At 70.2% G+C, this 443,917-nt stretch carries 431 protein-coding genes, 3 tRNA genes, 1 other RNA gene and 7 pseudogenes (2 of these 442 only partly in view); 198 read left to right on the top strand and 244 right to left on the bottom strand.

The features are described from left to right. A protein-coding gene (gene rpoZ / locus ABIE45_RS16525) for a DNA-directed RNA polymerase subunit omega (RefSeq protein WP_010685409.1) crosses the window boundary here: on the bottom strand, nt 1–291 show its 5' portion. The gene continues 120 nt to the left of window position 1, outside the view; 291 of the gene's 411 nt are visible here — the first part of the coding sequence; its start codon is at nt 289–291; its stop codon lies beyond the left edge, outside the window. A gap of 447 nt (nt 292–738) precedes the next feature. Here rpoZ and fabD point away from each other — a divergent pair, with 447 nt between their 5' ends. The 4 genes from fabD to fabF all read left to right on the top strand — a co-directional run bounded on the left by fabD (nt 739) and on the right by fabF (nt 4,457). Then, a complete protein-coding gene (fabD, locus tag ABIE45_RS16520) occupies nt 739–1,683 on the top strand; it encodes an ACP S-malonyltransferase (protein WP_192710334.1) in 945 nt (314 codons plus the stop codon). Between the two features lie 18 nt (nt 1,684–1,701). After that, nucleotides 1,702–2,439 carry a 3-oxoacyl-[acyl-carrier-protein] reductase gene (gene fabG, locus ABIE45_RS16515; RefSeq protein WP_192710335.1) on the top strand — a complete coding sequence of 246 codons (738 nt, stop codon included), beginning with the start codon at nt 1,702–1,704 and terminating at the stop codon, nt 2,437–2,439. A gap of 320 nt (nt 2,440–2,759) precedes the next feature. After that, entirely contained in the window at nt 2,760–2,999 is a 240-nt protein-coding gene (locus ABIE45_RS16510; RefSeq protein WP_007559070.1) for an acyl carrier protein, read from the top strand. Between the two features lie 195 nt (nt 3,000–3,194). Beyond that, complete coding sequence (gene fabF, locus ABIE45_RS16505) at nt 3,195–4,457, top strand: beta-ketoacyl-ACP synthase II (protein WP_192710336.1); 1,263 nt, start codon at nt 3,195–3,197, stop codon at nt 4,455–4,457. Between the two features lie 364 nt (nt 4,458–4,821). Here fabF and ABIE45_RS16500 read toward each other — a convergent pair whose 3' ends face one another. The 4 genes from ABIE45_RS16500 to ABIE45_RS16485 all read right to left on the bottom strand — a co-directional run bounded on the left by ABIE45_RS16500 (nt 4,822) and on the right by ABIE45_RS16485 (nt 8,554). Next, on the bottom strand, nt 4,822–5,535 hold the full coding sequence (locus ABIE45_RS16500) for a YidB family protein (RefSeq protein ID WP_192710337.1): 714 nt from the start codon (nt 5,533–5,535) through the stop codon (nt 4,822–4,824). A 328-nt stretch (nt 5,536–5,863) separates the two neighbouring features. Further along, the gene (locus tag ABIE45_RS16495) at nt 5,864–6,070 is read right to left on the bottom strand and encodes a hypothetical protein (protein WP_192710338.1); all 207 of its coding nucleotides are present in this window, start codon (nt 6,068–6,070) and stop codon (nt 5,864–5,866) included. 107 nt (nt 6,071–6,177) lie between these two features. Then, the gene (locus ABIE45_RS16490; RefSeq protein ID WP_192710339.1) at nt 6,178–6,447 is read right to left on the bottom strand and encodes a hypothetical protein; all 270 of its coding nucleotides are present in this window, start codon (nt 6,445–6,447) and stop codon (nt 6,178–6,180) included. An 85-nt stretch (nt 6,448–6,532) separates the two neighbouring features. Beyond that, the gene (locus ABIE45_RS16485) at nt 6,533–8,554 is read right to left on the bottom strand and encodes a hypothetical protein (protein ID WP_373622390.1); all 2,022 of its coding nucleotides are present in this window, start codon (nt 8,552–8,554) and stop codon (nt 6,533–6,535) included. A 183-nt stretch (nt 8,555–8,737) separates the two neighbouring features. Between ABIE45_RS16485 and ABIE45_RS16480 the strand changes: the two genes are divergently transcribed. From ABIE45_RS16480 to ABIE45_RS16470, 3 genes are all read left to right on the top strand, one after another. After that, nucleotides 8,738–9,724, top strand: coding sequence for a hypothetical protein (locus ABIE45_RS16480; protein ID WP_192710341.1), 987 nt, complete (start codon nt 8,738–8,740; stop codon nt 9,722–9,724). Nucleotides 9,725–9,803: 79 nt separating this feature from the next. Beyond that, nucleotides 9,804–10,052 carry a hypothetical protein gene (locus ABIE45_RS16475; RefSeq protein WP_192710342.1) on the top strand — a complete coding sequence of 83 codons (249 nt, stop codon included), beginning with the start codon at nt 9,804–9,806 and terminating at the stop codon, nt 10,050–10,052. 71 nt (nt 10,053–10,123) lie between these two features. After that, a complete protein-coding gene (locus ABIE45_RS16470) occupies nt 10,124–10,450 on the top strand; it encodes a hypothetical protein (RefSeq protein ID WP_192710343.1) in 327 nt (108 codons plus the stop codon). Nucleotides 10,451–10,485: 35 nt separating this feature from the next. Here the strand turns inward: ABIE45_RS16470 and ABIE45_RS16465 are convergent, their stop codons facing one another. Beyond that, nucleotides 10,486–10,713 carry a hypothetical protein gene (locus tag ABIE45_RS16465; RefSeq protein WP_192710344.1) on the bottom strand — a complete coding sequence of 76 codons (228 nt, stop codon included), beginning with the start codon at nt 10,711–10,713 and terminating at the stop codon, nt 10,486–10,488. 411 nt (nt 10,714–11,124) lie between these two features. Between ABIE45_RS16465 and ABIE45_RS16460 the strand changes: the two genes are divergently transcribed. Beyond that, nucleotides 11,125–11,382: a hypothetical protein gene (locus ABIE45_RS16460; RefSeq protein ID WP_192710345.1), complete on the top strand. Its 258-nt coding sequence runs from the start codon at nt 11,125–11,127 to the stop codon at nt 11,380–11,382. A gap of 86 nt (nt 11,383–11,468) precedes the next feature. Here ABIE45_RS16460 and ABIE45_RS16455 read toward each other — a convergent pair whose 3' ends face one another. Both ABIE45_RS16455 and ABIE45_RS16450 read right to left on the bottom strand, forming a co-directional pair. Further along, nucleotides 11,469–11,711: a hypothetical protein gene (locus ABIE45_RS16455; protein WP_192710346.1), complete on the bottom strand. Its 243-nt coding sequence runs from the start codon at nt 11,709–11,711 to the stop codon at nt 11,469–11,471. 67 nt (nt 11,712–11,778) lie between these two features. Continuing rightward, nucleotides 11,779–12,255, bottom strand: a complete 477-nt coding sequence (locus tag ABIE45_RS16450) for a phasin (protein ID WP_192710347.1) — start codon at nt 12,253–12,255, stop codon at nt 11,779–11,781. A gap of 255 nt (nt 12,256–12,510) precedes the next feature. Between ABIE45_RS16450 and ABIE45_RS16445 the strand changes: the two genes are divergently transcribed. Continuing rightward, nucleotides 12,511–12,849: a hypothetical protein gene (locus ABIE45_RS16445; RefSeq protein WP_210331970.1), complete on the top strand. Its 339-nt coding sequence runs from the start codon at nt 12,511–12,513 to the stop codon at nt 12,847–12,849. 11 nt (nt 12,850–12,860) lie between these two features. On the opposite strand, the gene ABIE45_RS16440 is transcribed toward ABIE45_RS16445, so the two are convergent. The 8 genes from ABIE45_RS16440 to ABIE45_RS16405 all read right to left on the bottom strand — a co-directional run bounded on the left by ABIE45_RS16440 (nt 12,861) and on the right by ABIE45_RS16405 (nt 16,315). After that, nucleotides 12,861–13,166 carry a hypothetical protein gene (locus ABIE45_RS16440; RefSeq protein WP_192710348.1) on the bottom strand — a complete coding sequence of 102 codons (306 nt, stop codon included), beginning with the start codon at nt 13,164–13,166 and terminating at the stop codon, nt 12,861–12,863. Between the two features lie 115 nt (nt 13,167–13,281). Next, nucleotides 13,282–13,533, bottom strand: coding sequence for a hypothetical protein (locus ABIE45_RS16435; RefSeq protein ID WP_192710349.1), 252 nt, complete (start codon nt 13,531–13,533; stop codon nt 13,282–13,284). A 65-nt stretch (nt 13,534–13,598) separates the two neighbouring features. After that, nucleotides 13,599–13,778, bottom strand: coding sequence for a hypothetical protein (locus tag ABIE45_RS16430; RefSeq protein WP_192710350.1), 180 nt, complete (start codon nt 13,776–13,778; stop codon nt 13,599–13,601). An 87-nt stretch (nt 13,779–13,865) separates the two neighbouring features. Beyond that, entirely contained in the window at nt 13,866–14,165 is a 300-nt protein-coding gene (locus tag ABIE45_RS16425; RefSeq protein ID WP_373622389.1) for a PilZ domain-containing protein, read from the bottom strand. Between the two features lie 230 nt (nt 14,166–14,395). After that, nucleotides 14,396–14,578 carry a hypothetical protein gene (locus ABIE45_RS16420; RefSeq protein ID WP_192710351.1) on the bottom strand — a complete coding sequence of 61 codons (183 nt, stop codon included), beginning with the start codon at nt 14,576–14,578 and terminating at the stop codon, nt 14,396–14,398. A gap of 250 nt (nt 14,579–14,828) precedes the next feature. Next, entirely contained in the window at nt 14,829–15,089 is a 261-nt protein-coding gene (locus tag ABIE45_RS16415) for a hypothetical protein (RefSeq protein ID WP_373622388.1), read from the bottom strand. Nucleotides 15,090–15,291: 202 nt separating this feature from the next. Then, nucleotides 15,292–15,567, bottom strand: coding sequence for a hypothetical protein (locus ABIE45_RS16410; protein WP_192710366.1), 276 nt, complete (start codon nt 15,565–15,567; stop codon nt 15,292–15,294). 280 nt (nt 15,568–15,847) lie between these two features. After that, the gene (locus ABIE45_RS16405; protein ID WP_192710352.1) at nt 15,848–16,315 is read right to left on the bottom strand and encodes a MucR family transcriptional regulator; all 468 of its coding nucleotides are present in this window, start codon (nt 16,313–16,315) and stop codon (nt 15,848–15,850) included. A gap of 341 nt (nt 16,316–16,656) precedes the next feature. Here ABIE45_RS16405 and ABIE45_RS16400 point away from each other — a divergent pair, with 341 nt between their 5' ends. The 5 genes from ABIE45_RS16400 to ABIE45_RS16380 all read left to right on the top strand — a co-directional run bounded on the left by ABIE45_RS16400 (nt 16,657) and on the right by ABIE45_RS16380 (nt 18,268). Next, a complete protein-coding gene (locus tag ABIE45_RS16400; protein WP_192710353.1) occupies nt 16,657–16,863 on the top strand; it encodes a hypothetical protein in 207 nt (68 codons plus the stop codon). A gap of 34 nt (nt 16,864–16,897) precedes the next feature. Next, nucleotides 16,898–17,083 (top strand): hypothetical protein, encoded by a 186-nt coding sequence (locus ABIE45_RS16395; RefSeq protein ID WP_192710354.1) that lies wholly within the window; start codon nt 16,898–16,900, stop codon nt 17,081–17,083. Nucleotides 17,084–17,135: 52 nt separating this feature from the next. Beyond that, a complete protein-coding gene (locus ABIE45_RS16390) occupies nt 17,136–17,390 on the top strand; it encodes a hypothetical protein (protein ID WP_192710355.1) in 255 nt (84 codons plus the stop codon). Between the two features lie 117 nt (nt 17,391–17,507). Then, on the top strand, nt 17,508–17,741 hold the full coding sequence (locus ABIE45_RS16385; protein ID WP_192710367.1) for a hypothetical protein: 234 nt from the start codon (nt 17,508–17,510) through the stop codon (nt 17,739–17,741). Nucleotides 17,742–17,839: 98 nt separating this feature from the next. After that, the gene (locus tag ABIE45_RS16380) at nt 17,840–18,268 is read left to right on the top strand and encodes a hypothetical protein (RefSeq protein WP_192710356.1); all 429 of its coding nucleotides are present in this window, start codon (nt 17,840–17,842) and stop codon (nt 18,266–18,268) included. Nucleotides 18,269–18,300: 32 nt separating this feature from the next. On the opposite strand, the gene ABIE45_RS16375 is transcribed toward ABIE45_RS16380, so the two are convergent. From ABIE45_RS16375 to ABIE45_RS16360, 4 genes are all read right to left on the bottom strand, one after another. Then, entirely contained in the window at nt 18,301–18,594 is a 294-nt protein-coding gene (locus ABIE45_RS16375) for a hypothetical protein (protein ID WP_192710357.1), read from the bottom strand. Between the two features lie 356 nt (nt 18,595–18,950). Further along, nucleotides 18,951–19,085 carry a hypothetical protein gene (locus tag ABIE45_RS16370; protein WP_373622387.1) on the bottom strand — a complete coding sequence of 45 codons (135 nt, stop codon included), beginning with the start codon at nt 19,083–19,085 and terminating at the stop codon, nt 18,951–18,953. 145 nt (nt 19,086–19,230) lie between these two features. Continuing rightward, nucleotides 19,231–21,258, bottom strand: a complete 2,028-nt coding sequence (gene thrS, locus ABIE45_RS16365) for a threonine--tRNA ligase (protein ID WP_192710358.1) — start codon at nt 21,256–21,258, stop codon at nt 19,231–19,233. A 1,330-nt stretch (nt 21,259–22,588) separates the two neighbouring features. Further along, complete coding sequence (locus ABIE45_RS16360; RefSeq protein ID WP_192711041.1) at nt 22,589–23,983, bottom strand: RsmB/NOP family class I SAM-dependent RNA methyltransferase; 1,395 nt, start codon at nt 23,981–23,983, stop codon at nt 22,589–22,591. A 57-nt stretch (nt 23,984–24,040) separates the two neighbouring features. Between ABIE45_RS16360 and ABIE45_RS16355 the strand changes: the two genes are divergently transcribed. Then, nucleotides 24,041–24,262, top strand: coding sequence for a DUF1674 domain-containing protein (locus tag ABIE45_RS16355; protein ID WP_192711040.1), 222 nt, complete (start codon nt 24,041–24,043; stop codon nt 24,260–24,262). Nucleotides 24,263–24,321: 59 nt separating this feature from the next. Next, nucleotides 24,322–24,630, top strand: a complete 309-nt coding sequence (locus ABIE45_RS16350) for a cupin domain-containing protein (protein ID WP_192711039.1) — start codon at nt 24,322–24,324, stop codon at nt 24,628–24,630. A gap of 13 nt (nt 24,631–24,643) precedes the next feature. Here the strand turns inward: ABIE45_RS16350 and ABIE45_RS16345 are convergent, their stop codons facing one another. Beyond that, complete coding sequence (locus tag ABIE45_RS16345; RefSeq protein WP_192711038.1) at nt 24,644–25,153, bottom strand: L,D-transpeptidase; 510 nt, start codon at nt 25,151–25,153, stop codon at nt 24,644–24,646. A 436-nt stretch (nt 25,154–25,589) separates the two neighbouring features. Between ABIE45_RS16345 and ABIE45_RS16340 the strand changes: the two genes are divergently transcribed. Then, a complete protein-coding gene (locus tag ABIE45_RS16340; RefSeq protein WP_192711037.1) occupies nt 25,590–27,194 on the top strand; it encodes a Na+/H+ antiporter in 1,605 nt (534 codons plus the stop codon). Nucleotides 27,195–27,241: 47 nt separating this feature from the next. Here the strand turns inward: ABIE45_RS16340 and ABIE45_RS16335 are convergent, their stop codons facing one another. Next, on the bottom strand, nt 27,242–27,520 hold the full coding sequence (locus tag ABIE45_RS16335; RefSeq protein WP_192711036.1) for a hypothetical protein: 279 nt from the start codon (nt 27,518–27,520) through the stop codon (nt 27,242–27,244). 144 nt (nt 27,521–27,664) lie between these two features. Continuing rightward, complete coding sequence (locus tag ABIE45_RS16330; RefSeq protein ID WP_192711035.1) at nt 27,665–28,123, bottom strand: GNAT family N-acetyltransferase; 459 nt, start codon at nt 28,121–28,123, stop codon at nt 27,665–27,667. 146 nt (nt 28,124–28,269) lie between these two features. Here ABIE45_RS16330 and ABIE45_RS16325 point away from each other — a divergent pair, with 146 nt between their 5' ends. Further along, complete coding sequence (locus ABIE45_RS16325; RefSeq protein ID WP_192711034.1) at nt 28,270–29,178, top strand: glycine--tRNA ligase subunit alpha; 909 nt, start codon at nt 28,270–28,272, stop codon at nt 29,176–29,178. A gap of 14 nt (nt 29,179–29,192) precedes the next feature. Here ABIE45_RS16325 and ABIE45_RS16320 read toward each other — a convergent pair whose 3' ends face one another. Beyond that, a complete protein-coding gene (locus ABIE45_RS16320; protein ID WP_192711033.1) occupies nt 29,193–29,534 on the bottom strand; it encodes a DUF6883 domain-containing protein in 342 nt (113 codons plus the stop codon). A 5-nt stretch (nt 29,535–29,539) separates the two neighbouring features. After that, the gene (locus ABIE45_RS16315) at nt 29,540–29,779 is read right to left on the bottom strand and encodes a DUF4926 domain-containing protein (protein WP_192711032.1); all 240 of its coding nucleotides are present in this window, start codon (nt 29,777–29,779) and stop codon (nt 29,540–29,542) included. Nucleotides 29,780–29,920: 141 nt separating this feature from the next. Between ABIE45_RS16315 and ABIE45_RS16310 the strand changes: the two genes are divergently transcribed. Together ABIE45_RS16310 and glyS are read left to right on the top strand one after the other, a co-directional pair. After that, complete coding sequence (locus tag ABIE45_RS16310) at nt 29,921–30,364, top strand: DUF3828 domain-containing protein (RefSeq protein ID WP_192711031.1); 444 nt, start codon at nt 29,921–29,923, stop codon at nt 30,362–30,364. Nucleotides 30,365–30,415: 51 nt separating this feature from the next. Then, on the top strand, nt 30,416–32,515 hold the full coding sequence (gene glyS / locus ABIE45_RS16305) for a glycine--tRNA ligase subunit beta (protein WP_192711030.1): 2,100 nt from the start codon (nt 30,416–30,418) through the stop codon (nt 32,513–32,515). 36 nt (nt 32,516–32,551) lie between these two features. Here the strand turns inward: glyS and bluB are convergent, their stop codons facing one another. Continuing rightward, a complete protein-coding gene (bluB, locus tag ABIE45_RS16300) occupies nt 32,552–33,190 on the bottom strand; it encodes a 5,6-dimethylbenzimidazole synthase (RefSeq protein WP_192711029.1) in 639 nt (212 codons plus the stop codon). A gap of 356 nt (nt 33,191–33,546) precedes the next feature. Here bluB and ABIE45_RS16295 point away from each other — a divergent pair, with 356 nt between their 5' ends. Beyond that, nucleotides 33,547–33,921 (top strand): DUF2794 domain-containing protein, encoded by a 375-nt coding sequence (locus tag ABIE45_RS16295; protein ID WP_192711028.1) that lies wholly within the window; start codon nt 33,547–33,549, stop codon nt 33,919–33,921. A gap of 93 nt (nt 33,922–34,014) precedes the next feature. On the opposite strand, the gene ABIE45_RS16290 is transcribed toward ABIE45_RS16295, so the two are convergent. The 5 genes from ABIE45_RS16290 to ABIE45_RS16270 form a co-directional block, all read right to left on the bottom strand. After that, a complete protein-coding gene (locus tag ABIE45_RS16290; RefSeq protein ID WP_192711027.1) occupies nt 34,015–34,908 on the bottom strand; it encodes a dihydrodipicolinate synthase family protein in 894 nt (297 codons plus the stop codon). A 92-nt stretch (nt 34,909–35,000) separates the two neighbouring features. Continuing rightward, complete coding sequence (locus tag ABIE45_RS16285; RefSeq protein ID WP_091786357.1) at nt 35,001–35,771, bottom strand: Bax inhibitor-1/YccA family protein; 771 nt, start codon at nt 35,769–35,771, stop codon at nt 35,001–35,003. 338 nt (nt 35,772–36,109) lie between these two features. Beyond that, nucleotides 36,110–37,237 carry a mandelate racemase/muconate lactonizing enzyme family protein gene (locus ABIE45_RS16280; RefSeq protein ID WP_192711026.1) on the bottom strand — a complete coding sequence of 376 codons (1,128 nt, stop codon included), beginning with the start codon at nt 37,235–37,237 and terminating at the stop codon, nt 36,110–36,112. Nucleotides 37,238–37,528: 291 nt separating this feature from the next. Then, nucleotides 37,529–40,105 carry an FtsX-like permease family protein gene (locus ABIE45_RS16275; RefSeq protein ID WP_192711025.1) on the bottom strand — a complete coding sequence of 859 codons (2,577 nt, stop codon included), beginning with the start codon at nt 40,103–40,105 and terminating at the stop codon, nt 37,529–37,531. Next, nucleotides 40,105–40,806: an ABC transporter ATP-binding protein gene (locus tag ABIE45_RS16270; RefSeq protein ID WP_373323864.1), complete on the bottom strand. Its 702-nt coding sequence runs from the start codon at nt 40,804–40,806 to the stop codon at nt 40,105–40,107. Before ABIE45_RS16270 ends, ABIE45_RS16275 begins: the two co-directional genes overlap by 1 nt. Nucleotides 40,807–40,995: 189 nt before the next feature. Between ABIE45_RS16270 and ABIE45_RS16265 the strand changes: the two genes are divergently transcribed. Then, nucleotides 40,996–41,607, top strand: coding sequence for an arylesterase (locus ABIE45_RS16265; RefSeq protein ID WP_373622383.1), 612 nt, complete (start codon nt 40,996–40,998; stop codon nt 41,605–41,607). Next, nucleotides 41,607–42,146, top strand: a complete 540-nt coding sequence (gene thpR / locus ABIE45_RS16260; RefSeq protein ID WP_192711023.1) for an RNA 2',3'-cyclic phosphodiesterase — start codon at nt 41,607–41,609, stop codon at nt 42,144–42,146. Before ABIE45_RS16265 ends, thpR begins: the two co-directional genes overlap by 1 nt. Before the next feature lie 230 nt (nt 42,147–42,376). Here thpR and coaA read toward each other — a convergent pair whose 3' ends face one another. The 3 genes from coaA to ABIE45_RS16245 all read right to left on the bottom strand — a co-directional run bounded on the left by coaA (nt 42,377) and on the right by ABIE45_RS16245 (nt 44,758). After that, nucleotides 42,377–43,366: a type I pantothenate kinase gene (gene coaA, locus ABIE45_RS16255; RefSeq protein WP_192711022.1), complete on the bottom strand. Its 990-nt coding sequence runs from the start codon at nt 43,364–43,366 to the stop codon at nt 42,377–42,379. Continuing rightward, on the bottom strand, nt 43,363–43,686 hold the full coding sequence (locus tag ABIE45_RS16250; protein WP_192711021.1) for a phosphoribosyl-ATP diphosphatase: 324 nt from the start codon (nt 43,684–43,686) through the stop codon (nt 43,363–43,365). Before ABIE45_RS16250 ends, coaA begins: the two co-directional genes overlap by 4 nt. A 124-nt stretch (nt 43,687–43,810) precedes the next feature. Beyond that, entirely contained in the window at nt 43,811–44,758 is a 948-nt protein-coding gene (locus ABIE45_RS16245) for an aspartate carbamoyltransferase catalytic subunit (RefSeq protein WP_132369350.1), read from the bottom strand. Between the two features lie 168 nt (nt 44,759–44,926). Between ABIE45_RS16245 and ABIE45_RS16240 the strand changes: the two genes are divergently transcribed. The 3 genes from ABIE45_RS16240 to topA all read left to right on the top strand — a co-directional run bounded on the left by ABIE45_RS16240 (nt 44,927) and on the right by topA (nt 49,573). Then, on the top strand, nt 44,927–45,790 hold the full coding sequence (locus ABIE45_RS16240) for a cytochrome b/b6 domain-containing protein (protein ID WP_192711020.1): 864 nt from the start codon (nt 44,927–44,929) through the stop codon (nt 45,788–45,790). After that, nucleotides 45,787–46,722, top strand: coding sequence for a molybdopterin-dependent oxidoreductase (locus tag ABIE45_RS16235; RefSeq protein WP_192711019.1), 936 nt, complete (start codon nt 45,787–45,789; stop codon nt 46,720–46,722). The genes ABIE45_RS16240 and ABIE45_RS16235 overlap by 4 nt, the downstream gene beginning before the upstream one ends. A gap of 163 nt (nt 46,723–46,885) precedes the next feature. Next, complete coding sequence (gene topA / locus ABIE45_RS16230; protein ID WP_192711018.1) at nt 46,886–49,573, top strand: type I DNA topoisomerase; 2,688 nt, start codon at nt 46,886–46,888, stop codon at nt 49,571–49,573. Between the two features lie 185 nt (nt 49,574–49,758). Here the strand turns inward: topA and ABIE45_RS16225 are convergent, their stop codons facing one another. Then, on the bottom strand, nt 49,759–50,049 hold the full coding sequence (locus ABIE45_RS16225) for a hypothetical protein (protein WP_373622381.1): 291 nt from the start codon (nt 50,047–50,049) through the stop codon (nt 49,759–49,761). A gap of 255 nt (nt 50,050–50,304) precedes the next feature. Between ABIE45_RS16225 and parE the strand changes: the two genes are divergently transcribed. After that, nucleotides 50,305–52,362: a DNA topoisomerase IV subunit B gene (gene parE, locus ABIE45_RS16220; RefSeq protein WP_192711017.1), complete on the top strand. Its 2,058-nt coding sequence runs from the start codon at nt 50,305–50,307 to the stop codon at nt 52,360–52,362. 61 nt (nt 52,363–52,423) lie between these two features. Here parE and ABIE45_RS16215 read toward each other — a convergent pair whose 3' ends face one another. Next, nucleotides 52,424–52,918: a PRC-barrel domain-containing protein gene (locus ABIE45_RS16215; RefSeq protein WP_192711016.1), complete on the bottom strand. Its 495-nt coding sequence runs from the start codon at nt 52,916–52,918 to the stop codon at nt 52,424–52,426. Between the two features lie 220 nt (nt 52,919–53,138). Beyond that, nucleotides 53,139–54,008 carry a porin family protein gene (locus tag ABIE45_RS16210; protein ID WP_192711015.1) on the bottom strand — a complete coding sequence of 290 codons (870 nt, stop codon included), beginning with the start codon at nt 54,006–54,008 and terminating at the stop codon, nt 53,139–53,141. 923 nt (nt 54,009–54,931) lie between these two features. On the opposite strand from ABIE45_RS16210, the gene ABIE45_RS16205 reads away from it, so the two are divergent. Beyond that, nucleotides 54,932–56,371, top strand: a complete 1,440-nt coding sequence (locus ABIE45_RS16205) for a DEAD/DEAH box helicase (protein WP_192711014.1) — start codon at nt 54,932–54,934, stop codon at nt 56,369–56,371. Nucleotides 56,372–56,474: 103 nt separating this feature from the next. After that, the gene (locus ABIE45_RS16200; protein WP_192711013.1) at nt 56,475–57,533 is read left to right on the top strand and encodes a GGDEF domain-containing protein; all 1,059 of its coding nucleotides are present in this window, start codon (nt 56,475–56,477) and stop codon (nt 57,531–57,533) included. A gap of 11 nt (nt 57,534–57,544) precedes the next feature. Here the strand turns inward: ABIE45_RS16200 and ABIE45_RS16195 are convergent, their stop codons facing one another. The 10 genes from ABIE45_RS16195 to ABIE45_RS16150 all read right to left on the bottom strand — a co-directional run bounded on the left by ABIE45_RS16195 (nt 57,545) and on the right by ABIE45_RS16150 (nt 67,457). Then, nucleotides 57,545–57,922 carry an iron-sulfur cluster assembly accessory protein gene (locus ABIE45_RS16195; RefSeq protein WP_192711012.1) on the bottom strand — a complete coding sequence of 126 codons (378 nt, stop codon included), beginning with the start codon at nt 57,920–57,922 and terminating at the stop codon, nt 57,545–57,547. 461 nt (nt 57,923–58,383) lie between these two features. Then, nucleotides 58,384–59,376 carry a threo-3-hydroxy-L-aspartate ammonia-lyase gene (locus ABIE45_RS16190; protein WP_192711011.1) on the bottom strand — a complete coding sequence of 331 codons (993 nt, stop codon included), beginning with the start codon at nt 59,374–59,376 and terminating at the stop codon, nt 58,384–58,386. A gap of 488 nt (nt 59,377–59,864) precedes the next feature. After that, nucleotides 59,865–61,304: a dihydrolipoyl dehydrogenase gene (gene lpdA, locus ABIE45_RS16185; protein ID WP_192711010.1), complete on the bottom strand. Its 1,440-nt coding sequence runs from the start codon at nt 61,302–61,304 to the stop codon at nt 59,865–59,867. Continuing rightward, nucleotides 61,305–61,775 (bottom strand): DUF559 domain-containing protein, encoded by a 471-nt coding sequence (locus ABIE45_RS16180; protein ID WP_192711009.1) that lies wholly within the window; start codon nt 61,773–61,775, stop codon nt 61,305–61,307. Between the two features lie 255 nt (nt 61,776–62,030). Further along, nucleotides 62,031–63,464, bottom strand: a complete 1,434-nt coding sequence (locus ABIE45_RS16175; RefSeq protein WP_192711008.1) for a pyruvate dehydrogenase complex dihydrolipoamide acetyltransferase — start codon at nt 63,462–63,464, stop codon at nt 62,031–62,033. A gap of 4 nt (nt 63,465–63,468) precedes the next feature. Next, the gene (locus tag ABIE45_RS16170; RefSeq protein WP_192711007.1) at nt 63,469–64,062 is read right to left on the bottom strand and encodes a Uma2 family endonuclease; all 594 of its coding nucleotides are present in this window, start codon (nt 64,060–64,062) and stop codon (nt 63,469–63,471) included. A 15-nt stretch (nt 64,063–64,077) separates the two neighbouring features. Next, entirely contained in the window at nt 64,078–64,353 is a 276-nt protein-coding gene (locus tag ABIE45_RS16165; protein ID WP_192711006.1) for a DUF5076 domain-containing protein, read from the bottom strand. 67 nt (nt 64,354–64,420) lie between these two features. Continuing rightward, nucleotides 64,421–65,863: a pyruvate dehydrogenase complex E1 component subunit beta gene (locus tag ABIE45_RS16160; RefSeq protein ID WP_192711005.1), complete on the bottom strand. Its 1,443-nt coding sequence runs from the start codon at nt 65,861–65,863 to the stop codon at nt 64,421–64,423. A 55-nt stretch (nt 65,864–65,918) separates the two neighbouring features. Continuing rightward, entirely contained in the window at nt 65,919–67,007 is a 1,089-nt protein-coding gene (gene pdhA, locus ABIE45_RS16155) for a pyruvate dehydrogenase (acetyl-transferring) E1 component subunit alpha (RefSeq protein WP_192711004.1), read from the bottom strand. Nucleotides 67,008–67,145: 138 nt separating this feature from the next. Further along, nucleotides 67,146–67,457, bottom strand: coding sequence for a septum formation initiator family protein (locus ABIE45_RS16150; RefSeq protein WP_192711003.1), 312 nt, complete (start codon nt 67,455–67,457; stop codon nt 67,146–67,148). Nucleotides 67,458–67,539: 82 nt separating this feature from the next. Here ABIE45_RS16150 and ABIE45_RS16145 point away from each other — a divergent pair, with 82 nt between their 5' ends. Further along, a complete protein-coding gene (locus tag ABIE45_RS16145) occupies nt 67,540–68,742 on the top strand; it encodes an adenylate/guanylate cyclase domain-containing protein (protein ID WP_192711002.1) in 1,203 nt (400 codons plus the stop codon). Nucleotides 68,743–68,806: 64 nt separating this feature from the next. Here ABIE45_RS16145 and ABIE45_RS16140 read toward each other — a convergent pair whose 3' ends face one another. Together ABIE45_RS16140 and eno are read right to left on the bottom strand one after the other, a co-directional pair. Continuing rightward, nucleotides 68,807–69,103 carry a DUF3574 domain-containing protein gene (locus tag ABIE45_RS16140; protein WP_373622889.1) on the bottom strand — a complete coding sequence of 99 codons (297 nt, stop codon included), beginning with the start codon at nt 69,101–69,103 and terminating at the stop codon, nt 68,807–68,809. Between the two features lie 104 nt (nt 69,104–69,207). Continuing rightward, on the bottom strand, nt 69,208–70,497 hold the full coding sequence (eno, locus tag ABIE45_RS16135; RefSeq protein WP_192711001.1) for a phosphopyruvate hydratase: 1,290 nt from the start codon (nt 70,495–70,497) through the stop codon (nt 69,208–69,210). 194 nt (nt 70,498–70,691) lie between these two features. On the opposite strand from eno, the gene queF reads away from it, so the two are divergent. After that, a complete protein-coding gene (gene queF / locus ABIE45_RS16130; protein WP_192711000.1) occupies nt 70,692–71,144 on the top strand; it encodes a preQ(1) synthase in 453 nt (150 codons plus the stop codon). 142 nt (nt 71,145–71,286) lie between these two features. On the opposite strand, the pseudogene ABIE45_RS16125 reads toward queF, so the two are convergent. Beyond that, a pseudogene (locus ABIE45_RS16125) lies at nt 71,287–71,629 on the bottom strand (hypothetical protein). A gap of 334 nt (nt 71,630–71,963) precedes the next feature. Between ABIE45_RS16125 and ABIE45_RS16120 the strand changes: the two are divergent. Continuing rightward, nucleotides 71,964–72,638, top strand: a complete 675-nt coding sequence (locus ABIE45_RS16120) for a class I SAM-dependent methyltransferase (protein WP_192710998.1) — start codon at nt 71,964–71,966, stop codon at nt 72,636–72,638. A 4-nt stretch (nt 72,639–72,642) separates the two neighbouring features. Here the strand turns inward: ABIE45_RS16120 and kdsA are convergent, their stop codons facing one another. After that, nucleotides 72,643–73,497 carry a 3-deoxy-8-phosphooctulonate synthase gene (gene kdsA / locus ABIE45_RS16115; RefSeq protein ID WP_192710997.1) on the bottom strand — a complete coding sequence of 285 codons (855 nt, stop codon included), beginning with the start codon at nt 73,495–73,497 and terminating at the stop codon, nt 72,643–72,645. Between the two features lie 9 nt (nt 73,498–73,506). Beyond that, complete coding sequence (locus ABIE45_RS16110) at nt 73,507–73,995, bottom strand: hypothetical protein (protein ID WP_192710996.1); 489 nt, start codon at nt 73,993–73,995, stop codon at nt 73,507–73,509. Between the two features lie 200 nt (nt 73,996–74,195). Here ABIE45_RS16110 and ABIE45_RS16105 point away from each other — a divergent pair, with 200 nt between their 5' ends. Beyond that, a complete protein-coding gene (locus ABIE45_RS16105; protein WP_192710995.1) occupies nt 74,196–75,206 on the top strand; it encodes an alpha/beta fold hydrolase in 1,011 nt (336 codons plus the stop codon). Nucleotides 75,207–75,339: 133 nt separating this feature from the next. Here the strand turns inward: ABIE45_RS16105 and ABIE45_RS16100 are convergent, their stop codons facing one another. Beyond that, the gene (locus tag ABIE45_RS16100; protein WP_192710994.1) at nt 75,340–76,515 is read right to left on the bottom strand and encodes an amidinotransferase; all 1,176 of its coding nucleotides are present in this window, start codon (nt 76,513–76,515) and stop codon (nt 75,340–75,342) included. A 210-nt stretch (nt 76,516–76,725) separates the two neighbouring features. On the opposite strand from ABIE45_RS16100, the gene ABIE45_RS16095 reads away from it, so the two are divergent. The 6 genes from ABIE45_RS16095 to ABIE45_RS16070 all read left to right on the top strand — a co-directional run bounded on the left by ABIE45_RS16095 (nt 76,726) and on the right by ABIE45_RS16070 (nt 83,095). Further along, entirely contained in the window at nt 76,726–77,835 is a 1,110-nt protein-coding gene (locus tag ABIE45_RS16095; RefSeq protein WP_192710993.1) for a flippase-like domain-containing protein, read from the top strand. Further along, complete coding sequence (locus ABIE45_RS16090) at nt 77,826–78,437, top strand: phospholipid-binding protein MlaC (RefSeq protein ID WP_192710992.1); 612 nt, start codon at nt 77,826–77,828, stop codon at nt 78,435–78,437. The genes ABIE45_RS16095 and ABIE45_RS16090 overlap by 10 nt, the downstream gene beginning before the upstream one ends. Nucleotides 78,438–78,523: 86 nt before the next feature. Then, a complete protein-coding gene (hpnI, locus tag ABIE45_RS16085) occupies nt 78,524–79,732 on the top strand; it encodes a bacteriohopanetetrol glucosamine biosynthesis glycosyltransferase HpnI (protein WP_192710991.1) in 1,209 nt (402 codons plus the stop codon). 56 nt (nt 79,733–79,788) lie between these two features. Next, nucleotides 79,789–81,222: a hopanoid biosynthesis associated radical SAM protein HpnJ gene (hpnJ, locus tag ABIE45_RS16080; protein ID WP_043386333.1), complete on the top strand. Its 1,434-nt coding sequence runs from the start codon at nt 79,789–79,791 to the stop codon at nt 81,220–81,222. 122 nt (nt 81,223–81,344) lie between these two features. Then, nucleotides 81,345–82,187 (top strand): hopanoid biosynthesis-associated protein HpnK, encoded by an 843-nt coding sequence (hpnK, locus tag ABIE45_RS16075; protein WP_192710990.1) that lies wholly within the window; start codon nt 81,345–81,347, stop codon nt 82,185–82,187. Nucleotides 82,188–82,219: 32 nt separating this feature from the next. Beyond that, complete coding sequence (locus tag ABIE45_RS16070; protein ID WP_192710989.1) at nt 82,220–83,095, top strand: helix-turn-helix domain-containing GNAT family N-acetyltransferase; 876 nt, start codon at nt 82,220–82,222, stop codon at nt 83,093–83,095. A 7-nt stretch (nt 83,096–83,102) separates the two neighbouring features. Here the strand turns inward: ABIE45_RS16070 and ABIE45_RS16065 are convergent, their stop codons facing one another. Further along, a complete protein-coding gene (locus tag ABIE45_RS16065; RefSeq protein ID WP_192711043.1) occupies nt 83,103–85,769 on the bottom strand; it encodes an MMPL family transporter in 2,667 nt (888 codons plus the stop codon). Between the two features lie 614 nt (nt 85,770–86,383). Here ABIE45_RS16065 and hpnH point away from each other — a divergent pair. Beyond that, a complete protein-coding gene (gene hpnH, locus ABIE45_RS16060; protein ID WP_192710988.1) occupies nt 86,384–87,547 on the top strand; it encodes an adenosyl-hopene transferase HpnH in 1,164 nt (387 codons plus the stop codon). Between the two features lie 78 nt (nt 87,548–87,625). On the opposite strand, the gene ABIE45_RS16055 is transcribed toward hpnH, so the two are convergent. From ABIE45_RS16055 to ABIE45_RS16040, 4 genes are read right to left on the bottom strand one after another with little or no spacing between them, the layout of a single operon-like run. Then, entirely contained in the window at nt 87,626–88,246 is a 621-nt protein-coding gene (locus ABIE45_RS16055; RefSeq protein ID WP_192710987.1) for a GNAT family N-acetyltransferase, read from the bottom strand. A 33-nt stretch (nt 88,247–88,279) separates the two neighbouring features. Continuing rightward, nucleotides 88,280–89,056 carry a hypothetical protein gene (locus ABIE45_RS16050; protein WP_192710986.1) on the bottom strand — a complete coding sequence of 259 codons (777 nt, stop codon included), beginning with the start codon at nt 89,054–89,056 and terminating at the stop codon, nt 88,280–88,282. A 14-nt stretch (nt 89,057–89,070) separates the two neighbouring features. Continuing rightward, nucleotides 89,071–89,271 (bottom strand): hypothetical protein, encoded by a 201-nt coding sequence (locus ABIE45_RS16045; protein WP_192710985.1) that lies wholly within the window; start codon nt 89,269–89,271, stop codon nt 89,071–89,073. Continuing rightward, complete coding sequence (locus ABIE45_RS16040; protein ID WP_192710984.1) at nt 89,268–90,317, bottom strand: hydantoinase/oxoprolinase family protein; 1,050 nt, start codon at nt 90,315–90,317, stop codon at nt 89,268–89,270. The genes ABIE45_RS16045 and ABIE45_RS16040 overlap by 4 nt, the downstream gene beginning before the upstream one ends. Here ABIE45_RS16040 and ABIE45_RS16035 point away from each other — a divergent pair, their 5' ends adjacent. Next, on the top strand, nt 90,318–91,058 hold the full coding sequence (locus ABIE45_RS16035; RefSeq protein WP_192710983.1) for a HisA/HisF-related TIM barrel protein: 741 nt from the start codon (nt 90,318–90,320) through the stop codon (nt 91,056–91,058). A gap of 69 nt (nt 91,059–91,127) precedes the next feature. Beyond that, entirely contained in the window at nt 91,128–91,730 is a 603-nt protein-coding gene (gene leuD / locus ABIE45_RS16030; protein ID WP_192710982.1) for a 3-isopropylmalate dehydratase small subunit, read from the top strand. 83 nt (nt 91,731–91,813) lie between these two features. Here leuD and ABIE45_RS16025 read toward each other — a convergent pair whose 3' ends face one another. Then, the gene (locus ABIE45_RS16025; protein ID WP_192710981.1) at nt 91,814–92,485 is read right to left on the bottom strand and encodes an O-methyltransferase; all 672 of its coding nucleotides are present in this window, start codon (nt 92,483–92,485) and stop codon (nt 91,814–91,816) included. 93 nt (nt 92,486–92,578) lie between these two features. Between ABIE45_RS16025 and ABIE45_RS16020 the strand changes: the two genes are divergently transcribed. From ABIE45_RS16020 to ABIE45_RS16005, 4 genes are all read left to right on the top strand, one after another. After that, nucleotides 92,579–93,232 (top strand): TetR family transcriptional regulator, encoded by a 654-nt coding sequence (locus ABIE45_RS16020; protein ID WP_192710980.1) that lies wholly within the window; start codon nt 92,579–92,581, stop codon nt 93,230–93,232. Between the two features lie 118 nt (nt 93,233–93,350). Next, a complete protein-coding gene (locus tag ABIE45_RS16015; protein WP_192710979.1) occupies nt 93,351–94,565 on the top strand; it encodes a lytic murein transglycosylase in 1,215 nt (404 codons plus the stop codon). Then, complete coding sequence (locus tag ABIE45_RS16010; RefSeq protein ID WP_192710978.1) at nt 94,562–94,945, top strand: RidA family protein; 384 nt, start codon at nt 94,562–94,564, stop codon at nt 94,943–94,945. Before ABIE45_RS16015 ends, ABIE45_RS16010 begins: the two co-directional genes overlap by 4 nt. A 482-nt stretch (nt 94,946–95,427) precedes the next feature. After that, nucleotides 95,428–97,035 (top strand): methyl-accepting chemotaxis protein, encoded by a 1,608-nt coding sequence (locus ABIE45_RS16005; RefSeq protein ID WP_373622378.1) that lies wholly within the window; start codon nt 95,428–95,430, stop codon nt 97,033–97,035. A gap of 113 nt (nt 97,036–97,148) precedes the next feature. Here the strand turns inward: ABIE45_RS16005 and rplS are convergent, their stop codons facing one another. The 3 genes from rplS to argB form a co-directional block, all read right to left on the bottom strand. Beyond that, nucleotides 97,149–97,550: a 50S ribosomal protein L19 gene (gene rplS / locus ABIE45_RS16000; protein ID WP_192710976.1), complete on the bottom strand. Its 402-nt coding sequence runs from the start codon at nt 97,548–97,550 to the stop codon at nt 97,149–97,151. Nucleotides 97,551–97,942: 392 nt separating this feature from the next. Beyond that, nucleotides 97,943–98,683: a pyrimidine 5'-nucleotidase gene (locus tag ABIE45_RS15995; RefSeq protein WP_192711042.1), complete on the bottom strand. Its 741-nt coding sequence runs from the start codon at nt 98,681–98,683 to the stop codon at nt 97,943–97,945. A gap of 155 nt (nt 98,684–98,838) precedes the next feature. Then, complete coding sequence (gene argB, locus ABIE45_RS15990; protein ID WP_012317957.1) at nt 98,839–99,732, bottom strand: acetylglutamate kinase; 894 nt, start codon at nt 99,730–99,732, stop codon at nt 98,839–98,841. Nucleotides 99,733–100,515: 783 nt separating this feature from the next. Between argB and ABIE45_RS15985 the strand changes: the two genes are divergently transcribed. Then, nucleotides 100,516–107,958: a type I polyketide synthase gene (locus ABIE45_RS15985; RefSeq protein WP_192710975.1), complete on the top strand. Its 7,443-nt coding sequence runs from the start codon at nt 100,516–100,518 to the stop codon at nt 107,956–107,958. Beyond that, nucleotides 107,955–109,322: an aminotransferase class I/II-fold pyridoxal phosphate-dependent enzyme gene (locus tag ABIE45_RS15980; RefSeq protein WP_192710974.1), complete on the top strand. Its 1,368-nt coding sequence runs from the start codon at nt 107,955–107,957 to the stop codon at nt 109,320–109,322. Before ABIE45_RS15985 ends, ABIE45_RS15980 begins: the two co-directional genes overlap by 4 nt. A gap of 289 nt (nt 109,323–109,611) precedes the next feature. On the opposite strand, the gene ABIE45_RS15975 is transcribed toward ABIE45_RS15980, so the two are convergent. The 3 genes from ABIE45_RS15975 to ABIE45_RS15965 all read right to left on the bottom strand — a co-directional run bounded on the left by ABIE45_RS15975 (nt 109,612) and on the right by ABIE45_RS15965 (nt 114,201). After that, nucleotides 109,612–110,796: a polysaccharide biosynthesis/export family protein gene (locus ABIE45_RS15975; protein WP_373622376.1), complete on the bottom strand. Its 1,185-nt coding sequence runs from the start codon at nt 110,794–110,796 to the stop codon at nt 109,612–109,614. Nucleotides 110,797–110,990: 194 nt separating this feature from the next. Beyond that, the gene (locus ABIE45_RS15970; RefSeq protein ID WP_192708781.1) at nt 110,991–112,481 is read right to left on the bottom strand and encodes an alkaline phosphatase family protein; all 1,491 of its coding nucleotides are present in this window, start codon (nt 112,479–112,481) and stop codon (nt 110,991–110,993) included. A gap of 217 nt (nt 112,482–112,698) precedes the next feature. Beyond that, nucleotides 112,699–114,201: a capsular biosynthesis protein gene (locus ABIE45_RS15965; protein WP_192708780.1), complete on the bottom strand. Its 1,503-nt coding sequence runs from the start codon at nt 114,199–114,201 to the stop codon at nt 112,699–112,701. A gap of 334 nt (nt 114,202–114,535) precedes the next feature. Here ABIE45_RS15965 and ABIE45_RS15960 point away from each other — a divergent pair, with 334 nt between their 5' ends. The 4 genes from ABIE45_RS15960 to ABIE45_RS15945 all read left to right on the top strand — a co-directional run bounded on the left by ABIE45_RS15960 (nt 114,536) and on the right by ABIE45_RS15945 (nt 118,356). Beyond that, a complete protein-coding gene (locus ABIE45_RS15960) occupies nt 114,536–115,843 on the top strand; it encodes a capsular biosynthesis protein (RefSeq protein ID WP_192708779.1) in 1,308 nt (435 codons plus the stop codon). Between the two features lie 107 nt (nt 115,844–115,950). After that, nucleotides 115,951–116,718 carry an SDR family NAD(P)-dependent oxidoreductase gene (locus ABIE45_RS15955; RefSeq protein WP_192708778.1) on the top strand — a complete coding sequence of 256 codons (768 nt, stop codon included), beginning with the start codon at nt 115,951–115,953 and terminating at the stop codon, nt 116,716–116,718. Then, nucleotides 116,718–117,578, top strand: a complete 861-nt coding sequence (locus ABIE45_RS15950; RefSeq protein ID WP_192708777.1) for a formyltransferase family protein — start codon at nt 116,718–116,720, stop codon at nt 117,576–117,578. The genes ABIE45_RS15955 and ABIE45_RS15950 overlap by 1 nt, the downstream gene beginning before the upstream one ends. A gap of 367 nt (nt 117,579–117,945) precedes the next feature. Further along, nucleotides 117,946–118,356, top strand: a complete 411-nt coding sequence (locus ABIE45_RS15945) for a flagellar basal body rod C-terminal domain-containing protein (protein WP_192708776.1) — start codon at nt 117,946–117,948, stop codon at nt 118,354–118,356. On the opposite strand, the gene ABIE45_RS15940 is transcribed toward ABIE45_RS15945, so the two are convergent. After that, entirely contained in the window at nt 118,349–119,743 is a 1,395-nt protein-coding gene (locus tag ABIE45_RS15940) for an amino acid permease (RefSeq protein ID WP_192708775.1), read from the bottom strand. The two genes, ABIE45_RS15945 and ABIE45_RS15940, sit on opposite strands and share 8 nt — an antisense overlap. A gap of 481 nt (nt 119,744–120,224) precedes the next feature. Here ABIE45_RS15940 and rpsO point away from each other — a divergent pair, with 481 nt between their 5' ends. From rpsO to ABIE45_RS15925, 3 genes are all read left to right on the top strand, one after another. Next, the gene (gene rpsO, locus ABIE45_RS15935) at nt 120,225–120,494 is read left to right on the top strand and encodes a 30S ribosomal protein S15 (RefSeq protein WP_010685305.1); all 270 of its coding nucleotides are present in this window, start codon (nt 120,225–120,227) and stop codon (nt 120,492–120,494) included. 211 nt (nt 120,495–120,705) lie between these two features. Further along, entirely contained in the window at nt 120,706–122,925 is a 2,220-nt protein-coding gene (gene pnp, locus ABIE45_RS15930) for a polyribonucleotide nucleotidyltransferase (protein WP_192708774.1), read from the top strand. Between the two features lie 164 nt (nt 122,926–123,089). Continuing rightward, a complete protein-coding gene (locus ABIE45_RS15925; protein WP_020093742.1) occupies nt 123,090–123,311 on the top strand; it encodes a YgaP-like transmembrane domain in 222 nt (73 codons plus the stop codon). Nucleotides 123,312–123,518: 207 nt separating this feature from the next. Here the strand turns inward: ABIE45_RS15925 and ABIE45_RS15920 are convergent, their stop codons facing one another. After that, nucleotides 123,519–123,782 (bottom strand): GlsB/YeaQ/YmgE family stress response membrane protein, encoded by a 264-nt coding sequence (locus ABIE45_RS15920; protein ID WP_192708806.1) that lies wholly within the window; start codon nt 123,780–123,782, stop codon nt 123,519–123,521. Between the two features lie 181 nt (nt 123,783–123,963). On the opposite strand from ABIE45_RS15920, the gene ABIE45_RS15915 reads away from it, so the two are divergent. Further along, nucleotides 123,964–124,320, top strand: a complete 357-nt coding sequence (locus ABIE45_RS15915; protein WP_192708773.1) for a RidA family protein — start codon at nt 123,964–123,966, stop codon at nt 124,318–124,320. A gap of 20 nt (nt 124,321–124,340) precedes the next feature. Next, nucleotides 124,341–125,423 (top strand): polyamine ABC transporter substrate-binding protein, encoded by a 1,083-nt coding sequence (locus ABIE45_RS15910; RefSeq protein ID WP_373622888.1) that lies wholly within the window; start codon nt 124,341–124,343, stop codon nt 125,421–125,423. Between the two features lie 235 nt (nt 125,424–125,658). On the opposite strand, the gene ABIE45_RS15905 is transcribed toward ABIE45_RS15910, so the two are convergent. Beyond that, nucleotides 125,659–126,072 carry a DUF3597 domain-containing protein gene (locus tag ABIE45_RS15905; protein WP_192708772.1) on the bottom strand — a complete coding sequence of 138 codons (414 nt, stop codon included), beginning with the start codon at nt 126,070–126,072 and terminating at the stop codon, nt 125,659–125,661. 211 nt (nt 126,073–126,283) lie between these two features. On the opposite strand from ABIE45_RS15905, the gene ABIE45_RS15900 reads away from it, so the two are divergent. Next, a complete protein-coding gene (locus ABIE45_RS15900; RefSeq protein ID WP_192708771.1) occupies nt 126,284–127,339 on the top strand; it encodes a zinc ribbon domain-containing protein in 1,056 nt (351 codons plus the stop codon). A gap of 178 nt (nt 127,340–127,517) precedes the next feature. Here the strand turns inward: ABIE45_RS15900 and ABIE45_RS15895 are convergent, their stop codons facing one another. From ABIE45_RS15895 to ABIE45_RS15885, 3 genes are all read right to left on the bottom strand, one after another. Then, nucleotides 127,518–127,685 carry a hypothetical protein gene (locus ABIE45_RS15895; protein ID WP_192708770.1) on the bottom strand — a complete coding sequence of 56 codons (168 nt, stop codon included), beginning with the start codon at nt 127,683–127,685 and terminating at the stop codon, nt 127,518–127,520. Nucleotides 127,686–128,013: 328 nt separating this feature from the next. Next, nucleotides 128,014–128,337 carry a hypothetical protein gene (locus tag ABIE45_RS15890; RefSeq protein WP_192708769.1) on the bottom strand — a complete coding sequence of 108 codons (324 nt, stop codon included), beginning with the start codon at nt 128,335–128,337 and terminating at the stop codon, nt 128,014–128,016. Nucleotides 128,338–128,377: 40 nt separating this feature from the next. Further along, nucleotides 128,378–130,228 carry a DEAD/DEAH box helicase family protein gene (locus ABIE45_RS15885; protein WP_192708768.1) on the bottom strand — a complete coding sequence of 617 codons (1,851 nt, stop codon included), beginning with the start codon at nt 130,226–130,228 and terminating at the stop codon, nt 128,378–128,380. Between the two features lie 276 nt (nt 130,229–130,504). Here ABIE45_RS15885 and ABIE45_RS15880 point away from each other — a divergent pair. Continuing rightward, nucleotides 130,505–130,588 (top strand) — tRNA-Tyr (locus tag ABIE45_RS15880). A 17-nt stretch (nt 130,589–130,605) separates the two neighbouring features. On the opposite strand, the gene ruvC is transcribed toward ABIE45_RS15880, so the two are convergent. Beyond that, complete coding sequence (ruvC, locus tag ABIE45_RS15875; protein ID WP_192708767.1) at nt 130,606–131,229, bottom strand: crossover junction endodeoxyribonuclease RuvC; 624 nt, start codon at nt 131,227–131,229, stop codon at nt 130,606–130,608. Between the two features lie 89 nt (nt 131,230–131,318). Between ruvC and ABIE45_RS15870 the strand changes: the two genes are divergently transcribed. Continuing rightward, nucleotides 131,319–131,891 (top strand): peroxidase-related enzyme, encoded by a 573-nt coding sequence (locus ABIE45_RS15870; protein WP_373622374.1) that lies wholly within the window; start codon nt 131,319–131,321, stop codon nt 131,889–131,891. Nucleotides 131,892–131,898: 7 nt separating this feature from the next. On the opposite strand, the gene ABIE45_RS15865 is transcribed toward ABIE45_RS15870, so the two are convergent. Continuing rightward, nucleotides 131,899–132,219: a YnfA family protein gene (locus ABIE45_RS15865; protein WP_192708765.1), complete on the bottom strand. Its 321-nt coding sequence runs from the start codon at nt 132,217–132,219 to the stop codon at nt 131,899–131,901. 101 nt (nt 132,220–132,320) lie between these two features. Here ABIE45_RS15865 and ABIE45_RS15860 point away from each other — a divergent pair, with 101 nt between their 5' ends. Beyond that, on the top strand, nt 132,321–133,286 hold the full coding sequence (locus tag ABIE45_RS15860; RefSeq protein WP_373622373.1) for a tyrosine recombinase XerC: 966 nt from the start codon (nt 132,321–132,323) through the stop codon (nt 133,284–133,286). Nucleotides 133,287–133,394: 108 nt separating this feature from the next. Beyond that, nucleotides 133,395–134,297 carry a response regulator gene (locus ABIE45_RS15855; protein WP_373622372.1) on the top strand — a complete coding sequence of 301 codons (903 nt, stop codon included), beginning with the start codon at nt 133,395–133,397 and terminating at the stop codon, nt 134,295–134,297. Nucleotides 134,298–134,532: 235 nt separating this feature from the next. On the opposite strand, the gene lpdA (ABIE45_RS15850) is transcribed toward ABIE45_RS15855, so the two are convergent. From lpdA (ABIE45_RS15850) to gloB, 10 genes are all read right to left on the bottom strand, one after another. Further along, nucleotides 134,533–135,936 carry a dihydrolipoyl dehydrogenase gene (gene lpdA, locus ABIE45_RS15850; RefSeq protein ID WP_192708763.1) on the bottom strand — a complete coding sequence of 468 codons (1,404 nt, stop codon included), beginning with the start codon at nt 135,934–135,936 and terminating at the stop codon, nt 134,533–134,535. Nucleotides 135,937–135,997: 61 nt separating this feature from the next. Further along, nucleotides 135,998–136,753 (bottom strand): SDR family oxidoreductase, encoded by a 756-nt coding sequence (locus ABIE45_RS15845; protein ID WP_192708762.1) that lies wholly within the window; start codon nt 136,751–136,753, stop codon nt 135,998–136,000. A 7-nt stretch (nt 136,754–136,760) separates the two neighbouring features. Continuing rightward, nucleotides 136,761–138,092 carry a 2-oxoglutarate dehydrogenase complex dihydrolipoyllysine-residue succinyltransferase gene (odhB, locus tag ABIE45_RS15840; protein ID WP_192708761.1) on the bottom strand — a complete coding sequence of 444 codons (1,332 nt, stop codon included), beginning with the start codon at nt 138,090–138,092 and terminating at the stop codon, nt 136,761–136,763. 47 nt (nt 138,093–138,139) lie between these two features. Next, nucleotides 138,140–138,439, bottom strand: coding sequence for a YciI family protein (locus ABIE45_RS15835; protein WP_192708760.1), 300 nt, complete (start codon nt 138,437–138,439; stop codon nt 138,140–138,142). Between the two features lie 10 nt (nt 138,440–138,449). Further along, entirely contained in the window at nt 138,450–141,437 is a 2,988-nt protein-coding gene (locus ABIE45_RS15830; RefSeq protein WP_192708759.1) for a 2-oxoglutarate dehydrogenase E1 component, read from the bottom strand. A 171-nt stretch (nt 141,438–141,608) separates the two neighbouring features. Beyond that, nucleotides 141,609–142,493, bottom strand: coding sequence for a succinate--CoA ligase subunit alpha (gene sucD, locus ABIE45_RS15825; RefSeq protein ID WP_192708758.1), 885 nt, complete (start codon nt 142,491–142,493; stop codon nt 141,609–141,611). 2 nt (nt 142,494–142,495) lie between these two features. Continuing rightward, nucleotides 142,496–143,692 (bottom strand): ADP-forming succinate--CoA ligase subunit beta, encoded by a 1,197-nt coding sequence (sucC, locus tag ABIE45_RS15820; protein WP_192708757.1) that lies wholly within the window; start codon nt 143,690–143,692, stop codon nt 142,496–142,498. 102 nt (nt 143,693–143,794) lie between these two features. Beyond that, nucleotides 143,795–144,757: a malate dehydrogenase gene (gene mdh / locus ABIE45_RS15815; RefSeq protein ID WP_192708756.1), complete on the bottom strand. Its 963-nt coding sequence runs from the start codon at nt 144,755–144,757 to the stop codon at nt 143,795–143,797. A gap of 410 nt (nt 144,758–145,167) precedes the next feature. After that, nucleotides 145,168–145,743, bottom strand: a complete 576-nt coding sequence (locus tag ABIE45_RS15810) for a TetR family transcriptional regulator (RefSeq protein ID WP_012317921.1) — start codon at nt 145,741–145,743, stop codon at nt 145,168–145,170. 348 nt (nt 145,744–146,091) lie between these two features. Then, nucleotides 146,092–146,868, bottom strand: coding sequence for a hydroxyacylglutathione hydrolase (gloB, locus tag ABIE45_RS15805; protein ID WP_192708755.1), 777 nt, complete (start codon nt 146,866–146,868; stop codon nt 146,092–146,094). Between the two features lie 140 nt (nt 146,869–147,008). Between gloB and ABIE45_RS15800 the strand changes: the two genes are divergently transcribed. Both ABIE45_RS15800 and ABIE45_RS15795 read left to right on the top strand, forming a co-directional pair. Further along, nucleotides 147,009–147,743, top strand: coding sequence for a methyltransferase domain-containing protein (locus ABIE45_RS15800; RefSeq protein WP_192708754.1), 735 nt, complete (start codon nt 147,009–147,011; stop codon nt 147,741–147,743). 67 nt (nt 147,744–147,810) lie between these two features. Continuing rightward, nucleotides 147,811–148,524, top strand: a complete 714-nt coding sequence (locus tag ABIE45_RS15795; RefSeq protein ID WP_192708753.1) for a MarC family protein — start codon at nt 147,811–147,813, stop codon at nt 148,522–148,524. Between the two features lie 24 nt (nt 148,525–148,548). On the opposite strand, the gene ABIE45_RS15790 is transcribed toward ABIE45_RS15795, so the two are convergent. Continuing rightward, on the bottom strand, nt 148,549–149,601 hold the full coding sequence (locus tag ABIE45_RS15790) for a hypothetical protein (protein ID WP_373622370.1): 1,053 nt from the start codon (nt 149,599–149,601) through the stop codon (nt 148,549–148,551). Nucleotides 149,602–150,638: 1,037 nt separating this feature from the next. Between ABIE45_RS15790 and ABIE45_RS15785 the strand changes: the two genes are divergently transcribed. After that, nucleotides 150,639–151,472 (top strand): ArsA-related P-loop ATPase, encoded by an 834-nt coding sequence (locus tag ABIE45_RS15785; RefSeq protein WP_192708752.1) that lies wholly within the window; start codon nt 150,639–150,641, stop codon nt 151,470–151,472. Then, nucleotides 151,469–151,912 carry a hypothetical protein gene (locus ABIE45_RS15780; RefSeq protein ID WP_192708751.1) on the top strand — a complete coding sequence of 148 codons (444 nt, stop codon included), beginning with the start codon at nt 151,469–151,471 and terminating at the stop codon, nt 151,910–151,912. The genes ABIE45_RS15785 and ABIE45_RS15780 overlap by 4 nt, the downstream gene beginning before the upstream one ends. Before the next feature lie 60 nt (nt 151,913–151,972). On the opposite strand, the gene ABIE45_RS15775 is transcribed toward ABIE45_RS15780, so the two are convergent. From ABIE45_RS15775 to ABIE45_RS15755, 5 genes are all read right to left on the bottom strand, one after another. Further along, nucleotides 151,973–153,016 carry a cytochrome c peroxidase gene (locus ABIE45_RS15775; protein ID WP_192708750.1) on the bottom strand — a complete coding sequence of 348 codons (1,044 nt, stop codon included), beginning with the start codon at nt 153,014–153,016 and terminating at the stop codon, nt 151,973–151,975. A gap of 143 nt (nt 153,017–153,159) precedes the next feature. Next, the gene (gene pbpC, locus ABIE45_RS15770) at nt 153,160–155,286 is read right to left on the bottom strand and encodes a penicillin-binding protein 1C (protein ID WP_192708749.1); all 2,127 of its coding nucleotides are present in this window, start codon (nt 155,284–155,286) and stop codon (nt 153,160–153,162) included. Nucleotides 155,287–155,391: 105 nt separating this feature from the next. Beyond that, nucleotides 155,392–155,601 (bottom strand): hypothetical protein, encoded by a 210-nt coding sequence (locus ABIE45_RS15765; protein WP_192708748.1) that lies wholly within the window; start codon nt 155,599–155,601, stop codon nt 155,392–155,394. A gap of 184 nt (nt 155,602–155,785) precedes the next feature. Then, the gene (locus ABIE45_RS15760) at nt 155,786–159,199 is read right to left on the bottom strand and encodes an acyl-[ACP]--phospholipid O-acyltransferase (RefSeq protein WP_192708747.1); all 3,414 of its coding nucleotides are present in this window, start codon (nt 159,197–159,199) and stop codon (nt 155,786–155,788) included. 148 nt (nt 159,200–159,347) lie between these two features. Next, complete coding sequence (locus tag ABIE45_RS15755) at nt 159,348–159,530, bottom strand: hypothetical protein (RefSeq protein WP_373622369.1); 183 nt, start codon at nt 159,528–159,530, stop codon at nt 159,348–159,350. A 258-nt stretch (nt 159,531–159,788) separates the two neighbouring features. Here ABIE45_RS15755 and ABIE45_RS15750 point away from each other — a divergent pair, with 258 nt between their 5' ends. Continuing rightward, nucleotides 159,789–160,799 (top strand): SDR family oxidoreductase, encoded by a 1,011-nt coding sequence (locus tag ABIE45_RS15750; protein WP_192708745.1) that lies wholly within the window; start codon nt 159,789–159,791, stop codon nt 160,797–160,799. Nucleotides 160,800–161,005: 206 nt separating this feature from the next. Further along, nucleotides 161,006–161,872: an MBL fold metallo-hydrolase gene (locus ABIE45_RS15745; RefSeq protein ID WP_192708744.1), complete on the top strand. Its 867-nt coding sequence runs from the start codon at nt 161,006–161,008 to the stop codon at nt 161,870–161,872. 246 nt (nt 161,873–162,118) lie between these two features. Here the strand turns inward: ABIE45_RS15745 and ABIE45_RS15740 are convergent, their stop codons facing one another. Genes ABIE45_RS15740 through nthA form a run of 3 tightly spaced genes read right to left on the bottom strand, consistent with a single transcriptional unit; the run spans nt 162,119 to nt 163,754 of the window. Beyond that, complete coding sequence (locus tag ABIE45_RS15740; protein WP_373622367.1) at nt 162,119–162,445, bottom strand: nitrile hydratase accessory protein; 327 nt, start codon at nt 162,443–162,445, stop codon at nt 162,119–162,121. Beyond that, nucleotides 162,442–163,101 carry a nitrile hydratase subunit beta gene (gene nthB, locus ABIE45_RS15735; RefSeq protein ID WP_192708743.1) on the bottom strand — a complete coding sequence of 220 codons (660 nt, stop codon included), beginning with the start codon at nt 163,099–163,101 and terminating at the stop codon, nt 162,442–162,444. The genes ABIE45_RS15740 and nthB overlap by 4 nt, the downstream gene beginning before the upstream one ends. Continuing rightward, a complete protein-coding gene (gene nthA / locus ABIE45_RS15730; RefSeq protein ID WP_192708742.1) occupies nt 163,098–163,754 on the bottom strand; it encodes a nitrile hydratase subunit alpha in 657 nt (218 codons plus the stop codon). The genes nthB and nthA overlap by 4 nt, the downstream gene beginning before the upstream one ends. A 201-nt stretch (nt 163,755–163,955) precedes the next feature. Between nthA and ABIE45_RS15725 the strand changes: the two genes are divergently transcribed. From ABIE45_RS15725 to ABIE45_RS15715, 3 genes are all read left to right on the top strand, one after another. Next, nucleotides 163,956–164,660 (top strand): sigma-70 family RNA polymerase sigma factor, encoded by a 705-nt coding sequence (locus tag ABIE45_RS15725; protein ID WP_192708741.1) that lies wholly within the window; start codon nt 163,956–163,958, stop codon nt 164,658–164,660. A gap of 209 nt (nt 164,661–164,869) precedes the next feature. After that, the gene (locus ABIE45_RS15720; RefSeq protein WP_192708740.1) at nt 164,870–166,561 is read left to right on the top strand and encodes a methyl-accepting chemotaxis protein; all 1,692 of its coding nucleotides are present in this window, start codon (nt 164,870–164,872) and stop codon (nt 166,559–166,561) included. A 270-nt stretch (nt 166,562–166,831) separates the two neighbouring features. After that, the gene (locus tag ABIE45_RS15715) at nt 166,832–167,050 is read left to right on the top strand and encodes a GCG_CRPN prefix-to-repeats domain-containing protein (protein ID WP_192708739.1); all 219 of its coding nucleotides are present in this window, start codon (nt 166,832–166,834) and stop codon (nt 167,048–167,050) included. Nucleotides 167,051–167,251: 201 nt separating this feature from the next. Here ABIE45_RS15715 and ABIE45_RS15710 read toward each other — a convergent pair whose 3' ends face one another. The 5 genes from ABIE45_RS15710 to ABIE45_RS15690 all read right to left on the bottom strand — a co-directional run bounded on the left by ABIE45_RS15710 (nt 167,252) and on the right by ABIE45_RS15690 (nt 170,863). Next, entirely contained in the window at nt 167,252–167,458 is a 207-nt protein-coding gene (locus tag ABIE45_RS15710; RefSeq protein WP_192708738.1) for a Trm112 family protein, read from the bottom strand. Nucleotides 167,459–167,470: 12 nt separating this feature from the next. Beyond that, the gene (locus ABIE45_RS15705; protein WP_192708737.1) at nt 167,471–168,139 is read right to left on the bottom strand and encodes an LON peptidase substrate-binding domain-containing protein; all 669 of its coding nucleotides are present in this window, start codon (nt 168,137–168,139) and stop codon (nt 167,471–167,473) included. Between the two features lie 49 nt (nt 168,140–168,188). Next, on the bottom strand, nt 168,189–169,103 hold the full coding sequence (gene trxA, locus ABIE45_RS15700; RefSeq protein WP_192708736.1) for a thioredoxin: 915 nt from the start codon (nt 169,101–169,103) through the stop codon (nt 168,189–168,191). 81 nt (nt 169,104–169,184) lie between these two features. Then, on the bottom strand, nt 169,185–169,652 hold the full coding sequence (locus ABIE45_RS15695; protein WP_192708735.1) for a hypothetical protein: 468 nt from the start codon (nt 169,650–169,652) through the stop codon (nt 169,185–169,187). Nucleotides 169,653–169,885: 233 nt separating this feature from the next. Continuing rightward, the gene (locus tag ABIE45_RS15690) at nt 169,886–170,863 is read right to left on the bottom strand and encodes a glutathione S-transferase family protein (RefSeq protein WP_192708734.1); all 978 of its coding nucleotides are present in this window, start codon (nt 170,861–170,863) and stop codon (nt 169,886–169,888) included. Between the two features lie 264 nt (nt 170,864–171,127). On the opposite strand from ABIE45_RS15690, the gene ABIE45_RS15685 reads away from it, so the two are divergent. Then, nucleotides 171,128–171,352: a hypothetical protein gene (locus ABIE45_RS15685; RefSeq protein ID WP_192708733.1), complete on the top strand. Its 225-nt coding sequence runs from the start codon at nt 171,128–171,130 to the stop codon at nt 171,350–171,352. Here ABIE45_RS15685 and ABIE45_RS15680 read toward each other — a convergent pair. Further along, on the bottom strand, nt 171,346–172,314 hold the full coding sequence (locus ABIE45_RS15680) for a hypothetical protein (protein ID WP_192708732.1): 969 nt from the start codon (nt 172,312–172,314) through the stop codon (nt 171,346–171,348). The genes ABIE45_RS15685 and ABIE45_RS15680 overlap by 7 nt on opposite strands. 73 nt (nt 172,315–172,387) lie before the next feature. Between ABIE45_RS15680 and ABIE45_RS15675 the strand changes: the two genes are divergently transcribed. The 5 genes from ABIE45_RS15675 to ABIE45_RS15655 all read left to right on the top strand — a co-directional run bounded on the left by ABIE45_RS15675 (nt 172,388) and on the right by ABIE45_RS15655 (nt 176,688). Further along, complete coding sequence (locus ABIE45_RS15675; RefSeq protein ID WP_192708731.1) at nt 172,388–173,503, top strand: radical SAM protein; 1,116 nt, start codon at nt 172,388–172,390, stop codon at nt 173,501–173,503. 25 nt (nt 173,504–173,528) lie between these two features. After that, entirely contained in the window at nt 173,529–174,044 is a 516-nt protein-coding gene (locus ABIE45_RS15670; protein WP_192708730.1) for a 2'-5' RNA ligase family protein, read from the top strand. Between the two features lie 31 nt (nt 174,045–174,075). After that, complete coding sequence (locus tag ABIE45_RS15665) at nt 174,076–174,834, top strand: phosphatase PAP2 family protein (RefSeq protein WP_192708729.1); 759 nt, start codon at nt 174,076–174,078, stop codon at nt 174,832–174,834. Between the two features lie 101 nt (nt 174,835–174,935). Next, nucleotides 174,936–175,304, top strand: coding sequence for a PilZ domain-containing protein (locus ABIE45_RS15660; RefSeq protein ID WP_192708728.1), 369 nt, complete (start codon nt 174,936–174,938; stop codon nt 175,302–175,304). 85 nt (nt 175,305–175,389) lie between these two features. Beyond that, nucleotides 175,390–176,688 (top strand): Gfo/Idh/MocA family protein, encoded by a 1,299-nt coding sequence (locus ABIE45_RS15655; RefSeq protein WP_192708727.1) that lies wholly within the window; start codon nt 175,390–175,392, stop codon nt 176,686–176,688. A gap of 6 nt (nt 176,689–176,694) precedes the next feature. Here ABIE45_RS15655 and flgH read toward each other — a convergent pair whose 3' ends face one another. Genes flgH through flgF form a run of 4 tightly spaced genes read right to left on the bottom strand, consistent with a single transcriptional unit; the run spans nt 176,695 to nt 180,194 of the window. After that, a complete protein-coding gene (gene flgH / locus ABIE45_RS15650; protein WP_192708726.1) occupies nt 176,695–177,444 on the bottom strand; it encodes a flagellar basal body L-ring protein FlgH in 750 nt (249 codons plus the stop codon). Between the two features lie 36 nt (nt 177,445–177,480). Beyond that, the gene (flgA, locus tag ABIE45_RS15645; RefSeq protein ID WP_192708725.1) at nt 177,481–178,614 is read right to left on the bottom strand and encodes a flagellar basal body P-ring formation chaperone FlgA; all 1,134 of its coding nucleotides are present in this window, start codon (nt 178,612–178,614) and stop codon (nt 177,481–177,483) included. A gap of 34 nt (nt 178,615–178,648) precedes the next feature. Beyond that, complete coding sequence (gene flgG, locus ABIE45_RS15640; protein WP_192708724.1) at nt 178,649–179,440, bottom strand: flagellar basal-body rod protein FlgG; 792 nt, start codon at nt 179,438–179,440, stop codon at nt 178,649–178,651. A 13-nt stretch (nt 179,441–179,453) separates the two neighbouring features. Then, nucleotides 179,454–180,194 carry a flagellar basal-body rod protein FlgF gene (gene flgF / locus ABIE45_RS15635; protein ID WP_192708723.1) on the bottom strand — a complete coding sequence of 247 codons (741 nt, stop codon included), beginning with the start codon at nt 180,192–180,194 and terminating at the stop codon, nt 179,454–179,456. 255 nt (nt 180,195–180,449) lie between these two features. On the opposite strand from flgF, the gene fliL reads away from it, so the two are divergent. The 5 genes from fliL to ABIE45_RS15610 all read left to right on the top strand — a co-directional run bounded on the left by fliL (nt 180,450) and on the right by ABIE45_RS15610 (nt 184,353). Beyond that, nucleotides 180,450–180,983, top strand: coding sequence for a flagellar basal body-associated protein FliL (gene fliL / locus ABIE45_RS15630; RefSeq protein WP_192708722.1), 534 nt, complete (start codon nt 180,450–180,452; stop codon nt 180,981–180,983). A gap of 61 nt (nt 180,984–181,044) precedes the next feature. Continuing rightward, the gene (gene fliM / locus ABIE45_RS15625; RefSeq protein WP_192708801.1) at nt 181,045–182,262 is read left to right on the top strand and encodes a flagellar motor switch protein FliM; all 1,218 of its coding nucleotides are present in this window, start codon (nt 181,045–181,047) and stop codon (nt 182,260–182,262) included. 16 nt (nt 182,263–182,278) lie between these two features. Then, complete coding sequence (locus tag ABIE45_RS15620) at nt 182,279–182,785, top strand: DUF6468 domain-containing protein (RefSeq protein WP_192708721.1); 507 nt, start codon at nt 182,279–182,281, stop codon at nt 182,783–182,785. Then, entirely contained in the window at nt 182,782–183,642 is an 861-nt protein-coding gene (locus ABIE45_RS15615) for a MotE family protein (RefSeq protein WP_373622362.1), read from the top strand. Before ABIE45_RS15620 ends, ABIE45_RS15615 begins: the two co-directional genes overlap by 4 nt. 111 nt (nt 183,643–183,753) lie before the next feature. Continuing rightward, nucleotides 183,754–184,353, top strand: coding sequence for a cysteine hydrolase family protein (locus ABIE45_RS15610; protein WP_192708720.1), 600 nt, complete (start codon nt 183,754–183,756; stop codon nt 184,351–184,353). Nucleotides 184,354–184,614: 261 nt separating this feature from the next. On the opposite strand, the gene ABIE45_RS15605 is transcribed toward ABIE45_RS15610, so the two are convergent. From ABIE45_RS15605 to ABIE45_RS15590, 4 genes are read right to left on the bottom strand one after another with little or no spacing between them, the layout of a single operon-like run. Continuing rightward, the gene (locus tag ABIE45_RS15605; RefSeq protein WP_192708719.1) at nt 184,615–185,910 is read right to left on the bottom strand and encodes a leucine-rich repeat-containing protein kinase family protein; all 1,296 of its coding nucleotides are present in this window, start codon (nt 185,908–185,910) and stop codon (nt 184,615–184,617) included. A gap of 3 nt (nt 185,911–185,913) precedes the next feature. Next, a complete protein-coding gene (locus tag ABIE45_RS15600; RefSeq protein WP_192708718.1) occupies nt 185,914–186,105 on the bottom strand; it encodes a DUF1192 domain-containing protein in 192 nt (63 codons plus the stop codon). Nucleotides 186,106–186,117: 12 nt separating this feature from the next. Next, a complete protein-coding gene (locus tag ABIE45_RS15595; protein ID WP_192708717.1) occupies nt 186,118–187,338 on the bottom strand; it encodes a phosphopentomutase in 1,221 nt (406 codons plus the stop codon). A gap of 2 nt (nt 187,339–187,340) precedes the next feature. Then, nucleotides 187,341–188,978, bottom strand: a complete 1,638-nt coding sequence (locus ABIE45_RS15590) for an ABC transporter ATP-binding protein (RefSeq protein WP_192708716.1) — start codon at nt 188,976–188,978, stop codon at nt 187,341–187,343. Nucleotides 188,979–189,068: 90 nt separating this feature from the next. On the opposite strand from ABIE45_RS15590, the gene ABIE45_RS15585 reads away from it, so the two are divergent. From ABIE45_RS15585 to ABIE45_RS15570, 4 genes are all read left to right on the top strand, one after another. Next, the gene (locus ABIE45_RS15585) at nt 189,069–190,445 is read left to right on the top strand and encodes a CoA transferase (protein ID WP_192708715.1); all 1,377 of its coding nucleotides are present in this window, start codon (nt 189,069–189,071) and stop codon (nt 190,443–190,445) included. 37 nt (nt 190,446–190,482) lie between these two features. Further along, nucleotides 190,483–191,406, top strand: coding sequence for a lytic transglycosylase domain-containing protein (locus ABIE45_RS15580; RefSeq protein WP_192708799.1), 924 nt, complete (start codon nt 190,483–190,485; stop codon nt 191,404–191,406). 86 nt (nt 191,407–191,492) lie between these two features. After that, a complete protein-coding gene (locus ABIE45_RS15575) occupies nt 191,493–192,395 on the top strand; it encodes an alpha/beta hydrolase (protein ID WP_192708714.1) in 903 nt (300 codons plus the stop codon). A 127-nt stretch (nt 192,396–192,522) separates the two neighbouring features. Continuing rightward, a complete protein-coding gene (locus ABIE45_RS15570; protein WP_192708713.1) occupies nt 192,523–193,848 on the top strand; it encodes an O-antigen ligase in 1,326 nt (441 codons plus the stop codon). Nucleotides 193,849–193,876: 28 nt separating this feature from the next. Here ABIE45_RS15570 and ABIE45_RS15565 read toward each other — a convergent pair whose 3' ends face one another. Both ABIE45_RS15565 and ABIE45_RS15560 read right to left on the bottom strand, forming a co-directional pair. Then, the gene (locus ABIE45_RS15565; protein WP_373622361.1) at nt 193,877–195,634 is read right to left on the bottom strand and encodes a pyrroloquinoline quinone-dependent dehydrogenase; all 1,758 of its coding nucleotides are present in this window, start codon (nt 195,632–195,634) and stop codon (nt 193,877–193,879) included. A gap of 74 nt (nt 195,635–195,708) precedes the next feature. Continuing rightward, nucleotides 195,709–196,236, bottom strand: a complete 528-nt coding sequence (locus ABIE45_RS15560) for an ankyrin repeat domain-containing protein (RefSeq protein WP_192708712.1) — start codon at nt 196,234–196,236, stop codon at nt 195,709–195,711. A gap of 139 nt (nt 196,237–196,375) precedes the next feature. Here ABIE45_RS15560 and ABIE45_RS15555 point away from each other — a divergent pair, with 139 nt between their 5' ends. Continuing rightward, a complete protein-coding gene (locus ABIE45_RS15555) occupies nt 196,376–196,594 on the top strand; it encodes a hypothetical protein (RefSeq protein WP_192708711.1) in 219 nt (72 codons plus the stop codon). A gap of 15 nt (nt 196,595–196,609) precedes the next feature. Here ABIE45_RS15555 and uvrB read toward each other — a convergent pair whose 3' ends face one another. Continuing rightward, nucleotides 196,610–199,357 carry an excinuclease ABC subunit UvrB gene (gene uvrB / locus ABIE45_RS15550; protein ID WP_192708710.1) on the bottom strand — a complete coding sequence of 916 codons (2,748 nt, stop codon included), beginning with the start codon at nt 199,355–199,357 and terminating at the stop codon, nt 196,610–196,612. Nucleotides 199,358–199,657: 300 nt separating this feature from the next. Between uvrB and ABIE45_RS15545 the strand changes: the two genes are divergently transcribed. The 7 genes from ABIE45_RS15545 (at nt 199,658) to ABIE45_RS15515 (ending at nt 205,270) form a co-directional block, all read left to right on the top strand. Beyond that, complete coding sequence (locus ABIE45_RS15545; protein WP_192708709.1) at nt 199,658–200,275, top strand: hypothetical protein; 618 nt, start codon at nt 199,658–199,660, stop codon at nt 200,273–200,275. Further along, nucleotides 200,262–200,651, top strand: a complete 390-nt coding sequence (locus tag ABIE45_RS15540) for a transcriptional regulator (protein WP_192708708.1) — start codon at nt 200,262–200,264, stop codon at nt 200,649–200,651. Before ABIE45_RS15545 ends, ABIE45_RS15540 begins: the two co-directional genes overlap by 14 nt. Nucleotides 200,652–200,728: 77 nt before the next feature. Next, complete coding sequence (locus tag ABIE45_RS15535) at nt 200,729–201,454, top strand: di-trans,poly-cis-decaprenylcistransferase (protein ID WP_192708707.1); 726 nt, start codon at nt 200,729–200,731, stop codon at nt 201,452–201,454. Nucleotides 201,455–201,496: 42 nt separating this feature from the next. Continuing rightward, nucleotides 201,497–202,720: a bifunctional phosphopantothenoylcysteine decarboxylase/phosphopantothenate--cysteine ligase CoaBC gene (gene coaBC, locus ABIE45_RS15530; protein WP_192708706.1), complete on the top strand. Its 1,224-nt coding sequence runs from the start codon at nt 201,497–201,499 to the stop codon at nt 202,718–202,720. A gap of 107 nt (nt 202,721–202,827) precedes the next feature. After that, nucleotides 202,828–203,244, top strand: coding sequence for an FKBP-type peptidyl-prolyl cis-trans isomerase (locus ABIE45_RS15525; RefSeq protein ID WP_192708705.1), 417 nt, complete (start codon nt 202,828–202,830; stop codon nt 203,242–203,244). A gap of 36 nt (nt 203,245–203,280) precedes the next feature. Next, complete coding sequence (locus ABIE45_RS15520; protein ID WP_192708704.1) at nt 203,281–204,651, top strand: Wadjet anti-phage system protein JetA family protein; 1,371 nt, start codon at nt 203,281–203,283, stop codon at nt 204,649–204,651. Beyond that, nucleotides 204,644–205,270, top strand: a complete 627-nt coding sequence (locus ABIE45_RS15515; protein ID WP_192708703.1) for a DUF4194 domain-containing protein — start codon at nt 204,644–204,646, stop codon at nt 205,268–205,270. Before ABIE45_RS15520 ends, ABIE45_RS15515 begins: the two co-directional genes overlap by 8 nt. Nucleotides 205,271–205,338: 68 nt before the next feature. Here the strand turns inward: ABIE45_RS15515 and ABIE45_RS15510 are convergent, their stop codons facing one another. After that, entirely contained in the window at nt 205,339–207,015 is a 1,677-nt protein-coding gene (locus tag ABIE45_RS15510) for a methyl-accepting chemotaxis protein (protein WP_192708798.1), read from the bottom strand. Nucleotides 207,016–207,191: 176 nt separating this feature from the next. On the opposite strand from ABIE45_RS15510, the gene ABIE45_RS15505 reads away from it, so the two are divergent. Continuing rightward, entirely contained in the window at nt 207,192–210,629 is a 3,438-nt protein-coding gene (locus ABIE45_RS15505; protein WP_192708702.1) for an SbcC/MukB-like Walker B domain-containing protein, read from the top strand. Between the two features lie 69 nt (nt 210,630–210,698). Here the strand turns inward: ABIE45_RS15505 and ABIE45_RS15500 are convergent, their stop codons facing one another. Next, nucleotides 210,699–210,914: a hypothetical protein gene (locus ABIE45_RS15500; RefSeq protein ID WP_192708701.1), complete on the bottom strand. Its 216-nt coding sequence runs from the start codon at nt 210,912–210,914 to the stop codon at nt 210,699–210,701. Nucleotides 210,915–211,317: 403 nt separating this feature from the next. On the opposite strand from ABIE45_RS15500, the gene ABIE45_RS15495 reads away from it, so the two are divergent. From ABIE45_RS15495 to ABIE45_RS15485, 3 genes are read left to right on the top strand one after another with little or no spacing between them, the layout of a single operon-like run. Continuing rightward, nucleotides 211,318–212,448, top strand: coding sequence for a trypsin-like peptidase domain-containing protein (locus ABIE45_RS15495; protein ID WP_192708700.1), 1,131 nt, complete (start codon nt 211,318–211,320; stop codon nt 212,446–212,448). After that, a complete protein-coding gene (locus tag ABIE45_RS15490; RefSeq protein ID WP_192708699.1) occupies nt 212,445–212,693 on the top strand; it encodes a hypothetical protein in 249 nt (82 codons plus the stop codon). Before ABIE45_RS15495 ends, ABIE45_RS15490 begins: the two co-directional genes overlap by 4 nt. A 3-nt stretch (nt 212,694–212,696) precedes the next feature. After that, complete coding sequence (locus ABIE45_RS15485; protein WP_192708698.1) at nt 212,697–213,458, top strand: DnaJ domain-containing protein; 762 nt, start codon at nt 212,697–212,699, stop codon at nt 213,456–213,458. 89 nt (nt 213,459–213,547) lie between these two features. Here ABIE45_RS15485 and ABIE45_RS15480 read toward each other — a convergent pair whose 3' ends face one another. Further along, nucleotides 213,548–215,017, bottom strand: a complete 1,470-nt coding sequence (locus tag ABIE45_RS15480) for a D-alanyl-D-alanine carboxypeptidase (protein ID WP_192708697.1) — start codon at nt 215,015–215,017, stop codon at nt 213,548–213,550. A gap of 542 nt (nt 215,018–215,559) precedes the next feature. On the opposite strand from ABIE45_RS15480, the gene clpS reads away from it, so the two are divergent. From clpS to ABIE45_RS15460, 4 genes are all read left to right on the top strand, one after another. Next, the gene (gene clpS / locus ABIE45_RS15475) at nt 215,560–215,946 is read left to right on the top strand and encodes an ATP-dependent Clp protease adapter ClpS (RefSeq protein WP_192708797.1); all 387 of its coding nucleotides are present in this window, start codon (nt 215,560–215,562) and stop codon (nt 215,944–215,946) included. A 37-nt stretch (nt 215,947–215,983) separates the two neighbouring features. Beyond that, entirely contained in the window at nt 215,984–218,467 is a 2,484-nt protein-coding gene (gene clpA / locus ABIE45_RS15470) for an ATP-dependent Clp protease ATP-binding subunit ClpA (protein WP_192708696.1), read from the top strand. A gap of 91 nt (nt 218,468–218,558) precedes the next feature. Then, entirely contained in the window at nt 218,559–218,843 is a 285-nt protein-coding gene (locus tag ABIE45_RS15465) for a hypothetical protein (protein WP_192708695.1), read from the top strand. 50 nt (nt 218,844–218,893) lie between these two features. Next, on the top strand, nt 218,894–220,207 hold the full coding sequence (locus ABIE45_RS15460) for an NAD(P)/FAD-dependent oxidoreductase (protein WP_192708694.1): 1,314 nt from the start codon (nt 218,894–218,896) through the stop codon (nt 220,205–220,207). A 47-nt stretch (nt 220,208–220,254) separates the two neighbouring features. On the opposite strand, the gene ABIE45_RS15455 is transcribed toward ABIE45_RS15460, so the two are convergent. The 3 genes from ABIE45_RS15455 to egtB are packed head-to-tail and all read right to left on the bottom strand — an operon-like array spanning nt 220,255 to nt 223,633. After that, entirely contained in the window at nt 220,255–221,319 is a 1,065-nt protein-coding gene (locus ABIE45_RS15455; protein ID WP_192708693.1) for an adenylate/guanylate cyclase domain-containing protein, read from the bottom strand. Between the two features lie 37 nt (nt 221,320–221,356). Further along, the gene (gene egtD, locus ABIE45_RS15450; protein WP_192708692.1) at nt 221,357–222,346 is read right to left on the bottom strand and encodes an L-histidine N(alpha)-methyltransferase; all 990 of its coding nucleotides are present in this window, start codon (nt 222,344–222,346) and stop codon (nt 221,357–221,359) included. Nucleotides 222,347–222,364: 18 nt separating this feature from the next. Continuing rightward, a complete protein-coding gene (gene egtB, locus ABIE45_RS15445; RefSeq protein ID WP_192708691.1) occupies nt 222,365–223,633 on the bottom strand; it encodes an ergothioneine biosynthesis protein EgtB in 1,269 nt (422 codons plus the stop codon). A 263-nt stretch (nt 223,634–223,896) separates the two neighbouring features. Here egtB and murI point away from each other — a divergent pair, with 263 nt between their 5' ends. Together murI and ABIE45_RS15435 are read left to right on the top strand one after the other, a co-directional pair. After that, complete coding sequence (murI, locus tag ABIE45_RS15440) at nt 223,897–224,772, top strand: glutamate racemase (RefSeq protein WP_192708690.1); 876 nt, start codon at nt 223,897–223,899, stop codon at nt 224,770–224,772. A 123-nt stretch (nt 224,773–224,895) separates the two neighbouring features. Next, complete coding sequence (locus ABIE45_RS15435) at nt 224,896–225,612, top strand: cache domain-containing protein (protein WP_192708689.1); 717 nt, start codon at nt 224,896–224,898, stop codon at nt 225,610–225,612. A gap of 42 nt (nt 225,613–225,654) precedes the next feature. Here ABIE45_RS15435 and ABIE45_RS15430 read toward each other — a convergent pair whose 3' ends face one another. The 3 genes from ABIE45_RS15430 to ABIE45_RS15420 form a co-directional block, all read right to left on the bottom strand. Continuing rightward, entirely contained in the window at nt 225,655–225,822 is a 168-nt protein-coding gene (locus tag ABIE45_RS15430) for a hypothetical protein (RefSeq protein WP_192708688.1), read from the bottom strand. A gap of 367 nt (nt 225,823–226,189) precedes the next feature. After that, nucleotides 226,190–227,845 (bottom strand): porin, encoded by a 1,656-nt coding sequence (locus ABIE45_RS15425; RefSeq protein ID WP_192708687.1) that lies wholly within the window; start codon nt 227,843–227,845, stop codon nt 226,190–226,192. Between the two features lie 448 nt (nt 227,846–228,293). Beyond that, on the bottom strand, nt 228,294–228,509 hold the full coding sequence (locus tag ABIE45_RS15420; RefSeq protein WP_192708686.1) for a hypothetical protein: 216 nt from the start codon (nt 228,507–228,509) through the stop codon (nt 228,294–228,296). 259 nt (nt 228,510–228,768) lie between these two features. On the opposite strand from ABIE45_RS15420, the gene ABIE45_RS15415 reads away from it, so the two are divergent. The 3 genes from ABIE45_RS15415 (at nt 228,769) to ABIE45_RS15405 (ending at nt 230,754) form a co-directional block, all read left to right on the top strand. After that, nucleotides 228,769–228,978 (top strand): hypothetical protein, encoded by a 210-nt coding sequence (locus ABIE45_RS15415; RefSeq protein ID WP_192708685.1) that lies wholly within the window; start codon nt 228,769–228,771, stop codon nt 228,976–228,978. Nucleotides 228,979–229,109: 131 nt separating this feature from the next. Beyond that, entirely contained in the window at nt 229,110–229,751 is a 642-nt protein-coding gene (locus ABIE45_RS15410) for a DUF47 domain-containing protein (RefSeq protein WP_192708684.1), read from the top strand. A 16-nt stretch (nt 229,752–229,767) separates the two neighbouring features. Beyond that, nucleotides 229,768–230,754, top strand: coding sequence for an inorganic phosphate transporter (locus ABIE45_RS15405; RefSeq protein WP_192708683.1), 987 nt, complete (start codon nt 229,768–229,770; stop codon nt 230,752–230,754). Between the two features lie 21 nt (nt 230,755–230,775). Here ABIE45_RS15405 and ABIE45_RS15400 read toward each other — a convergent pair whose 3' ends face one another. From ABIE45_RS15400 to ABIE45_RS15380, 5 genes are all read right to left on the bottom strand, one after another. Further along, complete coding sequence (locus tag ABIE45_RS15400; protein ID WP_192708682.1) at nt 230,776–231,105, bottom strand: GCG_CRPN prefix-to-repeats domain-containing protein; 330 nt, start codon at nt 231,103–231,105, stop codon at nt 230,776–230,778. Between the two features lie 64 nt (nt 231,106–231,169). Next, nucleotides 231,170–231,433 carry a GCG_CRPN prefix-to-repeats domain-containing protein gene (locus tag ABIE45_RS15395; RefSeq protein ID WP_192708681.1) on the bottom strand — a complete coding sequence of 88 codons (264 nt, stop codon included), beginning with the start codon at nt 231,431–231,433 and terminating at the stop codon, nt 231,170–231,172. 180 nt (nt 231,434–231,613) lie between these two features. Beyond that, entirely contained in the window at nt 231,614–232,978 is a 1,365-nt protein-coding gene (locus ABIE45_RS15390; RefSeq protein WP_192708680.1) for a HAMP domain-containing sensor histidine kinase, read from the bottom strand. Further along, entirely contained in the window at nt 232,978–233,709 is a 732-nt protein-coding gene (locus tag ABIE45_RS15385) for a response regulator (protein WP_192708679.1), read from the bottom strand. Before ABIE45_RS15385 ends, ABIE45_RS15390 begins: the two co-directional genes overlap by 1 nt. 189 nt (nt 233,710–233,898) lie before the next feature. Continuing rightward, nucleotides 233,899–234,624, bottom strand: coding sequence for a GntR family transcriptional regulator (locus ABIE45_RS15380; RefSeq protein ID WP_192708678.1), 726 nt, complete (start codon nt 234,622–234,624; stop codon nt 233,899–233,901). 153 nt (nt 234,625–234,777) lie between these two features. Between ABIE45_RS15380 and ABIE45_RS15375 the strand changes: the two genes are divergently transcribed. The 4 genes from ABIE45_RS15375 (at nt 234,778) to ABIE45_RS15360 (ending at nt 238,809) form a co-directional block, all read left to right on the top strand. Beyond that, nucleotides 234,778–236,076, top strand: coding sequence for an MFS transporter (locus ABIE45_RS15375; protein ID WP_192708677.1), 1,299 nt, complete (start codon nt 234,778–234,780; stop codon nt 236,074–236,076). A 29-nt stretch (nt 236,077–236,105) separates the two neighbouring features. Beyond that, nucleotides 236,106–237,185, top strand: coding sequence for a tartrate dehydrogenase (locus ABIE45_RS15370; protein WP_192708676.1), 1,080 nt, complete (start codon nt 236,106–236,108; stop codon nt 237,183–237,185). Between the two features lie 234 nt (nt 237,186–237,419). Next, the gene (locus tag ABIE45_RS15365) at nt 237,420–238,379 is read left to right on the top strand and encodes an amidohydrolase family protein (RefSeq protein WP_192708675.1); all 960 of its coding nucleotides are present in this window, start codon (nt 237,420–237,422) and stop codon (nt 238,377–238,379) included. Between the two features lie 148 nt (nt 238,380–238,527). Beyond that, on the top strand, nt 238,528–238,809 hold the full coding sequence (locus ABIE45_RS15360) for a hypothetical protein (protein ID WP_373622360.1): 282 nt from the start codon (nt 238,528–238,530) through the stop codon (nt 238,807–238,809). A gap of 45 nt (nt 238,810–238,854) precedes the next feature. Here ABIE45_RS15360 and ABIE45_RS15355 read toward each other — a convergent pair whose 3' ends face one another. Beyond that, nucleotides 238,855–240,591, bottom strand: a complete 1,737-nt coding sequence (locus ABIE45_RS15355; RefSeq protein WP_192708674.1) for an HWE histidine kinase domain-containing protein — start codon at nt 240,589–240,591, stop codon at nt 238,855–238,857. 216 nt (nt 240,592–240,807) lie between these two features. Here ABIE45_RS15355 and ABIE45_RS15350 point away from each other — a divergent pair, with 216 nt between their 5' ends. After that, a complete protein-coding gene (locus tag ABIE45_RS15350; protein WP_192708673.1) occupies nt 240,808–241,428 on the top strand; it encodes a hypothetical protein in 621 nt (206 codons plus the stop codon). Between the two features lie 292 nt (nt 241,429–241,720). After that, nucleotides 241,721–241,867: a hypothetical protein gene (locus tag ABIE45_RS15345; RefSeq protein WP_192708672.1), complete on the top strand. Its 147-nt coding sequence runs from the start codon at nt 241,721–241,723 to the stop codon at nt 241,865–241,867. Between the two features lie 309 nt (nt 241,868–242,176). On the opposite strand, the gene ABIE45_RS15340 is transcribed toward ABIE45_RS15345, so the two are convergent. Both ABIE45_RS15340 and ABIE45_RS15335 read right to left on the bottom strand, forming a co-directional pair. Beyond that, nucleotides 242,177–242,671: a hypothetical protein gene (locus tag ABIE45_RS15340; RefSeq protein WP_192708671.1), complete on the bottom strand. Its 495-nt coding sequence runs from the start codon at nt 242,669–242,671 to the stop codon at nt 242,177–242,179. After that, nucleotides 242,664–242,882 (bottom strand): hypothetical protein, encoded by a 219-nt coding sequence (locus tag ABIE45_RS15335; RefSeq protein ID WP_192708670.1) that lies wholly within the window; start codon nt 242,880–242,882, stop codon nt 242,664–242,666. Before ABIE45_RS15335 ends, ABIE45_RS15340 begins: the two co-directional genes overlap by 8 nt. A 42-nt stretch (nt 242,883–242,924) precedes the next feature. Here ABIE45_RS15335 and ABIE45_RS15330 point away from each other — a divergent pair, with 42 nt between their 5' ends. The 4 genes from ABIE45_RS15330 to ABIE45_RS15315 all read left to right on the top strand — a co-directional run bounded on the left by ABIE45_RS15330 (nt 242,925) and on the right by ABIE45_RS15315 (nt 244,385). Then, on the top strand, nt 242,925–243,251 hold the full coding sequence (locus ABIE45_RS15330; protein WP_373622359.1) for a hypothetical protein: 327 nt from the start codon (nt 242,925–242,927) through the stop codon (nt 243,249–243,251). A 3-nt stretch (nt 243,252–243,254) separates the two neighbouring features. After that, nucleotides 243,255–243,467, top strand: coding sequence for a hypothetical protein (locus ABIE45_RS15325; protein ID WP_192708668.1), 213 nt, complete (start codon nt 243,255–243,257; stop codon nt 243,465–243,467). A 152-nt stretch (nt 243,468–243,619) separates the two neighbouring features. Then, nucleotides 243,620–244,072, top strand: a complete 453-nt coding sequence (locus ABIE45_RS15320; RefSeq protein ID WP_192708667.1) for an anaerobic typically selenocysteine-containing protein — start codon at nt 243,620–243,622, stop codon at nt 244,070–244,072. Between the two features lie 61 nt (nt 244,073–244,133). Next, entirely contained in the window at nt 244,134–244,385 is a 252-nt protein-coding gene (locus ABIE45_RS15315) for a hypothetical protein (protein ID WP_192708666.1), read from the top strand. Between the two features lie 151 nt (nt 244,386–244,536). Here the strand turns inward: ABIE45_RS15315 and ABIE45_RS15310 are convergent, their stop codons facing one another. The 4 genes from ABIE45_RS15310 to ABIE45_RS15295 form a co-directional block, all read right to left on the bottom strand. Continuing rightward, nucleotides 244,537–244,776, bottom strand: coding sequence for a 3',5'-cyclic-nucleotide phosphodiesterase (locus ABIE45_RS15310; protein WP_192708665.1), 240 nt, complete (start codon nt 244,774–244,776; stop codon nt 244,537–244,539). Between the two features lie 223 nt (nt 244,777–244,999). Beyond that, nucleotides 245,000–245,374 (bottom strand): hypothetical protein, encoded by a 375-nt coding sequence (locus ABIE45_RS15305; protein WP_192708664.1) that lies wholly within the window; start codon nt 245,372–245,374, stop codon nt 245,000–245,002. 269 nt (nt 245,375–245,643) lie between these two features. Continuing rightward, nucleotides 245,644–246,837, bottom strand: a complete 1,194-nt coding sequence (locus ABIE45_RS15300) for a flagellin (protein WP_192708663.1) — start codon at nt 246,835–246,837, stop codon at nt 245,644–245,646. A gap of 290 nt (nt 246,838–247,127) precedes the next feature. Continuing rightward, nucleotides 247,128–247,496, bottom strand: a complete 369-nt coding sequence (locus ABIE45_RS15295; protein WP_192708662.1) for a hypothetical protein — start codon at nt 247,494–247,496, stop codon at nt 247,128–247,130. Nucleotides 247,497–247,724: 228 nt separating this feature from the next. Here ABIE45_RS15295 and ABIE45_RS15290 point away from each other — a divergent pair, with 228 nt between their 5' ends. Both ABIE45_RS15290 and ABIE45_RS15285 read left to right on the top strand, forming a co-directional pair. Beyond that, nucleotides 247,725–248,027, top strand: coding sequence for a hypothetical protein (locus ABIE45_RS15290; protein ID WP_192708661.1), 303 nt, complete (start codon nt 247,725–247,727; stop codon nt 248,025–248,027). Between the two features lie 311 nt (nt 248,028–248,338). Beyond that, nucleotides 248,339–249,562 carry a cytochrome P450 gene (locus ABIE45_RS15285; RefSeq protein WP_192708660.1) on the top strand — a complete coding sequence of 408 codons (1,224 nt, stop codon included), beginning with the start codon at nt 248,339–248,341 and terminating at the stop codon, nt 249,560–249,562. A gap of 950 nt (nt 249,563–250,512) precedes the next feature. Here ABIE45_RS15285 and ABIE45_RS15280 read toward each other — a convergent pair. Both ABIE45_RS15280 and leuC read right to left on the bottom strand, forming a co-directional pair. Then, a tRNA-Leu gene (locus ABIE45_RS15280) sits at nt 250,513–250,597 on the bottom strand. Nucleotides 250,598–250,664: 67 nt separating this feature from the next. Beyond that, entirely contained in the window at nt 250,665–252,077 is a 1,413-nt protein-coding gene (gene leuC / locus ABIE45_RS15275) for a 3-isopropylmalate dehydratase large subunit (RefSeq protein WP_192708659.1), read from the bottom strand. Nucleotides 252,078–252,317: 240 nt separating this feature from the next. Between leuC and ABIE45_RS15270 the strand changes: the two genes are divergently transcribed. Beyond that, complete coding sequence (locus ABIE45_RS15270; RefSeq protein WP_192708658.1) at nt 252,318–253,289, top strand: 2-hydroxyacid dehydrogenase; 972 nt, start codon at nt 252,318–252,320, stop codon at nt 253,287–253,289. After that, nucleotides 253,286–254,152: an AprI/Inh family metalloprotease inhibitor gene (locus ABIE45_RS15265; protein ID WP_192708657.1), complete on the top strand. Its 867-nt coding sequence runs from the start codon at nt 253,286–253,288 to the stop codon at nt 254,150–254,152. Before ABIE45_RS15270 ends, ABIE45_RS15265 begins: the two co-directional genes overlap by 4 nt. A gap of 3 nt (nt 254,153–254,155) precedes the next feature. Here ABIE45_RS15265 and ABIE45_RS15260 read toward each other — a convergent pair. The 4 genes and pseudogenes from ABIE45_RS15260 to ABIE45_RS15245 form a co-directional block, all read right to left on the bottom strand. Next, nucleotides 254,156–254,680: pseudogene (locus tag ABIE45_RS15260) on the bottom strand (cytochrome b); the annotation flags it as partial. A gap of 155 nt (nt 254,681–254,835) precedes the next feature. After that, a pseudogene (locus ABIE45_RS15255) lies at nt 254,836–255,421 on the bottom strand (NAD(P)H-dependent oxidoreductase). Between the two features lie 163 nt (nt 255,422–255,584). Continuing rightward, nucleotides 255,585–256,244 (bottom strand): methyltransferase, encoded by a 660-nt coding sequence (locus tag ABIE45_RS15250; protein ID WP_192708654.1) that lies wholly within the window; start codon nt 256,242–256,244, stop codon nt 255,585–255,587. A 2-nt stretch (nt 256,245–256,246) separates the two neighbouring features. After that, entirely contained in the window at nt 256,247–257,410 is a 1,164-nt protein-coding gene (locus ABIE45_RS15245) for a glycosyltransferase family 4 protein (protein ID WP_192708653.1), read from the bottom strand. A 136-nt stretch (nt 257,411–257,546) separates the two neighbouring features. Here ABIE45_RS15245 and ABIE45_RS15240 point away from each other — a divergent pair, with 136 nt between their 5' ends. After that, on the top strand, nt 257,547–258,809 hold the full coding sequence (locus ABIE45_RS15240) for a DNA topoisomerase IB (protein ID WP_192708652.1): 1,263 nt from the start codon (nt 257,547–257,549) through the stop codon (nt 258,807–258,809). A 40-nt stretch (nt 258,810–258,849) separates the two neighbouring features. Here the strand turns inward: ABIE45_RS15240 and ABIE45_RS15235 are convergent, their stop codons facing one another. Together ABIE45_RS15235 and ABIE45_RS15230 are read right to left on the bottom strand one after the other, a co-directional pair. Continuing rightward, a complete protein-coding gene (locus ABIE45_RS15235) occupies nt 258,850–259,539 on the bottom strand; it encodes a response regulator transcription factor (RefSeq protein WP_192708651.1) in 690 nt (229 codons plus the stop codon). A gap of 212 nt (nt 259,540–259,751) precedes the next feature. Further along, complete coding sequence (locus tag ABIE45_RS15230) at nt 259,752–260,648, bottom strand: diguanylate cyclase (RefSeq protein WP_192708650.1); 897 nt, start codon at nt 260,646–260,648, stop codon at nt 259,752–259,754. A 73-nt stretch (nt 260,649–260,721) separates the two neighbouring features. On the opposite strand from ABIE45_RS15230, the gene ABIE45_RS15225 reads away from it, so the two are divergent. Further along, entirely contained in the window at nt 260,722–261,078 is a 357-nt protein-coding gene (locus ABIE45_RS15225; protein WP_192708649.1) for a hypothetical protein, read from the top strand. Here ABIE45_RS15225 and ABIE45_RS15220 read toward each other — a convergent pair. Next, nucleotides 261,050–261,427: a hypothetical protein gene (locus ABIE45_RS15220; RefSeq protein WP_192708648.1), complete on the bottom strand. Its 378-nt coding sequence runs from the start codon at nt 261,425–261,427 to the stop codon at nt 261,050–261,052. The genes ABIE45_RS15225 and ABIE45_RS15220 overlap by 29 nt on opposite strands. Nucleotides 261,428–261,581: 154 nt before the next feature. After that, nucleotides 261,582–261,803 (bottom strand): hypothetical protein, encoded by a 222-nt coding sequence (locus ABIE45_RS15215; RefSeq protein WP_373622358.1) that lies wholly within the window; start codon nt 261,801–261,803, stop codon nt 261,582–261,584. A 249-nt stretch (nt 261,804–262,052) separates the two neighbouring features. Between ABIE45_RS15215 and ruvB the strand changes: the two genes are divergently transcribed. From ruvB to ybgC, 3 genes are all read left to right on the top strand, one after another. Further along, complete coding sequence (gene ruvB, locus ABIE45_RS15210) at nt 262,053–263,108, top strand: Holliday junction branch migration DNA helicase RuvB (RefSeq protein WP_192708646.1); 1,056 nt, start codon at nt 262,053–262,055, stop codon at nt 263,106–263,108. A gap of 369 nt (nt 263,109–263,477) precedes the next feature. Then, nucleotides 263,478–264,200, top strand: a complete 723-nt coding sequence (locus ABIE45_RS15205; RefSeq protein ID WP_192708645.1) for a DUF4142 domain-containing protein — start codon at nt 263,478–263,480, stop codon at nt 264,198–264,200. Nucleotides 264,201–264,294: 94 nt separating this feature from the next. After that, nucleotides 264,295–264,765 (top strand): tol-pal system-associated acyl-CoA thioesterase, encoded by a 471-nt coding sequence (gene ybgC, locus ABIE45_RS15200; RefSeq protein ID WP_192708796.1) that lies wholly within the window; start codon nt 264,295–264,297, stop codon nt 264,763–264,765. Here the strand turns inward: ybgC and ABIE45_RS15195 are convergent. Further along, nucleotides 264,751–265,539, bottom strand: coding sequence for an aldolase/citrate lyase family protein (locus ABIE45_RS15195; RefSeq protein WP_192708644.1), 789 nt, complete (start codon nt 265,537–265,539; stop codon nt 264,751–264,753). The genes ybgC and ABIE45_RS15195 overlap by 15 nt on opposite strands. Nucleotides 265,540–265,845: 306 nt before the next feature. Between ABIE45_RS15195 and tolQ the strand changes: the two genes are divergently transcribed. The 4 genes from tolQ (at nt 265,846) to tolB (ending at nt 269,800) form a co-directional block, all read left to right on the top strand. Next, the gene (gene tolQ, locus ABIE45_RS15190) at nt 265,846–266,562 is read left to right on the top strand and encodes a protein TolQ (RefSeq protein WP_192708643.1); all 717 of its coding nucleotides are present in this window, start codon (nt 265,846–265,848) and stop codon (nt 266,560–266,562) included. A 27-nt stretch (nt 266,563–266,589) separates the two neighbouring features. Further along, nucleotides 266,590–267,036 (top strand): biopolymer transporter ExbD, encoded by a 447-nt coding sequence (locus ABIE45_RS15185; RefSeq protein ID WP_192708642.1) that lies wholly within the window; start codon nt 266,590–266,592, stop codon nt 267,034–267,036. Nucleotides 267,037–267,046: 10 nt separating this feature from the next. Beyond that, the gene (gene tolA, locus ABIE45_RS15180; RefSeq protein ID WP_192708641.1) at nt 267,047–268,396 is read left to right on the top strand and encodes a cell envelope integrity protein TolA; all 1,350 of its coding nucleotides are present in this window, start codon (nt 267,047–267,049) and stop codon (nt 268,394–268,396) included. Between the two features lie 66 nt (nt 268,397–268,462). Further along, nucleotides 268,463–269,800, top strand: a complete 1,338-nt coding sequence (gene tolB, locus ABIE45_RS15175) for a Tol-Pal system beta propeller repeat protein TolB (protein ID WP_192708640.1) — start codon at nt 268,463–268,465, stop codon at nt 269,798–269,800. Between the two features lie 144 nt (nt 269,801–269,944). Here tolB and ABIE45_RS15170 read toward each other — a convergent pair whose 3' ends face one another. The 7 genes from ABIE45_RS15170 to secA all read right to left on the bottom strand — a co-directional run bounded on the left by ABIE45_RS15170 (nt 269,945) and on the right by secA (nt 282,137). Then, the gene (locus ABIE45_RS15170) at nt 269,945–271,177 is read right to left on the bottom strand and encodes an MFS transporter (RefSeq protein WP_192708639.1); all 1,233 of its coding nucleotides are present in this window, start codon (nt 271,175–271,177) and stop codon (nt 269,945–269,947) included. A gap of 123 nt (nt 271,178–271,300) precedes the next feature. Continuing rightward, nucleotides 271,301–273,853, bottom strand: a complete 2,553-nt coding sequence (locus ABIE45_RS15165; RefSeq protein ID WP_192708638.1) for a PAS domain-containing sensor histidine kinase — start codon at nt 273,851–273,853, stop codon at nt 271,301–271,303. Between the two features lie 384 nt (nt 273,854–274,237). Next, nucleotides 274,238–275,638 carry an adenosylhomocysteinase gene (gene ahcY, locus ABIE45_RS15160; protein WP_007566841.1) on the bottom strand — a complete coding sequence of 467 codons (1,401 nt, stop codon included), beginning with the start codon at nt 275,636–275,638 and terminating at the stop codon, nt 274,238–274,240. A gap of 159 nt (nt 275,639–275,797) precedes the next feature. Continuing rightward, entirely contained in the window at nt 275,798–276,202 is a 405-nt protein-coding gene (locus ABIE45_RS15155; RefSeq protein WP_192708637.1) for a CsbD family protein, read from the bottom strand. Nucleotides 276,203–276,508: 306 nt separating this feature from the next. Next, on the bottom strand, nt 276,509–278,452 hold the full coding sequence (locus tag ABIE45_RS15150) for a KUP/HAK/KT family potassium transporter (RefSeq protein WP_192708636.1): 1,944 nt from the start codon (nt 278,450–278,452) through the stop codon (nt 276,509–276,511). Between the two features lie 111 nt (nt 278,453–278,563). Continuing rightward, nucleotides 278,564–279,238 (bottom strand): dethiobiotin synthase, encoded by a 675-nt coding sequence (gene bioD, locus ABIE45_RS15145; protein WP_192708635.1) that lies wholly within the window; start codon nt 279,236–279,238, stop codon nt 278,564–278,566. A 7-nt stretch (nt 279,239–279,245) separates the two neighbouring features. Then, nucleotides 279,246–282,137, bottom strand: a complete 2,892-nt coding sequence (gene secA / locus ABIE45_RS15140) for a preprotein translocase subunit SecA (RefSeq protein WP_192708634.1) — start codon at nt 282,135–282,137, stop codon at nt 279,246–279,248. A gap of 260 nt (nt 282,138–282,397) precedes the next feature. On the opposite strand from secA, the gene ABIE45_RS15135 reads away from it, so the two are divergent. Next, complete coding sequence (locus tag ABIE45_RS15135) at nt 282,398–283,312, top strand: peptidylprolyl isomerase (RefSeq protein WP_192708633.1); 915 nt, start codon at nt 282,398–282,400, stop codon at nt 283,310–283,312. Between the two features lie 36 nt (nt 283,313–283,348). On the opposite strand, the gene ABIE45_RS15130 is transcribed toward ABIE45_RS15135, so the two are convergent. From ABIE45_RS15130 to hemH, 4 genes are all read right to left on the bottom strand, one after another. Next, entirely contained in the window at nt 283,349–283,645 is a 297-nt protein-coding gene (locus tag ABIE45_RS15130) for a type II toxin-antitoxin system RelE/ParE family toxin (protein ID WP_192708632.1), read from the bottom strand. Next, nucleotides 283,642–283,899 carry a type II toxin-antitoxin system ParD family antitoxin gene (locus ABIE45_RS15125; protein WP_192708631.1) on the bottom strand — a complete coding sequence of 86 codons (258 nt, stop codon included), beginning with the start codon at nt 283,897–283,899 and terminating at the stop codon, nt 283,642–283,644. Before ABIE45_RS15125 ends, ABIE45_RS15130 begins: the two co-directional genes overlap by 4 nt. A gap of 125 nt (nt 283,900–284,024) precedes the next feature. Further along, a complete protein-coding gene (locus ABIE45_RS15120) occupies nt 284,025–284,183 on the bottom strand; it encodes a hypothetical protein (protein WP_192708630.1) in 159 nt (52 codons plus the stop codon). Between the two features lie 93 nt (nt 284,184–284,276). Then, a complete protein-coding gene (gene hemH / locus ABIE45_RS15115) occupies nt 284,277–285,359 on the bottom strand; it encodes a ferrochelatase (protein ID WP_192708629.1) in 1,083 nt (360 codons plus the stop codon). A 281-nt stretch (nt 285,360–285,640) separates the two neighbouring features. Between hemH and ABIE45_RS15110 the strand changes: the two genes are divergently transcribed. Further along, entirely contained in the window at nt 285,641–286,330 is a 690-nt protein-coding gene (locus ABIE45_RS15110) for a uracil-DNA glycosylase (RefSeq protein ID WP_192708628.1), read from the top strand. Between the two features lie 13 nt (nt 286,331–286,343). On the opposite strand, the gene ABIE45_RS15105 is transcribed toward ABIE45_RS15110, so the two are convergent. Further along, a complete protein-coding gene (locus tag ABIE45_RS15105; RefSeq protein WP_192708627.1) occupies nt 286,344–286,748 on the bottom strand; it encodes a hypothetical protein in 405 nt (134 codons plus the stop codon). A 274-nt stretch (nt 286,749–287,022) separates the two neighbouring features. Between ABIE45_RS15105 and ABIE45_RS15100 the strand changes: the two genes are divergently transcribed. Next, the gene (locus tag ABIE45_RS15100) at nt 287,023–287,490 is read left to right on the top strand and encodes an AMP-dependent synthetase (RefSeq protein WP_192708626.1); all 468 of its coding nucleotides are present in this window, start codon (nt 287,023–287,025) and stop codon (nt 287,488–287,490) included. Between the two features lie 28 nt (nt 287,491–287,518). On the opposite strand, the gene ABIE45_RS15095 is transcribed toward ABIE45_RS15100, so the two are convergent. Further along, a complete protein-coding gene (locus ABIE45_RS15095; RefSeq protein WP_192708625.1) occupies nt 287,519–287,962 on the bottom strand; it encodes a disulfide bond formation protein B in 444 nt (147 codons plus the stop codon). A 200-nt stretch (nt 287,963–288,162) separates the two neighbouring features. Here ABIE45_RS15095 and ABIE45_RS15090 point away from each other — a divergent pair, with 200 nt between their 5' ends. From ABIE45_RS15090 to ABIE45_RS15080, 3 genes are all read left to right on the top strand, one after another. Further along, complete coding sequence (locus tag ABIE45_RS15090) at nt 288,163–288,981, top strand: enoyl-CoA hydratase (protein WP_192708624.1); 819 nt, start codon at nt 288,163–288,165, stop codon at nt 288,979–288,981. Between the two features lie 122 nt (nt 288,982–289,103). Next, the gene (locus tag ABIE45_RS15085) at nt 289,104–289,424 is read left to right on the top strand and encodes a hypothetical protein (RefSeq protein WP_192708623.1); all 321 of its coding nucleotides are present in this window, start codon (nt 289,104–289,106) and stop codon (nt 289,422–289,424) included. Between the two features lie 65 nt (nt 289,425–289,489). After that, on the top strand, nt 289,490–290,926 hold the full coding sequence (locus ABIE45_RS15080; RefSeq protein WP_192708622.1) for a phospholipase D-like domain-containing protein: 1,437 nt from the start codon (nt 289,490–289,492) through the stop codon (nt 290,924–290,926). Here ABIE45_RS15080 and ABIE45_RS15075 read toward each other — a convergent pair. After that, nucleotides 290,844–291,632, bottom strand: coding sequence for an endonuclease/exonuclease/phosphatase family protein (locus tag ABIE45_RS15075; protein WP_238196592.1), 789 nt, complete (start codon nt 291,630–291,632; stop codon nt 290,844–290,846). The genes ABIE45_RS15080 and ABIE45_RS15075 overlap by 83 nt on opposite strands. Nucleotides 291,633–291,884: 252 nt before the next feature. Between ABIE45_RS15075 and ABIE45_RS15070 the strand changes: the two genes are divergently transcribed. Next, entirely contained in the window at nt 291,885–293,123 is a 1,239-nt protein-coding gene (locus ABIE45_RS15070) for a DNA repair exonuclease (RefSeq protein ID WP_192708621.1), read from the top strand. 22 nt (nt 293,124–293,145) lie between these two features. After that, entirely contained in the window at nt 293,146–296,622 is a 3,477-nt protein-coding gene (locus ABIE45_RS15065; protein WP_192708620.1) for a YhaN family protein, read from the top strand. Between the two features lie 207 nt (nt 296,623–296,829). Here the strand turns inward: ABIE45_RS15065 and ABIE45_RS15060 are convergent, their stop codons facing one another. The 5 genes from ABIE45_RS15060 to ABIE45_RS15040 form a co-directional block, all read right to left on the bottom strand. Beyond that, nucleotides 296,830–298,329, bottom strand: coding sequence for a carboxypeptidase M32 (locus ABIE45_RS15060; RefSeq protein WP_192708619.1), 1,500 nt, complete (start codon nt 298,327–298,329; stop codon nt 296,830–296,832). Nucleotides 298,330–298,373: 44 nt separating this feature from the next. Then, nucleotides 298,374–300,182, bottom strand: a complete 1,809-nt coding sequence (locus ABIE45_RS15055; protein WP_192708618.1) for an ATP-binding cassette domain-containing protein — start codon at nt 300,180–300,182, stop codon at nt 298,374–298,376. A 66-nt stretch (nt 300,183–300,248) separates the two neighbouring features. After that, nucleotides 300,249–300,485, bottom strand: coding sequence for a hypothetical protein (locus ABIE45_RS15050; RefSeq protein ID WP_192708617.1), 237 nt, complete (start codon nt 300,483–300,485; stop codon nt 300,249–300,251). Between the two features lie 80 nt (nt 300,486–300,565). Next, nucleotides 300,566–300,880: a polyhydroxyalkanoic acid system family protein gene (locus ABIE45_RS15045; RefSeq protein WP_192708616.1), complete on the bottom strand. Its 315-nt coding sequence runs from the start codon at nt 300,878–300,880 to the stop codon at nt 300,566–300,568. A 110-nt stretch (nt 300,881–300,990) separates the two neighbouring features. Beyond that, nucleotides 300,991–301,302 carry a septal ring lytic transglycosylase RlpA family protein gene (locus ABIE45_RS15040; RefSeq protein WP_373622887.1) on the bottom strand — a complete coding sequence of 104 codons (312 nt, stop codon included), beginning with the start codon at nt 301,300–301,302 and terminating at the stop codon, nt 300,991–300,993. Between the two features lie 623 nt (nt 301,303–301,925). On the opposite strand from ABIE45_RS15040, the gene ABIE45_RS15035 reads away from it, so the two are divergent. Then, nucleotides 301,926–303,116 (top strand): site-specific DNA-methyltransferase, encoded by a 1,191-nt coding sequence (locus ABIE45_RS15035; RefSeq protein ID WP_373622357.1) that lies wholly within the window; start codon nt 301,926–301,928, stop codon nt 303,114–303,116. 205 nt (nt 303,117–303,321) lie between these two features. Here ABIE45_RS15035 and mutY read toward each other — a convergent pair whose 3' ends face one another. Then, entirely contained in the window at nt 303,322–304,653 is a 1,332-nt protein-coding gene (gene mutY / locus ABIE45_RS15030; RefSeq protein ID WP_192708613.1) for an A/G-specific adenine glycosylase, read from the bottom strand. A gap of 133 nt (nt 304,654–304,786) precedes the next feature. On the opposite strand from mutY, the gene ABIE45_RS15025 reads away from it, so the two are divergent. The 8 genes from ABIE45_RS15025 (at nt 304,787) to ABIE45_RS14990 (ending at nt 310,378) form a co-directional block, all read left to right on the top strand. Next, entirely contained in the window at nt 304,787–305,269 is a 483-nt protein-coding gene (locus tag ABIE45_RS15025; RefSeq protein ID WP_192708612.1) for a DciA family protein, read from the top strand. A 116-nt stretch (nt 305,270–305,385) separates the two neighbouring features. Further along, nucleotides 305,386–306,030 carry a DsbA family protein gene (locus tag ABIE45_RS15020; RefSeq protein WP_192708611.1) on the top strand — a complete coding sequence of 215 codons (645 nt, stop codon included), beginning with the start codon at nt 305,386–305,388 and terminating at the stop codon, nt 306,028–306,030. Nucleotides 306,031–306,221: 191 nt separating this feature from the next. Beyond that, nucleotides 306,222–306,596 carry an AtpZ/AtpI family protein gene (locus ABIE45_RS15015; RefSeq protein ID WP_192708610.1) on the top strand — a complete coding sequence of 125 codons (375 nt, stop codon included), beginning with the start codon at nt 306,222–306,224 and terminating at the stop codon, nt 306,594–306,596. Nucleotides 306,597–306,667: 71 nt separating this feature from the next. Then, nucleotides 306,668–307,423 carry a F0F1 ATP synthase subunit A gene (locus ABIE45_RS15010; RefSeq protein WP_192708609.1) on the top strand — a complete coding sequence of 252 codons (756 nt, stop codon included), beginning with the start codon at nt 306,668–306,670 and terminating at the stop codon, nt 307,421–307,423. A 67-nt stretch (nt 307,424–307,490) separates the two neighbouring features. After that, the gene (locus ABIE45_RS15005; protein ID WP_007566773.1) at nt 307,491–307,718 is read left to right on the top strand and encodes a F0F1 ATP synthase subunit C; all 228 of its coding nucleotides are present in this window, start codon (nt 307,491–307,493) and stop codon (nt 307,716–307,718) included. Between the two features lie 144 nt (nt 307,719–307,862). After that, nucleotides 307,863–308,441, top strand: a complete 579-nt coding sequence (locus ABIE45_RS15000; RefSeq protein WP_192708608.1) for a F0F1 ATP synthase subunit B' — start codon at nt 307,863–307,865, stop codon at nt 308,439–308,441. Between the two features lie 16 nt (nt 308,442–308,457). Then, nucleotides 308,458–308,943, top strand: a complete 486-nt coding sequence (locus ABIE45_RS14995) for an ATP F0F1 synthase subunit B (protein WP_192708794.1) — start codon at nt 308,458–308,460, stop codon at nt 308,941–308,943. A gap of 154 nt (nt 308,944–309,097) precedes the next feature. Continuing rightward, nucleotides 309,098–310,378, top strand: a complete 1,281-nt coding sequence (locus ABIE45_RS14990; protein ID WP_192708607.1) for an NAD(P)/FAD-dependent oxidoreductase — start codon at nt 309,098–309,100, stop codon at nt 310,376–310,378. Between the two features lie 6 nt (nt 310,379–310,384). Here the strand turns inward: ABIE45_RS14990 and ABIE45_RS14985 are convergent, their stop codons facing one another. Continuing rightward, nucleotides 310,385–311,254, bottom strand: a complete 870-nt coding sequence (locus ABIE45_RS14985; protein WP_192708606.1) for a formate/nitrite transporter family protein — start codon at nt 311,252–311,254, stop codon at nt 310,385–310,387. Nucleotides 311,255–311,299: 45 nt separating this feature from the next. Further along, nucleotides 311,300–312,040: a molybdopterin-binding protein gene (locus ABIE45_RS14980; RefSeq protein WP_192708605.1), complete on the bottom strand. Its 741-nt coding sequence runs from the start codon at nt 312,038–312,040 to the stop codon at nt 311,300–311,302. A gap of 77 nt (nt 312,041–312,117) precedes the next feature. Between ABIE45_RS14980 and sfsA the strand changes: the two genes are divergently transcribed. Further along, on the top strand, nt 312,118–312,831 hold the full coding sequence (sfsA, locus tag ABIE45_RS14975; protein WP_192708604.1) for a DNA/RNA nuclease SfsA: 714 nt from the start codon (nt 312,118–312,120) through the stop codon (nt 312,829–312,831). Here sfsA and ABIE45_RS14970 read toward each other — a convergent pair. Beyond that, the gene (locus ABIE45_RS14970) at nt 312,818–313,660 is read right to left on the bottom strand and encodes an FkbM family methyltransferase (RefSeq protein ID WP_192708603.1); all 843 of its coding nucleotides are present in this window, start codon (nt 313,658–313,660) and stop codon (nt 312,818–312,820) included. The two genes, sfsA and ABIE45_RS14970, sit on opposite strands and share 14 nt — an antisense overlap. A gap of 117 nt (nt 313,661–313,777) precedes the next feature. Between ABIE45_RS14970 and ABIE45_RS14965 the strand changes: the two genes are divergently transcribed. After that, entirely contained in the window at nt 313,778–314,542 is a 765-nt protein-coding gene (locus ABIE45_RS14965) for an alpha/beta fold hydrolase (protein WP_192708602.1), read from the top strand. A 4-nt stretch (nt 314,543–314,546) separates the two neighbouring features. Here the strand turns inward: ABIE45_RS14965 and ABIE45_RS14960 are convergent, their stop codons facing one another. The 12 genes from ABIE45_RS14960 to ABIE45_RS14905 form a co-directional block, all read right to left on the bottom strand. Beyond that, nucleotides 314,547–315,308: an ABC transporter permease gene (locus ABIE45_RS14960; protein ID WP_373323770.1), complete on the bottom strand. Its 762-nt coding sequence runs from the start codon at nt 315,306–315,308 to the stop codon at nt 314,547–314,549. Nucleotides 315,309–315,322: 14 nt separating this feature from the next. After that, a complete protein-coding gene (locus ABIE45_RS14955) occupies nt 315,323–316,258 on the bottom strand; it encodes an ABC transporter ATP-binding protein (RefSeq protein WP_192708793.1) in 936 nt (311 codons plus the stop codon). A gap of 163 nt (nt 316,259–316,421) precedes the next feature. Beyond that, the gene (locus ABIE45_RS14950; protein ID WP_192708600.1) at nt 316,422–316,676 is read right to left on the bottom strand and encodes a hypothetical protein; all 255 of its coding nucleotides are present in this window, start codon (nt 316,674–316,676) and stop codon (nt 316,422–316,424) included. A 286-nt stretch (nt 316,677–316,962) separates the two neighbouring features. After that, a complete protein-coding gene (locus ABIE45_RS14945; RefSeq protein ID WP_192708599.1) occupies nt 316,963–317,274 on the bottom strand; it encodes a hypothetical protein in 312 nt (103 codons plus the stop codon). A 311-nt stretch (nt 317,275–317,585) separates the two neighbouring features. Continuing rightward, nucleotides 317,586–317,924: a hypothetical protein gene (locus tag ABIE45_RS14940; RefSeq protein ID WP_192708598.1), complete on the bottom strand. Its 339-nt coding sequence runs from the start codon at nt 317,922–317,924 to the stop codon at nt 317,586–317,588. Nucleotides 317,925–318,363: 439 nt separating this feature from the next. Continuing rightward, nucleotides 318,364–318,747 (bottom strand): SUF system Fe-S cluster assembly protein, encoded by a 384-nt coding sequence (locus tag ABIE45_RS14935; protein ID WP_192708597.1) that lies wholly within the window; start codon nt 318,745–318,747, stop codon nt 318,364–318,366. Nucleotides 318,748–318,798: 51 nt separating this feature from the next. After that, complete coding sequence (locus ABIE45_RS14930) at nt 318,799–320,043, bottom strand: cysteine desulfurase (protein ID WP_192708596.1); 1,245 nt, start codon at nt 320,041–320,043, stop codon at nt 318,799–318,801. Nucleotides 320,044–320,245: 202 nt separating this feature from the next. Then, complete coding sequence (locus ABIE45_RS14925; protein ID WP_192708595.1) at nt 320,246–321,568, bottom strand: SufD family Fe-S cluster assembly protein; 1,323 nt, start codon at nt 321,566–321,568, stop codon at nt 320,246–320,248. 3 nt (nt 321,569–321,571) lie between these two features. Beyond that, nucleotides 321,572–322,324, bottom strand: coding sequence for a Fe-S cluster assembly ATPase SufC (gene sufC, locus ABIE45_RS14920; protein ID WP_012317702.1), 753 nt, complete (start codon nt 322,322–322,324; stop codon nt 321,572–321,574). Between the two features lie 15 nt (nt 322,325–322,339). Next, entirely contained in the window at nt 322,340–322,579 is a 240-nt protein-coding gene (locus ABIE45_RS14915) for a cytoplasmic protein (RefSeq protein WP_192708594.1), read from the bottom strand. A gap of 25 nt (nt 322,580–322,604) precedes the next feature. Continuing rightward, nucleotides 322,605–324,074 (bottom strand): Fe-S cluster assembly protein SufB, encoded by a 1,470-nt coding sequence (gene sufB, locus ABIE45_RS14910; protein ID WP_192708593.1) that lies wholly within the window; start codon nt 324,072–324,074, stop codon nt 322,605–322,607. A 68-nt stretch (nt 324,075–324,142) separates the two neighbouring features. After that, entirely contained in the window at nt 324,143–325,312 is a 1,170-nt protein-coding gene (locus ABIE45_RS14905) for a cysteine desulfurase family protein (protein ID WP_192708592.1), read from the bottom strand. Between the two features lie 272 nt (nt 325,313–325,584). On the opposite strand from ABIE45_RS14905, the gene ABIE45_RS14900 reads away from it, so the two are divergent. The 3 genes from ABIE45_RS14900 (at nt 325,585) to ABIE45_RS14890 (ending at nt 328,066) form a co-directional block, all read left to right on the top strand. Continuing rightward, nucleotides 325,585–326,241, top strand: coding sequence for an alpha/beta hydrolase (locus tag ABIE45_RS14900; protein ID WP_192708591.1), 657 nt, complete (start codon nt 325,585–325,587; stop codon nt 326,239–326,241). Between the two features lie 87 nt (nt 326,242–326,328). Then, nucleotides 326,329–326,715 carry a response regulator gene (locus tag ABIE45_RS14895; RefSeq protein WP_192708590.1) on the top strand — a complete coding sequence of 129 codons (387 nt, stop codon included), beginning with the start codon at nt 326,329–326,331 and terminating at the stop codon, nt 326,713–326,715. A 58-nt stretch (nt 326,716–326,773) separates the two neighbouring features. Further along, complete coding sequence (locus tag ABIE45_RS14890) at nt 326,774–328,066, top strand: O-acetylhomoserine aminocarboxypropyltransferase/cysteine synthase family protein (RefSeq protein WP_192708589.1); 1,293 nt, start codon at nt 326,774–326,776, stop codon at nt 328,064–328,066. Nucleotides 328,067–328,191: 125 nt separating this feature from the next. Here the strand turns inward: ABIE45_RS14890 and ABIE45_RS14885 are convergent, their stop codons facing one another. The 4 genes from ABIE45_RS14885 to ABIE45_RS14870 all read right to left on the bottom strand — a co-directional run bounded on the left by ABIE45_RS14885 (nt 328,192) and on the right by ABIE45_RS14870 (nt 332,871). Then, the gene (locus ABIE45_RS14885; RefSeq protein WP_192708588.1) at nt 328,192–329,361 is read right to left on the bottom strand and encodes an acetyl-CoA acetyltransferase; all 1,170 of its coding nucleotides are present in this window, start codon (nt 329,359–329,361) and stop codon (nt 328,192–328,194) included. 61 nt (nt 329,362–329,422) lie between these two features. Then, nucleotides 329,423–330,469, bottom strand: a complete 1,047-nt coding sequence (locus ABIE45_RS14880; RefSeq protein WP_192708587.1) for an Ldh family oxidoreductase — start codon at nt 330,467–330,469, stop codon at nt 329,423–329,425. Beyond that, nucleotides 330,462–332,180: an IlvD/Edd family dehydratase gene (locus ABIE45_RS14875; RefSeq protein ID WP_192708586.1), complete on the bottom strand. Its 1,719-nt coding sequence runs from the start codon at nt 332,178–332,180 to the stop codon at nt 330,462–330,464. The genes ABIE45_RS14880 and ABIE45_RS14875 overlap by 8 nt, the downstream gene beginning before the upstream one ends. 121 nt (nt 332,181–332,301) lie before the next feature. Then, nucleotides 332,302–332,871, bottom strand: a complete 570-nt coding sequence (locus ABIE45_RS14870; RefSeq protein WP_192708585.1) for an NUDIX hydrolase — start codon at nt 332,869–332,871, stop codon at nt 332,302–332,304. Nucleotides 332,872–333,021: 150 nt separating this feature from the next. Here ABIE45_RS14870 and ABIE45_RS14865 point away from each other — a divergent pair, with 150 nt between their 5' ends. The 8 genes from ABIE45_RS14865 (at nt 333,022) to ABIE45_RS14830 (ending at nt 337,666) form a co-directional block, all read left to right on the top strand. Then, nucleotides 333,022–333,513: a hypothetical protein gene (locus ABIE45_RS14865; protein ID WP_192708584.1), complete on the top strand. Its 492-nt coding sequence runs from the start codon at nt 333,022–333,024 to the stop codon at nt 333,511–333,513. After that, nucleotides 333,510–333,761 (top strand): monovalent cation/H+ antiporter complex subunit F, encoded by a 252-nt coding sequence (locus tag ABIE45_RS14860; protein ID WP_192708583.1) that lies wholly within the window; start codon nt 333,510–333,512, stop codon nt 333,759–333,761. The genes ABIE45_RS14865 and ABIE45_RS14860 overlap by 4 nt, the downstream gene beginning before the upstream one ends. Beyond that, a complete protein-coding gene (locus ABIE45_RS14855; protein ID WP_192708582.1) occupies nt 333,758–334,042 on the top strand; it encodes a monovalent cation/H(+) antiporter subunit G in 285 nt (94 codons plus the stop codon). The genes ABIE45_RS14860 and ABIE45_RS14855 overlap by 4 nt, the downstream gene beginning before the upstream one ends. Then, nucleotides 334,039–334,290, top strand: coding sequence for a DUF4040 domain-containing protein (locus tag ABIE45_RS14850; protein WP_192708581.1), 252 nt, complete (start codon nt 334,039–334,041; stop codon nt 334,288–334,290). Before ABIE45_RS14855 ends, ABIE45_RS14850 begins: the two co-directional genes overlap by 4 nt. Next, complete coding sequence (locus ABIE45_RS14845) at nt 334,287–335,063, top strand: MnhB domain-containing protein (protein ID WP_192708580.1); 777 nt, start codon at nt 334,287–334,289, stop codon at nt 335,061–335,063. The genes ABIE45_RS14850 and ABIE45_RS14845 overlap by 4 nt, the downstream gene beginning before the upstream one ends. Before the next feature lie 2 nt (nt 335,064–335,065). Further along, nucleotides 335,066–335,467 carry a sodium:proton antiporter gene (locus ABIE45_RS14840; RefSeq protein ID WP_192708792.1) on the top strand — a complete coding sequence of 134 codons (402 nt, stop codon included), beginning with the start codon at nt 335,066–335,068 and terminating at the stop codon, nt 335,465–335,467. Beyond that, nucleotides 335,464–337,218, top strand: a complete 1,755-nt coding sequence (locus tag ABIE45_RS14835) for a proton-conducting transporter membrane subunit (RefSeq protein WP_192708579.1) — start codon at nt 335,464–335,466, stop codon at nt 337,216–337,218. Before ABIE45_RS14840 ends, ABIE45_RS14835 begins: the two co-directional genes overlap by 4 nt. Before the next feature lie 199 nt (nt 337,219–337,417). Next, entirely contained in the window at nt 337,418–337,666 is a 249-nt protein-coding gene (locus tag ABIE45_RS14830) for a hypothetical protein (RefSeq protein ID WP_192708578.1), read from the top strand. A 39-nt stretch (nt 337,667–337,705) separates the two neighbouring features. Here ABIE45_RS14830 and ABIE45_RS14825 read toward each other — a convergent pair. The 3 genes from ABIE45_RS14825 to ABIE45_RS14815 form a co-directional block, all read right to left on the bottom strand. Further along, nucleotides 337,706–337,781: transfer RNA gene (locus tag ABIE45_RS14825), tRNA-Thr, on the bottom strand. A gap of 109 nt (nt 337,782–337,890) precedes the next feature. Beyond that, the gene (aroB, locus tag ABIE45_RS14820) at nt 337,891–339,036 is read right to left on the bottom strand and encodes a 3-dehydroquinate synthase (RefSeq protein ID WP_192708577.1); all 1,146 of its coding nucleotides are present in this window, start codon (nt 339,034–339,036) and stop codon (nt 337,891–337,893) included. A gap of 18 nt (nt 339,037–339,054) precedes the next feature. Continuing rightward, complete coding sequence (locus ABIE45_RS14815) at nt 339,055–339,657, bottom strand: shikimate kinase (protein ID WP_192708791.1); 603 nt, start codon at nt 339,655–339,657, stop codon at nt 339,055–339,057. Nucleotides 339,658–339,912: 255 nt separating this feature from the next. On the opposite strand from ABIE45_RS14815, the gene ABIE45_RS14810 reads away from it, so the two are divergent. The 3 genes from ABIE45_RS14810 (at nt 339,913) to ABIE45_RS14800 (ending at nt 341,655) form a co-directional block, all read left to right on the top strand. After that, nucleotides 339,913–340,065, top strand: a complete 153-nt coding sequence (locus tag ABIE45_RS14810; protein WP_192708576.1) for a histidine kinase — start codon at nt 339,913–339,915, stop codon at nt 340,063–340,065. A gap of 65 nt (nt 340,066–340,130) precedes the next feature. After that, entirely contained in the window at nt 340,131–341,006 is an 876-nt protein-coding gene (locus ABIE45_RS14805; RefSeq protein ID WP_192708790.1) for a site-specific tyrosine recombinase XerD, read from the top strand. Between the two features lie 130 nt (nt 341,007–341,136). Beyond that, the gene (locus ABIE45_RS14800; protein WP_192708575.1) at nt 341,137–341,655 is read left to right on the top strand and encodes a MarR family transcriptional regulator; all 519 of its coding nucleotides are present in this window, start codon (nt 341,137–341,139) and stop codon (nt 341,653–341,655) included. Nucleotides 341,656–341,723: 68 nt separating this feature from the next. Here ABIE45_RS14800 and ABIE45_RS14795 read toward each other — a convergent pair whose 3' ends face one another. Continuing rightward, nucleotides 341,724–342,089 carry a cytochrome c family protein gene (locus tag ABIE45_RS14795; RefSeq protein WP_192708574.1) on the bottom strand — a complete coding sequence of 122 codons (366 nt, stop codon included), beginning with the start codon at nt 342,087–342,089 and terminating at the stop codon, nt 341,724–341,726. Nucleotides 342,090–342,383: 294 nt separating this feature from the next. Between ABIE45_RS14795 and ABIE45_RS14790 the strand changes: the two genes are divergently transcribed. From ABIE45_RS14790 to xseA, 7 genes and pseudogenes are all read left to right on the top strand, one after another. Next, on the top strand, nt 342,384–342,629 hold the full coding sequence (locus ABIE45_RS14790) for a hypothetical protein (protein ID WP_192708573.1): 246 nt from the start codon (nt 342,384–342,386) through the stop codon (nt 342,627–342,629). A 165-nt stretch (nt 342,630–342,794) separates the two neighbouring features. Then, on the top strand, nt 342,795–343,058 hold the full coding sequence (locus ABIE45_RS14785) for a hypothetical protein (protein WP_192708572.1): 264 nt from the start codon (nt 342,795–342,797) through the stop codon (nt 343,056–343,058). Between the two features lie 112 nt (nt 343,059–343,170). Further along, nucleotides 343,171–343,428: a hypothetical protein gene (locus ABIE45_RS14780; RefSeq protein WP_192708571.1), complete on the top strand. Its 258-nt coding sequence runs from the start codon at nt 343,171–343,173 to the stop codon at nt 343,426–343,428. Between the two features lie 65 nt (nt 343,429–343,493). Further along, nucleotides 343,494–343,709, top strand: coding sequence for an Rmf/CrpP family protein (locus ABIE45_RS14775; RefSeq protein WP_192708570.1), 216 nt, complete (start codon nt 343,494–343,496; stop codon nt 343,707–343,709). Beyond that, on the top strand, nt 343,709–345,028 hold the full coding sequence (locus tag ABIE45_RS14770) for an MFS transporter (protein ID WP_373622356.1): 1,320 nt from the start codon (nt 343,709–343,711) through the stop codon (nt 345,026–345,028). The genes ABIE45_RS14775 and ABIE45_RS14770 overlap by 1 nt, the downstream gene beginning before the upstream one ends. A 368-nt stretch (nt 345,029–345,396) precedes the next feature. Continuing rightward, nucleotides 345,397–346,869, top strand: a complete 1,473-nt coding sequence (locus ABIE45_RS14765; protein WP_192708569.1) for an MDR family MFS transporter — start codon at nt 345,397–345,399, stop codon at nt 346,867–346,869. Nucleotides 346,870–346,919: 50 nt separating this feature from the next. Further along, nucleotides 346,920–348,619 (top strand): annotated as a pseudogene (gene xseA, locus ABIE45_RS14760) (exodeoxyribonuclease VII large subunit). A 14-nt stretch (nt 348,620–348,633) separates the two neighbouring features. On the opposite strand, the gene ABIE45_RS14755 reads toward xseA, so the two are convergent. Then, nucleotides 348,634–349,137 (bottom strand): GNAT family N-acetyltransferase, encoded by a 504-nt coding sequence (locus ABIE45_RS14755; RefSeq protein WP_373622886.1) that lies wholly within the window; start codon nt 349,135–349,137, stop codon nt 348,634–348,636. Between the two features lie 369 nt (nt 349,138–349,506). On the opposite strand from ABIE45_RS14755, the gene ABIE45_RS14750 reads away from it, so the two are divergent. Both ABIE45_RS14750 and ABIE45_RS14745 read left to right on the top strand, forming a co-directional pair. Continuing rightward, nucleotides 349,507–350,931 carry an alpha/beta hydrolase gene (locus ABIE45_RS14750; protein ID WP_192708566.1) on the top strand — a complete coding sequence of 475 codons (1,425 nt, stop codon included), beginning with the start codon at nt 349,507–349,509 and terminating at the stop codon, nt 350,929–350,931. Continuing rightward, a complete protein-coding gene (locus tag ABIE45_RS14745) occupies nt 350,928–352,487 on the top strand; it encodes a GMC family oxidoreductase (protein ID WP_192708565.1) in 1,560 nt (519 codons plus the stop codon). Before ABIE45_RS14750 ends, ABIE45_RS14745 begins: the two co-directional genes overlap by 4 nt. A 133-nt stretch (nt 352,488–352,620) precedes the next feature. Here ABIE45_RS14745 and ABIE45_RS14740 read toward each other — a convergent pair whose 3' ends face one another. From ABIE45_RS14740 to ABIE45_RS14725, 4 genes are all read right to left on the bottom strand, one after another. After that, nucleotides 352,621–353,283, bottom strand: a complete 663-nt coding sequence (locus tag ABIE45_RS14740; protein ID WP_192708564.1) for a GDYXXLXY domain-containing protein — start codon at nt 353,281–353,283, stop codon at nt 352,621–352,623. Beyond that, on the bottom strand, nt 353,280–354,617 hold the full coding sequence (locus tag ABIE45_RS14735) for a DUF2157 domain-containing protein (RefSeq protein WP_373622355.1): 1,338 nt from the start codon (nt 354,615–354,617) through the stop codon (nt 353,280–353,282). Before ABIE45_RS14735 ends, ABIE45_RS14740 begins: the two co-directional genes overlap by 4 nt. A gap of 375 nt (nt 354,618–354,992) precedes the next feature. Then, nucleotides 354,993–355,709: a GNAT family N-acetyltransferase gene (locus ABIE45_RS14730; protein ID WP_192708562.1), complete on the bottom strand. Its 717-nt coding sequence runs from the start codon at nt 355,707–355,709 to the stop codon at nt 354,993–354,995. Continuing rightward, nucleotides 355,706–356,332 carry an FMN-binding negative transcriptional regulator gene (locus ABIE45_RS14725; protein ID WP_192708561.1) on the bottom strand — a complete coding sequence of 209 codons (627 nt, stop codon included), beginning with the start codon at nt 356,330–356,332 and terminating at the stop codon, nt 355,706–355,708. Before ABIE45_RS14725 ends, ABIE45_RS14730 begins: the two co-directional genes overlap by 4 nt. A gap of 101 nt (nt 356,333–356,433) precedes the next feature. On the opposite strand from ABIE45_RS14725, the gene ABIE45_RS14720 reads away from it, so the two are divergent. Next, nucleotides 356,434–357,915: a PLP-dependent aminotransferase family protein gene (locus ABIE45_RS14720; RefSeq protein WP_192708560.1), complete on the top strand. Its 1,482-nt coding sequence runs from the start codon at nt 356,434–356,436 to the stop codon at nt 357,913–357,915. A gap of 56 nt (nt 357,916–357,971) precedes the next feature. Here the strand turns inward: ABIE45_RS14720 and ABIE45_RS14715 are convergent, their stop codons facing one another. The 5 genes from ABIE45_RS14715 to ABIE45_RS14695 form a co-directional block, all read right to left on the bottom strand. Then, nucleotides 357,972–359,255, bottom strand: a complete 1,284-nt coding sequence (locus ABIE45_RS14715; protein ID WP_373622354.1) for a hypothetical protein — start codon at nt 359,253–359,255, stop codon at nt 357,972–357,974. Between the two features lie 242 nt (nt 359,256–359,497). After that, complete coding sequence (locus ABIE45_RS14710; RefSeq protein WP_192708559.1) at nt 359,498–360,733, bottom strand: hypothetical protein; 1,236 nt, start codon at nt 360,731–360,733, stop codon at nt 359,498–359,500. A gap of 171 nt (nt 360,734–360,904) precedes the next feature. After that, nucleotides 360,905–361,930: an Hsp33 family molecular chaperone gene (locus ABIE45_RS14705; protein WP_192708558.1), complete on the bottom strand. Its 1,026-nt coding sequence runs from the start codon at nt 361,928–361,930 to the stop codon at nt 360,905–360,907. Between the two features lie 304 nt (nt 361,931–362,234). Beyond that, nucleotides 362,235–363,215, bottom strand: a complete 981-nt coding sequence (gene argF, locus ABIE45_RS14700) for an ornithine carbamoyltransferase (RefSeq protein ID WP_192708557.1) — start codon at nt 363,213–363,215, stop codon at nt 362,235–362,237. Between the two features lie 169 nt (nt 363,216–363,384). Beyond that, nucleotides 363,385–364,575, bottom strand: a complete 1,191-nt coding sequence (locus ABIE45_RS14695; RefSeq protein ID WP_192708556.1) for an aspartate aminotransferase family protein — start codon at nt 364,573–364,575, stop codon at nt 363,385–363,387. A 272-nt stretch (nt 364,576–364,847) separates the two neighbouring features. Between ABIE45_RS14695 and ABIE45_RS14690 the strand changes: the two genes are divergently transcribed. From ABIE45_RS14690 to ABIE45_RS14670, 5 genes and pseudogenes are all read left to right on the top strand, one after another. After that, nucleotides 364,848–365,321: a RidA family protein gene (locus ABIE45_RS14690; protein ID WP_192708555.1), complete on the top strand. Its 474-nt coding sequence runs from the start codon at nt 364,848–364,850 to the stop codon at nt 365,319–365,321. A 2-nt stretch (nt 365,322–365,323) separates the two neighbouring features. Further along, nucleotides 365,324–366,073, top strand: coding sequence for a glycerophosphodiester phosphodiesterase family protein (locus ABIE45_RS14685; RefSeq protein WP_192708554.1), 750 nt, complete (start codon nt 365,324–365,326; stop codon nt 366,071–366,073). Nucleotides 366,074–366,159: 86 nt separating this feature from the next. Further along, nucleotides 366,160–366,426: a lysozyme inhibitor LprI family protein gene (locus ABIE45_RS14680; RefSeq protein ID WP_373622353.1), complete on the top strand. Its 267-nt coding sequence runs from the start codon at nt 366,160–366,162 to the stop codon at nt 366,424–366,426. Between the two features lie 178 nt (nt 366,427–366,604). After that, nucleotides 366,605–367,903: a GNAT family N-acetyltransferase gene (locus ABIE45_RS14675; protein ID WP_192708552.1), complete on the top strand. Its 1,299-nt coding sequence runs from the start codon at nt 366,605–366,607 to the stop codon at nt 367,901–367,903. After that, nucleotides 367,900–369,061 (top strand): annotated as a pseudogene (locus tag ABIE45_RS14670) (M20 aminoacylase family protein). The gene ABIE45_RS14675 and the pseudogene ABIE45_RS14670 overlap by 4 nt, the downstream one beginning before the upstream one ends. Nucleotides 369,062–369,088: 27 nt before the next feature. Here the strand turns inward: ABIE45_RS14670 and ABIE45_RS14665 are convergent. The 3 genes from ABIE45_RS14665 to modC form a co-directional block, all read right to left on the bottom strand. Then, on the bottom strand, nt 369,089–369,637 hold the full coding sequence (locus tag ABIE45_RS14665) for a TetR/AcrR family transcriptional regulator (protein ID WP_192708550.1): 549 nt from the start codon (nt 369,635–369,637) through the stop codon (nt 369,089–369,091). 5 nt (nt 369,638–369,642) lie between these two features. Then, a complete protein-coding gene (locus ABIE45_RS14660; RefSeq protein WP_209578372.1) occupies nt 369,643–370,110 on the bottom strand; it encodes a DUF1348 family protein in 468 nt (155 codons plus the stop codon). A gap of 317 nt (nt 370,111–370,427) precedes the next feature. After that, nucleotides 370,428–371,531, bottom strand: coding sequence for a molybdenum ABC transporter ATP-binding protein (modC, locus tag ABIE45_RS14655; RefSeq protein ID WP_192708548.1), 1,104 nt, complete (start codon nt 371,529–371,531; stop codon nt 370,428–370,430). A 62-nt stretch (nt 371,532–371,593) separates the two neighbouring features. Between modC and ABIE45_RS14650 the strand changes: the two genes are divergently transcribed. Further along, nucleotides 371,594–372,250 carry a glutathione S-transferase gene (locus ABIE45_RS14650; RefSeq protein WP_192708547.1) on the top strand — a complete coding sequence of 219 codons (657 nt, stop codon included), beginning with the start codon at nt 371,594–371,596 and terminating at the stop codon, nt 372,248–372,250. 274 nt (nt 372,251–372,524) lie between these two features. Here the strand turns inward: ABIE45_RS14650 and modB are convergent, their stop codons facing one another. The 3 genes from modB to ABIE45_RS14635 all read right to left on the bottom strand — a co-directional run bounded on the left by modB (nt 372,525) and on the right by ABIE45_RS14635 (nt 374,675). After that, nucleotides 372,525–373,217 carry a molybdate ABC transporter permease subunit gene (gene modB / locus ABIE45_RS14645; RefSeq protein WP_192708546.1) on the bottom strand — a complete coding sequence of 231 codons (693 nt, stop codon included), beginning with the start codon at nt 373,215–373,217 and terminating at the stop codon, nt 372,525–372,527. A 15-nt stretch (nt 373,218–373,232) separates the two neighbouring features. Then, the gene (gene modA / locus ABIE45_RS14640) at nt 373,233–374,048 is read right to left on the bottom strand and encodes a molybdate ABC transporter substrate-binding protein (RefSeq protein WP_192708545.1); all 816 of its coding nucleotides are present in this window, start codon (nt 374,046–374,048) and stop codon (nt 373,233–373,235) included. Between the two features lie 483 nt (nt 374,049–374,531). Continuing rightward, the gene (locus tag ABIE45_RS14635) at nt 374,532–374,675 is read right to left on the bottom strand and encodes a hypothetical protein (RefSeq protein WP_192708544.1); all 144 of its coding nucleotides are present in this window, start codon (nt 374,673–374,675) and stop codon (nt 374,532–374,534) included. 274 nt (nt 374,676–374,949) lie between these two features. Between ABIE45_RS14635 and ABIE45_RS14630 the strand changes: the two genes are divergently transcribed. Together ABIE45_RS14630 and rmf are read left to right on the top strand one after the other, a co-directional pair. After that, nucleotides 374,950–375,870 (top strand): 50S ribosomal protein L11 methyltransferase, encoded by a 921-nt coding sequence (locus ABIE45_RS14630; RefSeq protein WP_192708543.1) that lies wholly within the window; start codon nt 374,950–374,952, stop codon nt 375,868–375,870. Between the two features lie 30 nt (nt 375,871–375,900). Then, entirely contained in the window at nt 375,901–376,089 is a 189-nt protein-coding gene (gene rmf, locus ABIE45_RS14625) for a ribosome modulation factor (protein WP_192708542.1), read from the top strand. 20 nt (nt 376,090–376,109) lie between these two features. Here the strand turns inward: rmf and ABIE45_RS14620 are convergent, their stop codons facing one another. Then, entirely contained in the window at nt 376,110–376,316 is a 207-nt protein-coding gene (locus tag ABIE45_RS14620) for a hypothetical protein (protein WP_373622352.1), read from the bottom strand. A 188-nt stretch (nt 376,317–376,504) separates the two neighbouring features. On the opposite strand from ABIE45_RS14620, the gene ABIE45_RS14615 reads away from it, so the two are divergent. Together ABIE45_RS14615 and ABIE45_RS14610 are read left to right on the top strand one after the other, a co-directional pair. Continuing rightward, complete coding sequence (locus tag ABIE45_RS14615) at nt 376,505–378,343, top strand: aminopeptidase P family protein (protein ID WP_192708541.1); 1,839 nt, start codon at nt 376,505–376,507, stop codon at nt 378,341–378,343. A gap of 120 nt (nt 378,344–378,463) precedes the next feature. After that, a complete protein-coding gene (locus ABIE45_RS14610; protein ID WP_192708540.1) occupies nt 378,464–380,632 on the top strand; it encodes a protein-disulfide reductase DsbD domain-containing protein in 2,169 nt (722 codons plus the stop codon). 180 nt (nt 380,633–380,812) lie between these two features. Here ABIE45_RS14610 and phoB read toward each other — a convergent pair whose 3' ends face one another. From phoB to pstS, 6 genes are all read right to left on the bottom strand, one after another. Continuing rightward, nucleotides 380,813–381,508, bottom strand: a complete 696-nt coding sequence (gene phoB / locus ABIE45_RS14605; protein WP_192708787.1) for a phosphate regulon transcriptional regulator PhoB — start codon at nt 381,506–381,508, stop codon at nt 380,813–380,815. 188 nt (nt 381,509–381,696) lie between these two features. Then, nucleotides 381,697–382,416 carry a phosphate signaling complex protein PhoU gene (gene phoU, locus ABIE45_RS14600; RefSeq protein WP_192708539.1) on the bottom strand — a complete coding sequence of 240 codons (720 nt, stop codon included), beginning with the start codon at nt 382,414–382,416 and terminating at the stop codon, nt 381,697–381,699. Between the two features lie 110 nt (nt 382,417–382,526). After that, nucleotides 382,527–383,342 carry a phosphate ABC transporter ATP-binding protein PstB gene (gene pstB / locus ABIE45_RS14595; RefSeq protein WP_192708538.1) on the bottom strand — a complete coding sequence of 272 codons (816 nt, stop codon included), beginning with the start codon at nt 383,340–383,342 and terminating at the stop codon, nt 382,527–382,529. Between the two features lie 22 nt (nt 383,343–383,364). Next, nucleotides 383,365–384,255 (bottom strand): phosphate ABC transporter permease PstA, encoded by an 891-nt coding sequence (gene pstA / locus ABIE45_RS14590; RefSeq protein WP_192708537.1) that lies wholly within the window; start codon nt 384,253–384,255, stop codon nt 383,365–383,367. Between the two features lie 12 nt (nt 384,256–384,267). Further along, the gene (pstC, locus tag ABIE45_RS14585) at nt 384,268–385,245 is read right to left on the bottom strand and encodes a phosphate ABC transporter permease subunit PstC (protein WP_192708536.1); all 978 of its coding nucleotides are present in this window, start codon (nt 385,243–385,245) and stop codon (nt 384,268–384,270) included. 85 nt (nt 385,246–385,330) lie between these two features. Further along, a complete protein-coding gene (gene pstS, locus ABIE45_RS14580) occupies nt 385,331–386,371 on the bottom strand; it encodes a phosphate ABC transporter substrate-binding protein PstS (protein ID WP_192708535.1) in 1,041 nt (346 codons plus the stop codon). A 233-nt stretch (nt 386,372–386,604) separates the two neighbouring features. Here pstS and ABIE45_RS14575 point away from each other — a divergent pair, with 233 nt between their 5' ends. Then, nucleotides 386,605–386,850, top strand: a complete 246-nt coding sequence (locus ABIE45_RS14575; protein WP_192708534.1) for a hypothetical protein — start codon at nt 386,605–386,607, stop codon at nt 386,848–386,850. 116 nt (nt 386,851–386,966) lie between these two features. Here ABIE45_RS14575 and ABIE45_RS14570 read toward each other — a convergent pair whose 3' ends face one another. The 14 genes from ABIE45_RS14570 to ABIE45_RS14505 form a co-directional block, all read right to left on the bottom strand. Further along, nucleotides 386,967–387,167, bottom strand: coding sequence for a hypothetical protein (locus ABIE45_RS14570; RefSeq protein ID WP_192708533.1), 201 nt, complete (start codon nt 387,165–387,167; stop codon nt 386,967–386,969). A gap of 114 nt (nt 387,168–387,281) precedes the next feature. After that, nucleotides 387,282–388,955, bottom strand: coding sequence for a DNA repair protein RecN (gene recN, locus ABIE45_RS14565; RefSeq protein ID WP_192708532.1), 1,674 nt, complete (start codon nt 388,953–388,955; stop codon nt 387,282–387,284). A 171-nt stretch (nt 388,956–389,126) separates the two neighbouring features. Continuing rightward, nucleotides 389,127–390,008 carry an outer membrane protein assembly factor BamD gene (locus ABIE45_RS14560; RefSeq protein ID WP_192708531.1) on the bottom strand — a complete coding sequence of 294 codons (882 nt, stop codon included), beginning with the start codon at nt 390,006–390,008 and terminating at the stop codon, nt 389,127–389,129. Between the two features lie 191 nt (nt 390,009–390,199). Then, a complete protein-coding gene (gene lpxC / locus ABIE45_RS14555; RefSeq protein WP_192708530.1) occupies nt 390,200–391,147 on the bottom strand; it encodes a UDP-3-O-acyl-N-acetylglucosamine deacetylase in 948 nt (315 codons plus the stop codon). Nucleotides 391,148–391,587: 440 nt separating this feature from the next. Then, nucleotides 391,588–393,324, bottom strand: a complete 1,737-nt coding sequence (gene ftsZ, locus ABIE45_RS14550) for a cell division protein FtsZ (RefSeq protein WP_192708529.1) — start codon at nt 393,322–393,324, stop codon at nt 391,588–391,590. 94 nt (nt 393,325–393,418) lie between these two features. Next, nucleotides 393,419–394,741 carry a cell division protein FtsA gene (gene ftsA, locus ABIE45_RS14545; protein WP_192708528.1) on the bottom strand — a complete coding sequence of 441 codons (1,323 nt, stop codon included), beginning with the start codon at nt 394,739–394,741 and terminating at the stop codon, nt 393,419–393,421. Nucleotides 394,742–394,793: 52 nt separating this feature from the next. After that, entirely contained in the window at nt 394,794–395,744 is a 951-nt protein-coding gene (locus ABIE45_RS14540) for a cell division protein FtsQ/DivIB (protein WP_192708527.1), read from the bottom strand. Further along, a complete protein-coding gene (locus tag ABIE45_RS14535; RefSeq protein WP_192708786.1) occupies nt 395,711–396,634 on the bottom strand; it encodes a D-alanine--D-alanine ligase in 924 nt (307 codons plus the stop codon). The genes ABIE45_RS14540 and ABIE45_RS14535 overlap by 34 nt, the downstream gene beginning before the upstream one ends. Before the next feature lie 38 nt (nt 396,635–396,672). Beyond that, nucleotides 396,673–397,029, bottom strand: coding sequence for a type II toxin-antitoxin system PemK/MazF family toxin (locus tag ABIE45_RS14530; RefSeq protein WP_192708526.1), 357 nt, complete (start codon nt 397,027–397,029; stop codon nt 396,673–396,675). Continuing rightward, nucleotides 397,016–397,249, bottom strand: coding sequence for an AbrB/MazE/SpoVT family DNA-binding domain-containing protein (locus ABIE45_RS14525; RefSeq protein ID WP_192708525.1), 234 nt, complete (start codon nt 397,247–397,249; stop codon nt 397,016–397,018). The genes ABIE45_RS14530 and ABIE45_RS14525 overlap by 14 nt, the downstream gene beginning before the upstream one ends. Nucleotides 397,250–397,279: 30 nt before the next feature. Then, nucleotides 397,280–398,212 (bottom strand): UDP-N-acetylmuramate dehydrogenase, encoded by a 933-nt coding sequence (gene murB, locus ABIE45_RS14520; protein ID WP_192708524.1) that lies wholly within the window; start codon nt 398,210–398,212, stop codon nt 397,280–397,282. A 199-nt stretch (nt 398,213–398,411) separates the two neighbouring features. Then, a complete protein-coding gene (murC, locus tag ABIE45_RS14515) occupies nt 398,412–399,818 on the bottom strand; it encodes a UDP-N-acetylmuramate--L-alanine ligase (protein WP_192708523.1) in 1,407 nt (468 codons plus the stop codon). Nucleotides 399,819–399,867: 49 nt separating this feature from the next. Then, nucleotides 399,868–400,977, bottom strand: coding sequence for an undecaprenyldiphospho-muramoylpentapeptide beta-N-acetylglucosaminyltransferase (gene murG / locus ABIE45_RS14510; RefSeq protein ID WP_192708522.1), 1,110 nt, complete (start codon nt 400,975–400,977; stop codon nt 399,868–399,870). Next, nucleotides 400,974–402,140, bottom strand: a complete 1,167-nt coding sequence (locus ABIE45_RS14505) for an FtsW/RodA/SpoVE family cell cycle protein (protein WP_192708521.1) — start codon at nt 402,138–402,140, stop codon at nt 400,974–400,976. The genes murG and ABIE45_RS14505 overlap by 4 nt, the downstream gene beginning before the upstream one ends. Nucleotides 402,141–402,486: 346 nt before the next feature. Here ABIE45_RS14505 and ABIE45_RS14500 point away from each other — a divergent pair, with 346 nt between their 5' ends. After that, nucleotides 402,487–403,962 (top strand): PAS domain-containing methyl-accepting chemotaxis protein, encoded by a 1,476-nt coding sequence (locus tag ABIE45_RS14500; RefSeq protein ID WP_192708520.1) that lies wholly within the window; start codon nt 402,487–402,489, stop codon nt 403,960–403,962. A gap of 12 nt (nt 403,963–403,974) precedes the next feature. On the opposite strand, the gene murD is transcribed toward ABIE45_RS14500, so the two are convergent. From murD to arsH, 10 genes are all read right to left on the bottom strand, one after another. After that, nucleotides 403,975–405,339 (bottom strand): UDP-N-acetylmuramoyl-L-alanine--D-glutamate ligase, encoded by a 1,365-nt coding sequence (murD, locus tag ABIE45_RS14495; RefSeq protein ID WP_192708519.1) that lies wholly within the window; start codon nt 405,337–405,339, stop codon nt 403,975–403,977. A gap of 205 nt (nt 405,340–405,544) precedes the next feature. Next, the gene (gene mraY / locus ABIE45_RS14490; protein WP_192708518.1) at nt 405,545–406,630 is read right to left on the bottom strand and encodes a phospho-N-acetylmuramoyl-pentapeptide-transferase; all 1,086 of its coding nucleotides are present in this window, start codon (nt 406,628–406,630) and stop codon (nt 405,545–405,547) included. 77 nt (nt 406,631–406,707) lie between these two features. Continuing rightward, nucleotides 406,708–408,159 (bottom strand): UDP-N-acetylmuramoylalanyl-D-glutamyl-2,6-diaminopimelate--D-alanyl-D-alanine ligase, encoded by a 1,452-nt coding sequence (locus ABIE45_RS14485; protein WP_192708517.1) that lies wholly within the window; start codon nt 408,157–408,159, stop codon nt 406,708–406,710. A 19-nt stretch (nt 408,160–408,178) separates the two neighbouring features. After that, the gene (locus ABIE45_RS14480; protein WP_192708516.1) at nt 408,179–409,636 is read right to left on the bottom strand and encodes a UDP-N-acetylmuramoyl-L-alanyl-D-glutamate--2,6-diaminopimelate ligase; all 1,458 of its coding nucleotides are present in this window, start codon (nt 409,634–409,636) and stop codon (nt 408,179–408,181) included. 10 nt (nt 409,637–409,646) lie between these two features. Further along, nucleotides 409,647–411,488, bottom strand: coding sequence for a peptidoglycan D,D-transpeptidase FtsI family protein (locus ABIE45_RS14475; RefSeq protein WP_373622884.1), 1,842 nt, complete (start codon nt 411,486–411,488; stop codon nt 409,647–409,649). 69 nt (nt 411,489–411,557) lie between these two features. Beyond that, nucleotides 411,558–411,971, bottom strand: coding sequence for a hypothetical protein (locus tag ABIE45_RS14470; protein WP_192708515.1), 414 nt, complete (start codon nt 411,969–411,971; stop codon nt 411,558–411,560). Next, complete coding sequence (gene rsmH / locus ABIE45_RS14465; RefSeq protein ID WP_192708514.1) at nt 411,968–413,053, bottom strand: 16S rRNA (cytosine(1402)-N(4))-methyltransferase RsmH; 1,086 nt, start codon at nt 413,051–413,053, stop codon at nt 411,968–411,970. The genes ABIE45_RS14470 and rsmH overlap by 4 nt, the downstream gene beginning before the upstream one ends. Before the next feature lie 417 nt (nt 413,054–413,470). Continuing rightward, nucleotides 413,471–413,869, bottom strand: an RNA gene (gene rnpB, locus ABIE45_RS14460) — RNase P RNA component class A. Between the two features lie 44 nt (nt 413,870–413,913). Next, on the bottom strand, nt 413,914–414,354 hold the full coding sequence (locus tag ABIE45_RS14455) for a VOC family protein (RefSeq protein WP_192708513.1): 441 nt from the start codon (nt 414,352–414,354) through the stop codon (nt 413,914–413,916). Between the two features lie 208 nt (nt 414,355–414,562). Further along, nucleotides 414,563–415,324, bottom strand: coding sequence for an arsenical resistance protein ArsH (gene arsH, locus ABIE45_RS14450; protein WP_373622351.1), 762 nt, complete (start codon nt 415,322–415,324; stop codon nt 414,563–414,565). 50 nt (nt 415,325–415,374) lie between these two features. On the opposite strand from arsH, the gene ABIE45_RS14445 reads away from it, so the two are divergent. The 5 genes and pseudogenes from ABIE45_RS14445 (at nt 415,375) to ABIE45_RS14425 (ending at nt 422,637) form a co-directional block, all read left to right on the top strand. Then, the gene (locus ABIE45_RS14445) at nt 415,375–415,734 is read left to right on the top strand and encodes a metalloregulator ArsR/SmtB family transcription factor (RefSeq protein WP_192708512.1); all 360 of its coding nucleotides are present in this window, start codon (nt 415,375–415,377) and stop codon (nt 415,732–415,734) included. Then, nucleotides 415,727–416,167: an arsenate reductase (glutaredoxin) gene (gene arsC / locus ABIE45_RS14440; protein WP_192708511.1), complete on the top strand. Its 441-nt coding sequence runs from the start codon at nt 415,727–415,729 to the stop codon at nt 416,165–416,167. Before ABIE45_RS14445 ends, arsC begins: the two co-directional genes overlap by 8 nt. 76 nt (nt 416,168–416,243) lie before the next feature. Continuing rightward, nucleotides 416,244–417,476, top strand: a pseudogene (locus ABIE45_RS14435) (MFS transporter); the annotation flags it as partial. Nucleotides 417,477–417,483: 7 nt separating this feature from the next. Continuing rightward, nucleotides 417,484–420,105, top strand: a complete 2,622-nt coding sequence (gene pepN, locus ABIE45_RS14430) for an aminopeptidase N (RefSeq protein ID WP_192708510.1) — start codon at nt 417,484–417,486, stop codon at nt 420,103–420,105. 177 nt (nt 420,106–420,282) lie between these two features. Next, on the top strand, nt 420,283–422,637 hold the full coding sequence (locus tag ABIE45_RS14425) for a PAS domain-containing sensor histidine kinase (protein ID WP_192708509.1): 2,355 nt from the start codon (nt 420,283–420,285) through the stop codon (nt 422,635–422,637). 6 nt (nt 422,638–422,643) lie between these two features. On the opposite strand, the gene ABIE45_RS14420 is transcribed toward ABIE45_RS14425, so the two are convergent. Continuing rightward, nucleotides 422,644–423,063 carry a hypothetical protein gene (locus tag ABIE45_RS14420; RefSeq protein WP_373622350.1) on the bottom strand — a complete coding sequence of 140 codons (420 nt, stop codon included), beginning with the start codon at nt 423,061–423,063 and terminating at the stop codon, nt 422,644–422,646. A 14-nt stretch (nt 423,064–423,077) separates the two neighbouring features. On the opposite strand from ABIE45_RS14420, the gene ABIE45_RS14415 reads away from it, so the two are divergent. Then, the gene (locus ABIE45_RS14415; RefSeq protein ID WP_192708508.1) at nt 423,078–423,362 is read left to right on the top strand and encodes a hypothetical protein; all 285 of its coding nucleotides are present in this window, start codon (nt 423,078–423,080) and stop codon (nt 423,360–423,362) included. A gap of 423 nt (nt 423,363–423,785) precedes the next feature. On the opposite strand, the gene ABIE45_RS14410 is transcribed toward ABIE45_RS14415, so the two are convergent. The 4 genes from ABIE45_RS14410 to ABIE45_RS14395 all read right to left on the bottom strand — a co-directional run bounded on the left by ABIE45_RS14410 (nt 423,786) and on the right by ABIE45_RS14395 (nt 428,273). Then, complete coding sequence (locus ABIE45_RS14410; protein ID WP_192708507.1) at nt 423,786–424,928, bottom strand: GNAT family N-acetyltransferase; 1,143 nt, start codon at nt 424,926–424,928, stop codon at nt 423,786–423,788. Beyond that, nucleotides 424,925–426,235 carry a lipopolysaccharide biosynthesis protein gene (locus ABIE45_RS14405; RefSeq protein WP_210331778.1) on the bottom strand — a complete coding sequence of 437 codons (1,311 nt, stop codon included), beginning with the start codon at nt 426,233–426,235 and terminating at the stop codon, nt 424,925–424,927. The genes ABIE45_RS14410 and ABIE45_RS14405 overlap by 4 nt, the downstream gene beginning before the upstream one ends. An 86-nt stretch (nt 426,236–426,321) precedes the next feature. Continuing rightward, nucleotides 426,322–427,041 carry an SGNH/GDSL hydrolase family protein gene (locus ABIE45_RS14400; RefSeq protein WP_373622883.1) on the bottom strand — a complete coding sequence of 240 codons (720 nt, stop codon included), beginning with the start codon at nt 427,039–427,041 and terminating at the stop codon, nt 426,322–426,324. A gap of 134 nt (nt 427,042–427,175) precedes the next feature. After that, nucleotides 427,176–428,273, bottom strand: coding sequence for an OpgC domain-containing protein (locus ABIE45_RS14395; RefSeq protein WP_192708504.1), 1,098 nt, complete (start codon nt 428,271–428,273; stop codon nt 427,176–427,178). A gap of 171 nt (nt 428,274–428,444) precedes the next feature. On the opposite strand from ABIE45_RS14395, the gene ABIE45_RS14390 reads away from it, so the two are divergent. Beyond that, the gene (locus ABIE45_RS14390; RefSeq protein ID WP_192708503.1) at nt 428,445–428,711 is read left to right on the top strand and encodes a hypothetical protein; all 267 of its coding nucleotides are present in this window, start codon (nt 428,445–428,447) and stop codon (nt 428,709–428,711) included. 33 nt (nt 428,712–428,744) lie between these two features. On the opposite strand, the gene rfbA is transcribed toward ABIE45_RS14390, so the two are convergent. The 4 genes from rfbA to rfbC form a co-directional block, all read right to left on the bottom strand. After that, entirely contained in the window at nt 428,745–429,644 is a 900-nt protein-coding gene (gene rfbA, locus ABIE45_RS14385) for a glucose-1-phosphate thymidylyltransferase RfbA (protein WP_192708502.1), read from the bottom strand. Further along, a complete protein-coding gene (rfbD, locus tag ABIE45_RS14380; RefSeq protein WP_192708501.1) occupies nt 429,641–430,546 on the bottom strand; it encodes a dTDP-4-dehydrorhamnose reductase in 906 nt (301 codons plus the stop codon). Before rfbD ends, rfbA begins: the two co-directional genes overlap by 4 nt. Continuing rightward, nucleotides 430,546–431,595: a dTDP-glucose 4,6-dehydratase gene (gene rfbB, locus ABIE45_RS14375; RefSeq protein ID WP_192708500.1), complete on the bottom strand. Its 1,050-nt coding sequence runs from the start codon at nt 431,593–431,595 to the stop codon at nt 430,546–430,548. The genes rfbD and rfbB overlap by 1 nt, the downstream gene beginning before the upstream one ends. Before the next feature lie 91 nt (nt 431,596–431,686). Continuing rightward, nucleotides 431,687–432,238, bottom strand: a complete 552-nt coding sequence (gene rfbC / locus ABIE45_RS14370) for a dTDP-4-dehydrorhamnose 3,5-epimerase (RefSeq protein WP_192708499.1) — start codon at nt 432,236–432,238, stop codon at nt 431,687–431,689. 176 nt (nt 432,239–432,414) lie between these two features. Here rfbC and ABIE45_RS14365 point away from each other — a divergent pair, with 176 nt between their 5' ends. Beyond that, nucleotides 432,415–433,329: a hypothetical protein gene (locus ABIE45_RS14365; protein WP_192708498.1), complete on the top strand. Its 915-nt coding sequence runs from the start codon at nt 432,415–432,417 to the stop codon at nt 433,327–433,329. Nucleotides 433,330–433,336: 7 nt separating this feature from the next. On the opposite strand, the gene queE is transcribed toward ABIE45_RS14365, so the two are convergent. After that, on the bottom strand, nt 433,337–433,969 hold the full coding sequence (gene queE / locus ABIE45_RS14360) for a 7-carboxy-7-deazaguanine synthase (RefSeq protein WP_192708782.1): 633 nt from the start codon (nt 433,967–433,969) through the stop codon (nt 433,337–433,339). A 254-nt stretch (nt 433,970–434,223) separates the two neighbouring features. Here queE and ABIE45_RS14355 point away from each other — a divergent pair. The 5 genes and pseudogenes from ABIE45_RS14355 to nth (ABIE45_RS14335) all read left to right on the top strand — a co-directional run bounded on the left by ABIE45_RS14355 (nt 434,224) and on the right by nth (ABIE45_RS14335) (nt 438,664). Beyond that, a pseudogene (locus ABIE45_RS14355) lies at nt 434,224–435,763 on the top strand (D-alanyl-D-alanine carboxypeptidase family protein). Nucleotides 435,764–435,823: 60 nt separating this feature from the next. Further along, nucleotides 435,824–436,918: a GTP-binding protein gene (locus ABIE45_RS14350; protein ID WP_192708496.1), complete on the top strand. Its 1,095-nt coding sequence runs from the start codon at nt 435,824–435,826 to the stop codon at nt 436,916–436,918. 104 nt (nt 436,919–437,022) lie between these two features. Further along, complete coding sequence (locus ABIE45_RS14345; RefSeq protein ID WP_192708495.1) at nt 437,023–437,886, top strand: GNAT family N-acetyltransferase; 864 nt, start codon at nt 437,023–437,025, stop codon at nt 437,884–437,886. 63 nt (nt 437,887–437,949) lie between these two features. Beyond that, on the top strand, nt 437,950–438,426 hold the full coding sequence (gene nth, locus ABIE45_RS14340) for an endonuclease III (RefSeq protein WP_373622349.1): 477 nt from the start codon (nt 437,950–437,952) through the stop codon (nt 438,424–438,426). A gap of 4 nt (nt 438,427–438,430) precedes the next feature. After that, a complete protein-coding gene (gene nth, locus ABIE45_RS14335) occupies nt 438,431–438,664 on the top strand; it encodes an endonuclease III (RefSeq protein ID WP_373622348.1) in 234 nt (77 codons plus the stop codon). Nucleotides 438,665–438,670: 6 nt separating this feature from the next. Here the strand turns inward: nth (ABIE45_RS14335) and ABIE45_RS14330 are convergent, their stop codons facing one another. The 3 genes from ABIE45_RS14330 to ABIE45_RS14320 form a co-directional block, all read right to left on the bottom strand. Then, nucleotides 438,671–438,988, bottom strand: a complete 318-nt coding sequence (locus ABIE45_RS14330) for an HPr family phosphocarrier protein (protein WP_192708494.1) — start codon at nt 438,986–438,988, stop codon at nt 438,671–438,673. Between the two features lie 128 nt (nt 438,989–439,116). Continuing rightward, nucleotides 439,117–443,463: a translocation/assembly module TamB domain-containing protein gene (locus tag ABIE45_RS14325; protein ID WP_192708493.1), complete on the bottom strand. Its 4,347-nt coding sequence runs from the start codon at nt 443,461–443,463 to the stop codon at nt 439,117–439,119. Then, a protein-coding gene (locus tag ABIE45_RS14320) for a BamA/TamA family outer membrane protein (protein ID WP_192708492.1) crosses the window boundary here: on the bottom strand, nt 443,464–443,917 show its end. 1,502 nt of this gene lie beyond the right edge of the window; only the last 454 of its 1,956 coding nucleotides appear in the window; its start codon lies beyond the right edge, outside the window — the gene reads right to left on this strand; the stop codon is at nt 443,464–443,466. It abuts the gene before it with no gap.

The raw sequence follows: 443,917 nt of genomic DNA, 5'->3' as shown, positions 1-443,917 counted from the left end.
CACCGCGGCGGCAGCCGGCGAGCTCGACAGCAGCGGCACGGTCTCGGCCTCGGGCTCGTCCACCTCGACGTATTTCTGCATCGAGTGGATCAGCTGCTCCTTGAGGTCGTCGGCCGTGATCGTCTCGTCGCCGATCTCGCGCAGGGCCACGACCGGGTTCTTGTCGCGGTCGCGGTCGATGGTCAGCGGGGCGCCGGCGGCGAGCAGGCGCGCCCGGTGGCTCGCGAGCAGGACGAGCTCGAAGCGGTTCTCGACCTTCTCGATGCAATCTTCGACGGTGACGCGCGCCATGCGGGGCGGCTCCTTGGGCTTGAGCGACGGATGCTGTCGGGTATGACGCCGTCTTACACCGGATGCCGTTGTGCAACAAGCACAGCGGGTTGCGCAGGGCGCGCGTCTGCCGGGCCCGCAACGAGAGCGGGTCTAGGGCGACACCCCGTCGTTCCGGGGCGCCGTAGGCGCGCCTGGAACCCAGAACCACCGTCGGCGCGATGTCTTGGCGTGTCGGCGGGACTGGATCCCGGGCTCCGCTGCGAGGCCCCGGGATGACATGGCGGATGTGATCGGACGCGTGAGCGAAGCCGTGTTCCGCCGCGTCGGCTCCGATGCGCGGCGCGCCGCCATGCTGCGGCGCATTGTTGACAACCCGCCGCCGCGGGTGCGAGTGCGCGGCCCATTCCAGAGTTTCGGCCGACACGGGCGGCGTTCGCGCGCCGGTGCCGGCCATCGGGATTCACTATGCGCGCACTCATCTTTCCCGGCCAGGGCAGTCAGGCGGTCGGCATGGCGCGGGACCTCGCCGAGGCCTTCCCGCAGGCGAAGGCCGTGCTCGACGAGGTCGATGCCGCCCTCGGCCAGAACCTGTCGCGGCTGATGTTCGAGGGGCCGGTCGAGGAGTTGACCCTCACCACCAATGCCCAGCCGGCGCTGATGGCGGCGAGCCTCGCGGTCCTGCGGGTGCTGGAGGCCGAGTGCGGCCTCGACCTCGCCCGTGACGTGGCCTGCGTGGCCGGGCACTCGCTCGGCGAGTACGCGGCCCTGGCGGCGGCCGGCAGCCTCACCGTCACCGACGCGGCCAAGCTCCTGCGCCTGCGCGGCGAGGCCATGCAGGAGGCCGTAGCGCCGGGCGCGGGCGCCATGGCGGCCCTGATCGGCACCGATCTGGACGGGGCCCGCGCGGTGGCCGAGGCGGCCGCCCAGGAGGCCGGGGGCGGCGCGGTCTGCGACGTCGCCAACGACAATGGCGGCGGTCAGGTGGTGCTCTCGGGCGACCGGCCGGCCGTGGAGCGCGCCATCGGCATCGCCACCGGCCGCGGCATCAAGCGCGCCGTGATGCTCAACGTCTCGGCGCCGTTCCATTGCCGCCTCATGGCGCCCGCCGCCGAGGCCATGGCCCGGGCCCTGGCCGCCGTGACCCTGACGGCGCCGCGGGTCGCCCTCTACCCCAACGTGGCGGCCGCCCCGGTCTCCGACCCCGAGGCGATCCGGACGGCGCTGGTCGAGCAGGTCACCGGCACCGTGCGCTGGCGCGAGAGCGTCGCCGCCATGGCGGCCTCCGGCGTCGACCGCTTCCACGAACTCGGCGCCGGCAAGGTGCTCACCGGCCTCGTCAAGCGTATCGCCCCGCAGGCCTCGGCCTCCGCGATCGGTACGCCCGCGGACGTCGCGGCCTTCGCGCTCTAATCACGGCAGGATCCCGGCATGTTCGATCTCACCGGCCGCAAGGCCCTCGTCACCGGCGCGACCGGAGGCCTCGGCCAGGCGATCGCTCGGGCGTTGCACGCCCAGGGCGCGACCGTGGCGCTCTCCGGCACCCGGCCGCAGGCCCTGGAGGCGCTGGCCGCCGAACTCGGCGAGCGCGCGAGCCCCGTGGCCGCCGACCTCGCCGACAAGGACGCGGTCGAGGGGCTGGTGCCGGCCGCCGAGGCGGCGATCGGCCCCCTCGACATTCTGGTCAACAATGCCGGCATCACCCGGGACAACCTGTTCATGCGGATGAAGGACGAGGAGTGGGAGCAGGTGCTCGCCGTCAACCTCACCGCCGCTTTCCGCCTGTCGCGCGCCGCCGTGAAGGGCATGATGCGCCGCCGCTCCGGGCGGATCGTCAATATCGGCTCTGTGGTCGGCAGCACCGGCAATCCCGGCCAGGGCAACTACGCCGCCGCCAAGGCCGGCCTCGTCGGCATGACCAAGGCGCTCGCCGCCGAAGTCGCCTCGCGCGGGATCACCGTGAACTGCATCGCGCCGGGCTTCATCAGCTCGCCGATGACCAATGCGCTGAACGAGAAGCAGCGCGAGGGCATCCTGGCCCGCGTGCCCGCCGGGCGCCTCGGCGAGGGGGCGGAGGTGGCGGCGGCCTGCCTCTATCTCGCCTCCGCGGAGGCCGGGTACGTCACCGGTCACACTTTGCACGTGAACGGCGGAATGGCGATGTACTAGGACCTGTATACTGGTCTTGGCGTTGGGCGAATCACTCCGTCCGGCACGCAAACGCCACACCCATGAAGGGTTTCTGAACGGCCCCTCGCCAGGGCTGGAACCCTGTGCTACCAACCCCCCGCAGCCGCACAGGGGGTTGACGGTTCAGCGGGTTTTCAGTCCAAGGCCTCCCGGCGGGGCCATGCCGGCTCAACGCGCCGGATCACCTCGAAGCACGCGCGATCGAACACCGGCCCGTCAACAAGCCCGCAGGGGCGCGACGCGGCCACGGCACCACCCCAAGAAGTCTGACAGACCAGAAGGACGAGGACGGAAGACCGATGAGCGATATCGCTGAGCGCGTGAAGAAGATCGTCGTCGAGCACCTGGGCGTGGAGCCCGAGAAGGTGGTCGAGAGCGCCAACTTCATCGACGACCTCGGTGCCGACAGCCTCGACACCGTCGAGCTGGTCATGGCCTTCGAGGAAGAGTTCAACGTCGAGATCCCGGACGACGCGGCCGAGACCATCCAGACGGTCGGCGACGCCGTGAAGTTCCTGGAGAAGAACTCCGCCGCCTGAGGCGCCGGGGCTTCTCGTTTCCTGCGGCGCGGGCGAGGCGGAACAGCCCCCGCGCCGTTACGCGTTTGAAGGCTCGGAGGCGTGACCAGTCCCGCCGGGACCGAATCCGCCTTCGGCAGTTATAGACGGTGCGCTCCGGCCCCGCGGGGGCCTCCTGCCGGCGGCGGGGAAGCGCTTCAAGACGGGACGAGTGCGATGCGGCGGGTGGTGGTCACGGGTCTGGGTATGGTCACGCCGCTGGGTAGCGGGGTCGAGCACACCTGGAGCCGGCTGATCGCGGGCGACAGCGGCGCCGGCCCGATCCGCGGCTTCGAATCTGCCGACCTGCCCTGCCGGATCGCCGCGCAGGTCCCGTTCGGCGACGGCGCCGACGGCACCTTCAACCCCGACGCGGTGATGGAGCCCAAGGAGCAGCGCAAGGTCGATCCGTTCATTGTCTACGCGATGGCGGCGGCCGATGAGGCCCTGAAGGATTCCGGCTGGCTTCCTAAGAGCCACGAGGACCAGTGCGCCACCGGCGTGCTGATCGGCTCTGGCATCGGCGGCATCGGCGGCATCTACGACGCCTCCGTGACCCTGCACGAGAAGGGCCCGCGCCGGATCTCGCCGTTCTTCATCCCGGGCCGGATCATCAACCTCGCCTCCGGCCAGGTCTCGATCGCGTACGGCCTGAAGGGTCCGAACAACGCCGTGGTCACGGCCTGCTCCACCGGCGCCCACGCCATCGGTGACGCAAGCCGCCTGATTGCGCTGGGCGATGCTGACGTGATGGTGGCGGGCGGGGCCGAATCACCGGTCAATCGCCTGTCGATCGCCGGCTTCTCGGCTTGCCGAGCGCTGACCACCGGCTTCAACGACACGCCCGAGAAGGCGTCCCGCCCCTACGACCGCGACCGCGACGGCTTCCTCATGGGCGAGGGCGCCGGCATCGTGGTGCTCGAGGAATACGAGCACGCCAAGGCGCGCGGCGCGAAGATCTACGCCGAGGTGGTCGGCTACGGCCTCTCGGGCGACGCCTACCACATCACCTCCCCCTCCCCGGACGGCGATGGCGCTTTCCGCTGCATGAGCGCGGCGGTGAAGCGCGCCGGCATCTCGCCCGCCGAGATCGGCTACATCAACGCCCACGGGACCTCGACGCCCATGGGCGACGAACTGGAGCTGAAGGCCGTGGAGCGCCTCCTGGGCGATGCCGCCGCGAACGCCACCATGTCGTCGACCAAGAGCTCGGTCGGCCATCTGCTGGGCGCCGCCGGCTCGGTCGAGGCGATCTTCTCCATCCTCGTCCTGCGCGACAACGTCATCCCGCCGACGCTCAACCTCGACAATCCCTCGGTCGAGACCAGGATCGATCTGGTGCCGTTCGAGGCGAAGCGGAAGCAGGTCGATGTCGTGCTTTCGAACTCGTTCGGGTTTGGCGGGACGAATGCTTCGCTGGTGATGCGGCGGGTCGCGTAAAAACAAGCGTTCTTTGGAAGTCTAATCTTTGAAGGACTCGCAACGGCATCGGACGACTACCTTCTGATCCTTCATGGAGCGTGGAAGGAAGCTGCGCACGTCAGGTCCGTTTCCTTCTGGCCCGCATGCGCAGGCCGTGAGATCGCGTTGCTTCACAAGCGAAAATTCCGAAATAAGTCGGGGAGCGCAGGGGACCACGATATCCCACGCGCACCCTCATGCTGAGATGCTGTGAAGCGCCCTGAAGGTAAGCTTCAGAACCCCCTGTTATCCCTGAGGTCTCGTTCACACGAAGTGTGGTGTTGTTGAGATCGCAGGATGAGGTGAGTCTTCTTCCAAGATAAGAACAGTACTCGCCTGTCCTTTACCACCCCCGCCGCTCATCTGCCCCAGGCACCCGCCCTTGGGGCGTGAGCGTGTGCACCACCTCCGGCAGCGCCTGAGCCAGCTGCGACAGCAGCGTCTCGCGGTCCATCCCGGTCTGTTGCTGGAGGGTGTCCACCGTGTCGGGGCCGAGCGCCCGGGCTAGCTGGTCCGGGGCCACCGGGCGGTTGGCGCCATGGCCGATCCAGGACTCGATCACGTCGCCGAGGCCGCCCTGGCGGAACCGGTCCACCAGCCCGTCGAGGCCGCCGAGATCCCCCTGCCCCTCCGGGGCGGCGCGGCTCGGGGCCGGAGCGTCGCCGGGGCCGTCGAGCATGCCCGAGAGGTCCGAGAAGTCGCCGGGCGGCAGGGACGGGTCGACGGTCCCGCCCGGGCCGCTGTCGCGGCGGCCGCCATACTGGTCCCAGCCGCCGCTATCGCCGCCCTCCTCCGGGGAGCGGCGCCCGCCGGCATCGGCGGGGTCGTGGCCGGGATCGCGCCCGTAGGGTCCGGCGCCGCCGGAGCGATCGGCCTCGGGGCCGGGCTCGCCCTGCCGGCCGCGGCCGAAGATGTCGCCGAAGCCGCCGCTCGCGCCCTTTGCGAGGAGCAGCATCAGCAGGGCCTTCACCAGGGGCGACATCCCGGCGGGGCCCTGCCTCTGCCCGCCGAAGACCTGACCGAGCACGCCGCCGATCGCCGATTCGAGCAGTCCCATCTGCGTCTCCCCCGGGCCTCATCACCGGCCCGGGCGGACAACCCCCGGAGGCGGGTGCGGGTTGCTTCGGTCGCCGCAGCGAAGGGATCGCTCAACCCGCGTCCGCGCGGGGACCCGGCCGACATCGCGTCCGCCGCGTCCTCCCGGGGCCGCGCAGCGGCGCCCGGGATCCAGACCCGCCGAGGCGCCAGGCCCTGGCATCGACGGCGGCTCTGGGTTGCCCGCCTCCGGCGTGCCCCTCCGGATCCGGGCTCGCCTGCGGCGCCCCGGAACGACGGAGCGGGGGCGATCGGGGATGCGTCGGCTTCCCTCCGAAGAGTCCGCCGCCTCAGCGGGCGGCCGGTGCGGAGAGGGCCGCCTGCGTGGTGCCGTGCGAGGTGGTCGCGTCTGCGGGTTCGACCAGCGGCACCGTGGCGGCGGAGAGCGCCAGGGCGGCGAGGAACAGGCCGGTTGCGGCGGCGCCGGCGCGGGGACGCGGCAGGCGAACGGCGTAGCGGCGCTTTGTCGGGTTCAGACTCCGATCGGATCGGGACATGGCAGGTCTCGTCTGGTTCGGGGTGGGCGTCATGCGCCCGTCATGCCGAAGCAACGCCCACGGGGGGCGCGTCGGTTCCCAGCGCGCCGCAGCCGGTGCGGCGGCGATCAGCCCCTGGCGGCGAGGCGCCGCGCCAAGGCCCCGAGGGCACAGCCGGCGAGATATGGCGACAGGATCAGGGCAGCGCCCTCCAGCCAGAGGCCGGCCAGGCCGGGCACGAACCCGGCCAGCGCCGCAGCCGCCACGAGCCCCGCCAGGACCCAGAGGCCGAGGGGCACGGCGTACCAGTCCGGCCAGCCCGCCAGTGCCCCGACCACGAGGCCGAGCGCGGCCGCCCCGGCGAGCCCGGGCCAGAATGCGGCAAGCAGCAGCGTCACGGCCGTCCGGCCTCCCTGGGCGCGCGGAACTCTCGCGCAGATGGGCGCCCCCCGGCGGGCGCGCGTGCGGCGGATCGGACGGCGCTCACGGCAGCAGCGCGAAGGCGACGGGTCCGGCCGGCCCGTCCGGCCCGACGCTCACCTGCTCGGGCCGTGCCCCGGCCTGCAGCAGATACTCGATCACGGCCTGCGCCCGCAGCCGCGGCAGATCCGGCGGCGGCTCGTCGGCGGTCTCGGCGGGCTTCTTCGCAGCCGGCTTGCCGGGCTTGGCCGCCTCTTTCCCGGCCGGACCCTTGGTGGTCTTGCCGGAATCCTTGCCGGAATCCTTGGCCGCATCCCTGGTCTTGTCCTTGGCCGTATCCTGGGACGTCGGCTTGGCGGCCGAATCCGGCTTGGCGGTCAGGTCCGGCTTGGCGGAACTGGCGACGCGGGCCGGCGCGACGGCGTCCGGACGCGCCTCGTCCCCGGGGGCCGGGGCCGGCGCTTTGGGCTTGGCCGGGTCGCCGGTGCCTGAGACCGTGATGCGCAACGCCGGGCACGCCTTGGCGACGGCCGCCAGCGCATCGAGCGTCGGATAGAAGGACGGGGCCAGCACGGGGCTGCCCGCCGGGAAGCGGAGATCGGCCCCCGCCACGGCGGCGGCGAAGTCCGCGCGGCAGGTCTCGGGATCGCGCCGCTCCTGCGCCTGGCGGGCGGACACCGCCGCCTGCCCGGTCCAGCCGGGTGGCAGCGCCTCGGCCAGCCGCCCGGGCGCGCGGCTGGCGGTCTCGCGGTAGAGGCTCTCGCCGGTGAGCGTCAGAGCGCGGTCCGAGACGGCGATCTCGCCGGAGGCCAGGCTCGTCACCAGGGGGGCGGCGGCGGCCAAAGCCGCGCCGAGGTCGGGCGGGGCGCCCTCGGCGAGGCGCGTACGGTCAACGACCGGCTCCCGGAACAGGCGCGGCCGCAGGGCATCGAGCACCCGCTCGCGCGTGGCCGTATCGGGCAGGTGGCCGGTGAGCGTGACCGAATCCGCCGTCCGCCGGATCACCACCCGGTAAGGCGAGAGCGGCCGCGCCGTCAGCGAGACCGTGCCGGCCCTGATGCCGGCCGGGCGGGCGTCGCGCATCAGCGCCTCCGCGTCGGGGATCGCCTGCCCGTCGATGGCATCGCCCGTGACCGAGATCGCCCCGTCCGCGAAGGCGACGCGGCCGGACTGGATCAGGTCGGCGAGGCGGAATGCGAAGGCGATCAGGCCTTTCGGGTCGATCGCCGGGTCGAGGCCCCGGGCGGCCAGCAGGTGATCGTCGACGGTTCCGCCCGCCGCGGCCTCAGTGGCGGCACGCAGCGCAGCCTCGCGGTCCGACGCGGTCGGCGCGAACCCGTCGAGCGCGATGCCGCGGGCCGTCTTCTCCACGACGAAGCGGTAATCCGGCACCACCGGCGGCACGATCTCGATCCGCCCGATGCTGAATCCCGCCGGCGGGTCGGACAGGGACGCCCGCAGCGCCTCGTAGGCCGGCATGTCCAGGGCCTCCCCCGAGAGGCTGAGCACGGTGTCGCTGAGCGCCGCCCGGCCGCCCTTCGCGAGCCCGGAGAGCCGCGCCGCCAGGAACGCCGCCGCGCTCGGGAAATCCGGCGGGGCGCCGCGGGCCGCCCGGGCCGTGTCGTCGAGGGTGGTGCCGGGGTTCAGCACGCCGGAGATCCGCGCCTCCAGCGACCGCCGGCCGATCTCCACCGGGCGGCTGCCTTCCAGAGCGATCCGGTTCGGCTCGCTGCGGATCGCCGCCCACTGGAACGGCGCGGCAGTCTCGACGATCCCGACCTCGGAGACGATCCGGTGAGGCCCGTCGAGAGCGGCGAGGCGGGACAGCACGGTCTCGCGCTCGCCGACATCCGGCGCCTCCCCGGCCGCCAGGAGATCGCGGCCCCTCGTCTCCAGGCGGAGCCAGGGCTCGCCCGTGGCGGTGGCCGTGCCGGCCGCGACCGTCGCACCTTCGGCCTCGAGCCGGTCGGCGATCTGCGGGGCGGCGTAGAGCGTCGCGCTTACCCAGATCAGCGCGAGCGCCGGCAGGCCGGCGAGCCAGCCGGCGCGGCGCAAGCCTGGGGCGAAGGATTCGGGCAACGGCACGATCGCAGGTTCGGGCGGATCCGCTTGGGAGACGACACCGCCTTTCCGGCAGCATGAAGGCCGTTCGCGTCCGTCCCGGACATCGCGGGCGCGCCTCCACGGAGCCGGCCCGCGTCGGCGCGCCGCCGGAACCCCCTTGGAATCGGTGCCGTTGGCCTCCCAATGCCTCCTGCGGAGATCGTCATGCGGGCCATCCTCGCCACCGTCCTGCTGCTGCCATCCGCTCTTCCCGCGGAGGCCCAGAGCCTGTCGGCCACCGCGACCGTGCCCAATTCGGCCGCGCTGGAGCCGACCACGGCGATCGCCAATCCCGGGCAGCTCAGCCTCGGCGGCGGCACCACCACGAGTCCTTTCCCGGTCCTGTCGGCGCAGTCCGGGGGCTTGGTGAATGCCGGCCAGCTCAGCTTCGGCGGCGGCGGGGCCGGCGGCAGCATCCGAGCGCCCGGCGGCACGGGCCTGGGCGGCAGCCAACTCGGCCTCTCGGGATCCGGAAGCACCGGAGGGGCCGGCATCGCCGGATCGACGCTCGGCGTGCTCGGGACCAGCGCCACGATCGGCGCCACCGGGACGCGGAGCGGCTTCAGCACCTCATCGAGCGCAGCCTTGGGCTCGATCTCGGGCAGCGCCCTGTCGTCCACCTCCGGCACGATCGGTCTGGGTGGCGGATCAGCCATCGCCACGAGCCTGAACACCAACGCCAACGCGGCCTCGACGGTGGCCTCGTCGTTCGGGACATCCGGATTCGGGAACGGGTCTGGGATCGCCGCGAGCCTCAGCACGACCGCAACCTCCGCGTCGGCGCCCGGTTCCGGAGCGACCGCGAGCAGCACGGCCACCGGCGCCGCCCTCGGTTCCACCACAGGCCCGACCTTCGGAACCTCCGGCGTCGGCGGCGGGACGGGCCTCGCCGCGAGCCTCAGCACTGGTGCGGCAGCGTCGCCCGCCGCGACGGCGACTGGCGGGGGTGGTTCGGGCGGCGCCGGGATCGCCGCGGGATCGGGCGTGACGGCAGCCCGGGATCTCGTCCCGCCGACCGCTGCGGCCCGGGCGGGCGGCGGGGCGGGCGGCGCGGGCATCGGCGGCGGCGCGGCCGCCGCCCCGGGCCGGACCAGCGACATCTGCAGCGGTCCCCTGGCGGAAGCCTGCCTCGGCGGGGCCGGCACGTTCTGATCGGGGGCGCTGCGCGGAACCGCGGCTCTGCCGCCGCGGTTCATTCTGCTCCGGCACCTCGGCCGGACAGGAGGCAGAGATGAACGTCATTCTGGGCCGCGTGTCTCTCGCGGCCGCTCTCGTTCTGGGTGTCTCAAGTGCGACCCTGGCGCGCGAGGCTGGTCCCAAGGCCCACGGCGCAGGGCATGCGTCGGGTCTTCACGGGATCGGTTTCGCTGAGCCGAAGTTCCGGTCCGCCCTGCGCACCGGCAAGGATCAACCCTACACGTGGCCGGTGAGCGACCGCTACCGTCCGGTGTCGCAGCCCTTCTACGGCCGGGCCTACTGAGGCCTCTCCATCGCAGGGGCCGGCACGGGTGCGCCGGCCTCGCTCCAGCGTCTGAGCCAGGAGAGTGCGTGATGCGTCCGCTGAGCCGGCTCCTCCTCGCGACCTTCGTCCTCGCGCCCGCGGCAGCCCGGGCCGGCGAATTCGCGCAGAGTCCCCCCGCCCCGGGTATGGCGCTGACGTTGCCGGATCCCGGCATGGCCAGCGGCACCCCTGCGCCTGCCCCGCCCCCCGCGCTTGGGGCGCCACCGCCGGTCGCGGCCCAGGCCGACTTCACCGGCGGCCGGCGGCGGCTCCGGGCTCTCGGCAGCGGCTTCCCGTCCATCGACGGCCAACTTCCGAACCAACGCACAGGGCCGCGGCGCGAGCACGTGGTCCACGACATCTGCATCGGCTGCTGAGTGGGGCGCCGGCCTCCACGATTCCTCAGTATGCTTTATTGCAGCGCGCGCGAGAGCGTGTTCGCGCGGATCCAGCGAGGCGAGAGGATGTCGCCCGCCTCCGTGATGATCCAGGGCTGCGCGTCCTCGGACTCGATGGCCCGGGCTGCGGCGGCCAAGGCTTCGCGTAAGGTCGCGAACGGGCGCCCCTCCGCGGAATGGCCAGGGGCGCGCTTCGGCCAGACGGTCAGCTCGGCGCGCTTGTCGAGATCGGCGGGCGTCATGCTCTCGCTCCGGAGGTTTCGTCGGTTGAGGGGCTCTAACGCGCCCGTGTGACGCGGATCTGGCGACGGTGTTGCCGATTCGTGTCAGGCGCTGCGCGAGATGCCGACGGCCGAGTTTTGGACGGCAAAGGCTCCACTTGGGTCGTGTTCGAAAATTTAATGTGGCCACGCCTCAATTTTACTTTGAGAGTTCATGAGCGGAAGTTTATTTCATTTGCACTGAATGCATGACGCGATCAGTGTTGCCGTTGAGGAAGCACCTGTGCATCGACCTCGAACACTGCATTACCCTGCCGATTTGGCGCTATGTTGCATTGCGTCATTGTCATGACGCGCCGCACAAATCCGTGCTCTCATGCGGTCTCCCATCGCAGCCCGTGATGGGAGCCGCGATCGAAACGGAGACGCACCATGCGCACGATCCTCATCCTCGCGTCGGCCGCGCTCACCTCGGCCGCCGTCCTCACAGTTCCTGCCAAGGCCGAAGAGCTCCTGCACCTGACGCCGCCGCTCTATCGGGAGCAGGCCCGGGCCACGCAGCAGGCGCATCCGGCCGGCGACCTGAAGACCACACCGCAGCCCGTGGCGGTGCCGGTGAATGGCGGCAGCCGGACCGTGTCGATGGTTGACCGGCCGATGGTTCAGGCCTCCGCTGAGGCTTTGCGCTGACGGCCCCTGCGGGACCGTTCTGACGGTCCCGCATCGAAGCGGTCGGCATCGTCCGCGTGGCGCGCCGGACTTCGTGCCACCGGCGGTTAGACGATGTGCAAGTCCTGTGCGGCCGCCGCTGGTGACACGCCCCGTCGGATCAGCCGCCGCGTCCGCGCCTGCTGATCCAACTCGGCTTTCAACCCGGTCCCGGCCGCCCGGTACAGGTCCAAGTACAGATCCCACCACGCATATTGGGCCGCCGTCACGAGCAGGACAGCAATTTCGGCCTGTCGCAAGCCCAGCCGCAGGCTCTCGTCCGCCAAGCGGCCCACCTCCCCGTAGATCATCCGCGTCCCCGCTTCGATCCGGCCGGCGGCACCCAGGTGCGACGCCGGCCATCCTGTCCCGATGCGCTCAGTGCGCGGCCTGCTGCGCCTCGTTCGCCGCCTGCTGAGCTGCATCCTGGCCCTGCTCGACGGCCTTACGGGCCTCGTCGGCCCCCTGTTGCACCGCCGCCCGGGCGCGCTCCGCACCCTGCTGGAACGCGCCCTGTGCGAGGCCGCCCAGCTCCTTGGCCTGCGCCTGCATGGCGGCGAACCGCTCGCGCACGTACTCGGCCTGAATCTGTGCCGCTTCGGGGAGCGAGCGCGCGGCCGCGAGCTTCTGCCCGAGATCCAGCGCGGCGCGGACGTTCTGCTCGGCGTAGTCCAGGCCGCGGGCATAGATGTCCTGCGTGCTGGTGCGGGCGAGATCTGCCGAGCCCTGCAGGGTGTCGGTCGTCCGCCGTGCGGTTCCGATGAAGCTTTCGAACGCTTTCCGAGCCTGTTCAAGGCTGGTCTCGGCCATATCGCGCAGCTGCGGTGGGACCTCGTAGCTTGGGGTGTTCGCCATGATTGGTCTCCTCTAGGCCGCCTTGCAGGCGCGGCCGGCTTGTTTGTGCGCCGCACAAGCTGCCGCGTCCAGGCACGATCGAGTCGGATCAAATCTCGGTCTCGCGGCGCACCACGGCGTCCTCACCGCTGCCCTTCTGCGACAGGCCGACATCCGGATCCTCGTCGGTGATCGGCACCGGCTTGTGCTCGGCATCCGGAGCGGTAGCAGCGGGTTCGTCCGGTCCCGGACCTTGCTGTCCGGCACCGGAACCTGGTGACGCTGCCGGGTGCGCGGTCGTCATCCGAAACCTCCCTGCCCCATCAACGCGGGGGTGGCTCTCAGGCTCCCGGCTGGTCGATTCCGCAGGAGCCGGATCGCCGCCGCGGCGCTATATGGGGTCGGGAGAGCGAGGAGAGTGTTGTGTTCACCGTCAAGGGGATCGATCCGTCCGGGCGCGTCATGACCTTCGCCTGCGGAACCGATGAGCAGGCGATGGAGAAGACCTGGGAACTCGCGCGGCGCGGCTTCCGCGAGATCACGGTTGCCGATCCGAAGGGCAAGGAGATGTCCGCTGCCGCCTTCGAGCGATCCCTGAACATCGATTGGGATTGAGGACCGAGCCCCTACCGATTCCCCAGGGCTGGCCCGCCGGCCGTGCCGCCCGTGCCCGGAGGACCGCTTGTCGGGGTGCCGCCGATCGTCGCCCCCGGCGTGGTGCCCGGTACGGTGGCGTTGCCCTGCGCAGCCGCCGCGCCGTTGCGCGGTTCGCCCGCACGGTCCGAGCCCACCGACCCGGCCGGGACCCCGCCGGTCGTGGCCGGGGCCTGCACGCCGGTATTGCCGGCGCCGCCGGTCGTCACCTGTGCCCGTGTGGGAGCGGCCACGAGGACGGCCAAGGCCGCGGTGAGCAGAAGAGTCGTCAGCTTCATCAATTGATCCGTCGTGCGTGGTGCGACGCCAACGGCTGCCGGGCGGGGAAGTTCAGCCCCCAGGCACGAGCCCACGCACGAAACCCTCCGAGTTCCTCCCGGAACACAGGGGCTTTCAGTGCAGCTCGTAGCAATTCGTGACCACGCGCGGGCTGCGCGTCACGTCGTACAGGATCGAGCACTGGACGAGATACGGCCTGTCTTTCCTGCGAAACAGAATCAGGGAGGAGCGATTGTCCAGGGTCCCGGCATAGCCCGCGATCTCCCAGCCGTCCGCTGTGAGCCGCTCAATGCTGAGCGGGGGCTCCGCAGCGTGCGCCGTAGAGATCCAGCCGAGACAGGCGAGGAAGCCCGCAGACCATCGCATCCCCGCAGCTTAGTCCCGCTGCCGCCCCGCATACAACCGGGGCTTCACCATGTGGACGGGGCGCCTCAGAGCCCCGGCACCTCGTCGATCTCAGGCGCCGGCTCGTCGCGCGGCGCCGGAGGCTCCTCGGGCGCGGGCGGGAGTCGCGGCGGCGGCATGTCGCCGGTATTGGGCGGCATCGGCAGGCCGTGCGGCAGATCGGGCTCGGGCAACTCGCCTGGGTTCGGAGCTTTCGGATCCGGCATGAGGCGTCCCCGGCATATCCCTCGTGTGAACGATCGGGAGGCGCGAAGGTGCCCGAATTCTCGCGAAGGGCCGGACTGCCGCTGCGTTCAGGCCGGCTGCAGGGCTTCCCGGGCGGCCGGCCGGCCTGGATGCAGGGACGACACGCCGTTGGCGGTCGCGCCGATCTCCTCCGCTTTCCGCCAGACGGCGCTGCACACGAGGATCTCGTTGCTCGCGTCGAGGCTCAGCACGAAGCTGTCCGGGACGATCTCGGCCTCGGGGAGCGCCACGCGCACGCCTCCGAGAGACCGGTCGTAGACGATGCAGGGCAGGCTTCGATGCTCGTCCACCGAGATGCTGCCGGTCTCATTCAGCAACGTGCGCGAAGCGCTGCGTCGTTCGAACATTGCCGCCTCTTGAAATTCCAGGCGGCAGGATCGGCTACCCGCGTTCAGGCAGGGTTTTCAAAATGCGTTGGATTTTCGCTATCGCGATCGTGCTGTGAATTATGAGTTCTATTCTCGCATTCTGGGGATATTCAGCGGGCAAATACAGATCGCACGTCGCCGCCCGCCGGGCGAGAGACCCGGCGGCCTGCAGGATGCGTATCCGTCCGCTCCAGGCGACCGCGGCCTCCCTATCCGGTGATCACTTCGACAAGGGTGGTCAGAAAGCCGAGGGCGACAGCGCCGATCCCGCTCATGAACGCGACATCCCAGCCGGCGAAGTCCTTCGACCGGGGCGCACGCAGGAAGGCGAAGAGCGTGACGGCAGCCCCGCACACGACGAGGGCAATGGCGAGATAGATGGACCGAGACATGACGCTTCCTCCTGCGCCGGTCTCGCGGCCCTTCAGGGCTCTTGTGCGGACGTGTGCAACCGGCGTGATGTGTTTAAGCTCATCCGTTGTCGAAAGATGACAGACGAGCAAGCGGTGAACAAGTCGCTATTCTGTTCTGCACTGCGGAACGACATGTCTATGCGCCGCTGAGATCTGACCTGGGCGCGGAGCTCTTGCCAATTCGTGCGCCAGGGCTGTTCTTTTGAAGGGGCGTGCGCGGCCGTCGCGGTCAATCGGCGAAGATACGGACGCCGTCGATGTTCAGGATGTCGCGCTGGTCGGCGCACCACTGCTCCGCGCCAACCGTGGCGATCTCGCTCGCAGCGCGCTGTCTCTTCTCGACGATGATGGCCTGCGCCTTGTGGCAGCCGATCGCCGCGTCGAGCGCGCGGCGGACGGTCCGGGACAACCCTTTGGAAACCGCGTCATTCACCGTGTAGAGCTTGCGGCTGTCCAGCGCGATGCCGGCCTGTGCCCCGACGATCCGCACCAGCCGTCGATCGCGTTTCCGTGCGCTGCTCGGCTGCTTCCTCGGCCGCCTGGTCACGTGGCAGCGGCCAGCAGAGCGGGGCGTAGAACGCCTCTCATCTCGGGCATTTCCCTTGCCGGCCCGAAAGCGGACCGGCCCACGGGAACGCCGTAGCCTCTGTGCGGTGCCCGGAGGGCCGTGAGGTTCAGTCAGGCCCGGTCGTTCACTTCCGCGCGGCCATGAGATCGTGGGTCAGGACCGTCAATTTGCCGATGAGACTGCTGATGTCGGAGCTCTTGCACGACCACTGCGTGCCGATCGCCTCGCCCTCCGCCGAGACGGAAACCACCGCCACCGAGCGCAGACGGCCTTCGCGGGCTAGCGCCAGCTGATCCTGCAGCACGGCGATGATCGATGCCGTATCCTCGTCGGCCACGGCGGGCGTGATATGCGCCGGGAACGGCACCACCGTGCTCGTCATCGTCTGCTCTCGCTTCATGGTCCGGAATCCCTCGGTTTTCGTCCTCGGGCTCCGACGTGCGCAGCAGCTTTGTGCAGAGTAAGGCAGCTTGTCCGTGTCGCGCGATGTCGTGGACAAGTGTGGCGGCGCGGCAACGATGGCAGGCGCGTTAAAGACCTGATCATCGGTGGGGCCGCCGCCGCGGCATGCGCCGACGCGTATTTCGGATGCGGTCCACCGGCGCATCATCGGCCGGGCACCCCGTCGCAGCGCCGCGCGGGTCGGTGCTGTGACGGGGTGCCCCGGAGACGGATGGCCCTCAGGCGGCCTTGCGGCCCTTGCGCTCGCGCTCGGCCATGGCGCCGGGCTGTCCGAGGCCGATCGCCTTGGCCAGGGCAGAGCGCTGCTCGGCGTAGCTCGGGGCGACCATCGGGTAGTCGGCCGGCAGGCCGTAGCGATCGCGGTAGCTGCGCGGGTCGAGACCGTGGCTGGTCAGGTGACGCTTGAGCGTCTTGTAGGTCTTGCCGTCGATGAAGCTGACGATCCCGTCGGGGCGGACCGACTTGCGGATCTGGGCGGCGCTCGGCTTCTCGATATCGGCCTGCACGGCCGCGCCGGTGTCGGCGGTCAGCGTGCCGAAGACGAGGCCGGCGATCGCGCCGTGCACGCGCGTGATCAGGGCCGGCAGCTCGGCAACCGGCACCGGATTGTTCGATACATAGGCGGCCACGATATCGCCGGCCAGCTCGATGAAGTTGGTATCGGGCCCGATGGTTTCTTCTGTCACTTCAAGATTCCTAGTGTGCCCCTCACGGGCGATTTGCTACTTTTGATGGATGAATGCAAGTTACAAAACCGTTTTGCGGGCAGCATTTCGCGCATGATTGGCATGCCTGGCGCGACCGGTGGGCGGGTATTTTTGGCAATCGATGCCGAGACCTTGTGCACCCGCATGCGGATCTGTGTCGGGATCACGATATTTTTCACGGTGCGGGGCCGGGAGACTTCAGCACCTAGAGTCACCGATCCTGCCGCGCGGATACGCTGAAGTCTGTCCCCTGCCAGAATGTGCGGTCCGGTTGACGCTCGTGCGGTGACGCAGAGGCCGAGTCGTGGCATGGCCCAGCCATGCTCCTGCTCGCGCTGCTCCTCGCCCTCGTGGCCGTCCTCGTGGCGATGATCATCCTCCGCCGATGGACCGGCCGTCTGGCCTCACTGGCCACGCTGATCGCGGGGGCGATCATGGCCCTGTGGCTGGCCGAGGTTGGCCTGCTTCCCGGGTCGAAGGGGCCGCTCACCGAGACCCGGCCACTCGTTCCCGGGCTCGACCGGTAACGGTTCGGTAAACGTGTCGGCGCGAGCATGCCGCATGCCCACGCTCTCCGCCCCGCGCCTGCTCACCTTTCTGGTATCGATCGTCCTGATCGGCCTCGCCGTCGCCAGCCTCTACACCCGAATCCCCATGGTTGGACGTACGGTGGTCGCGCACCGGCAATGGTTCTTCATCGGCGCCTACGTCCTGCTGGCGCTCGGGGTTACCACCCGCAGCCTGTGACCGACGGCGCTCCCGTCTGGTCGGAGCCGCCGACCGCCCGGAGGAGATCGGCATGACCCTGAAGACCAGCTTCGTGGTGCAACCGGTCGAGATGCACCCGAACCGCCTGCGGCCCGCCCGTCAGGAGCTTGCCCAGAGCGAGTTCGGTGCTCTCAAGAAGGCCGAGGCGCTCGCCGCGCGCCTGCCGGGCGCGGCGGCGCTGAAGGTCGTTGCCGCTGACGAGACCGGTGAACTCGAAGGCGTGACGATCCTCGGCCAGTTCGGCAACATCCCGGACGATTTCGCCGAGACGCTTCAAGGCGGTTGACAGGCCCTCCGCTTCCTCATGCGACATCAATGACGCCCGGTTGCCGCCCTCCGGAAACTACGTAGAAACAACCTAGACTGATTCTTGCGGGCACAAGAGCTCGCCGAGCCGAAGCCCGTGCCCCGCTACTTCATCGATCTTCACGACGGCGCCAACTTCGTGCGCGACCATAAAGGATTCGACCTTCCGGACCTCGCTGCGGCGCGGGTGCAGGCGGTCCGGATGATGACGCGCCTGGCGCAGGGCTTGGCGGATCCCCAAGAGCGTCAGGATTACGTCATCGCCGTGCGCGACCATCAGGGCGCAATCCGCCTGCGCCTTCGCCTCTCCTACGACGTCGAGCCGGGCTGAGAGCGTCGCCGACATCAAGTCGGGCAGGCCGGCGGGATAGCGCGACGCGCATCCGCGTTGACGCTGCGCCGGCGCGGGCGCACGGCTGAGGAGATCGGATGCGACGTTCACCCACTGCGCTCAAGCCACTTGCGGCGGCGCTCGTGCTCCTCTGTGCCGTAGACCGGGTGGCGACGGCCCAGACCACCGCGGCGCCGCAGGTCGGCTCGGCGACGGCAACCGCCGACAACGCCGTTCTGCTGACGGTCTTCCTGCGTCACGACCAGTCGCGCCCGCTGGCCGAGCTGAATGAGCAGCTCGCCAAGCAGGGCTTCTACAAGGCCTTCCCGCCGCCGGGGATCGAGGTCGTCTCGTGGAACGTCGTCATGGGGATCGGGCAGATCATCACGCTGCGGTTGCCCGCCACGCGGCTCCGGGAGATCAACCGCGTCCTTGAGGATACCGCCTGGGGTGCGTACCGGACGGAGTTCTATCCCACCTACGATTACAAGGCTGTCGGTCTCGGGGAGCACGAGAAGGCGCGCTGAGCCGGCGCCGCCCGTCTCGTCGGATCTCGGCGTCAGCGCTGGCCGCTGTCGCTGTTGCGCTGCGTGCAGCGCCACCCGGCGAGGCAGTTCGGCACGTCCGCGGACGGCTCGAAGGCCGGCGCGCCGGTCTCGTCCTGCTGGCACGCGCCGGAATCCAAGTGGACGGTCTCGTAGGCCGTCTCGCTCCGCGCCAGCATGACGGTCCGATCGTGGGCGACGCGAGCCTTCAGCGCCGCGCAGGTGAGGTTGCGCGTATAGACCCGCTCCTGCGCGGCGGCGCCGGTGGCGACGACGGCCAGAGCGAGAACGGCAGCGAGACGGATCATGTAGACCTCCGGGCGTGTTCGGGCGCGGCTCGCGTGGCGGTATCGCGCCAGCCTTGCATCCTCAACCACCCGTAGCGCCGCGCCCCGCAGGGTTCAGCCTGCAGGGTGTCTCGGTGTCGATGCGGACCCGGGAGCGAAGCGCGCAGGCCTCCGGTCAGGCGAAATGCGCCGGCAGCGACAGGCTCTGCGCGTACAGGGTCAGGGCCATGGCGCCGCCCATCAGGGTAGCGGCCAGGGCGACGCGGTTTGTCCAGTTCATCGTTCGTCTCCACTCACTACGTCTCTGTTTTCGCGGTGTGGAGATGACATAAGCTCAAGCATTCGGGCCGGGTGTGCTCCGTGACACACCCGACAGATCAAGCCGGTGCCGCGGCGCCCGCAAAGGAACCGAGAACCGCCGCGTCGGCCCGCTCGGCCAGGGCCTTCGCCCGCGTCGCGTGCAGGGGCGCGCAGGCGATGCCGATGGCGGCCGCGCGCGCCAGCTCCTTCAAGGTCTTGCGCGCGCAGGCTGCGCCAGCGCCGGATTGTACGATCTGAGGTAGATTCCGCGAATCGATGATCGCGAAATCTCGAGCGTGACTGCTCCCGATCCGGAGAATTTTCCGCGCCCCGGCAGGTCTCGAACCGGAAGGCCCCTCAGGGGGCGTTGTGCTCGACATGATGCCCGTCGAGCACCGTGTCGCTGGTCGGGACCGTCTCGGCCACGGCTTGCGCCCGGCGGAGGTCCGGCGCGGTCGCCTCCTCCAAGAAGGCCGCCACAGCATCGGAGAGCGGCAGCGTGCGGGTCTGCTGGCTCCCGAGCCGCCGGATCGAGACCGTCCGCTCCTCGGCCTCGCGCTTGCCGAGTGCCAGCAGCACCGGCACCTTGGCCAGCGAGTGTTCCCGGACCTTGTAGTTGATCTTCTCGTTGCGCAGATCCGCCTCGACCCGCAGGCCGGCGCGCTCCAGGCTGCGGATGACGTCCCGGGCGTAAGCGTCGGCCTCGCCGGTGATCGTCGCCACCACCACCTGGACCGGCGCCAGCCACAGCGGGAAATGCCCGGCGAAATGCTCGATCAGGATGCCGGTGAAGCGCTCCATCGAGCCGCAGATCGCCCGGTGGACCATCACGGGCGGCTTCCGGGCGCCGTCGGCGTCGATGTAGAAGGCGCCGAACCGCTCGGGCAGGTTGAAGTCGACCTGCGTCGTCCCGCATTGCCAGTCGCGGCCGATTGCGTCGCGCAGCACGTACTCGAATTTGGGCCCGTAGAACGCGCCCTCCCCCGGGTTGACCGCGGTCCGGATCCGCCCGCCGGACTGCTCCTCGATCTGCGCCAAGACCCGGGTCATCACCGCCTCGGCATGATCCCAGAGGGCGTCGGAGCCGACGCGCTTCTCGGGCCGGGTCGAGAGCTTCACGACGATCTGGTCGAAGCCGAAATCCGCGTAGGTCGAGAGGATCAGGTCGTTGATCTTCAGGCACTCGTCGGCGAGCTGGTCCTCGGTGCAGAAGACGTGGGCGTCGTCCTGCGTGAAGCCGCGCACGCGCATCAGCCCGTGCATGGCGCCGGACGGCTCGTAGCGGTGCACGATGCCGAACTCGGCCATGCGCAGGGGCAGGTCGCGGTAGGATTTCAGGCCGTGCTTGAAGATCTGCACGTGGCCCGGGCAGTTCATCGGCTTGAGGGCGAACCAGCGCTTGTCCTCGGCCTCCTCGCCGGCCGATTGCGCGGCGAACATGTTCTCCCGGTACCAGCCCCAGTGGCCGGAGGTCTCCCACAGGGCCTTGTCGAGGATCTGCGGCGCGTTGACCTCGGCGTAGTCGCCGCGCAGGCGGCGGCGCATGTAGGCGATCAGCTCCTGGAAGATCGTCCAGCCCTTGGCGTGCCAGAAGACGACGCCGGGCCCCTCCTCCTGGAAGTGGAACAGGTCCATCTCGCGGCCGAGCCGGCGGTGGTCGCGGCGCTCGGCCTCCTCCAGCCGATGCAGATAGCCGTCGAGATCGGCCTGACTCGCCCAGGCCGTCCCGTAGATGCGGGTCAGCATCGGGTTGTTCGAATCACCGCGCCAGTAGGCGCCCGCGACCTTCATCAGCTTGAACGCGGTGCCGACCTTGGCGGTCGAGGTCATGTGCGGGCCGCGGCACAGATCGAACCAGTCGCCCTGGCGGTAGATCTTGAGATCCTCGCCCGGCGGGATCGCGTCGACCAGCTCGACCTTGAACTTCTCCTGCTTGCCGGCGAACAGCGCGCGCACGTCCTCCCGCTTCCAGACTTCCTTGGTGAAGGGCGCGTCGCGCGAAATGATTTCGCGCATCTTCGCCTCGATCTTCGGGAAGTCCTCGGGCGTGAACGGGGTCTCGCGGAAGAAGTCGTAATAGAAGCCGTTCTCGATCACCGGGCCGATCGTGACCTGGGTCTCGGGCCAGAGCGATTGAACCGCCTCGGCGAGCACGTGGGCGCAATCGTGCCGGATGAGTTCCAGGCTGCGTGGGTCGGTGCGGTCGAGGAACTCGATGCGGGCATCGCGGTCGATCGGATCGTCGAGGTCGGCGACCGTGCCGTCGAGCGCCATGGCGACGGTGCGCTTGGCCAGCGACTTGGCGATGCCCTCGACCACGGCACGGCCGGTTGTGCCGGCGGCGATCTCACGGGTGTTGCCGTCGGGGAAGGTGAGAATCGGCATGGGTTCAAGCGTCTCCGGGCTCAGTCCTGCATACGGGGCAGGTAAGCGTCTGCGGGGGAGCGGCCGTGTAGACCGAATTCTTTGGGGAGGAAACGGCCGTGCCGCGCATCGCTGGCCCGAGCCTGTCCACAGGCCCCGCGCCATCGTCTCCGCGCACGTCCGGCCATCCCGGGGCGCTGCGCGCGACGAGACGGGTCATGCGGTTGCCGCTTCATGTCCTCGCCCGCCCACCGCACGCCGTCCTCCCGGGGCCGCGCAGCGGAGCCCGGGATCCAGAGCCGCCGCGGCGGCAGATCCGGCGACGACGCGTGTCTGGATTGCCCGCCTCCGGCGTGCCCCTCCGAGTCCGGGCTCGCCTGCGGCGCCCCGGAATGACGGCGCCGGGTGGGGAATCGGCCGAGCGTCCGGCAGACAGGTTACCGCCCGCCATGCGCGATCGTCCCCGCGCGCCGTTCGGCGCCGGGGGCATGGCCCAAGAGACGAACACGCGGGACGCGGGACGCCGCGGGAACCCAGGTGTCGGCCAGTCAACGCGCGGGATCCGATCCCCGCGGCGCCCGCGGCATCGACCGGGCATGGTCCCCAGCCGGTGCCGTCTTTCTCGTCGCGGCGTCTGTGCGACGTCCCGGTCCTGCGCCGGCCTGCCAAGCGGTCTCGGGCGAGGCGCACGCGCCTCCGGAACCCGCTATCAATGCCGTGGCCTTCCAGCCGTGTGCCCGCCTCGTAGTGGGCGGATCCGCAGGGTGCGTAGGGTCGGCCCAGTGACGGGTCGGCGCGGGGACATTTCGGCCCCCGCCGGGCAGACTGCCGCCCGGTCTCACGCCCGCCACCGAGACACGCCCCGTACCGGGCACGCCGCCCGGGGCGATGGCGGCTGAGAGCCACCGACGCGGGCACCGCCCCGCGCCACGGACCCGACCGGTCAGCCACCGGGCGGGCCCCGTAAAGGACGCCCCGGGATCGCTCCCGGGCCGCCGTGGGCAGGTGGCGGCTAATGAGCACAAAATAGGAACATTGTCAAGGTCGGGGTGTGCTCTTCGCCGCGTAGCTGCGTGCATAATGCCGCCGCATCGTCGTTCCGGGGCGCCGCAGGCGAGCCCGGACCCGGAGGGGCACGCCGCAGGCGGGCAACCCAGAGCCGCCGACGATGCCAGATCTTAGTGCGTCGGCGTGTCTGGATCCCGGGCTCCGCGACGCGGCCCCGGGATGACGGGGTGGCTTGCGGTGATGCGGCGCTTCCCTCTCGGTCCTGCGCCCCATGCGGTCGTTCCGGGCTTGCCTTCGGCGCCCCGGGATGACGCGGTGAGGCGGCACCGGTGCGGCCGAACCCTTAACCCGCGCGCTGCAGCCGGCTCGCGAAGAAGCCGTCGAGGCCGCCGCGGGCGCCTGGAACCTCGGACAGGTGACACGGCAGGGTGCGCAGATCGCCGTTGGCATCGATCAGCGCGGTGGTGCCGCCGACCTCCTCGGGCTGGACCGGCACGCGCACGAACCGGGCGTCGCGGGCCAGGAAGGCGGCGACCTGCGCCTCGCCCTCCTCGGGCTCCAGGGAGCAGGTGCAGTAGACGAGACGCCCGCCCGGCCGCACCAGCCCGGCCGCGTGGTCGAGGAGCTTGGCCTGGAGCGCGGCGAGCCGGGCGATGTCGGCCTCCGACTTGATCCAGGCGACATCCGGGTGGCGCCGGATCGTGCCGGTCGCCGAGCATGGGGCGTCGAGGAGCACCGCGTCGTGATCCTGGCCTTCGAGCGCCAGGGCGTCGGCGACTACGATCTCGACGGCGAGGCTGAGCCGCGCGACGTTCTCGCGCAGGCGCTCCAGCCGCGGCGCCGACCGGTCGACCGCGGTGACGCGCGCCCCGGCGGCGGCGAGCTGCATGGTCTTGCCGCCGGGCGCGGCGCAGAGGTCGAGGATCCGGGCGCCGGGCTCGGGCGCGAGCAGCCGGGCCGGGATCGCCGCGGCGGCGTCCTGCACCCACCACGTGCCCTCCTGGAAGCCCGGCAGTTCGGGGATCGCCGGCCCGTTCTCCGGCAGGCGCAGGGAGCCGGTGGGGAGCCGCACGGCGCCGAGCCGCTCCGCCCAGTCCGCCGGGTCCCCGCGGAGGGTGAGATCGATCGCCGCCCCCGCGAGATGGGCCTGCGCGATGGCGCCCGCGCGCTCCGGCCCGTAGGCCGCGCTCCAGCGACGGGCGAGCCAGTCCGGCGTGTTGGCGGCGAGCGCGTCGGCGCCCTCGGCCAGGATGACGTCGCGCTCCCGGGCAATCCGGCGCAGCACGGCGTTGACGAGGCCGGCGAGATGCGCCGTGCGGCTGTCCGCCTTGGCCAGCCGCACCGCGAGGTCGACGGCCGCATGGTCGGGGACCGCGAGGTCGAGGATCTGGGCGGCCGCGGTGGCCAGCAGGGCCGTCAGCTGGGGCTTGGCCGCGGGGAGCCCGCGCTCCAGCCGGGCGGCGAGTGCCGCGCGGATCATCCCGTAGCGCCGGAAGGTCGCGACCGCGATGGCGCGCGCCAGGCCGGCATCCGCGGGCGCCAGCGCCTCGGACCGGATCGCCTGGGCGAGGGCTTCGTCGAGCGCGGGCGGCCGCTCCTGGCCGATCAGGGCGGCGACCGCCTGCTGCGCCGCGCGCCGCGCGCCGAGTCCCGCCGCGTTGGCGTCGGCCCTATCCGGACCCGTGCCCCGCGCCGAAGTCCTGTCCCGCGTGTTGCGGCCTGTGTCCCGCGATGCCACTTCTTCTCCCGAGCCGAATGCTTTTCCGATCCACGCCCTCACACCCGAGCGAGCGCGATGCAAGACCCGAACAGACACGACCCGGATGCAGCCGGGGCCGAGCCCCGCAGGCTCAGCCCGGCGGCGGAGCGCGCCCTGGCCGAGGCGGCCGAACGCCGCGCCGCGATCGACGCGCGCGCCGCCGAGATCAGCGCCCGGCCCGAGCGCCTGGGCCGCGGCGGCCTGGAGCCGGTCCGCTACGATGATTGGGAGGTGAAAGGCCTCGCGGTCGACTTCTGAAGCCGGAACGCCGCGGCCCAAGGGCCGTTCCCCTGGCTGACCGACAGGGAGATCAGGCGATGGCGACAAAGGTATCGGCGCGGGGCGCGGCCGAGGGGCCGCACGGCGAGATTACCCTGGCCCGGGGCGAGCGGCTCGGGATGCGGATGTGGCGGGCCGAGGCGCCGAACGCCGACAAGCCGATGACCACCTCGCCCCACGAGACCGTGGGCTACGTGATCAGCGGCCGGGCCGAGCTGGTCGTCGGCGGCGAGACGGTGACGCTGGCGGCCGGGGATTCCTACTGCGTGCCGGCCGGGGCCGAGCACACCTACCGGATCCTGGAGACCTTCACGGCCGTCGAGGCCACCGCCCCGCCGGCCGGCTGAGCGCGGCCGGAGGTCAGTGCGTCATGTAGACCTGCGTGCCGACATCGACACGCGCGTAGAGGTCGACGACGTCCTGGTTGAACATCCGGATGCAGCCATAGGACGCGTAGGTGCCGACCGAGCCCGGCCGGTTGGTGCCGTGGATGGCGTATTCACCGCCCGCCAGGGTCATGGCCGCCGCGCCCATCGGGTTGTGCGGCGAGCCGCCGGCGATGAGATTCGGCAGGCGCGGGTTGTCGCGCTTCACCTCGGCCGGGGGCGACCAGGCGGGGGCGACGTACTTCCCGTCGATGGGCTTGGTGCCGAACCATTGCTTACCGGGCCGGCCCACCGCCACGGGGTAGCGGATCGCCGTCCCATCGCCGTTCACCAGGTAGAGCTTGCGCTGCGACACGCTGATCACGATCGAGCCCGGCTCGACGCCGTTCTGGAAGGGCACGATCTCGCGCGCCTGCGCCGTGCCGAAACAACCCGCCAGCACCGCGCCGGCCACTCCGAATAAAGCCGCGACCCGACCCGACATGATGTGATCCCCGACAAGCAAGAGCATCTGCGACCCAGTAATCCACGGTCGAGCTTGTCGTTCCAGGAAAAGCTATGGTTGATGCCGTGTCGTTCCCCGAAACTGTCGGCGACGGTAAAGGAGCAACGTAAATCGACGGGGCGTGAGCGAGGCGCCGTTGGATAAGAATAGCTTTCTCCGGTTGCTTCAAAGATCTCGGCTGCGTTCACCGATCGGAGAATTGTCTGGACTGTGGGCAGCTCCGTCGCTGCGGGAGCGCAGTGGCGACCCCGCGGGAGGCGGCCGAGGATTGCGGCGCCGGGTGGAGGGCTTGCGTCGCGGCCTGCCGACGCGGGCGCCGCTCCGGGCGCGCTCGCGCTTCGGGTATCCAGCCATGAGGTAAGCGTCCTAGAACAGCCGCGCTTGCCGGAGTTCCGGCGCCGAGACCGGTCGATCCATGACATCCGTTGCCCTGTTCGAGCTGATCCTGGGCCTCCTCGGCGCGGCCCTGCTGCTGTCGCTGGCGGCCGGGCGTCTCGGCTTCCCGCCGGCCGCCGCTTTGGTCCTCGGCGGCATGGCGCTGGCGGTGGCGCCGGGCCTGCCGGCCTTCGATCTCGATCCGGACCTGATCATGGTCCTGTTCCTGCCGCCGCTCCTGCTCGAATCGGCCTACTTCACCGTCTGGCGCGACTTCCGGGCGAGCTTGAGCCCGATCCTGTCCCTGTCGCTCGGGGCGGTGCTGTTCACGACGCTGGTGGTCGGGCTCGTGGCGCACATGATCGTGCCTGCCCTGCCCTGGGCCGCCTGCTTCGCGCTGGGGGCGATCGTCTCGCCGCCGGACGCCGTGGCCGCCAAGGCGGTGCTCGCCCGCGTCGCCCTGCCCCGCCGGATGATCACGATCCTGGAGGGCGAGAGCCTCGTCAACGACGCCTCGGGCCTCGTCCTCTACCGCTTCGCCGTGGCGGCCGCGCTCACGGGTAGCTTCAGCGCCTGGGCGGCGGCCGGCAGCTTCGCGTGGCTGGCGGTGGCCGGCGTCGCGGTCGGGTGCGCCTGCGGGCTGGCGGTGAACGCCGTGATGCGGCGGTTGCAGGACGCCAACGCCATCACGGTGCTGAGCTTCCTGGCCGCCTACATCGCCTACCTGCTGGCCGAGGAGGTCCACGCCTCAGGCGTGCTCGCCGTGGTGGCCTGCGGGCTGATGATGGGCGGCCGGGAGCACGAGACCTTCGACGCGCACGCCCGTCGCCATTCCGTGGCGGTGTGGGAATTCGTGGTGTTCGTGCTGGAGGCGCTGGTCTTCGTGCTGATCGGGCTGGCGCTCCGCGGCGTGCTGGCCCGGACCGGCGGCGAGACCGGCGCGCTCGCGGCGGCGCTGCCGCTGGCGCTCGCCGTCACGGCGGCCTGCGTGGCCGCCCGCCTGCTCTGGGTGTTCCCTGCCGTCTACCTGCGGCGGATCCTCTCGGCCCGGCTGCGGAGGCAGGAGCCGCCGACGAGCCCGGCCGTGCCGCTGGTCGTCGGCTGGGCCGGCATGCGCGGGGTGGTGACCCTCGCGGCCGCCCTGGCGCTGCCGGTGGACTTCCCCGGCCGCGACGCGATCCTGATCTCGGCCTTCGTGGTCATCCTGTTCACCGTGCTGGTGCAGGGCACGACCCTGGGCCCGCTGATCCGCCGGCTCCGCCTCGATCCCGCGGCGCACCTGCCCGACGGCCATCTCGACGCGCCCATGGCCCGCGTTGTCGTGAACGAGGCCGGCCTCGGCGCCCTCGAGCGGCTGGTGTTCCCCGAGACCGGCGCGCTGCAGCACCCGCGCCTCGTGGAGGAGTATCGCCGCCGGGTCCGGGCCACGTCCCGGGACCGCGACGAACGCAAGGCTCTGGAGACCGAGAAGAGCGAGCACTTCGCCGCCGCGCTGCTCGCGGTGCGGTCAGGCCGGTCGGCGCTGATCGGACTGCATCGGGAGAACCGGATCCACAGCTCGGTGCTGCGGCAGCTGGAGGCGGAGATCGACCTGGAGGAACTCCACCTCAAGCGTCTGGCCGGGACCGCGCCGGCCCATGGCTAGACTGGCTCATAGCTAGACTGGCCCATGGCTGGACTGGGGCGCAGCCCTCAATGGGCGGCGCAGCCATCCGCCGGCTGGCCGTAGCCGCCATAGACCACCCGCACCTTGCGCAGGCAGGCACCCTCGGCCTTCGCCCCCGTGGCCACGGGGGCGACCTCGACCGGCTCGACCCGGAGGGTCGCGGCGACCGGCTGGTCCTCGGAGATGGCCAGCGCGCGGCTGGCGCTCATCACGAACGGCGTGGCAACGAGAGACGAGATGGCGAGCGCGGCGAAGACGGCGATGTTCTTGCGGCCGAAGTTGTTAACGGTGCGAGCGGTTCGCATGACTGGTCTTCCGACGTGTTCGGCAGCGCTGAGGTGCCGATATCCCCTGTTGCGGCGATAACTTGGCCGCGGGCTTGGCGGTTCCAGGTATTGCCCCAAAAACCGCCACGCTTGGGTGTCCCGCCACACGTGGGAAGAACGTCTTCAGATAATCTTGCGGTACTGCACGAAGCCCGATTTCTCCGCGATCCGGTCATAGAGCTGCATCGCGTCGGTATTCGTCTCGTGCGTCAGCCAGTGGACGCGGGAGCAGCCTGCGGCCTGGGCCGCCGCGTAGACGTGCTCGATCAGCCGCCGGCCGATCCCGAGCCCCCGGGCTCCGTCCGCCACGAACAGGTCCTGGAGGTAGCAATAGTCGCCGATCGTCCAGGCCGAGCGGTGGCGGATGTGGTGGACGAGGCCGATCGCCTCCGCGCCCCGCCACGCCAGGGCGCCGTCGACCGGCTCGGCCGGGTCGTTGAGGCGGGTCCAGGTGGTGTCGGTGACGTCGGTCGCGAGGTCGACCTTGTAGAAGGCCTGGTAGCCCCGCCAGAGCGGCAGCCAGGCCTCCCTGTCCCCGGAACCGATCGGGCGGATCGCGAGGGCGGCCGTGTCAGCGTCCATGGTGTTCTCCGGGTGCAGTTCGGGACGATCGGATCATCATCCGGCTCCGTCACGCAAGCGCCGCCGCCTTGCACCCCCGCCCCCTCGCACCTAAACCGGCCCGCCAGCGGCCCGACCCGCCGTGCGAGCCCGAGCCATCGAGTCCCATGTCCCAGAAAAAATCGTTCCAGGGTCTGATCCTGACGCTTCAGGAATTCTGGGCGGCGCAGGGCTGCGTGATCCTCCAGCCCTACGACATGGAGGTCGGCGCCGGCACGTTCCATCCGGCCACGACCCTGCGGGCGCTCGGCCCGAAGCCCTGGAAGGCGGCCTACGTCCAGCCGTCGCGCCGGCCCAAGGACGGCCGCTACGGCGAGAACCCGAACCGGCTCCAGCACTATTACCAGTTCCAAGTGATCCTGAAGCCGAACCCGCCGAACCTGCAGGAACTCTACCTCGCCTCGCTCAACGCCATCGGCGTCGACCTGAAGCTCCACGACATCCGCTTCGTCGAGGACGACTGGGAGAGCCCGACGCTCGGCGCCTGGGGTCTCGGCTGGGAATGCTGGTGCGACGGGATGGAGGTCAGCCAGTTCACCTATTTCCAGCAGGTGGCGGGCTTCGAGTGCGCGCCGGTGGCGGGTGAGCTGACCTACGGGCTGGAGCGGCTGGCCATGTACGTCCAGGGCGTCGAGAACGTCTACGATCTGGACTTCAACGGCGCCGAGGGGCCGGACCGGATCACCTACGGCGACGTGTTCCTGCAGGCCGAGCAGGAATATTCCCGCCACAACTTCGAGGCGGCCGACACCGCCATGCTGTTCCGCCAGTTCACCGACGCGGAGGCCGCCTGCCGGACCTATCTCGACGCGGGGACACCGGCCTCGGACGGCGAGCGCCACCGCATGGCACAGCCGGCCTACGACCAGTGCATCAAGGCGAGCCACGTCTTCAACCTGCTCGACGCGCGCGGCGTGATCTCCGTGACGGAGCGCCAGAGCTACATCCTGCGGGTGCGGGAACTGGCCAAGGCCTGCGGAGCCGCATGGTTGAAGACCGCCGCCGGGGGTGCGTAAGGTCCCCGCTCGGTCTACAGCGGATAGGCCGTACAGAAGAAGCGGCGTGGATCGTCGGGCTTCGATTGCCAGACGGAACGAAACAGCGGATTGCTGCCGTCGGGGGTCTCGAGGGGACCCTCGTAGACGTATTTGCGTCCGTAGGTGGCATCGACCTCACGCACCAGCTGGCTCGGGCGCGCATGGCTGAACAGGGCCGCGATCAGCAGGGAGCCGCTGGCTTGCGTGAAGCCGCACGCTAGGAGGACGCGTGCCTTATGACGGCCTTTTCGGTGATCGAGATTGAGCAGGTAGCCGTGGATCTTGGACTCCGCGATCGTCAGATCAGGAGTCCAGTCGCCGTGATCGTCAGCCACCTGCCTCAGACCGCACGCAGAGCGTCCGCTCGGACCGTGGCATTGCCGACCACCGGCTCATCGAACTCGACCTCGTAGGCCTCGCCGTCGCCCCAGATACCGACAATGGTGCCTTCCGCGTCTGCGGGAACCGTCATCCCGTCATCGGTCACCACATCGTGCAGCAGTACGACCACGCTCAACTCTGCGAGGCCCTGCGGCTGCGTGACCGGCGCACGCGACTGATACAGCGTGTCGAACGACATGCCTTATCATGTGCGCGCGGCGCCTGAGCGTGCAAGGGCCGCCCCGGTAAATCTTCATTGCGGAGCCCCTTGCCCCCTCATGCGTTGCAACCCCCGCCAACCGGCGCGCCTTGGCGCGTCCGCAGACGCGGGAACCTCGTGATGAAGAAGACCCTCCTCGCCCTCAGCCTCCTCGGGTTCGGCCTCGCCCCCGCGCTGGCGGCCGATCCAGGCCCGGAGGCCGTGGTCAAGAAGCTCTACGCCGAGCCGCACCCGAATCACTCCGCCGTCTACTCGAAGCGCCTCCAGAGCCTGTTCGATGCCGATGCCAAGCAGGCCAACGGCGCCACCGGCAACCTCGATTTCGACTATCGCCTCAACGGCGAGCCCCTGAAGCCCGACACCGTGAAGAGCCTGACCTTCAAGGAGGCCACCGAGGGCAAGGACCAGGCGAAGGTCACGGTGGAGCGCAAGGGCGGGGACGGCTCGAAGGCGATCGTCTACGATCTCGTGCGCGAGGACGGCGGCTGGAAGGTCTCCGACGCCCACGCGATCGGCGACCGGAAGTGGCAGCTCTCGACCATCCTCAAGGGCGAGGCGCGCTGAGGCGGATCCCCGGCCCTCGACAGGGGTGCGGCGCGGCGATATGGCCGCGCCATGCCCGACCTCCTGCTCGAACTCCGCTCGGAAGAGATCCCCGCCCGCATGCAGCGGCGCGCGGCGGAGGATCTCAAGAAGCTCGTCACCGACGCCCTGGTGGCGCGCGGCTTCCTGTACGAGGGCGCCAAGGCGTTCTCGACGCCACGCCGGCTGGCGCTCCACATCGCCGGCCTGCCCGCCCGGGGCGAGGCGGTGCGCGAGGAGCGTCGCGGCCCGCGGGTCGGCGCCCCCGAGGCGGCAATCCAGGGGTTCCTGAAGGGTGCGGGGCTGACGAGCCTGGATCAGGCCACGACCGTCACCGACCCGAAGAAGGGCGAGTTCTACCTGGCGGTGATCGAGCGCCCCGGCCGCGAGACGCTGGACGTGCTCGCCGAACTCCTGCCGGAGATCATCAAGAGCTTCCCTTGGCCGAAATCCATGCGCTGGGGTGCGGCCTCGGCCGAGCCGGGCGCTTTACGCTGGGTGCGCCCGCTGCAATCGATCGTCGCGACCTTCGGGCCGGAGACCGAGACCCCGGAAACCGTGCCGTTCTCGGTCGGCGGCATCGCGGCCGGCACCGTGACCTACGGCCACCGCTTCCTCGCGCCCGAGGCGATCGAGGTGCGCCGGTTCGACGACTACATCCAGGCGCTGGAGCGGGCGAAGGTCGTCCTCGACCCTGAGCGGCGCAAGGACGTGATCCTGCACGACGCCCGCGACCTCGCCTTCGCCCGCGGCCTCGATCTCGTCGAGGACGAGGGTCTGCTGGAGGAGGTGTCGGGCCTCGTGGAATGGCCGGTCGTGCTGATGGGCTCGTTCGACGAAGCCTTCCTCGACATCCCCGCCGAGGCGATTCGGGCGACGATCCGGGCGAACCAGAAATGCTTCGTCCTGCGGAAAAGCGGTTCCGAGGATCTGGCGCCGGCCTTCATCCTGGTCTCGAACCTCGTCGCCAGCGACGGCGGTCAGGCGATCACCGCCGGCAACGAGCGGGTGGTCCGGGCGCGCCTCTCGGACGCCAAGTTCTTCTGGGAGACCGACAAGGCTATCCGCCTGGACGATCGGCTGCCCAAGCTCGACAGCATCGTCTTCCACGAGAAGCTCGGTACCCAGGGCGAGCGGATCGCCCGCATCGCCGCCCTGGCGCAGGCGCTGGCGCCGCTGGTCGGCGCCGACCCGGCACTGGCCGAGCGTGCCGCCCGCCTCGCCAAGGCCGACCTCGTCACCGAGATGGTCGGCGAGTTCCCCGAGCTTCAGGGGTTGATGGGCCGCAAATACGCAGCGCTCCAGGGCGAGCACGACAGCGTCTGCGCGGCCATCGAAGAGCATTACAAGCCGCTCGGCCCCTCCGACCGGGTGCCGAGCGACCCGGTCTCGATCGCGGTTGCGCTGGCCGACAAGCTCGACACGCTGGCGGGGTTCTGGGCGATCGACGAGAAGCCCACGGGGAGCAAGGACCCGTTCGCCCTGCGCCGGGCGGCCCTGGGTGTGATCCGGCTGATCCTCGACCGCGGCCTGCGCCTGCGCCTCTTGGAGCAGGTCGGCGCGGCGGATCGCGGCCTCGCCGGCCGGGCCGGCGCAGATGCGAAGGATCTCCTCGCCTTCTTCGCCGATCGCCTGAAGGTCTATCTCCGCGACCAGGGTGCCCGCCACGACCTGATCGACGCCGTCTTCGCCTTGCCCGGCCAGGACGACCTGCTGATGGTGGTCCGCCGGGTCGAGGCCCTTGGGCAATTCCTCGAGACCGAGGACGGCAAGAACCTGCTCGCGGGCTACAAGCGCGCGGCCAACATCCTGCGGATCGAGGAGAAGAAGGACGGCCGCGCCTACGATGCGGCGCCGGACGCCGCCCTGGCCGCCGCGGGCGAGCCGGCCGAGCGGGCGCTGGCCGAGGCCCTGGCCAAGGCCCGGGAGACCGCCTCGGCGGCCGTGGCCCGCGAGGATTTCGCCGGCGCCATGCAGTCGCTCTCGACGCTCCGCGCGCCGGTGGACGCGTTCTTCCAGGACGTGACCGTCAACGCGCCGGATCCGAAGCTCCGCGAGAACCGCTTGGCTCTGCTCAACGCGCTGCGCGCCGCGACCCGGGAGGTGGCGGAGTTCGCGAAGATCGAGGGGTGAGATCGTCCCGGCGGGCGGGCGCCGAGGCGCGCGGCCTCAGCGCTCCACCAGGGTGCAGCCCCGCCGGTCCTCGGCCTGCCAGCCGTGGCGCTCCAGCTCCGGGTCGAGATGCTCCTCCACCGGGTATCCGACGCAGAGATAGGCCACGAGCCGCCACGTCTCCGGCACCGCCAGGATCGCCGTGACGGCTGCCGGCTCCAGGATCGAGACCCAGCCGACGCCGAGCCCGCGCGCGCGGGCCGCGAGCCAGAAGCACTGCACCGCCCCCACCACCGAGTAGGCCAGCGTTTCCGGCATGCTCGCGCGCCCGAGGCCGAGGCCGGTTCCGGTGGCGGCGTCGCAGAACGCCGCCAGATGCACCGGCGCCTCCTTGAGGCCGGCAAGCTTGAGGGCCCGGTACTGCGCGGCGCGGTCCGGATCGTAGCCCGCCGCCGCGGCGGCGTTGCAGCGGGCGAAGCTCTCGGCCACGCCGGTGCGACGGCCGGGATCCGAGACGCGCACGAAGCGCCACGGGCGGCTGTTGCCGACCGAGGGCGCCCGATGCGCCGCCGCCAGGCAGGCGTGCAGCTGCGCCTCGTCGACCGGGTCCGTCCGGAAGCGGCGCACGTCGCGGCGCCACGCGAACAGCGCGTCGAGATCGTTCAGGAAGGCGGCGTCGAAGGCGGGCGGGCCCATGATCCACTTGGCATACCCGCAACGCCGGGCGGTCCGGAACCAGAAAAAAGGCCGCCCCTTCGGAGCGGCCTGAAGTCTTGGGTCTCGAAACCTCGGAGTGCCGGATCCTGGGATCCCGAACGGCGACCGAGGGCTGGGGAGCTGGGTCTCGGGCGCCGGCCGGGCAAAACCCGGCGAGGTTCACGGGCTGTTGTGTCGGTGCAACGCGGCCCGCAAAAGGCGTGAATCGGGCAGAACCGTGTTTTTTGTCGCTTGGGCGTGTCTTGTGTGACACGGGCATTGCGGCCGCGTCCGCCCTTGCAGGCCGCTGCGGCGAGGCCCATCATCCGGCAAAGGATGGATGCGCGGGAGCCAAGATGACCGAACGGACGAGCGCCGGGCCGAGGCCCGACGAAGCGGCGGGCCATGTCATTCCCTTCCCTGCCCGCGCGGCTCCTCCACAGGTCGCCTTCAACCGGGACGAGTTGCGCACGATCTTCAACATCTACGGACGGCAGGTCGCCGCGGGCGAGTGGCGCGACTACGCCCTCGATTTCCGCCGCGACAAGGCGGTGTTCTCGATCTACCGCCGCACCTCGGAGATGCCGCTCTACCGGATCGAGAAGGACCCGAAGCTCGCCCGCCGCCAAGGCGCCTTCGCGGTGATCGCCGCCAGCGGCCACGTCCTCAAGCGCGGCACCGACCTCGCCCGCGTGATCGCCGTGCTGGAACCGGCGCCCCGGGCGGTCTGACGGCGCACGCGCGCCCGGCTCAGGGGCAACGCTCCATGCCGTCATTCCGGGGCGCCGCAGGCGAGCCCGGAATGACGGGGACGAGGCGACCGCTCAGGAGAGTGACAGGCCCCGGACGGTCCGGGCGATCTCGGCCACCACCTCCGGCGGCAGCGGCTGGATCGGCCGCGGCGGCTCGGCGCGGCACAGGCCCATGAGGTCGGCGAGGGCATAGACCACCCGCAGGCTGGAATGCGTCCGGAACAGCGTCCAGAGGGGTTCCAGCTCGGCATTGAGCATGCGGGCCCGCTCCGTCTCGCCCGCTGCGACGGCCCGGACGATCGCCAGGCAGGTCTGCGGGAAGAGCCCGCCCGCCACGCTGAACCACGCCGCGCCGCCGGCGATCAGGGCTTCGGTCACGTTCCAGTCGCCGCTGAAGCCGATCGGGAAGCCCGCCGGGACAGCCGCCTGCAGGGCCGCGACGCCGGCCTCCGCATGGGCCGGGTCGGGTGCAGCGCATTTGGCCGCCACGATCCCGGGCCGACGCGCGATCCGGCCGATCAGGTCCGGCGAGAAGCGGAAATGCGTGGTCGCCGGATTGTCGTAGAGGACGAGCGGCAGGCCGCCCGCCTCCGCAACCGCGCTGAAATGTGCCTCGACCTCGGGCTCGGTGAGCGGCGTGTATGAGACGGGGGCGAGGAGCCCCGCATCTGCGCCGGCCGCCCGCGCATCCTGCGCCAGGCGGATGGCCTCGTCGGTGCGCAGGGCACCGATGCCGACCAGGAGCGGCACCCGCCCGCCGATCGCCTCGGCGGCGATCGCGACGGCCCGCTGCCGCTCGTCCCGGGACAGGTAGGCGTAGGTGCCGGTGCTGCCGAGCAGGCCGATCGAATCGACGCCGGCCGCCGCCAGCGGCTCCAGCAGCCGGCGCAGGGCGTCGGCATCGACTCGGCCGTCCGCGTCGCTCGGGGTGATCGGGAAGGCGGAGAGGCCGGAGATCGCGCGCATCGCCCGAGCCTAGCGCATCCGAGGGCGGCCAGACAAAAAGAAACCCCGGCGGTTTCCCGCCGGGGCTCTTCTCAACGCTCAGTCTCTGGAGCCTAGCGGCGATCGCCGATCAGGCTGAGCAGGAACTGGAACATGTTGATGAAGTCGAGATAGAGCGTCAGGGCGCCGTTCACCGACATCTTGGCCGCCATCTCGCCGTCGAAGCCGCCGTAGAGATACATCTCCTTGAGCTTCTGGGTGTCGTAGGCGGTCAGTCCCGCGAAGATCAGCACGCCCAGCACCGAGATGGCGAACTGGAGGGCCGACGAGGCGAAGAAGATGTTCACCAGCGACGCGAGGATGATGCCGATCAGGCCCATCATCAGGAACGAGCCCATGCCCGAGAGGCTACGCCGGGTGGTGTAGCCCCAGAGGCTGAGCGAGCCGAAGGCCGCCGCCGTGATGAAGAACACCTGCACCACGCTGCCGCCGGTGAAGACCAGCAGGAGCGAGGACATCGAGGCGCCCATCACCGCCGCGAAGGCCCAGAACATCGTCCGCGCCGACGAAGCCGACATGCGGTCCATCCGCATCGAGAAGACGAAGATGAACGCCAGCGGGGCGAGCATCAGGACCCACTTCAGCGGGCTGAGATAGAGGGTCTGACCGAACGGGGTCAGGATCGGGCGCGTGCCCTGGTAGGCCGCGACCGACGCCATGTTCAGGCCGAGCGCGACAAGACCGGAGATGCCGAGCCCGACGACCATGTTGTTGTAGACGCCGAGCATGAACGTGCGCAGGCCCTGGTCGACTTCGACCTGGGTGCCGGCGTAGCCGGTCGGCTGCTGGGCGCCGTACCGGAAGGGGCTGTTTTCGAATGCCATGGGAGTTTCCTTGCGGAGGCTCTCTCAGCGTGGTGTTCGGGCGAGGCCCACGCAGGACCTCTGGCGCCGGACTGGCGCCTCGACCGGGAATATGTTGCGCCCGCGTCCTCGACACAAGTCCCCGGCCACGGTTGCGGTTCGAGTTTTCCGTGTCCGGATGATGTAATTTTGTCCATCGAGCCGGGGATTAAAATGCATCTCTGACATTGTGGCTGGTATTTCGACTTCCGGTTGCCGGTCCGGGGCAGTTCGAAGGCTTCGTGGAGAGTCTTAACAGCTTCCGAATGCCGCGGCGTCGGACCGCCTTGTGACCGCGGAAGCGCCGGATGCCGGTCGCCTCATGCCAGGCTGCCGAGTCCGGCGGTCTCGCGTGTCCAGGCGAAGGCCTGCTCGCTCAGGGAGATCCCGAGGCCGGGCCGGGTGGGCACCACCATGCGCCCGTCCTTGAGTTCCAGGCGCTCGTTGAACAGCGGCTCGAGCCACTCGAAATGCTCGACCCAGGGCTCCCGCTGCATCGCGGCGGCGAGGTGGATGTGCAGCTCCATCGAGAAGTGCGGCGCGATGGTCAGCCCGGCGAACTCGGCGAGCGCCGCCACCTTGAGAAAGGGCGTGATGCCGCCGACCCGCGGCGCATCGGGCATCAGGTAATCGGCGCCGTTCTGGCGGATGAAGTCCCAGTGCTCGCCGACGCTCGTCAGCATCTCGCCGGTGGCGATCGGCGTGTCGAGGGCGGCGGCGAGCGCCGCGTGGCCCGCGGCGTCCATGCAATCGAGGGGCTCCTCGATCCAGATCAGGTTGAAGCGCTCGAAGGTCCGACCCATCCGCATGGCGGCCGGCCGGTCCCATTGCTGGTTGGCGTCGACCATGAGCGGGAAGGCGTCGCCCAGATGCTCGCGCACGCGGGTCACCCGCCGGATGTCCTCCGCCCCGTCGGGCTGCCCGACCTTCAGTTTGATGCCGCCGATGCCCCTCGCCCGGGAACGGTCCGTGTTGACCAGCAGCTCCTCCAGCGGGGTGTGCAGGAAGCCGCCGGAGGTGTTGTAGCAGCGCACCGTGTCGCGCTGCGCCCCGAGGAGCTTGGCGAGCGACAGGCCGGCCCGCTTCGCCTTGAGATCCCACAGGGCGACGTCGAAGGCGCCGATCGCCTGGACCGCAAGGCCGCTGCGGCCGACCGAGGCGCCCGCCCAGGCGAGCTTGTCCCAGGCCTTGGCGATGTCGCTCGGATCCTCACCGAGGAGCGCGGGGGCGAGCTCGCGCGCGTGGGCGAACTGGCCCGGCCCACCGGCCCGCTTTGCATAGCTGATCCCAAGACCGCGATGACCGGCGCTGCTCTCGACCTCGCAGAACAGGATCGCGATCTCGGTCATCGGCTTCTGGCGGCCGGTGAGGACCTTGGCGTCGCTGATCGGGGTCTTCAGCGGCAGATAGACCGAGCGGAGCCGGATCCCGGTGACGGTCTCATCCATGGTCTGCCTCGTGAAACGACGGCGGCCTCCGGCCGACGCTTCTCCATGATCGGGCAGACCGATCCTGTCCAAGCCTAAGGCTGAATGGGTCGATGCAGGACGCGTATCGATCGGCCGATACGGCTGCCGCGCGACGGACCCGCTCCGTCATCGCGCGCGCAGCGTTTGACCCAGGGCCGCGCGACATCGCAGGGCGTGGCGCGGTCTGGATTGCTCCGCTCCGCTCGCAAAGACGGTAAGCCGGCAGCGATCACCCGGGCAGGGATCGGCGGACCGGATCGTCCGCCCTCCTCAGATCTGCCGCAGATACGGCGCGGGCTTCTGCCCCAGGATCCGCCACGTGCCGGCGAGTCCGAGCAGGATCGCCAGCGCCACCGCGGCCACGGCCGCGACCAGAGCGCCAGACAGGTCGAGGCGGAAGTCGAGGTGCATGACCTTGGCGACGATCACCCAGCCGGCGAGCGACCCGGCGAGAAGGCCGAACAGGGCGGTGGCGAGGCCCAGGGCGGCGTACTCGATACCGTAGGCGGTGAGCAGCCGCGCGCGGCTCGCCCCCAGCACCTTGAGCACCACGGCGTCGTAGAGCCGCGCCCGGTGCCCGGCCGCGATGGCGCCGGCCAGCACGAACAGGCTCGCCAGCACCGCCACGGCGCTCGCCCCGCGGATCGCCAGGACCAGCCGGCCGACGAGGTCGCCGATGGCGTCCAGCGCGTCCTTGACCCGCACGGCGCTCACCGACGGGAAGGTCTTGGCGACGTCGCGCAGGATGTGATTCTCGGTGGCCGCGTCGGTGCCGCCGGGCAGCGTCAGGGTGGCGAGGTCGGAATGCGGCGCGCCCCGGAAGGTGCCCGGCGAGAACACCATCACGAAGTTGATGCCGAGGTTGCGCCACTCCACCCGGCGCAGGTTGAAGATCGTCGCGGTGAGGTCGCGGCCGAGCACGTTCACCGTCACGGTGTCGCCGAGCTTGAGGCCGAGCTGGCGGGCGAGGTCGGCCTCGAAGGAGACCAGTGGCTTCGCGCCCTGCTCGGCGCTCCACCACGCGCCCTCGGTGAGACTGGAGCCGTCCGGCACCGTGTCGGCGTAGGTGATGCCCCGGTCGCCGTCGAGCACCCAGGCGGCGTCCTCCGGAGGGCGGATCTTGCTCGCCGGCACGCCGTTGAGGGCGACGATCCGGCCGCGCATCATCGGCACGTCCTCGACCTTGCCGTTGGGGGCCGCGCGCGCCAGGAACTCGCGGAACTGGGCGGCGTCCCGCGAAGGGATGTCCAGGAAGAAGAGATTGGGCGCTCGGGCCGGCAGGGTCGCGCTGATCGTGCGGCGGACATTGGCGTCGATCAGGCTAAGCGTCACGAGGAGCGTCACGCCGAGGCCGAGCGACAGGACGATGGCGGGCGTCAGGGCGCCGGGCCGGTGCAGGTTGGCGAGCGCCATCCGGGGCGCCGGCCAGCGCGGGTGCGGCAGCCGGCGAGCGAGCGCCATCAGCCCGAGCGCCACACCGTGCAGCAGGCCGAACGCAATGGCCGCGGCCGCGATGAAGATCAGCGCCACGCGCCGGTCGAATGCGGTCGCCACCGACAGGCCGACCAGGGCCGCGAGGCTGACGGCGAGCCAGATCCGGTAGCGCCAGCGCGGGCTGACGCGCGCCGGGTCGACCGTGTCGCGGAACAGCCCGGAGACCGGGACGTCGTGGGCGCGGCCGAGCGGCGTGATCGCGAACGCAAAGGCGGTGATCAGCCCGTAGGCGGCGGCGAGCGCCAGCTCTCCCGGGGCAAGCGTCGGGTTCAGCGGCAGCGGCAGGTCGGCGGAGAACAGCGCGTCCAACAAGAAGGGCAGGCTCGCGCCGATCGCGAGGCCGATCAGGGTGCCGAGGCCGGCGATCAGCATCACCTGCGTCAGGTACAGGGCGACCACCTGCGAGCCCGGCGCGCCGACGCTCTTGAGGGTCGCGATCGACGGGCGCTTGCGCTCCACGAAGGCGTGGACCGCGTTGCCGACCCCGACGCCGCCGACAATCAGCGCGGTGAGCCCGACCAGGGTCAGGAACTGCGTGAAGCGCTCGATGCTCTTGGAAAAGCGCGGATCGGCATTGGTGCGCGAGCGGATCTCCCAGCCGGCCTCGGGGGTCGCGGCGCGGATCCGGGCCTGCGCGGCGTCGAGGTCGGCATCCGGCGCGCCGGGCGGCAGGAGGAGGCGGTAGCTCCAGCGGTTGAGGCTGCCGGGCTGGACGAGGCCGGTGGCCCGGAGCGTCGGCTCGGCGATCATCAGCCGCGGCCCGAAACCGATGCCGCCGGCGATCTTGTCGGGCTCGGACACGATGGTGCCGCGGATCGCCACCGGGTGCCCGGCGAGCGCGATCCGGTCGCCGACCTTGACGTCGAGGCGGGTGAGGAGCGCCGGGTCTGCGAGCGCCCCCGGCACCCCGTCGCGCTCCGCCAGCAGGTCGGCGAGGCGGCCCGACGGGTCGGTGGCGAGGTCGCCCGCGGCCGGGTAGGTGGCGGGATCGACGGCCTTCAGCTCGACCAGGGCCGCGTCGCCGCTCGGCGCCACCGCCATGGCCCGCAGGGAGGCGACGATGTCGAGGCGGCCTTCGCGTGCGAGGGCCTGTTTCTCCGCGTCGGTCGCCTCGCGGTTGATGAGATTGTAGGCGAGGTCGCCGCCGAGGATGCGCCGGCCCTCGCGGCCGAGCCCGTCCGAGAGCGAGCGCGAGATCGACGCCACGCCTGCGATGGCCATGACGCCCAGCGCGATGCAGGCGAGGAACACCGCGAAGCCGTTGAGCCCGGCCCGCAGCTCGCGCAGCGCGAGGCGCAGGGTGAGCGGGATCCGGCGGGGCGCGGGGTCGGGGCGGGTGATCGTGCCGTGCATCAGGCGGTCACCGCCTCCTCGATCCGCCCCGAGCGCAGGCGCACGGTGCGGTCGCACAGGCGGGCGAGGCCGTTGTCGTGGGTGACGAGCACCAGCGTCGCGCCGCGGTCCCGCTTCAGCCGGAACAGCAGGTCGACGATCTGGCGGCCGGTGGCCTCGTCGAGGTTGCCGGTGGGCTCGTCGGCCACCAGGATCGCCGGGTCGGGGGCGACCGCCCGGGCGATGGCGACGCGCTGCTGCTCGCCGCCGGAGAGCTGCGCCGGGTAATGGTGCAGCCGGTGCCCGAGGCCGACCGCCTCCAGCTCGGCGCGGGCGCGCTCCAGGGCGCCGGGCCGGTCGGCGAGTTCCAGCGGCAGCGCCACGTTCTCGAGCGCCGTCATGGTCGGCACGAGGTGGAAGGCCTGGAACACGATGCCGATCCGACGGCCGCGGAACCGGGCGAGCGCGTCCTCGTCGAGGCGGACGAGGTCGGTCTCCTCGATCACGACGCCGCCGGAATCGGGCCGCTCCAGGCCGGCCATGACCATCAGCAGCGTCGATTTGCCGGAGCCGGACGGGCCAACGAGGCCCACCGCCTCGCCGCGGCCGACGCTCAGCGAGATGCCGCGCAGGACGTGGACGCGGGCGGCGCCGCGCCCGAGGCTGAGGTCGATGTTCGACAGCGCGATCGCGGGCTCGCGCAGCACCTTGCCTTGGCTCACCGGTGAGCCGATCTGTGGGCGATGACGAGCATGGCGCGCGAGGTCCTCGGTTGGCTTCGATCTTGGCTGCACGGGCCGCGGGTGCACCGCGATATGGGTTGGGCATTGGGGCCGCGCCATGACGGCGGCGCTGTGTTCCGGCGCACGGCCCTGTTTGCCGCAGCGCTAGCCTGTCTCGTCCTCCCTTTCATGACGGCTTCCATGACCGACGCCCACGCCGCCCCGGGCGGCCCGATCAAGCTCGTCGCCCTCGGCGACAGCCTGACCGCCGGCTACCGCCTGCCGGCCGACGCCGCCTTCCCGACCGTGCTGGAGCGCCTGCTCAAGGCCAAGGGCGCGGACGTGACGGTCGCCAATGCCGGCGTCTCCGGCGACACCGCCACCGGCGGCCTCGACCGCGTCGACTGGTCGGTGCCGGACGGGACCGCGGGGGTGATCCTCGAACTCGGCGCCAACGACATGCTGCGCGGCACCGACCCGAAGGTGACCGAGGGCGCATTGTCGGCGATCATCGAGCGGCTGAAGGCGCGGGGCATCCCGGTCCTGCTCGCCGGCATGCAGGCCGCGCCCAATCTCGGGCCGGACTACAAGGCGCGGTTCGACGCGATCTACCCGGCGCTCGCCAAGCGGTACGACCTGACCCTCTACCCGTTCTTCCTTGACGGGATCATCGGCGACCGGGCGCAGCACCTCGATGACGGGCTGCATCCGAACCGGCAGGGCGTGGAGACCATCGCGGCCCGCATGGCGCCCACGGTCGAGGCGTTTCTGGACCGACTTCGCCAGCAGCCGGTGCGCTGATGCCGCGCCTGTTCACCGGCCTCGCCGTGCCGGCGGAGATCGCCACGGCGCTCAAGGTCTACCAGGGCGGCTTGCCCGGCGCCCGCTGGATCGAGCCCGGCGATTTCCACGTCACCCTGCGCTTCCTCGGCGACGTGGAGGCGACCGTGGCCGACGACGTCGTCGAGGCGCTGTCGGAGATGCGGGCGCGCCCGGCCCTGACGGTGACGCTCGACGGACTCGGCATCTTCGGCGGCGACAGGCCCCGGGCGCTCTACGCGTCGGTGGTGCCGGAGGCGGGACTGATGGATCTCCAGGCCGAGCAGGAGCGGCTCGTGCGTCGCGCCGGGGTCGAGCCGGAACGGCGGAAATTCACCCCGCACGTAACCCTGGCCCGGCTGCGGCGCGACGCCACGCCGGAGGCGACCGCGATGTACCTGTCGCAGGCTCCGGTCTTCACGCCGCTGACCTGCACGTTGGACCGGGTGACGCTGTTCTCGGCGCGGGACTCGACCGGGGGCGGGCCGTATGTGGCGGAGGCGGAATTTCCGTTCGCGTGAGCTGTGCGACGGCTTCGCCGCATCGCACCGGTCGGCTCCTGGATCCATCCCGCGTCATTCCGGGGCTCGCCGCAGGCGAGAGCCCGGAATCCAGAACCGCTTCTGAGGCCCGGGCACGCGCGGCCCCGCGCCAGCTGAACACGCGTCGAGGTTCTGGATCCCGGGCTCCGCTGCGCGGCCCCGGAAGGACGGGCGCGCATGTTATAGAACGCTTTGGCTGCGCCTCACCATTACAGCCGCCGCAGCGCCACGCTCTCGATCCGGTGGCTCGCGCCCTTGGTGAGGATCAGGCTCGCCCGCTGGCGCGTCGGGACGATGTTCTCGCGCAGGTTCGGCAGGTTGATCGTCGTCCAGAGCCGGTCGGCGATGTCGAGCGCCTCGGTCTCGGGGATCTCGGCATATTTCCGGAAGTAGGAGCGCGGGTCGCGGAAGGCGGTCTGGCGCAGCTTCATGAACCGGGTGACGTACCAGCGGTGCAGGTCGTCCTCGTGGCCATCGAGGTAGATCGAGAAGTCGAAGAAGTCGGACACGAAGGGGATCGCGGTCCCGTCCCGCGGCAGGCGGGCGGGCTGGAGCACGTTCAGGCCCTCGACGATCAGGATGTCGGGGCTCTCCACCACCCGCTCCTCGCCGGGCACCCGGTCGTAGACGAGGTGCGAGTAGAGCGGCGCGGTCACGCGCTTGTGGCCGGCCTTCACATCGTGGAGGAAGCGCAGCAGCGCGGCGGTGTCGTAGCTGTCGGGGAACCCCTTGCGCTCCATAAGGCCATTGGCGGCCAGTTCGGCGTTCGGCAGCAGGAACCCGTCGGTGGTGACGAGGTCGACCTTCGGGGTGTTGGGCCAGCGCGCCAGCAGGGCGGTCAGGATGCGGGCCGTGGTGGACTTGCCGACCGCGACGGAGCCGGCGAGCCCGATGATGTAGGGCGCCTTGGTCTCGCGCTCGGCCAGCAGGAAGCGCTGCGTCGCCTTGAACAGCCCCTGCGTCGCCGCGACGTAGAGGGCGAGCAGACGGGACAGCGGCAGGTAGATCGCCTCGACCTCCTCCACCGAGATCGGGTCGTTGATCGATTGCAGCCGCTCGAGATCTTCCTGCTTGAGGGTCAGCGGCGTGTCGGCGCGGAGCTGTGCCCATTCCTCGCGGCTGAAGCGACGATAGGGCGAAAGCCGGTCCGACGCTTCGAGGATCGCCTCAACCGAGCCCGGCAGCGCGGCCGCGTTCACGCGTGGCGCCTCGCGGCCTTCTCGGCGATGCCGCTCTGGGCGGTGCGCCGCTCCAGCTCCGCCATCACGTCGGCGAGCTCGACCCCGCCGGCCCGGAGCAGCACGACGAGGTGGTAGAGCACGTCGGCGGCCTCGTTGCGCAGGCCGGTCTTGTCGCCCTGCACGGCCGCGATCGCCGCCTCGACCGCCTCCTCGCCGAGCTTCTTGGCCGCCTTGGCGGGGCCTTCGGACAGGAGCTTGGCCGTGTAGGAGGTGGCCGGATCGGTCCCGGCGCGGCTCGCCACGAGGGCGGCGAGGTCGGCGAGCGTATAGGCGGTCATGAAGCGATCTGCATGTTACGACGGCCCCATATACGGATCAGGGCCGGATTTCGGCAGGAAACTGCGCTACCGCCGGCCCGCGGGCAAGCGGGGCGGGTGAAGGCCGCCCGGCTTTGTCCGGGGCTCACCCGTTCGGCAGGTGCCGGGCGAGCGCCTCCAGCACGGCCATGCGCACGGCCACGCCCATCTCGACCTGCTCGCGGATCAGCGACTGCGCGCCGTCGGCGATCTCGGAGGAGATCTCGACACCGCGGTTCATCGGCCCCGGATGCATCACCAGTGCGTCGGGCTTGGCGAGCGCCAGCTTCTCGCCGTCGAGGCCGAAATAGCGGAAATACTCCTTCACGGAGGGCACGAACGAGCCGTTCATGCGCTCCCGCTGCAGGCGCAGCATCATGACGATGTCGCAGCCGACCAGGCCCTTGCGCATGTCGGTGAAGGTCTCGACGCCGAAGCGCTCGATCCCGGCGGGCAGCAGCGTCGAGGGCGCGATCAGACGGACCCGCGCGCCCATCGCCTGCAGCAGGATGATGTTGGAGCGCGCCACCCGCGAGTGCAGGACGTCGCCGCAGATCGCCACCTGCAGGCCCTCGATCCGGCCCTTGTTGCGGCGGATGGTGAGCGCGTCGAGGAGCGCCTGGGTCGGGTGCTCGTGGGCGCCGTCGCCGGCATTGACCACCGCGCAGTCGACCTTGCGGGCGAGGAGGTGCACGGCGCCGGCCGATTCGTGGCGGACCACGATGATGTCGGGCCGCATGGCGTTGAGCGTCGCGGCGGTGTCGATCAGGGTCTCGCCCTTCTTCACCGAGGACGAGGCCACCGACATGTTCATCACGTCGGCGCCCAGCCGCTTGCCGGCGAGCTCGAAGGACGATTGCGTCCGCGTCGAGGGCTCAAAGAACAGGTTGATCTGCGTGCGGCCCCGCAGGGTCGTGCGCTTCTTCTCCACCTGCCGCGAGATATCGACGGCGGATTCGGCGGCGTCGAGCAGCACCTCGATGTCGGGCCGGGTCAGGCCCTCGATGCCGAGGAGGTGCCGGTGCGGGAAGGCCGGGGTCGGAGGCGTCGTCATGATGAGGCCCGGGTGTAGGTGCGGCGCGCCCGGCGGGCAAGGCGGGGCGTCACCTGCGGCCTTTTTTCCGGCGGATGGTAACCGAATGGCCCCGCCCCACGTATCCGCCCGAACGGTCGGGAAGCATACGGTTCCCGGCCCCGCGCCGCATGCCCGGGATCCAGACGCTTGGCCGCCTCCCCTGTCCTCGAAGCCCCCGAGACCGTCGACCGCCAGGGGCGCCGCTGGTTCTACCGCCACCCGCTGGTGATCCGGCTGGCGCACTGGATCAACGCCGCGGTCCTGCTGGTGCTGCTGATGAGCGGCCTGCAGATCTTCAACGCCCATCCGGCGCTCTACTGGGGGGCGGTCTCGACCTTCGACAACCCGGCGCTCGCCATCACCAGTGAGCAGGGTCGCGACGGCGTGAGCCGCGGCGTCGTGACGGTCGGCTCCCACACCCTCGACACCACCGGCGTGCTCGGCCTGTCGAAGGAGAGCGGCACCGAGGTGGAGCGCGCCTTCCCGGCCTGGGCGACGCTGCCGGCCAACCAGGACCTCGCGACCGGACGGCGCTGGCACTTCCTGTTCGCGTGGCTTCTCGTGATCAACGGCGCGGTCTACCTCCTCTACGGCCTGGTCTCGGGCCAGCTCCGCCGCCGGCTGATCCCGGACGGCGACCAGATCCGCGACTTCGGCGGCTCCGTGAAGGAGCACCTGCTCCTGCACTTCCCCGAGGGCACCGAGGCCAAGCGCTACAACGTCATCCAGAAGCTGACCTACCTCGTCCTCGTGCTCGGCCTGCTTCCCGCGATGGTGCTCGCCGGCCTCGCCATGTCGCCCGGGATGGACGCCGCCTGGCCTTGGCTCACCGAGCTGTTCGGCGGCCGGCAATCGGCGCGCAGCGTCCACTTCATCGCTGCCGGACTGATCGTGCTGTTCGTGGTGGTCCACGTGCTGCTCGTGATCGTGTCCGGACTCGTCAACAACATGCGCGGCATGATCACCGGCTGGTTCAGCCTCGGCCGTCCCGAGAAGGAGCCCGCTCGATGATCCTCCACCGCCGCAAGCTCCTCACCGCGGGCGCCGGCCTGATGGGCACCGCGCTCCTCGGCGGCTGTGACCGGTTCGCCGGGACCGAGACGGGGCAGCGCACCCTCAAGGTCGGCGAGGACGCGAACGCCTACGTTCAGCGCCTGCTGATGTCGCCCGCGACCATGGCCCGGGAATTTCCGGCCTCGATGATCTCGCCCTGGTTCAAGCCGAACGGGACCATCGACCCGCCGGACCGCGCCTACCGGGCGCTGGCCGCGCAGAAGTTCTCGGACTTCAGGCTGACGGTGGACGGGCTGGTCCAGACCCCGCTCGCGCTCAGCCTTGCGGACCTCCGCGCCCTGCCCGCGCGCACCCAGGTCACCCGTCACGATTGCGTCGAGGGCTGGAGCTGCATTGGGCAGTGGAGCGGCGTGCCGCTCGCCGAGGTGCTGAAGAAGGCCGGGCTGAAGCCGCAGGCGCGCTACGCGGTGTTCCACTGCGCCGACACGCTGGAATATGCCGGGAGCCAGGACGGGGCGTCGCTGTTGCGGCCCGGACATCCGGGCGCGGTGCGCGACGCCTATATCCAACTCGCCGCCGCCGAGGATTGGGGCGGCGCGCCCACCGCCACCGACGCGCCCAAGGATGATTGGGGCCAGGGCAGCCCGGCCTCGGAGCCCGAGGATAAGCGGATCCCGATCCGCTACTACGAGAGCATCGACCTCTACGACGCCGTCAACCCGCAGACGATCCTGGCCTACGACCTCAACGGCAAGCCGCTGCCGGTCTCGAATGGCGCGCCCCTGCGCCTGCGGGTCGAGCGGCAGCTCGGCTACAAGCAGGCCAAATACGTGATGCGGGTCGAGATGGTGGAGTCGCTCGCCGGGATCGGCCAAGGCGGCGGCGGCTACTGGGAGGATCGCGGCTACGAATGGTACGCGGGGATCTGAGACGCCGGCTCGGCCAAACGCCCCCGCCATTTGACAACCCGCCGCCCGTGACCCACTTGTGCCCGGCGCGCGGCCCCGGCCCGACGGCGGGCATATGTCCCACGCGAATCTCGAACAGAATTCGTCCGTCGCGCCCAGGCTCCGTCGAGGGGCAGAGGTCTGAATGAAAGTCGTCGTCGTCGAGTCGCCGGCCAAAGCCAAGACGATCAATAAGTATCTCGGCCGCGACTATGAAGTCATCGCCTCCTTCGGGCATATCCGCGACCTGCCGCCCAAGGACGGCTCGGTGGATCCCGAGCAGGACTTCCACATGGTCTGGGAGCTGGCCGACCGCGGGGCGAGCCGGGTCTCCGAGATCGCCAAGGCGGTCAAGGGCGCCGACAAGCTGATCCTCGCCACCGACCCGGACCGCGAGGGCGAGGCGATCTCCTGGCACGTGCTGGAGGCGCTCACCGCCCGCAAGGCGCTCAAGGGCATCCCGGTCGAGCGCGTGACCTTCAACGCCATCACCAAGGCGTCGGTCGAGCAGGCCATGCGCAAGCCGCGGGAGATCGACCAGGCGCTGGTCGACGCCTACCTGGCGCGCCGGGCGCTCGACTACCTCGTCGGCTTCAACCTCTCGCCGGTCCTGTGGCGCAAGCTGCCGGGCGCCCGCTCGGCGGGGCGCGTCCAGTCCGTGGCGCTGCGCCTCGTCGTCGAGCGCGAGATGGAGATCGAGCGGTTCAAGCCGCGCGAGTACTGGACGCTCATCGCCACGCTGACGACCGCCGACGGCGCGACCTTCGAGGCCCGCCTCGTGGGCGCCGACGGCAAGCGCATCCAGCGCCTCGACGTCGGCACCGGCGACGAGGCGGCCGCCTTCAAGCGCGACCTCGAACTCGCGACCTTCCAGGTGGCGAGCGTCGAGGCCAAGCCCGCCAAGCGCCACCCGCAGCCGCCCTTCACCACCTCGACGCTGCAGCAGGAGGCCTCCCGCAAGCTCGGGATGGCGCCGGCCCAGACCATGCGGGTCGCCCAGCGCCTCTACGAGGGCGTCGATGTCGGCGGCGAGACGGTCGGCATCATCACCTACATGCGGACCGACGGCGTCGACATGGCGCCGGAGGCGATCCAGGACGCCCGCCGGGTGATCGGCAAGGAGTTCGGCGACCGCTACGTGCCGGACGTGCCGCGCAAGTACAGCGTCAAGGCCAAGAACGCCCAGGAGGCCCACGAGGCCGTGCGGCCGACCGACATGGGCCGCCTGCCCAAGGCGGTGGCGCGCCACCTCGAACCCGAGCAGGCCAAGCTCTACGACCTGATCTGGACCCGCACCATGGCGAGCCAGATGGAGTCGGCCGAGCTGGAACGCACCACCGTCGACGTCACCGCCAAGGTCGGGCCGCGAACCATCGACCTGCGCGCCACCGGCCAGGTGGTGAAGTTCGACGGCTTCCTCGCCCTCTACCAGGAGGGCAAGGACGACGAGGAGGACGAGGAGAGCCGCCGCCTGCCGCCCATGAAGGCCGGTGACCCGCTCAAGCGCGAGCGGATCAGCTCGACCCAGCACTTCACCGAGCCGCCGCCGCGCTATTCCGAGGCGAGCCTCGTGAAGCGCATGGAGGAGCTCGGCATCGGCCGGCCCTCGACCTACGCGGCCGTGCTGCAGACTCTTCGGGATCGCGAATACGTAAAAATCGAAAAAAAGCGGCTGCAGCCGGAGGATAAGGGGCGGCTCGTCACGGGCTTCCTCGAGAGCTTCTTCCGGCGCTACGTCGAGTACGACTTCACCGCCGACCTCGAGGAGCAGCTGGACCGCGTCTCCAACGCCGAGATCGACTGGCGGGCGGTGCTGCGCGACTTCTGGCGCGATTTCTCGGCGGCGATCGGCGAGACCAAGGAATTGCGCGTCACCGACGTGCTGGAGGCGCTGAACGGTCTCCTCGGCCCGCACATCTTCCCCGACAAGGGCGACGGCTCGAACCCGCGCACCTGCCCGACCTGCGGCTCCGGCCAGCTGTCGCTGAAGCTCGGCAAATTCGGCGCCTTTATCGGCTGTTCGAACTACCCGGAATGCAAATACACCCGCCAGCTCTCGGCCTCGGGCGTCGACGGCGAGGGTGACGGCTCCTCGGCCGAGGGCGGCCAGCCAGGCGTGCGCGTGCTGGGCGACGATCCCGCGACCGGCCTCCCGGTGACGCTGCGCGACGGCCGGTTCGGGCCGTTCCTGCAGCTCGGCGAGGCCTCCACCGAGAAGGGCGCCGAGAAGCCGAAGCGCTCGTCGCTGCCGAAGGGGCTCAGCCCCTCGGATGTGGATCTGAACAAGGCGCTGGCGCTGCTGTCGCTGCCCCGCGAGGTGGCGCGCCACCCTGAGACCGGCGAGCCGATCGTGGCCAATCTCGGCCGGTTCGGGCCCTACGTGCAGCACGGGAAGACCTACGCCAATCTCGGCAAGGACGACGACGTGCTGGAGATCGGCGGCAACCGCGCGATCGACCTGATCGTCGCCAAGGAGCAGGGCGGCGGGCGCGGTCGCCCGGCCGCCGATCCGGGCCGGCCGCTCGGCAAAGACGAGGCCAGCGGGCGCGACCTCGTGGTCAAGGCCGGCAAGTACGGCCCTTACGTCACGGACGGCGAGGTGAACGCCACGCTGCCGAAGACGATGGCCGCCGAGGCGATGACGCTGGACGAGGCGATCGCCCTGGTGAACGCCAAGCGTGCCGCAGGCGGTGGCAAGCCAGCCAAGCGCGGGGCGGTCCGGAAGAGTTCGGCGCGCAAGGCGAGCGGCGACAAGCCGGCGGCGAAGAAGACCGCCACCAAGAAGCCGGCGGCCAAGAAGGTGGCGGCTGCGAAGAAGTCGAGCGCGGGCTGAGAGGGCTCGCTGACGGGGCCGAAAGGGGCTGCCCGGTCCGTGCGAGCGGAGCGAAGGAATCCAGGGCGCCCCGAGGTTGTCGAGCGTGGCGCCGACTGGGTTGCCTCGCTCCGCTTGCAACGACGTGGGTGAGGCAGAGGCAGCGTTGCCGCCCCCTCACCGCGGGCTGCGGTCAGCGATCGGGATCAGACCAGGTAGGTGATCGTCGCCGCGACCGCGGTCGCGAAGGTCGCCAAGGTGATCGTGGTGGCGTTGACCAGCGCGCGGGCGGGCGGAACGCCGGCCGGATCGTCATCGCAACCGAAGGCAGCACCGGCCGCGTGCTCGAAGCGGATCAACGTGAGGCGGCGGGCCTCGATCGCGGCGTCGCTCATGGACTGCGGCTCCCTGACCACGGTCAAGATTATCTCCGCCATCAACGTCGATTGTCCCGTTTCGTTCCAGTGCAGGCTGTGGAAGCCGGACGGGGCGGTCACGAGAAAGCCTTAACCCATTGTTGTGCAACGTCGTGATGACAGACGGCCCTGCCGGTCGAGGCATCGGCGCCGGTCCGGCCCTCGCTCGCGGCAGCGCAGCATGCGATGATGCGCGCGCGTCGCCGCAGGGCGAACGGCTTTGATGTTTACGGTTTGTTCCGCTATCATGCGGGGATGAAGGCGCATGCTCCACGACCCAAGACCCGTCTGCGCGAAGTCGAGCCGGCCGATGCGCCGCGCCCGCGGAGGCCGCGCGTGAGCGATCCGGCGCGGGACCTATTCGGGCCGGGCAAGGGCCCGGCCGCCCGGCCGCCCGAGCCGCGGCGGCGCCTGGACGCCTCGGCCTCCGTGGCGACGCTCGCAGCCGCCGAGCCGGAGGGCGCCTACACCGCCTCCGACATCGAGGTGCTGGAAGGCCTGGAGCCGGTCCGGCGCCGGCCCGGCATGTATATCGGCGGCACCGACGAGCGGGCCCTGCACCACCTCTTCGCCGAGGTGATCGACAACTCGATGGACGAGGCGGTCGCCGGCCATGCCAGCTTCATCGAGGTCGAACTGGAGGAATCCGGCGCCCTCGTGGTGACCGACAACGGCCGCGGCATCCCGATCGACCCGCACCCGAAATTCCCCGGCAAGTCGGCGCTCGAGGTCATCATGACCACGCTGCACGCCGGCGGTAAGTTCGACTCGAAGGTCTACGAGACCTCGGGCGGCCTGCACGGCGTCGGCATCTCGGTGGTGAACGCGCTCTCCGACCTGCTCGAGGTCGAGGTGGCGCGCAACCAGACCCTCTACCGCCAGACCTTCTCGCGCGGTCACGCGCAGGGCGCGCTGGAGCTCGTCGGCCGGGTCCAGAACCGGCGCGGCACGCGCGTGCGCTTCCACCCGGATGCCCAGATCTTCGGATCGCTGAAGTTCGACCCGCGCCGCCTGTTCAAGATGGCGCGCTCGAAGGCCTACCTGTTCGGCGGCGTCGAGATCCGCTGGCGCTGCGCCCCGGCCCTCCTCGAAGGGCTGGCGGACGTGCCTGCGGAAGCTGTGCATCGCTTCCCCGATGGGTTGCGCGACTATCTCGCCCGGGACATCGACGGCAAGGAGCTCGTCACCGACGCGATGTTCTCCGGCAAGATCACCAAGCCGGGCTCGCACGGGTCGCTCGAATGGGCGGTGGCCTGGATGGTCGCCGAGGACGGGTTCTCGCACTCCTACTGCAACACCATCCCGACGCCCGAGGGCGGCACCCACGAGGCCGGTCTGCGCGTCGCGCTGCTCCGCGGCCTGCGCGAGCACGCCGAGCGGGTGAACCAGGCCAAGCGCATGACGGCGGTGACCACCGACGACGTCATGGCGACCTGCGCGTCGATGCTCTCGGTGTTCATCCGCGAGCCCGAGTTCCAGGGCCAGACCAAGGACAAGCTCGCCACCGTGGAGGCCCAGCGCATCGTCGAGACGGCGGTGCGCGATGCCTTCGACCATTGGCTCGCCGCCTCCCCGGCCCAGGCCAACAAGGTGCTCGACTGGGTGATCGACCGGGCCGAGGAGCGCCTGCGCCGCCGCCAGGAGAAGGAGGTCGCCCGCAAGAGCGCGACCCGCAAGCTGCGCCTGCCCGGCAAGCTCGCCGATTGCTCGGCGGCCGGCACCGCGGGCTCGGAGATCTTCATCGTCGAGGGTGATTCCGCCGGCGGCTCGGCCAAGCAGGCTCGCGACCGAGCGACCCAGGCGATCCTGCCGCTCCGCGGCAAGATCCTGAACGTCGCCTCGGCCTCGCGCGACAAGCTCGGCGCCAACCAGCTGATCTCGGATCTCACCCTGGCGCTCGGCTGCGGCACTGGCGCGGCCTTCCGCGAGACGGATCTCCGCTACGACAAGGTGATCATCATGACGGACGCCGACGTCGACGGCGCCCACATCGCCTCGCTGCTGATCACCTTCTTCTACCGCCAGATGCCGAGGCTGATCGACCGCGGCCACCTCTACCTCGCGATCCCGCCACTCTACCGGCTGCAGCAGGGCTCGAAGGTGGCCTATGCCCGGGACGACGCGGACCGCGAGCGGATCGTCAAGACGGTGTTCAAGGGCGGCAAAGTCGAGATCGGGCGGTTCAAGGGCCTCGGCGAGATGATGCCGGCGCAGCTCAAGGAGACCACCATGGACCCGAAGAAGCGCACGCTGCTGCGCGTCGCGGTCCTGGACGAGGCCCGGGAATCGACCGGCGACACGGTCGAGCGCCTGATGGGCAACAAGCCCGAGGCGCGCTTCGCCTTCATCAGCGAGCGCGCGGCCTTCGCCGAGGGCGCCGACCTCGACATCTGACGCTGTCGCACCGACGCGGCTTGGCCGCGTCGGTCGATGGGTCACGGACTTCGGTCGTGGCTTATCGGGGCGCCGGGATCACCTTCGCGGGGTCGAAGGGCTGGGCGGCCGCCACCGTGTCCTTGCTCATGTTGAGGACCGCCGCATACCGGTCGCCGCCGGGCCGCAGCACAAGGGCGCCCGGCTCCACCGCGATCAGCTTGCTGCCCAGCCCGAGGAAGCCGCCGACATCGATCACCACCGCCCGGAGCAGGCCGCCGTCGGTGATCAGCAGGTCTTCGATCTTGCCGACGCTGTCGCCCGCGGCGTTGCGCACGGCCACGCCGATCATCTTGGTGCTCAGGAAGACGGCGGGCTTGAGTCCCCGACGCTTGGCGGCGTCCTCGGCGCTTTCGGCTTCCATCAGCCGCCCGACACCCTTGCCGTCCGTCGAGGTGCCCGGCCCCGTGCCCGGCAGGACCGTATCCTTGCCGATCACGGTGGCGTCCTGCGCGGCCGCTGGTGTGCCCGCCAGAGCGAGGGCGGCGAGCGGCAGGAGAAGGTTTCGGCTTCGCATGGCTGATCGCTCCGGTGCGCCCGGTCCGTCACGGGGTCCCGTCGCTGGTTGCCCGGGGGGCGCCGCCGTCTCAATCGCGGGCGGCCCGCGCGGTTCCGGCCGTCCCTGTCGCACCGGGGCCGCCAGGTGGGCCGCCCGAAACGCGAAAGGGCCCGGCCTTGCGGCCGAGCCCTTTCCTTCCGTTGCGCGGAGCCGGTCGTGCCGGCTCCGCACCGTGATCTTAGTACGAGCCGAACTTGTAGTTCAGACCGGCGCGGACGACGGCGAACTCCGTGTTGGCGGCCGCGCCGTTGAGGTAGGCGGTGCCGTTCGGGGCCAGCAGGTTGCCGTAGAACACGCCGCCGGCGGTGTTCTTCTGGCGGTCGAGGTTCACGTACAGGCCTTCGACCTTCAGCGTCACGGCGGACGAGCGGAAGAAGTTCAGGAACGAGTCGGTCGGGAGGGCGTACTCGATGCCGCCGCCGACCGCGTAGCCGGTGCGGAAGCTGTCGCGGAAGCGGTTGCCGGAGAAGTTCTGATCGTCCTGGCCCGAGCCGTAGGCGAAGCCGCCCGTGCCGTACACGAGGGTCCGGTCGAAGGCGTAGCCGAGGCGGCCGCGCACGGTGCCGAAGTAGTCGAGGCCGTTGCCGCTGGTGGCGACGAAGGCGCGCGGCGGGAGGAACGCGATGCCGGTGCTGGTGCCGCCAAAGGCGTAGTTCTGGGTGGCATTGGCGCGGCGGGCGAAGTCGACATACTGGGCGTCAGCTTCGAAGCCGATCACGACACCCGAGCCCGGCGTGAACTGATAGTTGTAGCCGATCTGGGCGCCACCCGAGAAACCGTCGTTGTTGCTGCGATTGTTGACGCTGACGACGCCGTTCGTGCCGGGCGAGTTGATCAGCGAGCCGGCCGGCAGCGCGTAGTTGGTGGTGTTGCGGCTAGAGGCGTCGAAGCCGTAGCCGGCGTTCACACCGACGTAGAAGCCGGTCCAGGTGAAGACCGGCACCGGCGTGAACACCGGCGGCGGTGCGGCGCGACGCGGCAGATCGGCCGCGGACGCGGCAGCCGTCATGCCGGCCAGCACGGTGGATGCGAGGAGGAGCTTCTTCATGGTGTCGTAGGTCCTGGTTTGGCTTGAGCCGGCGGCCTGCGAGGCGCTCTGGGATGGCGTGTCTGTCGCTTTCCTGCAACAAGCATCCTCAGACTAGCTTGATCGCGTCAACGAAAGATGAAGACTAACGCCCCGTATCCCGCAGCACTGGCGCCTTTCGTCTCGCCACTGGCCGCATAGACCGACGAAAAGGCCCAGACGATTGTGCGAAACTTGTGAACCGGATGCGCGCCCGATCGCAGGCGCCGGGTTCGACATTGTCCGCCGCTGCGGAGGGAAGCCGTCGGGCTGGCGTTTTATTTCGGCACATCTGCCGAGCAACGGACGCTTCGGCGTAAGGCGGTGGTTAACCGTGTTGTCCGATGGTCCGGGGCCGGCGTATCGGCCGGTGAGGGTTTGGCCCATGTACATCCGCGACGCGCGGGCCGCGAAGCCGTTCGGCAGGCGTCGGACTCGGGTCGAAGCGGGCGGCGGCGACTTGGCACCCGCAGGGGCTGATCGGCCCAGACACGATCGGCCGCCGAGCCCGCTCGGCTGGGCGCTGCGGATCACGGGGTTCGCTGGCCTCTTGGCAATCGCCGCCATCTCGTACCTGGCCCGTATGAGTCAACCGAGCCCGGCCCCCGCCTGGGCCGCCCTCGACGGACGTCAGGTGCTCGCCGACCCTGAGACGACCGGCGCGATCACGCGTCTGGACCCCTGCCAGAGGCCCGCCGCCGATCGCCTCAGGCACTGATCGCTTGTGCGCCGTGGCGTCTTGGTGCGCATTGCGAGATTGACAAGCCGCGCCAAGGCCCTAACTGACAGACAGCATGCGCCCCGCGGCCCCGGGAGCATCCGAGCGTCCCGCGCGTGCCTTACCCAGCCGTTGCCGCGACGATGTCCATCGCGCCGGCCGGGCGCGCAACGGTTCCTGATTGCAGATGCCTTTTTCCGACCTGGGACTGAGCGAAAAAGTCCTGAACGCCGTCGAGACGGCGGGTTACACCGAGCCGACGCCGATTCAGGCCGAAGCCATCCCCCATGTGCTGGCGCGCCGCGACGTCCTCGGCATCGCGCAGACTGGAACCGGCAAGACCGCAGCCTTCACGCTGCCGATGCTGACGCTTCTGGAGAACGGTCGCGCCCGGGCCCGGATGCCGCGCACGCTGATCCTGGAGCCGACGCGCGAGCTGGCCGCCCAGGTGGTCGAGAACTTCGACCGCTACGGTACCAATCACAAGCTCAACGTGGCGCTGATCATCGGCGGCGTGTCCTTCGCCGATCAGGATGCCAAGCTGATGCGCGGCACCGACGTGCTGATCGCGACGCCGGGCCGCCTCCTCGACCATTTCGAGCGCGGCAAGCTGCTGCTCACCGGCGTCGAGCTTCTGGTGATCGATGAGGCGGACCGCATGCTCGACATGGGGTTCATCCCGGATATCGAGCGCATCGTGAAGATGGTGCCGTTCACCCGGCAGACGCTGTTCTTCTCCGCGACCATGCCGCCGGAGATCGAGCGGCTGGCCGACATGTTCCTGCACAACCCGCAGCGGGTCGAGGTCGCCCGGCCCGCCTCCACCGCGACCACGATCACCCAGCGCCTGGTCGCCACCGGCTCGGAGGGCCATGCCAAGCGCGAGCGCCTGCGGGACCTGATCCGCGGCGAGGGTGAGCTCAACAACGGGATCATCTTCTGCAATCGCAAGCGCGATGTCGCCCTGCTCCAGAAATCCCTGGTGAGCCACGGCTTCGACGCCGCCGCACTGCACGGCGACATGGATCAGCGCGCGCGCACCACCGCCCTCGACGCGTTCCGCAACGGTGAAACCGCTTTGCTGGTTGCCAGCGACGTCGCGGCCCGCGGCCTCGACATCCCGGCGGTCAGCCACGTCTTCAACTTCGACGTGCCGCACCATCCGGAGGATTACGTCCACCGGATCGGCCGCACCGGCCGCGCCGGCCGCGCCGGCACGGCCTACACCCTCGTGTCCCCGGAAGATGCTCGCTCGCTCGGGGCGATCGAGGCGCTGATCGGTCAGCCGATCCCCTGGTTCGATGGCGACCTGTCGACGGTGGCTGAGACCGTCTCCGAAACCGGCACGCGCCACCGCGGCCGTTCGGCCGACAGCCGCCGCGGCGGGCGTACGGCCAAGGCCGGAGGGCGGAGCGCCGGCGAGGCTGCGGACAAGCCCAAGGCCCGCGGCGGACGCGGCGCGGCGGCCGCTCCGCGCGCCGAGACACCGCGGCCCGAGCCCCGCCGCGAACCCATGCGCGAGGAGCGCGGACGCCGGAACGAGTCCGAGGGCGAGACGCCGATCGGATTGGGTTCGCATGTCCCGGCTTTCCTTCTTCGACCAGTCCTGGCGAAGAAGGACAAGTAACAGGATTCTTTTCGGGCTTAACTGTCCAGCTACCAAGCTGTCTTAGACCAGTCTTGGGCGGCGATGCATCGGAGCATCGGCCGTCCGAGGCGGCAGGACACGGATGAGCCAGGAGACTTATTCGGATCGGGACCGGAGCTTCGCCCTGGCGAAGCGGACTCACGACCTGATCCGCGATTACGGCCCCTCCGCGACGCCGCGCGCCTACGCGGTCTGGTACGCCTACGTGTCGGGGGAGCTTCCGCTGCTGAGCGACGCGGTGAAGCGGCTCACCGCGCAGAACGGCTGCCTCACCGAGGCCGACATCGACGATCTGCACGAGAGCTATCTGGACGGGCGCCGACTGGCGAGCGCCACCGGTGAGATCAGCCGCGTCGTGCTGAGCGAGATCGCCGCCATCACCGAGATCCTCGACCTGTCGCTCGGGTCCACGGCCCAGTACGGCGAATCGCTGCGTGGCCTGGCGCAGGATCTCGCGCAGGGCCTGCACAACCGGGCCCGGCTCGGCGAGATCGTCTCGACGCTGGTGTCCACGACCCGCGAGGTGGCGGTCAACAACCGGGTTCTCGAGGCGCGCATGCGCGAGACCCGCAGCGAGATCGAAACCCTGCGCGAGAAGCTCGAGGCGACCCGGTTGGAGAGCCTCACCGACGCGCTGACCGGCCTGTCGAACCGCAAGCATTTCGAGGAGACCCTGAAGGCGACCCTGGAGGCCGCCCGCGGGCGCGCTGTCCCGATGAGCCTGATCATCCTCGATATCGACTTCTTCAAGCGCTTCAACGACCTGTACGGCCATCTCACGGGCGATCAGGTCTTGCGGCTCGTGGCCATCGTGATGCGGGAGAATGCCGGCAGGGACGCGCATCTCGCCCGGTTCGGCGGCGAGGAATTCGGTATCGTGCTGCCAGGGACGGACCGCGCCGCGGCGCGTCAGGTGGCCGAGACCGTCCGCACCAGCGTGATGGGGCGCGAACTGGTCAAGCGCTCGACCGGCGAGTCGCTCGGCAAGGTCACCGTGTCGCTGGGAATCGCGGTGTACCGCCAGGGCGACACGCCGGCCTCGCTGATGGAGCGGGCCGATCTCTGCATGTTCGCCGCCAAGCGTGGCGGGCGCAACCGGGCGGTGGACGACACGGCCGAGGCGCTGTCCCAGGTGGCCTGAACGGCGGGCCCTCAGGCCCGGGCCGGCACCTGGTCGGCCGAGACCGGCGTGATCGCCACCGATTCACCGCAGCCGCAAGCCGAAGTCTGGTTCGGATTGTTGAAGACGAATTGCGATGCCAGCTTGTTGGTCGTGAAATCCATCTCGGTGCCGAGCAGGAACAGCACCGCCTTCGGGTCGACGAAGACGCGCACGCCGCGATCCTCGACCACGTCCTCACCGGGCTTGACCGCCTCGGCATATTCCATCGTGTAGGACATGCCGGCGCAGCCGCCGTTGCGGACGCCGACGCGGAGCCCGGCGATCGGCCGGTCGGCCTCCGCCATGATCGCCTTGATCCGATCGGCGGCCCGATCGGTCAGCGAGAGAACCTTGAACCCAGTCGACATCGTCACCCTCCCGCCCAACCGGGTTCAAGGCCCGGGGACGCGCATTCTGACACTCACAAGATAAGCATTGGGTTGAGGCCGGTCCACCGCGCCCGAGTCACACCGGCCCGGCATTCGGCGTCTGCGCGCCCCTCTCCCGCACGGGCTCAGGTCTACGCGCATGGGACAAGTCATTTCTCCAGCGTGTGGACGCTCCGGATGACGAGTCTGCGCCGTCATTCCTGGGCGCCGCAGGCGCGCCCGGACCCGGAGGGGCACGCCGGAGGCGGGCAATCCAGAACCGGCGGCGGTGCAGACCCTGCCGCGTCGGCGTGTCTGGATTCCGGGCTCCGCTGCGCAGCCCCGGAATGACTTTGGGGGATCGGCCGCGCGAGCCTGTCATACCCGAAGCTCTCACGGGAGAGGGGACTTGCGCCTCATCCCGGACGATGCGCGGCTGTCGCGTGCCGACGCGACGCGCCTCAGGCGGCCCCGGCGGTGAGCTGCGCGAAGGTCGCGAGATCGACGTTGCCGCCGCTGATCACCACCCCGACCCGCTTGCCCCGGACATCCACCAGCCCGTTGAGCACCGCCGCCGCCGCGAGGCAGCCGGTCGGCTCGACCACGATCTTCATCCGGCTCGCGAAGAACCGCATCGTCTCGACGAGCTGGGCGTCCGAGACCGTGACGATGTCGGCGACGTGCCGGCGGATGATCGCGAAGGTGAGGTCGCCCAGCGCCGTCGACTGCGCGCCGTCGGCGATGGTGCGGGGCACCGGGATCGTCACCACCTGCCCCTCCCGGAACGAGCGCTGCCCGTCGTTGCCGGCCTCCGGCTCGACGCCGATCACCCGGCAGCCCGGGGACAGGTTCGCGGCGGCGAGGGCGCAGCCCGCGAGTTGGCCGCCGCCGCCGAGGCAGGCCACCAGCACGTCGAGCTCGCCCACGGTCTCGATCAGCTCCTGCGCCAGGGTCCCCTGCCCGGCGATGACGTCGGGATGGTTGAAGGGCGGGATCAGCGTCAGGCCGCGGGGCCCCGCGATCGACCGGCCGAGCGCCTCGCGGTCCTGGCTGTAGCGGTCGTACAGGATCACCTCGGCGCCGTAGCCGCGGGTGCCCTCGATCTTCGCCGCCGGCGCATCCTCCGGCATGATGATCGTGGCCGGGGCGCCGAGCAGGCGGCAGGCCAGGGCGACCGCCTGGGCGTGGTTGCCCGACGAGAAGGTGATCACCCCGCGGGCGCGCTCCGCCTCCGGCAGCGCGCTGATGGCGTTGTAGGCCCCGCGGAACTTGAAGGCCCCGGCCCGCTGCAGGTTCTCGGCCTTGAAGAACAGCTTTGCGCCGGTCATCGCGTCGGCGGTGCGGGAGGTGAGCACCGGCGTGCGGTGCGCGGCCCCCGCGATGCGCTCGGCCGCGCGCGCCACGTCGGCATAGGTGGGCAGGCCGGTGGCCGCCGCGCCGTGTTCGCCCTGCATCGGATCCCGCCTCGTTCCCGCTCTGCGTGAGCGCGACTCATACGGGCGATCGGGCCCGCGCGCATCCCAGGCTCATGCACAGCCGGAAGCGGAGCCATTCGCCGGCTCACGGCTTATCTCGGCAGGGCCAGCTTGGCCGGAACGCTGGGGGGCGTCACCATGTCGACGCAAGTCGGGGACAGGATTTCGTTTGGCCCGTCAGCCTGCGAGAGAGTCTCGTGAGCGCCTGGGCCCGCGAGCGGCCTTCGGACGACGGGGCAACCGCAGTCACGTTCCGGGGCCGCGGGCTGGCACTGAGGTCTGGTACGCGGCTGATCCTGCTCGTCTGCCCGCTCTGCTCGCAGCGCAATGCGCAGCGAGGCGCCGAGCAGGGCATCTGCGAATGGTGTGCCTACGTGCCGTCACCGGAGCAGGCGGAGCCGGTAGAATCTGTCGCTGGCTGAGGACGGCGCTGCGGCCGGGTACGGCCGCAGACGCACAGATCCCGACTACGTATGGATCACCTTCCCATACGCATCCAACACGCTCTCGTGCATCATCTCGCTGAGGGTCGGGTGCGGGAACACCGTGTGCATCAGCTCTTCCTCGGTGCTCTCCAGGTTCATCGCCACCACGTAGCCCTGGATCAGCTCGGTCACCTCCGCGCCGACCATGTGGGCGCCGAGCAGCTGGCCGGTCTTGGCGTCGAACACGGTCTTGATCAGCCCATCCGGCTCGCCCAGCGCGATCGCCTTGCCGTTGCCCGCGAAGGGGAAGCGGCCGACCTTCACGGCAAAGCCCTGCTCCTTGGCTTTCGCCTCGGTCAGCCCGACGCTGGCGATCTGCGGCTGGCAGTAGGTGCAGCCCGGGATCTTGGCCTTGTCCATCGGGTGGGTGTGCAGGCCCTTGATGGTCTCGATGCAGATGACGCCCTCGTGCTCGGCCTTGTGGGCGAGCATCGGCGGGCCGGCGACGTCGCCGATCGCGTAGAGGCCGGGCACGTTGGTACGGCCGAGCCCGTCGGTCACCACGATGCCGCGGTCGATCTTCACCCCGAGCTTCTCCAGCCCGATATTCTCGATGTTGCCGACGACGCCCACCGCCGAGATCAGCTTCTCGGCCGTGATCTGCTGGGTCTTGCCGTCGCCGCCCTCGATGGTCGCCGTGATGGAGTTCGCGCCCTTCTCGACCTTCGTGACCTTGGCGCCGGTGAGGATCTTGATCCCCTGCTTCTCGAAGCGCTTGCGGGCGAGGCCTGCGATCTCGGCATCCTCCACGGGTAGGATCTGCGGCAGCAGCTCCACCACGGTCACCTCGGCGCCCATGGTGCGGTAGAACGAGGCGAACTCGATGCCGATGGCGCCCGAGCCCATCACCAGCAGGCTCTTGGGCATCGTCTCGGGGACCATGGCCTCGTAGTAGGTCCAGATCAGCTTCTTGTCGGGCTCGATCCCGGGGATCGCCCGGGGGCGCGCGCCGGTCGCCACGATGATGTGCTTGGCCTGGTAGGTGCCGGCGCCCTTGGCGCCCTTCGGCGGCTCGGCGCGCTTGGACTCCTTCACGGTGACCTGGCCGGGCTGGTTGCCCTTCGCGACGCTGTCGACCGCGGCCTCGCCCCAGATCACGTCGACCTTGTTCTTCTTGAGCAGCATGCCGACGCCGCCGTTGAGCCGGGCCGAGACGCCGCGGGAGCGCTTGACGATGGCGGCGGTGTCGAAACCGACCTTGTCGGCCGTCAGCCCGTAATCGCCGGGGTGCTGGAAGTAGTGGAAGATCTCGGCCGAGCGGAGCAGCGCCTTGGTGGGGATGCAGCCCCAGTTCAGGCAGATGCCGCCCAGGTGCTCGCGGTCGACCACGGCGGTCTTGAACCCGAGCTGCGCCGCGCGGATCGCCGTGACGTAGCCGCCGGGCCCGGCGCCGATGATGAGGACGTCGTAGGTGTCGGACATTTACCGCTCCGCGAACGCCCCTCTCCCTTGCGGGGAGGGAGCTGGGGGTGGGGGTGGCTCCGCCTGGCCGGCTGAATCCGGAAGAGGCGCTTCGGATGCGGCGAGCGCCGCGTGGATCGTGTCGAGGACGGTGTCGATCTCCCGCAGGACCATGCGGTTCGGGAAACGCAGGACGCGGAAGCCTTCGGAGCCAAGATAGGTATCCCGGCGGGCATCGTAGGCCGTGCTGGCCTCGAAGCCGTGCTGCTCACCGTCGACCTCGACGATGAGCCGGGCCGTCAGGCAGCAGAAATCCGCCACGTAGGGGCCGAGGGCGACCTGCCTCCGGAAATGCGAGCCGTCCACCGGCAGGCGGTGACGCAGGTGCCACCAGAGCCGCTTCTCTGCCTCGGTGTGCGAGCGCCGCAGCGTCTTCGCGTTCGCGGCCGCTCTGGGCGAGGCTGCTCTCCGGGGCTGCTGGTTCCAGGGCATCGGGCGGCAGGTCAAGCGAACGTGGCTGATGGGCGCATGCTCACACGGAGCATGGAGTACGGCTCATCGCAGCAGGATTGCGTGTTCTGACCGATGCCTGCCACCTTCCCCACCTCGACATTCCAGAACGCGCTCTCCCCTCCCCCTTGTGGGGAGGGGTCAGGGGTGGGGGTGGTGCAGAAGGCACCGCACCGCTCGATCCTGAACCACCCCCACCTCCAACTCCTCCCCACAAGGGGGAGGAGCGTGCCCGCCTCACACCAGCATGCCCATCGGGTTCTCGATCAGCCCCTTGAAGGCCGAGATCAGCTCCGCGCCGAGCGCCCCGTCGAGCACCCGGTGGTCGCATGAGAGGGTGCAGGTCATCACCTGGACCACGGCCGGCGCCCCGTCCTTCACGACGACGCGCTTCTCGCCCGCGCCCACCGCCAGGATGCTCGATTGCGGCGGGTTGATCACCGCGGTGAAGTGCTTGATCCCGAACATGCCGAGGTTCGACACCGAGGTGACGCCGCCCTGATATTCCTCGGGCTTCAGCTTCTTGGCACGCGCCCGGGCGGCGAAATCCTTCATCTCGTTGGAGATGGTGGACAACGTCTTCTCGTCCGCCCGGCGGATCACCGGGGTGAACAGACCGCCGTCGATCGCCACCGCGACGCCGACCTCGGCGTGCTTGAAGCGCAGGATCCGGTCCTCGGCCCAGACCGCATTGGCGGCCGGCACGCGGGTCAGCGCGAGGCCCATCGCCTTGATGACGAAGTCGTTCACCGAGAGCTTGAAGGCGGGCTTGCCGTCCTTGTCCTTGCCGGCGGAGCCGTTCAGCGTCTCGCGCAGCTTCATCAGCGCGTCGAGCTCGCAATCCACCGTCAGGTAGAAGTGCGGGGCGACCTGCATCGCCTCGGTCAGGCGCTTGGCGATGGTCTTGCGCATGCCGTCGAGGGGGACGTCCTCGTAGGCATCCTTGGCAAAGAAGCCCTTGACCTGATCGGTCGTGAGCCCGGCCGGCGCGCCGCCCGCGGGGGCGGCCTTCGGGGCGGGGGGCGCCGCCTTCGGCGCCTCGGCGGCTTGCTGCGCGGCGGCGGGCGCCTTGGTGGCGCCGGAGGTTTTCGCGGCCTGGACATCGCGGGCGATGATGCGGCCATGCGGCCCGCTGCCCTGGACGGCGCCGAGATCCACGCCCTCCTGCTTGGCGATGCGCCGGGCGAGCGGCGAGGCGAAGACCCGGCCGCCCGAGCCGGCCTGCGCGCCACCCTGCGGAGCGCCGCTCGGCTGCGCGCCCTCCGGTGCGGCGTTCACCCGCTCGTACGACATGTGGCCGCCGCCGGGGGTGGTGTTCTGGTCGGCCGCCGAAGCCCCGGCCGCGGGTTCGGGCTTGGATTCGGCCTTGGCCTCGCCGTTCGAGGCGGCCTTCGGCGCGCCGCCGGCCTGCACGCTCGACGGGTCCTCGCCCTCGGCGGCGATGATGGCGATCAGGTCGTTGACCGGCACGTCCGCGGTGCCCTCGGGCACGAGGATCTTGGCGAGCACGCCCTCGTCGATGGCCTCCACCTCCATGGTGGCCTTGTCGGTCTCGATCTCCGCCAGCACGTCGCCGGACTTGATCGCGTCGCCCTCCTTCTTGAGCCACTTGGCGAGGTTGCCCTTCTCCATGGTCGGGGAGAGCGCGGGCATCAGCACGTTGATCGGCATGGCATCAGGTCTCGGGCAAGGCCGGGGCGGCCGGATCGTCGAAGGGGAAGAGGTCGTCGGAGGGGAACGGGACGGCGTCGAAGGGCGGCAGCGCCACGGTCTCGCCGCGCTGGATCGTGGCGGGGAGCACCCAGCGCCCGTCTGCGAGGGCGAAGCCTTCGAGTACGCCGGCCGCCGGGTCGAGCAGCCAGAGGTGGTCAACGCCGGACCCGGCATAGATGCGACGCTTCGGACCCCGGTCGAGGCGAGTCGTTGACGGCGAGAGGATCTCGCAGACCCAATCCGGAGCCGTCTCTATGAAGGCATCCTCGGGTTCGGTCGGCATCCGCTCGCGGCGCCAGCCCGCAAGATCGGGTACGACCACCTGGGATCCAAGGTGAAGCTCAGGCTCGATGATGAAGACCCATCCGCCGGGACCACCACGGCCGCGTGCGAACGGCCGATCCAGCTCTCCCGACAGCCGGGCCGCGGCAATGCCGTGCCGGGGCCGCGGCCGGGGATGCGTCTCCAGCACGCCGTCGATGATCTCGGCGACGAAATGCTCCGGAACCGCCTCCAGATCCGCGTAGGTCGTCTGCCGGACAGCCGCCTCAGCCATGGTTGGCCGCCATCGTCAGTTGAGGCCGCCGGGGTCGAGCCCCTCGGCCTCCCAGCCGGCGCGGATGCGCTCCAGGGCCTCCTCCTCCGACATGTCGGTCTCCAGCGCGTAGGCGCGGGCCGCCTGCCGGGCGAGGTCGATCAGGAGCCGGCCCCAGGTCGCCGGATCGTCGAAGGAGCGGCGCAGCGCGACGCTGACCGCGCCATCCACCACGGCGGCGCGCAGCACCTCGATGCCGCCCTGTTCGAGGGCGTCGGGCGGGATGGCGAGTTCGGCGAAGTCGTTGCTCATGGCGCGCCGGCTTATCCTTGACCCCTGCCGGGACGGGGGCGGAGCGTGTGTCCCGCCCGCGCGCCGGTCACTTGTAGCAGACGCTCTTGGCGGCCTCGACGACCTCCGCCACCGTCGGCAGCGCCAGCTTCTCGAGGTTGGCCGCGTAGGGCATCGGCACGTCCTTGCCGGTGATGCGCAGGACCGGGGCGTCCAGGAAGTCGAAGGCATCGACCATCAGGCGGGCCACGATCTCGGCGCCGACGCCCGATTGCGGGAACCCCTCCTCCACGGTGATGCAGCGGCCGGTCTTCTTGACGGATTCCACCACCGTCTCGGTGTCCATCGGGCGGATCGTGCGCAGGTCGATCACCTCGGCCTCAATGCCCTGCTCGGCGAGCGCCTGCGCGGCCTTGAGGGCGTAGGTCATGCCGATGGCAAAGGACACGATCGTCACGTCGCTGCCGGTGCGGTGGATCTTGGCCTTGCCGATCGGCAGCACGAAGTCGTCGAGCTTCGGCACCGGGAAGGACTGCCCGTACAGGATCTCGTTCTCGAGGAAGATGATCGGGTTCGGGTCGCGAATCGCGGCCTTGAGCAGGCCCTTGGCGTCGGAGGCCGTGTAGGGCGCAATCACCTTGAGGCCCGGCACGTTGGAGTACCACGCGGAATAATCGTGGCTGTGCTGGGCGGCGACGCGGGCGGCGGCGCCGTTGGGTCCGCGGAACACGATCGGGCAGCCGAGCTGGCCGCCGGACATGTACAGGGTCTTGGCTGCCGAGTTGATGATGTGGTCGATCGCCTGCATGGCGAAGTTGAAGGTCATGAACTCGACGATCGGCTTCAGGCCGGCGAGCGCCGCGCCGACGCCGATGCCGGCGAAGCCGTGCTCGGTGATCGGGGTGTCGACCACGCGCTTCGGCCCGAATTCCTGCAGCAGGTTCTGGGTGACCTTGTAGGCGCCCTGATACTCGGCGACCTCCTCGCCCATGACGAAGACGTCGCCGTCGCGGCGCATCTCCTCCGCCATGGCGTCCCGCAGGGCCTCGCGGACGGTCTGGGTGACCATCGGCGTGTCGGCCGGGAACTCCTCCATCACCGGCTCTTGCGCCTTGTTGGTGATGACCGCTGGCGCGGCCGGCGCCTTGGGGGCGTCGTCGCCGGTCTTCGCGGCGGGGGCGGCCTTGTCGGCCATGCCCTCGGCCTGCATGTCGGGGGTCGGGGCCGGATGGCCGCCGGCGCCGTTGGGCTTGGCGCTGCCGCCCGACTGGACGCTCGCCGGATCCTCGCCCTCGCCGGCGATCACGGCGATCGGCGTGTTGACCGCGACGCCCTCGGTGCCCTCCGCGATCAGGATCTTGGCGAGGACGCCCTCGTCGATGGCCTCCACCTCCATGGTGGCCTTGTCGGTCTCGATCTCGGCCAGCACGTCGCCGGACTTGATCGGATCGCCCTCCTTCTTCAGCCACTTGGCGAGCTTGCCCTCCTCCATGGTGGGCGAGAGGGCGGGCATCAGGATGTCGGTCGCCATGCTCAGCTCTGCGGTCGTCTTTTCGTTAGGGGGCGGCCAGCTTTGTCGTCCGCGCTCAGGCGTGCGCGTCCAGGAGGATGTCGGTCCAGAGCTCGGAGGGATCCGGCTCGGGATCGTTGGTGGCGAACTCAGCCGAGGCGTTGACCGTCTCGCGGACCTTGGCGTCGGTGGCCTTCAGATCGGCCTCCGGCACGCCGTGCAGCTCGAGCAGGCGCTTGCGCACCATCTCGATCGGGTCGTGCTCGTCGCGCATCTTGGAGACCTCGTCCTTGGTCCGGTACTTGGCCGGATCGGACATGGAGTGGCCGCGATAGCGGTAGGTCTGCATCTCCAGGATGTACGGACCCTGGCCGGTTCGGGCGTGCTCGATCGCCCGGGTCGCGGCCTCGCGGACGGTGCGGACGTCCATGCCGTCGACCTGCTCGCCCGGGATGCCGAAGGAGAGGCCGCGCTTCGAGAAGTCGGTCTGCGCCGAGGCCCGGGCCACCGAGGTGCCCATGGCGTAGCGGTTGTTCTCGATCACGTAGACGACCGGCAGCTTCCAGAGCGCGGCCATGTTGAAGCTCTCGTAGACCTGGCCCTGGTTGGCGGCGCCGTCGCCCATGTAGGTCAGGCTGACCTTGCCGTTCTCCCGGTAGTGGTCGGCGAAGGCGAGGCCGGTGCCCAGCGAGACCTGCGCGCCCACGATGCCGTGGCCGCCGAAGAACTGCTTCTCGCGGCTGAACATGTGCATCGAGCCGCCCTTGCCGCGGCTGTAGCCGCCGCGGCGGCCGGTCAGCTCGGCCATGACGCCTTTCGGGTCCATGCCGCAGGCGAGCATGTGGCCGTGGTCGCGGTAGCCGGTGATGACCTGGTCGCCCTCGACCGAGGCCATCTGCATGCCGATCACCACGGCCTCCTGGCCGATATAGAGGTGGCAGAAGCCGCCGATCAGGCCCATGCCGTAGAGCTGGCCGGCCTTCTCCTCGAAGCGCCGGATCAGCAGCATCTCGTGATAGGCGTGGAGATCTTCGTCCCGCGTGAATTGCGGCATGTTCGGTGCCGGCTTGTGCGCCTCGGCGGCCTGAGGATTACCGGCCTGAGGGCTCGCGGCCTGCGAAGCCGAGGACGCGGCGTCCTTGGCGGGCTCCTTGGCGGCATCCATCGGCGCACTCCCCATGATTCCACGCGACTTCGTGGGGGTGTAGGACAGCGACGGTTGGAAAGCGAGGGCTGCCGCTCTGACAGGAGGCCGCTCTTGTCAGAGACACTTTGGGACTAAGGAAATACTGCGCGGCGACGCTCAGGGCGTGATGATGACCACGTCGTTGGCGTGGACCCGGCCGAGGACGATCCGGGCGCGCTCCTCGAGGAGGTCGCGGTCGATCTGATCGCTCTTCAGGAGCGAGACCCGGTGCTCCCAGATCGCGCGCTCGGCTTTCACGGCGGCGAGTTCCTGGGACAGGCCGTAGGCGCGGATCTTGAGCGCCTTCTTGGCTTCCAGGCCGCGGTTGCCACTCTCCGCCTGCCACACGAAATAGCCGACGACGAGGGCCGACAGGGTCCAGAGACCCAGCGGCAACACGACCATTCTGACTCGGCGGCGCACGACCATGGCACGACCCTCGCGCGGACAGGTTAATGGATCGTTGCGATCACGCGCCACGGCCGGCACGAGCAGAGGACAAGCCTGAGGGATGGACCTGACGCATCTGGGTCGCTGGATCGCCGCGCACGCCACGGCGTCCGACGATCACGACATCCTGCTGACCGGCTTCTGCGAGGCCCTGGTCGAGGCCGATATCCCCGTCTGGCGCGTCAGCGTCATGGCCCCGGCCCTCGACCCGACGCTCCGCGGCGTCAGCCTGAACTGGCATGCGGGCGAGGGTATCTCCTTCGTGGCCAACGCCCATGGCGCCGACGAGGAGAGCGACTGGCTCCTGAGCCCCGTCTACGCGCTGGTTGAGAGCGGCGAGAGCTTCGGCCGCTGGCGCCTCGATGCGCCCGGGCTGGCGGTCGACTTTCCGGTCCTGAAGGCCCTCGGGGCCCAGGGCGGCAGCGACTACGTGCTCCACATCGTCCCGTTCGCCCCCGGCACCGCCCTGCGCGGCATCGCGGTCTCGTTCTGCACCCGCGCGGCCGCTGGCTTCACCGACGCGCATCTGTCCGCCATCGCCGGCGTCCTGCCGTTCCTGACCCTGGCGATCGCCAAGATGGGGCTGGCCCACACGTTCCGCGAAGTCTCGGCGACCTATCTCGGCCGCTCCACCGCCGAGCGCGTCCTCGATGGCCAGATCCGAAGGGGCGAGGGACGGGCCGTGCCGGCGGCCATCCTGCTGACGGATCTGCGCGGCTTCACGGCTCTGGCCGACCGGGTCGACCCGGCCGACATGGTCGCATGGCTCAACGAGCATTTCGACGCCCTCGGCGACCCGGTGGCGCGGCACGGCGGCGAGATCCTGAAATTCCTCGGGGACGGGTTCCTGGCGATCTTCCCGATTCCCGAGGCCGACGCCCTCCCCTGCTCGATTTGCGGCGACGCCCTGGAAGCCGCAACCGAAGGGCTCGCCGCCAACGCGGCGCTCAATGCTCGCCGCCGCGCGGAGGGTCTGCCCGAACTCGCGGCCGAATGCGTCGTGCATTTCGGGACGGTGATCTACGGCAATGTCGGGACCGAGCGGCGGCTCGACTTCACCATTATCGGGCGGGCGGTGAACGAGGCGAGCCGGATCGAGAGCCAGTGCGCGGTGCTCGGCCACGAACTGCTGGTCTCGGAGGCCTTCGCCAAGCGTTGCGCGCGGCCGCTGGAGCCGGTCGGGACGATCGAGTTGCGCGGCCTGTCGCGACCGATGCGGGTCTGGACCGTGCCCGGGGAGCCGTCCGGTGCGGCGATGACCTGAGGCGCGTCGTCATTCCAGGGCCGTGCAGCGGAGCCCGGAATGACGGGGCAAAGCGCCGCCACCCTCAGAACAGCGCGCAGCTCCGCTGCAGCACCAGTCCGACCGCGCCCTGCGCGAAGCGGCGCCGATAGGCCTCCTGGATCTCACGCAGGGCCGCCACGGCCTCGGGCGTCGGTGCGGTGATGATCAAGACGATGCGGGCGGCCTCGTGGACGATCCGTCCGCTCGGTCCGCGCCACTGGCCCCGGCCGGCGAAGACCGTCAGCCCGTCCGGGAAGCTGGGGGTGATCCGCTCGGCCAGGAACCGGTCGAAGGCCCCCTTCGAGACGCGGCCGCCATCCGGCCGCGACAGGCCGAACAGCAGCTGCGCGCTGAGCGTCGGGCGGGCGCCGTCGCAGAGCGTGTCCGCGCGGGAGGGACCGGCCCCCCCGACACCGGGCAGGCCGGCCAGCAGGATCCGCCGGATCAGCGGCGGGCGAGCTGCTTGAGCGCCGACGGGCCGGCGTAGAGCGCCTGCGGGCCCAGGCCCTCCTCGATGCGGATCAGCTGGTTGTACTTGGCCAGTCTGTCCGAGCGGGCGAGCGAGCCGGTCTTGATCTGCCCGCAATTGGTGGCGACCGCGAGATCCGCGATGGTCGAGTCCTCGGTCTCACCCGAGCGGTGCGACATCACAGCGGTGTATCCGGCGCGCTGGGCCATATCGACCGCCGCCAGGGTCTCGGTGAGCGAGCCGATCTGGTTGACCTTGATCAGGATCGAGTTGGCCGTGCCCTCCGCGATGCCGCGGGACAGGCGCTCGACGTTGGTGACGAACAGGTCGTCGCCGACGAGCTGGCAGCGGTCGCCGATCTTGTCGGTCAGGAGCTTCCAGCCGGCCCAGTCATCCTCCGACATGCCGTCCTCGATGGAGACGATCGGGTAGGTGGCGACGAGCTGCGCGAGGTAGTCGACCTGCGCCTCGATGGTGCGGGTCTTGCCCTCGCCCTCGTACGCGTAGGCGCCGTCCTTGAAGAACTCGGTGGCGGCGCAGTCGAGGGCGAGGGCCATGTCCTGGCCCGGCTTGAAGCCGGCGGCACTGATCGCGTCCATCACGAAATCGAGGGCGGCCTCGGCCGACGGCAGGTTCGGGGCGAAGCCGCCCTCGTCGCCGACATTGGTGTTGTGGCCGGCCTTCTTGAGCTTGCTCTTGAGGGTGTGGAACACCTCGGAGCCCATGCGCACGGCCTCGGCGATCGAGTCCGCGCCCACCGGCATGATCATGAATTCCTGGAAGTCGATCGGGTTGTCGGCATGGGCGCCGCCGTTGATGATGTTCATCATCGGCACCGGCAGCACCCGGCCCTGCACGCCGCCGACATAGCGGTAGAGCGGCAGGCCGGAGGCCTCGGCCGCGGCCTTGGCCACCGCCAGCGACACGCCGAGGATCGCGTTGGCGCCGAGGCGGGCCTTGTTGGGCGTGCCGTCGAGCTCGATCATCGCCTCGTCGACCCCGACCTGATCCTCGGCCTCCATGCCGCCGATCGCGTCGAGGATCTCGGTCTGGGCCGCCTCGACCGCCTTCAGGACGCCCTTGCCGAGGAAGCGGTTCTTGTCGCCGTCGCGCAGCTCCACCGCCTCGTGGGCGCCCGTGGACGCGCCCGACGGGACCGCGGCGCGGCCGAAGGAGCCGTCCTCCAGGATGACGTCGACCTCGACCGTGGGGTTGCCGCGGCTGTCGAGGATCTCGCGGGCGCTGATATTGGTGATCGCGGTCATGGAACGTCCTCTCGCGGGGGCCGCGGGTCGGCGGCCGCACCCAAATCAGAGGGTGCGGCGCATCGCGGCGGCTTATCCGTCAAGCCGCGGCCGGCGGCAAGCGCCGGGGCGCCCCGCGCGGCGACCGATCCGTCGGAGAAAGCGCCGCGGATCAGACGGATGCGCGCGGCCGCGGCGCGCTTTATATGCGCCTCATGACGACCTCCAGCGATCTCCAGCTCGGCCAGCCGACACCCTTACCGACCTCTCCCGAGGAGGCGCGGCTCGACCGGGTCCCGAACCCGCACGCGGATACCGACTACGTCGCCCGCTTCACCGCGCCCGAATTCACCTCGATCTGCCCGGTCACCGGCCAGCCGGATTTCGCGATCCTGGTGATCGACTACGCGCCGGGTGACTGGCTGGTGGAGTCGAAGTCGCTGAAGCTCTACCTCGGGTCGTTCCGCAACCACGGCGCGTTCCACGAGGATTGCACGGTGGCGATCGGCAAACGCCTCCGCGACCTCCTGGAGCCGCGCTACCTGCGGATCGGCGGGTTCTGGTACCCCCGCGGCGGCATCCCAATCGACGTGTTCTGGCAGACGGGCGAGTTGCCGAAGAACGCCTGGCTGCCGGATCCGGGCGTCCCGCCTTATCGCGGGCGGTAAACGACCCCTGGCTCGTTCAGGCCGGATGCACCGTCGTCCGATCCTGGCGCGCTGCGACAGGATGGTTGCGGAGCGGCCACGAAAAAGGGCGACCGGCTCGCGCCGGTCGCCCCTGATCCGTCCGGATCTCAGATCTAAGATCTTAGTAGCCGTAGCCGTAGTAGCCGTAGCCCGGGGCCGCGTAGCCGTAGCCGCCGCCGTAGACCGGGGCGTAGCCGTAGCCGTAGGACGGGGCGTAGCCGTACCCACCGCCGTAGTAGCTGTCGGCGCGCAGCGCCAGCGGCGATCGCACCGGCCGCAAGGCCGGCAATGCCGAGGCCGATCGCGGCGCCGGTGCCGATGCCGCGACGGCCGCGGTAGTAGCCACCATGATAGCCGCCATACCCGCCGTGGTAGCCGTAGGGACGCGCCTCGGCGCCCGTGGTGGCGGCGACGCTGCCGATGGCGAGGGCGGCAGCAGTGGCGATGATACCGATCTTGCGCATAATGTTCCTTCTCGATCCTCGATCGAACATGCCCAATAACGTGGCCGCACCGGGACAGTTCCAAGTTTCGGCAGGTCTTGCCGTGCGCGCGCACACACATGTCGGATTATGAACAGTGGTTCATCATCCTGGCCGAGACGGCCCTTTGGGTAGAGCTTGACCGTTCCGCTTCTAGGACGGCCGGAAAGCTTGTGGCCTCTTTTTCCTATTCGGGCTGCATCATCCCGACCGTCAGGGCGCCAGTCCTGCCTTGAGACATCCAGCCGGTCCTGAGCGTCGAAATCTCCGACCGCCCTGCTATGGCTATGCTACGCCTGATCGGAAGGAGCGACCGATGGATGCCTTGAGTCTGATCCGGGACACACTCGCGCCGCTGCCGGGCAAGCGCATCCTCGATATCGGATGCGGCGCGGGAACCTTGGCGAAGCGGCTGGCCGAGGATGGGGCGGCGGTCACCGGGATCGACCCCGGCGAGGCGGCGCTCGCCAAGGCCCGGGCCGCCGTGCCGGCCGCGCGGTTCGAGGCGGCCTCGGGCGAGGCCCTGCCGTTTCCGGACGGAAGCTTCGACGGGGCCGTGATGTTCAACGCCCTGCATCATGTCCCGAACCCCGCCGGCGCGCTGTCCGAAGCTGCACGCGTGCTGGTGCCGGGCGGCGTCCTCGTGGTGGTGGAACCGCTGGCTGAGGGCAGCTTCTTCGAGGCTCTGCGGCCGATCGAGGACGAGAGTGCCGTCCGCGCGGGCGCTCAGGCCGCGATCGCACGTGCCTTGAGCCAAAACACCTTCTCGTGCCGCCGCGACATGACCGTCGCACGCCGGGAGAGCTTCGCGTCCCTCGACGCCTTCCTGGCCCGGATCAGCACGGTGGATCCCGCCCGCGAGGCGACGATCCGGGCGCGGCGCGCTATCGTGGAGGACGCGTTCCTGCAGGCGGCCGAGCGCGGGGCCGACGGGTCCTACGGCCTCGTCCAGCCCCTGCGCATCCACGTTCTGGAGCCCGTCGGCGCCTGACCCGTCACCCTGCCCGGCGCTTGGCGATCCGGTCGAAGGCGAGAAGGTCCTCGAGCAGGGCCGGCATGTCCTTCAGGGCGACCATGTTCGGGCCGTCGGAGGGCGCCCGGTCCGGGTCGGGGTGGGTCTCGATGAAGACGCCCGCGACGCCGACCGCCACGGCGGCCCGGGCCAGGACGGACACGAATTCCCGCTGGCCGCCGGAACTCGCCCCCTGCCCGCCGGGCTGCTGCACGGAGTGGGTGGCGTCGAACACCACCGGTGCGCCCCGCGTCACCTGCGCCATGATCGGCAGGCTGCGCATGTCCGAGACCAGGGTGTTGTAGCCGAAGGAGGCTCCCCGCTCGGTGACGATGACGTTGGGGTTGCCCGCCTCTGTCACCTTGGCGGCGACGTGCTTCATGTCCCAGGGCGCCAGGAACTGGCCCTTCTTGATATTGACCGCCCGGCCGGTGGCGGCCGCGGCCAGGAGCAGGTCGGTCTGGCGGCACAGGAAGGCCGGGATCTGGAGCACGTCCACGGCCTCGGCGGCGCGGGCGCATTGCTCGGCGGCGTGCACGTCGGTCAGCACCGGCAGACCCAGGCTCTCGCGGATCTCCGCGAAGACTGGCAGCGCCTCGTCGAGGCCGACGCCTCTGGCCGCGCTGCCGGAGGTGCGGTTGGCCTTGTCGAACGAGGCCTTGAACACGAGGCCGAGCCCCAGACCTGCGGCCATCTCCTTGAGGGCGGCAGCGATCTCCAGGGCGTGGCTCCGCCCTTCGAGCTGGCAGGGGCCGGCGATCAACGCCAGCGGCAGATGGTTGGCGAAGCGCGTGCCGCCGACCTGGACGACGGCGCCGTGTGTCTCGAGATTCGACATGCGCGCGGTCTAGCCCGCGCGGCGGATCCGCGAAAGCCCGGCGCGGGGCGCGATCCGGCAGACCGTGAGATCCTCCCGGAGCGCGTCGGTGCGCGGGCCGGTCTCGCACAGCATCAGAGCGCGGCCGGTGCCGCCGCGCTGCGGCGCGCTCGCGAGCAGGCTGGCCTGGTGGAGGTTGAGCGCCAGCACCTCGGCGGCGGCGGGATCCGCCCCGGCGAGCGCCCGGGCCGCGCGGCCGATCAGCACGAAGTAGGCGGGCGGCGGCTCCCGGTCGAGGGAGGCCACGGTGATCCGCGCCGGGGCGCGGCAATCGAGGCTCATCCGCTCGGCGTCCTGCGCCCGGAACACCGCGACCGGCCCGGCCCGTCCGGCCAGCGACGCCCCGGTGGTGCGGATCACCCGCGCGGTGAGCGCGTCGCAGGCATCGGCTGCGCGGGCCTGAGCCGGACTGAGGACGAGGGCGCCGGCAAGGACGGTCAAGACGGAGTGGCGCAGCATCGGGACATCCGCGGCAGGACAGGTCGGGAGGCCCGAGATAGCGCGGGCGCGCCGAACCGCGAAGCCGCACCGCGGCGGATGCCGGCTTCGCATGGTGGTGGCACATGGCGGTGGCGCATGGACAGGGCGACCCGGATGCCCGATCTGGGCAGGCGGCGCGGCACTGCGCGCCGCGCGCAGAACAGGCTCCGATGAAGCCCATGCTCCGAACCGCCCTCCCCGCCCTCCTGGTGGCGCTGGCCCTGACCGGCCCCGGCGCGGCCGAGCCGCTGCCGCAGCCGGCCTACGGGCCGGAACTCGAAGGCTTCGCCTATCCGTTCCCAGTGGAGCGCTACACCTTCACGTCGCAGCGCCAGCCACTGCAGATGGCCTATCTCGACGTGCCGGCCGCGACGCCGAACGGGCGCACCGCGGTGCTGCTCCACGGCAAGAACTTCTGCGCCGCGACTTGGGAGAGCCAGATCCGCGCGCTCAGCGCGGCCGGATACCGCGTGATCGCGCCGGACCAGATCGGCTTCTGCAAGTCGAGCAAGCCGGCCGCCTACCAGTTCAGCTTCCGGCAACTCGCCGAGAACACCCACGCCCTTCTGGACAAGCTCGGGGTCGAGCGCCCGGTCCTGGTCGGCCATTCCACGGGCGGCATGCTCGCCGCGCACTACGCCCTGCTCTACCCGAAGGCGGTCGAGCAACTCGTGCTGGTCAATCCGGTCGGTCTGGAGGACTGGAGCGCCAAGGGCCTGCCGCCGATCTCCCTGGCGCAATGGTACCAGCGCGAGCTGAAGACCTCGGCCGAATCGATCCGCGCCTACGAGACCGCGACCTACTACGCGGGCCAATGGGAGCCTCGCTACGAGCCTTGGGTGACGATGCTCGCCGGCCTCAACAATGGGCCCGGCAAGGAGGCGGTCGCCTGGGATTCGGCGCTCGTCTACGACATGATCGTCACCGAGCCGGTGGTCTACCGCTTCCCGCAGATCGCGGTGCCGACCCTGCTGCTGATCGGCCAGAAGGACAACACGGCGATCGGCAAGGATCTCGCCCCGGCGGAGCTGCGGCCGAAGCTCGGAAACTATCCCGAACTCGGCAAGGAAGCCGCCAAGGCGATCCCGGGGGCGCGGCTCGTGGAGTTCCCCGAACTCGGCCACGCGCCGCAGATGTCCGATCCGGACGGGTTCAACCGCGCGCTGATCGAGGGGATCGCGGCGCGCTGAGCGTCTCGTCCCGTCTGTCCGGGGTGCCGCAGGCGAGCCGGTCGCCGTTACCGCCGGCGGCGCACGGTCTCGCGCCACCGGTGCTTTTTGGATTCCGGGCTCCGCTCCGCGGCCCCGGAATGACGATCGACTCCTAGAAGTACGACTTCAGCACGCCCCGGCGCCGCACGTCGAGGGTCGCGCAGTGGAACGAGCCGCCGAACGGGCCGTAGCTGAGGAACGGCGCCGGGATCGGGTCGAAGCCCCAGTCCTTGAGCGCCTTGATCAGCGTCGGCTGGCTCTGGTCGACGACGATCTTCTTCTCGGTGATCGCCAGGACGTTGATCGAGGTCCAAGGCGAGCACATCGAGATCTTGCTCATGAAGCCCTCGACCGGGTCGGGGCGCGGGGCGATCAGCACGTCCCACTTCTTGAGCACGGCCGGCAGCTTCTCGACGTCGACGTAGTCCGGGTTCACCAGCACCTTGCCGGGGGCCAGCGGCATGAACGACGAGTCGATGTGCATCGGCTGTGGGCAGCGGCTCTCGATCTCGTGGATGCGGAAGCCCGGGCCGAGGTGGCGGCGCAGCCACTCGATGCCCATCAGGTTGGTCACGTTGGAGCGGGTGACGAACAGGTCGCGGCCGCAGCGGACGAAGTCGGCGGCGTCGAAGACCGGCTCGAACTCGTTGACGGTGAACTGCATGGGCTCGCCGGCCTTCAGGTTCGGCACCCGGTAATCGTAGTTGTAGAGATCGTCGGTCAGCTGCGGACGCGGCGCCGAGGTCCAGCGGGCGCCGGCGCGGAAATATTCCTTGAACAGCGACCGGTAGGCATCGCCCTCGAAGTAGCGCGAGCGCCAGCACATCGGGCTCTCGATGATCTCGTCGCCGATGACGAGGTACGGGTCGCGCGGGCAGGCGACGCAGAAGCCCCGGGAGGTCCAGCGCGGCGCCTTGAACTTCTTGGAGAAGTCCACCGCGTCGGGGCGGCGGACCTTCACGCCCTCGCCGGCCAGGATGGTGATGAAGTTGTCGAGCTCGGCCTGGGCGAGCTTCTTCATGAACTTCGGGTATTTCCAGCCGCTCGCCAGCCGGTAGAACGGCTGCGCGGCGCGCGGCAGGTTGAAGATCACCGTGAGATGGTGGGTCGGGATCGTGGCGCCGTCGAGCGAGCCGACGATCACCTCCTCCAGCGGATCCCACTCGTTCCAGGCCATCACCGGAGATTGCGGAGCCGGCACGCCCGGTCCTGTTCCACCCGGGAGGCCGCCGGCATGCGTGTCGTCGGTCACGGCCTCCAGGGCCGTGATCGGTGATTCGCGCTCCATGACGTGTGCCCCTTCTGCGACGAGCCGCGGCCTTCTGCGTAGGCTCCTCAGCCCCGCCGCCGCTTTGGCCCCCGGTGTGTCAAACGGGTGATAGACACCGCTAATCCGTGCTGCAACGTGACAGAAACGTTCCCGGCCCGGCGGACCTATTTCTGCCGCGACCGTGACCGATTTCCCGCATCAAGCCTTTTGCGAGCTTGAAAGACGACAATGAAGCGCCTGACGACCCTGGCCTCGATCGCCGGTCTCTGCACGGTCGTCGGCCTGTTCATGTCCTCCGGCCTTGAGGACGTGTCGGCCGCCGTCGTGAGTGCCGGCTGGGGCGCCGCCCTGGTGGTGGCGGCCCGCCTCGTGGCCGTCGCCTGGGCGGGCCTCGGCTGGTACGTGGTGTTTCCGGCCGGGGCGGCCAAGCTCGCCGACTGCGTCTCGCTCCGGTTCGTGCGCGAGGGCATCAACACCCTCCTGCCCGTCGCCACCGTCGGCGGCGACTTCGTGGGCGCGCGCCTCCTCGCCAAGCGCGGCGTCACCGGCGCGCTCGCCGGTGCAAGCATGTTCGTCGACCTGATGACGCAGGCCCTGACGCAGCTTCTGTTCACGGTCCTCGGCCTGGCCCTGCTGGTCATGATCTGCGGCGACGGGCCGATCGCCCGGACCGTCGAGGGCGGTCTGGCCCTGGCGGTGCCGGCGCTCGGCGCCTTCTACCTGATCCAGCGCCGGGCCGGGCACCGGCTCATCCAGGGCCTGCTCAGCCGCTTCGCCTCCGGGCGCGAGTGGCGGGCCTTCGGCGCCATCGACCAGCTCTACGACAGCCTGCGCCGGCTCTACGGCAATCGCGGCCGCTTCGCGTTCGCGCTGGCGGTTCACTTCGTCGGCTGGGTGATCGGAACTCTCGAAGTCTACGTCTGTCTGCGCTTCATGGGCTATCCCATCGATTTCGCCCAGGCGCTGATGATCGAGAGCCTCGCTCAGGCGGTGCGCGGCGCGGCCTTCGCGGTGCCCGGCGCCCTCGGCGCCCAGGAAGGCGGCCTGATCGCCCTGTGCGGCCTGTTCGACATCCCGGCGGAAGCGGCGCTCGCCCTGTCGTTGGTCAAGCGCTTCGCCGATCTCGGCGTCGGGCTCCCGAGCCTGCTGCTCTGGCATCGGATCGAGGCCAGGATCCGGGCCGAGGCGCCGGACGAGGAGGATGCGCCGGAGGCGGAAGCCGGGCGCAAGGCCAAGAGAATCGCGCAGCCGGTCACGCTTGGGCCGTTCTACAGCTACGCGCCGCCCCGGATGGGCGCGCGGCTCGGCGACGGCGAGGAGTTGAAGAAGTGCGCCTGACCCGTCGCCTCGCGGCCGCTCTCATCGCCGCGCCCCTGCTCGTCCCGGTCCCGTCATGGGCCGCGGACGATCCGGCCGTTCAGACGGTGCGCGACCTCTACGCTGCCTTCACGGCCGCGCTGAAGGACGGCCCCGGTCCCCTGCCCGCGCGGGTCGACGCGGTCGGGCCGGCCCTCGACAAGGCGTTCGACTTCCCCGCCATGACCCGCATCGCCGTCGGCGCGAAGTGGTCGAGCTTCACGCCGGAGCAGCAGGCGGCGGTCATCGAGGCGTTCAAGCGCAGCCTGACCGTGACCTACGCCAACCGGCTGGCCCGCGCGGCCGGCGGCAAGTTCGACGTGACCCCCAAGGTCGAGGAGCGCGGTGCCCAGCGCGTGGTCGCGACCCGTGTCACCGCGTCGGACGGCGACGATTCCGAGGTCGACTTCGTCGTCAACGCCAGCAACCGCATCCAGGACGTCCTGCTCAACGGTGACGTGAGCGAGGTCGCCGCCCAGCGCAACGCGCTCTCCGCGCCGCTGAAATCCGGCGGAGCCGACGGGGTCGTCAAGTTTCTCCGCCAGCGGGCCGACGGCATGCTGGCCGCCAAGCCAACGCCGTAACCAGCGCCGTCCAAGGTGCCGAACCAAGCCGGCCGTTCGCGGCCACCGCCGCCTGATGCGGCCGACGATCGCACGGACCCGACCGGATGGATCTCTCCTCGCTGGCGCTGAACGGGCTCTCGTGGCTGTCGCTGATCTGCCTGATCCTGGCGGCGGCCGGCTGCCTCTACAGTCTGGCCGCCGCCTTTTGCGCCGGCCGCTACGCGGCCCAGGCCGTGCCGCAACTCGCCCCCGGTGCGCCCCGGCCCTCGGTGACCGTGCTCAAGCCGCTCTGCGGCCTGGAGCCGTATCTCTACGAGAATCTCGAGACCGTGCTGCGCCAGGATTACGCCGGCCCGGTCCAGGTGATCTTCGGTGTCCAGAAGACCAACGATCCTGCGATCGGCGTGGTCGATCGGCTGCGGCAGGCCTATCCCGCCGCCCGCATCGACCTGGTGATCGACGGCCGCCAGCACGGCTCGAACCGCAAGGTCTCCAACCTGATCAACATGGCCGAGCGGATCGCGCACGATGTCGTGGTGCTGGCCGACAGCGACATGCTGGTCCGGCCCGACTACCTGGAGCGCCTCGTCGCGGAGCTGTCGCAGGACGGGGTCTCGGGCGTGACCTGCCTCTATCACGGCGTACCCGCCTATCGCGGCCTCTACGACCAGCTCTCGACGCTGGCGATCGACACCCACTTCCTGCCCAACGTCGTGATGGGCCTGAGCCTCGGTCTGGCGAAGCCCTGCTTCGGCTCCACCATCGCGTTCACCCGGGCGAGCCTCGACGCGGTGGGCGGCTTCCGCAGCTTCCGCGACGACCTGGCGGACGATTACGCGATCGGGGCGGCCCTGCGCGGGCTTGGCGGCCGGGTGGTGATCCCGAGCTTCTCCATCGGCCACACCAGCGTCGACACGGACCTGTCCGGCCTTTGGCAGCACGAGTTGCGCTGGAACCGCACGATCCGCAACGTCGATCCGGCCGGCTATGCCGGATCCATCGTCACGCACGCCTTCCCGCTGGCCCTGCTCGGGGCCGTGCTGCCGGGCGCCGGCTCGGGCGCGCTCTGGGTCGCCGCGGCGGCGCTGGCGAGCCGGATCCTGCTGTGCCGGCAGGTGGAGCGCGCCTTCGGCCTGGCCCCGCACCCCTACGGACTGTTGCCGATTCGCGACATCCTGTCCTTCCTGAACTTCGCCTGGGCCTTCATGTCGGGGGCGGTGACATGGAAAGGTCACGATTATCACGTGGTTGCGGATGGCACACTGATCCCGGACGCCGAGCTCGGCCCTGACGCCGGCGCGCCGCTCCGCTGAACCCGGCTTCCACTTCCTCCGCCCTCCCCCGGCATTGCCCTGAGGCCTTGAACCCCATGCGCACGCTCTTCCTCCAGGCCCCCACCTTCGACGGTTTCGACGGCGGTGCCGGCTCCCGCTATCAGGCCAAGCGCGAGATCAAGTCGTTCTGGTACCCGACCTGGCTGGCCCAGCCGGCCGCCCTGGTGCCGAACTCGAAGCTGATCGACGCGCCGCCGCACAATATCAAGCTCCCCGAGATCGTGGCCCAGGCCAACGATTTCGACCTCGTCGTGCTCCACACCTCGGTGCCGTCGTTCAAGTCCGACGTGAAGACGATCGAGGCGCTGAAGGCCGCCAACCCGAAGCTCATCGCCGGCCTGATCGGCGCCAAGGTCGCGGTCGACGCCGCCGGCGCGATGGCCCAGGCTCCGGTGGTCGATTTCTGCGCCCGCAACGAGTTCGACTTCACCGTCAAGGAAGTCGCCGAGGGCGTCCCGATGTCGGAGATCAAGGGGCTGTCCTATCGCGACGCCAACGGTGTCGTGGTCCACAACGAGGACCGCGAGATCATGACCGACATGGACCAGCTGCCCTTCGTCACCAGCGTCTACAAGCGCGACCTGGAGATGGAGAAGTACTTCATCGGCTACCTGAAGCACCCCTACATCTCGTTCTACTCGGGCCGGGGCTGCAAGAGCCGCTGCACCTTCTGCCTCTGGCCGCAGACGGTCGGCGGTCACACCTACCGCACCCGCTCGGTCGCCCACGTGATCGAGGAGATCAAGTACTGCCTGAAGGAGTTCCCGCAGACCAAGGAGTTCTTCTTCGACGACGACACCTTCACCGATAACCTCCCGCGCGCGGAGGAGATCGCCCGCGAGCTCGGCAAGCTCGGCGTCACGTGGTCGTGCAACGCCAAGGCGAACGTGCCGCGCGAGACCCTGAAGGTGCTCAAGGAGAACGGCCTGCGCCTGCTGCTGGTCGGCTACGAGTCCGGCAACCAGACCATCCTGCACAACATCAAGAAGGGCATGCGGGTCGAGGTCGCCGAGAAGTTCACCAAGGATTGCCACGATCTCGGCATCGCCATCCACGGCACCTTCATCCTCGGCCTGCCGGGCGAGACCAAGGAGACGATCCAGGAGACGATCGCCTTCGCGAAGCGGATCAACCCGCACACGATCCAGGTCTCGCTGGCGGCGCCCTACCCGGGCACCTTCCTGTACAAGCAGGCGGTGGAGAACGGCTGGCTCGACATCGAGAACGCCGAGCTGGTCGACGAGAACGGCGTGCAGGTCGCGCCGCTGCACTACCCGCACCTCTCGCACACCGAGATCTTCACCTCGGTCGAGGAGTTCTACAAGAAGTTCTACTTCCGGGCGCCGAAGATCGCCTCGATCGTCAGCGAGATGGTGCGCTCGCCCGACATGATGAAGCGCCGCCTGCGCGAGGGCGTCGAGTTCTACCGCTTCCTCAAGGAGCGTCAGGGCACCGCCAAGGCGGCGTAAGTCAGGGGTCCGGGGCCCACGGCCCCGGCAAGGAGCGCGGGGCAGAGCCCCGCGCCTCTTCCAGGGCTCCGCCCTGGACCCGCGAGAGGGCACGCCCTCTCGACACCCGTTACGAGGTTACCGTGAAGCGTCTGGTCGTTACCGCGGATGATTTCGGGCTGAGCCCCGAGGTCAACGAGGCCGTCGAGCAGGCCCATCGCGACGGGATCCTCACGGCGGCGAGCCTGATGGTCTCGGCGCCGGCCGCCGCCGACGCCGTGGCGCGGGCCCGACAGATGCCGTCCCTTCGGGTCGGGCTTCACCTCGTCCTCGTGGAGGCGTGGCCCACCCTTCCGGCCGCGGACCTGCCCGACCTGACCGACGCGGCCGGCCTGATGCGCGCCGACATGGGTCGCCTGGGCCTCGACTTCGCCCGCAAGCCCGCCGCCCGCCGCCAGCTCGCCGCCGAGATCCGGGCGCAGTTCGAGGCTTACCGGGCGACCGGCCTGCCGCTGGACCACGTCAACGCCCACAAGCACTTCCACGTCCACCCGCTGATCGCCGGGGCCGTGCTGCGCATCGGCCGGGACTTCGGGATGCGCGCCCTGCGCGTGCCCCGGGAGCCGCGGGAGATCCTGCGCCGCGCCGAGCCCGGCACCCGCCCCCGACCCGCCCTCGACATTGCTCCTTGGGCGGCCTTGCTCGCGGTACGCGCGCGGCAGGCCGGGCTGCTGATCCCGGATCGCACCCTCGGCCTCGCCTGGTCCGGCGCCATGACGCCCGCCCGCGTGGCGGCGCTGCTGGCCGAACTTCCGGACGGGCTGACCGAACTCTACACCCACCCGGCCACCGCCGGCGGCTTTCCCGGCGAGGCGCCGGGCTACCGCTACGCCGACGAGCGGGACGCGCTGATCGCTTCCGCATCCCGGTCGGCTGCCGACGCGTCGGGCGCGGTCCGCGGCGGGTTCTCCGACTTCCTCGGTTGACCGCAACCGATATCTGACTTTAGTCAGATAAAATGACGTCTCCCGATATCGCCCGCGTCCGCCGGTTCGCGCGTGCCGTCACCGCCGAGGTCGGCGCGCTCGACAGCTCGTTCCTGGGCCGAGGCCGCCCGCTCGGGGTCGCGCGCGTCTTGAACGCCATCGGCGCCGGGCGGAGCGAGATCGGCGAGATCCGCGCCTATCTGGGCCTCGATTCCGGTCTGATGAGCCGCCTCCTGCGGAGCTTGGAGGTCGAGGGCTTGGTTGTGACGGCGCTGCATCCCACCGATGCCCGTCGCCGGATCGCGTCGCTGACGGCAGCGGGGGAGCGGGAATTCGAGGCCTACGAGGCTCTGTCGAACGCCCGCGCGGCCCTCCTGCTCGAGCGCACGCCGCACACCGACGAACTCCTGCGCGCCATGGATCGCGTCGCCCTCGCGCTTGGCCAGCACGCCATCACCGTTGCGGAAGCTGATCCGCGCGGTGCGGCGGCCGGCGCCTGCCTCGGCGCCTACTATGCCGAACTGGGCCGTCGCTTCGCCGCGGGGTTCGACGTCGCCCTCTCCTGCCACCCGGAGGCGGCGGACATGGTCCGACCGCGCGGCACCTTCCTGCTCGCCGTCGCGGACGGCCTCCCGGTCGGGTGCGTCGGCCTCAAGGGCAGCGGCGGCCCGGTGGCGGAGATCAAGCGGCTCTGGATCGACCCCGCCGCGCGAGGCCTCGGCCTCGCCAAGCGACTGATGCACGACGTCGAGAACGCGGCCCGCGATCTCGGCATCCGGACGCTGCGGCTCGATACCAACAGCGCCCTTCCCGAGGCCTTGGCGCTCTACAGGCGGTCGGGCTGGGTGGAGATCGACCGCTTCAACGACGACCCCTACCCGGACCACTTCTTCGAGAAGGTCCTTTGACCGGCGCCTATTTGGCCGGCACCGGATCCTTCCGCGTCACGCTCTTCCGCAGGGCCGCACCGGCGGCTTTCTCGGCCTCGGGACGGTCTTCGTCGGGCTGCACCGGCGGCTCGCCGAGCGTAGCCGGGACCACGAAGAACGCCGCCACCAGAGTGAAGAACAGCGAGAGCGCGAGCAGCTTGCCCATGCTCGCCGTGCCCGGATGGCTGGACAGGACCAGCGACCCGAAGGCGCTGCCGGTGGTGAGCGCCGAGAAGAAGATCGCGCGCGTCAGGCTGGAGGCGAGCATGTCGTTCACGCCCGCCCGCCACGCGATCACGTAGTAGATGTGGAACGCCACGCCGACCGCGAGCATCAGCGGCAGCGCGATGATGTTGGCGAAGTTGAGCGGCATGCCGACGATGCGCAGGGCCATCAGCGTCCAGAGGGTCGCGATCACCAGCGGGCCGAGCGTCATCGCCACGTCCCAGGGCTTGCGCAGGGCCACCGACAGGATGACGAAGATCAGCACGAAGGCCGTCACCGCCGCCTGCACGAAGGCGCCCAGGATCGTGTAGCTCGACTGCGTGGTCGCGACAGGCGCGCCGGTGGCATGGGGCGCAACCTTCAGGACCTCGTCCGAGAACGTCCGGAGCACCTGGTCGTCGTTCGAATCACCCTTCGGATGGACCTCGATCCGCGCTCGGCCGTCGGCGGCGACCCAGTCGGCCTTGAGCTGCGGCGGCAGGTTGTCCAGCGTGATCTTGTCGGGGTGCAGCAGGTCGCGCAGGCGTGCCAGCAGCGGACCCAGATCCTTCGTCAGGGCGAAGGACGCAGCCTCGCGCTGCGGGACCGGACCGGCGGCGAGCTTGTCCAGGGTGCCGGCGAGCTGCTTGGCCGCCTGGGCCCCTTTCGCGTCGCCCTTGGCATCGCTTGCGACGCCGTTGAGGGCGGTCGCCGTATCCTTCAGCGCCTTCACGTTGTCGGCGTCGGTCGGCGGCGGCGGCCGGCGGCCGGGGTTCAGGACCGGATCGAGCAGCTGAGCCGTGTCGGCAATCTGCGCGAGCTTCTTGTCCTGGTCCCGCGGCACGAACGTATCGATGCTGTTGACCGAAGCCGTCACGGGCAGCGCCGCCAGAGTCTTCGTCAGCGCCGGGACCGCCTCGACGTTCGGGGCCAGCACGTCGATGAGGTTCGGGCTGGTCTCCGGATTCTTGATCAGGTCGAGATAGGTCGCGATCGATTGCGTCTTCGGGCTGCGCAGATGCATCGGGTTGGAGTCGAACGGCAGGTTCCAGAGCAGCGGCGCGCCCGCCAACGTCACGAGCCCGACGGCCATGAGGATCGGCTTGCGGTTGCGGATGATCCACGGATCGACGCCCACGAGCCACTCGGTCTGAACCGCCGCCTTCTCGCCCTCCGGCTTGAACACCGCGATCAGCGCCGGCAGCAGCGTCAGGGAGAACAGGAAGGCCACGACCATGCCGACGCCGGCGATCAGGCCGAGCTCGGACACGCCACGGAAGGCGGTCGGCAGGAACGCGAAGAAGCCCGCCACCAGGGACACCGCGGCGAGGGTCAGCGACCAGCCGACCCCGCGGGCGGCGGCGCGGATCGCGCTCTCCAGGGTCGGCTGCTCGTAGCGGTCGGCCCGGTAGCGCACCGAGAACTGGATGCCGAAATCGATGCCGAGCCCGACGAACAGCGCCGCGAAGGCCACCGAGATCGGGTTCAGCTCCTTGACCATCACGAGGCCCAGCGCCGCCGTCACGATGAGGCCCGCGAAGGTCGTGATGATCACGGCGCCGACGAGCTTGCCCGATCGCAGGGCCAGCCACAGGAACAGGACGATCGCGCCGACGATGATGCTGTTGTTGAGGCCGGCATCCTCCGACAGGGTCGCGAATTCCTCGTCCGCCACCGCCACCGTGCCGGTCAGGCGCATCCGCAGGCCGTGCTGCGCGTCGATCTTCAGGTCCTGGGCGACGTTGCGGATCAGCTTGGTCGCCTGATAGCCGGGCTCCAGCGCGTTGAAATCCAGCACCGGCTGGATGATCACGAACTTCATCTTGTCGGTGACGCTGGTCTGGCCGTTCGCCAGCAGTTCCTGCCACGACATCCGCGCCGGCTGGCCCGCCAGAACCTTCTGGAGCGTGCCGTCGATCTGCCCCATGGGCTTCTCGAGATCCTCGAGCTTGGCATCGCCGGTCTTCACGCCGCGAGCGCCCAGCGTCAGCACCCGCATGATGCCGCGCAGCGACGGATCGGCTGCCAGCGGCCCGAGCAGACCCTGCTGCTGCGTCAGTGCCTCCAGCGTCTTGTCGAGCTCGGCCTGGGACATCAACAGTAGGCCGTTCTTGTCGAAGAACGGGCCGCCGTCGGGGCGATAGACGGTCTCGATCAGGTTCTTATGCGCGGTGAGCGCCTTCGCGAGGTTGGCGGCCGCCTCCTCGGTCTCTTCGGGCGTCTCGCCGTTGATGACCGCTACGATCGTGTTGCTTCGCTGCGGGAAAGCCTTCTCGAAATTGATCTCGTCCTGGCGCCAGGGCTCCTTCGGATCGATCAACCGCTCGACATCGGTATTGATTCGGAACAGGTGCGCCGCGATCCCGGCACTTGCGACCGTCACGAATGCCACCAGGGCGATGACGATCCACCGATACCGCACCGATAACGCGACGAGACTTTCGATCACGAGCACCCTGCCTGTTCGCCTCGGACCCGCACCCAGCGCGCCCGGCTCCTGCCATCCGGTTCATCGGAACCCTGGCGACCGGCCCAGAGGGGTTCAGTGCCCGGTGCCGACCGTCCGGCAATCCGTTCGGGCGCGCATCGTGTTCCAGGAACACCGCGCCGCCCAGTCCGGCCGTGCGAAACGCATGCGCAAGCCGATCGTGCCCGATATGGGCCGCAGCGCAGCCATTCGCCACGGGCCCGACCTTGCATCGCAGCCACGGGGCTCAGTAAAGAGAGCGATGCCAGATTGCAACGCGGCTGCCCCGGCGCAGCCCTTGCGGGATCGATGTGCGCTAGCGCACGGCGCTTGCGGCGCGGGGACTAAACCTGGGCTTGCGGTCGTATTGCCGACGCAATGCACAGGCTGTCCTCGGCGACCGGGTTTCACCGCCAACACGTTCTGCCCGTTCGATCCATGTGGCGCGGTTGCGTCAGGCGCGGAATAAGGCGTCGCGGCGCGGCTGAAATGGGGTCGTTTGAGATCAGTTCCAAGCTAGATCGCTGGAATTCGAGATTTTTTCGCGTTAAGCACCCCGATCACCCCGGGGCCGACGAAGTGAAGGAGCCGCAATCTTGGGTATCCCCCTCCGGTACGTCGCGAAGATCGGCGGCTACATCCTGAAACAGCACCTCACGGGTCGCAAGCGCTACCCGCTCGTGATGATGATGGAGCCCCTGTTCCGCTGCAATCTCGCCTGCGCGGGCTGCGGCAAGATCGACTATCCGGACGAGATCCTGAACAAGCGGCTGCCGGTCGCCGACGCGCTCGAATCAGTGCGCGAGTGCGGCGCCCCCGTGGTGGTGATCGCCGGCGGCGAGCCGCTCCTGCACAAGGATCTGCCGCAGATCGTCGAGGGCATCATCGCCCAGAAGAAGTTCGCCATCGTCTGCACGAACGCGCTGCTCCTCGAGAAGAAGATCAAGGAGTACAAGCCGAGCCCGTACTTCACGTGGTCGATCCATCTGGACGGCGACAAGGAGATGCACGACCAGTCGGTGTGCCAGCGCGGCGTCTACGACAAGGCCGTGGCGGCGATCGCGAAGGCCAAGGAGATGGGCTTCCGCGTCACCATCAACTGCACCTTCTTCAACAATTCCCAGCCGGAGAAGATCGCCGATTTCTTTGACAGCGTGACCCGGATGGGCATCGACGGCATCACCGTCTCCCCCGGCTACGCCTACGAGCGCGCGCCCGACCAGAAGCACTTCCTGAACCGCAAGGCGACGAAGGATCTGTTCCGCGGCGTGTTCCGGCACGGCAAGGAGAAGGGCCGCGAGAAGTGGACCTTCCAGCAGTCGGGCCTGTTCCTCGACTTCCTGGCCGGCAACCAGACCTACCACTGCACCCCGTGGGGCAACCCGACCCGCACCGTGTTCGGCTGGCAGAAGCCCTGCTACCTGCTCGGCGAGGGCTACGCGGCGACCTTCAAGGAGCTGATGGAGACCACCGACTGGGACGCCTACGGCACCGGCAACTACGAGAAGTGCGCCGACTGCATGGTCCATTCGGGCTACGAGGCCTCCTCGGTGGTCGATTCGGTCCGCAAGCCCTGGAAGCCGCTGGTTCACGCGATCCGCGGCATCAAGACCGACGGCGCGATGGCGCCCGAGGTCAGCCTGGAGAACCAGCGCCCGGCCGAGTTCGTGTTCTCGCGCAATGTCGCGCAGAAGCTGTCCGAGATCAAAGCGGCCGGCGTGGACACCAAGCAGGAAGCCCGCAAGCGCACCGCCGCCTGACCGGCGCGCGACGCTGAAGACACAGACCCGCGGCCGCGAGGCCGCGGGTTTTTTCGTTTGCCGGGTTCCCGGGTCGTGTCAGCCGAGCAGCGGCACGTGCGAGGCGCAGTCCCGCGGCAGGGTTCCGTCAAGTCGCGGATCGGGCGCGATCTCGACATGGACGGCGAAGGGGTCGAAGCCCGAGCGCCGGTAGAAGGCGAGCGCGCCGGGATGGTCGAGGGTGCAGGTATGCACCCAGAACCGCGTGATCGGCCGCGCCCAGGCCCGGCTGATCGCCGTATTCATCAGCGTGCGGCCGATCCCGGTCCCGACCAGGGACCCAATCAATCCGAGGAAGACGAGTTCGCAGGCGCCGGGCTGTCGGAAATCCAGTTCCAGCATGCCGAAATTCCGCCCCTTCTGGCGCAGCGCGAAGATCTCGACATCCCGGTCGGCGAGGATTGCGGCGAGCGTGCCGTCCGCCAGGGTGAGCCGCGAGAACCAGAGCCAGTCGGCGCCGACTTCGCGGAACAGGGTCCGGTAGGTCTCCGGTTCGGGGCGGCCCAGGGGCTCGAGGCGGAGGCCGGGCGGAAACGGCCGTCCGGGACGCGGGGGCGGCGGGCGGAGCATCTCCAGGCTGGTGACGATGGTGGCGAGGTGGCCCGGCGGTACCGTCGCGTAGCCTGGGGCGAGCGTCGGAATCCCGGTATCCGGCCGCATCATCACCTCCGCGGTCGCATCGGCATGCCGCGATCACGCCGCCCGCGGACGCCGCCGCGCGAGCAGCCAGGGCAGGACGCAGGCGGCCGATGCCGCGATCGACACGGCATAGGCGGTAACCGGATCGACCCGCCCGAGCAGCAGGTGCACGCAGACATAGAAGGCCAGCACGCCGAAGGCACCCTGGGCGCTGCCGCGCACCACGTCGAGCGCGGCCCCGACCCCGTCCTGCGCCCGGGCGAAGGCGATGAGCGGCCAGGAGATGATCGGGACCGGCGCCAGGACGCCGCTCAGGCCGGGGCCGAGGCGCGGAGCGAGCGTCGAGACCAGCAGGACCAGGATCGTGGCGGCCGCGAGCCGCGCCGGCATGTCCCAGCGCGGTGGCTGGGACCGGCGGGCCGGCGACTCGGCGGCCGTCCGACATAGGGCGACCGCCAGCGCCATCGCCGGCAGGTCGATCGCCGTGGCCAGCCACAGGCCGGGCTGGATCACGCCGTGCAGCAGGGCACCCCCGAGGACGAAGGCCCCGAGGGCCAGAAGGATCGCCGCGACGATGCCCATCCGCGGCGCGCAGAAGGCGTAGGCGAGATAGCTGGCCGTGACCGCGCCCAGCCCCTCGACCGAGCCGACGGCGGCGTCCGCGGCGAAGCGCTCGCCCTGCTCGGCGGCGAGGTAGATCGAGATCGGCGCCGAGGTGAGCGGCAATCCCGAGAGCAGGCCGCCCACGAGGCTGCCCCACCGACGCGCGGCCGACGAGACGGCCCACATCAGCGTCGGCGTGACGATGATCTTGGCGGCGATCAGGCTCATGGCGATCCGGACGGTCAGGCCGCCTCGGGCGGTCCGTCATCCTCCGGCTCGGCGGGCGAGTTGAGGATATCCTCCAACTCGTCGACCAGCCTGTCGATCTGGTCCTCGGTGGCGAGCACCTTCAGGACCTCGCCCGATTCCGACTCGACGGCGAGCTCGATATGCGGCCCGACCCGGGCCGTGAGGATCCGGGCCAGGATCTTGATGGCGCTCATCCGACTGTCTCCTCCGCGGCGATGAGGCCGACCGCAACCGCCGGCCCACAGGTCGAGATTCCGTCGCGGGCGCCGGCGATCCGGTCCCCCAGCAGCGACACCAGCAGGCTGGACGGCCGCCCGAGCCGCTCCGCCAGGCGCGGGCCCAGGAAGGCGCCGGCCCCGCAGAGGACCAGGGGCGCCTCTGGCGGCAGGTCGGGTCGGGTGAGCAGGAGCGCGGCGGCGTCGTGCAGCAGACGCAGCTGCGCCTCGGCGAAATGCGCGGCCAGCGCCGGCCAGGCCGCGGCCTGGGCCTCCGCCCGGTCACGGCCGACGATGCGCGCCAGCCGGGCCTCGCTTTCCGCCACCGACTTGCCCTTCCGGTCGCCGCTCGTCTGCTGGTCGGCCCCCTCGGGCAGCAGGCCGAGGATGCGGTAGACGTCCGCCATGTGGGCGAAGGTCTCGGTCATCAGCCGGGTGCGTCGGCCCGCGAAGGGGGCGTGGTCGGAGAGCGCGATCACCGGCGTGCGCACGACCCCGGTGTAGACGAGTTCGCTGCTCTCCAGGCGCTCCGCGTCGCTGTACCCGGAGGCCACCGGGCGGCCGCCAACGATCGGGATCAGGTCGGCGGTGGTGGAGCCGATATCGATCAGGAGCGCGTCCGGGACGATTCGCCCGGTGAGCGCCGCGGTGGCGTGCCAATTGGCCGAGGCGATGTCGGCCGCCACCTCCGCGGCCGCCTCCGGGGCGACGAAGCCGGAGCGGCCGGCATAGATCCGCACGGCGCCGGTCAGGTGCGCCGCAGCCCAGCCAGAGAGCGCCGCGACGCCGTCCCGCCGGTCGGCGAAGCAATCCGTCAGCTCGCCGGTCATGGTGACCGCGTGCGCGGCCTCGCCGCGCGCCCAGTCCGGCAGGGCCGCGAGCGCCGGGTCGAGGGCCGGCACCCCCTGCCAGAGCGGGCATGGGACCTGCGCGGCAGCCAGGACCCGGCCGTCCTCGACCAGCGCGGCCTTGACGTGGACCCCGCCGAGGTCCCACCCGATCGTCTTTGGGAATGGTGAGCGCATATGAACGCGACGAGCGCCTCGACGGACCACAGGATCGGGCGCCCCGGCTTTGCGGTGATCCCGGTGCTCGATCTCCGGGGCGGCCGCGTGGTGCGGGCGCGCCGCGGCGAGCGCTCCTCCTATGCCCCGATCGAGACGCCCTTGGCAAAGGGATCCGCGCCCGACGCGGTGGCGCGCGGGCTCCTCGACGCCTGGCCCGCCGCCCTCCTCTACGTCGCCGATCTCGACGCCATCATCGACGGGGCCGCGCCCGATCTGCGGGCGCTGGAGGCCATCGTCCGTGCCTGCCCAGGTGTCGGCCTGTGGGTGGATGCCGGCTTCGCCGCGGCTGTGGGGGTGGAGGCGTTCCTGGCCGCCGGCCTGGGCCGGCCGGTGATCGGCAGCGAGAGCCAGTCGGATGCCGGCCTGGTGACGCGGCTGGGTGACCGGGCGGTGTTCTCCCTCGACACGCGCGGCGCGGAGCGGCTCGGCCCGGCGGTGCTCCATGACGACCCCTCGCTCTGGCCGCCGGAGGTGATCGCCATGACCCTCGCCCAGGTCGGGGCCGGCGCCGGGCCGGACGTCGCGGGCCTCGGAGCTCTGCGGGCCCGGGCGCCGGATCGCCGCCTCTACGCGGCCGGCGGCGTGCGCGGCCCGGACGACCTGCGGGCCCTGCGCGATGCGGGGCTGGCGGGGGCGCTGGTCGCCTCCGCGCTTCACGACGGCACCCTGTCCCGGTCCGCGGCCCCGGACCTGGCGTAACGCTTCCGGCCCGCGCCGGGGGCTGCTAAACCGTCGCCACGAAGAGCCACCGTCACGGGCCGTCACACGATGGAAAAGTTCACGATCCTGGAGGGCGTCGCGGCGCCCATGCGGACGATCAACGTCGACACCGACCGGATCATCCCGGCCAAGTACCTCAAGACGATCAAGCGGACGGGCCTCGGCAAGAGCCTGTTCGCCGAGATGCGCTACCGCGAGGACGGCTCGGAGAACCCGGATTTCGTGCTGAACCAGCCCGCCTACCGGAACGCCAAGATCCTGGTCGTCGGCGACAATTTCGGCTGCGGCTCGTCGCGGGAGCACGCCCCCTGGGCGCTCGCTGATTTCGGCATCCGCTGCGTGATCTCCACGAGCTTCGCCGACATCTTCTTCAACAACTGCGCCAAGAACGGCATCCTGGCGATCGTCGTGTCGCCCGAGGACCTAGAGAAGCTGTTCGAGGACGCCGAGCGCGGCGCGAACGCGACTTTGACGGTCGACCTGGAGTCCCAGACCATCAAGGGGCCGGACGGCGGCAAGCTGCATTTCGATATCGATGCCGGCCGACGGCACAACCTGCTGAACGGGCTCGACGAGATCGGCCTGACGCTGGAGCGCGCCTCGGCGATCGACGCCTACGAGCAGAAGCTCGCCCAGCGGGAATGGGCCTGATCGGCCCGAACTCTCCAGGACACCGGACGGCGGCCGCCGCGTGCCGAGGCGGCCGTCCATCAGCCCCCGGGGGGGCGTGGCGTTCAGCCGAGCCGCATCGACAGCTCGACATCCTCGGCGAACGGGACGGACAGGTAGCCGCTGGTCGGTGCGCGCACCCGGGCCAAGTAGTCGGGACTGTCATCCGCGTTGTCGGCGACGACGAGGCCGCCCGGCCGGAGACGGCCCTCCACGAGACTGAGGATCTCGGGATAGAGCCCCTTGGCGCCGTCGAGCAGCAGCAGGTCGACCGTGTCCGGCAGGTCGAGGCTCAGCATCTGGAGGGCGTCGCCTTCACGAAACTCGACGAGATCCGCGAGACCGGCGGCGGTCAGGTTCGCCTGCGCCCGGACCACCTTGGACGGCTCGAATTCGCAGGTGATCAGCCGGCCTCCACCGTTATCCCGCAGGGCTGCGGCGAGGTGGAGCGTCGAGAGGCCGAAGGAGGTGCCGAACTCGACGATCGTGCGGGCGCGGCATCCGCGCGCCAGCAGGTAGAGCAGCCGCCCGGTCTCGCGGGAGACCGCGAGCGGCATGTCCTTGAGACGGCCGTAGAAGTCACGGTAGCCGGTCTTGCTGCCCATCAGCCGCGCCCGCTCGTCCGGGGAAAGATCGGCGATGGCTGTCAGCGGTAAGGATGCCTCGGCTTGCGCGAAGAGACTGTCCAACACCGTCGAGACAGGGGGTTCGGCGAGGGTTGAGATCTGACGTGACATGGTCTGTTGCTTTCCGCCTTGGCGTTCGTCTGAACAAGACGCAGAGTACCGGCGCGCCCTGACCCTCGCTATTCGCGTTCCGAGCCCCGCCCCATGGCTGACCGTCCAAGTCTCGGAATTTCCAGACGAAAACAGCCCCGGCAGGCCCGCTCCAGCGACCTCGTTTCGGCCATCCTGGAGGCGGCCGCTCAGGTTTTGGCGCAGGTCGGGACCCAGGGCTTCACCACCGCGCGCGTCGCCGAGCGCGCCGGGGTCAGCATCGGCTCGCTCTACCAGTACTTCCCCAACAAGGCGGCGATCCTGTTCCAGCTGCAGAGCGATGAATGGCGGGACACCTCTGCGCGGCTCGCCGCCATTCTGGAAACCCGCGACACGCCGCCGGGCGAGCGGCTGCGCGCCGCCGTGCACGCGTTCGTGCGCTCGGAATGTGAGGAGGCGGCCATGCGTCGGGCGCTCGACGATGCGGCGCCGGACTATCGGGACGCGCCGGAGGCCGCGGAGCCGCAGCTGGCCGGCTCGCGAGTCTTCCGGGATTTCCTGCGCGAGGCGCTCCCCGGCACGGCCGAGCCGGACCGGCTCCGGGCGGGTGAGATCATCGCCATGGCCCTGGGCGAGGTCGGCGAGCGCATCTCGGAGCAGGCCTCCACGGAAGCGGCCCCGCAGGACTATGCCGACGCGCTGGCCGATATGCTCTGCGCCTATCTGGAGCGGCTCCGACGCAACGATCCGGCCGCCGCTCCGGGCTGAGCGCGGTGCGCCGACCGCGCTCAGGGTCGCGGCGATGCAGCCGGGTCACACGCTTCGTTAACCCTCATGTCGCCTGAATCCGCGCCCAGACTCCGCCCCCATCGTGAGGATCGCCAGAATGCCGAAGCACCCGACGGGACCGAGATTGGCGCGCGCGCTCGGGCTGCTCGCCGGCATCGCGGCCCTGCCGCTGGCGAGCCTGCCGGCATGGGCGGATTTCGACAGCTGCCTCGCCGGCATCCAGTCCCAGGCGGCCGCGGCCGGCGTCTCGGCGCAGACGTTCCGGGCCGCCACGAGCGGCATCAGCTACGACGACAAGGTCATCGAGCTGTCCCAGGCGCAGCCCGAGTTCAAGACACCGATCTGGGACTACATGGCGGCGCTGGTCGACGACGAGCGGGTCGAGGACGGCCGCGCGGCCATGCGCCAGAACGCGGCGGCTCTGGCCCAGGCCGAGTCGCGCTACGGGGTCGACCGCTACACGATCGCGGCGGTCTGGGGCGTCGAATCGAATTTCGGCAAAAATCTCGGCAAGATGCCGCTGGTGCAATCCCTGGCGACGCTGGCCTGCTCGAACAACCGCCGCCGGGACTTCTTCCGCGGCGAGTTGATCGCCACCCTCCGGATCATCGAGCGCGGCGACATCGCGCCGGAGCGGCTGACCGGCTCCTGGGCCGGCGCCTTCGGCCAGACCCAGTTCATGCCCACCACCTATCACCGCCTTGCCGTGGACGGTGACGGCGACGGTCGGCGCGACGTGGTCGATTCGGTTTCTGACGCCGTAGCCTCCACCGCCAATTTCCTGCATGTCGCCAAGTGGCAGCACAGCCAGGTCTGGGGCTACGAGGTGAAGCTGCCCCGCGGCTTCAACGTCGGCGCCGCCGGGCGCAAGAACAAGAAGCCGGTCGCCCATTGGGCGTCGCTGGGCGTCACCCGAGCGGATGGCCGCCCGCTCTCGGGCGACGGTCCCGCCGGGATTATCGCGCCCGCCGGAATCGACGGCCCGGCCTTCTTGGTGACGAAGAATTTCGACGCGATCTACTCGTACAACGCCGCCGAATCCTACGGCCTCGCCATCGCGGTCCTGTCCGACCGGCTGCGCGGCAAGGCCGGCGTCCAGGCGGCGTGGCCGACCGACGATCCGCCCCTGTCGCGGGCCGAGCGGCGCGATCTCCAGACCCGCTTGGCCGCCCGCGGCTACGATGTCGGCGAGCCGGACGGCAAGGTCGGCCAGAAGACCCGGGATGCCATCAAGGACGTGGAGCGTCGCCTCGGCATGACCCCGACCGGCCGGCCCGGCGGCAAGGTGCTGGAAGCCCTGCGCGGCGGATGAGCCGACGGCTGATCACGTCGGGCTCGCCGTTCGAGCGGGATTACGGTTACTCCCGGGCGGTCGTTGACGGCGATACCGTCTACCTGTCCGGGACGACCGGCTACGACTATGCCACGATGACGATGCCGGAAGGCGCCGCCGCGCAGGCCGAGGCCTGTTGGCGGACGATCCGGGACGTCTTGGCAGAGGCCGGATCCAGCCTCAGTGGTATCGTGCGCGCCACCTACTACGTCACCGACCGGAACGATGCCGAGGCGGTGCTGGCGGTCTGCGGCCGGGTGCTGGCCGATGTTCGACCGGCCGCCACGATCGTGATCGTGGCCGGATTGCTGCGCCCCGAGATGCGCGTCGAGATCGAGGTCACCGCGCGGATCGGGTAGCGGTGTCCGGATCCGGATCGCGCCGGCGGCGAAGCCCGGCGCGCCGTTCCGCTGGGCCGCAACGGCATCCGGCCAACCGGCCCGATCGTCCCCAGAGCCCACAGGCCGGCGCCGATCCCGCGTCGGAGGCCGGGCAAGGTCGAGCCGGTCCGCGGGGCCGTTCGCGTCCTCCGGGCGCGCGGAGATGAGGTGATCTCAGGTTCCGCTTCCAGGATGACGGCCCGTCATGGGGTCTGGCGGTTCCGCTTCGAAGAGAGCGATCACTTCGTTTCATCTTCAGATCTCATTGGCGCAACTTGTAGATCTAAATCCTGATCTGAAAAGCTTTCTTGACATGTCCGTCCAGATTTACCAGATCGCGCACCCGCATCGCTTACGTTGGCGATCTGCGGGAATGCATGATGTTCTTTAAATTATGGAAGAATAGCTTATCGCGTCGGCTCATGGCGCAAATTGCACTCACCGGATTAATTGTTGCACTTATGGGGGCTGCCGGTCTGCGGCTGTATTACCAGGAGACGCTGTCCGAGCGGCTGCAATCGCTCCGCGCTATCACGGAGCTGTTCACCAGCTACGCGCAGAATCTCGAGACCCGAGTGAGGAACGGGGCCCTGAGCCGGGAGGCGGCCCTGGCGGAGCTTGCCGAGACCGCCATGGCCATGCGCTTCGACGACGGCACCAATTACGTCGCCATCTACGCGATGGACGGCACGGCCGTGGCGGTTCCCGATCGCAGACTTGTCGGCAGCAATCAGCTGGAGACCCGGGTCAACGGCGTGCGCGTGGCCGGGACGCTTATGGACCTGCTGAAGACGTCCGATACGGCCATGATGACGTATCAATACGCTCGGCCCGGACATGAGGGTCTGTACGCGAAGACCACGTTCGCTGTCAGGTACCAGCCCTGGAACATCGTGATCGCAGCCGGGACCTACACCGATGACATCCGGGCTGCCTTTTTCTCGCTCGCGTTCGCGGCGATCGGCCTCCTCCTCGGCGTCGGCGCCCTCGGGATTGCCGGCTCGGTCCTGATCGGGCGCAGCATCACGCGCCCCCTCGACCAACTCGGTCGCCGCATGCAGACCCTCGCCGGCGGGGATGTCGCCGGTCCGGTCTCCGGGCTCGACCGGACCGACGAGATCGGCCAGATGGCCGGCGCCGTCGAGGTGTTCCGCCAGGCGCTGATCGACAAGGCCGAGCTCGACCGGGCGGCTGTGCGCGCGGCGGAGGCCGAGGCCCGGCATGCGCGGATCCTCGGCGACCTGACCCAGGCGTTCGAGACCCAGGCCGGAATCCTGATGACGGATGTCGCGGCGGCGGCCACGGAGATGCAGGCGGCCGCCGAGGCGATGACGCGGACCGCGTCGCACACGAGCGCGCGGGCCGCGCGCATGGCAGAGGCCGCGCAGGAGACGGCCGGAAGCGTTCAGAGCGTTGCCGCCGCCACCAAGGAGATGGCGCTCACCATCCAGGAGATTTCCGGGCAGATGGCGCAATCCTCGGCCCGGACGGCGCAGGCGGCGACCGAGGCCCAGCGCACGAACGCCCTCGTGGGTGACCTCGCCGACGGGGCCGAGCAGATCGGCGCGGTCGCCAGCCTGATCGCCGGCCTCGCCCGTCAGACCAACCTGCTGGCGCTCAATGCCACCATCGAGGCGGCCCGGGCCGGCGAGGCGGGCCGGGGCTTCGCGGTCGTGGCGGCCGAGGTCAAGGCGCTGGCCGAGCAGACCGCGGCCGCCAACGAGGAGATTGCGGCGCGAATCGGCGCGGTTCAGGCCTCGACCCGGCAGGCCGTCGACGCGATCCAGGGGATCGGCCGGACCGTGGACGCAGTGAGCGGGCTCGCGACGACGGTCGCGGTCGCGATCGAGCAGCAGGGCGCGACCACCGAGGAGATCGTGCGCAGCGTCGCGCGGGCCGCGGAGGGCACCGAGGCGGTCACCGGCAACATCGCCGACGTGTCGAAGGGGGCCGAGGAGACGGGCGGCGCGGCCGAGCAGGTGCTCGGCACCGCACGCGGCATGGCGCGCAAGTCCGAGCGGCTCTCCGCCGAGATCCAGCGGTTCCTCGATGGCATCCGGGCCGCCTGAGTGCCGCGTATCAGCGGACGAGCAGGACGATCGGCCATGAAAAAACCGGCCCGGCTGAGCCGGACCGGTCTGAAAACAGGGTCACCGCTTGTTGGAGCGGGCGCCCGGGCAGCTTACTCGGCGGCGGCGGGCGCCCCGGCCGGCGTGTCCTTGGCCTTGTAGCGATCGGTCCGCTCGACGATACGGGCCGACTTCCCGCGGCGGTCGCGCAGGTAGTACAGCTTGGCGCGGCGCACCTTGCCGCGGCGGGCCACCTTGATCGAATCGATCATCGGGGAATGCACCGGGAAGACGCGCTCGACGCCCTCACCGTAAGAGATCTTGCGAACCGTGAAGCTCTCGTTGAGGCCACCGCCCGAGCGGGCAATGCAGACGCCCTCGTAGGCCTGAACGCGGGTGCGCTCGCCTTCCTTGACGCGGACGTTGACGATGAGCGTGTCGCCCGGCTCGAAATCCGGGATGGTCTTGGCGAGGCGCGCGACTTCCTCGCGCTCCAGCTGCTCGATGATGTTCATGGCATAGCTCCGGCCGTCGCGCCGTTTCGCCCCTCATGGGCGATCGGCGCCAGGATTTCGGCGATCCTGTTGTGAGTTGGCCGGCTCTCTACAGGATCGTCGCCGGCTTGTCGATTGGGTCGCGGGCGCGATCGGCCGGCGGGGTCATGGTGATGATACCGGCCCGTCATTCTGTGGCGCCGAAAGCGAGCCCGGACCCGCAGGGGCATGCCGGAGGCCGGCAATCCAGATCCGCGGGCGGTGGAAGGTCTGAGCGCCCTGGCGGCTCTGGACTCCGGGCTCCGCTGCGCGGCCCCGGAATGACGGGGCATGACAGGGCGTATGCCCCGGCCCGGTGAGCCTGTGCCGGCGACCTGCCTTCAGGCGGGAGTGTTTCCCTGCGGGAGGGTGTCCTAGGCCGGCTTCACGCCGGCCTCGGGCAGCACACAGGCGGACAGGAAAGCCGCCAGGTCGTCGGTGATGTGGTCGATATGCGCGTCGCGAACCGCTTCCTGCTCGAACGCCTCGCGGTAGGGGTCGGCGATCTTCGGGACCACCAGTACGGTCGCCATGCCGAGGTCATGCGGCACGGCGAGGTTGCGGGCGATGTCCTCGAACAGGGCGGCGCGGGTCGGTTCGACCCCGTGGGTCCGGAGGAACCGCTCGTAGGTCGAGCGCTCCGGCTTCGGGACGAAATCGGCGGCGGCGATGTCGAACACGTCCTCGAAATGGTCGAGGATGCCGAGCTTGGACGCGACGTTCTCGGCGTGCCGGCGCGACCCGTTGGTGAGGATCAGCTTGCGCCCCGGCAGCCGCTCGATCGCGTCACCGAGATCCGGGTCGAGCTTGATAGTCGAGTGATCGATGTCGTGGGCGAAGTCGAGGAACTCGTGGGGATCGACCCCGGCCTCGACCATCAGCGCCTTCAGGGTCGTGCCGTAGCGGTGATAGAAGTGCTTCTGGAGGGCGCGGGCCGAGATCCCGTCCAGCCCGTAGAGCTTCATGACGTAGAGCGTGATCCGCTCGTCGACCTGCGGCCAGACCCGGGCGTCGCTCGGATAGAGCGTGTTGTCGAGGTCGAACACCCAGGTGTCGACATCTGCGAAGCCGCGCGCCGCGGCGGTGGTGAACTGGGCCTTGTCGGGGTGGTGCACCGGATCCCTTTGGCTCGTGGTCCCCTGTGGACAAGTCTGGACCGAGACGGTCAAGCTCGCAAGGCCGGCCTGCACGAGGTCGGTCCGGGGCACGACAATGCGCCGGCAGGGCGGAAGTTGCCGCCCCGCCGATGGGACCGGTCCTGGTGCGGCGCTCAGCCCCGCCGGATCAGGGTGCCGGCGCCGTAATCGGTGAACAGCTCCAGCAGCACCGCGTGGTTGACCTTGCCGTCGAGGATGACGACCGCCTCCACGCCCCGCTCAATCGCGTACATGCAGGTCTCGATCTTCGGGATCATCCCGCCGGTGATGGTGCCGTCGGCGATCAGGCGGCGGCAATCCTCCACGGTCAGCTCGGGAATCAGCTTCTTGTCCTTGTCGAGGACACCCGGAACGTCGGTGAGCAGCAGCAGGCGCTTGGCCCGGAGCGCCCCCGCGATGGCGCCCGCGAAGGTGTCGGCGTTGACGTTGTAGGTCTGCCCGTCCGCCCCGTAGGCGACGGGCGCCAAGACCGGGATCAGCTCGGCCTTCAGGACGGCGTCGAGGACGCCGCGCTCCACGTGATCCGGCTCGCCGACGAGGCCCAGATCGACGGTCTGCTCCACGTGGCTCTCGGGATCCACGACGGTCTTCATCGCCCGCTTGGCCCGGACCATGTTGCCGTCCTTGCCGCACAGGCCGACCGCCCGGCCACCCTCGGCGGAGATCCAGCCGACGATCTGCTTGTTGATCAGGCCGGCCAGGACCATCTCGACCACCTCGACGGTGGCCTCGTCGGTGACGCGCAGGCCGCCGCGGAACTCCGACTGGATGCCGAGCCGGTCGAGCATCTTGCCGATCTGCGGTCCGCCGCCGTGCACGACGATCGGCTTCAGACCGGATTGCTCCAGCAGGACGATGTCCTCGGCGAAATCCTCGGCGGCGGCCCGGTCGCCCATGGCGTGGCCGCCATACTTGATCACCACGATCTCCTGGTCGTAGCGCTGCATGTGGGGCAGCGCCTGAGCCAGGACCTCGGCGCGCACGTGCACGTTCGGCAATTCGGTCATCGCAGTCCTTCGCCGATCCTCGGGTCGGGTCTCGGGGGCGGGGCGCTTCTACAGGAAGCCGCCCGCGCTGCGAAGCGGCATCGGAGCGGTGCGCACGCCAAGCGGGCGCGGGGGTGCGCCGTCGATAAACGGTCATCCACCAGGTTGTTGCATCCGGGCGCAGGGCCGGAGGAGATCCAAACGCGGTCGGGTTGCATCGTCGCGGCACTCGGACCATGCTGCGTTGCAGCAAGCCGCTGGGCGGGCTGCCGGGAGGGCCGGATGCGGAGTGCGATCATCGAGGCGGGCTCTGTCGGCGCGATCCCGGAGACAGGCTCGGCCGATTCCGGCGGTCCCCGGCGCGCCGCGAACCGGGCATCCACATGTTGCTGCATCGGGCGAAGGGAAGAGCGCCGGGCGGAGGCCGTGTCTTGATCATCGCCGCCGCGCTCCGGGTGCCGGCATCCTCAGGTCCGGATCTCGCCGGCCCGGAGAAGATGTCTTCGGCAAACCGGCGCACCGCACGTAGACGGGGTCCGGCCGTCGCGGCGCAACTGTGGCTTTCTGATGATCGTCCCAGCGTTACGACAGCCGGTCGAGTCATCCAATCTTGGCATTGTGGCCACGGGAATTGGATAAGCTGCTGATGAATACATGTCACAGCCTCCGGCAATTTCGCCGCGAAGGGATGACCTCGCGTTGGGGCTGGTTGGACACCGCAATGGTGCCACAGTAAGGGGTGAGAGGGTACTCACTCGTCGAGAGCCGAGCCGACTTCCGATAACGAGCGTGTGCGAACCGAACGTGACACAACGTACAGACATTGCGATCGTCGGACGCGCATGCCGACTGCCCGGGGCCCCCAGCGTCGATGGGCTGTGGTCACTCCTGTCCGAAGGACGCTGCGCCGTCAGCAAGGTGCCGGCCGACCGATTCTCCCTGGAGCGGTTCGCCCACCCGCGCGCCCATGAGCGCGGCAAGAGCTACACCTGGGCGGCGGGCGTCATCGACGACGTGTGGTCGTTCGATCCGGCGGTGTTCGGCATCTCGCCCCGCGAGGCCGAGCAGATGGATCCGCAGCAACGGATGCTGCTGGAGCTGACCTGGGAAGCCCTCGAGGATGCGGGCCTGCGCCCGTCGAGCGTGGCCGGCAGCAATATCGGCGTGTTCGTCGGCGCCTCCTCGCTCGATTACGGCAACCTGCGCATCCTCGATGCGCCGTCGGGCGACGCCTACGCGGCGACCGGCAACACGCTCTCGATCATCTCGAACCGCATCTCGTACATCTTCGACCTGAAGGGCCCGAGCTTCACGGTCGACACGGCCTGCTCGTCCTCGCTCGTCGCCTTCGACAACGCCGTCCAGGCGATCCGCTCCGGCCGCGTGGACACCGCCGTCGTCGCCGGCGTCAATGTCCTAGCGAGCCCGTTCAACTTCATCTGCTTCTCGACCGCGCAGATGCTCTCGCGCACCGGCCTGTGCCAGGCGTTCTCCAAGAACGCCGACGGCTACGTGCGCTCGGAGGGCGGCGTTGTGTTCGTGCTGCAATCGGCCGAGGCCGCGCGGCGCAACGGCGCCACGGTCCGCGCCATGGTGGCGGCCTCGGGGATCAACTCCGACGGGCGCACCACCGGCATCTCCCTCCCCTCGGGCTACGCTCAGGGCGCCCTGCTAGAGAAGGTCTATCGCGAGGCCGAGATCCGGCTCGACGACCTCGCCTTCATGGAGGCGCACGGCACCGGCACGCCGGTGGGCGACCCGATCGAGGCCTCGGCCATCGGCTCGAAGCTCGGCCGCGGCCGCCAAGCGCCGCTGCCGATCGGCTCGATCAAGACCAATATCGGCCATACCGAGCCGGTCTCGGGCCTCGCCGGCCTGATGAAGGCGACGCTGGCGCTGGAGCACGACCTCGTGCCGCCGTCGCTGCACGCGGCCGAGCTGAATCCCGAGATCCCGTTCGACGAGCTCAACCTGCACGTGGTGCGGGAGGCCATGCCGATCGGCCGTGGTTCGCGCGAGCGCTTCGCGGGCGTGAATTCCTTCGGCTTCGGCGGCACCAACGCCCACGTCGTCATCACCGACGCCCCCGCCTGGGCGAAGCCGGCCGAATCGGCTCCCAAATCGTCCGCACAGGTGCTGCTGCTCTCGGCCCAGAGCCGGGCCGCGCTGAACGAGCTCGCCCTCGACTACGCCGAGCGCCTCGAGGCCGAGCCCGCGCAGGCCGCCGCCATGGCGGCCGCCGTGGCGCATCGCCGCGAGCGCATGCCGGCCCGCCTCGCCGTCGCGCTGGACGGCAAGGCCGACGTGGCCGCGGCCCTGCGCGCCGTCGGCGAGGGCGAGGATAGCCAGGACGCCTTCACCGGCACCGCGGTCGATCGGGTCGCCGAGGTCGCCTTCGTCTACTCGGGCAACGGCAGCCAGTGGGCCGGCATGGGCCGCGAGGCCTATGAGGAGAACGCGGCCTTCCGCGCGGCGTTCGACCGGATCGACACCCTGTTCCAGGGCTATTCGGACTGGTCGCTGAAGGACGCGCTCTACGCCGACGACCTCGACGAGCGCTTGGTCCTGACCAGCGTCTCGCAGCCGCTGATCTTCGCCATCGAGAGCGCCTCCACGGCCGCCCTCAAGGCCAAGGGCCTGATCCCGTCCTACGTCCTCGGCCACAGCGTCGGCGAGATCGCGGCCGCCGAGGCCGCCGGCATCCTGAGCCTGGAGGACGCGGTCCGGGTCATCTACTACCGCAGCCACCACCAGGAGACGACGCACGGCCAGGGCACCATGGCGGTGCTGCTGATGCCGTCCGAGGAGGTCGAGACCTTCCTCAAGGATTACCCGACCCTCGACATCGCCGCCTACAACAGCCCGAAGGCCGTCACGGTCGCGGGCCCGGTGGCCGATATCGACGCCGCCCTCAAGGCCCTGTCGCGCAAGCGCCGCCGCGGGCGCAAGCTCGACCTCGCCTACGCCTTCCACGGAAGGCTGATGGACCCGACCGAGAAGCCGCTGCTGCGCGACCTTGCCGGGCTCAAGGCCCAGGCCGGCACCACCGCGATGGTCTCGACCGTCACCGGCTCGGTGCTGGACGGCAGCCATTTCGGCGCCGGCTACTGGTGGCGCAACATCCGCGAACCGGTGCGGTTCTCCGAGGCCGTGCAGGACGCCACCCGCCGCGGCGCCCGCGTCTTCGTCGAGGTCGGCCCGCGCGCGACCCTGATGTCCCATGTCGGCGATGCGGTCGAGCCACTCGGCATCGAGACCGCAACGGTCGGCGTGATGCACCGCAAGGCCTCCGGCGGCGATCCGATCGCCAAGGCGGTCAGCGCCGCCCTGGTCCAGGGCGCGCAGGTCGACGAGACCCTGCTGTTCGGCGACGCGCCGAAGGGCGACGTGCGCCTGCCGACCTATCCGTGGCAGCGCCGGCCGTTCCGCCTCGCCGACACCACCGAGGGCGTCGGCGCGATGAGCCCCCGCCCCTACCACCCGCTGATCGGGTCGCGCACCACCTTCGACGGCCTGGAGTGGAACGGCTTCGTCGATCCGGCGACCGTGCCCGAGCTGGAAGACCACAAGGTCGACGGCCAAGTGATCATGCCCGGCGCCGGCTTCGTCGAGATGGCGCTGTCCTGCGTCCGCGAGGCGCTGCGCGACGACGAAGTCGTACTGGCCGACTTCGAGATCGTCGCGCCGATGGTGTTCGCCGAGGACGCCCTGCGCGAGGTCGCGGTGCGTCTGTCGGGCTCCGGCAACGGCATCCAGGTGCTAAGCCGTCCGCGCCTGACCCAGACGCCCTGGCAACTCCATGCCCAGGCCAAGATCGTCGAGGGCACCTTCTCGGCCCCGAAGACTCCGGACCTCGACGGCTTCAGCTTCGAGACCGCGGGTGAGCACGTGCTCTCCGGCGATGCGCTCTACGCCAAGGCCCTCGCCTCAGGGCTCGCCTTCGGGCCGAGCTTCCAGCAGGTCGCCATGAGCGCCCGGCTGGACGACGCCACCATCGTGTCCGACCTGCTGCCGGCCGAGCCCGACAGCCGCTACGCCCTGGTGCCGAACCGGCTCGACGCCTGCTTCCACGGGCTGATCCTGCTGTTCGCCGACCTGCTCGGGGAGAACGGCGGTAAGGCCTACATCCCGGTGCGCTTCGGCGAGGTCCGGCTGCTGCGCCCCGGCGCGGTGATCGCCCGCTCGATCATCCGCACCCGCCGCTGCAACGAGCGCTCGATCCTGGCCGACTTCACGCTCCTCGACGCCGAGGGCGCCGTGGTCGCCACGATCCGCGAGGGCCGGTTCCAGGCCCTGCGCGCCAAGAACGGCGGCGACCTCGCGGCCTTCGCGATCTCGCAGGTCCCGGAACTCGCCACCGAGCCGACCGCGATCCCGATGGAGCGCCGGCCGAGCGTGGCCGCGCGGCTGCGTCCACTCGCCGCCGAAGCGAAGGGGCCGTCCGACGCCGCCCTGTCGCCGGGTCACCTCCTGCTGGAGGGCTGGGCCACGTCGCTCGCCTACCGCCTCGCCTCCGGGCTTGCGCAGGGCGAGACCGTCTCGGTCACCGACAGCCGCGTGCCGGAGGCTCTGCGCCCCTGGCTTCTGAACGCCCTTTACGCCCTCGAGAGCAGCGGCCTCGCCGAGCGCGCCGGCCAGAATTGGACGCTGGGCGACGGCTCCGCCCTGCCGGCGCCCGACGAGATCATGCGCTGGATCGCGGGTGACCACCCGGATCTCTCGGCCGAGCTGGTGCTGATCGCCGACGTCGGAGCCCTGGTCGACCGGCTGCTCGCCGGGAAGCTGACCGACGCGCCGGCCCTGCCGCAGGGGGCGATCGACGCCTTCGTGCTGCGCTCCGCCACCGCGCGCCACGGCGCCGACGTGGTCGCCAGCCTGATCGAGCGGAGCCATGCTCAGCTTCCGAAGGAGCGGGCGCTTCGGGTTCTGCAGGTCGGGTTCGGCCCGCTCTCGGCGCAGACCGCGAGTTTCGCGGCCGCCGCCGAGGCCCGGCTCACCGTCTTCGAGACCGACCGCAGGCTCGCCGAGCGCGCCCGCCTGTCCCTCGGCCGCGCCGCGGCCGTGGTCGAGACCGCCGAGGAGCTCGCTCCGGCGAGCTTCGACCTGATCCTGGCGTCCGGCAGCCTGCACCGCGGCGACCGCGCCCTGCCTGGCCAGCTCGCCGGGGCGCTCGCCACCGGTGGCCTGCTGGTGGCCGTGGAGCCGGGGGCTTCCCTGTTCCGCGACCTCGTGTTCGGCCTCACGGCCGGCTGGTTCGAGGAGGCCGCAGGCGGCCTGCCCGTGGGCCGGCTGGAGGATATCGAGGGCTGGCAGCGGACGCTCAGCGCCCACGGCCTGGTCAAGGTCGAGGTCGAGCGTGCGGCCTCCGCCAACGGCGACGACCTGCTGCTGACCGCCGAGGCGCCGGTGCGTCCGGGCCCGGCCCCGGCGCAGAGCTTCGCCTTCGTCATCGGTTCGGACGACGAGTTCGCGGCCGAGACCGCCTCCTCCCTGGCGACCCTGCTGGTCGCGGGTGGCGTGCACGTCTCGATCATCCTCGACTCCGAGACCTCGCTGATGGAGCTGGAGAAGGAGACCCCCGACACGGTGGTGTTCCTGGCCGGCGCCTTCACCCGCGGCGGCGAGGCGGCCGAGCGGCTGCGCGACCGCTGCCTCAGCCTCAAGCGCTGCTCCGAGCATCTCGGCACCCGTCAGACCCGCCTCTGGGTCGTGGCGCCGGGGGCGACCCGCGATCGCGGCGGCCAGACCACCAATATCGAGGCCGGCGTGTGGGCCTTCTCCCGCACGCTCGCCAACGAGGCCCCAAACCTCGACGTCCGGCGCATTGACCTCTCCCCCGAGATGTCGTCGAAGCGCGCCTCCGAGCGCCTGCGCGACCTCATCCTCTCCGGCACCCCGGAGACCGAGATCGTGCTGGACGACGAGCGGACGCAGGTCGTGCGCTTCCACGCCGGTCGGCCGCAGCACCGGGATCCGGCGGATCTGGTCCCGGCCGAGGCCGCGCGGCTCGAGCGCAGCAACACCGGCGGCCTGAGCGAGATGGTCTGGGGTCCGGCCGAGCGCCGCGCCCCCGGCAAGGGCGAGATGGAGATCGCGGTGGAGGCCACCGGCCTCAACTTCCGCGACGTGCTCTGGGCGCTCTCGATGCTCCCCGAGGAGATCCTGGAGGACGGCTTCGCCGGTCCCCGCCTCGGCCTCGAATGCGCCGGTCGCGTCACGGCCGTCGGCCCGGGCGTGAAGGGCTTCAAGGTCGGGGACCCGGTCGTCGCCTTCGCCCAGTCGGGCTTCGCGACCCACATCGTGGTGCCGGACCTTGTCGTCGCGCCGATGCCGCAGGGCCTCGACCCGATGGCGGCCGCCACCGTGCCGGTGGCCTTCCTCACCGCCTATTACGGCCTCGTCTCCTGCGCCCGGATGCGGCGCGGCGAGTGGGTGCTGGTCCATGGTGGCGCGGGCGGCGTCGGCCTCGCGGCCCTGCAGATCGCCAAGCTCAAGGGTGCGCGGGTCATCGCCACCGCGGGCTCGCGCGAGAAGCGGGCGCTCGTGAAGGCGCTGGGCGCCGAGCACGTGCTCGACTCCCGCTCCCTCGCCTTCGTGGACGAGGTCCGGGCGATCACCGGCGACGGCGTCGACATCGTGCTGAACAGCCTGTTCGGCGAGGCGATGGAGCGCTCGCTCAACGCGCTCCGGCCGTTCGGCCGCTTCGTCGAGCTGGGCAAGCGCGACTACGTCGCCAACACCCATATCGGCCTGCGCCCATTCCGGCGGAACCTCAGCTACTTCGGCGTCGACCTAGACCAGGTGATTCAGCACCAGGGCGACGACGGCGCGCGGATGTTCCGCGAGGTCATGGCGCTGTTCAACGACGGCGGCCTGAAGCCCCTGCCGTACCAGCCCTTCACGGCGGCCGAGACCTCGGACGCGTTCCGGCTGATGCAGCAGTCCGGCCACATCGGTAAGATCGTGATCAGCCCGCCCAAATCCGGCACGATCATGAAGGATACGGCCCGGCCGTTCACGGTCTCGGCCGAGGGTGTCCACCTGCTGACCGGCGGTCTCGGCGGCTTCGGCCTGGAAGCGGCGCGGTGGTTGATCGACCGCGGTGCCAAGCACCTCGTGCTCGCCGGCCGCAAGGGCGCGGCCACCGACGAGGCCAAGGCAATCGTCGCGGAGCTCACCGCGCGCGGCGTGACCGTCGAGGCCAAGGCCGTCGACATCACCAGCCGCGCCTCGGTGGACCGGCTCATCGCCGGGATCGAGCAGGGCGGCAAGAAGCTGGCCGGCGTGCTCCACGCGGCGGCGGTGCTGCAGGATGGCCTGATCTCCAACATCGACGCCGCGGCGCTCGACGCGGTAATCGGCCCGAAGGTGGTCGGCGCGCAGCACCTCGATGCCGCGACCCGCGACCGGAGCCTGGACTACTTCGTCCTGTTCTCCTCGGCGACGACCTTCATCGGCAATCCGGGCCAGGGCTCCTATGTGGCCGCCAACGGCTTCATGGAGGGGCTGGCGCGGCAGCGTCGCCGCCGTGGCCTGCCCGCTCTGGCGGTAGCCTGGGGTGCCATCGGTGATGTCGGCATGCTCGCCCGCAACAAGGCGGTCATGGAGGGCCTCGCCGGCCGCGTCGGCGTCACGCCGATGGAGGCCCGCCGCTGCCTCGATCTGATGGCCGAGGCTCTGGGCAGCCAGGGCGCGTCCCCCGACGAGGCGGTCATCGCCATCGCGGCGATGCACTGGGGGAAGGCGCGCGAGCGTCTCGCCACCATGCGCTCGCCGAGCTACGCCGAACTCGGGTCGGACCAGCAGGCCGAGGCCGGCGGTGTTCAGGCGATCAACATCGCGGCGCTCCTCAAGGGCGGCGACCTCGACGTGGTCCGCAAGACCGTGTCGGACGCGATCGTCGAGGACATCGCCCGCATCCTGCGCCTGCCGAAGGACGATATCAGCCGCGTGCGCCAGCTCTCGGAGATCGGCCTCGACTCGCTGATGGGCGTCGAACTCGGCGCCAGTCTGCAGGAGCGCTTCGCCCTCGACGCGCCGCCCGCGGGCCTGTCCTCGGGCATGACCGTCAACGAGCTGTCGGAGTCCTTAATTCAGGCGGTTTCCGCGCCCATGGACGAGGCGGCCGGCGTCGCGATGAGCCTTGTCTCGAAGCATGTCGGCGGTGAGGTCGATGCGCAGATGATCGCGCCGCTCAAGGAACTCATCGAGCAGACGTCCAGCGGAATCAAAGAGACCAACTCATGACCGATACGGCACGGCCGGACGGCGGGCGCGCGGCGCTCGCCGGCTTCGTGACCAACCGGCTCGGGCGCGCCACGCCGCGCCCAGCCCCCGTCAAGGCGGCCTCCCCGGCCGGCAAGTCGGCGGCGCAGAACTTCGAGAATCTGCCGGGCTACCGTGAGCTGAAGCTCCAGCGCCAGGCGGCCGATCTGATCGGCCTGGGCAACCCGTTCTTCCGCGTCCACGACGCCAAGGCCGGGGCCACGACGCGGATCGACCAGAAGAGCTTCACCAACTTCTCATCCTACGATTACCTCGGCCTGAACGGCCACCCGCGGGTGAGCAACGCCGCCCGGGAGGCGATCGAGGCCTACGGTACCTCCGCGTCGGCGAGCCGCGTGGTCGCGGGCGAGCGGCCCGGGCACATCAGCCTCGAGCAGGCGCTGGCCAAGCACTACCACTCCGAGGGCTGTGTGGTGATGGTGAGCGGGCACGCCACCAACGTCACGACCATCGGCGCCCTCCTGGAAGCGGGCGACGTGATCTTCCACGACGCGCTGTCTCACAACAGCATCGTCACCGGCGCCCAGCTCTCGGGCGCGCAACGGCGCTCCTTCGCGCACAACGACCTCGACGCCCTGGAGACCCTACTCCAGTCGACCCGCCACGAGCACCGCCGGGCGCTGATCGTGGTCGAGGGCCTCTACAGCATGGACGGCGACGCGCCGGACCTCGCCGGGCTCGTCGCGCTCAAGAAGCGCTACGACGCGTGGCTGATGGTCGATGAGGCCCACGGCCTCGGCGTCACCGGCCGGACCGGTGCGGGCCTGTTCGAGCATTGCGGTGTCGACCCCAAGGAGGTCGACATCTGGATGGGCACGCTGTCGAAGACGCTCTCGACCTGCGGCGGCTACATCTGCGGCCCGATCGCGCTGATCGAGTACCTGAAGCACTCGGCCGGTGGCTTCGTCTATAGCGTTGGCATGTCACCGCCGCTCGCTGCGGCCGCCGAGGCGGCGCTCGCCGTGATGCATGCCGAGCCGGAGCGGGTCGAGCGCCTGCGCCAGAACGGCACGCTGTTCCTGGCGACCGCCAAGAAGCTCGGGCTCGACACCGGCTTCAGCCTGGGTCTCGCGGTGGTGCCGATCATCGTCGGCGACTCGCTGAAGGCCGTCACCCTGTCGGACCGGCTGTTCCGCCGGGGCATCAACGTCCAGCCGATCATCCACCCGGCGGTGCCGGAGCGGGCCTCGCGGCTGCGCTTCTTCCTGACCTCCGAGCACACCCCCGACCAGATCCGCGACACGGTGAACGCGGTGGCCGAGGAGCTGGCGGCGATCGACAAGGGCGGCTCGCTGATCGAGCAGCTGCTCGCCAAGCGGGTGTGACAAGCGGCCGGGATCCAGAGCACGGGATCCCGGATCGAACATTGCAATGCGAAACGGGGCGCGGATGGAATCCGCGCCCCGTTTCGCATTCAGGCAAGGAGCAGTTGCAAATCAGATCAGCGCAGCCTCTCCGTCATCACGAGCAGAGCGATGTGAACCATGACAGCGCCACATCGGGAGATGTGGCGCCTCTGGGCTGCCTGGCTCCGCTCGAAAGGCCGGCAATGCCACAGGACCATCGCGGGATTGACGCTCCGATGGTCGCCGGTCCGCAGGCCGGCGCCGCACCTTACTTCGCGTAGTAGTAAGCGGTCGCGACCGAGGAGAGCGGCCCGGTGGCGCTGCTGAAGGCGGAGAGCACCTTGGAGACCTCGGTGAACGGCGCGTTCGAGACGTAGATGAGGTCGCGGTTGCGCATCCGGAACGCCTGGGAGACGAACAGGCTGTTGGGGTCGCGCATGTCGATCCGGTAGACCACCGGCACGAGCGGCGTGCCGAGCAGCCGCGAGCCCGGGCTGAGCCGGCGCACGACGCTGGCGGGTTCGAAGCGGAAGATGAACGTGCCGGCCGGGTCGGCGGCGAAGTCCGACAGGCCGCGCGCCTTGGCGAGCGCCTGCGCCAGGGTGATGCCGTCGGCCTGGAACGGCAGCTCGGTGCTGTTGCCGAGCGCGCCGACCGCGATGAAGGTCTGCGGATCGCGCACCAGCGTGAGCACGTCGTTGGGCCGCAGGTAGATGTTCTCCTTGGGGTTGGACACCACCGTGGTCAGCGGCACCGTGGCGGTGACCGGCCCGCGCGACAGCCGCACGAAGGTCTCGTTGACCGGCGCGCGGTTGCCGCCGGCGGCGGCGATGACGTCGAGGATGCGGTCGCCGTGGCCCGAGAGCGGCAGGCGGGCGCCGGACGCGCCCTCGCCGGTGACGGTCACGGCCTGGCTGATCGGCCGGGTGACCGAGACCAGCACCTGCGGCTGGATGGCTTTGCCGGCGAGTTCGGTCTCGATCAGCGCCTGCACGTCCTGGGTGCGGCGGCCGGCGACCTTGATGCGGCCGGCATAGGGCACCGAGATGGCGCCGTCGCGCCCGACCGGCTGCTCGGGGATCAGGGCGGACTTGGAGCCGGCCGAGAACCGGTCGGCGACCAGCGGCCCGGAGAACAGGCCGCCGGAGCCGGCTTCCCAGACTGAGACCGAGACCATGTCGCCAATGCCGATGACCGGCTCGGTCGAGGGGCGGTGATCGCCGAACGAGGCGAGCAGGCTGTCCAGCGGCCGGCCGCGCAGGGCCTCGACCACGCTCGGCGTGACGTCGATGATCTCGTAGCGCGCCAGCAGCCCGCCGTCGGCGGTCGCCACCTCCGCTCCCGCCTGGATCGCGCTCGCCGTCGGACCCGCCGCGGGCAGGTACGTGCAGCCGCCGATCGATCCCGCCGCCAGTGCGGCCACGAAGGCGGTGCGCGTCGTCTTACGCAGCATCACAGAGACTTCTCCTCGCCGAACCTCCTGCCATCGCTGGCATGGGCCGGGACATCCAGTTTGACCGCCAAACGCTGCGATCGCTTTAACGGCCGCGCCGAACCTGCGGCCGTCTCGCGGACGGTCGCGCTATCGGTCGGCAATGCGTCACCAGCGTGGCACGGCCACGCTTATGGCGTGCAAGCTTAACCTTATCATGTCCGAACGGACATGTCCGCAGGCGCGGCGGCGAGGGCGCCGCGCAGTGCCCGCCCCAAGGCATCGGCGGGGATATCGACCCGGCGCGGCGTGTCCGACGCGCGGCCGAAGCGGAACAGGGCGTACTCGGTGGTCCGGCCGCCGAAGCCCGGCTTGCAAGTCGGCAGAGAGGGCGCGTGGTCGCCGAACACGCAGAGCGTCATCGTCTGGCGACGCTCGCGGGCCAGGGCATCAAGTCCCGCCACGAGGGCCTCGACCATCCGCCCGGTATTGGCGACGTGGTGGAGATACTGCGCCTGCGGGTCGTCGAGCCCGGGCAGCCGACCGGGCTTCCAGGGACCGTGATTTTCCATGGTGACGCAGAACAGGAACAGCGGCGTCGGTCGGGCCCGCACCTCGGCCAGCAGGCGCTCGCCCAGGGCGACGTCACCGACATACGGACCGACCCGCGGCGCCTCCGCGAAGGCCTCACCCATCACGAGGTCGGCGAAGCCGAACGCCTCCATGATCTTCGCCCGGCGGAAGAAGTCCCGGTGGAACGGATGGAGGAACAGGGTCGCGTAGCCCCGGGCCCGAGCGAGACGGGCGAGGCTCGTCGGCTCGTCGCCGCTCCGGGACGTGTAGGGATCGTACCGGCCGAAGCCGAGGCTTTCGGAGGGCCGGCCGGTGAGCACCGCGTGCTCGCTGCGCATCGTGTAGGCGCCGTGCGCCGGGACCTGAAGACGGCCGTACTGCGCGGCCCGCGTCCGGAACAGCTCCATCGCCGGCAGCGCCGCACCGCCGAGCCGCTCCGGGTCGATGAAGGATTCGAGCTGGACCACCACCACGACGTCGTCGCCCGGCCCGGGGGGCAGCGTCGGCGCTTCGGGCACCGGCTCGCCCCCGGCCAGCGCCCGGGCGGTGTAGCCGAGCAGGCTCGCCGGAAGGCCGACCCGGGCCACGTCCGCTTCCAGGTCGGGGCTCGGGAACCAGCGGGCGATCAGCCTGGAAAGCGGCGGGCGCGGCGCGGCCTTGACCATCAGCCAGAGCAGCAGCGGCAGGCCGAGCAGGGCGAGGATGCGCGGCAGAGTGGAGTCGGGCAGCACGCTCGGCTCGGTCCGGTACCACAGCACGGTGGCGGCCAGGGTGAGCAGAACGGGCACGGAGATGCGCGGATCCCACAGCGGCGGGATGTAGTAGAGCTGCGGGTGGCGCGGCACCTGCGGCAGCAGGGCGAAATCGCTGAACAGCAGCGGCTCGCCGATCACCGAGCGCTTGGCGCGGCTGACGACGATCAGGATCGCCACGGTGATCACGCAGGTCAGCCCGGCGAGCCAGGGCCGCCAGGAGAATTCGAACCAGAACAGCAGGATCAGCAGGTAGCCGGTGAGCCGCAGGCCGAGGTCGCGCGGCGCGAGGCTCGCCCGGGTGATCGCGTCGCCGACGAGCACCTCCAGGGCTAGGCAGACGGCGAGCGCGAGGCCGGTGGCAATGAGGAAGGTCGTCAAGACTCGGGCACTCGGCTGGAGACGGGCCTGCTCGCCGCCGGGCTAAGGTCCGGCGGGAAACAGCGCGTCGGAGCAAGGGTTTGCGAGTCGCTCCTGATCCGGATTGATCGGGGGCGGCCCGGGGCGTGCTGCTGAATCTCGACCTTAGCAGCGCGCGCTATCGCTTTGGTGTCACAGCAAGGTCTCGGAATTCCGGTGTCTCGGCCCGGGATCCGTCTCACCGCGGGCCGCCTCCGGTCTCGCGGCCGACGCCGCGCCGGCTGCGCAGCGCCCGCACGATCGGATTGAGGAGCCCGTATCGAGCCCGCATCATCAGGTGGGCCGCCCGGCCGATGGACAGGGCGCTGCGCGGCGCCGCGTCCCGGGCCGCGCTGAGCCGGTCGAGGAGCTGCTCCGGGGTGCACGGCTTCATCGCCACGGGATCGAGGTAGCGCGGATAGAGGATCATCGCCCCGGCCACCAGCGCGTCGAGGCTCAGCCGGCGGCCCCGGTCGGCCCCCGGCGCCAGATCCTCCGACAGGCCCCAGCCCGCGTAGAAAGGCCGGCCGTGCGTCGCCACGGTGAGGCCGCGGATCAACGCCTCGAAGCCGGCGAGCGACGTCATGGTCTCGACGTGGTGCACCCGGTCGAGCAGGTCGACGATGCTGATGCCGGCGACGATCCGGTCGGCCAGGGTCAGCGCCTCCGCCTCCGGGATGATCCCCGGGCGGAAGCCGGCCTCCACGTCGGGATGCGGCTTGTAGAGCAGGAACGCGTCCGGGTTGCGTCGTCGGGCCGCCTCCAGGAGCGCCCGGTTCGAGCGGACCAGCGGCGAGCCGTGCCGCACCGAGGCATCGTCCTCCACCTGGCCGGGGACCAGAACGATCCGCCGTCCGGCCGGCCAGTCGAGCGACGCGGCGTCCAGGCCGACATTGTACTTACTGAGCCGGCGCGCCACGACCTCCTCGCGCAGGCGGCGTGCCCGGGCAACGAGATCCGGGGTGAAGTCCGCCTCGGCGAGCAGCCGCTGGAGGCGGCTCTCCCGGCGCGGATCGTAGTAGATGCCGAGATCGTCGACCACGATGGAGGCGCCGGGCTGCAGGCTGGCGCCGAGCCCGACGGAGCGCAGGAACCCGTCCTCCACCCGGGCCAACGGCAGCCCGGCCTGCGCGCAGGCCGCCTCCAGCTGTCCCGGCGCCCGGGTCGCCCAGGCGAGGACGCGCCCGCGATGGCGCCGACCAGCCTTGATGGCGGCCTCGGTGGTCATGGTGTGGATCGGGCGCCCGGCGGGCCCGGCCCCGAGCACGTCGAGGGCCGGCCGCTTCCAGCGCGACATCCCGACATAGATGACCCGCCGGTCGTTCTCGGAAAAGCGCGCGGCGAGCCACGCCACCCGCTCGGCGCAGGCTGCGCGCTCGATCGGCGCCCGGGTCCAGGGATCGAGGTAGTGGACGCCGCCCTCCCCGCCGAGCGGCACGCCGTCGAGGCTGATTCTCAGGGAGGCGAAACCGGTCTCCGGCGCATCGTACGGGCTGAGGAGCGGCCCGGGGGCGACCACGAGGCGCCGGCGGCCCGCCAGGGCCAGCAGACGCCCGGCCGGACTGCCGGCGCCCCAGACCGCGCCGACTGCTCGGGAGTGCGCCGGCGCGAAGGCGAGGCCCGTCGCGGCCTCGATCTCCGCCCGCAGGCGGCGGATCGTGCGGCCGGTCGCGTAGAGCGACGGGGTGGGTTCAGGGGCCATGGTCGGCGCGTCCGGCTCCGGTCGGGCGAGGTGGTGGGCCGCCTGTAGCGCATTTTCGTCGGCGTGGGATGGCCGTGCAACGCGGGGACAACCGCGGCCGACGTCACCGCCGCCACGACCTGGAAAGGATTTGGACATATCGTCGCCGCGATTGCCGGCCTAATCCGAACCTCGAACCGCGGACGCGCCACCGTTGCAGACGGGCCACGCCGACGCGGAAAAACCGTGCTGCGGCACGGCTTTGGATTGCCGGGCCGTCAGGCTCCGTGCCACCTGATTGTCTCTCATCGGCCCGGCACGTCCGGGCCAGGGTCAAGGATAGAAGCGCCGCGGAATGCAACAGCCCGCCCCCGACGCCCTCCGTGACCGCCCTGCGACCTTCCTCTTCCTCCAGGGCATCGCCACGCCGTTCTTCTCCGATCTCGGAAAGGCGCTGCGCGCGCGGGGGCATCAGGTCCGGCGCATCAATCTCTGCCCCGGTGACTGGCTGTTCTGGAGCGGCGAGGCGGACAATTACCGCGGCCGCCGCGAGGCCTGGGGCGCGTATCTCGAATCCTATCTCGACCGCGAGAGTGTCACCGATATCGTGCTGTTCGGGGATTGCCGTCCGTTCCACAAGGCCGCCCGGATGATTGCCGAGTATCGCGGCCTGCGGGTGCACGTGTTCGAGGAGGGCTACATCCGCCCGAACTGGATCACCTGCGAACTGGGCGGCGTGAACGGCTTCTCGTCGCTGCCGCGGACGGCCGACGAGGTCCGGGCCCTGGCGCGGCGCCTGCCGCAGCCCGGTCGGGCGATGCCCTCCACGGGGGACATGGCCCGCCGCAGCGTCTGGGACGTCGGCTACAACCTCGCCAACGTCCTGTTCCCCTATCTCTTCCCGCATTTCCGCAGCCACCGGCCGACCCATATCGCGGCCGAATATGCGGGCTGGATCAAGAAGTTCACCCGCCGGGCCCATACCCGTCGCGAGGCCGCGCGCTGCGACGAGATCTACCGTGCCGTCGGCTGCGACTACTTCCTGCTGCCGCTCCAACTCGACAGCGACTACCAGATCCGGGTCCACTCGCCGTTCCTCGGCGTCGAGGGCTTCATGGACCGGGTGATCAAGTCCTTCGCGGACGCCTCCGCGGCGCCGACGCGTCTGCTGGTGAAGCTGCATCCGCTCGACAGCGGCCTGATCAATTGGCGCAAGTTCGCCCGCGCCTCGGCCCGCCGCCATGGCGTCAGCGACCGGCTCGACTTCATCGACGGCGGCGACCTTCCGGCCCTGATCAAGGGCGCGCGCGGCGTGGTCATCGTCAACTCGACGGTGGGCATGCTGTCGCTGGAGATGGGCTGCCCCACCCACGCGGTCGGCAGCGCGATCTACAACATGGCCGGCCTAACTCATCAGGGCGACCTCGACGGCTTCTGGAAGAGCCCGACGGCGCCCGATATGGGCCTGATGGCCGATTTCCGCCGCGTCGTGCTGCATCGGACCCAGGTCAACGGCGGCTTCTTCTCTAAGGAGGCCATCGACCGGGCCGTGGCCGGCTCGGTGCCACGGATGGAGGCGGCGCTGCCCGATTCGATGCTGGCGGCGGCGCGGGCGATCCGCGAAGCGGCCGAGCGGGACGGCGAACTCGCCCCGGTTTACTGACCGAAATCCGCGCCGGCGGAGGGATCCGGGGCCTTTGACACGGCTTTCACCGTCGGTGAGCCCGTCCCGACCTTGATCTTTCCACGCCCGACGGCGTAACCCGCCCCATGCCCCGCATTCTGATCACCGGCGCGTCGAGCGGCATCGGCGCTGCGCTGGCGCGCCACTACGCGCAACCCGGCGTCAGCCTCATCCTCGTTGGCCGCAACGCCGAGCGCCTGGACATTGTGGCCCGCGACTGTCGCGTCAGTGGCGCCACGGTCGACGCCGCCCGCCTGGACACCCGCGACCGGGCCGATGCTGTGGCGCTCGTGCGCCGGTCGGACGCGGAGGCGCCCCTCGACCTCGTCATCGCCAATGCCGCGGTGAACGGCGGCAACCAGGAGGGGCAGGTCGAGGCCGAGGACGTGGCCTTCGAGACCGCCGACATCAACTACACCGGCTCGCTCAACGTCGTGCTGCCCAGCCTGACGCTGATGCTCGAGCGTGGGCGTGGCCAGATCGTCCTGCTGTCGTCGCTGGCTGCCTATGCGCCGCTGCAGGACGCGCCGGCCTATAGCGGCGCCAAGGCGGCCCTCGTTGCCCACGGTCTGGCGCTTCGGCAAAAGGTCGGGCCCCGGGGCGTGAAGGTCAACGTCGTGACGCCGGGCTACGTGAAGACCCCGATGGGCGGTGAGCTGAAGGGCTGGCGGCCGCTGGAGATCAGCGCCGAGGAGGCCGCCGTGCGCATCGCCAAGGGCATCGCGGCCAACCGTGACGTGATCGCGTTCCCGTTCATCCTCGCGGCCCTCGCCCGCACCGTGCTGCTCCTGCCGGAGAATGTCCGCAAGGCCGGGCTCTACGCCTTCCGGTTCCAGCGGCGGAAGCGCCGCTGATGGCGCGGCCCCGGATCGCGCTGTTCGTCCTGGAGGCGCTGCCGAACGCCCGTGTGGTCCGCCGGCTCGTCGCCGATTACCGGGCCGACATCGCCTTCGTGGGCCTCTCCAACGCCGAACGGCCGTCGAGCGGCGGCCTGACGGGCCAGATCCGGCGGCACCTCGCGCGTTCGGGCGCCGGCATCCTGCCTTACCTTGCGGTCAATTTCGGCCTGCCCGACCTGCTGCGGCCCCTGGCGCCACTGACCCAGGCGGTGGCCGGAAGCGGCGACGCGCCCGAAGCGACACCCCTCAAGACCCTGTGCCGACGCCTCGGCATACCGACTCTATCGATCGACGACGTCAACGGTCTCGAAGTCGCGCAACGGCTGCGCGAGGCGGCGCCGGACCTGATCCTGACCTACCATTTCGACCAGATCCTGAAGCCGGAGACGATCGGGCTGGCGCGGCTCGGAGGCATCAACGGCCATCCCGGCCTGCTGCCTCGTCACCGCGGCCCGGTGCCGACGATCCACGCCCTGGCCGAGGGCCCCGGCAGCTTCGGCATGACGCTGCACCGGCTGGCCGCCACGATCGACACCGGGGCGATCCTCGCCCAGGAATCCGTGCCCCTGCCCCCCGACACCACCGCAACCCGGGCCGCCGTGGCGCTGCACGCTCACGGGCGCGGCCTGCTGGACGGGCTGCTGGACACAATTGCCCGGACCGGCGCGATGCCCGAGGGCCAGACCACCGCGGTGCTGCCCTACTGCCCGTTCCCGGACCGGGCGATGCTGGCATCCCTGCGCCGCCGGGGCCTACGGCTGACCGACGGTCAGGATCTCCGGGAGGCGTTGAGCCTCTCCGGGACGGTGAGGTGAGCATCAGATTCTGAGTTCGCGCGGCTCGGTGTCTGCGCGCGCGCCGTCATTCCGGGGCGACGCAGGCGAGCCCGGACCCGAAGGGGCACGCCGGAGGCGGGCAATCGAGACGCACCCGCGATGCGAAACCTTGTCGCGTCGGCGGTTCTGGATCCTGGGCTCCGCTCCGCGGCCCCGGGATGACGGAAACGGTTTTCGGGACCGCTAGTTTTGCGTGCAGATCGGGATCCTGCTGCGTCTCTGACGGCCACGTCTCGCGAAGCGGCTGGAGGTTGAGCCCAAGAGCTCGCCGGACGTGATCTTAACCGGTCGTTAAGCCTATCGCGCCGAGGATCGTGCACCGTCCTTCCGCCGCTCAGGCCCGCGCATGCCGGATACCAGCGCCCTCCACTCGGCCTCTGACGCACTGGCGGCTGGCCGGCAGGTGCAGACCGGACGGATCCGCACGATCTCCGAGAACATCGCCAACGCCGATTCCGCTCCCACCGAACCGGGCGGGGCGCCCTATGCCCGCAAGATCGCGGTGTTTGCCCCCGTCGTGGCCGACAGCCCGCGCAGCCCGGTCGGCCGCATCGTGCGCGACAGCAGCGACTTCCGCCGGCGCTACGACCCGTCGAACGGCGCCGCCGACCTCAGGGGATATGTTCGCCTGCCCAACGTGAACGCGGCCGCGGAATCGGCCGACCTGCAGCAGGTGGTCCGGAACTACGAGGCCAATCTCAACGCCTCGGCCACGATCGACAGGCTGACCCAGGCGACGATCAACCTGATCAGCTGAGCCCGGCGCGCCGCCGGCCGTAGCCGGCATAGATCGCGAGGCCCAGTACCAGCCAGAGCGCGAGGCGGATCCAGGTCTCGGCCGGGAGCGAGGCCATCAGCGTCAGGCACGACAGGATGCCGAGCCCGGCCGTGAGCGTCGCCGCCGGCACCCGGAAGGGGCGCGGCCGGTCCGGCTCCGTCCGGCGCAGGATCAGCACCGTGGCGCAGACGAGGCAGAACGCCAGGAGCGTGCCGATGCTGACGATCTCGCCGAGGATGTCGATCGGGACGAGGCCCGCCACCGCGGCCGTGAACAGGCCGATCACCAGCTGGCTCGCCACGGGCGCCCGCGTCACCGGATGGACCCGGCAGAAGGCCTCCGGGAGGAGGCCGTCACGGGCCATGGCGAAGAAGATCCGGCCCTGCCCGTAGAGCGCGGTCAGCGCCGACGTGGTCAGGCCGATCAGGGCGCCGGCCTTGATCACCGTCGCGAAGCGCGACAGGCCGATCGTGTCGACCGCCTTGGCCACCGGGTCGGCGACGTCGAGGTCGCGGTACGGGACGAGGCCGGTGAGCACGGCCGCCATCGCCACGTACAGCACCGTGGTGATCAGGAGCGACCCGATCAGCCCGACCGGCGCGTCCCGCTGCGGCGTCCGGCACTCGCCCGCGGCCGTCGCCACGGTCTCGAAGCCCACGAAGGCGAAGAACACCACCGCGGCGCCGCGGAACACGCCGCTCCAGCCAAAGGCGCCGAAGCGCCCCGCATTGTCCGGCACGAACGGCTGCCAGAGCTCCGGCTTGAGATGGGCCGCGCCGACGCACACGAAGGCCAGGATGATCGCCACCTTGCAGGCGACCAGGAGACCGTTCACCAGAGAGGCCTCCCGGGTGGCGCGCATCAGGAGCGCGGTCAGCAGCAGGACGATGCCGACGGCCGGCAGGTTTATGAGGCCGCCATCCCCGGGCGCTGCGGCGAGCGAGGTCGGCAGCCGCAGGCCGAAATCCGCCGCGAGCGACTGCGCGTAGCCCGACCAGCCCACCGCCACCGTCGCCGCCGCCACGGCGAATTCGAGGACGAGGTCCCAGCCGACCACCCAGGCCGGAAACCGCCCCAGGCTCGCCCGGGTGTAGGTGTAGGTGGAGCCCGGCTCCGGGATCATGGCCGCCAATTCGGCGTAGCACAGGCCGACGAAGCCGCACGCGATCCCGCCAATAACGAAGGAGAGGCTGAGCGCCGGGCCGGCATATTGCGCCGCCGCGGTCCCGGTGAGCACGAAGATGCCGGCGCCAATCGTGGCGCCGAGCCCGATGGCGATGAGGCCGGGGGCCGTGAGGCTCCGGGCGAGCGCGCGGCTCTGCCCGGGCTCGGCACGGACGCCTGTCGTCACCGCAGATTCGGCCATTCCGTCCCCCCTTCCCGCTTGATCGCGCCTCGAACGCCGAGGAGCAAGCGGCGCGCCTGAACGTGTCCCGAGCCCGGTCACGCGTCGAAGCATCGCGCAGCGTGGCCGCAAACGGAATGGTTCACCGGACCCTCCCGGGGCCGCGTAGCCGAGCCCAAGATCCCGAATCGCCGGTGCCGCCAGGCTGAGCCAACCACGCGGATCTGGATTCCGGGCCCTGCTTCGTGGCCCCGGCACGACGCCGCGGGATGCGATCGTCTTGTGCGGGGTCGATCGGACACGGCGGCCCGCAGGCTCGGGGCTGGCATATCCGACGGTTTCGTGTCATGGAACGCGAGCCTCGACCCGGGTTACCGGGCGGGGCTTGAGCCGCTTGGCGCTGTGACCGTGCTGGACGACATCCCGGCACCGGCCGAACGCCGAGCCCGCGCGCGCCCGAACGGGGCGCCGCATCCGACCAGCACAACCCGAAAGGCACGCGATGTCGATCACGGCAGAGCGCAAGACCGCGCTCATCAAGGAACACCGCAAGGACGCCAAGGACACCGGGTCCCCCGAGGTCCAGGTGGCAATCCTGACCGAGCGGATCACCAACCTCACCGGCCACTTCAAGACCCACGCCAAGGACAACCATTCCCGGCGCGGCCTCCTGAAGCTGGTCTCGCAGCGCCGCTCGCTGCTCGACTACGTCAAGCGCAAGGACGAGGCCCGCTACCGCGCCCTCATCGAGCGTCTCGGCATCCGCCGCTAAGGCGTCTATCGCGCGGTTCCGGGCACGGCCCGGGACCGCGTTTCACCATCGCGGGATGCCGGAATGGGTCCGGCCTCCCGTCAAGCGGGCCGCTTCGAGGCGCCGGCATCGGGGCAGGATCGCGAGACACTCACGCCGTGGAGTGTCTCGCCGTCTTGCCCCCGGGCGGCGCCGGGCTTGGGCCCGCCGCAGGCAAGGAAGAGACGAAAGAATGTTCGACGTTCAACGCGAAGAGCTGATGTGGGGCGACCGCAAGCTCGTCCTCGAGACCGGCAAGGTTGCCCGCCAGGCCGACGGCGCCGTGGTCGCCACCTACGGCGAGACTTCGGTGCTCGCCACCGTGGTCGCCACGAAGGAGCCGAAGCCCGGCATCGACTTCATGCCGCTCACCGTGAACTACCAGGAGCGCGCCTACGCGGCCGGCCGCATCCCGGGCGGCTACTTCAAGCGCGAGGGCCGTCCCTCCGAGAAGGAGACCCTGGTCTCCCGCCTGATCGACCGCCCGATCCGCCCGCTCTTCGTCGAGGGCTGGCGCAACGACACCCAGGTCGTCGTCACCGTCCTGACCCACGACCTTGAGAACGATCCCGACATCGTCGCCATGGTCGCGGCCTCCGCCGCCCTGACCCTGTCGGGCGTGCCGTTCATGGGCCCGATCGGCGGCGCCCGCGTCGGCTACATCAACGGGAGTTACCGGCTGAACCCGCTGGTCACCGAGACCAAGGAGGAGTCCAGCCTCGACCTCGTCGTCGCCGGCACGCAGGACGCGGTGCTGATGGTCGAGTCGGAGGCCAAGGAGCTGTCCGAGGACGTGATGCTCGGCGCCGTGATGTTCGGCCACAAGCATTTCCAGCCCGTGATCGAGGCGATCATCCGCCTCGCCGAGAAGGCCGCCAAGGAGCCGCGCGACTTCAAGGCTCCCGAGAACGCCGACGTCGAGAAGGCCGTCCTCGAGGTCTGCGAGACCGAGCTGCGCGCCGCCTACACCAAGACGGTCAAGCAGGAGCGCTACGCCGCCGTCGACGCCGTCAAGGCGAAGGTGATGGCCGCTCTCTGCCCGGAGGGTGCCGAGAAGTACCCGGCCGAGAAGGTCAAGGCCGCCTTCAAGGAGGCCCAGTCGAAGGTTGTGCGCTGGAACGTGCTCGACACCGGCGCCCGCATCGACGGCCGCGACCTGAAGACGGTCCGCCCGATCGTCTCCGAGGTCGGCGTCCTGCCGCGGGCCCACGGTTCGTCGCTGTTCACCCGCGGCGAGACCCAGGCCCTCGTGGTCGCCACCCTCGGCACCGGTGAGGACGAGCAGTTCATCGACTCGCTGGAAGGCACCTACAAGGAGCGCTTCCTGCTCCACTACAACTTCCCTCCCTACAGCGTCGGTGAGACCGGCCGCATGGGCTCCCCGGGCCGTCGCGAGATCGGCCACGGCAAGCTTGCCTGGCGGGCGATCCGTCCGGTCCTGCCGCCGGCCCACGAGTTCCCCTACACGATCCGCGTCGTGTCGGAGATCACCGAGTCGAACGGCTCGTCCTCGATGGCCTCGGTCTGCGGCGGCTCGCTGTCGCTGATGGATGCCGGCGTGCCCCTGCGCCGTCCGGTGGCCGGCATCGCCATGGGCCTCATCCTCGAAGGTGAGCGCTTCGCGGTCCTGTCCGACATCCTGGGCGACGAGGATCACCTCGGCGACATGGACTTCAAGGTGGCCGGCACGGACGAGGGCGTGACCTCGCTCCAGATGGACATCAAGATCGCCGGCATCACCGAGGAGATCATGCGGGTCGCCCTCGACCAGGCGAAGGACGGGCGCGCCCACATCCTCGCCGAGATGGCCAAGGCCCTGACCGCTGCCCGTCCGGAGCTCGGCGAGTACGCGCCGCGCATCGAGACGATGCAGATCCCGACGGACAAGATCCGCGACGTGATCGGCACCGGCGGCAAGGTGATCCGCGAGATCGTCGAGAAGACCGGCGCCAAGATCAACATCGAGGATACTGGCATCGTCAAGATCGCCTCGGCCGACGGCAAGGCGATCAAGGCGGCCTACAACTGGATCCGCTCGATCGTGGCGGAGCCGGAAGTCGGCGTGATCTACGACGGCACGATCGTGAAGTGCATGGAGTTCGGCGCCTTCGTGAACTTCTTCGGTGCCAAGGACGGTCTCGTCCACATCTCGGAGCTCGCTGCCCAGCGGGTCGCCAAGGTTCAGGACGTCGTCAAGGAAGGCGACAAGGTCAAGGTGAAGTTCCTCGGTCAGGACGACCGCGGCAAGATCCGCCTGTCCATGAAGGTCGTCGACCAGCAGACGGGCGAGGACATCACCGAGAAGGTGAAGGCTCAGCGCGACGCCGACCGGGCCGAGCGCGGCGACGAGCCGCGCGAGCCCCGCGAGGGCGGCCGGCATCGCGGCGAGCGCCGCCGCGAGGCCGGCGAGTAAGCCGCGGGACGCGCGCACCGGCTCCGGCCGGTGCTGGATGTCTCAGACGGGCGCGGTCCTCAGGGGCCGCGCCCTTTTCTTTTCGTCGCACGGGGGTCGGCCGTCAGCCGGGAACGGGGCGCCGGATGCCGCGTTCCCCCGCGACTTCCGAACCGGAGACCCTCATGGCCAACGACATGATGCACGACATCTTCAGCGGGCAGCCGAACCTGTCGACCACGGAGCGCGCCGTCTCGGTGGCGCTCGGCCTCGGCATCGCCGCGGCCGCCGCGCAGCCCCGCCCCAACAAGCTCCTGAGCCTGCTGGCGCTCGTCGTCGGCGTCGGCCTCGCGGTGCGCGGCGCAACCGGTCATTGCGCCGTGAAGGCCGCGTCCGAGCATCTTTAAGGCCCCGACGTTCGAGCCGTCTTTGCGAGCGAAGCGAAGCAATCCAGTCCGTGCACCGTCCGACATCGTCGGGTTGCCCTGGGTCACTTCGCTGCGCCCGAGCTGACGGAAGGCGCTGTGGCGAGGCCCCGACCGGATGCGGCGGCCAGACAACAAAAGGGGCGCCCCGCGGGGCGCCCCTCGTCGTTCCGGGGCCTACCGGACGGTTCAGTAGGTGGTGGTGCGGCGGCCGGCGATCAGGCCGTAAATGAACAGCACGACCACGGCGCCCACGATCGCACCGATGAAGCCCGCCCCCTGGTTCGGTCCGTACCAGCCGATGGCCTGTCCCAGGAACGTCGCCACGAAGGCGCCGACGATGCCGAGGATCGTGGTCAGGATGAAGCCGGCGGGCTCGTTCGGGCCCGGCATGAGGAACTTGGCGATGACGCCGGCGATGAACCCGATGATGATGGTCCAGAGGATACCCATAACAAACCCCAAGGCGTGACTGTCGATGCCGGCAGAACGCGCCGCGGACCGCGACGGTTGCCCGCACCCCGCCGCCGGATGACGATTTTCCTCGGGTTCCAGCGGCGGCCGGACGCGCAGCCCTTTACGGCCGGGCCGCCGCCGCGGCAGATACGCCGGTTCCTGAGGTGTGGAGACGGGCATGGACATTCAGCGGATCGAGCCGGGCAAGCGGATGTCGCAGGCCGTGACCTTCGGCGACATGGTCTACCTCGCCGGCCAGGTCGCATCCGACACGGTCGGCACCGGGGTGACGATCCAGACGCAGCAGATCCTCTCGGAGATCGACCGGCTGCTGGCCGCAGCGGGCAGCGACAAGGAGCGGATCCTCTCGGCCACCGTCTACCTCGCCGACATCGCGACCTTCGCGGAGATGAACGCGGCCTGGGATGCCTGGGTCTCCCCGGAGAACCCGCCGGCCCGCGCCACCGTCGAGGCCAAGCTCGCCGCGCCCGAGTATCTCGTCGAGATCGTGGTCGTGGCCGCGAGGAGCCGGTGAACGGCCTGCGTCGCCTCGTTCTGGCGGCCGTCCTTCTGGCCGCCCTCCCCTTCGCGCAGCCGGTCCCGGCCGCCGAGGAGCGGGTCCTCAACATCTACAACTGGTCGGACTATATCGACCCGAAGGTGCTCGAGGCCTTCACCCGCGAGACCGGCATCAAGGTCGTCTACGACACCTACGACAACAACGAGATCCTCGAGACCAAGCTGCTGGCCGGCCGCTCGGGCTACGACATCGTCGTGCCGTCGGGGCCCTACCTGCAGCGGCTGATCCGGGCCGGCGCCTTCCTGCCGCTCGACAAGTCCAAGCTGAAGAACCTCGGCAATCTCTGGCCCGAGGTCACGAGCCGGCTGGCGGCCTACGATCCCGGCAACACCTACGCCGTCGACTACATGTGGGGCACCACCGGCATCGGCTACAACGTCGCTGCCGTGCGCGAGCGCCTGGGCGCCAACGCGGCGGTGAATTCCTGGAACCTCGTCCTCAATCCCGCTTCCGCCAACAAGCTGAAGGAGTGCGGGATCATGATGCTCGACAGCCCCGAGGATCTGATCCCGAGCATGCTGCCGGCCTTTGGGGCCAAGGCCGATTCCAAGCGCTGGGACGACATGACCCTGGTGACCGACGCCCTCTACAAGGTGCGCGGCTCCGTGCGGAAGTTCCACTCGTCGGAGTACATCCAGGCGCTGGCCAACGGCGATATCTGCGTGGCGGTGGGCTATTCGGGCGACGTGATGCAGGCCAAGCGCCGCGCCGACGAGGCCAAGAACGGGACCGAGATCGCCTACGTGGTGCCGAAGGAAGGCGCGCTGATGTGGTTCGACACCTTCGCGATCCCGAAGGATGCCGCCCACCCGGCCGAGGCGCTGGCCTTCATCGACTACATGATGCGGCCCGATGTGGCCGCGGCGAACACCAACTTCGTGGCCTATGCCAGCGGCAATCTCGCCGCGAAGAAGTTCGTGAAGCCCGAGATCCTGAGCAATCCCGGCATCTACCCGGACGAGGCGACGATGCAGCGCCTCTCGATCAACACCGCCTGGGACGACCGCACCCAGCGCTTCGTCACCCGTCTGTGGACCCGGGTCCGGACCGGGCGCTGAGGGGGCCTCAAGGCACACGACTCCAGAGGCGTCATCCCGGGGCCGCGCAGCGGAGCCCGGGATCCAGACACGCCGAGGACCCCAGGAATAAGCACCCACAGAGCCTCTGCTTTCCGGGCTCGCCTCCGGCGCCCCGGAAGGACGAGGCGATAGCCGCCGGCAAACCTTCGGATAGGGAGCCCGGCGTTCCATGTCGCCGGGCCCTCGCCGTCAGGAGGGACGCTGGTGCCGCCGCCTAGTGCTTCAGGTCATCCGGCACCTTGCCGCCGTTCTCGGCGAGCTTCTGCATGACCTGCTTGTGCAGCCAGATGTTCATCGAGGCCGAGTCGTCCTTGTCGCCGGTGTAGTGCAACTCGTCGGCGAGCTGCTTGCGCGAGGCGAGGCCGGAATCGAGGCCGAGCAGCTTCATCAGGTCCACGATCGAGTGGCGCCAGTCGAGCGTCTGCGGGTTCTTCTCGGCGAGGCTGGTGAGCACGGCCGCGACATCCACGGGCTCGCTGCCGCCGGCGCTGCCGGGGGCGGACGGGGTGGAGGGCGTGCTGGAGGTGGCCGGACCACCCGAGCCGGCCGTGGCCGAGGGCGCGGCCTCCGCGGTTCCACCGCCGAACGGGTGGAGGATCTTGCCGACGATGCTGCCGAGGAGGCTCATGGGTCCGCTCCGATTCTCGTAACCCAGCATCCGCGCCGGGCGGCCTGACAACAGGTTATGCGGCTCGACGTTCCGTAGCCGAGACGGGACGCGCGTCCCGGTCGCCTGCTAAGCTCGGCGGCTGCCGTCCGCGGAGAACCGATTCGACCCGGGCCTGCACCGGGCAGATCGGATGTCATCGCACCCGCCTGGACCAGCCGAGGATCGTGTCGTGAGATCAGGTGTCAGTCTATCCGAGCGGTCCTTCACCCTCATCCTCTGGCTGGTGGCCGTCGCCTTCGCGGTTTTCCTGATCGGCCTCGGTTCCCTGGTGGTCGGCGACCTGCCGGAGGTCGAGCACCGCTATACACTCGAGCAATTCCTCAATCCCGGGAAGTCGCAGACCACCGCGGCCGCCCTGAAGGAGGTCCGCCGTGAGCGCGGCGACAACCAGCAGCAGACGGATCAGGCCCAGCTCGCCCTCGACGCGGCGCGCTCGGCCTCCGCGGCTGCCCGCGAGACCTTCGCCAACTGGCTGAAGACCCGGGATACGACACAGCGTGTCGACCAGGATCCCGATCTGGTTGCCCGGACGCAGCAACTCGACGCCCTGAAGGCCGCCGAGCGGACGGTCGAGGAACGGCTGGAAGCCCTGGCTCAGGCGGATCTCGACCTCGCACAGAAACAATCGGCGCTGATGGCCGAGGACAGCGAGGAGCGCGCGGCCGCCCAGCAGAAGCTCCAGGCCGCCGAGAGCACGCAGGAGCTGCGCGTCTTTGGCTACCGGCTCGCCGTGACCCTCCCGCTGCTGGTTCTGGCCGGATGGCTGCTCCTGAAACGGCGGAACACGCGCAATTGGCCGTTCGTGTGGGGGTTCGCGCTGGCGGCGGCCTTCGCGTTCTTCGTCGAGCTGGTGCCGTATCTGCCGAGCTACGGCGGCTACGTCCATTACGGCGTCGGGGTGGTGGTCACCCTCGTGGCCGGACGCGCGGCGATCAACGCCCTCCACGCCTATCGGGAGCGCCAGCGGATCGCGGAAGCGCGACCCGACGAGGAGCGACGGACCGAGATCGCCACCGATCAGGCCCTGCTCCGCCTCGCCAAGAAGGTCTGCCCGGGCTGCGAACGGCCCGTCGACGTCGCGAGCCCGAATGCGAATTTCTGCCCGCATTGCGGGATTGGCCTGTTCGAGCGGTGCCCCGCCTGCGACCATCGCAAGAGCACGTTCGAACGGTTCTGCTCCGCCTGCGGCAGCCGCGGCGGTAATGCCGCCCTGGGGCAGGCCTGACCGGCCCGTGGGGCGAATGGCCGGCATGTAACCCAGCGCGCGGCTTGCCGCGCCGGAGGCTCTGCCGAGACACCGTAGACACCGCTAAGCTCAGCTGATCGGCCATCCTGCCGACACGCCTGCCACTGTGGCGCCTCCCTGTGCGTGATCCGGCGCGCCGGGAAAGGTGTCAGGGGGCCTACGTGCGGGCGCCGTGCAGCGCCGCTCCGAGCAGGCACAGGCCGAGCACGAGGCAGATCCCGCTCCAGCGCTCAAAGACGGCCGCGCGCCCCGGATACCGCAATGAAAGACCCGCGAAACTCACGCCGCAGATTAGACACACCAAGCTCATCACGGCGATCAGCACGTTTCCCTGCTTCCGGACTTGATGCGCGTAGCCATAATCAGATTTCGCCGGCAGGCGAGCGAAAAAATAGCGTCATCCATAGCGAATTCGGAATTGTGAAGTTTCCGCCAGGGCCGCCCAGCTTGATTTGAGAACACTAAATCTGAGGTTGTATCCGGTCGACAATCCAAAAATGACTGATTTGTCCCGTCTCGGTATTAGACCGAACTTGAAAATCGACATTTGTTGCAAACTGCGATCGACAAATCCTCCGCCCAAAAGCGGGTTCGTTCCCGCCGCGACCAGGAACGGCGGGGCGGCGGATTCCGATCCGTTGCGAAAGGATGAATTAAGCCGGGTTCGACAGGGCCGTGATGATGGCGGTCCGCTCCTCCGCCGGGGTACCGCGCGGTCCCGGGCGGCCGGCGCGCCCGTACCAGTAGCGCGCGTTGCCTGCGTCGCCCTCGAGCCTATGGAGATGGGCGTGCACCCAGGCGGCATCGGGCCCGGACGCGTCCTGAACCAGGGCATGCGCCCGCTCCCAGGCAGCCGGGTCCGAGCCTGACGGATCCTTGGCCAGCCACCAGAGGGCGGCGAGCGGCGCCGGCCAGGACGCTGGGGGAGCGGTCTCGGTCAGGGCCGCGGCGAAGGCGGCGGTCAGGCTCTCGGTCATGGCGCTTCTCCCCTCCGTCGCGTCGATCCCGCACCGCGGCTCAGCGGCCGGCGGCGCGCTCCGGCTGCCAGCGTCCGCGGCGCTGCCGGGCGGACCAAGCGTAGCGGGCATCGCCGTCGAGGCGGTCGAGATGGTCGGAGAGGCGGTTGCGTTCAAGCCAGGCGAGCGCTGCCTCCAACTCCGGCAGGGTCATAGTCGCGCGGCCCTTGCCGAGCACGCGCTTCAGCACGGCGTTATAGCGATGCGCGAGGTTGCCGGCGCGGGGCACCCGCAGCGAGGCCTCGTCCTCCACCGCCTGCGCCGCCACCGCGACGGCGAGCCTCTGGCGCAGCGTCCGCTCGGTGATGGAGGGCGGCTCGGGGGTCGGTGCCATCGGCGTCGGCTCGGCGAGGCGCGGGCGCAGGAGGGCATAACGTAGGCCGATCGCGTTGCTCTCCAGGGGCGTGATCCCGGCGGGCTCGTCGTCACGCCAGCGGGTCCGCTCGGGCACGACGGCGCTGGCCGGGCGCTCGCGCCGGGGCCGGACGCTGCTGCCCTGCTCGGTCTCCAGCTCCAGGCGGAAGCGGGCGAAGAGCGGGTCGTCGGGGTGGAAGATCAGGGCCTGCTGCGCGTCGTAGGCGCCGGCATGCGGATCGACCCGGGTCGCCCGGGCGAGCATCTGCTCCAGCCAGGGGCGCGACCGGATATGGGTGAGGGCCGCAACCACGGCGACCTCCGGCGCGTCGAGGCCCTCGTAGGCCATCGCCACCGTTACGAGCACCGCCGGTTCCGGGGTGAGGCGGAAGGCGGCCAGGGCGGCATGGGCGTCGCCCTGGCCGGAGGTCGCCAGGCGCACGTCGCGCTCCCCCTGCCCGGCCGGCATCCAGCTTCGCAGGGTCGCCAGATAGGCCCGCGCGCTCGCCTGATCCGGCGCCACCACCAGAAGCTTGCCGAGCCCCCTCACGGCCTCCCCGGGCGGAAGCTGCCGCTCCGCTCGGCGCCGGGCGCGCAGGCGCTTCGTGGCGTGGAACGCCTCGCTCAGGAGATCGCGGGCGAAACCGGTGCGGAGGGCCGTGAACAGGGCCGGCCGTGTGGTGACCCGCACCGAGCCGGCGCCCAGCCGGTGTGGTCCGACCCGCGGGCTGTCGCCGGCGATCCGGCCACCCTCGAGCCAGCTCGCCTCGCCGTCGATCGCCCCGAAGGTCACCGGCAGCACGGCCCGTTCGGCGAGGGCCTGGGCGCGCGAATAGCCGATCACCGCGAGGCCCGGCGCGTCGAGGTCGAGTTCCGGCCCGCGGCCCGGGGCTGCGGGCTGGTAGGGCAGGCCGAGGATGCGCCGACCGTCCGCCCGCTCGAGCGTGCCCGACAGGTAGAGGCGGAAGGCGGCCGCCTCCATCACGGGCAGCATCGCCCGGGACCATGCCCCGGCCTCCGCGTCCTCGGCGGAGGCTTCCTCCGCTCCCGGCCTGCCGGGAACCGGCAGGTGATGGACCTCGTCGATGACCAGAAGGGTCCGGTGCGCCCGCGCTTCCGCCAGATGAAGAGCCGGCGCGGCGGCGACCGCCTGGTAAGTGGTGATGTAGCCGGCCAGGCCCCGGGCCGGATCACGCTCGTTGTCGGCGGCGCGCACGGAGAGGGCATGCCCGAAGGCTGCGCGCCAGAGCGGGTCGGCAAAGGCCTCCTCAGCCTGCAGTCGCAGCGAATCCCGCGGCACCACCCAGACCACGCGCTCGACGAGACCGGCCTCGATGAGCCCATGCGCGGCGATCACCGGCAGCAGCGACTTGCCGCCGCCGGGCGTCACCGCAGCCAAGATCTTGCGGACATGGCCCACCTCCCCGCGCGCCATGGCCGAGACCAGGGCCATCAGCGTGCGCTGGTGGGACCGCAGGGACGGGGCGGGACGGGTCAAGGGCCGACGAAGCAGGGCGACATGCACGCACCGTGGCCGATCCGGATTCCTTTGTGAATCCCCCGGAGTCGCGGAACGTTCGCGTTCTCGTCTCGGCAACGTCGGCGGAATGCAACCCCAGACCCGGCTCAGGCGCTCCCGCCCGAGCGGCTTCCGCGCCGGAAACCGATATCCCTTCACGGCCGCCGCACATGTGAGACCGGATCCGGGCATCACAAGCGTTGACACCCGGCCCACCCCTCACCATAAGGGCGCCGCGGGCGAAAAACCCGCCTTGGGGGAATGTCCCGAGCGGCAAAGGGGGCGGACTGTAAATCCGCTGCGTAAGCTTCGTAGGTTCGAGTCCTACTTCCCCCACCAAGTCCTTCCCGATCCCGTCAGCTCTGTTTCGCCAACGCGGCCTCGATGCGCGCGGCGGCGGCGGCGGAGAAGCCCTTCCCTTCGAGCCCCTGCCCCGCAGCCGCCTGGCCCGTGAGCGTGCGGCGCTTGCCCGCCGGCAGGTGCGCCTTGCGCAGCGCGTGCGAGTCCCGGTGGCTGGCATGGGTGATGGCGATGGCCAGCGCGTCGGCGGCGTCGGCGATGCGGAACTCGGCCTTCGGCAGCAGGAAGCGCACCATCGCCTGGATCTGCACCTTCTCGGCATGGCCCGAGCCCGCCACGGTCTTCTTGATCAGGTTGGCGGCGTACTCGAACACCGGCAGCCCGGCGAGCGCCGGCACCACCAGCGCCATGGCCCGGGCATGGCCCAGCTTGAGGGTCGCCTGCGCGTCCTTGTTGACGAAGGTTTCCTCCACGGCGACCTCGTCGGGCTTCACGCTCTCGACGATGCGACCGATCCCCTCGAACAGCTCGCGCAGGCGCAGGGCCAGCGGCAGCTCGCCGTCCGAGGTCACGACGCCGCAATCGCCGTAGGTGAGCTTGGTGCCCTGCGCGGTGATGAGGCCCCAGCCGGTGCGGCGGAGCCCGGGATCGATGCCGAGGATGCGGACGGGGCTGGTCATGATGCTCCACGGCTCGACGAACGGCCCGAGGCTGCCGTACGTATCGTGAACGCCGGGTTTCACCAAGACACGGCTTCTGGAGGATGACCATGAGCGCCGACGCCCTGATCAGCCGCTTTCCGGTGCCGAAGCTCTCAGAGATGCCAGAGGATCTGCGCGCCCGGATCGCCCTGGTGCAGGAGAAGGCCGGCTTCGTGCCCAACATCTTCCTGGCGCTGGCGCATCGCCCGGACGAGTTCCGCGCCTTCATGGCCTATCACGACGCGCTGATGGACCGGCCGGGCGGCCTGACCAAGGCCGAGCGCGAGATGATCGTGGTGGCGACCAGCGCGGCCAATGACTGCCTCTACTGTGTCATCGCCCACGGCGCGATCCTGCGGGTGCGGGCCAAGAACCCGCTGATCGCCGACCAGATCGCCGTCAACTACGCCAAGGCCGACATCACCCCGCGCCAGCGCGCCATGCTGGCCTTCGCGGTCAAGGTCGCGACCGATCCCCGGAGCGTCGGCGCGGAGGATCACGCGGTCCTCGCCGAGCACGGGTTCAGCTCGGACGACATCTGGGACATCGCGGCGATCACCGCGCTCTTCGCCCTGTCGAACCGGATCGCCAGCGTCGCAGAACTGCGCCCGAACGATGAATTCTACGCGATGGGTCGGTGAGGCCGGCTCAGCCGCGGCGCCCGAGCAGGATGATCGCCGTCCCGGCGAGGCAGACCGCGCTGCCCGCGAGATCCCAGCGGTCGGGTCGGTGGCCCTCGGCGAGCCAGAGCCACAGGACCGACGCGGCGACGTAGACCCCGCCATAGGCCGCGAAGGTGCGCCCCGCGGCCGGGCTGTCCACCAGGGTCAGCAGCCCGGCGAAGGCCGCCAGCGAGGCCAGGCCCGGCACGATCCACCAGACGGAGCGGCCGAGCCGGAGCCAGGACCAGAACGCGAAGCATCCGGCGATCTCCGCAAGAGCGGCACCGACATAGGCGAGGAGTGACATGGACGCAGCTTGGCACGGCGTCGTGCGCCAAGCGACCGTCGTGAGGGCGAGCGCGGGCGCACGTTAAGTCCGCAGCAAGGATGATCCGGTCGATAGGTCCCATGAGCGCACGTGAGCCTGACCACGATCTGCTACTTCCGGGCGACGCCCCCCTGCGCGAGGCCGTCCAGGCCTGGATCGACGGGCTTGCGCGCGAGCGGCGGATGGCGCCCAACACCGTCGAGGCCTACGGGCGCGACCTGCGCCAGTTCCTCCACCACCTCGCCACGCGCCACGGCACCCCGACGATCCCGATGCTCGTGGCCCTGAAGGTGCGCGATATCCGCGCCTTCATGGCCGCGCGGCGGGCCGACGAAGTCTCCGGGCGCTCGCTGATGCGCATGCTCGCGGGCTTGCGCTCCTTCGCGCGCTATCTGGAGCGGGAGGGTTACGGGACCGTCTCGGCGCTCGGCGGCGTGCGCTCGCCCAAGGTGCCGCGGCGGCTGCCGCGCCCCCTCCCCGTTTCAGCCGCGGTGGCGCTGACCGACACGGGCATTCGCGCCGGCGAGGAGCGCGAGCCCTGGGTGCTCGCCCGGGACGCCGCCGTTCTGGCGCTGCTCTACGGGGCCGGCCTGCGCATCTCCGAGGCGCTGGGTCTCGCACGGCGCGACGCGCCGTTGCCGGGCATCGATCAGGTCACCGTCCTCGGCAAGGGCGGCAAGCAGCGGATGGTGCCGATCCTGCCGGTCGTCGCCCAGGCCGTCGCCGATTATCTCGCCGCCTGCCCGCTGCCGCTGCCGCCAGAGGGGCCGCTGTTCGTCGGGGCCCGCGGCGGCCCGCTCTCGCCGCGCATCATCCAGTACACGGTCGCCCGTGCTCGGGGCGCCCTCGGCCTGCCCGACACCGCGACGCCGCACGCCCTGCGCCACTCCTTCGCCACACATCTCCTTGCCCGGCAGGGGGAACTCCGCGCCATCCAGGAACTCCTCGGCCACGCTTCCCTGTCGACCACCCAGCTCTACACGCAGGTCGATGCGGCCCGGCTGATGAGCGCCTACGCGGCCGCCCATCCCCGAGCCGGACGCTGATCTAAACTGCTAGAGCGGGCAATTTTGACGCAGTATGTTACTGGACTCTGCAGAATATCGACTGTCCCGAGTTAGCAGTCGTTTTCTTTAAGAGCTTCGTCATGATCTTTGGCCACTCTCGCTGACGAGACACGGATCGGCTGGGCGGGCGTCATGGAGCTTGAGGAGGGAATGACGCCGGCACGGGTTGTGATCGCGGATTGCGACACGGGCCGCCGCACAGCCCTCAGGGAAGTCGTTCAGCGCTTCGATGCACGGGCCATCATCGATGAGGCGACCTCCGGTCAGGCACTCTGCGACATCCTGCTTCGGCACCGTCCGACCCTGGCCTTCGTCGGCCTTCAACTCGAGGATCTGAGTGGGCCCGAAGCCGTCGCGGTGGCGCGTCGGGCCGGCGCGGAACCGCCCTGCCTGGTTCTGGTCGCCACCCGCGTGCTGGCACACTGGCAGGACATCGCCACCAGTCTCGGCGCCTACGAGGTTCTGAAAACACCCCTCGATCCGAGCCATATCGAGCAGCTTCTGCACGCCGATGCCCGCCGCCGCGCGCCGACCCGGGCGCTGCTCGCCTGCTCGACGCCGGCGGGACGGTCCGCGATCAGCCGGGTGGTGGCGCGCAGCGGCTTCGCGATCGAGCTCGACGAGACGGATGACGGCCGCCACGCGCTGAAGCAGCTCAAGCTCGCGTCCTACGATTTCGCCTTCATCGACGTGAAGCTCGCCGGCATCGACGGGCTCGAACTCGCCTGCCAGATCCAGCCCCTCGGCCTCGGCACCCGGATCACCCTGCTGACCACGGCCGAGCTGGAGCCGGTCGCCCAGGCGGGCCGCTATTTCGGCGTCGACGCGGTGCTGCGGATGCCGTTCTACGCCCGCGACATCGACCTCGCCCTGCACAACGCCCTCGGCCTGCGCAGGCCGTACCTGCTGAACGCCCTCACGGCGCCGCCCGCGCCGAGCGCGCTCCTGCGGATCGCCGATCTGCCGAATTCGCGGCGCAAGATCGCCTGATCGTCCTACAGGTCTGAGAAACGACCGGCCGCTTGGGCGCGTCGTCTTTCCGGGGCCGCGCAGCGGAGCCCGGAACCCACAGCCGCCGACACACTCAGGTCCTGCACGGCGTGCGGATCTGGATTCCGGGCTCGCCATCGGCGACCCGGAATGACGGCGGATCGGCCTCGAAGGCGCTTCTTCACGGCCCGCACGTCAGGATGAGGAGGCGGGTGGGATCCCACCCGCCCGTCGCTCAGACGTGGATGGCGCGCTTGTTCACCGCGAGCGCCGCTTCCTTCACCGCCTCGGTCAGCGTCGGGTGCGCGTGGCAGGTGCGGGCGATGTCCTCGGATGAGGCACCGAACTCCATCGCCACCGCCACCTCGGCGATCAGGTTGCCGGCATCGGCGCCGACGATGTGCACGCCGAGCACGCGGTCGGTCTGGGCATCGGCCAGAACCTTCACGAAGCCGTCCGTGGTGCCGTTCGCCTTGGCGCGGCCGTTGGCCGTGAACGGGAATTTGCCGGCATTGTAGGCGATGCCGTCCTTCTTGAGCTCTTCCTCGGTCTTGCCGACCGAGGCGACCTCCGGGAACGTGTAGACCACGTTGGGGATCACGCCGTAATTGACGTGGCCAGATTGCCCGGCCAGCATCTCGGCGATGGCGACGCCCTCGTCCTCGGCCTTGTGGGCCAGCATGGGGCCGGCGATCACGTCGCCGATGGCGTAGATGCCGGTGACGTTGGTGGCGTAGTGCGCATCCGTCAGGATCCGGCCCTTGTCGTCCCGCTGGACGCCGACCGTGTCGAGACCCAGGCCTTCGGTGTAGGGCACCCGGCCGATCGCCACCAGGACCACGTCGGCCTGCAGCGTCTCCGCCGCGCCACCTGCGGCCGGCTCGACTGTGACGCTCGCGCCGCCCTTCTTGCCGACCTCGACGCCCGTCACCTTGGTGGACAGCTTGAAGACGATACCTTGCTTGGTCAGGATCCGCTGGAACTGCTTGCCGACCTCGCCATCCATGCCGGGCAGCACCCGGTCTAGATACTCGACCACGGTCACCTCGGCGCCGAGCCGGCGCCAGACGGAGCCCAGCTCCAGCCCGATCACGCCGGCGCCGATGACGAGGAGCTTCTTCGGCACCCGGTCGAGTTCGAGAGCGCCCGTCGACGACACCACCACCGTCTCGTCGATGGTCACGCCCGGCAGGCGCGTCACGTCGGAGCCGGTGGCGATGACGATGCTCTTGGTCTCGAGCATCTGGTTGCCGCCATCCTCGGACACGACCTCGACGCGGCCCGCGCCGGCGATCCGGCCTGTGCCGTGGAAGGTCTCGACCTTGTTCTTCTTGAGCAGGAACTCGACACCCTTCGTGTTGCCGGCCACGCCCTCGTCCTTGAAGGCCATCATCTTCTTCAGGTCGAGCTTCGGCGTGCCGACGTCGATCCCAAGATCGGCGAAGTGCTTGTTGGCTTCCTCGAACGCCTCGGAGGCGTGGAGCAAGGCCTTCGACGGGATGCAACCGACGTTGAGGCAGGTGCCCCCATGGGTCGCGCGCTTCTCGACGACCGCGGTCCGCAGGCCGAGCTGCGCCGCGCGGATCGCGCAGACATAGCCGCCAGGGCCAGTGCCGATGACGACGAGATCGTAAGACATGTGCGTTCGCTTCCGGTCGGTCGTGCCGCGTAAAAGACGGGCAAAGACTATGAGGTTGGACTCAGCGGCCGCCGCCGATGTCGAGGATGGCGCCCGTGGTGTAGGAGGCCTCCTCCGAGAGGAGCCACACGATCGGCGCGGCGACCTCCTCGGCGGTGCCGGCCCGCCCCATCGGGACGCCGGGGCCGAGGCGTTCCACCCGGTCGGGCTCGCCGCCGCTGGCGTGGATCTCGGTGGCAATGATCCCGGGCGCCACCGCGTTGACGCGGATGCCCTCGCCGGCGACTTCGCGGGCGAGCCCGATCGTCAGAGAGTCGATCGCACCCTTGGAGGCGGCGTAGTCGACGAATTGGCCGGGTCCGCCGAGCCGCGCCGCCACCGAGGACAGGTTGACGATCGATCCGCCGACGCCGCCGCGCTTCGTCGACATGCGCCGCACCGCCTCGCGGGCGCAGAGGAAGCTGCCGACGACGTTGGTGGTCATCATCCGCTGGAGCCGGGCCGCGCTCATGTCGGCCACGTCGGACTTCACGTCGACCACGCCGGCATTGTTGACGAGCGCCGCGAGCCGGCCGAGCCCGTCGGCCGCCTGGAACAGGGCGATCACGTCGGCCTCGCTGCCGACATCGCCCTTCACGGCGAGCGCCGTCCCGCCCTTGGCGGTGATCGCATCCACCACGCCCTGCGCCGCGGCGGCATCCGACACGTAGCTCAGGCAGACCGCGTAGCCGCGCTCGGCCAGGAGCAGCGCCACCGCGCGGCCGATGCCGCGGCTGCCGCCGGTGACGATCGCGACCCTGTTCTCAGCGCCCGGCATGACAGCCTCAGAGGTCCAGCACGAGGCGCGCCGGATCCTCCAGCGCCTCCTTGACCCGCACCAGGAAGGTCACGGCCTCCTTACCGTCGACGATGCGATGGTCGTACGACAGGGCGAGGTACATCATCGGCCGCGCCTCGATCTTACCGGCGCGGACCACCGGGCGCTCCTCGATGCGGTGCATGCCGAGGATGCCGGATTGCGGCGCGTTGAGGATCGGCGTCGACATCAGCGAGCCGTAGATGCCGCCGTTGGTGATCGTGAAGGTGCCGCCCTGCATCTCCTCGATGGAGAGCTTGCCGTCGCGGGCCTTCTTGCCGAAGCCGGCAATCTTCTTCTCGATCCCGGCGATCGACAGGTCGTCGGCGTCGCGCACCACCGGGACGACGAGGCCTTTATCGGTGCCGACTGCGATGCCGATGTGGTAGTAGTTCTTGTAGACGAGGTCCTGGCCGTCGATCTCGGCATTGACCGCCGGCACGTCCTTGAGGGCGCCGATCACCGCCTTGGTGAAGAAGCCCATGAAGCCGAGCTTCGTGCCGTGCTTCTTCTCGAAGATGTCCTTGTACTGGCTGCGCATCGCCATCACGGCCGACATGTCGACGTCGTTGAACGTCGTCAGCATCGCCGCCGTGTCCTGCGCGTCCTTGAGGCGGCGCGCGATGGTCTGACGCAGCTTCGTCATGCGCACGCGCTCCTCGCGCGCGGCGTCGTCCGGCGCCGAGGGGGCGCGCGGCAGGGTCGGGCGGGCCTCCTTGGCGGGCGCCGACGGGGCCGGGCCCTTGGCGATGGCGCCGAGCATGTCGCCCTTGGTGACGCGGCCGTCCTTGCCCGAGCCGTTCACGCTCGACGGATCGACACCGGATTCGCGGGCGATCTTGGCAACCGCCGGACCATTGTCGCCGACCGGGCGCTGCTGAGCCGCAGGCGCGGCGGCATCACCGTGATTGCCGTAACCAGCCGAGGATTCCTGAGCCGGCGCCTCGGCCTTCGCGGGCGCAGCGGCCTTCGGAGCCTCGCTGCGGGTCTCGGCCTTGGTCTCGGCGGCCTCCTTCGGGGCCTCCTTCGGCGCGGCCTTCTTGGCCGTTCCGCCGCCGGCACCGGCCTCGACGATCGAGCCGAGCAGGGCGCCGGGCTCGACGGTCTCGCCGTCCTTGACCAGGATCTCGCCGAGCTGCCCGGCCGCCGGGGCGTTCACCTCCAGCGTTACCTTGTCGGTCTCGAGCTCGACGATCGGCTCGTCGGCCGCGACCGTGTCGCCGGGCTTCTTGAACCAGCGGCCGATCGTGGCCTCGCTCACGGATTCGCCGAGGGTCGGGACGAGGATGTCGGTTGCCATGCTCTTCTGCCCCGCGGGGGGCCTCCTCTGGATGTCGGGCCGCGACGTCAGCGCCGCAGGATCAGGGATGGAACGGGCGAGACGGTGTACCGGAAGCCTGCCTGCGCCATCAGGACGGGATCCGCTTCGCCGAGCGCCTCGGCCTGCGCCGCATCGGCTGCCTCGACCAGGGCGAGGCCCCAGGTGCCGCCGGGCTCGAAGACGGGCCCGACCGCGATGGCAGCTCCCGCCTCCGCCTGCTCCATCCAGTAGCCGGAATGCGCCGAGAACAGCGCCTTCTCGGCCTCCGTCGCGTCGAACGGGAAGCTCGGGCGGGGCGGTTCCAGGCGGAGCAGGAAGTAGGCCATGGCCGGACGATCAGACCGCCAGGGCCTCGTTGAGGAAGGCCTGGAGCTGCGCTTGGTGCTTCGACATCTGGCCGACCGCCGTGGAGGCGGAGGCCGGACGACCGACGTAGCGAGCGCGCTTCACCGCGGAGCCGGCTTGGCCGAGCACCCATTCGAGGTAGGGCTCGACGAAGGACCAGGCGCCCATGTTCTTGGGCTCCTCCTGGCACCAGATCACGTCGGCGTTGCGGAAGCGCGCCATCTCGTTGGCCAACGCCTTCAGGGGGAACGGGTAAAGCTGCTCGACGCGCATCAGGTAGATGTCGTTGAGGCCGCGCTTCTCCCGCTCCTCCAAGAGGTCGTAGTAGACCTTGCCCGAACAAAGCACGACGCGGCGGATCTTGTCGTCGCGCACCAGCTTGTTCTGCGCGCCCTCCTCCTCGGCGTCGTCCCAGAGGACGCGGTGGAAGGTCGAGCCCTCGGCGAGCGCGTCGAGATTCGAGACGGCGCGCTTGTGGCGCAGCAGCGACTTCGGCGTCATCAGCACCAGCGGCTTGCGAAAGTCGCGCTTCAGCTGCCGGCGCAGGATGTGGAAGTAGTTCGCCGGGGTCGTGACGTTGGCGACCTGCATGTTGTCCTCGGCGCAGGCCTGGAGGTAGCGCTCCAGGCGGGCTGAGGAGTGCTCGGGGCCCTGCCCCTCGTAGCCATGCGGCAGCAGCAGCACGAGGCCGGACATGCGCAGCCACTTGCGCTCACCGGATGCGATGAACTGGTCGATCACCACCTGGGCGCCGTTGGCGAAGTCGCCGAACTGCGCCTCCCACAGAACCAGGGCGTTCGGCTCGGCCAGCGAGTAGCCGTACTCGAAGCCGAGCACCGCCTCCTCGGAGAGCATCGAGTTGATGATCTCGATGGAGGCCTGCCCCTCGCGGATCGCGTTGAGCGGCGTGAAGCGCTGCTCGTTCTCCTGATCGATCACCACCGCGTGGCGCTGCGAGAAGGTGCCGCGCTCGACATCCTGGCCCGAGAGGCGGACCCGGTTGCCGTCGAGCAGCGTCGCCCCGAAGGCCAGGGCCTCGGCGGTCGCCCAGTCGACACCGACTCCCGTCTCCACCGCCTTGGCGCGGTTGTCCATGAAGCGCTGGATCGTGCGGTGCAGGTGGAAGCCGGGCGGCACCTGCGTGATCTTTCGCCCGATCTCCTGGAGGGTCTCGGCCGGCACGGCGGTGCGGCCGCGCCGCGGGTCGTCCACGTCCTCGTGCACGGCCTTCACGCCGGACCAGCGGCCGTCCAGCCAGTCGGCCTTGTTGGCCTTATAGTTGTTGGCGACGTCGAGCTCGGTGTCGAGCAACCCGCGGAACTCGGCCTTGCGGGCGTCGAGCGCCTCCTGGGTGACGGAGCCGTTCTCGACGAGCTTGCGGCCGTAATTCTCCAGCACCGACGGATGCTTGCGGATCCGCTGGTACATTTTCGGCTGGGTGAAGGCCGGCTCGTCGCCCTCGTTGTGGCCGAAGCGGCGGTAGCAGAGCATGTCGATCACGACCGGCTTGCCGAACTTCTGCCGGTACTCGACCGCGACCTTCGCCGCGAAGGTGACGGCCTCGGGGTCGTCGCCGTTGCAGTGGAAGATTGGCGCCTCGACCATCTTGGCCACGTCCGACGGGTACGGCGACGAGCGCGAGAAGCGCGGATCGGTCGTGAAGCCGATCTGGTTGTTGATGATGAAGTGGACCGAGCCGCCGGTGCGGTGGCCCTTCAGACCCGACAGGCCGAAGCACTCCGCCACCACGCCCTGACCCGCGAAGGCGGCGTCGCCGTGGATCAGGAGCGGCAGCACCGTGCGGCGCTCGATGTTGGGCTTGGCCCACTGGTCCTGCTTGGCGCGGACCTTCCCCAGCACCACCGGGTCGACGATCTCGAGGTGGGACGGGTTGGCGGTGAGCGACAGGTGGACGTTGTTGCCGTCGAAGGCGCGGTCCGAGGACGCGCCCAGGTGGTACTTCACGTCGCCCGAGCCCTCGACCTCGGCCGGGGAGGCCGAGCCGCCCTTGAACTCGTGGAACACCGCCCGGAAGGGCTTGGCCATGACGTTCGTGAGCACGTTGAGCCGGCCGCGATGGGCCATGCCGAGCACGATCTCACGGACGCCGAGCGCGCCGCCGCGCTTGATGATCTGCTCCAGCGCCGGGATCATCGCCTCGCTGCCGTCGAGGCCGAAGCGCTTGGTGCCGGTGTACTTGAGGTCGAGGAACTTCTCGAAGCCCTCGGCCTCGATCAGCTTGTTGAGGATGGCCCGGCGGCCCTCGGGCGTGAAGGAAATCTCCTTGTCCTTGCCCTCGATGCGCTCCTGGATCCACGCCTTCTCGGCGGGATCGGAGATGTGCATGAACTCGACGCCGAGCGTCTGGCAGTAGGTCCGCTCCAGGATATCGACGATCTCGCGGACCGTGCCGAACTGGAGGCCGAGCACGTTGTCGAGGAAGATCGGGCGGTCCCAGTCGCTCTCCTGGAAGCCGTAATGCTGCGGGTGCAGCTCCTCGTGGTCGCCGCGCGGCGCGAGACCCAGCGGGTCGAGCTTGGCGTGCAGGTGGCCGCGCATGCGGTAGGAGCGGATCAGCATGATCGCCCGCACCGAATCCTTCGTGGCCTGCTCCACCGAAACGCCGGTGGTGGCGGTGACGCTGTCCTGCGGCTTGCCGGGCTTGGCCTCCTTGGCCTCGCGGGCGACGATCTTGTCCCCGATCGCCTTCTCCAGGGCGCCCCAGTTGCCGTCGAGCGCCGAGACCAGCTCGCCGTTCAGCGGCACCGGCCAGTTCGGCCGCTCCCAGGACGCGCCGGCAGCGTTCTTCTCGACAAGGGTCTCGTCCTCGCCGAGCCCCTTGAAGAAGGCCTGCCACTCCGGATCCACCGAGGACGGGTTGCGGGCGTAGGCCGCCTGCAATTCCTCGATGTAAGCGGCGTTGGCGCCGTAGAGGAACGAGGTTTCGAGGAGCGCTTCGTTCACGTCCTGGCGTGCCATGGTGCGTCCATCCTGTCGCGCGGGCAGGCTCCCCTGCCCTTCGGGCTCCCCGTCCACGCGGCGGATCGCCCTTAAACCGAAACGGGGCGGGTGACCGCCCCGCTGAAATCATCTGCACGCCCGATATGGGCGTTGCGGCCCTGCGATGGCCGCAACGCAGGCGCGCTTGCCTCAGCCTTTCAGGACCTCGACCAGCGTCGAGCCCAGCCGGGCCGGCGACGGCGACACGCGAATGCCCGCCGCCTCCATGGCGGCGATCTTGTCCTCGGCGCCGCCCTTGCCACCCGAGATGATCGCTCCGGCATGGCCCATGCGGCGGCCCGGAGGCGCCGTGCGGCCGGCGATGAAGCCGACCATCGGCTTCTTGCGCCCGCGCTTGGCCTCGTCACGCAGGAACTGCGCGGCCTCCTCCTCGGCTGAGCCGCCGATCTCGCCGATCATGACGATCGACTCGGTCTTCGGGTCGGCCAGGAACAGCTCCAGCACGTCGATGAACTCGGTGCCCTTCACCGGGTCGCCGCCGATGCCCACAGCGGTGGTCTGGCCGAGGCCGGCATTGGAGGTCTGGAACACCGCCTCGTAGGTCAGCGTGCCCGAGCGGGACACGATGCCGACGGAGCCCGGCCGGAAGATGTTGGCCGGCATGATACCGATCTTCGACTCGCCGGCCGTGACGATGCCGGGGCAGTTCGGCCCGACGAGGCGCGACTTCGAGCCTTCGAGCGCCCGCTTCACCCGCACCATGTCGAGCACCGGGATGCCCTCCGTGATGCAGACGATCAGCGGCACCTCGGCGGCGATCGCCTCGCAGATCGCGTCGGCGGCGCCCGGCGGCGGCACGTAGACCACCGAAGCCTCGGCGCCCGTGGCCTCGCGAGCCTCGGCGACCGTGTCGAAGACCGGCAGGCCGAGATGCCGCGAACCGCCCTTACCGGGGCTGGTGCCGCCGACCATCTTGGTGCCGTACGCAATGGCCTGCTCGGAGTGGAAGGTCCCGTTCTTGCCGGTGAAGCCCTGGCAGATGACCTTGGTGTTGGCGTCGATCATCACCGACATGATCAGGCTCCCTTCACGGCGGCGACGATCTTCTGGGCGGCGTCGTCGAGGTCGTCCGCCGGGATGACGTTGAGGCCCGAGTTGCGGATGATGGCCTTGCCCTGCTCGACGTTGGTGCCCTCGAGGCGCACCACCAGCGGCACCTGCAGGCCCACCGCCTTCACGGCGGCGATCACGCCGTTGGCGATCACGTCGCACTTCATGATCCCGCCGAAGATGTTGACGAGGATCCCCTTCACGTTCGGGTCGGCGGTGATGATCTTGAACGCCGCCGTGACCTTCTCCTCGGAGGCGCCACCACCGACATCGAGGAAGTTCGCCGGCTCCTCGCCGTAGAGCTTGATGATGTCGAGGGTCGCCATGGCGAGGCCGGCGCCGTTGACCATGCAGCCGATCGTGCCGTCCAGCGCGATGTAGGCGAGGTCGTATTTCGACGCCTCGATCTCCTTGGCGTCCTCCTCGGTCTCGTCGCGCAGCGCGACGATGTCCGGGTGCCGGTAGAGGGCATTCGAATCGAAGGCCATCTTGGCATCGAGGCACTTGAGGTGCCCGTCGGCGGTCAGCACCAGCGGGTTGATCTCGAGGAGGCTCATGTCCTTGGCCACGAAGGCCGCGTAGAGCTTCTCGGTCAGCGCGGCCGCTTCCTTGGCCTGTGTGCCGGAAAGCCCGAGAGCCTTGGCGACGGCGCGGCCGTGATGGGGCATGACACCCGTCGCCGGATCGACCGCGATCGTGTGGATCTTCTCGGGCGTGTCGTGGGCCACCGCCTCGATGTCCATGCCGCCCTCGGTGGAGACCACGAAGGCGACGCCGCCGGTGGCGCGGTCGACCAGCATCGAGAGATAGAATTCCTCGGCGATCTGGGCGCCTTCCTCGATGTAGAGGCGGTTGACCTGCTTGCCGGCCGGGCCGGTCTGGATCGTCACCAGCGTCTGGCCGAGCATCTCGCCAGCATATTGCTTCACCTCGTCGATCGACTTGGTGACGCGCACGCCGCCCTTGGCGCCCTCGGGCGCGCCCTTGAAGGTGCCCTTGCCGCGTCCGCCGGCGTGGATCTGGCTCTTCACGACCCAGACGGGGCCGCCGAGCTCCTTGGCGGCGGCTTCGGCCTCCGACGGGTTGAAGATGGCCACGCCGCGGGAGACGGGCAGGCCGAACTCCTTCAGCACGGCCTTAGCCTGATATTCATGGATATTCATCGGAGCCTCGTAGGGAGGAGCGAATAGGTGGCAGCGGGCAGCGCGTGGCAATCGGGATGCGAATCCCCGAACGCCGCGCGCGGCCCGGTATCCGCTTACCGGTCAGGCGAGGTTGCTGTCGACGCCCTTGCAGGCCTCGATCAGGCCCGTCACCGAGGCGACCGACTTGTCGAACATCGCCTTCTCGGCGGCGTCGAAGGTCACTTCCAGCACGCGCTCGACGCCGTTGGCGCCGATCACGATCGGCACGCCGATGAACATGCCCTTCACGCCGTACTGGCCGTCGAGGTAGGCGGCGCAGGGCAGGACCCGCTTCTTGTCGCGCAGGTAGCTCTCGGCCATGGCGATGGCGGAGGCGGCGGGCGCGTAGAAGGCCGAGCCGGTCTTGAGCAGGTTGACGATCTCGCCGCCGCCCTTGCGGGTGCGGTCGACCATAGCGTCGAGCTTCTCCTGGGTGGTCCAGCCGAGCTTGACGAGGTCGGTCAGCGGCACGCCCGCGACCGTGGAGTAGCGGGTCAGCGGGACCATGTCGTCGCCGTGGCCGCCGAGCACGAAGGCGGTGACGTCCTCCACCGAGACCTTGAATTCCTCGGCCAGGAAGTGGCGGAAGCGCGCCGAGTCGAGCACGCCGGCCATGCCGACGATCTTGTTGGTGGGGAGCCCCGAAAACTTCTGCAGCGCCCACACCATCGCGTCGAGCGGGTTGGTGATGCAGATCACGAAGGCGTCCGGCGCGTAGGTCTTGATGCCCTCGCCCACCGCCTGCATGACCTTGAGGTTGATGCCGATCAGGTCGTCGCGGCTCATGCCAGGCTTGCGCGGCACGCCGGCGGTGACGATCACGACGTCGGCGCCCTTGATAGCGCTGTAGTCGCTGGCGCCCGCATAGGTCGCGTCGAAGCCCTCGACCGGGGCGGCCTCGGCGATGTCGAGGGCCTTGCCCTGGGGCACGCCGTCGACGATGTCGAACAGCACCACGTCCCCGAGGTCCTTCAGGCCGGCCAGAAGGGCCAGGGTCCCGCCGATCTGGCCGGCACCGATGAGCGCGATCTTGTTGCGAGCCATGTCGGATTCGTCTCCGCTGCGTTCGACGTTCAGGATGTTCCGCGCGAGGCCGGGACCGTTCGTCCGCTTGCGTCCGAGGCCGGATTCGCCGCTCTGAAATCTGCGCGGCTGTGTGGCCGAAAAGCACCGCCGCTTCAACCCGATGCGTGACCAGCGGGGGCCCCCTCCTTCGGGTTAGGCGTCGCGGAGGGCGTCAGACGCGGATGGAGAAATGCCAGCGTCGCGAAGGTTTTAGGTGCGGTGCACGCGGCCTCGTCGGTGCTGCAAAGCTCGGATGACAGATCCGAAAAGCTGTCATTTCGGGTCTCGGCCGGCTTCATCTTCCGGTCCGGAAACGCAGAAGGCCCGGACGCGGGGTCCGGGCCTGCCAAGAGAGCTGGGCGTCAGAGAGCGAGGCGTTTGTGTCGGCCTCAGAGGATTCCGGAGCGCAGAACCCGCTGGATCGCGTGGATGACAGCCCCGAACCGGGCCTCAATCAGGTCGCGCGGCACTTCGGCATCGTGCTGGATCGCCAGTGGATGCGTGAACCGGTAGCTCGCGTCGAAGATGTAGGCGATCGCCCGCTCCCGGTCGCGCGCCGAGAAGATGCCGGAAGTGATCCCCTCCTCGACCACGCGCTCGACCAAGCTGCGCAGTCGCACGCGGTGCCGCCGGGCGATCGGCCGGGCCGACACGGTTGCGTCGAGATGGACCGCGAACAGGTTCGGCTCATCGAACAGGGCGTCCCGCTGGACCGTCGCGAGGGCGGTCAGGAGCCGCTCGATCTTGTCGTCGGCGGGGTCGGGCGCGTCGGCGATGCCGGCGAGCCGGGCTTCGACCTCGCGCAGCCAGCGTCCCGCCACCGCGTCGAGGAGCGCGTCCTTCGACGGGAAGTAGCGGTATACGTTGGCGTGCGTCATGCCCGCCTCGGCGGCGACGGCTACGACCGTCACGCGCTTGGGCCCAAGCCGCGAGAGATGTTCGGTTGCGATACCGAGCAGGCGCACATCGGCCGCAACCGGTGCTCGGGGCCGCGTTGCGCCGGCCGTATTGCCACCATCGCGGGGCGTGCCGGTCTCGGCATCGGCGAGGGTGAGCTTGGCCTTGGCGGTGAGCGCCTCTTCCTTGGACCCGTCAGATTCTGGCTTGAGGAAAGGAAGCGGAAGGCGGGAAGTGGACAGGTGGTAGGGCGAGACGGACCCCCATCATACCGGCTGAAGCGTCCCGGCGCTTCGCGTTGACGTTGCGGCTTCCCCCCGGGAGCCCGGTTACCTGAGCGGATTAGGACCGCTTAAATAACCCTATGTGTCAGTTCGCCTTGAGAAGGCAACAAATTTTTCTCGTTACCCCCTGCGTCAGAAGCGGTTCTTCCACGCTCGCAGAGCGACGAACACTGCCTCTGGATCACTTTCCGGTGGCAGGTCGACCGATTTGGCGAGCGCCGGCTCGGCGCTGCGCAGGAAAGGGTTGGTCGCCCGTTCCGCGGCCAGGGTTGATGGGATCAGGAACCGGCCCTGCGCCTTCGCCTGCTCGGCCTCGGCGAAACGGGCCTTGAGATCCGGGTTGTCCGGATCCGCCGCCAGGGCGAAGCGGGCGTTGCTGAGGACATAGTCGTGACCGCTGAACACCTGCGTGGCGTCGGGCAGGTCGTCGAAGCGCCGGAGGGATCGGTAGAGCGTCTCGGGCGGGCTCTCCATCACCCGCCCGCAGCCCAGGGTGAACAGCGTGTCCCCGGCGCAGACGAGGCCGGCCTCAGCAAACCAGTACGTGACATGATCGGCGCAATGGCCCGGCGTTTCCCAGACCTGAGCCTTCAGGTTGCCGACCCGCACCGTGTCGCCCTCGCGCACGGTCACGTCCACCTGCGGGACGGCGTCCCCGGCCTTCGCGGGTGCCGTGACGCGCGCGCCCGTCGCCTGCTTCACCGCCGGGATGCCCTCGACATGGTCCGCGTGCCGGTGGGTGACGAGGATCTCGGTGAGCTGCCAGCCGGTCTCCTCGAGGGCCCTCAGCACGGGCTCGGCCTCGGGCACGTCGATTGCCGCGCAGGCACCGGTGGCCGGGTCGCGGATCAGGACGCCGATATTGTCGCTGCGGCACAGGAACGTGCGGATCTCGGTCTCGGCGGCCATCGGACGGCATCTCCTCGGGGCACGAAAGCTGCTGCCGTGAACAGGCTGCGGTCCGGCCGGGTTCCGTCGGAGCTTGCCGCAGGCGGTCCGGCTCACCATTGAGTACGGCAACCGTTCCAGTCCCGAATTCCTGCTCCTCCATGCGTCTCGACGTCAACGGCTTGCGCGCCTTCTACGCCAGTCCCCTGGGCCGCACGACGCACCGCGTCGTCGGGCGCGCGCTGCACGAGTTCCTGGGCTCGGTCTCGGGGCTGCGGGTCCTCGGGATCGGCTACGCGACCCCCTATCTCGGCCCGATCCACTGCATCGCGGAGCGCACCCTCGCCTTCATGCCGGCTACGCAGGGCGTGGTGAACTGGCCGGACACGGGTCGCTCCTGCGCGGCCCTGGCCGATCCCACCATGATGCCGCTTCCGGAGGCCGCGATCGACCGGGTCATCCTGGTCCATGCCCTCGAATCGGTGGAGAGCCCGACCGAGCTGCTGCAGGAGGTCTGGCGCACGCTCACGCCCGGCGGCCGGATGATCCTGGTGGTCCCCAACCGGCGGGGCGTCTGGGCCCGCCGCGAGGCGACGCCGTTTGGCCACGGCCAGCCCTACAGCCGCTCGCAGCTCGGCCGGCTGATGCGCGACACGCTGTTCTCGCCGGTGAACTGGTCCGAGACCCTGTACATGCCGCCGGTGCGTTCGCGCCTGATGCTCCGCACCGGTCCGGCCTGGGAGCGGCTCGGCACCAGCCTGTCGTTGCCCTTCGCGGGCCTGCACGTGGTCGATGCCACGAAGCAGCTCTATCGGCCTGTCGCCGTGCAGCAGGTGCGGCGCGCCCGTCGCCTCGCGCCCGCCCGGGTGCTGGTGCCGGCACCGTCGCCGGGCTGATCCGGGCGGGCGACACGTTTGTTAAAAGGCCCTGCGACTAGGATCGGCCGCGACACGGGTCTGCCAGATGAGCATCGATTTCACCGTCCAGCAGTTCCTGCTCGCCCTCTCAGGCCTCATCTCGATCGTGAACCCGATCGGCGGCGCCTTCATCTTCGCCCAGGTCACCGGCGCCTACAGCCATGCCGAGCGCGTGCTGCTGTCCCGGCGGATCGGTATCTACGCAGCGCTGGTGATGCTCGGCGCCCTCTGGGCCGGCACGCCGATCCTCAACTTCTTCGGCGTCACCCTGGCCGCGCTGCGCATCGCCGGCGGTCTCGTGGTGATGTCCTCGGCCTGGACCCAGCTCAATCGGCCGGAGGCGCGCGAGGCGCGCAAGCAGGCCGAGGCCTCGGGCTCGGCGAATCGCGGGACGGTTCCCACGGAACCGCAGGCGGATCAGGCACCGGGCCCGCTGTCCGAAATCGCCTTCTTTCCCCTCACCCTGCCCTTCACCACCGGGCCCGGCACGATCGCGGTCGCCATAACCCTGGGCGCGAACCGGCCCGAGGTCTACGCGGAGCGGCTCGGCTTCTATCTCGGCATCACGCTGGCGGCCCTGGTGGTCGCCGCAACGGTCGCGCTGATCTACGCCTCGGCCGACCGGGTGGTGGCGCTCATCGGCCCGGCCCGCGCCCGGGTGGTGGGGCGCCTGTTCGCCTTTCTGCTGCTCTGCGTCGGCACGCAGATCCTGATCAACGGCCTCACCGACGTGTTCGCGCCGCTTCTCGCCGCGCGATGAGTCCGGACGCGGAGCAAGCCGTCGTCAGATGACCGGCAGCTCGCTCAAGCCCCCGAACAGGGCAGCGTGGCCCACGTAGTAGAGGAACAGGAAGGCCGCGAGCGCCGCCCCATAGTAAGCCGGTGCCAGCAGCGCCTGCCGGACCCGCACCGGCACCCGGACATCGTCGGCGGCGATCGCCAGAAGCACCACGATGATCCCGGAATGGCCGATCGCGTCCACCTTGCCGAATTCGACGATCGCTGAGACGAAGATCGCCGCCAGGATGATCGCCGAGGTGCGGCGGACGAGAGGCGTCCAGATCAGCGCGAAGGCCAGGGTGAATTCGATGACGCCGGCAGCCTGCATGAACAGCTCGGGCGTCGCGCCCATCGTCATCTGCGGCTTGGCGGCGATGAGCGGGGCCGTCCAGTCGGGATAAGCCCACTTCTCGATGGAGGCCCACATCAGCGTGATGGCGGCTGTCCAGCGCACGAGGTCGAGCGGCCGGATGTCGAAGGGCCGAAAGCCGAGACCCTGGGCGATCAGATAGGCGGCAATGCCGAGGAAGATCGGATAATCGGCGAGGTGGAACAGGCCGTACTGCGCCGTCGCGAAGCTGAACAGGAAGACGAGGCCGAGGCCGGTGATCGGCATGGTCCGGCGCCAGATCAGGCAGGCCGCCATCGCGAGCTGAAGCCACGGGATCCAGGCGACATCGGTCTTCAGCTCGGGCGTGAGGATGATGCCGCCGAGCTCCCAGAGCGAGACCAGGAAGAAGCCCAGCGTGGCGCGCACCAGCAGCTCGGTATCGGTGCGGATCCGCGCGGTCACGCGGTCAAGCGCGTTGAGCAACGCGCCGCCCAGCGGCGTGCCCTCGGCGAGGCAGCCGAACATCAGGCAGGCCAGGGCGAGGCCGGTCAGCCACTCGAAGTCCAGGCACAGCACCTGCTCAAGGCCCTGGGGCTGCCCGGCGACGTCGTAGGCGCAGAACCACTTCACGTGAGCTTGGGCCGCGCTCGGGGCCGCGAGAGTGAACAGGCCTGACAGGCCGAGAGCGCCGACTACCGATAACCGCTTGTTCTTGGATCTTGGCATCGGACCCTCGTCGCTGCACAGCGACACCGTGGTTACTCAGCTATTTAGATATCTTCGGTCAATTTTAGCCAATGGTTTGTTAACGAATATGAGTGAAAGGTTAACGCTGTGGATTCTGCGTAGGCCGTTCACGCGGTTCGCTTTTCCGCGCTGCCCACAGGCGTGCAGGATCCCTGAGGTTGTTGCGAGTCGCGGCGCATCGGGCGTGGCCCATCCGGTGTCGGCGCCCGGCGTCAATCCGTCTTGCGCGCAGATCTGCGCGGATGCCGCTCGGCTTTCATCCCGTCGAACGCGAAGCCGATTCGTTCGCTGCCGCACAGGCGCCAATTCCTGCCGGCGCGATCATTCGAATGTCGGTAATGGCTGGTTTTTGCCTATAGATAAGCATACAAAGATATCGCCGCATAATAAATAGCAATATATTATCGAGTATTCGTCAGTTTTTACGATGGATATGCCGGATAAGCCGGCAGCAGTTTGTTCACCGAAATTTGGGATGTGACGGAGGACAGCGCGAAACTGTCTTCACCTGAAGGCTTGCATCTTGATTGAACATGCGCAGAGTCTTGATCGTGCTCTGTCTGGGTGGGATGAGATCTGCTGAAACCGTTCACCGGAGGCACGGGCCAGGAATGGGATGCGGGTTGTGCGGCAGAACGGCATTCTCAGCTCAGGCACGCGACTTCTCGGACCGGCACAGCGCCTCACAGGGCTGTGCGGTGCCGGACCAGCGTTACGCCTGATCTCGCTTCTGCTCCGCCCGCACGCGGGCCGCCAGCGCCGTCGGCCCTCCCCGCCCGGCGCATGATCGGATCGGCCGCTTGAGACTGTCCGGCCTTCGAGTGCGCGACCGCTGCGGTGGGATCGGGTCTCCGCTCCGAACGCCGCGGCGTCCCGTGCGCCGCATCGATGCCGGTATCCGGTCGACCCGGAGCGCCGGCGCCACGCATCAACCCTGACAGCCCCGCAGGTCCGGGCCGGGCGGCGCAGAGGCGCGCGCCGGACGCCTGCATCCACCACGCAGCAAGGAGTCATCCATGACCGACGCGACGCAGATCAAGGTTCCGGCTTGGTACAGCCCGGACGAGATCCAGGACATCCAGCGCGACCTTCTGGGCCCGGCAGCGAAGGTTCTGATCCTGTGCCTCGGCGGCAAGGGCGGCGTCGGCAAGACCACCATTGCCCTGCAGATCGCCGATCTCTGTGCCGAGGTCGGGCCGGTGCTGGCGATCGACACCGACCCGGCCAATCGTCATTTCCACACGGCTCTCATGACCGAGACCAGCCCCGGCAGCGACAACTTCGTGCCGCGCCGGCCCGGCGTGTCCTGCTTCCGGCAGCGGCTGCGCGCCGAAGACAGCGTGGGCCGCGTCGATCCGACCCTGTGCCAGGACATGATCGAGCGCGTGGTGGACGCGCCCGAGCGTTTCGTGGTGGTCGACTTTCCGGCCGGCGATACGGAGACGACGCGGCGCTGCACCGAGATTATCGTCGAGAGCTGCCGGGAGGCCAATGTCCGCCTCTGTGTGGTCGTCGCGGCCGGCGCTGTCGATCCCACCGCCCTCGAGGTCCTCAAGGAACTCCGGCCGATGCTGATTGAATGCGATCGGGCGATCCTCGCGAAGAACACCGCGCAGGCGACCAATTTCGACTATCTCGAATCGTCCGATCTCGTGCGTGCGCTGCGCAAGCAGCCGAATTTCCGCGTCATCGAGATCGAGCGGATCGGCGAGCGCCTGATCGAGGCGCTGCGGGTCCAGCACATGACGTGGCAGACGCTCGCGACCGGCGCACCGATGCGGTTGCGCGTCGAAGGGCGCCGCCTCCGGCGCAACTTCCACACGGCTTGGCGGGATGCGCTCCGGCCGTGACCAACCTCGAGCGGTTCTACCGGTCAGTCCACGGCCGCGATCTCCAGCCCTGGGAGCGCCAGCTCGCCGTGCGGATCGCGGCCGCCCTGAACACCACGACGGACGACGACTTCGTCGTCCATCTGCTGCTGGTGTACATGTCCACCAACGCCATCACCAACATGTACAATGAGCTGGTGGCCGCGCGAAACAGTCTTGCCGAGGACAGCCGCGATCTGGTGGGGACGATCAAGTCCGATCTGCGCCGGAACAGGCTGCTGACCTATGCGATGCTCGGTATTGCCGTGGTGAGCCTTCTCGGAAGTGTCTGGATCCTCGCCACGGTTTCCAACCTCTCGCACGATGTGACGGTCGGCGAAGCCCGGCTGGCCGCCGCGCTTCAGGGCATTGAACGACGGAGTCTGGGCGGATCGCAGCGCGGGCCCGCGCTCGACCGCTGATGGGGCGCAGTTCGCCGGTCGCCCGTCAGGCCGGCCTGGGGCCCGATGAGAGCCAGTCCGTCAGGGGGCCGGGGCTTTGGCGGCGAACGAGATTGTGACGAGGTCGCGGCCCGCGCTGGTCGAGAGCGTCGCCAGGAAGGCCAGGAGATCCGCTCGCTCCGCCGCGGTGAGCTGAAGCGGCTTGATCGACCGGGAGCGGCTCGGACGGTCGATCCCGCCGCGGTTGTAGAGATCGATCACGGCGCTGAGGGTCGGCACGGACCCGTCGTGCATGTAGGGGCCGCGCAGCCCGATCTCCCGCAGGGTCGGCGTCTTGAAGGCGTATTGAAGGGCGAGCGACGTAGGCTTGTACCGGCCGCGGCCGACATCCGGGCCCAACCCGACCCCGATATCGTGGAACGAGTTGTCGGTGAACGACCAGCCGGAATGGCAGCTCGCGCAGCCGGCCCGGCCGTTGAACAGGTCGAAGCCCCGCTTGGCCGGCTCCCCGATCGCGTCTTCCTGGCCAGCGATCCAGCGATCAAAGGGCGTCGTTCCGGTCACGATCAGGCGCTGGAAGGTCGCCAGTACAGCCTCAAGCCGTTCCCGGGTGATCGCGGGATCGGCGAAGGCGTCGGCGAAGGCGGCCGTGTAGCTCGGGTCGGACGAGAGCCGCGCCAGGGCGTCGGGCATCGGCAGATTCATGTTGCCCGGCGCCGCCATGGGCATCGCCGCGACCGATTCGAGCGTGCGGAACTTCCCGTCCCAGCCGAGCGGCCCATCCTGCCAGGCGATGTTGAGGAGCGTCGGCGTGCGCAGATCCATGTCGCCCTGCTGGCGCGTGGCCGCGCGGGCGCGTCCGTCGCCCCAGGCGAGATCCGGGATGTGGCACGTGGCGCAAGCCCGGGTCCCGTCGCCGGACAGGATCGGATCGAAGAACAGGCGACGGCCCAGTTCGGCCTTGGCGGCCGTGTACGGGTTCTCGGCGGGAAACGGGATTTCGGTCGGTGCGCGGTAGGCGTCGCGCCAGCCCGCGCGGCGTGGATCGGGGCCGCTGCCGACACCCCCGCTGACCCCGACAAACCCGAGAAGCACCGCCACCGCGGCGCCGACCTTCCACGCCATCACCAACCTCACGGGTCACGACTAGACCCATATTCGTTGATGACCGATGAATCTCCGCATGGAAGTTTTCCGGCTCGGACTGTACTTCTGTATTCAAAATCGCAGCACGGCCAAGCTTCGCCGGCAAGAACGATGATGTCGGGCTATTCAAGCCGGATGGAAACGCTGTCGCTCGCGCCCGTAGAATCCAGAACCGAGATCCGTGCGAAGCCGGCACCTGTCGGGGACCATGCGGCGCGGCGCCGCGGTGTTTGTACGACGGGCTGACCGTCGATCAGCCAGGTGAGCGGCGGCACCCCGCCCAAAGCTTTTAGGGCGAGCGCCGGACCGTCGGCCGTGCCCTCCCCTTCGTGCCCGGCGGCGCCGAGGCCGAGGTCGATCCGGGCGCCGTCCGGGGGATAGGCGATCCGCAGCGCCGGCCCCGGCGCGCCGGCCGCCTCACGGCGCAGATGGCGGAGCGGCGGCGGCAGGCCGCCGGGCCCGACCGCCAGAACATCTCGGGGTTGCGGCACCGGCTCCGGCTCGAGGCCGAGGCGCGCGAAGGCGTCGAACAGCATCGGTGCCGCGACCGTTCGGCCGACGAGACCCGGAACGGCTGCGCCGTCGGCCCGGCCGACCCAGACCACCACCGTCACGTGCCGGTCGAAGCCCGCCGCCCAGGCGTCCCGGTAGCCGTAGGAGGTGCCGGTCTTGTAGGCGATGCGGTTCGGCAGCGCGTTCTCCGGCGGCGGCGTGCCGCGCAGGATGTCAGCGACGTACCAGGCGGCCACGGATTCCGCGACCCGACCCTCGGCACCGGCCGGGGCCGCCTCGGCTCGGCGGAGGAGACCGGGCACCGTGCCGCCGCGGGCGATTCCGGCATAGAGGCGCGCGAGGTCGGTGAGCGTGATGCCGAGACCGCCCAGCGCCACCGGCAGCCCCGGCGCCGCCTCGCGCGGCAACTGGATCGCGGCGCCCGCCGCACGCAGCCGCGCGATGAAGCGCGCGGGCCCGACCGCGTCCATGAGTTCGACCGCGGGCACATTGAGCGAGAGCTGCAGGGCCCGCCTGGCCGTAACCGTGCCCTGGAAGGTCAGGTCGAAATTCTCCGGCGCGTAGTTCGCCGAGAAGCGCGCGGGGCGGTCTTCCAGCAGCGTCTCGGGATGTGCCAGCCCGTCCGCGAAAGCCATGGCGTAGACGAAGGGCTTCAGCGCGGAGCCGGGGGAGCGCACCGCGAGGGTCATGTCGATGGCGCCATTCCGGCTCGAATCCAGGTAGCCGGCGCTGCCCACCTGGGCGAGCACGCGCCCGTCGCGGTTGTCGAGGACGAGGATCGCGACCGAGAGGCCGGGACCGGCCGCGGCGGCCCGCTCGGACGCAAGAACCTCCAGCCGCTCCTGCAGGCGCGCATCGATGGCGAGGCGGATCACCGGGGCGGTGGTGTCGGTCGCCACCGCCTCCTCGGCTGCGTGCGCCGCGAGCATCGGGAAGGGACGCCGCGCTGTCGGCACCGGCTCGGCCTTGGCGGCCTCGGCCTCGCCGGCGGTGAGGATGCCGCGGGCGCTGGCGATGTCGAGCACCCGGTCGCGGGCGGCCCGGGCACGCTCCGGGAAGCGGTCCGGCCGGCGGGTCTCGGGCGATTGCGGCAGGGCGACGAGGAGCGCGGCCTGTGCCGCCGTCAGGCGCACCGGCTCCCGTCCGAAATAGGCGAGGCTCGCCGCGCGAACGCCCTCGAGCGGGCCACCGTAGGGGGCGAGGGCGAAATAGAGGTCGAGGAGGCCGGACTTCCCGAGTCGCCGCTCCAGCAGGAGCGCCCGCGCCATCTGGCGGAGCTTGGCGCCGAGCGTGCGCTCGCGCCGCGGCTCGACGAGGCGCGCCACCTGCATCGACAGGGTCGACCCGCCCGAGACGATGCGCCCGTTCCTCAGCCACTGGATCGCGGCGCGCAGAACCGCCACGGGATCGATCCCGGGATGATTCGCGAAGCGGCGATCCTCAAAGGCGACGAGCATTGCCCGGTAGCGTGGGTCGATCGTGTCGGCGGTGACAGGCAGGCGCCAGCGCCCGTCCGCGGTCGCGAACGGCCGCAGGAGCGTGCCGGACCGGTCGAGCACCACCGTCGAACGCGTCGAAGCGGCGGCGAGATCGAGGGGCGGCAACGCCTCCGCGTAGCGCCACAGCGCACCCACCCCGATAAGCCCCAGCGCCAGCGCGACCGGAAGGGCCAGGCGTGCCACAGCGCGGCGGCCCCGGGCCGGTGCACCGTTCGGATCAGACCCGTCCCGCGGCACGCATCCTCCAGGTCCCCGATCCGCCGGTCTCAGGCGCAGGATTCCGCGATCCCGCGCGGCGGACAAGCCCTGGACGGCTCCGGAGTCTCGGCGGCGTTCCGGCGGCTAGGCCGTGCCGACCCCGCGCAGATCCTCGAAGGCCGGGCGCTCCGGCCGGTTCGGGCGTATCGGGAACAGCACCACGTTGGACGGCATCGGCGCGGGACCGGCCTCGGGCGCCGTCTTGCGAGCCTTGCCGACCTTCGCCCAACGCTCGATCCGCTTGAAATACGACCGTCTTGCCAGCCAAGTCGGAATTCGCCTGCTCTTCAGCATGATCTGCCCCTCGTCGATGCGACTCGCGACGCGAAATCCAGTCCGCCGATCCGATCGCGCCGGCTAGACCGCCGTCGATCGAATCGGAGCTGTATTCGTGATACGAGCGGATCCGCAAAAGCGTTGCATCCCCCGTTTGGATGACGCGCCGCATGGGCCGATATGCGAGCCAGCCTGTGGGGCCTCAGGCGGCGGCCGATTCCTTTGCCCGCTCCTGGGCCAGCTTGACGACGGCCACTTGGTCGATCTTGCCAGTGCCGAGCATCGGGATCGCCTCCAGCACCACCACCTCGGCGGGGATTGCGACGTCCGAGGCGCCGCGGCCCTTGGCGAAGGTCTGGTAGGCGGCCCGGGTGGCGCCCTTCTCCTGCGTGAACAGGATCAGGCGCTCGCCCTTGCGCGGATCCGGCACGGCCGCCACCGCGCTCGGCCGATCCGGCCAGAGGTCGGCGGCCAGCGCCTCGATGCCGGCGAGCGACACCATCTCGCCCGCGATCTTGGCGAAGCGCTTGGCTCGCCCCTTGATCGTCACGAAGCCCATCGGGTCGATTGCCACGATGTCGCCGGTGTCGTGCCAGCCCCCCGGCGGCGGCTCCAACTCGCCGGGCTTCTCGGCGCGCAGGTAGCCCAACATGATGTTGGGGCCGCGCAACGACAGGCGGCCGCCCTCGTCGATTCCCGGCACGGGCTCCAGGCGGGTCTCGATCCCCGGCAGGATCCGCCCGACCGTGCCGAAGCGGTTGAACATCGGCGTGTTGAGCGCCACCACCGGCCCGCACTCGGTGACGCCGTAGCCTTCGAGGATGCGCAGGCCGAACTTCTCCGCCCAGGTCTTGCGGGTCGTCTCCTTCACGGCCTCGGCGCCGGCGACGACGTAGCGCAACGAGCGCAGGTCGTAGGAATGGGCCGCGCGGGCGTAGCCCGTCAGGAACGTGTCGGTCCCGAACAGCACCGTGCTGTTCGAGCCGTAGATCAGCTCCGGCACGATCCGGTAATGCAGCGGCGACGGGTAGAGGTAGACCGGCACGCCCGAGACCAGCGGCAGGACCAGCCCGGCCGTCAGGCCGAAGGCATGGAACACCGGCAGGACGTTGAACACCTTGTCCATCGGCCCGAAGTCGATCCGGGCCGCCACCTGCGCCACGTTGGCGAGCATGCAGCGGTTGGCGAGCACCACACCCTTGGGCGTGCCCTCGCTACCGGACGTGAACAGCACCGCGCCCGGATCCTCCCCGGCGCGCGCTACCAGCGGGCGGCGGGGTGCGAGGAACCCCCGGATCTTGTCCCCGGTCGTGACGGTGGCGCGCACGTCTTCCAGGTAGATCAGCTCGACCGAGCCGCGGATCGCCTCGACGAGCGGCCCGAGCCGCCCCTTCTCGATGAAGGCCCGGGACGTCAGGATCCGGTTCACCTCGGCCGCTTTGCAGGCGGAGAGGACGTTGGCGGGACCGGCCGAGAAATTGATCATCGCCGGCACCCGGCCGGCGGAGGCGAGGGCGAACAGCGTCACCGCGGCGCCGTTGGCGTTCGGCAGCATGAGCCCGATCCGGCCGCCCTCCGGCGCCAGCGGCATGAGCTTGCGGCCCAGGATGTTGGCGCCCATCACCAAGCGGCCGTAGCTGAGCCGACCGCCGACCGGGTCCTCGAGAGCGTTGCGGCGCCAGCCGTGAAGCTCGCCCGCCTCGATCAGTGCCGCCATCAGTCCGCGGTCCGTATCGGCGGTGCGGAACAGGAGGTCCGACATGATCCCGTAGAGGGCCGCGCCCGCCGCCTGCCGCCGGGCCTTGCCCTTGAGCGTGGGATCCACCGTCAGGCGCACCGGCGGCATCACCGTCACGGTCACTTTGGGCCACCAGCGGCGGCGCACCTGCCCGCGTGACAGGCGCGAGAAGACGGTGCGCTCGAGGCCGTCGAGCTTCACCGGCACGACCATCGCGCCCGACTTGTCGGCGATCAGCCCGGCGCCGTCATAGACCTTCATCAGGCTGCCGGTGACGGTCAGCCGGCCCTCGGGGAAGATGATCAGGGTCTCGCCGCTCTTGACCGCGTTGATCAGCGTCCGGGTGGCGAGGGGGCGCGTCGGGTCGAGGGGCATCGCCTTGGTGACCCGCAGGAACGGCTTCACCCACCAGCGCTGGGCGATGCCGCTGTCGATGGCGAAGACCGGCTCCTGCTCCAGAAGGGACAGGGCCAGCGGCGCGTCGAGGAACGACACGTGATTGAGGGCCACGATGGCGTTCGGCCCGGCCGCCGTGAGGTTGTCGAAGCCGCGCACCTCCAGCCGGTAGAAGGCCCGGAACAGGATCGACAGGGCGTCGCGGAACGGGCTGGTCGGCAGGGTCGCGAATACGACCGCGCCGACGATCAGGTTCAGCACCGCCACGACGGCGAGCAGGCTCGCGATCGTCAGGCCCGCGCCCTGCAGCGCCGCCAGCGCCAGGGTGCCGGCGACCATGAAGGCCGCCGTCATGACGTTGACGGCGCCGATGATCCGCGCGCGCATCGCCTTCTCGGCCCAGGCCTGCACAGCTGCGAAGGACGGGACGATGTAGAGGCCGCCGGAAATCGCGAGCCCGAGGAAGTCGATCCCGGTGCGCAGACCGTGACCGGTCCGGAGGAAGTCGAGCGGGCCGATCGCCTCCGCGGGCGGTGCCGGCAGGTGGCCGATCGTCCAGGCGAGGTCGAGACCGAACAAGCCCATCAGCACCGCGCCGACCGGCGTCGGCAGCAGCACGATCCGGCCGCTGGCGAGCCACGAAGCGAGGCCGGAGCCGACCGCGATGCCGATCGAGAACAGGGCCAGCAGCAAGGTGATCACGGTCTCGGTGCCGTTGAAGGCGCCGCGCACCAGCACGGGCAGCAGCGACAGCACCACCACGCCGACCAGCCAGAACCAGCTCACCGTCAGCGAGCCGCGCCACAGGCGCGTGTCGGCCCAGAGGTCACGCAGCAGGGCGTAGGTCGAGCGGGCGACGTTCGGGTCGACGCGCAGGTCCGGGGCCCCCTCGCCGGTCGCCGGGATCATCCGGGCCGAGAGCCAGCACAGGACGGCGAAGCCCATCACCAGGGCGCCGAACAGCAGGCCCGAGCCGCCCATCGCCGAGGCCGCGCCGGCCGCGATCGTGCCGAGCAGGATCGCCAGGAAGGTCGCGGCCTCGACCAGGGCGTTGCCGGCGGGCAGTTCCTCGCGCTTCAGGTGGTCCGGCAGGATACCGTACTTGATCGGACCGAACAGGGCCGCGATCGTCCCGAACAGGCCCAGCGCCACGAACAGCACCGGCACGGAATGGAGCAGGAAGCCCAGCACGGCGGTGCCGGCCGCGAAGATCTCGGCGAATTTCAGCCGCCGGGCCATCAGCGCCTTGTCGTACCGGTCGGCCCACTGGCCGCCGAGACCCGACAGGATGAAGAACGGCCCGATGAAGACGGCGCTCGCGAGGGTGACCAAGACGCCCGCATTGGCGTCCGCCTGGCCGCCGATCCCGAACAGGATCAGGAAGGCGAGCGCGTTCTTGAGGAAATTGTCGTTGAACGCGGAGAAGAACTGGCACCAGAACAGCGGCGCGAAGCGCCGCGCAGTCATCAGGGTACGGAACATGGCGATCTCTCGGTTCCGAACCTGACTGGCCTACCAGATACGGTCAGGTCAAATCGGCCCGTTGAGAACGCACAGCAATCACGGTCGCGCCGAATGCTCGCCGTGCGAGCCGGCACCTCTGCAGATCAGGCCCGCCGCGCGGCCGTCCTCACGCCTTCCAGACGATGCGGTCCTTCCGGCTGGAGCGGAAGCCGAGGCGTTGCTCGATCAGGGCGCGCAGGGACGCGCCGAGATCGTAAGACCGGTCGACATGGGCCACCAGCGCGGCAGTCACGAGGAGGACAACACCGGCCGCGCAGGCCGGTACGAGCAGCAGGAACGTCAGGACCATCCCGACCGCCGTTCGCTCCCCTAGGGAAGCCTGCGGCCAGGGATCGATCGGCAGGGAGAAGCGTCGTCCATAATGCATGGCATCGACCCTCGATGTCCGCACGAGGCGGTACAGGCAATCAACAGCGGTCTTCGGCGGTCGTTGCGTCGTCGATCCCAAAATCAGCGCCGCCGTGACGATTCGGCGTAGGGAAGCGACGCAACTGCGGCGCTCGATCCGTGTTGCCGGATCGAACTTTCGTCGTCGCATGAGGTGGATATGGCACGGGTGGCGGTCGTTACCGGGGGGACCGCCGGGATCGGTCTCGCAACGGCCCATCGGCTCGCCGCGAGCGGTTGGTCTGTGGCGGTCATCGCGCGCGACCCGGGTCGGCTCGCCGCGGCGGAACGGGCGCTTGCCGCCTACGGTCAGCCGATCCTGGCGCTCAGCGCCGATGTCGCCGATCCAAAGGCCGTCGACGCCGCCGCCGAGCGCGTGGAACGGGAACTCGGCCCGATCCGCGCCTGGGTCAACAACGCCATGTCGACCATCGTGAACCCGGCCGACCAGATCACGCCGGACGAGTACCGGCGGGTCACCGAGACCACCTATCTCAGCCAGGTTTACGGGACGCTCGCCGCCCTGCGCTTCATGAAGCGGCGCAACCGCGGCGCGATCATCCAGGTCTCGTCCGGCCTCGCAATCCGGGCGGCGCCGCTGCAGGCGCCCTACTGCGCGGCGAAATTCGCGGTCTCGGGCTTCACCGATGCCCTGCGCTGCGAGCTGCTTCACGACCGGGTCGATGTCAGCCTCAGCGTCGTCTACCTGCCGGCGGTCAACACGCCCCAGTTCAACTGGGCGCGCAACCGCACCGGGCATCGCCAGTATGCACCTGATCCGGTCTTCGACCCGCGGCTCTGTGCCGAAGCGATCCTGTACGCCGTCGAGCATCCGCGCCGGGAAGTCTGGGTCGGGCGCTCGTCGATGATGATGGCCGCCGCCCAGGCCCTGGCGCCGGCGCTCGCCGACCGCAAGGCCGCCTCCATGTGGTCGGCGCAGCTCTCCGACGAGACGATCCCGGAAATGGACGGCAACCTCTACGAAGCCGTGCCCGACCCGGTCGGGATCGATGGGCGGTTTTCCGGGCGGACAAAGGCGAGCCGTGGCGAGTTCGTCACGAGTCGCACCCGGGATCTCGTGGTCGGCGGTCTCGCCGGATTGGCGCTGATCGGGCTCGCCGGCACCGTCCACGCCGCCCGCTCGGCGCGCCGGCTGCCGGGGCGGACGTGACGGCTGCGCCTGTACGCGCCGCCTGTCACATCCATTCCGGTTGAAAGGGCTGCCGCCGTCCTTGCGAGCGGAGCGAAGCGATCCAGTTGCGCTGCGCTGAACGAGGTCGCGCTGCCGTGGGTCGCTTCGCTCCGCGCGCGACGACGGAGAAGGCGACGTCAACCGGGGCCGTATCACGCGCACCGCCCTGAGGAAGGTCCGAGACGATGCCAGGCTACCTGCCCTTCGCGGGCGCTCTGAAGCTGCCCGCCTACACCTGCGACAATTGCGGGTTCTGGCAGCGCCACTTCGAAACGCCCGCCGCCTGTCCGCTATGCCTCGATGCCCGTCACGTGGTGCCGCAGGACGGCTGGCGGTTCCGCACCGCGCGGGAGGCGCAGGACGCCTTCCCGTGTCACTGGCAGGAGCTGGAGCCGGGCGTGTGGCGGTTTTGGAACGAGCCGGTCTCGGGCATTGGCCCCTCCGCCTATCTGATCCAGACCGAGCACGGGAATATGGGCTTCGAGGGGTGCCCGGTCTTCAGCGAGGCCGCCCTCGACCAGATCGCCCGGCTCGGCGGCATGGCGGTGCTCTCGGCCTCGCACCCGCATTCCTACGGGGCGCTGCCGCAACTCCAGGACCGGTTCGATCCGGAACTGTGCCTGCCGGCGGCCGACTTCATCTGGAGCGCGGCCCTGCAGGTGAGCTGGCCCTACGACGACTTCCTCGAGCCGCTTCCAGGCCTGGAGCTGCACCGCACCGCCGGTCACTTCGACGGCCACGCCGTCCTCTACGACCGGTCGCGAAAGATTTGCTTCTGCGGCGACGCGCTGAAGTTCGAGCTCGACCCGGCGGATTTCCGGCGGGCGACCACGATCTCGGCCCACAAGGCCTTCGTGCGTGGCGTGCCGCTCACCCCGAGCGAGCTGCGCCGCTACCGGGACGTGTTCGAGCGCCTCGACTTCGTCCAGACTTGGACGCCGTTCGAGCCGGCGCGCAATTGCGGCCGGCCGGAGGTGCTGGCGCTCCTCGACCAGCTGGTGAGCGGCCGGTCGCACGCTGCCCCCGTGCCGCTCGATCGGCTGCGGGTTTAGGGGACAGGACCAGGTTCGCGGATCGGCGGCCCAGGCCATCCGTCCCGTCGTTCCGGGGCGCCGCAGGCGAGCCCGGAACCCAGAGCCGCCGACGTGCCAGGATCTTGCACCGACAGCAATTCTGGGTTCCGGGCTCCGCTGCGCGGCTCCGGAATGACAGGTTGGCGTGCCGGAGGTCCGTTGGTTCGCGCCGGCCTCCGTCGGTGGGGCGAGCACGGATCGCAGGCCTGCACGGCCACGTGAACCTCAACGTGGCCGATGGAGCGGATCGTTCTCCAGGCGGATCGGCTGGCCGTGGGGCGTCGCCGCGGCGGCGCGCATGAAGGCCTCGGTGCGCGCAGCGACGCTCTCCGATCCGGCCACGCCGCGCTCGGCCAGGATCGTCTCCAGCGTCGCCAGCCACGCGCCGTAATCGGCCGCCTGCTCAGGGCCATCCGCGGGTCGGATCTCCCGGCCAATCCGGTCCGCCCATTCCGACCACGTGAACAGCCCGGCCTCCTGCAGGGAGACGACCAGGGCGAAGACCTGCGCCTCCCAGGGTGCCGCGAAGTTGCTCGGAGACGGTTCGGTCACGCGGGGTCCAGGTAGGGTTCGAAGGCCGCCACGGTGACGACGCCGCCCGGGTCGCCGCTCTCGCCCCAGAGGTCCTGCGCGGTGAAGGCGACCGTGTAGAGCCAGGTCGGGTTCTCGCCCGCCCGATAGGCGTTGGTGTCGGGGAAGACGAAGACCCCGTCGACACGCACGATCCGGCCGCGCTTGCCGCGCACGTAGCGCGGCAGCCGCGTATGGCCGATCGGGTGGATGTTGCGTGCCAGGACCATGTAGCCGACCGCGAAGCGGGCGGGGGCATCGGCGGCGCGGCTGCTCGGGAAGCCGGCCCTGAAGCGTTCCTCCAGGCCCTCGCGGGCCAGGATGCGGGCCACGGGCTTGGCCGGCTCCGCGGATCGGCCGGTCTCGATCTCGGCCCGCGTCGCAAGGCCGGTGTCGGCGACCTGCTTCTCCAGGGCTTTCAGCCAGATCTCGTAGTAGCTCGACGCGAGGTATTCGGCCGGCGGCAGGGACTCGCGGTTGGCGCGGCTGCCGTCGAGGTTCCAGGCGCCGGTGTAGCCCATGGCCATCGCCAGCGCGAAAACGCGCCGCTCCCACGCGGCATGGAAGACCGGCTCGTCCGGCTCCGGCACCACCGGCCCGAAACCGTGCGCGCCGCCGAGGTCCTGGGCGCCGTTCATACCGTCATCTCCACGGGCGCGGCCGGGATGGCCGTGGGCAGGCCGGTCCCGATCATGGAATCGCGCGTGACGAGGGCGGCCAGCGCCTCTTCGGAGAAGCCCTCGGTCTGCGCGGGTCGCATCGGCAGGACCATGTAGCGGGTCTCGGCGGTCGAATCCCAGACGGTGATCCGGGTGGTCTCCGGCAGCGTCACCCCGAACTCGGCCAGCACACCGCGGGGATCGATCACCGCCCGGGCCCGGTAGGGTGGCGCCTTGTACCAGACCGGCGGCAGGCCGAGCACCGGCCAGGGGTAGCAGGAGCACAGCGTGCAGACGACGAGGTTGTGGGTCTCGGGCGTATTCTCGACCACCACCATGTGCTCGCCGCCACGACCGCCGATGTCGAGTTCGGCGATGGCCGGCGTGGCGTCGGCCAGAAGGCGCGCCCGGTAATCGGGATCCACCCAGGCTCGGGCGACCACGCGGGCGCCCGCATGCGGGCCGACCTTGGTCTCGTAGAGCTCGACCAGGGCATCGAGGGCCGCCGGGTCGATATAGCCCTTCTCGGTGAGCAGGGATTCGAGCGCCCGCACCCGTGCCTCCACGGGGCTCAGATCGCTACCGTGATCGTGATCATGATCGTGGTCGTGATGCGCGTGATCGTGGCTCATCCCGCTCTCTTCCCCGCACGCTCCAAGGTGCGCGTCGTGCCGCCGTCCTGCGCGCCACGATATACCAATCGTCGGTCCCCCGAACACCTTGCCCAAACAACCCGATGCCGCCGGGAGCGTTTGGCATCGGTTCAGAATTATGCAGGTACCGACGTTAGATCGATTCCAGTATACCAACTGGAGAGGATTCAGGGTACGGCCATGATGGATGACGCCGCGAAGCCGGCAGCCGAGCCGGGGGACGACCGGAGCGCGGGCGCTTACGCGGCGGTCCTCGGCCAGCATCTCGCCCTGCCGATCCGAGACTATTTCAAGATCGTCGAGCAGGAGCCTCTGCCCGCGCAGCTCGCCACGCTGGTGGCGCGCTTCGAGGCGGCCATCGCGGCGCACGGTCAGAGCGTGGCCTTCGATTTCCGCACCGACATCATCAAGGCGCTTCCGGCCCTGCGCACCTTCGCGCTGTCGCTGGTCGGGGATGTGAGCCGCGCCGACGATCTCGTGCAGGAAACCTTCGTCAAGGCTTGGGCCAACCAAGCGCGGTTCAGGCCCGGCACGAATTTCACCGCGTGGCTGTTCACCATCCTGCGCAACCAGTTCTACTCGGAGCTGCGCAAGCACCGGCGCGAGGTCGAGGACGTGGACGGGACCCATGCCGGCCAGATGACCAGCCCGTCCGACCAGGAGGATGCCAGCACGCTCAAGGTGGTCTGGGAGCGCCTCGGCGGCCTGCCGGCAGCGCAACGACAGGCGCTGCTGCTGGTCGGCGCCGAAGGGCACACCTACGAGGAGGCCGCGACCCTGCTCGGCTGCCAGGTGGGCACCGTGAAGAGCCGGGTCAGCCGGGCGCGATCGTCGCTGCTCGATACCCTCGGCGTCGTGGTGGCCGGGCAGATGCCGTCGGCGTGACGGCCACCTGCCGCCGCATCGGATGAGCCGATGCGTGGGGTCCGAGGGAGCACCCGGCGTGGTGTCGCTTGGCGCATGACACACGCTGCGGTGGAGTTATGCCGCTGCGTCCCGGTTTAATTACGCCTTAAGGTTGAGATCTCAAAAGCTCCCCATCAGCTGCGACGGGACCGTACTGATATTCGCGCTTGTTCCCTCTTGCTCGGCGGATGAATACCCTCAAGAATCTCAAGCTCATCAGCAAGCTGGCGATCCCGGTCACGATCCTGATCGCGGTCTCTCTCGGGATGGTCCTGCTGGCGCGATCAAACCTGAACACGCTGGACGCGATCACCCGCGACACCGTCGAAGTCAGCGCCGGACGCGTCATCCGCGTCCAGCAACTCGCCTTCGCCGTCGACGAGACGACGATCCGCGACAAGAACGCGATCATCGAGACGGATCCGAGCGTGCTCGCCCGGCAGGCCAAGCAGTTCGAGGCGGACAAGAACCGCGCCCTGACGCTGGCCGACGAACTGATCGCGCTCTCCAGCTCGCCGGAGCGCCGCGCCGTGAACGCGGCGATCAAGTCTCAGCTCGTGACCTATCTCACCTCCGTCGAGAAGGGCATGGGCTACGGCTTGGCGGGCGATAAGCAGATGGCCGCCAAGATTTCCGGGAGCGCGAGCCGCGACGTCCGGCTGAAGCTGATCGATGAGCTCAACGGCCGCATCACCGAGAACCAGCGTGATCTGAAGGCCGCGCAGGAGCGCGCCGCCGAGATCGCCGCCTCGGCCGCGACGACGCTGACGATCCTGGCGGCTGTCGGCCTGCTGGCCGCGACCGGCCTGCTCGCCGCGATCGCGGTCTTCGGGTTGGCGCGCCCGCTGAACGCGATGGCGGCCGACATGGGCCGCCTGGCGGCCGGTGACCTGGACGTGTCGGTCGTCGGGACCGAGCGCCGGGACGAGGTCGGCTCTCTGGCCCGCTCGCTGCAGGTGTTCAAGGAGAACGCCGTGGAGGCGCGTGCTCTGGCGGCCGCCCAGGAGGCGGAGAACCAGGCCAAGATGCGCCGCGCCAACGTGCTCGACGACCTGACCCGGAGCTTCGAGCGCAGCGTCTCCGTGCTGACCCAGAGCCTGGCGGGGGCGGCCACCGAGATGGAGGCCACCGCGCGGGCGATGACCGCCACCGCCGACGAGACCACGGACCAGAGTGTCTCGGCCGCCGGCGCCGCCCAGCAGACTTCCGCCAATGTGCAGACGGTGGCGGCGGCCAGCGAGGAGATGTCGGCCTCCGTCGCCGAGATTGTCCATCAGGTGAGCCACTCGTCGCGGATCGCCGACGAGGCCGTCGAGACGGCGCGCCGGACCGACGCGACCGTGCAGAGGCTGACCGGCACGGCCGAGCGCATCAGTACGGCGGTCTCGCTGATCACCGACATCGCCAGCCAGACCAACCTGCTGGCGCTTAATGCCACAATCGAGGCGGCGCGGGCCGGCGAGGCGGGGCGCGGCTTCGCGGTGGTCGCTTCCGAGGTGAAGGAACTGGCCGGTCAGACCGGCCGGGCCACCGGTGAGATCGGCGAGCGCATCGCGGAGATCCAGTCCGCCACGCGGGAGGCCGTCGCCGACATCCAGCAGATCGCCCGCGTGATCGGCGACATGTCCGCCTACACGGCGAGCATCGCCGCCGCCATGGAGGAGCAGGGCGCGGCGACGCAGGAGATCACCCGCAACGTCCAGGAGGCCGCCCGCGGTACCGAGCAGGTCACTCACAATATCGGTGCGGTGCGGACGGGGGCCGGCCAGACGAGCGCGGCCGCCACGCAGGTCCTCAGCTCGGCGCAGGAGCTGGCCCGGCATTCAGAGAGCCTCACGCACGAGGTCTCGGCTTTTCTGGCCGGCGTGAAAGCGGCCTGATCCAGCCTTTCGCCCATTCGAGGCCCGCTCGGCATCCGCCGCGGCGGGCTTCGTCGTTGCCGGGGCCGTGTTCCCGTCGTCGGTCCGGGACGCGTGCCGATCCGGCGCCGGGCTGAGCCGGAGGCCAGCCTGTGCCGTTACTTAACGTTACGTCCCGGGCCGGACTGCAGAACTGGAGCAACGCCTCGACGCGATGGTCCTGCAGTGGCGCCGCAGAAGCCGCCTGCTCGAACGCGGGCTCGCAGACGGTCGTCCCGGAGGAGATGTCCGATGAAGAAACCCCTGCTCGCGGTGATCGGACTGATCGCGTTCTCGGCCACCCTGGGCTCAGCTACGGCACCCGCCTCCGCGCTGGGCGCCTGCGGTCCGAACGGCCACCGCAATGCCTGGGGCCGCTGCGTGTGGGGCGGGCAGAACCAGGCATGGTGCCTGCGCCATCGCGGCCGCGTCGCGGGCTACGGTCCCTACGGAACGCGGTGGTGCCGCTGATCCGGGATCCGGTCTCGCGAGCGAAACCACCCGCGGTCGCGCCATCAAGTGGGCTTTGAGAAAGCCGGATGCGGACGGATTCAGCCATCCACATCCGGTCGTCCGAGGACAGCGAGGCAAGCCGGCGGCGCTTCGCCTGCGGATCGCCCAACGAAGCGCATCGCCGGGCTGTCCGCGATCACAGCCGAAACCCGGGGGGCCTCACTCGGTCAGCGGCCGGGCCTCCTCCGGCAGCATGATCGGGATGCCGTCGCGGATCGGGTAGGCGAGCTTTGCCGACCGGCTGATCAGCTCCTGCCGGGCCGAGTCGTATTCCAGTGTGCCCTTGGTCAGCGGGCAGACCAGAATCTCCAGGAGCTTCGGGTCGACGCGGGTCGCCTCGACGGGGGCGGTGAGGTCGTTGGACATCGGTGCTGCAACCTATTGCATCGGCGATTCGGGTCCCGAACCGCGAACCAGTTCCATCTGCGTGACCGCGATCAGGATCTCGGCCCGGGTCTTCAGGTCGGGGGCCTCAAGCATCGCCTGCTTCTCCCGCACGCCGAACGGGCTCATCATGCACAGGGCGTTGACCAGCGCCTCGTCGGGCGCCTCGTCGATCCCGGCCCAGTCCACCTTGAGATCGTTCGATTCGACGAAGTCGCGCAGCGCCTTGAGGACACCCTCGCGGTCGACATGCTCCTCGCCCGCCCGCGGCTCGAAGTCCACCGCGAAGGCGTCGTAGGAGACGTGGCAGCGCCGGTAGGGACCGACCGAGGCGATCTCGCTCTCGACCCGGAACCGGCTGATGCCGGTCAGCGAGATCAGGTAGCGGCCGTCGCCGGTCTCGGCATATTGCGTCACGCGCCCCGCGCAGCCGACGCGGTAGAGCTTCGGGTTCGCCGCCGCACCCGGGCTCTCGGGATCGGGCTGGATCATGCCGATGATCCGGTCCGTGCGCATGGCGTCGTCGACCATCGCCAGGTAGCGCGGCTCGAAGATGTTCAGCGGCATCTGCCCGCGGGGAAGCAGGAGCGCCCCCGACAGGGGGAAGACCGGGATCACGGCCGGGCAGTCCGCGGGGCCCTTGTAGCTCGCATGGGTGCTCATGGCGCCTCCCAGAGGGACCGATGGGTGGGCCGGCGCGCGAGCCGGCGCCTCACGAGAACAGAAGCGCCGAGAGCTTGCGCCGGCCGCGGATCGTGTCGGGGTCCATCACGCCCCAGGCCTCGAAGAACTGCAGCAGCTGCTTGCGCGCCCCGTCCTCGTTCCAGTCCTTGTCGCGCTTGCGCAGCTCGATCAGCTGATCGACGGCCTGGCCGCGCTCGCCGCGCGCCGCTAGGCCGAGCGCAAGATCGAACCGGGCCTGATGGGCATCCGGGTTGGCCTCCACCTCCCGTTGCAGTCCCGCGAGATCGCCGAGGGAGGCGGCCTGCTCGGCGAGCTCGAGGGCGGCGCGGACGCCGGCGAGCGCCGGATCGCCGGCCTTCGCCTCCGGAACCATCGCCAGCACGCGCTTGGCGTTCTCGATCTCGCCCGCGTCCAGCTGCATCTTGGCGAGGCCCGCCAGTGCCGTGACATTGTCGGGCTGCTGCTCAAGCACGGCGGCGTAGAACTCGGCGGCGCCCGCGAGGTCGCCTTCCTCGATCAGGCTGGCCGCGTCGGCGAGCGCCGCCTCGACCGGATCCTGCACCGGGCCGGCGACGCGCCCAATCAGCTCCTTGATCTGGCTCTCAGGCACCGCGCCCATGAAGCCGTCGACCGGCTGGCCCTTCTGGAAGACGATCACCGCCGGGATCGACTGGATGCCGAGCTGGCCCGCGATCGAGGGATGCTCGTCGATGTTCATCTTGACCAGGGCAACGGCGCCGGCGGCCTCCCGGACGACCTTCTCCAGCACCGGGGTCAGCTGCTTGCACGGCCCGCACCAGGGCGCCCAGAAGTCGACCAGCACCGGCCGGTGCATCGACTCGGCGATCACGTCCTGGCGGAAGCCCGCTGTCGTGGTGTCCTTGATCAGGGAGCCGGTATCGCCGGCCGGGACGCCGCCCCCGGCGAGGGTATCGTTGAGCATCGGTCTCGCTTCGGAACCTTTTTCGTGAAGGGCCTTAAATGGGGCTTCCGAGGTCGTCTGACCAGCCCGAATGCCGTCGGCTCAGCGGGCCGGTGCGGCGCCAGGCGCCCCGGCCGCCGCCTTGGCCGCCGTCACGAACGTTCCCGCGAAAGCTCGGCCATCGGCCGCGTTGGCTTCGCAGGTGATGGCGGTGCGGCCGGGTTCCGGTGTGGAGAAGCGGCAGGCGCCGATCGCCAGGGTGGGACCGGCATCCTTGCCGATCGTCACGACATTGATCGGCTGGAGCGGGTCAGTCTCTTCGGTGGCCTCCTGCTGGGCGCCGTTGCCGCTGAAGCTGACCGTCTGACCGTCGGCGGTTGTGAAGTCGAAGCTCGTCCGGTTCCGGCTCACCGCGTTTGTCAGGACGTTGCTGCAGGATTGGCTCAGGTCCTGCGGGCCGATCATCAGCTTCTCGCAGGTGCCTTCCAACCGCAACGCCGCCTGGGCCCGCGCCGCGGACGGCAGGCTGAGAAGGGCGCAGAGCAGCGCGAGGCGCAGGCTGTTGGTCATGGCGTGTCAGGCATCCTCCGGTTGAGAGCCGAATTAGGCGCGCCCTGACGGCCGTCGAGGGGCACGGCACATTGTCCGGCCTCGGACGGGCGGCAACCGGCTGGACGCGCCCGCCCCGTCCCACGGGGCGAGGCAAGCCAGCGACGGCACGCTCGCGCATGTCCCACGACCCTGGCTTGCTTCGCTTCGCTCGCAATAACGCCGGGAAAAGCCAAGCCGATGGGAGAAGCCCGCTACGCGCCGAACCGCAGGGCACGGTCGTTCGGGGCCGAGAAGTCCAGATCCGGTCCGAGCGGCACGATCCCAGTCGGATTGATGGTCGGATGGCTCTCGTAATAGTGCCGCTTGATGTGAGTCAGGTTCACCGTCGGCGCGATGCCGGGAAGGGTATAAAGATCGCGCAGGTAATTCGACAGGTTCAGATAATCGGCGATCCGGCGCTTGTTGCACTTGAAGTGGCCGACATAGACCGCGTCGAACCGCACCAATGTGGTGAACAGACGGATATCCGCCTCGGTCAGCCGGTCGCCGCAGAGATAGCGGTTCCGGTCGAGTCGCTCCTCCAGCGCGTCGAGTTCCGCGAACAAGGCCTCAAAGGCACTCGCGTAGGCGTCCTGCGCGGTGGCGAATCCCGCCTTGTAGACGCCGTTGTTCACACGGTCGTAGACGCGGGCGTTCAGGCGGTCGATCTCGGTGCGCAGGTCTTCGGGGTAGAGATCCGGCCCGGTGCCGCCGAAGGCATCGTTCAGCATCCGCAGGATCTCGGCGGATTCGTTCGACACGATGGTCGCGCGCTGCCGGTCCCACAGCACCGGCACCGTCACGCGGCCGCTATAGGACGGGTCGGCCGCCAGATAGACCTCGTAGAGGCGCCGGGCACCGTGGATCGAGTCCGGCGTCGCGCCGGGCGCATCGCCGAACACCCAGCCCTCCGCGCCCATATGCGGATCGACCACCGAGACGGTGACCGCCGCCTCCAGTCCTTTGAGGGCACGCCCAATCAGCGTGCGGTGGGCCCAGGGGCAGGCCAGCGAGACGTAGAGGTGGTAGCGGCCGGGCTCGGCGCGGAAGCCGCCCTCGCCCGATGGGCCCGGTGCTCCGTCCGCGGTCACCCAGTTTCGGAAGGCCGAGGCCTTGCGCTCGAAGCGCCCGCCCGTCGCGGCGGTGTCATACCATTGGTCGCGCCAGACGCCGTCTACGAGGAGACCCATCGCCCTATCCCGTTCCCGGTGAGATCCCGGACGAGATGGGCACGGTGCGGCGCGCGGAAAGTCGGCCGGATGAATTCTTGAGGCCGCGTTAACTCCGGCATGCGCGCGGCGTTCGTTCCCGGCCGCCCGCGAATTCCGCGCAAGGCAGGTTTGCACACACCCTTCTGTTGCGGTGCAGCAAGATCGGCCATGTCTCAAGCGCTCGCCCGCCGCATGTCCGAAGGACTGCCCGATCTCGGCGGGACATCGAACGGAGGTGGAGTGATGTCGTTCGCGCTGGTGCCCGTTGCCGAGGCGGCCCTGTTCACGTTCGGGTGCCTGGTGATCCATGCCCTGCGACGCCACGCGGACGTGGTCACCGCGACGCTCGCGTGCCTTGCAACCCTCTTGGTGCTGATGATCGGGATCGCCTACGCGCCGGAATCCTTCGCGCAGTATCAGGCGGCCAGCATCAGCGATTTCACCCGCATGGATCCGGCGATCTACTGAAGCTCGGGCGCAGGTCGCTTCGCGTCCAGGCCCTCTTTCTGGATCCGCGCGAGGCGGCCTCCGGTCCCGCGCTGGCCCGCGACAGCGACGTCGTAATCGTCGTTCGGCGTCCGGGCCAGGAAGCGTTCGGCCAGCTCGAAGAGCAGGATGTCGGGCCGGACGCGCTCGATATAGGCCCAGTCGAGGCTCGACGACCAGACGAAGTGGACCTCGTGGAAGCTCTCGGCGAGCAGACCCGTCAGCAGGAACGGGTCGAAATGCGCGCAGGAATCGCCGAACAGCACGAGACGGCGCGGATCGGCGGTCGGCGCCTCGTTCCGGTAGATGACATGCGCGCCGACATGCACCTCCCGGTCACGCCCCTGCGCCTCGTAGGCAGCGAGATAGGCGCCCGTCTCGACCCGTTTGGCATCGCGCTGCAGCATGAATCGCTCGACCCGCTCGCGCGGTCGTTCGGGAAGCTTCTCGCCGAGGTCCATGAGCTGGTCCGAGACGGTGCCGGGGCGCGTGCCGATATCGGCTGGCGGGATTGCCCCGAGCGCCCGCATGATCTCGCGATAGGCCAGCAGGCATCCCTGCGCCGTCCAGTGCGTATCGGTGCGCAGATAGAGCGGCACCGGCCCGTTCCGGGCCGCGCGCAGCGGGGCCAGAAGATCGAGATAGGCCGGGTGACGCGCGAGATATCGCGCCAGACGTCGGGTCGAGGCCTTGGCGGGCGCGTAGCGCAGGCCGTCGGTCTTGTCGTCGTAGACCGACAGCTTCTCCGGGACGATCACGTGGAGGCAGCGGATGCCGAGGCTGTCCGCCCGCCGCGCCCGCGCCTGGATCAGCCGCACCCAACCCCGGAGCAGCAGCCAGTGCCGCAGGCCGCCCCGGTACCGGTCCAGAACGCGGTTGGTGCCGCCGGTGAGAAACAACCAGCCGTCGCGGCCGACATGTACGCTTTCTCTGCCTGCAGACATGGCGGTGCTTTAGCCGCACCGGGACCGGGCGACTAGGCCGGACCCGGCACGGCAACCCATGCGTTCGCCCGGGATGCCGCCCTCGTCCGCTCTCGCGCTCGACGCTTCCGACTCGACGGCCCGCCCCCGGTCCGCCCGCCTGTGGCGCCCGCGCCGGGTGCTGGTGACGCCGGCCGCGCTGGAACATGCGCATGGTCGGGCCATGTTGGCCCGAGCCGAGGCGCTGGGATTGCCGGTGGAGCGCCTGAGCGCGAACCGCCTGCCGAGCCCGCGTGAGGCGGATCCGCGCCGCGCCTACGCGGCTGCCAAGGCCACGCTCGCCCTGACGGTGGCACCGCCGACAAAGCTGCGGCTGCAGCCGATCCCGCCTTCGGCCGACTGGCGCTTCGACCTCGCGGAGGGCTGCCCGGCCCATTGCCAGTACTGCTACCTCGCGGGCTCGCTCCAGGGGCCGCCGGTCACGCGAGCCTACGCCAATCTCGATACGATCCTGGGCAACCTCGCCGCCTATGTCGGGCGCGGCGCGGTCACCTCGGCCTCCGCCGAGCGGGCCCACGAGGGGACCACGTTCGAGGCCTCCTGCTACACCGACCCGCTCGGCATCGAGCATCTGACCGGCTCGCTCTCGGAAGCGATCCGGCATTTCGGCGCCTGGGACGCCCCGGTGCAGCTGCGCTTCACCACCAAGTTCGCCGCGGTCGCCCCGCTCCTCGACCTACCGCACAACCGGCGCACCCGCATCCGCTTCTCGGTGAATGCCCGCGCCGCCGCGCATTACGAGGGCGGCACCGATCCGCTCGACGCCCGGCTCGCCGCCTTGGGGCAGGTGGCCCGCGCCGGCTATCCGGTCGGTCTGACCATCGCGCCGATCCTGCCGGTGCCGGGCTGGGAGGAGGCTTACACCGACCTGATCCGCGATGCCGCCGACGCGCTGTCCGGCGTGCCGGACCTCGACCTGACGGCCGAGCTCATCACCCACCGGTTCACCCCCGGCTCGAAGGCGGTCCTGCGCGGATGGTATCCGGGCTCGGACCTGCCTCTCGACGAGGCGGAGCGCGTGGAGAAGCGCACGAAATTCGGCTCCGTGAAGCACGTCTTTCCGAAGCCGCTGATGCAGGCCATGCGCGCGCATCTCACCGACAGCATGGCGCGCATCCTGCCGGCGGGCCGCGTGCTGTACTGGACCTGAGCGCCCCGGGCGCCATGTCGCCCGCATGAACGATGCCCCCCTGATCCTGACGCTCGCCTTCGACGAGCCGACCTTTGCGCGCTTCGACGGCGAGCGGCGGCGCTACTTCCCGGAGACGCTGAACGTCATCCCGGCCCACGCCACGCTGTTCCACCACCTGCCGGGCGACCGGGAGCGCGGCGTGATCGAGGCCATCACCGCCCTCGCCCGCACCCTGCCGCCCCCGGAGGTCGCCGTGACGGGCCTGCGCTTCACCGGGCGGGGCGTCGCCTACGTGCTGGAATCCGAGCCGCTGGCGGCTTTCCGGGCTCGACTCGCGCGGGAGTTCGAGCCGCATCTCACCGCGCAGGACCGGCAGGGTTGGCGCCCGCACGTCACCGTGCAGAACAAGGTCGCGCCCGAGAAGGCCCGGGCGCTCCATGCCGACCTCTCGGCGGGGTTCGCTCCGTTCCGCTTCACGGCGCCCGCGACCCTGCTCTGGCGTTACCTCGGAGGTCCCTGGGACGCGGTCGCGCGTCTGCCCTTCGGAGAAAACGCCTGATGGCCACCACCTCGCGTCTGGAGGTCGCATCGTGAGAGCGCCGGCGAGCCTCCGGGACAACCGGCTGATCCGGCCCGCCACGGCGGTCTGGCTGCGGCTGCGGCTCAACGAGGTCGGGCCCCTCGTCGCCCTGCTCGGCCTCAGCATTCTGGGCTACGGCTTCTTCTACCTCGCCCACGAGGTCGGCGAGGGATCCACCGCCGCCCTCGATCGTCGGATCCTGTTGAGCCTGCGCAACCCGGCCGACCTGTCCGACCCGATCGGGCCGCCCTGGCTCGAGGAGACGATGCGCGACATCACCGGCCTCGGCAGCGTGTTCACGGTCCTGTTCCTCACCTGCGCGGTCGCCGCCTACCTCGCGGTGTCAGGGCGGCGCCGGATCGGTCTGTACGTTCTCGCCGCGGTCGGCAGCGGCGAGCTGGTCTCGACCGTGCTGAAGGTCTTCTACCAACGGCCCCGGCCGGACCTCGTGCCGCACGGTATGGAGGTGTTCACCGCGAGCTTCCCGAGCGGCCACGCCACCATGTCGGCGATCGCCTACCTGACCCTGGCGACCCTGATCGCCCGGGTGGAGCGCAACCGGCGCGCGAAGGCTCTGGTACTGGCGCTCGGCGTGAGCCTGACGCTGCTGGTCGGCCTCAGCCGCATCTATCTCGGCGTGCACTGGCCGAGCGATGTGCTGGCCGGCTGGTGCATCGGTGCGGCCTGGGCGAGCCTGTGCTGGTTCGTCGCCCTGCAGCTTCAGCGCCGCGGCGAGGTCGAGGCGCCCGACCCGCCGCCGCCGGCCTGATCACGTCGTTAAGGTAAACCACAGGTTAAGATGGACGTCGCGGTACAGTCCGGGCTGGATGGCGGTTGTCGGGGCATCGACGTCTTTGAGGATCAGCGATCGTGATCGACCGCCGCCGCACCGCCCGCCGCCGCGTCTGCCTCGGCGGCCGCGTGCGCGTCGCCGCCTTCCTGCCGGAACTCGACTGTACCGTACGCGACGTGTCCCTGGACGGCGCGAGAATCCGCGTCGCCGCCGAGACGATCCTGCCGGACTGCTTCGACCTGTCGATTCCCTGCCGGAACGAGACGCGGCGGGTCTTCGTGGCCTGGCGGTCGGGCGCGGCGGTCGGCCTCGGCTTCGACGTGACGCAGGCTGCCTCCGCGCCGGAGGCGGTCGCCCGGCGCCTCGCCGCCAGCGAGACGGAGGTGGCGCGTCTGCGCGCCGCGCTCCTGGGTGGAAACAGCTCGGAACCCGGTCGCGTTCACTGAGTGGGCGGTCCGGCCAGCGCTGGCACCCGGCCCATGCTGCGGCGCTCCAGCGCCGTCACTGCAATCCGGCGATACGGCGAGGCTCATGGCGGACGACAACCGGCTCTCACGACGTAACCTTCTGGCCGCCGGGGGCGCCCTGGCCGGCGCCGCGATGGGAGGCCCTGCGCAGGCGGCCCCGCCGGCACCGTCCGTTCCGGCCGACACCGGCGCGGTCCAGGGCGGCCGGGTGATGTTCCCGAACTGGCGCGGCTCCGGAGATCGTCCCCCGGCGCCGACCCCGTCCCCGCAACCGCCCGGCCAGCGCGTTGGCTACTGCGTCATCGGCCTCGGGCGCCTCAGCCTCGACGAGATCCTGCCGGCCTTCGGGGAGACTAAGCGCTCGCGGCTGGCCGCGGTGATGTCGGGCTCGCCCGAGAAGGCGAAGCTCGTGGCGCGCCAGTACGGCCTGCCCGAGGATGCCGTCTACGGCTACGACGAGTGGGATCGGCTGAAGGCCAATCCGAACGTCCAGGCGGTCTACGTCGTCACGCCGAACGGCTTGCACCGGGACAACGTCGTGGCGGCCGCCGCCGCCGGCAAGCAGGTGCTCTGCGAGAAGCCGATGGCCGTGTCCTCGGACGAGTGCCGCGAGATGATCGCGGCCTGCGCCAAGGCGAGCGTCAAGCTGATGATCGCCTATCGCTGCCAGTACGAGCCGCACAACCGCGCGGTGATCAGGATCGCCCGCTCGGGCGAGTTCGGCCGACCCCGGACGATTCAGGCCTTCAACGGCCAGACCACCGGCCTGCCCGAGCAGTGGCGCCTCAAGAAGGCGCTGGCGGGCGGCGGCTCGCTGCCGGATATCGGGCTCTACTGCCTGAACACCACCCGCGCGGTGCTGGGCGAGGAGCCGGAGCTGATCCAGGCGCAGATCCACTCGCCGCCCGACGATCCGAAGTACCGCGAGGTCGAGGAGACGGTGAGCTTCACAATGCGCTTCCCGTCCGGGGTGATCGCGCAGTGCATGTCGAGCTACGGCGTCTACGAAGCGCGCTCGCTGACCCTGCACACCGGCAACGCGTCGGTCGATCTCCAGAACGCCTTCGCGTATGAGGGCCAGCGGCTCTACATCGGCCACCGCGACGGCAAGAACGCCGCCCGGGACGAGAAGGTCCTGAGCGCCAAGAACCAGTTCGCCCTGGAGATGGATCACTTCTCCCGGTGCATCCAGGAGAACCTGCGCCCGCGCACCCCCGGCGAGGAGGGCTTGCAGGACCAGGTGCTGATGGAGGCGATCTACGAGGCCGCGCGCACCGGCGCGCCCGTCAAGGTCGGCCCGCCCCAGGGTGCCGGCGCGGGCCTCGACGTGACCCGCGGGCCGGAGCCGGAGGAGCCAAGCTGAGACGCCTCAGAACGGCAGCAGGATATCGACGATCTGCTGGCCGTAGCGCGGCTGTTGCACGTCGGTGATCTGGCCGCGGCCGCCATAGGCGATCCGGGCCTGGGCGATCTTGGTCGAATCGATGGTGTTGTCGGACTCGATGTCCTCCGGCCGGACGACGCCGGCGACCACCATCTCGCGGATCTCGAAATTCACCCGGATCTCCTGCTTGCCCTCCACCACGAGGTTGCCGTTGGGCAGGACCTGGGTGACGACCGCGGCCACGTTCGTCGTCACGGTCTCGGCGCGCTGGACCGAGCCGGCGCCGTCGTTGGCGGTCGCCGAGGTCGCGGCGAGCAGCGCCGTGCCGCCGACCCCGAAGGCCTTGCCGACGGCGTTGTTCTCGAGACCGAGGGCGTTCGGCAGGCCGAAGCTCTCGGTGTTGGCTCGCGACCGCTTGGTCTCGTTGCTGATGTTTGCTTGGTCGGTGACGTTGACCTTCACGGTCAGGAGGTCGCCGAGCCGGGCCGCGCGCTGATCCTTGAAGAAGGCGCGCGATCCGGTGCGCCAGAGCGAGTTCGGCGCGTAGGAGACCGGCTGGACGTCGGGCATCGGCATCCGCACGGGCTTGTAGCCGGGCTGGGTCGTCGGATCCTCGATCGCCGACAGGGCCGGGGTCGCGCCGACCTGCGAGAGGCGGTCGGCCGTGTTGCAGGCACCGAGCGCGCCGGCGATCAGCGCGGCGGCGAGCGGGTTCAGGACGATGCGGCTGGCCATCGGACGGTTACTCTTTGACGCGGACAAGATGGGTGCTCAGCGCAGGGAGGCGGTGGCCTGGACCTGCGCGGGGGCGCCCTGCTGGGCCGTGGGGCCCGGGCTCACCGAGACCCGGCCGGGCCCGATCACGGTGGTTTGGAGAACCTTCTTGGAGGTCACGTTCACGACGTTGACGACGGCACCCATGCGGCCGCTCTCGTTGGCGATGCCGCGCATCTGCAGGCTGATGCTCGGCGTCTCGTAGACGATCGTCACGTTCTCGCCCCGGGCGACCAGCTCGGGCGGCGCCGTATCGGACACCCGCAGCACCGTGCCGGCCGACAGCGCGTGCTGGGCGACCTCCCCGAGGATCGCGGAGGCGCTCGCCTGCGCGTCGGTGGCGACGGCGTCGCGCGGGCGCCGCTCCAGGGCGATGTCGCCGTCCCTGACCGCCTCGCCGCGGTTGAGCGCGCGGGCGAGCACGGCCACTTCGCGCATCTCGATGACCACGCCCGAGACCCGCAGCGAGGCCTGGCGCTCGCCCAGGCTGACGAGGCCTGCGACACGGCGGGAGCGCGGGTCGTAGCTCAGGTCGAGGGCGGCGGCCTGCCCTTCGAGGTCCACCGGCGCCAGCAGGGTCGGCCCGTCGCCGTCGAAGCGCACCGCGACGGTGCGCGGATCGAGCCCGTAGCCGGTCTCCAGGCCGTGCTTGAGCGCCGCCTCGATCTCCGGCGGGCCGAGGCGGCGGGCGGCGCGCTGCACGGCGATCTGCAGCCGGCCTCCGGTCTCCAGACCGGTGACGCCGAGCGCCGTCGCCGCTTCGACGATGCGGCGGGTCTGGATTGTTCCGGTCGCGCCGAGCGCGGGGGAGCGGAACAGCGGGCGGGCGGCGAGGGTCGAGGGCGCGCCCTCGATCAGGTCGGCAAGGGTCAGGACGTCGCCGCGGGCGGTCACGTCCCCGCGCAGGCGCAGGCCGTCGGCCCGGGCCATGGCGGGGATCGCGAGCACGCCGAGCACCGCGACGGTCAGGACGGCGAGCACCGCGCGCAGGATGACGGCCGTGCCGAGGGGGACGACCCGCGGCCGGGGACGGCGGACGAGCGGGCTGAGGTCGCTCTCGTCGGACGCCGTGCTGACGAGGGGCAGGACGACGGTCTCGAGGGCGGGATCGGGGAGCATGCCGGCATACATGATCGGGGACCTGGAGCGGGTGCGGACTGCGCGCTTAGCTGCGGAACATCTGGGTGGTGGTGGAGAGCATCTGGTCGGCGGCGGTGACGACCTTGGAGTTCATCTCGTAGGCGCGCTGCGCGGCGATCAGCGACGAGATCTCCGTGACGGCGTTGACGTTCGCCTCCTCCAGGTAGCTCTGCTGGAGGTTGCCGAAGCCCTCGGCGCCCGGCAGGCCGCTGATCGCCGGGCCGGAGGCCGCCGTCTCGATGAACAGGTTGTCGCCGATCGATTCGAGGCCGACCTTGTTCACGAAGCGCGAGAGCTGGAACTGGCCCAGCGCCTGCGGCGCCGTCTGTCCCGGCAGCGTCGCCTGCACGGCGCCGGTGGCGCTGATCGTCACCGAGGTCGCGGTCTGCGGCACGGTGATCGCCGGATCGAGCAGGTAGCCGTCGCGGGTGACGAGCTGGCCCTGGGCCGAGAGGTCGAAGGAGCCGTCCCGCGTGTAGGCGGTCCGGCCGTCCGGCATGGTGACCCGGAAGAAGCCCTCGCCGCGGATCGCGACGTCGTAGTCCTTCTCGGTGGAGGAGAGCGTGCCCTGCGACATCACCCGGGCGGTGGAGGTGGTCTTCACGCCCGAGCCGAGGGCGAGGCCCGCGGGGAGCTGCGTGTTCTGCTCGGAGGTCGAGGAGCCCGCCCGGCGCAGGTTCTGATAGAGCAGATCCTGGAAGTGCACCTGCTGGCGCTTGTAGCCGGTGGTGCGCAGGTTCGCGATGTTGTTCGAGATGACCTGGACGTTGAGTTCCTGGGCCGCCATGCCGGTGGCGGCGGAGTAGAGGGCGCGCATCGGTCAGGCCCCCTTACGCGACGTCGGCGAGGCGGCGGATCGCCGTGCCCCGCAGATCGTCGAGGCGGGAGATCATGCTCGACACCATGGCGTAGGAGCGGTTCACGTCCATCAGCCGGGTCATCTCGATGACCGGGCGGACGTTCGAGCGCTCCAGCGCGGCCGGCTCCAGGCGGCCGTCGATCCCGGCCGGGCGTGCCGGATCCGGCGAGGCGTAGAGATTGGCGCCCTCGTTGGTGAGCCGCTGCGGGTTGGCGAAGGTGACGAGCTTGATCTTCCCGCGGATGCCGAGATTGGTCGAGACCGTGCCGTCGGGACCAATCGCCAGCCCGGTCTCCTGCGGGTTGATGGTGATCGGGCCGCCGTCCCCCACGACCTTGTTGCCGTCGCTGGTCACGAGCGTGCCCTGGGCGTCCAGCTCGAACGCGCCGTTGCGGGTGTAGCGCTCGCCCTGGGGCGACTGCACGGCGATGAAGGCGGAGCCCTTGACGGCGACGTTAAGCGGGTTGCCGGTCTGCTCGACCGGCCCCTGCCCAAGGTCGAGTGCGGTGCCCTGGTCGATGACGTAGGAGAGGCGCCGGTCCGGCCGGGCGAACGAATCCGCGCTCGCCACCGGCATCAGGTATTCCTGGAAGCGGCTGTTGCGGGCCTTGAAGCCGGTGGTCGACACGTTCGCCATGTTGTTGGCGATCACGTCCAGCTCGCGCTGGAGCGCCATCTGGCTCGATACGCCGACGAAGAGGGCATTCTGCATCGTGGACTCTGGGACTCGTGCGCCGCGGTGGCGGCAACGATCTCTTCAGCATGCGCTGTGCCACGAGGCCGAGTGCCAATTTTATGATTTTCCAGAATGACTTATCCGGAAATCCGCCGGTCGGTCCGGCCGGTCCGGACTGTGCCACGGCAAACCTGACTCGGCAGGAATTGCCTGCTTAACGGCGCGTTAACCGTGATGCTCCGATATCCGGATGTACCCGGCGCGGGGACATCCGCGAGAGAGCATTATTCCATGGCCAAGAAGCCCAAGAAGGCCTCCGCCGGGGAAGGCGAGGCCGGAGCCGAAGCCGCCCCGAAGAGCAAGAAGAAGCTCATGATCATGGTGGCCGTCGCCGTCCTGGTGGTGGCGGGCGGCGGTGCTGGCGCCTTCATGATGATGGGCAAGGGCGGGGACCACGGTGAGGGCAAGGAGGCCGCGGAAGGCGGTCACGGCGCCGGGCCGGAGGGCAAGAGGCAGGTCGTCTTCGTCGACGTGCGCGAGATGCTCCTGAACCTCAGCCCCGACATGCCTCAGGACAAGACGAAATACGCCAAGGTGCGGCTCTCCCTCGAGCTCAAGGACGCCAAGGTCGAGGAGGAGGTGAAGCCGCTGATGCCGCGCGTCGAGGACGCGCTGCAGATCTACATGCGCGAGCTGCGCGCCAGCGATCTCACCGGCTCGGTGGGCCTGTTCCGGCTACGCGAGGAGCTGCTGCGCCGCGTCAACATCGCGCTTTATCCCGCCAAGGTCGAGGCCGTGCTGCTCAAGGACGTGATCGTCCAGTGATCCGGCCCGAGACCCTCTCACGCCACGCGAAGGCCGCGCGCCAAGGCTTGATCGAGCACGCCTGATGGAACCCGAGGACGAACTCCCCGAGGACGATTGGTCGGCGGCCCTGCTGGAGCAGGGTTCCGAGGGCGGCGACTCGTCGCTCGCCGAGGAATGGGGCGCGGCCCTCGCCGAGCAGGGCACCACGCGCAACGCGGGTGACGTCGCCGCCGAATGGGCGACGATGATCGAGGACGGGGAGAGCGACAATCTCCCCGAACTCGCCGGCAACGACCGGGTGCTCAACCAGGACGAGATCGACGGCGTCCTCGGCTTCTCCATGCGCGAGCTCTCGGCCTCCGGGGCCGGGGGCGTGCAGGCCATCGTCGATTCGGGCGTCGTCCAGTACGAACGCCTCCCGATGCTGGAGATCGTCTTCGACCGGATGATCCGGTTGCTGTCGACCTCCCTGCGTAACCTGTTCCAGGACAACGTCGAGGTGACCCTCGACAACATCACCTCGGTGCGCTTCGGCGACTATCTCAACGCGATCCCGCTGCCGACGCTGCTGGGCGTATTCCGCGCCGAGCAGTGGGAGAATTCGGGCCTCGTCACGGTCGACTCCAACCTCGCCTACGCGACCTTCGACCTGCTGCTCGGCGGCAAGCGCGGCGGCCTGTCGAGCCGCCTCGACGGCCGTCCGTTCACCGCCATCGAGATGACCCTGGTGCGCCGCCTCGTGGAGATCGTGCTGGGCGACCTGGAGCTGTCGTTCCAGCCGCTCTCGCCAGTGAGCTTCGGCATCGACCGGATCGAGACCAATCCGCGCTTCGCCACCATCACGCGGCCGGGCAACGCCGCGATCCTGATCAGCCTGCGCCTCGACGTCGACGGGCGCGGCGGCATGCTGCAGATCCTGTTTCCCTACGCGACCATCGAGCCGATCCGCGAGCTGCTCACCCAGAGCTTCATGGGCGAGAAGCTCGGCCGCGACCACATCTGGGAAGGCCATCTCGCCACCGAGATCTGGCAGGCCGACGTGGCCATGGAGGCGGTGCTGCACGAGATGATGCTGCCGTTGAAGCAGGTCATGAGCCTCAAGGTCGGCGAGACGCTGATGTTCGACGCCAAGCCGTCGGACCTCATCACCGTGCGCTGCGGCGACTGGGCGCTGACGCAGGGGCGGATCGGCCGGGTCGACGGCCACATCGCCGTCCAGGTCACCCGGCCGCTGCGCCGGTCGCGCACGACCATCCAGGCCTACGAGGCCTCGATGAACAACCGATCGGACAATTAGGGGTGAGAGTCCCGGCATGAGTCTCTTCGTCACCCTCGCCGCCGACATCCTGGTCGCGGTCCTTCTCGCGGCGACGATCGTCACCTCCCTGCGGCTGTCGCGCCGGATCGGCCAGATGAAGGGCGACGAGGCCGCGCTCCGCCAGACCATCGGCGACCTGATGGTTGCGACCGGGACGGCCGAGCGCGCCATCGCGGGTCTGCGCGCGGCCATCGACGATGCCGACCGCACCCTCAATGCCAGCCTGGATGCCGCGACCGCCCGATCCGCCGAGCTGAAGCTGCAGGTCGAGGCGGGCGAGACGGTGGTGACGCGAATCGGCGCCATCGTCGCGCAGATGCGCGCGGTGCCGGCCCGGCCGGAGCCGGCGCATGGTCCGCAGGTCGTGGCCGAGCCCGAGCTTCAGCCCCTGCGCCGACCGGAGCCGTCGAGCCCGAACGGGGAGCGCCTCGGGGCCGCCGCCGCGGCGGCACTCGCCATGAGCGAGCGCGCCCTCGCCCGCGTCCGGGCGCGCGCCGCGTGACCGGGGTCAAAGCCCCGAAGGTCCCGCCGCCGAAGCCGGATCCCGAGGCGAAGCTGCGCCGCGCCGGCGAGGCGCTGCGCCGCTTGCCCCCCAAGCCGGCGCCGCCGGTGCGGCCGGCGCGGCTGCGCCTCATCAACGCCGTCGCCCTCGCGGCGAGCGGGCTCCTCGTGCTCAAACTCCTCAGCCTGCTGCAGGCCGGCCTGCCGGAGAGCGCCGCGCTGCCGGACTACAGCCGCGCGGTCGCCCGGGCCCGGACCGGCTACGAGCCGCCCGACCCGGTCACCACCGGATCGGTGGGCGCCAAGGAGGAGCCGGCCGCCGCGGCCGAGAAGGCTCCGGTCACGGCCCCGCCGCAGCCTGCGGCCCCAGCCTCGGTCTCGCCGACCGAGCGCGCGCTGCTGGAGAAGCTCGGCGCTCGGCGCGACGCCCTGCGCCAGAAGAACGACGAGCTTGAGCTGCGCGAGAAGATGCTGGGCGAGGCCGAGCGGAAGCTTGAGACCGGGCTCGGCGATCTCAAGAAGGCCGAGGACAAGGTCGATTCCGTCGCCAAGGCGAAGGAGGAGGCCGAAAAGCAGGGGCTCAAGAACATCGTGACGATGTACGAGGCGATGAAGCCCAAGGATGCCGCCCGGGTGTTCGACCGGCTGGGCCACGACGTCCTGGTGCCGATCGTGCTGGCCATGAATCCGCGCAAGATGGCCGAGGTTCTGGCGGTGATGCAGCCCGAAACCGCCGAGCGCCTGACCGTGGCGCTCGCCAACCGCGCCCGCGGCGCCGGCGGCCCGCAGGCGCTGGCCGGCTCCGGCTTGCCGGCGAACGAGCTGCCGGCGATCGATCCGGGACCGCCGGCGCACTAGACCCTCGGAGCGCATCGATTGGCTATGGTGCGCTCCGGCCCATGCGTCGTAGGGTCCAGGGCCACCGAGTTGGCGGCCGCGCCACACGCGCGGCACGATGGGAGCACCTGGATGTCCGATCTCGCGACCCTGCGCGGCCTGTCAGGCCTCAGCCCCGAGCCGGCCGGGCTCAAGGGCTCGGCGCTCGTCATGATCGACCTGCAGCAGACGTATCGCGAAGGCGTCATGCGCCTCGAGGGCGTCGAATCCGCGATCCGTGAGGCGGCGGACCTGCTCCGGCGGGCGCGCGAGGCCGGCATCCCGATCCTCCATGTCCGCCACAATGCCGGGCCGGGCTCGCCCTACGACGTCACGGCCCCGATCGGCCAGATCAGCCCGGAAGTGGCGCCGCAGGGCGACGAGCCGGTGATCACCAAGGCCTATCCGAGTTCGTTCGTGGGGACCGACCTTCAGGCGCGGCTGGAGAAGGCCGGCGTGAAGGACGTCGTGCTCGCGGGCTTCATGACGCATATGTGCGTCAACTCGACGGCGCGCAGCGCCTTCAATCTCGGGTTCCGCCCGACCGTCGTGGCCGCCGCCACGGCGACGCGCGATCTGCCGGCGCCGGACGGCAGCGTGGTGCCCGCCGCGCAGCTTCAGGCCGCGAGCCTCGCCGCGCTCGGCGACCTGTTCGCCGTGGTGGCGCGCAAGCAGGCCGACCTCCCGGATTGAGGCGGCGCCTGAAAAGGAAGTCCGAGCGCGGGAATCACGGATCTCCCGGCGGGAAGGGCTGAGTTCCCCGTCATCTCGGGGCCGCGCAGCGGAGCTCGGCATCCAGACACGCGGACCTGCCAGAACCTTGCATGGATGGCGGTTCTGGATTCCGGGCACGCCTTCGGCGCCCCGGAATGACGGTGACGCACGGGCTGTGAGGCGCCGGGAGCGGCCAGGAGACGTCGGTCCCGACGTCCCGCCGCGTCCCTTACTCAAGACTCAGTTCGCTCGCCCGATCGTGGCGATGACCTCCGGCAGGCTCGGCCGCCGCGCTGGATCGGCCTGCGTGCAGGCCCGTGCCAGACTCCGCAGGCTCTCCGGGGGGGCGGTGCAGTGGTCGAGCAACTCACCCAGCAGGATGCCGACGGCCCGCACCTCGACCCGCATCAGCGTCGAACCGGTCTCACCCGACGGCAGCGCCGAGGCCGCCCCGAAATCGCTGAGCACGGCCGCACCGGTCGCGGCATCCCAGAGGATGTTGTGGGCGTAGACGTCGCCGTGGAGCAGGCTGCGGCCATGAAGGTGTACCACCGCCTCAGCCACCGAGCGAGCGATGCGCAGAACCTGCGCCTGGTCGAGGCGCAAGCTCGGCGGGTAGACGTCGCGGCTGCAACTCGCGAGACTCGGCGGACCCGCGAGCACGCGCCAGTGCTGGGGCAGGAGCCGCAGGAGCAGCCCTTGCGCGCCGTCCGGATGTCCCGCGATCCGGCCGAGGGCGCCGGTCAGCGCCGGATGCGTGCCGGCAGCGAGGCAGGCCTCCATCTCGCGCTCGGGCAGCCCGTCGCTGGTCATCGCGCCCTTGAACAGCTTGAGCGCCACGTCCCGCGCGCCGGCGGGGCTCGTCCACACGGCCCGAAAAACCTGGCCCGAGGCGCCCTCCCCGAGCAGGTCGCCGACCGTCAGGTCGGCCCATGGGACGCGCGTCGCCCCGGCGGGCTCCGTCTCCGGCTCCGCGGGATTGCCCGCATAGGCGATCCAGGCGAGGCGCGGCAGCCGCGCCAGCCAGGCGGGAAGCGCGTCGAACCGGTTGCACGACAGGCGGATCAGCTCGAGATAGTCCGCCGCCGACAGGCTGTCGGGCAGCGCGGCGATCCGGTTTCCGGCGAGCATCAGCTTCTGCAGCAGCGGCCGTTCACCGAGGGTGTCGGGCAGGTGCTCGATCTGGTTGTCGGTCAGGGTCAGCCAGCGCAGGTCGCGCGGCAGCGAGTCCGGCGGAACCTCGCGGATGCCGCAGCCCCGGAACCCGAGCTGGCTCAGCGTCGGGCACCCGCCCAAAACCGGTGGCAGGCGGGGGAAGGGGTTGCCGGAGCCGAACAGCACCCGCAGGCGCCGCAGGCGCCCGAGATCGTCCGGCAGGTCGGAGAGGCTGCCCCGGCCGAGATCCAGCACCTCGAGCGTGTCGCCGAGATCCAGCACCTCCCGGGGGAGTTCGGCGAGCCCGTCGGGCAGCCGCAGCTCACGGGCGCCGCCGAGATCGCCGCGCCGAAGCGCGGCGAGCGTTTCGGTCCGGTCCAAGCGTCAGCCCCGCTTGAAGAAGGCGTCGGCCGCGCCCTGCGCCGCCTGCTTGGCCGCCCGCGCCGCCTCGATCCGGGCGATCTCGGCCCGCAGGAGCGCGACCCGCTCGTCGAGGTCCGAGAGCGAGAGCGTGTCCAACGGCTGTCCGACCTCGTGGGTGACGGCCTTGCGCGGCCGGTCGTCATCGTCCCGCATCGTGCGCACTCCCTAGAGGAACGGTCGTCCGGCGCCGTCCCAGGTCAGGCCGAGATGGGCCGCCACCGTGGCACCGATATCCGCGAAGGTGTCCCGCCGCCCGACCGCGCGTCCGGCGATTCCGGGACCGAAGACCAGGACCGGCACCTGCTCGCGGGTGTGGTCGGTGCCTGCCCAGGTCGGGTCGTTGCCGTGGTCGGCGGTGATCACCGCGAGATCGCCGGGCCCAAGCGCCGCCAGAATATCGGGGACCCGGGCATCAAAGGCTTCCAGTTCCGCCGCGTAACCCGGCACGTCGCGGCGGTGGCCGTGTTCCGTATCGAAATCCACGAGGTTCACGAAGACGAGGCCGCCGTCCGGCAGGTCCTTGAGCGCGTCGAGCCCGGCCGTGAGGCAGGCGGCGTTCGGACCCGGCTTGATCTCGCGGCCCGTGGCGCGGTGGGCGAAGATGTCGCCGATCTTGCCGACGCTGACGACGGCGCGGCCCGCCGCCTCCGCCCGGTCGAGCAGGGTGCGGCCGGGCGGCGCCACGGCGAAATCCTTGCGGTTGCTTGTCCGGCGGAACCCCGCCTCCGCCGAGCCCACGAACGGCCGGGCGATGACCCGGCAGACCCGATAGGGATCGCAGAGCTGGCGGGCGGTGCGGCACAGCGCGTAGAGCCGCTCCAGCCCGAACGCCTCCTCGTGGGCGGCGATCTGGAACACGCTGTCGGCCGAGGTGTAGCAGATCGGCTTGCCGGTCCGCAGGTGCTCGGCCCCGAGCGCGTCGATGATCGCCACGCCCGGCGCGTGGCGATCGCCCAGGATGCCCGGCAGCTGCGCCTCCGCGACGAGCGCCTCGGTCAGCGCGTGGGGGAAGGCCGGCCGAGTATCGGGAAAATGGCCCCACGGCTCGGGCAACGGCAGGCCGGCGATCTCCCAATGGCCCGAGGGTGTGTCCTTGCCGGCAGCCGTCTCCACGGCGTGGCCGTAGGCGCCGCGCGGCGCGCCGTCCGGTGCCAGGCCGGGCGGGATCCGGCCCGACGCCCCGGCGGCCGCGAGCCCGAGACCGAGCGCGGCCAAATGCGGAAGCCGCAACGGGCCGGCGCGCAGCCCGGGCCGGTCGCCGCGTCCCGCCGCGCAGGCGTCCGCGATGTGCCCGAGCGTATCGGACCCGGCGTCGCCGTAGGTGTCGGCATCCGGGGCGCCGCCGATGCCGACGGAATCGAGGACGATGAGGAGCGCGCGCGCCACGGTCAGGCGGGCTCCAGCTCGGTGGGCGCGTCGCTGTCGAGGGCGAAGGCAGCCTTGAACAGGGCCTGCGTGTAGGCGGTCTGCGGGCTCGCGAAGATCGTCTCGGCGGGGCCCTCCTCGACCACCCGGCCGTTCTGCATCACCACCACGTAGTTCGCCAGCGCGCGGACCACCTTCAGGTCGTGGCTGATGAACAGGTAGGCGAGGCCGCGCTCGCGCTGGAGATCGCGCAGCAGGGTCACGATCTGGGCCTGGACCGAGCGGTCGAGGGCCGAGGTCGGCTCGTCGAGCACGACGAAGCGCGGATTGAGCACGATGGCCCGGGCGATGGCGATGCGCTGGCGCTGGCCGCCGGAGAATTCGTGCGGGTAGCGGTCCATGGCGGCCGGGTCGAGGCCGACATCGCTGAGGGCCTTCGACACCACGGCGCGGCGCTCGGCCCTGGAGCGCACGGCGCCCTGAACCACCAGCCCCTCGGCAACGATGTCGGCCACCGACATGCGCGGCGAGAGCGAGCCGTAGGGATCCTGGAAGACCACCTGCATGTCCTTCCGCAGCGGCCGCATCTGCGCCACGCCGTAACCGTCGATCGCCTTGCCGAGGAACACGATCGGGCCCTCCGAGCCCGTCAGGCGCAGCAGGGCAAGCCCGAGCGTCGTCTTGCCGGAGCCGGATTCGCCGACCACGCCCACGGTTTCGCCAGCCCGCACCCGCAGGGACACACCGTCCACCGCCTTGACGTGGCCGGTGACGCGCCGGAGCAGGCCGGTCTTCAACGGGAACCAGACCTTGAGCGGCCCGGCCTCGACCAGCGAGGGGGCGTCGGACGGGACCGGGTTGGCCCGACCCTTCGGCTCGGAGGCGATCAGGCGCCTCGTGTATTCGTGCTGCGGGTTCGCGAAGACCGCCCTGGTGGCACCGGCCTCCACGATCTTGCCCTTCAGCATGACGCAGACCCGGTCGGCGATCCGCTCGACGATGCCGAGATCGTGGGTGATGAACAGCATCGCCATGCCGAGGCGCTTCTGCAGATCGGCCAGCAGCGCTAGGATCTGCGCCTGCACGGTGACGTCCAGCGCCGTGGTCGGCTCGTCGGCGACCAGAAGGTCCGGCTCGCAGGCCAGCGCCATGGCGATCATCACCCGCTGGCGCTGACCGCCCGAGAGCTCGTGCGGGTAGGCGCCCATGCGGCGCTCGGCGTCGCGCAGGCCCACGAGCTCCAGGAGTTCGAGGATCCGGCGCCTTGCCGCCTTGCCGCTGAGGCCGCGATGGAGGCTCAGCACCTCGCCGATCTGCCGCTCGATCGAGTGGAGCGGGTTGAGCGACGTCATCGGCTCTTGGAACACCATGGTGATGTCGGCACCGCGCACGTCGCGCATCGCGCGCTCCGGCAGGCCGGCGAGGTCGCGCCCCTTGAACAGGATCCGGCCGTCCTGGTGAGCCGCGCCGTCGAGGAGCCGCAGGATCGCCAGCGCGGTCACCGACTTGCCGGATCCCGACTCGCCGACCAGCGCGACGGTCTCGCCGCGGCGGATCGTGAAGGCGATGTTGTCAACCGCCCGTGTCTCGCCCGCGCGGGACCGAAAGGCGACGGACAAGCCCTCGACGGCGAGGAGCGGCTGGTTTTCGGCCTCTGACATGCATCCCTTATAGCGCGCGTGCGCCGCGGCCCTAGTCTCTGCGGCCGTAAGGATGATCTGCCCGCCCACGCGGATTCATGGGAGTTCGGCATGAGGGAAGGGACCGAGGCATTCGCCGCACGGATCTGGGAGACGCTCGGGGGACCGCCCCGCGCCCTCGACAGCCTCGATATCACCGGCACCGGCACCCTGCCCTCGGCCTTCGCGGTCACCGAGCTGGCCGCCGGTTCGATCGGCGCAGCGGCGTTGGCGCTCGCGGAGATCGCGGGTGCGCGCGGACCGGTTCGCGTGGACCGAAGGCTCGCGGGGCTCTGGTTCGCGACTTCGTTGCGGCCGGAGGGCTGGACCGTGCCGGCGCCCTGGGATCCCGTCGCCGGCGACTACGCCACCCGGGACGGCTGGATCCGCCTCCACACCAACGCCCCGCACCACAGAGCCGCGGCCGAGCGGGTGCTCGGGGCGCAGGCGGATCGCGCCGGCATGGCCCGGGCGGTGGCGGGTTGGGCCAAGACCGAGCTGGAGGCCGCGATCCTGGCCGAGGGCGGCTGCGCCGCCGAGATGCGCGGGCTTTCCGAGTGGGCGGCGCATCCGCAGGGGCGCGCGGTGACGGCCGAGGCGCTCGTGGCCTGCGCGCCGGCCAGCGACCGGACGGAATCGCGCTGGGTGCCGCGTCCTGAGCGGCCGCTCGCGGGCCTGCGGGTGCTCGATCTGACGCGGGTGCTCGCCGGGCCGGTGGCGACGCGCTTCCTCGCGGGCTTCGGGGCGGACGTGCTGCGGATCGACCCGCCCGACTGGAACGAGGCCGCCCTCGAGCCGGAGGTGACGCTGGGCAAGGCCTGCGCCCGTTTGGACCTGCGCCGGGATCCGGACCACGCGATCTTCGAGGCGCTGATGGCCGAGGCGGACGTGCTCGTCCACGGCTACCGGCCCGGCGCCCTGGACGGGCTCGGCTACGGCGCAGAGGTGCGGCGGGCACTGGCGCCCGGCCTCGTCGAGGTTTGCCTCGACGCCTATGGCTGGACCGGGCCCTGGGCCGGACGGCGCGGCTTCGACAGCCTCGTCCAGATGAGCTGCGGCATCGCGCAGGCCGGGCAGGACTGGCGGAAAGCCGGAACACCGGTGCCCCTTCCCGTCCAGGCTTTGGACCACGCGACCGGCTACATGATGGCGGCCGCGATCCTGCGGCTGCTGGCGCGCCGGCTCTCGGACGGGACCGGCGGCCAAGCCCGGCTCTCGCTCGCCCGGACGGCGGCACTTCTGGTCGCGTCGGGGCCGGGAGCGCCCGATCAGCCTGCCGTCACCGAGGCGGTGGATGACCTTGCCCCGGAGATCGAGACGACGGCGTGGGGGCCGGCGCGGCGCCTGTTGCCGCCCGCGACCGTGCCGGGCGCCCCAATGCGCTGGGACCGGGCGGCGCGCCGGCTCGGCGACGACGCCCCGGCCTGGGCGGCGGACCGGATGGATTGATCCGAAACCGGAGGTCGCTACAAGCGCCGGTGTGACCATCTCACGCCTGCGCCTCGGCGCGCTGCTCGCCATCCTCGGCTTCGCCTTTGCGCATCCGGCGGCCTCCGCCCCGTCGGAAGGGGCTACCGAGACCGTCGAGCAGGCGCTCTGCCGGCTGATCGACGAGTCCGCCAAGGCCCGCGGCCTGCCCGTGCCGTTCCTGACGCGGCTGATCTGGCGTGAGAGCAGCTTTCGCGTCGGCGTCGTGAGCCCCGCGGGCGCGCAGGGCGTGGCGCAGTTCATGCCCGGGACCGCGCGCGAGCGGGGCCTCCTCGACCCGTTCGACCCGGAGCAGGCGATCCCGCACGCCGCCCACCTGCTGGCCGACCTGAAAAGGCAGTTCGGCAATCTCGGGCTGGCCGCGGCCGCCTATAACGGCGGCGCGACGCGGGTCAGCAAGTGGCTCACTGGGGACGGCGGGCTGCCTGCCGAGACCCGCGCCTACGTGGCTGCCATCACGGGCGTTCCGGCCGACGACTGGCGGACCGGCCCCGCCAAGGCGATCGAGTTCCCGGAAGGCGGGGCGTCCGAGAAGACCGAGAAGCCGGAGAAGCCCGAGCAGAAGGAGGCGAAGACGGAGGCGCCCCAGACCTGCCTGCAGGTCACCGCCAGCCTGCGGATCCCGGCCCGCGGCGACCGCTTCGCGCTCGGGCTCAACGAGGGCCCGGCGGCCCCCTGGGGGATCCAGCTTGCCGGCAACTTCTCCAAAGCGCTGGCCCTCCAGAGCTTCAACCGTGCCCGGAGCAGCTATGCGGGCGTGATCGGCGAGGTGCGGCCGATGATCATCGGGACGCGCCTGCGCAATCGCGGGACCCGCGCCTTCTACCGGATCCGTATCCCGGCGCAGAGCCGGCAGGCGGCCGACGACCTGTGCGGCCGGATCCGGAAGGTCGGTGGCGCCTGCATCGTGCTGCGAACCTGATTTTTTTCCGGTGTTCGCCGCCGGACCGTCATCAATCCGCCCTGAGCGCGATGCGGTATGGTCCGGTCGGGACAACCGGATGGGATATGACACGTCTGCTTACCGCGTTCGCCAGCCTCCTCTGCCTCGGCCTTGCCGCGTTCGGCTTCACCGCCGCCTCGCCGCTTGCCCTGTTCGACGCGATCGGTCCGCGCGATCCGGGTGGCCGCCTCGCGGCCAAGGACCAGCCCTTCGGTGAGGGACCGCGGCGGCAGCTCGACGTCTACGTCCCGACGGCGGCCGCCGAGAACGCGCCCGTGCTGGTGTTCTTCTACGGCGGCTCCTGGCAGAGCGGCTCCAAGGACGACTACGCCTTCGTCGGGCACGCGCTCGCCGCGCAGGGCTTCGTCACCGTGTTGCCCGATTACCGGCTCTATCCGGACGCCCCGTTCCCGGGCTTCCTGGAGGACGGTGCGGCGGCCCTGGCCTGGGTGCGCGACAACATCACGACCTTCGGCGGCGACCCGCGCCGCATCGTTCTGGCCGGACACTCCGCGGGCGCCTACAACGCCCTGATGCTGGGCCTCGACACGCGCTACGTGACCGCCGCCGGCGTCGATCCCAAGGTGATCAAGGCCGTCGCGGGCCTCTCGGGACCCTACGACTTCCTGCCCCTCGACCAGGACACCACCCTCAAGGTTTTCGGGGACGCGCCCGACAAGGCCGCGACGCAGCCCGGGACCTTCGTCGGCCCGCTCTCGCCGCCCGCGTTCCTGGCGACCGGCGACGCCGACACGGTGGTGAAGCCCCGCCACACGGTCAGCCTGGCCGCCAAGCTGCGCGCCGAGCACGTTCCGGTCCAGGAGCGGCTCTATCCCGGGCTCGACCACAAGGACACGCTCCTGGCGCTGTCCGTAACCTTTCGCTCCAAGGCGCCCGAGCTCGCCGAGATGGCATCCTTCCTGATGCGGCAATCGGCCGGGCGCTCGCAGTACACGATGCGGCGCTGAGCGGCGCAGCCCGGCGTCAAGGTTATCACGCGATCGTCGGGACGAAGCTTTGATTGCCCATCGCACTGGATCCGTCCGCCGCTAGAATGACCAAGGCCGCAGAGCGCGGCTTTCGCGGTGGGATGGGATGGCTTCTGCGGGCGCGGCAACCGGGATCCGGGTACAGGAGCGGCAGCGCGGCACCGCGGCGCGCGATTTGCCGGACGTGCTGCGCGTTCTCCTGAACGGTGCGGTCTTCGTTCTCCTCTGGAACCACATCTGGCTCGTCGACCTGTCCGACCGGTCGATCCTGGCGGCCTCCGAGGAAGGCAGCCTTCTCACACAGGCGCTCTTTCTTTCGACCGGTGTCGCCATGGTTGCGGCCATCCATCGGATCGGCTTCCGGCATCTCCGGCCGCTGGTGACAGGCCCGCTCGTGCTGTGCGCCGTCTGGCTGAGCGGGACGGCTCTTCTCTCCATCGAGCCGAGCCTGTCGCTACGACGGCTGGCCCTGTTCGCCATCGCCGCCCTGCTCTCGGCGGGCGTGCTGATCGTGGCCCGCTCTCCGCGGCAACTCGCCCTGACCATGGCCGGGGCCGCGCTGGTGATCGTGCTGTCGTCCTACCTCGCGGTTGCCCTCGTTCCGAACCTCGCCATCCACTCGGCCTTCGACGTCAATTCCGACCCGAGCCATCCGGGGCTCTGGCGCGGGATATTCCCGCAGAAGAACGAGGCCGGTGCCGCCATGGTCATCCTGGTGATCGTCGGGCTCTACGTTGCGCGGGTGGCGAGCCGCGTCCTCGGCTGGAGCATCGTGCTGCTGGCCGCAGGATTCCTAATCGCCAGCGGCTCCAAGACCGCGATCCTGCTCCTGCCGGTGATCCTCGTGATCACCGGCCTCTGCCAGATCCTCACGGGCGGGATCATGCGGACGCTGCTGCTGCTCGGCCCGATCGTCGGATTCTCGCTAATCTCGATCGGCTCGGTCCTGGTGCCGTCGATCCAGGACGCGGTGGGGGCGCTCCTCACCAACGCCACCTTCACGGGGCGCAGCGAGATCTGGCAGTTCGCCATCGACAACATCCTGGTCCGCCCTTGGCGCGGCTGGGGGCTCGGGGCGTTCTGGATGACCGAGCGCACCATGTATGGCGGCTCCGAGGAGCTGACCTGGGTCAACACCGTCGACCACGCCCACAACGCCTATCTCGACACGGCTTTGATCGGGGGCCTGCCGTTCCTCGCGCTGACCGTGGTGGCATTCGTGCTCGCGCCCGTGCGCGACCTTCAGCGCGTAGCGGGCGGAACCCGCCTCGACGCGGAGACGATGCTGTTCCTGCGGCTGTGGTTCCTGGGGCTGGTCTCGGCCTCGTTCGAGACGGTGCTGTACAACGGCAACAACGCCACTTGCTGCATGTTCATGATGGCGGTGTTCGGCCTGCGCCTGCGGACGCGCTACCCGATCGCACGCGACTGACCTGTTCGCGCCACGGGCTCGGCCGCGGTCAATCGGGCAGCGCGAAGACCAGGAGCGCGTCGCCGGTGCCGAAGCCTGACGCCTTGGTGAACGACGCGCCGCCCGCCGCGACCGCCAGAAACTGTTTGCCGTCCAGCGCGTAGGTCATCGCCGGCCCGCTGATGCCGGCCCCGCACTGGAAACGCCAGAGCACGCGGCCATCGCGCGCATCGTGTGCGTCCAGATGCCCATCCTCCTCGCCGGAGAAGACGAGACCGCCGGCGGTCGCCAGCGTGCCGCCCGACAGCCGGCTCGCCGACCGCACCGACCAGGCGATCTTGCCGCCATCGCCGAGATCGACGGCCGTCAGGGTGCTGAAGGACGGCTCGTCCCTGGCCTCGCCGGTCTCGGTGTAGCGGATTTCCGGCCGCCCGGCGGCCGCCGGCACCGTCTTTACCGTGTAAGTCGTCGCCCCGTGGCGGACCTGCACGTAGGCGCGCCGCCCGTCATATGCGGTGGGCGGCCACGACACGGCGCCGAGGGGACCGGGCGCCACCACGGTGCCCTGCGGAGTCGGCGGGGAGAACAGGTTCTTCTGGTCGATGAGCGGGGCCGAGCGCGCGATCAGCCGGCCCGTCGCGCGGTCGTGGACATAGATCCAGCCGGTCTTGCTCGCAGAGGCCACGGCCTTGGCGCCGCCCGGCATGTCGAGCAGGAACGGCGGCGCGGCGACGTCGTAGCCCCACTCGTCGTGCGGCACCTGCTGGTAGTACCAGCGCAGCGTGCCGGTCTTCACGTCGAGGGCGACGAGGCACATCGTGTAGAGGTTGTCGCCCGGTCGCGAGAGGCCGAAATTTTGCGGGGCCGGGTTGCCGGTCCCGAGGAAGATCAGGCCGAGATCCGCGTCGTAGGCCGGCGTCATCCAGAGGGAACCGCCGCCGACCCGCCAGGCGTCGCGATTGGCCGGTGCGGCTGCCTTCTCGGCGGCGATGTCGCGGTGGAGCGGCGTCCCGTCGGCGGTCTTCTCGACGAAGCCGCCCTCCCAACCCTCCGACGGCGTGACGTACCAGCGCCAGCGCTCCTCGCCGGTCTTGGCGTCGTAGGCCGCGAGCCAGCCGCGCCGCCCATATCCGCCCTCAATCCCGACCACCGCGCCGCCGTCGAGACCGCCCGCCTCGTCCTCGATGTGGAGGCCGTAGCCCGCGCCGGTCACGCCGACGATCACCAGCCCCTCGACGACGAGCGGCGGCATCTTGAAGCCGAGGCGGCTCGATCCCTGCACGGGCTTGCCGCCGAGCGTTGCCGCGAGGCCCGAGGCGGTCTCGCTCTCGCCCTCCTCCGGCCGGACCGCCTCCTTGTCCCAGACGATCTTCCCGGTCTTCGCGTCGAGGGCGATCAGCCGTCCGTCCATGGTCGCCTCGAAGACGAGGCCCCCGGAAACGGCCAGTCCGCGGTTCGAGGGCGGTCCGAAGATCTTCTCGGTGCGCGGCTTGTGTGTGTAGGTCCAGATCGGCTGGCCGGTGCGCGCGTCCAGCGCCGCGACGTTGTTCTGCGTCGAGGAGACGTAGAGCGTCCCATCGACCATCACCGGCTGAGCCTGGAAGTAGCCGGTGACGCCCGTCTGGAAGATCCAGGCTGGGCGCATGCGGCCGACAGTGTCGCGGTCGATCTGGGTGAGGTCGGAGAAGTTGCGGTTGCTGGGATCGTGCCCGAAGGCGGGCCAGGGCGTCTCGGCGGCGGATGCTGCGCCGAAGGACGCGATCTGCACGAGGCAGATCAGCGCGGCAGTTCCGAGGGATCGCGGCAAGACTCTGCTCCCGGGTGGGGCGCCTGTCGCGCCCGTGCGTGTCGGCTCGACGGTGCAACGCGCGGCGACGTGCACTACCGCCGCGCTGCCCCGTCGAGCTGCCCCGGCGTCGCCTGGGCGCCCATGGCCCGGGCCATGTCGGCCGCGCTCTGGCCTGCGGCGTCGCGGCGATCCGGATCGGCGCCGTGCTGGAGCAGCAGGTCGACCATCTCGGTCCGGTCGAACATGGCTGCCGTCATCAGGGCCGTGCGGCTGCCGCTGCCGGTCCCGTCCACCGCGGCCCCGTGCTGGAGCAGCAGCTGCGCCACCGCCAGATCGTTCTTGAAGGCGGCACCTGCCAGCGGCGTCTGGCCGCGGTCGTTGGCGAGCTCCGGGTCGCCGCCGGCCTCCAGGATCACCCGCGTGGCCTCCTCCTGGCCGTTATAGGCGGCCAGCATCAGGAGGCTGTCGCCCTTGTCGTTGCGCAGGTTCGCCGGCAGGCCCTGCCCGAACAACTCGGCAAGCTCCTCCGCGTGGCCAATCCGCGCGTACTGGAACACCCGGGCCGCGAAGGCCAGGGTCTCGTCGTCGAGGGCCGGGGGCGTGTTCGTCTCGGATGCCATCGTGTGCTCGTCTCTCGCCGGCGGCTGATCTGGGCCGGTGCGGCATTCGAGTCCAGGGCCGGCGGGAACAGTTTCGTTGGGATGCTCGTTCCAGCCGCCAACCCGGGTTGATAAGGCCCGGCGCCTCCGGAGCGCGACGATGCCCCGACCCTTCGAGCCTTACGCCGACGCGCTACGCACCGCGCGCGACATCGTCCGCGAGCGCGGCGTTGCGGTCGCCGAAGCGGCCGTGCAGGCGGATCCGCGCGCCTACGACGAAGCGTGCAACGCCCTCGTGCTCCGGATCGCCCAGGCGATCGTTGATGCGGGCGAGGCCGCGACGATGCATGGCCGAGGCCGGGATCACGAGGCCGCTTGAGGCCGAGACGGGCGGTCAGCCCCGTCGCCGCCCGCCACCGCCCTTGTATTTGGGCTTCTGCCCGCCGAGCCCCTGCGTCGAGCGCGGCTTCGGCCGCTCCTGCCAGACCGGCGCCGTGCCGCCCACGGGCAGCTCCCGGTCCGTCCCCGGACCCATATTGTCGAGGTCCGGCTTGGCGATGCGGCTGCCCCCGCCCCCACGCGGCGCCTTCCGGCCGAACTTGCCGGCCTCCCGCTCCACGTCGCTCTGCCGCGCCATCGGGTCGTCGGAGACCAGCAGCTCGGTCGCCTGAAGTCGCTTGAGCTCGTCGCGCAGTCGCGCCGCCTCCTCGAAGTCGAGGTCGGCGGCCGCCGCGCGCATGCGCTTCTCGAGGTCGGCCATCACGGCCTTGAGGTTGTGGCCGACCGTGATCGCGTCCTTGGCCAGCCCGGTATCGACCTGGACGTGGTCGCGCTCGAACACGCTGCTCAGGATGTCGGCGATGCCGCGCTTCACGCTCTGCGGCGTGATCCCGTGCTCTTCGTTGTAGGCGAGCTGCTTGGCGCGGCGGCGCTCGGTCTCGGCCATCGCCCGCTCCATCGAGCCGGTGATGTTGTCCGCGTACAGGATACAGCGCGCGTCGGCGTTGCGGGCCGCGCGGCCGATGGTCTGGATCAGCGAGGTCTCCGACCGGAGGAAGCCCTCCTTGTCGGCGTCGAGGATCGCCACCAGGGCGCATTCCGGGATGTCGAGGCCTTCGCGCAGCAGGTTGATGCCGATCAGCACGTCGAAGGCGCCGAGCCGCAGGTCGCGGATGATCTCGATCCGCTCCAGCGTGTCGATGTCGGAGTGCATGTAGCGCACCCGGACGCTGTTCTCGTGGAGGTACTCGGTGAGGTCCTCGGCCATGCGCTTGGTGAGCGTGGTCACGAGCGTCCGGTAGCCGGCCTGCGCGACTTCCCGGACCTCGCCCAGCAGGTCGTCGACCTGACTGCGCGCCGGGCGGATCTCGATCACCGGGTCGACGAGGCCGGTCGGGCGGATTACCTGCTCGGCGAACACGCCGCCGGTCTGCTCCATCTCCCATTTGCCGGGCGTCGCCGAGACGTGGACCGTCATCGGCCGCATCGCGTCCCACTCCTCAAAGCGGAGCGGGCGGTTGTCCAGGCAGGAGGGCAGCCGGAAGCCGTATTCGGCCAGCGTCGCCTTGCGGCGAAAGTCGCCCCGGTACATGCCGCCGATCTGCGGCACGGTGACGTGGCTCTCGTCGGTGAAGACCAGGGCGTTGTCTGGCAGATACTCGAACAGGGTCGGCGGCGGCTCGCCGGGCTTCCGGCCGGTGAGGTAGCGGGAGTAGTTCTCGATGCCGTTGCAGGCGCCGGTGGCCTCGATCATCTCGATATCGAAGGTACAGCGCTGGTCGATGCGCTGCGCCTCGATGAGGCGGCCCATCTTAGTGAGTTCCTCGATCCGGCCATTCAGCTCGTGTTTGATGCCTTTGATCGCCTGCTGCAGCGTCGGGCGCGGCGTCACATAGTGGGAGTTGGCGTAAACCTTCACGAACTTCAGCTCGGAGATCGTCTTGCCGGTCAGCGGGTCGAACTCGACGATGCTCTCGACCTCGTCGCCGAACAGGCCGATGCGCCAGCCGCGGTCTTCCAAGTGGGCGGGCCACAGCTCGATCGAATCGCCGCGGACCCGGAAGGTGCCGCGGGCGAAGTCGGACTGGATGCGCTTGTACTGGAGCGCCACGAGGTCGGCGATCAGCTGGCGCTGCTCGATCCGCTCGCCGAGCGAGATCGTGAACGACATCGCCGTGTAGGTCTCGACCGAGCCAATACCGTAGATGCACGAGACCGAAGCGACGATGATCACGTCGTCACGCTCCAGCAGGGCGCGGGTCGCGGCGTGGCGCATCCGGTCGATCTGCTCGTTGATCGAGGATTCCTTCTCGATGAAGGTATCCGAGCGAGGAACGTAGGCCTCGGGCTGATAGTAGTCGTAGTAGGAGACGAAATACTCGACCGCGTTATCGGGGAAGAACGCCTTGAACTCCCCGTAGAGCTGCGCGGCCAGCGTCTTGTTGGGCGCCAGGATCAGCGCCGGGCGCTGCGTCTCCTCGATGATCTTGGCCATCGTGAAGGTCTTGCCCGAGCCGGTGACGCCGAGCAGGACCTGGTCGCGCTCACGGGCCTGCACGCCGCTGACCAGTTCGGCGATGGCCTTCGGCTGGTCGCCGGCCGGTGTGAATTCAGATTTCAGCGTGAACCGGACGCCGCCCTCGGATTTCTGCGGTCGCTCCGGGCGGTGCGGCACCCAGGTCTGGCCGTCCTTGAACAGCGGATTGCCCTCGGTGAGCAGCCGCTCCAGGGCCGTGACGGTGGCCGAGGCGCCGCCATCGGCGCCGGGATCCGGCAAGTCCGCGCCTTCCGGCGCCGGACCATCCTCCGGCGGGGTCAGGCCGAGGGCCTGGGCCAGCCGCGGATCGACATCTGCCGCGTTGCCGAGTGCGTAACCGGCCTGCGGCGCCTCCGCGAAGCCGTCGCGGGCGATCTCGGCCCGGCGCGTGGCCGCCTTGCCGTCACCCTTGCCGGTGCGCCCTTTCACCTTGCCCGGCCGCGCGGGCGGCTCAGGGGAAGGCTCGATCGGAGCCAACCGATTGCGGTTGAGTGCCGGGTTCAGCAGCTCGGCCAGATAGGTATCGAGGGGCTTCAATTCGGGCTTCGACGCCTTGGCGGACGAGGCCGTGACGGAAGCGGCGCGCGATTTCTTCGGAGCGGGCATGGTATCAATATGGGCTCGGCGCCCGCCGCGAGAAACCCTTTTCGGCGCGGAGTTGTTGCCGCTTTCGTCGATGCCGCGGTCGATTCAGCCGGCGCGCGACATCCAGGACCCCAGCGGCAATCCATCAGCGAACGGTTGAACGGGCGCTGCCGACGAGGCGCGTCCGCAACGACGGGCAGGCGCCGTGTCGGCTCATGCTGAGAAATATCGCCCCATGACCTGCACGAACCGGCTTGCGGTGCCCTTGCCGGGCCGTTACTTTGCGTTACAAAGCATGATGCAGCCCGGGGCATGAGGCACATGCAGGACCTGGACAAGGCGCTGGCCGATATCGTGGCGATCCGCTCGCAGATCGCCCGGGACACGACGTTCCGCGGACTCGGGGCTGCGACGGTTGCGGCCACCGGCGGCCTTGCCCTGGCCTGCGCCACGGGTCAGGCCCTCTGGCTCGGCGACCCGGCCGCGCGGACCGGGATGTTCTTCGGCGTGTGGATCGCGGTTGCCCTCGTGGCCTTCGCGCTGATCGGCATCGAGGCGATCCGGCGCAGCCGCCGCCTGCATTCCGGACTAGCCGACGCGATGGTGTGGAACGCCATCGAGGTCTTCCTGCCGGCTGCCGGCGCCGGCGCCTGTCTCGCCCTGGTGATCGCCCGATTCGCGCCCGGCGAGGTCTGGATGCTGCCGGGCCTTTGGCAGATCCTGGTCGGGCTCGGCCTGTTCGCGTCGGCGCGCATCCTGCCGCGGGCCGTGCAGGGCGTCGGCGCCTGGTACCTGCTTGCCGGGCTCGCCGTGCTGGCGGTCTCGGCCGAGACGCGAGCCCTTTCCCCCTGGACCATGGGCCTGCCCTTCTTGGTCGGTCAGGTCTGGCTGGCCTGTATTCTCCATCACGGCGCCCGAGCCTTCGATGACGATCTCTGACCGAACCGACGGGCGCTTCTCATACGAAGGGCTCGACAGGACGATCCACGAGCGGGCGCGCCTGAGCGTGCTCACATCCCTGGTTGCGCATCCGAAGGGCCTGCCCTTTCCGGATCTCAAGCGTTTGTGCGGGCTCACGGACGGCAACCTGAGCCGGCATCTCGCCGTGCTGAGCGAGGCCGATCTCGTCAGTCTGGAGAAGGGCTCGGCCCATAACCGGCCGCAGACGGTATGCCGTCTGACGGCGACCGGACGTCAGCGCTTCATCGGTTATCTCGGCGTCCTCGAACAGGTCGTCAGGGATGCCGCAGAGGCCGCCGACCGAGGGCCCGAATCCGGGCTGCGCAGCCTCGATCCGGCCACGAAAGCAGTGTGAGACCGCACGATCCCGTCCGGATTGTTAACGATAATCCGATAAACCTCAGCGAAACGCCCATGCCGGGAGACTTTACGATGCAAAGCGAAGCGGTGGCGAGGGCCCTGCACGCCGCGATCATCATGGACGGCAACGGGCGCTGGGCGACGCAGCGCGGGCTCCCGCGGTTGGCTGGCCATCACCGCGGCGTGGAGGCGATCCGGCGCACTGCCGAGGCCTGTCCGGATTTTGGGATCGGCACGCTGACGCTCTACGCCTTCTCGGCGGACAATTGGCAGCGCCCGGTCGAGGAGGTCGGAGGCCTGATGCGGCTCCTGCGCTCCTACCTGCGCAACGAGACGCAGCGCCTGGCGCGCACCGGGACGCGCCTCAGCGTCGTCGGCAGGCGCGACCGGCTCCCGGACGGCATACCCGAGGCGATCGCGGCGGCGGAGGCCGCCACGGCGTCGGGCAGCCGCCTGCACCTGCGGATCTGCGTCGACTACTCCGCCCGTGACGCGATCATCGCGGCCGCGCAGGGCCTGCAGAACCAGGAGGGCCTGACGCGGGAGAGCTTCGGCGCGCTGGTGGCGGGCGCGATGCACGGGTCGCCGGTCGACGTCGACCTGCTGATCCGGACTGGCGGCGAGCAGCGGCTCTCGGATTTCATGCTGTGGGAGGCAGCCTACGCCGAGCTGCACTTCACCGAGCGGATGTGGCCCGATTTCGGTCCCGACGACCTCGCCGCTTCCGTGGCCGAGTTCGCCCGCCGCGAGCGCCGGTTCGGAGGCCTCAAGGCGCCCGCCGTCCCAGCCGCGGCCTGAGTCCGGCTTGACGCGCGCGCGCAGCCGCGCAGAGGGTCCGGCATGACCGAGACCCTCGCCAACCGCCGCGTCCTCCTCGTCATCGGCGGAGGTATCGCGGCCTACAAGGCCCTTGATCTGATCCGGCGCCTGCGCGAGCGGGGCGCCAGCGTCTGCCCGGTTCTCACCGCGGGAGCCCAGGAATTTGTCACGCCCCTGGCGGCGGCGGCACTCGCCGGCGAGCGGGCCCATACCGACCTGTTCGACCGGGCCGCCGAGGCCGAGATCGGCCATATCAAGCTCGCCCGGCAGGCCGATGCGGTCGTCGTTGCGCCCGCCACCGCCAACCTGATGGCCCGCCTCGCCGGCGGCCACGCCGCCGATCTGGCGACCACCGTGCTCCTGGCCACCACCCTGCCGATCCTGATCGCGCCGGCCATGAACGTGCAGATGTGGGCGCACCCGGCCACGCGACGCAACCTTGCGATTCTGGAGGACGATGGCGTGCGCGTGGTCGGCCCGAATGCCGGCCGCATGGCGGAGGCCGAGTCTGGCCCCGGACGCATGGCCGAGCCCAACGAGATCGCCGATGCGCTGGAGACGATGCTGGGCGCGGATGGCGCGGCGCGACCCCTCGCCGGACGACGGGTGCTGGTGACCTCCGGCCCCACCCACGAGCCGATCGACCCGGTGCGCTACCTCGCCAACCGCTCGTCGGGCCGGCAGGGGCATGCCATCGCGGAAGCGGCCGCGCGGGCCGGCGCCATCGTCACCCTGGTCTCCGGGCCGGTGACGATCCCCGATCCGCCGCGCGTGACCGTGGTGCGGGTCGAGACCGCCCGGGAGATGCTGGCCGCCGTCGAGGCGGCGCTCCCGGCCGACATCGCCGTCTTCGCCGCGGCGGTGGCCGATTGGCGGCCGGAGCACGAGGCCGGGACCAAGAAGATCAAGAAGGACGGCAGCGGACCTGCCCCGCTTCCCCTCGCCGAGAACCCCGACATCCTCGCGACGATCGCGCGGATGCCGTCGGGGCGCCCGCCCCTCGTGGTCGGGTTCGCCGCGGAGACCGACGCGGTGCTGGATCACGCCCGCGCTAAGATCGCCCGCAAGGGCTGCGATCTGATCGTGGCCAACGACGTCTCGGCTGAAGGCGGCGTCATGGGCGGCGTCGACAACGCCATCCACCTGATTCGCCCGGACGGCGCGGTGGAATCCTGGCCGCGCCTCGGCAAGGACGAGGTCGCCCGCCGGCTGGTCCAGCATCTGGCCGGAATGCTGGGCGGCTGACCGTCACCGCGCGCGGCCCGTCATGACCCGCCCTGGCCTCGTCGGACGTGAGCCGATAGAAGCGCTCGGACGGCCGGCGCGTACGGCGCCGGCTCCAGGGAGAAACCATGCCTCGCCTGTCCCTCATCGCCGGAGCCGCGTTGATCGCCATGAGCACAGCCGCCAATGCCGAGACCGTCACCCTGCCCTCCGGCCTGAAGTACCAGGACGAGGTCGTCGGGACCGGGCCTGAGCCCAAGGCCGGTCAGCAGGTCACCGTCCAGTACACCGGCTGGCTCGACGAGGGCGGCAAGAAGGGCAAGAAGTTCGACTCCTCCCGCGACCGCAACCAGCCCTTCTCGTTCCCGCTCGGCGCCGGCCAGGTGATCAAGGGCTGGGACGAGGGCGTCGCCACCATGAAGACCGGCGGCAAGCGCACCCTGATCATCCCGCCGCAGCTCGGCTACGGCGCCCGGGGCGCCGGCGGCGTGATCCCGCCGAACGCCACCTTGATCTTCGACGTCGAGCTCCTCGGCGCGAAATAACGTCACGGCTGCGCGGACGGCGAGAGTTCCGACGAAATGCTGTTCGCGCAGCTGCCCGACGAGCTGTTTAAGCCGCTCGCGGCTCCGAGCCGCGGCTTCAATGCGGCCCTGCTCCTGCACCTGCATCGGCGCGTCCTCGGGGCCGAGCCGGTGCGCAAGGCCGAGTTGCTCGCCGAGATCGGCGACTTCACCGCGGGCTGGAGCGATCCGGAGGTCAGCGGCGACGAGCCGATCTCGGCCGATCCCGCGGAGCGCCGGACCGCGCTTTACCGGCGCCTCCTCGACACCGGCTGGCTGATCGAGCGCCGCGAGCGCTACGTGCCGGTGGTTGAGTTTGACCCCGAGGCGCGTCTCCTCCTCGAAGAACTGTCCCGCCTCGAACGGGGCGAGACCCGCTCCTACGGTGGCGCCGTTTTGGAGGTGCTGGGCGGGCTGGAGAGCGCCCTGTCGGACCCGGCGAACCGCTCGGAGGCCCTGTCCAACGCCGCCCGGGCCGCCGCCGCCTTCCTGTCGCATGTGCGCGGGCTCGCCGCCGGCATGCGCAAGGTCGAGGAGCGGATCCTGCGCGAGCCGGACCGGGCCAAGACCTTCCGGCTGTTCTTCGAGGATTTCGTCGAGCGCCACCTGATCAGCGATTACCGGACGCTGCACACGCGCTTCAACCCGTTCCGGTTCCGCGCCAGCGTGGTGCGCGAGGCGGGCCGGGCGCTACGCGACGCGCTCACCCTGCGGGCGCTGGCCGAGGGCCTGATCCGCGAAGGCCGCAGCCCCGATTTCGACACCGCCCAGCGGGCGGTCCGGGCCGACTTGGCCCAGATCCTCTCGGTGTTCGAGGGGCTCGACAACCATCTCGATGCCGTCGACGCCGTCGTGGCCCGTCTGGAGCGTCGGATCGGCGCCGCCCTGCACGTCATGGACCGCCCGGATCCGAGCGGGGTCGAGCGCGCCGCCGCGATGCTACGGGCCATCGGCGGTTCGGAGATCGCGCCCGACGTGCCGGCCGACGTCTCCCAGCTGCGGCCACCCATCGGCCACGCGCATCTTCAGGCGCCGCGGGCGCGCAAGAGCGCGATCGACATGGAGCCCCTGCCCGACCTGGAGGACGATCCCGTGGTGGACGCCTTCGCGGCCGCCAAGGCGGAGTTCCGGCGCCGCACCACCGTGACGCCCGAGAGCATGACCGCCTTCGTGGAGGCGCGGCTCGGCAAGGCCGTGCGGCTGCGCGGGTCGCAGATCGTCATCGCGGGCGTCGACGACTTCGTCGTGTTCCAGCGCCTGCGCGAGATCGACGTGCTGTTCGACGCGCGGCTCGGCGAGCGCTACGCCGTCACGCGTCTGCCGGAACGGGTGGTCAACGGCTGGCTCGACTGCCCGGATTTCCTGTTGGAGCGACGTCCCCGTGCTTGAGGGCTTCCGCGCCATCATCGACGGCGACGAGCCGCCGCCGCCCGGGGCCCGGGCGCCCGATGCCGAGGAGCTCAGCCGCGCCCTTCAGGTGCTGCTGAAGGGCCAGGTGATCTACGCGGACACGCAGGGGATCGGCCGCTCCTACGAGCTTGCCCGGCACTACGCGCCGTTCTTCACCGACTATTTCGCCTGTCTTGGATACGCACTCACGGTCTCGCACCGCGACCAGATGGTTTCGCTGAGCCCGTCGGCAGACGCGCCGCGCCACGACATCGTCTCGGAGCGCCTGCGCAAGGACGAGACGCTGGTGCTGCTGGCGCTCCGACTCCTGTACGAGGAGGGCCTGCGCGACCACCGTGCCGGCACCGACGGGATCGTCGAGTGCACCACCGACGAGATCGTCGAGAAGATCCGGACCGTGGCGCGCAACGAGCCGCCGGAGGAAGGCCGGCTCGCCGACATCCTGCGCATGTATGCCAAGCGCGGCGGGCTGCGGCTCGGCGAGCGCGACCGGGTCGAGCGGGTCACCCCGCTCTCGCTCCTGCCGGGTCTCGCCGTGCTGGCCTCGGATGCGTGGCTGGAGCGCCTGCGGGCCTGGTCGGAGGCCGGCGAGGCCTGAGGCCGGCGCCCGTTGATGACGGGGGCGGCCGGGCTCCTCACCCGTAAGCCCCCGCCCCCGGTTTCCGCTCAGGCCGCCCGGACGGTCGCCAGGAAGCGCTCGACCTCGCTGCCGAGATGGGCGGCCTGGCGGGCCATCTCGGAGGCCGAGGCCAGGACCTGGGCGGCTGCCGCCCCCGTCTCCTCGGCGGCCCCGGCGACGCCGCTCACGTTGGCGGTGACGGCGTCCGTCCCGGTCGCGGCCTCGGCGACATTGCGGACGATCTCCTGGGTGGCCGCGCCCTGCTCCTCCACGGCGGCCGCGATCGAGTTCGCCATGCCGCTGATCTCGCGGATGCGCCCGGCGATCCCCCCGATTGCCTGGACGGCCTGTCCGGTCGAGCCCTGGATCTGCCCGATCTGCGCGGAGATCTCGGCGGTGGCCTTGGCGGTCTGGTCGGCGAGCGCCTTCACCTCGGAGGCGACGACCGCAAAGCCCTTGCCCGCCGCGCCGGCGCGCGCCGCCTCGATGGTGGCGTTGAGCGCCAGCAGGTTGGTCTGGCTCGCGATGGCGGAGATAAGGTCGACGACCTCCCCGACCCGCCGCGCCGCCGCACTCAGCTCCTGGACCAACTGGGCGGTCGCGCCGGCCTCCTGGACGGCGGCCTGCGCGAGGTCTGCCGAGGAGCCGACCTGGCGCCCGATCTCGTTGACCGAGGAGCCGAGTTCCTCGGCCGCGGCGGCCACCGTCGTTACGTTGGTCGAGGCCTCCTCGGCGGCCGCGGCCGCGCTGGTCGACTGGCCGGCGGTCTGCGTCGCGGTCGCGGTCAGGCTTTGGGCGGTGGCCTGAAGCTGCGTCGCCGCGGCGGTGACGGAGCCGACGATGCCGCCGACACTCGCCTCGAACCGATCGGCCAACTCCTGCGCTGCCTGCCGGCGCTGCGCCTCGGCACCGGCGCGGGCGAGCGCGGTCTCAGCCTCCAGGGCACGGGCATGCAGCAGGTTCTGCTTGAACACGTCCACGGTCGCCGACATGTCGCCGATCTCGTCCCGCCGCTGGGCGAAGGGCACCGCGGCCTCCGTGTCGCCGTCCGCGAGGCGCCGCATGGCCTGCGTCATGGCCGCCAGCGGGCGCGACACGCCGACGAAGGCGTAGAGCATCGCGCCGAGGGCGATCAGCACGGTGACGACCAAGATGGTCACGGTGGCCTGGACGGCTTCCGTCTGGCTCTGGCGGGCGACCTGCCCGGCGGCCGCGCCGGTCTTGATATTGAGGTCGGCGAGAGCCCGGGTGGCGGTCGAGGCCGCCAGATAGTTGGCATTCATCGGACCGCGGAAATAGGCGAGCGCCTGCTCGTGCGCATCGGCCGGGAAAGCCCGCAACCGGTCCCAGTCCTTTTCCTGGGCCGCGAGCTTGGTCAGCAGATCCTCGTAGATGGCCTGCTCCTCTTTCGAGGCCACCAAGGCGCGGTACGCCTCAACCTTCGCTTGGCGGCTGCGGGTCATCTCGTCCGCATTCTTCAGGCTCGTGTCCCGCTCGGCCTGCGTATCTGCCGTGACGTATCGGAACTGCCACAGTCGGGTCCGAAGCACGAAGGCGTTGATGGCCTGGGCCTCGTTGATCGACGGGACGGCGTTGTCGAGAAGCTCCGTCAGTCGCTGATCGACCGCCTGCATCTTGTACAGGGTGACGCCGCCCTGGATCATCGCTGCCAGGAGCAGCAAGATGAACAGGCCGCTCAACTTCGTTTTCAGGCTCAGGCGCATCGATCGGAACCGGGTCATCGGGCGAGATCCCAGCGGCATGAGCAAGTTGTGCTAAAATTGTCATAACTCGTGGTCGTGTCCCGCATCCGGGCGGCGACCCGGTCGGCTTGCATACGCGGCCGAACCCGGCCAACTGGGCCGGCCGAATTCCTGACAACGGTCCGACGCCCCGTCTCGTGTACGTCCTCACCGACATCGCCATCTCGAACTGGTACCTGATCCGCCGCGAGCAGATTCGGCTGCGAGGCGCCGCCGCGCTCGTCGGGCCGACGGGGGCCGGCAAGTCGACGATCTTCGATGCCGTCGGCACGGTTCTGGCCGGCAACAATGCGAGCCGCCTCGCCCTCAACGCCTCGGCCTCCGGCCGCAGCGCCCGCACGGTGCGGGACTATTGCCTGGGCTGGATCAGCGACCCGGCGGAGGGCGGTCGCCCGACGCGGGAATCCTGCGAGACCGTGCTCGCCCTCGTGTTCGAGAACCCCGAGTCGGGGCGCGTGGTCACGGTCGGGCTGGCGCTGGCGGCGCGCGCCGTCGAGCCGAAGGAGACCGTGCTCTCGCGCTTCATCGCGGTCGGGCACCGGTTCGAGATCGCCGATTACGCCCGCACCGCGCCGGGCGGCAGCTACACGGCGCCGTGGAGCGAGATCGCCGCGGACCTGCGCGCCCGGGCTTCGAGCTTCACGGAATACCGCACCTCCGGCGAGCGCTTCACGGCGGACATCCTCGCGACCCTGCGGGAGGGCGCGATGGCGCCCGAGCCCCGCCATTTCCTGCGCAGCTTCGCCAACGCGGTGGCGTTCAAGCCGATCTTCGACACCAGCGCCTTCGTGCGCGCCTTCGTGCTCGACCCGGAACCGCTGGACGTCGAGCGCGTCCGCCTCTCCATCGCCAACTGGCGGCGCCTCCTGGAGACGATCGCCGAACTGGAGACACGCCTCGGCCGCCTGCGGCGCCTGCGGGACCGTTACGAAACCTGGAGCGAGTCGGTGCTCGCCGCGGCCACGCACGACTTGCGCGCGGCGAGCGCCGAGCTGCGCCGCCGCAGCCTCGACCTGATCGCCGTCCGTACGCGTCTGCGCGAGGGCGCCGATACCCTGCGGATTGCCCGGGAGCGTGTCGCCGCGAGCCGCGCCTTCGTGCGGGAGATCGACGGCGAGATCGCCGAGAAGAAGGCGCTCGCCGCCGCGAGTGCCGCGGAGGGGCGGCTTGCCGCCTCGACCCTCGGCCTCTCCATGCTGGAGCGGGACCGCAAGGAACTCGCGGGCCGGGTTGCCGACTTGGTCAGCCTCGTCGGCCAGATGGGCAAGCTCCAGGCGGTCGCCCCGATCCTGCGGCCGTCCAGCCCGCAGGCGGCGCGGCTCGCCGAGGCCTGTGCCCGGGCCGGCCTGCGCAAGGAATCATCCCCGGAGGAGATCCTGCGCCCCGACGGTCCGCTGGCCGAGCTGATCGACGGGCTGGCGCGGTTGCCCGATTTCGACGAGGCGCTGGAGCGGGCCGCCGAGGACGCGGCCCTCAAGGCGCGCGCCCAGGAGAGCGAGGCGGAACGCACCGCGCCGCGCACCGGTGCCGGGCCGACGGCGCGGCTGTCCTCCGACACGGTGGCGTTCCGCGGCGAGCTCGAGCGGCGCGGCATCACGGCGGTGCCGATCTGCGAGCTGGCCGAGATCGTCGATCCGACCTGGGGGCCGGCCCTCGAAGCCTTGCTCGGGCGTGCCCGCGAGGCGCTGGTCGTGGCGCCGGACCGGCTGAACGAGGCGCTCGGCGTCCTGCAATCCGGCCGTGATCGGTTCCATCGCTGCATCCTGGTCAAGACCACCGACACCGCCAAGCAGCGGGCGCGCCGCTACGATGACGGGCCGCTCACCGTCATCGAGGCCAGCGACCCGCACGCTGAGGCGTTCCTGGGGGTGCGGCTGGGCGGCTACGACCTCGCTCGGGACGATGCCGAGCTCGCCCATCTCGCCCGCGCGGTGGCGCCGAGCGGTCGCACCACCGCCGGCATGGCCTATTCGGTGACGCGCAGCGTCGACCTCCTGATGACGCGCGGCCAGCGCGGGCCGACCGCCGATAGCCGCCGTGCCCACGAGGTGGCGGTCGCGGAGGCGCGTCGGCTGCGCGGCGAGGCGGCGGTGCTGCGCGAGGCGGCCCGCACGGCCGCCGCGATCCGCGCCCGCATCGCCCGGGGTCTCGACGACATCGAAACCCTGCGGACCGAGATGGACGGCCTGGATGGGCGGCGGCGAACCCTCCAGACCGAGCGCGAGGGGATCGAGAAGCGCGACACGGCCGGGCTCACCGCCGAGATCACCGCACTGAGTGCGGAGCGCGCCGGCTACCTGCGCGAGTTGTCGGAGGAGCTGGAGCCGAAGCTCGACCGCCTGCTCGCCGACGAGGCGGCACTCCGCGCCCGGCTCGGCCCGGTGCGTGAGGCCGCCCGCGCAGCCCTGGCGGCGCGGCGCGCGGCCCTGCGCCAGCTCACGGGCGGCGATGCCGCCCGGGTGCGGCTCGCGCGCTCCGAGGTGTTCGATGTCGGCATCATCGCCGAGGCACGCCGTGCCCTCGCGGGGCTCGACGCCAAGGCCGCCGGTTCGCGGGCGACCACCGAGCGCACGCTGGCCCGGGAGGCGGCCGACGCCGCCCGGTCGCATGGCCGGATCGCCGAGCGGGAGCTGGCGGAGGCCTGCGCCGCCTGGCGGGTCGAGAACCCGCTCAATGCCGGAGATGCGCCCGCGATCGATGGGTTCGCCTGGGTCAGGCGGGAGTACGAGGCCGTGGAAGGTCACGAGCTGCGCCGCTATCGCGCCCAGGCCGAGCGGGCCGAGACCGAGATGCGCCGCCTCATGACGGAGGACCTGCTGACGCGTCTGGCCGACCGGTTCGAGCGCGTCCACGCCAAGCTCGCGGCCCTGAACGAGCGTCTCTCGGCCCGCAGCTTCACCGGGCAGACCTACGCGTTCGAGGCGGCGGTGGACCGCCGCTACGCCGCCGTCCACGCGCTCGCCATCGAGACGGCTCGCTCGCCCGAGGCCGCCCAGGCGCTGTTCGCCGGCGAGGCCGAGGGTCCGATGGCGGCGGCGCTGGAGGAGATCACCGCCCTGATCGCCGGCGCGGAGGATGCGGCGCGGCTCGCCGATTACCGCAACTACTTCGTCTACGAGATCGGCATGCGTGACCGGGCGGGCAACCGCACCACCATGTCGGCCCGGGCGCTCCGCGGCTCGGGCGGCGAGGCGCAGGCGCCGTTCTACGTGGCGATCGCGGCCTCCCTGGCGAGCGCCTACTATCCCGGCGACCGGCCGGGCGACGAGAATCCGGGCTTGGGGCTGTGCCTCCTCGACGAGGCGTTCTCGAAGCTGGACGTGCGCAACAGCCAGGCGCTGGTGGATCTCTACCGGGCGTGGGGGCTGCAGCTTCTGATCGCGGCGCCCGAGGACAAGCGCACGACGCTCACCGAGGTGATGGACACCATCGTGACGGTCTACAAGAGCCCGGATCTCACCTCGGTCCGGATCGAAGCCGAGCATCCGCTCGAGGCTGCCCGGCGGGCGCTGCACGCGATCAATCCCGACCAGGTCGGGATCGAGGGGTTCCGCCACTCGGACGCGGCGGAGTGAGCCCCGGGGACCCGGGGCGGAGCTTGCGCTGCCGTCCCCGGTATCCCCGTTGTTCGACCGCTGGGGTCGTCAGTTCAGGTAGGTGCGGATCCAGTTCGGCGAGAGGATCTCGCCCTCTTCGGTGATGATCCAGGGCTGCTTGGCCGGGTCGGTCAGGGCGCCGGCGGCGGCGGCGATCGCCTCGCGCAGCGTGTCAAAGCGCTCGGGCTGCGCGAGCGGGGCGCTCGCCGGGGCCGTGCGCCAGATCGTCAGATCCGCGGGCCGTTCCAGAGCTTCGGTTTCCATGTGTACGCGTCCTTCCGAACCGTTTTGGACCGTTCAGATCACCGCCGTCGGCCCGAGCCGAGACGCGGCGGGGATCGATGGTCTGAGCGTCAAAGCAAGCATCTCTGCGGCAGTTTTGCGATCAATTCGGGCGGATTTCGAAGCCAGCAACCGGTGCAAATGCACGAGGGAAGGCTGGGTCCGGTGTTCCATCGCCGTCTTGAACACATCCGAGCTGCCGTGGACTTGCGAGAATTGTGGTCCTCGAAAGATGACCATTCCGTTAGCCAGTTTGCGCCGCTCGCCGACGTGCGCCAGAACACGTCTGAGGCCTGTCGGCAGCGGCGCCTGTCTGTGTTGACGCCCTGAAGCTGAACGCGCACTTAAGACCCGCGCCCGCCCCGGGCCTTCCCTGGAGACACCCGTGCCGGATCGTACCGTGCGCATCCTTCTCGCCGCGGTCCTGGTCCTGATGGCGCTCTATGTCGCCCAGCCCTACCTGCAGCCGCTGCTCTACGCGGCCAACACGCCCCGGGCTGTGACCGCGCGCGGCGATCTCGCGCAGTCGGAGAAGGCGACGGTGGCCCTGTTCGAGCAGGCGAGTCCGTCGGTGGTCCACGTCTTCGCCCAGGGTGCGGCCCAGAACCGCGACCTGCTCGACCTCGATGAGGACGGTGGCGAGCAGGGCAACACGCAGACCGGCACCGGCTTCGTCTGGGACGGCGCTGGCCATATCGTGACCAACACGCACGTGGTGCAGAACGCCGCGCAGAGCGGCGGCTCCGTCTCGGTCCGCCTCAGCGACGGCGCGGTGGTGCCCGCGACGCTCGTCGGGATGGCGCCGTCCTACGACCTGGCGGTCCTGCAGCTCGGGCGCGTCACGAACATGCCGCCGCCCCTGGCGATCGGCACCTCGGCGGATCTCAAGGTCGGACAATCGACCTTCGCGATCGGCAATCCGTTCGGCCTCGACCACACGCTGACGACCGGCGTGATCAGCGCCGTCCGCCGCCGGATGCCGACCAGCGAGGGGCGTGAAGTGTCCGGCGTCATCCAGACGGATGCGGCAATCAATCCCGGCAATTCCGGCGGCCCGCTTCTCGACTCCGCCGGCCGGCTGATCGGCGTCAACACCGCCATCGTCTCGCCGTCGGGGGCGAGCGCCGGGATCGGGTTCGCCATTCCGGTCGACGTGGTCAACCGGATCGTGCCGGAGCTGATCAAGGCGGGACGCGTGCGCAATCCGGGCATCGGCATCATCGCCGCCCAGGAGGCCGCCACCGCGCGGCTCGGCATCGACGGTGTGGTGATCGTGCGGGTCCTGCCCGGGTCGCCGGCGGCCCAGGCAGGCCTGCGCGGCGTCGATCCACAGGCCGGCGACATCGGCGACGTGATCGTGGAGGCCAACGGCCGCCCGGTCCATCGCTTGGCCGATCTGACGGCGGCCATCGAGGGGGCCGGTCTCGGTGCTCCCGTGACGCTGAAGGTCGAGCGCGACGGCCGCATCCGGCAGGTGCGTGTCACGACGGCGGATGTGGCGGAGAACCGTCGATGAAATCCTCTCTCCTCGCTCTTCTCGTCGGGCTGACGGCCGCGGCCGCGCAGGCTGGCGAGCCGCCGGTGCGGTCACGCCTGTGCCCGGAGAACCTGCCCGAAGGCGTCCGGCTGCCGCCGCAGCCCGGCTGTGACGCCATCGCCGCCAAGCCGAAGTCGCGGCGTGACGGCGTCTACGATTTCGGCAATGGGACCACCGTGCAGATCGGCGGCCGGGCTTCGGCCACGTACGGCGCGCGGCGCTGAGCGATGACGCTGCTTGCCGGTCTGCTCGCCTGCCTGACGCTGTGGTGGCTCTCGAAGAGGAGCGACGGTCTCGGTCGGCGGCTGAAGCGCGCCTTCGGCCAGGGGTTCGGTGCCGCCCTCGGCCGCGCGCGGCTGCCGACCTTCGGCGCCTTCGCGCTCCTGGCGGCGGGCTTCCTGCTGCTCCGGGGAAACCTCGTCCTCGCGGCGCTTCTCGGTCTCGGCGGCGTCTGGCTGATCGAGGGGCAAGCCTCGATGACCGAACGGCTCCGCCGCCTGGTCCGGCCGGCTTCCGGCCGTGACCCCCGCGCCCCTCAGGACCGGCGCGTCCGCACGGTTCTGATCGACGCACTGCTGCACCCGGACGGCAGCCTGCGCACCGCGCGGGTCCTGTCCGGGCCGGATATCGGCGCGTGGCTCGAGGGTATGCCCACCGGTGCGGTGGTCGATCTGCTGCGGCTCTGCCGCCAGCGCGACGCTGCGGGCGCCGCCCTGCTAGAGCCGTATCTCGACCGCCGGGCGCCCGGATGGCGTGTAGACGCTGAGCGCGATCGAGACCCGCGGCCGGGCCGTCCGCCGAACCCAGGGGCGATGACGCAGGAGGAGGCGTACCAGGTCCTGGGGCTTCAGCGCGGGGCGACCGCTGAGGAGATCCGGTCGGCCCACCGGTCTCTCATGAAGCGCGCCCACCCCGACCAGGGCGGCAGCGCCGAACGGGCGGCGCGCGTCAACGCGGCCCGGGACAGGCTTCTGAACCGACATCGCTAAACTCCACGCGCGTTGTCAGAGAGTTACCGTATGCAGCCGCGGGCGAACTCAGCCGCGGCATGACCCTATCGGCGCGGCTTGCAGCGCCGTCAGCTCCGGGTCGCGAAGCAGCTGAAGCCGCTGCGCTTCAGGGCCGAGCAGGCTTCCTGGGCGGAATCCTGCTCGGCGAAGCCCGAGAAGCGGGCGCGGAACAGCGTCGTGCCGCCGTGCTCGACCTTGACCGTGTAGGGGGCCGCCTTGGCGAGGCTGCCGCCGACCTTGGCGCGCGCCTCCGAGAGCATCGACCGGGCCTTCGTCTCGTCGTCCATGGCGCCGAGCTGGATCACCCAGGCGGAGGGCACGACGCGGGCGCCGGAGACGGCCTTCGGCGGCTCGTCGCGCTCGACCGACGCCACCCGGGCGGCCGACTTGGTCGCGCCCGGGAACGGCGGCTGCGCGCTGCTGGCGCCGGCATAGGCCTGCGCGGCCTTCGGGACGCCCTGCGGGCCGGGCTTCCAGGTGCCGCCGGGCGTGGTAGTCTTGGACGGGGCGAGATCGAGGGGCTCGCCGGTCGTGCCCGTGGTCTCGACATCCTCGTCGTCGGCCGAGGCGACCTGCGTGCGGGTCCGCGAGACCGCGTCGGCGACGACCGCCGGGCGGGCGCGCTCGGCAACCTCGGTGACCGGCGGCGCGGTGCGCGCACCGGCATAGGCCCGCGGCAGGCTGGAGCGGACGAGGTCGGCCATGATTCGGTCGCGGCTGGCGCCGGACTTTCCGCCGAGCACGATCGCCACGATCTGGTGGCCGTCGGACTTCGCGGCGGTCATCAGATTGAAGCCGGAATCACGCGTGTAGCCGGTCTTGATTCCGTCCACGCCCTGGACGTTGCCCAGCAGGTGGTTGTGGTTGCCGATCACCCGGCCGCGGAACGCGAAGGAGCGCGTCTGGAAGTAGCGATAGTAGTGGGGGAAGCGGTCCTGGATCGCCCGGGCCAGCAAGGTCAGGTCGCGGGCGGTTGTGAGCTGATCCGGGTCCGGCAGGCCCGAGGCATTGGCGTAACGCGTCCGGCTCATGCCGAGCGCGTGCGCCTTGGCGGTCATCATCTGCGCGAAGCGCTCCTCGGAGCCGGCGATGTTCTCGCCGATGGCGCAGGCCACGTCGTTGGCCGACTTGGTCACGATCGCCTTGATCGCGTCCTCGACCGAGATGGTCTGGCCGGGACGCAGGCCGAGCTTCGAGGGTGCCTGTGCGGCGGCATGGGCCGAGATGCTCAGCTCGGAGTCGAGGGCGAACTTGCCGCGCTCCATCTGCTCGAACAGCATGTAGAGCGTCATCACCTTGGTGATCGACGCGGGATGGCGCAGGGCATCCTCGTTGATCGCGTGCAGGGTCTTGCCGCTCTTCACGTCGACGACCATCGCGGCGTAGGGCGGATTGTAGCCGCCGCCGGTGCGCGCATGGTGATGGTGGCGCCCGCGCCGGGCCTCGGCCGGCGAGGCCAGGGCTGTCAGGACCGCCGCGGCCGCGAGGGCGGCCGGCAGCACGGGGATCGTCCGGGAGCGGCCTACTACGCTACGCATCACGCCTGATTGCCTCGCGAAACCGGCGCGCGCCGGTCATGTCCCCTGGTGGCCCGCGCTGGTCGCGTGGCCCCGATGCATCATCGGAGAGTTAGGCAAGTGCAGTTACAGGCCCGTTAATGCGATCGGCTCGAATGCCGGATCGTGTCGATCCAACGGTCGCTTATTGTCCTTACCGGCCGTGGCTTGACGCTGGCTGACGCGGCGCACAAATCTGTATCGGGCCGCTGGGGCCGGCCTGGCTGGGCCGGTTGCGGTCCGGAGATCGGCCATGCAAGCCAAGCTCGGCCGCGCTCGCGAGCGCGGTTTGTCGCAAGCGTTCGGGCCTGCGCGGCGCCAGCGCGCCAGGCATGCGCGGCAAACCTTCCCGGACGGGCGGACAAGTGCGCACAGGCGTCTGGCGAAGTCGGCTCACCGTCTGTAGATTAACGGAAGCGGAGCCGAGCGCCGCTCCCGGCGAGGCCGAGACAAACGCGGCTTTTCGGGCTGGCGACGCCCGCTCCAGTTGAGGGATCGGTTCGACGCACATGAGACAGGTCCCCATGCAGGGCACCGCGAGTTCCACGAAGGGTCACTGGCCGGCGCGCATCGCGATCACGGCGTCCGGGTCGCGCGCGCCAGGCGGTGACGACCGCTCCAACACCGCGATCATCACCCGCACGAAGCCGCGGACCAAACGGCCGAGCCTCTACCGGGTGCTCCTTTTGAACGACGACTACACGCCCATGGAGTTCGTGGTGCTGGTGGTCGAGCGGTTCTTCAACAAGAGCCACGAGGACGCCTACCAGATCATGATGCACGTGCATCAGAACGGGGTCGGCGAGTGCGGGGTCTTCACCTACGAGGTGGCGGAGACCAAGGTGACGCAGGTCATGGACTTCGCGCGCAAACACCAACATCCTCTCCAGTGCGTTATGGAAAAGAAATAGGCGCCGCTCGCGGTAGGCACCCACACAGAGGCCAGCTTTGCCAAGCTTCTCACGCAGCCTAGAACAAGCTCTCCACCGCGCCCTGGCGCTCGCGGGAGAGCGCCGGCACGAATACGCGACGCTGGAGCACCTCCTGCTCGCCCTCGTGGACGACCAGGATGCCGCCGCGGTGATGCGCGCCTGCAATGTCGAGATCGACACGCTCAAGCGCAGCCTCGTCGACTACGTCGATACCGAGCTGTCCAACCTCACCGGCGACGGGCGGCAGGATGCCAAGCCCACGGCCGGGTTCCAGCGCGTGATCCAGCGCGCGGTGATCCACGTCCAGTCCTCCGGCCGCGAAGAGGTGACGGGCGCGAACGTCCTGGTGGCGATCTTCGCCGAGCGCGAGAGCCACGCCGCCTACTTCCTGCAGGAGCAGGACATGACCCGCTACGACGCGGTCAACTACATCAGCCACGGCATCGCCAAGCGTCCCGGCGCCTCCGAGTCGAAGCCGGTGCGCGGTGCCGAGGACGAGGGCGCGGCGGAGCGGCCGAGCGACGAGGGTGATCCCCGCGGCGGCGCGAAGAAGAAGGGCGACGCGCTGGACGCCTACTGCGTCAACCTCAACAAGAAGGCGCGCGACGGCAAGATCGACCCGCTGATCGGCCGCGAGACCGAGGTCCAGCGCACCATCCAGGTGCTCTGCCGCCGGCAAAAGAACAATCCGCTGCTGGTCGGCGACCCAGGCGTCGGCAAGACCGCGATCGCGGAAGGCCTGGCGCGCAAGATCATCCAGCACGAGGTGCCGGAGGTCCTGGCCGACGCGACCGTCTTCTCCCTCGACATGGGCACGCTGCTCGCCGGCACCCGCTATCGGGGCGACTTCGAGGAGCGCCTCAAGCAGGTGATGAAGGAAATCGAGGCGCACCCGAACGCCATCATGTTCATCGACGAGATCCACACGGTGATCGGCGCCGGTGCGACCTCGGGCGGGGCGATGGACGCGTCGAACCTGCTCAAGCCCGCCCTGGCCTCGGGCACGCTGCGCTGCATCGGCTCGACCACCTACAAGGAGTACCGCCAGTACTTCGAGAAGGATCGCGCCCTGGTGCGCCGGTTCCAGAAGATCGACGTCAACGAGCCGTCGATCCCCGACACGATCGAGATCGTGAAGGGCCTGCGGCCGTACTTCGAGGAGTTCCACAAGCTCAAGTACACGACCGAGGCCGTGAAGGCCGCGGTCGAGCTGTCGGCCCGCTACATCAACGACCGCAAGCTGCCCGATAAGGCGATCGACGTGATCGACGAGACCGGCGCCTCGCAGATGCTGGTGCCGGAGGCGCGCCGCAAGCGCACGATCGGCATCAAGGAGATCGAGGCGACCATCGCCACGATGGCCCGGATCCCGCCGAAGACCGTCTCCAAGGACGACGCGGTGGTGCTCCAGCACCTGACCGAGAACCTGAAGCGCGTGGTCTACGGCCAGCCGAACGCCATCGAGGCGCTGACCTCGGCGATCAAGCTGGCGCGCGCCGGCCTGCGCGACCCGGACAAGCCGATCGGCTCGTACCTGTTCGCGGGCCCGACCGGCGTTGGCAAGACCGAGGCGGCCAAGCAGCTCGCCGCGTCGCTCGGCGTCGAGATGCTGCGCTTCGACATGTCGGAGTACATGGAGCGCCACACGGTCAGCCGCCTGATCGGCGCACCCCCCGGCTATGTCGGCTTCGACCAGGGCGGCCTGCTCACTGATGGGATCGACCAGCACCCGCATTGCGTGCTGCTGCTCGACGAGATCGAGAAGGCGCACCCGGACCTGTTCAACATCCTGTTGCAGGTCATGGACCACGGCAAGCTGACCGACCACAACGGCAAGCAGGTCGATTTCCGCAACGTCATCATCATCATGACGTCGAACGCGGGTGCCTCCGATCTGGCGAAGTCGGCCTACGGCTTCACCCAGAGCAAGCGGACCGGGGACGACGTCGAGGCGATCAACCGGCTGTTCGCGCCGGAATTCCGCAACCGTCTCGACGCGATCATCTCGTTCGGCCACCTTCCGAAGGAGGTCGTGGCGAAGGTGGTCGACAAGTTCGTCCTCCAGCTCGAGGCGCAACTCGCCGACCGCAACGTCACGATCGAGCTCTCGGACGAGGCCCGGGACTGGCTGGTGGAGCACGGCTACGACGACGCGATGGGCGCGCGCCCGATGGCCCGGCTGATCCAGTCGACCATCAAGACGCCGCTCGCCGACGAGGTGCTGTTCGGCAAGCTGAAGGACGGCGGCGCTGTCCGGGTGATCGTGCGCAAGCCGGAGGACGGCGAGGCCAAGGCCGGCGCCAAAGACAGCCTGGGCTTCGAGTTCCCGGCCGGTCCGGTGACGCCCAAGCCCGAGAAGGACGTGACCAACGTCGCCAAGCGCCACAAGCGCACAAAGCCCCGCACCGCGGCCCGGAAGAAGACTCCGAAGGACAACAAGGGCGGCGGTGGTTCGGGCGGCGTCCGGACCGTGCCGAAGGTGCCACTCGTGCGCGCCTAATGGTCCGCACGGCGGTCGGCGGCCTTCCGGAGTAGAAGCCGCCGGTCTATGACCGCCGCGACGCGCAAGCGCCGCGGCGAGGAGGCGCCCGATGACTGACAACCTGCACGAGGGCCCCCTCACCCCCGTCTCGCAGCCGGCGCCCCCGAAGAAGCTGACCCGGCGCGAGGAACGCCGCCGTCGCCGCCAGCGGCGTCGGCGGGGCGAGGAGGTGCTCGCCTGGATGCTCGTGCCGCTGATCTGCTTCGGTCTCTACTGGGGCATCAACGCGGGCTTCAACTTCTTCGGGACGTCGCCGGGGCAGGTCTGGGACCAGCTGATGCAGGTCAAGGCCATGATGGAGAAGCGCTCGGGCACGCAGGGCGCGCGCGGTTAGCGCGTCCTTCCGCGTCCGGTTGATCCAGGACGTTTCCGAGCAGAGGCGCCATGAGGCCGGCTCAGCCGACACCGACCCGACGCGCGATCATCGCCTCCGCATTGCTGGCCGCGCCGGCCCTGCGCGCGGCCGCGCGGGGCGGGACCGTGGTGATCGTCGGTGCCGGTTCGGCAGGTCTTGCAGCCGCGGCCGCGTTGCGTGCGGCGGGCCAGAGCTTCACTCTTGTCGAGGCGCGGGACCGGATCGGCGGCCGCGCCTTCACCGACCGGGCGCTCGGTGCGGACTGCCCGTTCGACGCCGGGGCCGAGTACATCCACTGGGCCGAGCACAATCCCTGGGCGCCGATCGCCCGTGCGGCCAAGACCCGCTTCGCCCGGGAGGACGGCTGGGCGCGCACCCTCACGATCGACGGGCGCCCCGCGACCGACGCGGAGAAGGCGGCCCGGCGCGCCGGCTTTTCCGGCCTCGACGCGCTGCTGGAGCCGAAGGGGGGCGATCCGTCGCTGGCCGAGGCCGCCCGGGCCGGTGGCCCGAATGCCGAGCTGGCAGCCGCGGGCCTGAGCCGGCTGTCCCTCGGTGAGGATCCCGAGCGGGTCTCGGCGGTCGATTACGACCGGCTCTGGTCCGGCACCGACCTGTGGGTCGACGGCTACGGCGACTTGGTGGCGCGGCATTTCTCGGACCTGCCGGTCAGTCTCGGCTGCGCCGTGCGGGCGATCGACTGGTCCGGCCGGGAGGTCCGGGTCGAGACGGCACACGGCACCCTGTCGGCGGCCGCCGTGATCGTCACGGTGCCCGTGGGCGTCCTGAAATCCGCTGCGATCCGGCTCACGCCAAGGCTTCCCGACGGTCCGCAGGCGGCTCTCGATGGGCTACAGATGGGCGCCTACACCAAGATCGGCCTGCGTCTCGATCCGGCGAAGATCGATCCGTCGGCGTTCGGCGATGCGGTCTCGATCGCGACCGGCGGCCCGACGCTGTATTTCGAGATGGGCCCGTTCGGGCGGCCCCTGGCGGTGGCCAATCTCGGCGGCGATCTCGCCCGCGACCTGTGCCGCGTCGGCGAGGCCGCGGCGGTGGCGGTGGCCACCGAACGCCTCGGCGCCGTCCTGGGCGAGAAGGCCAAGGGTGCCGTGCTGGCGGGCCGGCTTGCCGGTTGGTGGACGGATCCGCACGCCTGCGGATCGTACGCGATCGTCGCGCCCGGGCACGCCGCGGCCCGCGACCACCTGCGCGAGCCGGTGGGTGGGCGGCTGTTCTTCGCCGGTGAGGCCCTGGCCGGCGGTGGTGCCATGACGGTCGGCGGCGCGACCCTCGACGGCGAGCGCGCCGCCCGCGATGTGCTGAAGGCACTGGGCGCCTGATCTCGACTCCCGCCAGGAGGCGGGCTGGGCACCCCCGTGGGGCCGTTTCAGCCCGCGACCACCTGGCTCTGGATCGGCGCCACCGGCGCGGTGACGGGCGCACGGCGTCGGACAGAAGCGACGGTCATCGGCTCCTCACGGCCCCGCAGGGTGTGGGCGCCGAGATCCTCCGCTACGAGATCCGCCGGCAGCGGACCGAGCCGGCGCAGGAGATCGGCCGATACCAGCACGTGGACGCCGAGCGTCTTGGACAGTGCCTCCAGCCGGGCGGTGGTGTTCACCACATCGCCGAAATACGCGATCTTGTGCCGCTCCAGACCGATCTCGGCGGTGACCACGGGGCCGCAATGGAGGGCCGCGCGGAACTCCGGGACTTGCCCGAACCGGCGCCGCCACGCCTCGGACTCGGCGGCGAGGCGCGCGGCGAAATCGAAGACGCAGCGGAGGCACGCGGCGTCGCGGGTGCCCCGCTCCATTGTCCAGGTCACCAGCGCGAGGTCGCCGATATAATCGTCGATAGAGCCGCGCGTCTGCGAGACCGGCAGCGCCAGCGCGTTGAACACCTGCCCGAGATAGGCTTGGGCCTCGCGGTCACCGTAGCGGTCCGCGAAGCGCGTCGAGCCGGTCACGTCGAGGAACAGGAAGATCCGCTCCTCGCTGATCGGGCGGTGGTACCGGCCGATCAGCAGGTTGGCGAACACGCCCGGCCCGATCAGGTCGCGGACCCGGAACACGAACACCACGAGCGCCGAGATGCAGAGCGCGTAGAGCAGCCCGGTATCGGTCATCAGCATCGCGTTGCGCTCGCTGTACATGAACCGGAACAGGCGGTTCAGCACGGTGCTGGCGGCGGCGTTGCCGACGATGATCATCGCGACGTAGATCGCCACCGTGGCGAGCAGGAACAGCGGCGTGGCGAGGCTCCGGACGCGCTCGCGCAGCGCCGGTGCCAGGAGCCGGCGCTCGTAGAGCATGATCGGCGTGCCGATGATCGCGCCGCGGATCGCCGCGCCGGTCAGCGGGCCGACCTCGAAGATCGACCCGTAGACCAGGCCGGCCAGGGCGCCGAGGGAGGGCGCCACCACGTAGAACCAGGGCGGTCTGAAACGCACCGGCGCCTCCTCCGCGGTTCCGCTCGCCCGCGAACCCTCAATCCAGCCGGAGCGCGTGGACCGAGAACAGCCCCTGCGGGTCGGTCCAGACCTTGAGCCATGTCCAGCCGGCCCGCTCGGCCAGGGCCCGGAAGGTCGCGACCGTGTACTTGTAGCTGCTCTCCGTGTGGATCGTCTCGCCTTCCGCAAACGCGAAGGTGTCGGACCCGACGCGCACGTCCTGCGCGTTCCGGGCAACGAGATGCATCTCGATCCGTGAGGCCGACGGGTTGAACACGGCGCGATGGGTGAAGGCGTCGAGGTCGAAGCGGCCGGCGAGCTCCCGATTGATCCGGGTCAGGAGATTGAGGTTGAAGGCCGCCGTGACGCCAGCGGCGTCGTCATAGGCACGCTCCAGGGTCGCGGCGTCTTTAACGAGGTCGACGCCCACGATCATGTGGGCGCCCTCCCCCAGGATCCGCCCGAACCGGCGCAGCAGGCCCTCGGCCTCGGCGGGCTCGAAGTTGCCGATGGTCGAGCCGGGGAAGAAGCCCGCCCGCGGCAGACCGTCGAGGCTCTGGGGCAGGTCGAAGTCGCGGGTGAAGTCGGCGACCACCGGCTCGACCCGGAGATGCGGCAGGTCCGCCTTGAGGGCCTCGGCCTGGGATTTCAGGAACGTGCCGGACACGTCGACCGGCACGTAGGCGGCCAGCGTATCGAGATGCTCCAAGAGACGGCGAAGCTTCACGGTCGAGCCGCTGCCGAACTCCACCAGGGCGGCGTGCGCCGGCAGCAGCGCCGCGATCTCCGGCCCGCTCCGGTCGAGGATGCCGATCTCCGTGCGGGTCGGGTAGTATTCCGGAAGGCGCGTGATCGCCTCGAACAGGTCAGAGCCGGCGGCATCGTAGAAGTATTTCGGCGACAACGCCTTCTGGGGCCGGGACAGGCCCGCCCGGACGTCGTCGAGGAAGGCCAACGCGGCCGTTTCCGGCGCGGCCGTGTCGAGGGCGACCGGCGCCGCGTCGGGGAAGGTGGGCTTGATGGTCAAGGGTGCCTCCGGGGCGCGTCAGGCGGCGTCCGCGAGGCGCAGGCCGGTGAACTGCCAGCGCTGGTGCGGATAGAAGAAGTTGCGGTAGGGCAGACGGGCATGGCCCTCGGGCGTGGCGACGGACGAGCCGCGCAGCACGAACTGGTTGGCCATGAACTTGCCGTTGTACTCGCCGAGCGCGCCCGGCAGCGGGCGGTAGCCCGGATAGGCGAGGTAGGCGCTCCGGGTCCATTGCCAGACGAGGCCGAACGCGTCCGGCAGCTGGCCGTCCCGGGCTGCGACCTCCCACTCGAACTCGGTCGGCAGGAAGCGGCCCGCCCAGCGGGCATAGGCGTCGGCCTCATAGTAGCTGATGTGGGTGACGGGCGCGTCGAGCGCCACCGGGCGCAGGCCGCCGAGGGTCATGGTGGCCCAGCCGTCCCCGTCCCGGCGCCAGTAGCCCGGCGCCTCCCAGCCCTCGCCCGGACCGGCATACCAGCCGTCCGAGAGCCACAGCTCGGGCTTGGTGTAACCGTCGTCTTCCATGAAGGCGAGCCACTGGCGGTTCGTGACCAGCGCCCGGTCGATCCGGCTGGCCGCGATCAGCGTCTCGTGGCGGGGCGACTCGTTGTCGAACGAGAACCCCTCCCCCTCATGCCCGATCCACGCGATGCCCCGGTCCAGACCGACCTGGCCGGGCTGCGCGGCGGCGTCGGGAAACCGCCAAGCGGGATCGTAGGCGGGGCTCAGCGGGTTCTGCGCGAAGGCGTGCAGGATGTCGGTGAGCAGGAGCTCCTGATGCTGCTGCTCGTGGAAGAGGCCGATCTCCAGGATCGGCAGCACCGCCTCCAGGGCGCGCTCGGAGACCTGACCGAGCAGGCTCTCCACGGCCTGGTCGACATGCGCCCGGTAGGCGCTCACCTCCGCCATGGTCGGGCGCGTGATCAGGCCCCGCTGGATGCGCGGCTGACGCGGGCCGGCTGCCACGTAGTACGAGTTGAACAGGTAGTGCAGCCGCTCATCGAAGATGGCGTAACCCGGCAGGTGCTCGCGGAGCAGAAATTGCTCGAAGAACCACGTGACGTGCGCGCGATGCCACTTGGTCGGGCTGGCATCCGCCATGGACTGGACCTGCTGGTCCTCCGCGGAGAGCGGCGCGGCGCGGCGCTCGGTCTCGTGCCGCACGTGGCGGAACGCGGCGATCCAGGCGGCCCGGTCGATCGGGCGGGCGGTGACGGTGGGCGGCGGGAAGGCTGGCGCCCCCTGCTCGCGCGCCCCCTCCGGGCGCAGTGCGGCCGTGGCTGCCATGACGATTGTCCCCCGATCTGGGCACGACGCGGAACCATTTCCTCGATTCCGAGCCAGCGCGCAGAAGATATGTCCCAGCCGTGGCCAGACAACCTCTGCAGATCGGGAAGCCTGGCCGGCACGGTCCTGTGCGTCTTCGCTCCGCGGGCGCCGCGGTTAACCGGAACAGTTGGGGATCGCGGGTCTTTCTCTCGCCGCAGTGAGGGCCCCTTAACCCTCGCCGCCGAGATTTTAGGACGCTCGTCGAGGAGTCTAGGGTTTCCATGCGGATCGATCTGATGGCTGGGGCCAGCTTGTCCGCCGCCGCGCTGCACGTCGCCAACGAGCCGACCATCCTGGTCTTCGATTCCGGTCTGGGCGGCCTGACCGTCCTCGACGCGGTGCGCCGCGCCCGGCCGGATGCCCGCTACGTCTATGTCGGCGACGACGCGGCCTTCCCGTACGGACGGCTCGGCGAGCCGGCCCTCGTCGCCCGCGTCCTCACGGTGATGGAGCGCCTCGTCGCGATCCACCGGCCCGACCTCGTGGTCATCGCCTGCAACACCGCCTCAACGCTGGTCCTGCCGGCCTTGCGCCAGCGCTTCACGACGCCCTTCGTGGGGGTCGTGCCGCCGATCAAGCCGGCCGCCGAGGCAACGCGCTCGCGCCTGGTCTCCCTGCTCGCGACGCCCGGAACGGTGGTCCGCTCCTACACCCGCGACCTGATCGCGACCTATGCCGGATCCTGCACGGTCAGCCTCGTCGGCTCGCAGAACCTCGCGAGTTACGCGGAGGCGGAACTCGCCGGTTCTCCGGTGGACGATGCGGTACTCGCGGCCGAGATCGCGCCCTGCTTCACGACCGAGCCGGACGGGCGGCGCACGGACGTGGTCTGTCTCGCCTGCACGCACTACCCCCTGCTGCTGCCGCGTCTCGAGGCGCTCGCGCCCTGGCCGGTCACGTGGATCGATCCGGCCCCGGCTATCGCGCGGCGCGTGGTGCAGCTGATCGGCCCCCTGCCCCGCGACGCGGGCCGACACGGAACTGCGACCGGCGCCTTCACGGCCGGCACCTGCCTGAACGCGTCTCTGCGCACGGCGCTGGCGGCGCGCGGGATCGGCGAGGTGGGAATCGAGGCGATTCCCCTGCCGATGCAATAGGCGGCACACCTCAGCCAACGCTCTGACGAGTGCGTGAGATCTGTATTGAGCGCTTGCCAAGGTGGCGAGTGCAGTTTCTGATTGTGCTGATTCGAGAGGATGTGCTGGATTCGGGAGAGGCCGATGTCGCTGAAAGCTTCGGTGCTTGCAGCTGTATTGATCCTCGGGTCGGGTCCGATAGCGCCGGCTCTGGCCTGCGGCGACGGTGAGGCCCCGACCTCCTGCGACGATCCGAGCCCGAACGGATTCGCGTCCTGGATGCTCGGGCGCGTGGATCGGGCCTTGCAGTCCAACCGGGGCCGGGCGCTCCAGGATTTCACCGACGGGGCACGCGGCTTTCGCACCGCCGACACCTACGTGTTCTGCATCGGCCCGGACGGCATCATGAGCGCCCATCCCAACCCGATCCTGAGAGGGCACGACGTACGGGACCTGCACGACAGGACCGGAAACTATTTCATTCGCACGATGATGGCGGCGGCCAAGCCCGGGCAGATCTCGGTGATCCGTTACCTGTTCCCTAAGCCCGGCAGCACCGTGGAGGAGCCGAAGACCACCTACTACACCAAGGCGGGTGATCAGACCTGCGCGGTCGGCGTGTACGACGCCGATGCCGCCGCCCCTGCGGTCGCGACGGCCGACGGACGCATCGCCCAGCTTCGGCGACGGCTCGACAGCCAGATCCCGAGCAGCGCCCGCGCGGATTGGACCGCTTTCCTTGAGGCGCTGAACGCGCAGGGCGACGAGCGGGCGACGGTGATCGCCCAGGTGAGGCATGACCTGAACGCCGCGGCGACCGCCCTGGATCGGGCCGGTCCGAAATCGGCGGGCACCCGTTAGGACCAGCCTGACGCTGGCCAGGAGCCCGGCCTCGCGGGCTGGTCAGCGCGTGGCGATAGCCGTCGCGGACGGGCCCGTGAACGCGTCGGCCTCGTTCGGGATGATCAGGTGGACGAACAGCATCCCGGCCGCGACGATCAGAGCGAGGGCCACGATGCGCCAGACTTCGAGGATCGGCTCCTCGGACGGCGTGTTCGTCTCGGTCGGCATGTTTCCACATCCTGCCTGTTCGGACCCGGATGGGACACCCGGAGAATGAACGCTTGGTAAAGCCGTCCCGGTGATCCGCACGCGCCGCCTGCCACCCGGGCTCGGCGATGCCGGGTTGCGCCAACACGAACAGCATCCGCGGGATCGGGGGCTCGTCCGTTGTAAAGGCGGCAGATGGGACATGTCCCATCGCGACCGCAGTGCGGCACCGCACAGACGCAGCGAGCCGCCCCTCAGGTGCGCGCGTTGCCGGCGGGCACAAAAAAAGCCCGGCACGAGGCCGGGCTCAAGTTCCCATTTTGCACGGGGGTAGTCCATGACGCCGAGGCAGGCTGCCACGGCATCATGTTCCGATCGCCAGTGGTGATCAGAAGTCGCGCTGGACGCGGAAGCGCACCTGCGAAACCGAGTCCTTCGAGGCCGTGGCGACAGCGAACGTGCCGGCGTTGATGGCAGCGATGTTCGAGTAGGCGGTCGGGCTCTTGTCCAGGTCGATCGCCCGGCCGCTCTTCAGGCCGATCTGCGTGTAGAAGGCCTCGACGCCGATATCGAGGTCCTTGACCGGCGACCAGATGATGCTGCCGCCCGCCACGAACTGGTAGGTGTCACGCAAGGCTTGGCTCAGCTGGAAGAACCGGGTGCCGGGCGTGCCGACGGCGTTGGAGCCGAACGGATTGCTGCCGGCAAGCCCGCTCACGAGTCCGTAGAGCTGGCCCTGCTGGAAGCGGGCGGTCGCCGAGAAGTCCTGCTCGCCGTAGGAGCCGAAGAACGCCGAGCGCCATTCCGGGGTCCAGTAGTGCAGGTACGACGCCGTGACAGTGAAGCTCTGCGAGGTCTGCAGCTGGCCCGTATACGGGTTGACCGTCGCATCCGAGAAGTACTGGTTGAACTTCTGGCCCTGGATCGTCTGTGTGCTCTGCGTGTAGCAGCCGGTATAGGCGCAGTAGCCGGTATACATCTGCGCGCCGTCGCCGTAGGCACCCTGCAGGTAGAGGGCGTCGCCCGGGGCGATGAACGGGGTGTTGATCTTCAGGCCGCCCTGAACCGCCCAGCCATACACGCTGTTGGTGTGTGCCGGAGAGACGATGGAGCCTGTGCCGGTGGTTGCGGCGGTCGAGATGTTGCCGACGTTCAGCTCGTGCGTTGCGGCTGACAGCTGGGCCGAACCCCAGGCTTGGTCGAGGCGGACGACGCCGACGAAGTCGGGCATGCGCTCGCGCTCAATGGTGTCGATGGTGCTGAAGCGCGTCGGGACGCCGCCGGTATAGCCGACGAAGACCTGCGTCGGCTGGTTGGTCACGCCGAAGTTCGACACGCTACCGGTGTTGAGCATGGCCGAGACGTTCTGCGGCGAGAAGATCGGGGTGCGGCGGAAGACCGGATCTTCGATCGAGATCGTGGCCGACAGGCCGTTGCCGATCGTGGCCGTGTAGGCGAGCAGGTTGGTCGAGAACACGTCGGAGCCGAGGGTCGCTGCGGCGATTTCGAAGTCGTGGGCGTAGAAGTCGAAGAACGAGGAGGCGCGACCGGCGGTCAGGCCGGCGAACTGGATGAACGCCTTGTCGACGTTCACGTATTGCTGGTCGCGGCCGAACTGATCGGTGCCGATGCCCGGGAAGGCCTGACCGATGCGCTGCTGGGTGCCGGAGGTGCCGACGCCGGAGTAGCCGGTGCGGGCGCCGGCATCGAGGCGGACGAAGGCGCGCAGGGTGCCGTAGGCAGTCTGGGTGCGGGCATCGAGGTTGATGCGCATCCGACCCTGGTAGCCCGACGTGTCGCCGCTGTTGGTGCCGGATTGGCGGGTGTAGCTGGTCTGGTAGCCACCCTCGAACCGGGCGCGGCCCGAGACGCGCAGGCAGGTATCGGTGCCGGGGATGTAGAAGAAGCCGGCGCCATACGCGCCGCAGACGCGGACGTACTCGATCGGAACCGCCTTCTTCACCGGAAGATCGGCGGCGTGCGCGGCACCCACGGCCGCGAATGCAGCCGCTGACCCGAGCAGCGAGCTCTTCAAGAGCGTCATAGATATCTCCAAAGCTTCGAGACCCGTGGCGCGGCCGCCCGGTTATCCAGATCTGACCGCATGTCTTTGGTTTGGCCTGCGTCTTGGCGGCAGGCTCGTCAGGGCTCGCGTTCGGCGATGCCTGAGTGCGCTGCGATCATGCTCGGACGGCGGCTTCGGGACAATAGAGTTTAGTGCTCCGCGATGGTTGCGCGCAGGCAATGTGATTTTTGTGCCACTTTTTACTCGGCTTATACGGTCGTATTACTCGCACAAACAAGAAATATTACGAAATGTATCCGGCAACTATGTTGCTATGCTTAAATGATGCGCGGAATGCCTGCCATTCTGCCCATGCCGTGTGCGGATCTGAGCGCGCGCCGAATCGATCGTGAGCCCATGGCTGTCCTGCGAGCCGCACGGACGCTTCAGCCGAGCCCGGCTCCCCGACCGTGGTGCGGTCGGCGCGTCACGCGGCCACATCGGCGAGAGCCGCGACCTCACAGCTGTCGGCCCTAAGCCGCCAGTCGATCACCCCTGCCCGCTCACACAGAAGCGCCTTGGCTTGCCACTCGGCGGACACGTCCGAGCGGGCGCGAACCAGGATGGTGCTCTGCACGGCACGGTGGTCGTGCCCGGTATCGTCGGGAACGGTCATGTAGAAGGTCACGCGGTAGGTGTGCATCGGTCGGCTCCGCTCTGGACGGAATCACCGTCGGTCACCGCGGCGCCCGCTGCCTTGATCCGGCTCAAGGACAACGGGAGGCGCGTGCCGCCGGGGCTTGCGGCGCCGATGCCGTCGTCGGAGAGCGCGAGGTCACCCACAGCTTTGCCGCGTCCGATAAAGCCGAGTTGCCGTCACCGCTCGAATAGTCCAGCTTTGGCCGCAATCGCCTGCGGTCTTCACTATTCAAGAGCGGAGGTCATCGGCCCGGGAGTCGCTGATGTTCGAAAACCTGTACTGGGGGGCGGCGCTCCTGATCCTGATCGGGGCGGTGACGCTGGTGGCGATCGGCGCCATCCGACAGCCGCGCCCGCGAAAGGGCCAGGCCGACCCGCGCCGTACCGACCCGCGCAGGACCTTCGGGCGCAAGCGACGATGGCGCCGCGCCGCCGGGGCCGGCCGGCGCCCGGGTGTCCTCCCGCTGCGGTGAGCGGCAGATCCGCCCCATCGGCGGACGAATTGCGTGCGCAAGCCTGGATCGGTCCGGCCTCCTTGGCGGTTGTGCTTGCCGGGCCCTGATCAGCCCTTCGGTCACACCGATATTCTGAACGTGGACACGACATGCTGGCTTGGTTTCGGGCCCTGATGCCGAAGGAAGACCGGTTCTTCGGCCTCTTCGAGCGTCACGCCGCCACGCTCGTTGACGGCGCGGTCGCCCTCCGGGCCCTCCTCGATGGCACGCAGGATATCGCGGGGGCTTGCGCGGCCATCGCGGCGCGCGAGGACGAGGCCGACGCGATCACCCGCGAGGCCCTTCTGGCGGTGCGCAGGACCTTCATCACGCCCTTCGACCGCGGCGATATCCAGGCTCTGGTCGGCTCCCTCGACGATGCCATCGATCAGATGCTCAAGACCGCCAAGGCGGTCCAGCTGTTCGAGGTGACGGCCTTCGAGCCGGCGATGCGCGAAATGGGCGTGGTGATCCAGGAGGCCGCCTTGGTTACCGCCGAGGCCCTGCCGAAATTGAGGGCCCTCGGCGAGAACGCCGCCGCCCTGAACGGCCTTACCGAGCGCGTCATCGAGCTGGAGGGCCGCGCGGACGACTTGCACAATGCCGGACTGAAGAGGCTGTTCAAGGCCTCCCGGCAGGATCCGATGGCCTTCCTGGTCGGCTCTGAGCTCTACGATCACCTGGAGAAAGTCATGGACCGGTTCGAGGACGTGGCGAACCAGATCAGCAGTATCGTGGTCGAGCACGTTTGAGCGACGAGTCGCACGCGTGACGTTCCTCGTCGCCCTGATCGCCCTCGCGCTGATCTTCGACTTCCTGAATGGGCTGCACGACGCCGCCAACTCGATCGCCACCATCGTGTCGACCCGGGTTCTGGCGCCGCGCTACGCGGTGTTCTGGGCGGCGTTCTTCAACTTCGTCGCGTTCCTCGTCTTCGGCCTGCACGTCGCCGGGACGGTCGGGTCCGGCATCATCGACGTCACGGCCGTGGACGACCGGGTGATCCTGGGGGCGCTCGGTGGCGCGATCACGTGGAACCTGCTCACGTGGTATGCGGGCATCCCGTCCTCGAGCTCGCACGCGCTCATCGGCGGCTTGCTCGGAGCCGGGATCGCCAAGGCGGGGACGGGCGTGATCGTCTGGCAGGGCGTCGTCGCCACGAGCGCGGCGATCGTGCTCTCGCCGGCGCTGGGCTTCGGGCTCGGGCTGCTGCTGATGCTGGCCGTGTCGTGGCTCTTCGTCCGATCCACGCCGACGGCCGTCGACCGGCTGTTCCGGAGTCTGCAATTCGTCTCGGCCTCGCTCTACTCCCTCGGGCACGGGGGCAACGACGCTCAGAAGACGATGGGTATCATCGCGGCGCTGCTCTACGCCCACGGCGAGAGCAGCAGCTTTCACGTGCCGCTCTGGGTGGTTCTGTCCTGCCAGACAGCCATGGCCGTCGGCACCCTGCTCGGCGGCTGGCGCATCGTGCACACGATGGGATCGAAGATCACCCGGCTCTCGCCCATGCAGGGCTTCTGCGCCGAGACAGGCGGCGCCGTGACCCTGTTCGCCGCGACGGCGTTCGGCATCCCGGTCTCCACCACCCACACGATCACCGGGGCGATCGTGGGGGTCGGTGCGGCCCGCCGCGTTTCGGCGGTCCGGTGGAACGTCGCGCAGGGGATCGTGGTGGCCTGGGTGATCACGATGCCGGCCGCCGGCCTCGTCGCCGCCTTGACCTACGCGCTGTCCGGCCTGGTCCTGCCCTAGGAAGCCAAGCGCCGCGACGGGTCACCAGCGATGGCGCCAGGCGCCGTGGTGGCCGCCGTGCCAACCACCATGCCAGTCCCGATGCCATCCGCCGTGCCAGCCCGCATGCCGGAAGCCGCCCCAGCGATAGCCGCCGTGCCAGCCGAACCGCCGATGCCAGGCATAGGGATGGCCGTAGCGCCACCGGTAGCCGGGAACGACGACAAACGGACGGTAGAAGCCGTTTGGCCGGCACCAGCCGTAGAAGTTGCGGTGGAAGCCGGGGCCGCACCCGTCGCGGGCCTCGGCACTCGAACCGGCCAACAGGAGTCCCGCCGCGAGGGCTGCGGGCATGACAAGCTTGCGGATCATCTGTCACTCCATGGTCGTCCGGCCGCGGGCCGGACACGGTACGGGGTTGCGATCAGGCGACGCGTCAGTTCGGCCAGCAGCGTCGGCCGTAGGGACCGATGTGGAAACCGGGCGGGCAGGAGACGCCCCGGACGTAGCCGCCCCATTGGCCGCCGGGACGGCAGCCGCCGTAGGGGCCCCGATGCCCGTAGGGGCCGCAGCCGCCGTAGACTTGGATGATCTGCGCATCGCCCGGTCCGGCGGACACCGCCGGCTGGACGAGCGGCAACGCCGAGGCCGGAGCCGCGAGGGCGACGAGGAGAGCGGCCGGGCCGAGAACCTTCAACATCGGTGCGTTCCTTCTGCTCACGTGAGAGAGCCTTTGGGGCTCTGTGCCATCCGTCCCGGCTTTGGTCCCGCCGCGACGTGTGAGCGTAGGTTCGCCCGTGCGCTCTGCCCGGATGTGACGGGCGGAGGCTGGCGTGTAACGTTGCGTAACGCTTGATTTCCCGGTTGAGGTGCCGGCGCGTCAGGTCAGGGCCGGCAGCGTCACGGTGAACCGGGCCCCGCCCTGCGAACCTCTCTCGGCCACCACAGTACCGCCATGCGCCTCCGCGATCTGCCGGCTGATCGCGAGACCCAGACCGGTCCCGCCGGTCTGCCGGTTTCGGGAGCGCTCGACCCGGTAATATGGGCTGAAGATCGCGGCGCGTTCGGCTTCCGGAATGCCCGGCCCGTCATCCTCGACGACGATCTGGCAGGCGGCGCCGGTCCGCCGCACCGCCACGGCGACCGAGGATTGCCCGAACTTCACCGCGTTCCCGATCAGGTTGGCGATGACGCGGCGCAGCGCGAGGGCGTCGCCGGCCACGGTCGCGTCCCGCACGTCCTCGCCGGTCATATCGATGTTGGCGCCCTGCGCCGCGTGCTCGGCGACTTCCACGGCCACCAGATCGGCGAGATCCACCGGCGAGCGGGCGGCCTCGACGGCGGTGCCGCGGGCGAAGACCAGGGAGGTCTCGAGCAGGTCGGTCATGGCGTCGAGATCCGCCACCAGCCGCTCCCGCAGCCTGGGCTCGGCCACGCCCTCGGCGCGCAGGCGCAGCCGCGTCAGATACGTCTTGAGGTCGTGCGAGATCGCCCCGATCAGCAGCGAACGCTCGGCCATCAGGCCGCTGATCCGCTCCTGCATGCCCTGGATCGCCTGGGCGAGGCGAAGGATCTCGGGGGCGCCGCGCGGGGCGTTCACGCGCTCCGGAGCCCGGCCGTCGAAGCGGGACACGGCGTCCGTCAGCCGCCGCAGCGGCGCAAGCTCGTGGCGCGTGCCGACCAGCACGAGAGCCGCCACCACGGCCCCGAGGACGGCCACCCAGAGACTCAGCGGCTGTCCGAACAGCCACGGCATGAGCGAGCGGTGGTGCGCGGCGGCGGTGATCACCAGGGTCCGGCCGTCGGGCAGCGGGTATGTCGCCGTCGCCAGACGGCCGAAGGGACCACGCTGGTCGGCGCTCGCCACCGTGGACGGGTTGATGCCCCGCAGCAACAGCGCCGAATCGGTGAACGCCCGGACCGGACCGCCCGTCAGCCGCCGGAGACGGGCTTCGAGGCGCGGTTCCGGGATCAGTCCGGTCTCGTCCGGGGGGACGTCGACGATCTCCGCCCGCAGGATCTCCCCGCTCACCGCCTTCAGGATGGCGGGTCTTTCGGCCGGGTCCGCATCCCGCAGGAGCGTCATGATGCCGGCGGCTTGGTCGACGCGCGGAAAGCGCGAGCCGCTCGGCAGATGTTCCTGGCGACGCTGCCAATCATCCAGCGCCACGGTGGCGAGCACGAGGAGCGACAGCGCCCCCAGCAGGAGCAGCATGATCCGGCCGAGGAGGCCGACCCGGCCCATCACGGCAGGCCGGACTTCACCGGCGCGGCCAGGATGTAGCCCGCGTTGCGCACGGTCTTGATCAGGGCCGCCGCGGTGCTGCCGGCGGCTTCGAGCCGGTGCCGCAGGCGGCTCACCTGCACGTCGATGGTGCGGTCGAAGGCGTCGGCGGTCCGGCCGCGGGTCCAGTCGAGGAGCTGGTCGCGCGACAGCACGCGCTGGGGCCGCGTGATGAAGCAGTGCAGCAGGTCGTACTCGGCGCTGGTGAGCGGGATCTCGGTGGCCGGATCGCGGATCGTCACGGTGCGGGCCCCGAGATTCACGGTAAGATCCGCGACGCTCAGCGTTTCCGAGCCGGGTTCGGCCACGTGGCCGCCGCCGCTTGCCCGGCGCAGGACGGCCCGGATCCGGGCGAGGAGCACGCGCGGGTTGAACGGCTTCGAGACATAGTCGTCGGCGCCCATCTCCAGCCCCAGCACGCGGTCGATATCTTCGTCCTTGGCGGTCAGCATCACCACGGGCGGACCGTTCGCGTCCCGCAGCCGCCGGCAGATCGAGAGCCCGTCCTCGCCGGGCAGCATCCAGTCGAGGACGATCAGGTCCGGGACGGTGCCGGCCGCCAGGATCCGGTCGAGGCTGGCGCCACCGTCGAGGGCGACGACACGGAAGCCCTCGCCTTCGAGATAGCCGGCGAGCAGCGCGCGGATGTCGGAATCGTCCTCGACGATGGCGATGGTCGTGCCTTCGTGCATGGCCGAAGCATAAGCGGTGCGGGCGGCCCGGCAACGCGAAACGTGCCGCTGACACAAAACGTTACACGGGTGATCCCCGCGTTCCGGGCGGTGCTGTGGCGGACATTCACCACGTGCGCGCGGGCGGAGGCGGCCACCGCGTCGATGTCCCGGCACGAGGCGACACGGCGCGGTGGTGCGGCGCCGGGCCTACAGGTGCTTGAGCCCGTAGCTGTCCAGCAATGGCAGCAGTTCGTTGCGCGCGCGGATGCGGTGCTGACGCGCGGCGTCGAGGGCCTCGGCCCCCTCGCCCGCGCGGATCGCCTGCGCGATCCGCCGGTGCTCCGCAATCGAGGCGTCCAGCGCCCGGCGGAGGTTGAGCGTCAGCATCCGGGCCCGGTGCGACTGGTCGTTGATCGATTGCACGATCCGGCTCATCCGCCCGTTCCGGGCGTGCTCGATCAGCGCAGCGTGGAAGGCCTCGTCGGCCTCCCCCCAGGCCGGGAGGTCGCTGCGCGCATGAGCCTGGGCCATGATGTCGGTTTGGACGTCCAGCGCCTGCGCGGCCGCCAGGCGCTCATGGTCGGGTAGCGCAGCCACCAGCTCGGCGGCACGGCCCTCCATCGCGATGACGACGTCGTAGATCTCGCGCATGTCATCCGGAGCGAGGGCCAGGATCAGGATGCCCTTCCGGGGCAGGACCCGCACGAGCCCGTCCTCCTGCAGCCGGATCGCCGCTTCGTGCACCGGCGTGCGGCTCATGCCCAGCCGCAGAGCGATCTCCTGCTCGGAGGCCTGGTAGCCGGGAGCGAAGCTGGCATCGCGGATCGCGGCGCGCAGGGCCGCATACGCGTCGTCGACGAGCGAGGTGCGTTTCTCGCCCTCGTCAGCGGCCCCCGGCATCTCCGGATCCTTGCCGCGCTGCGCCCGCGCCATCAACCGCCTCCTCTATCCCGCTGCCCTAGCACCGCCGACATCCGCCGCGGAACAGGCATTGACAGGTCTGCCCACCGGTTATAGCGGTATGCCATCTTGCATGGAAGATGGCGCGCAAGAATCAACAGCGCGCCACGGCCAAGGGAGGAGACGATGGACGGCTCGCTCGAGCACGCCACCATGCGCCGCGTCGCATGGCGCTTGGTTCCCTTCATCTGCCTTCTCTACTTCATCGCCTTCATCGACCGCGTGAATATCGGTTTCGCGGCGCTGACGATGAACAAGGATCTCGGATTTTCGGCTTCTGTCTTCGGTTTCGGGGCCGGCGTGTTCTTCTTCGGCTATTTCCTGTTCGAGGTGCCGTCGAACATCATTCTCGACAAGGTCGGTGCGCGGCTCTGGATCGCCCGCGTAATGATCACCTGGGGCTTCCTCTCGGGCGCCTTCGCCTTCATCCGGGGCGAGACGAGCTTCTACGTGCTCCGCTTCCTGCTCGGTGCCGCGGAGGCCGGATTCTTTCCCGGCATCATCCTCTACCTGAGCTACTGGTTCCCGAGCCGCTATCGCGCCGCGGTGGTCTCGCTGTTCATGGCGGCCGCGCCGATCTCGGTGCTGCTCGGCTCGCCGCTCTCGAGCCTCTTGCTCGAGATGGACGGCGTCCTCGGCCTCCACGGCTGGCAGTGGATGTTCATCGTCGAGGCTGTGCCCGCCGTGTTGCTGGGCGTGGCGGTGCTGTTCTACCTGACCGACCGACCGGAGGCGGCGACCTGGCTCGCCGACGACCAGCGCACTTGGCTCGTCGCCGAGATGAACGCCGAGCGGGCCGCCAAGCAGCCGAGCGCCCGCCACAGCCTGCTGAGCGGCCTTGCCGACGCCCGCGTGCTGGCGCTGGCACTGATCTATTTCGGCACCTCGGCCGGCCTCTACACCCTCGGCATCTGGGCGCCGCAGATCATCAAGGGTCTCGGCTTGTCCACGATGACGGTCGGCCTGCTCAACGCCGTGCCGCCCACCGCGGCGGTGGTGGCGATGGTTCTGTGGGCGCGCCATTCCGATCGGACGGGCGAGCGCACGTGGCACGTGGTCATCGCCTGCCTCGCCGCATCCCTCGGCCTCGTCCTGGCCGGTGGCGCGTCGTCGGTGGTGGGGGTCGTGGCCGCCCTGAGCCTCGTCAATGTCGGGATCAGTTCCGCCAAGCCGCCCCTCTGGGCGATGCCGACCATGTTCCTGTCCGGCCCGGCCGCCGCGGTGGGCATTGCCACCATCAACGCGATCGGCAATCTCGGCGGCTTCGTCGGACCCTGGGTGATCGGCTGGATCAAGGACCGGACCGGCAGTTTCGCGGGCGGCCTGTACTTCGTCGCCGGCCTTCTGGTCCTCTCCGCCATCCTCACCCTCGCGGTCGCCCGCGCCGGGCGACGCGCCACGCCCGAACGCGCGCTGGCGCGCTGAACCCTCTCTCGTTCCCAAGGAGATCTGTCATGACCAAGACCTACACCATCGCGGCCATCCCGGCGGACGGCATCGGCGTCGAGGTCATCGCCGCCGGTATCGAGGTGCTCGACGTGCTGGCCGAGAAGACCGGCGCGTTCCGGTTCCGGTTCGACCATTTCGATTGGGGTTCGGATTACTACAAGAAGCACGGCGTGATGATGCCCGCCGACGGTCGCGAGCAGATCAAGGACCACGACGCGATCTTCTTCGGGGCGGTGGGCGCGCCGGACGTGCCCGACCACATCACGCTCTGGGGCCTGCGGCTCAACATCTGCCAGCCCTTCGACCAGTACGCCAATGTTCGCCCGACCCGCATCCTGCCGGGCATCACCAGCCCGTTGCGCCACGTCTCGGGGCCGGAACTCGACTGGGTGATCGTGCGCGAGAACTCGGAGGGCGAGTATGCCGGCGTCGGCGGCCGGGTCCACCAGGGCCATCCGAACGAGGTCGCCACCGACGTCTCGATGATGACCCGGTCGGGCGTCGACCGCATCATCCGCTACGCGTTCAAGCTCGCCCAATCCCGGCCGCGCAAGCTCCTCACGGTCGTGACCAAGTCGAACGCCCAGCGCCACGCCATGGTGATGTGGGACCAGATCGCCGCCGAGGTCGCCGCGGAATTCCCCGACGTCACCTGGGACAAGATGCTGGTCGATGCCATGACGATGCGGATGGTGATGAAGCCCGAGACTCTCGACACCATCGTGGCGACCAACCTGCACGCCGACATTCTGTCGGACCTCGCGGCGGCGCTCGCCGGCTCGCTCGGGATCGCGCCGACCGCCAACATCAACCCGGAGCGCACCTTCCCGTCGATGTTCGAGCCGATCCACGGCTCGGCCTTCGACATCACCGGCAAGGGCATCGCCAACCCGGTCGCGACCTTCTGGACGGCGTGCCAGATGCTGGAGCACCTCGGCGAGCCGGACGCGGCCGGTCGGCTGATGCGCGCCGTCGAGCGCGTCACCGCGGATCCGAGCCTGCACACGCCCGACCTCGGCGGAAAGGCGACGACCCGTCAGGTCACCGATGCGGTCATCGCGGCGATCCGAGGCGACAACGCCTGAGGCAGCCGGGCCCGGGGGCGCCCCGTCATCGCGGGCGCCTTCCGGCCTCCCAGGCCCTAGGACCGGGCTTCGGGCGAACGCGGATCTCCGCGGGCCGGACCCTCCGCTGACGCTCGCGCCCGATCGTATCCAGTATTCGCCTTGATCCGTTCCGGCGCATGCGGCGCGTCGCTAGGCTGCCGAGCGTGACACCGGACGCGCAGACGGCCGGGCTCGAAGCAGCGGGAGGACGCGATGATCACACTGGACCCAAGCCGTCGCCGCGTGCTCGGCGGTGCGGCCGCGGCAACCCTCGGCGCCGCGCTCGGCCTGCGGGGCCGCCCGGCCTCCGCTCAGCACAATGTCCGCTTCTCGACCGGCACGGCGGCGCCGACGTTCAAGGTCCCGCCGAACACCGCGGATTGCCATTTCCATATCTACGACAACCGCGTCCCGCCGGCCGCGGGCGGCCTGCCGGCCCCGGACGCGACGCCGGACGATTACCGCGCGCTGCAGGCCCGCCTCGGCACCACCCGGGGCGTCGTGGTCCAACCCTCGCTGTACGGAACCGACAACCGCCCGACGCTCGCCGGCATAGCGGCCCTCGGGCCGAACTTCCGCGGCGTCGCGGTGGTGACGCCTGCAGTCAGCGATGCGGAACTGCAGCGGCTGCACGGTCTCGGCATCCGCGGCATCCGGTTCAACCTCGCGCAGGCCGGCACCACGACGCTCGACATGCTGGAACCGCTCTCGCAGCGTGTGGACGCCCTCGGCTGGCACTGCCAGATCAACATGCCGGGCGACAAGATCGTGGCGGCGTCCGACACATTCCTGAAGATCCGCGGCAAGCTGGTCTTCGATCACTTGGCGCACTGCCCACAGCCGGCGGGCGTTCAGAGCGACACGTTCAAGCTGATGCGGCGGCTCCTCGACCAGGGGAACACCTGGGTGAAGCTCACCGGCCTCTACGCCGACACCACAGTGGGGCCGCCTACCTACGCCGATACCGTGGCCGTCGCGCGCGCCTTCGCGGCCGCCGCACCGACACGATGCGTCTGGGGCACCGACTGGCCGCATCCCACCGAGCGTCAGGACAACAAGCCCGACGACGCCCTGTTGCTCGATCTGTTCCCGACCTTCGTGCCGAACGAGGCCGACCGGACACGCATCCTCGTCGACAACCCCGCGGAACTCTACGACTTCCCGAAGGCCTGAGCGGGGTCTGCCCTTGCCGGGTCGCTTCGGTGCCGAATGCCGGCCGCGGCGCGATCCGGCCTGACGGGATGCGCAGGACCGGTGGCGGGATCGCGGCTGATCCGATCTGGCGCTTTCCGGGGCGCGGCGACACGCGCATAGTCGCCTGATGCGCCGTCCCGAGCCGCGACGGGCGTTCCGGGTCATCGAAGGCGGACCGCCGCCGCAGCGTTCCGGGCTGCGTTCCCGGTATCATCGCTTCGGCATCGCTGCGGCGTCCACGATCGGCGGTCTGGGTGCCGCCATGGGCGTGTCGAAAGGACTGTTCGGGCCCCATGCAGGGCCGGCCGATTGGGTGATCGTCCCGATCGTCACGGCACTCTGTGCGGCTTCGGCTTACGGCGCGTGTCGGGCGCTCGGCTGGGCGGTGTCGAGGTTCCAGGGGCGATAGGCGCCGGCCGCCAAGGTCTTGACCCGTCCATGTTCCGGGCGCGGCTCAGGCGACGGGCTGGGGCAGCTGGCCGGCCAGATCGCGGGAGGAGAGGAAGCGGTCGGGCTCATCCAGGGGGACATCGAGAGCGCAGCGCGCGCCTTCAGGCGGAAAGCTCAGCTCGACCGATCCGCCGAGTTCCCGGGCGATGCCGCCGGTGATCAGGCGCGTGCCGAAGCCCCGACGTGTCGGTACCGCCACGGGCGGTCCGCCGCTCTCCCGCCACTCCAACACGAGCCGGCGAGCGTTGTCGGGCCCCACGACGACACGCCACGTCACGTCGACCCGGCCTTCCTCCGTCGCCAACGCACCGTATTTGGCTGCGTTGGTGGTCAGTTCGTGGATCGTCATGCCGAGGGCGAGCACGTAGCGGGGCCGAAGGTCGAGATCCGGCCCATCGAGTCTGAAGCGGCGGCCCTTCCCGTCCTGGAAGGGTGCGAACTCGTTCTCGATGACGAGCCGCAGCGGTGCCCCACCCCAATCATCCCGCGAGAGCAGATCGTGCGTCTTCGAGAGAGCGAGGATGCGTCCTTCCAGCCGGTCGCCACGGTCGTCATCGCGCCGCGCCTGCCGGGCCAACGATTGCACCGTCGTCAGGGTATTGCGCACGCGGTGGTTGAGTTCGTGCAGCAGCAGCGTCTGCCGCTCCTGAAGGAGGCGGCTGCGGGCGATCTCGGCGCGCAACTCGCCCTCATGCTTTTGCAGTGCGACCGCCATGGCGTCGAACGCCTCGCCGAGTTCGCCGAACTCGCCAGGTCCCCCGATCCCGCTGCGCACATCCAGCTCGCCGGCCCGCCAGGCTGCGGCCGACCGGAGAAGGCGTCGGACCGGCCGGCGGATAAAGGCGCGCCCGCCCATCAGCGCCGCCACGAGCGCCAGGGCGGCCCCGATCCCGATCAGGACGAGACCGCGCCGAGTGGCGGCATCGATGTCGGCGAAGGCCGTGTCCGGTGAGAGACCGACCGCGACCGTGAAGGAGCCGAGATCCTCCGGGCTCGTCCCGGCGATCGCGGTGATCCGCGGATTGTCCTGGAGACCGGTCAAGTCCGCGACACCGCCGCGATGGCGGCTCAGCGCCGCCCAGAAGGGCGCGGGAAGCGGCTTGCCAACCCATTCGTCGTGATCGGGCAGACGGATCAGGACGGTGCCGTCCCGGTCCGCGACGGTCAGTGCCGCGTCGGGTGGCAGGCCGGCGGAGGCTTGGCGCATGGCCAGGTAGGAGAGATCGATGCTCGTCAGGACGATGCCGTCCGGGCGGCCATTGGCGCCGGGGATGGCCAGCGCGAACTGGATGGTCGGCCGCTTGGTGATTCGGCCGGACACGACCTCGCCGATGGCAAAGCCGCCGGTTCGCATCGCCTCCTTGAAGTAGGATCGGTCCGCGATCGCGTACGCGCCGGGCGCCGACCCGAGCGTGTTGCACAGGATGCGTCCTTCGGCATCGGCGACGCCGAAGAAGAACGATCCTGGAACCTTATCGACGACGCTCCTGAGGTAAGCCGTGCAGACTTGCGGATCCTTCTTCTGAATTTCCGGCAACTCGGACAGGATGCCGAGGATCTGCCTGGCGCCGCGACTGAACTGATCCAAGTCGACGGCGACGCCGCGTGCCGTCCGCATGGCCTCGCCCCGGACGGCCTCACCCCGCGCGCTGCGCAGCGCGTACTCGTTGTAGCCCTGTATGGCGAGCGCCGGCAGGAGGGCCAAGCCCACGAGGCCCACAATCCGCTTCGTCAGTGACATCGAGGGCGCCGTCCTGCTCCTGAGTAACCCTCGCCGTGGGTCCGAGGACCGAAGGGCGCAGATAGGCGGCGACGGCGTTTCGGAAAGCGCCTTTCGGCGCGCCTGAAGCCGGCGCCGCGCTACGGTCATCCGCGTCGGGCCGCGCGACGGAGACTGAACCGTCTCTGATACGCATGGTTGACCCTGTGCGAGAGAAAAAACGTCCGAGGAATATTGATGACCCGTCTGCCTCTGCTCTGCGGCGTTGTTGCGCTCATGGCTTTCAGCCTGTCCTCGGCTGCCTTCGCGCAGGAGGGCGGCCCGTGCACCGATGACATCGCCACGCTCAAGCGCGATCTCGGAACGCAGGTCGGCCTGGGCGCGCCCGTGTCCGAGCCCGATTACGGCCAGAGCCGCGGGCCGAACGAGTCCGGAGGCCGGCAGGCCTCGGCCAGCACCACCGGCAGCACGGCCAAGCCGGTGGGCACGCCCGACACAGATCGGGCGCAGCAGGGCGGTGCATCCCGCGAGAGCGGCGGCACGCCCGGAACCGTCGGTGGCGTCTCGGGCCCGGTTGGCGCGGCGACCGGCGGCACGCAGGCTGACGCCGTCGCCAGCGGCCGGATCGCGACGTCACCCGCGGATGTGCGCCGGCAGTCGGAGAACCGGCCCACGGCTGCCCAGGCTGCGGCGCAAGGGGGCGATCCCAAAGCCTCCCCCGAGCGGTCGTCCGAGGACAAGGTTTCCCAGGCCAAGATGGCTCTGCAACAGGCCGTGGATCTCAACGCGCGCGGGGACCAGGGCTGCCGCGAGGCCGTCAAGCGGACCCGAGACCTGCTGCCGCAGCACGGACGCTGAGGTCCGTCGTTCGTCGGCCGTCGGTGAGCGCAGATTCCCGGAGCAAGCCTTCCGGGGTCTGCGGCACGCGCTAAAGCCACGGTGCAGAGCCGCGCGCCGCTCCGCATCGATACGGTTCGCGCCGGCGGGTGGCTCAGGCTGCTGATCGAGGCCCGCCTTGCGGCTTCCCGCGACGGCTGAATTCAAGGGGTGCGCAGTTCCGCACCGCCTTGCCGCGCTGACCTCGGACCGGGGTCCGTTCGCGACGTGTCAGGCGCGGCGCAGATTGGACGTTCAACATTCCGGAGGTGAGATGGTCGATCCGTCAAAGGTACAGCGCGCGCCCGTACGCACAAACCGCTTCGGGCTGATTGCCGCCGCAATCCTGATCGCGGCGCTGATCGCGTACGCGATCTACTTCGTCATGGTCCCCGCTCCCCTGCCGCCCGGCGCTCACTGACGGTCCGGAAACTCCGCGCCTCTCGAGAAGGCTCAGTGGGTGCGATGATCATTCCGACGAGGCGACCCGGGATTCCGGAGAGCCTCGGACGCCGTGAGATCAGTCTGAACGTTGAAGCGGATCAGCGCTTTAGTCGGCTGATTGTGCCCACGCAATCGGTGAAAGACGCAAGCACATTCAACGCCGTTCATCCCAGGTGCGGGATTTTCCGTGCCTCTGAGAAGCCGGTGCTTTTTCCGATGCGTCCCGCACTGCCGGCTGTTTGATCTTCTCAACGGCAGGATGAGGACGAACCGGTGACGGCCATCCTCAAACACCGCCGGGATCGGCATCGACGTGATCCGGCGCGCCCGGCCGCGCGCGCCGGCACAGCACCCGCGCGCCCTGCCGCAGCGTCACCTCATCCCGCGGATAGGCATCCTTCACCGCCTCGAAGGCCGCGATCGCGCCGTCGAGCGGGTAGATCACGCCGAGCCGCAATTCGATCCGGCCGCGCGCGTCCCAGACCTCGATCGCGAAGGGCCGGCCCGGCGGGACCGGCGGCTCCAGATCGGGCAGCTTCGGGAGGCGCAGCGTCGCGAGGCACTGGCTCTCGTACTTGCGCGCCACCTTTGCGCCGGGCCCCCGCTGGTGGCGGCAGGTGGCGGTGAGTGCCCGCAGGAGGTCGAGCGTCGCGATCTCCGGCCCGAACCGGGCCAGCAGGCCGTCCAGGCGGTAGCTTCCGTGGCGGCGGCAGGTCGCGCAGTCGATCGCCAGCCGGTCGCCGGCGATGTCGCCCAGGCGCTGGGACGGGCCGTCAGCCATGCACGCCGCCCCGCGCATAGCCGCGCGCGATCAGACGCCCCTGCTCGGCCGCGTGCCGCTCGGCCGCGTCGCGGTCGGTGAGCGCATCCGTGATCGCCTGGACGAGCGCCGCCCGGGTATCGCCCTCGGCGGCCCCGAGAGTGGCCGCGTCGATCGCCTCGGCCTCGGGCCGACGGATCTCCACAGGCGGCGCGTGCCGTTGGACGTGCATCCGGGTCACAACCTCGATTAGAACAGATGGGGAACAAAGCGGATGGCGAGGCGTGGTTCAATGGCTGTTTCGAATCGCGCGACGATTGCGGTGGGCACCTGTGGAGAAGTTGGGAAAACGCCAATGCCGCGGAGGCTTTACCGCTTCCACTGCCTGGGTGGCGGTGAGGCCGTGTTCGACCTGGAGGGGCGGTGGCTGTCGAGCATCCGCGAGGTCCGGCAGCACGCGGACCGGGTGGCGCTCGGTCTGATGACGGGGGTCGGTTGCCAGGACTGGACCGTGTGGTCCGTGGACGTGCGCGATGCCGCGGGCCGGCCGGTGCTGTTGCGCGCGTTCACTGCCGTGACGCTGGACGGCAAGCGGGCGTGAGCGGTGGCCTGGCGATGGCTGCGGCCGGGCTGGCAGGAGCCGGTGCAGACCGAGAGCGGGGTAGTGAAGAAGGCCGAGAACCTGGCCGAGCGGATGCCCGGCGCGGCGGCGCTGAAGATGGCCGGCGACGAGACAGGCGAGCTGGAAGGCGTCACCATCCTCAGGCAGTGGGGCGAGATCCCGGACGACTTCGCCGGGAGCCTGCAGGGCGGCTGACCCAGGTTTTCGGGCGTGCCGGCCGGTGAGCGCCGCGTCATGCTCTTGTGCTCCTGCCCATGCGGCGTTGCGCGCCGGAACGTCACGGACCTGCCTGTCTTTCCAGATCACGAGGGCGGTCGATGACGACGGGCCCAGACAGGGATACCTTCATGCTGAACTTCGCTCGCGGATCGGTGGCGCTCGCCGCCCTCTTCCTCGCAGGTCCCGCTCTCGCCCAAGGCAAGCCGCTGGCACCGCCTGCCAGCGATGCGATGCCGCCGGTTGAACTCACGATCAGCATGAAGGACGGCAAGCCGGTCTGCGAGCCCGCCGAGCTCAAGCTGCCGGCCGACACGAACATCGCCCTGCACATCGTGAGCAGCGCCGATGCGCCGGTCACCATCACGGCGCCCGGGCAGTTCGAGAACGGTCTGGTGCTGCACGCGGACGGCGACCTCGTCCATGTCGCGAGCGAGAAGGGCTACACCGTCAAGCAGAACGGCCAGGGCACGCTTCGCCTGCGGACGATGAAGGCCGGACAGGAGGAGTACGCCTGCACCAGCACGCGCAAGGCCGACGCGCCGTTCAAAGGCAAGCTGGTCCTGAGCCCACCTGCCAACTAGCGCCCTGCCACAACCACAACACCTCTGGTGAGGCGACCACGAGCGGGAGGCTTGCGTCGGCATGCCCGATAAGACATCGGCCAAGAAGAAGCCGCCCAAGGTGGCGGTCGTCGAGAAAGCGCCCCGCAAGGTCGGCCTGCCGACGCAGCTCGCGGCGATCCAGACGAAGTACCGGAACGCTCTTCTCGACGCCGCCGATCAGCCATTCGCGGCGCAAGGCGATCTGATCCGATCAGCGCTGGCAACGCTGCTGGCCGAGAAGGCCGCTTTGGGCGTGAAGGACGGCGAGGAGGAGGCCGGCGCGTCGGAGTAACCCTGCCGGGCGGCGGCCGGCGCCGCGAGCTCCCAGACCCGCGGCCCCAGGTCTGGTTCTGCTTGTTCGGGCGGCCGGTCAACCGTCGGCGCCGCCCGATCTGCTCACGGGCCGGTGGGTCGCAAAATCGGGCTTACGAGCAAGCCGCTTGCTACTTACCGCCGGCAGCCTTGTAGGCATCGATGGCACGGCGACAGTTTGGCGACATCTGGCTCATGTTCTTCTTGAAGCAGGCGTCCATCTGCGGGCTATTCGGGTCTATGCCGGCACAGAACGTGATGGCGTCACCTGCACAATTGGTCTGCAGTTCCTGATTGCCGCGATTCGGCGCCTGTGCCGAGGCGGGGGCGGCGATAGCGATGAGACCGAAGGCGAGGATGAGGCGGCGCATGTTTGGTCCTTAACCAGAGCAGTTCGTCCACGCCCTAACGAAGCTGGCGCCTGTTTTATCCCTTCCGCTTGCAAAATCGGATTCCAGCCGCGCTCTGCAAGATAAGCTCCAGGCCCGCGGTCATGGCACCAAAATGCTCTGCCTGCCGGCCGCCAAGGCTGTCACAAGCATCGTGAAGCCGTTGAGCGAGCCCTGCTGCCGATCCTGGTCCGAACCCAGTGCCTCAGAGACTCGTACTTTTCGCCGCGAACTCCCAGACCGGCACGCCCCAGGCCTGACCCGGCTTCGTCCGGTAGCCGGAGAAGCGGTCAAACACGATCCGGTCCTGCTCGACGGCAACCACCCGGCTGTCGTTGACCATCAGCGCGCCGGCATATTCCACGCGCAGGAAGCCGTGCTGCGGGTGAACGCCGAACAACTGCTCGGCGGTCCAGCCGCGCCGGTGCGCGTCGGCGCCGTGCGCGTCGAGGAAAGCCAGCGCGTTCGTCCGCATCGCCGCCCATTTTGCCGGCAGCAGATACCGGCACGGCGACGCGTGCTCGGACAGGCGCTCGATCTGGTCGCGCCAGGTTATGACGGCGGGCGGGTGGTTGGACATGACGGCGGGGTACGGCCGAATGGTTGCCGGTCCGCTAAGCGTCCGCCACGTCCGCGACGGATGAGGATGCGCGCGCAGCCTTCATCGCGATGGTCAAGGCGGCGGCCATGGCGCCCTTCACGGGAGTCGTTCCGCCGTTTCAGCACCGACCCCATCAGCCTCCACCCTGGAGAGGCCTTGTGGCGGAGCGGTCATGATGCGGTCGAGGCCCTACAGCGCAAAACGGCCGGGGCGATGCCCCGGCCATTGTCGTTGTCGGCGAGCCGCTCTTAGCGGAGCAGCTGCAGGATGCCCTGCTGCGCCTGGTTGGCCAGCGACAGGGCCGAGATGCCCAGCGATTGCCGGGTCGACAGCGCCTGCGAGTTGGCCGCCTCCTGGTTGAGATCGGCCGCGGTGAGGTTGGACGAGCCGGTATCCAGGATGTTGATCAGGTTCTTGCTGAAGTCCTGACGGTTCTGCACCACCGAGAGGTTCGAACCGAAGGTCGAGGCATCGGTGCGCAGCTGGCTGGAGGCAGAGGTCAAGCTGTCCAGGGTCGTGTTGATGTCATCGTTCAGCAGGAAGAAGCCCTGTCCGGCCGTCGTCGTGCCGGCCGACTTGTTGCCGATGGCATTCAGCTTGAGACCGGCCGAGGTCTCGTCGGTCGCGGTGACCTGCAGGTTCGAGTTGCCCTTCGGATTGAAGTTGATCGTCAAATCGTTGTTGTCGCCCTTGCCTCTGATCAGGTTCGTGCCGTTGAAGCTCGCGTCACTGGCCAGCTGATCGATCTGGGTCAACAGGCTGTTGTACTGCGCGGCAAGCGTTGCGCGGGCCGACACGCCCGACACCGTCAGATCCGTGCTCTGGCTGGCGGCGGTCGTGGTGTCATAGGTCACGCCGGACGCGTTCGTCCCGCCCTTGAAGCCGAGCGCCGTCTGATCGGTCGAGGTCTTGAACTCCACGTCGGCCGACGCGTTCATGACGATCTTGGTGCCATCCGTGCTCTTCGAGAAGCTGCCGGCACCGACAGCCGAATTGAGAGAGCTGATCGCGTCGTCGATCGTTCCGGTCGAGGTGAGCGCGGCGGTCGTCGCGACGCCGTTGACGAACAGGTTCAGGGTGGTGTCGGCCGCCGGGGCCGAATACTTCGTCGACGCAGTACCGGTGGTGGTGATCTGCGTCGACAGCGCCTGGTTGGCGACCGACTTCGCCTGATCGACCAGCTTCTGGATCGACGTGATGCCCTGGTTGGCCGCCTGGATCGCCTGGATGCCGTTGGAGATGCCATCGAGCAGGTTCCCCAGGTCGCCGGAGCGCTGGCTCAGCGACTGGGAGGTGAAGAAGCTGACCGGGTTGTCGAGGGCGGAGGAGACCTTCAGGCCGGTGGAGAGCCGGTTCTGGGTAGTCGCGGTCAGCGCCGCCGTATCCTGCAAGGAGAGCAGGTTCTGGCGGGTCGCGGCGGTCAGGGTGACGCTGGAACTCATCTGCTACGCATCCATCGTTGCGTGTTCACAGCTATTTCGCACGCCAAAGTAAATAACATCTTATCCGGCGGATAATCCGCAAACGGCGGTGGTCGAGTGAACAAGGGTTATCGGATTATGTAGTCCTGCCTGCATCCTGTTGCCCCCACTCGCGGAGGCCTGAACTATCAGGCTCCAGGATGTCGGCGCACGCGCCTCGGCGGCCATCCTGCTGAGATCTGCGATGCTCTCGTGCGCACGAAAAAGCCCGCGCCGGCGGACCGGGCGGGCAGACGCAACGCTGGGACGGCTCAGCGCTTGCGATGCTGGGAAGCCACAGGCAGCTGCGAGAAGACCTCCTCGCACATCGTGCCCAGGCTGCTTCTCATGAGGTTTCTCGCCCAAATCCGGCGGCCGTTGTCCATCAGCTCGATCGCTTTCGGCTCCGGTGTCTCTTTTGCGCAGGCTTTCATCACCTTCATGAAGGGGTATTCCATCTTGCGACCGCACGACTTCGCCGCTTGAAGGAATATCCCGTAGTTCTCGAAATTTTTACCGCAGTTGTCATCCGAGCGTGCGGCCGAGATAGAGCCACACATGATCAGCATCGCAAGATATGACCGAAGAAGCACTTGTGAAATCCGTGCAAGCGGGATTTGCGAGCAGGCGTCCAGACGCAAGAAGGCCTGCCAGAGCAGGGTTGTGACGGGCGCTTGCTCGCCCGAGAGACGTTGGTCCCATCCAAACAGTTCCGAGCGCCTGCAACGAAAAAGCCCTGCCGGCGGTGCCGGTGGGGCTGAAGGAAACCGTGAGCGGAACAGCCGAGCCCGGCAAGCGGCGGGCCAGTCAGCAGGGCGGCACCCAAGCGGTGCCCTTGTCGGATACCGGGACTCAGCTATCCTGCCGACATGCGCGCAGCCCTCGCAAGTCTTGCTCTCATCGTCGCTGCCGGTGCGGCAGGCGCGCAGCAGCACCTGCCGACTGTTCCGGAGTTGCTGACCGCGGAGCTGAAAGCCGCGCAGGCCTGTGAGGGCTCCGGAGATCCCGCCATCATCCGTGAGCAGTGCCGCCTCCGCGATCGGCTCAGCGGCCGCTTGGCCCAGGCTGGTTACTGCTGGGGGCGTAAAGGGCAGACCGACGAGAAGAAGGAGTGGCACGCCTGCCAGCCGGACTCGATCTATGAGGACGATATCGAGGCCGTGCAGCGCTGACGAGAAAGCCCGCCTGGCCGAAACGCGCCGGCGAAACGCCCGCTTGTCCCGGCTTCGAATCCCCGCACCGACTGCCGCGCAGAGGCCGAGCAGCCGCGTCCCTGAACTCGGACCGCGGCACATCAGGGCCCGCGCCGGCGGACCAGCCGGGCGAAGGTTGCGTACGATGTTGGAGGCCCGAGCTCCTGATCCGATCGCAATCAGCGTCGTTGGCCGAGTTACTACGCCTGTAGCGTGATGCGGTCAGAGAGAAACAGCCATGTAACGCGGTCTGCCCAGTGTCGAGCTTGGTCAACCTGGAGCGGCTCAGCATGGACGACTCTTCCACGCCGGATGCTACGGACATCCGCCTCGACGCGCGTGACTCTGCCTTCCGCCAAGACCCGCACCCTATCCTCGACGACCTGCGCGCACGCTGCCCGGTTCATCAGGACTGCGTGCTCGATCGCGTCGTGCTCACCCGCGCCGACGTCGTCGCCGCAGTCTTGGCTGACCGCACTCTGTCCAGCGACCCCTTCAAGGGACGGCCCACCACCTACGGTCGAGCCGGCCTGACCGATGCCGACCGCCCGGACCTCCCGCTGCCCTTTCTCGACGATCCGGACCACGCCCGGCTGCGCCGGCTCGTCGTCCAGGCTTTCAGCGTCCGCGCCGTCGAGGCACTGCGTCCGCGCATTGAAGCGATCGCCGCGACTTTGCTCGACCGCATCGACTCCACGTGCCCCTTCGATCTCATCGCCGACTATGCCGTGCCGCTGCCGACCCTTGTCATCGCCATCATGCTCGGTATCGACGATGCCGAAGTCGAGCAGTTCAAGGCGTGGTCGGACGCCGTCTTGATCGGGTACGCGCCGGGGCGGACCGAGGCGGAGGTGCGCGATCGAAACGCCGCAAACGACGGGCTGAATGATTGCATCCGGCGTGCGATCGTCGAGCGTCGGCGTGAGCCCCGCGATGATCTCATCGGCGCCCTGACGACGGCCGGGGCGCGGGGCGAGCGGCTGAGCGATGTCGAGATCCTCAACACCTGCCGCACGCTGCTCGTCGCCGGCAACGTCACGACCACCGATCTGATCGGCAACGGCACCGTCGCGCTATTGCGGCATCCCGAACAAGCGGCGCGGCTGCGCGCCGACCCCGGGCTGTGGCCGGCCGCCGTCGAGGAGATGCTGCGCTACGACCCGCCGGTTGTGAGTTGGAATCGGCAGTGCATCGATGATCGCCTCATCGATGGTTGTCCGGTCGAAGCGGGCCAAACGGTGACGGTAATGCTGTTGGCGGCCAACCATGACCCGGCCCTGCACGCCGCGCCGCATGACTTCGACATCGGGCGGGACCGCCAGAAGCACCACAGCTTTGGCGGTGGCGCGCATTTCTGCCTGGGAGCTTCGCTGGCCCGCCTGGAAGCCCAGGTCGCGCTCTCGGCGCTGTTCGATGGCTTTCCGCAGTTGCGGCTGGCACCGGGGCACGACCTGCAACGTAAGGCAATACCCCGCTTCGGCGGCTACGACGCCGTGTGGCTGACAGCGGCGTGAAAATGAGAAAAGCCCCGCGCGGCGGTGCCGGCGGGGCTTCGGAAGGCAGTCTGGTCTATAAGGACACGCTACCCGGTTCTCGGCCGGTGCCTCAGCGGCTGCTACCGCTGCCAGCGCTGCCGCTCGGCACCGCCCGGGAGGGCTGGCTCGCGTTGCCGCCAGCAGCCGAGTTCGTCGTTGCGGTTTCAGCCCCAGTCGCGCCGCGGGAGATGACCACGTCGCGATCGTTGCCGGTCGTGTTGGGCTGAGACTGGATTACAGCTCCGCCTGATTGTGGGGAGGCGCCTGGGGCCACAGGTTGGGCAAAGGCCATTCCTGGAGCCAACAAGACGAGCGAAGCAATAAAAGCGGTGGATGTGACGCGCATTGAGCATCCTTTCAGCTGCAGCTCCTTAGGTAACTCAGCGCCAGATCGAAGTTTCCGGATGAACATAATGTATGCTTCAATACACGTGATGGGCGCCATGTTTTTTCGCACGGCCCAACAGCAAATTTAATCCCTACAGAGGCCACCCGATCGGCTGATAGGCGCGATCATCCTATGCAGCCTCTCTGCGTTGTGGTCGGATCCCTGGATCGACCACGTTCAGGCGGACAGTCGCACACGAAAAAACCGCCTCGGCCGGTGCCGGGCGGTTTGCGGTGGTCTCGCTGAGAAAAAACGAGGTCCGGTCTGAGCGGGTGACGTTCGGGGAGGTCTGCCGCGCGACGGGATGCCCGGGCTCGGAGCAAGGCCGGCGCGCGCCGGGCGGCCGAGGACGGGGCGACGGAGGCGCAGCTCAACGCGCTGTTCGGCTGGGCTGACGGTCGCCGCGAGATTGCAACCTTTACGCGGACCGCGAACCGGACCGGCCCGCAAGGCGCGGAGAAGTACAGCACCGGTTCCCAGGATCCCGCACCCCAGAAAAGATAAAGCCCGCCAACAACTTGGCGGGCTCACATCCGTTAGTTGGTGCCCAGGAAAGGACTCGAACCTTCACCTCTCGCGAGACTGGTACCTGAAACCAGCGCGTCTACCAATTCCGCCACCTGGGCTTGCCGTCGGCCATCGGCCGGCGACGGCTCCGTTTAGGCAACGGAGCCGTCGCCGTCAATCGCGATTTCAGCCCTGCGGCCACTCTCGGATGTCGACGAAGCGCCCGGTCACCGCCGCAGCCGCCGCCATCGCGGGAGACACGAGGTGCGTCCGCCCACGCGGACCCTGTCGGCCCTCGAAGTTGCGGTTCGACGTCGAGGCGCAGCGCTCGCCCGGGCGCAGCTTGTCCGGGTTCATGCCAAGGCACATCGAGCAGCCCGGCTCGCGCCAGTCGAAGCCCGCCGCCTTCAGGATCTTGTCGAGGCCCTCGGCCTCGGCTTGCGCCTTCACGAGGCCGGAACCCGGCACGATCATCGCCGAGACGCCCTCGTGCACCTTGCGGTCGCCGACCACCCGCGCGACCTCGCGCAGATCTTCGATCCGGCCGTTCGTGCAGGAGCCGATGAAGATCCGGTCCAGAGTGATGTCGGTGATCCGGGTGCCCGGCGTCAGGCCCATATAGGCCAGCGCCTTCTCCTTCGACTGCCGCTTGTTCTCGTCGGCGATCTCGGCCGGATCCGGCACGCGGCCCTGCACCGAGATCACGTCCTCGGGGCTGGTGCCCCAGCTGACGATCGGCGGCAGGTTGGCGGCGTCGAGGCGCACCTCCCGGTCGAAGAAGGCGCCCTCGTCCGTGACGAGGCTTTCCCAGTAGCGGCGCGCCGCGTCGAAGGCGGCGCCCTTGGGGGCTTTCGGCCGGTCCTTCACGTACGCGAAGGTCGTCGCGTCGGGGGCCACCATGCCGGCGCGGGCGCCGCCCTCGATCGACATGTTGCAGATCGTCATCCGGCCCTCCATCGAGAGCGCGCGGATCGCGTCGCCGGCATACTCGATCACGTGGCCGGTGCCGCCGGCGGTGCCGATCTCGCCGATGATCGCAAGAATGATGTCCTTCGCGGTCACGCCCGCCGGCAGCGTGCCGTCGACGGTGACGCGCATGTTCCTGGCCTTGCGCTGCACCAGCGTCTGGGTGGCGAGCACGTGCTCGACCTCCGAGGTGCCGATGCCGTGTGCCAGCGCCCCGAAGGCGCCGTGCGTCGAGGTGTGGGAATCGCCGCACACGATCGTCTGCCCGGGCAGCGTGAAGCCCTGCTCGGGTCCGATGATGTGGACGATGCCCTGGCGCCGGTCGAGGGCATCGTAGAACTCGATGCCGAAGTCGCGCACGTTCTCGGCCAGCGCCTCGAGCTGGGTGCGGCTCTCGGGGTCGTCGATGCCCTTCGTGCGGTCGGAGGTCTGGACGTTATGGTCCACCACCGCGAGCGTCTTCTCCGGATGGCGCACCTTGCGGCCGGCCGTGCGCAGCCCCTCGAACGCCTGCGGGCTCGTCACTTCGTGAACGAGGTGACGATCGATGTAGAGGAGGCTGGAGCCGTCCGGCTGGACATCGACGACGTGGTCGTCCCAAATCTTGTCGTAGAGAGTGCGCGGGCTGGTCATCGGTTTTCGTCTTCGGAGATGGGGCGGTGCAGAGCTCTCGCGATGGTGCGTCATCCTTAGTAGGCATCGCGCGCGGATTTCGAAAGAGGCCAGCCCTGCCCCGGTCGGATGGCCGCCCGGCGTCGGCGCGCGGATGTCACCGTCGACGGGCTGTCCCGCTGGCGCCGCACCCCGCGCAGGCCCTATGCGGGAACGGGGGAACCGGCCGCCTCGCTGAGCGGCCGAACACGGGAGTGAGCGATGCCTGATGCGCCGGCCGAGATCCTGTTGCTGCGGAAGATGCACCCGCTGGTGGAGGCGGCTTTCGAGGGGCGGCATACGGTCCACCGGCTCGCGGGCGCCGCGGATCCGGAGGCCGTGCTGGCCGAGATCGGCCCGCGGATCCGCGCGCTCTGCGTCGGCGGGCAGGTCGGCGTGGATGCGGCGCTGATGGACCGGCTCCCGAACCTGGAACTCATCGCCAATTTCGGTGTCGGCTACGATGCCGTGGACGCGGTCGAAGCCCACCGGCGCGGCATCACCGTCACCAACACGCCGGACGTGCTCACCGACGAGGTCGCCGATCTCGCTGTCGGGCTTGTGCTCGCGACCTTGCGGCGGATCCCTCAGGCGGATCGCTACCTGCGTGCCGGACACTGGCCCAAGGCGCCGTTCCCGCTCACGGCCTCCCTGCGCGGGCGACGCATCGGCATCCTCGGTCTCGGCCGGATCGGGCGGGCGATCGCCCGACGCCTCGAGAGCTTCGGCGTGGAGATCGACTACCACGGCCGCAGCCGGCAGGCGGACGTGCCCTTCACCTATCACGACAGCCTGCTCGGCCTCGCCCGCGCCGTCCATATCCTGATCGTGGTGGCGCCCGGGGGCGCCGACACGCGCAACCTCGTGGACGCGGCCGTGCTGGAAGCGCTCGGCCCCGAAGGCATCCTGATCAACGTTGCCCGAGGCACGCTGGTCGACGAGGCGGCGCTGACCGCCGCGCTGAAAGCGGGCACGATCCTGGGTGCCGGTCTCGACGTGTTCGAGAACGAGCCGCACGTGCCGGAGGATCTCGCCGCCCTCGACAACACGGTGCTGCTGCCGCATGTCGGCTCCGCCTCGGAGCATACCCGTGCCGCGATGGCGCAACTTGTCGTCGACAACGTTATCTCGTGGTTCGAGGGGCGCGGCCCGCTGACGCCCGTCGCAGAGACGCCCTGGAGACCGAAAACGTGAGATCGGCACAGGCCGCCCTGCTGGCCAGCTTGGTTCTGATCCCCTGGCCGGCGGCGGCGCAGGATGCGCCCGACCCGGCCCCTGGGGCCGCTGCCCCGGCCACCGACATGCTCGCGGCCCCGCCCGTCGCAGCCTCCGCCCCGCCGAGCCTGCCCGAGAAGCTCGGCGAGGTTCCCGGGACCTGGGACCTGTCCCGCGACGGCACCAATCGCCGCTGCGTGATGACGTTGCTGCTCGAGAGCGGCGAAGCCGGGCGGAAGGTGAACTTCCCGGCGGGGTGCCGACGCGCCCTGCCGGTGATCGCCGGCGTCGCCGGATGGCTGTTCGTCGATGGCGCCGTGCGTCTCGTCGACCGCAACGTCCGGCCGATCCTGGACTTCGCCAAGCGGCCGGACCAGCGCAGCCTGGTCGCACAGGCGGAGAGCGGCGAGCATTACAGCCTTGTCCCGCTGGACATCGTGGCGATGCGGCCTGCCGAGGCGGCGGGCGGAGCGGGCACCCCGGCCGAACCGGCACCGAAGCCGTCCACGCTGCAGGCCGCGACGCCGGTCCCGGCCGCGTTGCAGCCGGCCGCGGTCGCCACGCCGGGTCCGGCGCCGGGGGTCTACGCCCTGGACCGCTTCCAGGAGCGCGATACCTGCCGGATCACCATCGACCGCGCCGGCGGCGGCGTGAAGATCGTCCCCGGCTGCCACGACGGCGGGCTGGAGGTGTTCGATCCGGTGCGCTGGCGCTACGCCAACGGCCGCATGACGCTGACCGCCAAGCGCGGCCACAGCATCGACCTCGTGCCGAGCGGCGACGGGCGCTGGCGGCGCGACCCGGAGGTCGGCACCACCTTCGTCCTACGCCGCGTCGATTGACGCCTAGCGCGCGGCGCCGCGGCCGTCCTGAACCGGGAGCATCCGCTCCAGAAGGCCGTCGCGGCGGATGACGAGGTGCCAGACGGTACCGGCGACGTGCAGCACCACCAGGGCATACACGAACCACTGCCCCGCGACATGGATCGACTCGGCCACCTTCTGGGCCGCGTCGTCCTTCGGCAGGCCCGGCACCGTGAACAGCCAGAAATACGGCGTGTCGCGGCCGGACAGCGCGCTCAGCAGGTAGCCGCTGACCGGCATGATCAGGAAGATCGCGTAGAGCAGCCAGTGGTTGATGCGGCCGATCAGCGTCAGGAGGCGCGGCGCCTGCGGGTCCGGCGGCGCCGGCCGGATCATGCGCCAGACGATCCGCAGGACCACGATCGCCAGGATCGTCAGGCCGACCGATTTGTGCAGGACGAAGGCGCTGCCCTTGGCCGGCGACGGAGGCAGGCTGATCGCCACCCAGGCCAGCGGCAGGATGGCGAGCACCAGGGCTGCGGTCAGCCAGTGCAGCGCCTGCGCGACGGGATTGTAGCGCGGCAGCCCGGAGGCCGTGACGTAGGTGGCTGGGAGCGGCGCCGCCTTGCCGGCCGTGATCGGAGAACCTGACATGATCCCTCGCGCGTGAGCGTGGTCCGGTTCCGCATCTAGGGCCGGCGGCGAGGCGGGGGAGTATCGCGTCAGCGGGACGCGTCGGCCTCCGCGGTCCGCGCGACGGTGATCAGGGCGGCAAGCTCCGCCGCCGCGGCGTTCAGCCCGGGCCGCGACCCCCTGATCCACGATGCGGCCGTCCAGAATGTCGTCGGACCCCGCGTAGACCGACGTCGGCGCGATGTGGGCCGCGAAGAAGCCGAACAGCGGCCGCAGCCCGTGCTCGACCACGAGGGCATGGCGCAGACCGCCGCCCGTGGCGGTGAGCGCCACGGGCATGCCGGCCATCCGGACGGGATCGACGAAGTCGAACACGTGCTTGAACAGGCCCGCATAGCCGCCCTGGTACACCGGCGTCCCGACGATAAGCGCATCCGCCCCCTCGATCGCCTCGATCATCTGTGCCGCCGGCGCGGACAGATCGTCGCGCTGCGTCGCCCCGAGGCCGGGCCCGGCATCGAGCAGGTCGTAGACCGTCATATCGATCGGACGCAGGCGGCCGAGTTCGGTCCCGAGCGCCTCGACCAAGACGCGGGTGCGCGAGGGCCGCTTGGCGCTCCCCGAGAAGGCAACGACGCGGGCAACACTGGGCTTGACGCTCGACTCGATACTCACCGGGAACCTTTCCGCCGCAGGACACCCCGATGCGGGACTGCGCACACATCCGGCGCGTGCAACGGACGCGCCTCGGGCCACGTGACGGTAGCGCATTACCCCTCCGGATGAACACTCGACGCATCCGCGCGCCACCGCCATTTCGTTGCAGAACGACGAAGCCTCACGGCCGCAGCCTCCAGACGTGGCTGCGCTTGATCTCGGAATCTTCCAGGGATCGCGAGACGGGCACCGCGTAGGTCGCCAGGCATTCGAGCCGGTCCCGCGGCAGGTACGTCCGGCCCGGATCGCCGATCAGAACCGTGGTGCCCTTCGCCTGGAGGCCGGTGAGCCATCCTGTCACGGCTTCGGCGAGGTCGCGCTCGTAGAAGACATCGGCCGCCAGGACGAGATCGACCCCCGGGTCCGTCTCGAGGAGATTACCGGACACGGCCGCGATGCGGTCTGCGACGGCGTTGGCGGCGGCGTTCAGACGGATCGCCGCCACGGCGAACGGGTCCAGGTCGCTGGCGATGACATGCCGCGCACCGGCACGCGCCGCGGCGATCGCCACCAGGCCGGAACCCGAGGCGAAATCCACCACGCGCGCGCCCGCCGCGACATCGGGATGATCCAGGACATAGCGGGCGAGGGCTTGTCCGCCCGCCCAGGCGAAGGCCCAGAACGGCGGCGGCAGGCCGATCGTCTGCAGCTCGTCCTCGGTCCGCTGCCACAACGCGGTCGCCTCGTCGGCCACGTGGAGCCGGATCTCGGGGGCGTGGGGCACGGGCAGCAGGCGGGTGTTGGCGCGGATGAAGCCGGTCGGATCGTCGGGCGCGTGCATGATCAGGCGCCCAGCAGGTCGCGCCAGACGGCGCGAACGCTGTCGGTCACCGCGGCCTCGGTGAAGCCGCCGGCCTCGATCCGCGACCGCGCCGCCACGCCCAGATCGGCGACAAGGCGGGCGTCGCCGCTCAGCCGCACGAGGACACGCGCCAGGGCGGGCCCGTCGTCCGGCGGGACGAGCAGACCCTCGACACCGTCGCGCACGAGGCTGCGGCAGCCCGGGACGTCCGACGCGACCAGGGCCCGGCCGCAGGAGGCGGCCTCCAGCAACGTCCGCGGCAGGCCCTCGCCGCCCCGGGAGGGAAGGCACGCGACGTGGTGATGGGCCCAGACCGAGGCGACATCGGCCGTCGGTCCGTGCCACGCGACGCCGTCGCGGCTCCAGTCCCGCAGCGTTGCCTCAACGATCGCGCGCCGGTTCGACGGATCCGGTGCGCCGAAGAGGGCGAGCTCGACCGGCGCGCCCTGCGCGCGGGCGAGGCGGACCGCCTCCACGGCCACGTCCACGCCCTTCGACCACAGCATGCGGGCCACGACGGCCACCCGCAACGGCGGCATTGCCGGCAGCGGTTGGGGCACGAAGTCCGCCGGATCGACTCCGGCGCCGCCGATCACCGTGACCGATTGGTCGAGCGGATCGAGCCCGAGGGCGCGGGCATCGTCCGGGTTCTCGAACAGGAAGCGGGTGCGCGTCGAGGCCAGCGGGCCCCGGATCAGCGTCCGCAGGCCGAGCCGGGCCGCCCGCCCGATCCGGTCCTGCCGGGCACCCACAAGGCCCAGCCCGGTCAGCGCGTAGACCCGGGCCGGGATCCCTGCCATGGCGGCGGCCGTGCCGCCGACCAAGATGCCGCGCAGGGCGATGCAGTGGACGAGGTCGGCCCGGAGCGCCTTCAGGATCGCGGCGAGCTGACCGGCCGCGTAGCCGGCGGCCATGGGGTTGAGGCTCGCCCGTTCCGCCTCCAGGGGCACCACCTGCGCGCCGGTCGCCTCGATGGCGGCGCGGTGCGCCCGGACCCGGGTGACCACCGCCACCGCCAGACCCATGGCCACGGCGGCCCGCGCCATTGGCAGGAAGTGCGAGGCGAAGAACCAGTCCTCGGTCACGACGAAGACGAGGCGCCGCATCGGGGCCGGCAGGTTTTCGGAGGCGGATTCAGAGGCCATGGCGTTCCTCTAGCACGGCCCCGCGGCGCGTCCTGCGGCGGATGCGCAGGCCCGGAACGGCCGGCCCACGCTGCCGGTTGACCAAGGCCTTCTCGCGGGGCGTGCAGCCCGGCGGCGTAATCGGGAGGGGCAGGCGATGGCGGATGTCGGGACGGTCGAGAGCGGCGGAGACCTGCGCGCGGCGGCGGAGGAGGCCGGGCTGGTCTATGTCGACGACAGCCGCCCGGGCCTGACACGCAAGCGCAGCGGCACCGGCTTCCGCTACCTTGATGCGAAGGGCGCACCGGTTCGGGACGCGAAGGTCCTGGCCCGCATCCGGTCCCTCGCGGTGCCGCCGGCCTATACGGATGTCTGGATCTGCCCGCGCAGCAACGGCCACATCCAGGCGACCGGCCGGGACGCCAAGGGCCGGAAGCAGTACCGCTACCATCCGGATTTCCGGCAGGCGCGGGAGGCCAACAAGTTCTCGCGCATCATGGCCTTCGCGAACGCCCTGCCCGACATCCGTCGGCGGGTCGATGCCGACATGAAGCGGCCGGGACTCTCGCGCGAGAAGGTGCTGGCCACGGTGGTCCACCTCCTCGAGACGACGCTGATCCGCGTCGGCAACGACGACTACGCGCGCACCAACAAGAGCTACGGGCTCACCACCCTGCGCGATCCCCATGTCCGGATCGAGGGTGCGGCCCTGTCGTTCCGCTTCAAGGGCAAGAGCGGCAAGACCTGGGACGTCTCGCTCAAGGACCGGCGCGTCGCCCGCATCGTGAAGGCCTGCCAGGACCTCCCCGGTCAGGAGCTGTTCCAGTACCTCGACGCGGACGGCACCCAGCGCGACGTGACCTCGTCGGACGTCAATGCGTACCTGCGCGAGATCACCGGCGAGGACTTCACCGCCAAGGATTTCCGGACCTGGGCCGGCACGGTCCTGGCCGCTCTGGCCCTGCGCGAGTTCGAGAGCTTCGACAGCGAGGCTGGCGCCAAGCGCAATCTCAGGGCCGCGATCGAGAGCGTCGCCAGCCGCCTCGGCAACACGCCGACGATCTGCCGCAAATGCTACATCCATCCTCAGGTTCTCGATTGCTACCTGGAGGGCGGGCTGCTCCTTCAGGTGAAGGACGCGGTCGAGTCGGAGTTGAGTGAGGATCTATCGAGCCTTCGACCCGAGGAGGCCGCAGTTCTCGGGCTGCTCCAGTCGCGGCTGGCCGCGGCCGAGGACGACGTCCGAGCGGGGCAGCTGGTCAAGCCCGCGGCGACGCAGGGCCCGAACGCGAAGACATCGCGCGGCAAGCCCGCCGCCAAGGCGGCAGCGAAGAGAGCGGGTGCCGCCCGCACTCCGTCGACCGCGAAGGAGAAGCCGCGATCGCGCGCTCAGGGAAGACCGCAGGCCGGCGCCGCCTGACGCTGTCCTGCACCCCCGACGAGCCCGCGCGCTGTCCCCATCAGTGCCGGAACGAATTGTCGTTGCTCGACGCGGGCCCGCTGGTCGTGCCGCGCCGGGCCTGCTCGCCGCTGTCCACCACCGGCGCAAGGCCGAGCTGACGCGCGAGAGAGACCAAGTCCTTCAGCCGCCCGGTCTGGGTCTTGCGGCGCAGGTTGAGGCGGTGGGTTTCCACCGTCCGGACGCTGAGAGCCAGGCGCCGTGCGACCTCCTTGTTGCTGAAGCCGGAGCTGAGGAAACGCAGCACCTCGGCCTCACGCGGTGTCAGCCCAAGGCTGTCGCCGGGACCGGTCGGCATGGGCAGGGGCTGCTCCGGCGGCACCAGACACTCGGAGCCCTCCGCGAGCGCGAGCAGCGCGGCACCGAGGTCCCGCGGCGACTTCGAGCGGGCGACGAAGGCATCGGCACCCGCAGCCAGGAGGGCGCGCAGGTCGTCGGCGGTGAGGGCGCCGAACGCCACCAGCGTGCGCAGGTTCGGCTGGCGCTCCTTCAGGCCGACGAGGCGTGCGATCCCATCGGCCAGCCGGATCTCATCCAGGAAGATCAGCGCGACCGCGCTCCCGGCATCGGCCTGTTCCAGGTCTGCCTCGCCGATCGTGTGAAATTCCGGCATGTGCTCCAGAGTGGCGCGAACAGTCGCGCTCAGGTCCTGCGGCTCATCCAGGATTAGGACGCCAACGGCCGTACTCATGACCTCGCACCTTTCTCTCCCGACATGGTACAGGTGGCCGGGATCGAAGGCCAAGTTCCAAGAACCGTTCCAGTCAAAACGGGCGAATATTAAGCTTTATATTGGCAGAATCGATGCACGTTCGCCGCACCTCGGCGAACCCCTGCCCCGATCTGGGGCAGGTATCGGGATGTGCTGATCCGGCTGTGCCGATCTGGGGCATTCGGGCTGTTTCAACTGGCGACCGCCACGCCGTCATGACCCTGATACGGGAGCACCTGATTGCGGCCGCCGCTCTTGGCCGCATAAAGCGCGACGTCGGCACGCTTGATCAGGGCCTCGACGCTGTCGCCGTCGACCCAGCTGCTGACACCGAAGCTGCAGGTCAGCCGGATCGGGCCCTTGCTGCCCGGGATGTGGAGCGCCTGAACGCCCACACGCAGGCTTTCGGCGCGCGCGAGAGCCAGGGAGAGACCGCATCCTGGCAGGATGACGGCAAATTCCTCGCCGCCGAGTCGGCCGGCGATGCCGGCCCCGGAGATCAGATCGGCCACGGCCTTGATGGCGACATCGCCGACATCGTGCCCGTGCTCGTCGTTGATCCGCTTGAAGTGATCGATATCGAGCAGAATGGCCGAAACGCCCCCGGAGCGCCGGCTCTGCTCGGCAGCTTTGCGCGCCCGGTTGAAGAAGGCACGCCGGTTGTAGGAACCAGTCAGCGGATCCGTCTCCGCCAGACGGATCAGCTCCTCCTGCATCGTGGTCAGGCGCTCGGCCGCCCGCAGCCGCGCGTTCAGCTCCTCGGCGCTGGGCGGCTTCTCGATGAAATCGTCGGCGCCACTGTCGAGCGCCTCGGCCAGGCTGCGGACGTTGCGCGCCGACGACATGGTGATGACGTGCAGGGGGCCGCGCCCCTCGGCGAGCAGGCGCGCCGACCAGCAGAGCTCGAGCCCGCAGAGCGGCCGAACCTCAAGGCTGGTGATCAGGACCCGGACCGCCGGCGTCGCGGCGAGGAAGTCCAAGGCCTGCGCGGAATCCGTGAAGGCGTGCACGTCGTGGCCCCGCGGCTCGATCAGCGAGGCGATGATCTGAAGCACGACACGGCTCGAGTCGACGATGACGATCTGCATGGCGTGACCCGGGATTGATATCCACGGTGTAAGCCGGAAGACTTAACCCACCCCAAACGGGCTGGATTTCAGGATGAGCGCGGCCATAACCACTCCCGATCAGCGCTATATCGTTGTCCGTGATCGACTTTGGCGGCGGACAGATCCCAACTTGTCTCCGGAAGAGCGGCAGGCGTTGATCGGACGGCTGATGGTAGCACGCCGGGCCGTGAAGGCGGCCAAGCAGGCCGAGCGCGACAACGATGCCGGCGCGGCGGAGGCGTTGACCGCCGCCCGCGCCGAGGTTGACGCCGCCAAGGTCGCGCTGGGCGAGCGCGGGCCGGTCTGGTGGCAGGACGGTGCGCCGGATCTCAACCGACGCATGGTCCGCACCACTCCCTATGCGGCGTGGTACGCCGCGCTCAGCGCCGGGGAACCTGAACCGAGATGATCTGAGGGCCGGAGGGCCGACCGCCAGCGGTCTCGCGCCCGCGATGACGCGCGGTCGACTCGCCGGCATTGATGACCGTCAGGGTCGGCTGCGCGGCCGGAGGCGCCGCGATGCCCGTCACCGTCGGGATCCCGTACGTGCCGTAGCTCCACGGCGCGGGAACGATCTGGGTCGGGCGCGGCACGCGCGTCAGGGGGGCGCCGATATAGGTCCCGCGCACGAAGTTGCCGGCGAAGCCGTCCTCGCCGGCATAGGCCGGACCATAGGCATCGACACTGCGGAAGCCCTGGGCCGAAGCCGGCGCGGCGAGGAGCAGGGCGAGAAGTGCGAGGGTCGTCCGGGGCGCCATGGCGTCGGCTCCGATGCGCGTCGGCGCGATCGGGTCGCGCGGGATGCTGGGGCGGGCTGTTGGGGAACGAACCGGACCACCGGCCGTTCCGGCGCTCCAGCCGCGGAGAGTGCGTAACGCTCACTCCATACCCTGCGGATTGCCGCGGCCGATCTCAGCGGCAGGTGGTGATCCGCCGGACGACCCAGCCCTCGCCCTCGATCCAGAGGCGGCGGCGTGCCCGGCTGCAGATCGCGTCATCGTCCCGCTCCACCACGGCAGCGGGATGAACCTGGGCGCCGGCTTCCGCGACTTTCGTCTCGGCCGGGGCTGTCGCGGCCTGGGCGGCGAGATTGGCCAGGAGGAGAACGGCGCCGGACGCGCCAGCTACGGACATACGGATCATCATGGCGGGAAAAGCGCTCTGCGGCCGTGCTTGGGGGATCGTTCCTTGAATGCACGGGCGCCCAAATCGGTTTCATCGACCGCGACGGTTGGTGCGTCGCGGCACGTCCGCCCGAGCACCGCTTAGATTTCCGCGCGTTCGCGGGTAAGGAGGAACAAAACCGGATACGACGGCTGCCGGAAGCCCCTGCACCGCGCCACGAACGGGTGCGGCAAGGTCCGGTCCAACACGCAAGGGTTCATGAGCAAGCCGAAGCCCCCGACCAACGCCCTCCTGACGCCGGAGAAGCGCACCGAGGACGTCGATCAGACGATCCGCCCGCTGAGCCTGTCCGAGTTCATCGGCCAGCGGGCGGCGCGGGCGAACATGCAGATCTTCATCGAGGCGGCGAAGAAGACGGGCCAAGCGCTCGACCACGTGCTGTTCGTCGGCCCGCCGGGCCTGGGCAAGACCACGCTGGCCCAGATCGTGGCGCGCGAGCTCGGGGTGAACTTCCGCTCGACGTCGGGTCCGGTGATCGCCAAGGCCGGGGATCTGGCCGCGCAGCTGACCAACCTCGACGAGCGCGACGTGCTGTTCATCGACGAGATCCACCGGCTCAACCCGGCAGTCGAGGAGATCCTCTACCCGGCCATGGAGGATTACCAGCTCGACCTGATCATCGGCGAGGGCCCGGCGGCGCGCTCGGTCAAGATCGAGCTGCCCAAGTTCACGCTGGTGGGCGCCACGACGCGGGCGGGCCTGCTGACCACGCCGCTGCGCGACCGGTTCGGGATCCCGATCCGGCTGGAGTTCTACGAGATCGACGAGCTGGAGCAGATCGTGGCGCGCGGCGCGCGGGTGCTGGGCCTAGGGATGTCGGCGGAGGGCGCCAACGAGATCGCCCGGCGGGCGCGGGGCACGCCGCGGATCGCGGGGCGGCTGCTGCGGCGGGTGCGGGACTTCGCGGTGGTGGCGGAGGCCGAGACGGTGACGCGGGCGATCGCCGACCGGGCCTTGCAGCTGCTCGACGTGGACGGGGCGGGTCTCGACGTGATGGACCGCAAGTACCTGAGCCTGATCGCGCGCTCGTTCGGGGGCGGACCTGTGGGCATCGAGACGATCGGAGCGGCGTTGTCGGAGCCGCGCGATGCGATCGAGGACATCATCGAGCCCTACCTGATCCAGCGCGGCTTCGTGCAGCGCACCCCCCGCGGCCGCATCCTCACCAGACACGCCTACCGCCATCTCGGCCTCGCCGTGCCGAAACGTGACCCAGGCGGGCAACTCGGGCTGCTCGAAGACAACGAAGACTGACGGGCGAGAAACGCCGGACCCATGCGCCGCGATCAGTCCTGCGTTTCGCGCGTTTCATAATGCGACAGCTGGATTTCACTGCGCTCTTCCGCGAGCTTTTTGCTGTGCGTCGGATGTAACTGACTGCAACGACGCCTGTTTCCGACATGGATCCGAGATAATATTGCCAAGCTTGTGGTGGTCTTCGGGCAAGATCCGTCGGCGGAAAACTGCAATGTTTCATGGAACAGCATGAAGATGCGCCAGTTGTGGAGGCGACCGCGCCACGTTCGTTTGGCGCAGGTGAGGCTGCCGTCATCGAGGCCCTGCCCCTCGGCTCTCGGCTGGTCTTAGCATTCCCAAGAACAACGTCAGGGATAAACTTCCGCCATGAAGAAGATGACGCTCGCCGTTCTCGGCCTCTCGGCCGTGTTCTCTGCGCCGGCTTTCGCGCAGGACGCTCTGCCGATCCGCGTGTCGCCGTTCGCCAACCAGGACGGTGTCGGCGCCGCCGCGACCGAAACACCGGCCTTCCGCGCAGAGGCTTTGCGCTCGGACGCCGCCAGCATCGAGGCGAGCCGCATCGCTCTGCAGCGGTCGCGCAACCCGCACGTCCGCAACTACGCCAACCGCGTCTTGGTCGAGCGCAAGGCCACCACCGACGCGCTGCTGCCGCCGAACACCTCCCTGTCGCGCAACGGCTCGGTGATCTCGGATAACCAGGGCATCCGGACCGATCTGAGCAACCCGGTCGGGCTCGTGCTCGCCCCGGTGACGATCGCGGCCAACATCGGCACCGGCATCGTCGGCGGCGCTCTGGGTGCGGTCGGCATCGTCGACAACAGCCCGGCCGAGCCGGGTCGCCGTGTGGCCCTCGGCGAGCGCGGTCAGGCGCGCCTTGCGCAGCTTCAGTCCGCCCCGCGGGGCCGCGCTTTCGACCGGACCTACATCGACCAGCAGGCTCGGTCCGATGCCCGGACCCTGGCGCTGTACGATTCCTACGCGAAGTCGGGTGACAACGCGCAGGGCCGCCGCTTCGCCACCGAAGCCCTGCCCTACATCGCCGACGAGCACGCCCACTCGGCGAGCCTCGCGGCCCGCATCGGCGGCTGATCAGCGCGCCTTTCAGATGACGTGAACGCGAGGGCTGCCTTTGGGCGGCCCTCGTCGTGTTGCGCCTGTGCCCGGCGCGCCGCTAAGGGAATGCATGATTGCAGCAGAGCCCGCGAACGACGATCCGGCCCAAGAAGGAGGCTCGCCGCATCGGCTTCCTGTGCGCGTCTATTACGAGGACACCGACTTCTCGGGCTTCGTCTATCACGCGAGCTATCTCAGGTTCCTTGAGCGGGGGCGCACGGAACTGCTTCGCGACCTCGCCGGTGACCAGTCGGAACTCCACCGCGAGGCGCGCGGCCTCGTCTTCGTGGTGCGTCGGATGAGCCTGGATTTCGTCCGTCCGGCCCGGATGGACGACCTGCTGACGATCCTCACCCGCACGCGCGTCCTGCGCGGCGCCTCGATGCAACTGGCCCAGGAGGTTCGGCGCGGCGGCGAAATACTGGTCGCGGCGGAGGTCACGGTCGCCTGCGTGCGCGACGGCCGCGCGGTCCGCCTGCCGGATGGATTGCGGCAGCGGTTCGCGACCGTTTCGGCCGATCGGCCGTCAGCCGACCCGTGACGGATCGGCCTCGCGCAGCACCCGGGCGAAGGCGTTGACGATCGTCATCGCATCGTACTCGACCGAGACGAGCTGGTAGCCCATTCCGACCATCTCCCGCGCCCGCGCCGGCGACGGCGCGAAGGCACACGGGATCTTCCCCGCCGCACGCGTCTTGCGCGCGATCTCGGCGAGGGCGCTGCTGACTGCGGCGCCGAGCGGATCGAAGGCCGTGCCCTTTGAGAGCGCGATCGACAGGTCGGCGGGACCGACCAGCACGCCGTCGATGCCCGGCACGGCCAGGATCGCCTGGAGATCCGCGATCGCCCCCTCGGTCTCGCACATGGCGATCGTCAGGGCGCGCCCATTGGCCTCCGCGAGATACGCGGAGCTGTCCCGGAGACCCGACAACCACATGGCGCGGTCCGGGCCCCAGCTCCGCTGGCCGACCGGCGGGAACTTCGCGGAGGCGGCCAGCGCCTCGGCGTCGGCCACCGTGTTGATCATCGGGGCGACGATCCCGGCGGCACCCGCGTCGAGCATGCGGGAGACCATGGCGAAGTCGCCCACCGGGACGCGCACCAGGGTCGATTTTCCGGCGAGGGCGACCTCGGTGATCGCGGCGCAGCAGGATCGGTAATCGTAGCTCCCGTGCTGCTGGTCCAGGAGCACCGCGTCGAAGCCGGCCCGCGCCAGGGCACCGGCCACCAGCGGATCCGCGATCATCGACCAGCCCAGGAACCGCGCCGGTCCGGTGGGCAGCAATTCGGGCAGACTGGGAACGGGAAGGGTCATGCGGTCCTGCGTGTTTCAGGGCTCGCGACTCGGTGCCGCTGGCCGGGACCTTAGCGGACGCGGTTTCGACGGGTCCAGCCCGCTGCCCCGGTTCGAACAGCGGGACGCCTCAGGATCGCCGGGATCGAAACCGATCCTTAACCCTGTCGCGCCCTTAACGGAGGCGGTGCGGCGGCGGGGCGCCGAGGGCAGAGTCGGCCCTTACTTTCGACAGATTCGCGGGCGACAGCGTTGAAATCGCTCACGTATCCGGCGGACGCGGGCCTCGCCCGGCGCATCGCGATCCGGAGCAGGAGACCTCGACGGATGAACCCAGCCGACGCGATGCAGGCCGCGCCTGTCGCCGACATGACGCTGCTCGGTCTGTTCCTGCAGGCCCACTTCGTCGTGAAGATCGTGATGGTCGGGCTGCTCAGCGCCTCGATTTGGTGCTGGTCGATCATCGTCGACAAGACCCTGCTGTTCCGCCGGACCAAGGCCGAGATGGACGCGTTCGAGGACGCGTTCTGGTCCGGCCGCTCCCTGGAGGAGCTGTTCCGCTCGTTCAACGACCGGCCGGCCACGGGGCTCGCCGCGGTGTTCGTCGCCGCGATGCGGGAGTGGAAGCGCTCGTTTGAAGGCTCGGGCCGTCAGATCCAGTCCCTGTCGCAGCGCATCGAGAAGCAGCTCGACGTCACCATTCACCGCGAGGTCGAGCGTCTGGAATCGCGCCTCCTGTTCCTCGCGTCGATCGGCTCGGCCGGCCCGTATATCGGCCTGTTCGGCACGGTCTGGGGCATCATGACCGCGTTCACCTCGATCGCCGCCTCGAAGAACACCTCGCTGGCGGTCGTCGCCCCCGGCATCGCCGAGGCTTTGTTCGCCACCGCCATTGGCCTGTTCGCGGCGATCCCGGCGGTGCTTGCCTACAACAAGCTCCAGGCCGAGGTGACCAAGGCGCAGTCGCGCCTGGAGGGCTTCGCCGACGAGTTCTCCGCCATCCTCTCCCGCCAGATCGACGAGCGGCTGCCGCTCGCCGCCTGAACCGGCAGATCCAGAGGAGACCGATCCATGGGCATGGCAGCGGGCGCATCGCAGGGCGGAAAGCGCCGCCGGCGCCGGGGCCGCCGCGGCGGTCCGATCAACGAGATCAACATGACGCCGTTCATCGACGTCGTGCTGGTGCTCCTGATCATCTTCATGGTCGCGGCGCCGATGATGACCGTGGGCGTGCCGCTCGACCTGCCGCAGTCGAAGGCCTCGCCGCTCAATTCCGACGTGAAGCCGATCACCCTGTCGATCCGGCAGACCGGGCAGGTCTTCCTCGGCGAGGACGAGCTCACCGACGAGGCGATCATCCCCAAGCTCAACGAGACCGCCAAGACCGGGACCGAGGAGCGCGTGTTCGTGCGCGGCGACAAGCGGGTCGATTACGGCCGCGTGGCGCAGGTGATGGCGATCGTGACCGGCGGCGGCTTCAAGAAGGTCGCCCTCGTGACCGAGCCTGAGCATCAGTAGGGCGTTTGCCGTGGAGTTCCGCTTCGACCGCAAGGAACCGGGTGTCTGGATCTCCGCCGGCACCCATGTCGCGCTCCTGGCGCTGGCGATGTTCAGCGTCGCCGCTCCGGCCCTGCCGGAGGCCCAGGAGGGCGTGCCCGTCGAGGTGATCACCGAGAACCAGTTCTCCGAGATCACCAAGGGCGAGCGGCAGGCCGACAAGCCGATGCCGAACGCCACCTCGCGCGCCGATCGCAAGGCGGAGAAATTCGAGGATCGCGAGCCCGAGAATTCCAAGACCGACGCGCCCACCGCCCCAACCCGCACTGCCGAGATGAAGCTCGCCAACGCGGAGGAGATGCCGCTGCGCGCCGAGCCGGACCCGCAGGAGGTGGCGCAGGCCGCCAAGGCGGCTCAGGAGAAGCGCGACGCCGAGAAGGCGGCTGAAAAGGCTGCCGAGAAAGCCGCCAAAGCTGCGGCGGAGAAGGCGGCTGCCGAAAAGGCTGCGGCCGCCAAGGCAGAGGCGAAAGCGAAGGCTGAGGCTGTCGCGAAGGCCGAGGCTGAGAAGCGCGAGCAGCTGGAGAAGCTGATCGAGAAGCAGGAAGCCGAAGCCGAACTGGCCGCTCAGAAGGCCGCGGCCGCCAAGGCGAAGGCCGAGGCCGCCGCCAAGGCCGAGGCGGCCAAGGAAGCCGCCAAGAAGGCGGCCGACGCGAAGGTGAAGGCCGAGGCGGAAGCCGAGCGCCAGAAGGAGATCGCCGAGGCGAAGGCCGAAGCCGAGCGCGAGAAGGCGGAAGCCGCCGCGAAGGCCAAGACGGAGACCGCCAAGGCCGAAGCGGCTGCGAAGGCGGAAGCCGCCGCGAAGGCGAAGGCCAAGGCGATGGCGGACGCGAAGGCCAAGGCCGACGCGGAGGCTAAGGCGCGCAAGCAGGCCGAGCTCGCCAACAAGTTCAACGCGGGCGACATCCGCTCGATGCTCGCCTCGAAGGCGCCGTCGCAATCGACTGGTGCCACCGGGCAGGCGGTGCAGAAGGTGGCGGCCCTGGGCGCGGCGACCGGCAATGCCCAGCGCCTGTCGCCGTCGCTGCGCGACGCCCTGGTCGGCCTGCTCCAGCAGCAGATCGAGCGCTGCTACTCGGCGCCCCCCGGCGCGGCCCAGGGCGTGGTCCTGCCGGTGCTCGACATCCGCCTGAACCCGAACGGCTCGCTCAGCACCGAGCCGCGGATCATGCGCGGTGGGGCGAGCGCGGTGGATCAGTCGATCGCGCAGGCCGCGCTCCGGGCGGTTCGCCGCTGTGCGCCGTACAACATTCCGGCCACCTATGCGCCGTACTACAATGACTGGAAGGCCATCAACGCGGAGTTCGAGTTCACGGCGACCTGAGGTCTTCCAGCCGATGTCCCGCCGTCCCCGCGTCCCCGTCTGATCGTCACTCGGATCCGACCCACCATGCTGAACACCCCCTCCGTCGGGCGCCGCCCGACGTCCTATGCCGCGCGCCTGATCGCGCTCCTCGTGATGCTGACGGGCTTCCTGGCGGGGCCGGCGCAGGCGCAGCTGCAGCTGCGCATCGGCGGCGGTAACTTCCAGCCGATGCCGATCGCCATCGCGGATTTCGGCGGCGATCCGAGCCTCGGCGGGCTCGTTTCCGGCGTGGTCACCAACGACCTCCGCCGCTCCGGCTACTTCACGCCCCTCGACCATGCCCGCTTCCCGGAGCAGCCGAACTTCGACGCGGCGCCCAATTTCGAGAAGTGGCGCGCCACCGGCATCCAGGGGCTCGTCACCGGCCGCGTCGTCCGCGACGGCGGCCGGGTCAAGGTCGAGTTCCGGCTCTGGGACGTCACCTCCGGCCAGCAGATGACCGGCCAGCAATACGGCACCGACTCCGCCAACGCCCGGCGCGCCGGCCACCTGATCTCCGACGCGGTCTACACCAAGATCACCGGTCTCGGCCCGTGGTTCGACAGCCGCATCGCCTTCGTCGACGAGACCGGCCCGAAGGAGAACCGCCGCAAGCGACTGATGGTCATGGATCAGGACGGCGCCAACGTTCGGGCCATCACCAGCGGCGAGATGTCGATCGTGGCGCCGCGCTACTCGCCGGCCACGCAGGACATCGCCTTCATGGCCCAGGCCACCGGCCACCAGCCGCGGGTTCAGGTGATCAACCTGGAGACCGGCTCACGGCAGGCGCTGGGCAACGTCGATTCGATGAGCGCGAGCCCGCGCTTCTCGCCGGACGGGCGCAAGATCGTCATGAGCGTGCAGCAGGGCGGCAACGCCGACATCGTGACGATGGACATCGCCTCGAAGGCCCAGCACTCCATCACCAACGGCATGGCGATCGATACCTCGCCGACCTACTCGCCGGATGGCGCGCAGATCGCTTTCGAGTCCGATCGCGGCGGCTCGCAGCAGGTCTACGTCATGGGCGCGGACGGCTCGAACCCGCACCGGATCACCTTCGGCGGCGGTTCGGCCTCGCAGCCGGCCTGGTCGCCGCGCGGCGACCTGATCGCCTACACGCGCCAGCGCAACGGCGGCTTCGCCATCTGCGTGTCGAAGCCCGACGGCTCCGGCGAGCGCGTCCTCACCGAAGGCTTCCACAACGAGGGTCCGACCTTCGCGCCGAACGGCCAGTACGTGCTGTTCTTCCGCGATCCCGGCGGCCAGGGCGGCGGCAAGCTGTTCATGGTCGACATCACCGGGAAGGTGGAGCAGCCGGTGCCGACGCCCGCCTACGCTTCCGACCCGACTTGGTCGCCCCTCCTGGCCGGCCGCTAAGCGGAGGACGGTTCAGACCGTCGTCACGCGCAAAGGCGATGTGATCTTAGGCGGCGCGCGGTCGGAACCTGCGGCGCCGCCTAAATAGCTTCGCCGCGCTCGCAAGGACGGCGTCGGATCTTCCCGGCCGCGCGACCGGTTCCGTCACCCCTGCACCATCAGGCGGTCGCGCGCCTTCAGGGCCGGGAACAGCCGCCCCCAGAGCAGCGCCACGCTGATCGTCGCGGCGCCTCCGATCACCACCGCCGGAACCGCCCCGACGGCCGCGGCCAAAAGTCCGGACTCGAACTCGCCGAGTTCGTTCGAAGCCCCGATGAAGACCGTGTTCACTGCCGAGACCCGGCCGCGCATCGCGTCCGGCGTCTCGCCTTGCACGAAAGTCTGGCGCACGTAGACCGAGATCATGTCGGCCGCGCCTGTGACGAACAGGCAGACCATCGACAGCGGCAGCGAGGTCGAGAGGCCGAACACCACGATCGCCGCGCCGAACACCGCCGCGGCCCGGAGCATCCGCACCCCCGCGTGGCGGCGCAGCGGGTAGTTCGCCAGCAGCACGGCCATGGCGACCGCACCGAAGGCCGGCATGCTCCGCAGTGCGCCGAGGCCGAGGGGGCCGACATGCAGCACCTCTCCGGCATAGATCGGCAGGAGCGCCGTGGCGCCACCGAGGAGGACGGTGAACAGGTCGAGGCTGATCGCGCCGAGTACCACCGGCTGCGAGCGGATGTAGTCGATACCGGCCGAGAGCGCCGCCCAGGTGATCGGCGGCCGCTCGCTCATCGCAGCCGGCCGAAAGCGGATCAGCAGCGTCAGCAGGCTTGCCAGGGCGAAGCTGCCCCCTGCCCCGCCGAACACCACGGCGGGCCCGAGGGCGTAGAGGAAGCCGCCCAGAGCCGGTCCCATCACGGACGCGCTCTGCCACAAGGAGGCATTCCACGCGATGGCCGAGCTGAATTGCGGTCCGGGGACCAGGGTCGGCAGCAGCGCCTGGAGGGCCGGGTTCGCGAAGGCCCGCGCGGTGCCGACGAGGATCACCAGGGCGTAGATCGGCCAGACCGACTGATACCCGGCCAGGGCGTAGGCGAGGAGGCCGAGGCTCGCCGCGCTCTGGAGCGCGAAGGCTGCGGCTCCGACGAGGCGCCGGTCGTAGGCGTCCGCCACGTGGCCGGTGATCAGCGCGCAGAGCACCGCCGGCAGGAAGCCTGCCAGGCCGACGAGGCCGAGCGCCAGGGCGGAATGGGTCAGGTCGTAGACGAACCAGCCGATCGCCACCGCCTGCATCTGATAGGCGAGGCCCGTGAGGAAGCGGGCCGCGCCGAACAGGCGGAAGTCGCCGATGCCGAAGACGGCCCAGCCGGAGCGATCATGTGCGGACATGTCCCCCTGCTGCGCGGGACCGGCACAAGAATCAAGCCTGACGGTGGGGACGTCCCGGGCCGCTCTCGAAACTCGGGCTGCCGCGCCGCGCGCATCCGGTCGGGCCGATCGGGATCGGCACGCTCAGTGCAGCGCCATCCCGGGCTTGCGCGGTGTGGTCACCGGGGGTGGCACCGGTGGTCGCGGCTCCGGGCGTGGTTCGCGCGCGGGGCGTCCCGAGAGGCTGATCGGGAAGGTGCAGGTCACGTGCGTCCCGTTTCCGGGTGCCGTCTCCAGGTGGACCCGCCCGCCATGCAGCTCGACGAAGGACCGCACGATCGAGAGGCCGAGGCCGACGCCGCGATGGCGCGTGCCCAGGGTGTGGCTCTCGAATCGGTTGAAGACGGAATCGGCGATCTCGGCCGGCATGCCGCGCCCGTAATCGCGCACGCTCAGGACCAGATCCTGCGCGTCCTTGCGGGCATGGACCTCCACGCGTTGGCCGGCATCCGAGAAGCCCACGGCGTTCGACAGCAGATTGAACAGGATCTGGCGGACCCGCTTCCCGTCCGCGTGGACGCTGCCGATATCCTCCGGCACGTCGAGGGCGAGGGTGATGTGCGATTCGGCGAGCCGGTCCTCGATGCCGCGGACCGCGGCCTCGACCGTAGCCTGGACGTCGACCTCCTCCCGCTGCAGCTCCAGCGAGCCGGCGTCGATCGAGGCGAGGTCGAGGATGTCGTTGATGATGACCAGCAGCGCCGCCGAGGAGCGCATGATGTGGTCGGCATATTCCCGCTGCCGCTCGTTCAGCGCGCCGACCGTCTCGTCGCCGAGGAGCTGGGTGAATCCGATGATGTTGGTGAGCGGGGAGCGCAGCTCGTAGGAGACGTGGTGCACGAAGGTGTCGCGCAGCTGCGCGGCCTTCTCCAGGGCGTCGTTCTTCTCGGTGAGCGCCCGCTCGACGTTCACGCTCGCGGTCACGTCGATCAGCGTCAGGAGGGTCGCGCCCTCGGGTAGCGGCTGTGCGGCGCAGTCGAGGACGGTGCCGTCCACAACCTCCAGGCGGCAGGATCGCGCGGTCCGCGATTCCAGCCCGACAACGGTGTCGCGGATGTCGAGCCAGGGCTCCTCGGCCGGCGCCAGCGACCGGCACGCCTGGATGACGGTGTCGACATGCGGGCGCTCCTCCACGATGGCGGGGTCGAGCCGCCACACGGTGCAGAAGGCGCGGTTGGCGAGGGTCAGGCGGCCGTCGGCCCCGAACACCGCGACGGGCTCGGCGAGCGTGTCGAGCGTCTCGGCCTGCAGGCGGCGCAGGGCGTTGTAGCGGGACTCGGCGTTCAGGTGATCGGAGACGTCGTCGAACAGGTAGGTCAGCCCACCCTGCGGATTCGGATCGGCGACCACGCGCAGCGTCCGGCCGTCGGGCAGGTACCACCAGGTCTGGTTCGCCTCCGCGGCCCGGTAGGCGGCAAGCACCCCCTGCTTCCAACCGCGGAAATCCGCGTGCTCCTCGAGCTTCCGCTCCGCCCGCAGGTGATCGAGGATCTCGCCGTCGGAGGGGCGGCTGTCGAGGAAGACCTGATCGAGGTCCCAGAGCTGCCGGTAGGCGGCATTGTGGAAGATCAGCCGCTGCGACACGTCGAACATCGCCACCGCGGTCGGCAGCTGGTCGAGGGTCCGGACATTGGCGTTCATCTGCCGCTGCAGGTCGACGCGGACGCTCTCCAGTTCCGAGACGTCGATGGCGATGCCGACCCGACCGGTATCGAGGCTCGTCTCGAAGACGTCGAGGACGCGGCGGCTTCCGGCGACGATGGCCGACAGACGCGGCACGCTTCGGGTCAGGCCGGCTGAGCGGGCGGCCTCCTCGCGGGCGATCGTCTCCCGGGCCGGCCGGTCGAGCAACTCGGTACCGGCATCGAGGGCCGCCTCGCGGCTTTCCGCCTCGACGGCGGCCACGTAGGCGGCGTTGACCCAGCTCAGGCTGCCCTCGCGGTTGCGCCGCCAGACCGGTTGCGGAATCGCGTCGAGGAGCCCCGACAGGGCCGACAGCCCGCGGCGGGTCTCGTCCAGGGTCGCGCGCAGGTCGGCGATCTCGCAGCGCTCCTGGCTGGTCTCGCGCAGGCGCAGCAGCGCCCGGCCGGCCACCGCCTGCCCGTGCGCCTCGATGTTCCGGCCGGTCTGCGTCCGGAGGCTCAGCGCGAAGCTCGTGCCCCTGGCCCGCAGGGTCTCCACGGCGGCCTCGACCGCGTCCGCGTCGGCGGCGATGAGCCACGTGCCGAAAGCCAGGACCCGGCGCGCGTAGCCCGAGGTCGGCCGCTCGCCGTGGATCGCCAGGCTGATGTCGCCCTCCACCACCGGCTCGCTGCGTCGGTCCCAGGTGACGATGATCTGCCGCTCGGCGTTGAGCAGCATCTCGGCCCGGTCGTGGGCGCCGCGCAGGACGTCGAGGGCTGCGGCCAGCTCGCGCTCGCGCCGCGTCCAGCGGCTGCGCTCATAGAGGTGGAGAAGCGAGAGGATCACCGCGAAGACGACGAGCCCACCGAAGACCGCGAGAGCGGCCACGCTGTGGATCTCGCGCGCCGGATGCGCCGCGGTCGCCTCGGGCAGTTCAGCGAGCGCCGCGCTCGCCGTGGTCAGGACAAGCGCGCCCACGCAGATCCGAACGTGTGTCGCACGACCGACACCCATGGCTTGCCCTGCCCCCAACCCATCGATGGCGGTCCGAGCGGCGCGCGTCATCGCGCGGCGCAGAACGCACCGTCCCCGCGGCAATCCCTCCGGACCGCCGCGGTCCCATCGATCAAAGATTCGCCGGTACTCTACAGTGGGGCGGAATCACCCCGGAAGGGGAACGAAGCGTGCCTTCTGGCAAGATGCGCATAATCAGCCGTTAACGACACACAGAAGACACAGTTCGATCTCGCATACAGAGGTTGACAAACGACGAGGCCCGACGCAGCGCGCCGGGCCTCGAAGTGTGGTCGATTCCGACGGCCGAGACCGTCTGTCGAGATTCAGACATGCAACCGGTGGTTCGACGCAGGTCTGCGCCGAACCCGGGCCGCAGCGTCCTCAGTAACGGTAGTGCTCGGGCTTGAACGGGCCGGACTCGGACACGCCGATATAGGCGGCCTGATCGGGGCGGAGCTTCGACAGCTTCACGCCGATCTTCTCGAGGTGCAGGGCCGCGACCTTCTCGTCGAGGGTCTTGGGCAGGGTGTAGACCTGCTTCTGGTACTTGCCCGGGTTGGTCCAGAGCTCGATCTGGGCCAGCGTCTGGTTGGTGAACGAGGCCGACATCACGAAGGACGGGTGACCGGTCGCGTTGCCGAGGTTCACCAGCCGCCCCTCCGACAGGAGGATGATGCGGTGGCCGTCGGCGAAGGTGATCTCGTCCACCTGCGGCTTGATGTTCGACCACTTGAGATTCTTGAGGCCGGCGACCTGAATCTCGTTATCGAAGTGGCCGATGTTGCAGACGATCGCCCGGTCCTTCATCGCCCGCATGTGGTCGATGGTGATGATGTCCTTGTTGCCGGTGGCGGTGACGAAGATGTCGGCGCGCGGGGCGGCATCCTCCATGGTCACGACCTCGTAGCCCTCCATGGCGGCCTGGAGCGCGCAGATCGGGTCGATCTCCGACACGAGCACGCGGCAGCCGGCGTTGCGCAGGGACGCGGCCGAGCCCTTGCCGACGTCGCCGAAGCCCGCGACCATGGCGACCTTGCCGGCCATCATCACGTCGGTGCCGCGGCGGATGCCGTCGACCAGCGATTCCTTGCAGCCGTAGAGGTTGTCGAACTTCGACTTGGTGACCGAGTCGTTCACGTTGATCGCCGGGAAGAGCAGCTTGCCCTCCTTGGCCAGCACGTAGAGGCGGTGGACGCCCGTGGTGGTCTCCTCGGAGACGCCCTTGATGCTGTCGGCGAGGCCGGCGAACCAGCCCTTCGGCTTCTCGGCGAGCTTCTTCTTGAGCAGCGCGAAGAAGATCTCTTCCTCCTCGCTCTCCGGCTTGTCGAGGAAGGCGGTGTCGCCGTTCTCGGCGCGCAGGCCGAGATGGACGAACATGGTCGCGTCGCCGCCGTCGTCGAGGATCATGTTCGGCATGCCGCCGTCATGCCAGTCGAACAGGCGCGAGGTGTAATCCCAGTACTCCTCCAGGGTCTCGCCCTTCACGGCGAAGACCGGAATGCCGGCGGCCGCGATGGCGGCGGCGGCGTGGTCCTGGGTCGAGTAGATGTTGCACGAGACCCAGCGGATGTCGGCGCCGAGCGCCTTCAGGGTCTCGATCAGCACGGCGGTCTGGATCGTCATGTGGAGCGAGCCGGCGATCTTCGCGCCCTTCAGGGGCTGCGCGGCGCCGTACTCCTCGCGGACAGCCATCAGGCCCGGCATCTCCGTCTCGGCGATCGAGATCTCCTTGCGGCCGTAATCGGCCAGCCCGATGTCCTTGACGATGTAATCCTTGGCCATGAGTCGATGGCTCCGTGTTCGCGTTGCGGTTCGGGCGAAGCCCCTACCACTTCGCGGGATACGAAGCAATCAAGACATAAAGATGTCTTTATGCGTTCCGCCCGGCGGGGCAGCCGCACGACCGGCTGCCCCGCCTTCGGCGTCACCGCGCAGGGCGGCTCAGCGGGTCGGCCGCGCCAGCCAGCCGAGGCCGAAGGCCATGGCGGCCACGAGCGCCAGCGTCGTGCCGCGGTTCTGGTCCGCGCGCCGCGCGAGGGTCCGGCCGTGGCGGACGGCTTGGTCGCGGTACTGTTGTCCGCGCTCGATGGCCTCGTCGGTGAGGGCATGGCTCCGCTCGCTGACTTGACGGAACCGGGTGCGTCCCTCCTCCACGAGGTGCTCGCCGCCGTGGCGCAGGTCGCGCACCGCGTCGCGCGCTTCCCCGTAGGCGTATTGCGCCGCTCCGATCACCTGGTCGTAGGCGCCGTCGAACTGGTCGCCGGCCCGACCGCGAACCGCTCCCGCCGCGGTCTTGGCTCGGCCCCGCAGATGGCGAAGGCCGCCTTCGAAATGATCTCTGTTCATCCTCGTCCCTCCGGTCCGGCGCACGCCGCGTGGGCGCGTCGCCTGCGTCGGGGCGCAACGAGGCCCGGCGGCCACGGTTCCGCGCCGTCCCGCATCGCCCGCTCAAGTTTCCGTGCATCGGCAGGCAAGGATCGGCGCCACGTACCGCCTGCCGCGCCGCGCCGATCCATGTGACGTCCTGTGCAGGCGACCGCTCCCGCGAACCTTTCAGGGCGGGTTGCCGACCGTTGTCCCGTTTGGACTTGGCGACATCACACGACGGAAGCGGCGGAGACTTGCGCGCGCGTCGGGCAGCCGCCCCAACGCCTAGATCTCGATCTCGGTCCCGACTTCCACGACCTGCCGGGTCGGCACGCCGAAGAAGGCGCCGGTGCGCTCGGCGTTGCGCTGCATGAAGGCGAACAGGTTTTCCCGCCAGGGCGCCATGCCGCGCTTATCCTTGCGCGGGATGATCGTCTCGTGGCCGACGAAGATGGTCATGTCGTCGAGGACGTGCGGCGGCAGGTGCCGGGACTCCACCGCGCAGGCCAGACCCTCCGGGATCGAAGCCTCCTCCATGAAGCCGTAGCGCAGGATCACCCGGTAGAAGTCCGGCGCCAGGATCGTCACGTGGGCACGCCGATCCTTCGGGACGGTGGGCGTCTCTTCGTAGAGCGCGGTGATGATCAGGATGCGCTCCATCAAGGCGTGGTTGCGCTCCACGAACCGCGAGAGGTGCAGCGGAATGCCGTGCTCCGCCGCCGAGAGGAAGGCTGCGGTGCCCGGCAGGCGCAGCAGATCGCGGTGCTGAAGTCCGGCGAGGAACACATCCTCCGGCAGCCTCAGGGCGACCCGCGCCTTCTCGACGAGCTCGTTGCCCTTCTTCCACGTCAGCATCATCAGGGCGACGACGCCCGCGAGAATGAGGGGAAACCAGCCGCCCTCCAGGATCTTCACGCTGTTGGCGGCGAAGAACACCGCGTCGATCGCGAGGAAGAAGCCGTTCACCGCGACCACCAGAAGCGGGCTGTAGCCCCAGCGCAGGGCGATCAGCGCGGCCAGCAGCGTGGTGATCGCCATGAGCATCGAGACCGCGATCCCGTAGGCGCCGGCCAGCGCGTCGGACGAGCCGAACATCACCACCGCCACGAAGGTCGCGGCCGCCAGGAGCCAGTTCACCATCGGGACGTAGATCTGTCCGCGCTCCTCCCGGGCCGTCTGCACGATGCGCATCGCCGGGAGGAAGCCGAGCTGGACGGATTGCTGGGTCAGCGAGAACACGCCCGAGATGATCGCCTGGGACGCGATGATCGTCGCCATCGTGGCCAATGCGATGAGCGGCAGGTGGCCCCAATCCGGGCACAGCCGGAAGAACGGGTTCTCGATCGCGTCGGGGGTGCCGATCAGCAGCGCGCCCTGGCCGAAATAGTTGAGCATCAGCGCGGGCAGGACCAGCGCGAACCAGGAGAGGCGGATCGGCATCGCGCCGAAATGCCCGAGATCGGCATACATCGCCTCGCCGCCGGTCACCGCCAGGAAGGCCGCGCCGAGCATGGCGAAGCTGACGTGCACCCCGGCGTGCAGCATGAAGTCGAGCGCGTGAAACGGGTTGGCGGCCGCGAGCACCTCGGGATGGCGGACGATGCCGACGGTTCCGAGCAGCGCCAGCACGACGAACCAGACCAGCATGACGGGCCCGAACACCCGGCCGATGGCGGCCACGCCCTTGTGCTGGACCAGGAACAGCCCGACCAGGATCACCAGCGTGATCGGCACCACGAACGGCCCGAGCGCGGGCGCGTCGACCTTCAGGCCCTCGATCGCCGACAGCACCGAGATCGCCGGCGTGATCGCCCCGTCACCGTAGAGCAAAGCCGCGCCCACGAGCCCGACCACCAGAAGCAGCGCCTTCCAGGTCCCCGGCCGCGCCTGCCGCGCGCCCAGCAGCGCCAGCATGGCGACGATGCCGCCCTCGCCGCGGTTGTCGGCGCGCAGGATCAGCACCGCGTATTTCAGCGACACGATCAGGATCAGCGACCACAGGATCAGCGACACCGCACCCGTGGCCGCCGCCAGCACCGAGGCGCCGCCGGCCGTCGCCGCCTTCACCGCCTCCTTGAACGCGTAGAGCGGGCTCGTGCCGATGTCGCCGTAGACCACACCCAGAGCGCCCAGGATGAGGGCGGGCCGCAATTGGCCGCGCGTCGGCGCGTCGCCGTCCGAAGCAGCCTGGGACCCGGAATGCGCCACGGGGGCAAGGGACTGACTCAACGCAGGACTCCGGCAAGGCGTCCCTCGGGTCCGGGGTGCGGCGCCTCCGTCGAAGAAGTAGCGGCTGCGGCCAAGCCGTCCAGCGCCGCGGCGGTCACGATCCTTGGCGCTTCAGATCAGGTCGGCGAGGCTGTCGGGACAGGGCTCACCGCGTCTCAGGCAGAAGACCGGCGCGCCGGCATGGCGGGCGATCGCGCCCGCCACCGTGCTGGCCGGTGCCGGCGCCCCCTCGCTCTCGCTGATCGCCACGGCGAGCAGCGGAATCGCGTGCAGGCGCAGGGTTTCGCAGGCGGTGAGCGCGTGACTGATCGCCCCGAGATAGCTGCCGGAAACCAGAACGGCCGGAACGCCGAGCGCCCGCAGCCAGTCGAGACCCGTGGCTGTCTCGGTCACCGGGCTCATGAGGCCGCCGACGCCCTCGATCAGGAGCGTGCCCTCGCGTGTGCCGGCGATCTGTGCGCGGCACCAGCCGACGAGGTCGGGGAAGTCGAGGGACCGCCCCTCCAACGCCGCCGCCTGATCGGGCGAGAGCGGCGCCGAGAACCGCCAGGGTGAGCACGCCGCAACGGCCGCCTCATCGAGGGCGAGATCCTGGGCGTCGAGCAGTTGGGCGGTGTCGCTCTCGGTGAAGCCGGGATCGCCGAGCGGCGGGACTCCGCTCGCGAGCGGCTTCAGGGTCCGGACCGGCCGGCCCAGCGCCCGAAGGCGCCGGGTCAGGGCCGCGGTGACGTAGGTCTTGCCGATCTCCGTCCCGGCCCCCGCGATGAAGACCGCCCGCGCGGGCATGCCGGCCTCAAGCCTGCAGGCTGCCGTGGCAGTGCTTGTACTTCTTGCCCGAGCCGCAGGGGCACGGCTCGTTGCGGCCGACGCGGCCCCAGGTGGCGGCGTCGGTGGGATCGCGCTCCAGCACCGCCCCGTCCGCGGCCAACCCCTGCGCGGCGAAGCCGTAGGCCGGACCACCGCCGCCGTCGCTGCCCGAGCCCTGACCGGCGTAGTCCATCTCGTTCTCGCCGGTCACCGGATCGAGATGCTGGGCGAACATCGGCGGCAGCGCCGGGCCGCCGGCCGGGTATTCCGCCTGCGGCTCCTGCATCATGATCTCGACCCGCGAGAGCTGCGCGGTGACCTGCTCGCGCAGGGCGGTCACGAGCCCGTTGAACAGGTCGAACGCCTCGGACTTGTACTCGTTCAGCGGGTCGCGCTGGGCGAAACCGCGCCAGCCGATCACCTGCCGCAGGTGATCCAGGGTCACGAGGTGCTCGCGCCACAGGTGGTCCAGGGTCTGAAGCAGGACCTGCTTCTCGATATAGGCCGTGACCTCCGCGCCGTTCTTCTCGGTCCGCTCGGCATAGGCCGACTCGGCAGCCTTGAGCAGGCGCTCGCGCATCTCCTCGTCGGCGATGCCCTCCTCCTTGGCCCAGTCCTCGACCGGTACGTCGAGGTTGAGGATGTCCTTCACCTGCTCGCGCAGGCCGGCGGTATCCCACTGCTCGGCGTAGGCGTTCTCGGGGATGTGGCGGGCGACGAGATCGTCGATCACGCCCTCGCGCATCTCGTCCACGGTGTCGCGGACGCTGTCCTGGCCCATGAAGTCACGGCGCTGCTCGAACACGACCTTGCGCTGGTCGTTCATGACGTTGTCGTACTTGAGCACGTTCTTGCGCATGTCGAAGTTGCGCGCCTCGACCTTCTGCTGCGCCTTCTCGATCGCCTTGTTGATCCAGGGGTGGATGATCGCCTCGCCCTGCTCCAGGCCGAGCTTCTGCAGCATCCCGTCCATCCGGTCGGAGCCGAAGATCCGCATCAGGTCGTCCTGAAGCGACAGGTAGAACTTCGAGCGGCCGGGATCGCCCTGACGGCCGGAGCGGCCGCGCAGCTGGTTATCGATGCGCCGCGACTCGTGGCGCTCTGTGCCGATGATGTAGAGGCCGCCGGGCAGCGCCTTCTTGCGGCCCGCTTCCGGATCGGCCGGCTCGCCGGAGGCCAGCACCTTGGCGCGGTTCTCGGCGATCTCCTGCTTGATCGCCGCGATGGCGGCGTCGCGCTCCGGCCCGTCCGCGAGGTGGCCGAGCTCCTTCTCGATCCGCATCTCGAGGTTGCCGCCGAGTTTGATGTCGGTGCCGCGGCCGGCCATGTTGGTGGCGATGGTGATCGCGCCGGGGACGCCCGCCTCGGCCACGATGTAGGCCTCCTGCTCGTGGAAGCGGGCGTTCAGCACGGCGAAGCGCTTGGTCACCCGGCCCTCGCGGGCGGCGGCGTAGACGTCGGTCAGCGCGTTCGGGTCGGAATAGTCGAGCAGGCTGTAGCCGGCCTTCTTGAGCATCTCGGCGAGGTGCTCCGACTTCTCGATCGAGCCGGTGCCGACCAGGATCGGCTGATGGCGCGCATGCGCCTTGTCGATCTCGGCGATGATGCCCTCGTACTTCTCCCCGACCGTCCGGTAGACCTCGTCGTCCTCGTCGACGCGCTCGACCTCCTTGTTGGTCGGGATGTCGACCACGTCGAGCTTGTAGATCTCGGCGAACTCGTCGGCCTCGGTGGAGGCCGTGCCGGTCATGCCGGCGAGCTTCTTGTAGAGGCGGAAGTAGTTCTGGAAGGTGATCGACGCGAGCGTCTGGTTCTCGGGCTGGATCGTGACCCGCTCCTTGGCCTCAAGCGCCTGATGGAGCCCCTCCGAGTAGCGCCGGCCCTGCATCATGCGGCCGGTGAACTCGTCGATGATCACCACCTCGTCGTTCTTGACGATGTAGTCCTTGTCCCGGGTGAACAGCGTGTTGGCCCGCAGGGCTTGGTTCACGTGGTGGACCAAGGTGACGTTGTGGGCGTCGTAGAGGTCGCCCTCCTTGAGGAGACCCGCCTCGCGCATCGCCTCCTCGATGAACTCGTTGCCCTCCTCGGTGAGCGAGACGGTGCGCTGCTTCTCGTCGAGGTCGTAGAACTCCTTGCGCAGGCGCGGCATCAGCGCGTCGACCGACACGTAGAGTTCCGACCGGTCGTCGACCGGGCCGGAGATGATCAGCGGCGTGCGCGCCTCGTCGATCAGGATCGAGTCGACCTCGTCGACGATCGCGAAATTATGCCCCCGCTGCGCCAGCTGGGACATCTCGTACTTCATGTTGTCGCGCAGGTAGTCGAACCCGTACTCGTTGTTGGTGCCGTAGGTGATGTCGCAGGCGTAGGCGTCCTTGCGCTGCGCGTCGTCGAGCCCGTGGACGATCGTGCCGACGGACAGGCCGAGAAACCGGTAGACCTGGCCCATCCACTCGGCGTCGCGGGAGGCGAGGTAGTCGTTGACGGTGACGACGTGGACGCCCTTGCCCGCGAGCGCGTTCAGGTAGACCGGCAGCGTCGCCACCAGGGTCTTGCCCTCGCCGGTCTTCATCTCGGCGATGCCGCCCTCGTGCAGCACCATGCCGCCGATCAGCTGCACGTCGAAGTGGCGTTGGCCGAAGACCCGCTTGGCGGCCTCGCGCACTGTGGCGAAGGCCGGCACCAGGATGTCGTCGAGGCTCTTGCCGGCGGCGAGCTCGGCCTTCAGCATGTCGGTGCGGGCGCGCAGGGCCTCGTCCGACAGGGCCTGGATCTCCGGTTCCAGCGCGTTGATCTGCGCCACGCGGGGGCGGTAGCCCTTGACGCGCCGGTCGTTGGAGGAGCCGAAAATCTTCTTGGCGATCGAGCCGAGCATCGTTGACCTGCGGACGCGCGAGCCCGCCCACGGGTGAGCGTGGCGGGCCGGCCTGGACGGAGTTGGCCGGGCTTATAGAGGTAAACATCGCCCGGTGCACCTGAAAGGGGCAGCCCTCAACGCGGGTCGGTACGGTCACGGTTCCGGGATGCACGGAACGGCAGCGCTTGCCTTCTCGCGCGACGCGGGCCACCTGTGCCGCGGCCTGTCGCCCGGCCCGATTGGGGCGGCACGAGACGTCAGTCGAGGACTTCGCCCGCATGCCGAACACCGCCCTCCTCCGGCGCGCCAGCGCGCTCGCCGTCATGCTCGCGATGCCGGGATTCGCGCTGGCCCAGGCGCCGCAGAAGGCCCCGGCACCGGCCTCGACGCCCGCGGCGAACACGCCCGCCGCGCCCGGGCCGGATTCGGTCGCGGCGACCGTCAACGGCAAGCCGATCACGCAGGGTGATCTCGCCATCGCGGCCGAGGACCCGGCCCTGTCGCTGCCGGGCGTCGACGACGCGCAAAAGAAGAATCTGCTCGTCGACTACATGGTCGACCTGCGGGTCGGAGCGCAGTCGGCCGAGGCCGCCAAGATCGGCGACACGCCGGAGTTCAAGCGCAAGCTCGCCTATTTCCGCGACAAGCTCCTGCTCGACGACTACCTGGAGCAGGAGGCCAAGCGCGCGGTCACGCCCGAGGCCGAGCACGCGATCTACGACCAGACCGTCAAGCTGATGAAGCCCGAGGAGGAGGTGCATGCCCGCCACATCCTCGTGGACAACGAGGCCGAGGCGAAGAAGATCGCGGCCCGCATCAAGGGCGGCGAGGATTTCGCCAAGGTCGCGGCCGAGGCGTCGAAGGATCCGGGCTCGAAGACCGAGGGCGGTGATCTCGGCTGGTTCACCAAGGAGCGGATGGTCCCGGACTTTGCCAATGCGGCCTTCGCGATGAAGGCCGGCCAGGTCTCCGAACCGATCAAGACGCAGTTCGGCTGGCACGTGATCAAGGTCGAGGAGAAGCGGATCAAGCCGCAGCCGACCTTCGACGAGCTCAAGGAGCAGATCGATCAGCACCTGATCCGCAAGGCTCAGCAGGACATGATCCTGAAGCTGCGCGCAGAGGCGAAGATCGAGCGCACGGACGCGCCGCCGGCCCCGGCTGAATCCGCGCCGGAGCCCAAGAAGCCCTGATCCGAGCGCGGTTGACGGTCGGGCCGGACAGTCCGGTCAGGATGGGAAAAGGCGTGTGGCATGATCCACTGTGCCACGCAGGATGTGCAGGATGACGACGTTATCGGTCTCAACCCTGTAGAAGATCAGGTAGTCGCCCTGCACACGCCGTCGAACGCCGCGGTCCTCGTAGCGGGGGACCAGCGGAAAGCGTTCGGGGAAATCAGCCAGCGCCAAGCAGGCCTCGCGCAGTTCCCGCACGAAACTGAGTGCGCGCTTCGGATTGTCCTGCGCGATGTAGTCGCCGAGCGCTTCCAGATCGTGTTCCGCCGCGTCCGTGAAACGGACGATCATTCTGTCCCGGCGCCGAGCGAACGATACTTGCTCTCCAGCCGGTCGAAGACCTCTTCGGCCGACTTGGTCTGCCCGGCCTGAGCCTGAGCGAGGGCGATCGTGATCGATCGATCCAGAGCGGCGAGGCTCGCTTCCCGATCGCGGATCAAGCGGACACCTTCCCGCAGCACCTCGCTCTCCGAAGTGTATCGGCCGGTCTCGACCAGCCGCATCACGAAGGCCTCAAGCTGATCCCCGAGCTCGGCACGAATCATCGCGTCCTCCTGATGGGCGGATCCGTCCAAGATAACCGAAGCCCATCGCATCCGACCATTGGAAAGCGCAGCTTTGTGCCGCGCTGTCGGCCGACATCACGGGTCCGGAGACTCGGTCGAGCCCGTCAATACGGCCGATCGGGGACCAGATAGCTCGACCGTTCCGGCGCGGCCTGCGGCGTCACCCCGAGCGCGGCGAGCTCGTCGCCGCGGCGCCCTTCGGCAATCCTGTCGAGCACCGCGATCAGCAGCCACGGGCACGCGATGCCGATGAAGAACGCCATGTTATCCTCCCGCGCCGGATCGACGGACCCGTCCGGCTTAGGAAAATAATAGGGGGGCTTGGCCGGCCCGCAAGCGGCGATACCGGCCGATCGTCAGACCCAGCCCTGAAGCTCGCGGCGCACCACGTGCTCGATGACCTTCATGCCGAGGTCGCTGTCGTTCAGGCACGGGATGTAGGCGAACTTCTCGCCGCCATTCTCCTCGAAATAGTGGCGGTTCTCGCCGTCGAGCTCCTCCAGCGTCTCCAGGCAATCCGCCGTGAAGCCCGGGGCGACGATCGCCATGCGCTTCACGCCGGATTTCGCCAGCTCCATCACCGTCTCGTCGGTGTAGGGCTTCAGCCATTCCTCGTTGCCGAAGCGCGACTGGAAGGTCACCCGCATCTTGTCCGGCGACAGGCCGAGCTTCTCCCGGATCAGCCGGCCGGTCTTGTGGCACTGGCAATGGTAGGGATCGCCCTTGAGCAGGTAGCTCCGCGGCACCCCGTGGAACGAGGTGAGGATCACCTCCGGCTCGAAATCGAGCTTCGCCAGACCCTCGCGGATCGAATCGGCCATCGCGGCGATGTAGACCGGATCGTCGTGATAGGGCGGCGACACCCGCACCGTCGGCTGCCAGCGCATGTCCATCAGGGCGCGGAACGCCTGATCGCAGGCGGTCGCCGAGGTGGCGGCGGCATATTGCGGATAGAGCGGCACCAGCAGGATGCGGTCGCAGCCCTGATCGAGCAGGGCCTGGATTCGACCGGCGACCTCGGGCTTGCCGTAGCGCATCGCCCAATCGACCACCACGGAATCGCCCATGGCGGCCTGCAGGCGCTCGCTCTGGCCGCGGGTGATGGTCTTGAGCGGGCCCTCGTTCAGGACGTTGTTCCAGACGCTGGCATAGTCGCGCCCCTTCGGCTTGGGACGCTTGGTCAGGATGACGAGGTTGAGCAGCGGCCACCAGATCAGCCGCGGTACCTCGATCACCCGCCGGTCCGACAGGAACTCCTTGAGGTACCGGCGCATGGGCCAGTAGGTCGTGCCCTCCGGCGTGCCGAGATTCATCAGCAGGACGCCGACACGGCCCCAGGCCACCTTCGGGTGGTCGGCCGGCAGGCCGTCCGCCGCGGGCTTGAGGGTCGTCAGGGGCCGGCCATTCGCCAGCGCGGCGGGTTCGACGCGTTCGTTCATGGCATCGTTCCGGCGCCGCGCGCCGTGTCCTTCCTCTGGCTTCGGATATCCGGGGGCCGGCGCGTGCGCTTGGGCCTGGACCGGAGGCTTGCCCCTGTCGGGTGCGCTCCATGTAGGGTGCGATGCCGCCCGGCGAAGACCGGACGCGACATGCCGCACCGTGAGGCGCCGCGCGCTCGACCCCTGTCCCTAACCCTTTGTCGCCGCCAGCCGCAACCGCCACCCCGGTGGCGGAGAGCGGCCGCCGCCGATCCCGGCCGCACCGTCCAACGCGAGACCCTATGACCGACACGCCCGTCGCCGACGCCCTCGCCGCCTTCCGCGCCTCCGGCTCGCCCTGGCTGGCGCTGCCGTTCTTCGCAGGGGGGCAGGCCGACGCCGTGGCGGCGCGCGTCGATGCCCGTATCGCCGCGGGCGCCCGCGTGCTCCCGGCACCGGACCGGATCTTCCGCGCCCTGACCGAGACGCCGCTGCCGGCGGTGCGCGCGGTAATTCTCGGGCAGGATCCCTACCCGACCCCCGGCGACGCCAACGGCCTGGCCTTCTCGTTCGTGGGCTCGGGCCGCCTGCCCGCCTCGCTGAAGGTGATCCTGGCGGAGGCCGGCTCGGACCGTTCCGCGGGCGGCGACCTGACGCCCTGGGCGCGGCAGGGCGTCCTGCTCCTCAACAGCGCGCTCACCGTCGAGGCCGGCAAGGCCGGGGCGCATCTCCGCTACGGCTGGGCGGCGCTGACCGACGAGGCGGTCGCCGCAATCTCGGCGCGTCCCGAGCCCTCGGTCTTCCTGCTCTGGGGCGCCCAGGCCCGCGCCCGGGCGGCGCTGATCGATCCGCGCCGCCACGGCGTTTTCGAGAGCGGTCATCCCTCGCCGCTCAACCGCGCCCGGGATTTTCCCGGCTCGGACCCGTTCGGGCGGGCCAACCGCTGGCTTTCCGAGCACGGCGGCTCACCGATCGACTGGCGCCTCGGCTGAGTGCCGCCGACGCTCACTGGGGCTTTGCGGTCTCCGCCGGCTTGGCCGCCGGAGCGCTCGAATCCTGACCGGCCGGCAGCAGCACGTTCTTGGCGACGGTGCCCTCGGGGCCGTACTCGCCGGCCACCGCAATGCAGGCCTGATCGCGGTTCTGCACCATCTGGTTCGACATCAGCGTGAACATGGTCTGCACGCGGTTGCCGAACGGACCCCGCGGCTGGACATCGGCGATCTGCACGTTCTGCTTCGCCAGCAGCGCCTCGAACTGGTCGCTGCCGATCCGGTAGCCGCAGACATTCGAGGCGGCGAAGATGTAGGCGGCGAATTCCAGGGCGCGCGGGCCCGGCGCGTTGCGGATCTGCGCCTGAGCCGGGACGGCGGCGAGAATCAGGGCAGCGGGAAGGGCGATGTGGCGCATGCGGAGTTGTTTCCTCGAAGACGGGCGAACTCTGGCGGGTCGCCTCGGGCGGGCGGGACATAGGACCATGCCGGCCATTCGCCAATGCGACCGAATTTGCCTGCAAACGACGGCCCGATTTTCATGACCTGTTGGCCATAGGTGCAGTCCAGGGCCGTGGAGCGGCCGAAAATGCACCCGTGTTCCGGCCGGGCCGCGCCGTGAGAGAGAGTGTTAACCTGCCCGCGTCACGCCAGACGTCACGATCTATCCAGATCCAGGCGGTCTGCATCGCATGTACGGCGTCAACTCCTCTGCCGCACCACTTCCGGTCCCGGCCCCCCAGGACCCGGCCCGCCTCTTCCGGACCGGCACGGCCGGGCCTGGTGCCGCCGACCGGCGCGGCGCCGGGGCCGCAGCCCCGGTCTGCCCGCACCGGGTCGCGCGCTGGGCCATCGGCGAGGGCCTGCGCGCCGGCGACGCTGTCGCGCTTCTGGTGCAGGAACTCGCGCAGGCGGAGGCCATGCGCCTCGGTCTCACCCGCCTCGGCCTTCGGGTCACCTGCCTGGACGGGAGCCGTCTCGGCGACGCGCCGACCGACAGCCTGTCGTTGTCGGGCGCTGCCCTGGTGATCGTCGATACGGCGCTCGCGCAGGCCTATGCCGGATTGATGGGGCAGCTGTCCGCCTATCCCCCGGTCTGGTGGAACGGGCCGGGCGCCGATTTCGCGAGCCTCGATCTGGCGCTGGCCGAGCTGGCGTAGGGCGCGAGGCGAATTCCGTTCCGCGCCGTCAGCGCGGGCCGGCGTGCCCCAGCCAGCTGTCCAGCGCCTCGTAACGCGTGGGGTCGTCCGGGCAGAGGCCGGTGCCGCATTCCTCCGCCGCCGACACGGCATTGGCGAGGACGACGCCGAGGACCAGCAGCAGGCACGCCGCGCCGAATCGGCCGGCCCCGCCGTTGTCCGCCCGGCGCTCTGCCCGGAGGACCCCGTCGCCGAGGAGCAGCACGCCCAAGCCGACGATCAGGGCGACGAAGGCGATAAGCGCCAGCGTGTAGAAATGCAGCCCGAGCAGGGTCGAGCCGAAGCCGCCGGTGCCGGGGACGACGTGCAGGGCGACCTGCCGCTCCGCCACGAAGGCGCCCGCGACGGCGCTGAGGATCGCGATCCCGTCATGCGACGGAAGCGGACCGAAGCGCAGGTTGAGCGCGAGGCCGACGAACGGCAGCACCATCATGGCTCAGATCCCCGATCGCAGCCGCTACGTGCAATCTCCCGCGTGGATCGGCCTGATAAGCGTGCCAGACCAGCGGTTTCACCTTCCTGGAGGCAGTCCGTCCAGTCCGGCGGCATCGCTGGGGCTCGGCCCGCGTGCTAATCCTCGGGCCACAGGATCGGCCGCACACGCCACGGCGGCCGGCATCGGGAGACGCCCTCATGACCGCAGCCCTGTCCACGGTCCCGCCCGCCTCGGCCAGCTCCGATGCGCCGATTCTGCTGCGCGAGGACGCCGACGGGATCGCGACGGTGACCCTGAACCGGCCCCAGGCCCGCAACGCCCTATCGATGGCCCTGATGGGTGCGCTCCAGGACCAGCTCGACGCGATCCGTGCGGATCCCGGGATTCGCGTCGTGGTCCTCCAGGGGGCCGGTCCCGCCTTCTGCGCCGGCCACGATCTCAAGGAGATGCGCGCCGATCCGTCGCGGGAGGCGACCGAGGCGGTGTTCCGCACCTGCGCCCGGCTGATGCTGAGCCTCACGCGCCTGCCGCAGCCGGTGATCGCCCGGGTCCACGGCATCGCGACCGCCGCCGGCTGCCAGCTCGTGGCGACCTGCGACCTCGCCGTCTGTGCCGAGGAGGCCCGCTTCGCGACGCCCGGCGTGCAGATCGGCCTGTTCTGCTCGACCCCGATGGTGGCCCTCTCGCGGGCCGTGTCGCGCAAGGCCGCCCTGGAGATGCTTCTCGTCGGCGAGCCGATCGACGCTGCCGAGGCGCTGCGGATCGGCCTCGTCAACCGCGTCGTGCCGCAGGCGGATCTCGACGCGGCGGTCGGCGCCCTCGCGACCCGGATCGCCGGCAAGGCGCGGCGCGTCCTGGCGATCGGCAAGGAGGCGTTCGGCCGCCAGATCGAGATGGGCCTGGAGGAGGCCTACGGCTACACCGCCGAAATCATGACCCGGAACATGATGATGGCCGACGCCCACGAGGGCATCGACGCCTTCCTGGGCAAGCGGCCGCCGCGCTGGGAGCCGTAGGTTCCCCGCGGCCTGACGCGATACGACGCAGGCCGGTTCGCGTAGGTTATGGCGCCGTCCTGCCCTAGGATTGAGGGTACGCCCGGTCCTGCCGGGTTCGGCGCCCCAATGCGGAACGGCTGATGAGCACCATCGACCTGTTCGGTCTGACGCTCGCTTTCTACGGCGCGATGCCGCCCCCTCGGCCGCAGCGCCCCGATCGGAACGGCGCCACCTGGGCGGCCGCCCTGGTGTTCGGCGGCATCTGCTTCGCCACGATAGGGCCGATGATCACCATCTGGAGCTTCCACCGGCCCTACGCGGAGGCGAAGGCGCGCTGCATCGAATCCGGCGGCCGCGTGCTGTACGCGGCCCTCGACGGGAGCGGGCCCTATCGCTGCGAGCGGCCGGTGGTCGGGCCCGTCGCGTCACCCATTGCCTCCCCGGCCAAGCCGACCGATTAATCCGCGCCGCCGCGCATCTTTCGGGTATATCCGGCGCCACTTCACGCGAACCGGATGCCGAGACCTTGGACAATGCGCTCACTCGATGGGTCCAGTCGACCGCCCTGCTGCGGTCGGACGTGGAGGCGCTCATCGGCTTCGCGCTCGCGATCGGCGTGACCCTGCACGCCCTGCTGCGCAAGCGGCGGGTGAGCGTGGCGGTCGGATGGATCGGGCTCGCCTGGCTGTCGCCGATCTTCGGCACCGCCCTGTACCTGACCTTCGGCATCAACCGCGTCTCGCGCCGCGCCCGGCGGCTCCGGACCAAGCCTTCCGACGCGACGAACCTGCCCGACACCGACGACGCGGTCGTGCCGGAGACGCTCTGGCCTCTGGACCGCGCGATCCGGCGGATCACCGGCCTCCCGGCCTTCGCGGGCAATGCCGTCCAGATGTTCCGCAACGGCGACGCGGCCTATCCCGTCATGCTGGCCGCCATCCGGGAGGCGCGGGCGAGCATCGCCCTGTCGAGCTACATCTTCCGGGACGATGCGACGGGGGGCGAGTTCTGCGACGCGCTGGTGGAGGCCAAGGCGCGCGGCGTGAGCGTCCGGGTCATCATCGACGGCATCGGGGGCGGCTATTTCCGGGCGCCTGCCTACCACCGCCTGACGGCCGCCGGGGTGCCGGCGGCCCTGTTCATGCACTCCGCCCTGCCCTGGCGAATGCCGTTCCTCAACCTGCGCTCGCACAAGAAGCTGCTGATCGTCGACGGGCGCGTCGCCTTCACGGGCGGCCTCAACATCTCGCAGCCGAACCGCGTCGCCCTGAAGCCCGAGCACCCGATCCGCGACACCCATTTCCGGCTGACCGGCCCCGTCGTCGAGCAGCTCGCCGTCGCCTTCGCGGCCGACTGGGCCTTCGTGGCCGGCGAGAATCTCGATGCCGAGCCCTGGTTCGCCGATCTGGAGCCGGCCGGCTCCAGCGTCGCCCGCGCGGTCACGTCGGGCCCGGACGCCGACGTGGAGAAGATCGAGCAGGTCATCCTCCAGGCGCTGGCCTGCGCCCGCAAGACGGTCCGGTTCGTGACGCCGTACTTCCTGCCCGACGAGCTGGTGACCGGCGCCCTGGCGCAGGCCGCGACCCGCGGGATCACCGTCGACGTCATCATCCCGCGGGTCAGCGACCACCCGTTCATCGACTGGGCGACCCGGGCCCATCTCGACCCGCTGCTCCGGGCCGGCGTGCGGGTCTGGCTCGACGAGCCGCCGTTCGATCACTCGAAGGCGATGGTGGTCGACGACATCTGGTGCTTCGTCGGCAGCGCCAACTGGGACATGCGCAGCTTCCGGCTCAACTTCGAGCTGAATGTCGAGATCATCGACGCGGAACTGGCCGCCGAGCTCGACCGGTTCATGCGCGGCAAGATGGAGGCGCGTCTCAGCCGGGAGGACCTCGCCGCCCGCGTCCTGCCGATCCGTCTGCGCGACGCAGGCGTGCGACTGCTGCTGCCATACCTTTGAAGCGCCCGGGCGCGTGCGCCTCCGGCGCCGGCCCGAGATGGACGACGATCGGCCGGTGATCGGACGGACCGCGGGGCAGCACGTCGTGCGCGTGGCAGATGAGGCCGCGGGCGAGGCACCGGTCGAGCCGCAGCGGCAGAACGTCCACCATCGCGTGGGTCGGCCGGCGGGGACCGACGTCGCGGAAGCCCGGGATCAGCGCCGGACCGACGATGTTGTAGTCGCCGAGCACGGCGGCGCGCGGCGGCAGCTCGGTGACGATGCGGCGGAGCTGGCGGCGGTTCAGCATCTGCCCGTGCGACAGATGGACGTTGGCCACGCCGAACTCGCCGAGGTCGAGGATCTGGCAGACCCGGTGCACCAGGGCGCCGGAGGGCAGCGTGATCACCCGCGGCGGCGCCGGCCAGGGTTCGGGGCTCCACATGGCGAGCCCGTGGATCCGCCCCGGCAGGGGCGCCCAGGCATAGTGGCCGCCGATCCGGTCCAGCAGGAAGCCGATGGCGCGGGTCGCCTCCTGCATCAGCAGCAGGTCGGGCTTCTCCTGGGCGATCAGGGCCGCCACGTCGTCGACGGCGGCGCCGGTTCGGCGCAGGAGGTTCCAGCTCACGATCTTGAACGGCGCGTGTCCGCGGGCCGCCGGCCGGAGCGGCAGATCGGGAGCCGCGGTCAAGCCGGGCCGGGCCGGGGGGCGTGCAGCGATGTTCATCGGGCCGGACTTGCCTCTCATCACGCGGCTCTCCCGCCACCGCCACGCTGTAACGCGCGCGCGGCTCCGTCGTTCGACGGCCTTTGCGCCAATCGGCCGACACGATGGTGCCTATCCCGCATGTCCCACAGGCCGGCGACGAAGGCCGCTTGAGGCTACCCCTGCCGGCGGCCTATGAGCCGGCACGCGATGCCGGCCGGCCTGCCCGGGCCGGCCTCCGTTCCGGACGCGCTACGATCCCCTGGGATATCGATGACGGGCTTCAGCTTCATCCATGCGGCGGACCTGCATCTCGGCAGCCCCCTGTCGGGGCTCGCCGCCCGCGATGCCGACCTGGCCCGGCGCCTCGCCACGGCCGGCCGGCAGGCCTTCGAGGATCTGGTCACCCAGGCGATCGAGCGGGCGGTCGCCTTCGTGGTCGTGGCCGGCGACATCTACGACGGCGACTGGGCCGACAACTCCATCGGCCTGTTCTTCGCCCGGCAGGTGGCCCGGCTCGACCGCGCCGGCATCCCGACGATCCTGGTGCGCGGCAACCACGACGCCGAGAGCGTGATCACCCGCTCGATCACCCTCCCGCCCTCGGTCCACGTCTTCCCCGCCAACCGCGCCGGGACGTTCCGCCTGGAGGGGCTGCGGGTCGCCCTGCACGGCCGGAGCTTCCAGGGCCGGGCCGTCGAGGAGAACCTGTCCCTGACCTACCCGGCCGCCCTGCCGGGCTGGTTCAACCTCGGCATCCTTCACACCTCCTGCACCGGCCACGCGGCCCACGAGACCTACGCCCCGTGCTCGGTCGCCGACCTCGCGGCACGCGGCTACGAGTACTGGGCGCTCGGCCACATCCACGAATACGCGGAGCTGTCCCGGGATCCCTGGATCGTGTTCCCCGGCAACCTCCAGGGCCGCAGCATCCGCGAGCGCGGCGAGAAGGGCGCCGTGGTGGTCGATGTCGCCGACGGCCGCGTGACCGGCCTCCAGCGCCTCGCCCTCGACCGCGCCCGGTTCGAGCAGGTCTCGGTCGATCTCGCCGCGGCGGCGGATCCTCGCGTGGCGCTCGAGGCCGTGGAGGCGGCGCTCCGGCCGCTCGCCGTCCTGGCCGCCACCCGGCTCGTCCTCGTGCGCGTCCACCTCACCGGCACGACGCCGGCCCACGACGCGCTGGCGGCCGACCGGGAGTCGCTCACGGCCGAGATCCAGGCCGCCGCCCACCGGCTGCACGAGGATCTGTGGCTTGAGCGCCTCAAGATCGAGACGCACCGGCCCCGCGCGCCGATAGAAACGTCCGGCACCGCGATCGACCCCGCCGCGCTGCTCGCCGACATCGACCGCGATCCCGATTTCCGGACGCGGGCCAAGGCGGCCCTGGCCGAGATCGGCGGCCGGATGCCGACCGCGGTCGCCGCCGAGGCGGGTCTGGAAGACGAGTTCGACGCCCTCTGCGCCGAGGCCGAGGCCCTGATCCTCGGCCGCCTCGTCGGCCGGCATTGCTGAGCGGAGCGCCCAGGGAGATCCGATGCGTCTGATCCGCCTCGCCCTCGAGCGCTACGGCGCCTTCACGGACCGCGCGATCGCGTTCCGCCCCGACGCGCGGCTGCACGTCGTGCTCGGAGCCAACGAGGCCGGCAAGAGCACGGCGCTCGCGGCCGTCACCGACCTGCTGTTCGGCTTCGAGAAATCCACGCGCTACGCCTTCCTGCACGACATGCCGCAGCTGCGCCTCGGCGCGGAGATCGCCGCCGCCGACGGCCGCCGGCTGAGCTTCCGCCGCCGCAAGGGCAACAGCCGCACGCTGATCGATGCGGACGATGCGCCCCTGCCCGACGACGCCCTCGCGCCGTTCCTCGGCGGCCTGTCGCGGTCGGCCTTCTGCCGCGCCTTCGGCCTCGACGCGCAGAGCCTGCGGGCGGGCGGGCGCGAGATGGTCGACGTGGAGGGCGAAGTCGGCGCGAGCCTGTTCGCGGCGGGCTCCGGCCTGCGCGGCCTCACGGACCTGCAGACCGCCCTCGACACCGAAGCGGAGGGCATCTTCGCGCCGCGCCAGGCCAAGCACCGGACCTTCTATCAGGCGCTGGAACGCCACGACACCGCCCGCAAGGCCATCCGCGAGAAGGGCCTGCGCGCGGGCGACTGGCGCGCGCTGAACGACGAGATCGCGGCCGCGGCCAACCAGCTCGACGCGCTCCGGGCCGAGCAGAAGGCCATGGCCGTCGAGCGCGCCCGCCTGGAGCGGCTCAAGCGCGTCCGGCCGATCGTCGCGGAGATCGATGCGCTGGAGCAGCGCATCACGGCCGAGGACGGCCTCGTCGACGCGGATCCGGCCTGGATCGAGCGCCTCGGCGGCGCCCTCGATCGCTGCCGGACGGCGGAGGCCGAGGCGATTCGGGCCGACACCGTCCTGGCCCAGGCCCGGACGGAGGCCGAGGCCGTGCCGGTCGAGCCGGGGCTGACGCTCCGGGCCGACGAGATCCTCGCGGCCTTCAGCGGCACCAAGGAGTACGAGAAGGGCGGGACGGACCTGCCCCGGATCGAGGGCGATGCCCACAAGGTCGGGCTGGACCTGGAGCGGTTGCGCGCCCGGATCGGTGCCGCCGATCTGGCGGCGCTCGAATCGGCCCAGCCGACCGATGCCGCCCGGGCCCGGATCGAGGGGCTGATCCGCGCGCATCGGACCCTGTCGGCGGCCGAGGAGCAGATCGCCCGCGACCACGCCGTGGCCCTGGCCGAACGGGACCGGCTGGCGGGCGAGATCGAAGCCGCGGGCGCGACGCACGATCCGACGCCGCTGCGCGAGGCGCTGAAGCCGCTTGCCCGTCTGCACGAGTGGATCGCCGCCCACGAAACCCTCGGTGGCGCGATCCGGCGGGAGACGGCGCTGCTGCGCAATCAGGCGGCCCGGCTGTCACCGCCCGTCCCGGACACCGCCGCCCTCGTCCGGATGCCGCTGCCCGCGCCGGAGGCGATCGCCCGCTTCCGCGCCCTCCTCGACGGACGACATCGCGAGCGGGAGCGCGCCGTCGACCGGCACGAGACAGCGTTGCGCCAAGCCGCCGCGACCCGGGACAGGCTGCGCGCGCGCGAGGCCGGCCGGCCGATCGCCACGCGGGAGCGGCTGGACGGGGCGCGGGCGTCCCGAGACGCGGCGTTCGCACCGCTACGGGACGCCCTGGGGGCGGGAAAGACAGCGGCACTCGCCGAGATCGCCGCTTACGAGCGGGCTGTCCTCGAAGCGGACCGGCTCGCCGACGAGCGCGCCAGCGACGCGGCGCGGGTTGCGGCCCATGCCGCCGACCAGGACCGCCTCGCCGCCGAGGAGGCGGAAGTCGCCGCCGCGCAGGACATCCTGGACGGCATCACGGCCGATATCGCGGCCGGCGAGGCGGCGTGGCACGCGGCGTGGCTTCCCGCCGGGATCGAGCCGGGACCGCCCGTCGAGATGGCGGCCTGGCTCGCCGAGACGGAGAACCTGATCGAGGCCGAGCAGCGGCTGGCCGAGCAGCGGATCGAGCGGGAGCGGCTGGCGGCGCGGATCGAGGCCGCCCGGTCGCCGCTGGCGGATCTGTACGCCCGCTCCGGGCTCGACCCCGCGCCGGAGCTGGAGGTCGGCCCGGCCCTCGAACGGCTGGAGGCGCGGGTGGCCACGCTGGCGAGCCGCTGGGAGGCGAACCTTCAGACCGGCGGCCTGCTCCGCGCGGCCTGGGCCGCCTGCGCCCGGCTGGACGCGACCCGCGCCGAGACCGCGACGCGGCGCGCCGCATGGCAGACCGAATGGGCTTCGGCCCTGCAGCCGCTGGGCCTCGCCGCCACGAGCCGGCCCGAGGAGGCGGAGGGTGCCCTGGAGGCGTGGCGCACGGTGCCCGACCGGCTCTCGGAGCGCGCCGCCCTGAACCGCCGGGCGACCGGGATCCGGCGCGACATGGAGGCGTTCCGGGTCGGCGCGGCGGCCCTGATCGAGGCGCTGGCGCCGGACCTCGCCGACACGCCGGCGACGACCGCGATCCGCACCCTGCACGCGCGCCTTGTCGCCGCGCAGGCCCGGGAGGCGCGGCGCGCCGAGCTGGACCGCCGGCGCGACGAGGCCGCGGCGGCGAGCCGCGCCGCGGCCGACCTGCACGCGGCGGCCCGAGCGGCGCTGAGCCGCGCGGTCGCCGCCGCGATGCCGGACCGGGCCGAGGCGCCGATGCCCGAGATCGAGGCCCTGTTCGGCCGCCTGAGCGCCCGGGAGAGCCTGCGCGCCGAGCTCCTGCGCCTGCGCGGCAGCCTCGCGGGCGCCGCCGACGGGCTCCCGGAGGCCGAGCTCCGCGTCGGCCTCGAAGCGCTCCCGCCGGAGGCGATCGAGGCCGAGCTGGCCCGGCTCGCCCTGGAGGCGGAGGAGCAGGCGGAGCGCGGACAGGTCATCTTCGCCGACCGCGACCGTGCCGAGCGGCGCCGGGCCGAGCTGGAAGGCGGAACCGGCGCCGAGCTGGCGCTCGCCGAGCGCAAGGCCGCTGAGGCGGATTTGCAGGCCGCGGCCCGCTCCTGGGCTGTCCTGCGTCTCGCCGGGCTGATGCTCGGGCAGGCGGTCGCCCGCCACCGCGCCGGTCAGCAGGATCCGCTGCTGGCGCGCGCCGGTGCCCTGTTCTGCGCCATGACGGGCGGCGGCTTCTCCGGGCTCGCCCAGACCTACGACGAGGCCGACACGCCGCGGCTCGCGGGGCAGCGGGCGGGCGGCGGGCTGGTGCAGATCGAGGGGATGAGCGAGGGCACCCGCGACCAGCTCTATCTCGCCCTGCGGCTGGCCTATCTGGAAGATTACGCCGGCCGCGCCGAGCCGGCACCGTTCATCGGCGACGATCTGTTCTCGACCTTCGACGAGGTGCGCACCGGCCATGGCCTCGACGCGCTGGCGGCGATCGGGGAGCGGGTTCAGCCGATCCTGTTCACGCATCACCGCCACGTCGCCGACATCGCCCGCGACCGGCTCGGCGCGGCGGTGGACGTGGTGGCGCTGTAGCGGCTCGCGGGGCGGTCGGCCCATGGCGGCCTCACAGGTCGGGAGCGCGTATCCACACCGTCATTCCGGGACGGCGCAGCAGGGCCCGGAATCCAGATCCGCAAAGGTCGGCGAGCCGAGCACCGTCGGCGGCTCTGGATCCCGGGCTCCGCTGCGCGGCCCCGGGATGACGTGGCGGCCGGCGATGCCCTGCCTTCGACAGCCCGGTCAGCCTCGCGCGTCCCCGAGATACCGCGTCTCCAGATGCGCCCGGAACGAAGCGGTGCCGAGCGGCGCGCCCGTGGCGCGGGTGAGCAGATCGTCGGTGCCGAGCAGAGAGCCGACTTCGTGCACGTTGCTCCGCAGCCAACCGCGCAGAGGCCCGAAATCGCCCTCTGCCAGGCAGCCCGGAAGCGCCGGCTCGGCCGACCGCGCGGCCCGGAACAGCTGCGCCGCCGCCATGGCGCCGAGCGTATAGGTCGGGAAGTAGCCGAAGGCGCCGCTCGGCCAGTGGATGTCCTGCAGGCAGCCCACCCGGTCGTTCGGCACGGTCAGGCCCAGCAGCTCCCGCAGGCCATCGTTGAAGGCGCTCGGCAGGTCCCGCACCGCGAGGTCGCCCGCGATCATCGCGGTCTCCAGGCGGTAGCGCAGCAGGATATGGGCCGGGTAGGTCGCCTCGTCGGCATCGACCCGGATGAAGCCCGGCGCGACCCGGGTGTTGAGCGCGTGCAGGTTCTCGGGCGACCATTCCGGCCCGGACCGGCCGAACGCCGCGCGGAGCATCGGTGCCAGGAAGGTGAAGAACTCCCGGCTGCGGCACGCCTGCATCTCGATGATCAGCGACTGGCTCTCGTGCAGGCTCATGCCACGGGCCGCGCCGACCGGCTGGTGCCGCCAGGCTGCCGGCCGGCCCTGCTCGTAGAGGGCGTGCCCGGTCTCGTGCAGCACGCCCATTAGGGCGCGGCCGAAATCGGCGGCGTCGTAGCGGGTGGTGATCCGCACGTCGTCGGTGGCGCCGCCGCAGAACGGGTGCAGGCTGATGTCGAGCCGGCCTCGATTGAAGTCGAAACCCACCGCCTCCATGAGCTTGAGGCCGAGCTCGCGCTGGACCGCCACGTCGAACGGGCCGGTCAGCGGCAGCGGCGCCGGGCGGGCGGCCTGGATCTCCCGGGCGCGGGCGATCAGCGCCGGCAGCCAGCTGGTCAGATCCGCGAACAGCGGATCGATCACCGCCCGGCGCATCCCGGGATCGTAGCTGTCGAGCAGCGCGTCGTAGGGATCGAGCCCGAGGGCCGCGCCCTTGGCCTGTCCGATCTCCCGCTGGAGCCGCAGCACCTCGGCGAGGTGCGGCTCGAGCCTGGCGAAATCCGCATCCCGCCGCGCCTCGCGCCAGACCATCTCGGAGCGGGACACCGCGCGGGAGCTCGCCTCCACGAGGTCGCGGGGGACGGCCGTGGCATGGGCCTGGGCGCGGCGCATCTCGCGCAGGTTGGCGGCCGGCCAGGATTCGAGGCCGCTCGCCCGCTCGGCGGCCGCCAGGTCCTCGGCCGCTTCGGGCGCCGTCAGGATCTCGTGCGCCAGCCCGCGCAGGATCGCGAGCTGGTCGCCCCTTGCCTCGGCGGCGCCGTCGGGCATCAGCGTCTGCGCGTCCCAGCCGAGGATCCCGGCGGCGCCTTCGAGGGCCGCGAGCCGGGCGAAGCGCTGTTCGAGGGTCTGGTAGGCGGTCATGCGGTCTCCGGTCCCTGGGAATGTCTCGCGGCTGCCGGCGGCGCTCACCCCGCCTGCAGCATCTCCAGCTCCAGCCAGCGGTCCTCCGCCTGCGACAGCTCGGTCTCGGCCTGCGCCAGCATGGACGAAGCCTTGTCGAAGCGGGCGGGATCGCGGGCGTAGAGGTCGGGGTCGGCCAGGATCGTCTTGAGCTGGCCGATCGCCGCCTCCAGCTTCTGCATCCGGGCCGGCAGCGTCTTCAGCTCGTGCTGCTCGTTGAAGCCGAGTTTGGGCTTGCCGGCCGGCGCGGCAGCCGTCCCGGTGCGCGCCTTGGTTTCCCGGGGCTCCTTGGCCTTCGGCGCGACCGTGCGCGCCTCGACCCCCTGCCCGCGCTGGATCAGCATGTCGCTGTAGCCGCCGGCATACTCGACCCAGCGGCCCGCCCCCTCGGACACCAGCACGCTGCCGACCACCCGGTCGAGGAAGTCGCGGTCGTGGCTGACCAGGATCAGCGTGCCCTGGTAGTCGCCCAGCATCTCCTGGAGCAGGTCGAGGGTCTCAAGATCGAGGTCGTTGGTCGGCTCGTCGAGGACCAGCAGGTTGGCGGGCTGCGCCAGAGCGCGGGCGATCAGCAGCCGGTTGCGCTCGCCGCCCGACAGGACCGAGACCGGCGTGCGCGCCTGCTCGGGGGCGAACAGGAAGTCTTTGAGGTAGCCGATCACGTGGCGGCTCTGGCCGTTCACCGTGACGCTGTCGCCCCGTCCGCCGGTGAGCACGTCGGTGACGGTCATGCCGGGTTCCAGAACCGCGCGGGCCTGATCGAGCACCACCGGCAGGAGGTTGGTGCCGAGGACGATCTGCCCCGAATCGGGCGCGAGCCGGCCCATCAGCAGGTTGATCAGCGTTGACTTGCCGGCGCCGTTGGCGCCGACGATGCCGAGCCGGTCGCCGCGCATCACCCGCAGGGACAGGCCGTCGACGATCGGCCGGTCGCCGTAGGATTTCGCGATGTCGCGGGCCTCGACCACGAGGCTGCCCGAGGATTCCGCGTCCGAGGCCTGCATGCTGACGCTGCCCACCGGACGGCGCACCTCGCGGCGGTTCTTGCGCAGCTCGTGCAGGTTGCCGAGCCGGCGGACGTTGCGCTTGCGCCGGGCGGTGACGCCGTAGCGCAGCCAGTGCTCCTCGGCGGCGATCTTGCGGTCGAGCTTGTGCTGGTCGCGCTCCTCCTCCTCGAAGAACGCGTCGCGCCACGCCTCGAAGCCCGAGAAGCCCTGGTCGATCCGCCGGGTCTCGCCGCGGTCGAGCCAGATCGTGGCCCGCGACAGGGCCGACAGGAAGCGGCGGTCGTGGCTGATTAGGACCAGGGCCGCGCGGGTGCCCTTCAGCTCCGATTCGAGCCACTCGATCGCCGGCAGATCGAGGTGGTTGGTGGGCTCGTCGAGGAGCAGCACGTCGGGCTCGGGCGCGAGCGCCTGGGCTAGCGCGGTGCGCCGGCCCTCGCCGCCGGACAACTTGGTCGGATCCTCCGCGCCGGTGAGCCCGAGGCTCTCCAGCAGGTAGCGGGCGCGGTGGGTGGATTCGCCCGGCGGAAGCCCGGCCTCGACGAATTCGAGCGTGGTCGCGAAGCCCGAGAAGTCCGGCTCCTGCGCGAGATACCGGATCGTCGTGCCGGGCTGGACGAAGCGGCGGCCCTTGTCGGGCTCCACGAGGCCCGCGGCGATCTTCATCAGCGTCGACTTGCCGGACCCGTTCCGCCCGACAAGGCAGGTGCGCTCGCCCGGCGCGATGGTGAGGTCGGCGCGGGTGATCAGCGGCGTGCCGCCGAAGGTGAGCGCGACGTCCTGAAGGGTGAGAAGCGGTGGAGCGGCCATGGGCCGGCTTATGGCAGCGCCGGGCGGCCGGTTCAAACGCTGCCGCTCCGACGGGGCTTCTCCCGGTCAGGCGATCGGGTTGGCCGGCCCTGTGGGCGGGCTGATCTCCGGAGCGCCGGGATCGTTGACGGGGATCTCGGGCGGCTGGATGCCCGGCGCCTCGGCGGGCGTATTGCCGGGAATCTCCGGTCCCGGCGGCTGCGTCGGCGCCTGCGGCGGGTCGTAGGGCCGGTCGGGTGCCGGAGCCGGCTGCGGCGGCACCTCGGGGACCTGCCCCGGGTCGGCGAGCGTGAACTGGGACACGGTGTTCCTCCGGATGGCCGACGGTGCGTTCCTGCACCGTTCGGGCGGAAACGAGGTCCCGCCCCTCCGGTTCCGGACGGCTACTTCTTGGTGAGCAGCAGGTTGCCTTCCTTGCTCGCTACCTTCTGGATCTTCTCGGCGAACAGGGCGAGCAGGAACGGCAGCTTCACCTCAAGGCGCACGCTCTCCGCGCCGACATCGATGGTGCCGGCGACGTTCTGTGCGAGCGCCGACACGCCGAAATCAAGCCGGTCACCCGTCCAGGCCAGTTGGTCGACGGCAATGCCGCTCTTGGCCAGGAAGGCCCGCGCCTGCTCGGTGCCCTGCTCAAGGCGCCGCTTGGCCTCGTCGCGGCCGAGGTCGTGCGGGATATCGACGATGAGGGGCTTGGGCATGGGCAGCTGATCCGATTTGAACCCGGCTGCAGATGGGGCCTTGCATCGTCGCCGACAACGCCCGGAGCCGCCCTGCCCCTTCGGAGCCGGGCGGCCGAAGGTCTGCGACGTTAGTTCAGGACCTGCAGGGAGACGTAGGTCGTGCCGCCCATGCCGAGGGCGCGGGCCGAGCCTCGCGACAGGTCGATGATACGGCCGCGCACGAACGGACCGCGGTCGTTGATGCGCACCACGACCGAGCGGCCGGTCCGCTTGTTCTCGACGCGGACCCGGGTTCCAAAGGGCAGGCTGCGATGGGCGGCGGTCAGTCCGTTGGGGTTGAAGTGCTCGCCGTTCGCGGTGCGGTGCCCGCTGCCGTACCAAGAGGCCGCTCCGCTCTGCGCGGTGGCCGGGAGGCTCGTTCCGAGGACGGTGGTCAGCATTCCAAGCGAGACGACGAACTTTCCGAAACCAAACGACATTCTCAACGCATTCCCTTTGTTTTTGTCGGGGCGGCGCCAGTCGTGTGGGAAATCGGCCGGAATATGGCAGGTGTTCGCGTACTGCCGAGGTCACATTTTGGCCGGTTTTTTCCTGGTCATTCTCATTACATAGGTGTTTATTTCGGATTATTTCCGTCTGATCTTTGAAATACTCATAGGCCAGTCGAGCGATGTATTGTGCAAGATCTCTCGCGGCCGGACGGAAAGGCGGTGAATGGGCACGGATTCCTAAGCCCTGCGCTGACTGTGACCCTGCCTCCCGCTGGGCTGGACCCGGAGGACACGAGCAAAGCCGATGGCTGTCACCGATCATGCGAGGCGCTTCGGCAAGGATAGCCCACGCGACGGCCGACCGACCGGAAGGCGAATCCTGGTTTCGCCTGGCCGTGAATGCCCGGAATGAGACCGGTAACCCTTGCTTAATCAGTGCGGTGCCCGGCCTGATCCGCGCCCGGCAAAAATTGCAGCCCCAGAACGGGACGCATCGCGGGCAAAATCGACAACGCGACCTTTACCGTACCGGAGGCATGGTCTGCCGGTCAGTCGCGTAACCGGTGTTTGCCATGGCTTCCCCGCGTACCGTGGCTGCCGACGCCGTCGCCCGGAAACAGGTCTCGCGTGCCGGGCGGCCCGCGTCGGCGCCACGGATGGGTCTCGTACCCGCCCAGCGTTCCCTACCCCTCGACCAGGTTCTCGTCGGGGATTGCATCGCGGCCATGAACGCCCTGCCGGCGTCGAGCGTCGACTGCGTGTTCGCCGACCCGCCCTACAACCTGCAGCTCGGCGACGCCGGCCTGCTGCGCCCGGACCAGAGCCGCGTCGACGCCGTCGACGACGACTGGGACAAATTCGCCACCTTCGAGGCCTACGACGCCTTCACCCGGGACTGGCTCGCGGCCTGCCGCCGCGTGATGAAGCCGAACGCGACCCTCTGGGTGATCGGGTCTTACCACAACATCTTCCGCGTCGGGAGCGCGTTGCAGGATCTCGGTTACTGGATCCTCAACGACATCGTCTGGCGCAAAGCCAACCCGATGCCGAACTTCCGCGGCAAGCGCTTCACCAACGCCCACGAGACCCTGATCTGGGCCTCGCGTTCGGCGGAGTCGAAGGGCTACACCTTCCATTACGAGGCGCTCAAAGGGGGGAACGAAGACCTCCAGATGCGCTCCGACTGGTTCATCCCCCTCTGCACCGGCGAGGAGCGCCTGAAGGATTCGGCGGGGCATAAGGTCCACCCGACGCAGAAGCCCGAGGCCCTGCTCGCCCGGACGCTGCTTGCGGCGACCAACCCCGGCGACGTGGTGCTCGACCCGTTCTTCGGCACCGGAACGACCGGCGCCGTCGCCAAGCGCCTCGGCCGCCGTTTCATCGGCATCGAGCGCGAGACGGTCTACGCGGAGGCCGCTCGTGAGCGGATCGCCGCCGTCGAGACCCTGTCGAAGGCCGCCCTCATGGTCGCGCCGACCAAGCGCGCCGAGCCGCGGGTGCCGTTCCTGTCGGTGATCGAGGCCGGGCACATCCGGCCCGGGGAGATCGTAACCGACGAGCGCCGCCGCTTCCGCGCCACGGTGCGCCCGGATGGCCAGCTCGACAACGGTCTCGTCATCGGCTCGATCCACAAGATCGGTGCCCTGGTCCAAGGGCTCCCCGCCTGCAACGGCTGGACCTTCTGGCACGTGGAGCGCGGCGGCAAGCCGGTGGTGATCGACACCTACCGGGCCGGCCTCCGGCAGGCGATGGCGAACGGCTGAAACGCCGCCGTCTTTGCGAGCGCAGTCAAGCAGTTTGGTCGGCGCGACGATGTCGGACGTCGCGCTGCACTGGGTCGCTTCGCTGCGCTCGCGATGACGGAGAGGATGGGATTGGCAGCAGGTCTCGATCGGAGACCTTATCGCCGGAGTGCCGTCATTGCGGGCGCTCGCCTGCGGCGAGCCTCGGAACGACGGCGCGACAGGGTCACGAGCGTTTTCGAGCTGCACCCCGGCGTCGCGGCGATGCCGGAACGGCGGGCGGCTCCACTTCTCCTTCGAACAGTTCGTCAGCCTCTGGCGGCGCGGGCGCCGGCTTCGGCTGGGGCTTCGGCACGGCCCGGATGCGCGGACGCGGCTCGGGGTCCGGCATCGACACCGGCGGCTCCATCGCCGCGAGCAGCGGCATCGGCGGCGGCTCCTTCTTGGGGCGGCCGCGCGGCTTCTTCTCCGGCTCGGGCTTCGGGTCGAAGGCATGCGCCAGAACCTTGCGCATCAGCCCGGGCAGCGGCTCGTCGTCGAGGGCGCTGCGCGGGGTGAAGCGCATGCCGGACGGGGCCGCCGTCGCGAGCGCGACGCGGGCGACGAACACCGTCAGCTCCAGCGGGAAATGCGTGAAACCGTGGCGAACCAGCCCCGGCAGGCGCTTCCACCGCGCGTCGAGAGGGGCGTCCAGCAGGGCGGCGGCAACGTCGTAATCCGGCTCCCAGGCGCTGCCCGGCGGCTCGGCCATGTTGCCGAGCAGCCCCTCCGGGGGGCGGGTCCGCAGCAGCACCGCCTCGTCGCCGCTGCGGATCGCCACGAAGGCCGCGCCGCGGCGGAGCGCCCCCTTGGCCACCTTGATCTTGCGCGGAAACGTCTCCTGGATGCCGAGCGCGCGGGCGCGGCAGGGCCGCATCCAGGGGCAGAGCGCGCAGGCGGGACGCTTGGGCGTGCAGATCGTCGCGCCGAGATCCATCAGCGCCTGAGCGAAGTCGCCCGGCCTGTCCTCCGGCACCAGCGCCTGCGTCAGGCGGCGGATCTCCGGCCGGCTGCCCGGGAGCGGCGCCTCCACCGCGTAGGCCCGGCTCAGGACGCGCTCGACATTGCCGTCGACCGCCGCCTCCTGCCGGTCGAAGGCGATCGCCGCGATGGCGCCGGCCGTGTAGGCGCCGATCCCCGGAAGCTTGCGCAGACCCTCGGCCGTGTCGGGGAAGCGGCCACCTCCGGCCGCGACGGCCTTCGCGCAGGCGTGGAGGTTGCGGGCGCGGGAATAGTAGCCGAGGCCGGCCCAGGCCGACATGACCGCCTCCTCGGGGGCGTCGGCCAGGGCGAAGACATCCGGGAAGCGCGTCAGGAAGCGCTCGAAATACGGCCGGACCGCCGCGATCGTGGTCTGCTGCAGCATGACCTCGGACAGCCAGACCCGGTAGGGTTCGGGCATCTCGCCGGCGAGCGCCCGCCACGGCAGGACCCGCCGATGCCGGTCGTACCAGGCGAGCAAATCGTCGGCGCGCGGTCCGGGACCGGGCTCGGGTTCCGTGGCTGTGCGAAGCGGCATGGGCACGTCGATCGGGGTCGCGCTGCATAGCCGGAGCCCGGCGGCGATCATAGGGTGGCGAAAGCGCCGGCGCGTCCTCCCTTCGTCAACCATCCTGCGCTAACCTTCGCGGATCCACAGGTCCGGAACCACCATGGCGCGCGTCAAACCGCTGGCCGAACTGATCGAGGGCTGCATCGGCCCGGCGTTTGCCGCGCAGGGATTCGCCTCGACCGACATCCTCGCCGCCTGGCCGGAGATCGTCGGCGACCGGCTGGCCCGCTATTGCCGGCCGTCCAAGCTCGAATGGCCCAAGCGCCGACGCAAGGATTCGGACGCGCCGGAATCTGGCACGCTGGTGGTGCGGGTCGAGGGGGTGTTCGCCATCGAATTGCAGCACCTCGCGCCGGTGGTGATCCAGCGCATCAACGCCCATTACGGCTGGGCCTGCGTCTCGCGGATCGTGCTGCAGCAGGACCGGGTCGGCCGCGGCGGGCGGCAGCCGTCGCGCGCCCACATCGATCCGGCCCGGGTCGTCGAGGTGCAGCGCGCCGTCTCGGGCATTGAGGATGACGGGCTGCGCGCCGCCCTCGACCGCCTCGGCACCGCCGCCGTCGCCACCCGCCCCGAGCGCTGAGCCGGACGCCGGCGCGTCCGCGGGCGCGCAGGCGATTCGGTCATCTTGCCAGGACGCCCGCGCCCGAGTACCGGCTTTCGCACGCCAAGACCGACTAATTCGGCGGAGCCTGCCCGATGACGACGCGACGCGACGCTCTCAAGATTTCCGGCCTCGCGCTCGGCGCCGGCCTCGCCCTGCCCTACCTCGCCCGCTCCGCCCAGGCGGAGGGCATCGACACGGCCGCTCTGCTGCAGCCGGGTCCGCTCGGCGATGTCTGGCTCGGCCCGGCGGACGCCAAGTGCACGATCATCGAGTACGCCTCGATGACCTGCTCGCACTGCGCGGCCTTTCACAAGAACACGTGGCCGACCCTGAAGGAGCGCTACATCGACACCGGCAAGGTGCGGTTCACGCTCCGCGAGTTTCCCCTCGACCCGCTCGCCACCGCGGCGTTCATGCTGGCGCGCTGCGAGGGCGATTCCAAATACTACCCGATCACCGACCTGCTGTTCGACCAGCAGCCGGCCTGGGCCTTCACGCAGAAGCCCGTCGATGCGCTCGAGCAGATGCTGCGGCAGGCCGGCTACAACAAGCAGACCTTCGAGGCCTGCCTGAAGGACCAGAAGGTCTACAGCGCGGTGAACGCCGTGAAGCAGCGCGGGCTCGACGTGTTCAAGGTCGATTCCACCCCGACCTTCTTCATCAACGGCGAGCGTTACACCGGCGAGATGACGGTCGAGGGCATGGAGAAGGTGATCAAGCCGCTCCTGGGCGCCTGAGCGCCTGTTCGGGGACAGGCGCGAAGCACCGATCCGGCGCGTGCCCCCGAGCTGAAATACCAAGTCAAAATCAACGACTTACCGTATGCAGGGTTCGCCTTGACACTCAAGATAGGCGAAACTATGGTGCGCCGCGCTTGCTGGGGGTGTCCAGCCGGTTCCAGATCCTCCCGCCCGATGAGTTTTGAGCCGTGAACGGCGACGACGCGAGGGGCGGGGACGGGGCCGAGCAGACGCCGACGGACAGCGAACTCTCCGCGAGGCTCAGACGTCTCGAGACGCAGATCGAACGGAAGCGGCCGCAGGCTGCTCCCGATCCTTCCACGCGCCCTCGAAACGGCGGGCCTTCGTCGCTGGGTCAGGCCATGACGATCTCGACCGAGTTCGTCGCCGGCGTGATCGCGGGGGGCATACTCGGCTGGATCGTGGATCATGTCTTCGGGACGAAGCCCTGGGGCCTGATCGTCCTCCTGATGCTGGGGTTCGTCGCGGGGGTCTACAACGTGATGCGGGTGTCGGGTTTCTCCGGCGCGCGTCCGGAACGACGCGACCGGCAGGAGCCGTAAGGCACGCCGGTGCAAGGGGATCAGGGCGGCCGGCCATGCCGGCGCGCCGAACAAGAAGGGCGGAAGCGGGAATGGCGGTCACGATCGACCCGATCCATCAGTTCGAGCTGAAGCCGCTCGTATCGCTGGGCCATATCGGCCATCAGCAGCTGGCCTTCACGCAGTCGGCCCTCTACATGTTCGCCGCCGTCGGCGTGATCGCGCTGATCACCATCGTGGCGACCGCGTCCCGCTCCGTTGTGCCGGGCCGCATGCAGTCGCTGGCCGAGATCTTCTACGAATTCATCGCCGATACAGTGCACCAGGCGACCGGTGATGGCGGCAAGCGGTTCCTGCCGCTGGTGTTCTCCCTGTTCATGTTCGTGCTCGTCCTGAACCTGTTCGGGATGATCCCCTACGCCTTCGCGGTGACCAGCCACCTCATCATCACCTTCGGCCTGGCGGCGCTGGTGATCTCCACGGTGGTGATCTTCGGCGTGATGAAGCACGGCACCCACTTCTTCGGCCTGTTCGTCCCGTCGGGCGTGCCGAAGCCGCTGCTCGCGATCCTGGTGCCGATCGAGATCATCTCGTTCATCTCGCGCCCCATCAGCCTGTCGGTCCGTCTGTTCGCCAACATGCTGGCCGGCCACATCGCGATGAAGATCTTCGCGTTCTTCGTGGTTCAGCTTCTTCTCGCGGGTGCCTGGAGCGTGCTATCGCCGCTCCCGCTGTTCCTGACGATCGCGCTGACTGCTCTCGAGTTCCTCGTCGCGGCGCTTCAGGCCTACGTCTTCGCGACGCTGACGGCGATCTACCTCAACGACGCCCTTCACCCCGGCCACTAATCCGGCCGGCTCCACCCGCCGCAAACGTCAAAGCACGTTTCGATCTGAAGAGACCTCAGGAGTTATCATGGATCCCGTCGCTGCGAAGTACATCGGCGCCGGCCTCGCCTGCCTCGGCATGGCGGGTGCGGGCATCGGCCTCGGCAACCTGTTCGGTCAGTTCCTCGCCGGCGCCCTTCGCAACCCGTCCGCGGCCGACGGCCAGCGCGCCACGCTGCTCCTGGGCTTCGCCCTCACCGAGGCGCTCGGCATCTTCTCGCTGCTGATCGCGCTGCTGCTGCTCTTCGCCGTCTGATCGGCGCCGGAGCCCGCGGTCTCCGCGGTCTCCTCCCGGGCCCCGGCCCGATGAACGGGTGGACGCTCCCGCGACGGGGCGTCCGCCTTCGTCCGTCACCGCGCGAGCGGTGGCCTCAGCGAACGGTGTCAGTGTAGCGGTCTCATGGCGCAGCCCAATCCCCTCACCACGCCGCCCCCGGGCGCCGACACGCAGGTCGTGCCGGGCCATACCGAGCACGCGGAAGCGCATTCCGGCGCCTTCCCGCCCTTCGAGACCTCCGGCTTTCTCGCGCAGCTGATCTGGCTCGCGCTGGCCTTCGGGCTCCTCTACTACCTGATGGACAAGGTCGCGCTGCCGCGGATCCAGGCGATCCTGCACGCCCGCGCCGAGCGCCTGCGTGCCGATCTGGATCAGGCGCAGGCGATGAAGGCCGAGGCGGATGCCGCCGGCGTGGCCTTCGAGACCGCCCTCCGGACCGCTCAGGGCAAGGCGCGCGACATCGCGCAGACCACCCGGAACGACCTGGCCGCCGAGGCCGAGGTGAAGCGCAAGGCGCTCGAAGAGCAGCTGAACGCCAAGCTCGCTGCCTCCGAGGCGACGATCCGCACCCGCACCGAGGCTGCCATGGGCAATGTCCGCTCGATCGCGGGCGAGGCCGCTGCGGCGATCGTCGAGCGCCTGACGGGCCAGGCTCCGGATCGGGCCAGCCTCGACCGCGCCCTCGACGCCACCGCACACTAGACGGGATCCCACGATGCTGCTCGAAGCCGAATTCTGGGTCGCCGTTGCGTTCTTCATCTTCATGGGCATTGCCTGGAAGGTCGGCGCCTTCTCGGCGATGACCAAGGGCCTGGACGGCCGCGCCAACCGCGTCCGCCACGAACTCGACGAGGCCAAGCGCCTGCGCGAGGAGGCGGCCGCCGTGCTCGCCGACTACAAGCGCCGCCGCGCCGAGGCCGAGAAGGAGGCCGAGTCGATCGTCGCCGGCGCCCGCGAGGAGGCCCAGCGCGCCGCCGAGGAGGGTCACCGCAAGCTCGACGACTTCCTGGCCCGCCGCACCAAGGCCGCCGAGACCAAGATCGCCCAGGCCGAGGCTCAGGCCGAGGCCCAGGTGCGTGCCGCCGCCGCCGAGGCCGCCGTGAAGGTGTCGGAGACGATCCTGCGCGAGCGGCTGCAGGGCGACGCGGCCCAGGGCCTGATCCGCGCCAGCCTCGGCGAGGTCCGGACTCGCCTGCGGTCCTGATCCGGCCGCAGCGCTGCACGGTTTGAGAAAGCCGCCTTCGGGCGGCTTTTTTCATGTTGGACGACGCATGCAAAGACGCGGCGCATCCGCGCTTGCCATCGCGAACATCGGTACCCTGACCGGCGTTCCCGAGGTGGGTGAACGCGGAGACGTCATGGCGGACAGGGCTCGGATCGTGATCGTCGGCGGCGGGGTTGCCGGCATCGAGGTGGCCACGAGCCTCGGCCGTAGCGGCCGGGCCGACGTGACGCTGGCCGACCGCAGCCTGTCCCACGTCTGGAAGCCGATGCTGCATACCTTCGCGGCCGGCACCGCCCGGGCCGACCGGCAGAAGGTGGATTTCTTCGCCCAGGCGCGGCGCAACGGCTTCCGCTTCCAGCCCGGAGCCCTCGTCGGCATCGACCGGCAGGCCCGGCGCGTCCGGCTCGCCGTCGAGGCCGCGGAGGGGCGGCCGGAGGTGGAGATCGCCTACGATCTGCTCGTGCTCGCCATCGGAAGCCGGGCCAACGATTTCGGCACGCCGGGCGTGGCCGAGCACTGCCTGACCATCGATGACCTGACCGAGGCCGAGCACTTCCACGACCAGCTCCGGTGCCACCTGCTGGCGCGGCTCGATCGCGGCGGCATGCTGGAGATCGCGATCGTGGGGGGCGGCGCCACCGGCGTCGAGCTGGCCGCCGAGCTGAAGCACGCCATCAACCTGCTCTCGACCTACGGCTCGCCGGACCTGCCGGGGCGCCTGCGCCTGACCTTGATCGAGAGCGGGCCGCGCCTGCTGCCGGCCTTCCCCGAGAAGGTCTCGCGCGCCGCCGCCCGGACCCTGTCGGACCTCGCCGTCGAGGTCAGGACCGGCGCGATGGTCACGGCGGCGGACGCGACCGGCTTCACCCTGAAGGACGGCAGCCGCATCCCGGCGGGCCTCAAGGTCTGGGCGGCCGGCGTGAAGGCGCCGGACGTGCTCGCGGGCCTCGACGGCCTGGAACGCTCACGGACCGGGCAACTCGTCGTCGGCCCGGATCTGCGCACGACCTGCGATCCCGCCATCATCGCGTTGGGCGACTGCGCCAGCCTCACCGACCCACAGACCGGCAAGCCGGTTCCTGCGACGGCCCAGGCCGCCCGGCAGCAGGCCCAGCATTTCGCGCGTCACTTCGGCCGCGTCCTGGCCCGCGGCGACACGGTGGCGACGGAGCTCCCGCCGTTCCACTACGTCGAGAAGGGCGCCATCGTCTCGCTGGCCGATTTCAACGGCTGGGGGACCCTGGGCCGCTACACGTTCGGCGGCGGGCGGCTGAACGGGCTGTCGGCGCGCCTGACCCACGACCTATTGTACCGGCAGCACCAGATCGGCCTCTATGGCCCGCTGCGGGGGACCCTGACATGGGTGCTCGACGATCTCGACCACCTGATCAGCCCGCCGGTGAAGCTCGACTGACCGGGCTCAATCCGGCCGCTCGCCCTCGACCGCCTTGGTCTCCTCGACCTCCGGCGCCACCTGCCCGTAGTTCAGCACGCCGACCAGGGCCGCGCCGCCGAAGGTGTTGCCGAGCAGGGTCGGCAGGAAGAACTTCAGCGCGTAGTCGTTCATCGTCGCGGCGCCCGTGACCACGAGATAGAAGGCCTCCACGGAGCCGGCCACGATGTGAGCGAGGCTGCAGAGCGAGACCAGCCACGTCATCAGCAGGATCACGAAGGGCGCGGCGCTGGCGGTCGCCGGCAGGAACCAGACCATCAGGGCAATCATCCAGCCGGCGAAGACGGCCTTGACGAACGTCGCCCAGAATTCGTTGGCGATGGCGTCGTGGCTGATCTCCGCGAAGGCCTTGAGAACCGGAGGCTCGAAGGCTCCGGAATGGGCCATCACTGTGGCGATCGCCAGTGTCCCCAGGATGTTGCCGCACAGGACGATGAGCCAGAGCCGCACCACCCGGACCGCGGTCTTGGCCGACCGGTCGTGCAGCAGCGGCAGGACAGGCGTGATGGTGTTCTCGGTGAAGAGCTGCTGGCGGCCGAGAACGACCACCAGGAAGCCGACCGCGTAGCCCATCGAACTCACGATCTTCGCCCAGTCCGCCTCCGGCAGATGGCTCCGAAGGACGCCAGGGACGATCAGAGACAGCGCGATGCTCAGGCCGGCCGCGAAGGCCGAGAGGAACAGCGCCAGGCCGTTGCGCCGCAATTCCTCGTCACCTTCGAGCCGGATGACCTCGTGCAGCACGTAGGCATCCGGGCGGCCAATCTCGGAGACTTCCTTCAGCAACTCGTCGCGCCGAGCTTCCTGCTCGGCCCGCCTGTTCTTGTCCCGGGCCATCCGCCAGCTCCGCTACGCCACTCGATCCGATCGGATGTTCGACACTTAGGCCGTGAGCCGCGCCACCAGCGCCTCGACGGCGCTTCGCGCCTCGGCCAGCGCCAGCGCGTCCCGGCTGCGCACGACGATCCGATTGCGGAACCCCTCCGGTGTCATGGCCGGGTACGAGCCGATGGACACCGATGGGCGCTCCTTCGCGATGGCGCCGAGCTCGCCCGCGTAGCTCCCCTCGGGAACGCCGGCGGCCTCGATCGTCTCGGACATCATCGCGGCGCCGCCCTTCAGGGTCGGGGCGATCGAGTCGAGCATGGCCTGCATGATGCTGGGTACGCCGGCCATGACGTGGACATTGCCGATGCGGAAGCCCGGCGCCTTCGAGACCGGGTTGGCGATCAGGTCGGCGCCGAACGGGATCCGCGCCATGCGCAGGCGTGCCTCATTCAGATCCTCGGGCTTGTGCCGCTCCAGCAGCATCGCCCGGGCGCGCTCGTCCACGTCGATGCCGACCCCGAAGGCCTGGGCAACGCAGTCGGCGGTGATGTCGTCATGGGTCGGGCCGATCCCGCCGGTGGTGAACAGGTAGGTGTAGCGGGCCCGCAGGGCGTTGACCGCCTCGACGATCATCGCGGCCTCGTCGGGCACGATCCGCACCTCGCGCAGGTCGATGCCGGCCGCGGTGAGGAAATCCGCGATGGTGCCGATATTCTTGTCCTTGGTGCGACCCGAGAGGATCTCATCGCCGATCACGAGGATGGCGGCGGTGACGGAATCGGAAGGCTGGTCCATGGGTCTCTGGCGTCGGGCGGGCGTCGCAGGCAGATAGCGCAGCCGCAGCCCACGACTACGTGAACCCCGAGGACCCGATGCAGTTCGCCGCGCCGCTCGTCCCCGGACGGCTCGTGCAGCGCTACAAGCGCTTCCTGGCCGATATCGAGACCGAGGACGGCCCCGTCACCGTCCACTGCCCGAACCCCGGCGCGATGTTCGGCCTGAACAGCCCGGGCGCGCGGGTGCTGCTCTCACGCTCGACCAATCCGGCCCGGAAGCTGCCGCTGACCTGGGAGCTCGTCGAGGCCGACCTCCCCGGCGGTCCGCAATGGGTCGGAATCAACACGATGCGGCCGAATGCGCTCGTGGCCGAGGCCTTCCGGGCCGGCGCCATCGCGGCGCTCGCCGGCCACGACGTGCTGAAGCCGGAGGTCCGCTACGCGCAGGCGAGCCGGGTCGACTTCCTGGCGAGCGGCGCGGAGGGCGGCCCGTGCCACGTCGAGGTCAAGAACTGCCACATGATGCGGCGGCCCGGCCTCGCGGAATTTCCCGACTGCAAGGCCGCCCGCAGCGCCCGGCACATGCGCGACTTGGCTCAGGTCGTCGCCGAGGGCGGTCGCGCCCTGGTCGTCATCGTCGTGCAGATGGAGGCGGAGGCGTTCGACGTCGCCCGCGACATCGATCCGGCCTTCGACCGGGCGTTCCGGGAAGCGCGGGCCGCGGGCGTGGAGGTCCGCGCCTACCGGTGTGCCGTGGGGCCGGAGGGCGTTAGCATCGCGGACGAGATTCCGGTGGTCACGCCGCCGTGACGCCCGAGCGCTCGAACATGAGGTTCAACCGGGAGCGCGAGATCTCGCGATAGCCGTAGCTCTCCAGATGCGTCGGCAGGTCGAGCTGCCACTGCCCGGTGCCGTTCTCGATCAGCAGGATCCGCGGCAGCAGCGTCTCCGGCGCCTCGCGCAGGAAGGGCTCCAAGATCAGATCCTCGGCGCCCTCCACGTCGAGCTTGACGGCGTCGACCCGGGTCAGGCCCTCGCTGTGCAGGAGTTCGAGGAGTGTCACGGCCGGCACGGTGATCCGCGCGCCCTCATTGGTGCCGACGATGCGCAGGCTCGACTCGCCGCGGTTGCGCGGATCGATGAACAGGGTCAGCTCGCCGGCCTTGTCGGCCACCGCGCAGGCGACCGCCTTCACGGTGTGGAACGGGTTCTGGGCGATGTTGTAGGTCAGCCGGTCGAACACGTCCGGCTGCGGCTCGACCGCGATGATCCGCGCTGCCGGGCCCGCGAAGGCCGCCACGCACAGGGCGTAGGCGCCGATATTGGCGCCGATGTCGAGGAACACGCAGTCCTTCGGGAGGCGCGCCTGCAGGAGGGCACGCTCCTCCGGATCGAAGAATTGCGGCGTGAAGAGTACCTTCTTCTCGCAGTTGTTGTTGTACGGGTGCAGCCGCATCCGCGCGCCGTAGCGGGTCACGTCGAGGGGCTTGCCCCCGAGCCGCGAGATCGCGATCCGGCGCAGGAACAGCGCGAGGCGCCGGCCGTACCAGGAATTGGCGGGAATCCGGTTCGTGCGGCGGGTGATCGCCGCCACGAGGCCGGACGGTTCGTAGGTGCCGTAGGGCTGCGTGTCCGTCATGACCGGCGCGGTTTGCCAGCCGGCGCTCTGACCCGCAAGCGCATCGCTTCGCGTTGCCCCGGCGCGTGCGCGTGGTCTAAGCGGGTGGCCGAGCTTACGGAGCATGGATTGCGCGGCATGGAGTCCTTCAAGTCTGACGGCGTGCGGATCGCCTATATCGACGTTCCGCCTGTGGACGGCGCCGGCAAGCCGATCCTGCTGATCCACGGCTTCGCGTCGAACCACGCGGTCAACTGGGTCAATACCCAGTGGGTGAGAGCCCTGACCCAGGCCGGATATCGGGCGATCGCGCTGGACAATCGCGGCCACGGCGAGAGCGAGAAGCTCTACGATCCGGCCGCCTACAGCTCCGAGGCGATGGCCGGCGACGCGATCCGGCTCCTCGACCATCTCGGGATCGAACGCGCCCACGTGATGGGCTACTCGATGGGCGGCCGGATCACCGCACACATCGCTCTGGACCACGCGGATCGGGTCCGCTCGGCGCTGATCGGCGGTCTCGGGATGCACCTGGTCGAGGGCAAAGGCCTGCCGTCCGGCATCGCCGAGGCCCTGGAGGCGCCATCCGGCACGCCGGCCCCAAACCCCACCGCCGCGGCTTTCCGCACCTTCGCCGAGCAGACCCGAAGCGAGCTGCGGGCGCTCGCCGCCTGCATGCGCGGCTCGCGCCAGACGCTCAGCCGGGCCGAACTCGCGCAGATCGAGGTGCCGGTTCTGGTCTCGGTCGGGACCCTCGACACCGTGGCGGGCTCAGGCTCGGGGCTCGCCGCCCTGATCCCGGACGCGCGGGCGCTCGAGATCGAGGGCAAGGACCACTCGACCGCGGTCGGCGCCAAGCCGCACCGCGACGGCGTGCTGGCCTTCCTCGCGGCGCAGCCCTGAGGCGTCAGCTCTTCAGCCGGTAGCCCGTGCGGAAGATGTAGGTGACGAGGCCGAGGCAGATCACCAGGAACAGCGCGGTCATGCCCAGGCTGATCGCGATATTCACGTCGGCCTTGCCGAAGAACGCCCAGCGGAAGCCGCTGATCAGGTACACGACCGGGTTGAGCAGGCTCACTGCGTGCCAGAACGGCGGCAGCATGCCGATGGCGTAGAAACTGCCGCCCAGGAAGGTCAGGGGTGTGACCACGAGGAGTGGCACCAGCTGCAGCTTCTCGAACCCGTCCGCCCACAGGCCGATCACGAAGCCGAACAGGCTGAAGGTCACGGCGGTGAGCAGCAGGAAGCCGATCATCCAGAGCGGGTGGTCGATGCGCAGCGGCACGAACAGCGCCGAGGTCGCCAGGATGATCAGCCCGATCAGGATCGATTTCGAGGCCGCCGCACCGACGAAGCCCAGCACCACCTCGAGGGGTGAGATCGGCGCCGACAGAATCTCGTAGATCGTCCCGGCGAAGCGCGGGAAGTAGATGCCGAACGAGGCGTTCGCGATGCTCTGCGTGAGCAGCGAGAGCATGATCAGGCCGGGCACGATGAACAGCCCGTAGGGCACGCCGTCGACCGCCGAGACCCGCGAGCCGATCGCGGCGCCGAACACCACGAAGTACAGGGTCGTCGAGATCACCGGGGCCAGGATGCTCTGGCCGGCGGTGCGCCAGAACCGGCCCATCTCGAACCGGTAGATCGCCCGGACCGCCGGCCAGTTCATGTTCGTGGCGCTGATCATACCCGTGCTCCTTCCTCGCGGACGAGGCCCACGAAGATGTCCTCCAGCGAACTCTGCTCGGTGTGAAGGTCGTTGAACCGGATGCCCGCCGCCGCCAGGCCGGTCAGCAGCCCGGTGATGCCGGTGCGCTCGGCCCGGGTGTCATAGGTGTAGACCAGCTCGCTCCCCTCCCCGGCGAGCGCCAGCTCGTAATCGGAGAGGTCCGACGGGATCGACGCGATCGGCTGCTGGAGATGCAGGGTGAGCTGCTTGCGCCCGAGCTTGCGCATCAGCGCGGCCTTCTCCTCCACCAGGATGATCTCGCCCCGGCGGATCACGCCGATGCGGTCGGCCATCTCCTCGGCCTCCTCGATATAGTGGGTGGTGAGGATGACGGTGACGCCCTGCTGGCGCAGGTCGCGCACGAGGCGCCACATGTCCTGGCGCAGTTCCACGTCGACGCCGGCGGTCGGCTCGTCGAGGAACAGCACCCGGGGCTCGTGCGACAGGGCCTTGGCGATCAGGACCCGGCGCTTCATGCCACCGGACAGCGTCATCAGCCGGCTGTCGCGCTTGTCCCAGAGGGACAGCGCCCGCAGGATCCGCTCGATATGGCCGGGATCGGGACGAAGCCCGAACAGGCCCCGCGAGAAGCTCACGGTGTTCAGCACCGTCTCGAAGGCATCGGTCGTCAATTCCTGCGGCACGAGGCCGATGGCGCGCCGCGCGGCGCGGTAGTCACCGGCGATGTCGTGGCCGTCGACCAGCACGGTGCCGGAACTCGGCGTGACGATGCCGCAGACGATGTTGATCAGCGTCGACTTCCCGGCGCCGTTGGGGCCCAGGAGCGCGAAGATCTCCCCGCGCTCGATGACGAGGTTGATGTCGCGCAAGGCTGTGAAGCCCGACTTGTAGGTCTTCGACAGCGACGAGATGGTGATGATCGGCATCAGGGCCTGAACGGAGCAGGGGCGCGCGGGACCGGAAGCGCCCCAGCCGCGAAGATGCGGCGCGCCGATGGAGGCCCGCCTCGGAGACGGCGGGCGCTATAGCATGCCGTGTGTCCGGCCCTCACAGCCCGCGTGTGTGCGAACGCACCGCCGGATGCACAGGGCCTCATGCGTCGCTGTAGCGCTTCACGAGGGCGAGGCACTCCTTCCGGACATCCGGATCGCCGATCCGCGCGAATGCGGCCAGAAGCGCTGCGCATTCCGACGCATTCGGCCCTCGGCCCAGCGCGACCAGGGAACCCTTGCCGCGAAAGGTCGTGACCGGGATGTTCAGGGCGTCGGCAATCTGGCCGAGCAGCCTCTCCCGCTCATCCGCGCGCGAAGCGGAGTCTTTGGGGTCAAATCCTCCCGCGTCCGTCATAAGGCCTTCAACACCAACCATCGGCCGGGCGCGGAAACGCGCACCATTGCAGGGCTGCACCACGCCACGTGGTGCCTGGCGTGACCATTCACAATTTCTCGGCCAGTGCAACCTACCGTTATGTTTGTACGGTGGCGGAACGATGTGAACTGAACGCTTCCTGACGCAATCGAAGGCGCATTTGCCTGGGGGAGAATCAGATTCCGTTCAGAACTCGACTGAGTGCAGATCGGATAGGAGCTTGAAGATGTACAATTGTCAGTAGCGCGATTGGATCGAGCCCGGCCTATGCTGCTCGCCGAAGCGTGATCAGGATGACGAGGCCAGTGAGCGTCGCTGCACCGAGAAGCCTCCGCCAGGGATTGACGCCGCGCACCAGTTCGTCGAGCGCCCACCAGGTTAAAGCGACGTCTGCGGCGAACGACAACCGAGAGGCGAGCGCTTCGGAATCCCGACCCAGCCACGCGCCCACGCTGAGGCCGCCGAAAAGCCAGAGCGGCAGGTTCGGCCATTGCGCGATGGTGATCGTGCCGGTCGTGCGGTCGCGGAACATCCAGTCGACCGCGCGCCGGACCGGACCCGTCCGTTGCTGCAGCATAAGGAGCGTACCTCCGGAGGTTGGGCGCCGGTGCCCCGCTGCGCTTCCGCGAGCCTCGGCGGCATCGAAAACGGTTTGGCGGCACCGGGCACAATTAACGAACGGCTAACCTTACTGAATGGAAACCGCTCGTAAATCCCTAACGGAACCTGAAAGGACTCGCGGAAAATCCGTTAATGCGATGATAATCTTTCATCGAGCGGCGACGAAGCCGACGAACGCGAGAGGATAGACCATGAGCGCCCGGTTCGAAGATCTGAAGTTCATGTTCACGCTCAGCGCCGTCGTCCTGTGCGGCAGCGGGCTCGACATCATCCTGCGCTGATGGGGGCGGCGAGATCGGGGCTGGCCCTGTGAGCGGTACGGATGATGGCGCGGCCGAGAGCCGAGCGGGCGGCCGAGTCCCGTTGCGGTCTGGCCTGACCGCGGCTCGGCACGACCGGAATGGCGCTCAGGCGCGAACCGAACAGGGCCGTCCGCCGCGGTTCTGCGACGCCGAGATGGGAGGATGAGCTCTGTCCGGAACGGAGGAACCCGCGGAGCTCAGCGGCCTTCGCCTGTCGTTCCGCCCGCATTCTGATGGTCGCGATCACGAGGCCGATGAGTCCGGCCGTTTCCAGAAATGCCGCGACGACGTAGCCCGAAGCCATCCGCTTTCACCAACCGTGCCGAGGGATACCGCAACGAAGGCGGCCGATCCGATCTGCGCGGGCATGGTTACCCCGGCCTTAACGGCTACGTAGATTGCCGTAGGCGATCGTGGACATGTCAGTGCGCGCTAGGACTGATCCAGTCCTGCCTCCTATTACACGGCCGCGACACTTTCCGTTTCAACCGGCTCGACTTGCACGAGGCGAACCTCGACGCTGGTCGGTCCGTCAGGGCGCGTCCTGATCGATCCGCCGCTGCCTCCTGTTTGAAGAAGCGCGGCGTCTTCGCATCGCGCTGGACGTGCGACCGGGCGACGCCCTGGAGGCCAAGCCCTATGGGACCACGGGTGTCCCCAACGATCTTCCAGAGATCGCGGCCCGGCTCGCCCGCGCCGACATCGAGGATCTCGACCCGGGCCATCGGATCCCTCGGACCGGCCTACCACATGTCGAGGGCGACGCGCGCCTCGTCCGACATGCGGCTCTGATCCCACGGCGGATCGAACACCATCGTCACCGAACACGACTGGACACCCGGCACGGCGCCTACGGCGTTCTCGACCCAGCCGGGCATCTCGCCCGCCACCGGGCAGCCCGGCGCCGTGAGCGTCATGTCGATGGCGACCTTGCGGTCGTCGTCGATGTCGACCTTGTAGATCAGGCCGAGCTCGTAGATGTCGGCCGGAATCTCCGGATCGTAGACGCTCTTCAGCGCCGCGACGATGTCGTCGGTCAGGCGGTCCAGTTCCGCCGGCGGGATCGCCGAAGCTGCGGCGACTGCGGGGGCATTCATGCCGCCGGTGATGGTGGCGTCGGTGGTCATCGCTTCACTCTCCGCGGGCCCGCGCGGGCGGGACCAGCTTCAACCAGACTATCAGGTAAACAGCATTTCCGCCCTGCCAAGCGCCTCGGCAAGGGCATCGATCTCAGCCGTCGTGTTGTAGAGGCCGAACGAGGCGCGGCAGGTCGAGGTCACGCCGAAACGCTTGAGCAGCGGCATGGCGCAGTGGGTCCCGGCCCGCACCGCGACGCCCTGTCGGTCGATCACCGTGGCGATGTCGTGGGCATGCGCCCCCTTCATCTCGAAGGCAATCACGCCGCCCTTGCCCGGGGCGGTGCCGATCAGCCGCAGCGCGTTCATCGCTCCGAGCCGCTGCTGCGCATACGCCGTGAGCTTCGCCTCGTGGGCGGCGATCGCCTCGCGTCCGAGAGTCATCATGTATTCGAGCGCCGCACCGAGGCCGACCGCCTCGATGATGGCCGGGGTGCCGGCCTCGAACCGGTGCGGCGGATCGTTGTAGGTGATCGCGTCCTCGCTCACCGTACGGATCATCTCGCCGCCGCCCTGATACGGCGGCAGACGCTCCAGCCATTCCTTCTTGCCGTAGAGCACGCCGATCCCGGTGGGGCCGTAGACCTTGTGGCCGGTGAAGACGAAGAAGTCGCAGTCGAGCGCCTGCACGTCGACCGGCTGATGCACCGCGCTCTGCGCACCGTCGAGCAGGACCGGTACGCCGTGGGCGTGGGCGATGCGGACGATCTCTGCGGCGGGCGTCACGGTGCCCAGCACGTTCGACATGTGGGTGATCGCCACCATCTTGGTCCGGGGCGAGAACAGCTTCTCGTACTCCTCGACCAGGAAGTTACCGTCATCGTCCACAGGAGCCCACTTGATCACCGCGCCGCGGCGCTCGCGCAGGAAGTGCCAGGGCACGATGTTGGAGTGATGCTCCATGATCGAGAGGATGATCTCGTCCCCCTCCCCGATCAGCCCGGCCCAGCCCATCGACGAGGCCACGAGGTTGTAGGCCTCGGTGGCGTTGCGGGTGAAGATGATCTCGTCCGTCGAGGCGGCGTTGAGGAACTGGCGCGTGGTTTCGCGGGCGCCCTCGAAACCCTCGGTCGCGGCGTTCGCCATGTAGTGCAGGCCGCGATGGACGTTGGCGTAGCCGGTCTCCATGCAGGAGACCATGGCGTCGATCACCTGACGCGGCTTCTGCGCCGAGGCGGCGTTGTCGAGGTAGACGAGCGGTTTGCCGTAGACCTGCTGGCCCAGGATCGGGAAATCCTTCCGGATCGCCTCGACATCGTAGGTCGGAGTGAGGACGGGTGCGTTCATGGTCGCGACCTTCCCAAAAACTTCGCCGATCCCGAGACCCACCTCATCCTGAGGTGCCGGAGCGAAGCGGAGGCCTCGAAGGAGCCCTCCAGCTGGTGTTGTGATCCCTGGAGCCCTCCTTCGAGGCCCGCTTGCGCGGGCACCTCACAATGAGGGCCAGGTTTGGAGGCTCGGTCGGTCCCGGCCGGGACCGACCGGGCTGTCAGCCGCGCGCCCTCAGCCAAGCCTCGATCTCGCCGATCAGCGCCGCGCGGGCGCCCTCGTGCGTGACGGTCTCGACGGCCTCGCCGACGAAGGCCTGAACCAGCAGGCTCTCCGCGATAGGACGCGGCAGGCCGCGGGCCATCAGGTAGAACAGCAGGTCCGGGTCCGGCGCGCCGCAGGTGGCCCCGTGGCCGCACGCAACGTCGTCGGCGAAGATCTCCAGCTCCGGCTTGTTCATCATCTGCCCCTCGTCGGTGAGGAGGAGGCAGTCGGACTTCATCTTGCCGTCGGTCTTCTGGGCGACCTGGCGGACGATGATCTTGCCCTGGAACACGCCGGTGGCGTCGCCATCAATGATCCACTTGAACTGCTCGCGGCCGACGCCGCCGACCGCGGCGTGATCGGCGAGCAGCGTCGAATCGGCGAGCTGGCCGTTCCGCAGCATCGCCGCACCGTTCACCACGACGTTGGTGTCGTCGCCGGCGACGTGGACGTAGATCTGGTGGCGCGACAGCACCGCCCCGGTCACGAGGTTCACGGTCTCGACCTGACCCTCAGCCTCGACCTTCAGCGACAGGGTCGAGAGCGCGATGGTGGCGTCACCCTCCTTGTTGAGGCGGGTGTGCCGGAAGGCGGCCCGCGGACCGACCACCACGTCGAGGGCGTCGTTCGGCTGGCAGGTGAGCCCGTCCGGGCCCTCATGGCTTTCCAAGAGAGCGAATTCCGCCGCTTCGCCAAGCTGCACGAGCACGCGGGTGGCCGTCGAGAACGGCGCCGCGCCCGAGCCGACGAAGCGCAGATGGACCGGCCGGTCCGGCTTCGCGCCGGGGGCGACCGCGATGACCGCTCCGTCCGCCAGGAAGGCGGTGTTCAGCTGGTAGACCGGATTCTCGCGCGCCTGAGGCACCGGAGCGAGCTGCGTCAGGGCGGTGTCGCCGTGGGTCAGTGCCTCGTTGAGCGGCACGACGCGGACGCCGTCCGGCAGGCTGTCGAGGTCGGACAGCTCGCGGACGAGATGGCCGTTCACGAAGGTCAGGCGCGCGGCATCGATCCCGCCGAAGCCGGTGGCCTGTGCCACGGCGGTCCTGGCGGCATCGAGGCTCGGCGCTTCAGCGGGCGGCGCGGCCTCAGCGATCGCCGCGCGCAGGTCCGTGTACTTGAAGGCCTCGACCCGGCGGCTCGGCAGGCCGGTCGCCTCGAAGAAGCGGAAGGCCTCCTCGCGGGCGATCGCCGTCTCGCTGGCGAAGCTCTGGCGGGCCGACTCGAACAGCTTCGACAGGCCGGCCTCGGCGGGGGAGCGGAGGTTGGTCACGTCGGCCATGGCTCAGGCGGCCTCGCTGGTGCGGTACTCGGCGTAGCCGGACGCCTCGAGCTCGAGGGCGAGCTCCTTGCCGCCGGTCTTCACGATCTGCCCCTTCGACATGACGTGAACGGTGTCGGGCACGATGTGGTTGAGCAGCCGCTGGTAGTGGGTGATGACGAGGAACGAGCGGCCCTGGTCGCGTAGCGCATTTACGCCCTCGGAGACGATGCGCAGGGCGTCGATGTCGAGGCCGGAATCGGTCTCGTCGAGCACGCAGAACTTCGGCTGCAGCAGCGCCATCTGGAGGATCTCCATGCGCTTCTTCTCGCCGCCGGAGAAGCCGACGTTGAGGGCGCGCTTGAGCATCTCCTTGTTGATCTCGAGCTTGTCGGCCGCGCCGTTCACCGCGCGGATGAAGTCCGGAGTCGACAGCTCCGCCTCGCCGCGCGCCTTGCGCTGGGCGTTCAGGCAGGCCTTCAGGAACGTCATCGTGCCGACGCCCGGAATTTCCAGCGGGTACTGGAACGCCAGGAACACGCCGGCCGCGGCGCGCTCGTCGGCCGCCATCTCCAGCACGTTCTGCCCGTCGAGGAGGATCTCGCCGTCGAGGACTTCATAGTCCTCCTTGCCGGCGATGACGTACGACAGGGTCGACTTGCCCGAGCCGTTCGGCCCCATGATCGCCGCGACCTCGCCGTCGTTCACGGTCAGGTTCAGGCCGTTCAGGATGCGGTTGTCCTCGATCTGCACGACGAGGTTCTTGATTTCCAGCATGTCAGTCCAAGTCCTTCAAAACCATTCGTCCCGCATCGCCCGCAGGAAGCCGGCGTTCCTGGCCGGATAGCCGGACAGGTCGCCGATCACCGCGTTGATGCCGCACCGGGGACAGAGGGCGGTGCCCTCATCGGCGATCCAGCCCGTGATCTCGTCCGGTGCGAAAACCTCGAGGCAGAAGAAGCATCCGCACAGGAGGCTGCTCCTGACCTCGTCGGCGTGCCGCGCGCTGTGCCGATGGGCCGCCCGCAGCACGTCGTCGTAGGGTCCAGCCAGGCCCTCAGCCCACCGAGCCTTCGAGGCTGATCGAGATCAGCTTCTGGGCCTCGACGGCGAACTCCATGGGCAGCTGCTGCAGCACGTCCCGGACGAAGCCGTTGACGATGAGCGCGGTCGCCTCCTCCTCGGAGAGGCCGCGCTGCTGGCAGTAGAACTTCTGGTCCTCGGAGATCTTCGAGGTCGTCGCCTCGTGCTCGAATACGGCCGAGGCGTTCTTCGACTCGATGTAGGGCACGGTGTGCGCGCCGCACTGGTCGCCGATCAGCAGAGAGTCGCAGTTCGTGAAGTTCCGGGCGTTCGAGGCCTTCCGATGCGCCGAGACGAGGCCCCGGTAGGTGTTCTGCGACCGACCGGCCGAGATGCCCTTCGAGATGATCCGGCTCGTCGTGTTCTTGCCGAGGTGGATCATCTTGGTGCCGGAATCGACCTGCTGCATGCCGTTCGACACCGCGATCGAGTAGAACTCGCCGCGGGAATCGTCGCCGCGCAGGATGCAGGACGGATACTTCCAGGTGATCGCCGAGCCGGTCTCGACCTGCGTCCACGAGATCTTCGAGCGGGCGCCGCGGCAATCGCCACGCTTGGTCACGAAGTTGTAGATGCCGCCCTTGCCCTCGTTGTCGCCCGGGTACCAGTTCTGGACGGTCGAGTACTTGATCTCGGCATCATCCAGGGCGACCAGCTCGACCACCGCAGCGTGAAGCTGGTTGTCGTCGCGCTTGGGTGCCGTGCAGCCCTCCAGATACGAGACGTAGGAGCCCTTGTCGGCGATGATCAGCGTGCGCTCGAACTGGCCGGTGTCACGCTCGTTGATGCGGAAATAGGTCGACAGCTCCATCGGGCAGCGCACGCCCGGCGGGATGTAGACGAACGACCCGTCCGAGAACACGGCCGAGTTCAGCGTCGCGAAGAAGTTGTCGGTCGCCGGAACGACCGAGCCGAGGTACTTCTGCACCAGCTCGGGATATTCCTGCACGGCCTCGGAGATCGGCATGAAGATCACGCCGGCCTTCGAGAGTTCCTTCTTGAAGGTGGTGGCCACCGAGACCGAATCGAACACGGCGTCGACCGCGACGCGGCGCTCAGGGGCAATGCCCTCAAGCACCTCGACCTCGCGCAGCGGGATGCCCAGCTTCTCGTAGGTCTTCAGGATCTCGGGGTCGATCTCGTCGAGCGACATCGCGGCCGGGCGCTTGGGCGCCGCGTAGTAGTAGATGTCGTTGTAATTGACCTTGTCGTAGGCGACGCGCGCCCACTCCGGCTCCTTCATGGTCAGCCAGCGGCGATAGGCGTCGAGGCGCCACTCGAGCAGCCACGCGGGTTCGTTCTTCTTGGCCGAGATGAACCGGACGACATCCTCGGAGATGCCCTTCTCGGACTTCTCCATCTCGATGGTGGTCTCGAACCCGTACTTGTACTGGTCGAGGTCGATCGAGCGGACCCGGTCAATGGTTTCCTGCACAGCAGGCATCAGCGTCTCCTAGGCATCGCCGGCGTCAAGGACCGGGAAGCGTCTGTCGGATAGCGGGGATGCGGCGCTCAGGCCGCCTGTCCTCGCCTTCTATATAGGGGCTGCAAGGCCCGTTCGAAGGCGTCGAGAAAGCATGCCACCTCCTCGTCCACCGTGTTCCAGCCGAGGCTGACGCGCAGCGCCCCCCCGGCGAGATCCGAATCCACGCCCATCGCCGCGAGCGTCGCCGAGCGCGCGACCTTGCCCGACGAGCAGGCCGAGCCCGACGACACCGCCACGCCGGCGAGGTCGAGGGCGATCAGGGCCGAGGGCGCGTCGAGCCCCGGGATCGAGAAACTCAGGGTGTTGGGCAGGCGCGGGGCACCAGCGGCGAACACCACGGCGTCGGGCGCCAGCGCTCGCACGCCGGCCTCGATCTGGTCCCGAAGCGCCGAGAGGCGGGCTGCCTCCTCGTTGAGGGTGTCGCGCGCGATCCGGGCCGCCTCCCCCATGCCGACGATCGCCGGCAGGCACTCGGTGCCGCAGCGCTGCCGGCGCTCCTGGCCGCCGCCGCGCAGGAATGCGCTCTGCAGGGTCACGCCGTCGGCCAGCACCAGGACGCCGACGCCCTTCGGGGCCGCGAATTTGTGGCCCGACAGGGTGATCGCATCGAGGCCGAGCGCCGCCATATCGAGGGGGATCTTGCCGGCCGCCTGAACGGCATCGCTGTGAACGAGCGTCCGGCCATGCGCCCGCGCCAAGGCGACGACGTCGGACAGCGGCTGCACGGCGCCGGTCTCGTTGTTGGCCGCATGGACCGACAGAAGCACACGCTCCTCCGCCAGATCGGCGAGGCGTGCCTCCAGGGCGGCGAGGTCGATCAAGCCATCCCGGGTCACCGGCAGCTGGTCCACTGCCCCGTCCGCGAATCGGTGGCCTGCGGCCACGCAGGGATGCTCCGTCGCCGAGTGGAGAAGGCGGGTTGGGGCTGGCTGACCGTCACGGCGCAGGGCGCCGGACAGTGCGGCGTTCGCCGCCTCGGTCCCGCCGCTCGTGAAGATCACCTGCTCGGGCCGCACGTTCACGAGCGCGGCGACCTGAGCGCGCGCGGCTTCCAGGGCGGCCCGGGCCGCACGCCCTTCCGCATGGATCGAGGACGGGTTGCCGGGAAGGGCTAACGCGCGCGCGACCGCTTCCACGACGGCCGGACGGACCGGCGCGGTGGCGTTGTAGTCGAGATAGGCGCGTGCCCGGCTCATCCGCGTTCCGTTGAAACCCCTGCTGCGGCGCGTCACAATTCCTTGCACGCGCACCGGCTCGCCGTGCTAAGGCGCGCCGAGAGACTGAGATACCGCCGACCAAGCTCGATCGGCGTGGCAGCCATCGCGACGCATCGGACGGCTTCTTTAGAATAGTTCTAATCGCCTAGAACTGTTCTAAGACTGCTTTTATGGTGGACGCGCGACGAGTCAAGGCTGCTGCGCCACGGGGCCGAACGCTGGTGCGGTGTCTCGAGAGTGAGAGACGAGCGATGCCCGAAGTCATCTTCACCGGCCCGGCTGGCCGCCTGGAAGGCCGCTACCAAGCTCCCAAGAAGCGCGGAGCGCCGATCGCCATCATCCTTCATCCGCATCCCCAGTTCGGGGGTACGATGAATAATCAGATCGTGTACAACCTGTTCTACACGTTCGCCAATCGCGGCTTCGCGGCCCTGCGCTTCAATTTCCGCGGGGTCGGACGGAGCCAGGGCTCGTTCGACCACGGAACCGGCGAGCTGTCGGACGCGGCCGCCGCGCTCGACTGGGTGCAGTCGGTCAACCCGGAGGCGAAGTCATGCTGGATCGCCGGCGTGTCGTTCGGCTCGTGGATCGGCATGCAACTGCTGATGCGCCGGCCGGAGATCGAGGGCTTCATCTCCATCGCCGCGATGGCGAACCGCTACGACTTCACCTTCCTGGCGCCCTGCCCGTCCTCGGGCCTGTTCGTGCACGGTTCCGAGGACCGGGTCGCGCCCGCGCGCGAGGTCATGCCGGTGATCGAGAAGGTGAAGACCCAGAAGGGCGTCATTATCGAGCACCAGATGGTCGAAGGCGCCAACCACTTCTTCGACGGAAAGGTCGAGGAGCTGACCCAGACGGTGGATACCTATCTCGATAAACGCCTCGGTAAGCGGGAAGAGGCAGCCTGACGCAGCCGGGCCCCGCGCCTTGACGCGGGGAGCCCCGGAGGAATACGGCGCGGGCTTCGGAATTTGAGACTCACCTCCGCAGGTTCGATGTCAGAAAGCCCGTCCGACCATCCCGTGGTGCTTCTGGTGGAAGATGACGGCCTCCTGCTGATGGAGGCCTCGGACACCCTGGCGGATGCCGGCTTCACCGTGGTGGAGGCGAGCCACGCCGACAAAGCCCTCAAGGTGCTGGAGAACCGCGACGACGTCGGCGTCCTGATGACGGATGTCGACATGCCGCAGGGCTCGATGGACGGCTTCGCTCTCGCGCGCCTCGTGGCGCATCGCTGGCCGTCGATTCCGGTGCTGGTGGTGTCGGGCATGGGCACTCCGGGCCCCAACGACATGCCGGAGGGCGCGCGGTTCATCCCGAAGCCCTACGAGCCGACGACCCTGGTCCGGACCCTGCAGGCCTTCATCAGCCGCGCGGCGTAACCGACCGATCTGTTCGGGTTCACCCGCGGTCCGGACACCGAGAACCCGACCGAGAGCCATGACGGACAAGAACCGACCGCACCGTTTCGCGACCCGGGCCATCCATGCCGGGGCGGCGCCGGACCCCGCCACCGGCGCGCGGGTCCAGCCGATCTACTTCACCAACGGCTTCGTCTTCGACTCGACCGAGCAGGCGGCGGACATCTTCGCGGGACGACGGACGGGCTTCTCGTATTCGCGCGGCTCGAACCCGACTGTCGCCGCGCTGGAGCGCCGCATCGCTGATCTTGAGGGCGCGAAGGCGGGGGTGGCGGTGTCCTCCGGACAATCCGCCATGCAGCTGGTGCTGATGACGCTGATGAAGAGCGGGGACGCCTATGTCGCGTCCCCGCGCCTGTTCGGCGGGTCGCTGGGCCTGATGCGGCGTCTCGACGGGCGCTACGATCTGAAGCCCCGCTTCGCCCGCGGCATGGCTCCGGAGGACTTCGAGGCGGCGATCACGCCGGACTGCCGGGCCATCTTCTGCGAGTCGATCGTGAATCCCTGCGCCTCGGTGGTGGATCTCAAAGGGATCGCCGCGGTGGCCCGCCGTCACAATCTACCGCTCGTCGTGGACAACACCCTGGCCTCCCCGGCCCTGATCCGACCCATCGAGCACGGCGCGGACATCGTCTGGCACTCCACCTCGAAGTTTCTGAGCGGCTCCGGCCAGACCATCGGCGGCGTGATCTGCGATGCCGGCACGTTCGATTGGACGAAGGCCGGCGGGTATAACCTGATCACCGAGCCCTGGCCGGATTACGACGGGCTCGTCCTCACGCAGGCCTTCCCGGAGACGCCGTTCGCGGCGGCCTGCCGGTTCTTCGGCCTGCGCGATCTCGGGCCCGGGCTGTCGCCGATGAACGCGTTCCTGACGCTGATGGGCATCGAGACGCTTCCGCTGCGCATGGAGCGGCATTGCGCCAATGCGCGGGCCGTCGCGGCCTTCCTGAAGGATCATCCGGCGGTGGCGTGGGTCAGTTATCCGATGCTGCCGGGGCAACCCGGGGAGGATCTCGCCCGGCGCTACACGCCGGACGGTCCGGGCTCGATCTTCACCTTCGCGCTGAAGGGCGGCGACCCGGCGGCGCTGGAGTTCATCGCCGGGCTGGAGCTGATCTCGCACCTTGTGAACATCGGCGAGATCAAATCGCTGGCGATCCACCCGTCCTCGACCACGCACCGGCAGCTGCCGGAGCACGAGAAGGCCGCCGCACTGGTGGGACCGGAGACCGTCCGGCTGTCGATCGGGCTCGAGAACGAGGCCGACCTGATCGCCGATCTCAAGCAGGCGCTGGACCGCCTCCTCTGATCCGTCATCGCGAGCGTAGCGAAGCGACCCAGAGCCGCGCGATCCTGATGAAAGTGGCGCCGCTGGATTGCTTCGCTCGCAAGGACGGCCACAGCGGGCGGAGCGAGGTCGCAACCGGAATGGCCTCAGCGCCGCCGCTCCAGGATCGACACGTAGTTGGCCACCGCCGCGCCGCCCATGTTGAAGATCCCGGCGAGTTCCGCGCCGGGCACCTGCATCTCGCCGGCCTCGCCCATGAGCTGCAGGCAGGCCATCACGTGCATCGACACGCCGGTGGCGCCCACCGGATGGCCCTTGGCCTTCAGGCCGCCGGACGGGTTGATCGGCAGCCGGCCGCCCTTCTCGGCCAGTCCCTCGCGCACCACGCGAAAACCCTCGCCCGGGGCGGCGAGGCCCATCGCCTCGTACTCGATCAGCTCGGCGATGGTGAAGCAGTCGTGGGTCTCCACGAAGGAGAGATCGTCGTTGCCGATCCCGGCCTGGGCCCGCGCCTTGTCCCAGGCCATGCGCGCCGCCTTGAACTCCGTCGGGTCGCGGCGGGACAGGGGCAGGATGTCGTTGACGTGGGACCGGGCGCGGAAGCCGATTGCCCGCTCCAGGGTCTCGGCGGTCTCGGCATCGGCCACCACCAGGGCTGCTGCCCCGTCCGAGATCAGCGAACAGTCGGTGCGCCGCAGGGGCGCCGCCACGTAGGGGTTCTTGTCCGAGACCCGGTTGCAGAACTCGAAGCCGAGATCCTTGCGCAGCTGCGCGTAGGGGTTGCCAACGCCGTTGCGGTGGTTCTTGGCGGCGATTCGGGCCAGCTCCTCGCTGCGGTCGCCGTAGCGCTGGAAGTAGCCCGCCGCGATCCGGCCGAAGACGCCCGCGAAGCCGCCCTCGATGTCGGCCTCCTCCTTCCGATAGGAGGCGCCCAGCAGGATGTCGCCGGTCTCGGCCACGGTCTTGGCCGTCATCTTCTCGGCGCCGATCACCAGCGCCACGCGGCCCCGGCCGCTGTCGACGAAGTCGAGAGCCGCGTAGAGTGCCGCCGAGCCGGTTGCGCAGGCGTTCTCGAGATGGGTCGCCGGCGCGTGGGCGAGGCCCGGCCGGTTCACGGCCACCAGCGAGCCCTCGAAGCCCTGCTTCGAGAAACCGGTGTTCATCGAGCCCACGTAGATGCCGTCGACCTGGGCTTCCTCGACGCCGGCATGGGCCAGCGCCTCGCCCGAGACGCGGGCGATCAGCCCCTCGACGTCGGGCTCCTCAAGCTTGCCGAACGGGGTGTGGGCCCAGCCCACGATGCAGGCGCGCGTCATCCGGTGACCTCCCGAGTCTCGCCCGGACGATGGGCCCGCGCCTGCCCGCGATCAAGCGGCGTCAGGCTTGGAGACCCGTCACGCCGGTCTCGCGCGCCAGCCGGTCGAGATCCGCGAGGGTGTCGGACGGAAGCTGCAGGCCGTCGCGCCGATGCTGCGCGTCGTTCCGCGCCTCGATCTCGCCGGGGTAGAAGATCTCCTCCGCGCCCTGCGCCAGAGCCACGCCCTTCAGCTCGGCGATCATCGCCTCCATGCGGGCCGCGAAAGTCTCGGGCGGCTGGAACTTGGCGATGTCGAGGGCGAGCATGAACTGACCGGCCCCGCTGCGCCGCTCCGCCTGATAGGGGCCGGCCACGCCGGTGCCGGACGCGCTGCCCGAGAGGATGCCCGACAGCATGTCCATCACGAGCGCGATGGCGTAGCCCTTGTGGCCGGCCATCGGCAGGACGATGCCGTCGAGGGCCGCGACCGGATCGGTGGTCGGCCGGCCCTCTGCGTCGAGCGCCCAGCCCTCCGGGATGGGCAGCCCCTTCTGGCGCGCGAGGTAGATCTTGCCGCGGGCGACCCCGGTGTTGGCGATGTCGAGGACCATCGGCGCGTGCCGCCCGGCGGGGGCCGCCCAGGACCACGGATTGTTGCCGACAACCTTCTCGCGACCGCCCCAGGGCGCCATCGACGGGCTGGCGTTGGTCGACAGGAAGCCGACGCAGCCGGCCCGCGCCGCCATCAGCGTGAAGTACATGGCAGTGCCGAAATGCCCGGAGTCGCGCAGGGCCACTACGCCGACACCGTGCGCCTTGGCCCGATCAATCGCCGCCGTCATGGCCCGGGCGGTGAGCACCTGCCCCATCGCGTCGCCGCCATCCATCACCGCGATGGCGCCGGCATCGACCACGAGTTCCGGCGCCGCCACCGGCCGGCACACGCCCGAGCGGAGCCGGTCGACATACCAGGACAGGCGCATCACGCCGTGGGATTGGTGCCCCCAGAGATCCGCCTGGACGAGGGTGTCGGCGCAGAGCCGGGCATCGGCCTCCGGCAGACCGGACCGGACGTAGATCGCCGTGGCGAAGTCGAGCAGCCGCTCCGGCGCTATCCGGTCATGCATGGTCTGCCTCACCCATCAGGAAGTCGAAGTCGCAGCCCTCCGGCGCCTGCGTGACGGTGCGCCGGTAGAGAGCCTTGTAGCCCCGGGTCGGGGCGGGCGGCGGCCGGTGGTCGGCCAGCCGCCGGGCGATCTCGTCGGGCTCGACAAGCAGGTCGATGCGCTTCTCGCGGATCGACAGCTTGATCCGATCGCCGTCGCGCACCGCGGCGAGCGGCCCGCCGATGGCGGCCTCGGGGGCGATGTGCAGCACGATCGACCCGAAGGCCGTTCCGGACATCCGCGCGTCGGAGATGCGCACCATGTCCTTCACGCCGGCCCGGGCCAGCTTCTTGGGGATCGGCAGGTAGCCCGCCTCCGGCATCCCGGCGGCGTGCGGGCCGGCATTCTGCAGGACCAGCACGTCGCCCGGCGCCACGTCGAGATCGGGATCGTCGATCCGCCGGCTCAGGTCCTCCAGGCCGGTGAACACCACGGCCCGGCCATCGGATTCGAACAGCTCCGGGGTCGCCGCCGCGCGCTTGAAGATCGCGCCCTCGGGAGCGAGGTTGCCGGTGAGGGCGACCAGTCCCCCGACCGGCGAGACCGGGTTGTCAAAGGCGCGGATCACCGCGCGATCGACCCAGCCGGCCGGCTCGTCCAGCCGCTCGGCGAGGGTGCGGCCCTCCACGTCCACGGTGTCGAGATGCAGGAGCGGCCGCAGCTCGCGCAGCAGCGCGCCCATGCCGCCGGCGGCGTGAAAATCCTCCATGTAGCCCTCGCCCACGGGCTTCAGATCGACCAGCACCGGCGTCTCGTCGGAGATCTGGTTGAAGCGCGCATAGGGGATCCGGATGCCCAGCCGCCCCGCAACCGCCGTGAGGTGCACGATCGCGTTGGTGGAGCCTGAAACCGCCATTAGCACCCGGATGGCGTTCTCGACCGACTTCTCGGTGATGACCTGCGACGGTGTGATCTTCGACTGGATCAGGCGCACCGCAGCCCGTCCGGTCTCCTCGGCGGCGACCAGCCGGTCGGAATGCACCGCCGGAATCGCCGCCGTGCCCGGCAACGACATGCCGAGCGCCTCGGCGATGCACGCCATGGTCGAGGCTGTGCCCATCACCGCGCAGGTGCCGGCGGTGACAGAGAGCCGTCCCTCGACCTCGGCGATCTCCTCCGCATCGACCGTTCCGGCCCGGTACTTCGCCCAGAAGCCCCGGCAATCCGTGCAGGCGCCGAGCCGCTGGCCCCGGTGCCGGCCGGTGGACATCGGACCGGTGACGAGCTGGATCGCCGGGAGGTCGGCGGAGGCCGCACCCATGAGCTGGGCCGGCACGGTCTTGTCGCAGCCGCCGATCAGCACGACCGCATCCATCGGCTGGGCCTGGATCATCTCCTCCGTGTCCATGGCCATGAGGTTGCGGTACATCATGCTGGTCGGGTTGAGGAAAACCTCGCCGAGCGACACGGTCGGGAACGGCCGCGGCAGGGCGCCGGCGGCCAGCACGCCGCGCGAGACCGCCTCCACCAGCTCGGGCATGCCCCGGTGGCAGTTGTTGAAGCCCGACGGCGTCATGGCGATGCCGACGACCGGCTTGTTCAGCAGGCCGACCGAGATGCCCATCGAGCGGGCGAAGGAGCGGCGCAGGTAGCGGGCGAAGTCACGGTCGCCGTAATTGGTCAGGCCGCGGTCGAGCCCGTGCGGCTCTGCGTGTCCGGCGTCTTCGCTCATGCCATCGATCCCTGGAACGTTTGCGCCGCGGGCGGTCAGCGCAGGTGGAAGGCGATCCACGCAACCCCGGCCAGCACCACGGCTGTCAGCAACCCTCGAGCGAGTACGCGATAGCGGATTCTCACGCCCGGAACAGCTCCGGATGGCGCGCGCGCAGCGCCAGGACCAGGGTGAGCGTCTTCAGGTCGGTGATCTCGGCCCGGTCGGCCAGGGCGGCGAGCTCGGCGAGCGGCATCTCGACGACCCGGATGTTCTCGTGCTCGCCCGCGGCACCGCCGCCCACCTCCGCCCGGTCCGCCCGGCCGTAAGGCGCGAGGTAGAGGTGGATCTTCTCGGTGGTGAGGCTCGCGCAAGAATAGGCGGCGCCGACGAATTCCAGGCCGTGCAGGCGCAGGCCGACCTCCTCGAGGGCCTCCCGGCGGGCGTTCTCCTCCGGTGTGCCGTCGTCGATCAGGCCGGCCGGAGCCTCCAGCTGGACCTGCTCCCCGGCCGTGAACAGCGGCGGCACCCGCAGCTCGCGCACGAGCGTGGCGACCTTCCGCTCGGGGTCGTAGGGCAGGATCCCGACCGAGTTGCCGTGATCCTCGATCTCCCGCTCGACCACGGCGCCGTCCGCGAGCCGCACCTGCGCGAGGCCGAAACGGCTCCACCCCTCGTGGACGAAGCGGATGCTGAGGATCTCGGCCTTCATGATGCGCCCTCGCCCGCGGAACCGCCTTGCGCCGCGCTGTGCTTACACGGAGGCGTGTCCCCGGGTTCCGGGAACGGCTCCGCTCCGTGCCACGTTTCGGTCGGATCGGGCGTATGGCCACGCTCCCTCGACGCGTTCCGGTCAGGATCGATGCGGGCAGGACCGATCAGCGGACTCAGGAGGCGGTCGACGCGTGACGGCGTCGCGATCTGGATCGCGCTGGTCCTCACCTACATGGTCTTCGCCGGTTCCGTGAGCGTGAACGAGGGCATGGCCGGTCTCGGCTGTGCCAGCCTGGCGACGCTCTGGTGGTGGGGCGTCGGGCGGCGCGGCGGCATACGCTTCCATTTCGGCCGGGACACGCTCCGGCCGCTCGGTCCGGCCATCCGCGACATGCCCCGCCAGACCGCCAAGGTCGGGCTCCACCTGCTCAAAGCCGTGCTCGGGCGCGCCGGTGGCGGAGCGACGCGGGAGCGCAGCGCGTCCGAGGTGTCCTGGGCCACGCCGGAGGGAGACACGGCTCCGGCCACGCGGGCCGTCGGGCTGTTGGCCGCCTCGCTGGCCCCGGACAGCTACGTGCTCACCCTCGACCGGGAGCACGGCACTGTGGCGACCCACGCCCTGGAGAACGACGCGCGATGAATCTCTGGACGGCCGCTATCCTGGCGCTGCTGCCCCCGCTCCTCCTCGCGGCGGCCCTGGCGTGGCGCGGGCGGCCCGGCCAGCGCTTCGCCGCCTATCAGCTCGCCGGCAGCGTCACGGTGTTGATCCTGACGCTCATGGCCTTCGCCACCGATCAAGCCTCGATCACCGACCTCGCCCTCACGCTGGTCCTGCTCAACCTGCCGGGCACGATGCTGTTCGCGGTCTTCCTGGAGCGCTGGATATGAACGTCGCGATCGGGGTGCTGCTGGCTCTCGCGGTGGCGGTGACGTGGCTCGCAGCCCTCGTCCTGTGGCGCCTGCCCCGGGCCCTCGACCGGTTGCACGCGCTCAGCTTCCTCAACGTCGCGGCCTCTGGGCTCGTCACGGCGGCGGCCTTCCTGGCCGACGGCCTCTCCGGGCGCTCCCTGAAGATCCTGGTGATGATGGTGGTGTTTCTCGCCTGGGCCGCGGTGCTGTCGCACGTGTCCGGCCGGGCCGTGCTGATGCGCGAGGGCCGCTCGGCATGACGGTGATCCTGCCGCTGCTGTTCCTGCTGACCGCCGCATCCGGCACCGCTGTGGTCCTGGTGCGCGACCCCACCCGACAGGTCTTCGCCATCGCGGTCAACGGACTGGTTCTCACGGTCCTGTTCGACGCCCTTCAGGCCCCTGACGTCGCCCTGTCGGAGCTGGCGGTCGGCTCGGCGGCGGTGCCGCTGCTCTTCCTCGTGGCGCTGATGGCCGTGCGCACGCAGCCACCCGAGGAAAAGTCGTGAGCCCGCGCGCACGCGTCGCGCTGATGGCCCTGGCGGGCCTGATCCTGCTGCCCGGGGCCGCCGAGGTCATCGCCGGGCTGCCGCCCTTCGGCGCGACGATCGCCCAGTACGGCGAACGCATCAACGCGATCACCCCGGAGGCGCGGCACGTCGCCAACATGGTGAGCGCGATCAACTTCGACCTGCGCGGCCTCGACACCCTCGGCGAGGAATTCATGCTGCTGGCCGCCATCACCGGGACGGTCGTCCTGCTGCGTGGCCGTCGCGGCGAGGGCCAGACCGGCCGCGCCATGCGCCGGCCCGGCCGCTCCGTGATCCCGCGCTCCGAGGCCGTGGTGCTCGCCTGCCGGATCGCCGGACCTCTCACCGCCCTGTTCGGCCTCTACGTGGTGCTGCACGCCACCGTCACGCCCGGGGGCGGCTTTCAGGGCGGCGTGATCCTCGCCTCCGGAACCCTGCTGATCTACCTCGGCGAGGGCTATGCCGGCTGGCGCGACGCCGTGCGCAGCCACTGGCTCGACGCGCTGGAGGGCGGCGGCGCGCTGCTCTTCGCCCTGTGCGGGCTGGCGCCGATGCTCATGGGCGCCGCCTTCATGCAGAACGTCCTGCCGCTCGGCACCTTCCGCGACCTGTTCTCCGGCGGCCTGATGCTGGTGGAGAACCTCGGCGTCGCGATGGCGGTGGCGGGCGGCTTCACCCAGCTCTTCCTCGAATTCATGGAGGAGACCCGCGAGGCGGACGCACCCGAAGAGCCCGGGGAGGAATCCGCGTGAGCATGCTGCCCTACGCGGTCGCCGCGTGGCTGTTCGGAATCGGCCTCTACGGCATCGCCACCAGCCGCAACTTCATCCACCTCGTGGGCTGCCTCGGCGTCTGCCAATCGGCGACCTACGTGCTCCTGCTGGGTCTCGGCTATCGCTGGGGCAGCATCGCGCCGATCTTCTACGACCATCCGCCGGGCACGCCCGCCGTCGATCCGGTGATGCAGGCGCTGGTGCTCACCGACATCGTGGTCGGCGCGACCCTAACGGCGCTTCTGCTCGTGCTGACGATCCAGGCCTACAAGCGCGGCGGCAGCCTCGATCCGGAGAAGCTCCGGCCGATGCGCGCCGGCGGCAAGTCCGGGCGCGGCCAAGGGTCGAGCCACGTGAAGGACGGGGAGCGGACGGCTTCGTGACCGCCTTTCCCGCCGCTCTTCTGCCGCTGCCGGTCGCGATCCCGCTCGTCGTCTGCGCGGCGATGCTGGCGACCGCCCATCTGCTTCCGGGCCGCCTCCCCGACATCCTGGCGACGCTCGCGGCGCTCGGGGTCGCGCTCCTGTCCGCCATCATCGCCGCGCATGCCGCGGACGGGCCCCTCGTCTACTGGTTCGGCGGCTGGGAGCCGCGCGACGGTGTCCATCTCGGGATCGGCTTCTCGGTCGACGAGGCCAGCGGCTGGGTCGCGGCGTTCATCGGCCTGCTCTACGCGCTGACCTTCGTGTTCGCCTGGGGCTTCTTCGGCCGCACCCACGGGCATTTCCAGATCCTGATGCTGCTGTTCCTGGCCGCCATGGTCGGGTTCTGCTTCACCCGCGACATGTTCAATCTGTTCGTGTGGTTCGAGGTGATGAGCGTCGCCGCCTTCGCCCTCACGGCCTACCATCTGGAGGAGTCGGCGCTCGCGGGTGCCATCAACTTCACGGTGATCAACAGCCTCGCGGGCTTCCTGATGCTCGGCGGGATCGGACTGATTTACGCGCAGACCGGGACCCTCGACTTCGAGGGGATCGCGGCCGCGGTGGCGCGGGGCGGCCGCGATCCGGTGGTGGCCGGAGCCTTCTGCCTCGTCGCGGCGGCCCTGATGATCAAGGGCGCGATCGTGCCGTTCCAGTTCTGGCTCGCCGACGCCCACGCCGTGGCGCCGAGCCCGGTCTCGGTGATTTTCTCCGGGTCGATGGTCTCGCTCGGGCTGTTCGGACTCGCGAAGGTGAGCGCCGTCGTGTTCGCGGGCTCCGATCAGGTCCAGCACGCGCTGCCGGTGCTCCTGACCGCGCTGGGCAGCTTCACCGCTCTGCTCGGCGGCTGGATGGCGCTGCTGCAGCGCCACCTCAAGCGGATGCTGGCCTTCTCGACAATTTCCCATGCCGGGATCATGCTCACCGGCATCGGCGCCCTCTCGGCGGACGGCACTGGCGGGACGCTGGTCTACGTGGTCGGCCATGGGCTGGTGAAGGGCGCCCTGTTCATGATTGCCGGCATCCTGCTGGCCACGCGGGCGAGCATCGACGAGATCGCCTTGCGCGGCCTCGGACGGGGCATCGGGCCGGCCGGGATCGCGATGGCGCTTGCCGGGCTGCTGCTCTGCGGCCTGCCGATCGGGGTGCTGGACCAGGGAACGCGCCTCGTCCAGGGGGCGCTGGCACAGCAGGGCCACGGGGTTGCGCTGGCGGCCGGCGCCATCGGCGCGGGGCTGACGGGCGCCGCGGTCCTGCGGGCGGCGGGCCGCATCTTCCTCGGCCTCGGGCCGGATCCCGGCGACGAGGCCGGGGCGCCCAGCGAGGACGAGCGCGAGAAGGCCAACCGCCCCCTCTGGCTGATGCTTGCGCCCTGCTGCGCGCTGCTCGCCCTCGATGTCGCGCTGCCGGCGAGCCTGATCGAGCATGCCCTGCCCCGGGCGGCGTCGGCCTTCATGCACCGTCCTGCTGTCGGCACCTTCGCCGAGGGTCCGGGTTGGCTGCCCTGGATGTCCGTGCTGGCGGCGGTGGCTGGCGCGGCCTACGGGCTGCTCCGTGACAGGCTGCCGGCGTTCGTGGTCCGATCGGTCGGCGCGACGCAATCGGCGCCGACGCGCGCACTCGAAGCCCTGCATAGCGGTCTGATCGGCGACTACGCTGCCTGGCTGGCCGTCGGCGTGGCGGTCATCGTGGCCGTTCTGGCGTCGGTCTGATCGCGACGGAACACGCGGATGTCTCGGGCGGCCAAGTCCCGCCCAAGACCTGATCTCGCTCGACCCGCTGACGCGCTCTCCAGCGCGTACGAGATCAAACGGCCGCACCTGCGCGAGACTACCTTGTTTCGCTGGGATGTGTAGAATGTGATTCGCTGTCGGCGGATTGCGGTTCAATAACGCAATAAGGCGTTCGTGCGTGCCCCGTTTCTACTTCGACATCCATGACGGCGAGCTGCTCCCCGACGAGGAGGGCACCGAGTGCGCGGATTTCGAAGCCGCCCGCGAGAAGGTGCTCGCCAGCCTGCCGGAGGTCGCCGGCTGGATCACCCCTGTCGACAGCGACAATCAAGCCGTCTCCGTGCTGGTTCGCGACGAGACGGGCCGCGAAATCTATACGGCGACGCTCACCTTCGCTGCCAGCAGGCTGGACCAAGCGGCCTCGTAGACGGGGCGGTTCTCGGTGCGCGGAAGCAGAGCGAAGTGATGGTGCCGCAAGAGGGATTCGAACCCCCGACCCCCTCATTACGAATGAGGTGCTCTACCAGCTGAGCTATTGCGGCCCAGGCCCGGATCAGGGCCGTGAACGGCGCGGGTTTGGCCGCGCCGGGTGAGGCAGGCTCATAGCGGGCCGACCCGCGTTAGGCAAGGCCGGTCACGCCCCGAACGGCGTCAGGCGCGCTGCGCCGCGGCGAGCTCGTCGCGCAGGAACGCCGCCACCTCCGCCCGGTCCACCCCCGGTGCGATGAAGCTCTGACCGATGCCGCGGGCGAGGATGAAGGTCAGCGCACCGTCTCGGACCTTCTTGTCCTGAGCCATCGCGTCGAGGATCGCCTCGGCATCGCCGCACCCGCCGGGGACCGCCTGAAGACGGGTCGGCAGGCCCGCGAGCGCGAGGTGGTTGGCCACGCGCCCCGCGTCCTGGCCGGCGCAGAGGCCGAGCCGCGCCGAGAACCGGAAGGCCAGCGCCAGCCCGATCGCCACGCCCTCTCCGTGGACCAGCCGGGCCGGGTCGTAGCCGGTCAGGCGTTCGAGGGCATGACCGAAGGTGTGGCCGAGATTCAGCAGCGCCCGCTCGCCGTCCTCACGCTCGTCGCGTGTGACCACCGCGGCCTTGGCGCGGCAGCAGGCGGCGACCGCATCCTCGCGCTCCGGCCCGCCCGCGAAGATCCCGCGCCAGTTGGCCTCGCACCAGTCGAAGAAGCCGGAATCGGCGATCAGCCCGTATTTGGCGACCTCGGCGTAGCCGGCGCGCATCTCGCGCTCGGACAACGTGTCGAGGGCCGCCGTATCCGCCAGAACCAGGCGGGGCTGATGGAAGGCGCCGATCAGGTTCTTGCCGAGCGGCGCGTTGATGCCGGTCTTGCCGCCGACGGAGGAATCGACCTGGGCGAGCAGGCTCGTGGGCACCTGCACGAAGCGTACGCCCCGCCGCAGGGTCGCGGCCGCGAAGCCGGCGAGGTCCCCGACCACGCCGCCGCCCAGGGCCACGACGAGGTCGCCGCGCTCGACTTTCAGGGCCAGCAGACCGTCGCAGACCTGCGCGTAACCCGCGTAGGATTTCGACCCCTCGCCGGGCGCAACCGTCACGACGCCCGCCTGCAGGCCAGCCCGCTCCAGGCTCTCCGCCAGGCGTTCGGCATAGAGCGCGCCGACGTTCTCATCCGTGACGATGGCGGCGCGGCGCCCCCCGAGGGCGGCCACCTGCGGGCCGGCGCTGTCGATCAGGCCGCGCCCGATCCGGATGTCGTAGGCTCGGCCGCCGTCAAGCGGCACGTGGACCGTCAGCGGATCCGGAATGGTGGAATGCTCGGTCACAGGCGGGCTCGCTCAAACCTACTGGGCGGCGACATGGATTGTGCCTTCGCCGTTGAGATGCGCGTCGAGCGCCTCCAGGACGTCCTGCACGACGCGGTCGTGGGACACCTCCCGGGAGATCACCATCACGTCGGCCGCGGCATAGACCGGGTGGCGGACCGCCATCAGGTCGCGCATCGTCCCCTCGGGATCCTCGGTCTGGAGCAGCGGCCGGTTCCCGCGCTTGCGCACCCGGCGCATCAGCACGTCGAGATCGGCCTTCAGCCAGACCGACACGGCGGATTCGGCGATGCGCACGCGCGTGGCCTCGCGCAGATAGGCGCCTCCGCCGGTCGCCAGCACCAGGGGGCCGGCCCGCAGCAGGCGCGAGATCACGCGCTCCTCGCCGTCGCGGAAGCTCGGCTCGCCGTAGATCGCGAAAATATCGGGGATCGTCAGACCGGCGGCCGCCTCGATCTCGTGATCGGCATCCTTGAAGATCAGGCCCAGTCGGCTCGCGAGGCGTCGGCCGACGGTGCTCTTGCCCGCACCCATCAGGCCGACGAGCACGATCGAGCGCACGCCCAGCGCGCGGCGCAGACGCGCCTCGATCGGTTCACCAACCTCGTCCTCCGCATTCATCGAAAGCTGCACCGCATCCGTGTGGCGTCCCCGCCTCCCCGACGGTCCCGGGCGCGTGGCACGGGACGGGCTGTCATCCTGCGGCAGGCTCTTAGCGCGATTCAAGCGCCCTGCGAAACGCATCGCTGTGTCGTTGTGGGCCTTGTCAGCGCCTTGTTCGCGTGATGGAAACCCGGCACCCGCGGCAACTCGGAGCAGGCCTCCGCTTGCCCCGACCCCCGCCGACCGCGCCCGTCCGCCCGAGGTTCGACCGACGTGCCGACCCTGCTCCGTTTCTTTGCCACCCTCGCGATCCTGGCGGGCCTCGTCTTCGCGGCGATGTTCACGCTGGCGAACTTCGTCCAGCCCACGCCGCGGGAAATGACTGTCACCATCCCGGCCTCGAAGCTTCAGCCGGGCAACCGTTGAGCGAGGCTGACGCCGGTGTGGACGCCATCCGGGCGCCCTGCCCCGAGGCTGCCGATTATCTCGACATGCTGGCGGCGGAGCGCGGCGCCAGCGGCAACACCCTGGCCGCGTACCGGCGCGACCTCGACGATTATCTCGGCTATCTCGACCGGGCCGGCATCGCCCTCGCCGATGTCGATGCCGGCACGCTCAGGGCCTTCCTGATCGATCTCGAGAGCCGCGGATTGAAGGCGTCCTCGGCGGCGCGGCGCCTGTCCTGCGTGCGCGGTTTCCACAAGTTCCTGTACGCCGAGGGCGACGCTTCGGCCGACCCCAGCGTCGCGGTCTCGGGGCCGCGCCGGGGCCGCGTGCTGCCCAAGATCCTGTCCGTCGCGGAGGTCGACCGCCTGCTCGCCACCGCGCAGGAGGCGGTCGCCGCCGAGCAACCACCGGGCCCGGCCCGCCGGGCACGCAGGATGCTCTGCCTGCTCGAACTCCTCTACGCGACCGGCCTGCGCGTTTCCGAGCTTGTCGCCCTGCCCCGCACCGCGGGGGTGAGCCGGGAGCGCTACCTCTTCATCAAGGGAAAGGGCGGCCGGGAGCGCCTCGTGCCCCTCACGGAGGCCGCCCGCGCCGCCATGGCGGCGCATCTCGCGGCCGTGCCGGAGGAATCCGCCTGGCTGTTTCCCGCCGATAGCGACAGCGGCCATCTGACCCGGCAGGCCTTCGCGCGGGACCTCAAGGCGGCGGCGATGGCGGCCGGGCTCCGGCCGGATCGGGTCAGCCCGCACGTGCTGCGCCACGCCTTCGCAAGCCACCTTCTGCAGAATGGCGCCGATCTGCGCATCGTCCAGGAATTGCTCGGCCACGCCGACATCTCCACGACGCAAATCTACACGCACGTCCTCGATGAGCGTCTGAAGGCGATGGTACGCGATCTGCACCCGTTGATGGACGGCTGAACGCAACTTCGCGGCGAATGTCGCGCGGCTCTGTCGTCACACCAATTGTACAGGTTTGGCGAACTGCCTAAGAGTGGCCTTTCGCCATACCGGTATGTGAGACCGACTTTACCAGAGAGAGATCATTCCGATGTCAGGCCCGACTGCTTCGCAGAGCGGCGCTGAGCCGAACCCGGCGGGGCATGCGACGACCGATCAGCCATCGCAGCAGGACCGGCAGCGCCTCGACAACCAGCTGTGCTTCGCGGTCTACGCCGCCGCGCACGCCTTCGGCCGCGCGTATCGCACGCTCCTCGGCCGCCACGAGCTGACCTACCCGCAATATCTCGTGCTGCTCGTGCTGTGGGAGCAGGACGGCCTGTCGGTGAAGGAGATCGGCAACCGTCTGTTCCTCGACTCGGGGACGCTGACGCCGTTGCTCAAGCGCCTCGAAGCGTCAGGTCGCGTGCGGCGCGCCCGTGACCGTGTCGACGAGCGGCAGGTCAGCATCTTCCTGACCCCGGCCGGCGAGTCGCTGCGCGATGTCCTCGCCTGCATTCCCGACGAGGCGGGCGGCCTGACCGGCCTCGACATGCAGGGCCGCAAGAACCTGCTGCACGATCTCGTGACCCTCAGGCTCGGCCTTCAGACCGGGCTGATTCCGGAATAGCCGATCCCAATAGGCCCCGGGGCGGCCAGAGGCCGGCCCCGGGGTTTCGGCACGCGGCCGGTCCGACCTCAGGACTGCGTCTTGAGGTAGGCGATCACGTCGTTGATCTTCTTGTCGTCGGGATAGCCCTGGAAGATCATCTTGGTGCCCGGCACCTTCGCCTTCGGGTTCTTCAGCCACTCGTGGAGCGTGGCCTCGTCCCAGGTCAGGCCGGAGTTCTTCAGCGCGGCGGAGTAGTTGTAGCCCTCATAGGTGCCCGCCTTGCGGCCGACGACGCCCTTCAGGTCCGGACCCACGCCGTTCTTCTGGAAATTGTGGCACGCCTTGCACGGGGCGAACGCTTTCTCGCCGGCGGCCGCGTCGCCGGCCTCCTGGGCCTGAGCCGAAAGCGGGATCAGGGCGGCAAGGACGGCGCCGAGAACGAGTGAACGCATGGATTTCCTCCTGTTGGCCGCCGGCGCGGCAGCGCTGAAGGCAGAGCTTGCCTGCCTGGAACAGCTCTAAATGAATCCCCACGCACGGTGCAACGGCCTAGTCTCCTCAAGCCGCTGACCCGGCGCTGGATCGGCGCCCGCGTCCGGTCGCCGTCTGCCTCAACACGGAAGCTTCGGCATTGGCTCCCTGCGGCACTTGGAAGCTTCGAGACGGCCGGAGAGGCTGCGATCGCGACGGCTTACGTCAGGGTGCCTTGTCGCCGTGAACCCGCGCCCTGTAGGCTCACGGGCGCCGTGCCGCTGAACCAGAAACCGCTCCCGGAAAGCCTGACGCGCCTGCTCGTCGCGCCACCCCCGCGCGCGGCGCCGACAGAGCCACACCGGATCAAGCGCCCGGCGCGATCCAAGGACCGGAGCCCGGCGCAGAACGCGAGACATGCGGCGCTGGAAGCGACGCTGCTGCGCGGCTTCGTCTACGGCCTGACGGGCATCGTCTGGCTCGTCGTGCTGGCGCTGACATTGCGCCATCTGGCGCGCTGAGCGGGGGCGCGGGGAGCGTGTGACACCTCCCTGTGGATAGTGGTGGCCGACCCTCTAAGCCGTCGACCTCACCGCTATCCCGTCATCGAAATCCGGTATCGAGGTGCGCGATAATGGAAGCGATCGACCCGGTCGCGTCGTGCGACCTGTGCTGGGAACCAGATCATGAGCCTGACCGGACGTTTCTGGTTTCGGAAATCCTGGACCGGCCGCCTCATCCTCCTCGTCGAGGAAGAGCGCCCGCGTTGGTTCGGGCGCGGCGCCGGCAAGCCGCGCTGGCGCAACGCCAAGCTGATGGACTTCGCCGAGCCCGAGCTGCGTCCCCTGATGACCATGGAGAAGCATCACCGCGCGGGGGCGGCCTCGGCTCAGGTTCGGACGCTCCGGCCCGTTCCCTCCACGCCGGAGCCGAAGGCCGCCAACGGCTGAGCGACCGGTCGGGGACTCGCCCGTCATGGCGGGCGCTGTTCCGGCCGGCGTCGATCACCACTTGGGAGGTCTGCACCCGTCAGGGCGCGCTTCTGAGACGGTGACGAAGCCCATGCCACGCTACTTCTTCCACACCCAGATCGGCGAGGACGTGATCACCGATCCCACCGGGATCGAGCTGCGCGATCCGGACGAGGCCTGGGAGAAGGCCCGCGCGACGATCCGCGCCGCCCTTCGCTCTCCCCAGGAGCAGGCTCGACTGATGGCGGCCTGCCTGGTCGTCGCCGATGCCGCGGGCGAGGTGGTTTTCGAATTCCCGTTCAGCGAGGCGGTCACGCTGCCCGCGCCGGAGGATCCCACGGTTCACTGACAGCGGCGGTCCGACAACCGCGCCCTACATCGCGGCGGACGCGATGGACGAGGAGCCGCGACAGGATGGATACGCCCCCCAACGATCTCGACGCACGTGCGCTTGGCCGCGCCGCGCCCCTGAAGGGCCTGGCCCGCGAGGCCTGCCCCTACGCCGAGGGGACTGAGGCGCGCACGCTCTGGCTGGCCGGCTACGATGACGCCGTGAAGGCCGGCGTCGAGCCCGTCGCCGGCGGGATCGCCAAGGATCCGGTCCACACGCCGTCCGGCCCGGTGCGCTGATGGACGCGCGGACCGGATCGAGTCTCGCCGCGCCCATGCACCCGGCCCTGAACCGCAAGGCGGTGGGTGCCGTGGTACTCGGCAACGCCCTCGAATTTTACGACTTCACCGTCTACGCCTTCTTCGCCCAGGCGATCGGCGAGGCGTTCTTCCCGGCCAACGACCCGACCCACAGCCTGCTCGCCTCGCTGGCCCTGTTCGGCATCGGCTACGTCATGCGGCCGATCGGGGGCGCGCTGATCGGCGCCTTCGCGGACCGCGCCGGTCGCAAGCCCGCGATGCTGATCACCATCGCGCTGATGGCGGTCGGCATGCTGATGCTGGCGGTCTGCCCGTCCTACGCGACGATCGGCGGCTGGGCGCAGGTCATCGTCATCGCCGGCCGGCTCGTTCAGGGCCTCGCGCTCGGCGGCGAGGTCGGCCCGTCGACGGCCTACCTGCTGGAGGCGGCGCCTCCAGACCGGCGCGGCTTCGTGACGAGCTGGCAGATCGCCAGCCAGGGTTGCGCCGCCCTGTTCGCCGGCCTCGTGGCGACCACGCTGGCGCTGACGGTCGGGGACCGTGCCATGGCGGAGTGGGGCTGGCGGCTGATGTTCGCGCTCGGCCTGTGCGTGGTTCCCGTGGGCCTCGTGATCCGCAGCCATCTTCCGGAGACGGCCGGCGCCGAGGAGGATCCGCACGCGGCCGCTTCGACGCTCGCGGTGGTCGGGCGGCTCCTGCGCGAGCACGGTCGGCTTCTCGGTCTGACCTTCCTGGTCATAGCGGCCTCCACGGTCTCGAATTCCGTCGGCACCAACATGCCGGTCTATGCCGGCGCGACGCTCGGCCTGAGCGAGACCGCGTCCACGGCGGTGCCGATCGCGCTGGGCCTCGCCTCGGTGGTGTTCCCGCTGCTCGGCGGCTGGCTCGCAGACCGTGTCGGGCGTCGGCCGGTGATGATCTGGCCGCGGGCGCTGATCTTGGTCCTCGCCGTCCCGGCCTTCGCCTGGGTGCTGCACGCCCCGAGTGCGGCGAGCGTCTACGCGGTGACGTTCCTGCTCTCGGCCCTGTCCTCGATCAACGCCGCGGCGGTGATCGTCGGCATCCCCGAGGCGCTGCCGCGGGCGGTGCGCAGCGCCGGCCTGTCGATCGTCTACGCAGTGGCGGTCTCGGTGTTTGGCGGCAGCACCAACTATCTCGTGAACTGGCTGATCGCCGCGACCGGCGACCGGCTCGCGCCCGCCTACTACCTCGCGGCCTTCAGCCTCGTCGGCACGGTCGCCGCGCTACTGCTGCCTGAAACCCGGGGGCGCGATCTCGACGCCGATACGGCGGCGTAGCGGCGGGCGGGAAACGCCGTTCGCGGGTCTGCCGGTCGGAGCCGGCAGGCCGCTCATTGCAAGTCGCTGCGCTGTTTATTCAGCTGCCACCACGTCATCCCGGGGCCGCGGAGCGGAGCCCGGGATCCAGAGCCGCCGAGGAGCCAAGCGCTGCCACAGATTGCGGTTCTAGATCCCGGGCTCACCTTCGGTGCCCCGGAATGACGCAGTGAGAAGCCTGACGCTGGATGGGCCGCGCTGGCACGCAGGCCTCGCGTCCGTCTCGGCGGAGCCGATCATGTGCGTTCCCGCACGACACTCGCTTTAGGCGACGAATTGCGCATCGCTCAACGCTAGGTCGACGGCGCTGTCAGGACTAGACCGCGTCCATGCCGAATCCCGCTGAGACGCGCCGCCCGCTGGTCCTCGCCGCGGTGATGGCGGCGATGTTCATGATCGCCATCGAGGCGACCATCGTGTCGACGGCGATGCCGCAGATCGCCGGCCAGCTCGGCGATCTCCACCTCTACGCCTGGGTCTTCGCTTCGTTTCTGCTGACCCAGACCGCCACGACGGTGGTGTTCGGCAAGCTGTCCGATCTCTACGGCCGCCGGCCGGTGCTGCTGTTCGGCATCGCGGTGTTCCTGGTGGGCTCGCTGCTCTGCGGCCTGGCCTGGTCGATGCCGTCCCTGATCCTGTTCCGCCTCGTGCAGGGCGTCGGTGCAGGCGCGATCCAGCCGGTGAGCCTGACGGTGGTGGGCGACCTCTACTCGGCGCGGGAGCGCGGCCGGGTCCAGGGCTACCTCGCGAGCGTCTGGGGCATATCCTCGGTGGCGGGGCCGCTGGTCGGCGGCCTGATCATCGGCCATCTGAGCTGGCCGTGGATCTTCTGGATCAACCTGCCGATCGGGGTGATTGCGGCCGGCCTGTTCCTCCGCTTCCTGCACGAGGGCGTCGAGCGGCGCAGCCGTCAGATCGATGCCCTCGGCGCCGCCCTGTTCACCGCCGCCATCGCGGCGCTGATGATCGCGTTGACCGAGGCCGGTGAGTCGGCCGCCGCAGCGCTGTGGCCGGCCGTGGGCTTCTTGGTCGCCGCGATCCTGTTCGTGCTTCAGGAGCGGCGGGCCCCCGATCCGATGCTCGATATCCGCCTGTGGTTGCAGAGGCCGATCGCCACCGCCAACACCGCGACCCTGCTGTCCGGCATGACGGTGATCGGGCTCACGGCGTTCCTGCCGATGTACGTTCAGGGCGTCTTGCGGCAATCGCCCCTGATCGCCGGCCTGACGCTGACTCTGATGGTGCTCGGCTGGCCGATCGGCGCCACCACGGCGGCGCGCAGCTTCGTGCGCTTTGGACTGCGCCCGATCCTGCTGGTCGGCGCGACCCTGCTGCCGCTCGGTGCGACCGCGTTCATCGCCCTGGGTCCCGCGACCTCCCCGGTGGTCGCGGCCTGCGGCTCGGTGGTGATGGGCCTCGGCATGGGGTTCCTGTCGACCGCCGCCATCGTGATCATCCAGGACAGCGTCGCCTGGGCGCAGCGCGGGGCGGCGACGGCCTCGAACATCTTCGCGCGCAACCTCGGCTCGACATTGGGGGCCACCGTTCTCGGAGCCGTGCTGAACTACAGGCTGGCGCACCCCGCGAGCGGGCCGACGGTCAATTCTGACGAGCTGCGGCGCCTGCTCGACGATCCGGCAAGCCTCGGCCCCGGGGGCGACGCGATCCGCGACGGGCTCCAGCACGCTCTCCACGGCACGTTCTGGACGGTCTTCGTGGTCGCCGTGCTGACCCTGCTCCTGTCGCTGTTGGTTCCGCCCGTGGCGCTCTCGGATCGCCCGCGCGAACTCGCGGTGGAGTAAGCCTTCGACCAGCGCTTCCGTGCGGCCGCGTCATGCTCTAGCGTCCGGCCATGCCCCTCGTGCCGCCCCCACGTCCATCTGCCAGCCAGGCGGCGGATATCCCGCCGACCAGCGTGCTCACCGCCAATCAGCCCGAATGGACGGTGGGCGACCTCGCCGGCGCGCTGAAGCGCACGCTGGAGGACGCGTTCGGGCATGTGCGCCTGCGCGGCGAGATCTCGGGCTATCGTGGTCAGCACGGCTCGGGCCATGCCTATTTCTCCCTGAAGGACGGTCAAGCGCGCATCGACGCCGTCGTCTGGAAGGGCGTGTTCGGTCGCCTGCGCCAGCGCCCCCAGGAGGGGCTGGAGGTCATCGCCACCGGCCGCATCACCACCTTCGCGGGCAAGTCCTCGTACCAGATCGTGGTCGAGAGCCTGGAGCCGGCGGGCCTCGGCGCCTGGATGGCGCTGCTGGAGGAGCGCAAGAAGCAGCTCGCCGCCGAGGGGCTGTTCGCCCCGGAGCACAAGCGCGCGATCCCCTATCTGCCGCGGGTCGTCGGCGGTCGTCACCTCCCCCACCGGCGCGGTGATCCGCGACATCCTCCACCGGCTGGAGGACCGCTTTCCCCGCCCGGTTCTGGTCTGGCCGGTCCGGGTCCAGGGCGACGGCGCTGCCGAGGAGGTGGCGGCCGCGATCCGCGGCTTCAACGCGCTGAAGCCCGGCGGCCCTGTTCCACGACCGGACGTGCTGATCGTCGCCCGCGGCGGCGGCTCCATCGAGGATCTCTGGGCCTTCAACGAGGAATGCGTGGTCCGTGCCGCGTTCGAGAGCGCGATCCCGCTGATCTCGGCGGTCGGGCACGAGACCGACACGACGCTGATCGACTACGTCTCCGACCGACGCGCCCCGACACCAACGGGCGCCGCCGAGATGGCCGTGCCGGTCCGCGCCGACCTGATCGCCACCGTTGCGGATCTCGCCGCCCGGAGCGTCGGGGCGGTCGGGCGCCGGATCGAGCGCGACCGGGTCGACCTGCGGGCCCTCGGTCGGGCGCTGCCGAGCGCCGACGTCCTGCTCGCCGCGAAGCGGCAGCGGCTCGACCTCGCCGAGGCGCGCCTCGCCCCGGCGCTGGCCGCGGGCGCCAGCCGTCACAGGGCGCGGCTCCAGCTGCTCCTCGACCGGATGGCACGGCGCTCCCCCGACGTGGCGCTCGCCAACGCCCGCGCGCGGCTGGCGCGGATCGACCACCGGCCGCTCCACGCCCTGCGCAACGACGTGCAGCGCAAGGGCGAGGCGCTTGTCCAGCTCGGACGCCGCCTCGTCGTCGCCCGGGACGCCAGCCTGGAACGGGCCCGGGCGCTTCAGGCGCGCCGCGCCGACCGTCTGCTCGCCCTCTCGGACCGCCTCATTCAGGCGGGGACGCGGAGCGTCGAGCGCCGGCGCGACCGGCTGGAGGGCTTGGCGGGATTGCTGGGCTCGCTCAGCTACCGCGCCGTGCTCGAACGCGGCTACGTGCTCGTGCGCGACTCCGCCGGCCTCCCGGTGCGGCATGCCGCAGACGCTGGCGGCGGCACAGAGATTGAGCCTGCAATTCGCCGACGGCAGCGTCGAGGCGGTCCCCGACGGCGGAGCCGATGCATCCTCGGCCGGCAAGGCCGCGCGTCAGGCCGGCCCCCGGATGCCGTCAGGCTCCGGTCGCGCTGCGGAGCGGCGGACATCCGCCAAGCCGGCCGCGCCGGTGCGGCAGGGTTCGCTGTTCGACGCCTGAGGCCGTCCGCGGGCTCAGGCGGGCCCGACGCGGTAATAGTAGCGGTAGAGCTCCGTTCCGAAGCCGAGCCCGCCGTAGAGCGCCCGCGCCGGCGTATTGCTGGCGATCACCTGCAGGCAGGCCGATCGCGCTCCTTCCTGGCGCGCCCACCGCAACAGCGCCGTGACCGCGCGCTTGGCGTGGCCCCGGCCGCGCAGGGCTTCGAGCGTGACCACCGACTCGATGACCAGAAGCTCCCGATCGAGCACGCCGAAGGCGATCGCCGCGAGACCGTCCTCCGCGGCGGCGGCCGCGAAGGCGCGCGGCTGGACCAGGTCTGCAACCGTGTCGCGGAACACCTGTGCGGCTGCGGCATCGGCCTTGTTCAGCGCGTCGCGCAGGGCCAGCCATTCGGCTCCGGGCGCCGAAGCGACCGCCACGGACGGATCCGGAACCGCCGGGAGGCCGTCGAGGTCGCGGAAGAGCGTGCAGGTCTCGTCGATCACCGCGAAGTCGGATCCCGCCAGCAGCGGCTCCATCTGCGGTGCGATCTCCGGTATCCGGAAGATCGCCCGCTGCCCGAGACGGCCGTAGATCGCGTGCGCGGCCGCGATGGCCGGCTCGGGCGGCCCGCTGCCGCGCAGGGGATTGACGGAATTCTGCCGCTTCGACGGGCCCCCGGCGGCGCGCAGAAGGTAACCCTCGACCAGCAGCTGGCGCGGGCTCGGCCAGGCATTGAGGCAGGCTTCCTCGACGCGCCAGGCGAGCTCGTGGTCTGGGGTCATGGCATCCTCCGGCGGCGGTGATCGCACGCGGCCCGGACTTGGCCAACAGGCGCTCCGGGAAGTCTTCGGCCATGCGGCGTCGCGTACGCTTGAAGCATCTCGGGCTCGCGCGATGTCTCCGCGATGTCTGAACCTGAAATCCTGTTCTGCCTGCACTTCCTGGGTGGCAGTGCGCGAAGCTGGGCGCCGTTTGCGCGCGCACTCGACGGTGCGCTGACTTGCGTGCCCGTAGACTTGCCGGGCTTTGGCCAGGAGGCCGGCACGACAGGATTTTCCGTCGCCGCCATGGCGGACCACGTGGCTGCGGCGGTGCGCGGCCGGGCGCCCACGCGTTACGCAATCGCGGGCCACAGCATGGGCGCCAAGGTGGCCCTGGTCCTGGCGCGCCGTGCCGAGGATGGAGAGCCGGACCTTGCCGGGCTGACCGATCTGATCCTGGTCTCCGGCTCGCCGCCGAGCCCGGAGCCGATCCCCGAAGATCGCCGCGCGCGCATGATCGCCTGGATCGACGCGGATCCCGAGACGCGGCGCCGTGAGGCGCAGGCCTTCGTGCGCGAGAACGTCGGGACCGCACTGGACCCCGACACGGAAGCCCGCGCAGTGGCCGACGTTCTGCAGGCGTCGCCGGAGGCGTGGAAGGCGTGGCTCGAAGCGGGGGCGGGCGAGGATTGGTGCCGCCGCATCGGGGTCCTGCGCACGCCGGCGCTGATCCTGGCAGGCTCCGAGGACGCGGATCTCGGGCCGGACGCACAGCAGGCCCTGATGGCGCCGCATCTCGCGTCTCACCGCCGCGTCACCGTCGACGGCGTCGGCCATCTCCTGCCGCTGGAGCAACCTGGAACCCTGGCCGAACGGGTGCTCGACCATGTCGGCGGTCGGCCGCGCGGATCGGCCTCCGCAACCCCTGCGGTACCCGCTGCCTACCGGGCGCTGATCGCCTCGGACCGGGTCAACAGCCGCCTGCGCTCGGTCCTGGATTCCCGCGCCGCGCCGGATGACCCGGCCTACCGGCCGAACGCCCTCGATCCGGTGGAACTCGCGCTCCTGCGCGCCGTCCTCGCCCATGTCCTGCCGGTCCCGGGCATCGATCCGGCGGCCCGGCTCGACAGACATCTGGCCGACGACGCCGGCGACGGATGGCGCTACGCGGCGCTGCCGCCGGACGCAGAGGCCTACCGCGCGGCGTTGCGCACGCTCGATGCGGCCGCGCGGGCTGCGCATGGCCGACCCTTCCTGGCCCTCGACCCGGAGGCGCAGGCCGCGCTCCTCGTCCTCACGCAGCGCGGCGACCTGACGGTGCCGGAGAGCCTCGGCGGCCGGCTCGACGCCGACCGGATGCGGTTCTGGTTCGAGGATCTGCGCGCCGACGCGACCAAGCTCTGGCTAGCCCAGCCGGCGGCCCTGGCGCGGATCGGGTTCTCGGGCATCGGCGCGGGCGGCGACCGGCCGGGGGCGATCGCCGAGGGGCTGCCCGGCTTCCACGACGTCGGGCTCGACGCGCCGGAGCCATGGGAGCCGCGACCCGCGCAGGTGGAGGCGGCACGATGAACCTCGCCGAGATGCGCACCTTTCGTCCGGACGATGTCGTCGACGCGGTCATCGTCGGGACCGGGGCCGGCGGAGCCCCGCTCCTCGCTCGGCTCGCGGCCGCCGGCCTGAAGGTCGTGGCCCTGGAGGCCGGACCGAATTTCACGCCGGAAAAATTTGCCTTCGACGAGACGCTCGCCGACGAGATCTACTGGACCGAGGAGCGCTTGAGCGGCGGCTCGACGCCCGAGGCCTTCGGCGGCAACAACAGCGGCACCGGGGTTGGCGGTTCGACGCTGCACTGGGGCGCCTTCGTGCCCCGGGCCGATGCCCGCGACCTGCGCCTCCAAACGGAGACCGGCGAGGGCGTCGACTGGCCGCTCACCTACGCGGAGCTGCTGCCGTATTACGAGCGGGTCGAGCGCTTTCTCGGCGTCTCGGGGGCGCAGGCCTATCCTTGGGATCCCGAGCGCCGGTATCCCCTCCCCCCGGTGCCGCGGAACGGCCCGGCGCGGATCATGAGCGAGGCCTGCGACACGCTCGGCATCCGCTGGGCCGACGCCCCCGCCGCGGTCGTCTCGCGCGACTTCGACTCCGAGGGCGGGCCGCGCCGCAACGCCTGCATCAACTGCGGCTACTGCCACCAGGGCTGCCGCAACGGCGCCAAGGCGAGCATGGACGTGACCTACCTGCCGCTGGCTGTGACCCATGGCGCGGAGATCCGGCCCGAGGCGTTCGTGCACGGGCTGGAGCGCGGCGCCGACGGCCGGATCACCGCCGTGGTCTACCGGCAGGGCGGCCAGGACCGGCGCCAGCGCTGCGCCGCCGTCTTCCTCTGTGCCGGCGCCGTCGAGACGCCGCGCCTGCTCCTGCATCTCGGGATGGCCAATTCGAGCGATCAGGTCGGGCGCAACTACATGGGCCATGTCGCCACGCAGGTCTGGGGCACGTTCCCGCACGAGGTGCGGATGAACCGGGGCTACCCATCCGCCCTGATCACCGAGGATTTCATCCGGGCCGGTGCCGACTTCGCCGGCGGCTACCTCATCCAGAGCCTCGGCGTGGTCCCGGTAACCTTCGGCAACGCGGTCGCGCGCGGGCGCGGCCTGTGGGGCAAGCCGCTGCTCGACTATCTCGACCGCTACAACAACCTCGCGGGCATCGGCATCAACGGCGAGACCCTGCCCTGCGACGCGAACGTCCTGACCTTGTCGGACGAGACCGACGCGCGGGGGATGCGCAAGGCCCATATCAGCTTCGGCTACAGCACCAACGAGAACCGCCTGAACGCCCACGCGACCAACGTCATGCGGGGCCTCTGGGAGGCGGCGGGCGCCGAGGATATCTGGGTGCTAGAGCGGATCGCCCACACGATCGGCACCTGCCGGATGGGGCGCGACGGGTCGAGCGCGGTGGTCGATCCCGTCGGCTGCAGCTTCGACATCGACAACCTGTGGATCTGCGACGGCTCGACCTTCCCAAGTTCGCTCGCTGCCAACCCGGCGCTCACCATCATGGCGTTGAGCCTGCGCACCGCCGAGGCGTTCCTGGCGGCCGGACCGTCGGGGCAGCGCTGACGCGTCCGGTCCGACGGAGGCCGGCACATCGGCGGGAATTTGCGGGACTGCGTCGGAGCGGGCCGCGCGTCCTATCGCGGGCTGGGCGCGCCTGCCTCAATCGCCGGCCCGCTCACCGGATTTCGACCGATCCTCACCACAGGCGTGCGGTCTTGGCGAAAGGCTGGCCCGCAACCAGGATCCCGTCGAGCACCGCGTTGCCGTCCGCTGCCACGCGCACGTCGACGAGGATGTCCTTTCGGGCTGCGCGGTCGAGCTTGGCCGGAACGCCCTGGGCGCCGTACCACCGTTCGATTCCGTAGGTCACGACGCCTGTCAGACAGGCGAGACGCTGGCATATGGCGGGCTCGGCCGGCTGGTTGCCGGTTCTGGGGCGGGTGCGGAGCGGAGCGCCCTGGCGCACAAGCATTCCTGAGTTCAGGTGGCCCTTGATGAATGGGACGTCGCCTGCCGGAGGCTCGAACAGCACCTCGTCTGCCCTGTGGACGCCCTCGGCATCGGCGGAGAGACGGAGATAGACGGAGCGCCCGGCCTCGAGACTGCACGATTCGCGAGCCTCGAGATTGCAGCTCGCGGGCGGCGTTCCTGCGCCGATCCCCTGCAGACGCCCGATCTCGTACGTCAGCACGCTGTACTCGCCGCGGAGCAGATCCCGTGGATCCCGGGTCTCGACGGCCAGGCGGACCCAGCGCCCGCCGTTCAGACGCTCAGTCTGCTGCCACGCCAGGAGCGCTGACGGGAGCACCTGGACCACCAACAGGCCGGCGAAGGCGATGCCGAGGATGAGGCTTCTCACGCGGCTCTCCGATCGAGGCGGCGCGCAGCCCAACGACAGGCGAACAGCGCCAGCGTGAGCAGAAGCGCGCAGAGCAGCAGGTTCCCCGAGAAGGCGATGAGATTGCGGGATGCGGCCAGCATGCCCAGCGTGAGGCCGGCGGTCAGCGCCAATCCCCAGCCGTACAGTTCACGCCTGTCCTCGATATGCCCGGCCACGACGAGGATAAGCGCCGGCACGATACCGCCCCATACGGTCCAGACCGTCGCGGGCTCCCGGCTGAGACTGGCGATCAGCCAGACGAGGAGAGCCAGGGCGGCGGCGGCGAGAACGAGGAGATCGCTCGTCGCGGACAACGCCGATGCCGACGCGCGGAGGCGGACCAGGATGAGCGCGGCGATCGCGATCGCCGCGAAGGCGAGCGCCACCGCTGGGGTTGGCTGCGCGCCGCCGAACCCCAGTATGCGCGCCGAGACCATGACGATTCCGAGGAGGATGAGGCCGACAGCCGCGCGCGCGACCGCCTGCGCACCGCCGTGCAGGCGGGTCGCCCATGGGTTCTCCCGCGAGAGACGCGCCAGCACGTGGCCCAGGGCGAGGGCGAGAGCCGCCACGGACAGGATCCGGTCGGGCGACAGAAGGAACATCGATCCTGCAGGTGTGCTCCCAAGATGGTTGCTGAGCACGACCAGGAGCAGGAGCAGCGTCGTCTCGCGTGCCCGCAGCCAGCCCGAGAGACTTGCGAGGAACAGCGCGGGGCCGACCATCCAGAACCAGGGTTCGGATTCGGAGACGGCCTCTCCCCGCAGCAGGCCGAGGTCGAGGGCGCCGGGGCCCGCATCGCTCGCGACAAGCGCCATGCAGGCGATCACGGCCGCGCCGCTGGATCGTGCGACGAGCGCCGTCGCCAGGCCGAGAACCGCGACGGTCCCGGCAAAACCGCGGGGGTCGGCAGCCACGTGGAAGGTCTGCCCGACCAGGGCCAGCGTGGCCGTCGCGATGGCGAGCGATAGGGTCGCGAGGCCATCGACGAGCCTGTGCGCCGTGCCGGATTGATCGCGGGCACGGCGTTGCGCCGCGAAGTAGGTGGCGGATACGGCCGCGGCGTTGGCGAGGAAGAGCACGATCAGCCGCCCGGACGGCGGCATCGCCGACCAGTTCGCGGCCACGAACGCGATGACGGAGGGCGCCACGAGGAGGAGGATGCACAGAGCGAGGGCGGTCTGGAGGTGCCGCAGACCCCGGGGCGCGAGGGCATGGGCGGCGATGCGCTCGGCCTGCTCCGGCTGGATCAAGCCGCGTTCCTGCCAGTCACGGAGGTCACGCCGGAGGCGCGCGGAATAGGACAGCGGCATGGATCGCCTTCACGCGTTGCCACGCATGGTGTGAGACGAGCTCTTAAATCTCCAACACCGGATCCGAATGCGAGTTTTCGCACATCGGATGATGCTTATTGTTCGTTGAACAGGGCGGAAGGCATTGAAGCGAGCGCTCTTCACTCTCTGCAGTCTCTGATGACCCTCGCTGTCCGTCAGGGAGCGGACGAACGAGGGGCGTCGTCAGGTCACGCTGGAGCGGACAGCCGCGTCGCGTGACGTTTTGGCGGTCTGCTTGTAGCGAAGTCAGACCGTGGCCCGGCCTTGAGCCGGTCAAGCTGCTCGAGGCCGGGCGCGATAGTGTCTCGTCGGTGTCATGGGCTTCGACGGTGCGGCGTTGCCGGACGACAACGCTTACCGAACCGCCTCGCGCAGCTCCGCCAACCCACGCCGCTGCCGGCCCTCCGCGTCGAAATTTGCAGGGTCAAGCCAGGCCGCGAAGCCGGCGCGCACCCGCGGCCACTCGGCATCGGTGATCGAGAACCAGGCCGTGTCGCGGGAGCGGCCCTTCACCACGACGGCGTTGCGGAAGATGCCCTCGAAGGTGAAACCGAGGCGCAGGGCGGCTGCTCGGGATGGGGCGTTGAGGCTGTCGCACTTCCACTCGTACCTGCGGTAGCCCAGCTCATCGAAGGCCCGGGTCATCATCAGCGCCATCGCCTCCGTGGCGGCGGGCGCGCGCTGAAGCTTCGGCCCGAAATGCAGATGGCCGACCTCGATCACCCCGTTGCCGGGGTCGATCCGCAGATACGAGGCGATCCCCAGAATCTCTTCGCTCGCGCGGTCGAGCACCACGTGGAAGAGCGGATCCTGGCTCGTCTCCATGGCCTCAAGCCGTACCCGGTAGACGGCTTCACTCGCGGGCATCGCGTCGCCGAGATAGGTCCAGCCGCGCGTATCGGGCGCTGCGCTGTAGGTCGCGAACAGGCCGGCCGTGTGCGCCTCCGCGACCAGGGGCACGACCCGGCAGGTGCGGCCCTCCATGGGCGACCGCGGTGGCCGCGGCCGCGCCGTCCAATCCGAGAGGTCCGGACCGATCGGCTGGCCGAATTCGTTGAGGCGCGCGCTCATGCCGGGCTCCGCTCGGCGATCAGGCCGGCGAGAACCGGTTCGCCCGCCGCCTGGAAGCCGGCCATGACGCCGTGCCGGTCCGCTTCGGACCTGTTCTGGCTCATCTTCCATTTCCCCTCGATGCGGGTGATCGGGATCTCGACGCCGACGAGCGCCCGGACCTGCGCGGCGACGAACGGCTCGGGCGCGTCCGACACGGCCCAGGGCGCCGCGCGCGGAGCCTCACGCAGGGCGGTGAGGTCGGCGATCTGTCGGTGCAGCCAGTCCGCCGTCTCGATCACCCGGGGTCGGCCCCAGGCATGGACGGTGGCGTAGTTCCAGGTCGGCACCACGCGCCCGTGCTCGCGCTTGCTCGCGTACCAGCTGGGCGTGACGTAGCCCTGAGGTCCCTGGAACACCACCAGGCACTCCTCCACCGCGGCAAGCTCAGGCCCCTGCGGGTTGGCGCGGGCGAGGTGGGCCCGCAGCGTGCCGTGCTCTCCGACCGCGTCGAGGAGGAAGGGGATCGGGTTGGCGATGAGACCGCCCGGCCCGGCGGTGACCAGGAGGCCTAGCGGATGGGCGCGGATCAGCGCGTGCTGGGCGGCTTGGCTGTCCTCCCGATAGTGCGGCGGCTGGTACATCGCCCCTGTCCTGTCTGTCACCTGGATACGGCTCTGCTTGATCCGCTGGCGGACCAGAGGAAAGGTCCAATTTTATGAACCCAACTGGACCAGTTCGCCCGATGCCCAAAGGGCCGCTTCCGCTGCCCGTCAGCCTCGATCCGGCGGCACCAATGCCGCTGCACGTGCAGCTCCGCGAGGGCCTGCGAACGGCCATCCTCGACCGTCGCCTGCCGCGCGGTGCCCGGCTGCCGGCCTCGCGGGTTCTGGCGGCGGATCTCGGCTGCGCCCGCGGCACCGTGGTGCTGGCCCTGGAGCAGCTCACCGCGGAGGGCTACCTGACGGCGCGGCCCGGCTCGGCCACGCGCGTCGCCGCGGTCTTGCCGGACGATGCGGTCCCGCATTCCGGGCCGGTCGCCCGGACGGCCGTCGGACCGGCGCCGACGCTGTCGCGGCGCGGAGCCGAACGCGTCCGCGCACCGTCGCAGCGCTACATGGCGGGACCGGGCGTCCCCGACGCCTTCGCCCTCGGCCGTCCGGCTCTGGACGCGTTCCCCTACGAGGTCTGGGCGCGCCTGCTCCAGGCGGAGTGGCGCCACGGTCCGGCCGAGCGGACCGACCCGCGCGGCTCGCCGGCGCTACGCGGGGCGATCGCCGCCTTCCTCGCCCAGGCCCGCGGTGTCGTCTGCGAGGCCGACGACGTCATCGTCACGGCGGGCATCCGCCAGAGCCTGCGCCTCTTGGCCGAGCTGCTCCTCGATCCGGGCGAGACCGCTTGGGTCGAGGAGCCGGGCTTCCCCGGGATCGCCCGGGCGCTGGCGGGCGCGGGCCTGCGCGTTGCGCCGATCCCGATCGGGCCGGGCGGCCTCTCGGCAAGCCGCGGGGCAGCCGCGGCGCCCGGCGCCCGGCTCGCCGTGGTCACGCCGGCCCAGCATTACCCCCTCGGCTACGCCATGAGCCTCGAGAACCGGCTGGACCTCTTGGCCTGGGCGGACGCTGCTTCGGGCTGGATCGTCGAGGACGATTACGACGGGGCGTACCGCTATGCCGGGCGCCCGCTCGCACCGCTGCGCGCCCTCGATCGCGGCGGGCGGGTGATCTATGTCGGCAGCTTCTCCAAGCTCCTGCTGCCCGCCCTGGGCCTGAGCTACCTCGTCCTGCCGCGCGGCCTCGTGGCGCCGGTCAACCAAGCTCTCGCCGAAACCGGTCCGGCCCCGCCCGGAATCGGCCAGTGGGCGCTGGCCCGCTTCATCGAGGACGGCCATCTCGCCGGTCACCTGCGGCGGACCCGCCGCCTCTATGCCCTGCGCCAGGACGCGCTGGTGGAGGCTGCAAGGCGCCACGCGGCGGACGTGATCGCGGTGGCTCCGATGGAGGGCGGCATGCATCTCATCGCCCGGCCGGGCCCCACCTGGACGCCGTCCCTCGCCGATCACGCCGCCGCCGCCGCGCTCGGTCGGGCCGGGATCTCTGCGGTGGCGCTGTCGGCCTACCATGCCGGCGCGCCGGAGCCGGGGTTGCTTCTGGGCTACGCCGCGGTGCCGGAGCGCGCGATCGAACCGGCCGTGCGGCGGATGGCGGAGGCACTGCGGCTGGCGAGCTGAGCGGGTGCAGGTCGCGCGTCGGTGACGGCTCGCCAAGCCCGGAGCCGAACGGAGCGTCAGTGGACGAGTGCGCCCGTCTCCGTGAACCGGACCAGCCGCTCGACCAGCGGCGCCACCATCACCCGGTCGAGCTGCGGCAGCAGACCGTGCCGAGCGTGCGCGACGTTCGCCTCGGCCTGCTCCCGTGCCCGGCGGTGCCAGGCCGCGCGGTCGCTCCTGCAGTCGGCCCACGCCCGCTCGATCGATCGGAACACCCGGTGCAGCCGCTCGGCCGGTTCGGTGACCGGATCGTAGTCATGATCGATCAGGCTGCCGAAGGTGTGGAAGCCCAGTTCCGACAGCCGCGCGACGGCCCGGGGCGCGCCGACCATCACGAAGGGCAGCCCGGTCGCGGCGGCCTTGAGAGACTTCTCCGTGACGCGCTCGACCCCGCCCTCGAAGAAGTCGGTCTCGGAGATGACGGTGAGGTCACAATCCGCGTAGGCGCGGGTGTCCAGGGTCATCACCATGTCGGTGCCGTCGGCAGGGGGATCGATCCGCCGGGCCTGCCGGGGGATCCAGTCGCCGACATCGGCGAGCAGAGGCCCGAAGGCGGCCTCGATTTCCGGCGGGGCGTGGAAGACGTTGATGCCGCCGGCCTTCGGGTTGTCCGCCCCGATGCCGTGGAACGAGATCAGCCCGTCCCGATCCATGCCGTTGAGCTGGAACCAGCGGTACAGCAGGACCCGGTGCCAACGCAGGGCCGCGTTCTGGCAGAGAAAGCGCGCGGGCCCGAAAGCCCGTGCGAAGGGCACGTATCCGGTGCGGTCAAGCGGATGCTGCGGGAACAGCCGCGGGCCCGCCTCCGCGTCGAGCCAGAGGGCGACCTGCAGCGGGAAGAACTCGAAGGTCCAGAAGCGCAGGCCCTCACCGTAGAGCCGCTCGTAATCCAGGCGCAGCATCCTGTTCTGCGACACGAGGATGACCCGGTCGCGGGGGATCCCGAGCCCGTCGAGGTTGCGATGCAGCGCCTCGAAGGTCGGGGCGTGGAGTCCCGGCCCCTCGTTCGACAGGTCGAGGAGGAGCGCCGCCCGTCCAGCGCGCAGGTTCTCGGCGTCACCCGGCTGCAGCAGGTCCAGCCGCCCGTTCGCGTCCGGGAAACCCAGGCGGACGAAGTCGAGGACCGGCAGGCACAGCACATGGTTCGCCTCGCCCGGATGGTGCGTGACGGTAGCGCGCTTCCCCATCCAGCCGAGGGCCGCCGGCAGGAAATGGCCGGCTTCGCCCCGCGGAACGAGGAGGATCTCGGAGGAGAGCTGGCTCATCGTGACGCCCGAGCGGCCGGTTCGGAGGCGGTCCACCGCGCCGGTGCCGCGCGGAGCCGGATAAAGATTCCGGGCCGATGCGTCGAGGTGGGACTCTCATCGGTCGACAGACCGCATGTGAGGTCCGGGCGGTGAGCAACTCGCAAATCCGGGTCCGTCGGTGTATCCGAGCTGTCATCCCGGAGCCGCGCAGCGGCGCTCGCGATGATTCCCGCCGCTGCGCAGGGCTGTCGGGAGGGGCCGCCGAGGCCCCTCCCCGCCTTCTTGTCCAGTCCGCCTCAGTTGCGGCCGACACCCGTCTGGCCGCTGGACTGGCCGCCCGAGCGGCCTGCGCCCTGGGCACCGCCCATGCTGCCGCCGCTCATGCCGCCACGCTCGGCGCCGCCCGTGCGGCCGCTTTCGGTGCCGCCAGCCTTCATGCCACCCTGCTGACCGCCGCGATCCGAGGCGTTGCGGATGCCGTCCTGCTGCTGGCCGCCGCGCATGTCGCTGTTGCGCATGCCGTCGTTCTTGCGGTCCTGGCCGGCCGTGCGGTCCATCCCGCGATCCTGGCCGCGATCCAGCCGGCCCTCGTTGCGACCGTCATGCCGGCCCTCGTTGCGCGAGGCGTTGCGGATGCCGTCCCGGTCGCCGTGCTTGTCGAAGCGCGCGCCGGCGCGCTGCTCGGACCGGAAGCTGGCGCTGACGGTGCCGCCGCCGCTCAGGCGCCGGTACTCGTCGGAGCCGTAGCGTACGCGGTGACCGCGGATCGTGACGAAGCGGTCCTCCTGCACCGAGACGAGGCGACGATACTCCGGCGAGCCGTACAGGACCCGGTGGCCGCGCACGACCACGTAGCGCTCGCGCGGGCCGGTCTCGCGGACGCTGACGAGGCGCTTGTACTCCGGCGAGCCATAGAGGACCCGCTGGCCGCGGATGACGACGTAGCGCTCACGCGGGCCGCGGTTCTCGGTGACGATCAGGCGGCGATATTCCGGCGAGCCGTAGACGACCCGGCGGCCGCCGATGAACACATAGCGGCCCTCGCGGCGGTATCCGCCCTCGACCCGGCTCGAACGCACGTCGGTCCGGCTGCTGACGTCGGTCCGGCCGCGGAAGTCGGCACGGCCGTCGCGATGATCGCCGCGCTCGCTGCGCTCCGCCCGTGCGCCGTTGCGGTCGCCGCGCTCCGCACGATCACCGTTGCGATCACCCCGATCGTTGCGCTCGGCGCGGGCACCGTCGCGATCCGCGCGCTCGGCACCGGCGCGACCGCGGTCCTGTGCCATCCGGCCCTCGCCGCCCGCGTCCCGGCCCTGCGCGGAGCGGCCCGTCTCGGCGCCGCCCCGGTCGGATCCGGCCTGGCTGCCACCCTGCAGGCCGCCCCGGTCACCGCCGCCGGCCTTCATGCCGGACTCGGCTCCGCCCTGGCCGCCGCGGCCGCTCATCCCGGCGCCAGCGCCGGCGCCGCCCTGTTGCGCATAGGCCGAGGTGCTGATCAGCAGCGCGGCCAGACCGATGGACAATTTCCGCATGGGAATTCCTCCGATGTTGAATCTGCCACGCAACGTCGAAGGTCCGGAAACGGTTCGGGTCTGGCTCCTTAAAAATTCACGCAACGAATACGGGTATTAACGCGTTACGCGGACGAAGCTTGGCCGTAGGCGCGGAGAGATAGTCTCGCGCCCTCAGTCTCAGTTCAGTCTCTACTGCTTAGGCTGCTCGGCGATCTCGGCCTCGACCTCCTGCGGGTCGAGGTCGTACCGACGAGAGCAGAATTCGCAGGTGATGACGATCCGTCCGTCATCCGCCACCATGTCGTGCCGCTCCTGCGGCGAGAACGAACGGATCATGCCCATCACCCGCTCGCGGGAGCAGCGGCAGGTCTCGTGCACGGGCTGACGCTCGAAGACCCGCACCCCGCGCTCGTGGAACAGCCTGTAGAGCAGGCGCTCGCTCGAGACGTTGGGATCGACCAGTTCGTGATCCTCGATCGTGGCGACCAGGGAGCGCGCCTCGACCCAGGCATCGTCCTCGGGCGCGGCGCCGGAGAGATGCGCGTGCCCCTCCGGGATGTCGCCCGGCGGCAGGTCGGCGAGCCGGGCGCGGTCGACCGATTGCGGCAGGAACTGTACGAGCAGGCCGCCGGCCCGCCAGCGGCCCGCCACCTCGTCCACGGCCTCCGCCACGGCGAGGCGCACCTCCGTGGGGATCTGCTCGGACTGGCGGAAATATTGGTGCGCGGCCTCCTCCAGGCTCTGACCTTCCAGGGCGACCACGCCCTGGTAACGGCTGGCGGCCGTACCCTGGTCGATGGTCATGGCGAGATGACCCGTGCCGATCAGCTCGGAATCCTTGAGCGGGCCGGTACCCAGGGCCGCGACGCGCTCCGCATCGAACCGGGCGGTGGCGCGCAGGCGGTCGGGCGCCTCGAAATCGACCACGATCATCGCCACCGGGCCGTCGGTCTTGGTCTGGAGCTGGAACCGGCCCTCGAACTTGAGGGAGGAGCCGAGCAGCACCGTCAGCGCCGCCGCCTCGCCGAGCAGCCGGGCGACCGGGTCCGGATAGCCATGGCGGCGCAGGATCGTGTCCACGGAATCGCCGAGCCGGACCACGCGACCGCGCACGTCCAGAGCCTCCACGGCGAAGGGCAGCACGGCGTCGTCCTCGCCCGCGTGGCCATTACCGGCGGTCTGGTGCTGCGGCTGAGATTGCGTTCCTGAGGTCATACCCTCTCCGATCGATGCGTCCGGCGCCCGCGGCGCCCTGCTCCCGGATCAGGCGGCCGTCCCGACAGGGCGCGGCTTCGTTCTCCGCACGGGCCGGGCGGGGTGAGGCGATGTCCGTGGCGGAGCGACCGAATCCCTCACCCCGCCCGGCCCGTGCGAAAAGGACGGCGCCGCGCGCCACATCCGTCGCCGGGATGACCGCCTGTCGGCAGCCGTGATGGGGAGGCGGGCGGCGTGTGCCACCCGCTGACGCCTATATGGGGCGCCGGCCACACGAGCGCGAGACCGGACCAAGCCGCCCGGATCAGAGGCCGCCCGCGCCCAGGCACCAGGCCAGAATGCCCTTCTGCGCGTGCAGACGGTTCTCGGCCTCGTCGAACACGACGGAGCTCGGGCCGTCCATGACCTCGGCCGTCACCTCCTCGCCGCGATGGGCCGGCAGACAGTGCATGAAGATCGCGTCCCGGTTGGCCGCGGCCATCAACTTGGCGTTGACCTGATAGGGGCTCAGCAGATTGTGGCGGTGAGCCTCGTCGTCGTCCCCCATGGACACCCAGCAATCCGTCACCACCGCATCGGCGCCGTCCACGGCCGCGAAGGCATCCGTCGTCACGTTGAGGTCGGCGCCCTCCTGCTTGGCCCAGGCGAGCAGAGCGGGCGGCGGCGCGAGTTCGGGGGGACTCGCCACGTTGAGCGTGAAGTCGAGCCGCGCCGCCGCGTGGACCCAGCTGGCCAGCACGTTATTGGAATCGCCCGACCACGCCACGGTCCGGCCCTTGATCGGCCCGCGATGCTCCTCGAAGGTCAGCACGTCCGCCATGATCTGGCACGGATGCGAGACCTTGGTTAGCGCATTGATCACCGGCACCGTGGCGTACTCGGCGAGTTCCAGCATCTGACCGTGGTCGAGGATGCGGATCATGATCGCGTCGACGAAGCGGGACAGAACCTGCGCGGTATCGCCGATCGTCTCGCCGCGGCCGAGCTGCATCTCGGAGCCGGTGAGCATCAGGGTCTCGCCGCCGAGTTCGCGCATCGCCACGTCGAACGAGACGCGAGTGCGGGTCGAGGGGCGGTCGAACACCATCGCCAGGGTCTTGCCCGTGAGCGGGCGCTCGGTCGCGAGTTCGCCCTTGCGGCGGCGCGCCTTGATGGCGGCGCTGGCATCGAGGACCCGGCGCAGCTCGGCACCGGAGAAATCCTTGAGGTCGAGGAAATGGCGAGGGCCGGCACCGTTCAGGTGCGGGGCCTGGGCCTGGGCCCGGCCGTCAATTTGGGCTTTCATCGCGTCACGTTACCTAGAGTCTGCTCAACGATCACCTGATCATGAACCGCACTCTACCTCCTTGCAGGGGCGTCTCCGTCCGGCGCGGCGGGATCGCGCGCGCCCGGAAACGCTTCGAGCCGCCCCCCGCGGCGCGGGGGGGCGGTGTTCTGAAATCCGATCTCGGACCTTACTCGGCGGCTCCGCGCACGGCTTCGAAGCCGGACGCCGCCGCGTCGAGGCGCCGGACGGCCTCATCGATCTCGGCGTCGCCGATGGTGAGCGGCGGCAGGAGGCGGACGATGTTGTCGCCCGCCGGGATCACCAGGAGATGCGCGTCCCGGGCCGCGGCGGCGAAGTCGGTGTTCGGCACGCCGAGCTTGAGGCCGAGCATCAGCCCCTCTCCGCGGATCTCCTCGAAGACGTGCGGGTGCCGGTCGCGCAGGGCCGCGAGCTTCTGCTTGAGGATCAGGCCCGAACGGGCGACGCGCTCCAGGAAGCCCTCTTCCAGGACGACGTCGAGCACGGCGTTGCCCACCGCCATGGCGAGCGGGTTGCCGCCGAAGGTGGTGCCGTGCGTGCCGGCAGTCATGCCGCGGGCCGCCTCGCGGGTCGCGAGGCAGGCGCCGAGCGGGAAGCCGCCGCCGATTCCCTTCGCGACGCTCATGATGTCCGGGGTGATGCCGGACCATTCGTGGGCGAACAGACGCCCGGTGCGGCCGACGCCGGTCTGGACCTCGTCCATGATCAGCAGCAGGCCGTGGGCGTCGCAGATCTCGCGGAGCCGGCGCAGATCCGCATGGGGGATTTCCCGCACGCCGCCCTCGCCCTGGATCGGCTCGATCATCAGCGCGGCCGTCTCGGGGCCGATCACCGCCTCGAGCGCCGCCCAGTCGCCGGCCGCTACCTGATCGAAGCCCTCCACCTTGGGCCCGAAGCCCTCGATGTATTTCTGCTGGCCGCCGGCCGCGAGAGTCGCCAGCGTGCGCCCGTGGAAGGCGCCCGCGAAGGTGACGATCCGGAACCGCTCGGGCTGGCCGCCGGCGGCGTGATACTTCCGGGCGATCTTGATCGCCGCCTCGTTGGCCTCGGCCCCCGAGTTGCAGAAGAACACCACGTCCGCGAAGGTCGCGTCGACCAGGCGCTGCCCGAGGCGCTCGCCGCCGGGGATCTGGAACAGGTTCGAGGTGTGCCAGATTTTTGCCGCCTGCTCGGCCAGGGCGTTGACCAAGTGCGGGTGGGCATGGCCGAGTCCGTTGACCGCGATACCGGCGCCGAAGTCGAGATATCGCTCGCCGCCCTCCGTCACGAGCCAGGCGCCCTCGCCGCGCTCGAAGGCGAGCGGCGCGCGGACGTAGGTCGGCAGAAGGGCTGACGTCACGGGTCCCATCTCCGTTTCATGCAGAAGTCGCGGAGCAAGCGTAGCCGGCTCCAAATGAAAGTGCCGCCTCAGTGATGGGCGGCACGCGCGCGATTACTATGAAAGAGGCCGGCCCTGTCAACGGTTCTATGCTCGGCGCGCGCGCGCGGCTGCTCTGCGCGACACCGTCAAACCGCTGATGTCCCGATCGTTCAGTCGGCCTTTTTCCTTGCGCGGCGGGGGGCGGCCATGCTCCAGCCTCGGGCGGATTTTAGTCAGCGAGGGAGATCGCGATGAGTACGGTCAAGGAACGCCTGGAGGCTCTGGGCCTCACCCTGCCGAAGGCGGCGGCGCCGGTGGCGAACTACGTGCCGTTCGTGCGCACGGGCACGCTCGTGGTGATCTCCGGCCAGATCTGCTTCGGCACGGACGGCAAGCTCGCCGCCGAGCACACGGGCAAGGTCGGCGGCAACGTCTCGGCCGAGGCCGGCAAGGCGGCCGCCCGGCTCTGCGCCCTCAACGTGCTCGCCCAGCTCGAGGCCGCGGTGGGCGACCTCGACCGCGCGGTGGTCCAATGCGTGCGACTCGGCGGCTTCATCAACGCGGCGCCGGGCTTCTCGGCGGTGGCCGGCGTCATGAACGGCGCCTCCGACCTGATGGTCGAGCTGCTCGGCGATCGCGGGCGCCACGCCCGCTCGACCGTCGGCGTGGCGGAACTGCCCCTCGACGCTGCCGTCGAGGTCGAGGCCATGTTCGAGGTCCGGTAGCCATGGCCGCGCCCGACTGGCTCACCGCACGGCCGATCGCCCATCGCGGGCTGCATGACCGGGCGGCGGGCCGGCCGGAGAACACCCTGGCGGCCGCCCGGGCGGCGGTGGCCGGCGGCTTCGCCATCGAGTGCGACGTGCAACTGAGTGCCGACGGCGAGGCGATGGTGTACCACGACGCCGCCCTCGGGCGGCTGACGGAAGCGAGCGAATCGGTCGCGTCGAAATCCGCGGCCGCGCTCGGGCGCCTTGGGATCGCCGGCACCGCCGAGACGATGCCGACGCTGCCGGCCTTCCTGGCGGCGGTGGACGGCGCCGTTCCGGTGGTGATCGAGGTCAAGTCCCGCTACGACGGCGACCTGCGGCTCGCCACCCGCGCCGCCGAAGTCGCGGCGGCCTACAAAGGCCCGGTGGCTTTAAAATCCTTCGACCCGCAGATCGTCGCGGCCCTGCGGGACCTCTGCCCGCCGACGGTCCCGCGCGGGATCGTGGCGGAGACCACGCAGGACGACCCGATCTACGCGGCGCTCCCGCCGAGCGCCCGCCTAGGTTTGTCCAACCTCCTGCACTTCGCCGAGACGCGGCCGGATTTCCTGTCCTGGCGCGTCGACGACCTGCCCTGCGCGCCGACCTATCTGTGCCGGCTGCTCGGCCGGATCCCGGTGATGACTTGGACGGTCCGGACCGAGGATCAGCGTGCCCGCGCGGGCACGCATGCGGACCAGATGGTGTTCGAGGGGTTCGTGCCGTGAAGCGAAGGTTGTTCGTCGGCCTAACGGCGTTCCTGATCGCTTCCGGACCGGCGCGGGCGGCCGATCCCTGCAGCGGCGCGACCCAGATGGATCTGAACGCTTGCGCCGGGGCCGCGTACGACCGCGCGGATGCGGCGATGAACCAGGCGTATACCCGGCTGATGAAGCAGATCGGCCCCAAGGCGAAGGACGGTTTGCGCGCGGCCCAGAAGGCCTGGCTGCCGTTCCGGGACGCGAGCTGCGCCCTGGAGGCGATGGGCGTCGAGGGCGGCTCCATGCAGCCGCAGGTCCGCGCGGACTGCCTGGCGCGTGTCACGGCCGCGCGAACCTCGGTACTGAACAGGGGTATCTGACCTGCAGCGAGAGGGACGTCGCCTGCGTCGGCCGGTTCGGCGAGTGAAGCGCCTGGGCTTCGGCCTCGTCCAACGGATGTGAAAGCGGTTTCGTTAGGCGCCCGGTTGAAAGGCTGCCATCGCCGCCGCGCGCATCCGCCCGCTTGCTCCGCTCCCGACAGCGGCTAGACTCACGCCCATGAAGCAAGCACCCGGGCCGATGCCGGAGACCCCCACGCTCACCGTGCGGGCGCTGCCCGGATTGAAGGACATCGGCGCGGCGGAATGGGATGCCTGCGCCTTCTCCCCCGAGACCCTGGCGGCCGGCGACGAGACGCATAACCCTTTCGTGTCGCACGCTTTCCTGTCGGCGCTGGAGGATTCGGGCTGCGTCTCCCGCAGGACCGGCTGGCTGCCGCTCCACGTCTCCGTGGAGCGCGACGGCGCGCGCCTGGGCGTGGTGCCCTGCTATTTGAAGACGCACAGCCAGGGCGAGTACGTGTTCGACCACGGCTGGGCCGATGCCTACGAGCGGGCCGGCGGCGAATACTACCCCAAGCTCCAGGTGAGCGTGCCGTTCACCCCCGTGACCGGCCCGCGCTTCCTGATCGCCCCGGGCGCCGATCCCGATGAGGCCACCGCCGGCCTCGTCGCGGGGCTGCGGGCCTTGCGGGCCGAGACCAAGGCCTCCTCGATCCACGTCACCTTCATGCGCGAGGCCGAATGGGACCGGGCCGGCGCAGCGGGCTTCCTGCAGCGCACCGACCAGCAGTTCCACTGGCAGAACGACGGCTACGCGCGCTTCGACGACTTCCTCGCCGCCCTGGCCTCGCGCAAGCGCAAGACCATCCGCAAGGAGCGCCGCGACGCGCTCGCACCCGGGATCTCCGTGGAGCACCTGACCGGCGCGGACATCACCGAGGCGCACTGGGACGCGTTCTACGCCTTCTACACGGACACGGGCTCCCGCAAGTGGGGGCGGCCCTACCTCAACCGCCGGTTCTTCTCGCTCCTGTCGGAGCGGATGGCCGACCGCGTGCTGCTGGTGATGGCCAAGCGCAACGATGCCTACATCGCCGGCGCGATCAACCTAATTGGCGACACGGCGCTCTACGGGCGCAACTGGGGCTGCATCGAGGATCACCCCTTCCTGCACTTCGAGGTCTGCTACTATCAGGCGATCGATTTTGCGATTGCCCGCGGCCTGAAGCGCGTCGAGGCGGGCGCCCAGGGCGAGCATAAGCTCGCCCGCGGCTACCGGCCAGTCCTGATGCACTCGGCCCACGACATCGCCGACCCGGCCCTCCGCCGCGCGGTGGCCGATTACTTGCAGCGGGAGCGCGCCCACGTCGCCGAGGCGGTGGACGTCCTCGACACGCTGACGCCGTTCCGGCGTACGGATGAGGGCGGCGCCTGCGACGGAGCGGCGCGTCCCGAGGCCTCGCCTTCGAAGACCGTCCCTTCCGAGACATCACCCCCCGAGAGTTCCGAGACATGAGCCCGATCGACCACATCAAGTCCTATGCCGACGAGCTGACTGCCCTGCGCCGCGATCTGCACGCCCATCCGGAGCTCGGCTTTGAGGAGGTGCGCACCGCCGGCATCGTGGCCGATCTCCTCGAGAAATTCGGCTGCGAGGTGCATCGCGGCGTCGGCGGCACCGGGGTGGTGGGCCTGCTCAAGGGCCGTACCGACAACGGGAAGCGCATCGGCCTGCGCGCCGACATGGACGCCCTGCCCATCGAGGAGGAGACCAACCTCCCCTACCGCTCGACCTATGCCGGCAAGATGCACGCCTGCGGCCATGATGGGCACACCACGATGCTGGTCGGCGCGGCCCGCTACCTCGCCGAGACCCGCGACTTCGACGGCACCGCGGTGTTCGTGTTCCAGCCGGCCGAGGAAGGCCGCGGCGGCGCCCGGGCCATGCTGAAGGACGGGCTGTTCGAGCGCTTCCCCTGCGACGAGATCTACGGGCTGCACAACCAGCCCGGCGGCGGCCACGGCATGAATCAAGCTGCGGCCCGGGCCGATCATGGCGGCGGCCGACTTCTTCGACATCCATATCCGCGGCAAGGGCATCCACGCGGCCCAGCCGCATCGCGGCGTCGACCCGATCATCATCGCCACCGGGCTCGCCCAGGCGCTCCAGTCGATCGTCTCCCGCAACGCCGACCCGCTGAAGTCGATCGTGCTGTCGATCACCCGGATCGAGGCGGGCTCCGCCTACAACGTGATTCCGGAGACGGCGCATCTCGCCGGCACCATCCGCACCTTCGACAAGGAGATCCGGGCGCTCGCCGGCACCCGCATGCGCGAGCTGGCGGCCGGCTTCGCCGCGGCCTACGGCGCCGAGGTCACGGTCGACCTGCAGGACGTGTTCTCCGTCTTGGAGAACGCCCCCGAGCAGGCTGCGGCAGCCACGGAGGTCGCCACCGAGCTGTTGGGGGCCGACAAGGTCGAGGCGAACGTCGTGCCCAAGATGGGCAGCGAGGATTTCGCCGACATGACCATGGCGGTGCCGGGTGCCTATGTCTGGCTCGGCGCGAATCCCGGCCCGGGCCTGCACAATGCCGGCTACAACTTCGACGACTCGATCATCCCGATCGGCAGCGCCTTCCTGGCGCGGATGGTCGAGCGCCGCACGGCCGCCTGAATAGCGGGCGCAGGGTCGCCGCGGCGCTCAGATCGCGGCGACCCTGGCCCTCAGGGCGGTCATCGCTCGGGTGAAGAGCGCGGGCTCGCCGAGGGCCCGCGTCAGGACGATCGCGCCCTGGATCTGGGCCACGACCTCCTCCGCCAGAGCGACGCTCGCCGCGTCGTCCCGGCCCGATCGCTTCAGGGCATCGGCCAGCGCCGCCACCCAGCGCGCGAAGTAGCTTTGCACCGCCTCGGCGAAGCGCTCGCGCTCCGAGCCGAGCGCCACGACACCCACGAGGCAGACCCGCCGGCCGGAGCGGAAATATGCCTCGACGGCGTCGAACATGGCCGACACCGCCTCGGCCGGCGGGTCTGCCTCGCGAAGCGGCGCGTACAGGTTGGCCTCGAACCACGCGTCGATCTCGGCCAGCACGCAGGCCGCCATCTCGGCTTTCCCGCCGGGGAAGAGGTTGTACAGGCTCCCCTTGCCCAGCCCGGTTGCCTGGCTGATCAGCGCCAGGCTGGCGCCCTCATAGCCGTGCTCGCGAAACACCTCCGCCAGCACGGGGAGCAGCCCGGCCCGGCCGGTCACAGCCGTCAGAGGCCGAGATCGCTGAGGCCCGGATGGTCGTCGGGGCGGCGGCCCAGCGGCCAGTGGAACTTCCGTTCGGACTCTTTGATCGACAGGTCGTTGATGCTGGCGATACGCCGGCGCATCAGGCCGTGCGCGTCGAACTCCCAGTTCTCATTGCCGTAGGACCGGAACCAGTGTCCCTCCGCGTCGTGCCACTCATAGGCGAAGCGCACGGCGATGCGGTCGCCCCCGAAGGTCCAGAGCTCCTTGATCAGCCGATAATCGAGTTCCTTCGCCCACTTGCGCTGGAGGAACGCCACGATGGCCTCGCGGCCTGTGAGGAACTCGCTGCGGTTCCGCCAGACGCTGTCCGGCGTGTAGGCGAGCGACACGCGCTCCGGGTCGCGCCCGTTCCAGGCGTCCTCGGCCATACGGGCCTTCTGGGCCGCGGTCTCGGCGGTATAGGGCGGAAATGGGGGGCGGTCCGACATCGTGCTCATCCCTGCGCATGTTTGTACCGATCGGTACAAACATGCTCCGATTCGACTGCGCGCGTCAAATTGTTCGCCCTGTCGGGTGGTGTGGTGCCGTGCGTGTCGACAGGCCGGCGGAACGGTGCGACTCTCGCCCTGTCGTGCCGCAGACCAACGCGCGCCGGGACCGGAGGGGAGCCATGTCGCCGGAAATACGGGAGTCGCGCGCCGCTCTCATCCTGCTGGCGGCCTCGGTCGGTGCGGTCCTGCTCTTCGGTGCTTTCACGCTGCTGACGCAGCTCGGCTAGACCGGGAGCGGTCGGCGCGGCTTGTGTTCAGATCGCGACGGGGGGCTTCAGCGTGCCGATCCCCACGGGATCGAAGGCCGCGCTCTTGATGATCGCGTAGACGGGGCTGTCCGGCACGAGGCCGAGTTCACGGACGGCCGCCGCGGTGAGGCGCGCGGCGAGCGGCACCCCGTTGCAGTCGATCTCCACCAGGATCTCCGTGCCGGACGGCGTCAGCGCGCTGACACGGCCCGTGAGGATGTTGCGCGCGCTGAGGCCCCGGGGACGCTCGGTGGCGACCAGCACGTCCCGGGCGGGGATGCGCACCCGCAGGCGCGCCCCCGGCGCGCGCGCCGGTCCCGGCACCAGCAGCTGGCCCGCGGCTCCGGTCAGGCGCGTCAGGCCGGTCTCCGGATCCCGGTCCGCCACGACCATGTCGAGCAGGGCGCCGGCCTCGGCCTCGTGGATCGGCACGAGGTCGGCGCGGCGCAGGATCGCCTCCGCGGGGCCGGTGGCGGCCACGCGCCCCGCCTCCAGCACGACCACCGTGGTGGCGAGCCGCGCCACCTCCGAGACGGCGTGGCTGACATAGACGATCGGCACCCCAGCCTCGTCGCGCAGGCGCTCGATATAGGGCAGGATCTCGGCCTTGCGGGCCTCGTCCAGCGCCGCCAGCGGCTCGTCCATCAGCAGGAGGCGGGGCCGGGCAAGCAGCGCCCGGCCGATCGCGACCCGCTGCCGCTCGCCCCCCGAGAGCCCCGCCGGCCGTCGGTCGAGCAGATGGCCGATACCGAGCATCTCGGTCACCGACGCGAAGGCCGCCGGATCAGGCCGGTGCCGCGCGAAGACGCGACCGTAGCCGAGATTGGTCCGCACGCTCAGATGCGGGAACAGCCGCGCATCCTGGAACACGACGCCCACGCGGCGCCGATGCGGCGGCAGGAACAATCCGGCGGCGGTATCGACCAGCGCGGCGCCGTCGACCGCGATCCGGCCCCGGTCTGGCCGGGCGAGCCCGGCGATCAGGTCGATCAGCGTCGTCTTTCCCGAACCCGAGCGCCCGAACAGGGCGGTGAGACCCGGCCCGGCCGCGAAGGTGGTTTCGAGGGCGAAGGCCCCGCGCCGAAGCTGGACGTCGACTTGGATGCTCACGCGGTGCGACTCGCGTAACAGGGGGCGCGGCGCGCTCCGGCGCCGGTTCGGACGCGCGCGCCATGATCACGGTCCACCATCTCGAGAACAGCCGCTCGCAGCGCGTGCTCTGGCTCCTGGAGGAACTCGGCCTGCCCTACCGGGTGCGTCGCTACGCCCGCGACCCGCGGACCCTGCGCGCCCCGCCGGAGCTCGTCGCCGTCCACCCGCTGGGCAAGTCGCCGGTGATCACGGAGGACGGGACGGTGGTCGCCGAGACAGGGGCGATCGTGACGTATCTCACCGGCAAGGCCGGCGGCGCGCTGGTACCCGTCCCGGGGACGGAGGCGCATGCGCGCTACGTCTACTGGCTGCATTACGCCGAAGGGTCGGCGATGCCGCCGCTTCTGCTCAAGCTGATCTTCTCCCGCTTGGCCCCCAGCAGTCCGTGGCTGCTGCGTCCCCTTGTGAGCCGGATCGCCGGGCGCGTGCTCAAGAGTTTCGTCGATCCGGATCTGCGCCGGCATGCGGCCTACTGGGAGACGGAGCTCACCGGCCGTCCCTATTTCTGCGGCACGGAATTCACCGCCGCCGACATCATGATGAGCTTCCCGCTGGAGGCCTTCGCGGCGCGCGGCACGGGGGCCGGGCCGCAGGTCGAGGCATGGCTCGCGCGCATCCACGCCCGCCCGGCCTATCAGCGCGCGCTGCAGGCGGGCGGTCCCTACGCATATGCCTGAAGCCGTGGCGGCTAGCGCGATCACCGCGTGTCCGATCGTCAATCCGGGACGCCGCCGGTGAGACCGGAATCCTGGTGCGCGGCCGGTGCTCAGCCTTGGCGCGTCGGCGGATCTGGATCCCGGGCTCCGCGCCGCGGCCCCGGAATGACGGAGGTCTGCGCCTGCCGGGCCAACGATCGCCTGAAGGACGGCATTGCGGACTTCCTGCCTTCCAGACGTACGCTGAATGGTGCGCGATCGCGCCTTCGACGGGGAGCGGATCGATGCCGTCATCTCAGCCCGCTCCCACTCGCCGAGCTACCCGGGCCGCCAGGAACTCGGACACGAGCAGCGCCGTCACCGACAGGGCGATCGAGATCAGGGTGAGGCGCAGGGCCGGCCCCTCACCGCCGGGAACCTGCGTCAGCGTGTAGATGGCCGACGGCAGCGTCTGGGTCTCGCCCGGGATGTTGGACACGAAGGTGATGGTCGCGCCGAATTCGCCCATCGCCTTGGCGAAGGCCAGCACGGCCCCCGCGATGCAGCCGGGCAGGCTCAGCGGCACGGTCACGGTCAGGAACACCGCGAGCGGGCTCGCGCCCAGGGTTGCCGCCGCCTGCTCCAGCCGCCGGTCCACTGCCTCGATCGACAGCCGCATGGCCCGCACCATGAGGGGAAATCCCATGATCGCGCAGGCCAGCGCCGCCCCGGTCCAGCGAAACGAGAAGACGAGGCCGATCTCGGCGAGCGCGCTGCCGAACAGGCCACGTCGGCCGAAGGTCAGCAGCAGCAGGTAGCCGGTGACTACGGGAGGCAGGATCAGCGGCAGGTGGACCAGCCCGTCGAGGAGCGCCCGTCCGGGAAACCGGCGCCGGGCGAGCAGCCACGCCACGGCGAGGCCCGGACCCAGGCTCGCGAGCGTCGCCACCGCCGCAACCCGCAGGCTCAGGGCGACGGCGGTCCATTCCTCCGGGGTGAAGCCGAGCACGGCGGCGCGGCGACGCTAACGGCCGGCGCTCTGCGCCCCGATGACCGTGAAGCCCTGCCGTTCGAAGGCGCCCCGAGCCCCCGGGCCGCGCAGGTAGGTCAGCAGGGCGGCGGCGTCCGGGTTGTGCGCGTCCTTGAGAAGGGCGGCGGGATAGACAATCGGCGGATGGCAGTCGGAGGGGAAGGTCGCCTCCACGTGGACGCTCGGATCGGCGGCCGCATCCGTGGCGTAGACGATGCCGAGCGGAGCCTCGCCGCGGGCGACGAGCAGCAGGGCGGCGCGCACGTTCTCAGCCTGCGCGACCTGCCCCTTCACCGCATCCCAGGCGCCGAGCTTCTCAAGGGCGGCCTTGCCGTACTTGCCGGCCGGGACGGCATCGATGGTCGCCATGGCGAGCTTCCCGCCGCCGAGCATGTGCGTCAGCGTGGTCCCGAGATCCGGCGCCAGGGCGATCCGCGGGTCCGAACCCGGGTTCCGGCGGCCGGGCGCGATCAGCACCAGCGCGTTGCGCAGGAGATCGAAGCGGGAGTTCGGCTTCAGCAGCCCCGACTTCTCGACGTAATCCATCCAGGCCCGGTCCGCCGAGATGAACAGGTCCGCCGGAGCGCCCGCCTCAATCTGCCTGGCCAGGGCATTCGAGCCCGCATAGGAGATCCGGGCGGTCTTGCCGGTCTCCTTCGTCCAGGCGGCCGACGCCGCGTCCAGCGCGTTCTTCAGGCTCGCAGCGGCGAACACCACGACCGGCTCGCCCGCACGCGCCGGCGGGGCTGTGGGACCGAGCGCCAGCGTGCCGAGGACGAGGGCGGCCACGATCCGTCGGGTCAGGCGCATGCGGTGCGTATCCCTGTCGCAACCCGTTATATCCGGCCGGGTACGACGGTGATCATAGTGAGGCCAGACCGTGCGGCCAAGGGCGGCCGCACAGGCCCGCGGCGGGCTCAGCCGTGCTGGGGCTCGGGACGGTCCTTCGGGGCCGCTTCGGCGCGATGCAGACGGCTGAGAAGAACGAGGAGGTGACCCGGCAGCGGCCCGTCCGGCGCTGGCCCGCCGAAGATCCGCTCGCGCGGCCTGGAAGGCGCGGACGTATCGTTGACGACCACGGGCCCGCGGGGGCCGGAACGCCTGGACTTGGTCACGCTGTACGCACCCTGCTCAATCGTGATTCACGGAAAAAGCCGGCAAAAACGTCGGTCCAGGCAGCGGGTTCCGCACGCCTTCGAAGATCCTATGGTTAACGCGTGAACACAGTGCCGCATTCCTGGGCGTTCGCCGTTCCGAATCGCGACGACACGTCTGGGCTCCCGATGCCCGTCGTCACCAAGTGCGGATGTCGCGCCGCTCGGTCGGCTCGGCCTCCGCCAAGCTGGTCATGTCGGCCGCCACAAGCAACGCCCAGAGTGTCGCCACACCGGTGGTGACCAGCGCGACGGCGACGCTGATGAGGAAAGGCGAGTTCATGGGCGTCGTGTCATCTGGCAAAACTGGCGCGCCGTGTCGCTAAAATCGGCGCGCCTGAGTTGAGGGTCCGGCCTTGGGAGAGCCGAAACTGTTTAAGCACACCGACCGGCTCCGGACACTGATTTAGGTACGCGAACTCACAAGTATTGCCGGCTGTGTCTGGCTGGCCACAAGAGGTCGTGGGTTCCGCGGCGAGCGGCGTTTCGGGCCGCCGTCGGATTTTTTCGCCTCCGCCTCTGGGATGTGGCGCGTCCCGGCGTTACAGCCCAGAACCATGCTCGAAGGCTTGCCGCCCCACCGCCCGTCCCACGTCCTGCGCCTGCTGACCGACGAACGTTCGGCCCGGGCCATGACCGATCTGCTGGGCGAGATGTTCGACCCGACCGAGACCGCGGTGGCGGCCTTCGAGGATGAGGACGGACGCACGTGGCGGCTCGAAGCCTACTTCGCCGACGAACCCGACGAGGATTACGTCCGCGCCCTGATCCGGCCAGTGATCGGCGATGCCGCCGACGCGGCCGAATTCCGCACGATCGCGCAGCAGGATTGGGTCCGCGCCTCGCTGGAAGGGCTGAAGCCCGTCCGCGCCGGGCGCTTCGTCGTCCACGGCTCGCACGATCGCGACACGGTGCGGGCGAACGACCTGCCCATCGAGATCGAGGCGGCCCTGGCCTTCGGCACGGGCCATCACGGGACGACGCTGGGCTGCCTCCGGGCTTTGGTCTCCGAGCTGAAGCGGCGCCGTCCGGCCCATGTCCTGGACGTCGGCACCGGCACCGGCATCCTCGCCTTCGCCGCCGCCAAGGCCTTGCGGCAGCCCGTGGTGGCGGGCGATCTCGATGCCGAGGCGGTGCGCACCGCGCGCGAGAACGCCCGAGCCAACGGCCTCGGCCCCTATCTCAAGCTGTACCAGGGGCCGGGGGTGCGCCATCAGCTTGCGGCCCGGCCGCGGCACTTCGACCTGGTCTTCGCCAACATCCTGGCGCGTCCCCTGCGGCTGCTTGCCCCGACCCTGGCGGGGGTGGTCGCCCCGGAAGGCGTCCTGGTCCTTTCGGGCCTGATCGAGCGCGACGTGTCCGGCGTGCTCTCGGCCTACCGGGCCCAGGGCTTCTCGCTGGTGCGTCGCGGCCTGATCGAGGGCTGGGTCGCCCTCGTCCTGATGCGGGGCGGTGCGGCCCGACGGCCGCGGCGCTGAACCGGAGACCGGTGGCCGCGTTTTCCTGGCATGAGCCAGACGTCGCTCCACCACCCGCCGGCGGATCCGATCACGGAAGGCGCCCGCGCGCGGGCCCAGGGCCGACCGAAGGACGCCTGCCCCTATCCGGCGCATTCGGCGGCGCGCACGGCCTGGCTTGAGGGCTATGACGGCGCGCCGGTCGATCGCGCGCCCGATCTGCCGGTCAGAAACGGCTGATCGGAACCGCGCCGCAGATCCTACTGCCGCGCCGTGCGCAATCGTCCAGCGGATGTCGGCCCCTGCGGTTGCGTATCCGGCTGAGGTGCCGGCTCGATCCCATCCGCTTGCGCCACAGGCGCGCCGAGCGCCGCCATCAGGACGCGCAGGCCTTCGATCCACTCCTCCAGTTCGGCGAGGGATTCGAAGCCGTCGCGGCGGACCACTGTGTCCGGCTCGATCGTCACGATGGCGTCGAAGCGGCCGTCCGCTCTGTCGCTGATCCGATAATAAACACGGCGGGGCATGCCTCAGGAATAAGCCAAATTCGGCTGCGTGATAAGATTGCTCGCGATTTTTAATCCCAAAATTAGGATGTGCCGCTTCGATTGCCGCGCAGTTGCGAGCCGGGTCCGGCGGGCGCTAGGCTCGCTCCATGACCGAATTCGACCCGACCGCACCGCGCCGGCGCTTCCAGACCTTCGATGATCCGAGCCATCGCAAGGGGCCCGAGCGCATCGAGGCCCTGCGCGCCGGCCTGCGGGAGACCGGGCTCGACGGCTTCGTCGTGCCGCGGGGCGACGAGCACCAGTCGGAATATGTCCCCGCCGATGCCGAGCGTCTCGCGTGGCTGACCGGCTTCACCGGCTCGGCCGGCACCGCCGTGATCCTGATGGAATCCGCCGCGCTGGTGGTGGACGGCCGCTACACTTTGCAGGCGCCCGAGCAGGTCGAAACCGGCCTGGTGACGGTCGTGCCTCTCGCCGAAACGACGGCCGAAGGCTGGATCGGCGCCAACCTCAAGCGCGATCAGGTGCTCGGCTACGATCCCTGGCTGCATACGCCGGATGGGCTCGCGCGGCTGGAGCGCGCGGTCACGAAAGCGGGCGGTACGGTGCGGGCCGTGCCGAACCTCGTCGACGTGGTCTGGGCCGGACGGCCGAAGCCGGCCGCCGGGCCGGTGGTCGTCCAGCCGGACGCGCTCGCGGGCGAGACGGCCGCCGACAAGCTCGCCCGGGTGCGCGCGGCCCTCGCGGAGGGCGGCTGCGATGCCCTCGTGATCTCCGACCCGCACAATCTCGCCTGGGCGTTCAACCTGCGCGGCTCCGATGTCGGGCATACGCCGCTCGCGATCGGCTACGCGATCCTGCCGCGCGCGGGCGCGGCGCGGCTGTTTCTGGTCTCGCCGAACGTCGATCCGGCCCTGCGCGCTGCGCTGGCCCCGATCGCCGGGATTCTGTCCCGATCGGACCTCGACGATGGGCTGGCCTCCCTGGCCGGTGTCCGCGTCCGGCTGGACGCCGCGACCGGGGCGGTCGCTCTCAAGGAGAAGATCGAGGCGGCCGGCGGCACCGCCGATGTCGGCAAGGACCCGATCACCGCCATGAAGGCGGTCAAGAACGCCGCCGAGGTGGCGGGCGCGCGCGCCGCCCATATCCGCGACGGGGCAAGCGTCGTGCGCTTCCTGGCCTGGCTCGACGGGGCGGCCGCGTCCGGCGGCGTGACCGAGATCGCCGCGGTCGAGGCGCTGGAGGATTTCCGCGCCGCCGGCGGCGACCTGCGCGATGTCTCGTTCCCGACGATCTCGGGCTCCGGCCCGAACGGGGCGATCGTCCATTATCGGGTCACCCGCGCCAGCGATCGGACGGTCCGGCCCGGCGAGCTGTTCCTGATCGATTCCGGCGCGCAATACCCGGACGGTACCACCGACATCACCCGTACGGTCGCGGTGGGCGAGCCGAGCGCCGAGATGCGCGACCGCTTCACCCGGGTGCTCAAGGGCCATGTCGCCATCGCGCGCGCGGTCTTCCCGACGGGCACGACCGGCGCGCAGATCGACGCCTTCGCCCGGGCGCCGCTCTGGCAGGCGGGGCTCGATTTCGATCACGGCACCGGCCACGGGGTCGGCGCCTTCCTGTCGGTGCATGAGGGTCCGCAGCGCATCGCCAAGACCGGCACGGTGCCGCTGGAGGCCGGCATGATCCTGTCGAACGAGCCCGGCTACTACGCGAGCGGCGCCTATGGCATCCGGATCGAGAACCTCGTGCTGGTGGAGCCCCGTCCGATGTCCGGAGGCGAGCGGCCGATGCTCGGCTTCGAGACCCTGACGCTTGCCCCCTACGACCGGCGGCTGATCGAGCCGGCTCTCCTCGACCCGGGAGAGCGCGCCTGGATCGACGCCTATCATGCGCGGGTCCGCGAGACCCTGGCGCCCTGCCTCGACGCCGAGGCGCGCGCCTGGCTGGAGCGCGCCACTGCGCCGCTCCCGGCCTGACGTCGCGGCCTGCCGCCACAAGCGCCGTCCGTGCTAAGCGGTTCGGACACGGAATAGCCCGCGCCGGGCCGGACATCGCCGCGCGTGAAACCGCGCCGGCCCTGCGCGCGAAGGGACAGCATGATCCGTCGCCTTGCCTTCCTGATCCTGGCTCTGACTGCAAGCCTCTCCGCCGCGGCGGCGCAGGGTCTGCAATCGAGCTTCCGCACGCCGCCCGACCTCGTGCGGTCGAGCCTGGTGGCCGAGCCTGTCGCGGTGGCGGGTGCGCAGCCGTTCACCCTCGCCGTGCGCATGGAGGTGAAGCCCGGCTGGCACGTCTACTGGCGCAATCCGGGCGATTCCGGCCTGCCGCCGGAGGTGACCTGGACCCTGCCGGCGGGGTTCAACGCCGGGGCGATCCGGTGGCCGGCGCCGGAGCGCATCCCGATCGCCACGCTGATGAACTACGGCTACGAGGGCGAGGTCACGCTCCTCGTGCCGGTGACCCCGCCGCCGAGCCTCGACCCGGCCGACCCGGTGCAGATCCGGGCGAAGCTCACCTATCTCGTCTGCGAGACCGAGTGCGTGCCGGGCTCCGCCGACCTTGCGCTGACGCTGCCGGTGGCCGAGCCCCGGCCCGATCCGGACAAGGCCGCGCTGTTCGCCCGCGCCCGGGCCGCCCTGCCCGTCCCGCCGCTCTGGCCGCTGCATCTCGCAAGTCAGGGCGACACGCTGCGACTCGATTTCGCAGCAACCGGCCTCAAGCCGGATGCTGTCCGGAACGCCGCATTCTTCCCCTATTCCGAGACGGCGATCGACAACGCCGCCGCGCAGGTGATGTCGGTCGATGAGACCGGCCTGCACCTCACCCTCGCCCGCAGCAGCCCGACCGAGCCGGCGCCCGCCGCGCTGCCGGGCGTCCTCACCCTCGAGGAGGTCACCGATGCTGGTCCCCGCCGGCTCGCCTTCGCGTATGGCGACGAGCCGGTCTTGCCGACGGCGGCTCCGGCCACGACGCTGGAAGCACCCGCGGCACGGGCGATCGCGCCCGATTTCGACGCGCTGACGCTCGCGACCGCGGCGGCCTTCGCGTTCCTCGGCGGCCTGATCCTCAACCTGATGCCCTGCGTCTTCCCGGTCCTGTCGATCAAGGTTCTCGGCCTGATCCGGCATGCCGGCGAGAGCCCGGGCCGGCTGCGTCTCCACGGCGTGGCCTACACCGCCGGCGTGCTGGCGAGCTTCCTGGGACTCGCGAATCTCCTGATCGCCCTGAAGGGCGGCGGGGCGGCCATCGGCTGGGGCTTTCAGCTGCAATCGCCGATCGTGGTGGCGGGGCTGGCCTATCTGTTGTTCGCGATGGGCCTCAGCCTGTCGGGCGTCGTCCATGTCGGCGGCCGGCTTGCCGGCCTTGGCGACGGCCTCGCCCGGCGCGCGGGCCTGAGCGGCTCATTCTTTACGGGCGTGCTCGCGACGCTCGTGGCCACGCCCTGCACGGCGCCGTTCATGGGCTCGGCAGTGGGCTTCGCACTGACCCAGAGCGCCGGCGTGGCGCTCGCGGTGTTCGCGAGCCTCGGCCTCGGCCTCGCCCTGCCCTTCCTCGCGCTGACCCTCTGGCCGCCGGCCCTGCGGGCGCTGCCGCGGCCCGGCGCCTGGATGGAGGTTCTCAAGCAGATCCTGGCCTTCCCGGTCTACGCAACGGTGGCGTGGCTGGTCTGGGTGCTGGCGCAGCAGGTCGATCCGCGCGGGCTGCTGGCGGCGCTGATCGGGCTGGTTCTGGTCGGCTTCGCCGCCTGGGCCTGGGAGCGCGGACGCGCCGCCGCGCCCCGCACCGGTCGGATCGCCCAGGCCGCCGCAATCCTGGCGATCGTCGCCGTCGCGGCCCTCGCCGTGACCCTCCCGCAGCAGCGCACGCTCCCGTCGGCGCAGGCCGCTGCCGACGGGATCGAGCCGTTCACGCAGGCGCGCCTCGATTCGCTGGTAAGCGCCCGCCGCCCGGTCTTCATCGATATGACGGCGGCGTGGTGCATCGCCTGCGCGGTGAACGAGGCGACCTCGCTCAACACCAAAGCCGTGCGGGCGGCGATGGCCGAGCGCGGCGTGACCTACATGAAGGGCGACTGGACCAACCAGAATCCCGAGATCACCCGCCTGCTGGAGAAGTACGGGCGCAGCGGCGTGCCGCTCTACCTGCTTTATGCCGGGACCGGGGAGCCCCAGGTGCTGCCGCAGATCCTGACCGAGGGAACGGTTCTGGCGGCGCTGGACGCGGTCCCGACCGCGTCCGGCCGGAGCGCGGCGCTGGCCCGCTGAGCCTTTCCGGGGTCCGAGCCCCTAGGGCATCGATGCGCTCGGTCGCAGTCTTCGCGAGCGGAGTGAAGCAATCCAGCAGCGCCACGCCAACCGGCCGCGCGCCGCCCCGGGACACGTCGCTGAACGCGTGACGACGGCGCGCCGGACCGAAGTTCCTTTCGGACAGCCCGTGCGGCCGCCTCACGCCTCCAGCGAGAAGGTCTCGTCGAAGGCGTAGCCCGAGCCGCGGACCGTGCGGATCGGATCGGCCTGGCGCGGGCCGTTCAGCGCCTTGCGCAGGCGCCCGACATGCACGTCCACCGTGCGCTCGTCGATGTAGACGTCGTGGCCCCAGACCCCGTCGAGGAGCTGCTCGCGGGAGAAGACCCGGCCCGGGGCCAGCATCAGGAATTCCAGCAGCCGGAACTCGGTCGGGCCGAGATGCAGCTCCTCGCCGCCGCGGCGGACGCGGTGGCCGGTGCGGTCGAGTTCGAGATCGCCGGCGGCCAGCCGGTCCGAGCTGTGGGCAGGCTTGGCCCGGCGCAGCAGCGCGCGGATCCGGGCCAGCAGCTCCGGCACGGAGAACGGCTTGACGATGTAGTCGTCGGCGCCTGTGCCTAGACCGCGAATCCGGTCGCCCTCCTCGCCGCGGGCGGTGAGCATGATCACCGGCAGCCGCTCGGTCTCCCGGCGCGCCCGGATCCGGCGGCAGAGCTCGATCCCCGAGAGGCCGGGCAGCATCCAGTCGAGCAGGACGAGATCGGGAATCCGCTCGGCCAGGAGCAGCTCCGCATCGTCGCCGCGGGCCGCCGCGTCGACGAGGAAGCCCTCGGCCTCAAGGTTGTAGCGCAGCAGCGTGGTCAGCGCCTCCTCGTCCTCGACGATCAGGACTTGCATGCTCACGTTCGAAGACCCGTTCCCGAGGCGGCGCCACACAGCCTGCCGACACCCCGACGCGCATCGGAGCGGACGTGCAGGCGGAGGGTGCGGGAGGCGCCGCTCAGCCTCAACCCGCACCCTCCGATTCTCCGACCGCGCCCCACAGGAGAGCGCGCAGGCCGGCGCGTGAAATCAGGCCGGCCCGCCTACGGAGCCTGCACCCCGTCCACGGTCGCGTAGTTCGACGCGTCGTTTTTCGGCCGGTCGCCCGCCAGCGTCTCGCCGGTGGCGAGGTAGTGGATCGTCTCGGCGATGTTGGTGGTGTGGTCGCCGATCCGCTCGACGTTCTTGGCGCAGAACAGCAGATGCGTGCAGAACGAGATGTTGCGCGGATCCTCCATCATGTAGGTCAGGAGTTCGCGGAACAGGGAATTGTAAAGGGCGTCGATCTCGCCGTCGCGCTCCCAGACATCGTGGGCCGCCTGGACGTCGCGGCTCGCATAGGCGTCGAGCACGTCCTTGAGCTGACCCTCGGCGAGGTCGCTCATGTGGCGGACGCCGAGCACGATCTTCTGGGCCGGCGCCTGGTCGGAGATCGCCACCACCCGCTTGGCGACGTTCTTCGCGAGATCGCCGATCCGCTCGAGATCGCCGGAGACGCGGATCGCCGAGATGGTCTCGCGCAGGTCGATGGCCAGGGGCTGGCGCCGGGCGATCAGCAGGACCGCGCGCTCTTCGATGTCCCGCTGCAGCGCGTCGAGGCGCTTGTCGGCGAGGATCACCGCCTGGGCGAGCGTGTCGTCCCGGCGCACGAGGGCGTCGGTCGCCTCAGCGGTCATCTTCTCGGCCACGCCGCCCATCTCCGAGATCGAGCGACGCAGGTTCTCCAGGTCGGTGTCGTAGGAGGTGACGATATGGCCGGGCATGGCGGATCCTTCGATGGGGTCCCGGGGACGGCCCTCCGGGAGGCTTGCGGGATCCGCCGGCGCGCTGGAGACGCGATGCGGCGGTCCCGGGACCGGAGCGGCCCGGCAGACTAGCCGAACCGGCCGGTGATGTAGTCCTGCGTGCGGCGTTCCGTCGGGTTCATGAACATCCGGTTGGTCGGACCGAACTCGACGAGCTGTCCCAGATACATGAAGGCGGTGAACTGCGAGATGCGCGCCGCCTGCTGCATGTTGTGGGTGACGATCACGATGGTGAACTCGTCGCGCAGCTGCTCGATCAGCTCCTCGATGCGGCCCGTGGAGATCGGGTCGAGGGCCGAGGTCGGCTCGTCGAACAGGATCACCTCCGGCTTCTGCGCCACCGTCCGGGCGATGCACAGGCGCTGCTGCTGGCCGCCCGACAGGCCGGTCCCCGCCTGACGGAGCTTATCCTTCACCTCGTCCCAGAGGGCGGCCTTGCGCAGAGATTCCTCGATCCGGCCGTCGAGCTCGGATTTCGGCAGCTTCTCGTAGAGGCGCAGGCCGAAGGCCACGTTGTCGTAGATCGACATCGGGAACGGCGTCGGCTTCTGGAACACCATGCCGATGCGCGAGCGCAGCTCGTTCAGGTCGACCGAGGGGCTGAGGATGTTCTCGCCGTCGAGCAGGATCTCGCCCTCGGCGCGCTGCTCCGGATAGAGGCTGTAGATCCGGTTGAAGCAGCGCAGCAGGGTGGACTTGCCGCAGCCGGAGGGGCCGATCAGCGCCGTGACCTGCCGGTCATGGAAGTCGAGGTTGACGTCCTTCAGGCCGTGGAAGCTGCCGTAGTAGAAGTTCAGGTCCTTCACGGCGATCCGCACGGGTCCGCCCTCGTCGGCGCGGTTGCGGTTCAGCTCGACCGTGGGGATCGCGGAGGCGGCGTTCATCGTCGTGTCCTCGAAAGGGGTCTCAGCGCGAAGTCTGCGGCTTGATCACGAGGCGCGCGATGATCGACAGCACCAGGATGGTCGCGGTGATCAGGAGCGCGCCCGCCCAGGCGAGCCCCTGCCAGTTCGGATAGGGCGACAGAGCGAACTGGTAGATCATCACCGGCAGGTTCGCGACGCCGCCCATCAGGTTGGCGGAGAACCAGGAATTGTTGTTGAGCGCCGTGAACAGCAGCGGCGCGGTCTCGCCGGCGATGCGCGCCAGCGCCAGGATGATGCCGGTGACGATGCCGGCCGAGGCCGCGCGCCATGTCACGCTGGTGATCACCGTCGAGGGCGGCGCCCCGAGGGCCGCGCCGGCCTCCCGCAGGGTGCCGGGGACGAGGCGCAGCATGTCCTCGGTGGTGCGCACGATCACCGGCACGGCGATGATCGCGAGCGCCACGCCGCCGGCCCAGCCCGAGTAGGTCCCCATCGGCCGCACCATCAGCGTGTAGACGAACAGCCCGATCAGGATCGACGGCGCCGAGAGCAGGATGTCGTTGAGGAACCGGATCAGCGCCGCGAGCTTCGAGCCGCGCCCGTACTCGGCGAGGTAGGTCCCCGCCATGACGCCGATCGGCGTCGCGATCAGGATGCCGATCCCGGTCAGGACGAGGCTGCCGAGGATCGCGTTGGCGATGCCGCCGCCCTCTGAGCCCGGACCCGGGGTCGGGTTGGTGAACAGGGTCGGCGTGAATCCGCGCACGCCCTGGACGATCAGCATCACCAGGATCGAGCCCAGGACCAGGGCGCCCACCAGGGTCGCGCCGGTACAGGCGATCCGCAGGGCCCGGTCGGCGACGCGGCGGCCGCGGCGGACACGACCGGAACGGCGCCCGGTGGTCATGGTGATCGTGTTGGAAGCGTCCATCGCGCGGGCTCCTCAGGCGGACTGGACGCGGCGCGTCAGCAGCCGGGCGATGATGAGCACCACGAAGGTGATCACGAACAGGATGCAGCCCAGGGCCATCAGCGCGTTCAGCTGGAGGCCGTCCGCCTCGTTGAACTCGTTGGCGATGCGCGACGCGATGGTGGAACTCGGGTCGAAGATCGAGGCCGAGAGGCGGTTGGCGTTGCCGACCACGAAGGTCACCGCCATCGTCTCGCCGAGGGCCCGGCCGAGCCCGAGCATGATCGCGCCGATGATCGAGACCGCGGCCTGCGGCACCAGCACGTGGCGCACGACCTCCCAGGTGGTGCAGCCGATGCCGTAGGCGCTCTCGCGCAGCACGGTCGGGATCTGGTCGAGCATGTCGCGGGCGATCGAGGCGATGAACGGCACGATCATGATCGCCAGGATGATGCCGGCGGTGAGCACGCCGACGCCGGACGGCACGCGAGCGTAGAACAACGTGCCGATGATCGGCATGCCTTCGACGAGGTTCGAGACCGGGATCTGCACGAAGCGCGCGAAGAGCGGCGCGAACACGAACAGGCCCCACATGCCGTAGATGATGCTCGGCACGGCGGCGAGCAGCTCGATCGTCATGGCGACCGGCTTGCGCGCCCAGCCGGGGCAGAGCTGCGTCAGGTAGACCGCGATCCCGAGGGAGACGGGTACGCCGATCAGCAGTGCCAGGAAGGCGGAGGCGACGGTCCCGAGCACCGCGACCAGGGCACCATACTGCTCGGTCCCGACGTTCCAGGCGCTCGAGGTCAGGAATCCGAAGCCGAACTCGCGGAAGGCGGGCCAGCCGCCGTACAGGATCGAGCCGAGGATCCCGGCGAGGACGAGGAGCACCAGCAGCGCGGCGCCGTACGAGCAGGTCCGGAACAGGGTGTCGAGGCTGCGGCTCGGCGCCTTCCGCGCGGTCGCAGCACGCGTTCGGCCGAGGGCGATCGATTCTGTCAAAGCGGGCATCCGCGGTTCTCTGCGAAGGGTGGCGTGGTAGCGCGGTGCGTTCCCGGAAGCGAGGGAGGAGGTTGTCACCTCCTCCCGGCCACGCTCACATGTTGAAGACAGGCTTACCGTCCTTGCCCTTCACGTCTTTCCACTCCTGGTGGATGAGCTCGACGACGTTGTCCGGCAGCGGCACATAGTCGAGATCGGTGGCGAGCTTGTCGCCGTTCTTGTAGGCCCAGTCGAAGAACTTGAGCACGTCGGCGGCCTTGGCCGGATCGGCCGCATCCTTGTGGATCAGGATGAAGGTCGCCGCCGTGATCGGCCACGCGTCATCGCCCGGCTGGTTGGTCAGCGAGATGCCGAAGCCCGGGGCGGCTTTCCAGTCGGCGCTCGCGGCCGCGGCCTGGAACGCCTTGTCGTCCGGCTGCGGGTACTTGCCGGCCTTGTTCTGCAGCAGGGCGTAGGAGAGCTTGTTCTGCTTGGCATAGGCCGACTCGACGTAGCCGATCGCGTTCGGGACCTGCTTCACGGTGGCGGTCACACCCTCGTTGCCCTTGCCGCCCTGACCCACCGGCCAGGAGATCGTGGTGGCCGCGCCGTATTCCTTCTTCCAGGTGTCGGACGACTGGGAGAGGTAGGTGGTGAAGATGTTGGTCGTGCCGGACGCATCCGAGCGGTAGACCGGCGTGATGTTGGAATCGGGGAGCTTCAGCCCGTCATTGAGCTTCGCGATCCGCGGATCCGACCATTTGGCGATCTTGCCGGCGTAGATGTCGGCCAGGATGTCGCCGGTGAGCTTGAGCTTGCCCGGCTCGATCCCGGGGATGTTCACCACCGGCACGACGCCGCCCATCACGGTCGGGAACTGGACGAGGCCGTCCTTGGCGAGCTGCTCGGCCTTCAGCGGCGCGTCCGTGGCGCCGAAATCGACGGTCTTGGCCTGGATCTGCTTGATGCCGCCGCCGGAGCCGATCGACTGATAGTTGAGGCCCGAGCCGGTCTCCTTGCGATAGGCTTCGGCCCACTTCGAGTAGACCGGGAAGGGGAACGTGGCCCCGGCTCCGGTGATGTCGGCGGCGAGCGCCGCGGACGCCAGCTGAACCGTCGCGAGGCCGACGGCGAGCGCGTAAGCGAAGGGTCTCAAGGGATTCTCCGTTGCCGTCGGGCAAGAGCCTGCGCCGCTCCGCCGGCAAGCCCATGCCCGCGGCAGAGCTCTGCGGCCGATCTTCCGAAGAGACCCAGCGCCGGCCGCCCGATGGCTGGGCGGTTACGACAGGGAGATGACACCGGGATGACACCGCAGCCGCAAGTCGAGCGGCACGGTTCATCGACCTCGTGCGTTCAATACCGGCAATCGTATCGGAAGGATGTCGGATCGTGGGCGGCGAGGAGGTCGAGGCAGCGACGGAAGCCGATCCAGCCTGGCTTGCCCTGCATGCCGAGCGGGAAGCCCTGGAGCGCGCCCTGACGCTGGCGCAGGCGCGCCAGAAATTCAGCACCGATCCTGGGACGGCCGCACAGGCGCGGGTCGAGGAATCGGATCTGCTGGTCAACCTCGATCGGGTGCTGACCTTGATTCGGGCTGCCGAGTATCGCCGGAGGCCGGGCTCGCGCCGCTGGTAGTCGGCTTCGCAAAAAGCCGCGCTTTCCGACGACGCGAGTGCAGGTTCATCGAACGCTTGCGCGGTTCAAGATGAACTCAAAGTCGCCGGCCTGAGTCAGTCAGGCCGAATCGGACGCTAGCTCGCCCGGCGGAGTTCGCGCTCCTTCTGGCGCAGGCGCAGGAGCAGCTCAACATGGGTGTCGGTGATCGGCTGGGTATCGACACTGCCCTCGTAGACTGTCCGGAGCGTGAGCCCGAGCTGCCGCGTGTCGATCGACTGCTTGAGCGTCTGGCCTGCGCGCAGGTGCCCATCGGACGCGACCATGGACGGCTTCATCGCTCCCTCCCCGTCCCGCCGCCGAAACCATCCGCGGCGCCAGGACGATCGCACTCTCGCGTGTAATGGTTAACAAACGCCTAATTGCAACCAACGGTTAAGGTTGATGCGCGTTTACGCGTCGGCGCCCTGAAGAAGCCGGGCCGCCGCCGCCCGGGCCTCGTCCGTCACCGTGGCACCCGCGAGCATCCGGGCGATCTCCTCCCGCCGCTCGTCGACGGGCAGGCTTGAGACGCGGGTCGCGACACGGCTGGCCCCCTTCACGGGCGCCTTGGCGATCAGGAAATGCGTCTCGGCGCGCGCCGCTACCTGAGGCGCGTGGGTCACGGCGACGACCTGCACGGTGGCTGCGAGCCGGGCGAGGCGCAGGCCGATCGCGTCGGCCACGGCGCCGCCGACACCGGTATCGATCTCGTCGAAGATCAGGGTCGGCGCGGAGCCCTTGTCGGCCAGCACCACCTTGAGGGCCAGCATGAAGCGCGATAACTCGCCGCCCGAGGCGACCTTCATCATCGGGCCGGGCTTGGTGCCGGGATTGGTCTGCGCCCAGAATTCCACGCGATCGGTGCCGGCCGGATCGCGCGACTCCGGATCGGTGGCGATCTCGGTGATGAACCGGGCTCGCTCCAGCTTCAGCGGCGGCAGCTCGGCCTTCACGGCGGCGTCGAGCTGCTTGGCCGCCCGGCGGCGCCCGGCGCTGAGTTTCTCGGCCGCCTCGGCGTAGTCGGTTTCCGCCTTCGCGAGCGCCTGCTCGAGCCCGGCCAACGCCGCCTCGCCGGCATCGATCGCCGCGACATCCCCGGCGTAGCGCTCCGCCAGCGCGGCGAGATCATCGGCCGCGACATCGTACTTGCGGGAGGCCGCCCTCAGGGCGAACAGCCGCTCCTCCACCCGCTCCAGGTCGCGGGGATCGAACTCGGTCTCGGACACGGCCGCGTCCAGAACCGCGCGGGCTTCGTCGAGGGCGACCATCGCGGCGTCGAGGGCGTTCACGCAGGGATCGACGAGGGCCGGCAACTGCGCCGCGCGGCGCTCCAGCTTGCGCAGGGCGGCCGAGAGATGGGGCACGCCGGAATGGGGGCCGCCCACGGCGTCGAGCGCCTCGTTGAGCTCGCGGGCGACCTTCTCCGACTGCTGCATGATGCTGCGGCGCTCCGCCAGCTGAGCCTCCTCACCCGGCAGCGGAGCGAGCGCGGCCAGCTCCTCGACGGCGTGGCGCAGGAAGTCGGACTCCTTGCGGGCCGCCTCCACGCGGGCGCGATGCTCGGACAGCGCGGTCCGCGCTGTCCGGACCGCGCGCGACGCGTTCCCCACTTTGGCGAGGTGGGCCTGGAGACCGCCGAAGGCATCGAGGATCGCCCGGTGCGAGGCAGGATCGGCCAGCGCCCGGTCGTCGTGCTGGCCGTGGATCTCCACGAGCGCGGCCCCGATCGCCCGCAGCACCTGGACGCCCACCGGCTGATCGTTGACGAAGGCGCGGGTCCGCCCGTCGGCCATCTGGGTCCGGCGCAGGATCAGGTCGCCCTCGGTGTCGATCTCGGCCTCGGCGGCGATCCGGCGCGCCGGATGGTCGACGGGCAGGTCGAACACCGCCGTGACGACGCCCTGCGCCTCGCCGTGGCGGACGAGGCGGCCGTCGCCGCGGCCGCCGAGCGCCAGGGCGAAGGCGTCGAGCAGGATCGATTTGCCCGCGCCTGTCTCCCCGGTCAGGACGCTGAGCCCCGATCGGAAATTCAGTTCGAGTCTATCGATCAGGACGATGTCGCGGATCGCGAGCTGCGCCAGCATGCGGCGACGGGGATTCCTCAGGACGGGACCGCAGACATAAGGCCGCCGCGGCGCGGATTCACCCGAAAAATGCGTCGCACCGGACGTCTTGGATGCGACAACGGAAAGGCCCGGAGCGGCGGCTCCGGGCCCTGAGGCTTCGCGGGTCGGGTCCGACCGGACCCGGCCGCCTTACTCGGCCGAGGCGGTCTTGCCCGTGACCGTGCGGTAGATCTTGGAGAGGAACGAGGACTTCTCCTCGCGGGGCTCGACGCCGCCCTGAGCGAGCAGCGCGTGCGCGTCCTTGTACCAGGAACTCTCCGGGAAGTTGTGCCCGAGCACCGCGGCGGCGTTCTGCGCCTCCTGAGTGATGCCGAGCGCCCAGTAGGCCTCGGTCAGGCGCTCCAGAGCCTCCTCGGCGTGGCGCGTGGTCTGGTACTTGGCGACGACGTCGCGGAAGCGGTTGATCGCGGCCGGGAAGTTGCGCCGCTCCAGGTAGAAGCGCCCGACTTCCATCTCCTTGCCAGCGAGCTGGTCGCGGGTGATCTGGATCTTGGCCTTCGCATCCGCGGCGTATTCCGAGGTCGGATACTTCTGGACCAGCTCTTGCAGAGATGCGAGCGCCTTCTCGGAGCGTTCCTGGTCGCGGGTCACGTCCGGAATCTGCTTATAGTTCGACATCGCCATCAGGTACTGCGCGTAGGCAGCATCCTTGCTGGCCGGGTGCCGCTGCAGGTAGCGCTTCGAGGCGCTGATCGCGTCGTCGTACTTCTGGCCCTCGTAGTTGGCGTATGCTGTCATCAGCAGCGCCTTCCGGGACCAGTCGGAATACTGGTACTGCTTGTCGAGGCTATCGAACTTCTTGACGGCGCCCTCGTAGTCGCTGTCCTCGAGCTTGGCCAAGCCGTCGCTGTAGAGCTTGTCGGCCGGGACGTCCGGCACGACCTCGGGCTTGTATTTCTCGGCGAAGATTTGGGTCGGGTCGAAGTCGCAGCCGCCGAGGCCCAGGCCGAGGATGGCCACGAGCGGCGCCACGAAGGCCGCCGCCCGGCGATGACGAATGGTGACAGGCATCTGGCGCTCTTTCCCGAACCGGCGCCGTCTCGCGCCGTCATGCCATCGCGTGGGTGGATCCGGCCCGTCCGGGCCGCGCCCGCCGTTCACGGACCGTTAAACCGTGACGTTTGATTCGGGCACGAAAGCGGCAAGGCTGCGGGCGGCCAGGATCGGTTGACGGCTGTGTCCCGCAGGACACAAGTTGCCGTTCAGAGGTCTGCCGCGAAGGCGGCGATCCCGAGGCCGGCGCCGAGCTCGGAGAGGACGGTCTCGCGCCGCGAGCCCTGCGCCTCGACGATCGCGTAGTTGGACCGGTCGGCGAAGAGGGCGGAGAGCACGCCGACATTCATCCGGTGGCCGCCGCAATAGGAGCGGTAGGCGCCCTGGATCGGCAGGCCGGCCAGCGCGAGGTCGCCGATGGCGTCGAGGATCTTGTGGCGGACGAACTCGTCCGGGAAACGCAGGCCCTCGGGATTGACCACCGCGCTCTCGCCGACCGCGACGGTGTTCTCCAGCGAGGCACCGAGGGCGAAGCCCGCCTTCCAGTAGCGCTCCACATCCCGCATCATCCCGAAGGTGCGGGCGCCGGCGATCTCGCGGCGGTAGGAGGCCGGCGACAGGTCCATGGCCTTGCGGGAGCGGCCGATCACCGGGCTCTCGAAATCGATCTCGACGTCGAGGCGGAAGCCGCGATCGATGGGCCGCAGCTCCGCGAAGGACGTCCCGGTCTCGATGCGGACGTGGCGGAGGATCTTGAGCCAGCGCCGCGGCGTGTCGCAGGTCGCGATCCCGACCTGATCGATCGCCTGGACGAAGGGGAGCGCGGATCCGTCGAGGATCGGCATCTCGGGGCCGTCGATCTCCACCAGGGCGTTGTCCACGCCCAGCCCGTAGAGGGCGGACATCAGGTGCTCGACGGTGGCGACGGCACCGGTCTCGATGTCACCCAGAACGGTGCAGAGTTCGGTGGCCGAGACGAGGGCGTGATGCGCCTTGATCAGGCGGTCATTGCCATGGGTGGTGCCGGTGCGGAGGAAGGCGATGCCGTGATTGGCGGGAGCGGGCCGGATCGTGATCTCGGCCGGGTTCCCGGAATGGACCCCGATGCCCGAGAGCGTTGCCGGCCCTTTGAGGGTCGTCTGTTTATGCGTTCGCATTCCTTAGCCCCCGGGCGCGATCAGGTCCCGCCATCTCGACTGAAGATGACAAGAAAACTGACTGATCCGTCCGCTGCTTGATGCCCCTGCCCACGCTACCAGGTTGTGTCCCGATGCGTGTGTCGTCGGTCTTGAGGTTCTATAACTGCACCGCACAGGGCAGCCAAATCACGGATTCTTACGCTGTGTTACAGACACGCTTGCGGCGACGCCGTCGCAAACTGCTGATCCCCCAAAGGCTTAAAGGTTGGTTAATGCGTGGCTAACCGGCGACCGTTCTGTGGCGCGGATGCACCACGCCCCCAGGGATCACAGGATCCAGGCGAGCCCGGCTGCACCCGCATGCGGGTCAAAAAGCAACCGTTGGTTGTCTTGCTGCAGCACGAAGAGCCGGCGGTTTCCCGCCGGCTCCCTCGATTTGCGTCCGGGTTCGCCGGCGCTCAGTTCGCCTGACGACGCAGGAAGGCGGGGATCTCGAGCTGGTCGTCGTCCATCATCCGCGGCTGCGGCGCCATCCGGCCCTGGCCATCGAGATTGCCCTGGGCCGGGCGGTATTGCGGGACCGCGGGAGCGGCCGGAGCGCGCGGGGCCTGCGGGACGGGGGGCTGCGCCATCTGAGGCTGGGGCGCGGCCGGAGCGGCGGGCCGGGCTGCCGGGGCGGCACCCTCCATTTCGTCGCGGCGGCCGCCAAAACCGACCGTCGCGAGGCGACGGAGGAGCGAGGTCCGCTTGGATTCCGGGGCGGCCTCCTCGGCGGCGCGGTTCGCCATGATCTGGTTCTGCGCGATCGGCGGCAGCTCGTGGATCTGCGGCATGCGCGGGGCCCGGGCGAGCGGCGTGCCGGCCGGAGCGGCCGGGCGCGGCGGGACAAACGGACCGGCCGGGAGCTGCGCCACGGGCTCGGCTTGATGGGGCGCCGGAGCCGGGACGAAGGGCGCCGCGGCCCGGGGCTGGACCGGGGCGAGCACGACGTCGTCGCGGGTCACCGGAGCGGGCGCCTCGATCCGCGGCTCGGCGCGCATCTCGGGGGTCGGCTGCGGCGCGTGGACCGGAGCGGGAGCCGGCGCCGGGGCGGCCGCCTCGGTGCGGATGCTCGGCACCGGCGAGGCGGCGCGGGCGCGAGCCTCGGCGCGCAGGCGCTCGGCGACCTCGGCGATGCGCTGCTCGGTCTCGGCGATCGCCGGGTTGTTCGGCGAGTTCGCCGAGATCAGCAGCGGCTCGATGCCGGTGGCAACCACCGACACGCGGATGATGCCGTCGAGGCTCTCGTCGAAGGTGGCGCCCAGGATGATGTTGGCGTCCTGATCGACTTCTTCGCGGATGCGGGTGGCGGCCTCGTCGAGCTCGTACAGGGTCAGGTCGGAGCCGCCGGTGATCGAGATCAGCAGGCCGCGGGCGCCCTTCATCGAGACGTCGTCGAGGAGCGGGTTGGCGATGGCGGCCTCGGCGGCGCGGTTGGCGCGCTTCTCGCCGGACGCCTCGCCGGTGCCCATCATGGCCTTGCCCATGCCGCGCATGATCGCCCGCACGTCGGCGAAGTCGAGGTTGATGAGGCCTTCCTTCACCATCAGGTCGGTGATGCAGGCGACGCCCGAGTAGAGCACCTGGTCGGCCATCGCGAAGGCGTCGGCGAAGGTGGTCTTCTCGTTGGCGACCCGGAACAGGTTCTGGTTCGGGATCACGATCAGCGTATCGACCGCCGCCTGCAGCTCCTGGATGCCGAATTCGGCGGTGCGCATGCGGCGCATGCCCTCGAACTGGAACGGCTTGGTCACGACGCCGACCGTCAGGATGCCCATGTCGCGGGCCGCGCGGGCGATGACCGGGGCCGCGCCGGTGCCGGTGCCGCCGCCCATGCCGGCGGTGATGAAGCACATGTGGGCGCCCGAGAGCTGGTCGCGGATCTCGTCGATCACCTCGTCGGCGGCGGCCGAGCCGACCTCCGGGTGCGAGCCGGCGCCGAGGCCCTGCGTGACGCCCAGGCCCATCTGGATCACCCGCTCGGCCTTCGAGGAGGTGAGCGCCTGCGCGTCGGTGTTGGCGACGACGAACTCGCAGCCGAGCAGGCCCGACTCGATCATGTTGTTGACGGCGTTGCCGCCGGCGCCGCCCACGCCGAAGACGGTGATACGGGGCTTGAGTTCCCGGATGTCCGGCGCCTGGAGTGTGATGGCCATGGTGTCGAGCCTCTCGCTAACTGTGCTGTCCGTGCGACGCTGAAAGCGCCGGATCCTCGTCGACACACCCGCCCGCAGGGGCGGATGTGGAATTTCAGAAGCTGTCCGAGAGCCAGCGGCTGACTCGGCGGATGTAGCTGTCGGTGCCGGTCGCCGCGAAGGCGCCGTGCCCCCGCGGCTCGAAATGCTCGGCATGGGCCACCTGCGGGTAGACGAGCAGGCCGACCGCCGCCGAGAAGGCCGGGCCCTTGGCGGCTTCCGGCAGGCCCCGGATGCCGAGGGGCCGTCCGATCCGCACCTGACCCTGGAGGACGCGGCGGGCGACCTCCGGCAGACCGACGAGCTGGCTGGCGCCGCCGGTGAGGACCACGCGCCGCCCGGCCTGGGCGGCGAAGCCCGCCTCCCGCAGACGGTCGCGCACCAGCTCGATCACCTCCTCGACGCGCGGCTTGATGATCCGCACGAGTTGCGAGCGCGGGATGTGGGCCGGCGCCTCGCCCTCGTCCTCGCCGACGCCGTGCACGGCGATCATGTCGCGGTCGTCGGAGGGGGTGGAGAGAGCCGAGCCGTAGAGGGTCTTCAGCCGCTCGGCCGCCGCCATGCGGGTGGAGAGGCCGCGGGCGATGTCCATGGTGACGTGGTGGCCGCCGACCGCCAGGGCGTCCACGTGGACGAGGTGACCGCCCGAGAACACGCCGACGCTGGTGGTGCCGCCGCCCATATCAACGACGCAGACGCCCATCTCGGCCTCGTCGTCGACCAGGGCCGAGAGGCCGGCCGCGTAGGGCGTGGCGATCACCGCCTCGACCCCGAGATGGCAGTGCTCCACCGCCAGCATGACGTTGCGGGCCGCGGCGAGCTCGCTGGTCACCACGTGCAGGTCGACGCTGAGCGCCTCGCCGATCATGCCTGACGGGTCGATCACGGCGCCCTGCCCGTCCAGCGCGTAACCGGTCGGCAAGGCGTGGAGCACGGCCCGACCGGGGCTGACGCCGTGGGCGCTCGCGGTCTCAAGCACCCGCTCGACGTCGCTGCCCGTGACGGTTCCGGAGCGGACGTTCACCCGCGCCTGGAAATGCTGTGAGGCGAGGCGGCCGCCCGACATGTTGACGATGACCGACTGGACCTCGACCTTGGCCATCCGCTCGGCGGCGTGGACCGCCTGACGGATCGCGCCCTCGGCGGCGGCGAGGTCGACGATGGCGCCGCCCTTCAGACCGAGGGAGCGCTGGTGGCCGATGCCGATGATGCGCGCGAGGTGCGTGCGGCCGCGGAGCGTCGTGAGCGCCTCGGCGGGCTGTAGCTCGGCGATGAGGCAGACCACCTTGCTCGTGCCGATGTCGAGCACCGAGAGGGTGGTCGAACGCCGGGCGGAGAGCGGCTTCAAGCGCGGCGTGAGGCCGTGTTGGCTGTGCATTGACGCTACCGGACGCGGGATGCGGGACGGGCGGAGATCTTGGTCGAGGGCATCAGCTGGCCGTGCCCTTCTTCTTCGCCTTCTGGGCTTCCGCGCGGGTGGCGGCAGCCTCTTCGGTCAGGCGCACCACGAGGCGGTCCGGCATGCGCAGATCCACGGCGATGATGTCCTTCTCGAGCAGGCCGGCCTCGCGCTCGAACCGGACGAGGCGGGCGAGCGCGGCGGCCGGATCGGCCTCGGGCAGGCGCACGTCGACGCCGTCGAGCTTGAGGGTCCAGCGCCGGCCGGACACGTAGGTGCCGGCCTTGATCCGCTCGGCCAGCGGCCCGGCGGCCGCGATCAGGGCGAGGTACTCGGGAAGCTTGGTGTTCGCGTCCTCGCCGACGACCAGCGGCAGGCTGGCATAGCGGTCGTCGCGCATGGCATCGATCACCGTGCCGTCGGCGGCGATGACGCTGATCTCGCCGTTCTTCTGCCAGAGGGCCGCGGGCTCGCGCTCCACCTGGGTGATGGCGATCTCGTTGGGGTAGATCTTCCGGACCGAGGCCTGGGCGATCAGCGGCACGCGCAGCAGCTTCTCGCGCACGGCGCTGACGTCGAGGAACGGCACGGAGGAGCGCCAGTCTATGCCGGCGGCCGCCAGAACCTCGCGCTCATACATCCGGGAGATGCCCGAGATGGTCACGCGCTCGACGCCGAAGCCGGTCAGGCGTGCGGCAATGTCCAGCGGGCGGCCCTGCTCGGCCACGAAGGCGTCGTAGCGACCGCTCGCCACGAAGCCGGCGAGCGCCACGGCGGCGAGAGATACCGAGACCCCGACGACGCCGACGCCGCGGGGCAGGCGCTCGCCCAGGCGCTGGCCGGGGCGGGCGCGGCGGACCGAGAGCGAGCGCGCAGGGCGGCCGATGAGCCGGCCCAGGGCGGCGCCGAGGCGGCGCGCGGGACCGATCCGGCCGGCGGCGTCGCCGCTCAGCGATTCAGGGAAGCGTCCTCCACCATCCATCGGACGAGCTCACCGAAACTCAGGCCCGCATGGGCCGCCATCTCCGGCACAAGGCTCGTCTGGGTCATGCCGGGTTGCGTGTTGACCTCCAGCACGACGAGCAGACCGGTTCCACCCGGTGTGTCGTCGAATCGAAGGTCGGCACGGCTGACGCCCCGACAGCCCAGTGCTTGATGCGCCGTTAACGACAGTTCTTGGACACGCTGGTAAACATTTGGTTTAAGTTCGGCCGGGAGGACGTGGATCGACCCCCCCGGGGCGTATTTGGCGTCGTAGTCGTACCAGTCGCCCGTCGCGGCCTTCACCTCGATCACGCCGAGGGCCCTGTCGCCCATCACGCCGCAGGTCAGTTCGCGGCCGGCTATGTAAGGTTCTGCAAGGACTTGCTCGCCGAACGTCCACTCCTCGGAGGCGAGGATTTGGGGCGGGTGCGAGCGGCCGTCGCGCACGATGATCACACCCACCGATGAGCCTTCCGCGATGGGTTTCACGACGTAGGGTGGCGGCAGGGGGTGTGTCTTGGCGGCCGCATGACGGTTAACGATCCGGCCCTCCGGCACGTCGACGCCGGCGGCGCGCATGACGGTCTTGGCCCGCTCCTTATTCATGGCGAGCGCCGAGGCGAGGACGCCGGAATGGGTGTAGGGGATCTTCAGGATCTCCAGGAGACCCTGGATCGTGCCGTCCTCGCCGTCCGGGCCGTGCAGCGCGTTGAAGGCGACGTCCGGCCTGAGCGCCGACAGCACCGAGGCGATGTCGGGACCGACATCGACCCGCGTGACCCGGTAGCCCTCGCCTTCCAGGGCGTCGGCGCAGGCCTTGCCGGAATTGAGCGAGACTTCGCGCTCGGCGGAGGTGCCGCCCAGAAGGACGGCGACGTGCTTGGACATGGTGCGCTCCGGGGCGAGGCGGTGGATGACGGGCCGGCTCATGCCGCGCCGATCAGGCTTCGGATCGTGGTGTAGACCTGCGCGGCCGTCTGATGAGGCAGCGTTCCGATGCGGCGCAGGATCCGGCTCGGTTCGATGCAGGCGAGTTTGAGCGGGCGCACGACGGAGGCGACGCCCAGGCCGGCCGACATCAGGTCATCGATCCGGACATCGCCCGCAGCGTGCGTGTTGCGGGCACTCGTGATCATCGCGATCCACACGTAGCCGGCAGCGGCGACAGCCTCTCCCGACACGACGAGAGCGGGCCGCCTCTTCTCTGCCAATCGGTCCGAATAGGGGAACGGCACGACGACGACCGTGCCGGCCGGCAGATCCGCTGTCTCAGAGGCCGGCATAATCTTCATCATCGATCGGGCCGGCCCACTCCGTGAAGGCCACGAACGGATCCTCACCCTCCGGCGGAGCCTTGTCGATGCGGATGCCGTCCGGCGTGATCCGGTAACGCAGACGATCGCCGGGTCGGATCGCCAGATGTTCGCGAACCTCCGCCGGCAGCACCGTTTGGCTCTTCACCGAGACTTTGGAATAGGCGGTCCGGGCTGGCTGTTCCGGCATGTCCTTCGTCCCTGCCGATAAACTTACATCTTACTGACTTACAGCCTGTGCCGCCAAGCCGATCCGACGGATCTCCCAGCGCAGCTCGACCCCGCTCGTCTCGCGCACCCGCCGACGAACCTCCTCGCCGAGTCCCTCGATGTCGGCCGCGGTCGCGCTGCCGGTGTTGATCAGGAAGTTGCAGTGCATCTCGCTGACCTGGGCGCCGCCCCGCCTCAGCCCGCGGCAGCCGGCGGCGTCGATCAACTGCCACGCCTTGCCGCCTTCCGGGTTGGCGAAGGTCGAGCCGCCGGTGCGCTCGCGGATCGGCTGGGCGGCCTCGCGGGCGGCGGTGACCCGCTCCATCTCGGCCTCGATGGCGGCCCGTTCGCCGGGCCTGCCCCGGAACAGGGCGCTCGTAAGGATCACGTCCTCCGGCACACCCGAATGCCGGTAGGAGAAGCCCATGTCGGCGTGGGTGAAGGTGCGCGCCTGCCCCTGGCGATCGATGCCGCGAGCCTCAACCAGCACGTCGGTCGTCTCGCCACCATGTGCGCCCGCGTTCATGCGCAGCGCCCCGCCGATCGAGCCCGGGATGCCGCGATAGAAGGCGAGCCCGTCGAGACCCGCCTCGGCCGCGGCCTTGGCGAGGCGCATGTCCGGCACCGCGGTGCCGACCGCCAGCATGTCGCCGTCGATTGCGACGCTGCCGAAGGCCTTGCCGCCGAGGCGCACGACGACACCGGGGATGCCGCCGTCCCGCACGATCAGGTTCGAGCCGAGCCCGATCACCGTGACGGGCACATCGGGATCGAGGGCCGCGAGGAGGCAGGCGAGATCCTCCTCGTCGGCCGGCGTGAACAGCACCTCGGCCGGTCCGCCGACCCGGAACCACGTCAGGTCGGCGAGCGGCTGGTCGGCGAGCAGGCGCCCGCGGAGGTCGGGCGCGGCGGCCCGGATGCGATCGTGCAGAGAGGCGGTCATCTGTGTGTCTCCCCTCGCCCCGCCTGCGGGGAGAGGGATGCGGCGATCCTGGTGTCGTCGCATCGGGGTGGCAGCGGACGCTGCGAGGCCGGGGTCCGGAGAGTCACCGCCGGGTTCATCCTCAGAGCGCAGCCCAGTATAGACGGTCGAGGGTGCCGCCGACCCGAGAGGCCTCCCGGGGCGGACTCACGCACCGCGCCTACCGTCCCCGCGCGGCGAGTTCGTCCGGCAGGGCGTAGGCCCACTGCGTGATCGTGCCGGCGCCGAGGCAGACCACGTAATCACCGGGCTTGGCGAGGTCCGCGATGATCCCCGCGAGCTCCTCCGGCCGCTCCAGGGCCCGGGCGTCGCGGTGACCGCGGGAGCGCAGGCCGGCCACGAGGCTGTCGCGGTCGAAGCCCTCGATCGGCTGCTCGCCGGCCGCGTAGACCGGCGCGACGATGACCGTGTCGGCATCGTTGAAGCAGGTGCAGAAATCGTCGAACAGCGATTGGAGGCGGGTGTACCGGTGCGGCTGAACGACCGCGACGACGCCGTGCTCGGTCGAAGCGCGGGCGGCCTTGAGCACCGCCTTGATCTCCACCGGATGGTGTCCGTAATCGTCGAAGATCGTCGCGCCGTTCCACTCGCCGGTGCGGGTGAAGCGCCGCTTCACCCCGCCGAAGCTCGCGAGCGCCTGGCGGATCGCGTCCGGCTTGACGCCGAGCTCGTGTGCGACCGCGAGCGCCGCCGTGGCGTTGAGCGCGTTGTGCTTGCCGGGCATCGGCAGCACGAGATCCTCCATCTCCATCCGGTAGCCGGGCCGACGGTCGCGGATCATCACCCGGAAGCGGCTCTGGCCGCCGCGCAGGTCCACGTCGATCAGGCGCACGTCGGCCTGCGGGTTCTCACCGTAGGTGATGATCCGCCGGTCCTCGATATGGCCGACGAGGTCCTGCACCACCGGGTGATCGATGCACATCACCGCGAAGCCGTAGAACGGGATGTTGTCGATGAAGCGCCGGAACGCGTCCTTGATCGCGTCGAACGAGCCGAAATGGTCGAGATGCTCGGGGTCGATGTTGGTGACGATCGCGACATCGGCCGGCAGCTTCAGGAAGGTGCCGTCCGACTCGTCGGCCTCCACCACCATCCACTCGCCCGCGCCCATGCGGGCATTGGTGCCGTAGGCGTTGATGATGCCGCCGTTGATCACCGTCGGGTCGAGGTTGCCGGCGTCGAGCAGCGTCGCGACCAGCGATGTGGTCGTGGTCTTACCGTGCGTGCCCGCGATGGCGACGCAGGACTTGAAGCGCATCAGCTCGGCCAGCATCTCGGCCCGGCGCACGACCGGGAGGCGGCGCTCCCGTGCGGCTTGCAGCTCGGGGTTGTCACGCTGGATCGCCGTCGAGACCACGACCAGCGCGGCCTCGGCGACATTGTCGGCGTTGTGGCCCACGAAGGTGCGCATGCCCTTCTCGGCCAGACGGCGGACATTGGCGTTGTCGGACGCGTCCGACCCCTGCACCGTGTAGCCGAGATTGTGCATCACCTCGGCGATGCCGGACATGCCGATGCCGCCGATGCCGATGAAGTGGATGGGTCCGAGCTTGTCGGGCAGCTTCATGGGTCGAACCGTCTGGTGGCGGGATCGCCGGTGCGAAATCCCTTGAGGATCAGGTGCGGGCGGCCGTCTGGATGACGACCTCGGCCAGCCGCTCGGCGGCGTCGTGGATGCCGGCGCTTCTGGCCGCATCGGCCGCCGCGGTCAATTTTGCCGGCGTCTCGAAGCAGGCCGTGAGGTCCGCCGCGAGGCGATCCGGCGTGAAATCGGCCTGCTTCACGGCCAAAGCCGCGCCGATCGCGTCGAGGGTCGCGGCGTTGGCGGCCTGGTCCTGATCCAGCGAGCCGGGCAGCGGCACGAGGATCGCCGGGCGGCCGATCGCCGCCAGTTCCGAGACCGTGGAAGCGCCCGATCGCGAGACCACGAGGTGGCTCGCGGCCATGCGGCCGGGCAGGTCCTTGAAGAACGGCGCCGCCTCGATCCCGGCGAGCCCCATGGCGAGGTAGCGGTTCTGCACCGCCGTCAGATCCTCCGGCCGGACCTGCTGGACGAGGTGGAGGCGGGCGCGCAGCGCGTCGGGCAGGCGCGCGATCGCTTCCGGTACGACCTCGCCCATCACGCGGGCGCCCTGGCTGCCGCCGAACACCAGGAGCCGCAGGGAATCGTCCGGACCGAAGGCGGGAAACGGAACCTTCGCCGCCTCGATCACCGCCGGGCGGAGCGGGTTGCCGGTGTGGATCCGCGGGGCTTTGGCCTTGTCGGGCACGCCGCGCACGACCTTGAAGCCGGTGGCGATGGTGCGAGCGCCCCGCGCCAGGAAGGCGTTGGCCCGGCCCATCACGGCGTTCTGCTCGTGCAGGATCGTCGGCACGCGCAGGATCTGGCCGGCGAGCACCGGCGGGACGGTCGGATAGCCGCCGAAGCCCACGATGGCGGCCGGGTTGATCCGGCGGATCTCCTTGGCGGCGACACCGAAGCCGCGGCCGAGCGTCAGCACGGCGCCGGCCCGCTTCAGCGGCGAGCGGCCGGACGGCGTCGCGGACGCGATGGTCACGACCTCCGAGGCCGGGAACTCGGACGCGATCGCGTCGACCCGCGCGTCGGTGGCGAGCGCCACCCTTATGCCGCGGGCGCGCAGGGCGTGGGCGAGACTCTCGGCCGGGAACAGGTGGCCGCCGGTGCCGCCCGCGCAGAGCAGGATCGTGGGGGTGAAGACCGTCACCGCATCACCCCGGCGACGGTGGCCGGCGCGGTGCCGGGGGGCTTCTGGCTGAGCATCACGGTGCGGGGGCGCTTGCGGGTCAGGGCGACGAGGAAGCCGGTGCCGAGCGCCAGCGAGATCAGCGAGGAGCCGCCGTAGGAGACGAAGGGCAGCGTCATGCCCTTGGCGGGCATCAACTGGGTGTTCACCGCCATGTTGATGCAGGCCTGGAGGCCGAACAGCGTGGTCAGGCCGGTGATCGCCAGCCGCGAGAAGGTGTCGTCCGTGCGCCGGGCGAGCTTGAGGCCGCGCAGCACGATGAAGGCGAACAGGGCCACGAGGCACAGGCAGACGATCACGCCGAATTCCTCGCCGGTGACCGAGAAGATGAAGTCGGTATGCGCGTCCGGCAGGTGGCGCTTGGCCACGCCCTCCCCCGGGCCCGTGCCGAACCAGCCGCCCGAGCGGAACGATTCGCGCGACCAGAAATCCTGGAAGCCGCCGCCGGAATCCCGGTCGAGGAACTTGTTGAAGCGCTCGCGGACGTGATGGAAGAACAGGTAGGCAGCGAAGACACCCCCAAGGCCCAGCACGCCGAGGACGGCCACCCAGATCAGGTGGAGGCCGGCCACGAAGAACAGCGCGCACCAAACCATGGTAATCAGCATGGTCTGGCCGAAATCGGGCTGGAGCAGCAGCGGCACGATGGTGATCGGCAAGAGCAGCAGCGCCAGGATGCCGCCCGGCATGTCGCGGCGCTGCGCACCCTCCGAAAAGGCCCAGGCGGCCACGACCACGAAGGCCGGCTTCACGAATTCCGAGGGCTGCAGGCCGAAGGAGCCGAACTGGATCCAGCGATGCGCGCCCTTGATCTCGGGGCCGAACTTGCCGGCGAGCAGGCACAGGACGACGCCGCAGACCCAGGTGATCAGCGCGAGCCGGCGGATGCCGCGCAGGGACAGGAACGAGACCGCGCAGATCAGCAGGATCGTCGGGGCGAGATACATCGCCTGCCGGTTCAGGAAGTAGAAGGTCGGCAGGCCGATCCGCTCGGCCACCGGCGGGCCGCCGCCCATCAGGAAGACGAGCCCGGCCACCATCAGGGCGAACAGGGCCGCGAGGAGCCCGCGATCGACCGTCCACCACCAGTCCGTCAGGGGGGTGCGTTCCGCGCGTGACATCATGCCGGGCAACGACTCCAGTCCGCGCGGATGCCGATCCGCGCGGGTCGGAGTCGATCCTGTGCAGGAATGGTAAACGGAGACTTATGCGTGACGACGCTGCGCCGCCGACTCTGTCCGTGCCGGGGCGCCGGCCGACCGCTCAAGCCAGATGCCGGTGCTGCCGACACCGCCCGAGAGGCGCTGAAAACCTCACGCGTATCGTTCGAGTTCAATCGTCCAAAGAACAGATAATACTCTATGTTAATACCAGACGTGCAACCTTTGGGTGTAAGTTGCGGATCGGCGAGCAACCTGAACCGGGTGCCGCTCGGCGATGCCGGATCCGCCAAGCGGAAGCTCCCTCGCCATGTTCTCTGCCCTGAACAACCGTGAAGCGCAGGCCAAGCTCGCGGCCCTCGACCGCGTTCAGGGCGTCATCGAGTTCGACCTCTCCGGGAAGATCCTCTCGGCCAACGGCAATTTCCTGGCTGTGGTCGGCTACACGCTGCCGGAGATCGTCGGGCAGCACCACAGCCTGTTCATGGATCCGGCGCAGCGGGACTCGCCCGAGTACCGCGCGCTCTGGGAGCGCCTGCGTTCGGGCACATTCGAGAGCGGGCAGTTCCAGCGGGTCGGCCGGGGCGGCCGCAGGATCTGGATCCAGGCGTCCTACAATCCGGTGCTCGACAGCCGCGGTCGGCCCTACAAGGTGGTGAAATTCGCCACCGACATCACCCAGCAGAGGACCGAGGAGGCCGACCGCGCGGGACAGATCGAGGCCATCCACAAGGTGCAGGCCGTCATCGCCTTCGACCTCGACGGTACGGTGCTCGAGGCCAACGACAACTTCCTGGCCGCGATGGGTTACACACGAGGAGAAGTGGTCGGGCAGCACCACAGCCTGTTCGTCGAGCCCGGCCAGCGCGACAGCGAGGCGTACCGCGCGTTCTGGGCGGCGCTGCGGAACGGGACCTATCAGGCGGCGCAGTTCCGACGCGTCGGCAAGGGCGGTCGCGAAGTCTGGATCCAGGCGTCCTACAACCCGATCTTCGATGCCGCCGGCCGGCCCTACAAGGTGGTGAAGTTCGCCACCGACATCACCGACCAGGTCCGCCTGCTCGCCGACCTGCGCACGCTGATCGACCGGAACTTCGGCGAGATCGAGCAGGCGGTGACGCACTCGACGCGGGCGGCCGCCCTGGCCTCCTCGGCCGCGGATTCGACCTCCGGCAACGTCCAGACCGTGGCAGCGGCGGCCGAGGAGCTGGCCGCGTCCGTCGCGGAGATGTCGCAGAGCATCGTCCGCTCGCAGGGCGCCACCGACACCGCCTATGCCTGCGTCCAGGAGGCGGACGGCCACACCAAGCGCTTGGCCGAGACCGCGACCGCGATGACCAGCATCGTCGGCCTGATCCAGAACATCGCCGGCCAGATCAACCTGCTGGCGCTCAACGCCACGATCGAGGCGGCCCGCGCCGGCGAGGCGGGACGCGGCTTCGCGGTCGTCGCCTCCGAGGTGAAGGCGCTGGCCGATCAGGCGGCGCGCGCCACCGGGCAGATCAACGGCGAGATCGCCAGCGTGCAGCGCGTCTCGCAGGAGGTGGTGGGAGCGCTGACCTCGATCGGGACCTCGGTCTCGGTGATGCGCGAGACCGTCGTGGCGACCGCGGCGGCCATCGAGGAGCAGAGCGCGGTGACGCGCGACCTCGCCGAGAACATGCAGAGCGCTGCCGGGGCGGTCACGGCGATCACCGGCAATATCGGGGCGATCGTTCAGTCCGTGGCCGACGTCTCGCAGGCGGTGGGCACCACCCGCGACGCCGCCAAGGTGCTGGCGCGCTGAGGCGGCGCTGCCTCAGGGCAGCGCCTGCACCAGCTCCCGGAAACGGTTGCCGCGGATCTCGAAGTTCCGGAACTGGTCGTAGGAGGCGCAGGCCGGCGAGAGCAGCACAACGGGCTCCGGGGCGCCCGAGGCGGCGGCGTTCTCGGCGGCCTTCGGGACCGCCACCTCCAGGGTCTCGCAGCGGGTGTAGGGAACGGCGCCCTCCAGCGTCGCCGCGAAGGCATCGGAGGCGGCGCCGATCAGGTAGGCGTGGGCGACCCGCTCGAAATACGGCACCAGCGGGAAGATGCCGCCGTCCTTCGGCTTGCCGCCGAGGATCCAGTGGATGTCCCGGAAGGCCGTGAGCGCCTTCTCGGTCGAATCCGCGTTCGTCGCCTTCGAATCGTTGACGAACAGCACGGGCCCGCGCCGCCCGACCTCTTCCATCCGGTGCGGCAAGCCCGGGAACGAGGTCAGCCCGGCCTGGATCTCCGTGGGTGAGAGGCCGAGCGCCCGCGCTACCGCCACGGCCACCGCCGCGTTCTGCCAGTTATGGGCGCCCCGGAGCGAGCCGATCCCGTTCACGTCGGCGAGCGCCGTACCATCCGGATCGCGGACGATCCCGTCGCGCACGCTCAGCGCGTCGGTGCAGAGTGTCTCGCCGTGGGGCACGTGCACGCGCACGAGGTCGGCACCGCGCCGGTCGGCAATGGCCCGGCTGGGCGCATCGTCGATGCCGACCACCGCGAGGGCCGAACCGCGGATCAGGCGCTCCTTGATGGCCGCGTACTGCTCCATGGTGCCGTGGCGGTCGAGGTGGTCGGGGGTGATGTTCATCAGGACGCCGACGCTCGGATCGAGGCTCGGCGTCAGGTCGATCTGGAACGACGACATCTCGATCACGTGGACGCGGCCGGCGGCGGGCGGCTCCAGGGACAGGATCGCGGTCCCGATATTGCCGCCCATCTGCACGTCACGGCCTCCTTGCGCGAGCACGTGGGCGATCAGCGCTGTGGTGGTCGACTTGCCGTTGGTGCCGGTGATCGCCACGAACGGCGCCCCGGCGGCGTGCGCCCGGCGCTCGCGGCAGAACAGCTCGATATCGCCGATGATTTCGACATCCGCGGCGCGGGCGAGCCGGACGCTCCAGTGCGGCTCCGGATGGGTCAGGGGCACGCCGGGGCTGAGCACGAGCGCGGCGAAGCCCGACCAGTCGGCCTCGCGCAGATCCTGCGTCTCGATCCCGGCCTCCCGGGCCCGGGCGAGGCTGTCGGCATTGTCGTCCCAGGCCTGCACGCCGGCACCGCCCGCCTTCAGCGCCAGCGCGGTGGCGAGACCGGAGCCGCCGAGCCCGAACAGGGCGACGGTGCGGTCGGCGAAGGTGGTGATGGGCGTCATGGGAAGCTCGAGAAGCGAAAGGGGCCGGGCCGATCCCATCCAATCCCCTTATCCTGAGGTGCTCGCGTCAGCGAGCCTCGAAAGAGCCCTCCAGCCAGCGCGCGATCCCTGGAGGGCTCCTTCGAGGCCGCCGCTGCACGACGGCACCTCAGGATGAGGACCTGGGTGGGATCAGCCAGTTAAGGCGGCTCTCTATCACATTTTCTCAGCGCAGCTTCAGCGTCGCCAAGCCCGCCATGGCCAGGATGACGGCGATGATCCAGAACCGGATGACCACCTGCGGCTCCTTCCAGCCCTTCTGCTCGAAATGGTGGTGGATCGGCGCCATCCGGAAGACGCGCTTGCCGGTGAGCTTGAACGAGGCGACCTGGATGATCACCGACATCATCTCGAGGACGAACAGGCCGCCGACGATCGCCAGGACGATCTCGTGCTTCGTCGCCACCGCGACGGTGCCCAGGAGCCCGCCGAGGGCCAGGGAGCCGGTATCGCCCATGAAGATCTGGGCCGGCGGCGCATTGAACCAGAGGAAGCCGAGGCCGGCGCCGATCACGGCGCCGCAGACCACGGCGAGCTCGCCCGAGTCACGGACGTAGTTCACCTGCAGGTAGCTCGCGGTGAACGAGTTGCCGACCAGATAGGCGATGAACCCGAAGGTGGCGCAGGCGATCATCACCGGCACGATGGCCAGACCGTCGAGGCCGTCGGTCATGTTCACGGCGTTGCCGGCGCCCACGATCACGAAGGCGCCGAACAGCGGGTAGAACCAGCTGAGGTTCAGGAGCGCGTCCTTGAACACCGGGAAGGCGAGCTGGTTCTGCAGCGCGGCCGGCGAGTAGACCGCGATCGTCAGGCAGGCCGCCATCGCGATCACCGCCTCGAGGGCCAGGCGGAACTTGCCCGAGAACCCCTTGTGCGACTGCTTCGTCACCTTGAGGTAGTCGTCGTAGAAGCCGATGGCGCCGAAGCCGAGGGTGACGGTCAGTGTCACCCAGACATAGTGATTGCGCGGGTTGGCCCAGAGCAGGATCGCCACGATCGCGCCCGCCAGGATCATCAGCCCGCCCATGGTCGGCGTGCCGCGCTTGGTCAGCAGGTGCGTCTGCGGCCCGTCCTCGCGGATCGGCTGCCCCTTGCCCTGGCGCAGGCGCAGCAGCGAGATGATCCACGGCCCGAACCAGAACACGAACAGGCCCGCCGTGAACAGCGCGCCGCCGGTGCGGAAGGTGATGTAGCGGAACACGTTGAGCGGCGTGAAGCTGCTGCTCAGGTCCGAGAGAAGGTACAGCATACGGGCGCTCGGCCCCTTTGTTCAGGCGCAGGTTTCGGGGGGCGTTACCGCGCGCTTCGAACGCGCGGGCCTGCCGGTCAGGGGGCCGTCGCCAGGGCGCGCCGCGCCTCGTCGACGGCGTAGCGGGCTTTCAGGGCCTCGACAATCCGGCCCATGCGGCTGCCGTTCGATCCTTTGACCATCACGGCATCGCCGGGCCGGAGCGTCCGGGCGAGCGGCTCCAGCAGGTCCACGGAGGTGTCAGCCACAGCGCCGCGGCGGCTCACCGGCAGGGCCTCGAACAGGTGGCGCATCAGCGGGCCGGCCGCGAAAACGAGGTCGATCCGGGCCGCCTCGATCGCGTCGGCAAGGCCGCGATGCAGGTCGGGGGCGGCGGCGCCTAGTTCCAGCATGTCGCCCAGCACCGCGATGCGGCGGCCGCGGGGCCCGGTCTCGATCCCCGCGAGCGTCGCGAGCGCTGCCCGGACCGCCACGGGATTGGCGTTGTAGCTCTCGTCCACCAGGTAGGCGGTGCCGCCGCCGATCTCGAGGGCGGTGCGCTCGCCGCGCCCCGCCGGCGGCGTCAGCCCGCCGAGCGACAGGGCGGCGCGGGCGAGGTCGGCCCCGAGGCTGTGGACCACCGCCATGACACCCAGCGAATTCAGCGCCGCGTGCCGGCCGGCCGTGCCGAGCTTGTAGGTGACGGGCTGGCCCATCACGAGGGCATCGACGACCGACAGGTCGGGGCGGAGCACGATCTTCAGGGCGCGCACGTCGGCATCCGGGTGCTCGCCGAAGGTGACCACCCGTCCCGCCCGGGAGGCCTGCGCGTGGGCCGCGAGCCGGTCGAAATGCTGGACGTCGCGGTTGATGATCGCAACGCCGCCGGGCTGGAGGCCGGAGAAGATCTCGCCCTTGGCGTCCGCGATGGCCGCGAGCGAGGCGAAATGCTCGATATGGGCGGGCGCGATCGTGGTGATCAGCGCGATGTCGGGCCGGACCTGGGCGGTCAGCGGCACGATCTCGGCCGCGTGGTTCATGCCGATCTCGAACACGCCGTAGCGCGTGGCTTGCGGCATCCGCGCCAGCGTCAGGGGCACGCCCCAGTGATTGTTGTAGGAGGCCGCCGAGGCGTGGGTCTCGCCCTGGCCGGAGAGCACGTGGCGCAGGGCCTCCTTGGTCCCGGTCTTGCCGACCGAGCCGGTCACCGCCACGACCTGGGCCTTCGTGCGGGTACGCGCCGCCGCTCCGAGCCGGGTCATCGCCGTCAGCACCGGATCCGCACCCGTCTCGGTGACAGCCAGGACCGGGCCATGAGGCGCGAGGTCGCCGGCGCGGGCTTCGGCCACCACGGCGGCGCCGGCCCCGCGGCCGAGGGCGTCGGCCACGAAGTCGTGGCCGTCGCGGGCGTCGCCGCGGATGGCGAAGAACAGGTCGCCGGGCTGGAGCGTGCGGGTGTCGATCGAGGCGCCACCGATCGGGCGCTCGGCGCCGATCAGGCGCCCGCCCGTCGCGGCCTCGAGTTCCTCCCGCGTCCAGAGTGCGGTCATGGTCAGCCCCCGGTCACCCTCAGGTCGCCTCGGTGATCGCCGCGCGCAGGACCTCGTGGTCCGAGAACGGCAGCGTCCGATCCCCCACGATCTGGCCGGTTTCATGACCCTTGCCGGCCACGACCAGCACGTCGCCCGGTCCGAGACGCCGCACGGCCGTGCGGATCGCCTCCGCGCGGTCGCCGATCTCTTCTGCGCCCGGCGCGGCGTCGAGGATCGCCCGACGGATCGCGGCGGCCTCCTCGGTGCGCGGATTGTCGTCCGTGACGATCACGGTGTCGGCGAGGCGCTGCGCGATCGCGCCCATCAGCGGCCGCTTGCCCCGGTCGCGGTCGCCGCCGCAGCCGAACACCACGACTAGGCTTCCGGAGGCGAACGGGCGGAGCGCGGTCAGCACGCTCTCCAGCGCCTCGGGCTTGTGGGCGTAGTCGACGAGGCAGAGCCCGCCACGGGCCTCGCCGATCCGCTCCATGCGGCCCGGCACGCCGGTGAGATGGTCGAGGGCCGCGAACACGCCGTCGGGATCGGCGGCGCCCGCCGGGGTCGCGAGGGCGAGGCCGGCCGCCACCAGGGCGTTCTCGACCTGGAATTCCCCGACGAGCGGCAGGCGCAGTTCCCGGGCCCGGCCCTGGAAAACGAGGCGCACGGCCTGCGCGAAGCCCTCCGTCCGGACCGACTCCACGTGCAGATCCCGGCCGCCGCGTCCGACCGTCCGGACCGGCCGCCCGGCATCCTCGGCCGCGGCGATCACCCGGTCCGCATAGGCCCCGTCGGCGTTCACGATCGCCGGGCATCCGGATGGCAGCAGGTCGGTGAACAGGCGCAGCTTGGCCGCGAGGTAGTCCTCGATGCTCGCGTGGTAGTCGAGGTGGTCCCGCCCGAGATTGGTGAAGCCCGCCGCGTCGAGCCGCACGCCGTCGAGACGGCGCTGCTCGATCCCGTGCGAGGACGCCTCCATGGCGAGGTCGGTGATGCCGTCCGCCGCGAGGCGCGCCAGCGTCTGGTGCAGCGTCACCGGATCCGGGGTGGTGAGGGAGCCGTATTGCGCGCCGCGGTTCGTGACGATCCCGACGGTGCCGAGGCTCGCGGCATCGCGGCCGAGGCGTGCCAGAATCTGGCGGACGAAGTCGGCCACCGAACTCTTGCCGGCGGTACCGGTCACGGCCACCACGGTGTCGGGCTGCCGGCCGGCAAGCCGCGCCGCCGCCAGGGCCAGGGACCGGCGCGCATCCGCGACCGCGATCCAGGCGACCGACTCCGGCAGATCGGCGGGGCGCGTCCCCTCGCCCGCCACCGCCACCGCGCCGCGGTTGGCGGCCTGCGCGGCGAAGCGGCGACCGTCGGCCTTGGTGCCCGGCACGGCCACGAACACCGTGCCGGTCGCGACCTGCCGGCTGTCGGCGGTCAGGTCCGACACCGTCAGGTCGGCGGCCGTTCCGGAGGCTTCCGGGAAGAGGTCGGCGAGCCGCGCGCTCATGACGCCACCATCACGGGCCGCCGAGCTGGTTGATGTGGTAGGCGTTGAGCTTGACCATCTGCGGGAACGGCCTCACCGGCGGCTCGAATTGCGGCGGCAGGCCCAGGATCGGCGCCACCCGCTCGATCACCTTGCCGGTGACCACGCCGGAGTTCCAGGCCGCCGTGGCGTAGCCGCCGGATTCCGGCAGACCCTGCGGCTCGTCCATGATCGTGACGAACAGGTACTTCGGGTCGTTCATCGGCGCCGCCGCCATGAAGGTCGTGAACAGGCGGTTGTGGATGTAGCGGCCGCCGATCACCTTCTCGGCCGTGCCGGTCTTGCCGCCGACGAAGTAGTACGGGATTGCGGCCTTCTTGGCCGAGCCCTCGGAGGCATTAAGGCGCATAATGTAGCGCATCGCCTCGGAGGTCTGGGACGAGAGCACGTGCGTGGCGCGGGCCTTGTCGTCCGGGTTCGCCTTCAGGAAGGTCGGGGTGATCAGGTCGCCGCCATTGGCGATGGCCGCGACAGCGGCCGCCGCCTGGATCGGCGCCACCGCGATGCCGTGCCCGAACGCGATGGTGATGGTGTTGATCTCGGTCCAGCGGGACGGGACGATCGGCGCCGCGCTCTCGGGCAGCTCGGTGCGCAGCCGGTCGAGCAGGCCCATCTTCTTCAGGAAGGCCTTGTGGCCGGTCACGCCGACGCCGAGCGCCATCTTGGCCGAGCCGATGTTCGACGAGTGGGTGAACACCTCCGGCATGGTGATGACGCGGTTGGTGCCGTGATACTCGTGGATCTTCTGCCGACCCCAGTTCAGCACGCCGCCGCGGGTGTCGAAGGTCGAGTTGACGTTGTACTTGCCGGAATCGAGCGCCATGGCGAGCGTCATCGCCTTGAAGGTCGAACCCATCTCGTAGACGCCGACATTCATCCGGTTGATCCGGTCGGGCGAGAGGGCGTCCTTCGGATCGTTCGGGTCGAAATCCGGCATGGAAACCAGCGCGATGACTTCGCCGGTCTTCACGTCGAGGATCATCGAGGCGCCGGCCTTGGCCTTGAAGTGGTCGATGCCCCAGGCCAGCTCGTCGCGCACGGCGAACTGGGCGCGCAGATCGATCGAGAGCTGCACCGGCTTCAGGTCGGCCTGCTTGTTGACCAGCCCGAAGCTGTTGAGCGCCTGGAGGCCGGTGGAGTCGATGTACTTCTCCATCCCGGCGATGCCGATGCCGTCGAGATTGGTCGCGCCCAGGATGTGGGCGGCGGCCGTGCCGTTCGGATAGACCCGCTTGTGGTCGGGCAGGAAGCCGATGCCCGGGATGCCGAGCCGGTGGACCTCGGCCTGCTGCTTCGGGGTCAGCTCGCGCTTGACCCACACGAAGCCGGCGCCGCTCCGGCCCTTGCGCGAGGCCAGCTTGGCCCGCAGCTCGGTGGCGTTGAGTTCCGGCAGGACCGCGGTGAGCAGCTCCACCGCCTCGTCCTTGTCGTAGATGTTGCCGGGCTCGGCGAAGACCGAGACCGTGCGGATGTCGGTGGCCAGGATCTCGCCGTTGCGGTCGACGATGTCGGGCCGGAACGCCGTCGAAGAGGCGGCCGCGACCCTGTGCTCCTGGCTGGGCGGCTCGCCGAAGATCGCCATCATCAGGAGCTTGGCCGAGATCGTCCCGAACACGGCGACGAAGACCAAGCCGACCAGGGCGACGCGCATGTGCGACCGCTCGATCGCCAGTCGGAACATGCTGCGCAGGAACGCTTTGGCCCGCTCGGCGCGATCCACCGGGACGGGCTCGTCCTCTGCGAGGACGCGCGGCGCGTTGGCGGCATGCGCAAGCGCCGCCGCCTCCAGCAGGGCGGCCTCGTGCTCCGCAATATGCGCCTCGGCCGCCTGCGTCTCGGCTGCCGCGTATGCGATCTGGTCGGCGTCTTCGGACACGGGGGATTACCTCGAAGCCGTCGTCGGGGTGCGGGTCGTGGTGACGGTGCGGGTGATCGAGCCGGTCGTGCGCGGCTCGATCGCACCCTTGTCCTTGGGCGTCGCGGTGGCCGCGAGCAGGCGTCCGATCTCGTCGCCGCGCTCGGGACGGGCGGGCAGATCCGAGAGGCGCGCCAAGTGGCTGGTGCCGATCGGCTCCAGGGCGAGATGCTTGTCGACAGCCGCCTGCAGCCGGTCGGGCCGGGTCAGGAGCTGCCACTCGGCGCGCAGCACCGCGATCGCCTGCCGTTCCGCGTGCAGGGCGGTCTGCAGCTTCGACACCTGACCGCCCTGATAGAGCGTGTCGTACTTGATCGAGTAGGCGTAGATCGCCGAGGCGACGAGGCCGGCCACGGCCAGCAGGTTCAGGAGGCGGATCATCGGCGCTGGCCCCCGCGGGCGGCTTCGGGCAGGCTTGCCAGGGCGGTCAGCGCCGCCAGCGGCTCGGGCACGTCGGACTCCGTGCGCTCCGCCGCGCGGAGCTTGGCCGAGCGGGCGCGCGGGTTGCGCGCGGTCTCGGCCTCGCTCGGCAGGACCGGGCCCTTGGTCACGAGGTTGAAGCTGCGGACCACCTCGGCCGGAGCGCCCGGCAGGTGGCGCGACCCCTGCGCGGAGCGGCCGCTGCGGGCCGCGAAGAACTGCTTGACGATCCGATCCTCAAGGGAGTGGAACGTCACGACGGCGAGCCGGCCGCCGGGCGTGAGCACCCGTTCGGCCGCGTGCAGGGCGCGCACCAGCTCGCCGAGTTCGTCGTTCACCGCGATGCGCAGGCCCTGGAAGGTCCGCGTCGCGGGATGGATGTGGCTGCCGGGCTCGGCCCGCACCACGCCGGCCACCAGTTCGGCGAGTTGCGCAGTGGTCTCGATCCGGCCGCGGCGGCGCGCCTCGTGGATCGCCCGCGCGACGGCGCGCGAGCGCCGCTCCTCGCCGTAATGGTAGATGATGTCGGCGAGCACCGTCTCGTCGGATTCGTTGACGATGTCGGCGGCGCTGGGGCCGTCGCCGCCCATGCGCATGTCGAGGGGGCCGTCGTTGCGGAACGAGAACCCCCGCTCCGGTACGTCGAGCTGCATCGACGAGACGCCGATGTCGAGCACCACCTGATCGGCCTGCGCTACGCCGGCCTCGGCCAGGAGGGTGTCGAGGTTGCCGAAGCGGCCCGGGACCAGGCGGAGGCGCCCCCGCGACTCGGCGACCAGGCTCTGGCCGGCGGCGATCGCCGTAGGATCGCGGTCGATCGCCACGACCTGCAGGGCCGGATCCCGATCCAGCAGGGCGCGCGTGTAGCCGCCCGCTCCGAACGTGCCGTCGACGGCCAGTCCGCCGTCGGTGCTGAGCGCCGCGACCACCTCCTCGAGCAGCACCGGCACGTGCGGCTGAGCCGACGGGGACGAGGCCTCGGACTCGGTGCCGCTGCGCCGGACGGAGGTCGGAAGCTCAGCCGGAGGGCGGCGGCGGGTCATGGGCACCTCCGCCGGGAGACGCAGTTCGGAGCGGAAGGGCGACGCGGACCGGGGAACCGGTCGCGGATGCGGCTCGTGCGTCTCATGATGCCCTGGACCGGGCCGCGCGAGCGCGGCGCGCGTGACGGGAACGGCATCGAATTCGGAGCGCGCAAAACGCCGCGCTCGGACGGGACCCGCACTGAGGCAGGTTGCGCCCGGCGATCCGATACACGCCGTTGACGGGAGGATGCCGGGTATCATGGGCCTCGGAGGATCGTCAACGCACAAGCCTGGCGCTGCCGCGCGATCCGATCTGACCCTGGCAAGGTTAACCGAAGGTTTTCGTCGCGCCGGAAATTTGATCGAAGCTGACGTCCGGTTGCGGGGCCCGCGTCGCCTGTAAGGCGCTGGCGGGGCTTCTGTTTTGAGGGCTGGTGGATCAGCCGGCCTGTAAGCCGGGTTCTGTAGGGCCGGAGCGCTTGCACGCCCCGACGTGGCAGCCATTCCTCTGGGACGGTCGTTGCCGACCGCCTCGAGCAACCAACCCGGGCGACTGGCCTGGAGAGCGGGCCTGCCCTTCTCGCGAAGGGCGCGCCGCCCCTATTCGGTCTTGCTCCCGGTGGGGTTTGCCGTGCCGTCCGCGTTGCCGCGTCCGCGGTGCGCTCTTACCGCACCCTTTCACCCTGACCCCGGACGGATCCGGGGCGGTCTGCTCTCTGTGGCACTGTCCCTGGGGTCGCCCCCGCCGGACGTTATCCGGCACCGTCTCTCCATGGAGCCCGGACTTTCCTCCCCGGACGCTCGCGCGTCCGGAGCGGCCGCCCGGCCGGCTGATCCTCGGGCAGATGCGCCCGGGCCGCCGTCCGGGTCAAGGCCGGTTACCAGGTCCCGGTGTTCTCCATCGACGCCCAGGGCTCCTGCGGCGCCTTCGCGCCGCCCTTCTGGAGGATCTCGATCGAGATGCCGTCGGGCGACTTCACGAAGGCCATGTAGCCGTCGCGCGGCGGGCGGTTGATGGTGACGCCCTTCTCCTGCAGCCGGCTGCAGAAGGCGTAGATGTCGTCGACCTGATAGGCGAGATGACCGAAATTGCGCCCGCCCGTGTAGGTTTCCGGATCCCAGTTGTAGGTCAGCTCCACGAGCGGCGACTTCGTCTCCTTCGCGCGCTCGGCGTCTCCGGGGGCGGCCAGGAAGACCAGCGTGAAGCGACCCTTCTCGTTCTCAACGCGGCGGACCTCCTGGAGGCCGAACGTGTCGACGTAGAAGGCGAGCGCCCGGTCGAGATCGGCGACCCGGACCATGGTGTGAAGAAATTCCATCGGGCGACGATCCCTCTGTTGGCGAGGGCTCTGACGGCGCCCTCAGCGGATACGGACATGACCGGCCGTGCCTGGGCGGCATCGGGAGGCGGCCACGAGGGTGGCCGGCCGGTTGCTGCGCTAGCTAGGGCCGCGCCGCCGGTCGAGTAGCCCGCTTCGACGGCAAACGCCCGCTCCGCTCCAGCGAGGCGGACCCGTGGGGCGTCCGTCAGGGCTTCGCGAGGCCGATATCGGCGGCCAGTTCCGTCATCCGGTCCGGCGCGGATGCCTTCCGCTCGCTGTAGCGATCGACCAGATAGTCCGCCCGCTCGCGGGTCAGCAGGGTGAACTTCATCAGCTCCTCGCACACGTCGACGATGCGTTCGTAGAGGGGGCTCGGCTTCATCCGACCGTCGTCGTCGAACTCACGATAGGCCATCGGCACGGAGGATTGGTTGGGGATGGTGATCATCCGCATCCAGCGACCGAGCAGGCGCAGCGAGTTCACCGCATTGAAGCTCTGCGATCCGCCAGAGACCTGCATCACCGCCAGCGTACGGCCCTGCGTCGGGCGCACGCTGCCCTCGCTCAGAGGCAGCCAGTCGATCTGGCTCTTCATCACGCCGGTCAGGTTGCCGTGGCGCTCAGGCGAAACCCAGACCTGGCCTTCCGACCAGAGCGAGAGCGCCCGCAGCTCCTGAACCTTTGGATGATCCGCCGTGCTGTCGTCGGGCAGCGGCAGCCCGTGCGCGTCATAGATCCGGACGTCACCGCCCAGGGCCTCCAGCAGCCGGGCCGCTTCCTGCGCCAGGAAGCGGCTGTACGAGCGCGCGCGCAGCGAGCCGTACAGGATCAGGAAGCGCGGCGCATGTGTGAACGGTTCGCAGACGTGTAGCTGCGCTGCTGTCGGCACCGGAAGATGCGCCGCGCTGAGATGGGGCAACTCGTCGGTCAGACGAAGCGTACGCGCGGTCGGCTCGGACTTGTCCACGATGCAGCGATCTCGTATGTTCAAACGATGGTTTGAATGTAGAAGTGTAGATGGATGAACCGCAAGCCCTGGCGGCCTTTGTGGCGCTGGGTCAGGAGCACCGGCTCAGAGCGCTGCGCGCGCTGGTTGTGGCTGGGCCGGACGGCATGGCGTCCGGAACCCTTGCCGGGGCGATCGGTGTGTCGCCCTCCACGATCTCCTTCCACCTGAAGGAGCTGCAGCAGGCCGGGCTGATCCGGTCTCGCCGCGCCGGGCGCTCGATCATCTACAGCGCCGCCTACCCGGTTCTCTCCGGGTTGATCGCATTTCTCATGACGGATTGCTGCCAGGGCCGTCCCGAAGTCTGCGCGCCGGCCGTGGCGGCCTTCTCGAACCCCGACCCTGCGGCACGTGAGGTGGACCATGCCTGACAGCGTCTTCGACGTCGTGATCTATCACAACCCATCCTGCGGCACGTCGCGGAACGTGCTGGCGATGATCCGCAATGCCGGGATCGAGCCGCACGTCGTCGAGTACCTGAAGACGCCGCCGAACCGGGCCCTGCTCGTGCAGCTGCTGGCCCGTGCCGGTCTCTCGGTGCGCGACATCCTGCGCGAGAAGGGCACGCCGTTCGCGGAACTGGGGCTCGGCGATCCGGCCATCCCGGATGACCGGCTTCTGGATGCCATCGCGGCGCATCCGGTTCTGCTGAACCGGCCCCTGGTGGTGAGCCCTTTGGGCGTTCGTCTGTGCCGGCCCTCCGAGGCCGTGCTCGATCTCCTTCCCCCGCAGCAGGGGGCGTTCATCAAGGAGGACGGAGAGCCGGTGGTGGACGAGCACGGCCGCCGCGTCGGTCTGGCGTGAGGGGCGCCTCTTCGTCGAGGATCGCCGCGACGGGTCGATCTTCGCGCGGCGGTCCCGGCTCGGGGCCGACGCCCTGATGGCCACCCGCGCCAAGCGATGGCCTGTGATCTCCGCCCTCGGCGTGGTGCAGATCCTCGCCTGGGGTTCGTCCTACTACCTGCCCGCCGTGCTGGCCGAGCCGATCGCCCGGGACACCGGCTGGCCGCTGGCCTGGATCGTCGGCGGTCTGTCGGTCGGCCTTCTGGTCGCGGCCGCGGTCTCGCCGCGTGTCGGGGCAGCCATCCAGCGGCGCGGAGGCCGCCCGGTCCTGGCGCTGGCGGCCCTGCTCCTGGCCTCCGGGCTGACGATCCTCGGTCTCGCCCCTGCCCTGCCGGTCTTCCTGGCCGGGTGGCTCGTGATCGGGTTCGGCATGGGTTGCGGGCTGTACGATCCCGCCTACGCGACGCTCGGCCGGCTCTACGGCGCAGAGGCGCGCCCGGCGATCACGGCCCTGACGCTTCTGGGCGGTTTCGCCAGCACCGTCTGCTGGCCGCTCTCGGCGGTCCTGGTGGCGCATGTCGGCTGGCGCGGCGCCTGCCTTACCTATGCGGCGCTGCATCTGACGGTGACGCTGCCCCTCGTGCTCCTGGCGATCCCCGCGGCGCCCGGACACGCCCTCGGGGCCGGCGGCGTGACCCGGCCCATGCCGCCGCTGGTCGCCTGGCAGCGCCGAGCGGTCCTGCTGATGGCCGGCGTCCTCGTGCTGGGCGGCGCGATCATGGCGCTGGTGTCGGTCCACCTGATCACCCTGCTCCTGTCGCGCGGTGTCGGTCTCGCAACGGCCGTCGGCTACGGCGGCCTGATCGGCCCGGCGCAGGTCGGGGCCCGGCTGATCGAGATCTCCGGCCGCGGGCGTCACCATCCGCTCTGGACGCTGACCGCCGCCTTCGCGCTCGTCGCCCTCGGCCTGGTTCTGCTGGCGGCGCACCTGCCGGTGATCGGGCTGGCGCTCGTCCTCTACGGCGCCGGGAACGGCGTCTACTCGATCGCCCGCGGCACGGTTCCGCTCGCGCTGTTCGGCCCGGACCACTACGCCGGTCTGATCGGCCGCCTGGCACGGCCGGGGCTCGTCGCGCAGGCGCTCAGCCCGCCGCTGGGAGCCTACCTGCTGACCCGCATCGGTCCCGATGCCCTTTGGGGCGTGCTCGCCCTGCTGGCCGCAGCCAATCTCGGCCTTATCGGCGGCCTGTGGCGCCAGAAGACGCGGTCCGACCGCGTTGCGCCCGGCGGCGCGAAGGACCAGAACGAGCCCGAACCGCACCCGGAGAGAGAGCCGCATGCGCACCGAGACGCCGCCGCTGATCCGCCTCGAGGAATATCGGCCGAGCGACTACCTGATCGACCGCGTCGACCTCGACATCCGCCTCGACCCGCACGCGACCCGGATCCACGCGACCCTGGCGCTCCGCCCGAACCCGGCGGGTGAGACAGGAGCGCCGCTCAACCTCGACGGCGATGACCTGCGGCTGGTCTCGGTCGACCTCGACGGCACGGCCCTCGCGGCCGATGCCTACACGGCGAGTCCGGCCGGCCTGAGCCTTCTCGCGCCGCCCCGGACGCCCTTCACCCTGCGGCTCGTCACCGAGGTCGACCCGACGGCCAACTCCAAGCTGATGGGGCTCTACCGCTCGAGCGGGGTCTACTGCACGCAGTGCGAGGCCGACGGCTTCCGGCGCATCACCTATTTCCTCGACCGGCCCGACGTGATGGCGGTTTATACCACGCGTATCGAGGCGGATCGGGCCGAGGCGCCGGTTCTCCTCGGCAACGGCAACCTCGTCGAAGCGGGATCCGTCGGCGCGGATCGGCATTTCGCCGTCTGGCACGATCCGCACCCGAAGCCGGCCTACCTGTTCGCCCTCGTGGGCGGCCGCCTCGGCAAGGTCGAGACGCGGTTCACCACCATGGACGGGCGTCCGGTCACCTGCGCGGTCTATGTCGAGCCGGGCAAGGAGCCGCGGGCGGATTACGCCCTCGACGCGGTGATCCGCTCGATGGCCTGGGACGAGACCGCCTTCGGCCGCGCCTACGACCTCGACGTGTTCAACGTCGTCGCCGTGTCCGACTTCAACATGGGCGCCATGGAGAACAAAGGCCTCAACATCTTCAACGACAAGTACGTTCTGGCCAGCCCCGACACGGCGACCGATGGGGATTACGCCGCGATCGAGGCGATCATCGCCCACGAGTATTTCCACAATTGGTCGGGCAACCGCGTCACCTGCCGGGACTGGTTCCAGCTCTGCCTGAAGGAGGGGCTCACGGTCTTCCGGGACCAGGAATTCTCCTCCGACATGCGCTCCCGGCCGGTGCACCGGATCGGCGAGGTGCGCTCGCTCCGGGCGCGCCAGTTCCCGGAGGATGCCGGGCCGCTGCGCCACCCGGTGCGGCCCCGGGCCTACGCGGAGATCAACAACTTCTACACGGCGACCGTCTACGACAAGGGCGCCGAGATCGTCCGGATGCTGCGCACGCTGCTGGGTGCCGAGGCGTTCCGGTCCGGCATGGACCGCTACTTCGTCGACAATGACGGGCGCGCCGCCACGGTGGAGGATTACCTGGCGGCCTTCGCGGCGGTCTCGGGACGCGACCTGTCCGCCTTCGCCCGCTGGTACGAGCGCCCCGGCACGCCCCGCCTTGCCGTGACGGCCACCTACGATCCGGCGGCGGCACGCTACGCGCTCCGGTTCGCCCAGAGCCTGCCCGGAGAGGCGGGGCAGGTCGGGCCGCCGCTGGTGATCCCGGTCGCCCTCGGTCTCGTCGGCGCGTCCGGCCCGCTCACCGAGGCGAGCTGCCCGGACGTGCGCGACGGCGTCTATGTCCTGGACCGGGCCGAGGCCGAGATCGTGTTCGAGGGCGTCGCCGAGGAACCGGTCCCGTCGATCCTGCGCGACTTCTCCGCGCCGGTTCGGCTCGATCTCACCCTCTCCGATACGCAGCGCATGTTGCTGCTCGCGCAGGACAGCGACCCGTTCAACCGGTGGCAGGCCGCCCAGGACGTGAGCCTCCGCCTGATCCTCGAACCCGATCCGGGCCGTGCCGATGCCTTCGCGGCCGCGCTCGGACGATTCCTCGACGACGAGGCCCTGGCCGATCCGGCCTTCGCCGCCCTCGTCCTGGCGCTGCCGAGCGAGGGCGAGGCGGCGGATGCCGTGCCGTCCGATGTCGATCCCGACGCGATCCACCGGGCGCGGCATGACCTGCGGGCGCATCTCGGGACGGCGCTGCGGTCGCGGCTCGAGCGCCTCGATGCGGCCCTCGCTCCTGCCGCAGGTGCTGCCTACAGCCCCGACGCGGCCTCCGCTGGTCGCCGATCGCTGCGCAACGCCGCCCTCGACCTCGTCGCGGCGGGCGATCCGGAGGCCGGTGCAGCGCGGGCCGCCGCGCGCCTGGCCGAGGCCACCAACATGACGGACCGCCTCGCCGCCCTCGGCACCCTCGCGCTGATACCCGGGGAGACCCGCGAGACCGCCTTGGCGGAATTCGCCGCGCGCTACGCCGACGAGCCCCTCGTGCTCGACAAGTGGTTCGCCATCCAGGCCCAGATCCCCGAGGCCGGGACGCTGGAGCGGATCACCCGGCTGCAGAGCCACCCCGCCTTCACCATCACCAACCCGAACCGGGTCCGCGCCCTGATCGGAAGCTTTGCGTTCGGCAATCCGACCCAGTTCACCCGGAAGGACGGGGGCGGGTTCTCACGCGTGGCCGACACGGTTGCGGCCCTCGATTCGGCCAACCCACAGGTTGCCGCGCGGCTGCTGACGGCTTTCGGATCCTGGCGCCGGCTGGAAAAATCGCGTGCCGCCAAGGCGGTCGAAATGCTTAATTGGATCAAGGCGATCCCAGGCCTTTCGCGGGACTCCGCCGACATCCTCGCACGGACTCTCGGAGACGGCTAAGTAGCTGAACTTACGGTAGAAAACTCCAACCGGGCGACCCAGCAACACCGGGCGCCCGTCAATCCCTCGGGCCAAAAAACCCGTGGACAAATGGCCCCCCGAGGTGATTGTATTCACACAGATTCGGGGGGCAGGACGCCTCGACCGGTTCGCAGCTCCCACGGGCGAGGTTCGGCCATGCCGGAGGCGGGTTCCGCTTCCTTCTCCGCGCGTGCGGATTCGAGTCTCACCGTCTCGTGGCCGATGCGGGCGCGGGATCCGCGGCTCGGCCAAGCGGAGCGCTGGTTGCGCTACGCCGTGCCGGGCACGCTCGCGATGTTCCTGGCCTGCCTCGTCGGACTGGCGGCGCTCCACATCCAGGGGCAACGCGCCGAGATCCTGGCCGGCGCGCGCGCCGAGATCGAGGGCTTCGCCCGGCTGGCCGCGCGGGCGGTCGCGCCCGCCGGGACCGTCGCGTCGGACCTCCAGACCCTGATGCCGGAAAGCGGCCGCCATCCGGGCCGGCGCCTGCTGCTGGTTCGGCCCGACACGCGCATCGCCGCCGCCCATCCGCCGCTTCCGGCCGACCTGACGACCCTCGCCCAGGTGCTCGGCGACGGCGAGCCGCTCTCGGGCCTCGGCGAGCGCGCCGGCGCCATGGCTCTCGAGCTTCCGGGCGGCGAGAGCGTGCTGGCCGCAGTGCACAGCCTGCCCGGCGGCGCCGGCCAGGTGGCGGTCCTCCAGCCGGTCGAGCCACTGCTGCGCGGCTGGAGCGCGCGGACCCGCGACCAGATCGTCCTGATCGCGGCTGCGGCCCTGGTCATCGTCGGCGTCGGCCTCGCCTACGGCCTGCAGACCCGGCATGCGGCACGGGCCGACCGGGCCCGTGAGCAGATCCGCGGCCGCCTCGAGACGGCCCTGCGCCGCGGCGCCTGCGGCCTCTGGGATTGGGATGTCGCCCGGGGGCGGATCTACTGGTCCGACTCGATGTACAGCCTGCTCGGCTACCGGCGGCAGCACGAGTACCTCTCCTTCGGCGACGTCAACGGCCTGGTTCACCCCGACGACGGGGATCTCTACAGCCTCGCCCGCGGGCTGGCCGCCAACCAGACGTTCATCGACCACGCCTTCCGCATGCGCGGCTCCGACGGGGCCTATGTCTGGCTCCGCGCCCGGGCCGAGGTCGTCGCGGACGCGGCCGATGGCGGCCGCCACCTTGTCGGCATCGCCACCGACATCAGCGAGCAGCGGGCGCTCGAAGAGACCAACGCGGCGGCCGACATGCGCCTGCGCGATGCCGTCGAGGCGATCTCGGAGGCCTTCGTCCTCTGGGACACCGGAAACCGGCTGGTCCTGTGCAATTCCAAGTTCCGGCATCTCCACGCCCTCAGCCCCGAGGATGCCCAGGCCGGCCGCAGCTACATGGACGTGATGGGCCGGGGCGTGCTGCCGCAGGTCCGCCGTGAATCGCCCGATGCCGGCCGGGCCCTGATCGGAATGACGTCGCGCACCTTCGAGGCCGAACTCGCGGACGGCCGCTGGCTCCAGATCAGCGAGCGGCGCACCAAGGATGGCGGCTACGTCTCGGTCGGGACCGACATCACGAGCCTGAAGCGCAATCAGGAGCAGCTCCTGGCGTCGGAACGGGAATTGATCGAGACGGTCAAGGACCTCAAGCGCTCCCGCCGGACCCTCGAGCTGCAGACCCAGCAACTCGCCGACCTCGCCGAGCGCTACCTCGACCAGAAGGCCGCTGCCGAAGCCGCGAGCCAAGCCAAGTCCGAGTTCCTCGCCAACATGAGCCACGAGCTGCGCACGCCGCTCAACGCCATCATCGGCTTCGCCGACGTGATGGAGAACGCGGTGCTCGGGCCGCTCGGGACCCCGCGCTACACCGAATATTGCCGCGACATCCGGGAGAGCGGCTCGCACCTGCTCTCGATGATCGACGACATCCTCGACATGGCGCGGCTCGAGGCGCGCCGGGTGCGGCTGGATCCCCGCGCGATCTGCGCCGAAACGGCCATCGCGGCCGCGCTCGCGCCCGTCGAGGCCGCGGCCCGCGAGAAGGCCATCACCATCAGCGTCGACGTCCCGCAGGGACTCGACCTGCTGGCCGACCCGAACGCGATGCAGCAGATCCTCGCGAATCTCATCCAGAACGCCCTGAAGTTCACGCCGGCGGGCGGTCAGGTCGTGGTGCGCGCCCGGCGCGCCGGGACACGCACGCACCTGTTCGTCGAGGATAACGGCATCGGGATCCCGCGCTCCGATCTCGCACGCCTTGGTCGCCCCTTCACGCAGGTGGAGACCCAGATGACCCGCAGCCACAAGGGATCGGGGCTCGGTCTCGCCATCACGCGGTCGATGGTCGAGTTGCATGGCGGCTCGCTGCGGATCCGCTCCGAAGTCTCGGTCGGCACCATCGTCCTCGTGCGCCTTCCGGCCCCCAGTGCCGAGCGCTCGGATCAGACCCTTCCTGAGGTCTCCGCCCCTCGCCCGGTCGCGGCAGCCCGGACCGGCCGGCGCGCCGCGCGCCCGGTCGCGGCCTGACGCGCCCTAACGGCGCGGATCCAGGCCGCCGAGGCGAGCGACCCGGCCTTGCTCCGCGTGCCAACGTGCATCCGCCACGGCCCGGGTGAGACGCCGGATGCGCCAGCGGCGGTACGGCGCCAGCATCGGATTGCCGCCGAGCCTGGCCTGATGCCGCTGCAAACGCCGGAGCAGGGCCGGCAATTGTGCCGCGGCCGCGTCGCCGGTGGCGATCTCGATGGCGCGCAGTTCCGCCCAAAGCCCCGCCTTCCAATCTTCCATGACGGGTCCGCCTCCGCGCTGGTATCCCGGTCGAGGCAGCTCGGCCTGTCCGGGCTTTTGAATCGCCCGGGTGCCGCCGCGTCCGCGGCGTGACGGCACGCTGCGAAAACCCGCGGCCCGGTCGGGTGTTTGCTCGCCATAGGATCCGTCATGCGGATCGGACATGGAGGATACGGACGATGCCATCGCGAACAACCCTGCGCTTCACTCTGGCGACCCTGGTTGGGCTCGCCGCGGGTCCGGCGCTCGCGCAGAGCACCGGATACGTGACAGGTTTTCCGGGCAAGGATCCTGCGGGTGACGAGGAGATCGGCTGGGGGCCAGCCTATCGTCCGGAGACGAGTTTTTCTCAGCCCGGCACACCGCCGACCCCGGGGGAGATCGCCGGCCGCGCCTACCGGACGCGCACCGGGCACGGCGTCTATGACCGGGTCGAGGGCGACGGTCCGTACCGGAGCCGCTGAGGCCGGCAGCTGGGCCGCGTCGCATCGGCAGGTTGGATTTTGAGCCAAGGCGCCGAGAAGAGAGCGTGTTTCCCTCCCGAAAAGGTCTACGGAAAACACGCCTCAGAATTTCCAGCTCGCCCTGACGAGACGTTCTCAGTCTTGCTCTCCGGATTAGGGCTGCCGAGACGATCCCGCCCCGTCATTCCGGGGCCGCGCAGCGGAGCCCGGAATCCAGAGCCGCCGACGCGGCAAGCATCTGCACCGAGGGTGGTTCTGGCTTCCGGGCTCGCCTTCGGCGCCCCGGAATGACGGCGGGGGTCATCACCATGTGCGAAGGTCGATCGCTGTTAGGGAACAGCGGCCAGGCCCAGGCGACATCCGCTGGCCTCCCTGCTGAAGCCAAAGCTCTGCAGAATCCTCAGCCGCGTTTGTAGAACCGGCCTAGCGCCGCCCGAGGGCGCGCTTGGCCGTGCTGCGCGCCTGCGCCTCGAAACGCGCGAGCCGCAGGCGCCGCTCTAGGGAGAGGGCGTGGCTGCCGGGCGGCACGGCGATGATCTCGGCGATCCGCGTCCGGTCGCGATAGAGGCTTTCCAAGGCCGATCCCTCAAGCGTCGCCGAATCCAGTCGGTCGGCGAAGCCGGTCTCGTGACAGGCGCGCACGATCTCGGCCTCGAGCAGGAGCCCCGGTGCGTGGCTGCGGAGAGTCTCGTCGTAGGCCGTCTTGAGCAGGGTCGCGGTGCCGGCACCGACAAGGGCGAGGCTGATCGCGATGGGGCGCCCGTCAAGGGTCAGCGCATCCGCGCGGACGCCGACCGGACCGGATCCCGCGGAGAACAGGGTGTGGGCAAGCGCGACGGTCTCCGGCCGGCATGCCATGGCCGTGCCGGCCTGTCCTTTCCAGCCCGCGCGCTCCAGGTCGAGAAATGCCGCGACGAGGCGTTCGAGATCCGCCCCGCAGGCGGCGCTCTCGTGTGCGACGGTGCCGGCCTCCGCGAGCCGGCGGGCCCGGCGGCGCAGATCCTTGAACCGCGCGCGGTTCGGATGGCCCGCCAGGAATGCGTCGTGATCGGCCCGCCGCTCCATGACGGGACGATCGAAGTCCGACACCGTGCCGATCGCCCAGCCGCGGGCCCGCATGGCCGCCAGCATGACCGGTCCGGCGCCGTCCTCGGTCGGCAGCAACGGCCACCGCCAGGCGCGCCCGCCGGACGCGGACGCGAGGCCGTCCACCAGGGCCTGCGCGTGCGCGGCCCGGTGTGGCCCGTCGGCGATCAGCGGTGCCGAGGCTGTCATGAACGGAGACAGGACGGGCCGTGCGACCCGGCCGCTAAGCCCGGTGATGTCGCGGGCCATCGTATAGGGCAGGAGCGCGACGAGCTTCGCTCCGTTCCGGATGGTCACGAATCGCAGGCCGTTCGGCAGCAGGCCGGCGCTCCGGTGCGCCGCGATCACGTGCCGCGAGACGTGCGGGTGCGGCGCGACGCCGGAGGCGAACAGGGTATCCCAGTCGGCCGCATCCGGAGGTCCGTCGCAGGCGTGTGACAGACCGAAGCTGCCCTGGGCGGCCGCCGCGACCGGGCTCATCCGACCGCTCCCGCCGACCAGACGGGTGTCGGGAGCCCGTGAAGCTGCCCGGCGGCGCGGGCGAGAAGCCAGGCCCGCGCGACGGTGGCGAGGGCGACCGCCAGGGCGGCCCCGAGCGGTCCGAAGGCCGGAACAAGTGCGAAGCACAGGCCCGCGGCCGCGATCAGTGTCCCGGCGGTGAGGCCGGCGCAGAGGCGCTCGCCGCCCAGCATGGTCAGCAGATCCTCGCCCGGCCCGAACAGGCTCGCCGCGACGCTTCCGGCCAGGAGCACGCACAGGATCGGCACGCTCGCGCCGAGATCCGCGCCGAACATCGCCAGGAGCAGCGGGCTCGCGGCCAGGATTGCGCCCCCGACCGCGAAGGTCGCGGCCGCCGTGGTCCGTCCCTGGCGCCGGACCAGTTCGGCCAGCAGGAAGCGGTTGGCCTGGGCCTGGGCGGCGCTGTAGCGCTGAAGCGTCGCCGCGCTGATCGCGAAATGCACGAACACGACGAATTGCTGGATGCGCGTCGCCGCGAAATAGAGGCCGACTTCGGCCGGGCTCACCAGCGCCCCCAGCACGATCACGTCGACGAAGGTGAAGCCGGCATTGGCGAGGTCGATCGCGGCGATCGGCAGGCTGACGCCGAGCCAGTTCCGCCAGCGGTAGCGGTGCGGGCCCGCGGGAAGGGCCTTCCGGAGCCGTGCGGCGAGGAGGCCGGCCTGCAGCGCCGTCGCGGCGGCCGCGGCGGCCAGCATGCAGGCCATCGCGACTTCCGCGCGCGGCGGCGCGCCGACGAGGACGGCCCCGGCCATGCAGGCCATCATCAGGGTCTGCCGAAGCAGATAGGGCGGCGCGATGGCGAGACCGACCCAGTTCTGGCTACGCGCCACGCCCTCCAGATAGTCCTGAAGCGCGAAGAACGGCATGACGCAGAGGGCGACCGCGATCGGCGCCCGGTAGGCCGGCGCGAACAGGTTCGGCTCGAGGATGAGCAGCGCCGCGCCGAGGCCCGCGACGGCGAGCGCCGCACCGCCGGTCATCAGCGCGCCGGCCCGGATGTAGCCGCGCGCCAGGTCGAGATCGCCCTGCGCCTGATCGCCCGGCACGAACCGGCAGGCGCCCTGCGACAGCCCCAGGGTCAGGGTATGGCCGAGCATCGCGGTCCAGACCCAGACGGAGGCGAAGATGCCGTAGGCATCCCACCCCATCAGCCGCGCCGCCAGGACCTGGGAGCCGTACGCGAAGCCGGCCGAGCCGACCCGGATGGCGAAGACCGTGAGGGCTGCTCGCTGCGGTCCGCTGCGCAATCCGCGGAGGCGTCTCATCGCGCGGGCGGGGAGAGCCGTGGCTGACACTACGCGCTCCGCGCCGGACCCGGGTCCGGCGGGACGCCGACCTCTGGTTGTCGGATCTAGCCCGGGGCGCGTTGCGGCTCGGTTAAGGGCTTTGTCGACGGATTGGCCTTCGGCTCCGCGGGCACGTCCATCCGCATCAGCGAGGTGGCGATCGTCAGGGCCACGTGCTCGGCCATGCACCGCAGGCCGAGATCGTTGAGCCGGAACTGGCGCCCGAGCATATGGCCTTCGCCCTTGTCGCTGCGCCGCGACAGGTACCGGAGGGCCTCGTAGCGCCGCACCAGCGGCACCTGCTGCTGTGTCGCGACCGTGCGCACCGCCTCGACGATCCGGTTGTAATCCGCGTCGGCCGCCATGCTGGCGGTGTAGAGCGGATCGACCAGCACCACGTCGATTCCGTGAGACCGGATCCAGGCGACCGCCTCGTTGAGCGCGCTCGCGAAGGCGTCGGCATCGACGCGGGCGATGGCGTCGTGCGTCCCCACCTGCCAGACGACCAGATCGGGCTCGGCCTCGGCCACCATGGTGCGGACGCGCTCGGCGGCTCCGGAGGCGATCTCGCCCGGCAGGCCGCGGTGGTCGATCACGACGTCGACCTTCGGAAGCGCCTGTTCCAGGGCCGCTTCCAGCTTCGCCGGATAGGAGGCCGACGCGCCCGGTGCCGCGCTGCCGCCGATCGCCAGGATTTTGATCGGCCGGTTCTCCGTCAGCGCCGCCTTGACGCTCCCGAGCTTGGCGGCCGTGTAGAGCTGCGCACCCGGGACGCGGCATTCCATGGACAGACCCGGCTCGCCGGATCCGGCATCGGCGGGTTGCTGGGCGACGACCGGTGCGCCCAGGATCGCCAGCAGGATGGCTGCGGCCCCGAACAGGCCGGTGCGGAGCGGCAACACGGAGCGACACGCCTGCATCACGGGCGCGGTCGTGACGACTTGCTGCGGCTGCGCCATTCGACGAACCATGCCGTAAACCCCAGCCCCACGAGGCCCGAGCCGGCGACCAGCATATCGATCAGCAAGCCGCCGCCGGTCTGAAAACGCACGAGCTGCCCGATCAGGCTCAGGATCGAGCCCATCGAGAAGACAGCCAGGGAGTTCCGGCCCATCTGAGAGAGATAACCGGCGATGCGGCCGATTCGCGGGACCAGTACTGCGTAAAGCGGTGCAAACGCTAACAATACCCCCAGAAAATGAACCAGTCGGGCCGGCGTCAGATAGGTTTTCTCGAAAGTGAAGAGCAGGCGCGGCTCCGGCACCACCATCGGGTCGGGGCGGATCTCGGTCACGGCGAGCACGATCCCGAGGAGCACGATGGCGATGCCGGCGGGAAACAGCCGGCGCGACCAGCGGCGCAGGGCGTCGGAGCGCAGGTTCCAGCCCTGGAGCACGAAGCCCAGCACCAGCAGGAGCTGCCAGCAGAGCGGGTCGAAGAACCAGTCGCCCTCGCCGGGCCAGGACGGCACGTTCCACTCGAACACGAGGCTCGCGAGATAGATGCTCCCGGACAGCGCCAGGGCCGCGATCAGGCTGAAGCGGCCGACCAGCACGAAGACCGGCGCGACGCCGATGAGCAGCACGTAGAGCGGCAGGATGTTGAAATAGCCGAGCTGGTAGGTCAGCAGGGCCATGCCGCAGACGGACTGGATCGGGTCCGCGAAGAACCCGCCCGCATTGTGCCATTCGAGGATGAGCGGGTTGTCGAGCAGCAGGGCCGCGCCGGCGATGATCGCGAGCGCCAGCAGCATCACGGTGAGCTGGGCGCGGTAGACCTCGACGGTGCGCGCCAGGAGCCGCACCACGCTGCGTCCCGGCGGCTCCGGCACGCCGTCGCGCCCCCGCGTGGCGATGCCGATCGACCAGCCCGCCAGGAAGACGAACAGCTCGGCCGCGTCCGAGATGCCGTACTGCGAGAAGGTGTACCGCTCGAAGGTATTGCCCGGGATATGATTGATGAAGATCGTGACCAGGGCGAAGCCGCGCCAGAAATCGATCGCGTTGGGGTCCCGCATCGTCGCGGCGGCTCCGAGGTTCCGGCTCTTCAGATCGTCGACGGGCGGCTGTCGGCCCCTGATAAGGGGCCGCGCCGGGTCTGCAAAGGCGGACGAAGGTGGAGGACGTGCGCCGCGTCGAACCCGGCGGTCACGGTCGCGTTTACGCTCCGGCACGGAGCCCTTCGCACGATGACCCGCCCGATCACGATCCTCGGTCCCTCGATCCTCGCTGTGGTCCTGATGTCGGCCCTCGACCCGGCCCAGTCTCAGACCGGCACGGGCCGCGGTCCCGCCTCGACCGCAGCCGCGCCGAACACCTCGTCGGTCGGTCGCGTCATGCCGCCGAGCCGCGGCGCCGGGGCGGCCACGCCGAACGCCAGGCGCGACCGGACGAAGCGCGAGGTTCAGAACGACCGGCTGATGCGCGGGATCTGCATCGGCTGCAACGCCCGGTGACCCGGCCCGGGCCGTCGACCGCCGGTCGGACCGCTACTTGCCCCGGCGCAGGCGCAGGTCGTCCTCGCTCTCGCGCGCGAGCCGCAGCAGGTTCTGGCCGTAGGCGGTCTTGGCGAACATTTCGCCGCGGGCCACGAGCTGGTCGCGGGTGATGAACTTCTGCAGGTAGGCGATCTCTTCCAGGCAGGCCACCTGGAGGCCCTGGCGGTGCTGCAGGGTGCGGACGAACTCGCTCGCCTCCAGCAGGCTGTCGTGGGTCCCGGTATCGAGCCACGCGTAGCCGCGCGACATCCGCTCGACATGAAGCTGGCCGCGCTGGAGATAGGCCTCGTTGACGCTGGTGATCTCCAGCTCGCCGCGCGCCGAGGGCTTCACGTCGGCGGCGATGTCGAGAACCTGGTTGTCGTAGAAGTACAGGCCCGTGACCGCCCAGGTCGATTCCGGGTTCTGCGGCTTCTCGACGATCTTGGTCGGGCGGCCCGACTTGTCGAGATTGACCACGCCGTAGGCCTGCGGGTTGTCGACGTGATAGGCGAACACTGTCGCGCCCTGCCGGCGGCCGGCGGCGCGCTCCAGAAGCTCGCCCATGCCGGCGCCGAAGAACAGGTTGTCGCCGAGGATCAGCGCCACGTCGTCGTCGCCGACAAAGTCGCGCCCGATGACGAACGCCTGGGCGAGGCCTTCCGGCCGCGGCTGCAGCGCGTAGGAGAACTGAAGCCCGAACTGCTCGCCGGTGCCGAACAGCCGCTTGTAATTGTCGAGATGCTCGGGCGAGGAGATGATCAGGATCTCGCGGATGCCGGCCAGCATCAGCACCGAGACCGGGTAGTAGATCATCGGCTTGTCGTAGACCGGCAGCAGCTGCTTGTTGATCGACAGCGTGGCCGGGTGCAGCCGCGTGCCGGAGCCGCCGGCCAGAACGATGCCCTTCATGGCTTGGAAACTCCCTCTGAGACCGGCCCGACGAGCCGGTCCAGGATATCGTCGAGCGCCGCCTGCCAGGGCCGCGGCGCGATGCCGTAGGCGTCCGTGAGGCTGTCGGTGGACAGGCGCGAATTGGCCGGCCGCCGGGCCGGGGTCGGGTAGGCGGAGGTCGGGATGCCCTTGACCGGCACCGAGCGGCCGCCGCGGCGGGCCGAGCCGGCCACGATCGCCTCGGCGAAGCCGCGCCACGTGGTGTCGCCAGCGTTCACGCAGTGGAACGTGCCGGTCGGCGCCGCCGCATCGGTGGCGAGGCGCTGCGCGATCGTCGCGAGGGCCACGGCGAGGTCGGCGGCCGAGGTCGGGCAGCCGTGCTGGTCGTCGACCACGGTCAGGGCGTCGCGCTCGGCCGCAAGCCGCAGCATCGTCTTGACGAAGTTGCCCCGGTGCGGGCTGACCACCCAGGCGGTCCGGACGATCGCGTGGCGCGGATTGCCGGTCCGCACCGCCAGCTCGCCCGCAGCCTTGCTGGCCCCGTAGACGCTCTGCGGGTCGATGGCGTCGTCCGGCGCGTAGGCCCCGTCCGGCTTAGTGCCGGCGAACACGTAATCGGTCGAGACGTGGACCAACGGGATCTGCCGCGCTGCCGTGGCGGCCGCCAGGATCGCCGGCGCGAGTGCGTTAAGGCGCCACGCCGCGACCACGTCGGATTCGGCCTTGTCGACGGCCGTGTAGGCGGCGGTGTTGATCACCGCGCGGTAGTCCCGGGCCGTCAGCGCCGCCGCGACGGCGTCCGGGTCGGTGATGTCGAGGTCCGCGCGGCCGGGCGCGTGCACGGACACGTCGCCGGGCCAGGACAGCGCCTGCAGCTCGGTGCCGACCTGGCCGGCGCCGCCGAGGACGAGGATGTCCATCAGCCGTTGAGCCCCAGGCGCTCGCCCTTGTACCGGCCCTCGCGGATCGGGCGCCACCAGCTCTCGTTGTCGAGGTACCAGGCGACCGTCGCCTCCAGCGCCTGCTCGAAGTTCTTCTGCGGGCGCCAGCCGAGCTCGGTCTCGGCCTTGGTGCAGTCGATGGCGTAGCGCCGGTCGTGGCCTGGACGGTCGGCCACGAAGCTGATCAGCTGCTCGTGCGGGGCGCTCTCGGGGCGCAGCCGGTCGAAGGCCGCGCACAAAGCCTTCACCACCGCGAGGTTGTTGCGCACCGCCCGGCCGCCGAGCAGGTAGGTCTCGCCGATCCGGCCGCGCTCCAGCACGGCCACGAGGCCCTTTGCGTGGTCCTCCACGTGGATCCAGTCGCGCTCGTTCAGGCCGTCGCCGTAGACGGGCAGCTTCCGGCCCTCCAGGGCGTTGAGGATCATCAGCGGGATCAGCTTCTCGGGGAAGTGCCGCGGCCCGTAATTGTTCGAGCAGTTGGTCACCAGCACCGGCAGGCCGTAGGTCTCGTGCCAGGCGCGGGCGAGGTGGTCGGACGCCGCCTTCGAGGCCGAGTAGGGCGAGCGCGGATCGTAGCGGCTGTCCTCGGTGAAGAACGCGCCCGGCGGCAGCGAGCCGTAGACCTCGTCGGTGGAGACGTGGAGGAAGCGGAAGGTCTTCTTCTCGGCCTCCGGCAGGGCCTCGTAATGGCCGCGGGCGCCGTCGAGCATGGTCTGGGTGCCGATGACGTTGGTGCGCACGAAGGCGCCCGGATCGGTGATCGAGCGGTCAACGTGGCTCTCGGCGGCCAGGTGCATCACCGCCTGCGGCTTGAACTCGGCATAGGCCTTCTGGACGGCCTCGCGGTCGCAGATATCGGCCTCGACCAGGCGGTGGCGCGGGTTGTCGGCGAGCGTGGCCAGGGAGACCGGATTGGCCGCGTAGGTCATCGCGTCGAGGGTGCAGACCTCGTGGCCGAGGTCGTTGACGAGGTGCAGCACCAGCGCCGAGCCGATGAAGCCGCAGCCTCCGGTCACCAGGATGCGCATGGCGAATAACCCTCTTATGAATCGTCTTGAGCAGAATGACGGGGCAGAAGACCGGCCGGCGTGACCAAATTACGGCCGCGTCCCGCGGATATCAGAACACCCGCCCGAGATCGGCGAGCTTCGGGGCGCGGCGGTCCTTGTCGGAGAGGATCGCCGCCTCGGACGAGACCGGCCACGGGATCCCGACCTCCGGATCGTTCCAGGCGAGGGCCCGGTCGTGCTCGGGGCTGTAGTAATCGTCGACCTTGTAGGCGACCATGACGTCGGGGGTCAGGGTGCAGAAGCCGTGCGCGAAGCCGTGCGGGATGAACAGCTGCTCGCCTTTGTCGGCATCGAGCGTCACGGCCACGAACTTGCCGAAGGTCGGCGAGCCGCTGCGGATGTCCACCGCCACGTCGAGGATCGCGCCCTGCAGGACGCGGATCAGCTTGGCCTGCGCCCGGGGGGCGATCTGGAAGTGCAGGCCGCGGATCGTCCCCTGCGGCGCCGAGAAGGACTGATTGTCCTGGACGAAGGCGGTGGTGATGCCGGCGCGTGCCAGGGCATCGGCCCGGAACGTCTCGGAGAACCAGCCGCGTGCGTCGCCGAAGCGCTTGAGCACGATGCGCTTCACGTCCGGAATCTCGGTCTCGATGACGTCCATGCCAGCGCCCTTCCCGCGGATCCTGTCGCGAGGCTCAGCGGACGCTGCCGCTTCTGCGGCTCCGAGCCGTGCAGCCGCCGCGCCGAACGCAACCGCGATGATCGGCCCGCGACTTCCGGTCATTCGCCGGCCGTGTCAAGGCGTTGTCCATGCGCTGCCGTTCGCGAGGAGAGCTGATGACGGGCGGATCGGGACATTCCGTGCCCGCCCTGCTGCTCGAGCAACTCGCCGATCCGGCCTGCGCTTGGAGCTTGGGCAGCTACGGAGCTGTCGCGGTCTTTTGCCTGGGTCCAGGAGAGGCGGTTCGGACCCTTGCGGATGGCCGGATCGGCCTGGTCACCGGCCGGGGAGCCGTGGCGCTGACCGCGTCTCCCGATCTGAGGCCATTCGCCTACGAGACCGGCTTCTCGGGCGGCTGGAGCCAGACGGTCGCTTTGTGCCTGCCGACGGATGCCTGTGCGATGGGCCGACGCATCGTCCTGACCGAGCTCGGACCCGACGCGGCGGCTGCGCGGCCGCAGGATCGCGAGGGCATCCTGTTCGATCTCGGGTTGGGCCTCGAGGCGGTGGATGCCTGCGTGCGCGTGGCCGAACCGGCGGCCATCGATCGCCTCCGGGCCGGACTCGGCCGCCCGCTCCTTGCCGCGGGCGACACGCTCCGCGCTGCCCTGGCGGCCTTGAGCCCGCATCGGGTATTCGTCGCCCGGTTCGGGCGGATCGAGGTCTACACGCCGATCCCACCGGCGGGTGGGACGACGCCCCCGGGGCCGCACAGCCATGTGCTGCCCCAACTCCTGCGGCTCCGGCGGACTCACGCGGCAACCGCGCCGATCCCGTCCGGCTGGGTGCCGTGCGCCAGCCTGCACCCGGGCCATCCCTGCAAGGATGCCATGGGCCGACCTGTGCCGTTCGATGCCGAGCGTCACGCCGCCTTCGGTCGCCTGCTCGATGACTGGGGCGATCCGGCGCTCGCCGCCCTGCGGCGGGCGGCGCTGGCCGGCCACGAGCCCGATCCGCAATCGGTCACCGGACGTGCGGCGCGGTCCGCGCTTCGGGCCGCACGGGCCCAGCGCCGAGCCATGCCCGGGTGAGCGCGGCTCAGGGGATGCCGATGATCTTGTGGGTCTGCAGCGACAGGCGCCAGCGGGCGTCCCGGCGGCAATAGGCGATTGCGGCCTCCGTGCTGGCGACCCGGTCCGGCCCGTCCATCGGCTGGAGGAAGCGGTGGCGGAAGCCGAGGCCGACGAAGTCGGCGGGGTCGGCGTCCGCCTGCGGGTAGACCAGCTTCAGCTCGTGGCCGGTGGTCTGCGCGAGGGCGTTGCCGCCCTTCGGGCTGACGCAGATCCAATCGATGCCGGGTGGCGCCGGCAAGGTCCCGTTGGTCTCGATTGCGATCTCGAAGCCGCGGGCATGGACCGCCGCGATCAGAGCCTCGTCGAGCTGCAGCAGCGGCTCGCCGCCCGTGAACACCACGTAGTGGTTCTCCGGCCCGCCGGCCCAGCTCTGGGCGATCGCGTCGGCCAGCGCGTCGGCGTCGGCGAAGCGCCCGCCGCCCTCCCCGTCCATGCCGATGAAGTCGGTGTCGCAGAAGCGGCACGCCGCCGCCGCACGGTCGGCCTCGCGCCCGGACCAGAGATTGCAGCCGGCGAACCGGCAGAACACCGCCGCGCGCCCCGCCTGGGCGCCCTCGCCCTGAAGGGTGTGGAAAATCTCCTTGACCGCGTAAGCCACTGTCGTCCCAGCCATCGTCCCGCGCGACGCGCCGCCTGCACATAGGCGGTGGACGGCTTGTGGACCACCGACAACCACGCCGCGCAGACCCGCCGTGCGGTCTCGCCTTGCTCTTGCCACGGTGGACCCGTTCATGCCGTGATGCAGCGCGGCGACCGAACGCGGCCGTCCGGGTTGTGCCTGTATCCGGCCGGCGGCCGGAAGGCCGACGCCTCGGCGTCGACCCTGGCGATCCTCTGACGAGTCGGGCTCGAATGTCCTCTTCTCTCCTCCGGCGATTGTCCGTCGGGCTTGCGGCGCTGACGGGTCTCCTCGGCACGAGCCTGATCGGGATCCGCGCCGCGGATGCCGTCACGGTGCCGATCCTGGTGGCCGACGTGGATTCCGGCAAGGTGATCTACGCGCAGGCGCCGACCGATCCCTGGTACCCGGCTTCCATCACCAAGCGTGATGACCACCTACGTCGCCCTCGATCTGGTGCGGCAGGGGAAGGTCTCGCTCGATTCGATGATCACAATCTCGGCGGCCGCCGCCGCGGAGCCGCCCTCGAAGATGGGCTTCAAGCCGGGGACGCAGCTCACCCTCGACAACGCCCTCAAGATCATCATGGTGAAGTCGGCCAACGACATCGCCTACGCGATCGGCGAGAATCTCGGCGGCTCGATCGACACCTTCGCCGCCATGATGAACGAGACCGCGGTGCGGATCGGCATGCGCGACAGCCACTGGTACAATCCCAATGGCCTGCCCGACCCCCGCCAGTGGACGTCGGCCCGCGACATGGCGGTGCTCGCCCGGGCGCTGATCCGCGACTTCCCGGATTCGCACGACCTGTTCTCGATCTCGGCGATCCAGTTCGGCCGCGCCGTGATGCCGAACCACAACGGGCTGCTCGGCCGCTATCCCGGCACCGACGGGATGAAGACCGGCTTCATCTGTTCGGGCGGCTTCAACGTGGTGGCGACCGCGACCCGCAACGGCCGCCGGATCGTCACCATCGTGATGGGCCAGCCGAGCCCGCGCGAGCGCGACGTGAAGACCGCCGACCTGTTCGACTACGCCTTCGGCCAGAGCGCGGGCTGGACCAGCCCGACCCTCGAGGCGCTGCCGGCCTCGGCGCTGCCGGCGCCGCCGGACATGCGGCCCTTCGTGTGCGGTGGCAAGAAGCCGCCCGCCATCGAGGACGGGCCCGGCGCGCTGAGCGCCCCCGGGTCGGCAGCGCAGCTGATCGGCGGCTCGGCGGCCAATTCTCCGGCCCTCGCGCTCGCCGCCTTCTCGAACCCAGCATTGCGCGCCCGGAGCCTGCCGCCCCGGGCTCCCCTCCAGCCGATCGCCGTCTGGATCGGCCGCAATCCGGCCGAGGGTCAGCAGATCCTCGAGAGCCAGGAGGCCGAGCAGAAGGCTGCGGCCGCCAACACCCGCGCGGCGAAGCTCGAGGCCGCCAAGGCCAAGCGTCTCGCCGCCCTCGAGGCGGCCAAGCAGGCCCGCGAGGCGCGGGCGGAGCGTGCCCAGGCTGCCCGAGAGGCTGCTAAGGAGGCCGCCAAGACGACGGCCAAGCCGGCGCCGAAACTCGCCGCGAAGGCGGGCCGCCCGCTGCCGCACGCCGCCAGCGCCTATACCGCCGTCGAGACGCCGTCGATGCCGGAGGCCAAGCCCGGCAAGGGCCTGTCGAAGCCGGCCGCGAAGGCCACCGCGCACAAGCCAGCGCCCGCCAAGGCGGCGCCTGCCAAGGAGTCATCCGGCAAGTCGGCGGCCAAGAAGCCGGCGGCCAAGAAAGCCGCGGCCGACGAATAGGACGTGCCGCTCGGCGCCGGCGCGTTGCCGCGGGCGCCGGCAGACCCCACTTCGACGCCCATGTCACTCAGTCCCGCGCCTGCTCCGGATCCCCGCCGCCCGGAGCCGATCCCGCTCACCGTGCTCACCGGATTCCTGGGCGCCGGCAAGACCACGCTGCTGAACCGGCTCCTGCGTGACCCCGCGCTCGCCGATACGGTGGTGATCGTCAACGAGTTCGGCGAGATCGGTCTCGACCACCTCCTGATCGAGACGGTCGACGAGGACATGATCCTTCTGGGCGCCGGCTGCCTGTGCTGCACGGTGCGGGGCGACCTGATCGCGACGCTGGAGGATCTGCTGCGCAAGCGCGACAACGGCCGGATCCGGCCGTTCCGCCGCGTGGTGATCGAGACCACCGGCCTCGCCGACCCGGCGCCGATCCTGCACGCGCTGATCTATCACCCGTATCTCGTGCTCCGGTATCGGCTTCAGGCCGTCGTGACCGTGGTGGATGCCGTCACGGGGGCGGCGACCCTCGACGCCCATCCGGAGGCTGTGCGGCAGGCCGCGGTCGCCGACCGGCTCGTCCTCACGAAGGCGGATCTGGCGGGCGATACGTCCGGGATCCGCGCACGGCTCGCCGCGCTCAATCCGGCGGCCCCGATCGTCCTGCCGGAGGAACCCGCGGACGCGCTGCTCGGCGGGCTGTTCGGCCTCGACGGCAAGGCGGCCGACGTCCGGGCCTGGCTCGGTGACGCAACGCTGGCGGAGGCGGATCCCCACGCGCACGACGTGAACCGGCACGACGCGTCGATCCGGGCCCTGTGCCTGACCAGCGAAGCCCCGGTGCCCCGCCCCGCCTTCGAGATGTTCATGGATCTGCTGCGGTCAGGCCATGGGCCGAAGCTGCTGCGGCTCAAGGGTATCGTCGCGCTCGCCGACGATCCCGACCACCCCATCGTGGTCCATGGAGTGCAGCACGTGTTCCACGCGCCCCTGACGCTGCCGGCCTGGCCCGATCCCGACCACACGTCCCGGCTCGTGCTGATCCTGCGCGACCTGGATCCGGCCTTCGTGCATCAGTTGTGGGACGCGTTCCTGGGGCGCCCGCGTGTGGACGCCCCTGATGCCGCCGCCCTCACCGACAATCCCCTCGCGCTGTCGGGTTTCTGAGGGCCGGCGCGCGGCATCGTCCTTGAACCCATCGACCCGAATGGCGCTTCCGCAGCGCCGGATCGTCCCGAAATGGGACGACGCGTCGACAGGCAGGACAGGCGATGGCGCCACGCTTCACCGTGATACAGGGCGGCCTGCTCGAAAGGCCGGCGCCCGCGACGCAGGCGATTTCCGGCTGCGGCGAGAGCAGCGCGGTCTGGCGGGTCGATCTCCGCAGACCCGGCGCCGTGGATGCGACGTCTGTCTCCGCCTGGCGGGCCCTGCTGGTCAGGAATGCCGTAACCGATCCGCTGCGCGATCCCGATCACCTGCTGCCGCTCGCCCAGCACCGTCCGGCCGGGCGCCGGATCGCGGTGGCCCTCGCCTGGGACCGGGATGCCGAGACCGGTCTTGAAGCGCTGCGCGGCGTGGTGCCACTGGCGATGCCCCACCCCGTCCTAGGCGGCCGCGCCAGGGCTTGGCAGCCCGTTGAGGCGGAGATCGCCGCCCTGGTCGAGCCGGCGGCCGCGGAGGCGGTGGATCGCGCCCTGCGGGTCCGGCTCGGAGCGCTGCGCCGCACGATCCGCCTCGCTGGAGCTGTCGAGCCCGCGCGCAACCCGGTGCCGTTCCGCCCCGTCCTCGCGGCGCGCCGCGCGGCGCAGCCGCGGCGGATTCCGGCCGACAGCCTCATCGGCGTGAGGCCCGAGGGCTGGGAGCTGCCCGGATCCGAGATCCTCGCGGTGACCGGGCCCGAAGCGGTGCGCGATGCGGTCGAGACCTTTCTCACCCTCGACGCCCGGACCGCCAAACGCCCGATCATCGCCGATCCGGCGGAGGCCTCGTTCGTCCGGGTGGTGAGCCGCCTGTTCGCCCGCCGCGGCGCCCTGCGGGTCGAGTTCCTGCGCCGGGCCGGCGAGGTCGTGGCCGGAACCCTTCATCTCGGCGCCGGGCCAAGCGCCGTGCCCTGGCGGCGGGCGAGGGTCTGACCGGTCAATCCGCCGCGTGCGTTGCGGCTGTCGGAGCGCCCGCCGGGGCTCTAGCTCGCCTCAATGGCGCGCGACACAACCGACGGTCCTCCGACCGCCTCACGCCGGACGTCCACCGGCCGGGCGATCTCGCCCCCCGAGACCGGAGACGCCGACCGTGTCGCGGCCGTGCTCGCACGTCTGGCCGAGGCCGACCCGGATCCGAAGGCCGCGTTCGATCGGACCGACCCGTTCCGCCTGCTCGTGACGGTGCTGCTCTCGGCCCAATCCACCGGGCCGACCGTGTCCCGCATCGCCGAGGCGCTGTTTTCCGAAGTTCAGGATCCGGCCGGGGTGCTGGATCTGGGCGAGGCGCGCATCACCGAGATCATCCGCCCGGTCGGGCTCGGGCCGTCCAAGGCGCGCAACATCGTCAAGCTCTCGGCCGCCCTGATGTCGGAATTCGGCGGCGCGGTTCCGCAAAGCGCCGCTGAGATGCGCCGCCTGCCGGGGCATCGGCCGCAAGAGCGCGGAAGTCACGGCGAACTTCGCGTTTCATGAGCCGGTGATCGCGGTCGACACGCACGTCTTCCGGGTATCGAACAGGATCCCGCTGGCGCCGGGCGCCACCGTCGATGCCGTCGCCGACGGACTCGCCCGGATCGTGCCGGAGCGGTTCAAGGACGGCGCGCATGTCTGGCTGTTCCGTCACGGCCGGGACACCTGCACGGCCCGCAGGCCGGCCTGCCCGCGCTGCCTCGTCGCGGATCTGTGCACCTGGCCGGGGAAGGCGACCTGAGAGTCGCTACTCGTCCTCGCCGAAGCGGTTGGCGATCAGTGCCTCAATGGCGTCGAGGCACGGCTCGGCATCCTGACCGACGGCCGTCACGGCGATGCGGGTGCCCATGGCGGCGCCCAGGGTCAGCAGGCCCATAATCGAGCGGCCGCCGACCGTCTCGCCCGCCCGGGTCACCGTGACCGCGGCTTGGTAGCGCTCGACGGTCTGCACGAACTTGGCGGAGGCACGGGCATGCAGGCCGCGCCGGTTGATGATCGGCAGCATCCGGAGGAACCCGCCCTCCGGCACTGGGACGTCGTCGTCCGTCTCGAAAAGCTCGTCCATCGTTCTGGATGTTTCCCGCCCGATCCGCGGCTGCCGCGGCCGCTTGAGCTGAACCTAAACCATTGACCGGGCGTGTCGATCCCGAACCGCCACGCCGATTGGGCCAATCTCCGCGGGTCCGCCGCCGGCTACCATTCATACTCGGCGCCCACGCCGAGGCTGGTGCGGCCGTCGCTGCCCGCCTCACCCTTCAGCTTGATCCGCCGCGTCACGTCGAAATCGACGCCAACCGCCGTGTCGGCGGGCTTGGCACCGGCCTTCACGCCGACGCTGACCCGGTCCGAGATGTAGCGCGAGGCGCCCAACGCCGGCCCGCCGCTGGCCCCGGTCGACACGTCGAGGCTGTCGAGTCCGAGGCCTTTGCGCGCCTGCTCGAACAGGTCCGGTCCGGCGGCGCCGCCCGAGAGCTGCGCGACCGCCTGCGCGAGCTGCAGGGCCTGGAACGGCGACAGGCCGCCGGCCGCCTTCTTGAACAGCAGGCGCGACAGGATCTCGTCCTGCGGCAGGACCGGGTCGGAGGTCAGGGCGAATTGCGGCGCGTCCGCCGGCCCCGAGACCGCGACGCGCGCGGTCACGTCGCCGGCCTTGGTCTCGGCGGCGAAATCGAGTTCGGGCGTGGTCAGACTACCCGCGAAGGTCAGCTTGCCGCGGCTGAAATCGAGGCGCTGTCCGACGAGTTCGAGGCGGCCGCGGCGCATCGCGAAGGCGCCGACGGCGTTGGGTGCCGCGGAGGTGCCGGTGACCCGCAGCGAACCTCCGAGTTCCGCGTCGATCCCGCGGCCGCGTACGAAGATGCGGCTCGGTGCATCCACCGTTACGTCGAGGGTGGCGTCGAACGGTACGGCGGGCTTCTTCGGACGCCGCTTCGGGCTGATCGCGGCCTTCCGGTCAGCCCGCTGCGCCAGGCGCGCCCGGACGTCCGGCGAGGTGTTGACGTGGCGCACGCCCGGCAGGGGCCGAACGGTCGCGGGAAGGCGATCCGGCACAGCGACGTCGATCGACACGACATTCACCCGGCCGGCGATGCGCGGCGTCCGCACCAGCGGGCCGGCCAGCATGAGATCGGCGCTCGACACGGCCGTCATCAGCGGGCTCGAGACCAGCTCGGCCCTGTCGGCCACGACGTGGAAGCTGCCGGGAAAGTCCGGCTGCAGGGCCACACGCCCGGTGACCGAAACCCGGCCGCCGTTGCGGGTCGCGGCGTTCAGCCGCTCGACCACGAGGCTGTCGCCCTGGCCGGTAACCCGCCCCTCGATTGCGGTGAGCCGGATACCGTTGAGCGGGTCGGTGAAGCTGCCGCCGGTCAGCACCGCCGCTCCCTGTGCCCGGGGCGCCGCCAGCGTGCCGGTGACTCCGCCGTCGATCGCGACCCGGCCGGTAACGCTCTGGCCGCCGACGCTCAGCATGGAATTAGCCAGCGCCGCCTCAAGGGTCCCGCGGGCGCGCAGGTCGAGGGGACCGCCGGGCTCGACCGGCAGCGTCCCGGCCACCGTCAGGGCGACGCCGCGCCCGGCCGTCACGCGCCCGTCGAGGCTGGCCTTCCCGTCCGACAGAGTTCCTTTGGCGCTGGCATCGATCGGCGGCAGGCCGGCCTGCCGGGTCTGCGGCGCCACCAGCTTGGCGATCGTGAGCGCGTAGCGCCCCTCGGGCCGGTCCGCCGGCCCGCGCAGTTCGGCCTCGCCGTCCAAAGTCCCCGACAGCGCGAGATCGGGGGCGGCGATCCGGGCGAGCGAGAGCGGCAGCGCGCGAAGCGCCACCCGCAGGTCGAGGTCGCGCCCGGCCCGGCCCGCGACCGTGATCCGCCCGGAGCCCGCCGCGATCGCGACATTGTCGATCACCGCGCCGCCGTCGCGCAGGGTGATCGTGGCCGGTCCGCTCAGGGCGAAGCGGTCAGCGCCGCGGGCGGCCGCGAACCGCTGGATCTCGATGCGCGTCTCCTCGGCCGGAACGAGCCGGGCGGCGGCGTCGAGTCCGAACCCGCGGGCCTTGGCGGTCAGCGTCACGTCGCTGCCGCTCGGATTGCCGACGGCGGCGAACCGGACCGCATCGATCTGCTGTCCGGCAGCAAGCAGCCGGTCGGCGTCAAGGCGCCCGTCCAGGACCGGATGGGCCCTGAGGTCGCGGCCCTTGAGATCGGCGTCGAGCCGGGTCAGGCCATAGGTCCCGTAGCGCAGGGCAGCCCCGCTCGCCCGGATGACGGCATCCTGGCGCCCGCCGTCCCGGGTGAGGGTCACGCCGGCATCGAGCCGTCCCGCGATCGGCTCCGGCGCCAGCGGTGAGAGATCCTCCAGATTGCCGGCCCGCACCGCCAGCGAACCGGCCGACAGCCAGGTCTCGGTCGCGACCCGCGCGTTCCCCTCCACCGCGACGGAGCCGAGATTCAGCGCGAGCCGGTCGACAACCCAGTCCTCACCGGCGTGCGCGACGTGGGCCTCGCCGGTGAGCGGCTTGCCGCCGATGTCGCCGCCGAGACGCAGGCTGCCGTCCGGAACCAGAAGTGCGTCCTTCAGGATCGCTTCGACCCGCAGGTCGCGGATCGGCTTGCCGTCGGCCGTGGCCGCGGGCGCCGTCAGGATCGCCGTGAGGTCCGGGTGCTCAAGGGAGCCGGTGAGCCGTGCATCGATGCCGGCACGCCCCGTCAGACGCCCATCGAGATCGGCGAGGCTCTTCAGGTCGAGCCGGCCGGCCACATCGGCTCTGGCCGAGGTCGCCTCCCCCTGGAGCGTCGCGGTCAGGCCGGTGCCATCCAGGCGCAGATGGTCGAAGCCGTAACCGTCGTAGGATTGCGCGATCCGTCCTTGAAGGCTCGGCGCGCGTCCCAGGGCGCGGTCCGCGGCCGCGAGTCCGGTGACGAGCTTCGCCGTTGTCAGGTCGAGATCGGCCGCCAGGGCTTTGCGGGCCGGATCGCCGCTGAGCCGCGCCTTGGCGTCCAGACTGCCCGCCAGGCCGCGCCCGGCGATGCCGGAGAAGACCGAGAGATCCGGCAGGGCGGCGGTGACGGTCCCGGTCAGCGTGTTCTGGCCGATGCGCCCGGCATAGGTCGCCCGCGCCGTTTCGGCGTCGAAGCGGAGCGCGGCGACGTCCACCACGCCGTCCGGGCCGGCGGTCGCCCGCAGCGTGAGCTGCGCGCGGCTGCCGACGGCCCGGCGCAGGGCTGGATCGGCGAGACGCAGCCCCTCGATCGTGCCGTCCGCGCTGATCGCGAAACGCTGCGCCGCGGCCTCGCCCTGCGGCTCGACACCAAGTCGCGCCGCGATGTGCTCCAGGGCCGAGTCGCGGCTACGCAGGCCCTCCGCTTCGAGACTGCCGTGGATCGTCGGCCCCGTGATCGGGCCTTTCAGGCTGCCGTCGAACACGAGCTTGCCGATCTCGGCATCCCCGGCCCGAGTAACCACGCCCTCGGTCGGCACAGCGCGGGCCTGGAGCGTCAGGTCGGCGATCCGGTCCTTGGACAGGCTGCCACCCGCCGCGAGACGGGCGGTGCGCGAGGTCAATTCCAGCCGGTCGATCCGGAAGGCGCCGCTGTCGGCGAAGGCCAGACCACCTTCGAGCTTGGTCGTGCCCGCGAATACCGAGGCCGCCGGCCCCGGCACGAGGCCTTCGATCCGTGCCGCGAGATCGAGGGCGAGCCGGCGTTCGGCGCCGATGCGGGAGATCTTCGCGCCGCCCCTGGCGCCGATCTCCGGCCCGGCGGCGAAGTCGAGCTTGGCGGACCACGCGTCGAGCGTCCCTGTCCCGTCGAGATCGAAGTCGATGGGCGGCGCCCCGGGAATATTGGCCGCCCGCGAGAGCAGGCCTCCCGCCGGCTCGATGAGGTTTGCCTTCACATCAAGACGATCGCCCGTCGGCACGTAGAGCAGGCTGAGCAGGAACCGCCCGGCCGCATCGAGGCGCTGCGCCCGAGCCTGCAGGTCGAGCCCTTCGCTCGCCGCGCCGAGTCGCGCACGCCCCTCGGCCGAGAGCCGGGCCGGCTGCCCGGCGACCGCCTCGCCGAGCACCAGCTCGGCCAGCTTGAACCCCTTGATCTCGACCTTCACGGGCAGGTCCGGCAGCAGCTTGCCGTCGGGCTTGGCCTCGGGCGGGGTCGGACCGGGCACCGGGCGGCGAAGCACTTCGAGACGCCCGATCTCGAGGCTGTCCACCTCCAGCCGCCCCGACAGAAGCGCGAGCCGGCGCCAGACGATCCGCGCCTTGTCGAGCTTCAGCCAGACACCGTCGCGGTCGCTCACCGCGACGTCGCGGATCGTGGCGTCGGACGACAGGGCACCGTCCACCGCGCCGATGGCCACCCGCGACGACGGGGTCGAGAGCGCCCGGGAGAGCAGCCCCCCCAGCACGGACTTGTCGCCCGCGTCGGCGCGCGTCAGCGTGACAGCCGTCGTCAGAAGAACGGCGAGGCCGATCAGGATGCAGGCCAGGCGCCCCGCCCTGCCGAAGGCCCGTCGCGCGTCTGTCAGCCCGTGAATAACAGCCATTCAGAACGCCTGCCCCAGGCTGAGATACAGGACGGCCGGTCGTACGTGGCCGCCCTTATAGGGGTCGAGCGGGAAGGCGAGATCCGCGCGGATCGGGCCGATCCCGGTGTAGTAGCGCAGGCCGATGCCGACCGATTTCCGGATCTTCTCGTCGAAATCCGGCACCGCGGAGGCGAAGGCCGTGCCCGCGTCGAAGAACGGCACCACCCCGATCGTGTCGGTGACCTTGATGCGGGCCTCCAGCGAGGCTTCCAGCAGGCTGCGGCCGCCGATCGGCAGGTTGTAAGGCCCGATCGGACCGAGGGTCCGGTAGGGATAGCCGCGCACCGAGCCGCCGCCGCCCGCGAAGAAGCGGAAATTGTCCGGGATGTCACCCAGCGGCGCGCCGGAGACCGAGCCGAACCCGACCCGGCCCGCCAGGATGTAGCGCGCTTCCGCGTCGAGGGCGTAATAG

Source organism: Methylobacterium sp. OAE515 (assembly GCF_041806315.1).
GTDB lineage: Bacteria > Pseudomonadota > Alphaproteobacteria > Rhizobiales > Beijerinckiaceae > Methylobacterium > Methylobacterium tardum.
Note: the sequence above shows the minus strand (reverse complement) of the source record. Positions and strands in the feature narration are given on the sequence as shown.

Coding starts and splice junctions, on each gene's coding strand:
- ABIE45_RS16420 (WP_192710351.1), bottom strand. CDS start 14,578: ATGTCTCGGTCCATCTATCTCGCCATTGCCCTCGTCGTGTGCGGGGCT.
- ABIE45_RS15130 (WP_192708632.1), bottom strand. CDS start 283,645: ATGATCGTCCGTTTCACGGACGCGGCGGAACACGATCTGGAAGCGCTC.
- ABIE45_RS14935 (WP_192708597.1), bottom strand. CDS start 318,747: ATGACCACCGACGCCACCATCACCGGCGGCATGAATGCCCCCGCAGTC.
- ABIE45_RS15070 (WP_192708621.1), top strand. CDS start 291,885: ATGACGGGCTTCAGCTTCATCCATGCGGCGGACCTGCATCTCGGCAGC.
- ABIE45_RS15335 (WP_192708670.1), bottom strand. CDS start 242,882: ATGCACGTCCAACGGCACGCGCCGCCTGTGGAGATCCGTCGGCCCGAG.
- ABIE45_RS14540 (WP_192708527.1), bottom strand. CDS start 395,744: ATGGATGGTGGAGGACGCTTCCCTGAATCGCTGAGCGGCGACGCCGCC.
- queF (WP_192711000.1), top strand. CDS start 70,692: ATGACGACCTCCAGCGATCTCCAGCTCGGCCAGCCGACACCCTTACCG.
- ABIE45_RS16280 (WP_192711026.1), bottom strand. CDS start 37,237: ATGGATGAGACCGTCACCGGGATCCGGCTCCGCTCGGTCTATCTGCCG.
- sufB (WP_192708593.1), bottom strand. CDS start 324,074: ATGCCTGCTGTGCAGGAAACCATTGACCGGGTCCGCTCGATCGACCTC.
- ABIE45_RS16110 (WP_192710996.1), bottom strand. CDS start 73,995: ATGCTGCGCCACTCCGTCTTGACCGTCCTTGCCGGCGCCCTCGTCCTC.
- ruvB (WP_192708646.1), top strand. CDS start 262,053: ATGAGCAAGCCGAAGCCCCCGACCAACGCCCTCCTGACGCCGGAGAAG.
- murB (WP_192708524.1), bottom strand. CDS start 398,212: ATGACCGCCTCTCTGCACGATCGCATCCGGGCCGCCGCGCCCGACCTC.
- ABIE45_RS15085 (WP_192708623.1), top strand. CDS start 289,104: ATGAGCACCATCGACCTGTTCGGTCTGACGCTCGCTTTCTACGGCGCG.
- ABIE45_RS15040 (WP_373622887.1), bottom strand. CDS start 301,302: ATGCTGACCACCGTCCTCGGAACGAGCCTCCCGGCCACCGCGCAGAGC.
- rsmH (WP_192708514.1), bottom strand. CDS start 413,053: ATGACCCGCCGCCGCCCTCCGGCTGAGCTTCCGACCTCCGTCCGGCGC.
- hemH (WP_192708629.1), bottom strand. CDS start 285,359: ATGAACGAACGCGTCGAACCCGCCGCGCTGGCGAATGGCCGGCCCCTG.
- ABIE45_RS15230 (WP_192708650.1), bottom strand. CDS start 260,648: ATGCAGATCGTCATCGTCGACTCGAGCCGTGTCGTGCTTCAGATCATC.
- ABIE45_RS15865 (WP_192708765.1), bottom strand. CDS start 132,219: ATGTCACTCCTCGCCTATGTCGGTGCCGCTCTTGCGGAGATCGCCGGA.
- ABIE45_RS14455 (WP_192708513.1), bottom strand. CDS start 414,354: ATGGAATTTCTTCACACCATGGTCCGGGTCGCCGATCTCGACCGGGCG.
- ruvC (WP_192708767.1), bottom strand. CDS start 131,229: ATGACCAGCCCCGTCCGCATCCTCGGCATCGATCCCGGGCTCCGCCGC.
- ABIE45_RS15420 (WP_192708686.1), bottom strand. CDS start 228,509: ATGCACACCTACCGCGTGACCTTCTACATGACCGTTCCCGACGATACC.
- ABIE45_RS16290 (WP_192711027.1), bottom strand. CDS start 34,908: ATGCGCGCGATCTCCGGCCTCTCCGCCTTCCCGATCACCCCGAGCGAC.
- lpdA (WP_192708763.1), bottom strand. CDS start 135,936: ATGTCTTACGATCTCGTCGTCATCGGCACTGGCCCTGGCGGCTATGTC.
- ABIE45_RS16055 (WP_192710987.1), bottom strand. CDS start 88,246: ATGCGGCCGGATACCGGGATTCCGACGCTCGCCCCAGGCTACGCGACG.
- ABIE45_RS15305 (WP_192708664.1), bottom strand. CDS start 245,374: ATGTCCAACCACCCGCCCGCCGTCATAACCTGGCGCGACCAGATCGAG.
- ABIE45_RS16315 (WP_192711032.1), bottom strand. CDS start 29,779: ATGTCGTTCGACACGCTGTATCAGTCGCGTGCGCCGGTCACGCAGCCG.
- ABIE45_RS16245 (WP_132369350.1), bottom strand. CDS start 44,758: ATGACGACGCCTCCGACCCCGGCCTTCCCGCACCGGCACCTCCTCGGC.
- ABIE45_RS15250 (WP_192708654.1), bottom strand. CDS start 256,244: ATGCACGCGCCCGACGATCCGACCGGCTTCATCCGCGCCAACACCCGC.
- pnp (WP_192708774.1), top strand. CDS start 120,706: ATGTTCGACGTTCAACGCGAAGAGCTGATGTGGGGCGACCGCAAGCTC.
- ABIE45_RS15755 (WP_373622369.1), bottom strand. CDS start 159,530: ATGGTCCTGACGTTCCTGCTGCTCGTACCGGCCTGCGCGGCCGGTGTT.
- pdhA (WP_192711004.1), bottom strand. CDS start 67,007: ATGGATGCCGCCAAGGAGCCCGCCAAGGACGCCGCGTCCTCGGCTTCG.
- ABIE45_RS15980 (WP_192710974.1), top strand. CDS start 107,955: ATGACCGATACGGCACGGCCGGACGGCGGGCGCGCGGCGCTCGCCGGC.
- ABIE45_RS14560 (WP_192708531.1), bottom strand. CDS start 390,008: ATGCCTGTCACCATTCGTCATCGCCGGGCGGCGGCCTTCGTGGCGCCG.
- ABIE45_RS15510 (WP_192708798.1), bottom strand. CDS start 207,015: ATGCGCCTGAGCCTGAAAACGAAGTTGAGCGGCCTGTTCATCTTGCTG.
- ABIE45_RS16015 (WP_192710979.1), top strand. CDS start 93,351: ATGCCGAAGCACCCGACGGGACCGAGATTGGCGCGCGCGCTCGGGCTG.
- ABIE45_RS14990 (WP_192708607.1), top strand. CDS start 309,098: ATGGCGGACAGGGCTCGGATCGTGATCGTCGGCGGCGGGGTTGCCGGC.
- ABIE45_RS15355 (WP_192708674.1), bottom strand. CDS start 240,591: ATGTCACTGACGAAGCGGATTGTGGGCCTCGTGGGCTTGGCCCTCCTG.
- ABIE45_RS14425 (WP_192708509.1), top strand. CDS start 420,283: ATGCCGGAGGCGGGTTCCGCTTCCTTCTCCGCGCGTGCGGATTCGAGT.
- ABIE45_RS16035 (WP_192710983.1), top strand. CDS start 90,318: ATGAACGCGACGAGCGCCTCGACGGACCACAGGATCGGGCGCCCCGGC.
- ABIE45_RS14800 (WP_192708575.1), top strand. CDS start 341,137: ATGTCAGGCCCGACTGCTTCGCAGAGCGGCGCTGAGCCGAACCCGGCG.
- leuD (WP_192710982.1), top strand. CDS start 91,128: ATGGAAAAGTTCACGATCCTGGAGGGCGTCGCGGCGCCCATGCGGACG.
- ABIE45_RS14690 (WP_192708555.1), top strand. CDS start 364,848: ATGAGTACGGTCAAGGAACGCCTGGAGGCTCTGGGCCTCACCCTGCCG.
- ABIE45_RS15430 (WP_192708688.1), bottom strand. CDS start 225,822: ATGCCGACCGAGACGAACACGCCGTCCGAGGAGCCGATCCTCGAAGTC.
- ABIE45_RS15890 (WP_192708769.1), bottom strand. CDS start 128,337: ATGACCGAGAGCCTGACCGCCGCCTTCGCCGCGGCCCTGACCGAGACC.
- ABIE45_RS15300 (WP_192708663.1), bottom strand. CDS start 246,837: ATGAGTTCCAGCGTCACCCTGACCGCCGCGACCCGCCAGAACCTGCTC.
- ABIE45_RS16180 (WP_192711009.1), bottom strand. CDS start 61,775: ATGCCCTGGAACCAGCAGCCCCGGAGAGCAGCCTCGCCCAGAGCGGCC.
- modA (WP_192708545.1), bottom strand. CDS start 374,048: ATGCGCCTGACCCGACGGATCGTGGCCGCCCTCGTCCTCGGCACGCTG.
- ABIE45_RS15100 (WP_192708626.1), top strand. CDS start 287,023: ATGTACGGCGTCAACTCCTCTGCCGCACCACTTCCGGTCCCGGCCCCC.
- ABIE45_RS16295 (WP_192711028.1), top strand. CDS start 33,547: ATGACCGAACGGACGAGCGCCGGGCCGAGGCCCGACGAAGCGGCGGGC.
- ABIE45_RS14470 (WP_192708515.1), bottom strand. CDS start 411,971: ATGATCCGCCTCCTGAACCTGCTGGCCGTGGCCGGCCTCGTCGCCTCG.
- ABIE45_RS16440 (WP_192710348.1), bottom strand. CDS start 13,166: ATGAAGCTGACGACTCTTCTGCTCACCGCGGCCTTGGCCGTCCTCGTG.
- trxA (WP_192708736.1), bottom strand. CDS start 169,103: ATGCTCAACGATACCCTCGCCGGGGGCGGCGTCCCGGCCGGCGATACC.
- ABIE45_RS16335 (WP_192711036.1), bottom strand. CDS start 27,520: ATGCGAACCGCTCGCACCGTTAACAACTTCGGCCGCAAGAACATCGCC.
- ABIE45_RS16070 (WP_192710989.1), top strand. CDS start 82,220: ATGACGTCTCCCGATATCGCCCGCGTCCGCCGGTTCGCGCGTGCCGTC.
- ABIE45_RS14805 (WP_192708790.1), top strand. CDS start 340,131: ATGCTGGCGGCGGAGCGCGGCGCCAGCGGCAACACCCTGGCCGCGTAC.
- ABIE45_RS15940 (WP_192708775.1), bottom strand. CDS start 119,743: ATGGCCGAATCTGCGGTGACGACAGGCGTCCGTGCCGAGCCCGGGCAG.
- ABIE45_RS14860 (WP_192708583.1), top strand. CDS start 333,510: ATGAATCTCTGGACGGCCGCTATCCTGGCGCTGCTGCCCCCGCTCCTC.
- fabD (WP_192710334.1), top strand. CDS start 739: ATGCGCGCACTCATCTTTCCCGGCCAGGGCAGTCAGGCGGTCGGCATG.
- ABIE45_RS14850 (WP_192708581.1), top strand. CDS start 334,039: ATGACGGTGATCCTGCCGCTGCTGTTCCTGCTGACCGCCGCATCCGGC.
- ABIE45_RS15035 (WP_373622357.1), top strand. CDS start 301,926: ATGGCTTCCCCGCGTACCGTGGCTGCCGACGCCGTCGCCCGGAAACAG.
- ABIE45_RS15570 (WP_192708713.1), top strand. CDS start 192,523: ATGGCTTCTGCGGGCGCGGCAACCGGGATCCGGGTACAGGAGCGGCAG.
- ABIE45_RS14795 (WP_192708574.1), bottom strand. CDS start 342,089: ATGCGTTCACTCGTTCTCGGCGCCGTCCTTGCCGCCCTGATCCCGCTT.
- ABIE45_RS15955 (WP_192708778.1), top strand. CDS start 115,951: ATGCCCCGCATTCTGATCACCGGCGCGTCGAGCGGCATCGGCGCTGCG.
- ABIE45_RS15555 (WP_192708711.1), top strand. CDS start 196,376: ATGCCCCGACCCTTCGAGCCTTACGCCGACGCGCTACGCACCGCGCGC.
- ABIE45_RS14960 (WP_373323770.1), bottom strand. CDS start 315,308: ATGAACTGGCCGGCGGTCCGGGCGATCTACCGGTTCGAGATGGGCCGG.
- ABIE45_RS14345 (WP_192708495.1), top strand. CDS start 437,023: ATGGCGCCACGCTTCACCGTGATACAGGGCGGCCTGCTCGAAAGGCCG.
- ABIE45_RS16345 (WP_192711038.1), bottom strand. CDS start 25,153: ATGTCGGGTCGGGTCGCGGCTTTATTCGGAGTGGCCGGCGCGGTGCTG.
- ABIE45_RS16410 (WP_192710366.1), bottom strand. CDS start 15,567: ATGAAGCGAGAGCAGACGATGACGAGCACGGTGGTGCCGTTCCCGGCG.
- pstA (WP_192708537.1), bottom strand. CDS start 384,255: ATGGACGCTTCCAACACGATCACCATGACCACCGGGCGCCGTTCCGGT.
- ABIE45_RS15360 (WP_373622360.1), top strand. CDS start 238,528: ATGCGCCGTCCCGAGCCGCGACGGGCGTTCCGGGTCATCGAAGGCGGA.
- ABIE45_RS16145 (WP_192711002.1), top strand. CDS start 67,540: ATGGACCTGACGCATCTGGGTCGCTGGATCGCCGCGCACGCCACGGCG.
- ABIE45_RS15220 (WP_192708648.1), bottom strand. CDS start 261,427: ATGGCGCCCCGGACGACCCTCGCACTTCTCGCCCTGCTCCTCGCCGCG.
- ABIE45_RS14970 (WP_192708603.1), bottom strand. CDS start 313,660: ATGACGGACACGCAGCCCTACGGCACCTACGAACCGTCCGGCCTCGTG.
- ABIE45_RS15745 (WP_192708744.1), top strand. CDS start 161,006: ATGCCAGGCTACCTGCCCTTCGCGGGCGCTCTGAAGCTGCCCGCCTAC.
- ABIE45_RS14615 (WP_192708541.1), top strand. CDS start 376,505: ATGACCGAATTCGACCCGACCGCACCGCGCCGGCGCTTCCAGACCTTC.
- ABIE45_RS15380 (WP_192708678.1), bottom strand. CDS start 234,624: ATGGCGCGGGCGCAGCGCGGCAAGGATCCGGAGATGCCGGGGGCCGCT.
- ABIE45_RS16310 (WP_192711031.1), top strand. CDS start 29,921: ATGAAGAAGACCCTCCTCGCCCTCAGCCTCCTCGGGTTCGGCCTCGCC.
- ABIE45_RS15775 (WP_192708750.1), bottom strand. CDS start 153,016: ATGGCGTGGAAGGTCGGCGCCGCGGTGGCGGTGCTTCTCGGGTTTGTC.
- ABIE45_RS15225 (WP_192708649.1), top strand. CDS start 260,722: ATGAGCGCGGCCATAACCACTCCCGATCAGCGCTATATCGTTGTCCGT.
- ABIE45_RS15395 (WP_192708681.1), bottom strand. CDS start 231,433: ATGTTGAAGGTTCTCGGCCCGGCCGCTCTCCTCGTCGCCCTCGCGGCT.
- ABIE45_RS15830 (WP_192708759.1), bottom strand. CDS start 141,437: ATGGCACGCCAGGACGTGAACGAAGCGCTCCTCGAAACCTCGTTCCTC.
- ABIE45_RS14610 (WP_192708540.1), top strand. CDS start 378,464: ATGATCCGTCGCCTTGCCTTCCTGATCCTGGCTCTGACTGCAAGCCTC.
- ABIE45_RS15020 (WP_192708611.1), top strand. CDS start 305,386: ATGACGACGCGACGCGACGCTCTCAAGATTTCCGGCCTCGCGCTCGGC.
- ABIE45_RS14980 (WP_192708605.1), bottom strand. CDS start 312,040: ATGGACCAGCCTTCCGATTCCGTCACCGCCGCCATCCTCGTGATCGGC.
- sfsA (WP_192708604.1), top strand. CDS start 312,118: ATGCAGTTCGCCGCGCCGCTCGTCCCCGGACGGCTCGTGCAGCGCTAC.
- ABIE45_RS15760 (WP_192708747.1), bottom strand. CDS start 159,199: ATGTTCCGTACCCTGATGACTGCGCGGCGCTTCGCGCCGCTGTTCTGG.
- ABIE45_RS15240 (WP_192708652.1), top strand. CDS start 257,547: ATGGCGGATGTCGGGACGGTCGAGAGCGGCGGAGACCTGCGCGCGGCG.
- clpS (WP_192708797.1), top strand. CDS start 215,560: ATGCAGGGCACCGCGAGTTCCACGAAGGGTCACTGGCCGGCGCGCATC.
- ABIE45_RS15285 (WP_192708660.1), top strand. CDS start 248,339: ATGGACGACTCTTCCACGCCGGATGCTACGGACATCCGCCTCGACGCG.
- ABIE45_RS16170 (WP_192711007.1), bottom strand. CDS start 64,062: ATGGCTGAGGCGGCTGTCCGGCAGACGACCTACGCGGATCTGGAGGCG.
- ABIE45_RS15785 (WP_192708752.1), top strand. CDS start 150,639: ATGACCGACGCGACGCAGATCAAGGTTCCGGCTTGGTACAGCCCGGAC.
- tolQ (WP_192708643.1), top strand. CDS start 265,846: ATGAACCCAGCCGACGCGATGCAGGCCGCGCCTGTCGCCGACATGACG.
- ABIE45_RS16435 (WP_192710349.1), bottom strand. CDS start 13,533: ATGCGATGGTCTGCGGGCTTCCTCGCCTGTCTCGGCTGGATCTCTACG.
- murI (WP_192708690.1), top strand. CDS start 223,897: ATGCGGATCGATCTGATGGCTGGGGCCAGCTTGTCCGCCGCCGCGCTG.
- ABIE45_RS16470 (WP_192710343.1), top strand. CDS start 10,124: ATGCGTCCGCTGAGCCGGCTCCTCCTCGCGACCTTCGTCCTCGCGCCC.
- ybgC (WP_192708796.1), top strand. CDS start 264,295: ATGATTGCAGCAGAGCCCGCGAACGACGATCCGGCCCAAGAAGGAGGC.
- ABIE45_RS14780 (WP_192708571.1), top strand. CDS start 343,171: ATGCCACGCTACTTCTTCCACACCCAGATCGGCGAGGACGTGATCACC.
- ABIE45_RS14685 (WP_192708554.1), top strand. CDS start 365,324: ATGGCCGCGCCCGACTGGCTCACCGCACGGCCGATCGCCCATCGCGGG.
- ABIE45_RS14785 (WP_192708572.1), top strand. CDS start 342,795: ATGAGCCTGACCGGACGTTTCTGGTTTCGGAAATCCTGGACCGGCCGC.
- ABIE45_RS14530 (WP_192708526.1), bottom strand. CDS start 397,029: ATGCCGGCCTCTGAGACAGCGGATCTGCCGGCCGGCACGGTCGTCGTC.
- ABIE45_RS16465 (WP_192710344.1), bottom strand. CDS start 10,713: ATGACGCCCGCCGATCTCGACAAGCGCGCCGAGCTGACCGTCTGGCCG.
- fabF (WP_192710336.1), top strand. CDS start 3,195: ATGCGGCGGGTGGTGGTCACGGGTCTGGGTATGGTCACGCCGCTGGGT.
- ABIE45_RS14330 (WP_192708494.1), bottom strand. CDS start 438,988: ATGGACGAGCTTTTCGAGACGGACGACGACGTCCCAGTGCCGGAGGGC.
- ABIE45_RS14415 (WP_192708508.1), top strand. CDS start 423,078: ATGCCATCGCGAACAACCCTGCGCTTCACTCTGGCGACCCTGGTTGGG.
- gloB (WP_192708755.1), bottom strand. CDS start 146,868: ATGGCCGCCGAGACCGAGATCCGCACGTTCCTGTGCCGCAGCGACAAT.
- ABIE45_RS15065 (WP_192708620.1), top strand. CDS start 293,146: ATGCGTCTGATCCGCCTCGCCCTCGAGCGCTACGGCGCCTTCACGGAC.
- ABIE45_RS14895 (WP_192708590.1), top strand. CDS start 326,329: ATGTCAGAAAGCCCGTCCGACCATCCCGTGGTGCTTCTGGTGGAAGAT.
- ABIE45_RS15540 (WP_192708708.1), top strand. CDS start 200,262: ATGACGATCTCTGACCGAACCGACGGGCGCTTCTCATACGAAGGGCTC.
- arsC (WP_192708511.1), top strand. CDS start 415,727: ATGCCTGACAGCGTCTTCGACGTCGTGATCTATCACAACCCATCCTGC.
- ABIE45_RS15155 (WP_192708637.1), bottom strand. CDS start 276,202: ATGAACAGAGATCATTTCGAAGGCGGCCTTCGCCATCTGCGGGGCCGA.
- ABIE45_RS16190 (WP_192711011.1), bottom strand. CDS start 59,376: ATGCAGGGCGAACACGGCGCGGCGGCCACCGGCCTGCCCACCTATGCC.
- lpxC (WP_192708530.1), bottom strand. CDS start 391,147: ATGCGAACGCATAAACAGACGACCCTCAAAGGGCCGGCAACGCTCTCG.
- ABIE45_RS15460 (WP_192708694.1), top strand. CDS start 218,894: ATGAGGCCGGCTCAGCCGACACCGACCCGACGCGCGATCATCGCCTCC.
- ABIE45_RS15835 (WP_192708760.1), bottom strand. CDS start 138,439: ATGGCCTACTTCCTGCTCCGCCTGGAACCGCCCCGCCCGAGCTTCCCG.
- ABIE45_RS14865 (WP_192708584.1), top strand. CDS start 333,022: ATGCGGGCAGGACCGATCAGCGGACTCAGGAGGCGGTCGACGCGTGAC.
- ABIE45_RS14945 (WP_192708599.1), bottom strand. CDS start 317,274: ATGCTGCAGCAACGGACGGGTCCGGTCCGGCGCGCGGTCGACTGGATG.
- phoU (WP_192708539.1), bottom strand. CDS start 382,416: ATGCCCGGCCATATCGTCACCTCCTACGACACCGACCTGGAGAACCTG.
- fliL (WP_192708722.1), top strand. CDS start 180,450: ATGGCCAAGAAGCCCAAGAAGGCCTCCGCCGGGGAAGGCGAGGCCGGA.
- ABIE45_RS16395 (WP_192710354.1), top strand. CDS start 16,898: ATGCCCACGCTCTCCGCCCCGCGCCTGCTCACCTTTCTGGTATCGATC.
- ABIE45_RS15425 (WP_192708687.1), bottom strand. CDS start 227,845: ATGACGCTCTTGAAGAGCTCGCTGCTCGGGTCAGCGGCTGCATTCGCG.
- bluB (WP_192711029.1), bottom strand. CDS start 33,190: ATGGGCCCGCCCGCCTTCGACGCCGCCTTCCTGAACGATCTCGACGCG.
- ABIE45_RS15045 (WP_192708616.1), bottom strand. CDS start 300,880: ATGCCCAAGCCCCTCATCGTCGATATCCCGCACGACCTCGGCCGCGAC.
- ABIE45_RS15375 (WP_192708677.1), top strand. CDS start 234,778: ATGGACGGCTCGCTCGAGCACGCCACCATGCGCCGCGTCGCATGGCGC.
- ABIE45_RS15620 (WP_192708721.1), top strand. CDS start 182,279: ATGAGTCTCTTCGTCACCCTCGCCGCCGACATCCTGGTCGCGGTCCTT.
- hpnJ (WP_043386333.1), top strand. CDS start 79,789: ATGCGCACGCTCTTCCTCCAGGCCCCCACCTTCGACGGTTTCGACGGC.
- mdh (WP_192708756.1), bottom strand. CDS start 144,757: ATGGCTCGCAACAAGATCGCGCTCATCGGTGCCGGCCAGATCGGCGGG.
- ABIE45_RS14735 (WP_373622355.1), bottom strand. CDS start 354,617: ATGCCGCTGTCCTATTCCGCGCGCCTCCGGCGTGACCTCCGTGACTGG.
- ABIE45_RS14875 (WP_192708586.1), bottom strand. CDS start 332,180: ATGAGCGAAGACGCCGGACACGCAGAGCCGCACGGGCTCGACCGCGGC.
- topA (WP_192711018.1), top strand. CDS start 46,886: ATGAAAGTCGTCGTCGTCGAGTCGCCGGCCAAAGCCAAGACGATCAAT.
- ABIE45_RS15925 (WP_020093742.1), top strand. CDS start 123,090: ATGGCCAACGACATGATGCACGACATCTTCAGCGGGCAGCCGAACCTG.
- argF (WP_192708557.1), bottom strand. CDS start 363,215: ATGAAAGCCCAAATTGACGGCCGGGCCCAGGCCCAGGCCCCGCACCTG.
- ABIE45_RS14965 (WP_192708602.1), top strand. CDS start 313,778: ATGGAGTCCTTCAAGTCTGACGGCGTGCGGATCGCCTATATCGACGTT.
- ABIE45_RS15120 (WP_192708630.1), bottom strand. CDS start 284,183: ATGGCGTTCTTCATCGGCATCGCGTGCCCGTGGCTGCTGATCGCGGTG.
- ABIE45_RS15860 (WP_373622373.1), top strand. CDS start 132,321: ATGAGCGCACGTGAGCCTGACCACGATCTGCTACTTCCGGGCGACGCC.
- ABIE45_RS14675 (WP_192708552.1), top strand. CDS start 366,605: ATGAAGCAAGCACCCGGGCCGATGCCGGAGACCCCCACGCTCACCGTG.
- ABIE45_RS15610 (WP_192708720.1), top strand. CDS start 183,754: ATGTCCGATCTCGCGACCCTGCGCGGCCTGTCAGGCCTCAGCCCCGAG.
- sucD (WP_192708758.1), bottom strand. CDS start 142,493: ATGTCGGTGATGATCGACGCCAACACCAAGGTCATCTGCCAGGGCTTC.
- ABIE45_RS16195 (WP_192711012.1), bottom strand. CDS start 57,922: ATGTCGACTGGGTTCAAGGTTCTCTCGCTGACCGATCGGGCCGCCGAT.
- ABIE45_RS14390 (WP_192708503.1), top strand. CDS start 428,445: ATGACCCGCCCGATCACGATCCTCGGTCCCTCGATCCTCGCTGTGGTC.
- sufC (WP_012317702.1), bottom strand. CDS start 322,324: ATGCTGGAAATCAAGAACCTCGTCGTGCAGATCGAGGACAACCGCATC.
- ABIE45_RS15270 (WP_192708658.1), top strand. CDS start 252,318: ATGCCTGATGCGCCGGCCGAGATCCTGTTGCTGCGGAAGATGCACCCG.
- ABIE45_RS15290 (WP_192708661.1), top strand. CDS start 247,725: ATGCGCGCAGCCCTCGCAAGTCTTGCTCTCATCGTCGCTGCCGGTGCG.
- ABIE45_RS16340 (WP_192711037.1), top strand. CDS start 25,590: ATGACATCCGTTGCCCTGTTCGAGCTGATCCTGGGCCTCCTCGGCGCG.
- ABIE45_RS14855 (WP_192708582.1), top strand. CDS start 333,758: ATGAACGTCGCGATCGGGGTGCTGCTGGCTCTCGCGGTGGCGGTGACG.
- phoB (WP_192708787.1), bottom strand. CDS start 381,508: ATGCAAGTCCTGATCGTCGAGGACGAGGAGGCGCTGACCACGCTGCTG.
- ABIE45_RS15655 (WP_192708727.1), top strand. CDS start 175,390: ATGGCGGACGACAACCGGCTCTCACGACGTAACCTTCTGGCCGCCGGG.
- ABIE45_RS14905 (WP_192708592.1), bottom strand. CDS start 325,312: ATGAGCCGGGCACGCGCCTATCTCGACTACAACGCCACCGCGCCGGTC.
- ABIE45_RS15005 (WP_007566773.1), top strand. CDS start 307,491: ATGGATCCCGTCGCTGCGAAGTACATCGGCGCCGGCCTCGCCTGCCTC.
- ABIE45_RS14745 (WP_192708565.1), top strand. CDS start 350,928: ATGAACCTCGCCGAGATGCGCACCTTTCGTCCGGACGATGTCGTCGAC.
- ABIE45_RS15060 (WP_192708619.1), bottom strand. CDS start 298,329: ATGACCGCCTACCAGACCCTCGAACAGCGCTTCGCCCGGCTCGCGGCC.
- ABIE45_RS15845 (WP_192708762.1), bottom strand. CDS start 136,753: ATGCCGGGCGCTGAGAACAGGGTCGCGATCGTCACCGGCGGCAGCCGC.
- ABIE45_RS14500 (WP_192708520.1), top strand. CDS start 402,487: ATGTTCTCTGCCCTGAACAACCGTGAAGCGCAGGCCAAGCTCGCGGCC.
- egtB (WP_192708691.1), bottom strand. CDS start 223,633: ATGGCAGCCACGGCCGCACTGCGCCCGGAGGGGGCGCGCGAGCAGGGG.
- ABIE45_RS14750 (WP_192708566.1), top strand. CDS start 349,507: ATGTCTGAACCTGAAATCCTGTTCTGCCTGCACTTCCTGGGTGGCAGT.
- ABIE45_RS14925 (WP_192708595.1), bottom strand. CDS start 321,568: ATGGCCGACGTGACCAACCTCCGCTCCCCCGCCGAGGCCGGCCTGTCG.
- ABIE45_RS14940 (WP_192708598.1), bottom strand. CDS start 317,924: ATGGCTTCGGGCTACGTCGTCGCGGCATTTCTGGAAACGGCCGGACTC.
- ABIE45_RS15675 (WP_192708731.1), top strand. CDS start 172,388: ATGCCGCCCTCGTCCGCTCTCGCGCTCGACGCTTCCGACTCGACGGCC.
- ABIE45_RS16475 (WP_192710342.1), top strand. CDS start 9,804: ATGAACGTCATTCTGGGCCGCGTGTCTCTCGCGGCCGCTCTCGTTCTG.
- flgA (WP_192708725.1), bottom strand. CDS start 178,614: ATGTATGCCGGCATGCTCCCCGATCCCGCCCTCGAGACCGTCGTCCTG.
- ABIE45_RS15945 (WP_192708776.1), top strand. CDS start 117,946: ATGCCGGATACCAGCGCCCTCCACTCGGCCTCTGACGCACTGGCGGCT.
- ABIE45_RS15075 (WP_238196592.1), bottom strand. CDS start 291,632: ATGAACATCGCTGCACGCCCCCCGGCCCGGCCCGGCTTGACCGCGGCT.
- ABIE45_RS15690 (WP_192708734.1), bottom strand. CDS start 170,863: ATGGGTCTCCTCGTAGACGGCGTCTGGCGCGACCAATGGTATGACACC.
- ABIE45_RS15135 (WP_192708633.1), top strand. CDS start 282,398: ATGCCGAACACCGCCCTCCTCCGGCGCGCCAGCGCGCTCGCCGTCATG.
- bioD (WP_192708635.1), bottom strand. CDS start 279,238: ATGCCCGCGCGGGCGGTCTTCATCGCGGGGGCCGGGACGGAGATCGGC.
- ABIE45_RS15170 (WP_192708639.1), bottom strand. CDS start 271,177: ATGTCCGCACATGATCGCTCCGGCTGGGCCGTCTTCGGCATCGGCGAC.
- ABIE45_RS14400 (WP_373622883.1), bottom strand. CDS start 427,041: ATGGAATGCCGCGTCCCGGGTGCGCAGCTCTACACGGCCGCCAAGCTC.
- ftsZ (WP_192708529.1), bottom strand. CDS start 393,324: ATGGCCATCACACTCCAGGCGCCGGACATCCGGGAACTCAAGCCCCGT.
- pepN (WP_192708510.1), top strand. CDS start 417,484: ATGCGCACCGAGACGCCGCCGCTGATCCGCCTCGAGGAATATCGGCCG.
- rfbB (WP_192708500.1), bottom strand. CDS start 431,595: ATGCGCATCCTGGTGACCGGAGGCTGCGGCTTCATCGGCTCGGCGCTG.
- nthA (WP_192708742.1), bottom strand. CDS start 163,754: ATGAGCCACGATCACGCGCATCACGACCACGATCATGATCACGATCAC.
- flgG (WP_192708724.1), bottom strand. CDS start 179,440: ATGCGCGCCCTCTACTCCGCCGCCACCGGCATGGCGGCCCAGGAACTC.
- recN (WP_192708532.1), bottom strand. CDS start 388,955: ATGCTGGCGCAGCTCGCGATCCGCGACATCGTCCTGATCGATAGACTC.
- tolB (WP_192708640.1), top strand. CDS start 268,463: ATGCTGAACACCCCCTCCGTCGGGCGCCGCCCGACGTCCTATGCCGCG.
- ABIE45_RS16355 (WP_192711040.1), top strand. CDS start 24,041: ATGCAAGACCCGAACAGACACGACCCGGATGCAGCCGGGGCCGAGCCC.
- ABIE45_RS16390 (WP_192710355.1), top strand. CDS start 17,136: ATGACCCTGAAGACCAGCTTCGTGGTGCAACCGGTCGAGATGCACCCG.
- ABIE45_RS15915 (WP_192708773.1), top strand. CDS start 123,964: ATGGACATTCAGCGGATCGAGCCGGGCAAGCGGATGTCGCAGGCCGTG.
- ABIE45_RS14870 (WP_192708585.1), bottom strand. CDS start 332,871: ATGAAGGCCGAGATCCTCAGCATCCGCTTCGTCCACGAGGGGTGGAGC.
- ABIE45_RS15765 (WP_192708748.1), bottom strand. CDS start 155,601: ATGCTGAAGAGCAGGCGAATTCCGACTTGGCTGGCAAGACGGTCGTAT.
- ABIE45_RS14570 (WP_192708533.1), bottom strand. CDS start 387,167: ATGAAGCCGTCCATGGTCGCGTCCGATGGGCACCTGCGCGCAGGCCAG.
- ABIE45_RS16175 (WP_192711008.1), bottom strand. CDS start 63,464: ATGCCGATCAACGTGCTGATGCCCGCGCTCTCCCCGACCATGGAGAAG.
- ABIE45_RS16430 (WP_192710350.1), bottom strand. CDS start 13,778: ATGCCGGATCCGAAAGCTCCGAACCCAGGCGAGTTGCCCGAGCCCGAT.
- nth (WP_373622349.1), top strand. CDS start 437,950: ATGGCGCGCGACACAACCGACGGTCCTCCGACCGCCTCACGCCGGACG.
- ABIE45_RS15710 (WP_192708738.1), bottom strand. CDS start 167,458: ATGTCCAACGACCTCACCGCCCCCGTCGAGGCGACCCGCGTCGACCCG.
- mraY (WP_192708518.1), bottom strand. CDS start 406,630: ATGCTGTACCTTCTCTCGGACCTGAGCAGCAGCTTCACGCCGCTCAAC.
- ABIE45_RS16025 (WP_192710981.1), bottom strand. CDS start 92,485: ATGTCACGTCAGATCTCAACCCTCGCCGAACCCCCTGTCTCGACGGTG.
- ABIE45_RS14680 (WP_373622353.1), top strand. CDS start 366,160: ATGGATCTGAACGCTTGCGCCGGGGCCGCGTACGACCGCGCGGATGCG.
- ABIE45_RS15090 (WP_192708624.1), top strand. CDS start 288,163: ATGACCGCAGCCCTGTCCACGGTCCCGCCCGCCTCGGCCAGCTCCGAT.
- ABIE45_RS14350 (WP_192708496.1), top strand. CDS start 435,824: ATGTCACTCAGTCCCGCGCCTGCTCCGGATCCCCGCCGCCCGGAGCCG.
- ABIE45_RS15590 (WP_192708716.1), bottom strand. CDS start 188,978: ATGTCAGAGGCCGAAAACCAGCCGCTCCTCGCCGTCGAGGGCTTGTCC.
- rplS (WP_192710976.1), bottom strand. CDS start 97,550: ATGAACATCATCGAGCAGCTGGAGCGCGAGGAAGTCGCGCGCCTCGCC.
- ABIE45_RS15520 (WP_192708704.1), top strand. CDS start 203,281: ATGCTGTTCGCGCAGCTGCCCGACGAGCTGTTTAAGCCGCTCGCGGCT.
- rfbC (WP_192708499.1), bottom strand. CDS start 432,238: ATGGACGTCATCGAGACCGAGATTCCGGACGTGAAGCGCATCGTGCTC.
- fabG (WP_192710335.1), top strand. CDS start 1,702: ATGTTCGATCTCACCGGCCGCAAGGCCCTCGTCACCGGCGCGACCGGA.
- ABIE45_RS15410 (WP_192708684.1), top strand. CDS start 229,110: ATGCTGGCTTGGTTTCGGGCCCTGATGCCGAAGGAAGACCGGTTCTTC.
- ABIE45_RS14480 (WP_192708516.1), bottom strand. CDS start 409,636: ATGAGCGCGCGGCTCGCCGACCTCTTCCCGGAAGCCTCCGGAACGGCC.
- ABIE45_RS15345 (WP_192708672.1), top strand. CDS start 241,721: ATGGTCGATCCGTCAAAGGTACAGCGCGCGCCCGTACGCACAAACCGC.
- ABIE45_RS15320 (WP_192708667.1), top strand. CDS start 243,620: ATGCTGAACTTCGCTCGCGGATCGGTGGCGCTCGCCGCCCTCTTCCTC.
- mutY (WP_192708613.1), bottom strand. CDS start 304,653: ATGCCGCTTCGCACAGCCACGGAACCCGAGCCCGGTCCCGGACCGCGC.
- ABIE45_RS15965 (WP_192708780.1), bottom strand. CDS start 114,201: ATGGCCCCTGAACCCACCCCGTCGCTCTACGCGACCGGCCGCACGATC.
- ABIE45_RS16210 (WP_192711015.1), bottom strand. CDS start 54,008: ATGAAGAAGCTCCTCCTCGCATCCACCGTGCTGGCCGGCATGACGGCT.
- ABIE45_RS16450 (WP_192710347.1), bottom strand. CDS start 12,255: ATGGCGAACACCCCAAGCTACGAGGTCCCACCGCAGCTGCGCGATATG.
- ABIE45_RS14535 (WP_192708786.1), bottom strand. CDS start 396,634: ATGTCCAAGCACGTCGCCGTCCTTCTGGGCGGCACCTCCGCCGAGCGC.
- ABIE45_RS15480 (WP_192708697.1), bottom strand. CDS start 215,017: ATGCGTAGCGTAGTAGGCCGCTCCCGGACGATCCCCGTGCTGCCGGCC.
- ABIE45_RS16005 (WP_373622378.1), top strand. CDS start 95,428: ATGGGGGCTGCCGGTCTGCGGCTGTATTACCAGGAGACGCTGTCCGAG.
- ABIE45_RS14890 (WP_192708589.1), top strand. CDS start 326,774: ATGACGGACAAGAACCGACCGCACCGTTTCGCGACCCGGGCCATCCAT.
- ABIE45_RS16380 (WP_192710356.1), top strand. CDS start 17,840: ATGCGACGTTCACCCACTGCGCTCAAGCCACTTGCGGCGGCGCTCGTG.
- ABIE45_RS16200 (WP_192711013.1), top strand. CDS start 56,475: ATGAGCCAGGAGACTTATTCGGATCGGGACCGGAGCTTCGCCCTGGCG.
- ABIE45_RS16425 (WP_373622389.1), bottom strand. CDS start 14,165: ATGTTCGAACGACGCAGCGCTTCGCGCACGTTGCTGAATGAGACCGGC.
- ABIE45_RS15535 (WP_192708707.1), top strand. CDS start 200,729: ATGCAAAGCGAAGCGGTGGCGAGGGCCCTGCACGCCGCGATCATCATG.
- ABIE45_RS15790 (WP_373622370.1), bottom strand. CDS start 149,601: ATGCCAAGATCCAAGAACAAGCGGTTATCGGTAGTCGGCGCTCTCGGC.
- ABIE45_RS15575 (WP_192708714.1), top strand. CDS start 191,493: ATGACACGTCTGCTTACCGCGTTCGCCAGCCTCCTCTGCCTCGGCCTT.
- rfbD (WP_192708501.1), bottom strand. CDS start 430,546: ATGGACATCCTCGTCCTCGGCGGCGCCGGCCAGGTCGGCACCGAGCTG.
- ABIE45_RS14650 (WP_192708547.1), top strand. CDS start 371,594: ATGATCACGGTCCACCATCTCGAGAACAGCCGCTCGCAGCGCGTGCTC.
- ABIE45_RS15000 (WP_192708608.1), top strand. CDS start 307,863: ATGGCGCAGCCCAATCCCCTCACCACGCCGCCCCCGGGCGCCGACACG.
- ABIE45_RS15215 (WP_373622358.1), bottom strand. CDS start 261,803: ATGTCCGTAGCTGGCGCGTCCGGCGCCGTTCTCCTCCTGGCCAATCTC.
- ABIE45_RS15500 (WP_192708701.1), bottom strand. CDS start 210,914: ATGGAAACCGAAGCTCTGGAACGGCCCGCGGATCTGACGATCTGGCGC.
- flgF (WP_192708723.1), bottom strand. CDS start 180,194: ATGCAGAATGCCCTCTTCGTCGGCGTATCGAGCCAGATGGCGCTCCAG.
- ABIE45_RS15110 (WP_192708628.1), top strand. CDS start 285,641: ATGACCGACACGCCCGTCGCCGACGCCCTCGCCGCCTTCCGCGCCTCC.
- ABIE45_RS15490 (WP_192708699.1), top strand. CDS start 212,445: ATGAAATCCTCTCTCCTCGCTCTTCTCGTCGGGCTGACGGCCGCGGCC.
- ABIE45_RS15185 (WP_192708642.1), top strand. CDS start 266,590: ATGGGCATGGCAGCGGGCGCATCGCAGGGCGGAAAGCGCCGCCGGCGC.
- coaBC (WP_192708706.1), top strand. CDS start 201,497: ATGACCGAGACCCTCGCCAACCGCCGCGTCCTCCTCGTCATCGGCGGA.
- ABIE45_RS15585 (WP_192708715.1), top strand. CDS start 189,069: ATGAGGGAAGGGACCGAGGCATTCGCCGCACGGATCTGGGAGACGCTC.
- ABIE45_RS16275 (WP_192711025.1), bottom strand. CDS start 40,105: ATGCACGGCACGATCACCCGCCCCGACCCCGCGCCCCGCCGGATCCCG.
- ABIE45_RS15435 (WP_192708689.1), top strand. CDS start 224,896: ATGTCGCTGAAAGCTTCGGTGCTTGCAGCTGTATTGATCCTCGGGTCG.
- ABIE45_RS16480 (WP_192710341.1), top strand. CDS start 8,738: ATGCGGGCCATCCTCGCCACCGTCCTGCTGCTGCCATCCGCTCTTCCC.
- ABIE45_RS16095 (WP_192710993.1), top strand. CDS start 76,726: ATGAAGCGCCTGACGACCCTGGCCTCGATCGCCGGTCTCTGCACGGTC.
- ABIE45_RS16050 (WP_192710986.1), bottom strand. CDS start 89,056: ATGAGCCTGATCGCCGCCAAGATCATCGTCACGCCGACGCTGATGTGG.
- thpR (WP_192711023.1), top strand. CDS start 41,607: ATGCCGCGCCTGTTCACCGGCCTCGCCGTGCCGGCGGAGATCGCCACG.
- ABIE45_RS15560 (WP_192708712.1), bottom strand. CDS start 196,236: ATGGCATCCGAGACGAACACGCCCCCGGCCCTCGACGACGAGACCCTG.
- ABIE45_RS16040 (WP_192710984.1), bottom strand. CDS start 90,317: ATGCGCTCACCATTCCCAAAGACGATCGGGTGGGACCTCGGCGGGGTC.
- ABIE45_RS15600 (WP_192708718.1), bottom strand. CDS start 186,105: ATGCGGGACGATGACGACCGGCCGCGCAAGGCCGTCACCCACGAGGTC.
- ABIE45_RS14420 (WP_373622350.1), bottom strand. CDS start 423,063: ATGTCCGATCCGCATGACGGATCCTATGGCGAGCAAACACCCGACCGG.
- ABIE45_RS16265 (WP_373622383.1), top strand. CDS start 40,996: ATGACGGCTTCCATGACCGACGCCCACGCCGCCCCGGGCGGCCCGATC.
- pstC (WP_192708536.1), bottom strand. CDS start 385,245: ATGCCCGCTTTGACAGAATCGATCGCCCTCGGCCGAACGCGTGCTGCG.
- murD (WP_192708519.1), bottom strand. CDS start 405,339: ATGACGCCCATCACCACCTTCGCCGACCGCACCGTCGCCCTGTTCGGG.
- odhB (WP_192708761.1), bottom strand. CDS start 138,092: ATGGCAACCGACATCCTCGTCCCGACCCTCGGCGAATCCGTGAGCGAG.
- ABIE45_RS16495 (WP_192710338.1), bottom strand. CDS start 6,070: ATGTCCCGATCCGATCGGAGTCTGAACCCGACAAAGCGCCGCTACGCC.
- ABIE45_RS14410 (WP_192708507.1), bottom strand. CDS start 424,928: ATGAGCCCGGTCGCGGCGGCCGCCCAGGGCAGCTTCGGTCTGTCACAC.
- ABIE45_RS14730 (WP_192708562.1), bottom strand. CDS start 355,709: ATGAGCGCGCGCCTCAACGAATTCGGCCAGCCGATCGGTCCGGACCTC.
- ABIE45_RS14405 (WP_210331778.1), bottom strand. CDS start 426,235: ATGAGACGCCTCCGCGGATTGCGCAGCGGACCGCAGCGAGCAGCCCTC.
- ABIE45_RS16500 (WP_192710337.1), bottom strand. CDS start 5,535: ATGGGACTGCTCGAATCGGCGATCGGCGGCGTGCTCGGTCAGGTCTTC.
- ABIE45_RS15315 (WP_192708666.1), top strand. CDS start 244,134: ATGCCCGATAAGACATCGGCCAAGAAGAAGCCGCCCAAGGTGGCGGTC.
- ABIE45_RS16045 (WP_192710985.1), bottom strand. CDS start 89,271: ATGAGCGCCATCAAGATCCTGGCCCGGATCCTCACGGCCCGGGTCGGG.
- ABIE45_RS15205 (WP_192708645.1), top strand. CDS start 263,478: ATGAAGAAGATGACGCTCGCCGTTCTCGGCCTCTCGGCCGTGTTCTCT.
- ABIE45_RS15720 (WP_192708740.1), top strand. CDS start 164,870: ATGAATACCCTCAAGAATCTCAAGCTCATCAGCAAGCTGGCGATCCCG.
- ABIE45_RS15125 (WP_192708631.1), bottom strand. CDS start 283,899: ATGATTCGTGCCGAGCTCGGGGATCAGCTTGAGGCCTTCGTGATGCGG.
- ABIE45_RS14880 (WP_192708587.1), bottom strand. CDS start 330,469: ATGCATGACCGGATAGCGCCGGAGCGGCTGCTCGACTTCGCCACGGCG.
- ABIE45_RS15670 (WP_192708730.1), top strand. CDS start 173,529: ATGAACGATGCCCCCCTGATCCTGACGCTCGCCTTCGACGAGCCGACC.
- ABIE45_RS16205 (WP_192711014.1), top strand. CDS start 54,932: ATGCCTTTTTCCGACCTGGGACTGAGCGAAAAAGTCCTGAACGCCGTC.
- ABIE45_RS14525 (WP_192708525.1), bottom strand. CDS start 397,249: ATGCCGGAACAGCCAGCCCGGACCGCCTATTCCAAAGTCTCGGTGAAG.
- ABIE45_RS14365 (WP_192708498.1), top strand. CDS start 432,415: ATGACGGGCGGATCGGGACATTCCGTGCCCGCCCTGCTGCTCGAGCAA.
- ABIE45_RS14775 (WP_192708570.1), top strand. CDS start 343,494: ATGGATACGCCCCCCAACGATCTCGACGCACGTGCGCTTGGCCGCGCC.
- ABIE45_RS15400 (WP_192708682.1), bottom strand. CDS start 231,105: ATGATCCGCAAGCTTGTCATGCCCGCAGCCCTCGCGGCGGGACTCCTG.
- ABIE45_RS16285 (WP_091786357.1), bottom strand. CDS start 35,771: ATGGCATTCGAAAACAGCCCCTTCCGGTACGGCGCCCAGCAGCCGACC.
- ABIE45_RS15905 (WP_192708772.1), bottom strand. CDS start 126,072: ATGAGCCTCCTCGGCAGCATCGTCGGCAAGATCCTCCACCCGTTCGGC.
- ABIE45_RS15800 (WP_192708754.1), top strand. CDS start 147,009: ATGCGTCTCGACGTCAACGGCTTGCGCGCCTTCTACGCCAGTCCCCTG.
- ABIE45_RS15415 (WP_192708685.1), top strand. CDS start 228,769: ATGTTCGAAAACCTGTACTGGGGGGCGGCGCTCCTGATCCTGATCGGG.
- ABIE45_RS14710 (WP_192708559.1), bottom strand. CDS start 360,733: ATGCGGAAATTGTCCATCGGTCTGGCCGCGCTGCTGATCAGCACCTCG.
- argB (WP_012317957.1), bottom strand. CDS start 99,732: ATGACCGAATTGCCGAACGTGCACGTGCGCGCCGAGGTCCTGGCTCAG.
- ABIE45_RS15950 (WP_192708777.1), top strand. CDS start 116,718: ATGGCGCGGCCCCGGATCGCGCTGTTCGTCCTGGAGGCGCTGCCGAAC.
- kdsA (WP_192710997.1), bottom strand. CDS start 73,497: ATGTCGAATCTCGAGACACACGGCGCCGTCGTCCAGGTCGGCGGCACG.
- ABIE45_RS15715 (WP_192708739.1), top strand. CDS start 166,832: ATGAAGAAACCCCTGCTCGCGGTGATCGGACTGATCGCGTTCTCGGCC.
- ABIE45_RS15685 (WP_192708733.1), top strand. CDS start 171,128: ATGTCGTTCGCGCTGGTGCCCGTTGCCGAGGCGGCCCTGTTCACGTTC.
- ABIE45_RS15920 (WP_192708806.1), bottom strand. CDS start 123,782: ATGGGTATCCTCTGGACCATCATCATCGGGTTCATCGCCGGCGTCATC.
- ABIE45_RS14445 (WP_192708512.1), top strand. CDS start 415,375: ATGGATGAACCGCAAGCCCTGGCGGCCTTTGTGGCGCTGGGTCAGGAG.
- ABIE45_RS14630 (WP_192708543.1), top strand. CDS start 374,950: ATGCTCGAAGGCTTGCCGCCCCACCGCCCGTCCCACGTCCTGCGCCTG.
- ABIE45_RS15055 (WP_192708618.1), bottom strand. CDS start 300,182: ATGGCCGCTCCACCGCTTCTCACCCTTCAGGACGTCGCGCTCACCTTC.
- ABIE45_RS15390 (WP_192708680.1), bottom strand. CDS start 232,978: ATGGGCCGGGTCGGCCTCCTCGGCCGGATCATGCTGCTCCTGCTGGGG.
- ABIE45_RS16250 (WP_192711021.1), bottom strand. CDS start 43,686: ATGACCGCCTATACGCTCGCCGACCTCGCCGCCCTCGTGGCGAGCCGC.
- leuC (WP_192708659.1), bottom strand. CDS start 252,077: ATGACCAGCCCGCGCACTCTCTACGACAAGATTTGGGACGACCACGTC.
- lpdA (WP_192711010.1), bottom strand. CDS start 61,304: ATGTCCGACACCTACGACGTCCTCATCATCGGCGCCGGGCCCGGCGGC.
- ABIE45_RS16105 (WP_192710995.1), top strand. CDS start 74,196: ATGCTCCGAACCGCCCTCCCCGCCCTCCTGGTGGCGCTGGCCCTGACC.
- ABIE45_RS15095 (WP_192708625.1), bottom strand. CDS start 287,962: ATGATGGTGCTGCCGTTCGTCGGCCTCGCGCTCAACCTGCGCTTCGGT.
- ABIE45_RS14395 (WP_192708504.1), bottom strand. CDS start 428,273: ATGCGGGACCCCAACGCGATCGATTTCTGGCGCGGCTTCGCCCTGGTC.
- murC (WP_192708523.1), bottom strand. CDS start 399,818: ATGAAGCTGCCCGACAAGCTCGGACCCATCCACTTCATCGGCATCGGC.
- ABIE45_RS15370 (WP_192708676.1), top strand. CDS start 236,106: ATGACCAAGACCTACACCATCGCGGCCATCCCGGCGGACGGCATCGGC.
- ABIE45_RS15680 (WP_192708732.1), bottom strand. CDS start 172,314: ATGTCTGCAGGCAGAGAAAGCGTACATGTCGGCCGCGACGGCTGGTTG.
- rpsO (WP_010685305.1), top strand. CDS start 120,225: ATGTCGATCACGGCAGAGCGCAAGACCGCGCTCATCAAGGAACACCGC.
- rfbA (WP_192708502.1), bottom strand. CDS start 429,644: ATGAAGGGCATCGTTCTGGCCGGCGGCTCCGGCACGCGGCTGCACCCG.
- ABIE45_RS15165 (WP_192708638.1), bottom strand. CDS start 273,853: ATGGGTGTCGGTCGTGCGACACACGTTCGGATCTGCGTGGGCGCGCTT.
- ABIE45_RS15235 (WP_192708651.1), bottom strand. CDS start 259,539: ATGAGTACGGCCGTTGGCGTCCTAATCCTGGATGAGCCGCAGGACCTG.
- eno (WP_192711001.1), bottom strand. CDS start 70,497: ATGACCGCGATCACCAATATCAGCGCCCGCGAGATCCTCGACAGCCGC.
- ABIE45_RS14325 (WP_192708493.1), bottom strand. CDS start 443,463: ATGGCTGTTATTCACGGGCTGACAGACGCGCGACGGGCCTTCGGCAGG.
- ABIE45_RS14725 (WP_192708561.1), bottom strand. CDS start 356,332: ATGTACCAGCCGCCGCACTATCGGGAGGACAGCCAAGCCGCCCAGCAC.
- ABIE45_RS15350 (WP_192708673.1), top strand. CDS start 240,808: ATGACCCGTCTGCCTCTGCTCTGCGGCGTTGTTGCGCTCATGGCTTTC.
- pstB (WP_192708538.1), bottom strand. CDS start 383,342: ATGAACGCCGCCTCCGCGATCCCCACGGTCGAGCTGAACCGCAACCGC.
- ABIE45_RS16460 (WP_192710345.1), top strand. CDS start 11,125: ATGCGCACGATCCTCATCCTCGCGTCGGCCGCGCTCACCTCGGCCGCC.
- ABIE45_RS14950 (WP_192708600.1), bottom strand. CDS start 316,676: ATGACGGACGCGGGAGGATTTGACCCCAAAGACTCCGCTTCGCGCGCG.
- ABIE45_RS14765 (WP_192708569.1), top strand. CDS start 345,397: ATGCCGAATCCCGCTGAGACGCGCCGCCCGCTGGTCCTCGCCGCGGTG.
- ABIE45_RS16165 (WP_192711006.1), bottom strand. CDS start 64,353: ATGAGCAACGACTTCGCCGAACTCGCCATCCCGCCCGACGCCCTCGAA.
- ABIE45_RS14885 (WP_192708588.1), bottom strand. CDS start 329,361: ATGACGCGCGCCTGCATCGTGGGCTGGGCCCACACCCCGTTCGGCAAG.
- secA (WP_192708634.1), bottom strand. CDS start 282,137: ATGCTCGGCTCGATCGCCAAGAAGATTTTCGGCTCCTCCAACGACCGG.
- ABIE45_RS16325 (WP_192711034.1), top strand. CDS start 28,270: ATGTCCCAGAAAAAATCGTTCCAGGGTCTGATCCTGACGCTTCAGGAA.
- ABIE45_RS16510 (WP_007559070.1), top strand. CDS start 2,760: ATGAGCGATATCGCTGAGCGCGTGAAGAAGATCGTCGTCGAGCACCTG.
- glyS (WP_192711030.1), top strand. CDS start 30,416: ATGCCCGACCTCCTGCTCGAACTCCGCTCGGAAGAGATCCCCGCCCGC.
- ABIE45_RS16235 (WP_192711019.1), top strand. CDS start 45,787: ATGATCCTCCACCGCCGCAAGCTCCTCACCGCGGGCGCCGGCCTGATG.
- ABIE45_RS15330 (WP_373622359.1), top strand. CDS start 242,925: ATGGCGAGGCGTGGTTCAATGGCTGTTTCGAATCGCGCGACGATTGCG.
- ABIE45_RS14985 (WP_192708606.1), bottom strand. CDS start 311,254: ATGGCCCGGGACAAGAACAGGCGGGCCGAGCAGGAAGCTCGGCGCGAC.
- ABIE45_RS15750 (WP_192708745.1), top strand. CDS start 159,789: ATGGCACGGGTGGCGGTCGTTACCGGGGGGACCGCCGGGATCGGTCTC.
- ABIE45_RS15385 (WP_192708679.1), bottom strand. CDS start 233,709: ATGCACGAAGGCACGACCATCGCCATCGTCGAGGACGATTCCGACATC.
- ABIE45_RS16010 (WP_192710978.1), top strand. CDS start 94,562: ATGAGCCGACGGCTGATCACGTCGGGCTCGCCGTTCGAGCGGGATTAC.
- ABIE45_RS14635 (WP_192708544.1), bottom strand. CDS start 374,675: ATGAACTCGCCTTTCCTCATCAGCGTCGCCGTCGCGCTGGTCACCACC.
- ABIE45_RS14705 (WP_192708558.1), bottom strand. CDS start 361,930: ATGACCTCAGGAACGCAATCTCAGCCGCAGCACCAGACCGCCGGTAAT.
- ABIE45_RS15340 (WP_192708671.1), bottom strand. CDS start 242,671: ATGGCTGACGGCCCGTCCCAGCGCCTGGGCGACATCGCCGGCGACCGG.
- ABIE45_RS14930 (WP_192708596.1), bottom strand. CDS start 320,043: ATGAACGCACCCGTCCTCACTCCGACCTACGATGTCGAGGCGATCCGG.
- ABIE45_RS15545 (WP_192708709.1), top strand. CDS start 199,658: ATGCAGGACCTGGACAAGGCGCTGGCCGATATCGTGGCGATCCGCTCG.
- ABIE45_RS16020 (WP_192710980.1), top strand. CDS start 92,579: ATGGCTGACCGTCCAAGTCTCGGAATTTCCAGACGAAAACAGCCCCGG.
- ABIE45_RS15795 (WP_192708753.1), top strand. CDS start 147,811: ATGAGCATCGATTTCACCGTCCAGCAGTTCCTGCTCGCCCTCTCAGGC.
- ABIE45_RS16160 (WP_192711005.1), bottom strand. CDS start 65,863: ATGGCGACCGACATCCTGATGCCCGCCCTCTCGCCCACCATGGAGGAG.
- thrS (WP_192710358.1), bottom strand. CDS start 21,258: ATGCCGATTCTCACCTTCCCCGACGGCAACACCCGTGAGATCGCCGCC.
- ABIE45_RS14755 (WP_373622886.1), bottom strand. CDS start 349,137: ATGGAGCCGCTGCTGGCGGGATCCGACTTCGCGGTGATCGACGAGACC.
- ABIE45_RS14840 (WP_192708792.1), top strand. CDS start 335,066: ATGCTGCCCTACGCGGTCGCCGCGTGGCTGTTCGGAATCGGCCTCTAC.
- ABIE45_RS15245 (WP_192708653.1), bottom strand. CDS start 257,410: ATGGCCTCTGAATCCGCCTCCGAAAACCTGCCGGCCCCGATGCGGCGC.
- ABIE45_RS15975 (WP_373622376.1), bottom strand. CDS start 110,796: ATGCTGCGTAAGACGACGCGCACCGCCTTCGTGGCCGCACTGGCGGCG.
- ABIE45_RS16350 (WP_192711039.1), top strand. CDS start 24,322: ATGGCGACAAAGGTATCGGCGCGGGGCGCGGCCGAGGGGCCGCACGGC.
- rmf (WP_192708542.1), top strand. CDS start 375,901: ATGAGCCAGACGTCGCTCCACCACCCGCCGGCGGATCCGATCACGGAA.
- ABIE45_RS14720 (WP_192708560.1), top strand. CDS start 356,434: ATGCCCAAAGGGCCGCTTCCGCTGCCCGTCAGCCTCGATCCGGCGGCA.
- ABIE45_RS15725 (WP_192708741.1), top strand. CDS start 163,956: ATGATGGATGACGCCGCGAAGCCGGCAGCCGAGCCGGGGGACGACCGG.
- ABIE45_RS15705 (WP_192708737.1), bottom strand. CDS start 168,139: ATGAGCACCCATGCGAGCTACAAGGGCCCCGCGGACTGCCCGGCCGTG.
- ABIE45_RS16330 (WP_192711035.1), bottom strand. CDS start 28,123: ATGGACGCTGACACGGCCGCCCTCGCGATCCGCCCGATCGGTTCCGGG.
- ABIE45_RS15960 (WP_192708779.1), top strand. CDS start 114,536: ATGCAACAGCCCGCCCCCGACGCCCTCCGTGACCGCCCTGCGACCTTC.
- ABIE45_RS14505 (WP_192708521.1), bottom strand. CDS start 402,140: ATGATGTCACGCGCGGAACGCACCCCCCTGACGGACTGGTGGTGGACG.
- ABIE45_RS16375 (WP_192710357.1), bottom strand. CDS start 18,594: ATGATCCGTCTCGCTGCCGTTCTCGCTCTGGCCGTCGTCGCCACCGGC.
- ABIE45_RS16100 (WP_192710994.1), bottom strand. CDS start 76,515: ATGGAGCGCGAATCACCGATCACGGCCCTGGAGGCCGTGACCGACGAC.
- ABIE45_RS15365 (WP_192708675.1), top strand. CDS start 237,420: ATGATCACACTGGACCCAAGCCGTCGCCGCGTGCTCGGCGGTGCGGCC.
- ABIE45_RS16150 (WP_192711003.1), bottom strand. CDS start 67,457: ATGGTCGTGCGCCGCCGAGTCAGAATGGTCGTGTTGCCGCTGGGTCTC.
- ABIE45_RS15010 (WP_192708609.1), top strand. CDS start 306,668: ATGGCGGTCACGATCGACCCGATCCATCAGTTCGAGCTGAAGCCGCTC.
- ABIE45_RS15525 (WP_192708705.1), top strand. CDS start 202,828: ATGCCTCGCCTGTCCCTCATCGCCGGAGCCGCGTTGATCGCCATGAGC.
- ABIE45_RS15195 (WP_192708644.1), bottom strand. CDS start 265,539: ATGACCCTTCCCGTTCCCAGTCTGCCCGAATTGCTGCCCACCGGACCG.
- ABIE45_RS16120 (WP_192710998.1), top strand. CDS start 71,964: ATGGATGCCTTGAGTCTGATCCGGGACACACTCGCGCCGCTGCCGGGC.
- ABIE45_RS15310 (WP_192708665.1), bottom strand. CDS start 244,776: ATGCGCCGCCTCATCCTCGCCTTCGGTCTCATCGCTATCGCCGCCCCC.
- ABIE45_RS15485 (WP_192708698.1), top strand. CDS start 212,697: ATGACGCTGCTTGCCGGTCTGCTCGCCTGCCTGACGCTGTGGTGGCTC.
- ABIE45_RS15465 (WP_192708695.1), top strand. CDS start 218,559: ATGACTGACAACCTGCACGAGGGCCCCCTCACCCCCGTCTCGCAGCCG.
- ABIE45_RS16215 (WP_192711016.1), bottom strand. CDS start 52,918: ATGCGAAGCCGAAACCTTCTCCTGCCGCTCGCCGCCCTCGCTCTGGCG.
- flgH (WP_192708726.1), bottom strand. CDS start 177,444: ATGGCCAGCCGCATCGTCCTGAACCCGCTCGCCGCCGCGCTGATCGCC.
- ABIE45_RS15695 (WP_192708735.1), bottom strand. CDS start 169,652: ATGACCAACAGCCTGCGCCTCGCGCTGCTCTGCGCCCTTCTCAGCCTG.
- ABIE45_RS15105 (WP_192708627.1), bottom strand. CDS start 286,748: ATGCGCCACATCGCCCTTCCCGCTGCCCTGATTCTCGCCGCCGTCCCG.
- nthB (WP_192708743.1), bottom strand. CDS start 163,101: ATGAACGGCGCCCAGGACCTCGGCGGCGCGCACGGTTTCGGGCCGGTG.
- uvrB (WP_192708710.1), bottom strand. CDS start 199,357: ATGCCCGCTCCGAAGAAATCGCGCGCCGCTTCCGTCACGGCCTCGTCC.
- ABIE45_RS14485 (WP_192708517.1), bottom strand. CDS start 408,159: ATGACCGCACTCTGGACGCGGGAGGAACTCGAGGCCGCGACGGGCGGG.
- sucC (WP_192708757.1), bottom strand. CDS start 143,692: ATGAATATCCATGAATATCAGGCTAAGGCCGTGCTGAAGGAGTTCGGC.
- ABIE45_RS14770 (WP_373622356.1), top strand. CDS start 343,709: ATGGACGCGCGGACCGGATCGAGTCTCGCCGCGCCCATGCACCCGGCC.
- ABIE45_RS16400 (WP_192710353.1), top strand. CDS start 16,657: ATGCTCCTGCTCGCGCTGCTCCTCGCCCTCGTGGCCGTCCTCGTGGCG.
- ABIE45_RS15870 (WP_373622374.1), top strand. CDS start 131,319: ATGAGCGCCGACGCCCTGATCAGCCGCTTTCCGGTGCCGAAGCTCTCA.
- ABIE45_RS14660 (WP_209578372.1), bottom strand. CDS start 370,110: ATGTCGGACCGCCCCCCATTTCCGCCCTATACCGCCGAGACCGCGGCC.
- hpnI (WP_192710991.1), top strand. CDS start 78,524: ATGGATCTCTCCTCGCTGGCGCTGAACGGGCTCTCGTGGCTGTCGCTG.
- ABIE45_RS16455 (WP_192710346.1), bottom strand. CDS start 11,711: ATGATCTACGGGGAGGTGGGCCGCTTGGCGGACGAGAGCCTGCGGCTG.
- ABIE45_RS14815 (WP_192708791.1), bottom strand. CDS start 339,657: ATGAATGCGGAGGACGAGGTTGGTGAACCGATCGAGGCGCGTCTGCGC.
- ABIE45_RS14900 (WP_192708591.1), top strand. CDS start 325,585: ATGCCCGAAGTCATCTTCACCGGCCCGGCTGGCCGCCTGGAAGGCCGC.
- ftsA (WP_192708528.1), bottom strand. CDS start 394,741: ATGCACAGCCAACACGGCCTCACGCCGCGCTTGAAGCCGCTCTCCGCC.
- ahcY (WP_007566841.1), bottom strand. CDS start 275,638: ATGGCCAAGGATTACATCGTCAAGGACATCGGGCTGGCCGATTACGGC.
- ABIE45_RS15025 (WP_192708612.1), top strand. CDS start 304,787: ATGGCGCGCGTCAAACCGCTGGCCGAACTGATCGAGGGCTGCATCGGC.